The sequence below is a fragment of the Micromonospora profundi genome, from assembly GCF_011927785.1.
In the GTDB taxonomy this organism is placed as follows: domain Bacteria; phylum Actinomycetota; class Actinomycetes; order Mycobacteriales; family Micromonosporaceae; genus Micromonospora; species Micromonospora profundi.
This window is the reverse complement of record NZ_JAATJK010000001.1, coordinates 5,332,268-5,787,476: the sequence shown is the minus strand read 5'-3', so window position 1 is coordinate 5,787,476 and position 455,209 is coordinate 5,332,268. Positions and strand designations below refer to the sequence as shown.

435 protein-coding genes, 5 tRNA genes, 2 pseudogenes and 2 riboswitches (2 of these 444 cut by a window edge) are annotated in these 455,209 nt (G+C 70.7%); of the genes and pseudogenes, 256 read left to right on the top strand and 186 right to left on the bottom strand.

The features are described from left to right. On the bottom strand, window positions 1–172 hold the 5' end (the start) of the coding sequence (locus F4558_RS25780) for a 3-oxoacyl-ACP reductase (RefSeq protein ID WP_167946292.1). The gene continues 1,196 nt to the left of window position 1, outside the view; the window shows 172 of its 1,368 coding nt (coding positions 1–172); it begins with the start codon at window positions 170–172; the stop codon falls past the left edge of the window. Between the two features lie 56 nt (window positions 173–228). Here F4558_RS25780 and F4558_RS25775 point away from each other — a divergent pair, with 56 nt between their 5' ends. The 3 genes from F4558_RS25775 to purB all read left to right on the top strand — a co-directional run bounded on the left by F4558_RS25775 (window position 229) and on the right by purB (window position 4,943). Then, a complete protein-coding gene (locus tag F4558_RS25775) occupies window positions 229–1,521 on the top strand; it encodes an acetyl-CoA C-acetyltransferase (RefSeq protein WP_167946290.1) in 1,293 nt (430 codons plus the stop codon). An 82-nt stretch (window positions 1,522–1,603) separates the two neighbouring features. After that, entirely contained in the window at window positions 1,604–3,391 is a 1,788-nt protein-coding gene (locus F4558_RS25770) for an ABC transporter permease family protein (protein ID WP_167946288.1), read from the top strand. Between the two features lie 127 nt (window positions 3,392–3,518). After that, window positions 3,519–4,943 (top strand): adenylosuccinate lyase, encoded by a 1,425-nt coding sequence (gene purB / locus F4558_RS25765; protein WP_053652348.1) that lies wholly within the window; start codon window positions 3,519–3,521, stop codon window positions 4,941–4,943. A gap of 39 nt (window positions 4,944–4,982) precedes the next feature. Here the strand turns inward: purB and F4558_RS25760 are convergent, their stop codons facing one another. Together F4558_RS25760 and F4558_RS25755 are read right to left on the bottom strand one after the other, a co-directional pair. Then, on the bottom strand, window positions 4,983–5,546 hold the full coding sequence (locus F4558_RS25760; protein ID WP_082377123.1) for a YbjQ family protein: 564 nt from the start codon (window positions 5,544–5,546) through the stop codon (window positions 4,983–4,985). A 24-nt stretch (window positions 5,547–5,570) separates the two neighbouring features. Beyond that, window positions 5,571–6,254, bottom strand: a complete 684-nt coding sequence (locus F4558_RS25755; protein ID WP_053651984.1) for a S1 family peptidase — start codon at window positions 6,252–6,254, stop codon at window positions 5,571–5,573. Window positions 6,255–6,608: 354 nt separating this feature from the next. Between F4558_RS25755 and purS the strand changes: the two genes are divergently transcribed. Genes purS through F4558_RS25735 form a run of 4 tightly spaced genes read left to right on the top strand, consistent with a single transcriptional unit; the run spans window position 6,609 to window position 11,160 of the window. Beyond that, on the top strand, window positions 6,609–6,872 hold the full coding sequence (purS, locus tag F4558_RS25750; RefSeq protein ID WP_053651986.1) for a phosphoribosylformylglycinamidine synthase subunit PurS: 264 nt from the start codon (window positions 6,609–6,611) through the stop codon (window positions 6,870–6,872). Further along, the gene (gene purQ, locus F4558_RS25745; protein WP_053651987.1) at window positions 6,869–7,552 is read left to right on the top strand and encodes a phosphoribosylformylglycinamidine synthase subunit PurQ; all 684 of its coding nucleotides are present in this window, start codon (window positions 6,869–6,871) and stop codon (window positions 7,550–7,552) included. Before purS ends, purQ begins: the two co-directional genes overlap by 4 nt. Before the next feature lie 46 nt (window positions 7,553–7,598). Then, window positions 7,599–10,400: a phosphoribosylformylglycinamidine synthase subunit PurL gene (gene purL, locus F4558_RS25740; RefSeq protein ID WP_167946286.1), complete on the top strand. Its 2,802-nt coding sequence runs from the start codon at window positions 7,599–7,601 to the stop codon at window positions 10,398–10,400. Further along, complete coding sequence (locus F4558_RS25735) at window positions 10,369–11,160, top strand: 2-phosphosulfolactate phosphatase (protein ID WP_370469165.1); 792 nt, start codon at window positions 10,369–10,371, stop codon at window positions 11,158–11,160. The genes purL and F4558_RS25735 overlap by 32 nt, the downstream gene beginning before the upstream one ends. Window positions 11,161–11,406: 246 nt before the next feature. Here F4558_RS25735 and F4558_RS25730 read toward each other — a convergent pair whose 3' ends face one another. Next, on the bottom strand, window positions 11,407–13,509 hold the full coding sequence (locus tag F4558_RS25730; protein ID WP_167946284.1) for a carboxypeptidase regulatory-like domain-containing protein: 2,103 nt from the start codon (window positions 13,507–13,509) through the stop codon (window positions 11,407–11,409). A gap of 190 nt (window positions 13,510–13,699) precedes the next feature. Here F4558_RS25730 and F4558_RS25725 point away from each other — a divergent pair, with 190 nt between their 5' ends. The 5 genes from F4558_RS25725 to amcA all read left to right on the top strand — a co-directional run bounded on the left by F4558_RS25725 (window position 13,700) and on the right by amcA (window position 18,377). Then, complete coding sequence (locus F4558_RS25725; RefSeq protein ID WP_157552173.1) at window positions 13,700–14,023, top strand: sterol carrier family protein; 324 nt, start codon at window positions 13,700–13,702, stop codon at window positions 14,021–14,023. Between the two features lie 168 nt (window positions 14,024–14,191). Further along, window positions 14,192–15,730 carry an amidophosphoribosyltransferase gene (purF, locus tag F4558_RS25720; RefSeq protein WP_053651995.1) on the top strand — a complete coding sequence of 513 codons (1,539 nt, stop codon included), beginning with the start codon at window positions 14,192–14,194 and terminating at the stop codon, window positions 15,728–15,730. Window positions 15,731–15,790: 60 nt separating this feature from the next. Continuing rightward, window positions 15,791–16,942 carry a phosphoribosylformylglycinamidine cyclo-ligase gene (gene purM / locus F4558_RS25715; RefSeq protein WP_053651997.1) on the top strand — a complete coding sequence of 384 codons (1,152 nt, stop codon included), beginning with the start codon at window positions 15,791–15,793 and terminating at the stop codon, window positions 16,940–16,942. 126 nt (window positions 16,943–17,068) lie between these two features. Next, complete coding sequence (amcB, locus tag F4558_RS25710; protein ID WP_304438213.1) at window positions 17,069–18,172, top strand: cyclophane-forming radical SAM peptide maturase AmcB; 1,104 nt, start codon at window positions 17,069–17,071, stop codon at window positions 18,170–18,172. Then, window positions 18,141–18,377, top strand: coding sequence for a multiple cyclophane-containing RiPP AmcA (gene amcA / locus F4558_RS25705; RefSeq protein WP_053652001.1), 237 nt, complete (start codon window positions 18,141–18,143; stop codon window positions 18,375–18,377). Before amcB ends, amcA begins: the two co-directional genes overlap by 32 nt. A 140-nt stretch (window positions 18,378–18,517) precedes the next feature. On the opposite strand, the gene F4558_RS25700 is transcribed toward amcA, so the two are convergent. Together F4558_RS25700 and F4558_RS25695 are read right to left on the bottom strand one after the other, a co-directional pair. Continuing rightward, window positions 18,518–18,733 (bottom strand): DUF3073 domain-containing protein, encoded by a 216-nt coding sequence (locus F4558_RS25700; protein WP_007454329.1) that lies wholly within the window; start codon window positions 18,731–18,733, stop codon window positions 18,518–18,520. A 303-nt stretch (window positions 18,734–19,036) separates the two neighbouring features. Beyond that, entirely contained in the window at window positions 19,037–20,119 is a 1,083-nt protein-coding gene (locus F4558_RS25695; RefSeq protein ID WP_053652005.1) for a Leu/Phe/Val dehydrogenase, read from the bottom strand. Between the two features lie 196 nt (window positions 20,120–20,315). On the opposite strand from F4558_RS25695, the gene F4558_RS25690 reads away from it, so the two are divergent. After that, window positions 20,316–21,155: a DUF8083 family protein gene (locus tag F4558_RS25690; RefSeq protein WP_053652007.1), complete on the top strand. Its 840-nt coding sequence runs from the start codon at window positions 20,316–20,318 to the stop codon at window positions 21,153–21,155. Between the two features lie 250 nt (window positions 21,156–21,405). After that, complete coding sequence (locus F4558_RS25685; RefSeq protein WP_007073996.1) at window positions 21,406–21,615, top strand: BldC family transcriptional regulator; 210 nt, start codon at window positions 21,406–21,408, stop codon at window positions 21,613–21,615. An 86-nt stretch (window positions 21,616–21,701) separates the two neighbouring features. Here the strand turns inward: F4558_RS25685 and F4558_RS25680 are convergent, their stop codons facing one another. Further along, on the bottom strand, window positions 21,702–22,088 hold the full coding sequence (locus F4558_RS25680; protein WP_167946280.1) for a PPOX class F420-dependent oxidoreductase: 387 nt from the start codon (window positions 22,086–22,088) through the stop codon (window positions 21,702–21,704). A 53-nt stretch (window positions 22,089–22,141) separates the two neighbouring features. On the opposite strand from F4558_RS25680, the gene F4558_RS25675 reads away from it, so the two are divergent. Further along, window positions 22,142–22,921: a class I SAM-dependent methyltransferase gene (locus tag F4558_RS25675; RefSeq protein WP_167946278.1), complete on the top strand. Its 780-nt coding sequence runs from the start codon at window positions 22,142–22,144 to the stop codon at window positions 22,919–22,921. A 72-nt stretch (window positions 22,922–22,993) separates the two neighbouring features. On the opposite strand, the gene F4558_RS25670 is transcribed toward F4558_RS25675, so the two are convergent. Further along, complete coding sequence (locus F4558_RS25670; RefSeq protein WP_053652011.1) at window positions 22,994–23,296, bottom strand: hypothetical protein; 303 nt, start codon at window positions 23,294–23,296, stop codon at window positions 22,994–22,996. 177 nt (window positions 23,297–23,473) lie between these two features. Here F4558_RS25670 and F4558_RS25665 point away from each other — a divergent pair, with 177 nt between their 5' ends. Both F4558_RS25665 and F4558_RS25660 read left to right on the top strand, forming a co-directional pair. Then, entirely contained in the window at window positions 23,474–24,331 is an 858-nt protein-coding gene (locus F4558_RS25665; RefSeq protein ID WP_167946276.1) for a 3-hydroxyacyl-CoA dehydrogenase family protein, read from the top strand. Further along, on the top strand, window positions 24,328–25,071 hold the full coding sequence (locus tag F4558_RS25660) for an enoyl-CoA hydratase/isomerase family protein (protein ID WP_167946274.1): 744 nt from the start codon (window positions 24,328–24,330) through the stop codon (window positions 25,069–25,071). The genes F4558_RS25665 and F4558_RS25660 overlap by 4 nt, the downstream gene beginning before the upstream one ends. 205 nt (window positions 25,072–25,276) lie before the next feature. Here F4558_RS25660 and F4558_RS25655 read toward each other — a convergent pair whose 3' ends face one another. Continuing rightward, window positions 25,277–26,623, bottom strand: a complete 1,347-nt coding sequence (locus tag F4558_RS25655) for an ABC transporter substrate-binding protein (RefSeq protein WP_167946272.1) — start codon at window positions 26,621–26,623, stop codon at window positions 25,277–25,279. A gap of 155 nt (window positions 26,624–26,778) precedes the next feature. Here F4558_RS25655 and F4558_RS25650 point away from each other — a divergent pair, with 155 nt between their 5' ends. Further along, window positions 26,779–27,168 carry a hypothetical protein gene (locus tag F4558_RS25650; RefSeq protein ID WP_053652019.1) on the top strand — a complete coding sequence of 130 codons (390 nt, stop codon included), beginning with the start codon at window positions 26,779–26,781 and terminating at the stop codon, window positions 27,166–27,168. A gap of 51 nt (window positions 27,169–27,219) precedes the next feature. On the opposite strand, the gene F4558_RS25645 is transcribed toward F4558_RS25650, so the two are convergent. Further along, complete coding sequence (locus F4558_RS25645; RefSeq protein WP_167946270.1) at window positions 27,220–27,696, bottom strand: hypothetical protein; 477 nt, start codon at window positions 27,694–27,696, stop codon at window positions 27,220–27,222. Window positions 27,697–27,821: 125 nt separating this feature from the next. On the opposite strand from F4558_RS25645, the gene F4558_RS25640 reads away from it, so the two are divergent. Beyond that, entirely contained in the window at window positions 27,822–28,532 is a 711-nt protein-coding gene (locus F4558_RS25640; RefSeq protein ID WP_167946268.1) for a DUF2786 domain-containing protein, read from the top strand. Between the two features lie 64 nt (window positions 28,533–28,596). Here F4558_RS25640 and F4558_RS25635 read toward each other — a convergent pair whose 3' ends face one another. Then, a complete protein-coding gene (locus F4558_RS25635) occupies window positions 28,597–29,124 on the bottom strand; it encodes an SRPBCC family protein (protein ID WP_053652025.1) in 528 nt (175 codons plus the stop codon). Between the two features lie 163 nt (window positions 29,125–29,287). Here F4558_RS25635 and F4558_RS25630 point away from each other — a divergent pair, with 163 nt between their 5' ends. Further along, complete coding sequence (locus F4558_RS25630; RefSeq protein ID WP_167946266.1) at window positions 29,288–30,073, top strand: hypothetical protein; 786 nt, start codon at window positions 29,288–29,290, stop codon at window positions 30,071–30,073. 33 nt (window positions 30,074–30,106) lie between these two features. Here the strand turns inward: F4558_RS25630 and F4558_RS25625 are convergent, their stop codons facing one another. From F4558_RS25625 to F4558_RS25585, 9 genes are all read right to left on the bottom strand, one after another. After that, window positions 30,107–30,538: a hypothetical protein gene (locus F4558_RS25625; RefSeq protein ID WP_157552137.1), complete on the bottom strand. Its 432-nt coding sequence runs from the start codon at window positions 30,536–30,538 to the stop codon at window positions 30,107–30,109. A gap of 120 nt (window positions 30,539–30,658) precedes the next feature. Then, window positions 30,659–30,732, bottom strand: a tRNA-Phe gene (locus tag F4558_RS25620). A gap of 99 nt (window positions 30,733–30,831) precedes the next feature. Next, a tRNA-Asp gene (locus F4558_RS25615) sits at window positions 30,832–30,905 on the bottom strand. Between the two features lie 31 nt (window positions 30,906–30,936). After that, window positions 30,937–31,009, bottom strand: a tRNA-Glu gene (locus F4558_RS25610). A 153-nt stretch (window positions 31,010–31,162) separates the two neighbouring features. Then, a complete protein-coding gene (locus tag F4558_RS25605) occupies window positions 31,163–31,936 on the bottom strand; it encodes a polysaccharide deacetylase family protein (RefSeq protein ID WP_167946264.1) in 774 nt (257 codons plus the stop codon). A gap of 73 nt (window positions 31,937–32,009) precedes the next feature. Further along, complete coding sequence (locus tag F4558_RS25600) at window positions 32,010–32,957, bottom strand: MerR family transcriptional regulator (protein WP_053652033.1); 948 nt, start codon at window positions 32,955–32,957, stop codon at window positions 32,010–32,012. After that, complete coding sequence (idi, locus tag F4558_RS25595; RefSeq protein ID WP_167946262.1) at window positions 32,947–33,567, bottom strand: isopentenyl-diphosphate Delta-isomerase; 621 nt, start codon at window positions 33,565–33,567, stop codon at window positions 32,947–32,949. Before idi ends, F4558_RS25600 begins: the two co-directional genes overlap by 11 nt. Further along, entirely contained in the window at window positions 33,564–35,045 is a 1,482-nt protein-coding gene (crtI, locus tag F4558_RS25590) for a phytoene desaturase family protein (RefSeq protein ID WP_167946260.1), read from the bottom strand. Before crtI ends, idi begins: the two co-directional genes overlap by 4 nt. 25 nt (window positions 35,046–35,070) lie before the next feature. Continuing rightward, window positions 35,071–36,213, bottom strand: a complete 1,143-nt coding sequence (locus tag F4558_RS25585) for a polyprenyl synthetase family protein (protein WP_053652038.1) — start codon at window positions 36,211–36,213, stop codon at window positions 35,071–35,073. Between the two features lie 65 nt (window positions 36,214–36,278). Between F4558_RS25585 and F4558_RS25580 the strand changes: the two genes are divergently transcribed. Beyond that, complete coding sequence (locus F4558_RS25580; RefSeq protein ID WP_167946258.1) at window positions 36,279–37,202, top strand: phytoene/squalene synthase family protein; 924 nt, start codon at window positions 36,279–36,281, stop codon at window positions 37,200–37,202. Between the two features lie 75 nt (window positions 37,203–37,277). Here F4558_RS25580 and F4558_RS25575 read toward each other — a convergent pair whose 3' ends face one another. Then, complete coding sequence (locus F4558_RS25575; RefSeq protein ID WP_167946256.1) at window positions 37,278–38,414, bottom strand: serine hydrolase domain-containing protein; 1,137 nt, start codon at window positions 38,412–38,414, stop codon at window positions 37,278–37,280. Between the two features lie 262 nt (window positions 38,415–38,676). On the opposite strand from F4558_RS25575, the gene F4558_RS25570 reads away from it, so the two are divergent. From F4558_RS25570 to F4558_RS25545, 6 genes are all read left to right on the top strand, one after another. Then, window positions 38,677–39,681: a LacI family DNA-binding transcriptional regulator gene (locus tag F4558_RS25570; protein ID WP_167946254.1), complete on the top strand. Its 1,005-nt coding sequence runs from the start codon at window positions 38,677–38,679 to the stop codon at window positions 39,679–39,681. A gap of 407 nt (window positions 39,682–40,088) precedes the next feature. Next, window positions 40,089–41,468 (top strand): ABC transporter substrate-binding protein, encoded by a 1,380-nt coding sequence (locus F4558_RS25565; RefSeq protein ID WP_053652046.1) that lies wholly within the window; start codon window positions 40,089–40,091, stop codon window positions 41,466–41,468. Between the two features lie 77 nt (window positions 41,469–41,545). After that, the gene (locus F4558_RS25560; RefSeq protein ID WP_167946252.1) at window positions 41,546–42,502 is read left to right on the top strand and encodes a carbohydrate ABC transporter permease; all 957 of its coding nucleotides are present in this window, start codon (window positions 41,546–41,548) and stop codon (window positions 42,500–42,502) included. A 10-nt stretch (window positions 42,503–42,512) separates the two neighbouring features. After that, window positions 42,513–43,400 carry a carbohydrate ABC transporter permease gene (locus F4558_RS25555; RefSeq protein ID WP_053652049.1) on the top strand — a complete coding sequence of 296 codons (888 nt, stop codon included), beginning with the start codon at window positions 42,513–42,515 and terminating at the stop codon, window positions 43,398–43,400. Between the two features lie 97 nt (window positions 43,401–43,497). Beyond that, window positions 43,498–45,165 (top strand): glycoside hydrolase family 13 protein, encoded by a 1,668-nt coding sequence (locus F4558_RS25550; protein WP_167946250.1) that lies wholly within the window; start codon window positions 43,498–43,500, stop codon window positions 45,163–45,165. A gap of 178 nt (window positions 45,166–45,343) precedes the next feature. Beyond that, window positions 45,344–49,045, top strand: coding sequence for a discoidin domain-containing protein (locus F4558_RS25545; protein ID WP_209273399.1), 3,702 nt, complete (start codon window positions 45,344–45,346; stop codon window positions 49,043–49,045). Between the two features lie 84 nt (window positions 49,046–49,129). On the opposite strand, the gene F4558_RS25540 is transcribed toward F4558_RS25545, so the two are convergent. Then, window positions 49,130–49,894: a crotonase/enoyl-CoA hydratase family protein gene (locus tag F4558_RS25540; RefSeq protein WP_167946248.1), complete on the bottom strand. Its 765-nt coding sequence runs from the start codon at window positions 49,892–49,894 to the stop codon at window positions 49,130–49,132. A 198-nt stretch (window positions 49,895–50,092) separates the two neighbouring features. Between F4558_RS25540 and F4558_RS25535 the strand changes: the two genes are divergently transcribed. Continuing rightward, entirely contained in the window at window positions 50,093–50,947 is an 855-nt protein-coding gene (locus F4558_RS25535) for a Rieske (2Fe-2S) protein (protein ID WP_167946246.1), read from the top strand. Between the two features lie 684 nt (window positions 50,948–51,631). Here the strand turns inward: F4558_RS25535 and F4558_RS25530 are convergent. The 12 genes and pseudogenes from F4558_RS25530 to F4558_RS25475 form a co-directional block, all read right to left on the bottom strand. Then, window positions 51,632–52,777: pseudogene (locus F4558_RS25530) on the bottom strand (LysM peptidoglycan-binding domain-containing protein); the annotation flags it as partial. Window positions 52,778–52,792: 15 nt separating this feature from the next. Continuing rightward, the gene (locus F4558_RS25525; protein ID WP_053652056.1) at window positions 52,793–53,236 is read right to left on the bottom strand and encodes a pilus assembly protein TadG-related protein; all 444 of its coding nucleotides are present in this window, start codon (window positions 53,234–53,236) and stop codon (window positions 52,793–52,795) included. Beyond that, complete coding sequence (locus F4558_RS25520; protein ID WP_167946244.1) at window positions 53,233–53,700, bottom strand: TadE/TadG family type IV pilus assembly protein; 468 nt, start codon at window positions 53,698–53,700, stop codon at window positions 53,233–53,235. Before F4558_RS25520 ends, F4558_RS25525 begins: the two co-directional genes overlap by 4 nt. Next, window positions 53,697–54,140: a TadE/TadG family type IV pilus assembly protein gene (locus F4558_RS25515; RefSeq protein WP_167946242.1), complete on the bottom strand. Its 444-nt coding sequence runs from the start codon at window positions 54,138–54,140 to the stop codon at window positions 53,697–53,699. The genes F4558_RS25520 and F4558_RS25515 overlap by 4 nt, the downstream gene beginning before the upstream one ends. Before the next feature lie 5 nt (window positions 54,141–54,145). Then, window positions 54,146–54,349, bottom strand: a complete 204-nt coding sequence (locus F4558_RS25510; protein WP_053652060.1) for a hypothetical protein — start codon at window positions 54,347–54,349, stop codon at window positions 54,146–54,148. Window positions 54,350–54,372: 23 nt separating this feature from the next. Then, a complete protein-coding gene (locus F4558_RS25505) occupies window positions 54,373–55,248 on the bottom strand; it encodes a type II secretion system F family protein (protein ID WP_167946240.1) in 876 nt (291 codons plus the stop codon). A 40-nt stretch (window positions 55,249–55,288) separates the two neighbouring features. Beyond that, entirely contained in the window at window positions 55,289–56,191 is a 903-nt protein-coding gene (locus F4558_RS25500; RefSeq protein ID WP_167946238.1) for a type II secretion system F family protein, read from the bottom strand. A gap of 4 nt (window positions 56,192–56,195) precedes the next feature. After that, window positions 56,196–57,728 (bottom strand): TadA family conjugal transfer-associated ATPase, encoded by a 1,533-nt coding sequence (locus F4558_RS25495; RefSeq protein ID WP_167946236.1) that lies wholly within the window; start codon window positions 57,726–57,728, stop codon window positions 56,196–56,198. Next, window positions 57,718–58,518, bottom strand: a complete 801-nt coding sequence (locus tag F4558_RS25490) for a CpaE/TadZ family protein (protein WP_167946234.1) — start codon at window positions 58,516–58,518, stop codon at window positions 57,718–57,720. Before F4558_RS25490 ends, F4558_RS25495 begins: the two co-directional genes overlap by 11 nt. A gap of 2 nt (window positions 58,519–58,520) precedes the next feature. Next, complete coding sequence (locus F4558_RS25485; protein ID WP_053652069.1) at window positions 58,521–59,177, bottom strand: SAF domain-containing protein; 657 nt, start codon at window positions 59,175–59,177, stop codon at window positions 58,521–58,523. Window positions 59,178–59,202: 25 nt separating this feature from the next. Then, on the bottom strand, window positions 59,203–60,141 hold the full coding sequence (locus F4558_RS25480) for a hypothetical protein (RefSeq protein WP_053652071.1): 939 nt from the start codon (window positions 60,139–60,141) through the stop codon (window positions 59,203–59,205). Then, window positions 60,135–60,701, bottom strand: a complete 567-nt coding sequence (locus tag F4558_RS25475; protein WP_167946232.1) for a hypothetical protein — start codon at window positions 60,699–60,701, stop codon at window positions 60,135–60,137. Before F4558_RS25475 ends, F4558_RS25480 begins: the two co-directional genes overlap by 7 nt. A gap of 595 nt (window positions 60,702–61,296) precedes the next feature. Between F4558_RS25475 and F4558_RS25470 the strand changes: the two genes are divergently transcribed. Continuing rightward, the gene (locus tag F4558_RS25470) at window positions 61,297–62,082 is read left to right on the top strand and encodes a prepilin peptidase (RefSeq protein WP_376767599.1); all 786 of its coding nucleotides are present in this window, start codon (window positions 61,297–61,299) and stop codon (window positions 62,080–62,082) included. Here the strand turns inward: F4558_RS25470 and F4558_RS25465 are convergent. After that, window positions 62,075–62,707: a phosphatase PAP2 family protein gene (locus F4558_RS25465; protein WP_167946228.1), complete on the bottom strand. Its 633-nt coding sequence runs from the start codon at window positions 62,705–62,707 to the stop codon at window positions 62,075–62,077. The two genes, F4558_RS25470 and F4558_RS25465, sit on opposite strands and share 8 nt — an antisense overlap. A gap of 168 nt (window positions 62,708–62,875) precedes the next feature. Here F4558_RS25465 and F4558_RS25460 point away from each other — a divergent pair, with 168 nt between their 5' ends. After that, window positions 62,876–65,275, top strand: a complete 2,400-nt coding sequence (locus tag F4558_RS25460; protein WP_167946226.1) for a glycoside hydrolase family 65 protein — start codon at window positions 62,876–62,878, stop codon at window positions 65,273–65,275. Window positions 65,276–65,293: 18 nt separating this feature from the next. Here F4558_RS25460 and F4558_RS25455 read toward each other — a convergent pair whose 3' ends face one another. Further along, a complete protein-coding gene (locus F4558_RS25455) occupies window positions 65,294–65,758 on the bottom strand; it encodes a DUF8243 domain-containing protein (RefSeq protein ID WP_053652076.1) in 465 nt (154 codons plus the stop codon). Window positions 65,759–65,900: 142 nt separating this feature from the next. On the opposite strand from F4558_RS25455, the gene F4558_RS25450 reads away from it, so the two are divergent. The 3 genes from F4558_RS25450 (at window position 65,901) to F4558_RS25440 (ending at window position 68,844) form a co-directional block, all read left to right on the top strand. Then, the gene (locus F4558_RS25450; RefSeq protein WP_157552139.1) at window positions 65,901–66,698 is read left to right on the top strand and encodes an SAM-dependent methyltransferase; all 798 of its coding nucleotides are present in this window, start codon (window positions 65,901–65,903) and stop codon (window positions 66,696–66,698) included. Between the two features lie 75 nt (window positions 66,699–66,773). Beyond that, window positions 66,774–67,937, top strand: coding sequence for a low temperature requirement protein A (locus F4558_RS25445; RefSeq protein WP_167946224.1), 1,164 nt, complete (start codon window positions 66,774–66,776; stop codon window positions 67,935–67,937). A gap of 10 nt (window positions 67,938–67,947) precedes the next feature. Beyond that, entirely contained in the window at window positions 67,948–68,844 is an 897-nt protein-coding gene (locus F4558_RS25440) for a helix-turn-helix domain-containing GNAT family N-acetyltransferase (RefSeq protein WP_167946222.1), read from the top strand. A 9-nt stretch (window positions 68,845–68,853) separates the two neighbouring features. Here the strand turns inward: F4558_RS25440 and F4558_RS25435 are convergent, their stop codons facing one another. From F4558_RS25435 to F4558_RS25410, 6 genes are all read right to left on the bottom strand, one after another. Then, complete coding sequence (locus F4558_RS25435) at window positions 68,854–70,890, bottom strand: ABC transporter permease (RefSeq protein ID WP_167946220.1); 2,037 nt, start codon at window positions 70,888–70,890, stop codon at window positions 68,854–68,856. After that, complete coding sequence (locus F4558_RS25430) at window positions 70,887–72,323, bottom strand: ABC transporter substrate-binding protein (protein ID WP_231639868.1); 1,437 nt, start codon at window positions 72,321–72,323, stop codon at window positions 70,887–70,889. The genes F4558_RS25435 and F4558_RS25430 overlap by 4 nt, the downstream gene beginning before the upstream one ends. 335 nt (window positions 72,324–72,658) lie before the next feature. Next, a complete protein-coding gene (locus F4558_RS25425; RefSeq protein WP_053652090.1) occupies window positions 72,659–73,429 on the bottom strand; it encodes an IclR family transcriptional regulator in 771 nt (256 codons plus the stop codon). Between the two features lie 185 nt (window positions 73,430–73,614). Continuing rightward, window positions 73,615–74,004, bottom strand: a complete 390-nt coding sequence (locus tag F4558_RS25420; RefSeq protein WP_167946218.1) for a hypothetical protein — start codon at window positions 74,002–74,004, stop codon at window positions 73,615–73,617. Further along, entirely contained in the window at window positions 74,001–74,924 is a 924-nt protein-coding gene (locus F4558_RS25415; protein ID WP_167946216.1) for a class I SAM-dependent methyltransferase, read from the bottom strand. The genes F4558_RS25420 and F4558_RS25415 overlap by 4 nt, the downstream gene beginning before the upstream one ends. After that, a complete protein-coding gene (locus F4558_RS25410) occupies window positions 74,924–75,217 on the bottom strand; it encodes a hypothetical protein (RefSeq protein WP_053652097.1) in 294 nt (97 codons plus the stop codon). The genes F4558_RS25415 and F4558_RS25410 overlap by 1 nt, the downstream gene beginning before the upstream one ends. A gap of 56 nt (window positions 75,218–75,273) precedes the next feature. On the opposite strand from F4558_RS25410, the gene F4558_RS32260 reads away from it, so the two are divergent. Further along, the gene (locus F4558_RS32260) at window positions 75,274–75,918 is read left to right on the top strand and encodes a TetR/AcrR family transcriptional regulator (protein ID WP_231639869.1); all 645 of its coding nucleotides are present in this window, start codon (window positions 75,274–75,276) and stop codon (window positions 75,916–75,918) included. A gap of 450 nt (window positions 75,919–76,368) precedes the next feature. On the opposite strand, the gene F4558_RS25400 is transcribed toward F4558_RS32260, so the two are convergent. Together F4558_RS25400 and F4558_RS25395 are read right to left on the bottom strand one after the other, a co-directional pair. Continuing rightward, window positions 76,369–76,542 carry a hypothetical protein gene (locus F4558_RS25400; protein ID WP_167946214.1) on the bottom strand — a complete coding sequence of 58 codons (174 nt, stop codon included), beginning with the start codon at window positions 76,540–76,542 and terminating at the stop codon, window positions 76,369–76,371. Further along, window positions 76,539–76,757: a flavin reductase gene (locus F4558_RS25395; protein ID WP_167946212.1), complete on the bottom strand. Its 219-nt coding sequence runs from the start codon at window positions 76,755–76,757 to the stop codon at window positions 76,539–76,541. The genes F4558_RS25400 and F4558_RS25395 overlap by 4 nt, the downstream gene beginning before the upstream one ends. Before the next feature lie 483 nt (window positions 76,758–77,240). Here F4558_RS25395 and F4558_RS25390 point away from each other — a divergent pair, with 483 nt between their 5' ends. Further along, the gene (locus tag F4558_RS25390) at window positions 77,241–77,465 is read left to right on the top strand and encodes a winged helix-turn-helix domain-containing protein (protein WP_167946210.1); all 225 of its coding nucleotides are present in this window, start codon (window positions 77,241–77,243) and stop codon (window positions 77,463–77,465) included. Window positions 77,466–77,783: 318 nt separating this feature from the next. On the opposite strand, the gene F4558_RS25385 is transcribed toward F4558_RS25390, so the two are convergent. Then, window positions 77,784–79,322 (bottom strand): ISL3 family transposase, encoded by a 1,539-nt coding sequence (locus F4558_RS25385; protein ID WP_209273396.1) that lies wholly within the window; start codon window positions 79,320–79,322, stop codon window positions 77,784–77,786. 319 nt (window positions 79,323–79,641) lie between these two features. Here F4558_RS25385 and F4558_RS32390 point away from each other — a divergent pair, with 319 nt between their 5' ends. Beyond that, window positions 79,642–80,487, top strand: coding sequence for an HNH endonuclease (locus F4558_RS32390; protein WP_376767574.1), 846 nt, complete (start codon window positions 79,642–79,644; stop codon window positions 80,485–80,487). A 427-nt stretch (window positions 80,488–80,914) separates the two neighbouring features. Here the strand turns inward: F4558_RS32390 and F4558_RS25375 are convergent, their stop codons facing one another. Continuing rightward, window positions 80,915–82,576: an integrase gene (locus F4558_RS25375; protein ID WP_167946208.1), complete on the bottom strand. Its 1,662-nt coding sequence runs from the start codon at window positions 82,574–82,576 to the stop codon at window positions 80,915–80,917. A 763-nt stretch (window positions 82,577–83,339) separates the two neighbouring features. On the opposite strand from F4558_RS25375, the gene F4558_RS25370 reads away from it, so the two are divergent. The 7 genes and pseudogenes from F4558_RS25370 (at window position 83,340) to F4558_RS25345 (ending at window position 88,021) form a co-directional block, all read left to right on the top strand. After that, the gene (locus F4558_RS25370) at window positions 83,340–83,975 is read left to right on the top strand and encodes a hypothetical protein (RefSeq protein WP_167946207.1); all 636 of its coding nucleotides are present in this window, start codon (window positions 83,340–83,342) and stop codon (window positions 83,973–83,975) included. Window positions 83,976–83,994: 19 nt separating this feature from the next. Further along, entirely contained in the window at window positions 83,995–85,083 is a 1,089-nt protein-coding gene (locus tag F4558_RS25365) for an XRE family transcriptional regulator (RefSeq protein WP_167946206.1), read from the top strand. Window positions 85,084–85,199: 116 nt separating this feature from the next. Continuing rightward, the gene (locus tag F4558_RS25360) at window positions 85,200–85,973 is read left to right on the top strand and encodes a restriction endonuclease (protein WP_167946205.1); all 774 of its coding nucleotides are present in this window, start codon (window positions 85,200–85,202) and stop codon (window positions 85,971–85,973) included. A gap of 483 nt (window positions 85,974–86,456) precedes the next feature. Continuing rightward, window positions 86,457–86,579 (top strand): annotated as a pseudogene (locus F4558_RS32450) (replication initiator); the annotation flags it as partial. Next, window positions 86,575–86,730 (top strand): hypothetical protein, encoded by a 156-nt coding sequence (locus tag F4558_RS32445; RefSeq protein ID WP_512699263.1) that lies wholly within the window; start codon window positions 86,575–86,577, stop codon window positions 86,728–86,730. The pseudogene F4558_RS32450 and the gene F4558_RS32445, both read left to right, overlap by 5 nt. Then, window positions 86,727–86,924, top strand: coding sequence for an excisionase family DNA-binding protein (locus tag F4558_RS25350; protein ID WP_107075187.1), 198 nt, complete (start codon window positions 86,727–86,729; stop codon window positions 86,922–86,924). The genes F4558_RS32445 and F4558_RS25350 overlap by 4 nt, the downstream gene beginning before the upstream one ends. Further along, window positions 86,924–88,021, top strand: coding sequence for a tyrosine-type recombinase/integrase (locus F4558_RS25345; RefSeq protein WP_167946204.1), 1,098 nt, complete (start codon window positions 86,924–86,926; stop codon window positions 88,019–88,021). The genes F4558_RS25350 and F4558_RS25345 overlap by 1 nt, the downstream gene beginning before the upstream one ends. 30 nt (window positions 88,022–88,051) lie before the next feature. Here F4558_RS25345 and F4558_RS25340 read toward each other — a convergent pair whose 3' ends face one another. The 3 genes from F4558_RS25340 to F4558_RS25330 all read right to left on the bottom strand — a co-directional run bounded on the left by F4558_RS25340 (window position 88,052) and on the right by F4558_RS25330 (window position 88,797). Then, complete coding sequence (locus F4558_RS25340; RefSeq protein WP_167946203.1) at window positions 88,052–88,309, bottom strand: Txe/YoeB family addiction module toxin; 258 nt, start codon at window positions 88,307–88,309, stop codon at window positions 88,052–88,054. Beyond that, window positions 88,306–88,581, bottom strand: a complete 276-nt coding sequence (locus F4558_RS25335; RefSeq protein ID WP_167946201.1) for a type II toxin-antitoxin system Phd/YefM family antitoxin — start codon at window positions 88,579–88,581, stop codon at window positions 88,306–88,308. The genes F4558_RS25340 and F4558_RS25335 overlap by 4 nt, the downstream gene beginning before the upstream one ends. Before the next feature lie 144 nt (window positions 88,582–88,725). After that, a tRNA-Lys gene (locus F4558_RS25330) sits at window positions 88,726–88,797 on the bottom strand. Window positions 88,798–89,010: 213 nt separating this feature from the next. Between F4558_RS25330 and F4558_RS25325 the strand changes: the two genes are divergently transcribed. Both F4558_RS25325 and F4558_RS25320 read left to right on the top strand, forming a co-directional pair. Next, window positions 89,011–89,313, top strand: coding sequence for a hypothetical protein (locus tag F4558_RS25325; protein ID WP_167946199.1), 303 nt, complete (start codon window positions 89,011–89,013; stop codon window positions 89,311–89,313). Window positions 89,314–89,448: 135 nt separating this feature from the next. Next, window positions 89,449–90,531, top strand: coding sequence for an NAD-dependent epimerase/dehydratase family protein (locus tag F4558_RS25320; RefSeq protein WP_167946197.1), 1,083 nt, complete (start codon window positions 89,449–89,451; stop codon window positions 90,529–90,531). Between the two features lie 129 nt (window positions 90,532–90,660). Here F4558_RS25320 and F4558_RS25315 read toward each other — a convergent pair whose 3' ends face one another. The 3 genes from F4558_RS25315 to F4558_RS25305 all read right to left on the bottom strand — a co-directional run bounded on the left by F4558_RS25315 (window position 90,661) and on the right by F4558_RS25305 (window position 93,869). Beyond that, window positions 90,661–91,845 carry a hypothetical protein gene (locus tag F4558_RS25315; RefSeq protein ID WP_167946195.1) on the bottom strand — a complete coding sequence of 395 codons (1,185 nt, stop codon included), beginning with the start codon at window positions 91,843–91,845 and terminating at the stop codon, window positions 90,661–90,663. A 62-nt stretch (window positions 91,846–91,907) separates the two neighbouring features. Then, on the bottom strand, window positions 91,908–93,098 hold the full coding sequence (locus F4558_RS25310) for a GNAT family N-acetyltransferase (RefSeq protein ID WP_167946193.1): 1,191 nt from the start codon (window positions 93,096–93,098) through the stop codon (window positions 91,908–91,910). Window positions 93,099–93,149: 51 nt separating this feature from the next. Next, complete coding sequence (locus F4558_RS25305; RefSeq protein WP_167946191.1) at window positions 93,150–93,869, bottom strand: PP2C family protein-serine/threonine phosphatase; 720 nt, start codon at window positions 93,867–93,869, stop codon at window positions 93,150–93,152. Window positions 93,870–93,935: 66 nt separating this feature from the next. Here F4558_RS25305 and F4558_RS25300 point away from each other — a divergent pair, with 66 nt between their 5' ends. Then, window positions 93,936–94,988 (top strand): LuxR C-terminal-related transcriptional regulator, encoded by a 1,053-nt coding sequence (locus F4558_RS25300; protein WP_245242330.1) that lies wholly within the window; start codon window positions 93,936–93,938, stop codon window positions 94,986–94,988. Between the two features lie 28 nt (window positions 94,989–95,016). Here F4558_RS25300 and F4558_RS25295 read toward each other — a convergent pair whose 3' ends face one another. The 4 genes from F4558_RS25295 to F4558_RS25280 form a co-directional block, all read right to left on the bottom strand. Then, window positions 95,017–95,388, bottom strand: coding sequence for a hypothetical protein (locus F4558_RS25295; RefSeq protein WP_167946187.1), 372 nt, complete (start codon window positions 95,386–95,388; stop codon window positions 95,017–95,019). Between the two features lie 305 nt (window positions 95,389–95,693). Beyond that, on the bottom strand, window positions 95,694–95,945 hold the full coding sequence (locus F4558_RS25290) for a hypothetical protein (protein ID WP_053652119.1): 252 nt from the start codon (window positions 95,943–95,945) through the stop codon (window positions 95,694–95,696). 81 nt (window positions 95,946–96,026) lie between these two features. Further along, window positions 96,027–96,500, bottom strand: a complete 474-nt coding sequence (mscL, locus tag F4558_RS25285; protein WP_053652121.1) for a large conductance mechanosensitive channel protein MscL — start codon at window positions 96,498–96,500, stop codon at window positions 96,027–96,029. 39 nt (window positions 96,501–96,539) lie between these two features. Then, a complete protein-coding gene (locus F4558_RS25280; RefSeq protein ID WP_167946185.1) occupies window positions 96,540–97,232 on the bottom strand; it encodes a FadR/GntR family transcriptional regulator in 693 nt (230 codons plus the stop codon). Window positions 97,233–97,282: 50 nt separating this feature from the next. Between F4558_RS25280 and F4558_RS25275 the strand changes: the two genes are divergently transcribed. Beyond that, a complete protein-coding gene (locus F4558_RS25275) occupies window positions 97,283–98,557 on the top strand; it encodes an MFS transporter (protein WP_053652125.1) in 1,275 nt (424 codons plus the stop codon). A 13-nt stretch (window positions 98,558–98,570) separates the two neighbouring features. On the opposite strand, the gene F4558_RS25270 is transcribed toward F4558_RS25275, so the two are convergent. Continuing rightward, window positions 98,571–98,927: an STAS domain-containing protein gene (locus tag F4558_RS25270; protein ID WP_053652127.1), complete on the bottom strand. Its 357-nt coding sequence runs from the start codon at window positions 98,925–98,927 to the stop codon at window positions 98,571–98,573. Window positions 98,928–99,093: 166 nt separating this feature from the next. Between F4558_RS25270 and F4558_RS25265 the strand changes: the two genes are divergently transcribed. Genes F4558_RS25265 through F4558_RS25240 form a run of 6 tightly spaced genes read left to right on the top strand, consistent with a single transcriptional unit; the run spans window position 99,094 to window position 104,689 of the window. Further along, a complete protein-coding gene (locus F4558_RS25265) occupies window positions 99,094–99,954 on the top strand; it encodes an STAS domain-containing protein (RefSeq protein WP_167946183.1) in 861 nt (286 codons plus the stop codon). Further along, window positions 99,954–100,364 carry an STAS domain-containing protein gene (locus tag F4558_RS25260; RefSeq protein ID WP_053652131.1) on the top strand — a complete coding sequence of 137 codons (411 nt, stop codon included), beginning with the start codon at window positions 99,954–99,956 and terminating at the stop codon, window positions 100,362–100,364. The genes F4558_RS25265 and F4558_RS25260 overlap by 1 nt, the downstream gene beginning before the upstream one ends. Continuing rightward, a complete protein-coding gene (locus F4558_RS25255) occupies window positions 100,361–100,780 on the top strand; it encodes an anti-sigma regulatory factor (protein WP_053652133.1) in 420 nt (139 codons plus the stop codon). The genes F4558_RS25260 and F4558_RS25255 overlap by 4 nt, the downstream gene beginning before the upstream one ends. After that, a complete protein-coding gene (locus F4558_RS25250; RefSeq protein WP_167947651.1) occupies window positions 100,777–101,790 on the top strand; it encodes a SpoIIE family protein phosphatase in 1,014 nt (337 codons plus the stop codon). The genes F4558_RS25255 and F4558_RS25250 overlap by 4 nt, the downstream gene beginning before the upstream one ends. Next, window positions 101,787–103,148 carry an ATP-binding protein gene (locus F4558_RS25245; RefSeq protein ID WP_167946181.1) on the top strand — a complete coding sequence of 454 codons (1,362 nt, stop codon included), beginning with the start codon at window positions 101,787–101,789 and terminating at the stop codon, window positions 103,146–103,148. The genes F4558_RS25250 and F4558_RS25245 overlap by 4 nt, the downstream gene beginning before the upstream one ends. A 2-nt stretch (window positions 103,149–103,150) precedes the next feature. After that, complete coding sequence (locus F4558_RS25240) at window positions 103,151–104,689, top strand: SpoIIE family protein phosphatase (protein ID WP_167946179.1); 1,539 nt, start codon at window positions 103,151–103,153, stop codon at window positions 104,687–104,689. A gap of 7 nt (window positions 104,690–104,696) precedes the next feature. Here F4558_RS25240 and F4558_RS32015 read toward each other — a convergent pair whose 3' ends face one another. Next, a complete protein-coding gene (locus F4558_RS32015; RefSeq protein WP_167946177.1) occupies window positions 104,697–105,509 on the bottom strand; it encodes a helix-turn-helix domain-containing protein in 813 nt (270 codons plus the stop codon). A gap of 31 nt (window positions 105,510–105,540) precedes the next feature. Here F4558_RS32015 and F4558_RS25230 point away from each other — a divergent pair, with 31 nt between their 5' ends. From F4558_RS25230 to F4558_RS25215, 4 genes are read left to right on the top strand one after another with little or no spacing between them, the layout of a single operon-like run. Then, window positions 105,541–106,116, top strand: a complete 576-nt coding sequence (locus F4558_RS25230; RefSeq protein ID WP_053652142.1) for a TIGR03086 family metal-binding protein — start codon at window positions 105,541–105,543, stop codon at window positions 106,114–106,116. Window positions 106,117–106,174: 58 nt separating this feature from the next. Continuing rightward, window positions 106,175–106,711: a PadR family transcriptional regulator gene (locus F4558_RS25225; protein ID WP_053652145.1), complete on the top strand. Its 537-nt coding sequence runs from the start codon at window positions 106,175–106,177 to the stop codon at window positions 106,709–106,711. Beyond that, window positions 106,708–107,409, top strand: a complete 702-nt coding sequence (locus tag F4558_RS25220) for an ABC transporter ATP-binding protein (RefSeq protein ID WP_053652147.1) — start codon at window positions 106,708–106,710, stop codon at window positions 107,407–107,409. Before F4558_RS25225 ends, F4558_RS25220 begins: the two co-directional genes overlap by 4 nt. After that, complete coding sequence (locus F4558_RS25215) at window positions 107,406–108,929, top strand: FtsX-like permease family protein (RefSeq protein ID WP_167946176.1); 1,524 nt, start codon at window positions 107,406–107,408, stop codon at window positions 108,927–108,929. The genes F4558_RS25220 and F4558_RS25215 overlap by 4 nt, the downstream gene beginning before the upstream one ends. Window positions 108,930–108,936: 7 nt before the next feature. Here the strand turns inward: F4558_RS25215 and F4558_RS25210 are convergent, their stop codons facing one another. Both F4558_RS25210 and F4558_RS25205 read right to left on the bottom strand, forming a co-directional pair. Beyond that, window positions 108,937–109,122 (bottom strand): hypothetical protein, encoded by a 186-nt coding sequence (locus tag F4558_RS25210; RefSeq protein WP_167946174.1) that lies wholly within the window; start codon window positions 109,120–109,122, stop codon window positions 108,937–108,939. Window positions 109,123–109,247: 125 nt separating this feature from the next. Further along, window positions 109,248–111,344, bottom strand: a complete 2,097-nt coding sequence (locus F4558_RS25205) for a S9 family peptidase (RefSeq protein WP_167946172.1) — start codon at window positions 111,342–111,344, stop codon at window positions 109,248–109,250. A 97-nt stretch (window positions 111,345–111,441) separates the two neighbouring features. Between F4558_RS25205 and F4558_RS25200 the strand changes: the two genes are divergently transcribed. Beyond that, entirely contained in the window at window positions 111,442–112,800 is a 1,359-nt protein-coding gene (locus F4558_RS25200; RefSeq protein ID WP_167946170.1) for an FAD-binding oxidoreductase, read from the top strand. Window positions 112,801–112,823: 23 nt separating this feature from the next. On the opposite strand, the gene F4558_RS25195 is transcribed toward F4558_RS25200, so the two are convergent. After that, entirely contained in the window at window positions 112,824–114,881 is a 2,058-nt protein-coding gene (locus F4558_RS25195; protein WP_167946168.1) for a SpoIIE family protein phosphatase, read from the bottom strand. Between the two features lie 250 nt (window positions 114,882–115,131). Between F4558_RS25195 and F4558_RS25190 the strand changes: the two genes are divergently transcribed. Next, entirely contained in the window at window positions 115,132–119,499 is a 4,368-nt protein-coding gene (locus F4558_RS25190; RefSeq protein ID WP_167946167.1) for a HAMP domain-containing protein, read from the top strand. Beyond that, window positions 119,496–120,050 carry a response regulator gene (locus tag F4558_RS25185; protein WP_053652157.1) on the top strand — a complete coding sequence of 185 codons (555 nt, stop codon included), beginning with the start codon at window positions 119,496–119,498 and terminating at the stop codon, window positions 120,048–120,050. The genes F4558_RS25190 and F4558_RS25185 overlap by 4 nt, the downstream gene beginning before the upstream one ends. A gap of 41 nt (window positions 120,051–120,091) precedes the next feature. Here F4558_RS25185 and F4558_RS25180 read toward each other — a convergent pair whose 3' ends face one another. Next, entirely contained in the window at window positions 120,092–120,427 is a 336-nt protein-coding gene (locus tag F4558_RS25180; RefSeq protein ID WP_053652159.1) for an STAS domain-containing protein, read from the bottom strand. 202 nt (window positions 120,428–120,629) lie between these two features. Between F4558_RS25180 and hemL the strand changes: the two genes are divergently transcribed. The 6 genes from hemL to ccsB all read left to right on the top strand — a co-directional run bounded on the left by hemL (window position 120,630) and on the right by ccsB (window position 126,800). Beyond that, complete coding sequence (gene hemL, locus F4558_RS25175; protein ID WP_053652161.1) at window positions 120,630–121,967, top strand: glutamate-1-semialdehyde 2,1-aminomutase; 1,338 nt, start codon at window positions 120,630–120,632, stop codon at window positions 121,965–121,967. A 124-nt stretch (window positions 121,968–122,091) separates the two neighbouring features. After that, entirely contained in the window at window positions 122,092–122,739 is a 648-nt protein-coding gene (locus F4558_RS25170; protein ID WP_053652163.1) for a histidine phosphatase family protein, read from the top strand. After that, window positions 122,739–123,308 carry a TlpA family protein disulfide reductase gene (locus F4558_RS25165; RefSeq protein ID WP_053652165.1) on the top strand — a complete coding sequence of 190 codons (570 nt, stop codon included), beginning with the start codon at window positions 122,739–122,741 and terminating at the stop codon, window positions 123,306–123,308. The genes F4558_RS25170 and F4558_RS25165 overlap by 1 nt, the downstream gene beginning before the upstream one ends. Then, window positions 123,308–124,171 carry a cytochrome c biogenesis CcdA family protein gene (locus F4558_RS25160; RefSeq protein WP_053652167.1) on the top strand — a complete coding sequence of 288 codons (864 nt, stop codon included), beginning with the start codon at window positions 123,308–123,310 and terminating at the stop codon, window positions 124,169–124,171. Before F4558_RS25165 ends, F4558_RS25160 begins: the two co-directional genes overlap by 1 nt. Beyond that, entirely contained in the window at window positions 124,171–125,826 is a 1,656-nt protein-coding gene (resB, locus tag F4558_RS25155) for a cytochrome c biogenesis protein ResB (RefSeq protein ID WP_053652169.1), read from the top strand. The genes F4558_RS25160 and resB overlap by 1 nt, the downstream gene beginning before the upstream one ends. Beyond that, window positions 125,826–126,800, top strand: a complete 975-nt coding sequence (gene ccsB / locus F4558_RS25150) for a c-type cytochrome biogenesis protein CcsB (protein WP_053652171.1) — start codon at window positions 125,826–125,828, stop codon at window positions 126,798–126,800. The genes resB and ccsB overlap by 1 nt, the downstream gene beginning before the upstream one ends. 57 nt (window positions 126,801–126,857) lie before the next feature. Here ccsB and F4558_RS25145 read toward each other — a convergent pair whose 3' ends face one another. Continuing rightward, window positions 126,858–127,997 carry an FUSC family protein gene (locus F4558_RS25145; RefSeq protein WP_053652173.1) on the bottom strand — a complete coding sequence of 380 codons (1,140 nt, stop codon included), beginning with the start codon at window positions 127,995–127,997 and terminating at the stop codon, window positions 126,858–126,860. A gap of 104 nt (window positions 127,998–128,101) precedes the next feature. Further along, window positions 128,102–128,578 (bottom strand): MarR family winged helix-turn-helix transcriptional regulator, encoded by a 477-nt coding sequence (locus tag F4558_RS25140; protein ID WP_053652175.1) that lies wholly within the window; start codon window positions 128,576–128,578, stop codon window positions 128,102–128,104. A gap of 53 nt (window positions 128,579–128,631) precedes the next feature. On the opposite strand from F4558_RS25140, the gene F4558_RS25135 reads away from it, so the two are divergent. The 5 genes from F4558_RS25135 to F4558_RS25115 all read left to right on the top strand — a co-directional run bounded on the left by F4558_RS25135 (window position 128,632) and on the right by F4558_RS25115 (window position 133,292). Next, the gene (locus F4558_RS25135; RefSeq protein WP_231639871.1) at window positions 128,632–129,228 is read left to right on the top strand and encodes a carboxymuconolactone decarboxylase family protein; all 597 of its coding nucleotides are present in this window, start codon (window positions 128,632–128,634) and stop codon (window positions 129,226–129,228) included. A gap of 176 nt (window positions 129,229–129,404) precedes the next feature. Continuing rightward, window positions 129,405–130,865 (top strand): menaquinone biosynthesis decarboxylase, encoded by a 1,461-nt coding sequence (locus F4558_RS25130; RefSeq protein WP_053652179.1) that lies wholly within the window; start codon window positions 129,405–129,407, stop codon window positions 130,863–130,865. Further along, window positions 130,865–131,836 carry a menaquinone biosynthesis prenyltransferase MqnP gene (mqnP, locus tag F4558_RS25125; RefSeq protein ID WP_082377136.1) on the top strand — a complete coding sequence of 324 codons (972 nt, stop codon included), beginning with the start codon at window positions 130,865–130,867 and terminating at the stop codon, window positions 131,834–131,836. The genes F4558_RS25130 and mqnP overlap by 1 nt, the downstream gene beginning before the upstream one ends. Before the next feature lie 104 nt (window positions 131,837–131,940). Further along, window positions 131,941–132,297 carry a GntR family transcriptional regulator gene (locus tag F4558_RS25120; protein WP_053652183.1) on the top strand — a complete coding sequence of 119 codons (357 nt, stop codon included), beginning with the start codon at window positions 131,941–131,943 and terminating at the stop codon, window positions 132,295–132,297. After that, on the top strand, window positions 132,294–133,292 hold the full coding sequence (locus F4558_RS25115; protein ID WP_053652185.1) for a DUF1648 domain-containing protein: 999 nt from the start codon (window positions 132,294–132,296) through the stop codon (window positions 133,290–133,292). The genes F4558_RS25120 and F4558_RS25115 overlap by 4 nt, the downstream gene beginning before the upstream one ends. A 19-nt stretch (window positions 133,293–133,311) precedes the next feature. Here the strand turns inward: F4558_RS25115 and F4558_RS25110 are convergent, their stop codons facing one another. Beyond that, complete coding sequence (locus F4558_RS25110; RefSeq protein ID WP_053652186.1) at window positions 133,312–134,274, bottom strand: terpene synthase family protein; 963 nt, start codon at window positions 134,272–134,274, stop codon at window positions 133,312–133,314. Window positions 134,275–134,431: 157 nt separating this feature from the next. On the opposite strand from F4558_RS25110, the gene F4558_RS25105 reads away from it, so the two are divergent. Beyond that, complete coding sequence (locus F4558_RS25105) at window positions 134,432–135,061, top strand: UbiX family flavin prenyltransferase (RefSeq protein ID WP_053652187.1); 630 nt, start codon at window positions 134,432–134,434, stop codon at window positions 135,059–135,061. A 100-nt stretch (window positions 135,062–135,161) separates the two neighbouring features. Here the strand turns inward: F4558_RS25105 and F4558_RS25100 are convergent, their stop codons facing one another. Beyond that, window positions 135,162–135,428 (bottom strand): BldC family transcriptional regulator, encoded by a 267-nt coding sequence (locus F4558_RS25100; protein ID WP_007454516.1) that lies wholly within the window; start codon window positions 135,426–135,428, stop codon window positions 135,162–135,164. 269 nt (window positions 135,429–135,697) lie between these two features. On the opposite strand from F4558_RS25100, the gene F4558_RS25095 reads away from it, so the two are divergent. From F4558_RS25095 to cds1, 3 genes are read left to right on the top strand one after another with little or no spacing between them, the layout of a single operon-like run. Next, on the top strand, window positions 135,698–136,156 hold the full coding sequence (locus F4558_RS25095) for an Lrp/AsnC family transcriptional regulator (protein ID WP_053652188.1): 459 nt from the start codon (window positions 135,698–135,700) through the stop codon (window positions 136,154–136,156). Between the two features lie 49 nt (window positions 136,157–136,205). Further along, on the top strand, window positions 136,206–137,036 hold the full coding sequence (locus F4558_RS25090) for an SDR family NAD(P)-dependent oxidoreductase (RefSeq protein WP_167946166.1): 831 nt from the start codon (window positions 136,206–136,208) through the stop codon (window positions 137,034–137,036). A 31-nt stretch (window positions 137,037–137,067) separates the two neighbouring features. Then, window positions 137,068–138,159: an L-cysteine desulfhydrase Cds1 gene (cds1, locus tag F4558_RS25085; protein WP_167946165.1), complete on the top strand. Its 1,092-nt coding sequence runs from the start codon at window positions 137,068–137,070 to the stop codon at window positions 138,157–138,159. 10 nt (window positions 138,160–138,169) lie between these two features. On the opposite strand, the gene F4558_RS25080 is transcribed toward cds1, so the two are convergent. From F4558_RS25080 to F4558_RS25065, 4 genes are all read right to left on the bottom strand, one after another. Then, the gene (locus F4558_RS25080) at window positions 138,170–138,799 is read right to left on the bottom strand and encodes a putative glycolipid-binding domain-containing protein (RefSeq protein WP_376767573.1); all 630 of its coding nucleotides are present in this window, start codon (window positions 138,797–138,799) and stop codon (window positions 138,170–138,172) included. A gap of 96 nt (window positions 138,800–138,895) precedes the next feature. Then, window positions 138,896–140,953 carry a DEAD/DEAH box helicase gene (locus tag F4558_RS25075; protein ID WP_209273392.1) on the bottom strand — a complete coding sequence of 686 codons (2,058 nt, stop codon included), beginning with the start codon at window positions 140,951–140,953 and terminating at the stop codon, window positions 138,896–138,898. Window positions 140,954–141,150: 197 nt separating this feature from the next. Continuing rightward, on the bottom strand, window positions 141,151–143,004 hold the full coding sequence (locus F4558_RS32010; RefSeq protein WP_167946163.1) for a hypothetical protein: 1,854 nt from the start codon (window positions 143,002–143,004) through the stop codon (window positions 141,151–141,153). Window positions 143,005–143,118: 114 nt separating this feature from the next. Continuing rightward, window positions 143,119–144,684: a C40 family peptidase gene (locus F4558_RS25065; RefSeq protein ID WP_167946161.1), complete on the bottom strand. Its 1,566-nt coding sequence runs from the start codon at window positions 144,682–144,684 to the stop codon at window positions 143,119–143,121. Between the two features lie 255 nt (window positions 144,685–144,939). On the opposite strand from F4558_RS25065, the gene mqnE reads away from it, so the two are divergent. The 3 genes from mqnE to F4558_RS25050 all read left to right on the top strand — a co-directional run bounded on the left by mqnE (window position 144,940) and on the right by F4558_RS25050 (window position 146,947). Continuing rightward, window positions 144,940–146,109 (top strand): aminofutalosine synthase MqnE, encoded by a 1,170-nt coding sequence (mqnE, locus tag F4558_RS25060; protein WP_053652193.1) that lies wholly within the window; start codon window positions 144,940–144,942, stop codon window positions 146,107–146,109. Between the two features lie 23 nt (window positions 146,110–146,132). Then, window positions 146,133–146,570 carry a hypothetical protein gene (locus tag F4558_RS25055; RefSeq protein ID WP_053652194.1) on the top strand — a complete coding sequence of 146 codons (438 nt, stop codon included), beginning with the start codon at window positions 146,133–146,135 and terminating at the stop codon, window positions 146,568–146,570. Between the two features lie 71 nt (window positions 146,571–146,641). Beyond that, a complete protein-coding gene (locus F4558_RS25050) occupies window positions 146,642–146,947 on the top strand; it encodes a DUF4229 domain-containing protein (protein WP_053652364.1) in 306 nt (101 codons plus the stop codon). A 58-nt stretch (window positions 146,948–147,005) separates the two neighbouring features. Here the strand turns inward: F4558_RS25050 and F4558_RS25045 are convergent, their stop codons facing one another. Then, window positions 147,006–148,343 carry a C39 family peptidase gene (locus F4558_RS25045; protein WP_167946160.1) on the bottom strand — a complete coding sequence of 446 codons (1,338 nt, stop codon included), beginning with the start codon at window positions 148,341–148,343 and terminating at the stop codon, window positions 147,006–147,008. A 211-nt stretch (window positions 148,344–148,554) separates the two neighbouring features. Between F4558_RS25045 and F4558_RS25040 the strand changes: the two genes are divergently transcribed. The 4 genes from F4558_RS25040 (at window position 148,555) to F4558_RS25025 (ending at window position 153,588) form a co-directional block, all read left to right on the top strand. Continuing rightward, on the top strand, window positions 148,555–150,435 hold the full coding sequence (locus tag F4558_RS25040; RefSeq protein WP_167946159.1) for a M14 family metallopeptidase: 1,881 nt from the start codon (window positions 148,555–148,557) through the stop codon (window positions 150,433–150,435). A 100-nt stretch (window positions 150,436–150,535) separates the two neighbouring features. After that, window positions 150,536–150,601: riboswitch (cobalamin riboswitch) on the top strand. Between the two features lie 110 nt (window positions 150,602–150,711). Beyond that, window positions 150,712–151,647 carry an ABC transporter substrate-binding protein gene (locus F4558_RS25035; RefSeq protein ID WP_053652197.1) on the top strand — a complete coding sequence of 312 codons (936 nt, stop codon included), beginning with the start codon at window positions 150,712–150,714 and terminating at the stop codon, window positions 151,645–151,647. A gap of 22 nt (window positions 151,648–151,669) precedes the next feature. Continuing rightward, the gene (locus F4558_RS25030) at window positions 151,670–152,776 is read left to right on the top strand and encodes a FecCD family ABC transporter permease (protein ID WP_053652198.1); all 1,107 of its coding nucleotides are present in this window, start codon (window positions 151,670–151,672) and stop codon (window positions 152,774–152,776) included. Then, complete coding sequence (locus tag F4558_RS25025) at window positions 152,773–153,588, top strand: ABC transporter ATP-binding protein (protein WP_167946158.1); 816 nt, start codon at window positions 152,773–152,775, stop codon at window positions 153,586–153,588. The genes F4558_RS25030 and F4558_RS25025 overlap by 4 nt, the downstream gene beginning before the upstream one ends. A 28-nt stretch (window positions 153,589–153,616) precedes the next feature. Here the strand turns inward: F4558_RS25025 and F4558_RS25020 are convergent, their stop codons facing one another. The 5 genes from F4558_RS25020 to F4558_RS25000 form a co-directional block, all read right to left on the bottom strand. After that, a complete protein-coding gene (locus F4558_RS25020; protein WP_167946157.1) occupies window positions 153,617–154,381 on the bottom strand; it encodes a VOC family protein in 765 nt (254 codons plus the stop codon). A gap of 95 nt (window positions 154,382–154,476) precedes the next feature. Beyond that, a complete protein-coding gene (locus F4558_RS25015; protein ID WP_053652201.1) occupies window positions 154,477–155,214 on the bottom strand; it encodes an ABC transporter permease in 738 nt (245 codons plus the stop codon). Window positions 155,215–155,225: 11 nt separating this feature from the next. Beyond that, window positions 155,226–156,152 (bottom strand): ABC transporter ATP-binding protein, encoded by a 927-nt coding sequence (locus tag F4558_RS25010; protein ID WP_053652202.1) that lies wholly within the window; start codon window positions 156,150–156,152, stop codon window positions 155,226–155,228. Beyond that, window positions 156,149–156,475, bottom strand: a complete 327-nt coding sequence (locus F4558_RS25005) for a transcriptional regulator (RefSeq protein ID WP_053652203.1) — start codon at window positions 156,473–156,475, stop codon at window positions 156,149–156,151. Before F4558_RS25005 ends, F4558_RS25010 begins: the two co-directional genes overlap by 4 nt. After that, entirely contained in the window at window positions 156,472–157,110 is a 639-nt protein-coding gene (locus tag F4558_RS25000; RefSeq protein ID WP_053652204.1) for a hypothetical protein, read from the bottom strand. Before F4558_RS25000 ends, F4558_RS25005 begins: the two co-directional genes overlap by 4 nt. A 170-nt stretch (window positions 157,111–157,280) precedes the next feature. On the opposite strand from F4558_RS25000, the gene F4558_RS24995 reads away from it, so the two are divergent. The 4 genes from F4558_RS24995 to F4558_RS24980 are packed head-to-tail and all read left to right on the top strand — an operon-like array spanning window position 157,281 to window position 159,580. After that, entirely contained in the window at window positions 157,281–157,688 is a 408-nt protein-coding gene (locus F4558_RS24995) for a hypothetical protein (protein WP_245241362.1), read from the top strand. After that, window positions 157,685–158,611, top strand: a complete 927-nt coding sequence (locus F4558_RS24990; RefSeq protein ID WP_167946156.1) for a WXG100 family type VII secretion target — start codon at window positions 157,685–157,687, stop codon at window positions 158,609–158,611. Before F4558_RS24995 ends, F4558_RS24990 begins: the two co-directional genes overlap by 4 nt. Window positions 158,612–158,622: 11 nt before the next feature. After that, complete coding sequence (locus F4558_RS24985) at window positions 158,623–158,970, top strand: YbaB/EbfC family nucleoid-associated protein (RefSeq protein WP_053652206.1); 348 nt, start codon at window positions 158,623–158,625, stop codon at window positions 158,968–158,970. Between the two features lie 4 nt (window positions 158,971–158,974). Further along, window positions 158,975–159,580 carry a hypothetical protein gene (locus F4558_RS24980; RefSeq protein WP_167946155.1) on the top strand — a complete coding sequence of 202 codons (606 nt, stop codon included), beginning with the start codon at window positions 158,975–158,977 and terminating at the stop codon, window positions 159,578–159,580. Here F4558_RS24980 and F4558_RS24975 read toward each other — a convergent pair. Both F4558_RS24975 and F4558_RS24970 read right to left on the bottom strand, forming a co-directional pair. Continuing rightward, window positions 159,567–161,687 (bottom strand): HelD family protein, encoded by a 2,121-nt coding sequence (locus F4558_RS24975; RefSeq protein ID WP_167946154.1) that lies wholly within the window; start codon window positions 161,685–161,687, stop codon window positions 159,567–159,569. The two genes, F4558_RS24980 and F4558_RS24975, sit on opposite strands and share 14 nt — an antisense overlap. 295 nt (window positions 161,688–161,982) lie before the next feature. Beyond that, window positions 161,983–163,251 carry an HNH endonuclease signature motif containing protein gene (locus F4558_RS24970; protein WP_312877395.1) on the bottom strand — a complete coding sequence of 423 codons (1,269 nt, stop codon included), beginning with the start codon at window positions 163,249–163,251 and terminating at the stop codon, window positions 161,983–161,985. Between the two features lie 83 nt (window positions 163,252–163,334). Here F4558_RS24970 and F4558_RS24965 point away from each other — a divergent pair, with 83 nt between their 5' ends. Genes F4558_RS24965 through F4558_RS24955 form a run of 3 tightly spaced genes read left to right on the top strand, consistent with a single transcriptional unit; the run spans window position 163,335 to window position 166,173 of the window. Beyond that, window positions 163,335–163,913: an ArsR/SmtB family transcription factor gene (locus tag F4558_RS24965; protein ID WP_167946153.1), complete on the top strand. Its 579-nt coding sequence runs from the start codon at window positions 163,335–163,337 to the stop codon at window positions 163,911–163,913. Between the two features lie 41 nt (window positions 163,914–163,954). Further along, window positions 163,955–165,370 carry an MFS transporter gene (locus tag F4558_RS24960; protein ID WP_167947643.1) on the top strand — a complete coding sequence of 472 codons (1,416 nt, stop codon included), beginning with the start codon at window positions 163,955–163,957 and terminating at the stop codon, window positions 165,368–165,370. Further along, window positions 165,322–166,173 carry a menaquinone biosynthetic enzyme MqnA/MqnD family protein gene (locus F4558_RS24955; RefSeq protein WP_053652365.1) on the top strand — a complete coding sequence of 284 codons (852 nt, stop codon included), beginning with the start codon at window positions 165,322–165,324 and terminating at the stop codon, window positions 166,171–166,173. Before F4558_RS24960 ends, F4558_RS24955 begins: the two co-directional genes overlap by 49 nt. Window positions 166,174–166,240: 67 nt before the next feature. On the opposite strand, the gene F4558_RS24950 is transcribed toward F4558_RS24955, so the two are convergent. Then, entirely contained in the window at window positions 166,241–167,200 is a 960-nt protein-coding gene (locus tag F4558_RS24950) for a serine hydrolase (RefSeq protein ID WP_167946152.1), read from the bottom strand. Next, window positions 167,200–168,183: a hypothetical protein gene (locus tag F4558_RS24945; protein ID WP_167946150.1), complete on the bottom strand. Its 984-nt coding sequence runs from the start codon at window positions 168,181–168,183 to the stop codon at window positions 167,200–167,202. The genes F4558_RS24950 and F4558_RS24945 overlap by 1 nt, the downstream gene beginning before the upstream one ends. 371 nt (window positions 168,184–168,554) lie before the next feature. On the opposite strand from F4558_RS24945, the gene paaA reads away from it, so the two are divergent. The 27 genes from paaA to F4558_RS24810 all read left to right on the top strand — a co-directional run bounded on the left by paaA (window position 168,555) and on the right by F4558_RS24810 (window position 196,210). Next, window positions 168,555–169,622: a 1,2-phenylacetyl-CoA epoxidase subunit PaaA gene (gene paaA, locus F4558_RS24940; protein WP_053652214.1), complete on the top strand. Its 1,068-nt coding sequence runs from the start codon at window positions 168,555–168,557 to the stop codon at window positions 169,620–169,622. Beyond that, window positions 169,619–169,906 (top strand): 1,2-phenylacetyl-CoA epoxidase subunit PaaB, encoded by a 288-nt coding sequence (gene paaB / locus F4558_RS24935; RefSeq protein WP_053652215.1) that lies wholly within the window; start codon window positions 169,619–169,621, stop codon window positions 169,904–169,906. Before paaA ends, paaB begins: the two co-directional genes overlap by 4 nt. Further along, the gene (gene paaC, locus F4558_RS24930) at window positions 169,903–170,628 is read left to right on the top strand and encodes a 1,2-phenylacetyl-CoA epoxidase subunit PaaC (protein ID WP_053652216.1); all 726 of its coding nucleotides are present in this window, start codon (window positions 169,903–169,905) and stop codon (window positions 170,626–170,628) included. Before paaB ends, paaC begins: the two co-directional genes overlap by 4 nt. 44 nt (window positions 170,629–170,672) lie before the next feature. Beyond that, window positions 170,673–171,152 (top strand): 1,2-phenylacetyl-CoA epoxidase subunit PaaD, encoded by a 480-nt coding sequence (gene paaD, locus F4558_RS24925; RefSeq protein ID WP_167946148.1) that lies wholly within the window; start codon window positions 170,673–170,675, stop codon window positions 171,150–171,152. Then, window positions 171,149–172,258, top strand: coding sequence for a 1,2-phenylacetyl-CoA epoxidase subunit PaaE (gene paaE, locus F4558_RS24920; RefSeq protein ID WP_167946146.1), 1,110 nt, complete (start codon window positions 171,149–171,151; stop codon window positions 172,256–172,258). The genes paaD and paaE overlap by 4 nt, the downstream gene beginning before the upstream one ends. Window positions 172,259–172,289: 31 nt before the next feature. After that, window positions 172,290–172,568 carry a type II toxin-antitoxin system Phd/YefM family antitoxin gene (locus F4558_RS24915; RefSeq protein WP_053652219.1) on the top strand — a complete coding sequence of 93 codons (279 nt, stop codon included), beginning with the start codon at window positions 172,290–172,292 and terminating at the stop codon, window positions 172,566–172,568. Then, window positions 172,565–172,975: a type II toxin-antitoxin system VapC family toxin gene (locus F4558_RS24910; RefSeq protein WP_053652220.1), complete on the top strand. Its 411-nt coding sequence runs from the start codon at window positions 172,565–172,567 to the stop codon at window positions 172,973–172,975. The genes F4558_RS24915 and F4558_RS24910 overlap by 4 nt, the downstream gene beginning before the upstream one ends. 76 nt (window positions 172,976–173,051) lie before the next feature. After that, window positions 173,052–174,242 carry a cyclic dehypoxanthinyl futalosine synthase gene (gene mqnC, locus F4558_RS24905; protein WP_053652221.1) on the top strand — a complete coding sequence of 397 codons (1,191 nt, stop codon included), beginning with the start codon at window positions 173,052–173,054 and terminating at the stop codon, window positions 174,240–174,242. 477 nt (window positions 174,243–174,719) lie between these two features. Further along, window positions 174,720–175,988, top strand: a complete 1,269-nt coding sequence (locus F4558_RS24900) for an LPXTG cell wall anchor domain-containing protein (protein ID WP_053652222.1) — start codon at window positions 174,720–174,722, stop codon at window positions 175,986–175,988. 167 nt (window positions 175,989–176,155) lie between these two features. Next, on the top strand, window positions 176,156–176,866 hold the full coding sequence (locus tag F4558_RS24895) for a demethylmenaquinone methyltransferase (RefSeq protein WP_053652223.1): 711 nt from the start codon (window positions 176,156–176,158) through the stop codon (window positions 176,864–176,866). An 83-nt stretch (window positions 176,867–176,949) separates the two neighbouring features. Continuing rightward, the gene (locus F4558_RS24890; RefSeq protein WP_053652224.1) at window positions 176,950–177,174 is read left to right on the top strand and encodes a hypothetical protein; all 225 of its coding nucleotides are present in this window, start codon (window positions 176,950–176,952) and stop codon (window positions 177,172–177,174) included. Window positions 177,175–177,313: 139 nt separating this feature from the next. Continuing rightward, window positions 177,314–178,591: a geranylgeranyl reductase family protein gene (locus F4558_RS24885; RefSeq protein ID WP_053652366.1), complete on the top strand. Its 1,278-nt coding sequence runs from the start codon at window positions 177,314–177,316 to the stop codon at window positions 178,589–178,591. 187 nt (window positions 178,592–178,778) lie between these two features. Further along, window positions 178,779–179,144, top strand: a complete 366-nt coding sequence (locus tag F4558_RS24880) for an NADH-quinone oxidoreductase subunit A (RefSeq protein WP_053652225.1) — start codon at window positions 178,779–178,781, stop codon at window positions 179,142–179,144. A 14-nt stretch (window positions 179,145–179,158) separates the two neighbouring features. After that, window positions 179,159–179,836 carry a NuoB/complex I 20 kDa subunit family protein gene (locus F4558_RS24875; protein ID WP_053652226.1) on the top strand — a complete coding sequence of 226 codons (678 nt, stop codon included), beginning with the start codon at window positions 179,159–179,161 and terminating at the stop codon, window positions 179,834–179,836. Then, window positions 179,833–180,570 carry an NADH-quinone oxidoreductase subunit C gene (locus F4558_RS24870; RefSeq protein WP_053652227.1) on the top strand — a complete coding sequence of 246 codons (738 nt, stop codon included), beginning with the start codon at window positions 179,833–179,835 and terminating at the stop codon, window positions 180,568–180,570. Before F4558_RS24875 ends, F4558_RS24870 begins: the two co-directional genes overlap by 4 nt. Beyond that, window positions 180,567–181,892, top strand: coding sequence for an NADH-quinone oxidoreductase subunit D (locus tag F4558_RS24865; RefSeq protein ID WP_053652228.1), 1,326 nt, complete (start codon window positions 180,567–180,569; stop codon window positions 181,890–181,892). The genes F4558_RS24870 and F4558_RS24865 overlap by 4 nt, the downstream gene beginning before the upstream one ends. Next, the gene (nuoE, locus tag F4558_RS24860; RefSeq protein ID WP_053652229.1) at window positions 181,889–183,019 is read left to right on the top strand and encodes an NADH-quinone oxidoreductase subunit NuoE; all 1,131 of its coding nucleotides are present in this window, start codon (window positions 181,889–181,891) and stop codon (window positions 183,017–183,019) included. The genes F4558_RS24865 and nuoE overlap by 4 nt, the downstream gene beginning before the upstream one ends. Next, a complete protein-coding gene (gene nuoF / locus F4558_RS24855; RefSeq protein ID WP_053652230.1) occupies window positions 183,016–184,332 on the top strand; it encodes an NADH-quinone oxidoreductase subunit NuoF in 1,317 nt (438 codons plus the stop codon). Before nuoE ends, nuoF begins: the two co-directional genes overlap by 4 nt. Further along, window positions 184,332–186,842: an NADH-quinone oxidoreductase subunit G gene (locus F4558_RS24850; protein ID WP_053652231.1), complete on the top strand. Its 2,511-nt coding sequence runs from the start codon at window positions 184,332–184,334 to the stop codon at window positions 186,840–186,842. Before nuoF ends, F4558_RS24850 begins: the two co-directional genes overlap by 1 nt. Continuing rightward, window positions 186,839–188,191 (top strand): NADH-quinone oxidoreductase subunit NuoH, encoded by a 1,353-nt coding sequence (gene nuoH, locus F4558_RS24845; protein ID WP_053652232.1) that lies wholly within the window; start codon window positions 186,839–186,841, stop codon window positions 188,189–188,191. The genes F4558_RS24850 and nuoH overlap by 4 nt, the downstream gene beginning before the upstream one ends. Window position 188,192: 1 nt before the next feature. Continuing rightward, entirely contained in the window at window positions 188,193–188,834 is a 642-nt protein-coding gene (nuoI, locus tag F4558_RS24840; RefSeq protein WP_053652233.1) for an NADH-quinone oxidoreductase subunit NuoI, read from the top strand. Then, a complete protein-coding gene (locus F4558_RS24835) occupies window positions 188,831–189,601 on the top strand; it encodes an NADH-quinone oxidoreductase subunit J (RefSeq protein WP_053652234.1) in 771 nt (256 codons plus the stop codon). The genes nuoI and F4558_RS24835 overlap by 4 nt, the downstream gene beginning before the upstream one ends. Then, window positions 189,601–189,918 (top strand): NADH-quinone oxidoreductase subunit NuoK, encoded by a 318-nt coding sequence (nuoK, locus tag F4558_RS24830; protein WP_053652235.1) that lies wholly within the window; start codon window positions 189,601–189,603, stop codon window positions 189,916–189,918. The genes F4558_RS24835 and nuoK overlap by 1 nt, the downstream gene beginning before the upstream one ends. A 10-nt stretch (window positions 189,919–189,928) precedes the next feature. Beyond that, window positions 189,929–191,887: an NADH-quinone oxidoreductase subunit L gene (gene nuoL, locus F4558_RS24825; protein WP_053652236.1), complete on the top strand. Its 1,959-nt coding sequence runs from the start codon at window positions 189,929–189,931 to the stop codon at window positions 191,885–191,887. A 64-nt stretch (window positions 191,888–191,951) separates the two neighbouring features. Then, the gene (locus tag F4558_RS24820; protein ID WP_053652237.1) at window positions 191,952–193,484 is read left to right on the top strand and encodes an NADH-quinone oxidoreductase subunit M; all 1,533 of its coding nucleotides are present in this window, start codon (window positions 191,952–191,954) and stop codon (window positions 193,482–193,484) included. Then, window positions 193,481–195,034, top strand: coding sequence for an NADH-quinone oxidoreductase subunit NuoN (gene nuoN, locus F4558_RS24815; protein WP_053652238.1), 1,554 nt, complete (start codon window positions 193,481–193,483; stop codon window positions 195,032–195,034). Before F4558_RS24820 ends, nuoN begins: the two co-directional genes overlap by 4 nt. A gap of 90 nt (window positions 195,035–195,124) precedes the next feature. Continuing rightward, window positions 195,125–196,210 (top strand): polyprenyl synthetase family protein, encoded by a 1,086-nt coding sequence (locus tag F4558_RS24810; protein ID WP_053652239.1) that lies wholly within the window; start codon window positions 195,125–195,127, stop codon window positions 196,208–196,210. 24 nt (window positions 196,211–196,234) lie between these two features. Here F4558_RS24810 and F4558_RS24805 read toward each other — a convergent pair whose 3' ends face one another. After that, window positions 196,235–197,428 carry an MFS transporter gene (locus F4558_RS24805; RefSeq protein ID WP_053652240.1) on the bottom strand — a complete coding sequence of 398 codons (1,194 nt, stop codon included), beginning with the start codon at window positions 197,426–197,428 and terminating at the stop codon, window positions 196,235–196,237. Window positions 197,429–197,581: 153 nt separating this feature from the next. Here F4558_RS24805 and F4558_RS24800 point away from each other — a divergent pair, with 153 nt between their 5' ends. From F4558_RS24800 to F4558_RS24790, 3 genes are all read left to right on the top strand, one after another. After that, window positions 197,582–198,364 carry an IclR family transcriptional regulator gene (locus tag F4558_RS24800; RefSeq protein ID WP_053652367.1) on the top strand — a complete coding sequence of 261 codons (783 nt, stop codon included), beginning with the start codon at window positions 197,582–197,584 and terminating at the stop codon, window positions 198,362–198,364. A 252-nt stretch (window positions 198,365–198,616) separates the two neighbouring features. Further along, window positions 198,617–199,111 carry a sigma-70 family RNA polymerase sigma factor gene (locus tag F4558_RS24795; protein WP_053652241.1) on the top strand — a complete coding sequence of 165 codons (495 nt, stop codon included), beginning with the start codon at window positions 198,617–198,619 and terminating at the stop codon, window positions 199,109–199,111. Further along, window positions 199,108–199,827: an anti-sigma factor family protein gene (locus F4558_RS24790; protein WP_167946144.1), complete on the top strand. Its 720-nt coding sequence runs from the start codon at window positions 199,108–199,110 to the stop codon at window positions 199,825–199,827. The genes F4558_RS24795 and F4558_RS24790 overlap by 4 nt, the downstream gene beginning before the upstream one ends. A 9-nt stretch (window positions 199,828–199,836) precedes the next feature. Here F4558_RS24790 and rarD read toward each other — a convergent pair whose 3' ends face one another. The 4 genes from rarD to eccE all read right to left on the bottom strand — a co-directional run bounded on the left by rarD (window position 199,837) and on the right by eccE (window position 203,870). Continuing rightward, window positions 199,837–200,760 (bottom strand): EamA family transporter RarD, encoded by a 924-nt coding sequence (gene rarD / locus F4558_RS24785; RefSeq protein WP_053652243.1) that lies wholly within the window; start codon window positions 200,758–200,760, stop codon window positions 199,837–199,839. Continuing rightward, window positions 200,757–201,254: a GNAT family N-acetyltransferase gene (locus tag F4558_RS24780; protein WP_167946142.1), complete on the bottom strand. Its 498-nt coding sequence runs from the start codon at window positions 201,252–201,254 to the stop codon at window positions 200,757–200,759. The genes rarD and F4558_RS24780 overlap by 4 nt, the downstream gene beginning before the upstream one ends. A gap of 165 nt (window positions 201,255–201,419) precedes the next feature. Next, on the bottom strand, window positions 201,420–201,806 hold the full coding sequence (locus F4558_RS24775; protein ID WP_053652245.1) for a phage holin family protein: 387 nt from the start codon (window positions 201,804–201,806) through the stop codon (window positions 201,420–201,422). A gap of 63 nt (window positions 201,807–201,869) precedes the next feature. Then, window positions 201,870–203,870 (bottom strand): type VII secretion protein EccE, encoded by a 2,001-nt coding sequence (gene eccE, locus F4558_RS24770; protein ID WP_446685547.1) that lies wholly within the window; start codon window positions 203,868–203,870, stop codon window positions 201,870–201,872. A 203-nt stretch (window positions 203,871–204,073) separates the two neighbouring features. On the opposite strand from eccE, the gene F4558_RS24765 reads away from it, so the two are divergent. After that, window positions 204,074–204,394: a WXG100 family type VII secretion target gene (locus F4558_RS24765; protein ID WP_053652247.1), complete on the top strand. Its 321-nt coding sequence runs from the start codon at window positions 204,074–204,076 to the stop codon at window positions 204,392–204,394. Between the two features lie 21 nt (window positions 204,395–204,415). Further along, window positions 204,416–204,709 (top strand): WXG100 family type VII secretion target, encoded by a 294-nt coding sequence (locus F4558_RS24760; RefSeq protein ID WP_053652248.1) that lies wholly within the window; start codon window positions 204,416–204,418, stop codon window positions 204,707–204,709. 143 nt (window positions 204,710–204,852) lie between these two features. Here F4558_RS24760 and mycP (F4558_RS24755) read toward each other — a convergent pair whose 3' ends face one another. Continuing rightward, window positions 204,853–206,073, bottom strand: a complete 1,221-nt coding sequence (gene mycP / locus F4558_RS24755) for a type VII secretion-associated serine protease mycosin (RefSeq protein ID WP_167946140.1) — start codon at window positions 206,071–206,073, stop codon at window positions 204,853–204,855. Window positions 206,074–206,225: 152 nt separating this feature from the next. Between mycP (F4558_RS24755) and F4558_RS24750 the strand changes: the two genes are divergently transcribed. Then, window positions 206,226–209,681 (top strand): SseB family protein, encoded by a 3,456-nt coding sequence (locus F4558_RS24750; protein WP_312877394.1) that lies wholly within the window; start codon window positions 206,226–206,228, stop codon window positions 209,679–209,681. Next, the gene (locus F4558_RS24745) at window positions 209,678–210,043 is read left to right on the top strand and encodes a UCP033725 family protein (RefSeq protein WP_053652250.1); all 366 of its coding nucleotides are present in this window, start codon (window positions 209,678–209,680) and stop codon (window positions 210,041–210,043) included. The genes F4558_RS24750 and F4558_RS24745 overlap by 4 nt, the downstream gene beginning before the upstream one ends. 29 nt (window positions 210,044–210,072) lie before the next feature. Here F4558_RS24745 and F4558_RS24740 read toward each other — a convergent pair whose 3' ends face one another. From F4558_RS24740 to acs, 5 genes are all read right to left on the bottom strand, one after another. Beyond that, a complete protein-coding gene (locus tag F4558_RS24740; RefSeq protein ID WP_053652251.1) occupies window positions 210,073–211,005 on the bottom strand; it encodes an alpha/beta fold hydrolase in 933 nt (310 codons plus the stop codon). Between the two features lie 85 nt (window positions 211,006–211,090). After that, window positions 211,091–211,567, bottom strand: a complete 477-nt coding sequence (locus tag F4558_RS24735; protein ID WP_167946138.1) for a hypothetical protein — start codon at window positions 211,565–211,567, stop codon at window positions 211,091–211,093. 132 nt (window positions 211,568–211,699) lie between these two features. After that, the gene (locus tag F4558_RS24730; RefSeq protein ID WP_167947637.1) at window positions 211,700–214,108 is read right to left on the bottom strand and encodes an immune inhibitor A domain-containing protein; all 2,409 of its coding nucleotides are present in this window, start codon (window positions 214,106–214,108) and stop codon (window positions 211,700–211,702) included. 335 nt (window positions 214,109–214,443) lie between these two features. Beyond that, window positions 214,444–217,239 carry an immune inhibitor A domain-containing protein gene (locus F4558_RS24725; RefSeq protein WP_167946136.1) on the bottom strand — a complete coding sequence of 932 codons (2,796 nt, stop codon included), beginning with the start codon at window positions 217,237–217,239 and terminating at the stop codon, window positions 214,444–214,446. A gap of 268 nt (window positions 217,240–217,507) precedes the next feature. Beyond that, the gene (acs, locus tag F4558_RS24720) at window positions 217,508–219,472 is read right to left on the bottom strand and encodes an acetate--CoA ligase (RefSeq protein WP_167946134.1); all 1,965 of its coding nucleotides are present in this window, start codon (window positions 219,470–219,472) and stop codon (window positions 217,508–217,510) included. 242 nt (window positions 219,473–219,714) lie between these two features. On the opposite strand from acs, the gene F4558_RS24715 reads away from it, so the two are divergent. Beyond that, window positions 219,715–220,461, top strand: a complete 747-nt coding sequence (locus F4558_RS24715; RefSeq protein WP_053652255.1) for a Fic family protein — start codon at window positions 219,715–219,717, stop codon at window positions 220,459–220,461. A gap of 36 nt (window positions 220,462–220,497) precedes the next feature. Here the strand turns inward: F4558_RS24715 and F4558_RS24710 are convergent, their stop codons facing one another. Together F4558_RS24710 and F4558_RS24705 are read right to left on the bottom strand one after the other, a co-directional pair. Beyond that, on the bottom strand, window positions 220,498–221,301 hold the full coding sequence (locus tag F4558_RS24710; RefSeq protein ID WP_053652256.1) for an HAD family hydrolase: 804 nt from the start codon (window positions 221,299–221,301) through the stop codon (window positions 220,498–220,500). 349 nt (window positions 221,302–221,650) lie between these two features. Continuing rightward, window positions 221,651–222,292: a class I SAM-dependent methyltransferase gene (locus F4558_RS24705; protein ID WP_167946132.1), complete on the bottom strand. Its 642-nt coding sequence runs from the start codon at window positions 222,290–222,292 to the stop codon at window positions 221,651–221,653. A gap of 362 nt (window positions 222,293–222,654) precedes the next feature. Between F4558_RS24705 and ssd the strand changes: the two genes are divergently transcribed. From ssd to F4558_RS31785, 7 genes are all read left to right on the top strand, one after another. Next, window positions 222,655–223,710 (top strand): septum site-determining protein Ssd, encoded by a 1,056-nt coding sequence (gene ssd / locus F4558_RS24700; protein ID WP_312877447.1) that lies wholly within the window; start codon window positions 222,655–222,657, stop codon window positions 223,708–223,710. Next, entirely contained in the window at window positions 223,707–224,918 is a 1,212-nt protein-coding gene (locus F4558_RS24695) for a TadA family conjugal transfer-associated ATPase (RefSeq protein WP_053652279.1), read from the top strand. Before ssd ends, F4558_RS24695 begins: the two co-directional genes overlap by 4 nt. A gap of 209 nt (window positions 224,919–225,127) precedes the next feature. Next, window positions 225,128–226,141 (top strand): hypothetical protein, encoded by a 1,014-nt coding sequence (locus F4558_RS32415; RefSeq protein ID WP_446685551.1) that lies wholly within the window; start codon window positions 225,128–225,130, stop codon window positions 226,139–226,141. After that, window positions 226,141–226,932 (top strand): type II secretion system F family protein, encoded by a 792-nt coding sequence (locus F4558_RS24685; protein WP_245241360.1) that lies wholly within the window; start codon window positions 226,141–226,143, stop codon window positions 226,930–226,932. Before F4558_RS32415 ends, F4558_RS24685 begins: the two co-directional genes overlap by 1 nt. A 22-nt stretch (window positions 226,933–226,954) precedes the next feature. Further along, window positions 226,955–227,122 carry a DUF4244 domain-containing protein gene (locus tag F4558_RS24680; protein ID WP_081883916.1) on the top strand — a complete coding sequence of 56 codons (168 nt, stop codon included), beginning with the start codon at window positions 226,955–226,957 and terminating at the stop codon, window positions 227,120–227,122. 125 nt (window positions 227,123–227,247) lie between these two features. Beyond that, a complete protein-coding gene (locus F4558_RS24675; RefSeq protein WP_053652370.1) occupies window positions 227,248–227,553 on the top strand; it encodes a TadE family type IV pilus minor pilin in 306 nt (101 codons plus the stop codon). A gap of 248 nt (window positions 227,554–227,801) precedes the next feature. Then, window positions 227,802–228,221, top strand: a complete 420-nt coding sequence (locus F4558_RS31785; protein ID WP_167946128.1) for an Rv3654c family TadE-like protein — start codon at window positions 227,802–227,804, stop codon at window positions 228,219–228,221. Between the two features lie 348 nt (window positions 228,222–228,569). Here the strand turns inward: F4558_RS31785 and F4558_RS24665 are convergent, their stop codons facing one another. The 3 genes from F4558_RS24665 to F4558_RS24655 form a co-directional block, all read right to left on the bottom strand. Continuing rightward, window positions 228,570–229,148 carry an LURP-one-related family protein gene (locus F4558_RS24665; RefSeq protein WP_053652283.1) on the bottom strand — a complete coding sequence of 193 codons (579 nt, stop codon included), beginning with the start codon at window positions 229,146–229,148 and terminating at the stop codon, window positions 228,570–228,572. Window positions 229,149–229,460: 312 nt separating this feature from the next. Next, window positions 229,461–229,664 carry a hypothetical protein gene (locus F4558_RS24660; protein WP_053652284.1) on the bottom strand — a complete coding sequence of 68 codons (204 nt, stop codon included), beginning with the start codon at window positions 229,662–229,664 and terminating at the stop codon, window positions 229,461–229,463. 228 nt (window positions 229,665–229,892) lie between these two features. Further along, a complete protein-coding gene (locus F4558_RS24655; protein ID WP_167946126.1) occupies window positions 229,893–232,271 on the bottom strand; it encodes a DNA 3'-5' helicase SftH in 2,379 nt (792 codons plus the stop codon). Between the two features lie 141 nt (window positions 232,272–232,412). Between F4558_RS24655 and F4558_RS24650 the strand changes: the two genes are divergently transcribed. From F4558_RS24650 to topA, 6 genes are all read left to right on the top strand, one after another. Further along, window positions 232,413–232,769 carry an STAS domain-containing protein gene (locus F4558_RS24650; RefSeq protein ID WP_053652285.1) on the top strand — a complete coding sequence of 119 codons (357 nt, stop codon included), beginning with the start codon at window positions 232,413–232,415 and terminating at the stop codon, window positions 232,767–232,769. Further along, window positions 232,766–233,203: an ATP-binding protein gene (locus tag F4558_RS24645; protein ID WP_053652286.1), complete on the top strand. Its 438-nt coding sequence runs from the start codon at window positions 232,766–232,768 to the stop codon at window positions 233,201–233,203. Before F4558_RS24650 ends, F4558_RS24645 begins: the two co-directional genes overlap by 4 nt. 314 nt (window positions 233,204–233,517) lie before the next feature. Beyond that, window positions 233,518–235,878, top strand: a complete 2,361-nt coding sequence (locus tag F4558_RS24640) for a sodium-translocating pyrophosphatase (protein ID WP_053652287.1) — start codon at window positions 233,518–233,520, stop codon at window positions 235,876–235,878. A 116-nt stretch (window positions 235,879–235,994) separates the two neighbouring features. Then, window positions 235,995–236,534, top strand: coding sequence for a hypothetical protein (locus tag F4558_RS24635; protein WP_053652288.1), 540 nt, complete (start codon window positions 235,995–235,997; stop codon window positions 236,532–236,534). Continuing rightward, window positions 236,525–237,322: a hypothetical protein gene (locus tag F4558_RS24630; protein ID WP_167946124.1), complete on the top strand. Its 798-nt coding sequence runs from the start codon at window positions 236,525–236,527 to the stop codon at window positions 237,320–237,322. Before F4558_RS24635 ends, F4558_RS24630 begins: the two co-directional genes overlap by 10 nt. 445 nt (window positions 237,323–237,767) lie before the next feature. Then, entirely contained in the window at window positions 237,768–240,626 is a 2,859-nt protein-coding gene (gene topA / locus F4558_RS24625) for a type I DNA topoisomerase (RefSeq protein ID WP_167946122.1), read from the top strand. 76 nt (window positions 240,627–240,702) lie between these two features. Here topA and F4558_RS24620 read toward each other — a convergent pair whose 3' ends face one another. Further along, the gene (locus F4558_RS24620) at window positions 240,703–242,019 is read right to left on the bottom strand and encodes a D-arabinono-1,4-lactone oxidase (protein ID WP_167946120.1); all 1,317 of its coding nucleotides are present in this window, start codon (window positions 242,017–242,019) and stop codon (window positions 240,703–240,705) included. Between the two features lie 226 nt (window positions 242,020–242,245). On the opposite strand from F4558_RS24620, the gene F4558_RS24615 reads away from it, so the two are divergent. Beyond that, window positions 242,246–242,848, top strand: a complete 603-nt coding sequence (locus tag F4558_RS24615) for a TetR/AcrR family transcriptional regulator (protein ID WP_167947635.1) — start codon at window positions 242,246–242,248, stop codon at window positions 242,846–242,848. Between the two features lie 40 nt (window positions 242,849–242,888). Here F4558_RS24615 and F4558_RS24610 read toward each other — a convergent pair whose 3' ends face one another. Further along, complete coding sequence (locus F4558_RS24610; RefSeq protein ID WP_053658736.1) at window positions 242,889–244,097, bottom strand: amino acid deaminase/aldolase; 1,209 nt, start codon at window positions 244,095–244,097, stop codon at window positions 242,889–242,891. 344 nt (window positions 244,098–244,441) lie between these two features. Between F4558_RS24610 and tmk the strand changes: the two genes are divergently transcribed. The 8 genes from tmk (at window position 244,442) to F4558_RS24570 (ending at window position 251,439) form a co-directional block, all read left to right on the top strand. Continuing rightward, complete coding sequence (gene tmk / locus F4558_RS24605; protein ID WP_053659402.1) at window positions 244,442–246,505, top strand: dTMP kinase; 2,064 nt, start codon at window positions 244,442–244,444, stop codon at window positions 246,503–246,505. Beyond that, window positions 246,505–247,776, top strand: coding sequence for a DNA polymerase III subunit delta' (locus F4558_RS24600; RefSeq protein WP_053658737.1), 1,272 nt, complete (start codon window positions 246,505–246,507; stop codon window positions 247,774–247,776). Before tmk ends, F4558_RS24600 begins: the two co-directional genes overlap by 1 nt. A 143-nt stretch (window positions 247,777–247,919) precedes the next feature. Then, on the top strand, window positions 247,920–248,249 hold the full coding sequence (locus F4558_RS24595) for a YbaB/EbfC family nucleoid-associated protein (protein ID WP_053659404.1): 330 nt from the start codon (window positions 247,920–247,922) through the stop codon (window positions 248,247–248,249). A gap of 1 nt (window position 248,250) precedes the next feature. After that, the gene (locus F4558_RS24590) at window positions 248,251–248,556 is read left to right on the top strand and encodes a hypothetical protein (RefSeq protein ID WP_053658739.1); all 306 of its coding nucleotides are present in this window, start codon (window positions 248,251–248,253) and stop codon (window positions 248,554–248,556) included. After that, window positions 248,556–249,236, top strand: a complete 681-nt coding sequence (locus F4558_RS24585; RefSeq protein WP_053659407.1) for a hypothetical protein — start codon at window positions 248,556–248,558, stop codon at window positions 249,234–249,236. Before F4558_RS24590 ends, F4558_RS24585 begins: the two co-directional genes overlap by 1 nt. Window positions 249,237–249,346: 110 nt before the next feature. Further along, the gene (locus F4558_RS24580) at window positions 249,347–250,207 is read left to right on the top strand and encodes a PSP1 domain-containing protein (protein WP_053658741.1); all 861 of its coding nucleotides are present in this window, start codon (window positions 249,347–249,349) and stop codon (window positions 250,205–250,207) included. A gap of 39 nt (window positions 250,208–250,246) precedes the next feature. Next, entirely contained in the window at window positions 250,247–250,750 is a 504-nt protein-coding gene (locus F4558_RS24575; RefSeq protein ID WP_053658743.1) for an AAA family ATPase, read from the top strand. A 221-nt stretch (window positions 250,751–250,971) separates the two neighbouring features. Further along, a complete protein-coding gene (locus tag F4558_RS24570) occupies window positions 250,972–251,439 on the top strand; it encodes a hypothetical protein (RefSeq protein WP_209273383.1) in 468 nt (155 codons plus the stop codon). A gap of 38 nt (window positions 251,440–251,477) precedes the next feature. Here the strand turns inward: F4558_RS24570 and F4558_RS24565 are convergent, their stop codons facing one another. Next, window positions 251,478–253,238, bottom strand: coding sequence for a metallophosphoesterase family protein (locus tag F4558_RS24565; RefSeq protein ID WP_209274651.1), 1,761 nt, complete (start codon window positions 253,236–253,238; stop codon window positions 251,478–251,480). Between the two features lie 134 nt (window positions 253,239–253,372). Between F4558_RS24565 and F4558_RS24560 the strand changes: the two genes are divergently transcribed. Further along, window positions 253,373–253,446: transfer RNA gene (locus tag F4558_RS24560), tRNA-Thr, on the top strand. 55 nt (window positions 253,447–253,501) lie between these two features. Here F4558_RS24560 and F4558_RS24555 read toward each other — a convergent pair. Both F4558_RS24555 and F4558_RS24550 read right to left on the bottom strand, forming a co-directional pair. Beyond that, window positions 253,502–253,777: a tyrosine-type recombinase/integrase gene (locus tag F4558_RS24555; protein ID WP_082377617.1), complete on the bottom strand. Its 276-nt coding sequence runs from the start codon at window positions 253,775–253,777 to the stop codon at window positions 253,502–253,504. Between the two features lie 133 nt (window positions 253,778–253,910). Continuing rightward, a complete protein-coding gene (locus F4558_RS24550; RefSeq protein WP_167946118.1) occupies window positions 253,911–254,930 on the bottom strand; it encodes an SMP-30/gluconolactonase/LRE family protein in 1,020 nt (339 codons plus the stop codon). Window positions 254,931–255,240: 310 nt separating this feature from the next. Between F4558_RS24550 and F4558_RS24545 the strand changes: the two genes are divergently transcribed. After that, window positions 255,241–255,921 carry a TetR/AcrR family transcriptional regulator gene (locus tag F4558_RS24545; protein ID WP_053658752.1) on the top strand — a complete coding sequence of 227 codons (681 nt, stop codon included), beginning with the start codon at window positions 255,241–255,243 and terminating at the stop codon, window positions 255,919–255,921. A 38-nt stretch (window positions 255,922–255,959) separates the two neighbouring features. Here F4558_RS24545 and F4558_RS24540 read toward each other — a convergent pair whose 3' ends face one another. From F4558_RS24540 to F4558_RS24525, 4 genes are all read right to left on the bottom strand, one after another. Then, window positions 255,960–256,187, bottom strand: a complete 228-nt coding sequence (locus F4558_RS24540; protein WP_157552853.1) for a hypothetical protein — start codon at window positions 256,185–256,187, stop codon at window positions 255,960–255,962. A gap of 322 nt (window positions 256,188–256,509) precedes the next feature. Further along, a complete protein-coding gene (locus F4558_RS24535; RefSeq protein ID WP_053658755.1) occupies window positions 256,510–256,803 on the bottom strand; it encodes a DUF1330 domain-containing protein in 294 nt (97 codons plus the stop codon). Between the two features lie 130 nt (window positions 256,804–256,933). Next, complete coding sequence (locus F4558_RS24530) at window positions 256,934–257,428, bottom strand: GNAT family N-acetyltransferase (RefSeq protein ID WP_053658757.1); 495 nt, start codon at window positions 257,426–257,428, stop codon at window positions 256,934–256,936. Window positions 257,429–257,479: 51 nt separating this feature from the next. Next, a complete protein-coding gene (locus tag F4558_RS24525) occupies window positions 257,480–258,331 on the bottom strand; it encodes a helix-turn-helix transcriptional regulator (protein WP_053658758.1) in 852 nt (283 codons plus the stop codon). Between the two features lie 96 nt (window positions 258,332–258,427). Here F4558_RS24525 and F4558_RS24520 point away from each other — a divergent pair, with 96 nt between their 5' ends. The 9 genes from F4558_RS24520 to F4558_RS24480 all read left to right on the top strand — a co-directional run bounded on the left by F4558_RS24520 (window position 258,428) and on the right by F4558_RS24480 (window position 266,920). After that, a complete protein-coding gene (locus tag F4558_RS24520) occupies window positions 258,428–259,150 on the top strand; it encodes an SDR family oxidoreductase (protein WP_053658760.1) in 723 nt (240 codons plus the stop codon). Window position 259,151: 1 nt separating this feature from the next. Continuing rightward, window positions 259,152–259,583: an Atu4866 domain-containing protein gene (locus tag F4558_RS24515; RefSeq protein WP_053658762.1), complete on the top strand. Its 432-nt coding sequence runs from the start codon at window positions 259,152–259,154 to the stop codon at window positions 259,581–259,583. A gap of 662 nt (window positions 259,584–260,245) precedes the next feature. Further along, window positions 260,246–260,794: a TlpA family protein disulfide reductase gene (locus tag F4558_RS24510; protein WP_082377619.1), complete on the top strand. Its 549-nt coding sequence runs from the start codon at window positions 260,246–260,248 to the stop codon at window positions 260,792–260,794. A gap of 28 nt (window positions 260,795–260,822) precedes the next feature. After that, a complete protein-coding gene (locus tag F4558_RS24505; protein ID WP_053658766.1) occupies window positions 260,823–262,664 on the top strand; it encodes an ABC transporter ATP-binding protein in 1,842 nt (613 codons plus the stop codon). A 3-nt stretch (window positions 262,665–262,667) separates the two neighbouring features. After that, the gene (locus tag F4558_RS24500) at window positions 262,668–263,222 is read left to right on the top strand and encodes a MauE/DoxX family redox-associated membrane protein (protein WP_053658767.1); all 555 of its coding nucleotides are present in this window, start codon (window positions 262,668–262,670) and stop codon (window positions 263,220–263,222) included. Beyond that, the gene (locus tag F4558_RS24495) at window positions 263,222–263,758 is read left to right on the top strand and encodes a S26 family signal peptidase (RefSeq protein WP_053658770.1); all 537 of its coding nucleotides are present in this window, start codon (window positions 263,222–263,224) and stop codon (window positions 263,756–263,758) included. Before F4558_RS24500 ends, F4558_RS24495 begins: the two co-directional genes overlap by 1 nt. Window positions 263,759–263,796: 38 nt before the next feature. Beyond that, the gene (locus tag F4558_RS24490) at window positions 263,797–264,942 is read left to right on the top strand and encodes a HesA/MoeB/ThiF family protein (RefSeq protein ID WP_053658772.1); all 1,146 of its coding nucleotides are present in this window, start codon (window positions 263,797–263,799) and stop codon (window positions 264,940–264,942) included. A 188-nt stretch (window positions 264,943–265,130) separates the two neighbouring features. Then, entirely contained in the window at window positions 265,131–266,378 is a 1,248-nt protein-coding gene (locus F4558_RS24485) for a hypothetical protein (RefSeq protein WP_053658774.1), read from the top strand. Continuing rightward, window positions 266,375–266,920 (top strand): DUF3105 domain-containing protein, encoded by a 546-nt coding sequence (locus tag F4558_RS24480; RefSeq protein ID WP_157552856.1) that lies wholly within the window; start codon window positions 266,375–266,377, stop codon window positions 266,918–266,920. Before F4558_RS24485 ends, F4558_RS24480 begins: the two co-directional genes overlap by 4 nt. A 286-nt stretch (window positions 266,921–267,206) precedes the next feature. On the opposite strand, the gene F4558_RS24475 is transcribed toward F4558_RS24480, so the two are convergent. Then, window positions 267,207–267,869, bottom strand: a complete 663-nt coding sequence (locus F4558_RS24475; RefSeq protein WP_053658778.1) for a class I SAM-dependent DNA methyltransferase — start codon at window positions 267,867–267,869, stop codon at window positions 267,207–267,209. 129 nt (window positions 267,870–267,998) lie between these two features. On the opposite strand from F4558_RS24475, the gene F4558_RS24470 reads away from it, so the two are divergent. Both F4558_RS24470 and F4558_RS24465 read left to right on the top strand, forming a co-directional pair. Further along, the gene (locus F4558_RS24470; protein WP_053658780.1) at window positions 267,999–268,397 is read left to right on the top strand and encodes a VOC family protein; all 399 of its coding nucleotides are present in this window, start codon (window positions 267,999–268,001) and stop codon (window positions 268,395–268,397) included. Window positions 268,398–268,446: 49 nt separating this feature from the next. After that, window positions 268,447–268,989, top strand: a complete 543-nt coding sequence (locus F4558_RS24465) for a DUF4240 domain-containing protein (protein ID WP_231640160.1) — start codon at window positions 268,447–268,449, stop codon at window positions 268,987–268,989. Between the two features lie 73 nt (window positions 268,990–269,062). On the opposite strand, the gene F4558_RS24460 is transcribed toward F4558_RS24465, so the two are convergent. Next, entirely contained in the window at window positions 269,063–269,680 is a 618-nt protein-coding gene (locus F4558_RS24460) for a pyridoxamine 5'-phosphate oxidase family protein (RefSeq protein WP_053658783.1), read from the bottom strand. A 163-nt stretch (window positions 269,681–269,843) separates the two neighbouring features. On the opposite strand from F4558_RS24460, the gene F4558_RS24455 reads away from it, so the two are divergent. Genes F4558_RS24455 through F4558_RS24445 form a run of 3 tightly spaced genes read left to right on the top strand, consistent with a single transcriptional unit; the run spans window position 269,844 to window position 272,007 of the window. After that, entirely contained in the window at window positions 269,844–270,350 is a 507-nt protein-coding gene (locus tag F4558_RS24455) for a DUF2231 domain-containing protein (protein ID WP_053658785.1), read from the top strand. Then, window positions 270,347–270,895: an Hsp20/alpha crystallin family protein gene (locus F4558_RS24450; RefSeq protein WP_053658788.1), complete on the top strand. Its 549-nt coding sequence runs from the start codon at window positions 270,347–270,349 to the stop codon at window positions 270,893–270,895. Before F4558_RS24455 ends, F4558_RS24450 begins: the two co-directional genes overlap by 4 nt. Window positions 270,896–270,903: 8 nt before the next feature. Continuing rightward, window positions 270,904–272,007, top strand: a complete 1,104-nt coding sequence (locus tag F4558_RS24445) for a glycosyltransferase family 9 protein (protein WP_053658790.1) — start codon at window positions 270,904–270,906, stop codon at window positions 272,005–272,007. Here the strand turns inward: F4558_RS24445 and F4558_RS24440 are convergent, their stop codons facing one another. Next, window positions 272,008–272,886 carry a glycosyltransferase family 2 protein gene (locus F4558_RS24440; protein ID WP_053658792.1) on the bottom strand — a complete coding sequence of 293 codons (879 nt, stop codon included), beginning with the start codon at window positions 272,884–272,886 and terminating at the stop codon, window positions 272,008–272,010. Continuing rightward, a complete protein-coding gene (gene rfaE2 / locus F4558_RS24435; RefSeq protein ID WP_245241359.1) occupies window positions 272,883–274,880 on the bottom strand; it encodes a D-glycero-beta-D-manno-heptose 1-phosphate adenylyltransferase in 1,998 nt (665 codons plus the stop codon). Before rfaE2 ends, F4558_RS24440 begins: the two co-directional genes overlap by 4 nt. A gap of 192 nt (window positions 274,881–275,072) precedes the next feature. Between rfaE2 and F4558_RS24430 the strand changes: the two genes are divergently transcribed. Both F4558_RS24430 and F4558_RS24425 read left to right on the top strand, forming a co-directional pair. Then, complete coding sequence (locus F4558_RS24430; RefSeq protein ID WP_053658794.1) at window positions 275,073–275,612, top strand: type 1 glutamine amidotransferase domain-containing protein; 540 nt, start codon at window positions 275,073–275,075, stop codon at window positions 275,610–275,612. A 171-nt stretch (window positions 275,613–275,783) separates the two neighbouring features. Then, window positions 275,784–277,457, top strand: coding sequence for an MDR family MFS transporter (locus tag F4558_RS24425; RefSeq protein ID WP_167946115.1), 1,674 nt, complete (start codon window positions 275,784–275,786; stop codon window positions 277,455–277,457). Window positions 277,458–277,473: 16 nt separating this feature from the next. On the opposite strand, the gene F4558_RS24420 is transcribed toward F4558_RS24425, so the two are convergent. Next, window positions 277,474–277,965: an NUDIX domain-containing protein gene (locus F4558_RS24420; RefSeq protein WP_053658797.1), complete on the bottom strand. Its 492-nt coding sequence runs from the start codon at window positions 277,963–277,965 to the stop codon at window positions 277,474–277,476. A 56-nt stretch (window positions 277,966–278,021) separates the two neighbouring features. Here F4558_RS24420 and F4558_RS24415 point away from each other — a divergent pair, with 56 nt between their 5' ends. Beyond that, a complete protein-coding gene (locus tag F4558_RS24415; protein WP_167946113.1) occupies window positions 278,022–279,671 on the top strand; it encodes a fatty acid--CoA ligase in 1,650 nt (549 codons plus the stop codon). A 189-nt stretch (window positions 279,672–279,860) separates the two neighbouring features. Here the strand turns inward: F4558_RS24415 and F4558_RS24410 are convergent, their stop codons facing one another. From F4558_RS24410 to ku, 6 genes are all read right to left on the bottom strand, one after another. Then, window positions 279,861–280,871, bottom strand: a complete 1,011-nt coding sequence (locus tag F4558_RS24410) for an NADPH:quinone reductase (RefSeq protein ID WP_167946111.1) — start codon at window positions 280,869–280,871, stop codon at window positions 279,861–279,863. Between the two features lie 138 nt (window positions 280,872–281,009). Beyond that, window positions 281,010–281,666, bottom strand: coding sequence for an HAD family hydrolase (locus F4558_RS24405; RefSeq protein ID WP_167946109.1), 657 nt, complete (start codon window positions 281,664–281,666; stop codon window positions 281,010–281,012). Between the two features lie 32 nt (window positions 281,667–281,698). Continuing rightward, a complete protein-coding gene (locus tag F4558_RS24400) occupies window positions 281,699–282,523 on the bottom strand; it encodes an SCO6745 family protein (protein WP_053658804.1) in 825 nt (274 codons plus the stop codon). Between the two features lie 192 nt (window positions 282,524–282,715). After that, window positions 282,716–283,432: an FKBP-type peptidyl-prolyl cis-trans isomerase gene (locus tag F4558_RS24395; RefSeq protein ID WP_167947633.1), complete on the bottom strand. Its 717-nt coding sequence runs from the start codon at window positions 283,430–283,432 to the stop codon at window positions 282,716–282,718. Between the two features lie 100 nt (window positions 283,433–283,532). Then, window positions 283,533–284,171, bottom strand: a complete 639-nt coding sequence (locus tag F4558_RS24390) for a DUF4241 domain-containing protein (RefSeq protein WP_053659409.1) — start codon at window positions 284,169–284,171, stop codon at window positions 283,533–283,535. Between the two features lie 75 nt (window positions 284,172–284,246). Next, entirely contained in the window at window positions 284,247–285,269 is a 1,023-nt protein-coding gene (gene ku, locus F4558_RS24385; RefSeq protein ID WP_053658808.1) for a non-homologous end joining protein Ku, read from the bottom strand. A gap of 85 nt (window positions 285,270–285,354) precedes the next feature. Here ku and ligD (F4558_RS24380) point away from each other — a divergent pair, with 85 nt between their 5' ends. The 4 genes from ligD (F4558_RS24380) to F4558_RS24365 all read left to right on the top strand — a co-directional run bounded on the left by ligD (F4558_RS24380) (window position 285,355) and on the right by F4558_RS24365 (window position 289,153). After that, window positions 285,355–286,296, top strand: a complete 942-nt coding sequence (gene ligD, locus F4558_RS24380) for a non-homologous end-joining DNA ligase (RefSeq protein WP_167946107.1) — start codon at window positions 285,355–285,357, stop codon at window positions 286,294–286,296. Then, window positions 286,286–287,200, top strand: a complete 915-nt coding sequence (gene ligD, locus F4558_RS24375) for a non-homologous end-joining DNA ligase (protein WP_053658812.1) — start codon at window positions 286,286–286,288, stop codon at window positions 287,198–287,200. The genes ligD (F4558_RS24380) and ligD (F4558_RS24375) overlap by 11 nt, the downstream gene beginning before the upstream one ends. Window positions 287,201–287,290: 90 nt before the next feature. Continuing rightward, the gene (locus F4558_RS24370; RefSeq protein WP_167946105.1) at window positions 287,291–288,034 is read left to right on the top strand and encodes a TIGR03089 family protein; all 744 of its coding nucleotides are present in this window, start codon (window positions 287,291–287,293) and stop codon (window positions 288,032–288,034) included. Between the two features lie 156 nt (window positions 288,035–288,190). Then, entirely contained in the window at window positions 288,191–289,153 is a 963-nt protein-coding gene (locus tag F4558_RS24365; RefSeq protein ID WP_167946103.1) for a zinc metalloprotease, read from the top strand. Window positions 289,154–289,532: 379 nt separating this feature from the next. Here the strand turns inward: F4558_RS24365 and F4558_RS24360 are convergent, their stop codons facing one another. Further along, a complete protein-coding gene (locus tag F4558_RS24360) occupies window positions 289,533–289,904 on the bottom strand; it encodes a DUF4267 domain-containing protein (protein WP_167946101.1) in 372 nt (123 codons plus the stop codon). 87 nt (window positions 289,905–289,991) lie between these two features. On the opposite strand from F4558_RS24360, the gene F4558_RS24355 reads away from it, so the two are divergent. Next, entirely contained in the window at window positions 289,992–290,564 is a 573-nt protein-coding gene (locus tag F4558_RS24355) for a TetR/AcrR family transcriptional regulator (RefSeq protein ID WP_167946099.1), read from the top strand. Window positions 290,565–290,607: 43 nt separating this feature from the next. On the opposite strand, the gene F4558_RS24350 is transcribed toward F4558_RS24355, so the two are convergent. After that, on the bottom strand, window positions 290,608–292,287 hold the full coding sequence (locus F4558_RS24350) for a DNA repair helicase XPB (RefSeq protein ID WP_167946097.1): 1,680 nt from the start codon (window positions 292,285–292,287) through the stop codon (window positions 290,608–290,610). Between the two features lie 172 nt (window positions 292,288–292,459). Between F4558_RS24350 and F4558_RS24345 the strand changes: the two genes are divergently transcribed. The 3 genes from F4558_RS24345 (at window position 292,460) to F4558_RS24335 (ending at window position 295,030) form a co-directional block, all read left to right on the top strand. Continuing rightward, window positions 292,460–293,350 (top strand): L,D-transpeptidase family protein, encoded by an 891-nt coding sequence (locus F4558_RS24345; protein WP_167946095.1) that lies wholly within the window; start codon window positions 292,460–292,462, stop codon window positions 293,348–293,350. Between the two features lie 98 nt (window positions 293,351–293,448). Further along, a complete protein-coding gene (locus tag F4558_RS24340; RefSeq protein ID WP_053658822.1) occupies window positions 293,449–293,691 on the top strand; it encodes a hypothetical protein in 243 nt (80 codons plus the stop codon). 490 nt (window positions 293,692–294,181) lie between these two features. After that, on the top strand, window positions 294,182–295,030 hold the full coding sequence (locus F4558_RS24335) for a 1,4-dihydroxy-6-naphtoate synthase (RefSeq protein WP_167946093.1): 849 nt from the start codon (window positions 294,182–294,184) through the stop codon (window positions 295,028–295,030). On the opposite strand, the gene F4558_RS24330 is transcribed toward F4558_RS24335, so the two are convergent. Beyond that, window positions 294,991–295,377: a cold-shock protein gene (locus F4558_RS24330; RefSeq protein WP_053658827.1), complete on the bottom strand. Its 387-nt coding sequence runs from the start codon at window positions 295,375–295,377 to the stop codon at window positions 294,991–294,993. The two genes, F4558_RS24335 and F4558_RS24330, sit on opposite strands and share 40 nt — an antisense overlap. A 27-nt stretch (window positions 295,378–295,404) precedes the next feature. Then, window positions 295,405–296,028 (bottom strand): HAD family hydrolase, encoded by a 624-nt coding sequence (locus F4558_RS24325; protein WP_167946091.1) that lies wholly within the window; start codon window positions 296,026–296,028, stop codon window positions 295,405–295,407. A gap of 84 nt (window positions 296,029–296,112) precedes the next feature. On the opposite strand from F4558_RS24325, the gene F4558_RS24320 reads away from it, so the two are divergent. Together F4558_RS24320 and F4558_RS24315 are read left to right on the top strand one after the other, a co-directional pair. After that, window positions 296,113–298,596, top strand: a complete 2,484-nt coding sequence (locus F4558_RS24320; protein WP_167946090.1) for a helicase-associated domain-containing protein — start codon at window positions 296,113–296,115, stop codon at window positions 298,594–298,596. 477 nt (window positions 298,597–299,073) lie between these two features. Continuing rightward, entirely contained in the window at window positions 299,074–299,943 is an 870-nt protein-coding gene (locus tag F4558_RS24315) for a helix-turn-helix domain-containing protein (RefSeq protein WP_312877393.1), read from the top strand. On the opposite strand, the gene F4558_RS24310 is transcribed toward F4558_RS24315, so the two are convergent. Then, window positions 299,944–300,609 carry a futalosine hydrolase gene (locus F4558_RS24310; RefSeq protein WP_167946089.1) on the bottom strand — a complete coding sequence of 222 codons (666 nt, stop codon included), beginning with the start codon at window positions 300,607–300,609 and terminating at the stop codon, window positions 299,944–299,946. It abuts the gene before it with no gap. Further along, window positions 300,606–302,222 (bottom strand): MFS transporter, encoded by a 1,617-nt coding sequence (locus tag F4558_RS24305; RefSeq protein ID WP_167946088.1) that lies wholly within the window; start codon window positions 302,220–302,222, stop codon window positions 300,606–300,608. The genes F4558_RS24310 and F4558_RS24305 overlap by 4 nt, the downstream gene beginning before the upstream one ends. On the opposite strand from F4558_RS24305, the gene F4558_RS24300 reads away from it, so the two are divergent. Continuing rightward, window positions 302,221–303,150, top strand: coding sequence for a DUF3027 domain-containing protein (locus F4558_RS24300; protein ID WP_376767598.1), 930 nt, complete (start codon window positions 302,221–302,223; stop codon window positions 303,148–303,150). The two genes, F4558_RS24305 and F4558_RS24300, sit on opposite strands and share 2 nt — an antisense overlap. Before the next feature lie 61 nt (window positions 303,151–303,211). Here the strand turns inward: F4558_RS24300 and F4558_RS24295 are convergent, their stop codons facing one another. Continuing rightward, window positions 303,212–303,412 carry a DUF2530 domain-containing protein gene (locus tag F4558_RS24295; RefSeq protein WP_053659415.1) on the bottom strand — a complete coding sequence of 67 codons (201 nt, stop codon included), beginning with the start codon at window positions 303,410–303,412 and terminating at the stop codon, window positions 303,212–303,214. Window positions 303,413–303,546: 134 nt separating this feature from the next. Between F4558_RS24295 and F4558_RS24290 the strand changes: the two genes are divergently transcribed. From F4558_RS24290 to thpR, 5 genes are all read left to right on the top strand, one after another. Further along, complete coding sequence (locus tag F4558_RS24290; protein ID WP_167946086.1) at window positions 303,547–305,025, top strand: NCS2 family permease; 1,479 nt, start codon at window positions 303,547–303,549, stop codon at window positions 305,023–305,025. A 115-nt stretch (window positions 305,026–305,140) separates the two neighbouring features. After that, entirely contained in the window at window positions 305,141–305,590 is a 450-nt protein-coding gene (locus tag F4558_RS24285) for a MarR family winged helix-turn-helix transcriptional regulator (protein ID WP_306272943.1), read from the top strand. 65 nt (window positions 305,591–305,655) lie between these two features. After that, on the top strand, window positions 305,656–306,939 hold the full coding sequence (locus tag F4558_RS24280) for an MFS transporter (RefSeq protein WP_053658838.1): 1,284 nt from the start codon (window positions 305,656–305,658) through the stop codon (window positions 306,937–306,939). A 147-nt stretch (window positions 306,940–307,086) separates the two neighbouring features. Further along, window positions 307,087–307,596, top strand: coding sequence for a hypothetical protein (locus F4558_RS24275; protein ID WP_167946085.1), 510 nt, complete (start codon window positions 307,087–307,089; stop codon window positions 307,594–307,596). Between the two features lie 11 nt (window positions 307,597–307,607). Further along, window positions 307,608–308,180 (top strand): RNA 2',3'-cyclic phosphodiesterase, encoded by a 573-nt coding sequence (thpR, locus tag F4558_RS24270; RefSeq protein ID WP_167946084.1) that lies wholly within the window; start codon window positions 307,608–307,610, stop codon window positions 308,178–308,180. A 124-nt stretch (window positions 308,181–308,304) separates the two neighbouring features. Here the strand turns inward: thpR and sepH are convergent, their stop codons facing one another. The 3 genes from sepH to F4558_RS24255 all read right to left on the bottom strand — a co-directional run bounded on the left by sepH (window position 308,305) and on the right by F4558_RS24255 (window position 312,029). Further along, on the bottom strand, window positions 308,305–309,384 hold the full coding sequence (sepH, locus tag F4558_RS24265) for a septation protein SepH (RefSeq protein ID WP_053658844.1): 1,080 nt from the start codon (window positions 309,382–309,384) through the stop codon (window positions 308,305–308,307). Between the two features lie 185 nt (window positions 309,385–309,569). Continuing rightward, window positions 309,570–310,697, bottom strand: a complete 1,128-nt coding sequence (gene serC, locus F4558_RS24260; RefSeq protein WP_167946083.1) for a phosphoserine transaminase — start codon at window positions 310,695–310,697, stop codon at window positions 309,570–309,572. Between the two features lie 225 nt (window positions 310,698–310,922). Next, complete coding sequence (locus tag F4558_RS24255; RefSeq protein ID WP_030329620.1) at window positions 310,923–312,029, bottom strand: citrate synthase 2; 1,107 nt, start codon at window positions 312,027–312,029, stop codon at window positions 310,923–310,925. Window positions 312,030–312,306: 277 nt separating this feature from the next. On the opposite strand from F4558_RS24255, the gene pdxH reads away from it, so the two are divergent. The 7 genes from pdxH (at window position 312,307) to F4558_RS24220 (ending at window position 318,511) form a co-directional block, all read left to right on the top strand. Beyond that, on the top strand, window positions 312,307–312,966 hold the full coding sequence (pdxH, locus tag F4558_RS24250; protein ID WP_167947629.1) for a pyridoxamine 5'-phosphate oxidase: 660 nt from the start codon (window positions 312,307–312,309) through the stop codon (window positions 312,964–312,966). Next, on the top strand, window positions 312,963–314,261 hold the full coding sequence (locus tag F4558_RS24245) for an MFS transporter (protein WP_167946082.1): 1,299 nt from the start codon (window positions 312,963–312,965) through the stop codon (window positions 314,259–314,261). The genes pdxH and F4558_RS24245 overlap by 4 nt, the downstream gene beginning before the upstream one ends. A gap of 103 nt (window positions 314,262–314,364) precedes the next feature. Further along, entirely contained in the window at window positions 314,365–315,294 is a 930-nt protein-coding gene (locus F4558_RS24240; protein WP_167946081.1) for an aldose 1-epimerase family protein, read from the top strand. A 25-nt stretch (window positions 315,295–315,319) separates the two neighbouring features. Next, window positions 315,320–315,922 carry a nitroreductase family protein gene (locus F4558_RS24235; protein WP_167946080.1) on the top strand — a complete coding sequence of 201 codons (603 nt, stop codon included), beginning with the start codon at window positions 315,320–315,322 and terminating at the stop codon, window positions 315,920–315,922. 187 nt (window positions 315,923–316,109) lie between these two features. Then, a complete protein-coding gene (locus F4558_RS24230) occupies window positions 316,110–316,415 on the top strand; it encodes a type II toxin-antitoxin system VapB family antitoxin (protein ID WP_053658855.1) in 306 nt (101 codons plus the stop codon). Window positions 316,416–316,459: 44 nt separating this feature from the next. Beyond that, window positions 316,460–317,623 (top strand): acyl-CoA dehydrogenase family protein, encoded by a 1,164-nt coding sequence (locus tag F4558_RS24225; RefSeq protein WP_167946079.1) that lies wholly within the window; start codon window positions 316,460–316,462, stop codon window positions 317,621–317,623. Between the two features lie 99 nt (window positions 317,624–317,722). Beyond that, window positions 317,723–318,511, top strand: coding sequence for a DUF4230 domain-containing protein (locus tag F4558_RS24220; protein ID WP_167946078.1), 789 nt, complete (start codon window positions 317,723–317,725; stop codon window positions 318,509–318,511). Window positions 318,512–318,802: 291 nt separating this feature from the next. Here the strand turns inward: F4558_RS24220 and F4558_RS24215 are convergent, their stop codons facing one another. Further along, window positions 318,803–319,012, bottom strand: a complete 210-nt coding sequence (locus F4558_RS24215) for a PspC domain-containing protein (protein WP_053658859.1) — start codon at window positions 319,010–319,012, stop codon at window positions 318,803–318,805. Between the two features lie 481 nt (window positions 319,013–319,493). Here F4558_RS24215 and F4558_RS24210 point away from each other — a divergent pair, with 481 nt between their 5' ends. The 10 genes from F4558_RS24210 (at window position 319,494) to F4558_RS24165 (ending at window position 333,083) form a co-directional block, all read left to right on the top strand. Beyond that, complete coding sequence (locus F4558_RS24210; protein WP_053658861.1) at window positions 319,494–320,864, top strand: L-serine ammonia-lyase; 1,371 nt, start codon at window positions 319,494–319,496, stop codon at window positions 320,862–320,864. A gap of 70 nt (window positions 320,865–320,934) precedes the next feature. Further along, window positions 320,935–321,762, top strand: a complete 828-nt coding sequence (locus F4558_RS24205) for an ABC transporter permease (RefSeq protein ID WP_053658863.1) — start codon at window positions 320,935–320,937, stop codon at window positions 321,760–321,762. Between the two features lies 1 nt (window position 321,763). Beyond that, window positions 321,764–322,507, top strand: coding sequence for an ABC transporter ATP-binding protein (locus F4558_RS24200; protein WP_053658865.1), 744 nt, complete (start codon window positions 321,764–321,766; stop codon window positions 322,505–322,507). Continuing rightward, complete coding sequence (locus tag F4558_RS24195; protein WP_167946077.1) at window positions 322,504–324,564, top strand: DUF5941 domain-containing protein; 2,061 nt, start codon at window positions 322,504–322,506, stop codon at window positions 324,562–324,564. Before F4558_RS24200 ends, F4558_RS24195 begins: the two co-directional genes overlap by 4 nt. Before the next feature lie 15 nt (window positions 324,565–324,579). After that, a complete protein-coding gene (locus F4558_RS24190) occupies window positions 324,580–326,790 on the top strand; it encodes a bifunctional glycosyltransferase/CDP-glycerol:glycerophosphate glycerophosphotransferase (RefSeq protein ID WP_167946076.1) in 2,211 nt (736 codons plus the stop codon). 80 nt (window positions 326,791–326,870) lie between these two features. Then, window positions 326,871–328,223: an ABC transporter ATP-binding protein gene (locus F4558_RS24185; protein WP_053658868.1), complete on the top strand. Its 1,353-nt coding sequence runs from the start codon at window positions 326,871–326,873 to the stop codon at window positions 328,221–328,223. Window positions 328,224–328,316: 93 nt separating this feature from the next. Beyond that, window positions 328,317–329,324, top strand: a complete 1,008-nt coding sequence (locus F4558_RS24180) for a hypothetical protein (protein WP_053658870.1) — start codon at window positions 328,317–328,319, stop codon at window positions 329,322–329,324. Window positions 329,325–329,385: 61 nt separating this feature from the next. After that, window positions 329,386–329,850 (top strand): DUF4442 domain-containing protein, encoded by a 465-nt coding sequence (locus F4558_RS24175; RefSeq protein WP_053658872.1) that lies wholly within the window; start codon window positions 329,386–329,388, stop codon window positions 329,848–329,850. 60 nt (window positions 329,851–329,910) lie between these two features. Next, complete coding sequence (locus F4558_RS24170) at window positions 329,911–330,714, top strand: HAD family hydrolase (RefSeq protein ID WP_053658874.1); 804 nt, start codon at window positions 329,911–329,913, stop codon at window positions 330,712–330,714. Continuing rightward, the gene (locus tag F4558_RS24165) at window positions 330,711–333,083 is read left to right on the top strand and encodes a glycoside hydrolase family 65 protein (RefSeq protein WP_167946075.1); all 2,373 of its coding nucleotides are present in this window, start codon (window positions 330,711–330,713) and stop codon (window positions 333,081–333,083) included. The genes F4558_RS24170 and F4558_RS24165 overlap by 4 nt, the downstream gene beginning before the upstream one ends. Before the next feature lie 45 nt (window positions 333,084–333,128). Here F4558_RS24165 and F4558_RS24160 read toward each other — a convergent pair whose 3' ends face one another. After that, window positions 333,129–333,308: a hypothetical protein gene (locus F4558_RS24160; RefSeq protein WP_167946074.1), complete on the bottom strand. Its 180-nt coding sequence runs from the start codon at window positions 333,306–333,308 to the stop codon at window positions 333,129–333,131. Window positions 333,309–333,479: 171 nt separating this feature from the next. Between F4558_RS24160 and F4558_RS24155 the strand changes: the two genes are divergently transcribed. Continuing rightward, the gene (locus tag F4558_RS24155) at window positions 333,480–334,151 is read left to right on the top strand and encodes a dienelactone hydrolase family protein (protein ID WP_053658880.1); all 672 of its coding nucleotides are present in this window, start codon (window positions 333,480–333,482) and stop codon (window positions 334,149–334,151) included. Window positions 334,152–334,163: 12 nt separating this feature from the next. On the opposite strand, the gene F4558_RS24150 is transcribed toward F4558_RS24155, so the two are convergent. After that, window positions 334,164–335,291: an AI-2E family transporter gene (locus F4558_RS24150; RefSeq protein WP_167946073.1), complete on the bottom strand. Its 1,128-nt coding sequence runs from the start codon at window positions 335,289–335,291 to the stop codon at window positions 334,164–334,166. Between the two features lie 204 nt (window positions 335,292–335,495). Here F4558_RS24150 and F4558_RS24145 point away from each other — a divergent pair, with 204 nt between their 5' ends. Further along, window positions 335,496–335,678 (top strand): antitoxin, encoded by a 183-nt coding sequence (locus tag F4558_RS24145; protein ID WP_053658884.1) that lies wholly within the window; start codon window positions 335,496–335,498, stop codon window positions 335,676–335,678. Window positions 335,679–335,766: 88 nt separating this feature from the next. On the opposite strand, the gene F4558_RS24140 is transcribed toward F4558_RS24145, so the two are convergent. After that, the gene (locus F4558_RS24140; protein ID WP_053658886.1) at window positions 335,767–336,369 is read right to left on the bottom strand and encodes a hemerythrin domain-containing protein; all 603 of its coding nucleotides are present in this window, start codon (window positions 336,367–336,369) and stop codon (window positions 335,767–335,769) included. Between the two features lie 204 nt (window positions 336,370–336,573). On the opposite strand from F4558_RS24140, the gene F4558_RS24135 reads away from it, so the two are divergent. Next, window positions 336,574–337,815, top strand: coding sequence for an FUSC family protein (locus tag F4558_RS24135; protein ID WP_312877392.1), 1,242 nt, complete (start codon window positions 336,574–336,576; stop codon window positions 337,813–337,815). 10 nt (window positions 337,816–337,825) lie between these two features. Here the strand turns inward: F4558_RS24135 and F4558_RS24130 are convergent, their stop codons facing one another. The 8 genes from F4558_RS24130 to eccB all read right to left on the bottom strand — a co-directional run bounded on the left by F4558_RS24130 (window position 337,826) and on the right by eccB (window position 344,292). Then, window positions 337,826–338,473 (bottom strand): C39 family peptidase, encoded by a 648-nt coding sequence (locus tag F4558_RS24130; RefSeq protein WP_167946071.1) that lies wholly within the window; start codon window positions 338,471–338,473, stop codon window positions 337,826–337,828. 226 nt (window positions 338,474–338,699) lie between these two features. Continuing rightward, window positions 338,700–339,107 carry a pyridoxamine 5'-phosphate oxidase family protein gene (locus tag F4558_RS24125; protein ID WP_053658891.1) on the bottom strand — a complete coding sequence of 136 codons (408 nt, stop codon included), beginning with the start codon at window positions 339,105–339,107 and terminating at the stop codon, window positions 338,700–338,702. A 31-nt stretch (window positions 339,108–339,138) separates the two neighbouring features. After that, window positions 339,139–339,480, bottom strand: coding sequence for a YkvA family protein (locus tag F4558_RS24120; RefSeq protein ID WP_053658893.1), 342 nt, complete (start codon window positions 339,478–339,480; stop codon window positions 339,139–339,141). A gap of 60 nt (window positions 339,481–339,540) precedes the next feature. After that, window positions 339,541–340,338 carry a hypothetical protein gene (locus F4558_RS24115; RefSeq protein WP_053659423.1) on the bottom strand — a complete coding sequence of 266 codons (798 nt, stop codon included), beginning with the start codon at window positions 340,336–340,338 and terminating at the stop codon, window positions 339,541–339,543. Window positions 340,339–340,517: 179 nt separating this feature from the next. Then, a complete protein-coding gene (locus tag F4558_RS24110; RefSeq protein WP_053658895.1) occupies window positions 340,518–340,886 on the bottom strand; it encodes a hypothetical protein in 369 nt (122 codons plus the stop codon). A 219-nt stretch (window positions 340,887–341,105) separates the two neighbouring features. Next, entirely contained in the window at window positions 341,106–342,407 is a 1,302-nt protein-coding gene (locus F4558_RS24105) for a WXG100 family type VII secretion target (protein WP_053658897.1), read from the bottom strand. Beyond that, window positions 342,400–342,768 (bottom strand): hypothetical protein, encoded by a 369-nt coding sequence (locus F4558_RS24100; RefSeq protein ID WP_053658899.1) that lies wholly within the window; start codon window positions 342,766–342,768, stop codon window positions 342,400–342,402. The genes F4558_RS24105 and F4558_RS24100 overlap by 8 nt, the downstream gene beginning before the upstream one ends. Before the next feature lie 87 nt (window positions 342,769–342,855). After that, window positions 342,856–344,292, bottom strand: a complete 1,437-nt coding sequence (eccB, locus tag F4558_RS24095) for a type VII secretion protein EccB (RefSeq protein ID WP_053658901.1) — start codon at window positions 344,290–344,292, stop codon at window positions 342,856–342,858. A gap of 160 nt (window positions 344,293–344,452) precedes the next feature. On the opposite strand from eccB, the gene F4558_RS24090 reads away from it, so the two are divergent. Beyond that, window positions 344,453–345,640 (top strand): type VII secretion protein EccE, encoded by a 1,188-nt coding sequence (locus tag F4558_RS24090; RefSeq protein ID WP_167946070.1) that lies wholly within the window; start codon window positions 344,453–344,455, stop codon window positions 345,638–345,640. On the opposite strand, the gene eccD is transcribed toward F4558_RS24090, so the two are convergent. Further along, a complete protein-coding gene (gene eccD / locus F4558_RS24085; RefSeq protein WP_167946069.1) occupies window positions 345,624–347,021 on the bottom strand; it encodes a type VII secretion integral membrane protein EccD in 1,398 nt (465 codons plus the stop codon). The two genes, F4558_RS24090 and eccD, sit on opposite strands and share 17 nt — an antisense overlap. A 165-nt stretch (window positions 347,022–347,186) precedes the next feature. Here eccD and eccCa point away from each other — a divergent pair, with 165 nt between their 5' ends. The 6 genes from eccCa (at window position 347,187) to F4558_RS24055 (ending at window position 355,543) form a co-directional block, all read left to right on the top strand. After that, the gene (eccCa, locus tag F4558_RS24080; RefSeq protein ID WP_167946068.1) at window positions 347,187–351,152 is read left to right on the top strand and encodes a type VII secretion protein EccCa; all 3,966 of its coding nucleotides are present in this window, start codon (window positions 347,187–347,189) and stop codon (window positions 351,150–351,152) included. Window positions 351,153–351,408: 256 nt separating this feature from the next. After that, the gene (locus tag F4558_RS24075; RefSeq protein WP_053658909.1) at window positions 351,409–351,717 is read left to right on the top strand and encodes a WXG100 family type VII secretion target; all 309 of its coding nucleotides are present in this window, start codon (window positions 351,409–351,411) and stop codon (window positions 351,715–351,717) included. Window positions 351,718–351,743: 26 nt separating this feature from the next. Further along, the gene (locus F4558_RS24070; protein WP_053658911.1) at window positions 351,744–352,022 is read left to right on the top strand and encodes a WXG100 family type VII secretion target; all 279 of its coding nucleotides are present in this window, start codon (window positions 351,744–351,746) and stop codon (window positions 352,020–352,022) included. Window positions 352,023–352,105: 83 nt separating this feature from the next. Continuing rightward, window positions 352,106–353,578, top strand: a complete 1,473-nt coding sequence (locus F4558_RS24065; protein ID WP_082377621.1) for a S8 family serine peptidase — start codon at window positions 352,106–352,108, stop codon at window positions 353,576–353,578. A 40-nt stretch (window positions 353,579–353,618) separates the two neighbouring features. Continuing rightward, a complete protein-coding gene (locus F4558_RS24060) occupies window positions 353,619–354,182 on the top strand; it encodes a WXG100 family type VII secretion target (RefSeq protein WP_167946067.1) in 564 nt (187 codons plus the stop codon). 17 nt (window positions 354,183–354,199) lie between these two features. Further along, a complete protein-coding gene (locus F4558_RS24055; protein ID WP_167946066.1) occupies window positions 354,200–355,543 on the top strand; it encodes a WXG100 family type VII secretion target in 1,344 nt (447 codons plus the stop codon). A gap of 119 nt (window positions 355,544–355,662) precedes the next feature. Here F4558_RS24055 and mycP (F4558_RS24050) read toward each other — a convergent pair whose 3' ends face one another. Continuing rightward, a complete protein-coding gene (gene mycP, locus F4558_RS24050; RefSeq protein WP_231640163.1) occupies window positions 355,663–356,823 on the bottom strand; it encodes a type VII secretion-associated serine protease mycosin in 1,161 nt (386 codons plus the stop codon). A 126-nt stretch (window positions 356,824–356,949) separates the two neighbouring features. Next, window positions 356,950–357,291 carry a helix-turn-helix transcriptional regulator gene (locus F4558_RS24045; protein WP_167946065.1) on the bottom strand — a complete coding sequence of 114 codons (342 nt, stop codon included), beginning with the start codon at window positions 357,289–357,291 and terminating at the stop codon, window positions 356,950–356,952. Window positions 357,292–357,494: 203 nt separating this feature from the next. Here F4558_RS24045 and F4558_RS24040 point away from each other — a divergent pair, with 203 nt between their 5' ends. Further along, window positions 357,495–358,223: a carbonic anhydrase gene (locus F4558_RS24040; RefSeq protein WP_167946064.1), complete on the top strand. Its 729-nt coding sequence runs from the start codon at window positions 357,495–357,497 to the stop codon at window positions 358,221–358,223. Between the two features lie 83 nt (window positions 358,224–358,306). On the opposite strand, the gene F4558_RS24035 is transcribed toward F4558_RS24040, so the two are convergent. After that, window positions 358,307–359,326, bottom strand: coding sequence for a coiled-coil domain-containing protein (locus F4558_RS24035; protein WP_053658923.1), 1,020 nt, complete (start codon window positions 359,324–359,326; stop codon window positions 358,307–358,309). 4 nt (window positions 359,327–359,330) lie between these two features. Continuing rightward, window positions 359,331–359,461: riboswitch (cyclic di-AMP (ydaO/yuaA leader) on the bottom strand. Window positions 359,462–359,627: 166 nt separating this feature from the next. Beyond that, window positions 359,628–360,965 carry a YibE/F family protein gene (locus tag F4558_RS24030; RefSeq protein WP_167946063.1) on the bottom strand — a complete coding sequence of 446 codons (1,338 nt, stop codon included), beginning with the start codon at window positions 360,963–360,965 and terminating at the stop codon, window positions 359,628–359,630. Window positions 360,966–361,277: 312 nt separating this feature from the next. Here F4558_RS24030 and F4558_RS24025 point away from each other — a divergent pair, with 312 nt between their 5' ends. Next, entirely contained in the window at window positions 361,278–363,389 is a 2,112-nt protein-coding gene (locus F4558_RS24025) for a heavy metal translocating P-type ATPase (protein WP_167946062.1), read from the top strand. 60 nt (window positions 363,390–363,449) lie between these two features. Here the strand turns inward: F4558_RS24025 and F4558_RS24020 are convergent, their stop codons facing one another. Further along, complete coding sequence (locus F4558_RS24020; RefSeq protein WP_053658928.1) at window positions 363,450–363,746, bottom strand: metal-sensitive transcriptional regulator; 297 nt, start codon at window positions 363,744–363,746, stop codon at window positions 363,450–363,452. Window positions 363,747–363,896: 150 nt separating this feature from the next. On the opposite strand from F4558_RS24020, the gene F4558_RS24015 reads away from it, so the two are divergent. From F4558_RS24015 to F4558_RS24000, 4 genes are all read left to right on the top strand, one after another. After that, the gene (locus F4558_RS24015) at window positions 363,897–364,106 is read left to right on the top strand and encodes a heavy-metal-associated domain-containing protein (protein WP_053658930.1); all 210 of its coding nucleotides are present in this window, start codon (window positions 363,897–363,899) and stop codon (window positions 364,104–364,106) included. A gap of 14 nt (window positions 364,107–364,120) precedes the next feature. After that, window positions 364,121–365,089: a DUF8832 domain-containing protein gene (locus tag F4558_RS24010; RefSeq protein WP_167946061.1), complete on the top strand. Its 969-nt coding sequence runs from the start codon at window positions 364,121–364,123 to the stop codon at window positions 365,087–365,089. A gap of 11 nt (window positions 365,090–365,100) precedes the next feature. Beyond that, on the top strand, window positions 365,101–367,350 hold the full coding sequence (locus tag F4558_RS24005) for a heavy metal translocating P-type ATPase (protein ID WP_167946060.1): 2,250 nt from the start codon (window positions 365,101–365,103) through the stop codon (window positions 367,348–367,350). Window positions 367,351–367,423: 73 nt separating this feature from the next. Further along, a complete protein-coding gene (locus F4558_RS24000; protein ID WP_053659429.1) occupies window positions 367,424–367,597 on the top strand; it encodes a CsbD family protein in 174 nt (57 codons plus the stop codon). Between the two features lie 83 nt (window positions 367,598–367,680). Here the strand turns inward: F4558_RS24000 and F4558_RS23995 are convergent, their stop codons facing one another. Then, a complete protein-coding gene (locus F4558_RS23995) occupies window positions 367,681–368,316 on the bottom strand; it encodes a class I SAM-dependent methyltransferase (RefSeq protein WP_167946059.1) in 636 nt (211 codons plus the stop codon). A gap of 88 nt (window positions 368,317–368,404) precedes the next feature. Here F4558_RS23995 and F4558_RS23990 point away from each other — a divergent pair, with 88 nt between their 5' ends. Continuing rightward, on the top strand, window positions 368,405–368,992 hold the full coding sequence (locus tag F4558_RS23990) for a helix-turn-helix domain-containing protein (RefSeq protein ID WP_053658938.1): 588 nt from the start codon (window positions 368,405–368,407) through the stop codon (window positions 368,990–368,992). On the opposite strand, the gene F4558_RS23985 is transcribed toward F4558_RS23990, so the two are convergent. The 4 genes from F4558_RS23985 to F4558_RS23970 all read right to left on the bottom strand — a co-directional run bounded on the left by F4558_RS23985 (window position 368,989) and on the right by F4558_RS23970 (window position 373,390). Further along, entirely contained in the window at window positions 368,989–369,618 is a 630-nt protein-coding gene (locus F4558_RS23985; RefSeq protein WP_245241358.1) for a dihydrofolate reductase family protein, read from the bottom strand. The two genes, F4558_RS23990 and F4558_RS23985, sit on opposite strands and share 4 nt — an antisense overlap. A gap of 752 nt (window positions 369,619–370,370) precedes the next feature. Then, on the bottom strand, window positions 370,371–371,624 hold the full coding sequence (locus F4558_RS23980) for an RNA polymerase sigma factor (RefSeq protein ID WP_167946055.1): 1,254 nt from the start codon (window positions 371,622–371,624) through the stop codon (window positions 370,371–370,373). Then, window positions 371,621–371,977, bottom strand: a complete 357-nt coding sequence (locus tag F4558_RS23975; protein WP_209274626.1) for a YciI family protein — start codon at window positions 371,975–371,977, stop codon at window positions 371,621–371,623. Before F4558_RS23975 ends, F4558_RS23980 begins: the two co-directional genes overlap by 4 nt. Before the next feature lie 147 nt (window positions 371,978–372,124). Further along, window positions 372,125–373,390: a DUF2786 domain-containing protein gene (locus tag F4558_RS23970; RefSeq protein WP_053658945.1), complete on the bottom strand. Its 1,266-nt coding sequence runs from the start codon at window positions 373,388–373,390 to the stop codon at window positions 372,125–372,127. A 179-nt stretch (window positions 373,391–373,569) separates the two neighbouring features. Here F4558_RS23970 and F4558_RS23965 point away from each other — a divergent pair, with 179 nt between their 5' ends. Together F4558_RS23965 and F4558_RS23960 are read left to right on the top strand one after the other, a co-directional pair. Then, window positions 373,570–374,061, top strand: a complete 492-nt coding sequence (locus F4558_RS23965) for a DUF2243 domain-containing protein (protein WP_312877391.1) — start codon at window positions 373,570–373,572, stop codon at window positions 374,059–374,061. Continuing rightward, entirely contained in the window at window positions 374,058–374,939 is an 882-nt protein-coding gene (locus tag F4558_RS23960; protein ID WP_312877390.1) for a cytochrome c oxidase assembly protein, read from the top strand. The genes F4558_RS23965 and F4558_RS23960 overlap by 4 nt, the downstream gene beginning before the upstream one ends. On the opposite strand, the gene F4558_RS23955 is transcribed toward F4558_RS23960, so the two are convergent. The 9 genes from F4558_RS23955 to F4558_RS23915 form a co-directional block, all read right to left on the bottom strand. Then, complete coding sequence (locus F4558_RS23955) at window positions 374,940–375,215, bottom strand: hypothetical protein (protein ID WP_053658947.1); 276 nt, start codon at window positions 375,213–375,215, stop codon at window positions 374,940–374,942. A 14-nt stretch (window positions 375,216–375,229) separates the two neighbouring features. Then, window positions 375,230–376,309: an IQM protein middle domain-containing protein gene (locus F4558_RS23950; protein WP_446685550.1), complete on the bottom strand. Its 1,080-nt coding sequence runs from the start codon at window positions 376,307–376,309 to the stop codon at window positions 375,230–375,232. Then, window positions 376,293–376,634: a WXG100 family type VII secretion target gene (locus tag F4558_RS23945; RefSeq protein WP_053658951.1), complete on the bottom strand. Its 342-nt coding sequence runs from the start codon at window positions 376,632–376,634 to the stop codon at window positions 376,293–376,295. The genes F4558_RS23950 and F4558_RS23945 overlap by 17 nt, the downstream gene beginning before the upstream one ends. 4 nt (window positions 376,635–376,638) lie before the next feature. After that, window positions 376,639–377,088: a YbaB/EbfC family nucleoid-associated protein gene (locus tag F4558_RS23940; protein ID WP_167946051.1), complete on the bottom strand. Its 450-nt coding sequence runs from the start codon at window positions 377,086–377,088 to the stop codon at window positions 376,639–376,641. Window positions 377,089–377,237: 149 nt separating this feature from the next. Beyond that, window positions 377,238–378,380, bottom strand: a complete 1,143-nt coding sequence (locus F4558_RS23935) for a CaiB/BaiF CoA transferase family protein (RefSeq protein ID WP_167946049.1) — start codon at window positions 378,378–378,380, stop codon at window positions 377,238–377,240. Next, the gene (locus tag F4558_RS23930; RefSeq protein WP_167946047.1) at window positions 378,377–380,533 is read right to left on the bottom strand and encodes a 3-hydroxyacyl-CoA dehydrogenase NAD-binding domain-containing protein; all 2,157 of its coding nucleotides are present in this window, start codon (window positions 380,531–380,533) and stop codon (window positions 378,377–378,379) included. Before F4558_RS23930 ends, F4558_RS23935 begins: the two co-directional genes overlap by 4 nt. 15 nt (window positions 380,534–380,548) lie before the next feature. Then, window positions 380,549–381,763, bottom strand: a complete 1,215-nt coding sequence (locus F4558_RS23925) for an acetyl-CoA C-acetyltransferase (RefSeq protein WP_167946045.1) — start codon at window positions 381,761–381,763, stop codon at window positions 380,549–380,551. Then, window positions 381,753–382,913: an acyl-CoA dehydrogenase family protein gene (locus tag F4558_RS23920; protein ID WP_053658959.1), complete on the bottom strand. Its 1,161-nt coding sequence runs from the start codon at window positions 382,911–382,913 to the stop codon at window positions 381,753–381,755. The genes F4558_RS23925 and F4558_RS23920 overlap by 11 nt, the downstream gene beginning before the upstream one ends. Before the next feature lie 58 nt (window positions 382,914–382,971). Beyond that, the gene (locus F4558_RS23915) at window positions 382,972–383,949 is read right to left on the bottom strand and encodes a helix-turn-helix transcriptional regulator (RefSeq protein WP_053658961.1); all 978 of its coding nucleotides are present in this window, start codon (window positions 383,947–383,949) and stop codon (window positions 382,972–382,974) included. A 100-nt stretch (window positions 383,950–384,049) separates the two neighbouring features. Here F4558_RS23915 and F4558_RS23910 point away from each other — a divergent pair, with 100 nt between their 5' ends. Together F4558_RS23910 and F4558_RS23905 are read left to right on the top strand one after the other, a co-directional pair. After that, on the top strand, window positions 384,050–384,448 hold the full coding sequence (locus F4558_RS23910) for a VOC family protein (protein WP_053658963.1): 399 nt from the start codon (window positions 384,050–384,052) through the stop codon (window positions 384,446–384,448). Between the two features lie 96 nt (window positions 384,449–384,544). Further along, window positions 384,545–385,189, top strand: coding sequence for a TetR/AcrR family transcriptional regulator (locus tag F4558_RS23905; RefSeq protein ID WP_053658965.1), 645 nt, complete (start codon window positions 384,545–384,547; stop codon window positions 385,187–385,189). A gap of 11 nt (window positions 385,190–385,200) precedes the next feature. Here the strand turns inward: F4558_RS23905 and F4558_RS23900 are convergent, their stop codons facing one another. Then, window positions 385,201–386,010, bottom strand: coding sequence for a zf-HC2 domain-containing protein (locus tag F4558_RS23900; protein WP_053659435.1), 810 nt, complete (start codon window positions 386,008–386,010; stop codon window positions 385,201–385,203). A gap of 72 nt (window positions 386,011–386,082) precedes the next feature. On the opposite strand from F4558_RS23900, the gene F4558_RS23895 reads away from it, so the two are divergent. The 7 genes from F4558_RS23895 to F4558_RS23865 all read left to right on the top strand — a co-directional run bounded on the left by F4558_RS23895 (window position 386,083) and on the right by F4558_RS23865 (window position 395,587). Continuing rightward, window positions 386,083–387,123, top strand: a complete 1,041-nt coding sequence (locus tag F4558_RS23895; RefSeq protein WP_167946043.1) for a TRM11 family SAM-dependent methyltransferase — start codon at window positions 386,083–386,085, stop codon at window positions 387,121–387,123. Between the two features lie 331 nt (window positions 387,124–387,454). Beyond that, on the top strand, window positions 387,455–387,544 hold the full coding sequence (kdpF, locus tag F4558_RS23890; RefSeq protein WP_036390805.1) for a K(+)-transporting ATPase subunit F: 90 nt from the start codon (window positions 387,455–387,457) through the stop codon (window positions 387,542–387,544). Further along, a complete protein-coding gene (gene kdpA, locus F4558_RS23885; protein ID WP_167946041.1) occupies window positions 387,544–389,199 on the top strand; it encodes a potassium-transporting ATPase subunit KdpA in 1,656 nt (551 codons plus the stop codon). The genes kdpF and kdpA overlap by 1 nt, the downstream gene beginning before the upstream one ends. Window positions 389,200–389,219: 20 nt before the next feature. Next, window positions 389,220–391,403: a potassium-transporting ATPase subunit KdpB gene (kdpB, locus tag F4558_RS23880; RefSeq protein WP_167946039.1), complete on the top strand. Its 2,184-nt coding sequence runs from the start codon at window positions 389,220–389,222 to the stop codon at window positions 391,401–391,403. Beyond that, complete coding sequence (locus tag F4558_RS23875; RefSeq protein ID WP_167946037.1) at window positions 391,403–392,284, top strand: potassium-transporting ATPase subunit C; 882 nt, start codon at window positions 391,403–391,405, stop codon at window positions 392,282–392,284. Before kdpB ends, F4558_RS23875 begins: the two co-directional genes overlap by 1 nt. A gap of 76 nt (window positions 392,285–392,360) precedes the next feature. Further along, window positions 392,361–394,910, top strand: a complete 2,550-nt coding sequence (locus tag F4558_RS23870; RefSeq protein ID WP_167946035.1) for a sensor histidine kinase — start codon at window positions 392,361–392,363, stop codon at window positions 394,908–394,910. Continuing rightward, window positions 394,907–395,587, top strand: coding sequence for a response regulator (locus tag F4558_RS23865; RefSeq protein ID WP_053658977.1), 681 nt, complete (start codon window positions 394,907–394,909; stop codon window positions 395,585–395,587). Before F4558_RS23870 ends, F4558_RS23865 begins: the two co-directional genes overlap by 4 nt. Here F4558_RS23865 and F4558_RS23860 read toward each other — a convergent pair. Both F4558_RS23860 and F4558_RS23855 read right to left on the bottom strand, forming a co-directional pair. Continuing rightward, entirely contained in the window at window positions 395,550–395,921 is a 372-nt protein-coding gene (locus F4558_RS23860) for an SAV_915 family protein (RefSeq protein WP_167946033.1), read from the bottom strand. The two genes, F4558_RS23865 and F4558_RS23860, sit on opposite strands and share 38 nt — an antisense overlap. 74 nt (window positions 395,922–395,995) lie before the next feature. Beyond that, on the bottom strand, window positions 395,996–396,406 hold the full coding sequence (locus tag F4558_RS23855) for a hypothetical protein (RefSeq protein ID WP_157552874.1): 411 nt from the start codon (window positions 396,404–396,406) through the stop codon (window positions 395,996–395,998). Window positions 396,407–396,648: 242 nt separating this feature from the next. On the opposite strand from F4558_RS23855, the gene F4558_RS23850 reads away from it, so the two are divergent. Then, window positions 396,649–397,404, top strand: a complete 756-nt coding sequence (locus tag F4558_RS23850; protein ID WP_053658984.1) for a dienelactone hydrolase family protein — start codon at window positions 396,649–396,651, stop codon at window positions 397,402–397,404. Between the two features lie 62 nt (window positions 397,405–397,466). Here the strand turns inward: F4558_RS23850 and F4558_RS23845 are convergent, their stop codons facing one another. The 8 genes from F4558_RS23845 to F4558_RS23810 form a co-directional block, all read right to left on the bottom strand. After that, a complete protein-coding gene (locus tag F4558_RS23845; RefSeq protein ID WP_053658986.1) occupies window positions 397,467–397,991 on the bottom strand; it encodes a DUF421 domain-containing protein in 525 nt (174 codons plus the stop codon). A 79-nt stretch (window positions 397,992–398,070) separates the two neighbouring features. Then, the gene (locus tag F4558_RS23840) at window positions 398,071–398,943 is read right to left on the bottom strand and encodes an SMP-30/gluconolactonase/LRE family protein (RefSeq protein WP_167946031.1); all 873 of its coding nucleotides are present in this window, start codon (window positions 398,941–398,943) and stop codon (window positions 398,071–398,073) included. A gap of 48 nt (window positions 398,944–398,991) precedes the next feature. Beyond that, on the bottom strand, window positions 398,992–399,933 hold the full coding sequence (locus F4558_RS23835; protein WP_167946030.1) for a sugar kinase: 942 nt from the start codon (window positions 399,931–399,933) through the stop codon (window positions 398,992–398,994). Continuing rightward, on the bottom strand, window positions 399,930–400,550 hold the full coding sequence (locus F4558_RS23830) for a bifunctional 4-hydroxy-2-oxoglutarate aldolase/2-dehydro-3-deoxy-phosphogluconate aldolase (RefSeq protein WP_167946029.1): 621 nt from the start codon (window positions 400,548–400,550) through the stop codon (window positions 399,930–399,932). The genes F4558_RS23835 and F4558_RS23830 overlap by 4 nt, the downstream gene beginning before the upstream one ends. A gap of 11 nt (window positions 400,551–400,561) precedes the next feature. Then, window positions 400,562–401,401, bottom strand: coding sequence for an aldose epimerase family protein (locus F4558_RS23825; protein ID WP_167946028.1), 840 nt, complete (start codon window positions 401,399–401,401; stop codon window positions 400,562–400,564). After that, complete coding sequence (gene dgoD / locus F4558_RS23820; RefSeq protein ID WP_167946027.1) at window positions 401,395–402,540, bottom strand: galactonate dehydratase; 1,146 nt, start codon at window positions 402,538–402,540, stop codon at window positions 401,395–401,397. Before dgoD ends, F4558_RS23825 begins: the two co-directional genes overlap by 7 nt. Further along, window positions 402,537–403,247, bottom strand: coding sequence for a FadR/GntR family transcriptional regulator (locus tag F4558_RS23815; protein WP_053658995.1), 711 nt, complete (start codon window positions 403,245–403,247; stop codon window positions 402,537–402,539). The genes dgoD and F4558_RS23815 overlap by 4 nt, the downstream gene beginning before the upstream one ends. A gap of 39 nt (window positions 403,248–403,286) precedes the next feature. Then, window positions 403,287–404,033 carry an SDR family NAD(P)-dependent oxidoreductase gene (locus F4558_RS23810; protein WP_167946026.1) on the bottom strand — a complete coding sequence of 249 codons (747 nt, stop codon included), beginning with the start codon at window positions 404,031–404,033 and terminating at the stop codon, window positions 403,287–403,289. Between the two features lie 159 nt (window positions 404,034–404,192). Between F4558_RS23810 and F4558_RS23805 the strand changes: the two genes are divergently transcribed. The 5 genes from F4558_RS23805 to F4558_RS23785 are packed head-to-tail and all read left to right on the top strand — an operon-like array spanning window position 404,193 to window position 411,577. Next, a complete protein-coding gene (locus F4558_RS23805) occupies window positions 404,193–405,488 on the top strand; it encodes an ABC transporter substrate-binding protein (protein WP_167946025.1) in 1,296 nt (431 codons plus the stop codon). A gap of 1 nt (window position 405,489) precedes the next feature. After that, the gene (locus tag F4558_RS23800; protein ID WP_053659001.1) at window positions 405,490–406,407 is read left to right on the top strand and encodes a carbohydrate ABC transporter permease; all 918 of its coding nucleotides are present in this window, start codon (window positions 405,490–405,492) and stop codon (window positions 406,405–406,407) included. Beyond that, window positions 406,407–407,228 carry a carbohydrate ABC transporter permease gene (locus F4558_RS23795; protein WP_053659003.1) on the top strand — a complete coding sequence of 274 codons (822 nt, stop codon included), beginning with the start codon at window positions 406,407–406,409 and terminating at the stop codon, window positions 407,226–407,228. The genes F4558_RS23800 and F4558_RS23795 overlap by 1 nt, the downstream gene beginning before the upstream one ends. Next, window positions 407,225–409,303: an alpha-galactosidase gene (locus F4558_RS23790; RefSeq protein WP_167946024.1), complete on the top strand. Its 2,079-nt coding sequence runs from the start codon at window positions 407,225–407,227 to the stop codon at window positions 409,301–409,303. The genes F4558_RS23795 and F4558_RS23790 overlap by 4 nt, the downstream gene beginning before the upstream one ends. A 45-nt stretch (window positions 409,304–409,348) precedes the next feature. After that, a complete protein-coding gene (locus tag F4558_RS23785; protein ID WP_167946023.1) occupies window positions 409,349–411,577 on the top strand; it encodes a DUF8189 domain-containing protein in 2,229 nt (742 codons plus the stop codon). A 62-nt stretch (window positions 411,578–411,639) separates the two neighbouring features. Here the strand turns inward: F4558_RS23785 and F4558_RS23780 are convergent, their stop codons facing one another. Further along, window positions 411,640–412,119 carry a winged helix-turn-helix transcriptional regulator gene (locus tag F4558_RS23780; protein WP_053659010.1) on the bottom strand — a complete coding sequence of 160 codons (480 nt, stop codon included), beginning with the start codon at window positions 412,117–412,119 and terminating at the stop codon, window positions 411,640–411,642. Between the two features lie 204 nt (window positions 412,120–412,323). Here F4558_RS23780 and F4558_RS23775 point away from each other — a divergent pair, with 204 nt between their 5' ends. From F4558_RS23775 to F4558_RS23750, 6 genes are all read left to right on the top strand, one after another. Next, a complete protein-coding gene (locus F4558_RS23775) occupies window positions 412,324–413,763 on the top strand; it encodes an MFS transporter (protein ID WP_245241357.1) in 1,440 nt (479 codons plus the stop codon). A 460-nt stretch (window positions 413,764–414,223) separates the two neighbouring features. Beyond that, the gene (locus F4558_RS23770; protein ID WP_167946021.1) at window positions 414,224–414,397 is read left to right on the top strand and encodes a hypothetical protein; all 174 of its coding nucleotides are present in this window, start codon (window positions 414,224–414,226) and stop codon (window positions 414,395–414,397) included. Beyond that, window positions 414,394–415,461, top strand: coding sequence for a glycosyltransferase family 4 protein (locus F4558_RS23765; RefSeq protein WP_167946020.1), 1,068 nt, complete (start codon window positions 414,394–414,396; stop codon window positions 415,459–415,461). Before F4558_RS23770 ends, F4558_RS23765 begins: the two co-directional genes overlap by 4 nt. Window positions 415,462–415,580: 119 nt before the next feature. After that, window positions 415,581–416,717: a glycosyltransferase gene (locus F4558_RS23760; RefSeq protein ID WP_167946019.1), complete on the top strand. Its 1,137-nt coding sequence runs from the start codon at window positions 415,581–415,583 to the stop codon at window positions 416,715–416,717. Continuing rightward, the gene (locus F4558_RS23755) at window positions 416,714–417,766 is read left to right on the top strand and encodes a glycosyltransferase (protein WP_167946018.1); all 1,053 of its coding nucleotides are present in this window, start codon (window positions 416,714–416,716) and stop codon (window positions 417,764–417,766) included. Before F4558_RS23760 ends, F4558_RS23755 begins: the two co-directional genes overlap by 4 nt. After that, a complete protein-coding gene (locus F4558_RS23750; RefSeq protein ID WP_167946017.1) occupies window positions 417,763–419,250 on the top strand; it encodes a glycoside hydrolase family 130 protein in 1,488 nt (495 codons plus the stop codon). The genes F4558_RS23755 and F4558_RS23750 overlap by 4 nt, the downstream gene beginning before the upstream one ends. A 40-nt stretch (window positions 419,251–419,290) precedes the next feature. Here the strand turns inward: F4558_RS23750 and F4558_RS23745 are convergent, their stop codons facing one another. Further along, a complete protein-coding gene (locus F4558_RS23745) occupies window positions 419,291–420,094 on the bottom strand; it encodes a SigB/SigF/SigG family RNA polymerase sigma factor (protein ID WP_053659018.1) in 804 nt (267 codons plus the stop codon). A gap of 300 nt (window positions 420,095–420,394) precedes the next feature. Here F4558_RS23745 and F4558_RS23740 point away from each other — a divergent pair, with 300 nt between their 5' ends. Together F4558_RS23740 and F4558_RS23735 are read left to right on the top strand one after the other, a co-directional pair. Further along, the gene (locus F4558_RS23740; RefSeq protein WP_053659020.1) at window positions 420,395–421,609 is read left to right on the top strand and encodes a PP2C family protein-serine/threonine phosphatase; all 1,215 of its coding nucleotides are present in this window, start codon (window positions 420,395–420,397) and stop codon (window positions 421,607–421,609) included. A 69-nt stretch (window positions 421,610–421,678) separates the two neighbouring features. Beyond that, complete coding sequence (locus F4558_RS23735; protein ID WP_167946016.1) at window positions 421,679–422,746, top strand: DUF2855 family protein; 1,068 nt, start codon at window positions 421,679–421,681, stop codon at window positions 422,744–422,746. A gap of 8 nt (window positions 422,747–422,754) precedes the next feature. On the opposite strand, the gene F4558_RS23730 is transcribed toward F4558_RS23735, so the two are convergent. Further along, complete coding sequence (locus tag F4558_RS23730) at window positions 422,755–423,555, bottom strand: SDR family NAD(P)-dependent oxidoreductase (RefSeq protein WP_197281624.1); 801 nt, start codon at window positions 423,553–423,555, stop codon at window positions 422,755–422,757. Between the two features lie 263 nt (window positions 423,556–423,818). Between F4558_RS23730 and F4558_RS23725 the strand changes: the two genes are divergently transcribed. Continuing rightward, on the top strand, window positions 423,819–423,992 hold the full coding sequence (locus tag F4558_RS23725; protein WP_157552877.1) for a hypothetical protein: 174 nt from the start codon (window positions 423,819–423,821) through the stop codon (window positions 423,990–423,992). A gap of 138 nt (window positions 423,993–424,130) precedes the next feature. Next, the gene (locus F4558_RS23720) at window positions 424,131–426,983 is read left to right on the top strand and encodes a hypothetical protein (RefSeq protein ID WP_167946015.1); all 2,853 of its coding nucleotides are present in this window, start codon (window positions 424,131–424,133) and stop codon (window positions 426,981–426,983) included. Window positions 426,984–426,998: 15 nt separating this feature from the next. Here F4558_RS23720 and F4558_RS23715 read toward each other — a convergent pair whose 3' ends face one another. Beyond that, complete coding sequence (locus F4558_RS23715) at window positions 426,999–427,457, bottom strand: ATP-binding protein (RefSeq protein WP_167946014.1); 459 nt, start codon at window positions 427,455–427,457, stop codon at window positions 426,999–427,001. 195 nt (window positions 427,458–427,652) lie between these two features. Between F4558_RS23715 and F4558_RS23710 the strand changes: the two genes are divergently transcribed. Continuing rightward, window positions 427,653–428,018 (top strand): STAS domain-containing protein, encoded by a 366-nt coding sequence (locus F4558_RS23710; protein WP_167946013.1) that lies wholly within the window; start codon window positions 427,653–427,655, stop codon window positions 428,016–428,018. Here the strand turns inward: F4558_RS23710 and F4558_RS23705 are convergent. The 8 genes from F4558_RS23705 to F4558_RS23670 all read right to left on the bottom strand — a co-directional run bounded on the left by F4558_RS23705 (window position 428,015) and on the right by F4558_RS23670 (window position 438,175). Further along, on the bottom strand, window positions 428,015–429,250 hold the full coding sequence (locus tag F4558_RS23705) for a PP2C family protein-serine/threonine phosphatase (RefSeq protein ID WP_209273378.1): 1,236 nt from the start codon (window positions 429,248–429,250) through the stop codon (window positions 428,015–428,017). The genes F4558_RS23710 and F4558_RS23705 overlap by 4 nt on opposite strands. A gap of 235 nt (window positions 429,251–429,485) precedes the next feature. Beyond that, window positions 429,486–430,385: an ROK family protein gene (locus F4558_RS23700; protein WP_053659031.1), complete on the bottom strand. Its 900-nt coding sequence runs from the start codon at window positions 430,383–430,385 to the stop codon at window positions 429,486–429,488. Window positions 430,386–430,483: 98 nt separating this feature from the next. Then, window positions 430,484–431,941, bottom strand: a complete 1,458-nt coding sequence (locus F4558_RS23695) for an argininosuccinate lyase (RefSeq protein ID WP_167946011.1) — start codon at window positions 431,939–431,941, stop codon at window positions 430,484–430,486. A gap of 46 nt (window positions 431,942–431,987) precedes the next feature. Further along, the gene (locus F4558_RS23690) at window positions 431,988–432,863 is read right to left on the bottom strand and encodes a creatininase family protein (RefSeq protein WP_053659035.1); all 876 of its coding nucleotides are present in this window, start codon (window positions 432,861–432,863) and stop codon (window positions 431,988–431,990) included. Further along, window positions 432,851–434,599, bottom strand: a complete 1,749-nt coding sequence (locus F4558_RS23685; protein ID WP_053659037.1) for an ABC transporter permease — start codon at window positions 434,597–434,599, stop codon at window positions 432,851–432,853. Before F4558_RS23685 ends, F4558_RS23690 begins: the two co-directional genes overlap by 13 nt. Then, entirely contained in the window at window positions 434,596–435,669 is a 1,074-nt protein-coding gene (locus tag F4558_RS23680) for an ABC transporter ATP-binding protein (RefSeq protein ID WP_053659039.1), read from the bottom strand. The genes F4558_RS23685 and F4558_RS23680 overlap by 4 nt, the downstream gene beginning before the upstream one ends. 62 nt (window positions 435,670–435,731) lie before the next feature. Then, window positions 435,732–436,790 carry an extracellular solute-binding protein gene (locus F4558_RS23675; RefSeq protein ID WP_053659041.1) on the bottom strand — a complete coding sequence of 353 codons (1,059 nt, stop codon included), beginning with the start codon at window positions 436,788–436,790 and terminating at the stop codon, window positions 435,732–435,734. 236 nt (window positions 436,791–437,026) lie between these two features. Next, window positions 437,027–438,175, bottom strand: a complete 1,149-nt coding sequence (locus F4558_RS23670) for an ROK family transcriptional regulator (RefSeq protein ID WP_053659043.1) — start codon at window positions 438,173–438,175, stop codon at window positions 437,027–437,029. A 521-nt stretch (window positions 438,176–438,696) separates the two neighbouring features. On the opposite strand from F4558_RS23670, the gene F4558_RS23665 reads away from it, so the two are divergent. Then, complete coding sequence (locus F4558_RS23665; protein WP_167946010.1) at window positions 438,697–441,414, top strand: sugar-binding protein; 2,718 nt, start codon at window positions 438,697–438,699, stop codon at window positions 441,412–441,414. A gap of 220 nt (window positions 441,415–441,634) precedes the next feature. Continuing rightward, entirely contained in the window at window positions 441,635–442,255 is a 621-nt protein-coding gene (locus tag F4558_RS23660; protein ID WP_209274612.1) for a pyridoxamine 5'-phosphate oxidase family protein, read from the top strand. A 30-nt stretch (window positions 442,256–442,285) separates the two neighbouring features. On the opposite strand, the gene F4558_RS23655 is transcribed toward F4558_RS23660, so the two are convergent. Next, the gene (locus tag F4558_RS23655; protein WP_167946008.1) at window positions 442,286–443,206 is read right to left on the bottom strand and encodes an AAA family ATPase; all 921 of its coding nucleotides are present in this window, start codon (window positions 443,204–443,206) and stop codon (window positions 442,286–442,288) included. Window positions 443,207–443,520: 314 nt separating this feature from the next. On the opposite strand from F4558_RS23655, the gene F4558_RS23650 reads away from it, so the two are divergent. The 11 genes from F4558_RS23650 to F4558_RS23600 all read left to right on the top strand — a co-directional run bounded on the left by F4558_RS23650 (window position 443,521) and on the right by F4558_RS23600 (window position 452,673). Next, a complete protein-coding gene (locus F4558_RS23650) occupies window positions 443,521–443,934 on the top strand; it encodes a cupin domain-containing protein (protein WP_245241356.1) in 414 nt (137 codons plus the stop codon). Next, window positions 443,927–445,306, top strand: a complete 1,380-nt coding sequence (locus F4558_RS23645; RefSeq protein WP_167946007.1) for a class I tRNA ligase family protein — start codon at window positions 443,927–443,929, stop codon at window positions 445,304–445,306. The genes F4558_RS23650 and F4558_RS23645 overlap by 8 nt, the downstream gene beginning before the upstream one ends. Further along, window positions 445,299–446,348, top strand: coding sequence for an NAD(P)/FAD-dependent oxidoreductase (locus F4558_RS23640; protein ID WP_053659053.1), 1,050 nt, complete (start codon window positions 445,299–445,301; stop codon window positions 446,346–446,348). Before F4558_RS23645 ends, F4558_RS23640 begins: the two co-directional genes overlap by 8 nt. 13 nt (window positions 446,349–446,361) lie before the next feature. Beyond that, entirely contained in the window at window positions 446,362–447,621 is a 1,260-nt protein-coding gene (locus tag F4558_RS23635; RefSeq protein ID WP_053659055.1) for a lysine N(6)-hydroxylase/L-ornithine N(5)-oxygenase family protein, read from the top strand. A 5-nt stretch (window positions 447,622–447,626) separates the two neighbouring features. Continuing rightward, window positions 447,627–448,007 (top strand): avidin-fold protein, encoded by a 381-nt coding sequence (locus tag F4558_RS23630; RefSeq protein WP_209273376.1) that lies wholly within the window; start codon window positions 447,627–447,629, stop codon window positions 448,005–448,007. After that, the gene (locus F4558_RS23625) at window positions 448,000–448,689 is read left to right on the top strand and encodes a LysE family translocator (protein WP_053659057.1); all 690 of its coding nucleotides are present in this window, start codon (window positions 448,000–448,002) and stop codon (window positions 448,687–448,689) included. The genes F4558_RS23630 and F4558_RS23625 overlap by 8 nt, the downstream gene beginning before the upstream one ends. A 112-nt stretch (window positions 448,690–448,801) precedes the next feature. After that, the gene (locus F4558_RS23620) at window positions 448,802–450,469 is read left to right on the top strand and encodes a Ycf46 family AAA ATPase (protein ID WP_245241355.1); all 1,668 of its coding nucleotides are present in this window, start codon (window positions 448,802–448,804) and stop codon (window positions 450,467–450,469) included. 31 nt (window positions 450,470–450,500) lie between these two features. Then, a complete protein-coding gene (locus F4558_RS23615; RefSeq protein WP_053659062.1) occupies window positions 450,501–450,956 on the top strand; it encodes a hypothetical protein in 456 nt (151 codons plus the stop codon). Next, window positions 450,953–451,171, top strand: a complete 219-nt coding sequence (locus tag F4558_RS23610; RefSeq protein WP_053659064.1) for a DUF2997 domain-containing protein — start codon at window positions 450,953–450,955, stop codon at window positions 451,169–451,171. The genes F4558_RS23615 and F4558_RS23610 overlap by 4 nt, the downstream gene beginning before the upstream one ends. Further along, a complete protein-coding gene (locus F4558_RS23605) occupies window positions 451,155–451,994 on the top strand; it encodes a ComEA family DNA-binding protein (RefSeq protein ID WP_167946005.1) in 840 nt (279 codons plus the stop codon). The genes F4558_RS23610 and F4558_RS23605 overlap by 17 nt, the downstream gene beginning before the upstream one ends. A gap of 37 nt (window positions 451,995–452,031) precedes the next feature. Further along, complete coding sequence (locus F4558_RS23600; RefSeq protein WP_312877389.1) at window positions 452,032–452,673, top strand: 4Fe-4S single cluster domain-containing protein; 642 nt, start codon at window positions 452,032–452,034, stop codon at window positions 452,671–452,673. A 135-nt stretch (window positions 452,674–452,808) separates the two neighbouring features. Here the strand turns inward: F4558_RS23600 and F4558_RS23595 are convergent, their stop codons facing one another. The 4 genes from F4558_RS23595 to F4558_RS23580 all read right to left on the bottom strand — a co-directional run. Continuing rightward, entirely contained in the window at window positions 452,809–453,291 is a 483-nt protein-coding gene (locus F4558_RS23595; protein ID WP_167946004.1) for a hypothetical protein, read from the bottom strand. A gap of 64 nt (window positions 453,292–453,355) precedes the next feature. Continuing rightward, entirely contained in the window at window positions 453,356–453,796 is a 441-nt protein-coding gene (locus F4558_RS23590; protein ID WP_053659072.1) for a hypothetical protein, read from the bottom strand. A gap of 114 nt (window positions 453,797–453,910) precedes the next feature. After that, complete coding sequence (locus F4558_RS23585; RefSeq protein ID WP_167946003.1) at window positions 453,911–454,744, bottom strand: hypothetical protein; 834 nt, start codon at window positions 454,742–454,744, stop codon at window positions 453,911–453,913. Between the two features lie 52 nt (window positions 454,745–454,796). Beyond that, window positions 454,797–455,209, bottom strand: the end of a protein-coding gene (locus tag F4558_RS23580; RefSeq protein ID WP_231640171.1) for a family 43 glycosylhydrolase. Its footprint extends 670 nt past the window's final position; 413 of the gene's 1,083 nt are visible here — the last part of the coding sequence; its start codon lies beyond the right edge, outside the window; its stop codon occupies window positions 454,797–454,799.

Below are 455,209 nucleotides of genomic sequence, written 5' to 3'. Positions count from 1 at the left end.
CGATCGGCTCGGCGAGTCGCCCGCCGGTGGCCGCGCCGAGCAGCAACGGCCCGGGCAGCAGCGGATCGCCGGGGTGGTGTCGGCGCAGTCGCGGCGGGTCGGGCAGCCCGAGACGCTTGACCAGCGCGCGGCCGGCGGCTGATTGGACGAAGCTCGCGTACCTGTCGCTCATGGGCGTAGCCTACTGGCGAGTAGGGTTGGCGCAACACATCTTCAAGGAGGCGGATCGTGCAGAGCATCCGACGGGTCGCGGTCATCGGCGGCAACCGCATCCCCTTTGCCCGCTCCAACTCCCGCTATGCGCAGGCGTCGAACGCGGACATGCTCGGCGCGGCGCTGGACGGCCTGATCGCCAGGTACGGGCTGGCCGGACAGCGGGTCGGCGAGGTGGTGGCCGGTGCGGTGCTCAAGCACTCCCGTGACTTCAACCTCACCCGTGAGGTGGTGCTCGGCTCCCGGCTCGACCCGCACACACCGGCGTACGACATCCAGCAGGCGTGCGGCACCGGCCTGGAGGCAGCGATCCTGGTCGCCAACAAGATCGCCCTCGGTCAGATCGACGTCGGCATCGCCGGCGGTGTCGACACCACCTCCGACGCGCCGCTCGCCGTCAACGAGGACATGCGGCGCACCCTGCTCAAACTCAACTCCGCCCGGACCTTGGGCGAGCGGATGAAGATCGCCGCGAAGCTGCGCCCGCTCCAGCCGTTCAAGCCGGAGATCCCCCGCAACGCCGAGCCGCGTACCGGCCTGTCGATGGGGGACCACGCCGCCCAGACCGCCATGCGCTGGCAGATCGACAGGCGATCCCAGGACGAGCTGGCGCTGCGCTCGCACCAGCGGCTGGCCGCCGCGTACGACAAGGGCTTCTTCGACGACCTGATGACGCCGTACCTGGGGCTCACCCGCGACCAGAACCTCCGTCCGGACACGAGCGTGGAGAAGCTCGGCTCGCTCAAGCCGGTCTTCGGCACCCGTGGCCCGGACGCCGAGCACGCCACGATGACCGCCGGCAACTCGTCGCCTCTCACCGACGGCGCGTCCACAGTGCTGCTTGCCAGCGAGGAGTGGGCTGCCGCGCACAACCTGCCGGTGCTGGCCTGGTTCAGCTGGTCGGAGACGGCAGCCGTGGACTTCGTGCACGGCGAAGAAGGGCTCCTGATGGCCCCCACGTACGCGGTGCCCCGCATGCTGGCCCGTGCCGGGCTGACGTTGCAGGACTTCGACTACTACGAGATCCACGAGGCGTTCGCGTCCCAGGTGCTGGCCACCCTCGCCGCCTGGGAGTCGCCGGAGTTCTGCAAGGACCGGCTCGGCCTGGACGCCCCGCTCGGCGCGATCGACAGGGAGAAGCTCAACGTCAACGGCTCGTCGCTGGCCGCCGGGCACCCGTTCGCCGCCACCGGCGGCCGGATCGTCGCGACCCTGGCAAAGCTGCTCGCCGAGAAGGGCAGCGGCCGCGGGTTGATCTCCATCTGCGCGGCCGGCGGTCAGGGCGTGACGGCGATCCTGGAGCGCTGATCGACGCTTCCTAGATCGTGATGCGTGCATGGGAGGGCTAGCCTGACCCCGCCCTTCCCCATGCCCTGAAGGATCAAGCCCGATGTCGACCGCCCCGATGTCCACCTCCGGTCCACAGCCTCGTTTCGCCGTGCCGCCCCCTCGGCCGCCGTCGGGGGGCGTCCGGCTGAGTCGGACGGCCCAGATCGTCACCGGCCTGGCCCTGATCGTGCCGGCCGCCGTCGCCCTGCTGTGGTCGTACGTCATTCCGTCGATCAGCACCATTGTGGATAGTTTCGGGCCAGGAAGACTGGTGCCGAACCGCCGCAGCCGAGCCTCCGATGGCGGCCTGGACAACTACCGAGAGATCGTCGCCTCGGGATTCCTCGGTGACCTGGTCTACGTGCTGCTGCTCGCACTGATACCGGTGCTGCTCGCGCTGATCGTCGCCCCTGCGCTCGCGCTCGCGGCGGAGCGGGCCGGGCGGGTGCCGAGACTTGTCACCCGGGCGCTGCTGGCCGTGCCGCTGGCCGCCTACGCCCCGCTCGCCGTGGGGACGGCGCGGACGATGGAACAGGCCGGCACCGGCCCGGGGAAGACCTCCGCCATCAGTACGGTGGCGCTGCTGCCCGCCGGGCTGGTGATCGCGATCGGTGCCACAGTCTTCCTCGCCGTGTGGTGCCGCCGCCCCCACGGCAGGTCCCTGCCGGCGGCCCTGGCCGCCGGCGGCGTGCTGGCGCTGACCGTCGTCGCGGTGACGATGCAGTCCTGGTCCCTCCAGTGGCCCGTCGTCGCCCAGAGGGGGCAGAACAGAACTCCGTTGCTGGACGTCTACCAGCAGACCTTCGTCCTCGCCCAGACCGGTGTCGGCGCTGCCGGCAGCGCGGTGCTGTTGGTGCTGCTGGGAACGCTCGGCCTCCTCGCCGTCGCCCTGCTCCTGCTGACCCGTACGCGGATCGCCTTCACCGGTTGGCGCGACCGCCCGGCGGAACCGACCCCTGCCGTGCGGAGTCGTGTCGCACTCGGCCTCCTGGTGGTGGGGCTGCTGGCGTTCCTCGGCGTGCTCGCGTACGTGTTGACGCCGTGGCTGCGGCTGCTCACCGCCGACGTGACGGCGCTGCCCCGGGGTGTCACCGCCGGCCAAATTCAGATCAACACCTGGCTGCCACCGCTGATCTCGACGGTGATCGGGGTGGGCCTCGCCGCGCTGGCCGGATTTGCGATCGGTGGCCTGCGCCCGCTGGGCCGGGCCAGCGAGCTTCTCCTGCTGCCCTTCGCACCCTGGCTCTTCGTCGGCGTCGGCCCACTCGCGGGCGCCCATTACCTCCGGGCTCGTGACGCCGAGCAGTTGAACACCTTCGCGGCGCTGATCCCGCCGAGCTGGCTCTCCATCCCCGCGCTCGTGGTGTTCACCCTGTTCTTCCGGGGTCAGCGGGAACGTTGGGAGGGCAGCGGCCGGTTCATCTCGACGATGCTGCTGCCCGCCCTGCCGATGGTGGCCGGGGCCGGGCTGCTGACCTGGTTGGTCGCCGCGCAGGACTGGCTGTGGCCGCGCCTGGTAGTCGCGCAGAACGGGCTGTGGCCGGCACCGAATTTCCTGCTCTACCGGCTTCGGGGGCGGTTCGACGCTGAGGGCACCGCGCAGGGAGATCTGGCTCAGATACTGCCCTTGCCGATGCTGCTGTTCTTCCTGCTCGCCTTCCTGGCGTTGCAGTTGCTCTACCTCGACCGGCTCGTCATCCTGGCGGGCCGACAGGAGGCCAAGCCGCACGCCGGTGCCGGGCCTACCGGTGCCGCGGCTACCGGTGCGATGCCTGCCGGTGTCGCGGCGTCGGCCCTTCCGCAGACCGACCAGAACGACGTCACGGAACGGGACCCGCGGCAGTCCTAGCGCCCGGCCTCCGCTACAGCCCGCCCACGGCCGGGCTGTAGCGGGCAGGGGCCGTCCTCGCCGCCGGGATGCCGCGAAGCCGTGCCCGACCAGGTCGCCCGTCGTGGGGTAGGCGAGAATGAGGTACGTGACGACGATCCCGAACGTGCTCGCCAACCGTTACGCCTCACCCGAGCTTGTCGCCCTCTGGTCGCCGGAGGAGAAGGTCCGGATGGAGCGGCGACTCTGGCTCGCCGTGCTCCGCGCCCAGCGCGACCTGGGCGTGCCGGTGCCCGACGGTGTGGTCGAGGCGTACGAGCGGGTGCTCGACCAGGTCGACCTCGCCTCGATCGCCGAGCGGGAGCGGGTCACGCGGCACGACGTGAAAGCCCGGATCGAGGAGTTCAGCGCGCTCGCCGGGCACGAGCACGTGCACAAGGGCATGACCTCGCGGGATCTCACCGAGAACGTCGAGCAGTTGCAGGTGCGCGCCTCGCTGGAGCTGATCCGGGACCGGGTGGTGGCCACCCTCGCCCGGCTGGCGTGGCTGGCCCACGAGCACTCCGAGCTCGTCATGACCGGCCGTTCGCACAACGTCGCCGCGCAGGCCACCACGCTTGGCAAGCGGTTCGCCTCGGCGGCGGAGGAGCTGCTGATCGCGTACGAGCGGCTGGAGGAGCTGATCGCCCGCTACCCGCTGCGCGGGATCAAGGGGCCGGTCGGCACGGCAGCCGACCAGCTCGACCTCTTCGACGGCGACGCCGACAAGGTCGCCGAGTTGGAGCGGCGGGTCGCCGAGCACCTGGGCTTCTCCCGCGTACTGGACAGCGTCGGGCAGGTCTACCCGCGCTCGCTCGACTTCGACGTGCTTGCCGCGCTGGCGCAGACCGCCGCCGCGCCGTCGTCGCTGGCCACCACGATCCGGCTGATGGTCGGCCAGGAGCTGGTCACCGAGGGCTTCAAGCCGGGCCAGGTCGGCTCCAGCGCGATGCCGCACAAGATGAACACCCGCTCGTCGGAGCGGGTGAACGGCTTCGCGGTGATCATCCGGGGTTACCTGTCGATGGTCGGCGAGCTGGCCGGTGACCAGTGGAACGAGGGGGACGTGTCCTGCTCGGTGGTCCGCCGGGTGGCCCTGCCGGACGCGTTCTTCGCCGCCGACGGGCTGTTCCAGACGTTCCTCACCGTGCTCGACGAGTTCGGCGCATACCCGGCGGTGATCAACCGGGAGTTGGAGCGGTTCCTGCCGTTCCTGGCCACCACGAAGATCCTGGTGGCGGCGGTCCGGCGGGGCGTTGGTCGTGAGGTCGCGCACGAGGTGATCAAGGAGCACGCCGTAGCGGTGGCGCTGGCCATGCGCGAGAAGGGCGCTCCGGAGAACGACCTGTTCGACAGGCTGGCCGCCGACGGTCGCCTCGGCCTGTCCCGCGCCGACATCGACACCCTGGTAGCCGACCGCACGGCCTTCGTGGGTGCCGCCCCCGCCCAGGTGGCAGCACTGACCCGCCGCATCACCAAGGTGGTAGAAACCCACCCGAACGCCGCAACCTATTCCCCGCCGCCGATCCTCTAACCTCCGGCATCACCGCTTCGGGGTGGGCGTGGGTGGGCGTTACTCGCGGGTTGGGGTTTCGGCGGCTGTGCGGAGGTTCGGGGCGCTCGCGGGTTCGGCGATGCCGCCGAGGGACTCCGCGAAGCCCGGGTCGTGCGCGGTGTCCGCGGCGACCGCAGGCTGGTCGGCCGGCATGACCTCGGCCATCGTGGGTACGGCGATCACCGCTGTGCCGTACGCGCAGATCTCCATCCACATCTCGCCGCAGTCCCGGCTGTCGAAGCGCATGCCGATCACCGCGTTCGCGCCGAGCCGCAGGGCTTCCTCGCCGAGACGGGACACCGAGTCGGTACGCCAGCGGGTGAGGTTGTCGGGCGCCATCGGGTCGTACGCGCCACCGCGCAGGTTCTTGACCCCCTCGCGGTACGGGTTGCGCGTCCTGGCCATCGATGACACCACCTCACCGAGGATCTGGCGGATTTCGTAGCCGGGCAGTTGCTCCGTCGTCACGACCAGCACGGTTCCGATGCTGTCAGGAGTGGGGCGACCCGATCGTGTGCATTGTTCACCTGATCGGATGCTGCAAAACGACGCGGCGCGGACGGCCGGCACGCTGCCGACCATCCGCGCCGCGCGGGGCTCTAACCGTCAGACACCGGCCGTCGAGGTGATCCAGGCCCTGTTGTACGCGACACTGCCGTAGTTCTGGATGCTGGAGCCGTCGGCCGTGGAGGCCACTCCGACCTGCTGGCCGTTGTAGAACTGCGGACCGCCCGAGTCTCCCCGCCAGGCGTTCCCGCTGATCCGGCTGCTGCGGATGGCCTGCCCGCCGTACGCGTCGGTGGCGCTGTTGCTGGTGACCCGGACGGTGGCGGTCTTGAGTTGGCTGGACGCGGAGCAGCCGCTGTAGCAGGTCATGCCCCAGCCGTAGATCGAGTTGGTGGAGCCGATCGGCGGGTTGCTGCTGGCGAGGCTCACCGTCGAGGTGCTGACGGTGCTGGAGAGCCGCATGAGGGCCAGGTCGTTGCGGGTGTAGGTGGCGCTGACCGTGCGGGTGACGCCGCCGGAGGCCCGGTAGACGCTGCCGACCCGTACCGACATGGTGCCGCTGATGCAGTGTCGGGCGGTGAGCACCCACTGCGGTGCGATCACGCTGCCGGAGCAGGTGAACGAGCCGTTGCTGAGCACCGCGGCGGCCCAGGGCGCGGACGAGACGGTGTTGCCGCCGATGATGGGCTGAGGGCCGGCCGGGGCGGCGACCGCGCCGGAGGCGCTGCCGAGGGCGCCGGCGAGCGCGACGCCGAGCATGGCGAGCAGGGGACGGATGCGCATCGGGGGACTCCTTGGACGGGGCGGACCCGGGGTCGCCGGGTGCGGGAGGGCGCCGACGGAGGTCCCCGCCGGCGCTGGCATCGAACTACGTCGATGTAGAGTAAGGCGGTCCGGAGTTGTTTTCAAGAATTTGATCGAGATGCGGCAATGTAACGATTCAGCTACCCGCGACGCCGTATATGCCCTGGTGGGAGCGTGTGTCCCGGATCTTGGACAGGTTCGGCCACCAGTTATGTTGATCACTGCCTGAACTGCGCCCGGCCGGTGCGTCCGCGGCGGTATCTGCCAGGTAGGCTGGCTGCGCTCGCCCGTTGTGGGTCGGCACCCAACTGCGTACACAGTCAGGAGTGCCCAGTGCCTCGCGTCGTCGTCGACGTCATGCTCAAGCCCGAGATCCTCGATCCGCAGGGCCAGGCCGTCGCAAACGCGCTGCCCCGGCTCGGCGTCAGCGACGTCGCCTCAGTTCGGATCGGCAGGCGGATCGAGATCGACTTCACCGGTGAACCCGACCTGGACCGGGCCCGGGAGATCGCCGACAAGCTGCTCGCCAACCCGGTCATCGAGGACTTCACCGTCCGCCTGGTCGAGGCCGACGAGACCGCGGACGCCCGCTCGTGACCGCCCGGGTCGGTGTCGTCACCTTCCCCGGCTCACTCGACGACGGGGACGCGGCCCGTGCCGTCCGGATCTCCGGCGCCGAGCCGGTCCGGCTCTGGCACGGTGACCCGAGCCTGCACGGGGTGGACGCCGTAGTGCTCCCCGGCGGCTTCTCCTACGGCGACTACCTGCGCTGCGGCGCCATCGCCCGGTTCGCACCGGTGATGGAGACGATCGTGGACGCCGCCCAGGGTGGCCTGCCGGTGCTCGGCATCTGCAACGGCTTCCAGATCCTCTGCGAGGCGCACCTGCTGCCCGGTGCGCTCACCCGCAACCAACACCTGCACTTCCGTAACCGGGACCAGATCCTGCGCATCGAGTCGGTCGGCACCGCCTGGACCAACGCGTTCCAGCCCGGCCAGGAGGTGCTCATCCCGGTGAAGAACGGCGAGGGCTGCTACGTCGCCGACACCGCGACCCTGGACCAGCTCGAAGCCGAAGGCCGGGTGGTCGCCCGCTACATCGGCGGCAACCCCAACGGCTCGCAGCGTGACATCGCCGCGATCACCAACGCCGCCGGCAACGTGGTCGGCATCATGCCGCACCCCGAGCACGCCGTGGAGGCGCTCACCGGCCCCTCGCTGGACGGCCTCGGCTTCTTCACCTCGGTCCTCAAGCACCTGGTGGGGGCACCGGCGTGAACGCGAGGAGTCGGTCGGGCGGGCACGAGCGCAGCGAGGAGAGGTCATGACCACCCATCCGGACCCGGTACGGGACACTCCGGAGGCGTACTCCGCCCCGGCGCAGCCGGCCGAGCCGAGCCCGGCGGAACCCGCCTACACGGCGACCGCTCCCGCCCCCCAGCCGGCCACGGCCGACTGGACCGACGGCGTGGATACCGTGCAGCGCGCCAACGGCACCTCGGGCGAGCTTCAGCCGTACACCGAGCTGGGGCTCCGCGACGACGAGTACGACCGGATCCGGCAGATCCTCGGGCGTCGGCCCACCCAGTCCGAGCTGGCGATGTACTCGATCATGTGGAGCGAGCACTGCTCCTACAAGTCGAGCAAGGTGCACCTGCGCCAGTTCGGCGAGAAGGCACCGCACAGCGACCGGCTGCTCGCCGGCATCGGTGAGAACGCCGGTGTGGTGCAGATCTCCGCCGACCTGGCCGTGACCTTCAAGGTCGAGTCGCACAACCACCCGAGCTTCGTCGAGCCGTACCAGGGCGCGGCGACGGGTGTCGGCGGCATCGTCCGCGACATCCTCGCCATGGGTGCCCGCCCGGTCGCGGTGATGGACCCGCTGCGCTTCGGTGCGGCGGACCACCCGGACACCGCGCGGGTGCTCACCGGCGTGGTCGCCGGCGTCGGCGGCTACGGCAACTGCCTCGGCCTGCCCAACATCGGTGGCGAGTTGGTCTTCGACCCCTCCTACCAGGGCAACCCGCTGCTCAACGCGCTCTGCCTGGGCGTGCTGCCGGTCAACCGGCTCCAGAACAAGGCTGCCGCCGGCCCCGGCAACGTGGTCGTGCTGATGGGCGCCAAGACCGGCCGGGACGGCATCGGCGGCGTGTCCGTGCTGGCAAGCGCCACCTTCGACGAGGGCAGCGAGGCCCGTCGCCCCGCCGTGCAGGTCGGCGACCCGTTCACCGAGAAGCTGTTGATCGAGGCGTGCCTGGAGCTGTACGACGGCCAGTTGGTCGTTGGCATCCAGGACCTCGGCGGCGCCGGTCTGACCTGTGCGCTCACCGAGACCGCCGCCGCGGCCGGCACCGGCATGCGGGTCTGGCTGGAGCGCGTACCGCTGCGTGAGCCCTCCATGGACCCGCACGAGATCCTCGCCAGCGAGTCCCAGGAGCGGATGCTGCTGGTCGTCGAGCCGGACAAGCTCGACGCGGTGCTCAAGACCTGTGAAAAGTGGGGCGTCCTCGCCACCGCGATCGGCGAGGTCACCGCACCCGAGCCGGACGGCCGCCCCGGCCGACTGCTGATCACGTGGCAGGACCACCTGGTCGTCGACGTACCTCCGGGTTCGCTTGTCGACGACGGCCCGGTGTACGCCCGGCCGATGCGCGAGCCGGCGGACCTGATCCTGCTCCAGGCCGACCGGGCCGAGACGCTGCCCCGACCGGCCGACCCGGAGGCGCTGCGGGAGACCGTGCTGCGCATGATCGCGTCGCCCAACCTGGCCGACAAGACCTGGGTCACCGAGCAGTACGACCGCTACGTGCTGGGCAACACCGTCCTCGCCCAGCCGGAGGACGGCGGCGTGATCCGCATCGACGAGCGGACCGGGCTCGGCGTGGCGCTGTCGGTGGACGGCAACGGCCGGTACGCGCGGCTCGACCCGTACAACGGCACCAAGCTGGCCCTCGCCGAGGCGTACCGGAACGTGGCGGTGACCGGCGCGACGCCGATCGCCGTCACCAACTGCCTCAACTTCGGCTCCCCGGAGGACCCGGGCGTGATGTGGCAGTTCGCCGAGGCCGTTCGCGGCCTGGCGGACGGCTGCCTGGAGCTGGGCATCCCGGTCACAGGCGGCAACGTCAGCTTCTACAACCAGACCGGCGCGGCGCCCATCCACCCGACCCCGGTGGTCGGTGTGCTCGGCGTACTGGACAACGTGGCCGACCGGGTGCCGATGGGCTTCGTCCCGCGCCCCGGTGGCGATCACGACCAGATCTACCTGCTGGGTGAGACAAACGTCGAGCTGTCCGGCTCGGAGTGGGCCTGGGTGACGCACGAGCACCTCGGCGGCATTCCGCCGCAGGTCGATCTCTCCCGGGAGAAGCTGCTTGCCGACCTGCTGGCCGAGGCTGCCCGGGTGGGTCACCTCAGCTCCGCGCACGACCTGTCCGACGGTGGCCTCGCCCAGAGCCTTGTCGAGTCCTGCCTGCGGCGGGGCGTCGGTGCCCGGATCGCGGTGCCGGAGCAGTTCGCCGGCGGCTCGATGCCGTTCGTCTACCTGTTCAGCGAGTCCGCCACGCGGGCCCTGGTGTCGGTGCCGCGCGGCCACGACAAGGCGTTCGCGGCGCTCTGCGCCGAGCGGGGGGTGCCGTTCGAGCTGATCGGCGTCACCGACCCGACCGGCGGTGCGCTTGAGGTGCACGGCCAGTTCCGGATCGGCCTGGACGAGCTGCGCGCCGCGCACACCGAGACGCTGCCGCGCCTGTTCGGCGGTGCCGCCTCCGTCGAGGTGCCCGCGCCGGCCGCCGGCGTGGCGGGCGCTGTCGAGGCGGCGCCCCTGCCGGTGGCCGAGGGCACGACCGTCGCGCCTCTGGACCCGGCGACTGTCGTGTCCGAGCCGATCGCGTCGGCCGGCCCGGTGCCAACGACCGGAGCGGTCGAGCCGGTCGAGGCTGGCGTGTCCGGTCAGTCGGACGAGGCTGGCGTGTCCGGTCGGTCGGGCGAGCCGGGCGCGTCTGGTCAGTCGGGCGACTCGGAGCCGAGCGCGTCGGGCCAGTCGAGCACCACCGGGCCGGCGGAGGCCGCCGGTTCGTCCGAGTCTGACTCCGGTGCCACCGACCCGTCGCCTGACGAGCGCTGAGGCGTTGGCGGCCGCCGTCTACGGCCAGCCCGGATCGGGTGCCCGGTTCGACTGGGGGCTGAGCGGCGCGGCCGAACTCGGTCGGGTCTGCGCCGCCCTGGTGGTGGTGGACGTACTCTCGTTCACCACCGCCGTGGAGGTGGCTGTCGCTCGCGGCATGCGGGTGCATCCGTTCCCCTGGGGCGAGCAGGCCGCCGAGTACGCGATCCGCGTCGGCGCGGTGGCCGCCGTGGGCCGCCGTCGGGTGACTGCCGACAATCCGTGGTCGCTCTCGCCGGCCGCGCTGAGCACCGCACCCGTCGTGCCGGACCTGGTGCTGCCATCACCGAACGGCTCGGCCATCAGCGCCGCCGCCAGCGCCACCGGGCTGCCGGTGGTAGCGGCGTGCCTGCGTAACGCACCCGCCGTCGGGCGTTGGCTGCAGAGCCAGGGGTACGGCACCACGGACGCCCCGATCGGCGTCATCGCCTCGGGGGAGCGGTGGCCAGACGGGTCACTGCGACCGTCGGTGGAGGACCAGCTGGGCGCGGCCAGCGTGCTCGACGCCCTCGCCGGCGTACCGGGTGGCCTCTCCGTGGAGGCGGCCGTGGCGCTCGCCGCGCTGGCCAGCACCCCTGACGTGCCCGCCGCAATACGCGGAAGCGTGTCCGGCCGGGAACTGACCGAGAGCGGCTTCGCCGAAGACGTGGAGATCGCCGTCCAGGTCGACGCGTCGACTGTCGTCCCGGTCCTCCGCCAGGGAGTCTTCTCCGCCGCCTGACCTGGGTCGTCCACCCGTCGACCCCGTGCCCTCGGCCGGTCCGTGCCGGCCGGTACGTGCCTCGGCCGGTCCGTGCCGGACGCTCCATGCCTCGGCCGCCCGTGCCCGAGAGGCGTCGGGCGGGCTGCACCGGTGATCTTGCCCATTTGCGCGCTCATCGAGGGCGTGAGCGGTCGCCGGACACGCGAACGGCCGCCCGAGGTTCCGGACGGCCGTTCGCGTTGTGTCGTATGGCGGTGTGTCGGGTCAGTCGTCCAGCCAGTCGAGGCGACGGCCGCCCCGCTCGGTCGGGGGCGGGCTGTCCGGCCGGGCGCGGCCGCCCTGCTGGTCGTAGCCGGGCTGGTCGTAGCCGGGCTGGTCGTAGCTGCCGCGCTGCTGCGGGGTCTCCTGGCCGTAGCCGCCGGCCTGCTGACCGTAGCCGCCACCCTGCTCGTACCCACCGGCCTGCTGGCCGTAGCCGCCCTGCTCGTAGCCTCGGTCGTCGTAGCTGCCGCGCTGCTGCGGGGTCTCCTGACCGTAGCCGCCCTGGTCGTACCCGCCGGCCTGCTGACCGTAGCCGCCACCCTGCTCGTACCCGCCGGCCTGCTGGCCGTATCCGCCGGTCGGCTCGGTCGACCGCCCACCGCCGTACGGGGCAGCGTCGGCTTGGCCGTAGCCCTGGCTCTGCTCGGGCTGGTAGACGCCTGTGGAGTACGGGTCGGCCGGGGCCGGGTACTGGGTGCTGTCGCCCGTGTACCGGCCGGTCGGCTCGTCGAAGCGCTCGCCACCTGCGGGAGCCGGTGGGTAACCGGCGGAACCGGCCGGGGCGGTGTAGTCGCGGGTGCCGTAGCCACCACCCGAGGCCGGCGCGTTGCCATAGCCGGCACCCGAGGCGGGCGCGTTGCCGTAACCGGCACCCGAGGCCGGGGCATTGCCGTAGCCACTACCTGAGGCGGGCGCATTGCCGTAGCCACCCGGAACCTGTGCGCCGCCGTAGCCTGCGCCGGATCCGGGCGCTGCACCGTAGCCGTCGTCCGCCGCGCCGTAGCCGCCGTCGGGGGTACCCGCCGTGCCGTAACCGCCGCCCGAGGCCGGCGCGTTGCCGTAACCGCCGGCGCCGTACCCCCCGGTCGCGGGCTCGTCGCCGTAGCCGGCGCCGGCCCAACCCTGCTGGCCAGCGGCACCGTACGGCTGCGGAGGCGCGCCGTACGGGTCCGGTGGCACGTCGTCGACGACCGGGCGGTGCATCATCGTCGGCGCCTCGCTCAGCGCAGCCCCGCCGACCATCGTCGGATCGGGCCCGCCAGGCCGGTTGACCACCCGGGTCTGGTCGTCCGCCCCGCGGAAGCCGCCCCGCGCCGCCGGCACCGCGCCAGCCGCGCCGGCTGCCGCCGGCTCGTCATCGTCGTCGCCGCTCTCCTTGCGCTTCATCCAGAGCAGCACGATCGTGCCGACACCGGCAGCAACGAGCAGACCACCGAGCAGAATGATCAGGTACGAGCCGAAGCCACCGCCGTCATCCTCGTTCGCGGCGTTCGCCGGAGCACCGGGGCTGGCTTCAGTGGACGGCTCCTCCTCGGTGCCCTCCTCGGTCGCCTCGTCGGTGGGGGTGGCCTCGACGGTGGGAGACGGGGTGGCGCTCGGTGTCACCTCGACCTTGATCTCCAGGCTGATGCGCTGCCCGGTGATCGACTGTCCTGCGTTCGCGGTGAAGCTCTTGACCGCGTTGATGTTGTTGGACGACGCACCCACGTCGATCCGACCAGGCGCGATCGGCTTGTCGTTGCTGCCGGTGAACCGGAAGTTCCCGCTGCCGTCGGCGATCGTGTCGTAACGGTGGCCGGCGCTGTCCTGGAGGATCACGATCGCGTTCGGCACCGCGTCGCCGTTCGCCTTCACGACGACCTTGCCGGAAACCGACTTCACGGTCTGCGGCTGCTGCTGAGTAGGCGGCGCGGCCTTGCCCCGCACGGTCAGCGCGACGGTGGCGGTGTCCGGGCCGGACTCGGCCTCGACGGCCACGGTGATGGTGGCGTTGGCGTCGCTGGCGTTCTCGTTGGCCGCGATCCTGACCAGCACCGACCTCGGCTGCTTTGCCAGGCCAGGGAAGTTGACGTCGCCGCAGCCGCTGGCGCAGCTGACACCCTGCGGTAGACCGGAGAGGCTGATCCGCGCCCTGTCGTCGTTGTCACCCGGGGTGACTCGCACGGTGATCGTGGCATCGCTGCCGGCGTTTACCGAGACCGAACCCGGGGAAACATCGACATCTGCGGCCATGGCTGGTGTTGCGGGGACGGCGAGCAGAGCGCCGGCAACCAGCGCTACGACCACACCGGCCCGCTGCTTCCAGGCACGTCGGTGTGTTGACACGTCCACCGCCTTCCGGGCTGACTTCCCTTGACCGGCGGGGCGCCGGGCCGGGGATCATCACGGTACGAATACGCCGTCGGCCACTATGCCTTGTCTGAGTGGATCGGCGCGACCCAGGGCCAGCGTCGGGTGCTCCGGCTACGGGTCGTATCGTCCCGTCGTGTCCTCTCCGCACAGTAAATCCGCCGCCATAGCAGCGGCTTTGTCGGCGCTTGACGAGGGGCGTACGCCCGAACGGCCGGTGTTCCGGGAGGCGGTCCGGTCGTTGTTGGCCGTCCTCGCGGAGCGCGCCCCCGGCCGATCGGTGGAGGTGCGGGTTCCACCATACGGTGCGATCCAGTGTGTTCCTGGTCCTCGACACACCAGGGGAAACCCGCCGAACGTGGTCGAGATGTCCCCGCTGACCTGGTTGGAGTTGGCCAGCGGCCGGGTCGGGTGGGACGAGGCGGTCGCCGCCGGTCGTGTGCAGGTGAGCGGGATCCGGGCGGACCTCTCGGCGTATCTGCCCCTCTAGCTGCCTGAATGCCCGGATGAGGGTGACGCTGTGCAGGGAAATCGTGACTATCTGTATAGACACTGATTCGCGTACACTGTCAGGCGACGACAGTGGTCCCGGCCGAGAAGTGTGGATCCGTCCCGTGATCTCCACCAGGCCGATCCAGACCAGCATGAGGGAGCGGTAGTGCCCCGAGGCGACGGCCGGCTGAGCCACGACCTTGATCCCCAACGACCTGGCCCCCAGGATGCCTGTGGCGTCTTCGGTGTCTGGGCCCCGGGCGAAGAGGTCGCCAATCTGACCTACTTCGGCCTCTATGCCCTGCAACACCGCGGCCAGGAGGCTGCGGGCATCGCGGTGAGCGACGGTTCCGGCGTCGTGGTCTACAAGGATCTGGGTCTGGTGGCCCAGGTCTTCGACGAGCCCACCCTCGCCAGCCTGCGCGGCCATTTGGCGATCGGGCACGCCCGATACTCGACGACCGGCGCCTCCAACTGGGAGAACGCCCAGCCGACCATCCGGTCGACCAGTTCCGGCACGACCATCGCGTTGGCGCACAACGGTAACCTGGTCAACACCGCCGAGCTGGAGAAGGAGGTCGCCGAGCGCGGCCTTGTCGCGGACGGTTCGACGAACGACACGTCGCTGGTGACGATGCTGCTGGCCAGCCGCCCGGACCTGTCGGTCGAGGCGGCCGCGATGGAGGTGCTGCCGCAGCTGCGCGGGGCGTTCAGCTTCGTCTTCATGGACGAGTCGACGCTCTACGCGGCCCGCGACGCGCACGGCGTACGTCCGCTGGTTCTCGGTCGGCTGGAGCGCGGCTGGGTGGTCGCCAGCGAGACCGCCGCCCTGGACATCGTCGGCGCCAGCGTGGTGCGCGAGGTCGAGCCCGGCGAGCTGATCGCGATCGACGAGGAGGGGCTGCGCTCCACCCGGTTCGCGTCGCCGGAGCCGAAGGGCTGCCTCTTCGAGTACGTCTACATCGCCCGCCCGGACGCCACGATCGCCGGGCGCAACGTGCACGCGGCGCGGGTGCAGATCGGCCGGCAGTTGGCCAAGGAGCACCCGGTCGAGGCCGACCTGGTGATCCCGGTGCCCGAGTCGGGCACGCCTGCCGCGATCGGGTACGCCGAGGCGTCCGGCATCACCTACGGCGCGGGCCTCATGAAGAACCCGTATGTGGGCCGTACGTTCATCCAGCCGTCGCAGACCCTGCGTCAGCTCGGCATCCGGCTCAAGCTCAACCCGTTGCGGCAGAACGTCCGAGGTAAGCGGCTCGTGGTGGTGGACGACTCGATCGTCCGCGGCAACACGCAGCGCGCCATCGTGCGGATGCTGCGCGAGGCGGGGGCGCTCGAGGTGCACGTCCGGATCTCGTCTCCGCCGGTCAGCTGGCCGTGTTTCTACGGCATCGACTTCGCCACCCGGGCGGAGCTGCTGGCCAACGGGTTGGACAACGACGGCATCCGGCGTTCCATCGGCGCCGACACGCTGGGCTACGTTTCGCTTCCTGGCCTGATCGCCGCGACCGAGCAGCCGAAGACTCGACTGTGTCGGGCATGTTTCGATGGGGAGTACCCGATCGAGCTGCCGGCCGGCAACCTGATCGGCAAGCACGTGCTCGAAGGTGTGGGCCGACGGGTCGCCAACTCCGCGCCGGAGGCACCGCACACCAACGGCTCGTTCGTCGCCACCCCGGGTGGCGTGACCGCAAACCGCCCGTAGCACCAAACCGGCGCGGCCCGGCCACCGCCGGCGCGGCACCGAGAACCAAAGGGGAGAACCGTGACGCACGTGTCCGAGCGCAGCGGCGCAGGAAGCAGCCCGACCGGCGGCGGCGACCGTCAGCCCTGGACGGCTGGCGCTGGCCGTCAAGGTCGGAAGCGTTCAGTCTCGTACGCCGATGCCGGGGTCTCCATCGACGCGGGTGACCGCGCCGTGGAGTTGCTGAAGTCGAAGGTGCGGCAGACCCGCCGCCCCGAGGTGCTGGGCGACCTCGGCGGCTTCGCCGGGCTGTTCCGGCTGGACACGACGAAGTACAAGAACCCGATCCTGGCGTCCTCCACCGACGGTGTGGGCACCAAGCTGGTGATCGCCCAGCAGATGGACATCCACGACACGGTGGGCATCGACCTCGTGGCGATGGTCGTCGACGACCTGGTGGCCTGTGGGGCCGAGCCGCTGTTCCTGCTCGACTACATCGCCACCGGCGAGGTCGTCCCGGACAAGGTGGCCGACATCGGCGCGGGTATCGCCGACGGCTGCCGGTACGCGGGCTGCGCGCTGCTGGGCGGCGAGACCGCCGAGCACCCCGGTGTGCTGCGCCCGGACGAGTACGACATCTCCGCGACCGGTGTGGGCGTGGTGGAGGAGAGCGACATCCTCAGCCCGGACCGGGTCGAGGTGGGCGATGTGGTCATCGCGATGCGCTCCTCCGGCCTGCACTCCAACGGCTACTCCCTGGTCCGGCACGTGCTGCTCGGCGCGGCCCGGATGCGGCTGGACATCGTGATCGACGACTTCGGTCGGCAGCGGACCCTGGGTGAGGAGTTGCTCACCCCGACCAAGATCTACGCGAAGGACTGCCTGAAGCTGATCGCCGAGGCCGAGGTGCGGGTCCTCGCCCACGTCACCGGCGGCGGCATCCCCGGCAACCTGGTCCGGGTGCTGCCGGAGCACGTCGACGCTGTGGTCAACCGGTCCACCTGGAAGCCGCAGCCGGTCTTCGACCTGATCCAGTCGAAGGGGCGGATCGACGACCAGGACATGGAGTCGACCTTCAACATGGGTGTCGGCATGTTCGCGATCGTCTCGGCGGAGGACGCCGACCGGGCGCTCGCCACGCTCACCGGCCGTGGTGTCGAGGCGTGGCAGGCTGGCGAGATCATCGAGGGCACGGGCAACGTGCAGATGGTTGGCCAGCACACCCGCGGTTGATCACGCTCTGGTTATCGTACGGGCACCTGATGGGGGCTTCACCCGAGTGGCCCATGCCGCCTAGCCTGAAGGGCTCAGGCTCGGCGGAGGAGGGCGATGGCTGCTCGGGAACAGGCGTTCAGCGGTATGCGCGGCTTGGCCGTCGTCCCGTCGTACGTCGTGATGCAGCCCACGACCCTCTGCAACCTGGACTGCGCGTACTGCTATCTGCCGTTCCGGGCTGCGGACCAGCGGATGTCGGTGCCGGTGGCCGAGGCGGTGGCGGCGGCGGTCAACCCGTGGGCGACCTCCGGTCGGTTCTCGGTGGTGTGGCACGGCGGTGAGCCGTTGGCTGCGGGTCGGGAGCACCTCGCCGACCTGATGGCGCCGTTCGGTCCCGAGGTCGAGCATCATGTGCAGACGAACGCCACGCTCATCGACGACGAGTGGTGCGACTTCTTCGCCCGGCACGAGATGCGCGTGAGCGTGAGCGTGGACGGGCCCCGGGAGCGCAACGGCGACCGGGTCAACAGGGGTGGGCAGCCGGCGTACGACCGGATCCTGCGGGGTGTGGCGGCGCTGCGTCGGCACGGCCTGCCGTTCTCGGCGCTGGCAGTGGTGTCCCGGCCCGTGCCCGGGCTCGCCGCCGAGTTGTACGACTATTTCCTCGGGTTGGGCTGTGACGTGCTCGGCATCAACATCGAGGAGACCGAGGGCGTCAACACCCGCGACAACAGTCACGACCCGAGGGCGGTCACCGCGTTCTGGGCCGAGTTGGTGTCGGCCTGGCGCCGGGAGCCCCGGATCCACCTGCGGGAGGTCGAGTGGTCGCTGCGGTACACGGCGGCGGTGCTCGATGACGCGGCGGACGCCGTGCTGCCGCGGCGGCTGGATCCGATCCCGACCATCGGGCACGACGGCTCGGTGACGGTGCTCTCGCCGGAGCTGGCGGGCTTCACCGACGCCCGCTACGGCGACTTCAGCAGTGGGAATGTCCTGGCCACACCACTGGCGCAGATCCTCGTCGACGCGGCGTCCACGCCGTGGGTGGGCGAGTTCCTGACCGGGGTGGAGGCGTGCAGGACGGCCTGCCCGTACTTCGGCTTCTGTGGCGGTGGTCATGCGGCCAACCGTTACTTCGAGCTGGGGCGTTTCGACGGTACGGAGACCGAGCACTGCCGCAACAGCAAGATCCGCCTATTGGAGGGAGTGTTGGAGCATGCCCGAGACCACCAGTCACCGGCGGCCTGAGCACGAATCGGATGCCATCCCGGACAGCGTCACCGAGCGGGTGCGGGAGGCCGCCCCCGGGCTTGTCGCTCTGCTCCAGGAGGCGGCGGACGCACGGCGGCTGCGGGCGGAGGTGTCGGGCGGGGACGGCGCCAGCGCGGTCTGCGCCTGGAACCACTTCGAGAACATCCCGACCTTCTACAACTGGAACAACCGCCCGCGCTGAGGTCGACCGCGATCAGGGGCCTGTCGGCCGGTAGGTGTTCTCCGGCTGGGGCAGGCCCCTGATCGTCTGCACCGGTGTCTTCCCGACGGGCACATGCGTGAGCACGCGGGGCTTACCGCGTGCTCAGCTGCGTCGAGAGGTCAGCGGGTCGGACGTACCCAGGGATCCGGGTCGTCGTCAGCATGATTCTCATCATCGTCGTCGACGAACTCTTTAGAGTCGTCGTCGAAGTGGTGCTCAGACTTACCAGCACCCGCCAGTTCGCGCTGCAAGGCGGTGAGGTCGGTGTTCGGGGAGTGGTACTTCAACTCCCGGGCCACCTTTGTCTGCTTGGCCTTAGCACGGCCGCGCCCCATGGCTCGACCCCCTCGCACAGAATGCGGGGCAGCCCGAAGGCGGGCCCCGATGACGTCAGGCATCTCTCGTAGGTCTTACGGTACATGGGGATGCCATCGTTCGGCACCTCGGGTTACCGTCAGCCGGCTCTGCGCGTCGCGTTGATCCGGCCGTCACCCAGTGTACCCGGTAAGGAGCGAAGCGGAGAGCGCCCGTGACACCAGTCAAAGCGTGACAAACCTGACTGGGCTTCAGCGTACCGAGCACTACCGACCTTTGAGGCCCGGAGGCGGATCCCGGTCGATCCGCCTCCGGTGAAACGCTCAGCGCAGGTGGATCGTGCGCAGGCGGCCGACCTCGGCCATCCGCCGCTCGGCCAGCCGGTCCGCCGCGACCGCGGGCGGTACGCCGTCGGCGTCCGCCAGGTGCAGGATCTCCCGGGTGGTGTCGTAGATCCGGGTTGCCCGGAGCTTCGCCCGATCGAAGTTGAAACCGTCGATCTCGTCGGCCACCTGGATCACGCCGCCGGCGTTGACCACGTAGTCAGGGGTGTACAGGATGCCCCGGTCGGCCAGCAGCTTCTCGATGCCCGGGTGGGCGAGCTGGTTGTTCGCCGCCCCCGTCACCACCTTGGCGCGCAGTACCGGCACGGTGTCGTCGTTCAGAGCGCCGCCCAGCGCGCACGGCGCGTACACGTCGATGTCCGCGGCGACGAGCGCGGAGGCGTCGTCCACGAGGGTGATCTGCGGGTGGTTGGTGCGCGCCCAGGCCAGCGCCTTCGGGTTGACGTCGGTGGCGACCACCTCGGCGCCGTCCTCCAGCAGATGCCCGGTCAGGTACCTGCCGACCTTGCCCAGGCCCGCCACGCCGACTCGCCGGCCGCGCAGGCTGGGCGTGCCCCAGACGTGCTCGGCGGCGGCCCGCATGCCCTGGAAGACGCCCCAGGAGGTGAGGATCGAGGAGTCGCCCGCGCCACCGTGCTCGACGCTGCGGCCTGTCACGTACCGGGTCTCCCGGGCGATCACGTCCATGTCCGCCACGTAGGTGCCCACGTCGCACGCGGTGTAGTAGCGGCCGGCGAGCGACTCCACGAAGCGGCCGTACGCGCGCAGCAGCGCCTCGCTCTTGACCTGCTCCGGGTCGCCCCAGATCACCGCCTTGCCACCGCCCAGATCCAGCCCGGCGAGCGCGTTCTTGTACGCCATACCGCGGGACAGGTCGAGCACGTCGGCGAGCGCGTCTTCCTCGCTCGCGTACGGGTAGAAGCGGGTGCCGCCGAGGGCCGGCCCCAATGCGGTGGAGTAGATCCCGATGATCGCCTTCAGGCCGCTCTGCTTGTCCTGGCAGAACACGACCTGTTCGTGTCCGGTCAATCCGGGGTCGTCGGTGCTCGCGAATACGCCCATGGCTGGCTCCTGAGATGGTGTGCGCCCTTGTGGGGTGCGGACCTGGTGGGACCCCCGGCGGGGATGCTGCCGGTGGGTCCGAGCCTAGTATCGGCCGCCGCGCAGGTGCCCGACGCGCCGCTGTCGTCCCACGTTGCGGCGCGCGTGGGTCCGGCCTCTGACCGCGTACGGGTGCGGTTCGTGGGAGGATCGCGCGGTGCCGTCGCTCTTCGCTTCTTACCTGCGCGTGTACGAGCCGCTGACCGCATTCGACCGTGACCGGCAGAGCTACTGGCGTCGCTACGTCTCGGAAGGGCGTGCGGTCGCACCCATGGAGGGGCCCGGCCGGCAACGGACTGCGGTGATCGAAGCGTTGGGCGCGGGCTGGACGCGGCTACCGGACCTGCCCGAGGAGGCGTACGTCCTGGAGACGGACGACGGCCTGCTGGTCTGCCCCTGGAACCTGCGGATCCGTGTCGCTGAGGCGGCGCTCAGCGCCCGGGACGGGGTGCCCTCGGTGCTCGCCGACGCCTTCGTGCCGCCGGTGCTCGCCGGGCAGGCCAGGGCCGTGGTGGACGACTGGCGCAGTGGCGCCCGGGTGTTGGAGCACGGGGTGCCGCGGGTGCACGAGCAGATCGCCACCTGGGGCGTACCGCTGCGGTGGTTCGTGCTCTTCGATCCGGCGGAGCGGGACCTGGTCACCGAGGTGGGCCGGCGTGCGATGCGCTACCGCACCGAGATCTCCAAGGCCCGCCGGCGGTCGTCGCGGGCGCTGTCGGTGTTGCGCAAGTCGGTGGGCGAGGCGCCGATCACCGATGCGGTGGAGGAGGCGGCCCGCTGGCTGGAGGAGTTCCATCCGCGTTCGGTGGTGGAGCTGGACTACGGCGGCCTTGTCGACCTGCTCTCCGACGAGACCCTCACCGCCGACGACTCTCCCGAGTTGGTCGCCAGCGGCCTTGCCGGGCTGTCGCGGGGCGAGGCCGACGAGGCGTCCGCCGCGTACGACAAGCTCGTGGCCCGGTGGCGTGCGGTGCAGCTGCTGGAGCGGTGTAACTAGGGCAAATAGCCCGAGAAGCCCTCTCAAGTTGAGCAGTGCTCGTAGTTGACGCATCACGAACCGTGATCATGAGTCCGAATAAGGTACTTTCTGCCATGTAAAAGTCGTAAAAATCGGGCATGGTTCATCCGTCCGTCTAGGGACCTTCATCCGTTCGGCCCATGTCGGACATCGGGGACTAGCCGGACCATGGGAGACGCGTCGGCCGGCGGGACCCCGGCCGATGTCTATACATGTGGAGGAGTGACCGATGGCATCGCGAACGCACGAACCAGAGCCGCTACTCACACCGGCCGAGGTGGCGTCGATGTTCCGGGTCGACCCGAAGACGGTGACCCGGTGGGCCAAGGCGGGCAAGCTCAGCGCCATCCGCACTCTGGGTGGCCACCGTCGATACCGCGAGTCGGAGGTCAGGGCGCTGCTGCAGGGTCAGATCCCGCAGCAGCGGCAGGGCGACTGAGCAGCATCAGCTTTTCCGGAAAGGGGCGGTGGATCTCGATCCGCCGCCCCTTTCCATGCCCGCTGTCGGTCGTCGACGGCCCGGTGTCAGTGGTGCGCCTCGGCCAGCGTCACGCGGATGCCGACAGTGCCGCCCTCGCCCCGGCGCAGCCGGCTGCCGAGCAGACTCAGCCTGCCGAGCAGCCGATACTTGTGCTTGAGCAGGTCACGGATCCGGCCGATGTCGCCGCCGTCGATCGTCGCGTGCGCGGGCACGTCCGCGCCGTGCGGTCGACCCCGCACGTCACATGGCGCCACTGTCACCTCGCCGTTGCGGCGAATGCGCTTGACCTTGCCCGAGTCGGCCCGGGTCCAGACCGCCAGCGTGTCGCCGTCCCGGACCGCCCAGACCGGCGTCGGCACCGCTCGGCCGTCCTTGCGGAAGGTCGTGAGCAGGATGTATTTCTCGGCCGCCAGCCGGTCCAGCATCGTCACGCCGCAAGGATACGGCGGACACGGCCACTGAGTGGCCAGATAGCGTGAACATTGTGACTGGCGAGCCTCTCATCGGAGACGTGTTCGGCGAGCTGCTGCGGGACGCGCTCGCCGTAGCCACCGGGGTGGGACCCCGGCCGATGGCCGGTGGTCGACTGCCCCGACCGGTCATCGAGATCATCGAGCGGGACGACGGGCTGATCAACGGCGCTCCTGCCGCACACTATTTGGACGGGCCGGCCGACTGGCAGCCCTACGACCACCGGGCCGTGGACCGGGCGCGGGGCGAGACTCTCGACGTCGGCACCGGCGCCGGCCGGATCGCGCTGCTGCTCCAGGAGCGCGGTGTACCGGTGACCGGGCTGGACACTTCGGCGGGCGCGCTGGCGGTGAGTCGACGTCGGGGCGTACGGAGGTTGGTGCACGGCACCGTGGACACTCACGTCGCCGACGGCCAGCGGTACGACACGTTCCTGCTGCTCGGCAACAACCTTGGGCTGTTCGAGGGGCGGCAGCGGGCACCTGGCTTCCTGGCCGCGCTCGCCGCGCTGGCCCGACCCGGGGCGCAGATCATCGCGCACGGCACCAACCCGTACGGCACACGCGATCCGCTGCACACCGGCTACCACGAGCGCAACCGCAGTCGGGGCAGGCTCGGCGGCCAGCTGCGGCTGCGACTCCGCTACCGGGAGCTGGGCACGGATTGGTTCGACTACCTGGTCTGCTCGCCTGACGAGTTCGCCGAACTGGTGCACGGCAGCGCCTGGCGGCTGACCGATGTGGACGACCGCGACGCCCCCTACTACCTGGCCACGCTGCGTCTCGCCGAATGAGCTGAACCTTGTGTGTGTAAGGAAGGGCCCCTTGTTAACGCCAGGCGTTAACAAGGGGCCCTTCCTTACACCTCAAACCTGGACGGTCGGGGGAAGCTGCTCGGGCGGCATGCCACCGTCGCCGTCGACCACCTCGTCGGGGGTGCCGTCCTCGTCGATGTCCACCATGGTGATGTCCACCTTGCCGTCACCGTCGGTGTCGAACTGGAACAGATCGGCCTTGCCGTCGCCGTCGGTGTCGACCACCCACACGTCGGTACGACCGTCGTTGTTGGTGTCAGCGCGCAACAGGTCGACCCGTTCGTCGCCCCGCGTCTCCACGACCTCCGAGTCGGTGCTGCCCGGGTCGGTGACGCTCTCCGGTGCCTGGCTCATGTCGACTGGTCCTTCCCTTGAGTTGACAGGCCGTACGTACCCGATCCCGCGCTCCCCCACGCATGGGCCGGGCCGTCGTGCTGTTTAGGGTCGCACCATGAGCGAGCGGATCCGACGGAGCACCCGGGTCGGCGCGGCGGGGACCCCGCGCGCCACCGGGCCGGACAGGGAGGCGTGATGAACGATCGTTTCGTGGTCGTCGGTGCGGGCACGATGGGGCTCGGCATCGCGTACGTGGCGGCCGGATCCGGGCACGCCGTGGAGTTGGTGGAGGTGGACCCGGAGCGGGGCGCGACCGCGCTGAACCGGCTCGCCGACCTGTGGGAGCGGGCGGTGCAGCGCGGCAAGCTGACCGCCGACGAGGCCGCCGCCAACCGGCAGCGGGTGACGCTGCGCCCGACGCTCGCCGAGGTCGAACCCGCCCCGGCGGTGATCGTAGAGGCCGTACCGGAGCGGCTGGACCTGAAGAGGGCCGTGCTGCGCGCCGCCGCCGCCCTGACCCCGGCCCTGCTGGGCAGCAACACCTCAAGCATCGCCATCGGTGAGCTGGCCGCCGGGCTGGACGCGCCGGAGCGCTTCCTCGGCCTGCACTTCTTCAACCCGGTCTGGGCGATGGCTCTGCTGGAGATCGTGGTCGGCCCGGCCACCGCCGAGGAGACCACCGCCGCGGCCGTCGCGCTCGCCGGCCGGCTGGGCAAGGACCCCGTCGTCGTACGCGACATGCCCGGCTTCGCCACCTCCCGACTCGGGGTCACCCTGGGGCTGGAGGCGATCCGCATGGTCGCCGACGGAGTTGCCAGCCCTGCCGACATCGACAAGGCGATGGTGCTGGGCTACCGGCACCCGATCGGGCCGCTGGAACTCACCGACCTGGTCGGCCTGGACGTGCGGCTGGACATCGCACGGACCCTCCAGGCCGCTTACGGGGACCGCTTCGCGCCACCGCCGCTGCTTGAGGAGATGGTGGCCGCCGGACGGCTGGGCAAGAAGTCGGGGCAGGGCTTCTACACGTGGGACGGCGGTGTGAAGCGGTGAGCGGGCTGCGGATCGAGGAACTACCGGACCGACTCGTGGTCACGCTGGACCGACCGGAGAAACGCAACGCCATCGACGCCGACCTCGTCGCCGAACTGCACGAGGTCTGCGCCGAGTTGGAGGCGCGTCCCCGGCTGCTGTTGCTTACCGGCGGCGCGGAGGGCATCTTCGCCGGCGGCGCCGACATCGGCCAGCTCCGCGAGCGGGGGCGCACCGACGCGCTGGCCGCGATCAACTCGGCGGCCTTCGCCCGGATCAGGGCGCTGCCGATGCCGAGTGTGGCAGCGGTCGACGGGCCGGCGCTGGGCGGCGGCGCGGAGCTGGCGTACGCCTGCGATCTGCGGGTGTGCACGGCGCGGGCGGTCTTCGGCCAGCCTGAGGTGCGGTTGGGCATCCTGGCCGGCGCAGGCGCGACCCACCGGCTGCCGGCGCTGATCGGCGAGGCCCGGGCCAAGGAGTTGCTGTTCACGGGCCGCCGGGTGGACGCCGCCGAGGCGCTGCGGATCGGCCTGGTGAACCGGCTGGTGGACGAGCCCGGTGAGCTGTTGACCGTGGCGCACGGGCTGCTGGACGAGATGGCCCAGGGCTCGCCGCTGGCGTTGCGGCTGACCAAGCTGGCGGTGGACGCGCCGGCCGCCGCGCACCCGCAGCTCGACCTCGTCAGCCAGGCGGTGCTGTTCGAGGACGAGGAGAAGCACCGCCGGATGACCGAGTTCCTGCAACGCCGTCGCGCCCGCTGACGCAGGCAACACGCCCACCGCCCACCGTCTGCCGGCGCGCGGCGCTGCTCGGCCACGATCGACTCGGGTTCCTTGAAGTCGGGGCATCGGACGCGCTCGGATACCGCGATTTGCAGGAAAGCGAGTCGATCACGCGCGGCGCCTCAGACGGAAACGGCCGCACCGGCGGGAAGCCGGTGCGGCCGTCGCGGGCCGCTGTCGATGCTCAGTGCCGGATCTGCACCCCGGAGTCGGCGAGCGCACGGATCACCTGGGCGGACTCGCCGAACCCGATGATCAGTACGGCGTCTGCGCCGAATTCCTTGATCTCCTTCGCGCCGCTCGTGAAGTCCACCGGAGGCGAATCCGGGTCCGGCGGCGGCTCGTAGGTGAGCAGTTTGAGCCGGTCACCGGCGATTCCGGCCTTCTCCAGCTCGCCACGGACGGTGGCCTGAAGGCCCTCGCCGTAGGAGTCCTTGCGAGCCACGATGACGATCTTCTGCGATCCGTCGCGGAGGATGACGTCTGCCAGCGCCCGGCCCTGGAGGCTGTCCGGCGGGGCGGTGCGGAAGTAGAGGCCGTTGTCCTCGACATCGGTCAGGCTGGCGTCGGTGTTGGACGGCGAGAAGAGGATCTTGCCGGCCTTCACCACGTCCGGCAGTACCTCGCGGGAGATGCCCGAGGCGCCGGCGCCGATGATGACGCTCACGCCTTCCGCCGTGTGCCTGGCCACTGTCGCCTTGGCCACCGCCGGGCTGGTGCCGTCGTCGCCGTCCATCCACGTCACCGGCTTGCCCAGCGCACCACCGGCAGCGTTGATCTCCTTGATCGCCAGAGCGGCGCCAGCGGCCATCGGCGGGTACGCCAGCGCCAGGTCACCGGTCTTCGGCAGCAGGCCACCGATGATCAGAGGCTTCTGGTCGTCGGCGGCGCCACCCGGGCGGGCCTTGCGCGCCTTCGGCGGAGCCTTGGTGCTCGCCGCCGACTCGGCGCCCGCACCGACGAACTCGGTCTTACCGTCGTTGATCTGCTGGCCGTCGAACGTCAGCGTGGCGTAGCTCGCGGTGGCCGGCTCGCCCTTGTCGGTGAAGCCCGCACGGGTCAGCGACACACTGCGGTACTCGATGTCCTGCCCGGCGCGGGCCAGCGTCAGGCAACTGGCCGGGTCCTCGCAGCGCTGACCGTTGTTCGTCACGCCGACTATCTGCTTCGCGATGGCCGCCGGGTCGGTGCTCCCGGCGAGCTGGGCGGCGAGCGCCGCGATCACCACAGCGTCGTACGTCTCCGCCGAGTAGAGGAAGTCCGTCAGCGCCGGATTGACGGACCGTAGCCGGCTCTTGAAGTCGTCGGGCAGGGGTGTGAGCGGCGTGGTCCCCTTCATCCCATCGACGAGATCCGCGCGTTCCTTCAACTCCGCTGGGTAGGAGTTGAGCATGTTGCCATCCGTGCCATAGAGGCGCACCTGTTGGGCGCTGCCCTCCTCGGCCTTGTCTTCCCCGCAAGCGCTTGTGGCGAGCAGGAGCGTCGCGCAGGCGGCCAGTGTGGCCACCCGCGAACGGCGTGATACGAGCATGGTCGTCCTTCCTCCGGCGAAGGTCCGCTGCGCACATTAGCGTGCCGGGCCTGGCAGCGGGACCGTGGAGGTGCCGTAATGCGCAGGCCACCCAGGTTGAATACGCAGAGTGACGAACATGCCTGGCCTTGACCTCCGGTCCTACTGTGCGCTGCGTGACCGACCTACCACAGCAGACGTTCGACGACGCGGCCGCCGTGCTCAGCTCGGCACTCTCTGGCGATGGAGACGCGGTGGTGGGGGCATTCGACGCGGTTGTCGACCGTGCCGGCCTGCCCGGCGCGTACGGGGTCGCCTGGTGCCTGGCCGCGACGATGGTCGGTGACGCCCCATCGACCACCGGATGCGCGCTGGACTTCCCCGGAATCGAACAGGCGGCCTACGACGCCCGCTGGGTGGCGCGCTTCGTGAGCGCGTACGCCAACCAGGACGTACCGACCGGGGAGGCACTATTCGGCGCGGCCGCAGCCGATGGGCTGCTCTCCGACTGTCTGCTCACGCTCGCCGGCTCGACCATCGCCACCCTGCGCAGCCGCGCCGGCTGACGCTTCGCGCGGCGCCCGTCGGGACCCGGGCGCCGCGCGCATCCGAACCGCTCAGAACGCGTGGTACGCGACCAGTGGCTCGTACTCGTAGCGGAGGTTTTCGAAGCGGACCCGGAAGTTGACGCCGTCGCGGACGTTCGTCGCCACAGTGATCCAGCCGGAGTTGGCCGGCAGGTAGGTCCAGTAGTTACAGCTCCCCGTCTTGTCGACGAAGATCACGCAGGCGTCCGTGCCGTACGCGCTGGCGTTGCGCACGTTGATGTCGCGGCACCGGCTCGTGGTGCGGTAGGTGCCGGCCTGGCCGCCGTAACCGCCGGTCTGGAAGAACGACCGGACCGCCCCGCCGTAGCAGGTGGCGAGCGTGGCGAAGAGGTTCGGCCCCGAGACCTCCGGACCGGCCGGTTTGACCTGGTTGACCTCGGTGGCCTGGGTGGTGGGAGTGGCCTGGGCGGCCTGGGTGGGTGCGCCGACGGCGAGCAACGCGGCGGCCGTGGCGACGGCGAGCAGGCGAGCAATCGGGGATGACATGCGGGCCTCCGGAAACGATTCACTGACCGTCCGTGGCGGACGGGGAGCCGATCGTGACGATGATACTCATCGATTGATCTGCCTGTGGTCCCTTGCTGTCGGTCGGGTGTGATAGCTCTGGGGGCATGTCCGAGGCCATGCTCAGCAAGGTGCGCAAACTGTTGGCCCAGGCCGAGGACCCGGCCTGCACGCCTGCGGAGTCGGCCGCGTTCACCGCCAAGGCGACCGAGTTGATCGCCCGCTACGGGGTCGACCGGGCGCTGCTCGCCGCCCGCGACCCCACCACCGACCCGGTGGGCGACAGGGTGCTGGACATCGTCGCCCCGTACGCCCGCGACAAGGTCGGCCTCCTCGCCGCCGTCGCCGAACCACTGCGCTGCCGCTGTGTCCGTCGCCCGCGCGGCAACGGGTTCACGCTGCACCTTTTCGGCTTCGCCAGTGACCTGGAGCGGGTCGACCTGCTCTTCACCTCGCTGCTCGTCCAAGCCGCGCACGGGCTGGCGGCCACGCCGGTCCCCGAGGGCGAGCACCTGGCCGCCTTCCGCCGGTCCTGGCTCGCCGGCTTCGCAGAAGTGATCGGGGGTCGACTCTGGGCGGCCGAGAGAGCGGCAGCCAGCGAGCCGGGCAAACCTTCCATGGCGCTGGTGCTCGCCGACCGCTCCGACCGGGTGCAGCGCCGGCTCGCCGAGGAGTACCCGCGACTGCGTACCGCGCCGCCGCGCCGGCTGGCCGGTACCGGCTTCGGCTCCGGGGCGGAAGCCGGGCAACGCGCGAACCTGGGCGGCCGCGACCTCAACACCCGCTCATCCGCCGCTCGACAACTCGGCGGCCATTGACTCCCCTGCGCTGCCAGGGGCGGCGGCCGTTGAACCCGCCGCGCTGCCAGGCGCGGCGGCTGTGTCAGGCGGGGCTGGCGGGGTGGCGGCGGGCCACCGTGGCGAGGTAGCGGGAGAGCAACTCGTGCCAGCCCGCGGTGAGCGCCTTGCGGTATCCCTCGGCAGCCTCGCCGTGCCTGTCGAAGTGCCGGTGCTCCAGCTCGACCCGGGTGCGCTCAGGCCCGTCCGCCAGGAACAGCACCTCGACCTCACTGGCCCGCGCCGGATCCGGCACCGGCACCCGGTCCGGGCCGATCTGCCAGCTGAAGACCAGCCGACGCGGCGGATCCCAGGTGAGCACCCGTCCCCAGTCGGCGCGGAAGCCGTGCGGCCCGATCTCGTACAGCATGCCGCCGGCCTGCGGCTCCATGCCCAGCTCGGCGAGCGCCTCCGGGCCGGACCAGGTGTATTCGGTGACCCACCAGTCGCTCAGCTCGTCGGTGAAGACGGCGAACGCGTGCTCGGGCGGCCCTGGGGCGAGGAGGCTGCACCGCAAGGAGAAACGGTCCATGTCCTGACGGATGCCGGCCGGATCAGTTATCTCCTGTCCCATAGGCCCGGACCATACCGGCTGATGCCCGGGTGTGCAGCTTCGCGCAGTGCCCTGTTCCAGACAGTGCGTTGCCGAACGGTCACTGATGGGATGCCCCGCCGGAAAGCGGGTAACCGCGCCGGACGCCCGGACGACCGGGCGGCGTACGGGGTGGAGCGGGAGTATGAGCGAGAGCGCGCAGCAGCGGAAGCCGGACCGGAACGTCGACGAACCCGACGTCCTGCTCGACATTCCGAAGGTATCGGTCGACACGCTGCGACTGGCAGTCGACGGGTTGGACGCCGACCTCTCGCTGCGGGCCCGGCTGGCCAACCTGCTCCACATCGACGCCGGCGTACGGGTGCACCTGCGCGGCGTCGAGCTTGACGTCGACGGCGTGCAGGCCGAGGCGCAGTTGCGCGTGCGGTTGGAGCAGCTGGTGGCGCTGCTGAGCAAGGCGCTCGACACGATCGACAACAACCCGCAGGTGATCGAAGCCATCGGACGGTCGGCCGTCGTCGCGATCGACGACTTCAGTCGCGGTGCCGAACAAATGACCGTCAGGGTCGCCGAGGGCAGCGCCTCGGCACAGCACTCCGGGGTACGTGACGAACTGCGCCGGCGATCAGCAACGCCCGGAACCATTGCGCGCCCGGCCCGGCCGGGTTCCGATCGGCCCGGTACGCCCGACCAGGGCCGAGCGGAGGCTACCGAGCCAGCGGGATCGCGTCCGGGCGAGCGCCCGCCGACGGGCCGAGGCCCTGCCGACCGGGCGCCCGAGGATCAGGGCAGCAACGGTCAGGGCGGCAACGGTCAAGGTGGCGGGCCGGGCGGGGCTCAGGCCGCCGCTCAGAGCGCTACGCAGTTCGCCGAGCAGGCGGGCGAGACACTGCTGCAGGCCGGGCGCAGCGTGTGGGAGGCGATCCAGGGCGGCCTGGCACAGCATCGTCCGCCGGACCGCCGGGATTAGCGACGAGATCGGCAGCCCAGTGGCGAGCCGCAACTACTGGTGGTCCTGGAAAGGGGAATTCACGTACTCGCCAAACGGCTGGACGGATCCATCCCAACCGTTCCAGCCCTGTTGGGTCATCTGTCCATCACTGTAGGTGTAAGACCAGCGGGAACCGTCTTCGCCCTCGAACTGGACGGTTCCCGAGCGAACGAACGGTGCGATAGCGACGTAGAAGGTAGTAGCGTAATGCGACCACTTGGGGTCGCCGTCGTCGTCGCGGCTGAACTCGATCCAGTCCCCGTCGCGGATGATCGAGGCTCTGGCTGCCTCCGCCATGCCGACAACGGTGTCATTCGGCGGATACAAATCTGGCGTGTACCAACCACCTCGTTCGGCCCAGGCGGCTTTGACAGCGGCGGCCGCAGCGACGTCGTCCGACTCCGGAAGGTGCAGGCGGCCTGAAGGCCACACCAGGTATCCCACGGCAGGCACCCTACAACGGTCGATGTCCACCGTGCCGGCATGCGGGTTCTCGGGGAGCAAAGCAGAGCGCCGACCGCGTTTCCGCTGATCGGCGCTCCTGTAGCCCGGCGAAAGGCTATGTGGCCAGGGGCGGGGTCGAACCGCCGACCTTCCGATTTTCAGTCGGACGCTCGTACCAACTGAGCTACCTGGCCGTGTTGCTCGGCTCATGCTACCCGCCGACCTGACGAATCAGCGGCAGGGTCACACGCTCCGATACGCAGAACGCCGCGCGGGGCGCGGCGTCAGCGCTGCGGTCCTGACGGGACTTGAACCCGCGACCTCCGCCTTGACAGGGCGGCGAGCACTCCAACTGCTCCACAGGACCTAGCTTGTGTTGCTCCGGCTTGCGCCGGTCGTGCCCCCAACGGGATTCGAACCCGTGCTACCGCCTTGAAAGGGCGGCGTCCTGGGCCGCTAGACGATGAGGGCGGCCCCGCCATCATTGCACACTCGCAACTTCAAGCGGACTTGCTCCCATCCGGCCCCGCCGGAGGCTTGGAAAGCATACGTGATGCCTGGTCGGTCGACAAAACCGGTATCGCAGGAGCTTCAGCGAGGCGCATAACCGCAGGTCAGAGCGTCCTAGCGGAGTCGGGCGATGCCGTAGCGGCGCTTCAGGTCGGCGATCAGGTGCGGGCAGGCGGCGAGCGTCGCAGCCCGGTCGCCGCCGCCGTCGTGCAGCAGCACGATGGCTCCGGGGCGGGCGGCGGAGTGGATTCGCTTGGCGATCGTCGTGGCCGTCGGCTTGGCCCAATCCTGCGGGTCGACGGTCCAGTGCAGGGGGCGCATGCCGAGCTGCTTCGCCACCGTCAGCACCTCCGCTGTCCAGCGGCCGCCTGGCTGGCGGTAGAAGGGCACTGGTGCGTTCGGGGCAGCCGCCCGGATGGCTTTGTTGGTACGGGCCAGGTCGGCCCGGATCTCGGCGACCGGACGACGGGCCAGATCGAGGTCGTGCCGCCAACTGTGGTTGCAGAGCTGATGGCCCTCCCGGACGATCCGTCGAATCAGTTCGGGGTGGCGCTGGGCCTCGTGGCCGACGACACAGAAGGTGGCGCTCACCCGGGCAGCCCGTAGTTGGTCGAGCACCTTGGGAGTCCAGGTGGGGTTCGGCCCGTCGTCGAAGGTCAACGCCACCGGCTTCACGCCTGTGGTGCGCCGCAGCCCGGACGGAAGGGTGGACGGCAGCGGTCGCAGCGGCGGCTTGGTACGTGTGGGGCGCGGCGTCGGGGTGGGTGGCGTGGTCGACTCGATCGGCTGTGGCCCGCCGGCGGCGTGAATGCTGCCGCGCGGCTGAGCGCAACCGGACAGGGCCAGCACCACGGCGAGGACGGACGCCAGGGCGGCGCGGGCTTGCATGTGTTCGCTCCCGGGGGTCGGGGCAGGCGGACCACCGACGGTAGTGGAAGCCACCCCGGGCCGACAGGGCCGGTCAGGGCCCCGTCGACTGGTCCAGCGAGTCGCGTACCGCGACGGCGAGGGAGAGCGCCTCGGCCAGGTCGAACGGTCGCACCACCCCGGCGGGCAGTGTGTCGGCCTGCCAGCCCGGGCCGGCCGCGAGGATCAGCAGCGGGCGGCGGGGCGCGGCGAGCAGGGCGACGAGCTGGGCCGGGTCGGCGGTGGCTCGGGTATGCGACCAGAGCACCACGGCGGCCGGGCCGGTTCGCGTGACCGCCTCGACGAGGGCGGCCAGCGGCACCCGCGCACCCAGCATCCGGTAGCTGATCCCGACCTCGGCGAGCGCGGCGGCCAGCGCCTCCAGGGGCAGGCTGTGTTGCTCCTCGTCGGCGCACGACAGCAGGATGCGTGCCGGCCCGGTGGGTGCATAGGCCCGGCTGGTCGCCGCGAACGCCTCCGACACGCAGCGGGAAATCAGATGTTCGACCTCGACCAGGGCACCGGTGGCCGCGTGCCGCTCGCCGACGCCGACGAGTACGGGACGCAGCAGGTTCTCCCAGGTGGCGACGACACCGCTGGCGGCCAGGGTGTGCGCGATCGTCTCGTTGATGGCGGCGGCGTCCAGTCGCATGGCGGCGCGCGCCAGCCCTCGGGCGGCCGGGCCGGCGCGACCCACCGGGATGGATCCGCCGCCGTCCCGGTGGGGCGGGCGGAGCCGACCTCCGTTACGCGCGACGTCGGCGGCCACCTGGTTCGGTGCCTGGCGTGCCCACCGGGCCGCCTCGGCGGGGCTCACGCCTTCGGCGGTGAGCCGTCGCATGATTTCGAGGCGGGCCAGGTCGGCGGGCGTGTACCGGCGGTGGTGGCCCGGGACATGCTCGCTTGGGCCGAGCCCGTAGCGCTGGTGCCAGGTGCGCAGCGTGGTGACTGCCACCCCCAGCCGCCGCGCGACGGCGCCAGCGCTCAGCGCCTCATCGGCCACCCGACCGCTCCGCCGCGTCATCCGCCGACGATCCGGACGGGGTCACGGCCGGGCCGGGTGCGCCCGGCATCTCGCCAGAGGGGCGCAACAGCCGGTTCACCACCCCACCCAGCCACGGTGCGTACGACCGGGGGTCGCGGTCCAGCTCGACTTCGAGGGCTGCGGGGTCGGCCCAGCGCAGCTCGGCCACCTCGTCCGGGTCCGGTTGCAGTGGGGCAGCGGGCAGGAACTCGCCGCGCAGCACATGGTCGTACTCGAATTCGACCCGACCGGTGGCCGGGTCCTCGGCGTAGTAGACGTAGACGCCGACCTCGGTCAGCTCGACAGGGCCGGTGCCCAACTCCTCGCGTAGCCGCCGGTTGGCGGCCTCGGTGAGCGACTCGTCCGGTTGGGGATGGCCGCAGCAGGAGTTGGCCCAGCGCAGCGGGAACCGGGTCTTGACCGCGGCCCGCCGCTGGAGCAGCACCTGGCCGTCCGGGTCGACAAGCAGCACCGAGAAGGCCCTGTGGAGTTGCCCCGGCGGCTGGTGGGCGGCCGCCACCGTGACCGCACCGACGGCCTGCCCCGCGTCGTCGACCAGTTCGACGAGGTGCTCCTCACGGCTGCTCATCGGCTTTCCCCGGTGATCCGACCGGCGGCAAGCTTGCCGGAGATCAGCACCATCGGCACGCCCACCCCCGGTTGGGTGCCGGAGCCGACGAAGACCACGTTCGCCAGGTCGCGGTGCAGGTTCGACGGGCGGAAGGGGCCGGTCTGGAAGAGCGTGTGCGCGGCGGCGAACGGGGTGCCCGCGGCCATTCCCTGCTCCGCCCACTCGGCGGGGGTGATCGCCTGGAGCACCTCGACCCCGTCGCCGAAGCCGACGTAGCCGCGCTCCTCGAGGGTGCCGATCAGTTGGTCGCCGTAGCGCCGGGTCAGGTCGCCACGCCACTCGAACGGCGCCCGGTCAAGGTTGGGCACCGGGGCCAGCACGTAGTAGGTGTGCCGGTCCGGCGGGGCTACCGACGGGTCGGTCCTGCTCGGGTTGGTGACCAGGAGTGACGGGTCGGTCATCAGCTCGCCCCTGCGGATGACCTCATCGAAGGTGCCCTTCCACGCGCGACCGAAGTGGATGTTGTGGTGGGCGATCTTCGCATATCCCTGCCGCGAGCCGACGTGCAGGACGACGCACGACGGCGAGTAGGTGAGGCGCCGCGAGGGGGCGGCGGGGAGCAGGTCCCGGTAGGCGACCGGCAGATCCGGGTTGAGCACCACCACGTCCGCCGGCACCAACTCGCCGTCGGCGGTGAGCACACCGGTGGCCCGGCCGTTCGCGGTCTCCACCCGCGTCACCGTGGTGTCGTACCGGATCTGCACGCCGTGCTTCTCGGCCGCGCCGGCCATCGCCCGGGAGACCGCGTGGATGCCGCCGCGGGGGAAGTAGACACCGGCCACCGAGTCGAGGTACGCGATGACTGCGTAGATGGCCAGCGCGTCGTGCGGGGCGAGGCCGGCGTACATTGCCTGGAAAGAGAAGATCCGCTGAGTACGCGGGTCGCGGAAGAACTGGTTGATCTTCGTTTGGAGGCGGCGGAAGGCACCGCCGGTGAGCAACTTGAGCAGGTTGCCGGTGATCAGGTCGGTGGGGGCGTCCAGGTTGCGCTCGATGAAGTCGGTCCGCTCCAGCCGCCACAACTCCCGCGCGTAGTCGACGAAGCGCAGGTAGCCGTCGGCCTCGCGCGGCCCGCAGACCCGGGAGATCTCGGCCGCCATCCGCGTGGTGTCGGTGAGTACGTCGAGCGTGGAGCCGTCCGGGTAGTACGCCCGGTAGGCCGGGTCGAGCGGGGTCAGGTCGAGCCAGTCGTGCAGCTCCTCGCCGACCGCACCGAGGGCCTCGGCGATCAAGTCGGGCATGGTGAGCACCGTCGGGCCGGTGTCGAAGTCGTAGCCGTCCACCGAGAGCCGGCCGGCCCGCCCGCCAGGCACCGGCTCGCGCTCCAGCACTGTCACCTGTCGGCCGCTGCCGGCCAGGTGCAGCGCGCAGGCCAGGCCGCCCAGCCCGGCGCCGACGACAACCACGCGATCCGTTCGTCCCGTCACCGTGCGCACGTGACCTCCTTGAAAGAGTCGCTCATCAGGCCCGCCGGTCGGTGGCGGCGGTGGCCAACCCGGTAAGCGCCGTCCGCGCCGTCCGGTCCACGGGTGCGGCGTCGAGCGCGGCCAGCGCGTCGCCCACCCGCTCGGCGATCATCCGTTCCACCCGCGCCACCGCGCCGGTGTCGGCTACCAGTTCGGCGAGCTTGTCGACCGGCCCGGTGTCGGCCCGATCCAACGCCCTGCGCTGGGCGGGCGTGGCCAGTTGCCGGGCCAGCATGAGCAGTGTGGTCGGCTTGCCGGTGCGCAGGTCGTCGCCGGCCGGCTTGCCGGTGGTGGCCGGGTCGCCGTAGACACCGAGCAGGTCGTCGCGGAGTTGGAACGCCTCGCCGACGGCAAGGCCGTAGCGGGTGTACGCGGCGACGAGCGGGGCGTCGGTGCTCACCCCGGCCAGGGCGGTGCCGAGGAGCAGCGGCCGCTGCACCGTGTAGCTGGCGGTCTTGTAGCGGGCCACCCGCAGCGCCCGGTCGACAGACCAGTTGGCCGCGTCGTTCTCGCCGAGCACGTCCAGGTACTGCCCGGCGATCGTCTCCACCCGCATCTGGTCGTAGCAGCGGCGGACCTCCAGCAGCCGGGCCGGCGGCACGGCGGTGTGCGCCAGCAGCCGGTCGGCCCAGACCATGCAGAGGTCGCCGATGAGCACAGCGGCAGCCTCGCCGTAGCGGTCCGGATCGCCCCGGTGGCCTGCCGCGACGTGCTGGGCGGCGAGTGCGACGTGCGCGGTGGGCCGGCCGCGCCGGGTGGCGGAGTCGTCCATCACGTCGTCGTGCACCAGCGCGAAGGTGTGCAGCAGTTCGAGGGCGGCCAGCGCGGGCAACACCGGTGGGAGTGATTCGCTGCCACCGGACGCCCCCCGCCAGCCCCAGTACGCGAACGTGGACCGGAGACGTTTCCCGCCGACCAGGACGGCGTCCCGTGCGGCTGCGGCGAATTCGCCAATCGCTGCGTCGATCTGAGCGAGGGATTCCACTTCGGCGGTGAGAAAGGTGGTGAGGGTGTCGTTGACGGCGGTGCTCAGATCGTGGGTGTACGCAGCCAGGACGGCACGGACCGGATCGTCCCTGTCGCCCGGCTCTGTCGGAGCCACGCGGATCGCGTTGCCCGTCGCTGCGTCGTTGGCCATGTGAGCGAGCGTACCCTAGGCTACGAGTTGCGTCGATTGGTGCGTCGATAATTGAGGAGGGTCCGGTGGACACGGATCTCACCGCTGCCTATGACCGATGCCGTGAGCTGCACAGACGCCACGGCCGCACCTACTATCTCGCCACCAGACTGCTTCCCGCCTGGAAACGGCGACACGTGCACGCGCTGTACGGCTTCACCAGGTACGCCGACGAGATCGTCGACCGCACCGAGGACCTTCCGCCGGCCGAGCGGGCCGCCCTGCTCGACGACTGGGCCAGCCAGTTCGTGGCCGGTCTGCACGGCGCGCAGGTCGACGATCCGCTGCTGCCGGCCGTCCTGCACACGATCGCCGTCTTCGATCTCGACCGGGACGACTTCGCGTCGTTTCTGAAGAGCATGGCGATGGACCTGACCGTCACGGCGTACCCGACGTACGACCACCTGCTGGACTACATGGAGGGCTCGGCGGCCGTCATCGGCACCATGATGCTGCCGATCCTGGGCAGCTCCGACCCGACCGCTGCCCGCGAGCCCGCTCGGCAGCTCGGCTTCGCCTTCCAGCTCACCAACTTCATCCGGGACGTCGCCGAGGACCTCGACCGGGGCCGCACCTACCTACCCGACGAGGACCTTGCGAAGTTCGGCGTCACACGCGACGACCTGCTCGAGGCCCGCAACCGAGGGCGCGGCACGCCCCGGACCAGAGAGCTGATCGAGTACGAGGTGACGCGCGCCCAGGCCCACTACGCCGCCGCCGCACCGGGCATCACCATGCTCGCCCCTGCCTCGCAGGCCTGCATGCGCACCGCGTACGCGCTCTACGGCGGCATCCTCGACGAGGTGGCCGCGCAGGACTACGACGTCTTCGCCCGGCGTGCCCTCGTGCCGCAGCGACGGCGGATGGCGGTGGCCGCCCGCGCCCTGCTCACCTCGACCGGCGCCCCCGTCACGATTCCCGGGCCGACGATCCAACCGGCCGCCCGCTGACCGCCGGCTGCACCGAAAGGAAGGGCACCTTGTTAACGCCTGGTGTTGTACAAGGGGCCCTTCCTAACAAGCGGGTCAGAGGCACGAGTGCAGGGCTTCCGCCAACTCGTCGGCACGATCGTGTTCGGCCAGCGTGGCGGTGGCGTACGCGAAGGTGTAGCCCCTGCCCGGGTCGGCCCACGCGCTGCTGCCGCCGATGCCACCCATGCCCCAACTGCCGTCCGGCTCCCACTGCATGCCCAACGTCCACTGCGCGATGCGGTCCAGCACCAGGTCCGGCCCGTCGTACTGGACCTTCGTCGCCTCTGCCACCAGGTCCGGGCTGAACAGGCGTGCGCCGTCCAGGACACCGCCGGCCAGCAGACCGGCGTAGAGCCGGGCCAGGCCGGCGGCGGTGGCGTGCAGGTTGACCGCCGGCACCTCGGCGCCCCGCCAGAGCGGACTGTTCAGCACTGTCAGGTCGAGCCCACCGGCCGGGTTGCCCATGGCGCGGGCGCGCAGCGAGCCCGGCGTACCGAGCGCTCTGGTCGGCCACTGCGGGTCGCCGTAGCGCAGGTCCGCGCAGCGGCGTTGATCCGCCGCGGCCAGCCCGAAGCCCAGGTCGAGCCGCCATGGGCCGGCGATCTCGTCGGCCAGGTAACGCCCCACCGACCGGCCGTCCACGCGGCGGACCAACTCGCCCACCAGGTGCCCGTACGTCCACGCGTGCTCACCTGCCACCGAGCCAGGCGTCCACTCGGGGTCGGCGGCGGCCAGATCGCCGGTGAGCAGCGCCCAGTCGGTGATCGCCGTGGCCGGCCGCGGCACCGGGAAGGCCGGCAGCCCGGCGGTGTGCGACAACACCTGGCGCACGGTCGCAGGGGTACGGAACTCCGGCCAGTACCGCGTCACCGGCGCGTCGAGGTCGATCCGTCCCTGGTCGACGAGCATCAGCAGGCAGAGTGCCGCGACGGGCTTGCCGACCGAGTAGACGTTCACGAGCGTGTCGTGACGCCACGCCGCGCCGTCGGGCCGGTCGGTGGTCCGCGCCCCGACTTCGGGCCCGTCGGTGGTCCGCGCCCCGACTTCGGGCCCGTCGGTGGTCCGGGGCCCACCGACCAGGTCGACCACCGGTTGACCGTCGTACCAGATGGCCAGGCTGGCCCCGGTTTCCCGACCGGAGGTGAGCAGGTCGTGGAAGCAGTCCCGGACCGGGGCGAAGCGCGCGTGCATCAGGCCACCGTAAGTGGAGTTGCCGCTCCGCGTGCCTCTGGCCCACGTTCTGCTCGCACGCGGCTCGGGGTGCTCTGATGAGCGTGATACCTCAGAGTCATATTGATGCCTCTGAGGTATCACGCTCGTAGCAGTGACCGATATCCGGCGCGGAGGCGCGGAGGCGCTGCCTGGTGAAGGCGGCAAGACGCCGCAGCGGAACGGCAAATCACGACGATTCTGCTGTTCATTTCTTTCAGTAATGTGACGTACGATTGCGGCCGTGACCAAGCGGTTGACTGAAGTTGCCAAGAAGGCGGGCGTCAGCGAGGCCACCGTCAGCCGGGTACTCAACGGCCGGGACGGGGTGTCCGAGGCGACCCGCACGGCCGTGCTGACCGCGCTCGACGTGCTGGGCTACGAGCGACCGACCAAACTGCGTGGCGAGCGTGCCCGGCTGGTCGGGCTGGTGCTGCCCGAGTTGCAGAATCCGATCTTCCCGGCGCTCGCCGAGGTGGTCACCGGATCTCTCGCCCAGCGCGGCTACACGCCGGCTCTGTGCGCCCGCACCATCGGCGGTGTGTCCGAGATGGACTACGTGGAGATGCTCCTCGACCACCAGGTCTCCGGCGTGATCTTCGCCGGCGGCTCGTACGCGCTGGCCGACGCCCGCCACGACCACTACCGTCGGCTGACCGATCGGGGCCTTCCGGTGGTGCTCGTCAACGCCGGCGTCGACGAGTTGGGGTTTCCCCGGGTCTCCACCGACGACGCCGTGGCGGTGGAGCAGGCGTACGGGCATCTGCGCTCACTCGGTCACGAGCGGATCGGGATGGTGCTCGGCCCAGAGGGACACGTGCCGTCGCGCCGCAAGCTGGACGCGATGGTCCAGGCCGCCGGTTGGGGTGACGCCGAGCGGGAGTGTGTGGAGCGTTCGAGCTTCTCGATGGAGGGCGCGCGGGTCGCCGCGACCAAACTTGTCGAACGCGGCGTGACAGGCATCATCTGTGCCAGCGACGTGCTGGCTCTGGGCACCATCCGGGCTGCCCGGCGGTTGGGTCGTGCGGTGCCGGCCGACATCTCCGTGGTGGGCTTCGACGACTCGGCTTTCATGACCTGCACCGACCCGCCGTTGACCACCGTGCGGCAGCCCATCGAGACGATGGGTCAGGCCGCTGTGGACCTGCTCGTCACCCAGATCGAGGGCGTCGGCGTCCTGCAGGACGAGTTGCTGTTCGAGCCGGAGCTTGTGGTTCGCGGCTCCACCGCACCCGCCCCGGGCCGCTGACCGCGCCCGCGCCCTGACCGCGCCCTGACCGCGCCCTGACCGCGCCCGCGCGCTGACGCTGCCGGGGCACTGACCCGTACCCATCTGACGACGTTCGGCCGTCGACCGCTCACCAGCGGTCGGCGGCCGTTTTCGTCGTTGCCCGGCCCTCACCGGCAGCAGGCTGAACGCTACCTGGTCAAAGGATGGCAAAAGCTCTCGAGGCCGCCGCAGCTCGTGTCGCCATCCCTATCTGCCACTGCTATGTCGTCTCTTTTCAGTTTGCAGTCCAACTCTTGCTGACATGAGTTCTCATCGCTACAGTGACGTCACTCACACCTGGCACCGGCGCAGCTACGAGGCGTCAGGACTCACCACCGCAGATTCAGCGACGTCATGGAGACACCCGTTCCCGAAGGGATGGACAGATGTCCGTACCGCAATACCGAAGGGCTGCGGCGTTAGCGCTCGTGGCCGGCCTGGGGCTCAGCCTCACGGCGTGCTCCACGAAGAGCGACGACAAGGACACGACCGCTGGCGGCAAGGTCACCATCACTGTCGACTGCCAGCCCGTCGGCGCGCAGAAAGAGCTGTTGAAGAACTGGAACGACGATGTCGCCGAGTTCCAGCGGCAGAACCCGGACATCGTCATCAAGAGCGTGAGCGTCGGCGAGCAGTGCAACAACCCGCCGGACTTCACCGCCCGCCTCGCCGGCGGCACCGTGACGGACGTGTTCTACGGGTACATGACCGATCTCCAGCAGGTGCTGGACTCCGGTCAGGCGATGGACATCTCCGAGTACGCAAACAAGGACACCGTCCCCACCTGGGACAGCATCGACCCGGCACTCAAAGAGGTCTTCAGCGACGGCGGCAAGCTTTACGCCGTCCCGGTGAAGAACTACTCGATGGGCCTTGTCTACAACAAGGCCCTGTTCCAGCAGGCCGGGCTCGACGTCAACAACCCGCCCAAGACGTGGGCAGACGTCCGGGCGGCCGCCAAGAAGATCTCGGCGCTCGGCAACGGCATCGCCGGCTACTCGGAGTACAGCGCGGGAAACACCGGCGGCTGGCACTTCACCTCGCTGCTCTACTCGCAGGGCGGCCGGGTGCTGACCGAGGACGGCAAGAAGGCCGACTTCAACAACGCCATGGGCAAGCAGGTCCTGCAGAACCTCAAGGACATGCGGTACGGCGACAACAGCATGGGCGCCCGCCAGCTCCTGCAGTGGGGCGACCTGCTGACCAACGCCGGTGCGGGCAAGGTCGGCATGTTCATCGGCGCACCGGACGCGACCCAGGCGATCGTCAGCCAGTTCCAGGGCAAATTCCAGGACTGGGCGATGAGCCCGCTGCCCGGCCAGGACGGCCTGGCGAAGGGCACGCTCGGCGGCGGCGAGGGCTACTTCTTCAAGAAGGGCCTCACCCCCGAGCAGGTCAAGGCCGGTCTGAAGTGGATCGCGTACCAGAAGTTGACCCCGGGCAAGGGCCAGTTCGACTACGTACGGGCCAAGCCGCAGAACTACCCGGTGGGCCTGCCGCAGCCGCTGCTCTTCGCCAACGGCAGCGACGCACAGAAGCAGGAACTCGAACTGCGCAAGGCGAACGCGAACGTCGACACCGCGAACTTCGCGATCTTCGAGGCGACCCCGATCCCGATCAAGGGTGAGCCCCGCAACGCGCAGGCGATCTACGCGGTGCTCGACGCTGCGATGTCCGGGGTGCTCACCAACCCGAACTCGAACATCGACGCGCTGCTCAAGACGGCCGAGGACAAGGTCAACCAGCTCCTGTCCGCCCAGAGCTGATCGGTAGGTGTGGGGGCCGTGGAACCCGGCCCCCACACCTCGCGCCGCACCGTCCGCGTCACTGACTTGGAGTTGCCTTGACGATCACCACCGTCCCGGAGACCCCCAGGAAACCGGGCCGCCCGATGTCGCCGTACCCGGTGGGGCCGCAGCGCACCAACCTCGGCCGCAAGGTACGGGACAACCTCACCGGGCACGCGTTCCTGATCGGCGCGGTGCTCTGCTTCGTGGTCTTCTCGTGGTACCCGATGATCCGCGGCATCGTCATGAGCTTCCAGCGGACCCGGCGCGGCGAGACGACCTGGGTGGGCTGGGACAACTACCTGCGCATCGTCGACGACCCCAGCTTCTGGACCGCCTGGAAGAACACCGCCTACTTCACGGTCCTCGCGCTCGTCCTCGGGTACGTGGTGCCGTTCTTCGTGGCGATCCTGCTCAACGAGTTCCGCCACGCCAAGGGATACCTGCGGATCCTGGTCTACCTGCCGGTGATGCTGCCCCCGGCCTCGGCGCTGTTCCTCTTCAAGTTCTACGCGTACGACCCCAGCGAGGCGGGGCTGTTCAACGCGATCCTGAAGGCGCTGCACCTGCCCACGTCGCAGTGGATGCAGTCGCCCGGGATGACGATGCCGGCGATGGTGCTCGCGTCCACCTGGATGAACATGGGCGGCGCGGTGCTGATCTACCTGGCGTCGTTGCAGAACATCCCCGGCGAACTCTACGAGGCGGCCGAGCTGGACGGCGCCGGGATCTGGAAGCGGATCCGCCACGTGACGATCCCGCAGACCCGCCTGATCCTCGCGCTGCTGGCGATGCTCCAGATCGTCGCCACCATGCAGGTGTTCATCGAGCCACTCATCCTCGCCAACGGCGCGGGCGCGGAGGACTCCGCGACCTCGGTGGCGTACCTCATCTATCAGCACGGGTTCTTCCAGAACGACCTCAACGGCGCCGCCGCACTGGGCGTGATCATGCTCGTGGTGCTGGCCGGCTTCTCCGCCGTGTACGTGCGGCTGACCGCGAAACAGGACTAGGACGGCGAGAATGGCGCAGGACTCCGGGACCCGGACCCTCATCTCCCATGCCCAGCTCAGCAGGGGGCGCGGCCGGGTCATCTACTGGGCGCTGCTGGCCGTCGTCGTGGCCGGTTTCACTCTCGTCTTCCTCGGCCCGCTCTACTGGATGGTCACCGGCGCGCTCAAGTCCGGCCAGGAGATCGCACAGACCCCGCCGACGCTGTTCCCGAAGGACCCGCAGCCGCAGAACTACATCGACGCGTGGAACAACCTGGCCCTGGCCAAGCTGCTGTTCAACACGTTCTACTACGCGGCCGGCGCGGTGCTGTTCCAACTCGTCTTCGACAGCGCGGCGGCGTACTCCCTGTCCAAGCTCCGACCGATCTTCGGCAACACGATCCTCGCCCTCATGCTGGCGACGCTGATGATCCCGGCGATGGTGCTCATCGTGCCGCAGTACGTGACAGTGCTCGACCTGCCGATCCTGCACATCAACCTGCTCGACTCGCCGTTCGCGATCTGGCTGCCGATGGTCGCGAACGCGTTCAACATCTTCCTGTTGAAGCGGTTCTTCGACTCGATTCCCGAGGAGTTGATGGCGGCGGCACTCGTGGACGGGGCGACGCCGCTGCGTACGCTCTGGTCGATCATCCTGCCGCTGTCGCGCCCGATCCTCGGCGTCGTCTCGATCTTCGCCGTGACGGCGGTCTGGAAGGACTTCCTCTGGCCGAAGCTGGTCATGCCGTCACCCGAGACCAGGACGGTGAGCGTCGGCATCTACACCTTCGCGGGCGGTACGCCGATGAACGTGGTCATCGCCGCGTCGGTCATCGCCGCGATCCCGACCGTCATCATCTTCCTGGTCTTCCAGCGGAACATCATGTCCGGTCTGACCGCAGGAAGCCTCAAGGGATGACCACCACCGCAACACCGCGGCGAACAACGGTGGTTCGCTCCGAGACAGAGACAGGTCGGCGAGCACGTCGACGCACTGACGCAGAAAGCAGGTGCTCGTGTCCACAGCAGACAAAAGTCCGTGGTGGCGTGGGGCGGTTATCTACCAGGTGTACCCGCGGAGCTTCGCCGACGGCAACGGCGACGGCATCGGCGACGTAGCAGGCATCCGGTCCCGGCTCGACCACCTGTCCGCGCTCGGCGTCGACGCGATCTGGTTCAGCCCCTGGTATCCGTCGCCGATGGCGGACGCCGGCTACGACGTGTCCGACTACCGCGACATCGACCCGGTCTTCGGCACCCTCGCCGAGGTGGAGGCGCTGATCACGGAGGCGCACGAACTCGGCATCCGGACGATCGTCGACGTGGTGCCCAACCACTGCTCCGACGCGCACCCGTGGTTCCAGGCCGCGCTGGCCGGCGGTCCGGGAGCACCCGAGCGGGACCTGTTCTGGTTCCGTCCCGGACGAGGCCCGAACGGCGACCAGCGGCCCACCGACTGGGTCGGCGAGTTCGGCGGCGAGACCTGGACCCGCACCACCAACCCGGACGGCACCCCCGGCGACTGGTACCTGCACCTGTTCGCCCCGCAGCAGCCGGACTTCAACTGGGACCACCCACGGGTACGCGCCGAATTCGAGGACATCCTGCGGTTCTGGTTCGACAGGGGGGTCGACGGCATCCGGATCGACTCGGCCGGGCTGCTGGTCAAGGACGGGACGCTGCCCGAGGTCCGGCCGGACCAGCCGCACCCGTTCCACGACCTCGACGGCGTACACGACATCTACCGGGGCTGGCGGCGGGTCGCCGACTCGTACCCCGGTGACCGGGCGCTGATCGGCGAGGTGTGGCTGCCGGACCGCCAGCGGTTCGCCAACTACCTGCGCCCCGACGAGCTGCACGCGGCGTTCAACTTCGACTTCCTCGGCTGCGCCTGGGACGCCTCGGCGTTGCGCGAGAGCATCGACGGGACGCTGAGCGCGCACGCCCCGGTCGGCGCCCCCGCCACCTGGGTGCTCTCCAACCACGACGTCACCCGGCACGTCACCCGCTACGGCCGGGCGGACACCACGTTCAGCTTCGCCGCCAAGCGTGAGGGGATCCCCACCGACCTGGAGTTGGGCACCCGCCGGGCGCGGGCCGCCGCGCTGCTGTCGCTGTCGCTGCCCGGCGCCGCCTACGTCTACCAGGGCGAGGAGCTGGGACTGTGGGAGGTCGAGGACATCCCGTACGCGCTGCGCCAGGACCCGATGTGGGAACGTTCCGGCCGGGTCGACCCCGGCCGGGACGGCTGCCGGGTGCCGCTGCCGTGGGCCGGTGACGAGCCGCCGTTCGAGTTCAGCCCTGAGGGCGCGGCGGCGCCCTGGCTGCCGCAGCCGGCCGACTGGAAGGACCGGACCGCCCGTGCGCAGACCGGCGACTCAACGTCGATGCTGGAGTTGTACCGGACGGCGATCAGGCTCCGACGCGCCGAACCGGCGCTCGGCGACGGCGGGTTGACCTGGCTGCCCGCCCCGGACGGCGTACTCGCTTTCAGCCGCGGCGACGGCTTCCACTGCCTGGTCAACCTCTCCGACACTGCGGTGCCGCTGCCACCCGACGGGGAGTTGCTGCTGGCCAGCGGCCCACTCGACGACGGGCTGCTGCCGTCCGACACGGCCGTCTGGCTGCGTACCCCCGAATTGGCGGGCAAGCCGCGCGCGGCGGACGGCGCCGACCTGACCTGACCCGACCGGCGGACGTATCGAGAGAGAGGAGAAAACGAGGAACCTGCGACGCCGAACCGACACGGCCCACCCACCATCGCACCGTCTCCACCTGTCGCGGCACGACGGGCGTATCTCCGCACCCGTCACCGGGCAACGCAACGCACCCCACCACCCCCGAAAGAGGTGTAAGCGACCCATGTCCAGAAACGGCACCAGACGAGGCACCCCACCGACCGGCACGACCGGTCCCCGCACCACCCGCACGGCCCGACGACCCGTTCACCGCCGGCTGATCGCCAGCGCGCTCGCCGGGATGCTTCTCGCCGCCGCCCCGGCCCTCACCCCCGTGGCCAGCGCGGCCCCGGCGGTCGCCGCGTCCGCGTCCGCCGCCCGCGCGGCAATGCTCGCCGGGCTCTCCGCCACGATGAGCGCCAGCAGCTACAACCAGAACTACGTGGCGGCCAACGCCAACGACGGCAACGCCGACACCTACTGGGAGAGCGCCAACAACGCGTTCCCACAGTGGATCCAGGCCGACCTGGGCGCCACCGTCAGCGTCGACCGGGTGGTGCTCAAGCTGCCGCCGTCGTCGGCCTGGCAGACCCGTACCCAGACGCTGTCGGTGCTCGGCTCCACGAACGGCTCGACCTTCACCACGCTGAAGGCGTCCGGCAACTACACCTTCGACCCAGGCACCGCCAACACCGCGACCGCCAGCTTCACCGCGGCCAGCACCCGCTACGTGCGGGTCCAGGTCACCGGCAACACCGGCTGGCCCGCCGCCCAGCTCTCCGAGGTCGAGGTGTACGGCGCCGCCAGCAGCCCCGACACCCAGGCGCCAAGCGTCCCCGGCAACCTGGCCTACACCCAGCCCGCCAGCGGCCAGATCCGGCTCACCTGGTCGGCGTCCACCGACAACGTCGGGGTCACCGGTTACGACGTCTACGCGGGCGGCGCGCTGCGCGGCAGCGTCAACGGCTCGACGCTGACCTACACCGACAACCAGCCCGACAGCGCCACCGTCTCGTACTACGTGCGGGCCAGGGACGCGGCCGGCAACCAGTCGGCGAACAGCAACACAGTGACCCGGACGGGCACCGGCAACCCGCCGGTCGGCACCAACCTCGCGGTCGGCAAACCGATCACCGCCTCCGGGTACGTCCACACGTTCGTGGCCACCAACGCCAACGACAACAACACGGCCACCTACTGGGAGGGCAACGGCAACCCGAGCACGATCACCGTGCAACTCGGTGCCAACGCCAGCCTCAGCCAGATCGTGTTGAAGCTCAACCCGGACTCGGCCTGGGGCACGCGTACCCAGAACATCACAGTCCTCGGCCGGGACCAGGGCTCGTCGACGTTCACCACGCTTGTGGGTGCCGCGAACTACACCTTCAACCCCGCCACCGGCAACACTGTCACCATCCCGGTGTCGGGCGCGGCTGCCGACGTACGGCTCTCGATCGCCTCCAACACCGGCGCGCCCGCCGGACAGGTGGCCGAGTTCCAGGTCATCGGCACTCCCGCACCGAACCCGGACCTGACCGTCACCGGCATGTCGTTCAGCCCGTCCGCGCCCGTCGAGACGAGTGCCGTCACCCTGTCGGCCACAGTGCGCAACGCCGGCTCGGCGGCCTCCGGTGCCACAAACGTCAACTTCTACCTCGGTGCGACCCGGGTCGGCACCGCGTCCGTCGGTGGCCTCGCGGCCGGCGCGTCGACCACTGTCAGCGCGAATATCGGGACCCGCGACGCGGGCAGCTACCCGCTCAGCGCGAAGGTCGACGAGAGCAACACCGTCGTCGAGCAGGACGACACCAACAACAGCTACACCAGCCCAAGCCCTCTTGTGGTCAGCCCGGTCGCCAGCTCCGACCTGGTCGCCTCGGCGGTCGCCTGGTCACCGGGCAACCCGGCAGCTGGCAACACCGTCACCTTCTCGGTGTCGGTACGCAACGCCGGCAGCGTGGCGTCCGCCTCCGGGGCGCACGGCATCACGCTCACAGTGCTCAACGAGGCCGGCACCGCCGTGCGTACCCTGACCGGCTCGTACTCCGGAGTGATCAACGCCGGGGCCACCGTCGGCCCGGTCAACCTGGGCACCTGGACGGCCGTGAACGGCAAGTACACGGTCCGGGTGGTGCTCGCCGCCGACGGCAACGAACTGCCCGTCAAGCAGGGCAACAACACAAGTGACCGTCCGTTCTTCGTCGGTCGCGGTGCCAACATGCCGTACGACATGTACGAGGCCGAGGACGGCGTGGTCGGCGGCGGCGCGACGGTCGTCGGCCCGAACCGTACCGTCGGCGATCTGGCCGGTGAGGCGTCCGGCCGGCGCGCGGTGACCCTCAACTCGACAGGCAGCTACGTCGAGTGGACCACCAGGGCCAGCACCAACACCCTCGTCACCAGGTTCTCCATCCCGGACGCGCCGGGCGGCGGCGGGATCAACTCCACGCTCAACGTCTACGTCAACGGCACCTTCCACAAGGCCATCGACCTGACGTCCCGCTACGCCTGGCTCTACGGCAATGAGGCCAGCCCTGGCAACTCGCCGAGCGCGGGCAGCCCGCGGCACATCTACGACGAAGCCAACGTCATGCTCAACTCGACGATCCCGGCCGGCAGCAGGATCCGCCTCCAGAAGGACCCGGCCAACACCACCACGTACGCCATCGATTTCATGAACACCGAGCAGGTGGCACCGATCGCGAACCCGGACCCGGCGCGCTACACCACGCCGACCGGCTTCACCCACCAGGACGTGCAGAACGCCCTGGACCGGGTGCGGATGGACACCACAGGCAACCTGATCGGCGTGTACCTACCGGCCGGCAACTACTCCACCTCGTCGAAGTTCCAGGTGTACGGCAAGGCGGTAAAGGTGACCGGCGCCGGCCCCTGGTACACCCGGTTCAACGCCCCGTCCGGGCAGGACAACACCGACATCGGTTTCCGGGCGGAGAACTCGGCGGCCGGGTCGTCGTTCGCGAACTTCGCCTACTTCGGCAACTACACCTCGCGGATCGACGGCCCCGGCAAGGTCTTCGACTTCGCCAACGTGTCGAACATCGTGATCGACAACATCTGGAACGAGCACATGGTCTGCCTCTACTGGGGCGCCAACACCGACTACATGACGATCAAGAACTCCCGGATCCGGAACATGTTCGCCGACGGCATCAACATGACCAACGGGAGCACCAACAACCTGGTGAGCAACAACGACGCCCGGGCCACCGGCGACGACAGCTTCGCGCTGTTCTCGGCCATCGACGCGGGCGGCGCGGACATGCGGGACAACGTCTACGAGAACCTGACGTCGACGCTGACCTGGCGGGCCGCCGGTGTCGCCGTCTACGGCGGCTACGGCAACACGTTCCGCAACATCTACATCGCGGACACGCTCGTCTACGCCGGCATCACCATCAGCTCACTCGACTTCGGCTACCCCATGAACGGCTTCGGAGCGAGCCCACCCACCCGGTTCGAGAACATCTCGATCGTCCGGGCCGGTGGGCACTTCTGGGGAGGGCAGACCTTCCCGGCGATCTGGGTCTTCTCCGCTTCGAAGGTGTTCCAGGGCATCCGGGTCAGCGACGTGGACATCGTCGACCCGACCTACAGCGGCATCATGTTCCAGACGAACTACGTCGGCGGGCAGCCGCAGAACCCGATCACCGACACGGTCTTCACAAACGTGTCGATCAGCGGGGCGCGCAAGAGCGGTGATGCCTACGACGCGAAGTCCGGCTTCGCCATCTGGGCCAACCCGATGCCGGAGGCAGGGCAGGGTCCGGCCGTCGGGTCGGTCACCTTCAACAACCTGCGGCTGAGCAACAACGCTGTAGACATCCAGAACCCCACCTCGACGTTCACCATCAACCGCAACTGACCCAGCCCGGTCGCCGGGCGGCGGTCGGTTCCCCGGGCGGTGTGGCCACTCGACACACGGGTGACCACACCGCCCGGCTTGGCGTCAGTCCGCCGCGGCGCCGTGCCGGCCGGCGCCGGCGGCGAACCTGGCCGCGCCGGCCGCCGCGTCGGTGGCCAGCGACTCCATCCCGTACGCCAACTCCGTCGCCATGGCCTCCGACTCAGGCCGGCCCGCCCCGGCCAGCACCGCCGCCCGATCATTGCGCAGGCAGGTCTGCGGGTGCCTGGCGATCAGGGCCGCCAGCTCCTCGGCTGCCGCCCGCGCCTGGCCCGGCGGCACCAACCGGTTGACCAACCCCATCGCGAACGCCTCGTCGGCCGGCACCGGACGGCCGGTGAGGATCAGGTCCAGGGCACGGCTCTCCCCGATCAGCCGGGGCAGCCGGACCGTGCCACCGTCGATCAACGGCACTCCCCAACGGCGGCAGAGCACCCCGAGCGTGGCGTCGGACTCGGCGACCCGCAGGTCACACCAGAGCGCCAACTCCAGCCCGCCGGCCACCGCGTACCCGGAGATCGCCGCGATCACCGGCTTGCCCAGCACCATCCGGGTGGGCCCCATCGGACCGTCGCCCTCCGGTTCGACCCGGTTGCCGCTCGGCGTACCGATCGCCTTGAGGTCAGCGCCGGCGCAGAACGTGCCGCCCGCTCCCCAGAGCACGGCGACCGCCGCGTCCGGGTCGGCGTCGAAGGCGCGGAAGGCGTCCGCGAGGGCCCGCGCGGTCGGCCCGTCCACAGCGTTGCGCGCCTCCGGCCGGTCCAGCACCACAGTCGTCACCGGCCCCGAACGCTCCACAAGAACACCCATAAAGCCCAGCATGCCCACCCCACTCAAGGTCCCCACCCCCACCCACGCTGATCGTGCAGTTTCGGTCGCCCAAATGCCCGAGGTGTACGCGATTGCCAGGGCAGCAACTGCAAGATCGGCGAGAAGCTGGGGTGGTGGCGGTGGGGGATTGCCACTGTTGGGCGGTTTGCGACCGCGTTCGCTGGGAAGTCGGTACGGGTGCGAGCACTTCTGACGAAAGTTGAGCAGGCAGCCGGCTTGGACCGGACGGGCGACCGGTTGCAGCGGGTGGTCCTCAGCACGCTGCGTCCGCGGCGGCTGCGGGACCTGCTGCACGGTGTGCCGCTGGGGCATCCACTGCACCCGGCGATGGTGCAGGTGCCGGTAGGTGCGTGGATCAGTTCCGCAGTGCTGGACCTGATGCCGGGCCAGCGCCGGCCGGCCACAGTGCTCGTCGGCCTGGGCACGGTGAGCGCGCTGCCCGCGGCGGTGGCCGGGCTGAACGACTGGGCGGCGCTCTCCCGGGACCAGCGTCGGGTCGGCCTGGTGCACGCCGCCGCGAACACTGTCGGCGTCGGCCTCTACGCCGGCTCACTTGCGGCACGTCTATCCGGCCGTCACGGCGTGGGCAGGGCCCTCGGCTTCCTCGGGCTCTCCGCCGTGAGCCTCGGGGCATACATCGGCGGCCACCTGGCCTACAAGCAGGGCGCCCAGGTCAACCAGAGCATCTCCGAGCTGCACCGGATGAGCGACGGCTGGCACTCGCTGGCCGACATGGCCACGCTGCCGCAGCGCACGCTGATCACCCGCGAGGTGGACGACGACATTTCGGTGATCCTCTATCGCCACGGCGACGAGGTAACAGTGATGCTGGAGCGGTGCCCGCACCAGAGCGGGCCGCTCGGCGAGGGCGAGGTGCAGGAGATCGACGGCCACGCCTGCGTGGTCTGCCCGTGGCACGGCAGCGCGTTCCGGCTCAACGGGGGCGAGGTAGTGCAGGGGCCCTCCGGCAGCGACCAACAGATCCTGCCCACCCGCATCCAGAACGGCGTGCTCCAAACCCGCCTGCCCTGACACCCGCCGGCCCGGCCCTGCTTGGCCCGGCCCTGCCCGGCCTGGCCCTGCCTGGCACTGCCCGGCCTGGCCCTGCCTGGCACTGCCCGGCCTGGCCCTGCCTGGCACTGCCCGATCTGCCTCGCTTGCCCGACGCCGGTGCTTCGCTCCCGGGAGCCGGTGTTGCCGACGACGATGATGACTCTGAGGTATCAAGATGACTCTGAGGTATCACGCTCTCCGGACACCTGCCCCGGGAGCCCTCGGCGCGTGACCCGCACCGTCGCCGAGCTCAATGTTTGGGTCAGCTGCGTCGGTGCCGGCGGGCCGACGGTCCGTTCAGCTGCGCCGGTGGCGGCCGACCGATGGTCCGTCCGGTACGGAGTCCAGGTCATGCCCGCTGGCGAACAGTTGGCCTTCGGCACTGTCGCCTGCCCAAGCGTCGTCGCCAACCCAACTCGGTCCACCGGTGGGCGGCGTGCCGCGGCTGGCAGGTGCCGTGCTGCCAGTAGGTGCGATCCCGCTGCCGCGAGCAACCGCGCTGCCGCCGCGAGCTACCCCGCCGCCATCGGGAGATGCTGCACGGCCCTCGCGAGCTACCCCGCCGCCGTCGCGAGATGCTGCACGGCCGTCGCGGGCTACCCCGCTGTCGCCGCGAGATGCTGCACGGCCGTCGCGAGCTACCGTGCCGCTGCCGATCGCCGCGCGGTTGTAGCGCGTTGCTGGTGTTCTGGTCCGGGGGGTGCGGGAGGACGTGGCCAACCGGGGAGCCGCCCCGGCGGTCGCCGGGCGGCGGCGTAGGCCGAGCACCGCACCGATCTGGGCGCCGACGATGCTCGCGACGGCCAACACGGCGGACACCGCCAGCGGTCGGTTGACCCCGTCGGTGTCACCGGCCCGGGCTGCGCCGACCGTCATCGTGGGTGCCTGGCCCGCCGATTCCGTACCGCTGCGGGGTGTCGTCTCCACCCGCTCCGGTGCGGTCCGCTCCGGTGCCCCCTGCTCCGGTGCCTCCCGCTCCGGTGCCGTCTGCTCCGGGGCGGTTTGCTCGGGCGCCGGTCGCGGTGCCGGCGGCTTGGGTGCGGCAGGCTGGCCGACCAGTTTCCCGGTGGCGTGCCGCCGTGCGCCCTGGTCGGCGGCCTCGCTGGGGAGCCGTAGCAGTTGGCCGGGGCGGATGCGGTCCGGGTCGTCGAGTTTGTTCAGCTTGGCGAGCTGCCGGTAGTCGCCGAACTCGTCCAGGTAACGCTCGGCCACAGTGCCGAGGTAGTCGCCCCTTGCCACGCGGTACATCGGCGTAGCTTCTTCGTCAGCGGGGGAGTCACCGGGGGCGGTGAACCCGGTCCGGGTCAGCGGGACCGCCGTGTCGTGCGTCGCGCTCGGACGGTTCGGCGCGGCGAGGGTGGCGACGGCTGCCGCGTCCGGACTCGCGTACGCCGGGGTGCCGTAGACGGCTGCGGCGCTGGCGGCGGCCGGGCTGGCCACGAGGATCAGCGCGACCGAGCCGACGAGCGCGGCGGCGGCCTTCTGCTGGCGGCTCATCCCGGGCAGCTTCGGCGCAGGCCGGCGCAAGGTCTGCGCGCCCAGCTCGACCAGGACGGAGAAGGTGAACGTGGCCCAGCCGAACCATCCGGCCAGCGCCAACGCCCGCAGGAAGAGCTGACCGTCGTCCCGGCTGGTCAGCGCCGTGCCCACCTCGGCGAAGGTGGGCAGGTGATCAGGCAGGGGGTTGCCGGCGAAGGCGAGCAGCGCGATCGGCGCGCCGACCACCAGGGCGCAGAGCACGACAAGCGCGCCGAAGCCGGTGAGGATACGTCCGGTCCGGCGTACCGCGGACCGATCCGATGCGGACATGGCTGCCTTCCCTTCCTACGGTCCTGCGGTGATGGCCCGCGCGGTGGCCTCGCCGGTGACGGTGACCCGGTCGGCGAAGCCGAACAGCCCGAGCATCGAGCGGCGGTAGGTGATCGTGACGCGTACCTGGACGACGGTCTCCCCGGCGATGCGCGGGAAGCTCACTGTGTGGCCGGTGGTGCCGGCGGCGGAGAGGTAGTTGGCGACCGCGACGCGTGCCTGCGGTTCGTTGATCCGCTTCGGCCCGCCCTCGATCGCGGTCGCCCGGTCGATGGCCTGCCCGCCCGCGCGTGCCGCCTCGGCGGCCAGGTTGTCGGCGCGATGCAGGGTGCGCAGCTGCCCGGCGCCGTCGAAGGAGAGGCCGATGATGGCCAGTACGCCGATCATCGCCACAGCCAGGAAGATGCTCACCCGGCCGTGGTCGTCGGTTAGCGGACGTACACCTGTCGGGGTGCTCATTGCCGGCTCCGGTAGCGGTCCAGGGGTGAGGTGAAGCTCGCCACTACGCGGTTGTCGGTCGGCATGCCGGGCAGCGCGCCGAGCCTCAGGTCCCGGAAGGACACCCGGCAGGCGACCTGGATGGTGACAGTGGCGTCCTGCCCGACGGGGCTGCGGAAGGCGTCGTCGAAGCTCGTGGCCCGGCCCTGCACCGAGCCGGTGAACGTCAGCGTGGGGGTGTTGGTGCAGGCCAGACCACGCCAGTCCAGCTGGTTGCGGGCGGCCTCACGGGCCTGGGCGCGGGCGGTGGAGGCGTCCCGGGAGATCGACGCGGCGCGGGCGGCGTCGTGCGCGGCAGCGTCGATCGCCTCGGCGGCCACCGCGCTGCGCCCGGCCACACCGGCCAGCACCATGAGCGCGATGAACGCGGGCGCGAGCACCGCCACCTCGATGGAGACCGAGCCGCGCTCGGCGGGACGGTTCACGGCTGGGTCACCCGCTCCACCGTTCCGTGGGCGGTCTGCTGCACCGCGAAGTTCACGCCGGGCACCACCGACAGGGACCGGCCGCGCACCGTGCAGGTCACCTCGACCTCGGTGGTCACGCAGCTCGGGGCGTTCTTGTCCCAGCCCACCAGCCAGCCGCCCGAGGCGGTCAGGAACCGGGTGGCGCTTGCCGCCCCGGCGCCGTCGGGCGCCTGGTACAGCCGCTCGGCGTTGACCCCGCTCTGCGCGGCGTTCAACGCCGTGGAGCGGGCCAGGAAGACGGCCGAGACCTGGATCGACGCGAACAGCAGCAGCAGGATAAGCGGCATCACCACTGCCAACTCCACAGGGTTGGCACCCCGCTCCCGGTCGCCGGCCACGAGCCGGCGCCGGGCGGTCGACACCGCCCGGCACCAGCACGGGTACGCGGCTCCGCGCATGTTTGCTACTTCGGGTTCGTGTGGGTCGGAATGTTCGTCATCCAGTCGTTGGCCTTGCTCAGGGCCAGGCCGGTGACGATTGTCGCCACGAAGACCAGACCGAAGATGATCACAGCGGTCGGGACCGGGCTGTCTCCGCGCTCGCCGTCGCGGCGCACCTCGGCGAGGCGCGTCGTCAGCACGACGTGCAGGTAGCTGATGAGGGACATGGCGTACTCCTTCTGGGATCGGGTCAGACTCGGGCGAGGAACGGATAGACGACGAAGCCGAGCAGCACGAAGACGAGCAGTGCGCCCGGGATGTCGAGTCGGCTGGTCACGCCCTCGGCGCGGGCGAGGTTGTCGGTGCGGATCTGGTCGCGCAACGAGTCGGCCCTGCTGCGCAGGGTCTCGTGCACCTGCGCGCCCTCGCTGCCGGAGGACCGCATGATCGCGCCGACGTCCCCCAGCTCCGGGATGCCGATCTTGTCGGCGAGGTCGCGCAGTTCGTCCCAGGGCGCGTGCATCTGCATCTGGGCGATCCGCAGGGACTCCTGGATTCGGTCGAAGACCCAGCCGTCGCAGACCGCGGCGGCCCGCTCCAACGACTGCACAGGACCGTGCGCGGCGGACAGTTGCAACGCCACCAGGTCCAGGTAGGTGCAGACGGCCTGCCGGAACTCGTCCCGGGCGGCGTCCGCCTTGGTCAGCACCGCCCGGTGCGCCAGCAGCCCGGCGACCAGCGCCATGCCGAGGCTGCCGAGCACCGGAATGACAAGGGGAAACGAGATGCCGAGCACGAACAGCGCGACGCCGAGCAGGGTAGGCGTGGCCAGCCCGATCAGCGCGGAGAGCAGCACCGACAGCGCGTACTGCTCGGAGGTCTGACCGATCAGGGCGAGCTGCCGGTGCGGCGGTCGCAGCCAGCGGGCCAGCCCGGTCAACCAGTCCGGTTGCCGGGACGTGGGAGCGGCGACCCGGCCAAGGCTGGGCGGCTGGTGCAACCGGCGCAGCGCCGGCCCGAGCGCCGGGGTCGCCGGCACCAACTCCCGGATCACCAGGAACAGCCCCAACCCGATGGTGGCCCCGCCGCACACAGCGATGGCGAGGTGCCAGTTGAGGACGATCATCGGTGCTCACCTCCGCCGCGCGGGCCCGCGTTGCTCGCGTTCACGCGAGCACCTCCTGCGGGTCCGGAGCCGGCAGGAACCGGGCCGGGCGCTGCGGCTGACTCATCGAACGGACCCAGGCCAGCAGACCGATGAAGGCCGCGCCGAGGGTGGCCATCACCACCTGGCCGGTCGGTGTGCCGTACGGCTTGATGTACTCGGTGTTGACCAGCCCGTACGCCAGGGTCGCCAGGGTCATGCCGGTCAGGAAGCGGACCGCGAACCGGGGCTGGGTGCGCTTGGCTTCGATCTCCCGGCGGGTGGCGACCTCCGCCGCCGCCGCGCCGGCGATAGAGCCGAGCACGTCACCGAGTCGTTCACCCCGATCGCTCAGGTGCAGGATCAACGCCGCCACCACCTGGTCGCAGACCGGGTCGCCGATCTCGTCGGCGAAGGCCAGCAACGCGGTACGCGCCGTCCAGCCGGCCTGCAACCGGGCGGCGAGCAGCCGTACCTCGTCCTCGATGCCCGGTGGCACGCTGCCGATCGTGCCGATGATGGACTGCTGGAGGCCCTGCCCGATGCCGGAAACGTCCTTGAGGCGGCGCGTCCACTCGCCGACCGCCTCGATGCGGGCGATGGCGCGCTGCTCGGCCTTGCCCACCGCGAACAGCCACGGCGTGCCGGGCACCGCCACAGCCACCAGCAGACCCACCACCGGCAGCCCGGTCAACAGGAAGGCGAGCGCGCCGGCCACCACCGCGGCGAGCAGCAGTGCCTGATGGGCGCGTTGCTCGGCGGGGTTGGGGCTGGATCCGCGCCACAGTCGAGCAAGGCCGGGACCCGCGCCCGGACCGGGGCCGGCGGGCCGGCGGGTGCCCACAAGCGCGACCACGGCCAGCAGCAGTCCGGCGACACAGGCGGCCCCGGAGATCACGGCGATCAACTCAAGGCTGTTTCCCATCACGTCACCGCCGGCCCAGTCGGGTCTGTCGGGGGCGACGCCACGCTCCGGTGCCGGCCTCGATCCACCGGGTCAGCAGCCGTGCGTCGTAGCCCACACGCAGCAACTGGTCGCGGACCCGCTCGGGCAGGTGTTGAGGGACCGCACGCCCGTCCGCGCCCGGCCCGAAGACGCTCGTGGTGGTGATACGTCCGGCCTCACCGGCCCCGATCACCTCCTCCACATGGGAGACGAACCGGTGCTTGCGTCCGCCGATCGCTGTCTCGTCCTCGACGGTGACGTAGACGATCAGGTCGAGGGCGTTGCCGGCCATCCGCCGGGCCTGGTCGACTGTCATCTCGCGGCCGTGCGCCAGCGCCAACTCGACGATGCGTTCACCCACCCCGGAGGCCGTACGGGCGTGGATCGTGCACATCGAACCGCGGCTGGTGGTCATCGCCTGGAGCATCGGCACGATCTCCCGGGAGCGCACCTCGCCCACGATGATCCGCAGTACGCCCATCCGCAGCGACAGCGGGATCAGGTCGGCGATCGTCACCTCGCCCGCAGGCCGGCCGTCGAAGCCGCGCTCGCCGTGCCCCTCGCGGGCTTCGAAGCTCATCACCGCCCGGTGCCGCTCCCGGCGGCGTGCCGGCAGCAACTCCCGGCTCTCCTCCAGCAGCACGTACGGCTCGTCGGGCGGGATCTCGTTCATCAACGCCCGGATGATCGTGGTCTTTCCGGCACCGGCCAACCCGGCCACCATGATGTTCAACCCGGCGCGCATCGCCGCACGAAGGAAGTCGCGCAGCAGGGGGTCGATCATTTCGTCCAGGTCGCCCCGGGCGCCGGCCACGTCGTCCAGGCTGACGTCCAGCGTGTTGTGCTTGCGGATCACCGCGTACGGGCGGTGGCTGACCAGGAACACCGCGGCCAGCCGGCTGCCGTCGGGCAGTTGCAGGTCGAGTGTCGGCTTCACTGTGGACAGTGACCGCTCGGTCGCGCCGGCCCGCCGGGCCGCCGCCTGGAGGATCTCCACCAACTCGGCGTCGCTGTCGGCGATCGGCTCGGCCCAGTCCACCCCACCGCCGTGCCTGGTGATGCGCACCTGGTCGCAACCGAGGATGTGCACCTCCTCGATGGTGTCGTCGACAAGCAGGGTCTGTAGCCGGCCCAGCCCGACCAGTTCGGCTGTCACCTGGTCGAGCAGCAGGCGCTCCTCGCCTGCGGCCATCGGCGTACCTGCCCGGCGGACCGCGTCGGCGTACTCGGAGACCACAGCGACGGCCAGTCGCGCCCGCTCGGTGTCCTCCTCGTCGACTGTGAACTCCCGGCCGCGCTGCCACAGGGTGAGGCGTTCGGTCAGTTCGCGGCGAAGCTCCCGCACCACCTGGAAGTCCGTCCGGGGTCGGGGTTGCTCCGGTGGCGGGTTGACGGCGGGGACCGGGGTCGGTAGCGGTGGATGGTGCCGGCCGTTCGGCGTGGGCAGCGGCGGTGCCGTGGACGTCGCACCCGGCGGCTGCTGACGCGGGTCGGCGGAGACCGGCTCAAACCGCATCGGGCACCACCTGCTGCACCGGCCAGGCAAGTCGCGCCCGCCGTCGTTCCAGCAGCGCGCCGACCGGCACCTCCAAGCCGGCGGCCGCGCGCAGCAGCGGCCGTCCGGACCGCACCGTGCCACCAAGGGCCAGCACCTGCGCGGTACGCGGATCGTGCGGCAGTCGGGCGATGACAGGCAGTTTCAACGCGCGGCTGATCTCGGTACGTCCGTGCCCGTCGCCGACCAGCAGCAGCCGTAGCGTGCCCGGCGGCACCCGGTGGTCGGCGAAGTCCCGTTCGAGGGCGGTGGCCACAGCTCGCGTTCCGGACAGGTCCGGCAGGTGGGCCCGGGTCACGAGCAGCACCACAGAGGCGGCCCGCAGCAGTGGCAACGGTGGGCCGGTGACATGCAGGCGACCGCAGTCGACGAGCACGTCGTAGCCGGGGTTGCCGCGGTCCAATGCGGTGAAGTAGTCCGCGAAGCGCTGCCAGAGCGGTGTGACACTGCCGGCCTGGGCCGGGTCGACAAGGCCGGGCAACAGCAGCCGTTCCCGGCGTGGCGCGTCCAGATCGACAAGCTGCGACCAGAACGCCGTCTCCAGGTTGCCGTCCCGCAGCTCCCCGACTGCCAGTTCGCCGATCCCGCGCGGCCCGTCCAACTGGCCACCGAGATATCCGGCGAGGATCGACCCGCCGGCCGGGTCGCATTCGGCCAGGACCAGTCGGCGGTGCCAGGCCAGCGCGCAGGCCAGCGCCGAGGTGGTCACCCCGGGCGAACCCTTCGCGGACACCAGCGCGATGATCGCCATCCTCAGGCCGCCTCGGTAAGCACGACGGCGAGCCGCTCCTGGGCGGCCAGGGCCACCACGGCGGGTACGTCCCGGACGGGGAGCGCCAGGTACAGCACTCTCTCGTTGTCCGTCGGGCTGACCATGTCGATCACGGTGGCCGCGAACCGGGTGCCGGTGGCGGTCGCCCCGGTGGCGTTGTCGTCCGGCGTGCTGACCAGCAGGACCTTGTCGCCGGGGTGCAGTTCACGCGCCGGAACCTGCGCGGGCTTCAGGCCCAGCGCGATCTGCTGCTGACCCGGACCGAGCAGCGGGGCGTCGGTGACCTGCCCGAGGGTGAGCAGGGTGCCGGGGAGCAGGGCCACGGCGGCCCGCTTGCCGACCACCTCGTTCAACCGGGCGGCGGGCACCGGGTCCAGCCCCTGCCCACCGGCGACCTGGACGGTGATCAGGTCGGCGGCGCTGATCTCCCGCCCCACCTCCACCGGCCGTGCCACCGCGAGATAGCTGCCCGTTGCACGGACCGAGGTGACCGCGAACGCGGCGCCCAGCCCACCCAGGGCGATCAGGAGTACGGCCAGGCCGAGCAGCCCGGGGCGAACCCGGCGCTGCCGTACCACCTTCGGCGGGCTGACCGGCGCGTCCACCTGCCCGGCCCCGTTACGCGTCGCCAGACTCACCGGTCATGCTCCGTTCGCTCGCTTCTCACCTGGTCACCACCTGGAGCTCGTTGATCTGGACCGGCACGGTGCCACTGGTCCGGGTCTGGGCGATCTCGCCCTCGACGCCGCCGCCGGTCCACCAGCGCACCGTCCAGAACGTTGTGGCACCCACCCGGTACGTGCCGGCCTTCGGGTAGCCGTTGCGGTAGCCGCAGTCCGGGGAGGGCCGGCCTGCGCGCCTGCCCTTCGCGTCGTACGGGGTGCCGGGGCCGGTGCAGGTGACCTTGTCGCCGTTGCCCATGTCCCAGACGATCCGGTCGACCTTCGCCTCGATGGTGACTGTCAACCCTCTGTCGGACGCGGACGCGCCTAGCGGCCCGAAGTAACTGGCGCTCGGTGTGGCCCACATCCAGACCGGGAGGCCGACGAGGCCCGGGCCGATGTCCTTGCGGGGTGCCACCCGCAGCCGCGCGGGCAGCAGCTTGATCGAGGCGAGTGCCCGCCGGGCCAACTCCTCCGGGTCGGGTGGTGCGCCGAAGCCGGGCGGCGGGGCGCTGCGCAGCACCACGTTCTGGGCACCGAGGTCGCCGCCGTTGCAGGTCTCCACGTACCACTGCTGACCTTCGGGCGCCTCGTTCTGCGGCTGGGCGAGCTTGTAGTAGCAACCGCTGCCGTTGTCGAACCAGCCGAGCGCCTCGTGGTAGCAGGGGATGGTCCGACCCGCCCACTGGCAGACACCACCACCTCCGCCTCCGCCGGAGTCCCCGCCACCGTTGTCTCCGCCGCCACCGGGACCGCCGGGGGTGCCGGGTTCGTCGTCCCAGACGTTGCAGTCGGGCTGGCCGGGTGGGCACTCCACGCCCGGGTCGGCGCGGCGGGCGGCGGCGGCCGGCAGGGTCGCGCCGACCACCAGCAGCAGAGCCATGCCGACGCCGGCGAGCATCCGACCGACCGGGGTGCCCTTTCCTCCCCGGGTCAGCACGGCTGGTCCTGGTGTGCCGCGCCGGAGCTGATCAGCCATCGGCCGTCCGGATAGCGGGTGGCGGTGGCGGTGGCCAGGTGCCTGCCGCCGCCGCTGCCGGGGACCACCCGTCGGTCCTTGGCGTAGACCAGTCGGTAGCCGGTCGCGTCCAGGCAGTCCTGGATCTCCACTGTGGCCGGCTTCGAGTCCAGGCTGACCGAGGTGACGGTCGGGTCGGATTTCAACGTCCCGGTACGCATCGCGCCGTGCTCCTTGGCCTGGAGAATGGACATCTGGACCCGGGTCAGCAGTGGATCGGCGAGAAAGTGGGACAGTTCCGGCGCATGCGGATCGCTGCGTCCACTCGCTGCGCGTGAAGCCGCGAGATAACCGGCATATGCGTCGAGCGCAGCCTTTTCCGCAGCCAGTCGATCGGCGTCCGAATCCGCTTGTCGGTCCATGCCCCGTGGCACCGTCGGCCGTTTGACGGTCTCCCGTTCGCTGCCGCAGGCGGCGACCGGCACCGCTGCGACGGTCACCAGCAGGCAGATTGCCGCTCTTCTGAGCTGCCGTCCGCGCACCGTCGAGCCCTCCTCGTGATCGCCTGGCGGCGAGGGGGTCACCGCCGCAGGGCATACGGAAGCGCGCCCGGATGAGCCCATCCGAAGCCGTTCATTGCGCTTCCACATTCACCGTTACGGATCTTTACAAATGCGATGTCCCGTGTTGTTCGGTCGATGGAGTGAGGCTTGCGTCACACTCAAGGGGCGAGCATAAGCTGACGTCCGCTGATGCAACAGAGGCAATTCAACTGAACACGCTGCGTGATGATGGGTGGTGGTGGCGGGTGTCCGTGCTGCGCTGCGGGCGACGGTCGGCCGGAGGTTGGGCCTCGCTCGGGCCTCGCCGGGTCGGAGTGGGCTGCCGGACGATCTCCGGCGGGCTCGGGAGTGGGACATCGCGTCCTCATCCCGGCATCCCGACGGGGTCGAGGGTCGATTGGCGAGGGGGTCGGTCGGGCTCGGTGGTCGGCGTCGACAGGGTCGGCGGTGCGGCCGTCGGGCCGAAGTTCAAGGTCGCTTTCCGCGCCATCCGCTACACCAGAGCGATCGTTCAGTCACGATACGTGTTCGCCTACGCGGGGGATGTCGACCCGTCGGTGGGACCGACATGGCACTGACCGGCCCTTCGACGGCCGCGCCGGGCCAGCACTGCCAACCCGATCGGAGCCCGGCCGGCCGGCTCTCGGCGGTCCTGGCCGCCCTGTCGGTCAGCCCGCTGCTGCGGTTGGCCGCCCTGCGCTACGCCGTACCGTCGGGCACCGAAAGCCGGACCGGCTGCGACGCCTGCGGCGAACCGATCGGACTGACCCGGCCCTGGCCGGCGCTCGCCCCGGTCGGCCGCTGCGGTCGCTGTCGAGCCCGGGTCGGACCGCCGCCCGGAACGGTCGAGGTGGCCGCGCTCGCCGCAGTGGTGCTGCTGGTGCTCGTCGGACCGGCCGGCGGGGCGCTGCCGGCGCTTGCCTGGTGGCTCGGGTGGACGATTCCGGCGGTGCTCGTCGACCTGGCCGTGCACCGGTTGCCCGACCGGCTCACCCTGCCGGCGGCGGCCGGCACCTGGCTGCTGCTCGGTGCTGCCGCGCTGGCCTACGCCGAACCGGCACCCTGGCTGCGGGCCGTCGCCGCCGGCACGGGGCTGGCGCTGCTCTTTGCCACCAGCACGCTGCTGCTCGGCAGGCGTGGCTTCGGGCTCGGCGACGCCAAGCTGGCGCTCAGTGTGGGCGCGCTGCTGGGCTGGTGCGGTTGGTCTGTAGTGGTGCTCGGGCTGCTGCTGGCCTTCGGGCTGTCCGCCCTGGTCAGTATTGGTCTGTTGGCGGCCAGGCGGGCGCGCTGGTCCACCCACCTGCCGTTCGGCCCGTTCCTGTTGCTCGGCACGGTGGGCGCCCTGCTGCTGGTCACCTGACCACCTCTCGATCACCTGACCGCGGGTTCTGGGCGCGGGCGCGGTCGGCCCTACGGCGTAGCGCCTCGGCGGCCGGGCGGGCCAGCAGCGGGGTCACCACCGTGGCGACCAGGGCGCCGAGCAGGACACCCGCTATCACGTCGTGCGGGTAGTGCACGCCCACGAAGACGCGGGAGAAGGCGGCAAGCGCTGCCAGCGGCAGTGCGAGCAGGCCGAGCCGGCGGGAGAGCAGCAGCGTGGTGACCGCCAGGGCTCCCGCAACTGTGGCGTGGTTGCTGGGAAACGACCAGTCACCAGGTGGCGGACAGGCGCCCGCGATGATCGCCTGTCCGATCGTCCGGCACGGCCGGTCCTCGTCCACCACGGTCTTGAGCCCTTCGCTGCCCGCGTACGCCAGGAGGGTCGGCAGCGGCGCGACAAGGGCGAGTGCCCGGTTGTGCGGGCCGCCGGCCAGGCGGCTCAGCGCGGCCGCCAGCAGCAGCGCGCCGAGCAGCAGGATCACCCCCTCGGTGGCGTGCCCGACGAACCACTGCACCGCCTGCGGGCTGTCGGCGGCGGCGTCGACCACGTCGTGGTACCACTCGACGCTGATCTCCGGAACGTCAATGCTGCCGGTGTCGGCCATGAATCACCTCACCTGATGTTCATACCGCCTTCATGTTGGAGACAACGTAGGAACGCGCCAGCGGGCACCGCAGGGCCGAAGGTCAGGCCAACCCCTCGACTTTCGTCCAGCAACCGCACAGGCGTCTCTGCTTGGCTCGTCAGAAGATGTCGGCACCCAGGAGGCTCCGTGCACACCAGTTCGGCCACCGACCAACCGCCGCCCACCGCTGGGACGGTGGACGACGAAACCTGGCAGATCAGGCGTAGCGGGGCTGATCTGGACCGGCTCGGCGAGACGGAGTCGATCTTCGCGTTGAGCAACGGGTGGGTCGGCTGGCGAGGCGTCCTCGACGAGGGGGCGCCCGGTGAGATGCCGGGCAGCTACGTCAACGGCCTGCACGAGCGGCGCGAACAGACCTACCCCGAGGAGGGGTACGCGTTTCCGCAGGCCAACGACACAGTCATCAGCGCGCCGAACGCCGCGCTCATCCGGCTGTGGGTAGACGACGAGCCGCTGGACATCAGCACCGGAACGCTGCACCGACACGAGCGGGTGCTCGACCTGCGCACGGGTGTGCTGCGCCGGGAGACCGAGTGGACCTCGCCCGCCGGGCGGAGGGTGCTGATCCGCAGCACCCGGCTGGTGTCCCTGCCCCGCCGCCCGGTCGCCGCCGTCCGGTACGAGGTCGAGCCGCTGGACGCCCCCGTCGAGCTGCGGGTCTGCTCGGACCTGCTGGCAAACGAGCGGGTGCCGGAACGCTCGGACGACCCGCGCGCCGCCTCGGTGCCCACCGATCCGCTGACCGCCGAGGCGCATCACGCGAACGGTCTCGACGGGGTGCTTGTACACCGCACCGGGCGCAGTGAGCAGCGCGTCGCCGTGGCGGTCAGCCACCTGCTGGACGCGCCGGACACGGTGACCACCACCTGCGACGACGTCCCCGACCGCGTACGCCTGACAGTGGCCGGCCGGCTGCACCCGGGCGAGCGGCTGCGGCTGACGAAGTTCGCCGCGTACGAGTGCGGGCCTGTCGACGGGCCGCCGGTCGACGAGTTGGCCGACCTGGTCGTCGCCGAGGCGGACGCCGCCCGGGCGGACGGCTTCGACGCCCTGCTCACCGACCAGCGTGCCAGCCTGGACGCCGCCTGGCAGGTCGCCGACGTGCTGCTCGACGGCGACGCGGAACTCCAGCAGGCGATCAGGTTCGCCATGTTCCACCTCATCCAGGCGGGCCGCCCGGACGGCGACCGCACCATCTCGGCCAAGGGCCTGACCGGCAACGGCTACGACGGTCACGTCATGTGGGACACCGAGACGTACGTGCTGCCGGTGCTCACCTACCTGGCGCCGGCGGTGGCCCGCTCGGCGCTGGCCTGGCGGCACAGCCACCTGCCGGAGGCCCGGGAGCGGGCGGCCGAGCTGCGGCTGGCCGGTGCGACGTTCCCGTGGCGGACCATCGGCGGCCGGGAGTGCTCGGGCTACTGGCCGGCCGGTACCGCAGCGCTGCACGTCAACGCGGACATCGCCGACGCGGTGCTGCGCTACGTGGCGGTCACCGACGACCAGCGGTTCCTCGCCGAGGCGGGGCTGGACCTGCTTGTGGAGACGGCCCGGCTCTGGCACGGCTACGGCCACTGGTCGGAGACCGGCGAGTTCCACCTGCACGGGGTGACCGGCCCGGACGAGTATTCCGCGCTCGGCGACGACAACGTCTTCACCAACCTGATGGCGCGGCGCAACCTGCGGGGCGCGGCGGACGCAGCCGAGCGGCACTCCGACGCCGCCGGGCGGCTCGGCGTGGACCCGGCCGAGATCGCCGGCTGGCGGGCCGCCGCCGACGCGCTCTTCATCCCGTACGACAGTGAGGGCGGGGTGCACGAGCAGGCCGCCGGGTTCACCAGGCAGCCGGAGTGGAACTTCGCCGACACCGACGAGGACGACTACCCGCTGCTGCTGCACTTCCCCTACCTGGAGCTGTACCGCAAGCAGGTGGTCAAGCAGGCCGACCTGGTGTTGGCCATGCAGCACTGCCCGGGCGAGTTCACCGCCGAGGAGAAGGCCCGCAACTTCGCCTACTACGAGGCCCGTACGGTCCGCGACTCGTCCCTGTCGGCCGCCCCGCAGGCGGTGCTTGCCGCCGAGGTCGGGCACCTCGACCTGGCGTACGACCTGTTCGCCGAGTCCGTCACGCAGGACCTTGCCGACCTTGGCGACAAGACCGCCGACGGGCTGCACCTGGCCTCGCTGGCCGGGGCGTGGCTGGCGCTGGTGCAGGGCTTCGGCGGGCTGCGCGACGACCGTGGGGTGCTCTCCTTCGACCCCCGGTTGCCCCGGCGGATCGACAGGCTGGCGTTCAGCCTGCGCTGGCGCGGCCACCGGCTAAGTGTCACGTTGACGCCGGCCGAGGCCCGCTACGAGCTGCCCGACGCCGCGCCCGACGCCACCGTCGAGCTGTGGCACCACGGTGAGCACCTGCGTGTCACCGGTGCGGAACCTGTCACCCGGCCGATGCCGCCGGTGCCCGACCCCGGGCCGGAGCCACCCTCCCCGCCGGGTCGACGCCCCGACCGCCGCTCGGCCGCCTGACCGCCCTGCCGCCCGCCCTCAGGCGGGCGGCAGGCCGCCGGCCATCCGCTCGCGGACCGCCTCCAGCGCCTCGAAGGCGTACGCCCAGTTGTGGCACTTGAAGCTGCGCAGACCGTCGATGGCCGTGTGGCAGTCGGAGCAGCGTACGCCGGGGATGGCGGCGGGCACCTCGGTGTTGACGTACTTGTGTTCGCCGAGGATGACGGTGGCGATCATGTTCTTGTCGTGCAGGCCGGAGAGCGCCGACGAGACGATGTCGTACCAGGTGACCCGCCTGCCGCATTTCGGGCAGTCCGGTTCGTCGCCGCTGACCCAGAGCGGTGCGCCGATGCTGCGCGCCGGCATGCCGAGCAGCTTCTCCAGCCGCCGGACGTCCGACTCCGGTGTGGTCCACCGGTGCCGGCCGGGCAACGAGGCGGGCGAGTCGTACACGGCGCGGAACAGGTCGTGGTCGACCCGCACTGTTTCCCGCTGAATGGTCATCGGCGTCCCTCCCCGGTGCGTCGGTGCCCCCAAGGTGGTCGGCGTTGACCAGGGGTGCAGCCGGATCAACGACACGAGGGGTCAGCGGGTCATCGCCTCGGGTGTTAGACATCGAGATCGGACCGCGTCGAAGGGACCCCTCGTGAGCGACCAGCCGGCACCTGACACCACCGACGTCACCGCCCAACCGAACGTCGCCCGGATGTACGACTACTTCCTCGGTGGCAGCCACAACTTCGCCGTCGACCGGGCCGCCGCCCAACGGGTCCTGGAGATCTTTCCGGAGACCGGGGCCGCCGCCCAGACCAACAGGCACTTCCTGCGCCGGGCCGTCCGCTTCGCCGCCGAGCAGGGCGTACGCCAGTTCCTGGACATCGGTGCCGGCCTGCCCACCCAGGGCACCGTGCACGAGGTGGTGCGGGCCGTGGCACCCGACTCCCGGGTGGTGTACGTCGACTACGACGAGGTCGCTGTCGCGTACGCCCGAGAGTTGCTGGTCGACGTGCCCGGCACTGCTGTCGTGCGGGGTGACCTGCGGCGGCCCGAGGACCTGCTCGACCACCCGGCGTTACGCGGCACGCTCGACCTGGACCGCCCGGTGGCCGTACTGCTCCTCGCGGTGCTGCACTTCGTGTCGGATGACGACGACCCGTGGGGTGCCGTCGCCCGGCTGCGGGACGCCACGGTGCCCGGCAGCCACCTGGCGCTGTCGCATCTGACGTTGGACGGCATCCCGCCCGAGTTGGCCGAACGTGGCAAGGCGATATACCGCAACAGCAGTGCCCCGCTGGTGCCCCGCACCCACGCCGAGACGCTGCGTTTCTTCGCCGGGTACGACCTGGTGGAGCCCGGCCTGGTGGAGACCACCCAGTGGCGGCCGGACACCGAACCTGATCTCGTGGACTCGCATGGCTACGCCGGGGTCGGCATCCGCCGCTGACCGTTTCGCCGTCGACGGCGAGCCCCGGGTGGTACGACGGACGCAGGGCGTGCGTGCCACCCGGGAGGAGCGCCGATGGCGAGCAGGCCCGATCGGCTGCTGCGGGGGCGGGACGTGCCGCTCAGCGCGTCCTTCCTGGAACTCTTCTTCGACCTGGCGTTCGTGCTCGCGCTCAGCCAGCTGGCCCAGCATCTGCTGCACGACCTCACGCTGGCCGGCGCGCTGCGCACCGCGCTGCTGCTGACCGGGATCTGGTGGATCTGGGTGACCACCGCCTGGTTCGCCGACTGGTACGACCCGGAGAGCCCGGCGGTGCGGTCGCTTCTGATCGGTGCCACGCTGGGCAGCCTGCTGGCCGGGGTGGCGACTCCGCAGGCGCTGGACGGGCGGGCCGTGCTCTTCGCTGGCGCGTACGTCGCGGTTCACGTCGCCCGGGGCGCGGTCACCACCTTCGCGATGCGCGGCCATCCGTTACAGAGCCGTACCCTGCGGATCTTCTGCTGGTTCAGCGTCTCCGCCGTGCCGTGGTTGGCCGGCGCGTTCCTGCCGGCCTGGCGGGTGCCGCTGTGGGTGTTCGCCCTCGCGCTCGACCTCGTCGGGCCGCGGCTGGGCTGGCCCACTCCTACGCTGGGACGCGCCCGGCAGCGGGAACTACACCTCGCCGGCGAGCACTACGCCGAGCGGTACCAGCAAATCATGATCATCGCGCTCGGTGAACTTGTGCTGGTCGCCGGCCTCACGTACGCCGACACAAGCCTGCACCTCCCGGCGACCGCCGCCTTCCTGTTGGTCTTCGCCACCGCCGTGTTGATCGGTCTGCTCTACGTGACGCCCGCCGGCCTGCGTCTGGGCGCGGCCATCGAGCATGCCGACCCGTCCCGGCTCGGCGTCATCACGGCATACCTGCACCTGGTGATGATCGCCGGGCTGGTGGTCACCGCCGTCGGGGCGGAACTGAGCATCGCTCACCCCACGCAGGCCGGCGACACGACGGCTGTCGTCGTCATCGTGGGCGGTCCGATGCTGTTCCTGGCCGGGCGGATCCTCTTCTCGCTGGCGATCCACCGGCGGCTCTCGTGGTTGCGGGTGGCCGCCCTGTTCGTGCTGGCCAGCGCGTCGGTCGTCCTGCGGCTGCCCCTGGTGGCGGTCAGCGCGACCGCCGTCAGTGTGCTGCTCGTGGTGGTCGTGCTGGACCGCGCCGGCATCACGTCCTACCGCCGCACGCGATCCTCTGACTAAAGTCAGGCTTATGGACTCTGGGCTCATCGCCGCCGTCCGGCGGTTCAACCGGACTGTCACCCAACGGGTCGGTGCCCTCGACGACGAATACATGGCCCAGGGGCGCCCGCTGGGGCAGGCCCGCCTGCTCTGGGAGATCGGCCCCGCCAGCGCCGAGGTCGCGGCACTGCGAGCCCGCCTCGGTCTGGACTCGGGATATCTGAGCCGACTCCTGCGCGCCCTGGAGAACGACGGGCTGATCACCGTGGGGCCGGCCGACCACGCCAGCGGCGACGGCCGGGTACGTACAGCCCAGCTCACCGACGCAGGCCGGGCCGAGTGGAGCCAACTCGACAAGCGGTCCGACGCGCTCGCCGCCTCGATCCTCGAACCCCTCACCGATCACCGCCGCGAACGACTCGTCGCCGCCATGGCCGAGGTCGAACGACTGCTCATCGGCTCGATGGTCGTCATCGAGCCGTGCCCGCCGAGCGATCCACGGGCCAGGGCGTGCCTGCGCGCGTACGCCCGGGACATCGCACGACGTTTCGACGGCGGCTTCGACCCCGCACTCAGCAACCCCGTCCAGGACGAGGCACTCGTCCCACCCGCCGGCGTGCTCCTGCTCGCCACCCTCAACAGCGAGCCCGTCGGCTGCGGTGCCGTCAAACTTCACCGCCACGCACCCGCCGAGATCAAACGCGTCTGGGTGGCCGACACCCTCCGAGGGCTCGGCGTCGGACGGCGGCTGCTGGGCGAGCTGGAACGCTACGCCGCCGAGCATGGAGCAACCGCCGTCCGACTGGACACCAATCGCAACCTCACCGAGGCGATCGCCATGTACCGGGCGACCGGTTACCGGGAGATCGAGGCGTACAACATCGAGCACTACGCACACCACTGGTTCGAAAAGCAGTTGGGACAGTGACAGGCTGGATCAGCCCTTCACCGCGCCCGCGGTGAGCCCTTCGGTCAGGAAGCGCTGCCCGAGGGCGTACATGATCACCACGGGGATGCTGACGAGCAGCGATGCCGCAGCGAGTTGTCCCTGCGGCACGACGTCTCCCGCGATCATCGACTGCATCCCGACGGGGAGCGTCTTGTACTCGTCCTTCGTGATGAACACGAACGCGAAGAGGAACTCGTTCCAGGCGTTGGTCAGCGTGAACAGCGCGACCGCCAGCAGCCCCGGCTTGGCCAGCGGCAGCACCACCCGGCCGAACGCCTGGACGCGGGTGCAGCCGTCGACAAGCGCTGCCTCCTCCAGCTCGATGGGGATCGACGAGAAGTAGCCCACAAGCAGCCAGGTGGCAAACGGCAAGGTGAAGGTCGGGTACGTGACCACAAGCGACCACAACGAGTCGGTGAGCCGCGCGCCGATGAGCATCTGGTACAGCGGGATGAACAGCAGCGCGCCCGGCATCACGTAGGTGAGCAGCACCGTGACGGTGAAGCTCTGCGCGCCTCGGAACCGCAGCCGGGCCAGCGCGTAACCCGCGAGGGCGGCGCAGACAAGTGCCACAACTGTGGACGCAGCGGACACCAGAATGGTGTTGAGATACCAGCGGCCGAACGGCTGGTTGGCGAAGAGCGCTGTGAACTGCTCAAGGGTCCACGGCGTCGGCCACAGGTCGTCTGTGCGCATGACGACCTGGCCCTCGGACTTGAAGGCTGTGACGGCGATCCAGTACAGCGGGCCCAGCACGAAGAGGAGCAACCCGGCCAGCGCGACCCAGGAGCCGACGCCCGACACGGCTGACGACGATCGGCGACCGCCCCGGGAGTTCAGGGCCGAGACCACCCGGCCGACCGCCGCCGCGATCAGCAGGATCACGCCGAGGACCACCGCCGCCTTCCAGAAGATCTGCGGCGACGCCCAGAGCAGCAGACCGGTGACCACAGCGGTGACGACCCACGGCAGCGCCTTGCGCGTCGACCCGGCCCACCGCTGCGCCCGGACCCACTGCCTACCTCGGCGTCGCCGGGGGAGTCGGGCACCCGAGTCCTGGCGTAACAACCGGACCAGGACGAACACCAGCCCGCCGATGATCGGCAGCATGACGAGCGTGACCGCCGCGCCAGCGCCGTACTGGAGTTGCAGGATCGCCTTCGAGTACGCGACGAGCACGTACGGTGCTGTCACGTCGCCCGGACCACCCTGCGTCAGCAGCCAGACGAGGTCGAAGTTGTTGAACGTCCAGATCGACGACAGGGTCACCGTCACCGTGATCACGTGGCGCAGTCCGGGCAGCGTCACGTTCGCGAACCTCTGCCACGACGAGGCGCCGTCGATTGTCGCCGCCTCGTAGAGGTCCGCCGGGATGGCTTTCAACCCCGCGAGGAAACACACGGTGAAGAACGGCACGCCCTTCCAGACGTTCACGAGGATCACCGATGGCATGGCCAGGTTCGGGTCGGACAGCCAGCCCGCCGGCCAACTGTCGACCAGGTGCAGGTCGACGAGCAGCGGCCCGATCCCGGTAGTGGTGAGCAGCGTGTTGACGCTGCCGAAGATCGGGTCGAGCAGCGCACGCCAACTGAACGCCGTGACCACCGTCGGCACCACCCACGGCACCAGCAGCAACCCGGCCAGCACCGCCCGCCCACGGCGTCGGTGGTGCAGCAGCAGGGCCGCGGCCAGACCCAGGACAACCTTGAAAATCTCGGCGTACGCGGTGAAGACGAACGAATTCACCACGCCTGTGTGGAACTGGCCGTCGCCGACCAGGGCGAGGTAGTTGTCCAGGCCGACGAACACGGTGTCCTGTCCGTGCCGTTCCGTGGTGCTGGTGACTATCGACCGGCCGATCGGCACGAGAACGAGACTGCCGACCAGTAGGGCCATGGGCGCCAGGAACAGCGCCGCGAGCCGCCAGTCGCGACCCAGCCGCCGCTGGGTCGCCGTGAGTGAGCCGGGTCCCGGCGGCGGGGAAACCCTCGCCGTCGGGACCCGCGCTGGGCGGACCGTTCTCACTGCGGCAGCCCCTGTTGGTTGAAGATCTGCACCATCTTCGTGTGGGCGGCCTTCACGGCCTGCGCGGGAGCCGTCCCCTGAACGACCTGCTGCATCATGTCGGTGAGGACGTACGCCGCGCCGGCCGCCTGCTGGCCAGCGCTTGCCTTCTGCGGGAAGGACAGGCCGTTCTTCGTGTTCAACGGCAGCTTCAGCTCAGTGATCTTGCGGAGCATGGGGAACGCCGGGTCGCCGCTCGTGAAGAACGGGTCGGCGTCCCAGACCTTCTCCCAGGCGGGCATGACCAGGCCGGGCGCCTCCTTCGCCACCCCGAGCAGCGCGGGCGCGCTGACCAGGTACTGCGCCAGGAGCTTGGCGAGTGCGGGGTTCTTGGCGCCCTTGAAGACGACGAAACCCTGCGACTGGCCGAGCAGCAGAGGGTTGTTGGTCGCCGGGCCGATGCAGTCCGAGAACACGTGCGTGTTCTCGTACACCGGGTTCTTCTTGGTCCTGGAGTCCGCGTAGACGCTGAACTGGTTGCGGGTGTAGCCGAGGATCCCGGCGAGCCAGTTCTCGTTGTTGCTGGTGTCGGTCCAGCTCGCGATCCCCGGCGGCAGCATCGGCTTGTACTTGGGGTTGGTGTAGATGTCGCCCAGGAAGGTCACCGCCTGCACCGTCTCGGGAGAGTCGAACGTGACCTTCCGGCCGTCGTTGGAGGCGATCGACCCGCCGTAGGCGTTGATGAGCGCCTCGATCATGCCGTTGCCGTCACCGGACCGGTTCACCGTCATGCCCCAGCCGAAACGGCGCTTCGCCGGGTCGGAGATCTCCAGGCACAGGTCCCGCAGTTCCTCCCAGCTGTAGATGTCCTTGGGGGTGATGCCCTTGTCCTGCATCCAGTCCTTGCGCAGGAAGGACCCGATCCCGATGAAGTGGTACGGGATCGCGAACCACTTGCCGTCGAAGACGCAGAAGTTCTTGGCCTCGGCGCAGGGCTCGCCGTACTTCGCGGTCAGCGCCTGAACGACGTCAGTCACGTCCTCCAGGTCGCCCAGCGCCTGGAACTGCGCGACGAACCGGGAGTCGGTCATGAACGCCAGGTCACGCGCGACCCCGCCCTTGACCTCGGCGTCGATCTTGGCCACCACGTCACCGGCGTCGGCCTGAACCAGGCTGTTCTCGATCTTCGTGCCGGTGGTGTCGGCGAACTTCTTGATCGAACTGTCGAGGGCTTCGTTCGCCGCCGTCGAGTACAGCTTCTGCGACAGCATCCCCATCGAGGAGCCCTTCATCGCCGCGGCGGCGTCGATGAGCTCCTGTGGAACCTCCGCCTGGACCCTGGTGGGCGATTCGGAGGTGCCCCCACACGCGGCCAGACCGGTCGCGCCGAGCACCCCCACCCCTACTCCCAGAAAGCCGCGCCGGGACCACACCGGGTTGTCCTTCATGGACATTTGCCTCCTTCATCTCCCGGCATCGCTGCACGCCGATGGCGCAGTTGGCGTAGTAGACGAACGTCGCGATGCCCCTGCTTGTCTGTTTCTCTCCGGGCGACCACAGTCGAGTCACCCGCATCGATCAGTGCGTTCGCGTAGACCCATCACGTGCGTGGCGCGGTCGAGCTGAGAAAGCGGTGCTGAGGTGCCAGTTAGGCCGACCATGAGGGCCGCCACCGTTCGAAATTTCGAACTGAGTTCGAGATACCGTATCGGGTGGACGCGACGCTAGAGCAACGGCGCAAGTGATGTCAATGTTTCGATGCGGTTTCCGACGGAAGGCGGCAAACCGTCTATCGGGTCGGGGCCCGGTAGCCCATCCGGGCGGACAGCGCGGCCGCGCCCTCGCGAACCAGTCCCGCCCACTCCACGTGCGCCTGAGGAGTCCAGCGGATGATCGGCGCGGACAGGCTCATCGCGGCGATGGTCGCGCCGGAATGGTCCCGGACCGGCGCGGCGACGCAACGCATGGCGGTATCCGACTCGCCCACGTCGACCGCGACGCTCTCGGCCCGGACACGATCAAGATGCTCGCGGAGCAGGTCCGGATCGGTGATGCTTGCCGGCGTCATGCCGAGCAGGTCGCCCTTCGCCAGTACGGCGTCCAGGCCTGCCTTGTCGAGACCCGACAGCAGGATCTTGCCGACCGCCGTGCAGTGGGCAGGCAACCGCCGACCCACCGCGGACACCATTCGGACGGGGTGCGTGCTGTCGAACTTCACGAGGTAGATGACATCGGAGCCGTCGAGGACTGCCACGTGGACAGCCTCATCGCACGCGGCGGCCACGTCCCGTGCCACGCACTGCGCCTCGCGTACCAGGTCAAGCCGGCCGGAGAACGCCGCGCCGAGCTGGAACAGGGGCATGCCGAGCCGATACTGCACCGGCTGGCCCGGGACGGAGATCAGGTACGAGCGGGCCTCAAGCGTGACGAGCAGTTCGTGGACCGTGGTACGGGGCAGATCGAGTCGCTCCATCACCTGACGGGCCGACAGCTGAGGGTGGTCCAGGAACAGTTCGAGGACGTCGAGTGCGCGGTTGACCGCCGGTACCACACGGGGCATGTCGATAGTCCCTTCGAAGTGCCGGACTCGCGCGGAAGGATCTCCACGCGGACCAGCACCTGAAGAGGATAGCTGCGGCAGCGCGCAGCGCCAGGCTGGCCGGGTGCCTACCTACACGGGTGCGGGCAGCTTGGGCAGTCGCCGGATGCTGACATTCATCAACATGGCCGGACACTGCGGAACGGCTACAGCCGCTCGAAGCTCTCCATGCCGGCGAGTTTCAGTACCTCGGTCCGGGTTGCCGGGCACTCCTGCCGGGTCTGGTCGTCGATCTGGCGACCGGTCGGCACGGGGCCCTGCTTCTCGTACCAGGAGTAGAGGTTCACGGTGAGGTTGGCCATCACGCCCGTCTCGGACCCGATCCCCTTCAGTATCGGCAGTTGGCCGTCGAGGTAGGCACACACCTCCTTCGCCGGCACCGCGGTGCCGGCGGCCGGAGCGGATCCGGCCGCGCTGGGCGCGGTTGCGGTGTCCGGAGCAGCAGTTCCGGAGGTCTCGGGTGCGTCGGCGTCGGTGCACGCCGTCAGGGCGAGCGCAAGGCAGAGGACCGGCGCGAGCATTCGGATCGTTCTCATCGGTGTTCGTCCTGACGTGGTCGTTGGTGGGTAGGGCCTGCTGTGGGTGTGTCGTAAGCGTCGGCGGCGATCGCGGTGACGAGCCAGAGCCCTGCGGGCAGCCGGTAGCCGACGCCAGGTTCACGGAAGCGGTCGAGCAGTCGGATCACCCCCGCCCGGGCCGAGGCTTGCCCGGCCGGGGGAGCTGACCGGTACGCGGCACCGGCCGGACCGATTTCGACAAGCCATTCGGCCACCAGGTCGGCGTCGTCTGGAGCGTCCAGGACGACATCACACGGCGTGATCGTGATGGCGGTGAAGCCGGCACTGTCGAGGACCTGGGCAAGCCGCGTCGGGTCGGCGAAGGAGAAGGGGCCAGGCTCCTCGCCGACCGGCAGCGGCGGCAACGGCCCGAGGTGCGGTGCCGCCCCGAGCAGCGTGGCGGACAGCCACGGGTTGACGCCGCCGTCGCGGAAGACGGTCGCGGCGAGGCGCCCTCCCGGGCGCAGTGATCGCCGGATCGTGGTGCAGCCCGCAACCGGATCCGCCAACAGCATCAGCGTCATTCGCGAGAACGCCGCGTCGAACGGTGCCCCCGGCACGACGTCGAGAGTCTCGATGTCGGCCAGGTGGAACTGGATGCCCGGGTGCCGGTCGGTGGGGAACCGTCGCCGAGCGGCGGTCACCATCGCCTCGGCGATGTCGACGCCGACCGCCGTGCCGGCCTCACCGACCGCCGCGGCGAGTTCGGCTGTGGTGCCGCCGCAGCCGCAGCCCACGTCGAGGACCCGCTCGGCGGGCCGTGCGGCCAGCCGAGCCATGGCCGCCGCGCCCAGCGGTCGACCCACCTGGTCCTGCCGATCGGCCTGTCGGACCCAGCCAGCGGCCGCTGCCGCCCAGAAAGCGGCGTTGCGGGCCCGCAATCCGGCGGTGTCGGCCATCAGAACGGCATCTCGGTGCCGTCGACGCTCATGGATCGGAAGTGAGCCGCCTTCGTCGGGTCGAAGCCGTCCTCCTGCGCCGCCAGGCCCGCAGCCCGGACCAGCCGTTCCGACTGGAACCGACGGAATGCGGCCTCGTCCTGCCAGACGTTGATGATCCGCCAGCCGTCCTCGGTGGGCCCGGCGACATGGGCGACGAGGCCCGGCGGCCGGTCCGGACCGAGGTGTCGTTCCACCTGCCGATATTCCGCCTCGCTGACGCCGGGCATCTCCTGCAACACACCGAACGGCATGGTCGCCGCCTCTCGTTAGAGTGAGTCTCTATCCAATAGAGCACTACACTCGATCGGTGGTTGTCAAGCGAAGTTATGACTCCTCCCGCCGGCAGGAGCAGGCCAGGCAGACCCGGCGAGCAATCCTCGACGCGGCTGGCCGCCTGTTCGTCGACCCCGGCTACGCGGCCACGCCACTGACCGCCGTCGCCGCGGAAGCCGGCGTGGCCGTCCAGACCGTCTACGCGGTTTTCGGCAGCAAGCGGCACCTCCTCTCCCAACTGGTCGACGTCACCCTGGCCGGCGACGACGAACCGGTGGCCCTGCCCGACCGGCCCTTCGTCACCGAGATCCGCGCACTCGCCGACCCCCGCGCCAAGCTCACCCGCTACGCCCGCCATCTGGCCGAAGTCAACGCCCGGCAGGCCCAGGTGATGCTCGCGCTGGCCGGCGCGGCCACGGCCGATCCTGACGCCGCCGAAATCTGGCGCAAGAACATCGACGACCGCCGCCGTGGCATGGGCATGTTCGCCGCCGAACTCGTCGGCACCGGAACTCTCCGCCCCGAACTGGACGTCGAACAGGTGGCCGACATCCTCTGGCTGGCCCAGGACTTCCGCAACTTCGACTGGCTGGTCCGGCAACGCGGCTGGCCGCTGGAGAAGTACCAGCGGTGGTACGTGGACACCGTCAGCGGCGCCATCCTCGCCGGCACCCAATAGCGGAAGCCTCGGCTGATGCCGGGGCTTCGCCGTTTGAACGGGAACCTGACTGCGGCATCGGTCTCGCCGACCGCCGGTGAATCGCCGTTTACGGCGATGCAGTGCGAGCGGCGCTGTCGGCCCTGGGCTGGTCGGCATCATGAACGAGTTCGCCTTCCTCGCCAACACCTGGCGCAACGCCGCCAAGCCGAACCTCTCGATCTCGCCGTGCGGCTGGCCGCGACACCGGGCAGCACGATTCTGCTGTAAGAGCCGTCCTGACAAAGGCAGCGGCCCTACAAAGGGCCGCTGAGCTACAGAGTGGGCCGCCAGGGACTCGAACCCTGAACCTATGGATTGCCGGCGAGTCGGCCTTCTGCGGTGTGGTTCGAGGTCATCCGGGCTGCTGGCGTGCTTCTCGGCCGGGTTCGGCTGGCACGGTTGCTGTACTTCGCTGCTGTACTGCTGGCGTCAAACGAGGCGTTGGATGCGGACCTTCGGGCGCTCGTTTCTCAGGTGACCCTGCTTGTGCTGGCGGACCTGCTCGTCCCAGACCTCCTGGTCGTAGTCCGAGTCCGGCGGGATCCACCGGTGGGAGCCGTCGCTGTAGTGGAACTTCTCGTCACCGGGTCGCAGGATGCTCATCGGGTCCAGCCGAGGAACCGGTGGTGTAGGTGGCCGGCGGGGACGTGGACCAGGTCCTGGGCGGCGTCGACGAGCTGGGCGGCCAGATAGAGGGCCAGCGAAACGGGGGCACGGTCGTACTCGGCTCGCAGCTCGCGCCGCCGGGTCTGACAGGGCCAATCAGCACCGCAGCCGCCGCACGTCCAGGTAGGGGTGATCGGAAGGTGGGTCGTCATCGCGGCGCATCCTGGCTCGGCCAGTGGCCGCGGTTGATCGGGATGGGATGACGGCCTCGGCAGGGTAGGTCGCTTCCGCAGCGGCAGATGCGGCGCCAGTGCTGCCATGACCAGACGGGTCGGTGCCGACGGGCGAGGGTGAGCGCCACCGCCAGGACGTACTCGTTGTAGGAGACGCGCCGCCGGCTGTTGTCCTGCCTCGGGTGGAACCTGGTATCCGACACGGCACCTGCAGTCGGATCAGTTGCATCGTTCGGCCTGGTCATCACGCCTCCCGCCGACGCTTGGGGTCCCGTGGGCACCCGGCCAGCCGTGTCCAGAGACAGGGCACCCACGGCGGGACGACCCGGCCGCCAAGCTGGGTAGCCCTACGAGCAACTTAGGACGCAATGTGCGCAGGGTCAACAGCTACGACACATAGCGTTGTAAGTCGAGCCCGCGATGTGGTCTGCTTGCACCAGCCGCCAAGCTGGGAGCACCACCATGTCTGAAGCTGCGTACCTACAGGTCGCCCGAGATATCCGCGAGCAGGTCGGCTCCGGCCAGTTGAAGCCTGGCGACAAACTGCCCTCGTTCGCCGCCCTCTGCGAGCACTACAAGGTCAGCAACACGGTTATCCGTGCCGCAATGCTGCTGTTGAAGGCCGAAGGGCTGATCGACGGCCGGCAGGGCAAGGGCGTCTACGTCGCTAATCCGCTTCCCCGGTAAGCCTGGTTCGCCCTCCGGCGCGACACCTCGCTTACAAGCTCCGTGCAGCGCGTCCGCGCACGTCCGGGAACGGCGCTCGGAGCCTCGTCCATACCAGCCCTCGTCAGCGTGCCGTTGTCCGACGGTGCTGCTGTCAGCGCTGCTGTCGACAGCAGGTCCAACACATGCCCCAGTTGATCCCAACCGCTCAGGGCGGGACCCGCACGCCTATGTCCGTCGGCCGTGGCGGTGCCCGCTGCGCCTAAGGTCGAGCATGTCGACGCCGCGTGAAAACTGGATCTGGATCTGGCCCACTTTCCGTGATCGGGATTGACCCGGTCAGCTCAGCAGGACTCGCTTGCGGAGCAGGTCGAGGTTCGCGCGGCCATACATCTGTCGCTTGATCATTTTGATTCGGTTGACGTGTCCTTCGACGACGCCGGAGCTGTAGGGAAGGGTCAGGCCGTTGAGGACGGCGTCGTGGTCACGGCGCAGACCAGCGATGAACGAGTGCAGGTCGGGCTGGTCGTCTGCGGTCACTGCGGTGATCCAGGCATTGAGGCGGTGCCCGTGGCGGCCGGTAAGGATCTCCGCGAACGCGTTGACGTGGTCCGCAACAGCGTTCAGGTGCGGGCAGGCAGCACGGATCGTGGCAAGGCCGACTTGGTCGTCGGGGTGCAGTGCGTCGGGGTGGCGCAGCAACCAGGCGGTGATCCGGCGAACTTTCGGCGGCCGGGGTCGGGCTGGTGGTGGCGTGGCGACAGCTCGTAGGGGTTGCAGGTAGGTGCGTAGGGTGGTGGCACTGCCGCGGTAGCCACGGGCGCGGATCTCGGCGAACAGTTCGGTGGCGTTGGTGATGCCATCGTTGAGGCGTTGGTGCAGGTAGTCGAGGTGGTCGTCGAGGATGCTGGGCCGCCCGGCGCGAGGTTTGGCCAGGAGCTCATCGACACTGCCGGCGCGGGCGAAGCGGCGCACGGTGCCGCGGGCGAGGTCGAGTCGCCTGGTGATCTCCCGGATGCTGTGGCCCTCAGCCCAGAGCGCCTGAACCTGCTCATAACGGCGCCGGGTTCGAGGCACCAACAGCCCCTGCTCTGCCCGTTGGGCAGTGGCATCGACGGCAACCTGGATCAGGTCCTCCGTGGCCGTCAGTGCGGGCTGCGGCGGCGCGGTGGTGAGGCAGCCGTGGTGACGGGCGACGGTCTTCTCGACGTGTTCGGCGAGGTTGTGCCACAGATGCCACCGGTCGGCGACCTGGATAGCCTGCGGCGCTCCGGTGCGGGCGCCCTCGGCGTAGGCGCTGGCGCGATCTCGGCAGATAACCTGCACGCTCGGATGCTGCCCCAGCCAGGTGGCGAGGGTTGCCGCTTCCCGATCGGGTAGCAGATCAATCGGCCGGCGGGTGTCGACGTCGACCAGCACCGTCGCGTAGCAGCGGCCTCGGCGCAGGGCGAAGTCATCCACGCCCACCGCGGTGAGCCTCCCGACCGGCGGGTCGGGCAGGGCGCGGACCAGCCTCAGGACACTGCTGCGGCTGGTCACCAGACCGAGGCGGCCGGCCAGCCGGGCACCCGCTCGACCGGCAAGCGCCAGCCCGATCTTCTCCAGCGTCTGACGAAGCAGCGGACTACGCCGCCCATACCTGCAGGTCAACCCGCTGACTTGCTCGGCGGACGTGCGGACCGGGCAGCGCACCGTGTCGCAGAAGAACCGGCGGACCCGCAACCGGATCTCCACCGGCTGGCCAGCCACCGCGGCATCGCTGAGTCGACGTTCGTAGCGGCTGTGAACCCGCCGGGCCCGACGCCCACAACCGGTACACGCCGCACGACCGGCTCGCGCTCGCGCCCATATCCGCAGACCAGCTGACTGCCGATCCACTCGCTCAACCACGACAGGTGCCAGATGAGGCAGGACCGCAACAAGATCAGCCGATCGCACGACGAACCCTACACAGTGGACTCGGCACCCCGAGCCGGGTCAGTCCTGATCACGGAAAGTGGGCCAGATCCAAAATTCGGCCGGCGTTGACAGAGCATCGTCTGATGTGGCATACCGATCGAGTCGAGCCGCTTGCTGCCTCCCCGCCGGTGGGGTGGCCTTGACAGTTCCTGGTCCCAGGCATGCCCGCTCTGCTGGCCCAGCCGTGTCGTACATACCTCGTACGGTCAACGTTGTTCGTGAGATCGCATGGGTTCGCATGCACCGCCGACCGAGGGAGGACGGCTTGAAGCGAGCGAGCGACCGAGGCTACCCATGCCTCGGCTGCGGCACCAACCTCTACCCCACTGGGCTACGAGGTGGCGTGCGCAAGCGCTGCGAGCCATGCACGATCGAGGAACGCCGCAGACAAAAGCGCGAGGCGGCGCGCCGCTGCAGCGCAAAAGCACGTGCGAAGAGACTGCGGGAGCCTCGAGAGCCTGTGCGATGCAAGCACTGTGGGGAGCGGTGCCCTGATGACCGGTTGACGTGCGACCCATGCCGGACCGCACGCAAGAAGCGGAAGGACGCCGAACGGCATATGCGAACCTACCCGGCGATCCAGGCGGCACGACCTCCGGAGAGTCTCAGCTGCGTCGACTGCGGCGCCGAGTGCCGGCGGTCGGGCGTCAAGGGACCGAAGCCGAAGCGGTGCGCCGACTGCCTGATGGTCTGGAAGCGGGAACTGAGGCGACAACAGCCCTGCAACGGCCCAGGCCCGACCCGCATCCGCAATGACTTTCGGCGCGCTCGTGTGTGGGGAGTCGACGCGGAACGCTTCGAGCGGAGCGAGATCTTTGAGCGCGACGGCTGGATCTGCCAGATCTGTTGGGAACCGGTCGACAGGCAGGTCACTTGGCCGCATCCAAAGTCGGCCTCCCTCGACCACATTATCCCGATCTCGAAGGGTGGGCCCCATACGCGAGCCAACGTGCGGCTCGCGGACTTGCGGTGCAACCTAAAGCGAAATAATCGGCTAAGCGACCGCGAACTTGAGCTTCTCGGGCTGACGACTCACGAGATTGGGCGGCTGGATGTCGGGCGGCGGCGAAAGCGACGGTCCTGAACTGCCCGAATGCGCGAAGAACCCGGCGAGCGGCCCCCTCTGGAACTCGAACCTTGAACCCCTCCGGCGTGCTCCTCACCAACTCCAATCGGACGCATCTCCCTGCTGACCTGAGCGGATTCTTCCGCTGTCTTCAGCGGAAGACAGCCCTTGTCGGCGTTAGCTGTGCCCGGCGTGTGTCCAAATGATCTTGCTGTCCCATCATTCGCCATTCACGAGGTCGGCTCTGGCCCGAACGACACCGTAGGAAAGGCGACGGGCACCCCCTTGGTCTGTCGGCGACTCCCGAGCGCCAGGGCTCGCAGAGGCGTTGGGGTCAGGTGCGTCGCCCGACCGGGAGTGCATGTATGATGTAGGCGTAACCAGGGTCCCCGCATACCTCAGCCGGGACTCGGAGCCCCCAGCCTCTGGCAGGGGGCTCCTTGGTTTATGGGGAGGTCCGCGCAGGGCCAAGCCTTGGTCCTAGTAGGTCGACCACCGACAGGCCGGTCTCGCCGTTGACGAGCTGCAGGGCGATCTCAGCGCGAGCCGCGAGAGCGAGCGGCTCGATACCTTCGGTTAACAGCCCATGCGTCAATCGATCAAGGCCAGCACCAAGCAGTGGGGCCGCGATACGCAATGCCGCGTCCATGGCGACGCTCTGCGTTGATCCGCCATGCAAGACGATATTGCGCATTCGGTACAACCTGCGCATGGCAATCGTGAAGGTCTTCGTGGCCTCCGCGAGTGACTTGCGCGGTTCAGCCAAGACGGCTCGCATGCGCTCCATCGCAGCCCTGTCCGAGTCGACGCGTGCTGCCTGCGTCTTCTTCTTGGCGAAGACCAGACTGTGCCCGTCGACGAGAGCGGCTGCCACCACATGGGAACGATCGCGGTTAGTGGTACATGACTTGATCTCCTGCGCGAGCGCGTCGGGTGGAACGGGACGATGGTGGTGAGCTAGAGCAGTCAGTTCGGCTCGTGGCCAAGCGCAGGCAATGATCGCGGCAAGCCGGTCGGCTGCGACCGCCTTGCCGGCCCCCTCCGGCCGGGGATCGTCTGGGTGCGAGAGCAGCGACTCAACTGCCGCCCAGGCACCAGCGACCGCCGGGCCGACAGCACCGCGGTTGATCGGCGCGGCCAGCTCCAGGGCATCATCGATCAAGCTACGGGTACCGTCGACCTGGTAAAGGTGTTCCTCCTTCACTAGGGAAACCAGATCGGCGCCGCGCGCCGGCGAGGCAATTGGGATGGCCGTCGGATGCCCGTCGACCCACATTCGTTCGTGAGGTTTGATGCCGTCCCGGGCGCTGCGCAGGTAGGACGATCTCGCTACAAGTCGATCGAGCAGGAGACGCACCTGGGCGGCGGCACCGTACGGGTCGCGGGCGACGACGTGAAACAGGAAGCCGCCACCGCCCCGGAGTCCCGCAGGTGAGTGGCCGCGGGCAGTCAACCAGGCGCTTACTTCCCTTGCGTCGAGCCAGGCTGATTGTTTCTGCGCGATCGACTGCTCGGGGCTGCTCGCGAAGGCGGCGAGCACAGCAAAGCCTTTCGGCGGTGCTTCATCCAGCGCAACGGCGGCATCGAGGACGCCCGTCGCCGTGGCATCCCTGCGCGACAGGCCTTCCGCCCAGTTGAGCAAGTAGGTCGCGTCGTAGCCCAGGTCAAGTAGGTGGGCTGCGACCATGCGCGCGAGGCGCTCCGGTCGCGGGCGATCGGCCTCTGGCAGCGCAGCAGCGGTTGCCCACCGCCTCATATAGCCTGGGCGCGCGTGATGGATGAGTTCGAGCAGTCGTCGCCGCGCCGGACTAGGGTCCGGTAAGGGCGATTTAAGCAGTGCCGTCACCTCTCGGCGAAGATCCTTGGCGCCAAGCCCAACATCAGGACCAACGATGCGAGACAGCTCGCCCCGTTGCCAGTCGACGGCGGCGGTCGACAGGACATGCTGGCGCTCCCATGCGCCGGCCTCATGGAGTTCCTCGAGAGCGAGCAATGATCCAATGTCCCAGAGGCGACGCGGCCATGGCAGGCCATCGAGGGTGAAGAAGTCCGCCATGCGTGCCAGAACGTGACGGTCGTACGCATCTGGGGGTGTCGTCTGGTTCACGTGGGCACCGTAGTGCACAGATGTACGGAAGGCGTGTATAGTCGACGCAGACATGAAGGGGCATCCGCCGTTCGCGGCCGATGCCCCTGTTTGTTTATGGCACTGGGCGCCTCTCGTGATCCTCTGGCCTGCGCTGGCTGCGCAGATGGTCCAGCTTGTAGTTGCTGGCCCCTGCGAATACGGAAACCTTGGCGAGACCTTCCCGCCGCCAGGAGGACTCTGCCCCACACCTCTGCGCTCGGGGACCGTCGCCGTCATCTTCCTCTGCGGCTTCCTCCACGGCCTCAAGAGCGTCATCCTAGGTCTGGTCCTCCGCCTTCGGCACGAAGACCAGGTCATTCATAATTCAGGACGCGGCACCGTACAGCTCCCCGTCCCAACGGTGACCCGCCGGAAGGGCCCGCTTGGGAAACGTGTTGATCTACACGTCACGTAGTGGCCCCCGACACCCGGGTATCACGTTCCGTAGAAGCTGGGGCGCCGTAATGGCCAGCCTTATCTCCTCCCGACCTCTGCATCAGGCACGGAACGAGCATGCCGTGGGTGCGGCGGGCGCGAGGTCACCTTCCTGAGGCCCGACAGAACCGCCGCATCGGGCAGCTGCCCCGCGACCCGAACACGCTCCACGTTGTCCAGTGCGACGGCAGGCGCAGGCCCGGCCCACCACACACGCTTCTCACTTTCGGACCTCAAATGAGGTATGGTTTCGGGAAGTTGGACCTGGGGGGTCCACAGTCGATGTCACGCAGTATGAGGAGACGAAGTGCAGGCAAGCCAGTTGATGCCGGAGTCGGGGGGCTCCGGGCACGAGTTGGCGGAACTCGGGTTGTCCGAGGACGTAGTGATGGGAGCGGTCACGGCGGGGTACGGCAAGATGTCGGCCTGCAACGACCTTCACCCCGCGAACTTCCCGGGCATCTTGCTGTGGGCAGAAATCGTGCGCCACCTCAGGCAGTACCTCGTACCGCGGGGTTGGAAGGTGGGCCGTTCCCACGGGTACGAGACCGCCTACAACCCGGTCACGGGGGTCGCCCTGGCGGTCGTGTCCGGCAACTCGGACACTGGCAACCCCGACAAGCAGCCCAAGTCTCGCAGGAAGCGCGGCGCTGTGACGCGCCGCCGGGTCACAATCAACGCGAGGCAGATGGCGCTGTTCGAGCTTCCCAAGCAGGAGGTAACGGACGACGAGTGTAAGACCTGGTTCGTCCTGGTCCGGGGGGAGAAGGACGAGGTCCGAGTCGAGGTGTCTCTGCCTCATTCGATGGACGACGCGAATTACGTCGATGGCTTTGCCCGGCGAATCCTGTTGCCGGCGATCGCGGCACCGAACGCGATCACCCCGGTTGAGCCGGACGACGGGCTTGCGGAGGGCACTGACTTCGACGTGACCGAGCGTTAAACATAGAACGAAGGAAAGCATGTTTAGCTCAACACGGCTTACCCTCGCCAGAAACCGGCGAGGACTAACTAAGAAAGAGGTGGCCGAGGCGTGCGGCGTCTCACGTCGCACCGTGAGCGGGTGGGAAAGCGGCGAGTTCTCCCCATCCGAAGGGGCAGCCGAGCAGCTCATACGTCTACTCGACTTTCCAAGGGAGTTCTTCTACGGGAAGGACTTGGAGGAGCTGGCGGCCGAGTCCGCCAGCTTCCGCGCTTTAACCGCTATTAGCGCGAGGCAGGTTCATCGAGTCACTTCGTCAGCAACACTTGCCTGCGAGGTGAGCGACTGGATCAGTCAACGATTCGTAACACCATCGGTCGACATCCCAGATCTTTCGGACCTTCATCCGGAGGATGCTGCTCAAACTCTGCGGGGTCATTGGAACCTGGGTGATCGTCCACTGGGGAACCTGATTCACATTGTCGAAGCACACGGCGCTCGGGTTTTCTCGCTACCTGGAGACGTGGCCGAGGTGGACGCGTTCTCGCTTTGGCGCGACGGCACTCCACATATTTTCCTTAATACCGTAAAGTCTGTGGAGCATGGCCGCTTCGATGTGGCTCATGAGTTGGGGCACCTTGTTCTGCATAAGGGTATCGTGACAGCAAGAGCCAAGGAGTACGAGCAAGAGGCACACGCCTTCGCGTCAGCCTTCCTGATGCCAGCCGCCTCGGTTTATGCGCGCGTCAACGGATTTGTTGATATAAACGCTATCTTGAGACTTAAGACCCACTGGAACGTATCTGCCCTGGCTCTCACTCACCGGCTGCATCGGCTCCAGCTATTGTCCGATTGGTCTTATAGGTCAATCATCGTCGAGTTGACTCGCCTCGGCTACAGAAAGGGCGAGCCGGGCGGTGCGCAGGATCGCGAGTCGTCGAAGCTGCTGGCGAAGGTTTTTGCTTCGCTGCGGGCAAAGGGCATGACGAAGGCGAAGCTTGCTAGTGAATTGAGCCTCCGCGAGCGAGAACTCGACTCATTGATATTTGGCCTCGTTCTTCTTCCAGTTGAGGGAGGGGGCCAAGCAGCCAGCCGGCGTAGCGAGGTCCAACTTCGTGTAGTCGTCTAGAGAAATCGAGCCCAAACCGGCTTGCAGAAGCAACCGACTCCGCCTAGGGAAGAGGATTCCTCTGACCTAGGCCGGACGCTTCCCGGAGGCTACTGACCCGAAGGGTAGGATAGCAGTTGTTTGCTTTGATCGAGGCCGGCGAGCCAGGCACGTGGCAGCAACTAGAAAAGAAGGTGGCGCAAATCCTGCGCGAGTGCAACATGGAGGTGTCGCTGCAAAAAGAGGTTCAAACTGTGCGAGGCACAGTCAACGTTGATGTCTTCGCTTCGGACGCTGCACCAACCCCGCCAGCCACCCTCCTCGTTGAATGTAAGAATTGGCGCCACCGTGTGCCCAAAACGGTAGTACATGCGTTTCGCACAGTCGTAGCTGACTTCGGCGCGAACACCGGAATACTTATATCGTCTGCCGGATTTCAGAGCGGCGCCGTGGATGCCTCCGCGTACAGCAATGTTCGACTTGTCAACTGGCCCGAGTTCCAAGAGCTTTTCGCTGTCCGATGGTTTGACCAGTTCATGCTTCTTCGTCTCCGCGTGGAGGCCGAGCCGCTCATCGAATACACAGAGCCGATCAACTCCCGGATCTTCAAGAAGGCCGAACGGCTTTCCGCTGAGAACAAGGCCAAGTTCCGTGAACTCCGAGAAGCTTACTTCTTCCTCGCTACCTACATTTCCATGTTCGCCTGGGCCGACGTTGCGGGAATTCGCCGCCCGCTGTCCCTTGGGTTACCGATGAGGGATAAGCTCGCAGAGTTTTTAGTGTCGGACCCGGCAAAATTCCCCGACGATATCCTCGACGCCCCGGCATTACGTCCGTTGATGCATGCAATGCTAAGCCACTGCCAAAAGGTGACAGCGCAATTCGATGACGTCTTCGGCGAACGGGCTTGACCACGTGAACCCGTACTCGCGGATGAGGCCGTGGTGGGGATGCGGCGCGCGACCCCCGGGCAGGCCCGTCGCCTGCCGGCAACGCTGGCCCGAGGGGGCGCAGAGGCTCCGGGGTCAAGGGCGGCCCGCAGGGCAGTCGCGCAGCGACGCGAAGCGCCCTTGACCATGGAGGGGCGGCCCCGCACACTCCGCGACGCATCCCCACCACGGCCGGCGGTGACTCGCCCTACGGCGCGGCGGCCGACGGCCGCCGTGCCCCGGCCGGCTGCCGGCCAACCACCACATCGGTCAAAGGACTGTCGTTCTGCGGCGGCCCTTCCGGGCACCCCGCTGTCCGCGCCAGCCGCCGGGCATCCGGCGTGACGGCCGCAGAGCGACAGCGGCAGCGGCCGGCGCGCGCCCAGGCGGCGGCGTGTGCGGCCCGTCAAGGGCCGCCTTGACACCAAACCGAACGCCTACGCTGGGCTGCGTCGCTGGGCGCACATGCTCGGCTTCGGCGGTCACTTCCTCACCAAGGCCCGCCGCTACTCCGTCACCTTCGGCCTGCTCCGGGACATCCGCGCGACCTACCGCCGCCGAGGACGACGGCCCCACCGACACCGTGGCGGTAGGCGTTCTCACCTACGCCGGCTCCGGCTGGCTGACCGACGGAGACGCGCTCCTGGCCAACACCGCCGCCGCCCAACGCCGGCAGGCCAGACGCATCGGCCGGGAAGAACTCGCCCACGAAGCCTGGCTCGTCGGGGCCGCCGCATGACCCACGACCTCCGCCCCCGCTGGTACTCGCCCGCCGAGGTCGCCGTGCTGCTCGGCTTCGGCATCTCCAAGGTCAAGATGAAGATCGCCACCGGCGAGCTGCGCTCCATCAAGGACGGCAAGTACCGCCGCATCCTCCCCGAATGGGTCGACGACTACATCCGCGAACAGGTCGAACGCCAGGAGGCCGCCTGATGCCCGGACGCGCCCGAGCCAACGGCGAAGGCTCCATCTTTCCCTACCGCAACGGCTTCGCCGCGTACGTGTGGGTCGAGAAGCCGGACGGCAAGCGGGGGCGGAAATGGGTCTACGGCAAGACCCGCGAGGAAGTTCACGACAAGTGGATCAAGCTGCACGGCCAGGCCAAGGCCGGCCCGGTGGCGACGCGCTCCCCGACGGTGGGGGAGTACGCCGGCTACTGGCTGCGCGAGATCGTCAAGCCGAACCTCGCCCCCGGCAGCTACGTCACCTACGAGGTCGTGGTCCGGCTCTACCTCGCGCCGGGGCTGGGTCGGAAGCGCCTCGACAAGCTCCGGGTCAGTGACGTGCAGACCTGGATCAATGAGGTGGGGCGGACCTGCCAGTGCTGCGCCCAGGGCAAGGACGAGCGGCGCAAACCCGCCCAGCGTCGCTGCTGTGCCCTTGGCCGCTGCTGCCGGGATCTGCCCTCGCCGACCAGCGTCACGCACCTGCGGACCGTGCTCCGGACGCTGCTGTCCCAGGCGATCACCGAAGGGCTGATCAGCCGCAACGTCGCCTCCCTGGTGAAGCTGCCACCGGTACGGAAGCGCAAGCGGAAGGCGTGGACGAGCGACGAGGCCCGGCGCTTCCTGGAGTCGGCCCGCGCCGACGACGACCCGCTCTACGCCGCGTACGTCCTGGTCCTGGTGCTCGGTCTGCGCAAGGGCGCCACCCTGCCGCTGCCGGACATCTGCACCGTGGCGCTGAACCGTCGCCGTGCCGCGCAGACCGCAGCCCGGGATGCCGCAGGCCCGGCCTGGCAACCGTCCGACCTGATCTTCACCACCCGCTATGGCCGGCCGGTCGAGCCGCGCAACTTCAACCGCTTCTGGGACCGGCGCTGCGACGCGGCAGGAGTCCGGCGGATCACCGTCAGGGACGCCCGGCGGACCTGCGCCTCGCTCCTGGCGGACCTGGACGTGCACCCTCGGGTGGCGATGCAGATCCTCCGGCACGCGCAGTTCGCCATCACCATGGAGATCTACACGGTGGTGTCCTCGGCGGCGACTCTCGACGCGCTCAAGCGACTTGGCCAGACGCTCGACCAATGACCGCCGCGCCGCTGGTTCCGGTCCGGTCCGCTATCGGTCGCCGTAGTGGTACCGGCAGGCGATGATTTCGACGTCGTCCTTGGTGATCCGATACACCAGTCGGTGTTCGCGATCGATTCGGCGGGACCAGAAGCCGGACAGCTCTCCCCGAAGGGGCTCCGGCTTGCCGATGCCCTCGTATCCGTTGCGCATCACGTCCGCGATGAGTTCGTTGATGCGCTTGACGAGCTTCCGATCCGTGTGGCTGAGGTACTGGTTCCACGCCGTCGCGGTGAAGACCAGCCTCACGCGACGTCCCGCACGGTGGCCGGGTCGACCAGATCGCGATCGGCCGCATCGCCCTTCTCCAACTCCGCCATCGACCGGCGCAGCGCGGCGGCGTTGCTCGGGCTACGCAGGAGGTACTCGGTCTCCTTCATCGACTCGTATTCGGCAAGCGGCACGATCACCACGGGCTCGTGGCCGGAGCGGGTCACCACCACTTCCTCCGCGTCGTTGATGACGCTGTCGAGTTCGGCGGCCAGGTTCTGGCGTAGCTGGGTGAAGTTCACGGTCCGCATGACGACCTCCAGGGCAGGTACAGAAAACTGTACCTCGGGTGGGCGCTGTTTGCCTCACTCCTGGCCGATGCTGTACTTCGCTGCTGTACGGGCCGAGATCGCGGTTCGTGCGACCCCACACAGAGTCGCTGACCTGCGAAAGAGTGGGCCGCCAGGGACTCGAACCCTGAACCTATGGATTAAAAGTCCACAGCTCTGCCATTGAGCTAGCGGCCCGCGCGCTCAGGTTACCGGACGGTTCCCGTCGACGGCTCTCGGCTTCCGGTCGGCCGTCGATGCTTGTGGCTCACCAGCACTCACTCGCACCCTGATTGCCACCGGGCCGGCGATGTGGCGGTGTCCGGCGTGGTGGGGCCGGGATGTCGGATGCAGAGTGGATCAAGTAGTTGATCGTGCATGGCGGGGGGCGGCTGGGGAACTGGGACGCGCATGAGGGCGAGCAGCACGCCGGCGGTGGCGGCGTCGGGGGAGGAGATCGGGCCGGACGGCGTACGTCAGCCGGGCGGTGAGGTGCACGCCTGGCTGCCCGGCCAGAACCAGACCGTCTGCGGCCTGGCCCTCAGCCGTACCCGGCTACGTCGCTTTCCGCACGTGCGCTTCGAGTACCTGGGCACGGACGTCCTTACCGAGGCCGACGCGGTGGGCTGGATCTGCCCGCGCTGCCTGGCGGCCACGGCCGGCCGGCGGGGCAAGGAGAAGCACGGCTGGGTCCGGAACTCCCCGCGACCTTGATCGACTCGGCTTCCTGGAAGGCGCGGTATCCGGGCGGCGGGGACGCCCCGGTTTCCAGGAAATCGAGTCGATCAAGGTGGGGCGCGCGCCGGGCGGGGGCGGTTGAGCTGCTGCTGGGCGGGTACGGGGTCGGACATGCGGATCGTGGTGGTGGGGGCCAGTGGCAACGTCGGTACGGCGGTGTTGCGTCGGCTGCGCCGGGAGCGGGGCGTGGAGTTGGTCGGGGTGGCCCGGCGGTTGCCCGGTCCGGACGCCGGTACGCCGTACGACCAGGTGGAGTGGCACTCGTGTGACATCGGCGCGCCGGGTGCGGTGGGGCAGTTGACCGAGGTGTTCGCCGGTGCGGACGCGGTGGTGCACCTGGCCTGGCAGATCCAGCCCAGTCACGACCAGCGGGTGTTGCGCCGGACCAACGTCGACGGCAGTAGGGCGGTTTTCGACGCGCTGGTCCGGGCCGGTGTGCCGGCTCTGGTGTACGCGTCGTCGGTCGGCACCTACGCGCCTGGCCCCAAGGACCACCCGGTCAGCGAGCGCTGGCCGGCGACCGGGGTGCCCGGCTCGTCGTACAGCGAGCACAAGGCGGAGGTCGAGGCGCTGCTGGACGGGATCGAGCGGGAGCAGCCGGCGCTGCGGGTGGTCCGGCTGCGACCGGGTCTGATCTTCCAGAGGGACGCCGGTACGGAAATCACCCGCTACTTCCTCGGCCCGTTCGCGCCGGTACGGCTGTTGCGCTTCGGCCGGATCCCGTTGGTACCTGCCAACCGGCGGCTGCGGATGCAGGCGGTGCATGCCGACGATGTGGCTGATGCGTACGCCAGGGCGGTGCTGGGTGATGCGCGCGGCGCCTTCAATGTCGCCGCGGACCCGGTGCTGACTCCGGAGCTGGTGGCCCGGCATTTCCACGGCTGGACGGTGCCGGTGGCGGCTCCGGTGCTGCGGGCGGCGGCGGCGCTGACGTGGCGGGCGCGGCTGCAACCGGTCGACGCGGGCTGGGTGGAGCTGGGCCTGAACGCGCCGCTGATGTCCAGCGAGCGCGCGGAGACCGAGCTGGGCTGGCAGCCCAAGATCGATGCGCTCACGGCGCTGAAGGAACTGCTCATGGGGATGGCCGGTGGCGACCACACCGGCAGCCCGCCGCTGTCCGGAGCGCACGACCTGCCGGGCCGCCCCGCAGGCCTGCTGCGTGCCCGCACGGCAGGCGAAGGCAACCCCTACTGATCGACCAGCCCGCCGCCGAGGCCAGCCCTGCCGCACGAACAGCTCTGCCGCACGAACAGCCTCACCACGCCCGCCAGCCCGCCGCACGACCAGCATCGCCGCCCGGCGCGCGGCCAGCCTCAGCCACGGTCAGGTGAGCTTCGAACCCGTCACCGTGGGGTTGCGAGCGCCCAGGAAGAAGATGCCCGGATAGCCGCGAGTTTCGAACTTGCCGCTCGGGTTGTGGCGCAGGGTGGAGTTTTCGATCTTCATCGTGCCGGTGCGGTTGTTGCTGACGAAGAAGACCGCGCCGCCACCCTCGTTGGCCTTGTTGTTCTCGATGATCGTGCCGGCGATCCGTACGGTGAACTCGTTGCCGTCGCAGTAGATCGCGCCGCCGCTGCCGCCGCCCGGCGTACCGGACTTGGCCGGGTTGGCGCCGTTGCCGATGGCCTCGTTGCGGCTCAGCACGCTGTTGAGCACCACCCACGACACGCCGATGCTGCTCAGCGCCCCTCCGTTCGAGCAGGAGCCGCCGTTGAAGGTGCTGCCCACCACGTACACCGGTTTGTTGTCGTACTGGCTGAGCACCCGGATGGCAGCGCCGCCCAGGTCGGGGCCGGTACGGTCGCAGCGGTTGTCGACGAAGCGCGAGTTGACGACCTTCAACCGCCCGCCGCGTACGAAGATGGCTCCACCGCCACCGCCCTCAGCCTTGTCGCCTGTGGAGTTGCCGTCGGCGAAGGTCAGGTTCTGCACTGTGAGCTGCGGGTGGTCCTGGTTCTGGCAGTGCGAGGTGGTCCAGCCCTGGGCGCTGTCGCAGGTGTTCATGTAGAGGATGCGCCGCTTCCCCTGGCCGCTGAGCGTGACCCTGCCGCCGCCATCGAGCACGACCTTCGGTCCGTTGGCGTTGCGGACCTTCGCGGTGGCGGCCATCTTGATCGTCACGGGCGCCGGTCCACAGTCGAACGCGATGACGCCGCCGGCCGCGACAGCCTTCACCACCGCCGCGGAGGTGCAGCTCGCCGGGGTGCCGGTGCCGATGGTCCGGGTCGGCTTCGAGGTGTCCACCGCGCGTGCCTCCGCAGGCACGACGGCCTTGCCGTTCGGGTTGCCAGCGGCGAGCGACTTCGCCGCAGGCTTCGGGCTCGCGCTGGCCCCCGGGCCGCCGAGACCGTCACGGCCCGTCGGTGCGACGCCCTGGTCGCCGGTCACCATGCCCTCCGGCATGTCGGACGGCGACGCGGCCGGCGCTGGCGTGTTGGACGCGCAGGCGGGCAGGGTCGCGGCGGCGACACCGAGGACGAGCAGGGCGGCAAGCGACGACAGGCGCACCCAGTGATGCTAGGAGCCGCGACGACGCCGGAGCGAATCCGCCGGGCCGGTTTAACCAACTGCTAAAAGTCGGCGAACAGGTACGGCACCGCGCGGGGGAAGATCCCGCGCAGCTCGGCTGCGGCGTCCACAGGTACGTCGCCGAGCCCGCGCAACGGAAGCTCGGCGGGGTCCAGCACCCCGTACGCCAGGGCGGAGAGCCCGGCGGCGGTGAGCGTTGCCGTAGGCAGCCGGGCGCTGTCGTCGGGCAGGAGCTCCAGCGCGCCGGTCGTACCGTCAAGCAGGTGGCTGCCGGCCAGCCACCGGTCCCCGGTCAGCTCGACCCGGACCCGGCCCGGGCCTGCGGACAGCCCGCTGAGCGCGTCCAGCGACAGCAGCCGGGCCATCGGCGCGGACGAACCCGGCCGGCCCGCCCGCACCTCGACGTGTACGTCCAGGTCGGTGCGCCACAGCTCCGGCAACTCGTCCGGCGGGACCTGGACGGTGACCCGGTCGACCTGGTCGACGTGCCGGGCGAAGAACTGCAACAGCAGCATCCGGGCGAGCGGGTCGGCGACCAGCAGCTCGTTGCCGATGAGCGTGCCGCCGTGGCCGTCGATCCGGTACGTGAGCACGCCGGTGACCTCGCCGTCCACCCGGGCCGTGAGCAGCCAGTGCTCGTCGCGGTCGCGCAGGCCGACGTCCCGATAGTCCGGGAAGATCGAGAAGCCGTGGCGTTCCGCCAGGCAGCGTTCGGTGAACGCGCGCCACGCGGGATAGCCGGCGCGGATCCGCTCCCAACCCACCTCGCCGGGCAGTTCGGCGCGGACCAGCGACCCCAGATCGGCAGGCGTGAACGCGACTGTGCGCGGCTTGGGCAGCCCGATGTAGCCGAACCGGGCATAGAAGCTGGGCCGGAACGGGTAGAGCGCTGTGAGCTGGTGCCCCTCGTCGCGCATCTCGTCGAGGAGTTGGTGCAACAGTCCTCGGACGTGCCCCTGCCGGCGGGCCAGCGGATGGGTGGCCACACCGGCGACGCCGGCCATCGACAGCACCGACCCGCGCAGGTTCTGCCGCATCGGGATGGCTGAGGCGGCAGCCAGCGTCTCGCCGTTCTCCTCGACGGCCAGCGTCGTGTTGCCCTGGTGGTAGGGCAGGTAGTCGCGGAACTCCTCGACCCGGGCGGCACCGAGCGGCGACGACTCGAAGGCGTACGCGGCCAGCGGGAAGCTGGTGGTGAGACGCTCGTCGGCCGTCACCCGTCGGATGGTCATCCGCCCATCCCAACCGGTGCCGGCATCCGCCGCAACCGGATTGCGCCCAGGTCAGCGGGTCGTGACGTCGGAGACCACTACCGTGACGTTGTCCGGGGCGCCGGCGTGGTGGGCGAGCTTCACCAACTGCTCACCGCACTGCTGACGGTCGGTGTACATGCCCAGCGTCGCAGCGATCGCCTCGTCCTCGACGTAGTCGGAGAGCCCGTCGCTGCACAGCAGCAGCCGGTCGCCGGGAACGACTGTGAGCACACCGACCGCCGGTGGGGTGTCGGCACCCTGCACGGCCCGGGTCACCAGGGACCGCTGCGGGTGGTGCCGGGCCTGATCGGGGGAGAGCGTGCCCTGGTCGACAAGTGCCTGCACGAACGTGTCGTCGCGGGTGAGCTGGGTCAGCTCCCCGTCGCGCAGCAGATAGCAGCGGGAGTCACCGACCTGGGCCAGCACGAGCGTCTCGCCGGCCAGCAGTGCCGCCGTGAGCGTGGTGCCCATCCCCTCGCGGGCCGGGTCGACGGTGATGGCGGCGTGGATGCGCTGGTTGGCGGTGCTGACCACGGCACGCAGGGCGTCGGCGGCCCCGTCGGGGTCGGTGGGCGGTGCCAGCTCGTCCAGAATCCGGATCACGATCTCGCTCGCCACCTCACCCGCGGGCAGCCCGCCCATGCCGTCGGCGACGGCGATCAGGCGGTCACCGGCGAGGGCGGAGTCCTCGTTGTTGGTGCGAACCAGACCGATGTCGTTGAGGATGACCGAGCGGAGGATCAGCGTCATGGGGACAAGCTTGCCAAGAACACCCCGCCTTCGTCTCTACGCACTACTGCGTAGGGTGAAGAAATGATGCCGGTGTCCATGGTTGGACGCGCCGGCGAGCTCGCCGAGCTCGACCGGGCATGGTCCGCGGTGGTGTCGCCGCGCCGGCCGGCGCCGAGCGTCGCGGTGCTCACCGGCGCGGCCGGAGTGGGCAAGAGTCTGCTGGTCGCAGCCGCCGTGGACGCCTTCACGCCGCGTCCCGCGCTGATCCTCTCCGGCGCCGCCCGGGTGCACGGCCCCGCGCCGTACGACTGGCTGGCCGCGGTACTCACCGGTCGAGACACCAGCCGGCTCGGCCTACCGCCGGACGCGTTGGCCTGGTTGGCCCAGCAGCCCACAGCGCCCCGCGAGCGGTACGCGCCAGGCACCCTGCTCCGCCTCGCCGTGCGGACCGTCCAGTTGCTCGTCGGCGCCGGTCCGGCCGTACTGGTCGTGGACGATCTGCACGCGCTCGACCCCGCCAGCGTCAACCTGGTCGGTGAGTTGGCCACCGTTGCCAACCTGCCCGCCCTGCTCGTGGTGGCGAGCCGGCCGCCGGCCGACGCGGTGGCACCGGAGCTCACCCGCCGCGCGCTGGCCCGGCTCACAGGCGTCCGGGGCGCCGTCCGTCAGCACCTCGGCCCGCTGCGTCCGGCCGAGGTCGCCGAAATCCTGACCCAGGTGTACGCCGGCAGCCTTCCTTCCGGCCGGTTGGTCGCCTCGGTCTGGCGGTGTACAGGCGGCAACCCGTACGCCTTGACCGAACTGCTGGCCGCGCACGCGGGAGAGGGGCCGGACGCGCTGCTGCGACGGTTGCCCGGCCCGCGCCAGCCGACAGCACCCGTCGGCCGGGTGGCGGAAGCCGACCCGGTCGACGCGCCGCTGGACGTGGAGCTGACCGCCCGGGAGATCGAGGTGCTGGGCTGCCTCGTCGCTGGCATGTCCAACAAGCAGGTCGCGAAGGCGCTCGGCATCTCGGTGCGTACGGTCACCGTGCACGTGTCGAACCTGCTGCGCAAGACGGGCTCGGCGTCGCGTACCGAGGTGGCGCTCTGGGCCGTTCGGCAGCGGCTGTCGGTTGCGGCTCCGGTGGACGGCTGAGCCAGCCGCGGACAGCGCTGGGCTCGGGTTACTCCTCGGGTGGCAGGTCGGCCACGTCGACCGTGAGGCTCACCCGGCCGTCCGCGACGGCGGCGATCCGGTCGGCGGGGACGTACACGGCTCCGATGCCGGCCGACTCCGTGGAGACCTTCAGGTAGCCGGTGTGCAGCAGTCGCGCCGCCAGATCGGCCGGTACGTCCGGCTCCTCCACTGCGGTCGCCTCGATCAGCTCGTCCAGGCTGCTGCCCGGGTCGGCCGTCGGCGACTGCACGGTCACCGCGTTCGGGTCACCCCGCTGGACGAGGTCCACGGTCCCGATCTCGGTGCCGGCGACGTCGATCACCGGCATCCCGGTGGTGATCCGCGAGATGGTCGCCTGCTGCGCGTCCTGCTGGTCCATTTTTCAGCGGTTCCCGGGGTGGCGCGTCGCTAAACGCCGTCGCCGACCCGCTCGACCCGCTGTCAGCCGGGCAGCGACCGCCGACGGGGCGATCGGCCCGGAGAGCGTGATGACTCTGAGGTATCAATATGCCTCAGAGTCATCACCGTCGAAAGCACTACCGCCTCCCGCGTCCGGAGCGGCGGACGCCGACGGGCCGCGATGGGTCGACGGGCCGCGATGGGCCGCCGGGACCGCGATGGGCCGCCGGGACCGCGATGGGACGCCGGGACCGCGATGGGCCGCCGCCCCGCCGCCTCGCCCGCTCAGCTGTTCGGGAGGGTCCAACCGCCGGGTGGACGCGGGGACAGCTCACGCCAGGCGTCCGAGCCGTCGAGCAGCGCCCGGATGGTCTCCTCGGCCTCGTCCGCACTGCCGTACTCGTAGAACCGGGAGATGCCCTCGGCGCCGCCGGCACGTTGCTCGACGTGCCACCGGTCGGCGTCCACCCGCAGGAAGACGTCCCGTCGGGCCAGCCGCCCCCATTTCCCGTTCCACCAGTGCTTTCGCTGCTCCATGGCGGGACTCTATCGAACACACGTACGAGAAAGTGCGGCCCCTGCGGGAATCCCGCAGGGGCCGATGTGCATCCAGCCGGATCAGCGCGGCGCCGGCGGCTCGGTGCGGCGACCCAGCACGTCGTCAAGTGCGCCGCGCTGCTGGCCCGGGGTGGCGTGCCCGGCGGAGACCAGGGCGTCCCGGATCTCGGTGAGCAGCTTGACCTCCTCGCTCGGCGCGGAGGGCGGCGGCTCCTCGCCGCGCTTGCGCCGCTCGGCGAGCTTGTTCATCGGGAACACCACGAGGAAGTAGAGCGCCGCCGCGGTGAGCAGGAAGGTGATCACCGCGTTGACGAAGCTGATCCAGTCGAACTCGACGCCGCGGACCGTCCAGGCCGCGCCCGCGAGGCCGTTGTCCTTACCGGTGATCAACAGCACGATCAGCGCGATAAGCGGCTTGAGGAACGCGTTGGTCAGCGACGTGACCACCGTCGTGAACGCGGCACCGATGACGACACCGACCGCCAGGTCGACGACGTTGCCGCGCATGATGAAGTCTTTGAAGCCCTTGAACATCCGTACTCCTGAGGTGGCCCGGTTTCCGTCGGGGACAACCTATGCCCCCGCCACGGGCTCCAGAAAAGCGCCGGCTTCGATGGCTGCCAACGCCGGGTCGCCGGCCCGGATCGCCTCGACCAGCCGGGTGTGGTCGACGTAGCGCTCAGGGGTGAGCGCGTCACCCATCGCCTGGGCGACGGTGCTGCGCAGGGCGGTGCCGACCGAGGCGTACAGCTCGGCGAGCATGGCGTTGTGCGCGGCGGCGACCACCACCGTGTGCAGGGCTGCGTCGGCCTCGACGAACGCGTCGACGTGGCCGCCGCGCCAGGCCGCCTCACGTTCGGCGAGCGCGCCGTCGAGCGCCGCCAGGTCCTCCGGGGTACGCCTCAGCGCGGCGAGCCGGGCCGCTTCCACCTCGAAGGCGCGCCGTACCTCGACGACCTCGGTCATCCGGTCGTCGCCGAGTCGGCGGGCCACCACCGGCGCCAGTTCGTCGGTGGACACCACGTACGTGCCGGAGCCCTGCCGGCACTCCAGCACGCCCGCGTGCTGAAGCGCGCGGACGGCCTCGCGGACGGTGTTGCGCCCGACACCCAGCGCGGCGACCAACTGTGGCTCGGTGGGGATGCGCCCGCCGACCGGCCACTCGCCGCCCAGGATCCGCGACCTGAGCTGCTCGATGGTCTGACGGACCCGGTGCCCGCGCGGCGGCACCAGCGGCGCTGCGGGGGAATCAACTGAGGGTGGCACTGGTTACATCACCGGTCCCGAATTCATCCCATGATTGTAGGTTAGAGGTCATGACCCCGCCACCTACCGCCGCTCCGGCGGCGCCCGCTCCCGTCGCCCTCCCCAATGCGGGTGACACCCGCGCGGGCCGTCGGGTCCCACCGGCGACCGGAGGCGCGCTCGTACTCGTCGGGATGCTGTTGGTGGCGCTCAACCTGCGCGCCGCCGTCACCAGCCTCGGCGCGCTGCTCGACGAGATCCGCGACGGGCTGGGGCTGTCCGGGGTCACCGCGGGCCTCGTCACCACCCTGCCGACAATCGCCTTCGCCGGCCTCGGCGCGCTCACCCCGTGGCTGGTCCGCAAGGTGGCGCCGGCCCGGGTGCTGGTGGTCGCCATGTTCGCCCTGGCCCTCGGTCAGGTTCTGCGGGTCCTCACCGACTCGACCTGGGTCTTCGTCCTCACCAGCGCACTGGCGCTGGCCGGCATCGCGGTGGCGAACATCCTGCTGCCGATGCTCGTCAAGCAGCACTTCCCGCACCGCACCGGCCTGGTCACCGGGGCGTACACGATGGCTTTGACAGTGGGCACGACGGTGGCCGCGGCGACCGCGGTGCCGATCGCGCACGCCTTCGGGTCGTGGCGGGCCGGTCTGGGCATCTGGGCCGCGCTCGCCGCGCTGGCCGTACTCCCGTGGGTGCCGCTGGCGCTGCGGACCCGGGCGGCCGCGCGGCGGGCGACCCCGACACCGCGCCCCGCCGCGTCGGCCCGGATCAGGCCGGAACGGACCCGGCTGGGCTGGGCGATGGCCATCTACTTCGGGGCGCAGTCACTCAGCGGGTACGCGATCATGGGCTGGCTGGCCCAGCTCTTCCGGGACGCCGGCTACCAGCCGGAATCGGCGGGGCTGCTGCTCGCCGGGGTGACAGCGCTCGGCGTGCCGATCGCGCTGCTCATGCCCACCGTGGCCGGCCGACTGGCCACCCTGCGTCCGCTGGTGCTCGGGCTGACCGCCGCGTCCGCACTGGCCTACCTGGGGTTGGCGATCGCCCCGCACAGCGCCGCGCTGCTCTGGGTGGCTCTGCTGGCGATCGGCCAGGGGGCGTTCCCGATGATCCTGACCGCCATCGGCCTGCGCTCCCGCACCGCCGAGGGGACCGTGGCGCTGTCCGCGTTCGCGCAGAGCACCGGGTACGTGATCGCCGCCCTCGGCCCGCTGATGGTCGGCATCCTCTACGAGGTCACCGGAGGCTGGACGGCGCCGCTCGGGTTCCTGCTGGCCGCGCTCGCGGTGCAGACGACAGCGGGCATGGCGATCGCTCGTCCCCGCTACGTCGAGGACGAGTGATCAGCCGCAGCGGTCAGGAGGAGGCCGGTGTCGGTTCGCCGGCTACTGCCTCGTCCACCGTCGGATACGTGTGCAGCACCTCGACCAGCCCGCTCACCTCGAGGATGCGCAGCACGCCCCGCTGAGGGGCAGCCAGGCGCACCACGCCGCCGGCTTCGTCGCAGCTGTTCTTGGCCCGCACGAAGACCGACAGACCTGTCGAGTCGCAGAACGAGACCTCGGCCAGGTCGAACACCAACCGGCTACGGCCCTTGTCGAGCAGGTCGGTGATCTGGTCCTGCAACTGCGGTGCTGTTGCCATGTCCAGTTCGCCCGCGACCGACACGACGACCACGTCGCCGCGTTGTTCCGTGTGCACCGTCAAGGACATAAGCCAGACCTCCTGTTATCGGGGGAACGGTATCCCACGACGAGTGTCGTACGCAGATCGGGCGGCAAGATCCGGTGGCCGTCGTCATTCCGTTGCTACGGAGCAACTAGCTCTACGGCCCCCGGTGATAGAGTCCGGCCGGTCCAGGTCGAGGGGGGTTTTCGCAATGGCGTTGAACGCCGAGGAAAGTGGTCGACTCGCCGCGCTGCTCGGCGGCCACGCCGAGCGGGTCACGCAGCGATGGACCGAGATCATCGCCGGTTCGCTGCGCGGCCGGCTGAGCCAGGCCGAGCTGCGCCGGCAGGTGCAGGACCTGCACCACGCCATCGTCACCACCGGTGGACAGGGTGCCATCGACCTGTCCGCCGACAGTGCTGCCGAGCTGCGCGCAGCGCTCTCCGAGCTGTCCCGGGGCAGGGCCCGGCAGGGGTTCTCCGCCACCGAGACCGCGATCAGCATCTTCGCGCTCAAGGAGGTGCTGGTCCCCCTCGTCGAGGAGGTCGGCGGCGACGACAAACTGCGCGACTACGTGGCCTTCTCCGGGCTTGTCGACGAGATGGGCCTGTTCACCTTCGAGAGCTTCGTCCGTACCCGGGAGAGCCTGATCGCCGACCAGGCCGAGCAGTTGCTCGAACTCTCCACGCCGGTGGTCAAGCTCTGGGAGGGCGTGGTCGCCGTCCCGCTGGTCGGCACCCTGGACTCCGCCCGGGCCCAGGTGGTGATGGAGCGCCTGCTCCAGACCCTTGTCGACACGGGCTCCCCGTACGCGATCATCGACATCACCGGCGTGCCGGCGGTCGACACCCAGGTCGCCCAGCACATCCTGAAGACAGTGGTGGCCGCCCGGCTGATGGGCGCCGACTGCATCATCTCCGGCATCCGCCCGCAGATCGCGCAGACCATCGTCGCCCTCGGCATCGAGTTCGGCGACATCGCCACCAAGGCGAGCCTCGCCGACGCGCTGCGCCACGTGCTGCGGCTCAACGGGGTGGAAACCGCGCGTCGCCAGTCACGCCGGGACGCCTGATGGAGCGCGTGCCGATCCTCAAGATCGGCGACATCCTGCTCGTCTCCATCCAGCTCGACATGTCCGACCAGACGGCGGTCCAGCTCCAGGAGGATCTTGCCGAGCGGATCGTGGCCACCGGCTGCCACGGCGTCATCATCGACATCACCGCGCTGGACATCGTCGACTCGTTCGTCGGGCGGATGCTCTCCACAATCGCGTCGATCTCCAAGGTGCTCGACGCGGAGACGGTGGTGGTCGGGATGCGTCCGGCCGTCGCCATCACACTGGTCGAGCTGGGACTGTCGCTCAACGGCATCCGTACCGCCCTGAACGTCGAGCGGGGCATGGAGCTGGTCGCGGCGGCTCGCGGCGACGAGTCAGACGACCAGTACGACGACGACGCGGACGCCGAGACGGCCAGGCCATGACCGTTGGCGTCGACGTGGGCCCGCCGCAGGCGCAGTCGATCCGCAGCGACGAGGACGTGGTCCGCGTCCGGCAGCTGGTGCGTGCCGTCGCGGTGGCTGTCAAGCTGTCCCTGGTCGACCAGACCAAGGTGGTCACGGCGGCGAGCGAACTGGCCCGCAACACCCTCGTGTACGGCGGTGGTGGCTCCGTCGAGGTGACCATCGTGGACAACGGCCGACGTAAGGGCGTACGGATCGTCTTCGCCGACTCCGGGCCCGGCATCGCCGACCTCGACCTGGCCCTGACCGACGGCTACACCACCGGCGGCGGCCTCGGCCTCGGACTCAGCGGGTCTCGCCGGCTGGTTGACGATTTCGAGATCGAGACGTCGCAGGAAACCGGCACGCGCATCACGGTCACCAAGTGGTCCCGGTGAACGGGGACCTGATAACTGACAGTGGCCTCTGGTTCCGGGTGGAGGCCAGCAGCACCGCCAGCGCCGTACGGCGCGCCGCCGAACGCCTCGGCGCGCAGCTGGAGATGGCTCCGGCGCGCATCGCCGACCTGGCCATCGTCGCGGCCGAGCTGACCAGCAACCTCGTCAAGCACGCCGACGAGGGCGTCCTGCTGCTCCGGCCCGTCCGCCGCGGCGGAGAGGCCGGCGTGGAGATGGTGGCCATCGACTCCGGCCCCGGCATGGCCGACCTGACCGTCTCGTCCCAGGACGGGCACTCCACCACGGGCACGCTCGGCATCGGCCTCGGCGCCATCGTCCGCCAGGCCAGCTCGTTCGACGGGTACTCGCTCCCGGGGCGGGGCACCGTACTCGCTGTGCAGGTCTGGCCGGCGGCACCTCCCCGACCGTCCTGGGCCGGCGCTCTCACTCGGCCACTGACCGGCGAGACGGTAAGCGGCGACGGGTACGCCGTCCGGGTCGTCGAAGGGCGGCATCAGGTGCTGGTAAGCGATGGCCTCGGGCACGGCCCGCTGGCTGCCGCCGCGACCGAGGCGGCGCTTGCCGCGTTCCGTGACGCGCCGGCCAGCCCACCCGCGGCTGTGGTCAGCCACCTGCACCGGTCCATGTCGTACACCAGGGGTGCCGCCCTGGCGGTGGCGGAGCTGGTGCCCGAGGAGGGCGTGCTGCACTACGCCGGCCTGGGCAACATCGCCGGAATGGTTGTCGAGGGCGGCGGTCAACGTCGTGGGCTGGTATCGCTGCCCGGCATCGCCGGGCACCAACGGCCGACCGTCCGGGGGTACGACTATCCGTTCGGTCCCGGCGCGCTGCTGGTGATGCACAGTGACGGCGTGGTCGACCGCTGGCGGTTGACCGACTACCCGGACATCGCCGGCCATTCCCCGCTCGTGGTGGCGGCGACACTGCTGCGCGACGCGGGCACACGCCGCGACGACGCCTGCGTACTGGCCGCGAGGTCCTGGACATGAGTGGCGAGCCGGGCGCGCTGCCGTTGCTGCAGATGACGCTACGGGTAGAGCATGACATCTTCGTGATCCGTCAGCGGGGTCGCGAGGTGGCCGCCGTGGTGGGCCTGGAACACCAGGACCAGGTCCGCATCGCCACCGCGCTCAGCGAGGTCGCCAGGGACCTGCTGCGAGCCTGCGGTGGCGCGGACGTGTCCTTCCACATCGACGCCGGCCCCGACGGCAGGTTCCACCTGGGTGCCGACCTCGCCCCGGTGACCCCTCTGCCTGGCGGTCGGTACGAGCCGCAGTCCGGCGCGGTGTCCCGCCTGGTCGACAGACTGAGCGCGGCGACCGTCGAAGGCGTTACGGTCGTGAGGATGTCCCGACGAGTCCCGGCCAACGCGCCGACGCCGACTCCGGAGCGCCTCGCCGAGTTCCGTGCCGAGCTCGGTTTGAGCGCTCCGTCCAGCGCGTTGGACGAGTTGACGGTGCAGAACGGGCAGCTGATCGCGGCTCTCGACGAGGTGCGCAGCCAACGCGACGAGTTGGCAGTGCTGAACGAGGAGTTGGCCGAAACCAACCGTGGCGTGCTGGCGCTCTACAACCAGCTCACCGAGGAGTTGGAGGAGACCAACCGGGGTGTCGTCGCCCTATACGCGGAGCTGGACGAGAAGTCGGCCCAGTTGCGCGGGGCGAGCGAGTCCAAGAGCCGGTTCCTGGCGAACGTGAGCCACGAGCTGCGCGCTCCCGTAACCGCGATCATCGGGTTGGGGCGGTTGCTCTCCGACTCCGCCTCCGACCCGCTCACCGCCGAACAGGCACGCCAGGTCGGTCTGATCCGTTCCTCGGCGTCCGACCTGCTCGGCTTGGTGAACGAACTGCTGGATCTGGCAAAGGCGGAGTCCGGCCGGATCCAACCGGACTGGGCGGACGTCGATCTGCGCCCCGTCTTCGGCCAACTGCGCGGTACGCTGCGCGCGCTGGCCACCAGGCCGGAGGTGGAGTTGGTGGTGGAGGAGCCGATCGCGCCGGCCGTCCTGTGTACCGACGAGGTGCTGCTCGGCCAGGTGCTGCGTAACCTGCTGCACAACGGGCTGAAGTTCACCGAGCGCGGCGAGGTGCGGCTGCGCGCCCGGCGCCGTGACGACCGGTGGGTCTTCGAGGTCAGCGACACCGGCCCGGGAATCGCCCCCGAGCTGCACGAGCGGATCTTCGAGGAGTTCTATCAGGTGCCGGGCGCAACCCGGGTCGGTGGCACCGGCCTCGGCCTGCCGTACGCCCGGCGGTTGGTGACCCTGCTCGGGGGGACGCTTGAGCTGAGCAGTGAGCCCGGTCGGGGCAGCACCTTCACGGTTTCCCTCCCCTCCGGCGGAGCGTGACGGTGGAGGGCGGGGCGGCGACCGTCCTGGTGGTCGATGACAGCCGCACCAAGCGGTACCTGCTCGTCAGTTGGCTGACCCGTGCCGGGTTCACGGTGCTGGAAGCGGAGAACGGCGCCGAGGCGCTGGTCCGGGTCGACACGGACCGGATCGACCTCGTGGTGCTCGACGTCCGGCTGCCCGACCTGAGCGGCTACGAGGTGTGCGAGCGGATCAAGGCGTCCCATCCGGCGACGCCGGTGATCCACGTGTCCGCGCACGCGGTGGACGTCGCCGACCGCGCCCAGGGGTTGACCCGAGGCGCGGACGCCTATCTGACCGAGCCGATCGAGCCGGAAGAGCTGATCGCCACAACCCGGGCGGTGCTGCGTTACTACCAGGCCCGACAGCGCGCCGAACTGCTCGCCGAGCGACTGCTCGGGCTCGCCGACACGACTGTGGCAGTACACGCCGCGCCGAATTTCACGCGGTTGCTGGAAGTTGCAGCGGCGGGCGCTGCGGAGATCTTCAAGAGCCCGGCGGCGGTGATCGCAGAGACGTTCGACGGTGACTGCCTCGCCGGGATCTGCGCCGGCCCGGGGGCCGAGGCGACAATCGTGCCGTGGATCGTCGATGACACCGGCGTCCCGACCGGTGCCACGGTCCGCGTGGAGGCTCCGGCGAACTGGGCGCTCATCGAATGGCCGGCCGACGACTCGGTGACTGTCGCCGCCGCGCGGCTGCGGGAGGACCGCGCGCCGCTGTACGTGGTGGTCCCGACCGCCACCCAGACCGCCCGGACGCCGGTGCTCGTGCAGCTCGCCCAGGCGGTGGCGGCGGCGGTGGAGGCTCAACGCTCGTTCGACGAGGAGCACCGCATCGCCGTCACCCTGCAACGCAGCCTTCTTCCGCGCCGGCTGCCCGAGGTGGCAGGGCTGGACCTCGCGGTGCGCTACGAGCCGGCAAGCGCGCAGACCGAGGTGGGTGGCGACTTCTACGAACTGGTGATGCTCGACGGGCATCTCCTGCTGGCGATCGGTGACGTGGCCGGCCACTCGCTGCACGCCGCCACAGTGATGGCCGAGCTGCGGCACGCGGTGCGGGCGTATGCGGTCGAGGGGCACCAGCCCGGCGAGATCCTGCACCGGGTCAACGAGCTCATGCGGACCCTGCTGCCGAACGAGCTGGCCACGCTCTGCGTCCTGCTGCTGCACCCGCCGAGCGGTCGGGTCCGGCTGGCCAGCGCCGGCCATCTGCCGCCGGTGCTCACAATGGACGGCAAGATCGAGTTCGTGCAGCACTCGGCGCCGCTGCTCGGCGTTCGCGCGCCCCGTCCCGCCGACCTGGAGTTCGTGCTGCCCGCCGGTGCCACGCTCGTGTTCTACACCGACGGGTTGATCGAGCGCCGGGACGCCACGATCGACGAGGGGATGGCCGCGCTCGCCGCAGTGGCAGTCACAGTGGACGAGGATCTCAACCGGTTCTGTGACCGGCTGCTGACGCAGTTGGCCCCACCGAAGATCCACGACGACGTGGCCGTTGTCGTGCTGCGCCGCCGCTGAGTCGACGTCAGCGTACCGACCGGGCGTACGCGGCGGGTGACACACCGGCGACGGCGGTGAAGTCGCGCACCAGGTGCGCCTGGTCGCTGTACCCGAGGTCGACGGCCAGATCCGCCCAGTTCAGCGGGCCACCGGCCGCCTGCTCGACTGCCTCCTGAAGCCGGTAGCGGCGGATCACCCACTTGGGGCCGACCCCCACGTACTCGGTGAACAGCCGCTGTAGCCGGCGGACCGGGAGGTCGTGACGTGCGGCGAACTCGTCGACGCGCAGCACGGTGCGGTCCGTCCGGATCGCCTCGGCCAGCGCGATGGCCTCCTCGGCGGCCGGGTCCGGCTCGGGCGCCCAGGCGGTGAGGGCGGCGTCCAGCGCGCGGCGGCGGTCCTCGTCGGTGCCCGCGCAGACGTCGAGGTCGGGCCGTCGCAGCCGGCCGGCGGGCAGCGGCAGACGGCGACCTGTCAACTCGGCGATCGACCGCCGCCAGAACGGGCGGAACCCGCCGGGGCGGAACTGGACGCCGCAGACCCGGCCCGTGCCGGTCAGCGTGATCCGGAACAGGCCCAGGCCGACACCTGCCACCTCCCCAACCTCGGGTACGCGGCCGTCGCCTCCGCTGTCGTCGCGTTGGAACACCACGTTGACCGCCGGGTGTGGCACCACCCGCTGCTCGAACGGTGCGCTCAACGCCCAGTCGATCAACCAGTAGTGCTCGACCCACTGGCGCAGCGGCTCGGCCGGCAGGTGTCGGCGGAAGCGGACCTCGCGCAGCAACCGCGCGGGGTCGAGAATGCCCCGGCTGTCATCGCGCGGTCGCTGTCGCATTTCTTCAAGACCACCTTCATACGCTGGCCCTATGGCCACTCAGACTAGCGATCTGCTGGCGGCTGCCGCGCCGCGAACCGTCGGCGTGGTAGGCGGCATCGCCGACGACCAACTCGACCTGCCCACGCCGTGCCGCGAATACGTGGTCCGCGATCTGTTGAACCACCTGTTCGATGTGGTGGTGAACTTCCAGGAGTTGGCAGCCAAACGGCCGGTCGAGTGGGCCGAGAAGCCCGACCACCTCGGCGACGGCTGGCGGGACCGGTTCGCTGTGGAGGCGGACCGGCTGGTCGCCGCCTGGTCGGATCCGTCCACGTTGGAGGGCGTGTCGCCGGGCATGGGCATGCCACAGGCCGTCGTGGGCGGCATGGCGCTGCTGGACCTCACAGTGCACGGCTGGGACCTCGCTGTGGCGACCGGCCAGCCTTACCAGCCGGCTCCGGAGGCCGTTGCCGCGCTGCACGAGCTGGTCGAGCAGTTGGGGCCGACGGCCCGCAAGATGGGCGTCTTCGCGGACCCGCCACCTACCACCGTCGATGACGTGCCCGATCTGCACCGCCTTCTGGCCCAGACCGGCCGCGCCCCCACCTGGCCCACCTCAACCTGACCCACCCCGCCCCACAGGGGGTGTTGACACGGGTATTCGCTGAGCGAATAGTGGTGGCGTGTCGACGCCACATGTTCTGCTCGGGTTGCTCGCTGGGGGCAGCCGGCACGGCTACGAACTCAAGCGGGCGCACGACGAGCGGCTGCCCCGGGCTCGACCGCTGGCCTTCGGGCAGGTCTACGCGACCCTCGGCCGCCTCGAACGGGACGGCCTCGTGGCCGCCGCCGGCCAGGACCGGGCGTCCGGTCCGGACCGCACGGCGTACGAGCTGACGGGTGACGGGCGGTCCGCTCTGGACGAGTGGCTGTCCGCTGTCGAGACGCCGATGCCGTACGTGGCCAGCACGCTCTTCACCAAGGTCGTGGTGGCGCTGCTTGTCGCCGACATCGACAGGGCCCGGTCGTACCTGGTCGCACAGCGCGCCGCGCACACCGCACGGTTGCGTGAGCTGACCTCGGTCAAGACCGACCCGGCGGCCTCCGTCAGCGATGTGATCGCTGCCGACTTCGCTATCGCACACCTCGATGCGGACCTGCGGTGGTTGCACACCACCCTGGACCGGGTCGCCGACTGGTACCGGGAGGTGCATCCGTGACGCAACTCCAGGCTCGCGGGGTGGTTCGGGCGTACGGCCCGACCCCCGCCCTGCGTGGCGTGACCCTCGACGTGGCCGAGGGCGAGATCGTCGCCGTCACCGGTCCGAGCGGCTGCGGCAAGTCGACGCTGCTGCACTGCCTCGCCGGGATCCTCCGGCCGGACGCAGGCGAGGTCACCTGGCGTGGGCACCGCATCGACACCTGGTCGGAGGCGGCCCGTTCCCGGCTACGGCGCACCGAGTTCGGGGTGCTGTTCCAGTTCGGCCAACTGGTCGCCGAGCTGACCGCAGCGGAGAACGTCGCACTGCCACTGCTCCTCGCCGGCACGGGGCGGCGAGAGGCACGGACGGCGGCGCTCACCTGGTTGGAGCGGTTCGGGGTGGCCGAGCTGGCCGACGTGCGGCCGGGTGAGATGTCCGGCGGTCAGCAGCAGCGTTGCGCCACCGCGCGGGCGCTTGTCACCGAGCCTCGGGTGCTCTTCGCCGACGAGCCGACCGGCGCACTGGACACGCTCACCGGTGAGCAGGTCCTCACCCAACTGGTCCGGCTCGCCCGCGAGCAGCGCACCGCCGTCGTGCTTGTCACCCACGAGCCGCGAATCGCCGCGTACGCCGATCGGGAGATCGTGCTGCGCGACGGCCTGGTGGACCACACCGGCCTGGGGCTCGACCTGCCGGTGGCCGGCGGCCAGCGGTGAAGCTGGCGACGCTGGTCCGGCTGGCGCTTGCGGGCAACCGCACCGACACGGCCCGTGCGGTGCTCACCGCGCTCAGCGCCCTGCTGGCGACCCTGGCCGGGCTGGCGGCGCTCACAGTGCTGGCCATCCAGAAACCCGCAGGCGACGCCTATGTGGAGTCCGAGCAGTACCGCAACGCGTTGCTGCGGGAGCCGGGGCTGCGCGGGGGTACGGCGTTCGCGCTGCTCATGCTCGCCGTTCCGGTGCTGACGCTTGCCGGGCAGTGCGCCCGGCTCGGCGCGCCGGCCCGGGACCGGCGGCTGGCCGCGCTCCGGCTGGCCGGCGCCACCCCCGGTCAGGTGACGCGCCTGGCCGTACTGGAGACCGGCCTGGCGAGCCTGCTCGGCACCCTCGCCGGGTTGGCTGTCTATCTCGGTGGGCGGGAGCTGCTGCACCGGCCGGACGCGCAGGGCCGGTTGGCGCTACCCACCGACGTGCTGCCGTCGGCCGGCGCAATTGCGGCGGTGGTGCTGGGGCTGCCGTTGATCGCGGCCCTGGCCACGGCTCTGATGCTGCGCACTGTCACCACGAGTCCGCTCGGGGTGAGCCGCAGAGCCGCCCGGGAGCGTGGTCCCCGCCTGTGGGCGGGGCCGTTGATCGGGCTGGGGCTGCTCTGCTTCGTCGCGGTGCGTCCGGTGGCCTACCGCTTCAGCGGCAACGCGTCGCTGGTGAACTGGCTGGTGCCGCTGCTGTTCACTGTGGGCGGCCTGGTGGCGATGGTCGGAGTGCTCTCCGGCACCGGCTGGATCTCGTACACCTGCGGGCGTCTGCTGCGACGGCACGCCCGCCGCGCACCGGCATTGCTCGCGGCGGGCAGGCTGATGGCCGACCCGTGGGCGGGCAGTCGTACGTTCGCGGCCCTGCTGGCCGCCGTGATCTTCGGTGCCGGCGCGGCGGCGCTGCGCGCCTACTTCGTCGCCCAGGACTCGCTCGCACGGGAGCAGAACCGGCTCGCCGGCGTGGCCGCCGGCTCCGATCCGTTCTATTTGGCGACAATGGACCTTGTCGACGCCGCGGTAGGGGTGTCCGTGCTGCTCGCTGCCTGCGGGCTGATGGTCGCGCTTGTCGAGGGCATCGTCGCCCGTCGGCGGGCGTACGCCGCGCTTGTCGCCACCGGCGTGCCCCGCGCCACGCTGAGCCGATCCGTGGCCTGGCAGGCGCTCGCGCCAGCGGTGCCGGCGATCCTGCTCGCCCTCACAGTGGGAGCGTCGCTCGGTCGGGGGCTCTTTCCGTCGGTGGGGAACGGAGAGTTGACGAGCGAGGTCTGCGAGGCCACGGCCGCGCTCTGCGCAGACCCGGCCACCCGTGCGCAGTACACCCGGCTCGTGCAGACCGGCAGTGCCGAGCGCGCTGTCGCCGTACCCCTGGAGCATCTGGCCTGGCTCGGTGCCGGCGCGTTGGCGGCGGTGCTGGTGACGGTCGGTGTCGGCCTGCTCTTCCTGCGCATGAGCACCGCTGTGGACGAGCTGCGCACGGCGTGACTTCGTCTCAGGCCCTCAGCAGGCCGGTGGAGAGTGCGACAAGCGAGCCGATGATGGCCGAGCAGCAGCAGACCAGGAGGCCGGCGACCACCGCGAGGATCAGCCACACCCGGCGGTCGCGGGCCACTGCCGCGATGCTCGGCCGGCGGACCTCCTCGGCGGATCCGTCGTCGCCGTCCGTAACCTCGGTCACCCCGAAAGTCTAGGGCGTGTCCCGTGGGTAGGTGTGGCAGGCGTGACCGTGCCCGATCCTGGTTGGCGTGCGCTCCCCGGCCGTCGAGGCGACCACTTCCAGGATCGGGCGCGATCGACGCCCGGTCAGGCGCGACCGATGCGGTCCAGGATCCAGGCGTTGATGAACGCCTCCTCGCGCCAGGAGTCGTAGCGACCACTCGGGCCACCGTGCCCGGCACCCATCTCGGTCTTGAGCAGGTAGTCGCCCGTCGGAGCGACAGCCCGCAGGCGCGCGATCCACTTCGCCGGCTCGGAGTAGAGCACCCGCGTGTCGTTGAGACTGGTCACCGCGAGGATCGCCGGATAGTCCAGCGCGGCCACGTTCTCGTACGGCGTGTAGGACTTCATGTACGCGTACACCTCGGGGTCTTCGAGGGGGTTGCCCCACTCCTCCCACTCGGTGACGGTAAGCGGCAGCGACGGGTCGAGGATCGAGGTGAGCGCGTCCACGAACGGCACCTGCGCGACGATCCCTGTGAACGCGTCCGGGGCGAGGTTGGCGACCGCGCCCATCAGCAGGCCGCCGGCCGAAGCGCCCCGGGCTACCAGCCGGTCGCTTGCCGTCCAGCCGGCCTTGACCAGGTGCCGGGCGCACGCCACGAAGTCGGTGAAGGTGTTCTTCTTGGCCAGCAGCTTGCCCTGGTCGTACCAGCGGCGGCCCAGCTCACCGCCGCCCCGGGTGTGCGCCACAGCGAAGATGACACCCCGGTCCAGCAGGGACAGCCGGGCCACCGAGAACCACGGGTCCATGCTCGCCTCGTACGAGCCGTAGCCGTACAGCTCGCAGGGCGCCGAGCCGTCGCGGGGCGTACCGACCCGGCAGACAAGCGAGATCGGCACCCTCGTGCCGTCGTCGGCGAGCGCCCAGTCGCGGTGCTGCTCGTACTCGGCCGGGTCGAACGGTCGCCCGTCCGGACCGGGCAGCACCGGCTTCTGCTTGCGCAGCACCATCTGCCGGGTCACCAGGTCGTAGTCGTAGACGGAGTCGGGGGTGACAAGCGAGGAGTAGCGCAGGCGGACCTGTCCGGTGCGGTACTCCGGGTTGGAGTCCAGCCCGACGCTGTAGAGCGGCTCGGGAAAGTCGATGTCGTACGCGTCGTCGCTGCCCACCGGCAGCACCCGCAGCCCGGTGAGCCCTTCGGTACGCAGGGACACCACCAGATGGTTGGCGAAGGCGTCCACAGCCTCCAGCCGGGTGCCGGGGGTGTGCTCGATCAGCGGAACCCAGTCGCCCGGCACGTCGGCCGAGGTGAACGCCAGCGCGAAGTCCTCCGCACCGTCGTTGTGCAGGATCAGGAAGCGGTGGCCGTGGTGCTCGACGGCGTACTCCACGCCCTGACGGCGAGGCGCGATCACGGCGGGCGCACCCGTCGGGTTGCCGGCCGGGATCACCAGCACCTCGCTGGTGACCTTGCTGTGGATGTCGATCAGGATGAACTTCTCCGACCGGGTCAGCTCCACGCCCACCCAGAACCGTTCGTCGTCCTCCTGGTGGACCACCACGTCGTCGGAGGACGGGGAGCCGATGGTGTGCCGCCACACCCGGTTGGGCCGCCAGGCGTCGTCCACGGTCACGTAGAACAGCACCGACGCGTCGGCTGACCAGGCCGTGCCGTAGAACGTGTCGGGCACCTCGTCCGGCAGCAGTTCGCCGGTGCTCAGGTCCTTGACCCGCAAGGTGAAGCGCTCGTCGCCGGAGAAGTCGGTGGAGTAGGCGAGCCAGCGACCGTCCGGGCTGACGTCGAACGCGCCGAGCGAGAAGAAGTCGTGCCCCTCGGCAAGCAGGTTGCCGTCGAGCAGCACCTCCTCGCCGTCCAGCGGTGCGCCATCCGCGCTGACCGGCGGCTCGGTCTCGCCGTCACGGACGGCGCGGCGGCACTGCACCCCGTACTGCTGACCCTCGACAGTGCGCGTGTAGTACCAGTGGCCGCCCTTGCGGGTCGGCACGGACAGGTCGGTCTCCCGGGTCCGCTGGCGGGTCTCCTCGAACAGCTCTCCACGGAGGTCGGCCAGGTGCGCGGTGCGCTCCTCGGTGTACGCGTTCTCGGCGGTCAGGTAGGCGATCGTCTCCGGGTCGTCCTTGGCGGCGAGCCAGGCGTACTCGTCGATGACGGTGTCGCCGTGGTGGGTGCGCTCGGTGGGCACCCGCTTTGCCGCGGGCGGGGCAGTCTCGGTGGTCACGGCGGCCACGTTACCGGCCGGCCCGCTCCGCGCGCCGGACCAGCGGCATCCCCGAATGCCGTGACCACTGCGTTCGAACACATGTACGATAGCCGCCATGGCGGCAGCTGCGAGTTCCCTCGGTCGGTCCGGCGCAATCGAGATCACCCGGCGGTTGGCGGCGATCTGCGGCCCACCGTTCTCCCGCCTCGCCGGGCCGGCCGACGAGGTCGCCGGCCGTCCCGCCCGCTGGGTGGCAGTCCCGGGTGGCCCGCACGCCGCGGCCGAGGTGCTGCGGCTGGCCGCCGCGCACGACCTGGCGGTGGTGCCCCGCGGCGCCGGCACGAAGATCGACTGGGGTGCCACGCCCACGCAGGTCGACATCGTCCTCGACACCGGCCGGCTGGCGGGCATCGGTCACGAGCCGGTGGGCGCGCCGGTGGCCGAGGTGGGTGCCGGCACACCGCTGCGGGCGGTCCAGGCCACTCTGGAACGCACCGGGCAGCGGCTCGCCATGGACGCCCCGTCGCCGGGTGCGACACTGGGCGGGGTGCTCGCCGCCGGAGAGGCCGGCCCGCTGCGGCACCGTCATGGCAGCCCCTGCGACCAGCTCCTCGGTGTCCGCTACCTGGGGGCCGACGGTGAGCTGGTCAGCGCCGGTGGCGGCGCCCCCGGGCTCGACCTGGCTCGGCTGCTCTGCGGCTCGCAGGGCGCCCTCGGCGTGCTGGTCTCGGCAAGCCTGCGGGTGCAGCCGGTGCCGGCCAGCCGGCTCTGGGTGTCCCGGCCGGTGTGGACCCCGCTGGAGGTCCACGACCTGGTCCGGATGATCCTCGCCGCCCGACTGGAGCCAGCTGCCATCGAGCTGGACCTACCCGCCGGGGCACCCCGGCCGCGCACCCCGTACCCGCCCGGCCATCCCGCCGCGACCGCCCGGGAGCGTCACCCGTCGATGTCGGGACGGGCCAGCGCCCCATCCCGGGCGGGCAGCCTGGTGGTGCTGCTGGAGGGCGGCCCGGCCGACGTCACCGAACGCGCCGAGCGCCTGGTCGGTCTGCTGCACGGGGAGGCGACGGTCACCCACTCCGCGCCGCCGTGGTGGCGCCGCTACCCGTTCGCCCCCGGCGACACGGCGCTGCGCCTGGAGGTGCCGATCGGCGATCTGCACGCCGCCGTCTACGCGCTGCGCGACGCGGCCGGCTCCCCGGTGCCGGTGCGGGGCTCCGCCGGGCTGGGCGTGGTGCACGCGGCGCTGCCCGGCGCAATGGCACCCGACCGGGTGGCGTCCATCCTGGCCGCCGTCCGTGGGGTGCTGCTGGCGCGGCAGGGCCGCTGCGTCGTCGTCTCCGCCCCCGCCGCGGTCCGACAGGCCGTCGACATGTGGGGTGAGCTGGCCGGGCTGGCCCGGCTGCAGGCGGCCAAGGAGCACCTGGACCCGGAGCACCGCCTCGCCCCGGGCCGCCTCCCCGGCGGCCGGTGACCGGGCGGCGTGGCGCCGGCCGGTCAGATCGTGTCGTTGCGGAGCACCAGGATGGCGATGTCGTCGCGGGGCGGCTCGACCGAGAAGTTGATCGCGGCGGCCCGCAGTCGGGCCGCCACCACGTCGGCGGAATACCCGGCCAGTGGCGCTGCGGCATGGCGCAACCGGTCGGTGCCGAACAGCTCCCTGCCGCGTCGACGCTCGGTGACCCCGTCGGTGTAGAAGATCAGCGAGTCGCCCGGGGCGAGCGTGATCTCCGCCGTCGGGGAGATGATCGTGTCGAGCAGTCCCAGCGCCGTCCCCCCGGTGCCGACGAACTCGGCGCCACCCGCACCGGCCAGCAGCACCGGCCGGTCGTGCCCGGCCAGGTGCAGGGAGACCTCCAGCTGGCCACCGTCACCCATCCCGACCGCTGCGAGGGCAAGCGTGCAGTACCGGCCGCCGCCCCGCTCGACGAGCGTCTCGTTGAGCCGGGCCAGCACCTCCGGCAGCGGCTTGCCATCGCCGACGAGCACACGGATCACGTCCCGGACCAGTCCGGTGACGGCCGCCGCCTGCACCCCCTTGCCCGAGACGTCCCCGATCACCACAAGGGAGCGCCCGTCGGGCAGCGGCACCACGTCGTAGAAGTCGCCGCCCACCTCCGCGTCGTCGCCCGTCGGGACGTACTCGGCGGCGAAGCCGATCCCCTCCACCACAGGCAGCACGGGCGGCAGCAGGGACTGCTGGAGTGTCTGCGCGACCCGTCGCCGCTCGGCGTGAATCCGGGCGTTCTCGATGGCCAGCGCGGCACGCCGGGCCACATCCTCCAGCACTGCCACCTGGTCCGGATCGTGCCGGTGCCGTTGGTGCCGGCCCACCGCCAAGGTGCCGAGCCGCTGACCCCGGGCGATGAGCGGGACGGCGAAACCATCCATCGGCCCGCCGAGCGGGATCTGCGCCGCACTCCGGGACGCCTCACGCAGCCGAGCCTGGATCGAATCCGGGCCGGTCTCCGCCAGCACCTTGTGCAGCTGCGGCAACACCGACTCGTCGGCGTGGCTGGCCGCCGCCAGCCGGAGCCGGCCCCACTCGTCGGTGGTGTGCACCGCGCACCACTGACCGAGCCGGGGCACCACGAGCTGCGGGATCAGCGCCATCGTCAGCTCGACATCCAACGACTGCGCCAGCAGTTCGCTCACCTCGGCCAGGAACGTCAACCACGCCTGCCGGCGGACGTCGGCCCGGCGCAGCCGGTCGTTCTCCAGGTGCAGCGACAGCCGCTCGGCAGTGAGCACCGCCAGCGGCCGGGCGTACGCCGACGGCGCGGCATCCAGCTCAAGCTCCCCGGCGTACGGGCGCTGCACTGTCAGGGGCACCCGGAGCAGTTCGCTGCCGGGGCGGGGCTGCCGGCCGAAACGCGCAAGCAGTTGTGAACCCTGCCCGTCGCCCCGGTCCAGACGGATCGTGCCACCGGCCGCGCCGACCATCTCGGCGAGCCGGCTGAGCAGGCTCGCGGCGAAGTCGGGCAGCGGATCGTCCGCGTACGCGTCGGGGGCGGTCTGCATGAGTTCGCTCATGGCGCTGGCGCTCGGCGCGGCGTTGTCGGCGGCACCGGGCGTCGGCGACGTACCGCCGGAGCCGGCCGGCTGGTCGGCACCGGGCCGGTCCAGCCGGAACCAGACGCCCTTGCCGGTGGGCAGGTACGTGGTGCCCCAGCAGCTGGCGAAATGGTCGACAAGCAGCAGCCCGCGACCTCGCTCGGACACCTCGTTGATCTCGGTCGCGTCGTTGCGGCTGCCGATGGTCAGCTCGTCGTCGCCGGCACCGGGCGCGAAGTCGGAGACTGTCACGGTGAGCCCGATCTCGTCCGCGACGACGTCGATGTCCAGTTCGGTACGGGCGTGTTCGACGGCGTTGGTGGTCAGCTCGGTGGTGAGCAGCAGCGCCTCGTTGGCCAGGTCGTCCAGGTGCGCCTCGGTCAGCACCGAGCGGACGACAGCGCGGGCGGCAGCGGGCGTACGACGGTCAGCGGGCAGGCGGACACGCCGGGCCGCCCCGTTCCGGGCCTCGGGCGTCGCGGGCCCCGCCTCGGCTGACACCCTCGTATCCTCCACCGTCCCCCTGCCGGGTGCCAAGCCGATCAACGATCGAGGGCCGTGGTGGTGGGGAGCGGCACCCCCCTGCGAGGGTCTGGGCGCGACTGTGCCGGTCTGGGTCCCTTGGGCGGGTCGGAGTGCTCACGGAGGCCGATCGGCGGGTCGCGAACCCTGGCACCACGGCGGGCGCAGGCACAATATGGGGTGCCGGCGTGTACCGCAGGGCCGGTGCCCCCGAGTTGAGCGAGGAATGATGACCACGGCGAAGCAGTCGGTGGCGGATCCGTCCGCGCCCGACCACGAGGCGCTCCTCGGTGAGTTGACCGAGGCGCTGCGACGGGTCCGTCGCGGCGACCTGAAGGTCCGGCTTCCCCGCCGCGCCGGCAAGGCCGGTGAGGTGGCGGACGCCTTCAACGAGGTGGTTTCGGTCCAGGAGCAGCAGTACCTGGACCTGCGGCGGATCAGCCGGATCGTCGGTCGGGACGGCCGGCTCACCGAACGGCTCGACGACGAGGGGTTGGACGGCGCCTGGGCGGAGGCGCAACGGGCCGTCAACTCCCTCATCGACGACCTGGGCCGGCCGACGACCGAGATCGCCCGGGTCATCGTGGCGGTAGCGGACGGCGACCTGTCCCAGCACATGGCCCTGGAGATCGACGGCCGGCCGCTGCGCGGTGAGTACCTGCGGATCGGCCGCACCGTGAACACGATGGTCGACCAGCTCTCGTCGTTCTCCAACGAGGTGACCCGGGTTGCCCGGGAGGTGGGCACCGAGGGCAAGCTCGGCGGTCAGGCCGATGTGCGGGGCGTGGCCGGCACCTGGAAGGACCTCACCGACTCGGTGAACACCATGGCGTCGAACCTGACCGGCCAGGTGCGGTCGATCTCGCAGGTGGCGACAGCGGTGGCCAAGGGTGACCTGTCGCAGAAGATCACTGTCAGCGCGCGGGGCGAGGTCGCCGAGCTGGCTGACACGATGAACTACCTCACCGACACTCTGCGGCTCTTCGCCGAGCAGGTGACCCGGGTGGCCCGGGAGGTGGGCACCGAGGGCAAGCTCGGCGGTCAGGCGGACGTGCCGAACGTGGCCGGCACCTGGAAGGACCTCACCGACAGCGTCAACTCGATGGCGTCGAACCTGACGGCCCAGGTGCGCAACATCGCCCAGGTGTCGACGGCGGTGGCGCGGGGCGACCTGTCGCAGAAGATCACCGTGGCGGCGCAGGGCGAGATTCTGGAGCTGAAGGACACCGTCAACACGATGGTGGACCAGTTGTCGTCGTTTGCCGACGAGGTGACGCGGGTCGCCCGCGAGGTGGGCATCGAGGGCAAGTTGGGTGGTCAGGCGCAGGTGCGCGGAGTCTCCGGCACCTGGCGCGACCTCACCGAGAACGTCAACCAGCTGGCCGGCAACCTGACCAGCCAGGTCCGCAACATCTCGCAGGTGTCGACGGCGGTGGCGAAGGGCGACCTCTCGCAGAAGATCACCGTGGACGCGCAGGGCGAGATCCTGGAGCTGAAGAACACAGTCAACACGATGGTGGACCAGCTCTCCTCGTTTGCCGACGAGGTGACCCGGGTGGCCCGCGAGGTGGGCACCGAAGGCAACCTCGGCGGCCAGGCCCAGGTCAAGGGCGTCAGCGGTACGTGGCGGGATCTGACCGACAACGTGAACTCGATGGCGTCGAACCTGACCAGTCAGGTCCGCAACATCGCCTCGGTGACCACCGCGGTGGCGAAGGGTGACCTGTCGCAGAAGATCACTGTGGATGCCCGGGGCGAGATCCTTGAGTTGAAGTCGACTGTCAACACGATGGTGGACCAGCTGTCGTCGTTCGCCGACGAGGTGACGCGGGTCGCGCGTGAGGTGGGCACCGAGGGCAAGTTGGGTGGTCAGGCCCAGGTGCGCGGTGTGGCCGGCACCTGGCGGGACCTGACCGACAACGTGAACTCGATGGCGTCCAACCTGACCGCCCAGGTTCGCAACATCGCGCAGGTGTCGACGGCGGTGGCGAAGGGTGACCTGTCGCAGAAGATCACTGTGGATGCCCGGGGCGAGATCCTTGAGTTGAAGTCGACTGTCAACACGATGGTGGACCAACTGTCGTCGTTCGCCGACGAGGTGACGCGGGTCGCGCGTGAGGTGGGCACCGAGGGCAAACTGGGTGGTCAGGCGCAGGTCAAGGGCGTGTCCGGCACCTGGCGCGACCTCACCGACAACGTGAACTCGATGGCGTCGAACCTGACCAGTCAGGTCCGCAACATCGCCTCGGTGACCACCGCGGTGGCGAAGGGTGACCTGTCGCAGAAGATCACGGTGGACGCGCAGGGCGAGATCCTTGAGCTGAAGTCGACTGTCAACACGATGGTGGACCAACTGTCGTCGTTCGCCGACGAGGTGACCCGGGTTGCCCGCGAGGTCGGCATCGAGGGCAAACTGGGTGGTCAGGCGCAGGTCAAGGGCGTGTCCGGCACCTGGCGCGACCTCACCGAGAACGTCAACCAGCTCGCCTCGACGCTCACCACCCAGTTGCGGGCCATCGCCCAGGTGTCCACGTCGGTGACCCGGGGTGACCTGACCCAGCGGATCGCCGTCAAGGCGCAGGGCGAGGTCGCCGAGCTGAAGGACAACATCAACCAGATGATCGTCACCCTTCGGGAGACGACTAAGAAGAACGCCGAGCAGGGCTGGCTGGACTCCAACCTGGCCCGCATCGGCGGCCTCCTGCAGGGCCAGCGGGACCTGGGCGAGGTCTGCCGCATGATCATGACGGAGGTGACCCCGCTGGTCGACGCCCAGCTCGGCGCCTTCTTCCTGGCCGACGAGACCGACGGCAGCGTGCGACTGCGACTCACCTCGTCCTACGGGTACGTGGCGCGGGGGCACGACGTCACCTTCGGCCCGGGCGAGGGGCTGGTCGGCCAGACCGCGCTGTCCCGCCGCACGATCCGGGTCAGCGCCTCCCCGAACAGCCGGCTCACGCTGCGCTCCGGCCTGGCCGAGACACCACCCTCGGACCTGGTGGTGCTCCCCGTGCTCTTCGAGGGCGAGTTGCTCGGGGTGATCGAGTTCGCCAGCGTGGCGGCATTCTCCGAGCTGCACCTGTCGTTCCTGGAGCGGCTCGTGCTCACCATCGGCATCGCGGTCAACACCATCCAGGCCAACCGGCGTACGGAGGAGCTGCTCGCCCAGTCGCAACGGCTGGCGCACGAGCTCCAGGAGCAGTCCGCGGAGTTGCAGCGCACCAACGCCGAGCTTGAGGAGAAGGCCACACTGCTCTCCGAGCAGAAGGGCAACATCGAGACGAAGAACCGGGAGATCGAGCTGGCCCGCCTCGGCCTGGAGGAGAAGGCGCAGCAGCTCACCCGTGCCTCGGCGTACAAGTCGGAGTTCCTGGCCAACATGAGCCACGAGCTGCGTACGCCGTTGAACTCGCTGCTGCTGCTGGCACGCCTGCTGGCGGAGAACTCGGAGCAGAACCTCAACCCGAAGCAGATCGAGTTCGCCCGTACGATCCACGGATCCGGCTCGGACCTGCTGCGCCTGATCGACGACATCCTCGACCTGTCCAAGATCGAGGCGGGTCGGATGGACGTCGAACCGACCGAGATCCGGTTCGCCGAGATCCGCAGTTACGTCGAGCAGGCGTTCGCGCCGCAGGCGGAGGAGAAGAACCTGGACTTCCAGGTACGCGTCAGCAACGAGCTGCCGCCCGCGCTGGTCACCGACGCGCAGCGGTTGCAGCAGATCCTGCGCAACCTGCTCTCCAATGCCGTGAAGTTCACCGACAACGGCGCGGTGACGCTGCGGATCGCCCCGGCGGCGGAGAACGTGGTCTTCGACGTACCGGCGTTGACGAACGCCCAGCAGGTCATCGCCTTCACCGTGATCGACACCGGGATCGGCATCTCCGACGACAAGCTGTCGATCATCTTCGAGGCGTTCCAGCAGGCGGACGGCACGACCAGCCGCCGCTACGGGGGCACCGGCCTGGGCCTGTCGATCAGCCGCGATCTGGCCCGACTCATCGGCGGCACCATCACCGTGTCGTCGGCGCCCGGTCAGGGTTCGACATTCACCCTGTTCGTACCGCAGGTGTTGGCACCGGACGCGGTGGTCGCGCCGGCACCGCCGTCACCGCAGCGCGCCGGCCTGCCGTCGTCGCTGCTGATGCCGCCTTTGGAGCTGCTGCCGGAGCGGCCGGAGGCACCGGCGACCCGCCAGTTGGACGGCGCCACGGTACTCATCGTGGACGACGACGTGCGAAATGTCTTCGCTCTGACCAGCGCGTTGGAGCTGCACGGCATGACCGTGTTGTACTCGGACAACGGGGCGGACGGCGTCCGCCTGCTGGCCGAGCACCCGGAGGTGGACATCGTGTTGATGGACGCCATGATGCCGGACCAGGACGGATACGAGACGACCCGGCAGATCCGCCGTAACCACCGGTTCGCCGACCTTCCCGTCGTCTTCCTTACCGCGAAGGCGATGCCGGGTGACCGCGAGTCGGCGCTCGCGGCCGGGGGAAGCGACTACATCACCAAGCCGGTCGACCTCGACGATCTGATCGAGTTGATGTCGTCCTGGATCAACGGAAGCCGCAACGAGGAGACGTCGTGACCCAGATGGCCAAGGCGCTGCTCGTGGACGACCGGCGGCAGAATCTGACGGCGCTGGAGGCGATCCTTCAGGGCCTGCCGGTTCAGTCGGTGGCGGTGGAGAGCGGCGAGGCGGCTCTCAAGCAGTTGTTGGTGGACGACTTCGCGGTGATCCTGTTGGACGCGCAGATGCCGGACATGGACGGCTTCGAGACGGCCAGCCACATCAAGCGCCGGGAGCGGACCCGGCACGTACCGATCATCTTCCTCACCGCCGCCGACCGGGACGCCCAGCTGGCCCTGCGCGGTTATCAGGTGGGGGCGGTCGACTACCTGACCAAGCCCTTCGACCCCTGGGTCCTGCGGGCCAAGGTGTCGGTCTTCGTCGAGCTGTGGGTGAAGACTCGGCAGTTGGCCGCACAGTCGGACCTGGTCCGGGAGCGCGACACGCAGTGGCGACGCCTCACCGACGCTGTCGACGAGGCAACGGCCCTGCTCCGCTCCGGTGACCCGGAGAGCCGCGAACGAGCGATGGAGATGCTGGAACAAGCCCGCTGGGGCTCCACCCCGTAGAACCGTCAACCCCACCTTCGGCCCGGTGGCCGGGGGTGGGGTCAGCCGGCGGGTTGGTCGTTGCGGATCATCAGGGCGCTGCGCAGGCCGGTGATGTCCAGGACGCGGATCAGGAAATCGCCCACGTGGGTGAGCATCAGCAGGCTCTGTGCGTGGCTGGCCTTGCGGCTGAGGACGACGAGGGTGCCCAGGCCCTGCGAGTCGCAGAAGGTGACGCCGCCGAGGTCGAGAACGATCCGTGGGGGCGGGTCGGCGAGCACCTCATTGACGACCGTGGAGAGCTGGGCGGCCGTGAGCATGTCGATCTCACCGGCCAGGCGCAGCACTGCTTCGTCGCCCGTCCGGTGTAGCGTGATGGACAGTTCGGCACGATCCACCCGGCCAGCCTAGCGCGATCCGCACGACCCGGCCTGTCGAGAGCCGTGAGCCCGCGCGCCGGCCCCCCACTTCAGCTCCGTTTCGCCCTCTTGGCAGCCCCGCGTCGATGCCGCTGCTGAGCGCCCGGGGCGGGTGAGCCGGGTAACCCCTGCGTGGGGTGGCTGCGGATTGGCAGGTCGGCGCTGACACAATGGCCGCATCGTGACCGACATCGTTTCCGCCGGACCTGGCCGTTACCCGGCCGATGCGCCGGCCTCCGAGGCCCTGTTCCACCGCGCTCGCGCCATCGTGCCGGGCGGGGTGAACTCCCCCGTACGCGCCTTCCAGGCAGTCGGCGGCACCCCGCGCTTCATGGTGCGTGGCGAAGGCCCCTGGCTGTACGACGCCGACGACCGCCGGTACGTCGACCTGGTCTGCTCGTGGGGACCGCTGATCCTCGGCCACGCCCACCCGGAGGTGGTCGGCGCCGTGCAGGCCGCCGCCGCCCGTGGCACCAGCTTCGGCACCCCCACCCCGGGCGAGGTGGAGTTGGCCGCCGAGATCGTCGACCGGACTCCGGTCGAGCAGGTACGCCTTGTCAACTCGGGCACCGAGGCCACCATGTCGGCGATCCGGCTCGCCCGCGGCTTCACCGGACGCTCCAAGATCGTCAAGTTCGCCGGCTGCTACCACGGGCACGTCGACGCCCTGCTCGCCGCCGCCGGATCCGGCGTGGCGACCCTCGGCCTGCCCGACTCGCCAGGTGTCACCGGCGCGGCGGCGAGCGAGACGATCGTTCTTCCGTACAACGACATCCGCGCCGTCGAGGAGGTCTTCGCCGCCGAGGGCCAGCACATCGCCGCGGTGATCACCGAGGCCGCGGCCGGCAACATGGGCGTGGTGGCCCCCCGCGACGGCTTCAACTCCCAGCTGGCGCGGATCGCGCACGCGCACGGCGCCCTGCTCGTCATCGACGAGGTGATGACCGGGTTCCGGGTGTCCCGCGCCGGCTGGCACGGCCTCGACCCCACCGACGCCGACCTGTGGACGTACGGCAAGGTCATGGGTGGTGGCCTGCCCGCCGCGGCGTTCGGCGGGCGGGCGGAGATCATGGCGCGACTGGCCCCGGCCGGCCCGGTCTACCAGGCGGGCACGCTCTCCGGTAACCCGCTGGCCTGCGCCGCCGGCCTGGCCACGCTGCGGCTTGCCGATGACGCGCTCTACCAGCGCCTCGACGACACGGCCGCCGTCGTGGGCAAGCTGGCCTCCGACGCGCTTGCCGCCGCCGGGGTCCCGCACCGCCTGTCGTACGCGGGCAGCATGTTCTCGATCTTCTTCACCGACGCCGACGTCGTCGACTACGACAGCGCACGCACCCAGCAGGTGCCGGCGTTCAAGGCGTTCTTCCACGCGATGCTCGCCGCCGGCGTCTACCTGCCGCCGAGCGCGTTCGAGTCCTGGTTCGTGTCGGCGGCGATCGACGACGCCGCGCTGGAGCACATCGCCAACGCGCTGCCGACGGCGGCGAATGCGGCGGCAGCGGCCGGTCAAGGGGGTTAGCGGTGAGCGCGAGGAGTGAGCCGGTTTTGCGAGCCCCGCAGTCGCGAACGAAGGCGGCTGCGGTGAGCGCGAGGAGTGAGCCGGTGTTGCGAGCCCCGCAGTCGCGAGCAGAGGGGGCACAGCGGTGAGCAAGACGGTGGTCCACGTGCTTCGGCACGGCGAGGTGCACAATCCCGACCAGATCCTCTACGGCCGGCTGCCCGGTTTCCGTCTCTCCGAGCTGGGTGTGCAGATGGCCAAGGCCGCCGCGCAGGGCCTGGCCGACCGGGAGATCGTGCACGTGGTGGCTAGCCCGCTGGAGCGCGCACAGCAGACCGCCGAGCCCATCGCCGCCCAGTTCGGGCTGCCCGTGGGGGTGGACGAGCGCCTGATCGAGAGCGCCAACTGGTTCGAGGGCAAGAAGGTGTCTCCGGGTGACGGGTCGTTCCGTGATCCCCGCAACTGGTGGGTGCTGCGCGATCCGGTGACGCCGTCCTGGGGTGAGGCGTACCGGGTGATCGCCGAGCGGATGTTCGCCGCCGTGCACGCCGCCCGGGTCGCCGCCGAGGGGCGTGAGGCGGTGCTGGTTTCGCATCAGCTCCCGATCTGGACGCTGCGCCGTTACGTCGAGCGCAAGCGGCTCTGGCACGACCCGCGCAAGCGGCAGTGTGGCCTTGCGAGCCTGACCTCGTTCCACTTCGACGGCGCGAAGGTGGTGGGCATCGGCTACAGCGAGCCGGCCGCGCACCTGATCGCTCTCTCCGCGACAGCCCGGACGGCCAAGGGGGCCTGATGAACGCCCGTAGGTGGACCGCCGGTCTGCTCGCCGCCGTTGCGACGGTGGCGCTGGCCGGCTGTACGTCGGCGCAGGGGCGGGAGAAGGCCTGCACGACCACCGCCGAGGGGATCATCGAGTGCGCCGCGGATCAGCGGTCGGCGCCGCCGAAGCTGGCAGGTGAGCTGCTCACCGGCGGCACGTACGACATCAGCGAGGCCCGTGGCCAGGTCGTTGTGGTCAACTTCTGGGGTTCCTGGTGCGCGCCGTGCCGTGCCGAGGCCGACGACCTTGAGGCCGTCTACCAGGCGACAAAGGGCTCCGGGGTGGCGTTCCTCGGGATCAACGTCCAGGACCAGCGGGACAAGGCCAAGGCGTTCGAGGAGGGCCGGGTCACCTATCCGAGCCTGTTCGATCCGGCCAGCCGGCTGGCGCTCGACCTGGACATCCCGCCGAACACCGTCCCGGCGACTGTGGTGCTCGACCGGGAGGGCCGGGTCGCGGTGGTGATCCGGGCCGCAGTCAAGCAGGAGGGTCTGCAACCGATCGTCGAGCGGGTCGCCGGCGAGAAACCGGCGCCGGACTGATGGGCGAGACCTTCCGGGAACTGGCGCTGAGCGGGCCGCTGCTGCTGGCCATCGGCGCGGCGGCGCTGGCCGGTCTGGTCAGCTTCCTGTCGCCGTGCGTGCTTCCGCTGGTTCCCGGCTACCTCTCGTACGTCACCGGCCTGGCCGGCGCCGACCTCGAAGGCAGTGCAAGGAAGGGCACCTTGTTAACGCCTGGGGTAGAGGAAGGGGCCCTTCCTAACGCTTCAGCCGACGGCGACGGTGGTGGAGGTGTCGCCGTACGCGAGCGGACCGCGACGGTCGCCGTCAAGGGCCGGGTGCTCGCCGGGACGTTGCTCTTCATCGCCGGCTTCACTGTGGTCTTCGTCGCCACCGCGATCCTGTTCGCCGGCATCGGCCGGGTCTTCTTCGAGTACGAGCGGCAGCTGGAGATCGTCGTCGGCGCGCTGATCATCGTGCTCGGGTTGGGCTACCTGGGGCTGATCCCCGCTCTGCAACGCGAGTTCCGGATCTCCCGGCTGCCGTCGGCCGGGCTGCTCGGCGCTCCGGTCGTCGGGGCGGTCTTCGCGCTCAGTTGGGTGCCCTGCACCGGCCCGACGCTCGGCGCGGTGATGGGCATGGCTGCCACCAGCGGTCAGAGCGACCGTGCCGTGGTGCTCGCCGTGGCGTACTGCCTCGGGCTGGGGATACCGTTCATCGTCTTCGGGCTGGGCTTCCAGCGCCTGCTCGGGGTCTTCCGCGCCGTCCGGCGTAACAGCCGCTGGGTCACCCGGATCGGCGGCGCCCTGCTCCTGCTGATCGGCCTGGCGCTGGTCACCGGCGGGTGGCAGAACTTCGTGATCTGGCTGCAGACCACCGTCGGGGTGGGCGAGGTGAGCATCTGATGACGGCCGTCGACGACCGGCCGCAGACCGAGGCCCCGGCGCCCCGGCGCCGTCCCAACCGGCTGCTGGCGTTGCTGCGTAACTCGTGGCGGCAACTGACAAGCATGCGTACGGCGCTGATTCTGCTGTTCCTGCTCGCGGTGGCCGCCATCCCCGGCTCGGTGCTGCCGCAGCGTGGGGTCAGCCCGGAGGGGGTCAACCAGTACTTCATCGACCACCCGGAGTGGGCGCCCCGGTTGGACCGGATCGGCGCGTTCGAGGTCTTCGGCTCGGTCTGGTTCTCGGCGATCTACCTGCTGCTGTTCACCTCGCTGATCGGCTGCATCACGCCCCGGCTGCGTGACCACGTCCGGGCGCTGCGGTCCCGGCCCCCGGCGGCGCCCAGGCGGATGGCGCGGCTGCCGCAGCACGCGGTGCTGCCTGCCCCGGCCGGTGGCGCGGCTGCTGTCGCCGAGGTGCTGCGCAAGCGGCGCTGGCGGGTGGAGGTGCGCGGCGACGAGGTGTCCGCCGAAAAGGGCTACCTCAAGGAGACCGGCAACCTGCTGTTCCACACCTCGCTGATCGCGGTGCTGATCGGTGTCGCCCTCGGGTCGTGGTACGGCTGGAGCGGCAACCGGCTGCTGGTGGCCGGCGCGGACAACGCCTTCTGCAACACCCGTCAGCAGTACGCCGAGGCGAACCTCGGCCCGCAGGTGGACAGCGCCGACCTGCCCGGCTTCTGCCTGCGGTTGGACGACTTCCAGGCCCGGTTCCTGCCGTCGGGCCAGCCGGAGTTCTTCAACGCCACTGTGACAGTCGACGGCCCGGACGAGCCGACGCGCCAGGCGGACTTCTCGGTGAACTCGCCGCTGCGGCTGAACGGGGCGAACGTCTACCTGCTCGGCCACGGGTACGCCCCGCTGATCCGCTACACCGACCGGTTCGGCAACAGCCAGACAAGCGACCTTCCGTTCCTCACCACCGGGGACATGGGTCTGACCAGCGAGGGCCTGGCCGCCTTCCCGGACGCGAACGTCGACCCCGGCACCGGGCAGCGCGTACCTGATCAGCAGGTGGCGTTCACAGGCATCTACCTGCCCACGGCCCCGCAGGAGGCGCCGTTCGTCCGCTCGGAGTACCCGACGGAGCGCAACCCGTTGCTGAACCTGGTCGCGTACCGGGGCAACCTCGGTATGGACGCGGGCATCCCCAACTCGGTCTACCAACTCGACCAGCGGCAGGTGAACGCCGGCAAGGTCAAGGAGATCGGTACGAAGGTGCTGCGCAAGGGCGAGACCTGGACGCTCGACGACGGCACGACCGTCGAGTTCCTGGGCACCGAGCGGTACGTCACGCTCTCCGTCCGGTACGACCCCGGTTCGACGATCCTGCTGGTGAGCTGTGGTTTCCTGCTGGTCGGGCTGATGGGCTCGCTGTTCGGGCGGCGTCGCCGGGTGTGGTTCCGGGTGCTGCCGGCCGACCCCGGAGAAGGATCTCCGACGGGCGGTAGTAGCTTGATGGAGGCCGGTGGGTTGCCGCGCACCGACTATCCAGGGTTCGCCGACGAGTTCGCCCAGCTCGTCACCGCTGTGGGCGGAGACGACAAGGCGGCCGGACGGGCAGGCACCGACACTGAATCCAGTGGCCGGGCCGGTGTGCGAGAAGGGACCGAGTGATGTCCGCGCTCTCCGACAATCTGGTGACCTTCGCGATCCTTGTGTACCTGATCGCGATGATCAGCCACGCCGTGGAGTACGCGCTCGGCAACGCGCGTGCCCGGGTGGCCGTACCGGCTGCCGAGCGTGAGCTTGTCGGCGCCGGGGTCGGTGGCACCGGCTCGACGCCGTCGACGCCACCCCCGCCGCCGGCCGTGGTCCACAGCTCGGCGCGGCGTGCCCGGATCGCCGGCCTGATCGCGGTGGCCGCCACCGGGGTCGCCGCCGTGCTGCACCTCGCGGCCCTGGTCACCCGCGGCATCGCCGCTGACCGGATGCCCTGGGGCAACATGTACGAGTTCGTGCTCACCGTGACCTTCATCGGGGTCGTGGCCTGGCTCGGGGTGCTCTGGAAGCTGCCGTCGCTGCGCAAGCTCGGGCTGTTCCTGACCCTGGTGATGGTGCTGCTGGTGGCCACCGCCGAACTGGTGCTGTACGTGCCGATCGTGCCGCTGGTGCCGGCTCTGAACTCGTACTGGTTCGTCATCCACGTGTCGACGATCGTGTTCGCGTCCGGCATCTTCATCTTCGGCGCGGTGCCGGCGGTCGGCTTCCTGATGCGCAACGGGTACGAGCAGGGCAAGCGCAGCTTCCCGTACACCCTGGCCAAGCGGTTGCCCGACGCGGGCAGCCTGGAGCGGCTGACCTTCGTGCTGCACGCGTTCTCCTTCCCGATCTTCACCTTCGCGGTGATCGCGGGCGCGATCTGGGCCGAGGCGGCCTGGGGTCGGCCGTGGGGTTGGGACCCGAAGGAGACCTGGGCGTTCATCTCCTGGGTGGTGTACGCCGGCTACCTGCACGCGCGGGCCACGCCCAGCGTCAAGCGCAACGTGGCCACCTGGCTGGCGGTGCTCGGCGTCCTCACCGTGCTGATGAACCTGTTCGGCGTGAACATCTTCTTCACGGGCCTGCACTCGTACGGCGGTCTGGACTGACCGTCGACGCGGCTGCCGCTTCCGGGCGCTGACGGCAGGGCTGCGGCCGACGCTGCTTCAGTGCTGCTTCCCGGCGGTCGGCAGGTCGAGTGCGCCGTCGATCGCGTTGAGTACGTCCGGCCGGTCCGCGCCTGCGCTGCGCAGCAGGTCGAGGACGATCATGCGGAGCTGACCGATCATCGTGCTGACCGGTAGCGGTTGCTCGTGCCGGAGCAGCGGCGCCACAGTCCGCACGGCGTCGACAGCGATGTCACCTGTCCGGTCGACGTGCTTGTGGGCCGTGTCGCGGTCGCCGGAGACGGCGGCGGCGAACACCTCGGCGGCGCACGTCGTCAGTTCGTGCAGGGCGGCCAGCGCGGCGTCGAGCTGGGCAGGTGTGGCCTGCGGCAGCCGGGTGACCATGATGGTCGTGCGCGCCAGCGTCCGGGTGTTGCGTACGGCGTAGTCGACATGGTCGACGGCGGTCCGCGCCGCGTCGACCCGCGGGCGGCTGTGCCGGTCCCACGGCGCGAGCCGGAGGTTCTCGTCGGCGACCAGCACGGCCTTGCGCAGCGCCTCGGTGCGCGAGTCCAGTTGCCGGGCCTGGTGGTACACGGTCCGGGCGGCCTGCTGGTCGTGCCGCCGCAGCGCCTGGCGGATGCCGTCCAACACCTCGGCCAATTCGCTGAATGCCCGCCGTCCCTCGGTGTGCAGCGGTGCCAGCGGTGAGCGTCCGACGGCGATCTGACTGATCAGCAGTGCGATCGATCCGCCGATCAGCGCGTCGTAGAAGCGGGTGGGTGCCTGGTCCTGGTTGCCCGGGGGCACCACGGCGACCAGGAAGAGCGCGGACATGGTCAATTGGTTGCGGACGACGCCGGCGGCTCCGGCGGCCACGGAGAGACCGGCCGCGACCAGGATGACGACGAAGATGCTTGCGGTGGAGCGGGCTCCGAGCGCCTCGATGGCGACCTCGCCGAGGAGCGCCCCGACGGTGACGCCGATCAGGGTCGCGAGCGCCCGGCGCAGTCGTGTGCCTCGGGCCTGGGCCAGCACGATAAGCGCGGCGGCCGGGGCGTAGAACGGCCCGCTGTAGCCGCCGCCGCTGAGCAGGCGGCTGGCGACGAACCAGGAGAGGGTGGCGGCGAGCGTCACCTGTGCCACAAGCGGCCAGCCGTTCCGCAGGTGAGCCCACGCGCCGCGCAACCAGTTCGCCACCCGGGACAGGTCGTCTCCCCTCGTCGTCGCCGACTGGTCAACGACTCAACTTGGACGCCGGTTAGCGGGGTCGCCAGTCTGCGAGGTGTCGCCTGCGGGCGCGGTCAGCCGCCGAACCAGCCCGGCATGTCGAGGCGGAACCAGTTGGCGGAGGCCACAGTGCTCAGGTCGTCCTCCAGGGCGGCGACCCGGTCCGGGCCGAGGATCGCCGCCCAACGCTCCCGAAGCTGGTCGAAGATCTGCGCCGAGCGGTGCAGCCCGTCGGCGCCGCGTGGTGTCACCCGGACCAGCCGTCGGCGGGCGTCGGCGGGATCGTCGATCCGTTCCAGGTAGCCGGCGGCGACGAGCCTGTCGACAGTCTTGCCGGCGGCCTGTTTCGAGATGCCGAGCCGTTGGCCCAGTTCGGTGGCGGTGGTGCCGTCCATCCCCACGGCCTGGAGTACGAAGCCGTGCAGTGGTCGCAGTTCCGGGTGCCCCTGCCGGGCCAGCTCGGCGTGCAGGTCGTCGATGAGCGTGCGGAAGCCGGCCAGCAGGAGCAGCGGCAACGCGTAGCCGGGCCGCGCGGGTTCAGCGGTTGCCATGTTCGACAACCACATTTACTATTTCGTCAACCACGTTGACTATCCTACGGGACGTGTCCTCGGCGTCCCCACCCACGCCGCGAGAGCAGGTAGCCGTGCCCGTCTTCACCGCACACACCGCCGACACCGCGCCCGCCGCCGCCCGGCGGACCATCGAGGGGGTACGCCGTCGGTTCGGCTGGCTGCCCGCTCCGGTTGCCCTGATGGCCGAGTCTCCCCAGCTGCTCAGCGGTTTCCTCACCGCCAACAAGGGCTTCGAACAGACCGACCTCTCGCCGCTGGAGCGGGAGGTCGTCGTGTTCGCCGTCGCCACCACCAACGAGTGCCACGTCTGCGTCGCCCTGCACACCGGCGCGCTCACCAGCCTCGGCGCGACGGCCGAGATGGTCACCGCGCTGCGCTCCGGGAGCCCGTTGCCCGAGCCGCGGCTGGAGGCGCTGCGCCGGTTCACGCTCGCCGTGCTCGACCACCGGGGAGCGGTGCCCGACGACGAGTTGGAGGACTTCCTGGTCGCCGGCTACCAACCTCGGCACGCGCTGGACGTGGTGCTCGGCGTAGGGACGTACACCATCTCGACATTCGCCAACCGGCTCACCCGCGCACCACTCGACCCGCCGCTGTCTCCCCACGCGTGGACGCCTGCGGCCTGACCCGCCGCCCAGGTCGCTCTTGATCCACTCGACTTCCGTGAAGCCGGCGTATCCCCGGCTGCCGGACACCCCGATTTCACGGAAGTCGAGTGGATCAAGGCTGCGGCCCCGGTCATCGCAGGTGTCACACCACCCGGCTTCGTCGGCGGGGCACCCGGTGCGGGAGACTGGGCGGCATGGCGGCTCGTGGCTTCCCCTACAACGATCTCAAGGACTTCCTCGCGGCGCTGGAGCGCGCTGGGGAACTACGCCGGGTCGACGTCCCTGTCGACCCCACCCTGGAGATCAGCGAGGTGGTCACCCGCACAGTGCGTGCCGGTGGGCCGGCGCTGCTCTTCGAACGTCCGACCCGGGGCGAAATGCCTGTGGCGATCAACCTGTTCGGCACCGAGAAGCGGATGGCCATGGCTCTCGGGGTGGAGAACCTCGACGAGATCGGCCAGCGGATCGGCGAGATGCTCAAGCCGGAGCTGCCGCAGGGCTTCTCGGGCATGATGGGCGGGCTCGGCAAGGTCATGCAGCTCAAGTCGATGCCGCCCAAGAAGGTCAAGACCGCCGCGTGCCAGCAGGTCGTCTACCGCGGCGACGACGTCGACCTCAACCGGCTGCCGGGGTTGCAGGTCTGGCCCGGTGACGGCGGGATCTTTCACAACTTCGGGCTGACCCACACGAAGGACCCGGAGACCGGCAAGCGCAACCTCGGGCTCTACCGGCTCCAGCAGCACTCGCACAACACGATCGGCATGCACTGGCAGATCCACAAGAACTCCACGGCGCACCACGCGGTCGCCGAGCGGCTCGGGCAGCGGCTGCCGGTTGCCATCGCCATCGGCGCCGACCCGGCGGTCGCCTACTCGGCCAGCGCGCCGCTTCCCGCCGAGATCGACGAGTACCTGTTCGCCGGGTACCTGCGGGGCGAGCGCGTCGAGATGGTGGACTGTCTGACCGTGCCGTTGCAGGTGCCGGCGCACGCGCAGATCGTGCTGGAGGGCTACATCGAACCGGGCGAGCGGATGCCGGAGGGGCCGTTCGGCGACCACACCGGCTTCTACACGCCTGTCGAGCCGTTCCCGGTGATGCACATCGAGTGCATGACCATGCAGCGCGACCCGGTCTACCACTCGATCGTCACGTCCCAGCCGCCGCAGGAGGACCACGGCCTCGGCAAGGCCACCGAGCGGATCTTCGCGCCGCTGCTGCGCTTCCTGATCCCGGACATCGTCGACTACGACCTTCCGGCCGCCGGTGTCTTCCACAACTGTGCGATCGTGTCGATCCGCAAGCGCTACCCGAAGCACGCGCAGAAGGTCATGAACGCGATCTGGGGCGCGCACATGATGTCGCTGACCAAGCTGATCGTGATCGTGGACGAGGACTGCGACGTCCACGACTACAACGAGGTGGCGTTCCGCGCCTTCGGCAACGTGGACTACGCCCGCGACCTGCTGCTCACCGAAGGGCCGGTCGACCACCTCGACCACGCTTCGTACCAGCAGTTCTGGGGTGGCAAGGCGGGCGTCGACGCGACCCGCAAGCTCCCCACCGAGGGCTACACCCGGGGCTGGCCGGAGGAGATGACCATGGCTCCCGAGGTGACGGCCCTGGTGGACAAGCGCTGGAAGGAGTACGGGATCTGATGCCCGTCGACGACTCCCGCGATCTTGCACTTTCGGCCCCCGATTCGCCCTCTTCCTCCCCTTCCGCCCCGGCAGAAAGTGCAAGATCGCGGGGGAGGGTGCGGGCGTTCCTGGACCTTGTCGCCATCGAGCACTCCGTTTTCGCGCTGCCGTTCGCCTTCCTGTCGGCGTTGACCGCCATGCAGGTCAACGGCGGGCGGGTGCGCTGGTGGGACCTGCTGCTGATCACCGTGGCCATGGTCGGGGCGCGGACGTTCGCGATGGCCGCCAACCGGATCCTCGACCGGCAGATCGACGCGCGGAACCCGCGTACCGCCGGACGGGAACTGGTCACCGGGGCGGTGAGCGTGCGCACGGCCTGGACCGGCGCGGCCGTCGCGCTTGTCGTCTTCCTCGGTGCCGCCGCGCTGCTCAACCCGCTCTGCCTTGTGCTGGCGCCGCTCGCCGTGGTGCCGCTCGTGGTCTATCCGTACGGCAAGCGGTTCACCAACTGGCCGCACGCCATCCTGGCGATCGCCCAGGCGGTCGGGCCGGTCGGCGCGTGGCTCGCGGTCACCGGCACCCTCGACGGGTCCTGGCCGGCATGGTTGCTCGGTGCGGCGGTCGGGCTGTGGATCGGCGGCTTCGACCTGATCTACGCCTGCCAGGACTCCGAGATCGACAAGGAGATCGGCGTGCACAGCGTGCCTGCCCGCTACGGCAGGCGCTTCGCGCTGCACGCCTCCACAGTGGCGCACGTGGTGACCTTCGGGCTCTTCGTGTGGTTCGGGGCGCTTGTCGGGTTCGGCTGGCTCTGGTGGGTCGGCCTGGCGCTTACCGCCGTGGCGTTCGCCTACCAGCACCTGGTTGTCACCCCGACCGACCTCAGCAAGGTCAATCGGGCGTTCTTCACCGCCAACGGGTTCGTCGGCATCGCGCTGTTCGTGTTCGCCCTGCTCGACCTGGTGATCCGGCTCGGCCTGCGCCCCTGACAGCGGTGACAGCGACAGGCGGCGGCGGTGCTCTCGGCACCGCCGCCGTTCGCGTGCCGCGACCCACATTGTTCTAACAACACTAGAACAAGTATTCTTTGAGCGTGCTCTTCCGCATCGACCCCTCGCTCGACGAGACGCTGTTCGCCCAGCTCGTCACTCAGGTACGCCTCGCCGTGGCCCAGGGCGTGCTCCAGCCCGGCGAACGGCTGCCCGCCGCCCGCGAGCTCGCCGCGTCGCTCGATCTCAACGTGCACACAGTCCTGCGGGCCTACCAACTGCTCCGGGACGACGGGCTGATCGAGCTGCGACGCGGACGCGGGGCCATCGTCACCGCCCGGCCCGCAGCCGACCACGCCAAGCTGCTGGCCGCCATCGACGAGGTCGTACGCGAGGCGCGCGCTCTGCACTTCTCCCCGGAAGCCACAGCCACACTCCTCAAGGAGGCGTTCTCATCATGACCACCGGCACCGAGTCCGCCCGCCCCCTGCACCTGCGGATGCGCCCCGTCGGCCTGGCGGTCACCATCTCCGGGCTCGTGATCCTTGCCGTGGCCGCCGCTGTGGCCCTCTCCTGGCGTGGCGACCTGCCCGACCCGGTGGCGACACACTGGGGAGCCCAGGGCCGGCCCGACGGCTTCATGTCCCTCGGTGCGTTCCTCTGGGCCTGCTCCGGCCTGGGCGCTCTCCTGGTGCTCGGCTTCGGCGCGGTCACCACGCTGTGGGGGCAGTCGGCTGGCAGCCGCCGCATCGGCGCGGCCACCACCATCTGGGTGGCGCTCTTTCTCGCCCTCGTGCAGCTCGGCGCGCTGCACGTCCAGCGCGGGCTGACCGACGCGCGCGGTGCCGGCGAGATCGGTGGTGCGCTCACAGTGGCGATCGTCGGCTCCCTCGTGCCGGCCGTACTCGTCGGCGTGCTCCTGCCCGGTGACCCGCCGCAGCCGGCGGATGCCCCCGTCGCGCCCGAGGCACCCCGCGTCCCCCTGTCGGCGAGCGAGCGGGCGGTCTGGATCGGGCACACCGGCACCGGGCCGGGTATCGCCCTGGGTGCCGTAGCCATCGTCGTCCTGGTCACGCTCGCCGTCGTCAGCGGCGTGTGGGGCCTGCTGATCGTCGCGGCGCTGCTGGTCGGGGTCTTCGTGGCGATGTTCGCCTTCACCGTCCGGGTCGACGAGAGCGGACTGCTGGTCCGGTCGTCGGCAGGCTGGCCGCGTACCCACGTCCCCATCGACGAGGTGCTACGCGCCAGCTCCGTCCAGGTCCACCCGCTGCGCGAGTTCGGCGGCTGGGGCTGGCGGGTGGGCCGCGGCGGCCGGGTCGGCATCGTCCTGCGGACCGGCGAGGGTCTGCTTGTCGAGCGGACCGGCGGGCGCTCGATCGTCGTCACGGTGGCCGACGCCGGCACCGCTGCCGCGCTGCTCAACACCCTCGCCGATCGGCACCGCCAGGCCCTGTGACCCGGCGGCGCATCCCCGGTCAGCTCCGGGACGCCGAGTACCTGTCACTCTCCAGCGACCAGTCGATCGTGCCACGCACCGAGCGGGCGATTCCCTCCACGTGCGCGGCGACAGCCGGGGCCAGCTCGGGGCCGAAGGACGGCATCGTGGCCCGCAGCTCCATGAACCGGCCCATCGCCGTACGCCAGCGGTCCACCACAGCCTCCACGGCCCGCTCGTGCGGCACGTGCTGCTCCCGCGCGATGGCAAGCACCAGGTTGTGCCCGCCCGAGGTGGCCCGGTCCCTCTCCAACGACACCAGGTCGTTGAACCAGGAGAGCAGGTCGTTGCCGGCGGCAGCCAGCTCCCGCAGCGCCGGGTGGTGGTAGACGGCGTCCGGCAGCGCGTGACCGGTCACAAACTCGATCATGGTGTACGACACGTACGCCGCCGAGGTGGCCCGGCGCAGCGCGACGTACTCGGTAATCCCGGGAAGGTGGCCCCGGGTCTTGTTGTCCGCCTCCGTGCGGTTGCCGGCCAGGTGGTCGGCCACGGCGTCGGCGAAACGCTGCTGCCAGGGCTGTGGCATCCGCGCCCTCGGGGCTTGCCACGCGTCCACGAGCATCTGTCGTAGCGGGCCCCGGAACCCGGCCGGGCGGACGTGAGGGCCCTGGCGCAGCACCTCGAGGACCCCGTCCCGCAGTGCCGCGACGTCCGCCCCGCTGGCGCGGTGTGGCCCGTCGCAGGCGTCGTCGAGCAGGAAGAACCAGGTCCACAGCGCGGCGACCGTACGCAGGTCTGCGGCGCTGGCCTCGGGATAGAGCCGGCCGGCATACCAGGCGATGCGGCCGGCGTCCAGCTCACGCAGGGCGACGTCGTCCAGGGGCAGGCCGAAGCGTCGTACCCAGCCGGCCAGCCACACCTGGGTCGCCTGCGCGTGCGGGGAGCACCGTGAGGGAAGGGGGCATTCGGCCCGTAGCGTGCGGGCTGCCGCCGCCGTCATCGGTCGTACCGCCCCTCGGGTCGCTGCACAGCGGTGATCCTCCCCGTCCGAGCATGGCAGAAGTCAGGTGCCGATGATGTCCCCCGTGTGGGCACGGCGGAGGGGCCAGGGCGGGGGTCACGGCGCGGCGCATGCGCGGACCAGGCAGGCTTGGGGCATGCGCGAACCATGGGTGGTCGGTGTGTCCGGAGCCTCCGGAACGCCGTACGCGGCGGCGGTCATCGGCGGGCTCCTGGACGCGGGGGAGTCGGTGGACCTGATCGTGTCCCGGGCGGCGCGACTCACAGTGCTCGACGAGACCGGCCGGCCGTTCCGCGACGCGCACTGGGCCGAAGACCTCGCGGCCTGGCTCGGCCGGGACCTGACCGGCGCGGACGTGCGGCACTGGCCGGCGGGTGACCTGGCGGCCGGGCCGAGCAGCGGCTCCTACCGGGTACGCGGAATGGCAGTGGTGCCGGCCAGCACGGCGGCGTGCGCGGGCATCGCGATCGGGCTCTCCAAGGATCTGTTGCAGCGTGCCGCCGAGGTGAACCTCAAGGAGCGTCGACCTGTGGTGGTGGTGCCCCGGGAGACCCCTGTGACGCGTAGCCACCTGGAACATCTCATCGAACTGCACGACGCCGGTGCCGTGGTGCTGCCGGCGAGCCCAGGTTTCTACGGCGCGGGCGCGGCGGCGAGCGCACAGCAGTTGGTCGACTTCGTGGCCGGCAAGGTGCTGGACGCGCTCGGCGTGCCACACACCCTGTTCCGGCGGTGGTCCGGTCAGCTCGGCGCGAGCCGGAGCTGAGCATTCCGCACAGCCTGCCCGGTCACGCCGGCAGACGGGCCGTCATTGCGGGACGCGGACCGGACTGGCGCCCGGTCCGCGTGACGATGTCCGCACCAGTTCAGTACATGCCCGCGTTGGCCGGACCCGGCCCTGTGGATGCGGCCGGACCCACGTTGCGTGGCTTTCCGACCTCGTCCACCTCGTCAAGCATGCCCTCCCCCTCAAGCAGGGCCCGCACCTCGGATTCCCGAAAACGGCGATGCCCGCCTGGAGTCCGGATGCTTCCTATCCGGCCGGCCGCCGCCCATCGCGTCACAGTCTTCGGGTCCACCCGAAACAGCGCGGCGACCTCACCCGGTGTCAGCAGGCGATCTCCAGTGTCCACAGCCCCCTCCTCGCGTCGACGAAGCCCCTGGCTGAACACACTGCCCCCGGCTGGTGCGAGCCCAGAGCCGTCATGAGGGACGTATGGCAATTACAGCACCAGGGACCTGGCCTGTCCGCCAAACGCGAAAAATGCACTGAGTGGGAAGTTAGTAAATGGTACTGGTGCAACCCCTGCCTTGACAGTCGGTTTGTGAACAGTTACTCACTGTTCTGTCCAACGGGTGCCGGAGGCATCGCGTTACGCCCAACCCGTTAAGGTCACTCTCCGTGGACGCCATCGACCTGAGTCTCGTCGATCTGTTGCGCGGCAACGCCCGCCTCTCGTACGCCGAACTGGCCCGGCAGGTGGGCCTCTCCGCCCCCGCCGTCCACGAGCGTGTCGGCAAGCTGGAGAGCAACGGCGTGATCCGCGGCTACCGCGCCGACGTGGCACCCGAGTCGATCGGGCTGGGCGTCACGGCACTGATCGGCATCGTCGAGGACTCCGGCGCCGACTCCGACGACATGCTGGAATCGCTGCGGGTGCTGCCCGAGATCGAGTCCTGCTACTTCATGGCGGGCGTCGAGTCGTTCCTGCTCAAGGCGCGGGTCGGCACGATCGCCGAGTTGGAGCAGCTGATCGTGCGGCTGAACCGGACCCCCGGGGTCGCCTCCACCCGCACCGCCATCGCCCTGTCGACCAAGTGGGAGAACCGCCCCCAGCCGGTCGGCCAACCGCCCGCCTGACCCGCGTACCCCCTGGTGTCGGGCCGCCGTGCGGCGGTAACGTGCGCCGATGACCTCGCCGGGACCCGGGGTGGCCGTGGTGACAGGGGCCGCCGGCGGCCTGGGCCGCGCCGTCGCCGCCGCGCTGCACGCCGAGGGCTGGCCGGTGCTGCTCACCGACCTCGACCCGGACGCGGCAGCCGCTGCCGCCGCGCCGCTCGGCGGCTGGTCGGCAGCCCTGGACGTCCGCGACGAGGCCGCCTGCGCCGAGATCGCGGCGACCGCCGCGAGCCGGGGCGACCTCGGCCTCTGGGTCAACAACGCGGGCATCCTGGTCACCGGGCACTCCTGGGAGCACGACGGGCCGACCCGCCGCCGCGTGTTCGACGTCAACACCCACGGGGCCATCAACGGGACGCTGGCCGCGCTCGCTGTGATGCGCGGGCAGGGTCACGGCCACGTCCTGAACATCGTCTCGCTGGCCGGGCTCATCGCCGCGCCCGGCGAGACGGTGTACGCCGCCAGCAAGCACGCCCTGCTGGCGTTCAGCCTCGGCACGCTGAGCGACCTGCGGATGGCCGGGTACGGGCGGGTGCACGTCTCCTGCCTCTGCCCGGACGGCATCTGGACGCCGATGCTGCACGACCGGCTGGACGACCCCGGCGCGGCGGCCTCGTTCACCGGGTCGATGCTGACCCCGCAGCGGGTGGCCGCCAGGGCCGCCCGACTGGCACGCCGACCACGCCCGGTCGTCAGCCTGCCCCGCTGGCGCGGCGCCCAGGTCCGGCTTCTGGACACCCTGCCCCGGCTGGCCGTCGGGCTGACCCCCCTCGTCCAGGCCGTCGGCCGGGCCGGACAACGCCGCCAAAGCCGACGAACTGCCCCAACGGACCGGAACTGACCACCGCATGCCTGCTTGCTAGGTTTCCGGCGTGACTCATCTCGACAGGTGCGACGAGGCCAGCCGCAGCTGGGTGACCGAGGCCATCGCCGCCGTCGAGGCGGACGCGAACCGCTCGGCCGACACCCACCTGCTGCCGTTTCCGCTGCCCCGCTCCTGGGGGATCGACCTGTACCTCAAGGACGAGTCGTCACACCCCACCGGCTCGCTCAAGCACCGGCTGGCCCGCTCGCTCTTCCTCTACGGGCTCTGCAACGGCTGGATCGGGCCGCGCACGACGATCATCGAGGCGTCTTCTGGCTCCACGGCGGTCTCCGAGGCGTACTTCGCGCGGATGCTCGGGCTGCCGTTCATCGCCGTGATGCCCGCCTCCACGTCACCGGAGAAGATCGCGCAGATCGAGTTCCAGGGCGGTCGGTGTCACCTGGTGGACGATCCGGCGAGCGTCGTGGTCGAGGCCCGCTGGCTGGCCGAGGACTCCGGCGGTCACTTCATGGACCAGTTCACGTACGCCGAGCGGGCCACCGACTGGCGGGGCAACAACAACATCGCCGAGTCGATCTACGCTCAGTTGGAGCTGGAACGGCACCCCATCCCGGCCTGGGTGGTGGTGGGCGCCGGCACCGGTGGCACCAGCGCGACCGTCGGCCGGTACGCCCGCTACCGCCGGCTGTCCACCAAGCTCTGCGTGGTGGACCCGGAGAACTCCGCCTTCTATCCGGCCTGGCTGGCGGCCGACTGGTCGGTGGAGACCGGCAAAGGTTCCCGCATCGAGGGGATCGGCCGTCCCACAGTAGAGGCGTCCTTCGTACCCGCCGTGGTGGACCGGATGGTCCAAGTGCCGGACGCGGCCTCGCTCGCCGCCATGCGCGCCGGGTCGGCGGTGCTCGGCCGACGGGTCGGCGGCTCCACCGGCACCAACCTGTGGGGCGCCTTCGGTCTGATCGCCGAGATGATCGCCGAGGGCCGGACCGGCTCGGTCGTCACACTGATCTGCGACCCCGGTGACAGGTACGCCGACACGTACTACGCCGACGACTGGTTGGCCGCGCAGGGTCTCGACCTGGCACCGCACGCCGCCACCATCGAGCGGTTCCTGGCAAGCGGCACCTGGGCGCCGTGAACGTGCTCGCCTAGCGCGGGTCGATCCGCTCGGCCAGGCCTGGGTAGCGCACCACGTAGCCGTCGGCGTCCACGTCGATGTCGGCGGTGAACGTGCCGCTGACGAACCGTACGCGGCCCGGCCCGATCCCGGTGTAGATCTGCTCGGCCGGTACCACCTCCAGGCCCGGCAGCAGCACCCAGGCGACGGTGATCCGCCGTGGCATGTCGGCCGGAGTGCCCGCCAGCCCGAGCCGGCGCACCGGCAGCGCGTTGAACAGCGGTGAACCACTCAGGTCCACGTCGATCGCGTCGCCCAGCCGGTCCGGATCGTCGGTGCCCGGCAGGCCGGCCCGGTGGTGCCCGGCCGCGACAAGCGCCGCGTCCAGGTCACCCTGCTCGGCGGTGGTCACCCGCCACCGGCCCGCCGCCCGCTCCAACGTCACCCTGCGCATCCAGCCCGTACCCTCGGCTTCGACCTCGACGCGGGACGCGCTCCAGTCGGCCGCGGTGGCCACCTGGTAGCGGGCCGTGAAGGGCACCGGGTCGACCGCCAGCAACGTGCCCCGGGCCGACAACCCGTTCCTGTCGTCGAGCAGGGCCTGCTCACTGCCGGCGGTGTCCGTTCGGGACCAGAAGATCGACTTCGGCATGGTCGCCATGAGCCGGACGTTACGCGACCGCGCCGCCCTTGGCAGCGCATGCGCGAACGCCGCCGCGGAGCAAGGCTCCGCGGCGGCGTCCGTCAGTTCAAATGATCAGTGAGTACGCGCCGGCGGACGCCCGCCGAAGCCGCGCCGGTCATCCCGCGGCCGGTCGTCACGTGGCCGGTCGTCCCGAGTACGACCCTCGGGGCGGTAACCACCCCGGGTGTCCCGGTCCGCGAAACGCCGCTCGCCGGCCGGCCGGTCACCCCGGTCAGCCTGCGGGCGGTCACCGAAGCGCCGCTCGCCGGTGGGACGGTCGCCGTACTGCCGGTCGCCGTAGCGCCGCTCACCCTGCGGACGGTCACCGTAACCGCGCTCGCCGCTGGGCCGGTCACCGTACTGCCGGTCGCCGGTGGGACGGTCGCTGTAGCGGCGCTCGCCGGTCGGCCGGTCGCCGTACTGCCTGTCACCCTGCGGTCGGTCGCCGAAGCGCCGCTCGCCACCAGGACGGTCGCCCCGGTCACCGAACTGCTGACGATCGCCGAAGCGGCGCTCACCGGTGGGCCGGTCGCCGTAGCCCCGGCTGTCCCGGTCGGCGTAGCCACGCTCGCCCTGCGGGCGGTCGCCGTAGCCACGCTCGCCGGTCGGACGGTTGCCGTACTGCCGGTCGCCGGTCGGGCGGTCGCCGAAGCGCCGCTCACCGGTGGGGCGGTCGCCGTAGCGCCGCTCGCCCTGCGGACGGTCGCCGAAGCGGCGCGAGCCGCCGGAGCGGTCGCCGTAGCCCCGAGGCTCCGCCTCCACCCGGACCGGGACGCCGCTGGGCTCGCGGGCACCGATCAACTCGGCCAGCACCGGGTCGCCGAGCCGGACCCGGGCCTCGGCCGGTTCCACGCCGGCCTTCTCCAACATGGCGAGGGTCGTACGACGCTGCTTGGGAAGCACCAACGTGGCGACCGCGCCCGACTCGCCGGCGCGGGCGGTGCGCCCGGCACGGTGCAGGTAGTCCTTCGGGTCCTTCGGCGGGTCGACGTGCAACACGAGGGTCACCCCGTCGACGTGGATGCCGCGCGCCGCCACGTCCGTGGCGACCAGGACGTTCATCCGACCCTCACGGAACTCGGCGAGGGTCTTCGTCCGCATCCGCTGGGTCTTGCCGCCGTGCAGCCCACCGGCGCGTACGCCGACGGCCGCGAGCTGCTCGACAAGCCGGTCCACACCCAGTTGGGTACGTGCGAAGACCATGGTCCGGCCGTCACGGGCGGCGATCGAGGCGGCCACCGGGAACTTCTCGTGCGGCGGGATCAGCAGCATGTGGTGGTCCATGGTGGACACCGATGCGGTCGACGGCGCGGTGGAGTGGGTCACCGGGTCGTTCATGAACCGCCGGACCAGCGTGTCGACGTCGCCGTCGAGGGTGGCAGAGAAGAGCAGACGCTGACTACCGGCGGGCGTCTTCGCCAGCAGTTCGGTCACCTCGGGCAGGAAGCCCATGTCGGCCATCTGGTCGGCCTCGTCGAGCACCGTGACCTCGACGTCGTCGAGCTGGCAGATGCCCCGCTCGATCAGGTCGCCGAGCCGGCCCGGGGTCGCCACGATGATCTCCACGCCGCGTCGGAGCGCGTCGATCTGGCGGTCGTACGGAACCCCGCCGACGGCGGTCTTGAGGAAGATGCCGACGGCCTTGCCCAGCGGCACCAAGGCGTCGTTGACCTGCATGGCCAGCTCGCGGGTGGGGACCAGGACCAGGGCGCGGGGCCGCAGTGGCCGGGCCCGGTTGCGGTTGGCGAGCCGGGCGATCATCGGCAGGCCGAAGGCGAGCGTCTTGCCCGACCCGGTCTGCCCACGGCCCAGGACGTCCCGGCCTGCGAGCGCGTCCGGAACGGTGGCCCGCTGGATCTCGAACGGGGAGGTGATGCCCTGCCGGGCCAGCGCGCGAACCAACGGCTCGGGCAGGCCGAGGCCGGCGAAGTCGAGCGCCTCGATGATCTCGGGCGACGTGGGCTCGACGGCCGTAGCCTCGCCCGGAGCAGTCTCGGTCGGGTCGATGGAGGTCGCTGCCGGCACGGCCTGAGCCGGGGCGGCGTCGGGGGTTGCCGGGGCGGCGTCGCGCGCCACGGCACTGGGGTCGAAAACGGTCGGAACGTTGCTGGTGTCAGCAGAGGTGGTCAACAAATGCCTTTCGAGCGGGGCGCATCTTCGCGATGGCCTGCCGCGGCTGTGCCGCCGGATCGCCCGCAAGACCGCCCAGGGGCGCGCACCACACGCGCCGGGTCAGTGATCCTGACCAGTGTACGGCCGTTCGCCAGACTCGCCAGCGGGTTGCCCGACCGTAGTGGGCGGACTCACCATCGTCGCTGCTGAACGGCTCAGCCGCTGAGGACGCTGCCGACCAGGCTGTCCATGGCGTCGCCCGCCAGCAGGACGACGAGCACGCTGATCGCCACCAGCAGCCCCAGAGCCGCGATCAGGACGATCACCACGCGCGTGTTGCGGGACGGTTCGGCCGGTGTGTCCGCCCAGCCCTGGGCCAGAATGTGCCCGGTCAGTGAGCCAGAATTCTCCACCGCCGCGTTCGCCGGAAGCGCAATCGTGGCGAAGCCCGGCCCCTCGCCGCCGCCGTAGACGGTGCCCGACAGATCCGAGCGGCCGTCGCGCTTCCCGTGCTGCGCACCGGCCGCCGCCGTACCCCGCGTGGCGCGTTCGCCCGCCGGATAGGTCGAGGAGGTGGCGGCTCGGGACCCGCCGACGCCACCTGGTGCGGGAGCGCTGACTGGTGTGGGGGCGCCAGTGGTCGACGGGGGCCAACTGGGCAGTGCGGGTGCGGGCACCACGGGTGCGGGGGCCTGTGCCTCGGCCCACGAGCCACCCGACGCGGCCTGTGTCGTGCCGCCCGGAGCCGGCGAGGTCGCAGCGTGGGTCGACGGCGCCGAAGCCTGGGTCGACGGAGTCGCAGCGTGGGTCGACGGCACCCCGGGAGAGGTCCACGGCACCCCGCTCGGGGTGCGCTGTGCGGTGTCGGGGGTGCGGTGTGCAGCCACCGGCTGGGCGGTCGCCGGCTGGGCCGTGTCCGGGGTCCGGCGCGCTGGTTGGTTGGCGGACGCCCAGCCGGCCGGCGGTGCGGAGACCGAGGCGGTGGCCCGTGCGCCCGGCGTACCCGTCATCGCCGGAGGTGGCGGAAACGGTGGTGCCGGCCTCGGGCCGGGCGGTGGCGCGGGCACCGGCGGGCCGGGCGGCGGCGCCGGAGGGCCGGGAACAGGCGGCGTCGGTGGGCCTGGAATGGGCGGCAGCGGCGAGGGCGGCGGCACCGGCGGACCCGGCACCGGCGGCGGCACAGGGCCGGGCGCTGGCGGGGTGGGCTCCGGCTTCGGCACCGGCCCGGGCGGGTACGGCCCGGGGCTGGGCGCCGGATCGGGCTCGCCGGGCCCGCTCGGCTCGGGCTCCGCAGGCGTCGGCTCCGGTGCCGACGGCGGAAGAGGCTCCGCGTGCTGCGCCGGCTCGGGGCTCGGACCGGACCGGTACACGGCGGGTGTGCCGGCGTGGGCTTGCGGCGTATCCCTGGTGGCGGACGTGAGGCGACTGCTGTCGGGCACCGTGGCGCTGGCCCGCGCCGAGGAGGCCGAGCCGTCCCGCTGGCCGGGCAGTGGGGTGCTGGCTGGGCTGGCCGAGCCCTTCGCCCGGTAGGTGGTGGCGGTGGCCGGGGCGCTGGCGGGGAGATCACCGGCCGGCGTGGACACGGTCGCGACACTGGCCCGCGCCCGCACCGGGCCGGCAGCCGCCGAACCTGGGCGGGCATCGCCGGCCGCTGGGCGCTCCACGTCCGCTTCGGGTGCGCTGCCGGCCGCGATGGTGCCGGCGGAGACGGCAGCACGGGCCGGGGCGCCGACCTCCGCGCCGGCCCCGGATTCAGCGGCGGCCCCGGATTCAGCTTTGGCGTTGGTGTCGGCTGCCGCCTCGGTGCCAGCTGCCGCCTCGGCTCTGGCGTCGGCGTCGGCGTCGGCGTCGGCGGAGTCTGCCGCGTCGGTAGCGGTCGCGGCACCTGCCGCAGGGCCGTCGGGATCGGAGCTGGCGGCGTCCGAACTGGCGGCGTCAGGGCTGGCGTCAGCGTCCGGGGCACCGTCGACGGCACTAGCGGCTGCCGGGTCGGCGGTGCCTGGCCTCGGCGGGTCGGCCCGATCCAGGACGGGGTCGACAGTCTCCGCCGGATCTCTCTGCTCGGCCATTTCCGCCCTCCGCGCCACGCTCGCACCCGCGCCCGTGACGTCGGACCGGATGTGCCTGGTTGTCACCGTGCCACAGATCGTCCCGAGCGGACAGCCAGAGGCGGCGGTGGCGGGTCAGCCGTCGGTGCTCGGGCTGCCCGTCGGGCTGGTGCTGGTGGACCCGCTCTTGCTGGTCTCGGGCGTGGCGGTCGTCGTTGCGGTGGCCGAGGCGCTGGCCGGTGCCGTGGTCGGCGGCGGAGGCGTCGTCGTCGGCCTGCCGCCCGGGCCGCTCGTCGGGGTCGGCGTGGTGCCGCCCGTCGGCGTCGGCGTCGGGCTGGGCGTGGTCGGCGTCGGCGTCGGCGTGGTCGGTGTCGGAGTCGGCTTCGTCGTCGGCGTCGGCTTGGTGGTGGGGGTCGGCTTCGTGGTGGGCGTCGGCTTCGTCGGCGGAGCTGGCGGCACCGGCGGAACCGGCACTGTCGGTACGGCCGGTGCGGGCACCGCGCCGATCACCCGGGTGGCTGCGTAGAGCCGCGACCAGCGGACTACCGAGATCTTGACCACGTCGCCGGTGGTGGGCGCCTGCACCATCTTGCCGTTGCCGATGTACATGCCGACGTGGTGGATCGTGGTGTAACTGCTGCCTGAGGCGAAGAACAGCAGGTCGCCGGGGAGCAGTGCGCTCTGCGGCACCGTACGGGCCCGGGTGGCCGCGTACTGGTCGCGGGAGACCCGGGGCAGGTCGAAGTAGTCGGCACCCGGCGACCGGTACGCCGCCCACATCAGGCCGGAGCAGTCGAACGAATTCGGACCCTCCTCCGACCACTTGTACGGGTCGCCGAGCTGGGCGAGCGCGTACCGGACGGCGGCCAGCGCCCGCGGGTGCGCGGCCATCCCGTTTGTGCTCTGGCCGGCGACGTAACCCGCTCCGAGCTGCTGCTCGGTGGCTTCCTGCTGGCGTTCGAGCTCGATGAGCTGCGCCGCGTTGTTCTTGCGGAGGGTGACCAGGCTGGCCTCGGCGGTGCGGAGCGCCTTCTCGCCGGTGGTGAACTCCGCCTCGGCGGCCTCGAGCGCGGTCTTGGCGGCGGCGTGCGCCTCGTACGCCTTCTGCTCGCCGGCACGTGCCCGCGTCAGCTCACCGGCCACGCCGGCGGTGGCGCCCTCGACCTTTTCGCCACGGTTGATCCGTTGGAGGCGGCTCAACCCCTGGATGTCGTTGACGAAGTCGCCGGGCGGCAGCGCGGCGGCGGCCTTGACCGCGTCGGAGGCAGCCGAGTCGGCCGCCTGCTGGGCGCGGAGCACGGCGTCCTGCGCGGTCTCCAGCGCCTTGCCGGCGGCTTGGAGCTTGGCCTGCGCGTCGGTGCGTTTCTGCCGGCTCTGTAGTAACCCGTCACCGAGGAGGCCGACCTGACTCTCGGCGGCGGCGATCTGGGCGGCCAGCGGGCCGGCGCCGATGTTGACCACCGGCGGGACGGGGACGCCGGCGCCGGGTGCGCTGTCGGGCAGTCGAAGCTCACCGACCGCCGCGGGTCGGGAGCCGGTGTCCGGCACCGTGGCGGGCACTGCCGGATCGGCGTACGCGGGGGTGGCCAGCACGGCGGCGGCGATCGCGCCGAGCAGGGCGGCCCAGAGCTTCGGCCGCAGCACCGGCGAGATCACCGGGCTCCGTCGTCGCTGCCGTCGCCCGCGCTCGCTGTCGACCATTCCGCTCCCGTCCCGTGCTCGCCTCCGCGCTCGGTTGGGCGCGGCCGCCGGGACGGTACCAGTGTGAGTTCCGCCCCACCCTGTCTTACCGCACCCCGCCAACGTTGTCGATGCGTCGCCGGGTTACGGGAGGCTGAGAGTCTGTTGAGAGGGTCGTCGAGCCGGTTGGGCGGATCGCTGTCGCCGACCGTGCCGCCGCGAGTGCCGGAGCGCCGACGTACGCTCGACCGGGACCGCAGGTGGAAGGGACGTGCCATGGACGCCGGACTCAAGCGCGAGCTCGAAGCGAAGGTGTACGCCGGTGAACGGCTGACCCGGGAGGACGGGGTCGCGCTCTACGAGAGTGACGACCTGACCTGGTTGGGTCGGTTGGCGCACCACAAGCGCACCGAGCTGAACGGTGACCGGGTGATGTTCAACGTCAACCGGCACCTCAACCTGACGAACGTCTGTTCGGCATCCTGTGCGTACTGCTCGTTCCAGCGCAAGCCGGGCGAGAAGGACGCGTACACGATGCGCATCGACGAGGCGGTCCGCAAGGCCAAGGAGATGGAGGGTGAGCAGCTCACCGAGCTGCACATCGTCAACGGCCTGCACCCGACGCTGCCGTGGCGTTACTACCCGAAGGTGCTGCGTGAGCTGAAGGCGGCGCTGCCGAACGTCAAGCTCAAGTGCTTCACCGCGACCGAGGTGCAGTGGTTCGAGAAGATCAGTGGCCTGAGCGCCGACGAGATCCTCGACGAGCTGATGGACGCCGGCCTGGAGTCGCTGACCGGCGGTGGCGCGGAGATCTTCGACTGGGAGGTCCGGCAGCACATCGTCGACCACGCCTGCCACTGGGAGGACTGGTCGCGCATCCACGCGCTGGCGCACAGCAAGGGCATGAAGACCCCGGCGACAATGCTGTACGGCCACATCGAGGAGCCCCGGCACCGCGTCGACCACGTGCTGCGGTTGCGGGAGTTGCAGGACGAGACGGGCGGCTTCGCGGTCTTCATCCCGCTGCGTTACCAGCACGACTTCGTGGACTCGGCGGACGGCAAGATCCGTAACCGGATCCAGGCGCGTACCACGATGGCGTCGCCGGCCGAGTCGCTGAAGACGTTCGCCGTCTCGCGGCTGCTGTTCGACAACGTTCCGCACCTGAAGAACTTCTGGGTGATGCACGGCCTCTCGGTGGCTCAGCTCTCGCTGAACTTCGGCGTGGACGACCTGGACGGCTCGGTGGTCGAATACAAGATCACCCATGACGCCGACTCGTACGGCACCCCGAACACGATGCACCGCGACGACCTGCTGCACCTGATCTGGGACGCCGGTTTCCAGCCGGTCGAGCGGGACACCCGCTACAACGTGGTTCGGGAGTACGACAAGGCGCCGTCGCTGGCCGAGCGCCGCGCCGAGCCGCAGCAGGTCTGGGCCTGAGTCACCACGTACCCTCGCAGTCGATGACCGAGCAGCGTGAGTCCGAGAAGCAGGGCGGGTTTCCCCGTCGGGACGACCAGGGGCGTATCCGTACCCTGGCCGACCTGCTGGGCGTGTGCCTGGCCGGTCTGGTCATCGGCGTGCTGGCGCTCGTGGTGTTCGAGTTGGCGTTCGCCTCGTTCGGTGCCGGTGACTTCGGCAACACAAACGGTTGGCTGGCGGTGATCCTGCCGGCCTGGCTGTTCTGGGACGACTTCCGGGCGTGGGAGTTCGGTGCCGCCCGGGTGGTGGCGGCGCTTGTCGCGGCGGCTGTCGGTGTGGTCTCGGGTCTGCTGATCGCCGGGCTGGGCTCCGGGTTGCCGCCGCTGCTGTCCGGCGCGTTGGCGGCGGCGGCGTTCACCGTTGCGTACGCGGCTGTGTGGTTTACGGGCGTCCGCTGGTTGGCCCGCCGGACCGGCTGACCCCGACCGCCCGCCGGGTGGGTCGATCTTTCCGCCGCACGGCGGGCAAGCAAGGGAACGGAGTGGTGCAGGTGAGCGCGGCGGTCAAGTACACGCTGGGCCGGCTCGGGCTGTTCGTCGCCGTGCTGGCGGGCCTCTGGTTCGTCGACATGGACATCTTCCTGAAGTTGATTCTGGCGCTGGCGTTCTCCGCCGCGCTCTCCTTCTTCCTGCTGCGCGGCTTCCGGGACGAGATGGCCCAGGAGATGGCCGAAGCGGCGGAGCGCCGCCGTACGGAGAAGGAGCGCCTGCGCTCCGCCCTGGCCGGCGACGACCAGCCCTCGACCTCCGACCCCGACGCTGACAGCGATCCCCCCACGGACCGACCCTCGCGTTGATCAAAAGGTCCGCGTCACCAGGGAGGCTCTCCCGTGACGCGGACCTCTTGATCACCCGCTACCAGTTCGTGGAACCGGCGACCCGGGGCCAGGGCTTTGAAACCGGCTTGATCAGGTACGCGATGCCGCCGGAGCCGCCCGAGACGCCGCCTGTGGCGTTGATGCGCTTGGTACGCAGCCAGATCTGCTCGAACTGGGCGCGCTTGTAGACGTTGCGCACCACGTCGTTGCTGGACGAGGCGGGGTCGTTGACGATCACGTCGCCCTCGGCGGTGAAGCCGACCACCACGAACAGGTGCCCTGAGGTGCCGTAGTTCGCCCCGTCCAGTTCACTGGCCAGGAAGGACTGACTGGTCACCACCGGGATGCCGGCGGCGATGAAACGCTCCAGCTCGTCAAGTGAGTGCAGTCTGGTGACCCGACCCTCCAGGCCGGGGAAACTGGCCGCGTACGCGGTGTTGAACGGCCAGTTGCCAGCGCCGTCGTACGCGTAGTCGAAGGTCATCCGCGCGGCGTGGTTGACGGTCGGGTCGGGGTAGGTCGGGTCCACCCAGGAGGTGTCGGCCGCCGACGGCTTACGCCCCCAGTACTCGACGACCATCTCCGTGGAGGTGGGCGAGCACCACGCCTCACCGCCACCGTCGTACTCGGGGTAGTGCCCGCTGTGCACGTTCTGCGAGTAGCGGGGCACCGGCAACTCGACGCCCCAGGCGATGCGCCCGGCGCTCGGCGTGACTGTGAACCGGTCCGGCACTGTGGAACTCATGGCACCGAGCATCCGGACCACCGGCGCGGCGGTCTGCCCGGGCGCCCGGTAGAGGGTCAGCCGTAGTTGGTACGACCGCAGCAGCACACCGGCGTTGGCGTCGTCGATGCTGAACGTGTCGGTCCAGATCGTCGACCACGGGTCGCCCTGCCTGTTGACGCTTGTCCGTTTGATATCGGTGTCTCCGGAGGCCCAGCGACCCAGGACGTACCAGGGGGTCTGGTCGCCTGTGGTGTAGCTGCCCTGCATCTCCACCTGGATCCAGGTGCCGGCGGGGGTCTCGGCGTTCCAGGAGGCGATCAGTTCGGTGGCGTCGAAGCCGATCCGGGTGACCGGCGAGGTCCAGGTGCCGTACTCCCAGGTGCGTGTGGTGCCGGTGTGCGGGTCGGCGTACTCGATGGTGCCGGCCGGTCGGGCCAGGGTGACCCCGGATCGCGCGCCGGGCACGACGCGGGTGCCGGCCTGGCTGCCGCGGTGCCAGTCGGCGGGGCCGGACCAGTCCTGGAAGGTGATCTGCTCGTCGTGGGTGGGGGTAGGCGGTCGCCCCGCTGACGCGGGGGCCATGGTGGCGAGCAGGGTGAGCGCGCTGACGCCGGCGAGGGCGGCCGCGTGCAGGCGGGGTCTGGCCATGGGTGCTCCGCGGTGTCGAGAGGGGCATCGTCGCTGGTCAGTTTCTCGCTTGGCGGGAAGTTTCGCCAGATGTTCGAGCGCAGAAAATCATTGCCACCGCGATGGTCAATCTGGGATGCATAAGGCAACGATGGATATTGATATGACCATGTCGCTGGTGGTGAAGTGTGCATCACCGAGCGGGATGTCCCGCCCTCCGAGGAGGTAGTACATGGCCCTCCGCACGCCCAATCCTCTCCGCCGTGCCCTGGCGTTCGCTGTCGTCGCCGGGCTGGGCATCGTCACAGTGGCCGCCGGACCGGTCGCCGCGAAACCGGCGCCGGATCGCACCGCCGCATCGGCCGCCGCCAGCTACCGGGTGCTGGGGCCCCGAACCCTCGCCGACCGCAACGCGGTGGCCCGCACCGGGGCCGCCATCGACTATTCCGAGCACGGCGTCCTGCACATCTCGGCCACCGCCGCCGAAGCCGCCGCGATCGGCAGGCTCGGATTCCGCCTGGAACCGCTCGCCCCGCCACGGAACGCCGAACGCGGCGCCGGCGAGGTGGGCACGCTCGCCTTCCCGCCCGCCGACTCCAACTACCACGACTACGCCGAGCTGACCGCCGTCGTGAACCAGGTCGTCGCGGACCACCCGTCCATCGCTCGCAAGATCAGCATTGGTACGTCGTACGAGGGCCGCGACCTGATGGCCGTGAAGATCTCCGACAACGTCGGTACCGACGAGAACGAGCCGGAGATCCTGTTCAACTCCCAACAGCACGCCCGCGAGCACCTGACCGTCGAAATGGCGATCTACCTGCTCAACCTCTTCACCGACAGCTACAACAGCGACTCCCGGATCACCAACATCGTCAACTCCCGGGAGATCTGGATCGTGCCGACCGTCAACCCCGACGGCAGCGAGTACGACATCGCCACCGGGTCGTACCGGTCGTGGCGCAAGAACCGGCAGCCCAACAGCGGCTCGTCGAACGTCGGCACCGACCTGAACCGAAACTGGGGCTACAACTGGGGCTGCTGCGGCGGCTCGTCCGGCTCGACCTCGTCGGAGACCTACCGCGGCCCGTCGGCGTTCTCCGCACCGGAGACGCAGGCGCTGCGCAACTTCGTCAACAGTCGAGTGGTCGGCGGAACCCAGCAGATCAAGGCGAACATCGACTTCCACACGTACTCACAGCTGGTGCTCTGGCCCTATGGCTACACCACAGCGAACACGGCGACCGGAATGAGCGCCGACCAGTACAACACCTTCGCCACCCTCGGACAGCAGATGGCGGCCACCAACAACTACACGCCGGAGCAGTCCAGCGACCTCTACATCACCGACGGTGACAGCATCGACTGGATGTGGGCCACCCACAACATCTGGGCGTACACCTTCGAGATGTATCCGGGATCGGCAAGCGGCGGCGGCTTCTACCCGCCCGACGAGGTGATCCCCGCGCAGACCAGCCGCAACCGCGAGGCCGTGCTGCTGCTCAGCGAGTACGCCGACTGCCCGTACCGGGTCATCGGCAAGCAGGCGCAGTACTGCGGCAGCGGTGGTGGTGGCACCACGGTCTGGTCGGACACCTTCGAGACCTCCACCGGCTGGACCACCAACCCGTCCGGCACCGACGCCGCCACCAGCGGGGCGTGGGAGCGGGGCGCCGCCCAGGCGACCAACTCCTCGGGCGCCAAGCAACTCACCCCGTACGCCGGCTCCAACGACCTGGTCACCGGCCGGCTCGCGGGCTCGGCTGCCGGTGACTACGACGTCGACGGCGGAGTGACGAGTGCCCGGTCCCCGGCGGTGACCCTGCCGTCCTCGGGCACGCTTACCCTCTCGCTGGCCTGGTATCTGGCCCACGGCTCGAACTCGTCGTTGGCCGACTACCTGCGGGTGAGCGTGGTGCACAACGGCGGCACCACGGTGCTGCTCACCCAGGCCGGCGCGGCGGCCAACCGCAACGCCAGCTGGGCTGTGGCGAACCTCAACCTCACCCCGTACGCCGGCCAGTCCGTGCGGATCCTCGTCGAGGCCGCGGACGCCTCCGGCGCGAGCCTCGTGGAGGCGGCTGTGGACAACGTCACCATCACCGCCTCCTGATCGGGTGGGGCCCCGTTCCGCCCCTGCGGGGCCCCACCACCCGCTCCGAGCCTCCAGATCCAGCGGTGCGCTACCGTCTAACCGACCACTCCGCAGCGAAGCCGGTGCTCAACCCGGCGCTGTCCCGCAACTGTGATGCCTCACCTGACGGTGAGGACGAGCCAGGTCGCCTGCGGATAGGTCGCGAAACGCGCTCTCGAGGAAGGGCGCCTCGCGGGCGGGCGTACGGAAGCCCTGTCGGCGAAGCACCACACTCCTCGACCGACAGGAGGTTCGATGTCCAGACGTACCCCCCGGCTCCTCGCCGCGACCCTCGCGGTCGCCGCGCTCGCCCTCGGCGCGTGCGCCGAGAAGGCCGACAACCAGCCGGCGGCCGGCGGCAGTTCGGCGAGTGCCAGCTTCCCGGTGACGGTCGGCTCGCTCACCCTCGACAAGCGGCCCGAGAAGATCGTGTCGCTGGCGCCCACCGCCACCGAGATGCTCTTCGCCATCGGCGCCGGCCCACAGGTCACAGCTGTCGACGACCAGTCCACCTACCCGGCCGACGCGCCCAAGAGCGACCTGTCCGGCTTCCAGCCGAACGCCGAGGCGATCGCCAGCAAGAACCCCGACCTGGTGGTGCTCTCCGACGACCGGAACAAGATCGTCGACCAGCTCGGCAAACTGAAGATCCCGGTCTACCTGACCCCGGCGGCGACCACGCTCGACGACACCTACCGGCAGATCACCGACCTGGGCACGCTCACCGGGCACGCCGACCAGGCCACCGATGTCACCACCCGGATGAAGGACGACATCACCAAGCTCACCAAGGACCTGCCGCAGCGCGCCGAGAAGCTCACCTACTTCCACGAGCTGGGCCCGGAGTTGTACAGCGCCACGAGCAAGACCTTCATCGGCTCGATCTACGACCTGGCCGGCCTGACCAACATCGCCGACCCGGCCGACGCGGACGGTAAGAGCGCCGGCTACCCGCAGCTGTCCCAGGAGTTCATCGTCAAGGCCGACCCGGACTTCGTCTTCCTGGCCGACGCCAAGTGCTGCCAGCAGAACGCCGACTCGGTAAAGGCCCGCAGCGGCTGGGCAGGGGTCACGGCAGTGAAGAACAACCAGGTCGTGGCGCTGGACGACGACATCGCCTCCCGCTGGGGCCCGCGGATCGTGGACCTGCTCCGGGTCGTCATCGACGCGGTCGCCAAGGTGCCCGCGTGACCGACGTCCGTCGGTGACCGGAGTGCCCACGGTGTCCACTCCGGCACCAACCACCCGGCGGACCGGGACGCAGCTCGCGTCCCGGCCCGCCGGCCTGCGCAAACGCTGGCTGGTCGCCGGGGTGTTCGCGGTGCTCGTCGCGCTCGTCGCCGGTGTGTCGCTCGGCCCGGTCAGCCTGCCGCCGGGCAGCGTCGCCGCCGAGCTGCTCAACCTGATCCCCGGGGTGCACCTGGAGAGCGGGTTGACCGAGCGGGAGATCGCCATCGTGACCGAGCTGCGGCTGCCCCGGGTCGTGCTGGGTCTGCTCGTCGGTGGCCTGCTCGCCCTCGCGGGCGGCTGCTACCAGGGCGTGTTCCGCAACCCGCTCGCCGACCCGTACCTGCTCGGGGTGGCCGCTGGCGCGGGCCTCGCGGTCACCGCGGTGATCGCCCTCGGTGGTGCCGGCCGGCAGGGCGCGATCTCCGGGCTGCCGCTCACGATCCCGTTGGCGGCGTTCGTCGGGTCGATGCTCGCCGTGACGATGACCTACCTGCTGGGCGCGGCCGGTGGACGGAGCCGGTCCCCGGCGATGCTGATCCTGGCCGGGGTGGCGGTCTCCGCGTTCCTCTCCGCCGGGCAGACGTACCTGCTGCAACGGCACGCCGACAGCATCCAGTCGGTCTACTCCTGGCTGCTCGGCCGGCTGGCCACCGCCGGCTGGCACGACGTGCTGCTGGTGCTGCCGTACGCCGCCCTGACCATCGTGGTCGTGCTGCTGCACCGCCGCGAGCTGGACGTCCTCGCGCTCGGCGACGACGAGGCGCGGAGCCTCGGCCTGCACCCGCAGCGCTCCCGCTACCTGCTGATCGCCGCCGCGTCACTCGGTACCGCCGCGGCGGTCTCCGCGACCGGCCTGATCGGCTTCGTCGGCATCATCGTCCCGCACACCGTTCGGCTGCTCTTCGGATCGAGCTACCGGGTGATCCTGCCGCTGTCGATGCTGTTCGGCGCAGCCTTCCTGGCACTGACCGACGTGGTGGCACGGACCGCCGCCGCCCCGGCCGAGGTGCCCATCGGGGTGGTCACCGCACTGCTCGGCGGTCCGTTCTTCGTCCTCGTGCTGCGCACCGCCCGGCGGGTGCTCACATGAGCCCCGTGCCCGCCCCCCGGGAGGTCGGCGCGGCGGCCGTCGAGGTGCGTGGGCTGCACGTCAGCCTGGACGGCAACCCCATCCTCACCGGCGTCGACCTGACCGTCGCCGCCGGCGAGTGGGTCACCGTGATCGGCCCGAACGGCGCCGGCAAGTCGACTCTGTTGCGCGCCGTCGGCGGCCTGCTGCCCGCGCAGGGCATGATCACCCTGTTCGGTACGCCGAGCGCCGAGCTGCGCCGCAGGGACCGCGCCCGGGTGGTGGCCACCGTGACGCAGTCCCCGGTGGTGCCGCCCGGCATGCCGGTGCTGGACTACGTGCTGCTCGGCCGTACCCCGTACATCTCGCCGCTGGGTCGGGAGTCGGCCGCGGACGTCGAAGCCGCCCACGAGGTGCTGGACCGGCTGGACCTCGCCGGCTTCCACAACCGCGAGCTGGCCACCCTCTCCGGCGGCGAACGGCAGCGGGTCTTTCTCGCGCGGGCGCTCGCCCAGGGCGCGACGCTGCTGCTGCTCGACGAACCGACGAGCGCGCTTGACATCGGCCACCAGCAGGAGGTGCTGGAACTCGTCGACCAGCTCCGCCACGCGCACGGCCTGACAGTGCTGGCCACCATGCACGATCTTTCCCTGGCCGGCGAGTACGCCGACCGGATGGTGATGCTCGCCGACGGTCAGGTGGTGGCGACGGGCACCCCCCGGGAGGTACTCACCGAACATCTCCTCGCCACCCACTACCGGGCCAGCGTCCGCGTCGTCGCCGGCACCCACGGCCCCCTCGTGGTCCCCGTCCGCCCCCGTCCCACCCCCTGACCCTCCCGGGTGTCGAGCGCGGGGCTGGTCAGGGGCCCAGGTCGATCACCGAGAAGAGGGCGCCCTGGGGGTCGCGCAGGGAGGCGAACCGGCCGGTCGGGATGTCGCGCGGCGGGACGAGGATGGTCCCGCCCAGCTCGGCGGCACGGGCAGCTGCCGCGTCCGCGTCGGCCACGGCGAAGTACACGGTCCAGTACGCGGGCAGGTCGGCCGGGAAGTCGTCGGCGAACGGCGGCATCATCCCGGCGACGATCCGCGCGCCGAGCCGCCACCCGGTATACGTCATGCCGCCGATCGGCTGCTCGTCCGGCTGCCAGCCGAACACCAGCTCGTAGAAGACCTTCGCGCCCTCCGGGTCGGGGGTGACCAGTTCGTTCCAGCTCATCGCGCCGGGCACGTTGAACACCTCGGCGCCCGGCATGGCCTGCGGTTGCCAGACGCTGAACGTGGCGCCCGCCGGGTCGGCGAACACCGCCATCCGCCCACGGTCGAAGACCTCGAACGGCGGCACCACGACCTGCCCGCCGGCCCGCTCGACCCGACCGGCGACGAGTTCCGCGTCGTCGGTGGCGAGGTACGTCGACCAGATCGGCACCTGGTCGGGGATCGCGGGTGGTCCCACTCCGGCGACCGGCTGTCCGTCGAGCAGGAAGACCGTGTAGCCGCCAGCCTCGGGTTCCGGTGTCACCCGCCCGGTCCAGCCGAACAGCTCGGGGTAGAACCGCCGCGCGTCGGCCAGGTCCGGGGTGGCCAGGTCGGCCCAGCAGGGCGTACCCGGCGGGACGGTGCTCACGTCAAGACCCCTCTCAGCCGGGGTGACCACGACGGCACCCCTGCCGGAATCCTGGCACCGTCCCGCCGCGGCTCGGGGCGGAAACGGACGAATCGTCAGCTGAACCGGCGACCCTCGTCCCGTCGGTACGCCCAGCCGGCGAGCGCCGCGAGCAGCACCACCCAGACGCCGAGCATGATCAGTGCCAGTGGCTGGACCGTGTAGTCGCCGACGGCCGACCACATCAGCTCGGCCGCACCCCGGGTGGGCAGGAACGGCGCGATCGTCTCGATGAACCCGGGCGCTTCGCCCGGCGCGGACAGCAACCCACCGCCGAACGCCAGCGGCAGGAAGACGACCTGCGCCACCACGATGGCTGCCTTGCTCGGCATCGAGTAGCCGATGGCGAGCCCCATGAGGGTGAACGGCACCGAGATGAGGCCCACTGTGAGGGCGGACAGCAGGAACGCCAGCGGGGTGATCCGGGCGGCGGTAAGGGTCGCGCCGATCACCACGACCGGGATCAGCGACAGGTACGTCAACGCCAGGCCGGCCAGCACCCGACCGGCGAACCGGGGTGCCGACCCGGCCGGCAGGGTCCGGGTGTACGGATTCCACGGCTGGTCGCGGTCCTCGGCGACCCCGACGCCGTACTGGAAGATGTTGGCGCTCATCACCGAGAACGTCACCATCGACGCGGTGGCGAACGTGGCGCCCACCGGATCGTCACCGGCGAACGGCACCACAAAGAAGATCATGGCGGCGGCCGGGAAGAAGGCGCTGCCGAAGACGGCCACCGGAATCCGGATGATCTCCAGAAGCTGGTAGCGGGCGTGGACCAGGGCGAGCTGCACGGTGCGCCTCCTCAAACGGCGGTGGGTCGGCCGCCGGCAGCGACGGCGGAGGTCTGGTTTTCGGCAACGTGCTGGTCGGTGCCGGTGATGGCGAGGAACGCCTCCTCCAGCGAGGTTGGCCGCACCTCAAGGTCGGCGAAGGTGGCCCCGGAGGTGACAAGCGCCCGGACCAACTCGTCGGCGTCGGTGGTGAGCAGGTGCAGCCGGCCGTCGATCCGTTCGGTGCGTACCACACCGGGCAGCCCTGGCAGCGCGTCGGCGACCAGGCTGACCCGGCGTACGCCGACGATGCCGCGTACCGCCTCCACCGTGTCGTCGGCGAGCACCCGGCCCTGCCCGATCACCACCACACGGCGGGCCAGCGCCTCCACCTCCTCCAGGTAGTGGCTGCTCAACAGGACGGTCCCGCCGTCATCGTGGAACGCGCGGATCGCGTCCCAGAGGGTGTGCCGGGCGGACACGTCCAGGCCGGTGGTCGGCTCGTCGAGCAGCACGAGCCGGGGCCGGCCAACGAACGCCAACGCCACAGCCAGCCGACGTCGTTGCCCACCGGAGAGCCCACCGGTCTGCCGCCGGGCGAGGTCGCCCAGGCCGAAGCGGTCGAGGAGTTCACCTCGGGGCACCGGGTCCGGGTAGTGCGCGGAGACGAAGTCGACGACCTCGCCGACGCGCAGCGTGCCCGGCAGGCCGGTCTCCTGCGGGGTGACGCCGATCTGTCGACGGGAGGTCGGGTCGCGGGGGTCGCGGCCGTTCAACTCGACCCGGCCGGAGCTGGGGCGGCGCAGGCCGACAAGCAGGTTCATGAGGGTGCTCTTGCCGGCGCCGTTGGGGCCGAGCAGGCCGACGAGCTCACCGGCTCGGACCTCCAGGTCGACCCGGTCGAGAGCGAGGACGTCGCCGTACCGGCGGCTGGCCTGGTCGGCGCGTGCGAGTGTCATTGCTGCTCCTTCGACGGGGTCGGATCGAGCTGGGTGGGGTCGAGCAGGGTGCGGATGGCCTCCGTGTATTCCTCGAACGCCAGCCGACCGCGTCTGCTGAGCCGGATCAGCGTGGCCGGGGTGCGTCCACGGTGGGTCTTCGTGACTTCCACGTAGCCGGCGTCCTCCAACTTGCGCAGGTGCACGGAGAGGTTGCCGGGCGTCATGGCGAGCAGATCCTGCAGGCGGGGAAAGGCGATCCGGTCGCCGTCGTTGAGCGTGGAGAGGGTGGCGACCACCCGCAGCCGTGCCTGCGCGTGGATGACCGGGTCCAGTTCGGTCACGACCGTTGCCGCTGTCGTCGTCGGGCGACCGCTCCGGCGGCAAGGATTCCGCCTCCGCCGGCCACCGCGATGACCAGCGCGTGCCAGCTGGGCCCGGCGATCGTGCCGACCACGTTGATCACGCTGATCCAGGCGCCCAGCCGGAAGAGGTCGCGGTCCAGCCAGATGGCTCCGCCGGCCATGTGCAGGGCGCCGGTCAGCCCGACAGCGGTCGCCGACCAGAGCAGGCTGGCCTGGTCGGCTGGCAGGTGCTCGGAGATTCGCCCGACCGCCGCGTACACGCTCACCGACCCCAGGGCCCAGGCGCAGCCGTACCAGCGGCCACGCACCGCGGAGTCGCCACTGACCTGCCCGTACGCCCGCGCGCTGGCGACCGCCTGGACCGCTGCGGCAGCCGCGAGCAGGACGAACAGGACGGTCAACGGCAGCCAGTCCGGTAGCCGGACCAGCACCCGACCATCGGGTGCGAAGCGCAGGAAGAACAGCCCGAAGCCGATCAGCCAGGCCACACCCCACGGCCAGTAGACCAGCCGGGCGTCCGGCTCCAGCCGACGTGCGGTGGCCGCCTGCTGGTCACGGATCAGCTGGAGTGCGGCTGCCGCGTCGGAGGGCGGCAGATCATCGTTGGGTTCCACGCAAACTACTTTACGCTGCAAAGTCAAGGCTCGGTGTCCGCAGGTGGTCGCACTGCTGGAGTGCTCGGGCGGCATCCTGTTCCCCTGCCGGGGCACCGACAGCGGCGCGGTGTGCCTATGGTGGGAGGCCGTGGCGACTGATTGGTCGCACAGGACACAGGGGAGGGTCCGTGTCGAGCCCGAGCAATGAGACGGAGGTCGATCCGGAAGCCCTGAAGGCATTCGCGTCGGCTTCCACCGACCGGGCGGCCCGCTTCCGCGAGCTGCACCGCTCGTTCGGTGACGGACACGTGCCACGGCACGCCTTCGGCGTGATGCCGGCGTCGATCAGCCTCTCGGCGACGTACGCCGAGCAGTTCGAGGCGTGCCTGCAGGGGCTGGCCGACGGTGCCGACGTCATGGCGGACATCGCCGAAGGGCTCATCGACTCCGCCGACGCCTACACCGGCTCCGATGTGGCAAACACGGACCTGTTCGTGCCCGGGCGTCCGGCCGCGCCCGACGTCCTGGCGCCCGGGCCCTGGTCGCCGGGCCCCTCCTCGCCCGGCGCTGGCCCGAGTGGGCAGGTGCCGTTGTGAGCACCGAGGCGTTGCAGCGCAACAAGACGTACTTCGAGCAGATCGTCTCCGGCACCCCAGACCCGTTCAAGCCGCTGTCGAACGCGGTGTTGTGGCCCTTCGAGCAGTTGCTCGAACTCGTCGCCGGCGAACCGGACGACCTGATGCGCGCTGCTGAGCGCTGCTTGACCGCCGGTGCTGCGGTCCGCGAGATCGCCGATGAGCAGGTGCAGCAGCGGGCTCGCCTGCGCGGTTCCTGGAAGGGCGACGCCGCCGAGAGTTTCAACGCCTCGATGGAGTCGGTGGAGGAGGCGATCGAGGAACTGGCCCGTGGGCTGGACGGCACCAAGGAGGTGCTCGTCGACGCGGCCAACGCGGCCGTCGACGCGTTCAACCTGCTTGTCGAACTGATCCTCGAATTCCTGCTCTGGTTCCTCACCGAAGTGATCATCGCGGCGGTGGCTGCGGCGCTCAGCGCGGGCATCTCGCTCGCGGCGACGGTCGTCCGGGTGCTCGGCAAGCTCGCCACCACCGTCGGCCGGATGGTCAAGATCGTCGCGCGGTTCGGCGAGATCCTGACGAAACTCGCCGCCAAGATGAAGAACGTCGCCGAGATGCTGATGACGTACCGCGAGACGGTGCTGAAAGTCCGCGAGGCGAAGAAGGCGTACCGGGCGTGGAACAAGTCCGGCTGGACGGCTGAGGCCCGGGCGTTCCAGATCGAGAAATTCAAGACGCTCTTTCCCGGCAAGTTCCTCGTCAACCAGGTGTCCCCTGTGAACATCCCGGGCATCGGTGGTGCCGTGCTGGACACCGGCGTCGGTCTGCATGACATCTCCGACGGCACCAAGGACCGCAACTACCTGGTGGACGGTACGTACAGCGATGATCTAGGCCCGTACGCCAAGGGTGTGCAGAATGTCTTCGACTCAATCCTGACCTGAGAGGGCCCGACATGACCTTTCCCGGTCTGGACCGCATCGAGGCGCTGGCCCGCAACCTGGACGGCTGGCAACGTGAGCTGGCCCGCAAGATGGCCGAGATCGAGCAGAGCAACGCCGAGGGCACGAGCGACTCCGGGCTGGTCCGGGTCACCGCCGCCGCCGACGGCACGATCATGTCGACCGAGATCGACGCGCGGGCCATGCGCCTCGACTCGTACACGCTGGCGGAGGAGTTCACCGCCGCGGCTGCCCGCGCCCAGGAGGCGGCCGCCGCCCGGGTCAGCGAGCTCGTGGGCGAGGTGATCGGCGACGCGCCCGGTGCCAGAAAAGCGGCCGAGGACGACCCGGACCGATACTGAGCCGATGGCCGACACCAGTTACCAGCAACGGCTGACCCAACTCGTCGAGCCGGGCGAGCGGCTGCTCGCCGTCGCGAAGGCGCGCATCGCCCAGGGCGCGCTGCCGCACGACCCGCCGGTCGAGGAGCATCAGGTCAGCTCCAGCGGTGGGGGTGGCGTCTCCGGGGCTCTGCTCAACCTGCTCTCGCCGCTGATCTCCTTCCCAGCGGGGGACCGGCTCGTCGACCGCATCGCCTACGGGATCGCCGGCCGGGGCGCGCCCGGCTCGTCCGCCTCCACGCTGCAACACTCCCGGCGGCCGGTACCCCCGGCGATCACCGTCGAGGCCACCATCCTCGCCGTCACCGACCAGCGGCTGCTCGTGTGCGCGTCCGGGCCGCTGAAGCTCTGGTCGAGCAGCGCTGACGACGAGCGGGCGGTGGCCGAAACCCGGATCGTGTGGTCGACGCCCCGCGCAGCGATTGCCGGCGCGCGCGTCGGTTGGCACCGGCTCAACCCGAAGCGACTCCGGATCGATTTCGCCGACGGCTCGTGGCTGGCCTTCACAGTGCCCATCGCCGAGCCCGGCAAGCCCCTGCGCGAGATAGCCGCAGCCCTCACCACCCGCTGACCCGAGTTGCTTGCCGCGGTGCCGTCCGCAGCGGCTCGGGCAGTGGTTCACTGTGCAGCACCGAGAGCCGGGACACCGCGCGGGTCAGCACCACGTACAGCCGGTGCAGCCCGCGTGGCTCGGCCGCGACGATCGCGGCCGGCTCGACCACCACCACGTGGTCGTACTCCAGGCCCTTGACAAGCGTCGCGGGCACCACAGTGACCCGCTCCGCGGTCGTGACGTCGTCGGCGGTCGCGGTGGCGACGCCGTCGGCGGCAAGCGCCGCCCGTAGCGCGTCGACCGCCTCGTCCGCGGCGATCACCCCGACCGAGCCGTCGTGCGCGAGCGCCGCCCGCACCTCGGTCACCGTCGCGGCGGTCAGATCGGCAACGGTACGCACGTCCAGGCCGCCGTCGCGACGCAGTGACTCGGCCGCCGGTACGTTCACCGCCAGCGCCGGCAGCAGCAGGTTGGCGAACGCCACCACTGCTGCGGGCACCCGGAAACCGACAGTCAACGGGACCACTGCCGCGTCGGGTTTGCCCAGGTGGGCAAGGGACTCCCGCCAATCGGTGGCAGCCCACGGCGCGGTGCCCTGGGCCAGGTCGCCGAGGAGGGTGACCGAGCCGTGCTCGCTGCGCCGGGCGATGGCCCGACACTGCATCGGGGAGAGGTCCTGGGCTTCGTCCACCACGACGTGCCCGAACCCGGAGGCCCGCTCCAGCAACCCCGACGCCTCGTCGATCAGCACGGCGTCCGCGGCGGTCCAGCGGGTCGCCTTCGCGGTACGGGCCGGCTTCACCCAGGTCAGGAGCGCCTGCTCGGCGTCGGTGAGCAGGCCGTCCGCGGCGGCGGCGAGTCGAGCAGGGTCGGAGAGCAGGCTGTGCACCAGCCCTTCCGGGGTGAGCGCCGGCCAGACCGCGTCCAGGAAGTCGACAACCGGTCGGCAGCGGCCCATCCGGCGCAGCCACGCGTCGCTTGGCGACTCGGCCCGCCGCGCCTCGGCCTGCCGTTGCAGCAGACCCACCACCCGCGCCCGGACCCGCTCGCGGCCCGTGCCGTACGGCAGCCCTTCCCGACGGGTCTCCTCGACGATCCGGTGCAGCGGCTCCAGCCCGATCCGCCACCGGAACGAACCGTCCGACACGGTGATCGAGTCGGCAGGCGTGCCGATCTGCGCATGCACCGCGCGGCGCAGCACGTCGGCCATCCGCGCGTCGTGCTTGAGCGCGGCGACCGCGGACGCCTCGACCGCCCGGACCGGCACCCGCGCGATCAACTCCTCGACCGTGGCCTGCTCGACCTCGACCTCGCCGAGCGCCGGCAGCACCGCCGCGATGTACGACAGGAACGCCCGGTTCGGCCCCACGATCAGCACGCCGGCCCGCCGCAACCGCTCCCGGTGCAGATAGAGCAGGTACGCGGCCCGGTGCAGGCCGACCGCCGTCTTCCCGGTGCCGGGAGCGCCCTGCACACAGATCGAGTCGGCCAGATCGGCCCGGACCAGTTCGTCCTGCTCAGGCTGGATGGTGGCGACGATGTCCCGCATCGGCCCGACACGCGGCCGTTCGATCTCGGCGGTGAGGATCCGGCTTGTCGTGCCCAGTTCCTCGCCTCGATCCAGCCGCTCATCCTCGAAGCTGGTGAGCGCCCCGCTGCTGAACCCGAACCGCCGCCGGACCGCCACCCCCTGCGGGTCGCGCGCACTGGCCCTGTAGAACGAGCGGGAAACCGGTGCCCGCCAGTCCAGCACAAGCGGCTCGCCGCCCTCGTCAGTGACGTGCCGCCGCCCGACGTGATACCGCCGACCGCCATGATCGCCGCTGCTGGTGTCTTCGCTGTTCGTGGCTTCGTGGTCCGGGACTTCGGCGAAGTCGAGGCGGCCGAAGAAGAGCGGTGTGGTCGGATCGTCGGCCAGTTCGGCGACCCGGCGTGCCAGCGTACGACCGAGGGTCTCCGCCGCGTAGGCGTCGCCGGCCACCTGGTCACCCGTCGCGAAGAGGGATTCGGCGCGTTCCCGCATCCGTGCGAGTGCCGCCCGGGAGGTGGCCAGGTGTGCGCGCTCGGCGGCCAGGTCCGTGTCGAGGCGGGTGCTTACGTCGGTGTCGAGGTCGGGTGCGGGCATGCTGACGTCCCATCGTTCACATCTGCTGCTCGCTCGCGTGTCCGGGGGCGGATGGCCGGCCGCCCGGCGCGGCGACGTCCGTTCCGGTGCAGCTCACCTCGGCCGTCAAGCGGGCTGCAACCCTACGCTCCCGAGCCGCGCCCTTCCACCGAATTACCGAAGCGACCACCCGGAAGAGTCGGCGTGGCGTGGCGTGGCGTGGCGAGGCGTCGCGTGGCGTCGCGGCGGGACGGGGGAACGCCAGCTGTTGGATCGTCCGCCCAGGTCCGCGCTGTATATCCGGTGCTCTCGGCTCTCAGCAGCGGCGGTGGTAGAGGTTTCGTCGTGGGACGCGGAGCGGATCGAGCCAGCGGGGTGGGAGGAACTCGGGCCTGCCGTCGGGTGCGATGCGGACCGCCCAGTCGCCCTGGTGGAGGAGCCGGTGGTGGTGGCCGCAGAGCAGAACCGCGTTACCCAACGCTGTCGTGCCACCGTCGGCCCAGTGATGGACATGGTGGCCCTCACACCATCGGGACGGCCGGTCGCAGCCGGGAAACGCGCAGCCGCCGTCGCGCAGCACCAGCGCGCGGCGCAGCGGCCCGGTGAACAGGCGGCGCTGACGCCCGACGTCAAGGATCTGACCGTCGCCGCCGAGCACGGCCGGTAGCACTGCGGCGTCGCAGGCGAGTCGACGGATCGCGCCCGGCGTGAGGCGCCCGCCCGTCTCCAGCGTGCCGGCGCGTACGCCGTTTACCAGCGCGTCCAGCGAAACAGTCACCACGAGTTGTGGCCGGTCGCCTCCGTTGTCGGGCAGGCTTCCGGTGCGCAGCGCCAGCCGGCAGATCTCGCCGAGCGCGTCCGCCCGCCGCTCGCCGGGACTGCGGTCATCGTGCGCGCCTGTCGGGCCGCACAGCGGATCGATCGCCTCGCGTAGCAGGCTCGCCGTTTCGGTGTCGAGGCTGCCGCTGAGGCGTACCTGCCCGTCCTGTTGGTCGGAGAGGGTGACGTGCCTGCGGGCCTCGGCCCGTGCGGCGGCCCGGTCGAGGGCCGCCAGCTCAGCCTGGTCGGCCAGGTCGGGCGCGACATGGGCGAGAACGCGCTCCCCGAGACGGCTCAGGGTGGCCGGATCGAACCGGTCGGCCCACGCGATCAGCAGATGGGTGGCCTTGTCGGCGACCTCCGGGGCAGCCTCGACCGGAAGAGCGGCGACGGCCTCTGCCACGACGCGGCCCTGCTCGACACTGATGGCGCCGGCATGCACGGCGTCGCGGACTGCTGTCGGCGCGGCGTCGAGAGTGGCAGCGAGCTGAACGAGCTGGCGGGCGGACCGACCGGAGAGCCGGAGTCGATCCCGCAGCCAGACCGCGGTGGACGTGGCGCCTTCGGTGAGGGCCAGGCCGCGGGCGTCCAGCTCGCGCACCAGACCCAGCTCGACGGCGGCCAGCCGCTGCGACGCCCCGTGCGCCGCGTCGAGCGATGCGAGCAACTCGGCGTCGGAAAGCGCCCACAGGGAGGCCGAGGCGCAGTCGTCGACGGCACCGCTCGCCTGCGACAACGCCTGCAACATGAGGAGACGATAGAACATGCGTACGACAATTCTTGAGGGTGGAGGATGGGCGGGGTGCGGGGGTGATGGCGGGTCGGGTGGCCGGACGGGATCATGGGCACATGACCGAGGCCCGTCCCGAACCGCGTCGAATGATCAGCGACCCGCAGGTGATGCGGGCGCTCGCCCATCCGGCCCGGATCGCGATCATGGAGTATCTGAGCAGCCGTGATGGTGGCGGCACCGCCACCGAGTGCGCGGAGATCGTCGGACTGTCGCCGAGCGCGACCAGCTATCACCTGCGGGCGCTGGCAAAGTTCGGCCTGGTGGAGCAGGCGCCGAGCCGGGGAGATGCGCGCGAGCGGGTCTGGCGCTCGGTGAACGCCAGTGTGATGGTCGATGCGGGCCGCGAGGCCGGGCCCGAGGCGCGGGCTGCGGAGCAGGCGCTTGTGGAGGCGCACGCCGTCCGGGCCATGGAGCGGACCCGGGACTGGTTGCGGCGCGCCGGGGACGAGCCCGCCGAGTGGTACGACGTCGCGCTGTTCAACGACACGCTGCTCCTGATATCGGCGGACGAGTTGGCGGAGTTGAACGAGGCCGTTCTGGCGCTGCTCAGGCCGTACCACCCGCGTCGGCGTGCCGATCCGCCGGAGGGTGCTCGTTCCGTTGCGGTGCAGTACCGGGTGGTGCCGCTGGCCTGAGGGGGTTGTGCGAACCAGTTGTGAAGGATTATTTTCGAAGTATCTCCTTCACAACTGGTGAATCGCGCTGGTCGGACGTCTGGTTGGCTGCCACGGCTCGGGGCGCCACGATCTGCGGCGACTTCCTCGCTGCCACAGCGCTGGCGCTGGCCCTGCAGAATGCCGGCGCCGGTGGGCTCGCCGTCTCGGCGCTGTTGCTCGCAGCCACCCTCCCGCTGGTGGTGCTGGCCCCGCTCGCTGGTCGGCTCGCCGACCGGGTGGACAGCCGTACCCTGCTGGTGACAGTCGGGTTGGCCCAGGCCGCGATCTGCACGATGCTCGCCGTCGCCACCCACCCGGTCCTGGTCATCGGGCTCGTCGCGCTGCTCGCCTGTGGGCTCGCGGTGACGCAGCCCTGCCTGGCGGCGCTGCTCCCGGCCATGGTCCGCCCGAGTGACATGCCCCGGGCGAGCGCCATCACCCAGACAGCCGTGTCCCTCGGCGCGCTCGGCGGTCCGGTGTTGGCCGGGCTGCTGGTGGGGCAGTTCGGCACCCGCGTACCGCTGCTTGTCGACGCCGTGACCTACCTGGCGCTTGTGGTCGCCGGCCTGCTGCTGCGGACCCGGCGCGGTGGTCGGCCGGCCACCGCCACCACGCCCGAGCTGCCAACCGCGCAGGTCCAGGCCGTGCCGCAGCCTGCTAAGAGAGCTACGGGTACGGCCGAGGGATGGCGGTTTCGCCGGGACCCGCTGATGGTCGTCATGGTGGTGTGCATCGCGGTGGTGATCACGGCGATCGGCGGCATCAACGTGATCGAGGTCTTCTTCATCCGGGAGACGCTGAACGGCTCCGCCACCATGTACGGCCTGGTCGGGGCCGCCTGGATGGCCGGCCTGCTGCCCGGCGGCTGGTTCGCGGCCCGACTCGTACGACGGCTCGACGACGACGGCTGGTTGGTACGTGGCGTGCTTGTCACGCTGGCCGGATGCAGCCTCATGGTCCTGCTGGCGTCCACGGTGCCGACGGCGACCCTGCTGGTGCCGCTCTGGCTGGTGGCGGGCGCTGCCAACGGCGCCCAGAACGTGTTCGCCAACCTCCTCACCGCTCGTCGGGCGCCGGAGTCGATGCGCGCCCGCGCGTACGCCAGTTACGGCGCGGCGGTGCAGGGCGGCTCTATGACCGGCTACCTGCTCGGTGGCCTGCTGCTCACTGTCGTTTCGCCCCGGCCGTTGATCGCTGCGGCCGGGGCGGCCGGGCTCCTTGTGGCGTTGGCTTTCGTGCCGATTGTCGCCCGTGCGGTACGCCGTCCGGCGATCGAAGACCGGGAAAGTGAGACCGACCGGTCGTCGCAGTGCGCGGACGATGCGGGGTTGGCCACTCTGGGCCGGCCCGCCGAGCCGGAGGCGGGCGGCGGGGATACGGTCGGGTCATGGCTGAGCGCATCGCACGCCCGCGGGTCGGGCACATCCAGTTCCTGAACTGCCTGCCGATCTACTGGGGTCTGATGCGCTCCGGTGCCCTGCTCGACGTGGACCTGCACAAGGATTCGCCCGACCAGTTGAATGCCGCGCTTGTCGCCGGTGACCTGGACATCGGGCCGATCTCGCTGGTGGAGTACCTGCGGCACGCCGACGAGTTGCTGCTCCTGCCGGACCTGGCCGTGGGCAGTGACGGGCCCGTGCTCTCGGTGAACGTGGTCTCGACCCGACCCCTCGCTGAGCTGGACGGCGCGCGGGTGGCGCTCGGCTCGACCTCGCGGACCGGGGTGATGCTGGCGCAGCTGCTGCTCGCCGAGCGCTACAACGTACGCCCCGACTACTACCGTTGCCCGCCGGACCTCACGCAGATGCTCCTGGAGGCCGACGCCGGCGTGCTGATCGGCGACGTGGCGCTGCGGGCGCTCTACGAGGCGCCGCAGCGGGGCGTCACCGTCACCGACCTCGGGCAGGCGTGGCGGGAGTGGAGCGGGCTGCCGATGGTCTTCGCCGTCTGGGCGGTACGCCGCGACTTCGCCGCCGCGCACCCGGGCATGGTGAAGGAGGTGCACGAGGCGTTCCTGCGGTCGCGTGACCTCTGCCTGGCCGAGTTGGACCAGGTCGCCGAGGCGGCGGCTCGGTGGGAGACGTTCGACGCCGCGACGCTGGCCACGTACTTCCGGACCTTGGACTTCTCGCTCGGTGACCGGCAGGTCGCCGGGCTGCGGGAGTTCGCCAGGCGTGCCGCCGCGATCGGCGAGGTGCCGGCGCTGCCGGTCGACGGCCCCGAGTTCTTCGCCAGCTGAACCGCCCGGCGAAGCGACCCCACAAAGAGACCAAGCCGCCGACCGCGAACGACCCAGCCGTCGGCGGTCAGGTGCCGGGGCTGAGCAGCGCCTCGGTGATCTTCTCGCAGTTCTTCATGCCGTAGTCGTAGCCCATGTCGATCGGGTACTTGACCATCACGCCCATCGTCCAGGTGTCGCCGATGGCCAGGCAGTTGATGTGCATCTGCTGCTCGCGGGTCCTGTCGATCCACCCGTTCTTGATGGCGATCTGCTTCTGCTTGGCGGCCGGGAACGCCTTGCGGATGCCGAAGTCACCGGCGCCGCGGACCAGCTTCATCTCGTTGAGCAGCCACTTGGTCCACTTGGGACCGGCGGCCGTGCCGGTGGCGATGCAGTTGCCCAGCCGGGCGGTGTCGCGGGGGGAAAGCGCCGTACGGCTCCAGCCCTTGTCGGGGGCGACGCTGCTGTCGGTGAGCTTGCACATGGAGATCAGCCGCTTGATCGAGGCGTCCCGGCCGACCGAGTTGTAGAACTGCTCGGCCCTTGTGTTGTCGCTGTCCCGGATGATCCTCGTGGCGTCGTCAAGCTTCGCGTCGCTCGGCGTCTGGCCGGCGTCGGCGGCCCGGCGGAGGTAGTCGGCGACGATCCACGACTTGATCATCGAGGCGGTGGTGCTCGTCTCGTCCATGTTCTTCGAACCGATGATCTTCCCGGTCCGGCGGTCGAGAACGCTCCAGCCGTACCAGCCCGCGATGTCCAGGTCGAGGTCCTTGGCCGCGAACGGCAGCGGTGCCAGCGCCGGACTGGGGCTCGTCGACGGCGCTGCGGGCTGGCGGGCGCTGCGGTCGGTCGCGCCACTTGTGGACCGGCCGCTGCTCGCGTCCGACTCACCCCACTTGGCGGCGGCGGACGACTCGAACGGTGACCCGGGCAGCAGCCGCAGTGACACCAGCACCAGCCCGACAAGGATGACCGCGACGGCGATCAGCCGTAACGGGGAGCTCTCGCCCTCGTCTCGGCGGTCCGCCCGGCGACTCCCGGGCATCAGAGGGCCTCAGCCGGCTGTGGCACCTTCAGCGCGGCGCCCGGCTGCGGGGTGACGAGTTGGGTGGCCACGCTGGCGCAGGCCTGCGCGCCGTAGTCGAGGCTGGACCTGATGGGGTAACGCATCATCACCGCGAGGCTCCACTTGTCGGTGACAGCAAGGCAATTGACGTGCCAGTTGCCGTCGTAGTACAGGCGGGTCCAACCGTTCTTCATGCTGACCGGGCCCTGCGCGGTGATCGACTTCGGCAGGCCGTCGATGATCCCCCAGCGCCCACCGCCCGAATCGGCCTTCTGGTCCTTGTCCGCGGTGGTGCCGCGAACCTTGCTCATCTCGCTGAGCACCCACTCGGTCCACTTCGGGCCGGCGGCCTTACCGCTGGCGATGCAGTCGCCGAGCCGGGCGGCGTCCCGGGGTGACATCCGGGTGAAACTCCACCAGCCCTCGTACTTCGGCACATTGCCCCGCTTGGTGTCGGTCAGCCCGCAGATCTTGATCGCCCGCTGGATGACCGGGCCCGGCTGCCCGTTCGCCGGTGTCTTGTAGGAGCCACCGGCAGCGGCGTAGACCTTGTTGGCAGCCGCGTCGTTGCTGTCCCGGATGGCCAGTACCGACGCCTTCTTGAGAGCTTCGGTCGGCTCCTTGTCCCCGAGTTGCCGCAGGTAGTCCGCGACGATCCACGCCTTGATCATCGACTCGGTGGAGCTGGTCGCTGTCATGTTCGGCGACCCGGAGATCTTGCCCGTTTCCCGCTCCAGCAGAGCCCACGAGAAGAACTCGCCCTTGAAGCTCACCGACACCGGGCCGGCGGCCAGCGTGGGTGGCGGCGGCGGAGTGGGCGAGGGCGCGGCGACGGAGGCGGCGCCACCGCCACCTCCGCTGCTGTCGCCGTTGGAGAGTCGGGCGTACGCGGTGGGGACCAGCAGGACGCCACCGAGAAGGACCGCTACGACGGCGAACACCATGGTCACGCGGGATCGCATGATTTGGGTGAGCTCCAGATGTCAGGGCCGGGGGGCCGGCTTGTTGTCCGGGCGATCGGTGCGTTCGCCGAGGCGCGGGGGACGGTGGCCTCTGTGGAGCCGGCGATTGGTGGCAGCCGATCGGTTGACCGGCAGAAGTCTACGTCCGGACTGACCGAACGGCAGACCTCGACACCTGGTGACACGCCATTTCCGTGGGAAATCAGGCTTATATGCGTCTTGTGTGAGGATTCACGTTTCGGCAGTGACTCAAGTCATAGGCGGCCCGTAGCGATGCGTGGTCAAAAAGTGCCCATCCGTTACGGTAGGTGACTCGGGTTTCCTGTTACACCCCCTAGTGCATCAGGGCGCAAGCTGTAACACTTGTCCTCATGTATGGCAACGACTTCTCCGCACCGGACGACGCACCCGGCGCTGGCCTGCTCGGTGAGGTCGAGGCGGCCGAGGCAGACCTGCGGGCGGCCGCCGCTCGTCAGCGCCGGGGCGGCCCGGCACCGGACGAGGACCTGGCTGCGTACTTCGCCGAGGTCGTCGACGCGGAGCAAAAGATCGAGCCGCGTGACTGGATGCCCGAGGCGTACCGCCGGACGTTGATCCGGCAGATCGCCCAGCATGCCCACTCCGAGATCATCGGCATGCAGCCGGAAGGCAACTGGATCAGCCGGGCGCCGTCGCTCAAGCGCAAGGCGATCCTGCTGGCCAAGGTGCAGGACGAGGCGGGCCACGGGCTCTACCTCTACGCCGCCGCGGAGACCCTCGGCATCACCCGCGACGAGCTTGTGCAACTGCTGCTCGACGGAAGGCAGAAGTACAGCTCGATCTTCAACTACCCCACTCTGACCTGGGCCGACGTGGGCGCGATCGGCTGGCTGGTGGACGGCGCGGCGATCGTCAACCAGGTGCCGCTGTGCCGCTGCTCCTACGGCCCGTACGCGCGAGCGATGATCCGGGTCTGCAAAGAGGAGTCGTTCCACCAGCGCCAGGGCTACGAGATCCTGCACACCCTGGCGCACGGCACCCCCGCGCAGCAGGCGATGGCCCAGGACGCCGTGGACCGCTGGTGGTACCCGTCGCTTGCGATGTTCGGCCCGCCGGACGGCGACTCCACCCACTCCACCCAGTCGATGGCCTGGAAGATCAAGCGCTTCTCGAACGACGACCTGCGGCAGCGCTTCGTCGACATGTGCGTCCAGCAGGCCGAGGTCCTCGGGCTGCGCATCCCCGACGACGACCTGCGCTGGAACGAGCAACGGCAGGCGTACGACTACACCCAGCCGGACTACGACGAGCTGATGCGGGTGATCTCCGGCGACGGGCCGTGCAACCGGGAACGGATGGCGCACCGCCGGGCCGCCCACGCCGACGGCGCATGGGTACGCGAGGCCGCCGCGGCGTACGCCGCCAAGCGGGCGGAGAAGAGGGAGAAGGTAGCCGCGTGAGCACCGAACACTCGCCGCTGTGGGAGGTCTTCGTACGGGCGCGGCGCGGGCTGTCGCACACCCACGTCGGCAGCCTGCACGCCCCCGATGCCGAGCTGGCCCTGCGCAACGCCAGGGACCTCTACACCCGCAGGCAGGAGGGTGTGTCGATCTGGGTGGTGCCGGCGAGCGCGATCACCGCGTCGAGCCCGGACGAGAAGGACGCCTTCTTCGACCCGGCGGCCGACAAGGTCTACCGCCATCCCACGTTCTACGAGGTGCCGGACGGGGTGGCCCACCTGTGAACGGGCCGTTCGACTTCACAGTCGCCCTCGGTGACGACGCGCTGATCGCGGCGCAGCGGCTGGCCGAGTGGACCACCCGTGCGCCGGAGATGGAAGAGGACATCGCGCTTGCGAACATCGCCCTCGACCAGCTCGGCGCGGCCCGCCTGCTGCTGTCGTACGCGGGTGAGCTGGAGGGCGCCGGCCGCGACGAGGACGCGCTTGCGTACCTGCGCGACGACCGCGAGTTCCGCAACGTGCTCCTGGTCGAGCTGCCAAACGGCGACTTCGCGGTGACCATGGCGAAACTTTTCTTCCTGGCGGCGTACCAGGTGCCGCTCTACACGGCGCTCGCCGGATGCGCGGACGAGCGACTGGCCGCTATCGGCGCGAAGGCCCGCAAGGAGTCGGCGTACCACCTGGACCACGGCTCCCTGTGGGTGAAGCGGCTCGGTGACGGCACCGAGGAGTCGCACCGCCGGATGCAGGCGGCCGTCGACCACGTCTGGCCGTACACCCACGAGTTGTTCGTCGCGGACCCGGCGGCACCGGTCGACCCGGCCACGCTGCGGCAGGCGTTCGACGACACCGTCGGCCCGGTGCTGGCCGAGGCGACGCTCAGCCGGCCGGAGGGCGGTTGGGCGCCGGGCGGCGGGCGGGCCGGTGTGCACACCGAGCACCTGTCGTACCTGCTCGCCGAGATGCAGGTGCTGCACCGCGCTCACCCGGGGGCGGCCTGGTGAGCGCGCGGAGCGCGACGCGGCCCAGCCCCGCAGCCGGTGACCGCGTGCCTGTCGATCCGCGTACTGCCGTCGCGGCGGTGGTGGACCCGGAGATCCGGGTCATCACGATCGACGAGCTGGGGATCCTGCGCGCGGTCGAGGAGGACCCCGCCACCGGGCGGGTCACAGTGACCATCACACCGACCTACACCGGCTGCCCGGCCATGGACGTGATCCGGGCCGACATCCGGCGCGCGCTCGCCGCCGCCGGGCACCCGGACGTCGAGGTCCGCACGGTCTACAGCCCGGCCTGGAGCACCGACTGGATCTCCGACGGTGGGCGGGCCAAGCTCGCCGCCGCCGGCATCGCTCCGCCGTCGCCGGTCGCCGCCTCCGGAGTGGTGGCGCTGACCCTGGCGGTCCGCTGCCCGCGCTGCGGGTCGCCGGAGACCGAGCAGGTGAGCCGGTTCGGCTCGACAGCCTGCAAGGCGCTGTGGCGTTGCCGTTCGTGCTCCGAACCCTTCGACCACCTGAAGGCACTGTGACAGTCACCATCACCAGGCCGGTCCGCCGCCGGCCGGTCTTCCACCCGCTGCCGGTCTCCGCAGTCGACAGGCTCACCGACGATTCGGTGGCTGTCACGTTCGCCGTACCCGAGGAGTTGCGCGACACCTTCGCGTTCCGCGCGGGCCAGCACCTCACAGTGCGCCGGGTGACCGACGGCGGCGAGGACGTGCGGCGGTCGTACTCGATCTGCTCCATCCCCGACGACCTGGCCCGGCACGGGCGGCTGCGGATCGGCGTGCGCGAGATCCCCGGCGGCGCGTTCTCGGCGTTCGCGTGCGGCGCGCTGCGCGGCGGCGACACGGTCGAGGTGCTGCCGCCGCTTGGCACGTTCACCACGGCGTTCGCGCCGGACCGGGTGCGGCACTACGGCGCGGTCGTCGCCGGTTCCGGGATCACGCCGGTGCTCGGGCTCGTCGCGACGGCACTGGCCGTCGAGCCGGCCAGCACCTTCACACTGGTGTACGGCAACCGCACGGCGAACACGGTGATGTTCGCCGAGGAGTTGGCCGACCTGAAGGACCGCTACCCCACCCGGCTGCACCTCGTGCACGTGCTGTCCCGCGAGCAGGGCGAGTCGCCGCTGCTCTCCGGGCGGATCGACGCCGACCGGCTGGCCCGTCTGCTGGAGACCATCGTGCCGGGCGAGGTCATCGAGGAGTGGTTCCTCTGCGGCCCGTACGCCATGGTGGTCGACGCCCGGGACGTGCTGACCGGGCGCGGGCTGCCCGAGTCGGCGGTCCGTACCGAGTTGTTTCACGTCGACGCGCCGCCGGAGCCTGTGGTACGCCCCGGCGACCAGCCGGGCGCAGGCGCGGAGGTCACCATCGTGCTGGACGGCCGGTCGTCGAACTTCACGATGGGCCGTGAGGAGCGGGTGCTTGACGCCGCGCTGAAGGTGCGCGGCGAGTTGCCGTACGCCTGCAAGGGTGGTGTCTGCTCGACCTGCAAGGCGAAGGTCGTCGACGGCGCGGTCACGATGGCCCGCAACTATGCCCTGGAGCCCGACGAGTTGGCGGCCGGTTACGTCCTGACCTGCCAGTCCAGCCCGACCACCGACAGGCTCACCGTCGACTACGATGCGTGACGTGTAGGACATCTCGTACTACACTCGTCGCATGGAGCAGGTCGCGGTTCGAGAGCTGAACCAGCACACCAGCCGGGTGCTGGCCCGCGTGCGTGCCGGCGAGACCGTCGAGGTGACGGATCGCGGCGAACCCATTGCCCGGCTGGTACCGATTGTCGCCGGTGGGGCTCTGCTGTCCCGGCTGGTCTCGGAGGGAAGGGCGACGGCGCCGACGGACGGCGGCCCGCTGCCGCTACCTCCTGTGCTCGGTGACCCTGCGATCGACGTGGCCGCCGGGCTCGCCGCCGCGCGTGAGGAAGAGCGCTGGTGATCTACCTCGACTCGGCCGCGATCATCAAGCTACTTCGCCGCGAGCCGGCGACCGAGCAGTTGATCGCTTGGCTGAACGAGCGGTCCGGCATGTCGCTCGTCGCTTCCGCGCTTGTGGAAGTCGAGGTGCCGAGGGCGTTGCGTCGGTCGGCGCCGCTCGCCCTGGCTGGCGTGCCGGGGGCGCTGGCCCGCCTGTATCGCGTGGAGATCGACGCCACCGTCCGTGCTGCCGCCGGGGCGTACGGCGATCCGCTGTTGCGGAGCCTCGATGCCATTCACCTCGCCACAGCGGAGGTCCTCGCCGCGCAGTCCGGGTCGGACTTCGCCGCCTTCGTAACCTACGACCGTCGCCTCCTGGACGCGGCAAAGAGTGTGGGGCTGCCGGTCGCGAGCCCGGGGATGGACTGAGGTCGACTCGAGGGGTTCCCGTCACTGGAGTCGGAGGGGCGTGCCGGCCGCTGAGGGGCCGACGTAGGCTCGGGGTGTGACGGCGAACCGCGAGATCGACGACATCCTGCAACGCGGCGCGGACGGCGGGCGGATCACGCCCGAGGAGGCGCTGCTGCTCTACACCGAGGCGCCCTTTCACGCGTTGGGCGAGGCGGCGGACGCGGTGCGCCGGCGGCGCTACCCGGACAACGTCGTCACCTACCTGATCGATCGCAACATCAACTACACGAACGTCTGCGTGACGGCGTGCAAGTTCTGCGCGTTCTACAGGGCACCCAAGCACTCCGAGGGATGGACCCACCCGACCGAGGAGATCCTGCGTCGCTGCGGCGAGGCGGTCGAGCTGGGCGCCACCCAGGTCATGCTCCAGGGCGGGCACCACCCGGACTACGGCGTCGAGTACTACGAGGAGCTGTTCTCCTCGGTCAAGCAGGCGTACCCCCAGCTCGTCATCCACTCGATCGGCCCGAGCGAGATCCTGCACATGGCCAAGGTGTCCGGCGTGAGCCTGGACGAGGCCATCGCCCGAATCAAGGCCGCCGGTCTGGACTCCATCGCCGGTGCTGGCGCGGAGATGCTGCCCGAGCGCCCGCGTAAGGCCATCGCGCCGCTCAAGGAGTCGGGTGAGCGCTGGCTGGAGGTCATGGAGCTGGCCCACCGGCAGGGCATCGAGTCGACCGCCACCATGATGATGGGCACCGGCGAGACGCACGCCGAGCGGATCGAGCACCTCCGCATGATCCGCGACGTGCAGGACCGCACCCGTGGCTTCCGGTCGTTCATCCCGTGGACGTACCAGCCGGAGAACAACCACCTCAAGGGCCGCACCCAGGCGACCACGCTGGAATACCTGCGCCTGGTCGCGGTGGCCCGGCTCTTCTTCGAGACTGTGCCGCACCTTCAGGCGTCCTGGCTGACCACCGGCAAGGACGTCGGGCAGCTCGCGCTGCACATGGGCGTGGACGACCTCGGCTCGATCATGCTGGAGGAGAACGTCATCTCCTCCGCCGGCGCTCGGCACCGCTCCAACCTGCACGAGCTGATCGGGATGATCCGCTCCGCCGACCGGATTCCGGCCCAGCGGGACACCCTCTACAACCGGCTGGCGGTGCACCACACCCCGGCCGACGACCCGACCGACGAGCGGGTGGTCTCGCACTTCTCGTCGATCGCGCTGCCCGGTGGCGGCGCCGGCCGGTCGCTCCCCCTGGTCGAGGTCAACTGAGGCAGGTCGCAGTCCGACCGTTCGGTTGACCAGGGGATGGTCCCCCCGGCACGGCCGTTCGGTTGATCAGGGGTCGTGCTCCCGCGCCGGTGCCTCGGCGGTACGGGTCGACAGTGCCGTCGCAGCGCCAGGCTGCCCGCTGCGGGGCTGGTGGAGATGATCGTGGGCGGCTACCGTCCCGGCCATACCCGTTCTCACCACCCGCCGCCCAGGCGCGCGGATCGGCGGATTCCGCACGCCGCGCTGGTGGCGGTGGTCGGACGGGTGCCGGACCGGGGTAGTCCTCCATCGACCCATGAGGGTCGTTCATATAACGCACGGCGGTACGGGCGGGATGGGTGACCATTCCGCCCGTACCGTCTGCCCGGTCCGGTAAAGACAGCGGAAATGCGGCTCCCACGCTGGCGCGGGAGATCGACCTTCGATAACGTCCGCTCGTTCCCACAACCATTGCCTTCCCTATCCCCCGGGGGACTGATGACACCGTTCCACCGCTCGACTCTGGCTCGCGCCGGCGTCGTGGCTCTGCTCGCGGCCGGTGGCCTGGCCACCGTCGCCGCCCCGGCGCAGGCCGCCGCCGGAGCCGACCTCGCGCTGCAGCCGTTGAGCTACCAGCTGGCCAAGGGCGTCAAGGAGGCCAAGGCCAAGCCGTTCAAGTTCCAGGTCGACAACACCCGGAGCACTGTCGACGCCAAGGACGTCCGGGTCACCGTGGAGACGAAGGGCCTCAAGAACCGCAAGGTGGGCTACCTCGTCCCGATCGGGTGCGACGTCACCGGCACGAAGTTCACCTGTCTGCTCGGCGATCTGGCCGCCGGCACCACCGAGGACTTCGGTATCCCGCTCTTCTCCACCGGTGGTCGCGGTAACGGCGGCACGCTCGTCGTCACCATCAGCTCCGCCACCACCGACCCCAACCTCGACGACAACACCGTCGAGCACGACATCACCGTCACCGAACCCGGCTACGACCTGACCGCATGGGTGCAGGACGTCTACGCCAACGTGACTGTGGACGGGGACGAGGTCGGCGAGTCCGACCTGCAGGCTGTGAAGCTGGGCGAGACCGCGCCGCTGGACTGGGCGATCTACAACGACGGCAGCCGCAAGGCGACCGGTGTGGCGTACGGGATCACCCTGCCGGCCGGCGTCACCTTCGCCGAGCTTCCGGAGGGCTGCATCGAGCAGCCGCTGGGCGGCTTCGCGAACGCGTACTGCGAGGACACCGGCGTGGTGCTCAAGCCGGGGCAGTTCTACACGGCGGGCGTCCGGGTGAAGGTCGGCTCGGGCGTCACCGAGTCGGTGCTCCGGCCCGGCTTCCTGTGGGCCGCCGGCCTGGACGCGTCCGCGGGTAGCCCCGAGGAGCAGCCGAAGGTGGCCACCGGCGCGCAGCGCAAGGCGTTCACCGAGGTCGACGAGGTGGACAACAGCGCGCAGTTCGACGTCTTCGTCGACCTGACCGTGCAGCCCACCCCGACGCCGACGGCCACGCCCTCGCCGACGGCCACGCCGACCCCGGGTGGCACGACGTCACCGGGTACGACGACGTCTCCCGGCGTGACCACGTCGCCGGGTACCGGTGGTGGCGGTTCCGGTGGCGGCGGTCTCCCGGTGACCGGTGTGCAGGTCGGCCTGATCGGCGGCATCGGCGGCATGATCCTGCTCGTGGGTGGGGCCCTGCTGGTGCTCTCCCGGCGGCGCAAGGTCGTCCTGGTCGCCCCGGGCGACGAGAAGTCGACCGACTGACCGAGGCGTGACGTGAAGGGCGGGGTGGGCGACCACCCCGCCCTTTCGCGTGCCAGGGCGACCGCCGCGCCTGCTCGGCCGCCGCCGGCAGCGCCGATGCTTCCGGCCGATCGGGGGTACGCAGACCCAGCGCTCGTCGGTTGGCGGACGGCTGGCAGAGTGAAGGGGTGAGCCGTACCCCGCAGGGCCAGCGAGCCAGCCTGGACAAGCAGCCGCACGAGGTCGCCGCGATGTTCGACGACGTGGCGGAGCGTTACGACCTGACGAACACCGTGCTCTCCTTCGGCCAGGATCGTTCCTGGCGTCGGTCCACCCGCGCCGCGCTCGGCCTACGGCCCGGCGAGCGGGTGCTGGACGTGGGGGCGGGCACCGGTGTATCGACGCGCGAGCTGGCGCATTCCGGGGCGTACGCGGTCGGGGCGGATCTGTCGCTGGGCATGTTGTACGCGGGCAAGCGGGCGCGACCGGAGGTGCCGCTGCTGGCCGGGGACGCGCTGCGACTGCCGTTCGCCGACGCCAGCTTCGACGCGGTGACCATCTCGTTCGCACTGCGCAACGTCAACGACACCGACGCGGCTCTGCGCGAGCTGGCCCGGGTCACCCGGCCGGGCGGGCGGCTCGTGGTGTGCGAGTTCAGCACACCTGTCAACCCGGCCTTCCGGACGGTCTATCTGTCGTACCTGATGCGGTCGCTGCCGGCGGTTGCCCGTGCGGTGTCGAGCAACCCGGAGGCGTACGTCTACCTGGCCGAGTCGATCCGGGCATGGCCGGACCAGTCCGCGTTGGCCGGACGGATCGGTGCCGCCGGCTGGGGACGGGTGGCGTGGCGCAACCTGACCGGCGGCGTGGTCGCCCTGCACCGGGGGATCCGCGAGTAGGCGGCTCCACGGCCGTACCCGAATGTTGCTTGTCTTTCGCCAATGTCGGATTTTGGCCCAATTTGCCCGGTACGCTTGCCGGCATGACCGGAGCAGACCCGGCGGGCCCGGCGACCGCCACCGACGACGACGCGGCCGAGCTCGTCGCGCAACTGCGCGCATTGGCTGGCGCCGACCCGACGGAGGTGCGGCAGGTCGTCGCCGAGGTGTTGGCCGCGCTGGACCGGGCCGCCGGGGGTGCGTTACGTGAGCATTTGCCGGAAACCATCCGGGTTGACGCGGGCCTGGAAGCGCCCAGTCGGATCTGACACCTGACCACTGTGGACGGTCACCGGCTGTAACACCAGCGACTTAGGTACCCCTGACCCTGCGCAGGTATGACACCGGTCATACACTCGTCTCGTCTGGCTTGTGAAGCATTTCACGAGCGTGCGGGAGGAGGTGCGAATGACCGCGGTGGAACACGACGCCGACGTCATCGTCGTTGGCGCCGGCCCCGGTGGATCGGCGACTGCGTACCACCTGGCCCGGCACGGCGTACGCGTGCTGGTGCTGGAGAAGACCGAGTTCCCTCGGGAGAAGGTCTGCGGCGACGGGCTGACCCCGCGCGCGGTGCGGCAGCTCATCCGGATGGGCGTGGACACCTCGCCCGAGGCCGGCTGGCTGCACAACCGTGGCCTGCGGGTGATCGGCGGCGGCGTCCGCCTGGAGCTGGACTGGCCCGAGCTGGCGAGCTTCCCCAACTACGGTCTGGTGCGCACCCGGCTCGACTTCGACGACCTGCTCGCCCAGCGCGCGGTGGCCGCCGGCGCGAAACTCCGCACCAACGTCAACGTGCTCGGCCCGGTGCTCGACGGCGACGGCCGCGTGACAGGTGTCGAGGCCGAGGTGGGGCCCGGCAAGGAGCCCGCGACCTTCCGCGCCCCGCTGGTCGTCGCCGCCGACGGCGTCTCGGGCCGGTTCCCGCTGGCGCTCGGGCTGGCCAAGCGGGAGGACCGGCCGATCGGCGTGGCCGTCCGCCGCTACTACCGGTCCCCGCTCAAGCACGACGACAACTACCTGGAGTCGTGGCTGGAGCTGCGCAGCAAGGACAGCGGCGACAACCTGCTGCCCGGGTACGGCTGGATCTTCGGCCTCGGCGACGGGCGGGTGAACGTCGGTCTCGGCGTGCTCAACTCGTCGTCCGCGTTCGGCAAGACCAACTACCGTCGGCTGCTCACCGACTGGCTCGCCAACACCCCCGCCGAGTGGGGCATGACCGACGAGGCGAACGCCGACGGTCCCATCCTCGGCGCCGCGCTGCCGATGGGCTTCAACCGGGTGCCGCACTACACCCGGGGCGTGCTGCTGGTCGGTGACTCCGGCGGCATGGTCAACCCGTTCAACGGCGAGGGCATCGCGTACGCCATGGAGTCCGGTGAACTGGCCGCCGAGGCCATGGTGCAGGCGCTCGCCCGACCGGCCGGCCCGGAGCGGGAGCGGGCGCTGATGGCGTACCCGAACGAGCTGAAGGCCCGCCTCGGTGGCTACTACCGGCTGGGCGGCATCTTCGTGAAGCTGATCGGCCGTCCGGAGATCATGCGGATCGCCACCAAACACGGAATGCCGCATCCGACGCTGATGCGATTCGTGCTCAAACTGCTGGCCAACCTGACCGACCCCCGTGGTGGGGACGCGATGGACCGGGTCATCAACGCGATGACGAAGGCGGCTCCAGCCGTGTAAATGAAGCCGATGAACCGCACTTCCCGCCGTCACCGACGTCGGCGGGGGGCGGCTGAAAACCGTGTCGACGCTGGTGACAGTTCCGATTCGGACAGAGATCGACCCCCGCTGGCAGCCACCGGCAGGGATGTGAATAGTGTGAATTTTGTCAAGCACCGAGGGCAGGGAAGGACGAGCAGGAGAAAAGATGTCGCTCTCGCCTTACGCACCGATCATCGGGCTCTTCGCCCTCGCCGCGGCGTTCGCGCTGTTCTCTGTCGGCGCTGCCCGGATAACTGGCCCCCGTCGATACAACAAGGCCAAGCTCGAAGCCTATGAGTGTGGCATCGAGCCCAGTCCGCAGCCGGTTGGCGGCGGGCGTTTCCCGATCAAGTTCTACCTGACGGCGATGCTCTTCATCGTCTTCGACATCGAGATCATCTTCCTCTACCCCTGGGCGGTCTCGTTCGACGCTCTGCCGATCTTCGGCTTCGTGGAGATGGTCCTGTTCATCGTCGCGGTCTTCGTCGCGTACGCCTACGTGTGGCGGCGCGGCGGCCTGGACTGGGACTGAGGAAGGAACGTCAGATGGGCATCGAGGAGAAGCTTCCCGCCGGCGTCCTGCTCACCTCGGTGGAGAAGCTGGTCAACTGGTCCCGGAAGTCGTCCGTGTGGGGCGCCACCTTCGGCCTGGCCTGCTGCGCCATCGAGATGATGGCCGCCGGTGGTCCGCACTACGACATGGGCCGCTGGGGCATGGAGGTCTTCCGGGCCTCGCCCCGGCAGGCCGACCTGATGATCGTGGCCGGCCGGGTGAGCCAGAAGATGGCACCCGTGCTGCGCCAGATCTACGACCAGATGGCCGAGCCCCGCTGGGTGCTCTCGATGGGCGTCTGCGCCAGCAGCGGCGGCATGTTCAACAACTACGCCATCGTGCAGGGCGTCGACCACGTCGTACCGGTCGACATGTACCTGCCCGGCTGCCCGCCCCGGCCCGAGATGCTCATCGACGCGATCCTCAAGCTCCGCGAGAAGATCATGTACGAGCCGCTGGGTGCGAACGGCCGCAAGATGCTTGAGGCCCGCCAGGCGCGCGGTGACGTGCCGGTCGTGCCGTACGGCTCCATGCCGTCCTCGTACCGCAGCGACAAGGCCCGGCGTGCCGAGTGGACCCAGGCCGTCCGCGAGGGCCGCGAGGAGCAACTGCGTATCGAGAACTGGATGAACGCTCAGAACCACCTCCACGCGCACAGGGGCCCGAAGTGACCGCACCTAACGACAGGACCAACGACGGCGGTGTGCCGGTGCCGGTCACCCCGGCCGGCGCCAGCGGCACCGCCCCGGCCGAATACCCGCCGTCCAGCCCGGCCGGCCGCGGGATGTTCGGCAACCAGGGCACCGGCGACGTGTCCGGCTACGGCGGCCTGGTCCGCCAGCGCCAGCCCATCGAGGAGGCCGCCCGACCGTACGGCGGTTACTTCGACGAGGTCCGCGACGCGCTGGAGGAGGCGTACCCGGCCTTCGGAGACGCGATTGAGAAGGTCGTCGTCGACCGGGGCGAGCTGACCCTGCACGTCCGCCCGGAGCGGATCGCCGAGGTCTGCCAGGTGCTGCGGGACGACATGGCGCTGCGCTTCGAGCTGTGTTCCTCGGTGTCCGGTGTGGACTACCTCGGCGCCGACGAGCGCCGGCTGCACGTGGTCTACCTGCTCACCTCGATGACCTACCGGCGTCGGGTCCGGCTGGAGGCCGCGGTCTCCGTCGAGCAGCCGCACCTGCCCAGCGTGACCGCCGTCTACCCGACTGCGGACTGGCAGGAGCGGGAGGCGTACGACATGTTCGGCATCGTCTTCGACGGCCACCCCGCCCTGACCCGGATCCTCATGCCGGACGACTGGGAGGGCCACCCGCAGCGCAAGGACTACCCGCTCGGTGGGGTGCCCGTCGAGTACAAGGGCGCCGAGATCCCGCCGCCGGACCGGAGGAGGTCCTACCAATGACCACGTCGAACTACGCAACCGAGCGCGAGACCACCGAGGGTCGGGTCTTCACCGTCACCGGTGGCGACTGGGACACCGTCGTCTCGGGCACCGACCCGATCAACGACGAGCGGATCGTGGTCAACATGGGTCCGCAGCACCCGTCCACGCACGGGGTGCTGCGCCTGATCCTGGAGCTTGAGGGCGAGACGGTCCGCGAGGCCCGCTCGGTCGTCGGCTACCTGCACACCGGCATCGAGAAGAACCTCGAATACCGCAACTGGGTGCAGGGCTCGACGTTCGTGACCCGGATGGACTATCTCGCCCCGATCTTCAACGAGACGGCGTACGCCCTCGCGGTCGAGAAGCTGCTCGGCATCACCGACGACATCACCGAGCGCGCCACCACCATCCGCGTGCTGATGATGGAGCTCAACCGGATCTCGTCGCACCTGGTCTGGCTGGCCACCACCGGCATGGAGCTGGGCGCGATCTCGATCATGCTCTACGGCTTCCGCGAGCGGGAGTACATCCTGGACATCTTCGAGACCATCACCGGTCTGCGGATGAACCACGCGTACGTCCGGCCGGGCGGTGTGGCGCAGGACGTTCCGGACGAGGCCATCGTCAAGATCCGTGACTTCCTCAAGATGATGCCGAAGAAGCTCAAGGAGTACGAGGACCTGCTGTCCGGCCAGCCGATCTGGCTGGAGCGGACGAAGAACGTCGCGGTCCTCGACGTCACCGGCTGTGTGGCGCTCGGCGTCACCGGGCCGGTGCTGCGCTCCGCCGGGCTCGCCTGGGACCTGCGCAAGACCATGCCGTACTGCGGCTACGAGACCTACGAGTTCGACGTGCCGACCCACACCGACGGTGACGTGTGGGGCCGCTACATTGTCCGGCTCGCCGAGATCCGGGAGTCCATGAAGCTCGTCGAGCAGGCGCTGGACCGGCTGAAGCCGGGTCCGGTAATGGTCGCCGATCGCAAGATCGCGTGGCCGGCCCAGCTCGCCATCGGTGTCGACGGCATGGGTAACTCGCTGGAGCACGTCGCGAAGATCATGGGTCAGTCGATGGAGTCGCTGATCCACCACTTCAAGCTGGTCACCGAGGGCTTCCGGGTCCCGCCCGGCCAGGTGTACGTCGGCATCGAGTCGCCTCGCGGCGAGCTGGGCGTGCACGCGGTCTCCGACGGTGGTACCCGGCCGTACCGGGTGCACTACCGGGAGCCGAGCTTCGTCAACCTTCAGGCCCTGCCGGCGATGGCCGAGGGCGGCCTGATCGCCGACGTGATCGCCGGCGGCGCCTCGCTGGATCCCGTGATGGGTGGTTGTGACCGATGACGACGACGTTCACTGACGAGACCCGGGAGCGGGCGCGCGAGATCATCGCCCGCTACCCGGCGGACCGGTCCCGCTCGGCGCTGCTGCCGCTGCTGCACCTGGTCCAGTCCGAGGAGGGGTACGTCTCGCCGGCTGGTGTCACGTTCTGCGCCGAGGTGCTCGGCCTGAACAAGGCCCAGGTCGGCGCGGTGGCCACCTTCTACACGATGTACAAGCGCAAGCCGACAGGTGACTTCCTGGTCAGCGTCTGCACCAACACCATGTGCAACGTGCTGGGCGGTCAGGAGGTCTACGACACGCTCTCCGAGCACCTGGGCGTCGGGCACGACGAGACGACCGCCGACGGGACGATCACGCTGGAGCACGCCGAGTGCCTGGCGGCCTGCGACTACGGGCCGGTGATGACCGTCAACTACGACTTCTTCGACGGCGTCGACCCGTCCACTGCGGTAGGTGTGGTCGACGAGCTGCGTGCCGGTGGCCGGCCGATGCCGACCCGTGGCGCCCGGCTCTGCACGCTCAAGGAGATGGCGGTGCAGCTCGCCGGTTTCGCCGACGAGCGGGACGGCGCGGTCGCCGACGGCGGGCCGGGCGAGGCCACTCTGCGCGGGCTGCGGCTGGCGCAGGAGCACGGCGTCTCGGTGCCGGGCTTCGACCCGAACACGCCGATCCGCAGCAAGGCCGAGGCGGACAAGGAGGCGGCGAAGGCGAAGGCCGCCGCCGAGGCCGCCAAGCCGGCGACGCCCGTGCAGTCCGGCGACGCGACAGGTAAGGCCGGCACGGGCGAGCGGACTCCCGCCGCCGCGGCGACCGGCAGCACCGCACCGGACGTGAAGGCACCGGACGACAAGTCGCCGCAGGTGCGTGCCGCCGAGACCCGGCAGCCGGACGCGGAGACCGCAGTGCCGGACGCACCCGGCACGAAGGTCCCGGCGGAGACCTCGCCGCCGGGCCCGCGCGACGCGCGGAAGGCGGAGGCCGCCGGTGTGGCGGCCAACGAGCCGGCCGGCGACGGCAAGCCCGCCGGTGACTCCACTGACGCGCAGGAGCGCAACCTCACCGAAGCGTCGGCGAGCGCTGATGGCGCGAACAACGCCGCCGCTACCGAAACGGGGGCACAGAAGTGACCACTCCCCGCCCGGAGACGCTGGCCAAGCTGACGCCGGTGCTGACCAAGCGCTGGCTGTCGCCGGATGCCTGGCGGATCGGCACCTACGAGCAGTTGGACGGCTACGCCGCGCTGCGCAAGGCCCTCAAGGCCCACCCGGACGACCTGATCCAACTGATCAAGGACTCCGGGCTGCGCGGCCGGGGTGGCGCGGGCTTCCCCACCGGTCTGAAGTGGGGCTTCATCCCGCAGGGCGACGGCAAGCCGCACTACCTGGTGGTCAACGCCGACGAGGGCGAGCCGGGGACCTGCAAGGACCTGCCGCTGATGACCCACGACCCGCACGCGCTGGTCGAAGGCGTGATCATCGCGTCGTACGCGATCCGGGCCAGCCGCGCCTACATCTACATCCGGGGCGAGGCGGTGCACGCCGCGCGCCGGCTGCGCAACGCTGTCCAGGAGGCGTACGACAAGGGCTACCTGGGCCGGAACATCCTGCGCAGCGGCTTCGACCTGGAGCTGGTGGTGCACTCCGGCGCCGGGGCGTACATCTGTGGCGAGGAGACGGCGCTGCTGGACTCCCTGGAGGGGTTCCGCGGCCAGCCCCGGCTGCGTCCGCCGTTCCCGGCCACCCACGGCCTGTACGCCAGCCCGACGGTGGTGAACAACGTCGGCACCATCGCCAGCGTGCCGCCGATCGTGCTCGGCGGGGCGGACTGGTGGAAGTCCATGGGCACGGAGAAGTCGTCCGGGCCGATGATCTACTCGCTCTCCGGCCGGATCGTGAACCCCGGCCAGTACGAGTGCTCGATGGGCGTGACGCTGCGCGAGCTGCTGGAGCTTGCCGGCGGGATGCAGCCGGGCCACAACCTGAGGTTCTGGACCCCGGGCGGCTCGTCCACCCCGCTGCTCGCCGCCGAGCACCTGGACGTCCCGCTGGACTTCGAGGGCGTGGCGGCGGCCGGCTCGATCCTCGGCACCACGGCCACGCAGATCTTCTCCGACCAGGACTGCCCGGTCTACGCGACCTACCGGTGGCTGGAGTTCTACCACCACGAGTCGTGCGGGAAGTGCACCCCGTGCCGCGAGGGCAACTACTGGATGGTCCGGGTCTACCGGCGGATCCTCTCCGGTCAGGGCACCCACGAGGACCTGGAAACCCTGCTGGACACCTGCGACAACATCCTGGGCCGTTCGTTCTGCGGCCTCGGTGACGGTGCGACCAGCTCGGTGACCTCGTCGCTGAAGTACTTCAAGCAGGACTACCTCGACTACATCGAGGGACGTACCGCGCCGAAGCTCTCCGACAAGCAGCTGGTTGGAGCTCACTGATGACGGACGTAGCCAAGCAGACCGAGACCGTCACCCTCACCATCGACGGCGTCGAGGTCACCGCCCCCAAGGGGACGCTGCTGATCCGGGTCGCCGAGCAGATGGGCACCGAGATCCCCCGGTTCTGCGACCACCCGCTGCTGGCCCCGGCCGGTGCGTGCCGGCAGTGCCTGGTCGAGGTGGAGGGGCAGCGCAAGCCTGTTGCCTCCTGCACCCAGACCGTCGCCGACGGCATGGTGGTCCGCACCCAGCTCACCTCGCCCGTCGCCAAGAAGGCGCAGGAGGGGGTGATGGAGCTTCTCCTGCTCAATCACCCGCTGGACTGCCCGATGTGCGACAAGGGCGGCGAGTGCCCGCTGCAGAACCAGGCGATGTCCACAGGCCGCACCGACTCGCGCTTCCACGAGCACAAGCGGGAGTACGAGAAGCCGATGGCGATCAGCAGCCAGGTGCTGCTGGACCGCGAGCGTTGCGTGCTGTGCCAGCGCTGCACCCGGTTCTCCGAGGAGATCGCCGGCGACAAGTTCATCGACCTGATGGGCCGGTCGTCCGCCGAGGAGATCAACATCTACCGGGACGACGCGTACGGCGAGGAGGGCGACGCCGGCGACGTGCCGTTCAACTCCTACTTCTCCGGCAACACCGTGCAGATCTGTCCGGTGGGTGCGCTGACCGGCGCCCAGTACCGCTTCCGGGCCCGCCCGTTCGACCTGGTCTCCAGCCCGAGCGTCTGCGAGCACTGCTCGGCCGGCTGCGGGCAGCGCACCGACTGGCGGCGCGGCAAGGTCCTGCGCCGGCTGGCCGGCGACGAGCCGGCGGTCAACGAGGAGTGGAACTGCGACAAGGGTCGGTGGGGCTTCCAGTACACCCGGGCCACCGACCGGCTGACCACCCCGCTGGTGCGCGACGAGCGCACCGGTGAGCTGCGCGAGGCGTCCTGGAGTGAGGCGCTCACCGTGGCCGCCGACGGGCTGCGCGCGGCCCGCGACAGCGGCCAGGGCACGGCGGTGCTCACCGGCGGCCGGCTGACCGTCGAGGACGCGTACGCGTACGCGAAGTTCGCACGGGTCGCGCTGAACACCAACGACATCGACTTCCGGGCACGGCCGGTCTCCCGCGAGGAGGCCGACTTCCTGGCCAGCTCGGTCGCCGGGGTCACCGACGTCACCTACACCGACGTGGAGAACGCGCCGGCTGTGGTGCTCGTCGGCCTGGAGCCGGAGGAGGAGTGCCCGATCCTCTTCCTGCGGCTGCGCAAGGCGTACCTGAAGAAGACCCTGACGGTGTACGCGCTGGCGCCGTTCGCCACCCGCGGCCTGGAGAAGCTCGGTGCCAAGCTGGCCCGGGTGGTGCCGGGCGAGGAGGCGAGCGTTCTCGCCGAGCACGCCACAGTCGCCGAGGCGCTGAGCGCGCCGGGCGCGATCCTTCTCGTCGGCGAGCGGTTGGCGAGTGTGCCGGGTGGGCTCTCCGCCGCGGCGGACGTGGCACGGCGTACCGGCGCGAAGGTGGCCTGGGTGCCGCGGCGCGCAGGTGACCGCGGTGCTGTCGACGCGGGCTGCCTGCCCAACCTGCTCCCCGGTGGCCGGCTGGTCACCGAGCCGGCAGCGCGGGCCGAGCTGGGCGAGGCGTGGGACATCCCGGCCGGGGTGATCCCGAGCCAGGCCGGTCGGGACACCGACGGCATTCTGGCGGCGGCCGCCAACGGTCAGCTCGGCGCGCTTGTGGTCGGCGGGGTCGACCCGGCCGACCTGGCCGACCCGCGGCTGGCCGAGACCGCGCTGGACGCGGTGCCGTTCCTTGTCAGCCTGGAGCTGCGCGGCAGCGCTGTGACCCGGCGGGCGAACGTGGTCCTGCCTGTCGCGCCGGTGGTCGAGAAGTCCGGCAGCTTCCTGGACTGGGAGGGCCGGCTGCGTCCGTTCGATGCGGTGCTGAACACCGCGGCGATGAACGACGGCCGGGTGCTCGACGCGCTCGCCGCTCTGCTGGACGTGCGACTGGGCACGGCCGACGTGCCGAGCGTGCGTCGTGAACTGGGCTCGCTGCCGGCCACGCGTACCCAGCGGCCGACGCCGCCGTCGGTGTCGCCGGGCGCGACGCCGCAGCCGCGCGCCGGGGAGGCCGTGCTGTCCACCTGGCACCAGTTGGTCGACCTCGGCACTCTGACCGAGGGCGACGAGCACCTCGCCGGCACTGCCCGCCCTCCGGTCGTCCGGCTGGGCAAGGGCACCGCCGAGGCCCTCGGTGTCGCCGACGGCGACGCGGTGACTGTCGGCACCGACCGGGGGGCAGTGACCCTGCCGGCGGCTCTCACCGAGATGCCGGACGGCGTCGTCTGGGTGCCGACGAACTCGCCGGGCTCGACAGTGCGTCGCAGCCTCGGGGCGACGTCCGGCGCTGTCGTCCGGATCTCCGTTCCGGCAGCGAGCGCGGCCGTGCCGGCCGGGCGGGTGGCGGCCGACGAGGCCGGTCTCCCGGGTCCGCTCCTCAACAGCGCTGGGGGTAACCAGTGAGCCCGTCATACCTGGCCCAGGATCCGACGCTTGCCGACTTCGGCCGGGATCCGTGGTGGCTGGTACTCATCAAGATCCTCTTCGCGTTCGTCTTCGCCGTGCTGGCCACCCTGCTCGGTGTCTGGTTCGAGCGGCGCGTGGTGGGTTACATGCAGGTGCGGCCCGGCCCCAACCAGGTCGGTCCGTTCGGTCTGCTGCAAACCCTCGCCGACGGCCTGAAGCTGGCGTTCAAGGAAGACATCCTGCCGAAGGCGGCGGACAAGGTCGTCTACTTCTTCGCGCCGGTGATCTCGGTGGTCTGCGCGGTCACCGCGCTGTCGGTGATGCCGTTCGGCCCGATGGTCAGCATCTTCGGGCACCGGACGCCACTACAGGTCACCGACGTGCCGGTGGCCGTCCTGCTGGTGCTGGCCCTGTCGTCGCTCGCGGTGTACGGCATCGTGCTCGGCGGCTGGGCGTCCGGCTCCACGTACCCGCTGCTCGGCGGCCTGCGCTCCGCCGCCCAACTGGTCTCCTACGAGGTCACGCTGGGCCTGAGCGTCGTCGCGGTGTTCATGACGGCGGGCACGATGTCCACAAGCGGCATCGTCGCCGCACAGGGCGACGCCACGCAGCTCAGCTTCGGTGACTTCACGGTCCCGGCCCCCGGCTGGTACGGGCTGCTGCTGCTGCCGAGCTTCGTCATGTTCTTCATCGCCATCGTCGGTGAGACCAACCGGGCGCCGTTCGACCTGCCCGAGGCGGAGTCCGAGCTGGTGGCGGGCTTCCAGACCGAGTACAGCTCGCTGAAGTTCGCGCTGTTCATGCTCAGCGAGTACGTCGCGATGGTGACGATGTCGGCGTTCACAGTGACGCTCTTCCTCGGCGGCTGGCACGCGCCGTGGCCGATCACGATCTGGGAGGGCGCCAACTCCGGTTGGTGGCCGATGCTCTGGTTCTTCGGCAAGGTCGTCGCGCTGGTCTTCGTCTTCGTCTGGCTGCGCGGCACGCTGCCCCGGCTCCGGTACGACCAGTTCATGCGGCTGGGCTGGCGGGTGCTGCTGCCGATCAACCTGGTCTGGATCCTGGTCCTGGCGGGCCTGCGCTCCATCGAGGACTGGGACTCGCAGGGCAAGCTCATCGCGGTCGGCATCCCGGCCGGCATCCTGCTGATCGCCACGCTGTTCTGGCCGAGCCGCAAGCCCAAGCCGACGCAGACGCCGCAGGAACAGGTGGACAGCCGGCCGTACGGGAGCTTCCCGCTGCCACCGATGGATCTACAGGTACCACCGAGCCCGCGTATCACGCGCGTGGTCGCCGAGCGGGAGCCGGCCAACATCGCCGCCGGCTCGGACTCCAGGGAGGTGTGACGTGGGCGCGATCACCGGAACGTTCAAGGGATTCGGGGTCACCTTCTCGCACATGTTCAGGAAGGTCGTCACCACCGACTATCCGTTCAAGCCGCCGGTTTCGGCGCCGCGCTACCACGGGCGGCACATCCTCAACCGGCACCCGGACGGCCTGGAGAAGTGCATCGGCTGTGAGCTGTGCGCCTGGGCCTGCCCGGCGGACGCGATCTACGTCGAGGGTGGCGACAACACCGACGAGCAGCGCTTCTCGCCGGGTGAGCGGTACGCCAGCATCTACCAGATCAACTACGCCCGGTGCATCTTCTGCGGACTGTGCATCGAGGCCTGCCCGACCCGGTCGCTCACGATGAGCAACGAGTACGAGCTGGCCCGGGACAACCGGCAGGATCTGATCTTCACGAAGGAGCAGTTGCTGGCACCGCTGCTCGAGGGCATGGAGCAGCCGCCGCACCCGATGCGGTTGGGCGACAGCGAGAAGGACTACTACGTCGGCGCGCTCGACAACCCGGGCACCTCCGCCGGTGCCGAGACGTCCCCGATGGGCCCTGGCCGCTACAAGGTCGAGGAGCACCCCGGCGTGACGTTCCCGGGTGCCGAGCAGGCCGCCCAGCGTGCGGCGGCCGGCAAGGGAGAGGGAGCATGACCACGTCTACGGTGCTGGCCGCGGCGGGCGGGGTGTCCGGCGGCGAGCAGGTCACCTTCTGGATCCTCGCGCCGCTCGCGCTGATCGGCGCGATCGGGATGGTGGCCGCCCGCAACGCAGTGCACTCGGCGCTGTGGCTGGTGCTCACCATGCTCTGCCTGGGCGTGTTCTACGTGCTCCAGGCCGGGCCGTTCATCGGCATGGTGCAGATCATCGTCTACACCGGCGCGATCATGATGCTGTTCCTGTTCGTGCTCATGCTCGTCGGCCGGGACGCCTCCGACTCGCTCATCGAGACGCTGCGCGGCCAGCGGGTCGCCGCCATCGTGCTGGGTCTGGGCTTCGCCGGCCTCATCGGCAGCGGCGTCTACCACGCGCTGGACGGCACCACAGCTGTCGGCCTGGAGCAGGCCAACGCGGAAGGCAACGTGCAGGGCATCGCCCGGCTGCTCTTCACCAAGTACGTCCTGGCGTTCGAGCTGACCTCGGCGCTGCTGATCACCGCGGCGGTCGGTGCCATGGTGCTCGCGCACATCGAGCGCCGTAAGCAGGACAAGGTCGACCAGCCGTCGACGATGCGGGCGCGCTTCGCGCCGGGCAACTACCCCGGCCCCAAGCCCGGCCCCGGCGTCTTCGCGACGTCCTCCTCGGTGGCCACCCCGGCCCGGCTGCCCGACGGCCGCCTGACCGACCACAGCACCCCGGCGATCCTTCCGCAGCGCGAGCTGACCGCCGAGGAGACCTCGCTGAAGGGGACGGACAAGTAATGGGATCGTTCTTCTCGGTCGAGCCGAACTACTACCTCGTCCTCGCCGCGGTGCTGTTCACCATCGGCGCCGCAGGGGTGCTCGTCCGGCGCAACGCGATCGTGCTGTTCATGTGCGTGGAGCTGATGCTCAACGCGGCCAATCTGACGCTGGTCACCTTCAGCCGGATCAACGGTGACCTCAACGGCCAGATCATGGCGTTCTTCGTGATGGTGGTGGCGGCGGCCGAGGTCGTGGTCGGGCTCGCGATCATCATGTCGATCTTCCGGACTCGACGCTCCGCGAGTGTCGACGACGCCAACCTGCTCAAGTACTAAGGGGCAAGCAGTGGAAGAGAATCTGGCGCACGCCGCAGCGGCGCCGCTCGGCGACGTCGCTTACGCCTCGGCAGGTGGCTTGCTCGGCAGCGTCTGGCTGCTGGTGGCGATCCCGCTGCTCAGCGCCGCCATCCTGCTGCTGCTCGGCCGGCGGGCCGACCGCTGGGGGCACTGGCTGGGCGTCGGCTCCATCGGTGCCGCGTTCGTGCTCGGCCTGGCCTTCTTCTTCCAGCTGCGCGGCTTGGAGAACAAGTCGGTCGAGCTGAGCCTGTGGGACTTCATCGCAGTCGGCAACCTACGTGTCGACTTCGGCCTGCTGTTCGACCCCCTGGCCGCGGTCTTCGTTCTCCTGATCACCGGCGTGGGCTTCCTGATCCACCTGTACGCCGTCGAGTACATGGCGCACGACCCGGGTCGCCGCCTGTTCTTCGCGTACTTCAACCTGTTCGTCGCGGCCATGCTGCTGCTGGTGCTCGGCAACAACTACGTGATGTTGTACTTCGGCTGGGAGGGCGTCGGTCTGGCGTCGTACCTGCTGATCTCCTTCTGGTACGGGCGGCCGAGCGCTGCCACCGCCGGCAAGAAGGCGTTCCTGATGAACCGGGTCGGCGACGCCGGCCTGGCGATCGGCATCTTCATCATGTTCGCCACGCTGGGCACCACCCAGTACGACGAGGTGTTCAACGGGGTCGGCTCACTGACCGCCACCACGGTGCTGGTGCTCGGCCTGCTGCTGCTGCTCGGCGCGGCCGGCAAGTCCGGCCAGTTCCCGCTCCAGGCGTGGCTGCCGGACGCGATGGAGGGCCCGACCCCGGTGTCGGCCCTCATCCACGCCGCCACGATGGTCACCGCTGGCGTCTACCTGATCGCCCGGTCCAACCCGATCTTCTCGGCCAACTCGACGCTCCAGCTCGTGGTGGTAAGCGTCGGCGCGCTCACGCTGCTGATGGGCTGCATCATCGGCGCGGCCAAGGACGACATCAAGCGGGTGCTCGCCTGGTCGACGGTGAGCCAGATCGGCTACATGTTCCTCGGCGTCGGCCTGGGCGGTGGCGCGTACGCGCTTGCCATCGTGCACCTGCTGGCGCACGGCTTCTTCAAGGCCAACATGTTCCTGGGCGCAGGCTCGGTCATGCACGGCATGAAGGACCAGGTGGACATCCGCCGCTTCGGCGGGCTGTCGAAGTACATGAAGGTCACCTGGCTGACGTTCATGATGGGCTGGCTCGCCATCATCGGCATGTTCCCGTTCTCCGGCTTCTTCTCCAAGGAGCCGATCATCGTGGCCGCCTTCGAGCGCAGCGACTGGACGGCGTGGCTGTTCGGTGGTGCCGCGCTGCTCGGCGCCGGGCTCACCGCCTTCTACATGACCCGGCTGTTCGTGCTCACCTTCCACGGTCCGAAGCGGTGGACCGAGGACATCGAGCACCCGCACGAGTCGCCGAAGCTGATGACGATCCCGCTGATCCTGCTGGCGGTCGGCTCGGTCGGCGCGGGCTTCCTGCTCGCCACGTCGGTGCCGGACTGGCTGACCGCGACCGCCGGGCTGGGTGGCGAGCACGGGGAGCACGAGGCTGTCCTCTCGCACGCCGTGATCACCTTCCTGTCACTGCTGATCACAGTGCTCGGCGCCGGGCTGGCCTGGTTCCTGTTCCGGGCCGGTACGGCCACCGAGCCGCAGCCGGCCGGGGTGCTCGTCACCGCCGCCCGGCACAACCTCTACACCGACGCGGTGAACGAGGCGGTCTTCGAGAAGCCGGGCATCTTCCTCACCCGGGCGCTGGTCTTCCTCGACAACCGGGGCATCGACGGGCTGGTCAATGGGCTGGCTGCCGGTGTCGGCGGTGGTTCGGCTCGACTCCGGCGGCTGCAGACCGGTTTCGTCCGCTCGTACGCCACCTCGATCCTGGCCGGTGCGCTGCTGGTGATGGCGGCGTTCCTGGCGGTGCAGGCGGGGTGGTTCGCGTGATCAACCTCTTTCCGGCCGCCCCCGCCGGCGGGCTACGCATCCACGACGGAGGTAAGGCCGCATAATGTCCAACTTCCCGTTCCTCTCGGTGCTCACCGTGGCGCCGCTGGTGGGCGCCCTGGTGGTGGCCTTCCTGCCGCGCCGCCGGCCGGAGCTGGCGAAACAGGTGGCGTTCGCCTGGTCGCTGCTGGTGCTTGTGCTCTCGGTGGTGATGTGGGTCAGCTTCAACGCCGGCGGTGACCGGTTCCAGTTCCGCGAGTCGTACAAGTGGATTCCGAACTGGGGTGTCAGCTTCACCTTCGCCGCGGACGGCATCGCGCTTGTGATGCTGATGCTCATCGCGGTGCTGGTGCCACTGGTGATCCTGGCGTCCTGGCACGACGCGGAGTCCTCGAAGCGGTCCGTGCCTGTCTACTTCGCGCTGCTGCTGATCCTCGAAAGCACGATGATCGGCGTCTTCGCCGCCGCAGACGTCTTCCTGTTCTACGTGTTCTTCGAGGTCATGCTGGTGCCGATGTACTTCCTGATCGGCAGCTACGGCGGCCATCAGCGGCAGTACGCGGCGGTGAAGTTCTTCCTCTACTCGCTCGTCGGCGGTCTGTTCATGCTGGCCGCGGTCATCGGGCTCTGGGTGGTCGGCGGAAAGACCTTCGACTGGCAGGCGCTGTCGCAGGTCGACATCAGCACCGGCACCGAGCGGTGGCTGTTCCTCGGGTTCTTCATCGCGTTCGCCATCAAGGCGCCGTTCTTCCCGTTCCACACCTGGCTGCCGGACGCAGGTGGTGCCGCCCCGGCGGGCGCTGCGGCGCTGCTTGTCGGCGTCCTGGACAAGGTGGGTACGTTCGGCATCCTGCGGTACTGCCTGCCGCTGTTCCCCGAGGCGTCGAAGTGGTTCGCGCCGTGGGCGCTGGCGCTCGGTGTGATCGGCATCGTCTACGCCGCGCTGCTGGCGGTCGGTCAGAACGACCTCAAGCGGCTGGTGTCGTACACCTCGATCGCGCACTTCGGTTTCATCGGGGTGGGCATCTTCGCCTTCACGACCCAGGCCGGCACCGGCGCGGTCCTCTACATGCTCAACCACGGGCTGGCCACCGGCCTGCTGTTCCTGGTGGTGGGCATGTTGATCTCCCGGCGTGGCTCGTCGCTGATCAGCGACTTCGGTGGCGCCGGCAAGCTGGTTCCGGTGCTCGCCGGTGTGCTGTTCTTCGCCGGTCTCGCCTCGCTCGCGCTGCCCGGCACGGCGCCGTTCGTCTCCGAGTTCCTGGTGCTTATCGGCACGTTCACTGTGAACAAGCCGGTGGCGGTCATCGCCACCGTCGGCATCATCCTTGCCGCCGCGTACGTGTTGTGGATGGTCCAGCGCACCACGCAGGGCACGCTCAACCCGGCTCTCACCCAGATCGACGGGATGCGCCGTGACCTCAACCTGCGTGAGAAGGCGGTGGTCGCCCCGCTGATCGCGCTGATCATCGTGCTCGGCTTCTATCCCAAGCCGGTCACCGACGTGATCAACCCCGCCGTCCAGGCGACCATGGACGACATCGGCAGGACAGACCCCGCCCCGTCGGTGGGCACCGTCCAGGAGGCGGCAAAGTGACCGAATTGAAACTGCCGTCGCTCGACTATGCGGCGCTCGCCCCGATTCTGATCATGCTGGGCACCGCGTTGCTCGGTGTGCTGGTCGAGGCGTTCGTGCCCCGGCGTCGGCGGCACATCGTGCAGCTGACCCTGGCGCTGCTGGCCATCCTCGCCGCGCTGACCATGGTGGTGCTCAACGCCGACGACCGGCTCATCACAGCCGGTCAGGCCATCGCTGTGGACGGGCCGACGCTCTTCCTCCAGGGCGCGATCCTGGTGCTCGCCGCGATGGCGTTGCTGCTGATCGGTGACCGTTCGGTGGAGCGGGGCAGCGCCTTCGTGGCGCAGGCCGCGGTGACCGCCGAGTCGGCCGACGACCGGCGGCAGGCCGAGGGTCGCAACGGGCTCACCGAGGTGTACCCGCTCGTCTCGTTCGCGATCGGCGGCATGCTGATCTTCGTGGCGGCGAACGACCTGCTGACCATGTTCATCGCGCTCGAGGTCTTCTCGCTGCCGCTGTACCTGCTCTGCGCGCTGGCCCGTCGCCGGCGTCTGCTGAGCCAGGAGGCGGCGATGAAGTACTTCCTGCTCGGCGCGTACGCCTCGGCGTTCTTCCTGTTCGGCGTGGCGCTGATCTACGGCTTCACCTCCGGCATCCCCGGCCGGGAGGCGGGGGTCGACTTCGCCACCATCAACGCGGCGGTGACCGAGTCGCCGGCCAGCCCGGTCCTGCTCTTCGCCGGTATGGCGCTGCTGTCCATCGGCCTGCTCTTCAAGGCCGCTGCCGCCCCGTTCCACGTGTGGACGCCGGACGTCTACCAGGGCGCTCCGACGCCGGTCACCGGCTTCATGGCGGCCTGTACCAAGGTCGCCGCGTTCGGCGCGCTGCTGCGGGTCTTCCACGTGGCGTTCGCCGGTGCCGGCTGGGACTTCACCCCGGTGCTCGGCGCGGTGGCGGTGCTGACGATGCTCGTCGGCGCGGTGCTCGCGGTCACCCAGACCGACATCAAGCGGCTGCTCGCGTACTCGTCGATCGCCAACGCCGGTTACCTGCTGGTCGGGGTGCTCGCGCCGAGCCGCGACGGGCTCTCCGGCACGATGTTCTACCTTGTGGCGTACGGCTTCTCGGTGCTCGCCGCGTTCGCGGTCGTGACCCTTGTCCGCGACGCCGACGGGGAGGCGACCCACCTGTCCCGCTGGGCCGGGCTGGGACGGCGTTCCCCGTTCTACGCCGGGCTGTTCACGTTCATCCTGCTGGCCTTCGCCGGTATTCCGCTGACCAGCGGCTTCACAAGCAAGTTCGCGGTCTTCGGACCGGCGCTGGACAGCGGTCACGCCTGGCTGGTGATCGCGGGTGTGCTGACAAGCATGGTGTTGGCGTTCCCGTACCTGCGGGTCGTGGTGATGATGTGGCTGTCCGAGCCGGGCGAGTCCACCCCGACGGTCACAGTGCCCGGCGGGCTCACCTCCGCCGCGCTGATGATCGGCGTGCTGGCGACCCTGGCGCTGGGAATCGCCCCGGCGCCGCTGCTGGACCTCGCCAACGGGGCCGCCGAATTCGTTCGCTGAGGTCAACCTCGGTCACCGGGGGCCGACACGCTCATGGCGTGTCGGCCCCCGGTCGTATCCCCGACCCGGAGCAGGTCGAACGCATGTGGCATGGTTGATAGCGTGGTGATTCCGGCTGGCGAGCGTTCAGGTGCCACCGGCTCCGGCGGTCGCCGGGGTCGGGCGAGCACGAGTCAGTTCGGCGCGCTCGGCCTCCATCTCGCCGATTCCCGCGTCGAGGCGTCCGTGCTGGGCCTGCTGGACCAGGTCGAGGTCGAGCTGCGGGCCAGTGTGGCAAGCGCCGACCCGTTCGTGACCGAGGCAGCCCGGCATCTCGTCGAGGCCGGCGGGAAGCGCTTCCGGCCGCTGCTGGTGGCGCTGGGCGCCCAGTTCGGCGATCCCAACGCCCCGCAGGTCGTTCCGGCGGCCGTGGTGATGGAGCTCACCCACCTGGCCACGCTCTACCACGACGACGTGATGGACGAGGCTGCCGTGCGTCGGGGTGCGCCGAGCGCGAACTCCCGCTGGACCAACTCGGTCGCCATCCTGGTCGGTGACTACCTCTTCGCCCGTGCCGCGGACATCGCGGCCGATTTGGGCCCCGAGGCGGTCCGGTTGCAGGCGCGTACGTTCGCCCGCCTGGTGCACGGCCAGATCGCGGAGACCGTGGGCCCGCGTCCCGGTGACGATCCCGTGGCGCACTACCTGAGTGTGATCGCCGAGAAGACCGGCTCCCTGATCGCCACGTCGGCCCGCTTCGGCGGCATGTTCGGTGGCGCCCCCAGCGAGCACGTCGAGGCCCTGGCCGGGTACGGCGAGACGATCGGCGTCGCCTTCCAGCTTTCCGACGACCTGCTGGACATCGCCTCCGAGTCGGTGCAGTCGGGCAAGACGCCCGGCACCGACCTGCGCGAGGGTGTCCCGACGCTGCCGGTGCTCTACGCCTGCGCGGCTGACGACTCCGACGCGTCCTCGGTGCGACTGCGGGAGATCCTGGCGACCGGCCCGCTCGTCGACGACGCGCTGCATGCCGAGGCTCTGGGGCTGCTGCGGGAGAGCCCGGCGCTGAAGCGGGCGCGCGAGACCGTGCGGAGCTACGCCGAGGACGCCCGCGCCCAACTGGCACCGCTTCCCGAGACCCCGTCGCGTCAGGCGCTGGAGTCGCTCTGCGACTACATCGCCGACCGCACCAGCTGACCCGTACGCCGCTGGGCGCCGGCCCTATGCGGGCTGGCCTGGACGGAGCAGCAGGCGGCTGCCTGTGAGCATGAGGGCGGCGGCGAGCAGCATGGACACCGCCGCTGTCGCCCACATCGTCGGGTAGCCGAGGTGCGCGGCCAACGGGCCGAGGGTCAGCGGGCCGAGGCAGCCGCCCGCGTACACCCCGGTCTGGGTGATCGACGTGGCGGCGGCCGGTGCCTGCGGGTGCAGCTGGACCACCGCGAAGTTCATCAGTCCGGGCCAGGCCCACCCCAGGCCGAAGCCGAGCACCACGCCCACGACGAGTGGCACCGTGCCGGCCAGCGCGAGCAGCCCGATCCCGCATGCCCCGACCACGAGCATCCCGGCGATGACCGCGATGTGGCCGCTGGCGCGGCGGTCGGCCAGCCAACCGGCGCCCACGCGGGCCGCCACGCAGACCGCGCTGCCCAGGGTGAGGGTGAGGCCCGCGAGGCCCGGTGAGAGGCCCCGTGCGGCGGAGGAGTCCACCAGGAACGTGCCGAGCCCGTTGGCGGCCGCCGCCGCCAACGTCGCCGCCGCGCCGATCACCACGAGCGCCGCCGTGGCGCCGCTGGCGCGGGCGGCAGAGGCCCGCCGAGCCCGACCCGACACCTGCTGGGGTACGGCGGGCAGCGTCGTCAGGGCCGCGACGGCGGCGACCACGAACGCCCAGCGCCAGCCGGCCGTGAGCGCGATGGTGGGCACCGCCGCACCCGCCAACAGGGTGGAGACCGGAATGGCCGCCTGCTTGACACCGAACGACAACCCCTGCCGGCCCGGTGGCACGTGCTCGGCAAGCGCTGCGTTGCTCGACAGTTGCCCGAGGGCGTTGGCGGCGGCGCTGAGCGCCAGCAGCCCGAGCAGCACCGGGTACGACCTGGCGAGCGCCGCGATGGCAAGCATCGACGCCGCCGCCAGCACGATGCCGCAGCGGGCCACCAGGGCCGGACCGTACCGCTCGACGAGGCGGCCGGAGGGGACCGAGGCCAGCGCGCTGACCCCGAAGTAGACGGCCACCGCAAGGCCAAGGCCGGCCGGGGAGAAGTCGAGGTCCGCGGCCATCTGCACGGCAAGGCCGCCGAGCAGGAAGACGGGCAGTACGCAGGCCACTGTGGTGGCGACGGCACCGGCGCTGGCCCGGATCGGGCGGGTACGGGCGACGTCCGGAGCGGAGCTGAGAGGCGTGTTGGTCATCGTCCGGCTAACCTACGCGAGTCATGTCAGGCGACTCTCGGTGACCGCTGACGCACGAACCGTGGATGGTGATCTGGCATCCTCGACCCGAACAGGCATTTCGCACCAGCTCTGTTTTTCATATGGTGTAAGTCCCCGGCGGCGGAGGTGGTTGTGCGCGACCCCTTGGCAGAACCTTCGGACCTGATCCGCAGTGTGTCGCGCGCACTGCGGGTTCTGGAGTCGGTCGGTCGCGCCCCGAAGGGCCTGACAGTCAAGCAGATCGCCCGACGGTGCGAGCTGACAGTGGCCACGACCTACCACCTGGTCCGCACCCTTGCCTACGAGGGCTACGTGATCCGTCGGGAGGACGGCACGTACATCGTGGGTCTGGAGGTCGCCGACCGGTACCGGGAGCTGGTGACAGCGTTCCGGGGCCCGCCCGCCGTGGGTGAGACGTTGCGGCGGGCAGCAGTGGAAACCGGCTACAGCCACTACCTGGGCCGGTTCGTCGGCGGCCAGGTCGCCCTCACGGCCATGGCCGAGGGCCACCGTTCGCCCTACCTGGAGGACCTGGTCCCCGGGTTCGACGAGGGGGCGCACGCTACAGCGCTCGGCAAGTGCCTGCTCGCCACACTGACCGCCGAGCAGCGGTTCCGCTACCTGCGTGAATACGGCATGCGCCCGTTCACCACCGCCACGCTCACCACCACGGAGACGTTCGAGGCCGACCTGGCAGCCGGTGACCGACGCGGCATGCAGTTGGAGCTGGGGCAGTTCCGTCAGGGGGTGGCCTGCGCGGCGGTGCTCGTCGCGCCGGACAAGGACATGGAACGCCGTGTCGTGCTCGCCTGTGCCCTCCCGGCGAGCGAGATGATGACCTCCGCCCGGGTCGTACGCGCCAAGCTGCTCACTGTGGCCCGCGCCGTGGCCGACAGCATCGCCGCCGACCACTGACCCACCCGACGGCCGAGGGGCCCCCTGCCCGGCTGGCAGAGGGCCCCTTTCGGGCGGTCCAACGCCGGACCGCCGGAGCAACGTCAGCTGCCCACCGGGCTACGCATGAACCGGACATGAACACCTCTACGGCGCGGGCCGTCTGACCTCGGGCTGAACCGATCGGCGTGACGGCACGTATACCCGAGCGGACGCACCGCCGGACCCCGCGCCGGAAGTGAGGAGACCGCCATCAGCGACCACGACGCCCAACTGCTCCGGGCGCTGCACGACGAGCACGCGGAGGCGCTGTACGCGCACGCCCTGCGGCTCGTCAACGGCGACCGACAGCGGGCCGAGGACCTGGTGCAGGAGACGCTGCTGCGGGCCTGGCGGCATCCCGAGTCCCTCGACCCGCGACGCGGCTCCGTACGCGCCTGGCTGTTCACGACCGCCCGCAACCTGGCCATCGACGCCTGGCGGCGACGGTCCACACGGGTCGGTGAGGTGTTCACCGACGAACTGCCCGAGCCGCCGGACGCCGTCGACGAGGCCGAGCGTGCGGTGGAGGCATGGACTGTCGCCGAGGCGTTGAACCGGCTCACCCCGACCCACCGCGAGGTGCTCGTCGAGTGCTTCTATCAGGGGCGGTCGGTGGCCGAGGCGGCGTCCCGGTTGGGGGTGCCACCGGGCACCGTGAAGTCGCGCACCCACTACGCGCTGCGCTCACTACGGTTGGTCCTGGCCGAGATGGGGGTGACGGGATGACACGGTGCGAGTTCGCGCACGACGACGGCGCGTACGTGCTGGGCGCCCTGGCTCCCGCCGAGCGGGCGGCGTACGAGCGGCACCTCGGCGGGTGCGCCTCCTGCCGGGACGCGGTCGCCGAGATCGCCGTGCTGCCCGGGTTGCTCGGGCGGCTCGACCCGGCGGGTCTGGAGCAGTTCCTGCCGCCGCCGGCACCGCCCCGGGTGCCCGCGTTGCTGGAGGAGGCACGGAACCGTCGACGCCGCGAGCGGTCCGCGACGCGCCGCAGGTACGCGCTGACGGCGCTGGCCGCCGCCGCGCTGGCCCTTGTGGTCGGAGTCGGCACGGCAGCCGTGCTGCCCCGCCAGGAGGCTCCGCCCAGCGTCCCCGAAGCGCAGGCCACCCGCCCCGGTCCGCAGGCGTCGATGGTCGCCATGCGGCCGGTGGCGTCGACCGGGCCGGTGCACGCCGAGATCGGGCTCAGCGGCACCAAGTGGGGCACCGTGGTGACAATGCACTGCGGCTACGACGCGCGGACCAGTTACGGCAAGGCGTACCCGTTCCGGTTGGTGGCGCGCGGCCCGAACGGCGCCAGCGAGCAGATCGGCTCGTGGCTCGCCGCCCCGGGCGACGACCTGCGGTTCACAGGCATGACCCGGTTCACCGACGCCGAACTGGTGAGCGTCGAGCTGCAGCGGGCCGACGGGACGCCCCTGCTGACCTACCTGGTCCCCTGAGCAGGCAGGTCAGGCAGCGACGACGGGAACCTCGGCGGCGACACGCGTGCGTGCCCGATTACGGCGGGCGTGCCGGACGGCGTCGGCGGTGAAGACGACGAGGGCGACCCAGACCAGCGCGAACCCGGCGAGGCGGGCCGGTGGCATCGGTTCGTTGAAGATCAGCACGCCGCAGGCGAGCTGGAGGATCGGCGCCAGATACTGGATCATGCCGAGGCCGGTCAACGGCAGCCGGTTGGCGGCGCCCGCGAAGAGCAGCAGCGGGATCGCGGTGGCAGCGCCCGCCAGCACCAGCAGGGCGGTGTGCCCGGCCGAGACGTGGCCGAAGGTCAGCTCGGCGCGCCGGGTCAGCCAGGCCAGGTAGCCCAGCGCGGGCAGCGCCAGCACCGCCGACTCGACGAAGAGCCCCTCGGCGGCGGGCAGCCCGAGCCGCTTCTTGACCAGGCCGTAGCCGGCGAAGCTGAAGGCAAGCGTCAGGGACAGCCAGGGCAGGTGGCCGTAGTCCACTGTGAGCACGGCGACCGCCGACCCACTGATGCCCAACGCCACCCACTGCAGCGGGCGCAGCCGCTCCCGCAGCACAGTGACCCCGAGCAGCACCACCACGAGCGGGTTGATGAAGTAGCCGAGCGCTGTCTCCACCACCCGACCGGAGTTGACCCCGTAGATGTAGGTGCCCCAGTTGACAGCGATCAACGCGGCAGCGGCCACGATCCCGGCCATCGCCCACGGCCGGCGCAGCAGCGCCCGCAGGAAGCCGACGTTGCGCAGCGCGCCCAGCAGCAGAGCCACGAAGACCACCGACCAGACGATCCGGTGGGCGAGGATCTCCATCGGGCCGGCGGGTTGCAGCAGCTTGAGGTAGAGCGGAAAGAAGCCCCACATCAGGTACGCGCCGAAGCCGTAGAGATATCCCAGGCGGAGAGGCGTCACGGCTCCACCGTAAGGGGTGATTCGCTGCTTTGTTCCTTTCCGGTGAGCGGGGTCACGGGTGGCCGCCGGTCGAGGTTCATCCACCGCTCTGGGTTGTCCAGCGGCGTGAAGCCCACCCGCGCGTACACCTGGTGCGCGTCGTTCGTGGCCAGCAGGATCCGGCGTACGCCCAGGTCCGCCAGGTGGTCGCGGACCGCTTCGGCCAGCCAGCCGCCGAGCCCGATACCTCGGGCGGCGCGGTCGACGTACACGTCGCAGAGCCAGGCGAAGGTGGCGCCGTCGGTCACCACCCGGGCCACAGCGACCTGACGGCCGTCCTCGGGCCGGTAGACACCGAACGGCAACGACCCGGCGAACGCCCGCACGACAGTCTCCCGGTCCCGGCCCAGCGCCCAGTACGCGTCGGTGGACAACCAGCGATGGACCAGATCCAGGTCGAGCCGAGCGGGATCGGTGCTGATCAGGTGGCCGTCGCTGCGGGTCGATGAGAACACGTCGGCGACGCTAACCGACCCGGCCGGCCCGCGCGCCGACCAATTCCCGGAGTCTGGTCAGCAAACCGCCCGGCTCCGAGGAGCCGGGCGGCGCAGGTCGGTGATGGTCGGTCGTCGGTCGGTCCGGTCGGTCGTCGGTGAGTCCGGTCGCCGGTTGGTCGTCGGTCAGTCCCGGTCGAGGACGGCGCCGAGGATCCAGGTCACGATGCTCACGAACAGGGCACCGAGCACGGCGGCCGGCCAGAAGCCGTCCACCGAGAACGGCAGCCCGGCCTGGTCGGCGATCCAGCTGGTGAGCAGGAACAGCAGCCCGTTCACCACAAGCGCGATGAGGCCGAGGGTGAGCAGGTAGAAGCCGCAGCCGACGGTCTTGATGATCGGTTGGAGCACCGCGTTGACCACGCCGAAGATCGCCGCCACCAGGAGCAGCGTGGTGACCGTCTCGACAGTGGAACTCGATTCCAGGTCGATGCCCGGGATGAGCAGTGTGGCCAACCAGAAGGCCAGCGCCGTCGTGGCCAGCCGAATCAACAACCCCTTCAGAAAACCCATGGCCGGGATCGTGCCACGGACCAGCCAGCGACGTAACCCGCCGGATGACCATGCGGGGCTGGCTCACCCCCGCGCCGGCCGACCGATCAACTGGGCTTCGATGGGTGTGGGGGAGAGCAGCGCCCAGCGCAGGGCACGGCGGTTCACCACCGCCACCATGTCGTCGCGGATCCGGGTGAGCCAGTCAGCCGAGCCGCCCAGCCCCAACGCCGCGCCGGCAAGCGCGGCCTCCGCCGCGTGCAGCGGTTGCAGCACCGCCAGGTCGACGCGGCTCAGCGCGTCCACATCCGCCGCTGTCAGCTCGTCGCGCACCACGAGGGTGGCCCGCCAGCGAGGGCCCGGCTCGCTCTCGACGGCCACCGGGCCGGCGTCGACAACAAGCAGCAACGGCCGCAGCGCCGTGCCCACCCCGTCGGCGACCGGCCGACCCGGCGCGATCAGCGGGATCGTCCCGCCCGGGGCACCCACCCCCCGGACGAACGGCTCCCAGGCGCGCGGTCGCGCCGTCTGCACCACGACCAGCGCACCCAGAGCCATCGCCCGCAGCGCCACCAGTTGGGCGGCCCGCACCCCACCCACCAACAGCACACGTGTGCTCTCCGGGCGGAACAGCCGCACGGTGACGGCGCCGCCGTGCCGGTTCGTGCCGACCATCATCCCGGCCCCGCCCAGGGTCAGCTCCCAGTCGTCAAGCGCAGGCCCCGGCTGCGCGCCGACGGCGCTCAGCGCCAGCGGCAGCGTGCCGGCCAGCCCGGCCAGGTGCGCGCCGTCGAGCCGCCGCAGCCCACCACCGAGGCCGGTCACCAGGCGCTCCAGCGCCTCGACGGCCACTGTCAGCTCGGCAGGCGATCCGGCCGCGAGGCGTACCGTCAGCTCGGTCGGCACCTCGCCGGTGCCGCCGGCCGGCGGCGGGCCGGCGCACAGTGACACAGTGGTAGCGGTCGCCGGCAATGCGAGGAGCCGGGGCACCAGCGGCCGCGCGGCGGCACCGCCGGCCTCCGGCCACCGGGCCAGCCGGAACGTGGCCTGAACCAGGGTGCCGCACCGCAGCACCGGCCAGGACTCCCGCACCGGGCCGCCGTCCAGGTGCGCCAACTCGCTGAGAACGCGAAGCGCCGCGGGTACGCCGAGCGGCCGGGCGGTCAGCGGCCCGAGTCGACGGACGATCCGGCGCACTGTGCCGGTGAGCACCCGGCGCAGATCCTCCTCCGACCAGCCGTCCACCCGCAGCACCCGGACCGCGAGCACCACCCGCTCCCGCCCGGCGAGCCGACCGTCGGTGAGCTGCCGGTACGACGTGCCGACGGTTCCGCCCGCCGCCGGCACGGGTGCCGGTGTGCCGGAGAGCAGCAGCTGGATCCGCAGTGACGGGACGTCCGGCCCCGGCGTGGGCAGCAGCGCGGCCGGTGCGGGGATCGCCCGGGACGCGTCCCCCAGCAGGTCCCCCGGGTCGCCAAGCTCCAGCAGCACCACCATGCCGCCGGTGTCCTCCAGAATGGCCGCCGGCCCACCAGACAGCTCCGTCGAGCGGATCACCGCACCCGGCGCCACCAGATCGAGCAACTCGGTGGGGCCTGCCTGTCCGGCCAGCGCCCGGCGACGGGTCAGGTGCCCGCAGGCCGTGCCCAGCCACTCGAAGAGCCACCGGCCCCGGACCCGGACCCCGGCGACCGCCACGAGCAGCACCGCCGCCAGCAGCGCCACGACGGTGACCGGCGTTCCCCGACCCAGGGCGGCCACGACGAGTGCGACGGCGACCTGCCCGGTGACCAGCTGGCCGGCGCGCAACCCGCCGTCCGGTCGCCGCCCGATCGAGGCCCAGCGGGCGACCGACGACCGGCGGCGAAGTGCGTCGCGCTCGTCGCCACCGCCGGGCGTGCCCGGGTCGGAGCCGACCGGGACCGCTGGCTGCTGCCCTCCGGTGGTGATCGCCGGCACGGCACCTCCTCGACCAGTGTGGACCGTGTCGAGGCGGCAGGTCCCCGGCCGGCTGAGTGGGCTCGCCGGTCCGCCGCGGGACCGCTCCGGCGGCCCGTCACACGCCGCGACATGGCTGCCGCACATCGTAAGCGACCGATGGCTGTAGTGGTTGTCCACAGGGGAGCGCAGCGGGGTAGCAGAACCGCTACCGTGCCGCTACCGTCAGCCACGAAGTTCATCGCTGACCCGCGTCCACAGTGCTCATCGACCGGGCCACGCGAGCGATGCGCCCCCACGGCGAGCGCGTCGACGGCCAGACACGACCGAGGAGACGAGGTGACGTCCGGGTGTCCCAAACCCAGGCAGAAGCGGCGGTGATGCAGCAGACCGCTGCGAAGTTCGAGCAGGTGGACCAGTCGTTGCAGTCCATGCTTACCGGCCTGCTGGCCGAGCTGGAGGTGTTGCAACAGGCGTGGCGCGGCGCCGGAGGGCGGTCGTTCGAGCAGGTCAAGCGGCAGTGGTCGCAGGACCAGGCGGCGCTGCACCGGGCGCTGCGGGAGACCGCAGGCGCCATCCGCACCGCAGGCCGGCAGTACGACGTCTCGGACGACGAGGCGGCCAGCCGGGTGTCCGGCACCAACCGCGGCGGCATCCAGCTGCCGCTCTGACCCGCTGGAAGGGGAGCTTCGATGGACAACGGTGTGCTGGTCGTCAACTTCGCCGCGCTGCAACAGGCCGGCGCAGACATCCAAAGGGCGCTGAACACGCTCGACTCGCAGCTCGGCCAACTCGAACGCGACGCCGCCCCTCTGGTGGCCGGCTGGGCGGGCGAGGCCCAACAGGCGTACGAGCAGCGCCAGAAGCGGTGGCAGTCCGCCTCGCAGGACCTCCAGGCGATGCTGCGCGCCATCAAGTTGGCGGTGGACGACTCCGCCGCCGACTATCTGGACACCGAGAAGAAGAACACCGGGCTGTTCCAGTGAACCCGGCGGGCCGGGAGCGCTTACCGATTTCGCGTCGGCGCTCCCGGCCGCTTTCTTGATGGGCCGCCCGGTCAGCTGCGGGATGCTGCGAGGGCTGGTCGAACGGCGGCGGTCTGCGCCTGTCCCAGTGCGCGGTGCTGGGGTCAGGCGGGGTCGGCTGGACGCCAGCGTCGTCGTGCTCCTCGGGGCAGCACCAGAGCGAGCAGGACCACGGCGACCACCGCCGTGCCGATCGCCGCGCCGACCGCCATAGCCCGGTCCTGTGCCATGGCACGGCGTTCCTGGCGGGCGAGCAGCACCGGGTCGGCCCGGTCGTCGGCAAGCGCGGCAACCGACCGAGGGGCCATAGCGCCGCCGCCGGTCTCGGTGACCGCCCGGTAGGGGTTCAGCACCCCGGCGCCGTACTCGCCGCCCTGGCCCGCGCCGGGTGCCGGATCGGCAGTCGCAACGATCCGCTGCACCACCTGAGCAGCGGTCAACTCCGGCCGGTACGACCGCAGCAGCGCCGCTGTGGCGGCCACGAACGGCACCGCGTAACTGGTGCCCTCGACGCGCTGGTGGCCCTGACCAGGTGCGGCTACCAGCACGTCGCTACCCGGTGCCACCAGGTCGACGTACGCGCCGACCTGGGAGAACGCCGCCCGTGCGCCGTCCACCCCGATCGCACCGACCCCGAGCACACCGTCGTACGCGGCGGGGAACGGGCGAGGGTTCCCGCTGTCGTGCAGGTTGCCGGCGGCGGCCACGAGCACCACGTCCCGGTCCAGGGCGTACCGCACTGCGGAGCGGACCTGCGGGTCGTCGGCGTACAGCACGACGGAGAGGTTCACCACGTCGGCGTCGTGGTCGACGGCCCAGCGGATCGCGCGGGCGAACTCGTCGGCACTGACCGTACGTCCCGATTCCCGCCCTTGCACCACCTGCTGCTCACTCACCCGTACCGGCAGGATCCGGGCACCCGGGGCGAGGCCGTGGAAGGCGATGCCGGATCGGGGGGTCGCCGCGATGATGCTCGCGACGCCGGTACCGTGGCCGGCACAGTCCCGTCCGCCGTCCCCGCCCGGGTCGAGCAGGTCGGTGCCCGCCCGCACCCGCCCGGCCAGTTGAGGATGCACCCGGTCGACCCCGGAGTCGACGACCGCGACCGTCACACCGGCTCCGGTCGTCAGCGGAGTGAGCCGTGTGGGGTCGTACCGTTGCTGTGGCCAGGGTGTGGCATCCACCGGCCGGACGGGCGCGAGTGGGGTCGCGCAGGCCGGTGCCTCCCGGAGTGCGGCGTGAGCGGCGGCGGGCGGAAGGACCGCGCCGGTCAGCAGGGCTGCCGACAGACCGGCCAGGACCGGGCGCGCAATCGACAGCGACATCGACGGCCTCCGTATCGTGTCGGCTCCGGAACGGGATGTTATCGCCTCACCGACACCCCGGCGGGCCGCCGCCGGCCAGCCATTGTGATCTTGATACCACCTTGTAGGTTGTACGCGATACCTGTGGCCTGTTCTCGGAAGGGGAGGTGGCCGTGACCGAATGGGAGCCGGCCACGGAGGCCGAGGTGGCGATGCGGGAAGCGCTGCGCGCCAATGACCAGGAGCTGTACTTCCGCCTCCTGTCCCGCACCGATCTGTTGTTGCCGGTCTCCGCGCCGACGCCGCCCGGCCAGCCACCCTCCGGCTGGGGCACCTGGACCACCGGCGGCCGGACCCACGTACTGGCCTTCACCTCCTCCGCCGCGCTGCGCGCCTGCCTCGGCGAGCACACCGCCGGCACCCGCCGCGTCCCGTTCGCGGACCTCGCCCTGGCCTGGCCCAACCACGAGTGGTGGCTAGCGGTCAACCCGGGATTGCCCGTCGAGGGCTACCTGCCGGCATGGTTCGTCTCCCAACTCTCGCGTGGCGATGTCCGGCTGCCCGGCCGGGCCATGGGTGCCCGCGCCCGACTGGAACGCGCCGAGACCCTGGCGCGATCCAGAGCCGGCACGACCAGCCGGGAGGCCGCACCCGGCACCGGGCCGGCGGCCACCTCGTCCGGACGGCCTTCGCCGACGACCGCCGTGCCCCCGGTAGGTGGGCCGACGGCGCCGAACCCCACACCTGGCGCGGCCGGGCTGTCGCGAGGGTCCGGTGTGGACGACATGCCCGCTGCCGGCCAGCGGCACCCGACCGGCCCGCCCCGGCCGGCGCGATCCGATGCCGGCGCATCCCGGTACGCGGCGTTGGCTCCCCCTGACCGACCCGCTCCCGTACCGACCGACGCCGCCGGCGCGGGCTGGCCGCCCGCGAGCCGGCCGGCCGCCGACACCGACGACCCGGCTGCGACCAACGGCGCTGCCCCAGACGGTCGCCGCTCCTTCTTCGAACCGACCTCGGGTCGGAGCCGGCCGTCCGGCACCACCCCCGGTGACGTCCGCCCCGGCGACCGCGCGGTGCCGCCATCCCGGTTCGCCCGGGGCAGCCAGCCCTTCCCGCGCCGCCGCCCCGCCGACGACGGCCCCACCCGGGCCTTCCCCATGCCGCCGCCGGCCGCCGCCGGGCCGCCGGCCGCCGACCTGGGCGCACCCAGAGGGGTACGCGCTCCTTCGGCGAACGAGGAGGCCACCCAGCCCCTGCCACCCCGCCGCCCCGATCCGCTGGCTCACGAGCCCACCCGCGCCTTCCGGGTGCCCGATAAGGCCGCCGGTGCACCTGCGCCGAACCCGGCCGGGCGACCCTCGGAGGACGAGACCCAGGCGATCCCGCACGGTCGGCCAATCGACCCGCGCCAGTTCGAGCCCGCGGAGGAGATACCGCCATCGGTGGCGGAGCCGGTCTCCGGGCCGCCCGGTTCGCGGCGGGGCTTCACGCCCATCGTCATCGAGGGCACCATCATCGAGTCCCGCGACCTAACCGACACGGCCGAAGCCGATGCCCGGGTCGAGGCGGCCTCCCGCCCCGGACCGCCCTCCGCCCCACCACCGTTCGACAAGCCCGACGCGCCTGTGTTCGGCGCTGCTGCCCCGGACGCGCCTGCCCCCGATCCGGCTCCGTTCGGGGCGCCTGCTCCCGATCCGGCACCGTTCGGCACGTCCGCTCCCGGCCCGGCACCGTTCGGCACGTCCGCTCCCGATCCGGCACCGTTCGGCACGTCCGCTCCCGGCCCGGCACCGTTCGGGGCGCCCGCTCCCGAGCCGGCGCCGCCGGTCCGACCTGCGTCGTCCGAGCCGAGCCTGTTCGAGCCTGCGGCCGCGCGTCGGATGTCCGCGCCGGCAGACGCCGGCCCGGACGTGGTTGGCGAGCGTCCGGTCGATGCCGCTGCGGGTGGTTGGCGCGCCGACGAGCGTGCCGGTACCTCGGTCGTTGACGAGCGTGCGGGCTTCGGCGCGTCGCCTGTCGACGTGAACGGTGCGGACCGGATCAGTGCGGACTGGATCGGCGCGGACCGGACCGGCGCGGACGAGCGCGCGACGCCTGTGGGCGAGGACGTCGGCGGCCCGCTTCCCCCGATCGCTCCGGACGTCAACGGATCGCCCTCCCCGGCGGCAGCGGGCTTTGGCGAGTCGCCCTCCCCGGCGGCAGCGGGCTTTGGCGAGTCGCCCTCCCCGGCGGCAGCGGGCTTTGGCGAGTCGCCCTCCCCGGCGGCAGCGGGCTTTGGCGAGTCGCCCTCCCCGGCGGCAGCGGGCTTTGGCGAGTCGCCCTCCCCGGCGGCAGCGGGCTTTGGCGAGTCGCCCTCCCCGGCGGCAGCGGGCTTTGGCGAGTCGCCCTCCCCGGCGGCAGCGGGCTTTGGCGAGTCGCCCTCCCCGGCGGCTGCGGGCGTCGATGACTCGTCCTCCCCAGCGGCTGCGGGCGTCGGTGACTCGCCTTCCCCGTTTGCTGCGGAGGCTGGTGGCCCCCCTTCCCCGGTGGGTGCGTCGTCTTACCCGGTTGACAGCGGCGTGGAGACGGCACGCCTCGACGTGGCCACCCCCGAAAGCGGCACGCTTCCGGTCGCGGACGGGCAGCGCCCGCCGGCGGAGACGCCTGCGCCGGTCGAGTTCGAGCCGGCCAACACCGTCGAGGAGGACCTGCTCAGCGCGGCAGGTTCCGGCAGCACTGACACGTTTCTGTCCACCCTGCTGCTGGCCCGAGTGCTGCTGCCGGCCGCACCGGATTCGGCGCGCGGCAGCCGGCCCGGCGACCCGGGTTTCGTCTGGCGCACCGCGCAGCTCGACGGCGAGACGTACGTCGTGGTCTACACCTCGCCGGAGCGCCTCGCCGACCACACCGAGGGCGATGTTGACACGGTCCGGGTGAAGTTCGCCCAGCTGATCCGGCGTTGGCCGGACGAGGACTGGTCGTTCGCCGTCAACCCGGGCACTCCGGTCGGCGCCAAGCTGCCCGGCGAGCAGATCGTCGCGCTGGCCAACTGGGCCGCCGAGGTGGGACTCGGCGACGACCTTGAGGTGGATCCGCAGGAGCCGGCGGCCGTGGAGGAACCCGCTGCCCGCCCTCGGTACGCCCCGGCCGCTGTCGACCCGACCCGTCCGACAGTGATGCAGAAGGCGATCGCGCCGAGCCAGCTCGCGTACTACCTGGAGCGCGGGTACGACAGGGTCTCCGGTTTCGTGCACCGTGCGGGGGAGTTGGCGCACCTGACCACGCCTGCCGAACTGCACGACGCGCTGGGTCTCAGCTACCCGGGATCACCGTTCGTGCGGGACGCCGAGGAGATCTACGTGCTGCGGTGGCCGGCGCACCGGCCCAGCCTCTACCGGATCCCGTACGGCGGGCAGAACGAGGCGGCGATGCGGGCCATGGAGGGCTGGGTCATCGAGCGCCCACCGTTCCGCGGCAACGGTTTCGCCCCCGGCGAGAGCAGCGACGTGGTGGCGGAGTTCAAGGTGGACAGCGTGCGGCTGCCGCACGGCGCGCAGCTCTGGCGGATCGGCGGGGACGGCACCGAGCGGGTGGTCGCGGTCCTCGACACGGACGCCGTGGTGTGGCGACGGGTCGGGGAGGCGTGATGCGGGACGGCTACGTGGCCCGCTGGCGGGGTCGGGAGTACCAGGCCAGCCCGGACGGCGACGACATCCGCCTGTACCAGCCGGAGCCGGCTGAGGGCTTCGAGGAGGTCCGGCCCGGCCGGTACGTGCGGGTGCTGCCGGCGAGCGAGATCGAGGACCTGGCGTACGTGCGGACCACCTGCACGTGGCAGGGGCAGCCGTTCATCGTGCTCGGTGAGCACGACGCGTGGCTTCGTGTGGAGTACACGGGTGGGCGCTGGCCGGTGGCCGAGGCGATGCGGTTGGAGGTCTTCGACTTCGGCGTCTACCAGGGCTGGGCGCCGGCCGCCGAGGTCACCGACCTGCGGGAGCAGCGGGTCTGACGACTCAAGGGAGCAGCGGGTCTGACCGCTCAGGACTTGGCCCACCGCAGGATCTCGCCGAGCACCAGATCCGGGGCCTCCAGGTGCGGAAAGTGGCCCACCTCGTCGAGTAATCGCCACTCGTACTGTGCGACGACGTACCGGCCGGAGCCGAGGGCGGTACGCGGCAGGGCGGCGACGTCGCGCGCGCCGTGCAGTTGCAGGGTCGGGGTGACCAGGGGCTTCTGCATCAGGCGAACGAACCGGTAGCCGTGCAGCCGCAGCGCCGATCGGAACGCCCAGCGGTATCCCTCCATGGCGCAGAAGGCGGCCTGCGGGATGAGCATGGCCTCCCGGCACCGCTCGGCGTACGCCTCGAAGTCCTGGCTGACGGTCCAGCGCGGCCCGCCCCAGCGGCGCAGGATCTCCGCGACGGCCGCCGCGCCGTCGCGGGTCAGCACGTGCTCGTAGCGGGGGATTTGGAACTTGAGCGCGACGGTGGAGGCGGCGAACTGGCCACGCGGGTCGGCGAAGATGGCGGCGCGCAGCCGCAGTGGATGCGGTGCCCCCAACACCACGAGCCGGCGAACGAGGGACGGGTGGAACGAGGCCACCGTCCAGGCGACCATGCCGCCGACGCCACTGCCGACCACCGTCGCGGACCGTTCGCCGAGCGCGCGGATCAGCCCGGCGATGTCGGCGGCGAGCGTGTAGCCGTCGTACCCCCGGGGTGGTTTGTCGCTGGCGCCGTAGCCGCGCAGGTCGACGGCGACCGCCCGGAAGCCGGCGTCGGCGACCGCCGGGAGCATCTGGTGCCAGGCCCACCAGTGCTCGGGGAAGCCGTGCAGGAACAGCACCATCGGCCCGGTGCCGGCCTCGACCACGTGGAAGCGGCTGCCGTTGGCGCCGACGAAGCGGTGCGTCCACGGCCCCTCGGTGAGGACGCAGGATTCGTCGACGGCGTCGCCGCGCTGGTCGGTCATGCGCTCAGCCTAGGTCCCGTGGCACAGGGCACGGTCCGGGCCCGTCCGCGGTGGTCCGCTGCTCGACAGGCGACGGTACGGCCGTTCACTCGGGGATGATGCTTCTGGCCAGTCCCGGGCCGCAGCTGATGCGTGCCCGCGCGGGTCCGATCCGCAGCGTGACGAAGCTCCCGGTCCGTAGTTCGCCGGCGTCCGGGCCGTGCAGGGCGTATTCGGTGCCGTCCTCGCTGACGAGCCGGTAGCAGGGGCCGGTGCCGCCCTGGGTGATGGTGCCGCTGATCAGGTCGGTCTGCCGCAGGTCGCTGGGCGGGCTCGGCTTGGCCACTGGCGGGCGCATCGTCGGCGGCACGGTGGAGGACAGCGGAGGGGCGGTGACGGACGGCGACGGCGGTGCTGGAGGGGCGGTCGCGGACGGGTCGGTCGGGGGCGGCGTCGGTGTGACTGTCGGCGTGAGCGGGGTGGGGCCGCTCTCGGTGGGCGTAGCGGCGTCTCGGGGGCTGGCGCACGCGACCATCGTCAGCAGCGGGAGAAGCAGGACCAGGGCGCGGGGGGTTGTCAGCACGTCTCTTCGACGCAGGTCAGGGCGCTGCGGTTCCGGCGGGAGGCCAGCTCGGGCGGCGTGGGGCCGTCGGTGTCGGAAACGGCAGCGGCGCCCGGGGAGAACCCCGGACGCCGCCGTCGTGCTGCTGCGGAACTAGGAGATACGGATCTTCATCGAAGTGCCGTCCTGCTCCTGAACCTTGATCTTGACACCGGCTGCGGGGAGCTTGACGCCGTGGTTCGGCAGCTCCTCGTAGAAGTACTTCTTGGTGTCGTCGAACAGCGGCTCCGCGTCCTGGCCACGGATGTACTGCGGCTGGCTGTTGAGGCGCAGCGTGAACGAGTCGGCCTTCTTGAGGCTGAACGGCGCGTCGTACATCTGCACACGAGCACGCCAGGGGGCCCCGGTCAGGTTGTAGATCGGGCGCGGGTGCGCGTCGATGTACAGGTTCCGACCCTCACCCGGGTGGGCGACGGTGTTGTTGTCGGGCCAGCGGGTGTTCCAGTACGAGATGAGCAGGCCCTCCTGGTACGCGTAGTGGTCCACCCAGTTCGGGCGGGTGTTCGCGTAGCCGAAGAAGTACGGGCCGGTCTTCAGGTACTTGTCGTACGAGACGTACGACCGGTTGCCAGCGATGTAGTAGTTGTCGAACAGCCGGGTGTAGGTGGCCCCGACCGCCTCCCAACCCTTCAGGTCCCAGCCCGCGTCAGCGGTCTCGGCACCGTCGCTGAACACCGTGGCGCCGTCCGCGGTAACGGTGATCGCGTCACCGAAGAAGCCACCCTCGGCGACACCGCCGTCGGTGACGTAGTGCAGGCGGATCTGAGCCACCTTGCCGGCGAGCGACGTCAGCGGGATGTTGATGTCCGCCCACGCGCCGTTGCTGCTGCCGTCGAGGGCCGGGCGACCCGCGCCGTCCACGCCGATCGGCTCACCGTTGACCGTGCCGTCCAGGTCGACCCAGGTCTGGCCGCCGTCGGTCGACGCCTCGAAGTAGAGGTAGTCGTAGTTCTCCTCGATGGCGTACTTGCCCTTGAGCGACATCGCCGCCGAGGACTTGCCGGTGAGGTCGAACGTCCTCGTCATGGTCTGGTTGAGGTTGTCGTCGTTACCGGAGAAATACTGCTTGGAGCCCTCGAACGGTGCGCCGTAGTTGAACGTGTACTCCCGCTTGGGCAACACCACCACCACGGCCTGCGCCTTGGCGGAGTTGTACTCCTGCGGGCCGAGGTCCAACGTACGCTTCTGCCCCGCCACGACCACCTCGTAGTCGAGCCAGCCGAGCTGGAGCTTGTTCCACGCACCGAGGTCGCCGCCGCGCTCGCCGATGCCGCCGTCGTTCTTGGCGCCGAGTCGGCTCTGGGCCATCAGGGTCCAGTGTTCGTTGCTGTTGTCGGCCGGTCCGTAGTCGTCCGGCAGACCCAGGTCGTGGCCGTACTCGTGGTAGAAGACGCTGCGGCCACCGTTTTCCGGCTGGATCGTGTAGTCGCGGATCCAGACGCCGGTGTTGCCGATCTGGGTGCCACCGATCGGGAAGTTCGGCGGGCCGACCGGCGAGCTGTTGAACGCCGACCAACGGTGGCTCCAGATGGCGTCCTCACCCTGCTGCGGGTCACCGTCGGCCTGGTCGCCGCCGGAGTGGACGATCTGGAAGTGGTCGATGTAGCCGTCCGACTCGTTGAAGTCGCCGTCACCGTCGTAGTCGAACCGGTCCCACTGGTCGTAGGACCGCATCTCCTCGGCGATCTGGGCGTCCGTCCGGCCCTTGGCCTTCTGGTCGGCGACCCACTGGTTGGCGGCGTCGCGGATCAGCGCCCACGTGTTCGAGCAGACGTTGTCGCCGCAGACGGCCGGGTCACCGGTCGGGTCGTTGTCGGCCTTCGGGTCGTCGGAACGACCGTAGCGGGCCTCGTTGTACGGAACCTTGACCCAGTCGGTGACCTGGCCCTCGACCGTGTAGCGGCCGGAGGACTGGGCCTCGTAGTACTGCTTCAGCGACTCGTCGCCGGGGTTGGTGCCGAAGTACAGCTGGCGGAAGTGGTCCGGGCTGTAGTCCGGCTGCCAGACGGTCTTGTTGTCCACGGCCCGGTTGGGCTGCGGGATCTGGTTGTGCAGCGGACCCTCGAAGGTCGCCGGACCGGCGATGTTCGGGTTGAGGTCCTTGTCCGGGTAGGACGGGTGCCGCTGGTTGCCGAACTCGGCCAGGATCACGAAGATCTTGTCGGTCCGTTCGCGCTGGAGCTCGACGTACTGGTCCTCGGTCGCCTGGGCGGTGGCGGACCGGGCGTTGGCGTTGGTGTCCGCCTTGCCGACCTGACCGACCTTGACGACCGTGCTGCCGTTGCGCTGAATCGGCTTGCTGCGCCCGCTCAGTACGTCGCTGAGACCCTGCTGACGCAGCTCACGGCGCTTGGCCTCGAGCTTGTCGGGGAGTTCGTCCTTCAGTGACTGCGGTTCGGCGGCAGCCGGAGCTGCTGCCGGCAGTTTGGGCTGAGGCGCCGCCGAGGCGGACGGGCCGAAAGCCAGGCCTGTCGCCGTCAGTGAGAGCCCGAGCAGACCCACTGCGACTTTGCGCACGTGGTACCTCCGGTGTGAGGGAACCGGCCCAACGGGGGTACGGGCCGGCGATAGATCGATCCCACTAGTGGGACCAATGGTGAACATAGACACTGCTGCGTCGGGTGGGAAGACGAACGCGTCGATTTGTTGCAAGATTTTGTTGAGAACGCTTTTCACCGTCACACCTGCGCGCCTCATCTGGGCGTGGACCAGGCTCGATGTGCCGCGAGCGGCTATAGCGATGCATTTCGATAAGCGTGATCAGTTGTACGACAGTGGGGCCGGCGGCGTTCCCGCCACCGGCCCCACCGATACTGCTTGTCAGTTGCGGGAAACGGTCACCGCCTCGCGGAGGTGACGTGGATCGTGGCGGACGTGTTGTCCCGCGCGGCCTTCTTGATGGTGAGCGAGACGCCGTAGTTCACGCCCTGGTCCCCGGGGTTACCGGTGCCCAGCACGATCGCGCCGCCGCCCAGCGTCACGCCGTAGTACTCCGGCGCCGGGCTGCCGTCCGGGTGGGTGACCCGGGTGGTGTACGGCGCGTTGTCCCGCGACGGCAGCACCACCGAGGCGTCGTTGTCCCGCGCGTACGCGGCCCCGTCGCGCATCTCGATGCCCGGGTACCAGCCCTTGGCGTCGGTGAAGCCCTTGACCGGCGGCAGTGCCTTGAACTTCGTGCAGTACGCGCTGTACGGCTCGTCCGCCGCCTCCAGGCACTCCGTGAAGGGGTACGTCGGCTTCAGCGAGAACGCCGCGTTCGACGACTGCGGACGGCTGGGCAGGTTGTCCGTCACCGACGGGTCCTTCACCGCCGCCTCGCCGGTGCGCCGGTACGGGTCGAAGTGCGAGTCGACGATGAGCAGCCCGCCCTTCGCCCCGTAGCTGGGCAGGGCTGTCATCTGCCCGGTGACGTGGTTGACGTCGCCGAGCGCTGTGTCCCGGTACCAGACCAGCATGCCCGGGGCGTTGTACGAGATCCGGTCGACCTTCCACGCCTCGTGCGAGTAGATCGTGTCGTAGGTGTACTTCAGACCCTCGTCGAAGCCGTCGAAGTTGCGCCACTCGGCCAGGTAGTAGTGCGCGTGCACCTCTGTACCGGTGCTGATCTTCCAGCCCGCGCCAGTGGTGTCGACGAAGGTGCCGCCGGTGGCGGTCCAGCCGTTGTCGCCACCCTCGGCGTCGTCACTCCAGGTGGTGGTGCCGCCGCCGGTGACCGAGAAGTCGTCGACGAACCAGTTGCGCTCCTCGAACGCCTCGTCGGTGGCAAGGCGCAGCCGGACCTGGACCGTCGTGCCGGCGTACGCCGACAGGTCGACGTAGTCGTGCCGCCAACCGTCGGTGCTGCCGGTCAGGCCGTACTTCTTGCCGCCGAAGTCGTTCATCCGGCCGTTCGGGTCGGGGTAGCCGTCGGGCGTGGTGACCACGGCACCGGCCTCGTTGTAGACCTTCTGCTCGGTCCAGGTCGTGCCGCCGTCCGTGGACAGCTCGACGAAGCCGTAGTCCCAGTCCTGTTCGATGATGTAGTTGTTCCACATCCAGAACTTCGCGTCTGCGGCCGCCGGCACGTCGACCGAGCGGCTGAGCTTGACGTCGGCCCAGCTCTGGTCGTTGTTGCTGTGCCACATCTTCGTGCCGCTGTGCGGCGTGGCGAGCGTGGTCACCTTGTCCGGCAGGTCGACCTTGATGCCGTCCTCGGTGCGCACGGGCGTACGTGAGGTCTGCCCGACCTCCACTGTGCGCGGGCGCGAGCCGGGCGTCACGGTCAGCGGATCGGCCCAGCCGAGCACCCACTTGTCCCAGATGCCCATGTGCGTGGGCAGCGCCTGGAAGATCTCGCCTGAGTGCGATCCGGAGGCCATCAGGTCCCAGAAGTCCACGTCGGAGTCGGCGTTGCCGGACGTGTCGTAGAGGTCCGGCAGGCCGAGGTCGTGGCCGAACTCGTGCGCGAAGACGCCGACGCCGGCATCCTCCGGCTGCACGATGTAGTTCGACACCTTCAGGTTGGTGCCCGGGATGCTGTAGCCGCCGGTGACCGTGGAGGAGTGCGCCCACACGGCGTACGTGCCCTCGGTGCCGCCGCCACGGGACTTGCCCTGCCCGGCGTGCACCAGCACGAGGTGGTCGATGACGCCGTCCGGCTCGAAGAGGTTGCCGTCGCCGTCCCGGTCCGCCTGGTCCTCGATGTCGTAGTCGGCCCACGGGAAGCTGGGGTCCTGCGCGGCGAGCGCGTCGATCGCGTCCGTCGCCAGCCGGCCCGCGCCGGCCGGGTTGTCCGGGTGCCCGTTCATCGACTGCTGGCGGCCGGCGACCCAGGTGCCGTTCTCGTCCTGGAAGCAGCGCGACGCCGCGTACCAGCCCTCGGAGTGCGGCACGGTGATCCACGGGCTGGCCTGCCCGTCGACCGTGTACGCGTTCTTTGACATCTCCAGGTACATGTTGTGCATGGTGCGGCCGGAGAGGTCGATGCCCGGCTTGCCGTCCGGGCCCCTCAGGTCCTTGCGGACCCGCTCGGTGATGCCCTTCTTGCTGTACAGCATCTTGTCGTAGTGCGACGGCGAGAAGTCCGGCACCCACATCGAGTTGTTGTCCTCGTGCGGCAGGGTCGCCGGGTTCGCGATGTTGTTGTGCTTCGGGCCGTTCTGGACGGTGCCGGGGACGCAGGTGCGGTCCTCGAACACCGTCTTGGGGACCATCACGCCTGTGAAGTCGTCGTTGGCCTGGTCGTTGAACTCCACGAGCAGCGTCAGCAGCTTCGCCGTCTGCGTGGAGGGTGCCTTCTTGATCTTCCGGGGGTTCTTGCCCGTCTTGATCGACTTGGCTTCGATCTTGGCCAGTTGGCGGGCCGCCACCGGGTTGCCCCGGGCGTGCTTCTGGTCGAACGCGCGCGCGGCGTCGACGCCCGGCGTGTAGACGCCACCCTTGCCCTTGACCTCGCGGCCGTTGGTGTCTGTCTGCACCTCGGGCTCGGCGTAGTTGATGTAGTACTCGTCCGCTCCGATCACCGCCTGCGGGGTGGTGGCCGACGACTGGGCCGCCGCACTGCCGGTCACGGTCAGTGACGTGGCCGCGAGGGCGATGGCGGGTAGCGCGACGAGTAGTCGTCGCCGCGCCCCGGACTGCGGTTTGTGGTTCATGCCGCTCCAATTCTCGGGCATGGGAGAGGGAAGCTGGAGTCGCCGCACATCGATGTGATGAACGTCGAACTGTCCCAACCTGCGTGAACCTAAGGCACAACCGGCCGAAAGGACAGAGGTGGCCCACCGCCTGTGCCCGTTCAGCCGCTCCCGGGTCATCCGACCGACCGATGTGACGCTGGTTGGGCCGTGCGCGCCGTACCCGTAAGAAAATGACGGAGGGTGGCGGTCCGTCCGGACCGCCACCCTCCGAGGTGTACGCCTGCCGTCAGTCCTCGTCGGACTTCGTGCCACTCATCCCCGACGAGATCAGGTCCATCACCGACGAGTCCTGCAACGTCGTCACGTCGCCGAGCGACCGGTTCTCCGCCACATCCCGCAGCAGCCGGCGCATGATCTTGCCGGAGCGGGTCTTCGGCAACTCCGGCACCAGCATGATCTGCCGCGGCTTGGCGATCGGGCCGAGCGTCTTCGACACGTGGTTGCGCAGGTCCGCGATGAGCTGCTCACCGGCCTCGCCGGCGATGTCGGTGCTGCCGCGCGGGATGGCGAACGCGACGATCGCCTGACCGGTCGTCGGGTCGGTGGCACCCACCACCGCAGCCTCGGCCACCGACGGGTGCGACACCAGCGCCGACTCCACCTCCGTTGTGGAGATGTTGTGCCCGGACACCAGCATCACGTCGTCCACACGGCCGAGCAGCCAGATGTGCCCGTCGTCGTCCTTCTTCGCCCCGTCACCGGCGAAGTACATGCCCTCGAACCGCGACCAGTACGTCTCGATGAACCGGTCGTCGTCGCCCCAGATGGTGCGCAGCATCGACGGCCACGGCTCCCGCAGCACCAGGTAGCCGCCACCGCCGTTCGGCACCGACTGGCCCTGGTCGTCCACCACGTCGGCGACGATGCCCGGCAGCGGGGTCATGGCCGAACCCGGCTTGGCCGCCGTCACACCCGGCAGCGGGGAGATCATGATGGAGCCCGTCTCGGTCTGCCACCACGTGTCCACGACGGGCAGCTCACCCCGGCCGACGTGCTGCCTGTACCACATCCACGCCTCGGGGTTGATCGGCTCGCCGACGCTGCCCAGCAGCCGCAACGACGACAGGTCGAAGCCCGCCGGGATGTCCTCGCCCCACTTCATCATGGTGCGGATCAGCGTCGGCGCCGTGTAGAGGATGCTGACCTTGTACCGGTCGACGATCTCCCAGAACCGGCCCTTGTGCGGGGTGTCCGGCGTGCCCTCGTACATCACCTGCGTGACGCCGTTGGAGAGCGGCCCGTACACGATGTAGGAGTGGCCGGTCACCCAGCCGATGTCGGCCGTGCACCAGTAGACGTCCGTCTCCGGCTTCAGGTCGAAGACCGCATGCGCGGTGTACGACGCCTGCGTGAGGTAGCCGCCGGTGGTGTGCAGAATGCCCTTCGGCCGGGCCGTCGTGCCACTGGTGTAGAGGATGAACAGCGGGTGCTCGGCATCGAACGGCTGCGCGGTGTGCTCGGCCGACGCCGTCTCCACCGTCTCGTGCCACCAGCGGTCCTTCGCCGTCCAGGCCACGTCCTCGCCGGTACGCCGGACCACGAGCACGTGCTCCACCGACGGGCAACTCGCCACCGCCTCGTCCACTGTCGGCTTCAACGCCGACGGCTTGCCGCGGCGGTAACCACCATCGGCGGTGATCACCACCTTGGCGCTGGCGTCCTGGATCCGGTTGCTCAATGAGTCGGCGGAGAAACCACCGAAGACCACACTGTGCGCGGCACCGATCCGGGCACACGCCAGCATGGCGACCGCCGCCTCCGGAATCATCGGCAGGTAGATCGCCACCCGGTCACCGGCGGTCACCCCCAGATCGGTGAGCGCGTTCGCCGCCCGGCAGGTCATCTCGTGCAGGTCGGCGTACGTGATCGTCCGGGTGTCGCCTGGCTCACCTTCCCAGTGGATGGCCACCTTGTCGCCCCGGCCCGCCTCCACGTGCCGGTCCAGACAGTTGTACGCCACGTTGAGCTGCCCACCGACGAACCACTTCGCGAACGGCGGATTCGACCAGTCGAGCACCTCGTCCCACTTCTTCGACCAGGCCAGCCGGTCGGCCTGCTTCGCCCAGAAAGCGAGCCGATCGCTCTGCGCCTCGGCGTACGCGTCGACTGTGACGTTGGCGTGCGCGGCGAGTTCGGCCGGCGGGGGGAACTGGCGCGTCTCGTTCAGCAGATTGGCCAATGCCTCGCTCATGCCGTGGCTCCTCATCCTCGGGGTGACCTGGGTCTCGATGGCCAGAAGGGTAGTCGCGCGGTACCTGACCGGCGAGGGCCACCCGCCCCCTCGCGCCGAGCGGCCCGTGCCGCGCGCCCGACGGTGCCTGCGTTGACCATGGACCGCGGGGGCCGCGCCGACCGCGAGGCTGAGCGGTGGTGCGGGTCGCGTTGCGGGCGGGTGCGGCCCGGACGGTCGGTCCGGGTCGCTAGCGTGACGGGGTGACCACCGACCCGCTCGCCCCGCTGCTCGCGCTCGCCGACATCGCCGCCGCCGTCGACAGCGCACGTGAGCGATTCGACAAGGCGCTGGGGCACCGCGCGCTACGCCGTAACGGCGGCCAGGTCGCGGCCGAGGTGAGCCTCCGGTCGGCGGTGGCCAGCGCCGCTCTCGAAGGGGCCGTCCACGAGCGCGAAGAGGTCCGGGCCGGCACAGTCACCGATCCGGTGCTCCAAGGAGCGCTGCGGGTCGCGGGGGCGCTACCCGGCCTGAGCGAGCTCTGGCCGAAGGCGCCCCGGCAGGCTCTCGCGAAGCTGCACGTACTCGCCGCCCGCGACATCGTGCCCGAATCCGAGCTGGGTCGCCCGGTGGCCGATCCGGTGGTCGCCGCCCGACTGGACGGGCTGGCCGGACTGGTCGCCGGAGGCACGAAGGTCTCCCCACTGGTGCTCGCCGCGGTCGTACACGGGGAACTGCTGAACCTGCGCCCGTTCGCCGGGCCGTCGGGCGTGGTGGCGCGGGGCGCGGCCCGGCTGGTGCTGCTCGCCAGCGGCCTGGACCCGCGCGGCCTGCTCGGCGTCGACGTCGGCCACCGCGAGCGCGAACCCGAGTACGTAGGCTCGGCCGGCGCGTTCGCCACCGGCACGCCCGACGGGCTGCGCTCCTGGCTGCGCCACTACATGGCGGCCGTCGAGGTCGGCGCCGACCAGCTCACCGCCATCGGCGACGAGATCCTCGCCGCCGCCTGAGCAGCCCAGCAGGCACGCCGTTCGCTGCCCCGCAGGTCAGGCGTTGGTGGCGGCGCGGGTTCGGCGGTGCCTGCCGTACCAGGCGATGCCGATGGCCACGCCCACGCCGACACCCAGGGCCGCAGCGGCGACCGGCACGGCCGGCCGCTCCCGCAGTCGGCGGCCCAGCGGGATCGGGTGCCGGAACTCCAGCACCGGCCAGGCGTTCTCCGAAGCCAGCTTGCGCAGCTGCCGGTCCGGGTTCACCACGCTCGGGTGACCCACGCACTCCAGCAAGGGCCGATCACTGTACGAGTCGGAGTAGGCGTACGAGTCGGCCAGGTCGTAGCCGCGAGCGGCGGCCAGCTCGCCGACCGCCTCGACCTTGCTCGGCCCGGCCGCGTAGAACTCGACCTCGCCGCTGTACCGACCGTCCTGCACCGTCATCCGGGTGGCGATCACATCGGTCACCCCGAGTAGTGCACCGATCGGCCGGACCATCTCCTCGCCGGAGGCGGACACCAGCACCACATCCCGGCCGGCGGCCTGGTGTTCCTCGATCAGGGCGGCGGCTTCGGCGTACACATAAGGGTTGATCAGCTCGTGGAGTGTCTCCGCGACGATCTGGCGGACCTGTTCCACCTGCCAGCCCTTGCAGAGTGCGGCCAGGTAGTCCCGTGTTCGGGCCATGGTCTGCTCGTCGGTGCCGCCCAGCCGGAACATCAGCTGCGCGTACGCCGACTTGACGACGTCACGCCGAGTGATCAGCCCATCCCGGTAGAACGGACGACCGAACGCGAGAGCGCTCGACTTGGCGATGACGGTCTTGTCCAGATCGAAGAAAGCGGCACTTCGGCCCACGGCGCGAAAGTCTAGCCGGATGGTCTATCGTCGGCGGGTGCCCGGGGTCACGCCACCCCTCGGACCTGCGGGCCGGGACCACCGACTCCACTCGGCGTGATGGCGCTCACACTCCGCAAGGAGATTTTCGCACTGCGTGGAGTCGACACCACTCGACGTGACGGGCCCGCTCAGGCAGACTTGTCCGCACGACGAGCTTTCACATCGTGAAATAGACAGACCCTCGGCGATTGCACCCCCCGTGATCGCCGAGTGGTTCGGCTCGACCCCCCCGGAGCCGAACCTTCGACGGCCCCCGTCTCCCCCCGACGGGGGTCGTCCCTTTTCTGTGGGAGTGCGCCACCGCAGCTCACGGACGGTCAGGCGCGGTCGGCGGTCGCTGTGCCCAGAACAGCGCGTGCCCGCTGGTGCCCTCCGGGACGAAGTCCTCCGAGCTGATCTCCAGCCCCGCTTGCCGCAGCCAGGAGCGGTAGGTGGCCGTGTCGGCTTGGCTCCACCACATGGCGGCCGGCCCGTCGAGCCAGTTGTCGTCGGTACCGGTCCACGCGTTGCTGCCGACGGTGGTGAGCAGCCAGCCGCCTGGCCGGAGCCAGCTGGCGATGTTCGTGATGAGCCGCGGTTGATCGGCCAACGGTAGGTGAATCAGGGCATAGAGGCAGACCACCGCGTCGAACGAGGCCGATGGCAGGTCGACTTGGGTGGCGTCGGCGCGTAGGAAGGTGCCGGTGGGCACGAGGCGCCGTGCCCGTTCGACCTGCACATCGCTGATGTCGATGCCGGTCACGTGGTGCCCGGCGTTGGCGAGGGAGCGGGCGACCGGCACGCCACAGCCGCATCCGAGATCCAGGACCGTGGACGAGGCAGGCAGGCGTCCGTGGAGGTCGTCGAGCCAGGGACCGTACTGGCCGTCAGCGGCGTCGTCCGCCCGGTAGTGGTAGGAGAGCTTGTCGTAGCCGCGTCGGACCAGGTCCCGCCCGTCGTCGCTGTTCATCCTGACGAGACTAGGAGAGCCGGCCCCGCTCGCCGATCCGTTTATTTCGCGGGGGATGCCCCCCATCGAGTACGCGCACGGCGTGGTGGCACCGCGCCTATTTGGCGACGGGGACATGTTTGCCGAGCGATCATGCTGCGTTCTATCCAGGGGCCGTAGCTGCGGCGCAGCCCGTGCGCATAGCAGATCAACCATCCCGGCGGGCGTTGTCCACAGGGCGCTGAGTTGTCCACAGGCGAGGAGGTTGGGGGCTCTACGCGGGGTCGATGGCGAGCAGGGTCGACGGCACAGAGCCCTGACCGCTGGAGGCCGCGATGGCACCCCGTACCTCCGTTCCGCCGATCCGCCGGCTTCCGCTGGTCATCACGGGGGACGACGACCTGCTCGACGACCTGCTCCGGCTCGCCGCCGCCGGTGGGACGGAGGTGGAGCTCGCCGAAGATCCGGCTGCGGCCCGTACCCGCTGGCTACCCGCACCGCTGGTGTTGCTCGGCGCTGACCAGGCGCAGCCGTGCCTGCGAGCACGACTGCCGCAGCGACCCCGCGTGGTGTTGGTGGGTCGGGCCGGCCAACTCGATCCCGGTTGGCAGATCGCCGAGCTGATCGGCGCAGAACACGTCGCCGTCCTGCCGGCCGCCGAGCCGTGGCTGCTGGACCGGTTCGTCGAGCAGGGCCCCGACTGTCCGGAGGGATCCGGCGCCCGGGTTGTCGCGTTGCTCGGCGGGCGGGGTGGTGCCGGCGCGAGCGTCCTCGCTGGTGGGCTCGCCGTGACCGCCGCGCGGGCGCGACTGCGCACGCTGCTTGTCGACGCCGATCCGCTGGGCGGGGGCCTCGATCTCGTGCTCGGCTGGGAACAGTTGGAAGGGCTGCGCTGGCCGTCGCTCACCGGCGCGGACGGGCGGGTGGACGCGCCCGCGCTGGTCCAGGCCCTACCCAGCCGGGGTGACCTGGTGGTGCTCTCCTGGGATCGCGGCGAGATGCTGGCGCTGCCCGCCGCCGCGATGGCGGCGACAGTCGACGCCGCGCAGCGCGGTCGAGATTTCGTCGTGATCGACCTGCCCCGCCAACTGGACGACGCCGCCGTGATCGCACTGCAGGCGGCCGACCACGCGTTCGTCGTCGTACCGGCGGAGCTGCGGGCCACAGCTGCCGCCGCCCGGGTGGTGGCCGCCGCCGCCCCACACTGCGCCGCGCTGTCGGTGGTGGTTCGTGGGCCCGCTCCGGGTCGTCTGCGCGCCACAGAGGTGGCGCGTGCGCTCGGGCTTCCCCTCGCCGGCACGCTGCGCCCCGAGCCCGCGCTCTGCCGTGGCCTGGAACGGGGCGAGGCGCCGGCGGCCGCCGGGAAGGGGCCGCTGGCGGCGCTCTGCCAGCGGATCGTCGCGGACCTTACCGGCGTGCCCGTGCCAGGTGCGGCATGACGGGCCGCGCGGAGGACCACGGCCTCGCCGCACGGGTGCGGCAGCGGATCGCCGCCGGCACCACCCCGGTCACCCCCGCGGCGATCGTTTCCGCGGTACGCGCCGAGCCCGCCGCCGTGGTGCTGGGCGACACCGCAGTGCTACGGATCGCCGACCGGGTACACGACGACCTCGTCGGTGCCGGGCCGCTGGCCCCACTGCTGGCCGACCCGGAGGTCACCGACGTTCTGGTGAACGGCGTGCGCGTCTGGGTCGACAGGGGATCGGGGTTGCACCAGGTCGCGATCCCGATGGGCTCGGTTGAGGACGTCCGCAGGCTTGCGCAGCGGCTGGTCGCCAGCGCCGGGCGGCGACTCGACGACGGCTCCCCGTACGCGGACGCCCGGCTGCCCGACGGCACCCGGTTGCACGCCGTACTGCCGCCGGTGGCCACCGACGGCCCCTACCTGTCCCTGCGGACCTTCCGGCACCGGCCGTTCACCCTGGACGAACTGGTACGCCAGGGGACGGTGCCGCGACCTGTGGCACCACTGCTCGCGGCCGTCGTCGCGGCTCGACTGGCCTACCTGGTCACCGGCGGTACGGGGTCGGGCAAGACGACACTGCTCAACACGCTGCTCGGGTTGGTGCCGGCCACCGAGCGGATCGTCCTGGTGGAGGACGCCGCCGAGCTGCAACCGGGACACCCGCACGTGGTGGGCCTCCAGGCTCGTACGGCAAATGTGGAGGGAACAGGCGTGGTCAACCTCGCCGACCTGGTTCGGCAGGCGCTGCGGATGCGTCCCGACCGGCTGGTGGTCGGGGAGTGCCGGGGCGGCGAGGTGGTCGATCTACTGGCCGCTCTGAACACCGGCCACGACGGCGGTGCCGGGACGCTGCACGCCAACACCCCGTCCGACGTGCCGGCGCGGCTGGAGGCGCTCGGCATGCTGGGTGGCCTGCCGCGCGCCGCGCTGCACGCCCAGGTGGTCGCGGCGCTTCAGGTGCTGTTCCAGGTACGCCGTGGCGACCGGGGACGGGTCCTGGAATCGATCTGCCTGTTACTCCCGGAAGGACCGGAACGGTTGGTGACCGTGGTGCCCGCCTGGGTACGCGGTCGAGGACTGGGCGTGGCCGCCCGTGCGCTCGGCGGCCTGCTGCGGGACCGGGGCGTAGTGGTGCCGCCGATCCTCTGCGAGCCGTGGCCCGGATCGGCGGGGCCGGCATGAGCGGGGCGACGATCGTGGTGGCCTTGCTGCTGTTGGCTGCCGCAGCTCTGGTGGCCTGGCCCGTACAAAGCATCCGCGCACGCCGCCGTCGGATTCTGGCGTCCAGCCGTGCCGTCACCGGTGGCGATCCGGATGACGCCCTGGTGGAGTGGATCAGGAGCCTCGGTCGCGTACTCGATGGGTCCGGGGACGGGTCCGGCGCGACGCTTGTGTCGGCGCATCCGGCCGCCGTCCCGTACCCCCGTGGAGCGCCGGAGCCGAGTCGCGGGCGGGCGGCGGTTGACTGGTCCACTCGGGACCGCGACGACGGCGCGAGCCGGCCGAGGGCGACGGGCGGGCCGGCGGGGCCGACCCGACCGACAGGCCCCGGACGTCCGCCGACGCGACGGGACCCTCGACGTCCGGCGGCCGCACTTCGCCCCGAGGACGAGGCCCTCGACGTTGTACGGCGTGCCGGCCCGGCCGTGGCCGTCCCGACGATCGACGGCGCGGACCTGGACGTGGGCCGGTCCCGCGATAGTTACGACGCTCCGTCGGCCGCCGATGAGCGGCGCCGTGGTCCGGATGTTGCGGATCCGGCGGCGGTCAGGCCCAAGGCTGGGCGCGCGAACCGCCTCGAACGGTCGCCTGCCCGTCTGTTACTGCTGGTTGCCCTGGTGGGTGCTGGTGTGGGTGCCGTGTTCGCCGGACCGGTGGCCGCGGTAGCGGTGGCCAGCTACGGCATGCTGGCCGTACGCGCCCTGCTGCGGCGGCGGGCCAACCGGCGCGCCGAGCAAGTCCGGCGGCGCGGGTTGGACCTGCTCTGCGGTCTGGCGGCAGACCTGCGGGCCGGCCTGCCCGTCCCGCCGGCACTCGCCACCGTCAGCGGGCCTGACACATCCGACCGGCTTCGCCAACTGACCTCGGCCGCGGTGCGGCTAGCTGACCGGACCGGCGCGCCACTGGCGGAACTGGTCGAGCGAATCGAGGCGGATGCTCGGGCGACCGACCGAGGGTTGGCCTCGGCGGCGGCACAGGCGGCGGGCGCCCGCGCCACGGCCCTGCTTCTGGCGGCCCTGCCGGTGGGCGGGATCGGGCTCGGCTACGGCATCGGGGTGGATCCCCTGGCGGTCCTCCTGCACAGCACTGTCGGTGGGGTCTGCGCGGTCCTCGCGGTCGCCCTCCAGGTCATCGGCCTGTTCTGGGCAGAGCGGCTGGGCGCGATGCCAGGGCGGGCCGTCTGATGTCCCGGACGGCTCTCGTGGCCGCCGCTCTGGTGGTGGCGGCGCTGCTCGTCACGCCGTTACGTCTACGCCGTCCCGCCCGCCGAGCCGATCCGCCGACGCCTGCCGAATCCGCCCGGCCAGCCGGTCCCGACGGATCAGCCAGCCCTGGTGGATTAGCCAGCCCTAAGGGATCAGCCGAACCCGCAGGCCGGCGGCGGCCCGACCTGATCCGGATCGCCGCCGTGATGGCCGGGCTCGCCGTGGCCGTGGTCGTCGGTGGCTGGTTCGGGCTGCTCGGCGCTATCCCGACCGCGGTCCTGTCCGACGTGCTGCTGCGACGGATCGAATCTCCGGCGGCACGTACCCGGAGGCTCCGCGAGGCCGCCGATCTGCCCCTTGCCGCCGACCTGTTGGCGGCGGCGATGCGGGCGGGCGCTCCGGTCGACCGCTCAGTGCTCGCCGTGGCCGAGGCGCTGGACAGTCCGCTCGCCGACCGACTGGCCCGGGTCGGCCGCACCCTCCTGCTCGGCGGAGGCCCGGCGGAGGCGTGGTCAGCCCTGGACGGGGTGCCCGGCGCCGAGCGGCTGGCCGCGGCGGCGTTCCGGTCGGCCAACAGCGGCGCCGCCCTGGCCGGCGCGCTGACCCGGCTCGCCGACGACCTACGTGCCGACCGGGCAACCGCCGCCGAGGCGTCCGCCCGCCGAGCGGGCGTGCTCATCGTGCTGCCGCTGGGGCTCTGCTTCCTGCCGGCGTTCATTCTCGCCGGCCTGGTGCCGGTGATCGTCGCCGTCCTCGGCGACGTGCTCTGACCCATCGAGAAGGGAACACACAATGCGTAAGCTCATCGCCCGCCTGCGCGGCGACGCAGGTATGAACACCGCCGAGTACGCCGTCGGCACGCTCGCCGCAGTCGCCTTCGCCGGCATTCTGCTGAAGGTGCTGACCTCCGGCAACGTTCAGTCGGCGCTGACCGCCGTCATCGACCGGGCACTCAAGTGACGGGGCGCCGGCAGGCCGGCCGCGATCGGAGGCCCTGCACCCCGGGGCGGGCGGCTGGCGGGGGGCGACGATTCCACGCTGTCGTACGGGCTGCCGGTGGGGACCGCGGATCCTTCACCGCCGAACTGGCGGCTGGCCTGCCGGCGCTGCTCCTGCTCCTGCTCGCCGGGCTGACGGCCGTCAACGCCGTAAGCACCAAGGCCGGTTGCCTGCACGCCGCTCGGGAGGCGGCCCTGGCCGCCGCCCGAGGTGAGGCTGGCGTTCCCGGAGCGCCGCCGGGCGCGGAGGTGTCCGTGTCGATCGATGAGGGCCGGGCGCAGGCGACGGTCCGGGCACCTGTGCGCGCGCTGGGCGGCCGGCTGCCGCGCATCACAGTGGTCGCCACCGCCGTCGCGGCACTCGAACCCGGAGCCGGAGAGGGGGACCGATGAACCAGACCGCTGGTAGGCGGTCGGACCTTGGGCGATCGGACTTCGGGCGCCTTCTCGGCTGGCTCTCAGTCGGTGGGAGGCCAGCCCGTGCGCACTCGGGCTCTGGGCGCCCCCTCGGTGGGCGGCCGGCCCCTGGTCGGTTGGGCTTTGGGTGCCCTCTCGGTGGGCGGCACTCCCTTGCGTGGCCGGACCCCGGGCGCACTCTCGGTGAGGGCGCGCAGTGGTACGGCCCGGCGTGGCGTACGGCGGTGCGGCAGTGGCCGGTCGGTGGTCGGCCTGGCTCCGAATGGTCTGGCCCCAAATGGTCTGGCCCCGGACGGTCTGGTGGCGAGCGTGGCGGGGCGACAGTCCTGCCGCTGGCAGTGGGGCTGGTATTCGTACTGGTCGGGCTGTTCGGCGCTGCGGTCGCCGGCACCGGAATGGCGGCTCAACGGGCGGCGGTGGCGGCCGACCTCGGCGCGCTCGCCGGAGCCGCCAGGGCGATCGACGGCGACGTGGTGGCCTGTGCGGCAGCCCGGGACATCGCAGGTCGCAACGGTGGTCGCCTGGTCGGTTGTCGCCTTGAGGGGCTGGACGTGCTGGTGACGGTCGAGGTGGTGTTCACGCCGCTTCCCGGCCTGACCCGGGCTGCCGCGTCGACCGCGCGCGCCGGCCCGGTCCGTAGCTGACAGATGCGCGCCAGCCGGCCGGCCAGGATCGGGCGGAGGCCCTGCCCCGGCCGGCGGGCTAGCGGGTGATCGAGCGGCCGTCGAGTGGTTGAGCGATCGACGGGCTTGAGCGGCCGTCGAGTGGTTGAGCGATCGACGGGCTCGAGAGGCCGTCACGTGGTTGACCTGTCGACGGGTAGGGCGTCGTCAAGTGGTGAGCATGCCCAGCAGCGCCACCCGACCAGCGTGTCGACGGGTTGTTGAGAGGCCAACGGATGGGTAGCGGATGGCGGAGGGGTCACCGTCAGCTGAGCGGCCGTCGAGGCAGGTGGAGCGGCCTACGGGGAGGCTGAGCGAAGGCCAGCTAGGTCAGCGGGACTGGAGGGCGTCGAGGGCGACGGCCATCGCGATGACGAGGCGGCGGTCGATCTGCGGGTGCTGCACCTCGACGACGTACTTGTCGCGCAGGCCCCACTTCTTGATCACCGAGAAGACCGGCTGGCCGCCAGCGGTGAAGTCGAAGTGGTACGGCAGCCAGGACAGCGAGTCGACGAACCGGCGCAGCAGGGCCACCGGCATGCTGCGCTCCTGCCCCGTCACCTGCGGCAGGCCAGCCTGCTCGACGTGCCAGGTGGAGCGGAGTAGCGACTGGGCGAAGTCCTTGCGGAACAGGCCGATCGGGTTGCCGGCCGCGTCCGTGACGTCGTACGTGGCGCCGAGGTCGAGGCGCTGGCGGGCCTTGAAGCCCAGCAGGGGCTGCTGCTTGGAGTCATCGGTGTAGATCGTCACCTGCTCCTTGAAGGCGAGCCGCTTCTGCTGCGCGAAGGCCAGCATCTCGCCTTCGGTGCCGTCCGGCTGGACCGCCCGGACCTCGTACTGGTTGACCATCATCCGCAGCCGCTGGCGGATGTGGAACTGATTCAGGGTCTGCAAGTTGTCGAGCTGCATGTGTTCTCCTCAGAGGGGCTGGTGCGCCGGAGTCTCGCACAGGCAGGCAACCGCCACAGGCCCGCGCCCGCCCAGCGCTGCCGCTGGGCACTGCCGCTCGCCCAGTCCGGTCAGGCTGCCTGCCCCGCTTGGCCTTACCGCCCGGCCATGTCCGGTCAGGCTGCCTGCCCGCTTGGCCTCACCGCCCGCCCTCTGCAGCCCCGCCTGCCATGACCCGTCAGGCTGTCTGTCACGTGCGGTCCGACCGCCCCGTTCGGTCGGACCGCCCCGTTCGGTCGGACCGCCCCGTTCGGTCGGACCGTCGCTTGGAGGTCAGCGGCCGTCGACGGTGACGCGCAGCGCCCAGGTGTTGAGCACCTGGTGAATGTTGCGCAGCCGTTCGTTGATCTGCTCCAGTCGTTCCGCCTGGGCCAGGGCGGCCAGCGCGGACCCGAGCGCGATCTGCTGGTCGAGGGTGAGTTGTTCCTGGTCGATGGTGTAGAGCAGGTCGACGGTCTCGGCGATGGTGTCGGCCACAACTCCTCCTCAGGCACGGGGCGACAACGAAATAGACATCGATGGAAGCGCTCCCAAGTTATTGTGCCCAGCGTCCGGTGGGTTCATGCAAGACCGCGGCGCAGACCGGCCCGTTCAGAGCGATGATCGACTCGACATCATTGATGCCGGGGTGTCCACGGCGCCGGGATACCCCGAAGTCAATGAACTCGAGTCGATCATGGCCGGATTGTCCGGCTCCGCAGGCACTCAGGCGGGCAGGTTCGCCAGCACCACGTCGAGCACCCGGATGGCGTCCGGCTTGGAGAGCGGATTGTTGCCGTTGCCGCACTTCGGCGACTGCACACAGGACGGGCATCCGGTCTCGCAGCCGCACTCCGCGATGGCGTCCCGGGTTGCCCGTAGCCACGCCGACGCCGTCCCGTACGCCCGCTCGGCGAAGCCCGCCCCGCCGGGGTGCCCGTCGTAGACGAAGACGGTCGGCGCCTCGGTGTCCGGGTGCAGCGCGGTGGAGAGCCCGCCGATGTCCCACCTGTCGCAGGTGGCCATCAGGGGAAGTAAACCGATCGCGGCGTGTTCGGCGGCGTGCAGCGCACCGGGCACGTCAGGGGTCTGCACTCCGGCTGAGGTCAGCGACTGCGGGGAGAGCGTGAACCAGACCGCCACGGTACGCAGCTCCCGGGTGGGCAGGTCCAGGGGCCGGGTGTCGATCACCTCGCCGGTGGCGATCCTGCGCCGCTGGTAGGACACCACCTGGCTGGTCACGTCCACCTCGCCGAGGAACATCCCGACCGGCCCGGCGTCCACGTAGGAGCGCACGGACACCACTGACAGGTCGGTGACGTCGCGGGCGTGGGTGGACCAGTCCGGTTCCTCGGCGTGCACGAGCGCGCAACCGTCGACCAGGTCGAGATCGTCGACGACGTACGAGATGCCCTGGTGCAGGTAGACGGCGCCGGGGTGGAGCAGGAAGTGTGAGGAGCCGCCGTCGACGGTGCCGAGCAGCCGGCCGGTGGCCGACTCCACCACGCAGACCGGGGTGCCGCCCTGACCGCGCAGGTCCACCTCGGGGCGTTCGCGGTGCCGCCAGTACCAGCCGGTCGGTCGTTGCCGCAGCGCCCCGGCCGCCACCAGCTCGTCGACCGCTTCCTTCGCCCCGTCGCCGAAGAGCGTCAGGTCGGCCGGTGTGAGCGGCGCCTCGACCGCGGCGCAGGCCAACTGCGGGGCCAGCACGTACGGGTTGGCCGGGTCGAGCACCGTTGCCTCCACCGGTGCCCCGAAGATCGCCTCCGGGTGGTGCACGAGGTAGGTGTCCAGCGGGTCGTCCCGGGCCACAAGCACGGCGAGGGCCTCCTGCCCGGAGCGCCCGGCCCGGCCGGCCTGCTGCCACAGGGAGGCCCGGGTGCCCGGGTAACCGCAGATCAGCACGGCGTCCAGGCCGACAAGGTCCACGCCCAGTTCCAGGGCGTTGGTGGAGGCGAGGCCCAGCAGGTCACCGTGCAGCAGCGCCCGCTCCAGCTCGCGTCGTTCCTCGCGCAGGTAGCCGCCCCGGTAGGCGGCCACCCGGTCGCCGAGCCCGGGGACAGCGTCGTCCAACGCCCGTCGCGCGTTCGCCGCCACCACCTCCGCGCCCTTGCGGGACCGGACGAAGGCGAGCGTGCGTACCCCCTCGGCGACCGTGTCGGCGAGCAGGTCCGCGGTCTCGCGCAGCGCCGACCGGCGGACCTGGTGGAGGTCGTCATGGTCGCCCGTCGCCTGCGGGGGCACCGGGGAGGAGGAGCCCGACTCGGGTGGGAGCAACGGCGGTTCCCAGAGGGCGAAGGTCACCCCGCCCCGCGGTGACGCATCCTCGGTGACGGCTGTCACGGGCAGGCCGGTCAGCCGACCGGCGGCTGTCGCCGGGTCGCCGGAGGTCGCCGAGGCGAGGACGAACACAGGGGTCGCCCCGAAGCGCGCACACTGCCGGCGCAACCTGCGCAGTACGTGCGCCACGTGCGAGCCGAACACCCCCCGGTAGGTGTGGCACTCGTCGACCACCACGTACGCCAGGCGGCGCAGGAAGCCGGACCACTGGGCGTGCCCGGGCAGGATGCCGTGGTGCAGCATGTCGGGGTTGGTGAGCACGAAGCGGGAGTGCCTGCGGATCCACTCCCGCTCGGCGCGCGGAGTGTCCCCGTCGTAGCAGGCGGGGCGTACCCCCTCAAGCTCCAACTCGGCGACGGCCCGCAACTGGTCGGCGGCGAGCGCCTTGGTCGGCGCCAGGTAGAGCACTGTGGCCCGGGGGTCGCTGAGCAGTGTGGCAAGCGCCGGGAGCTGGTACGCCAGCGACTTGCCGGACGCGGTGCCGGTGGCGACGACGACGTGCCCACCCTCGTACGCCAGGGTGGCCGCCTCGGCCTGGTGCTGCCACGGCGCGGCCACGCCCCGCCGGGCGAACGCCGCGCGCAGCTCCGTCGGTGCCCACGGCGGCCACGGTGCGGGCACCCCGGCGCGGGCCGGCACCCGCTCGACGTGGGTGACCGGGTCGCCGGCACCCCGGGAGCGCAGCCGGCGCAGGAGGTCGACGGGCGACAGCTTCAGGTCGTCGCGCGGCGACAGGCGCGCGGAGCCGAAGTCGTCGGAAGTCACGTCCTGCACTCTCGCACTGGTGTTCGGAGATGAAAAGTCGAGCCCCGGGGTAAGGGAAAGCCTCCGCCGGTGGCCGCAAGGATGCCCCGGCGGTAGTGGTTAGATGCCCAGGAGAGTTTACGGCTCTGGCGAGGAGGACCGATGGAGCTGTCGTTGGCGACGCGCACCGTGGGCGAGCACACGGTGCTTGAGGTCGGCGGTGAGGTCGACGTCTACACCGCGCCCCGGCTCCGTGAACGGCTCCTCGAACTGATCGACGGCGGCGCCCGGCACGTGGTGGTGGACCTCGGTCGGGTGGACTTCCTCGACTCCACCGGGCTGGGCGTGCTGGTGGGCGCGCACAAGCGGCTGCGTACGGCAGGTGGCTCGTTCGCGCTGGTCTGCGACAAGGAGCCGCTGCTCAAGATCTTCCGGATCACCGCACTGGACCAGGTGTTCCCGCTGCACCCCACTGTCGAGGCGGCGGTCGACGCGGGTCCGACCGGCATCAACGCGTGATGGCGACGGTCCGGCTCTCCTTCTCTCCGGCTCCGGTGCACGTGCGTACCGCCCGACTGGTCGGCGTCGCCGTCGCCCGGCGCGCGGGCGTCCGTGAGGACCTGCTGGACGAGGTGCGCCTGGCCATCGGCGAGGCGTGCACGCGGGCGGTGGCCCTGCACCGGCAGTACGGCCTTGCCGATCCGGTGCTGGTCGAGATGTCCGACGGCGGCACGTACGCGGTGCGTGTCGTGGACCGGGCGCCCATCGAGGCAGGTATCGGGTTGGCGGCGCTTCCGCCGGACGAACTGGCCAACGAGTCGCTCACCGATGAGGCGTTGACCACTGGCGTCGGCTTCGCGCTGCTCGCCGGCTTCGTCGAGGACCTCCAGGTGCGCCCTGTCGACGAGGGCATCGGCACCGAGGTCCGGATGGTGTGGCCGGTCAGCCGCTGACACCTACCGATCAGAAGGCCGCATCCCCTGGTGGGATGCGGCCTTCTGGCATGGAACATGCCCTATATCAGATTTTGTTTCATAACACAGCGACGAAGATCATCGAGACACGGTGGCACCTGCGTGTGACCTCCAACACTGCGGAGGGCTACAGTACCCGGGTTGTCAGCAAGTGACCCGTCCCGCACCCAGCGGTTATGGGTGGTCATCGCTGGTCCGCTGGGGTGGGTTGGCGCGCTTGCAAGTCCGCATTCAGGCGCCGGTCGGTGCGTCTCCACCCACCGGCGCGAGTGTTCGGTAACAGGAGGACACAGATGTCCGAGACCTTGGCCGCCGAGGGCGGCGGGCTTTCCCTTACCGGAAGCAATGTCACATACGTCGTCATCGCCGCGGTCGTTGCGCTGGTAGCGCTCGCCTTTGCCGCCGCCCTGACGAAGGCGGTGCTGGCAGCCGGCAAGGGCACCACCAACATGCAGGAGATCTCGGAGGCGGTCCAGGAGGGCGCCTCGGCCTACCTGCTCCGTCAGTTCCGCACCCTGGCGATCTTCGTCGTCATCGCAGTGGTGCTGCTCTTCCTGCTGCCGGTGCACAACACCGACGGCAGCGAGACGGCCGTGAAGATCGGCCGCTCGCTCTTCTTCGTGGTGGGCGCCCTGTTCAGCGCGTCCATCGGCGGCGCCGGCATGTGGCTGGCCACCCGCGCGAACCTGCGCGTGGCCGCCGCCGCCCGTGAGCGCGAAGGCGGCCGTGAGGCCGCCATGAAGATCGCCTTCCGGACCGGTGGCGTGGTCGGCTTCCTCACCGTCGGCCTGGGCCTCTTCGGTGCCGCGCTCGTCGTCCTGGTCTACCGGGGTGACGCGCCGACCGTGCTGGAGGGCTTCGGCTTCGGCGCCGCGCTGCTCGCGATGTTCATGCGGGTCGGCGGCGGCATCTTCACAAAGGCCGCCGACGTCGGCGCCGACCTCGTCGGCAAGGTCGAGCAGGGCATCCCCGAGGACGACCCCCGCAACGCCGCCACCATCGCCGACAACGTGGGCGACAACGTCGGCGACTGCGCCGGCATGGCCGCCGACCTCTTCGAGTCGTACGCCGTGACGCTCGTCGCCGCGCTGATCCTCGGTCGTGCCGCGTTCGGCGAGGAGGGCCTGGTCTTCCCGCTGATCATCTCCACCATCGGTGTGCTGGTCGCGATCTTCGGGGTCTTCATCACCCGGCTGCGCGCGTCCGACCGCAACGCCCTGACCGCGATCAACCGGGCCTTCTACATCTCCGCAGTGCTCTCCGCAGTGCTTGTGGCGATCGCCGCGTACGCGTACCTGCCGGCGACCTTCGGCGAGTTCAGCAGCGGGCTTACCGACGCGACGGGCAACCCGCGGCTGGTGGCCATCGGCGCGGTGGTGATCGGCATCGTGCTGGCCGGTGCGATCCAGGCGCTGACCGGCTACTTCACCGAGACCAACCGCCGTCCGGTGCAGGACATCGGCAAGAGCTCGCAGACCGGTGCGGCCACCGTCATCCTGGCCGGCATCAGCATCGGCCTGGAGTCGGCGGTCTACTCGGCGCTGCTCATCGGCGCCGGTGTCTTCGGCGCGTTCCTGCTCGGCGGCAGCTCCATCACGCTGTCGCTGTTCGCTGTCGCGCTGGCCGGCACCGGCCTGCTCACCACCGTCGGCGTGATCGTGGCGATGGACACCTTCGGGCCGATCTCCGACAACGCCCAGGGCATCGCCGAGATGTCCGGTGACATCGACGAGCACGGCGCACGGACGCTCACCGAGCTGGACGCGGTCGGCAACACCACCAAGGCGATCACCAAGGGCATCGCGATCGCCACCGCGGTGCTCGCGGCGACCGCGCTGTTCGGCTCGTACACCGACTCGCTGCGCACCGCGTACGCGGACGCCGGCGTTGGCGACGTCGGCGGCGAGATCCTCAACTCGCTGAACGTGGCGAACCCGCGCAACCTGGTCGGCCTGATCATCGGTGCGGCTGTCGTGTTCCTCTTCTCCGGCCTGGCCATCAACGCGGTGTCCCGCTCGGCCGGTGCCGTGGTGATGGAGGTCCGCCGGCAGTTCCGTGAACTGCCCGGCATCATGGACCGCACCCAGCGCCCGGAGTACGGCAAGGTCGTCGACATCTGCACCCGGGACGCGCAGCGCGAGCTGGTGACCCCCGGCCTGCTCGCCATCCTGGCGCCGATCGCTGTCGGTTTCGGTCTCGGGCCCGGCGCGCTCGCCGCGTACCTGGCCGGGGCGATCGGCGCCGGCACCCTGATGGCTGTCTTCCTTGCCAACTCCGGTGGCGCTTGGGACAACGCCAAGAAGCTGGTCGAGGACGGCGCGTACGGCGGCAAGGGCTCCGAGGCGCACGCCGCCACGGTCATCGGTGACACCGTCGGTGACCCGTTCAAGGACACCGCCGGCCCGGCGATCAACCCGCTGATCAAGGTGATGAACCTGGTCTCGCTGCTGATCGCGCCCGCCGTGGTGGCCTGGAGCGTCGGCGACGACCGCAACGTCGGGCTGCGGGTGACCATCGCGCTGGTCGCGACGGCGATCATCGTGGCGTCCGTGGTGTTCAGCAAGCGCAAGGGCATCGCCATGGACGAGTCCGAGGGCGGCGGCAACACCGGTGCGGGCAGCACCGACCACCGGCCGGAGACGGTGAACGCCTGATCGAAACAGCGGTACCCGGTCCCCGGTCGGCGCACCAGCCGACCGGGGACCGCTGCCGTCCGGTCCCATCCAACCGACCGGTGCCACACCTGGCCAAAGGCCGTACGCTGCAACGCATGCGTACGTGCCGGACGTCCACCGTTGGAAAGCTCACGGTGGTCCTGGCCACGCTCGCCATCCTGGCCGGCTGCGGCGGCGGCCCCAGCCCACGGGCGTGGGCGGCTTCGGTCTGCGGCGCGCTCACCCCGTGGCGCTCCGAGATCAGCAAGCTGACGAGCAGCGCCGACCAGCAGATGACCGCGCAGACCACCCCCGCGCAGGCCAAGGAGAACCTGGTGCGGCTCTTCGGCGGCGCGGAGCAGGCAAGCGAGACCGCGCGACGCAAGGTGGAGCAGGCCGGGGTGCCCGAGACGGACAACGGCGAGGCCATCGCCGCCGGGTTCCGCGCTTCCCTGGGCAAGATGCGCGACGCCTACGGTCGCGCACGGGACACCATCGACGGCCTGGGCACCGGCGAGCCCACTGTCTTCTACGGCGGCGTCCGGGCCGCCGTGGAGACGCTCAACAAGGAGTACGACGCCAGCGCGCTGGACACCAGCCAGCTCAACTCCGAGGAGCTGAAACAAGCCTTCGACGAGGTGCCGGAGTGTCGCTGAGCGGGCTCGGTGACACCGGGGCGGCGCAGCCGCCGGTCCCGGCCCTGTTTCCCGCACCCGATCCGCCAGCTTCTGTCCCGGCGGAGTCCAGCGCCGGCGCTGTCGCTGCCGACGCCCTGGCCGGCGCTGCTGGCAGGGGTCGGCGGCGCAGCGGCTCCGTCCGCCCTGGGTCGGCTCACTCCGGCACTCCCGAGGACGAGGACGCCGGGCGGCAACTTGTCTTCTTCGGCGCGGAGGCCGCCGAGCCGACGGTCGCCGATTTGGCCGGGCTGCTCGCCGGGCCGGGCGAAGTCGTCCGGATGGGCGGCACGGCGCGACTCTCGGTGCGGGTGGACGCTGCCTGGCGGGTGCACGTGCTCGTCGCCGAACTGGCACTGCGGGGTCTCGCCGCGAGCTGGGAGCCGACCGAGGACGGCAAACACACGGTCCGTACGTCGTACACCCGGGTGTTGAAGCCGCTCGCGGCCGCCTGGCTGCACGGTGCTGTCAAGCGCCCACCGGCGGTCCTGCACCTCACCGGCCGGCGGTTGCGGCTCTGGGTCGCCGCAGCCGGTACGCCGGAGCCGCCCGGCGGTTTCCTGCTGGGGCTCGGCGAGGGCGACCCGGATTCCTGGGACGCGCTCGGCGCGGCGCTCGCCGCCGCAGGCCTGTCCGCGACGCTGCTCGCCCCCGCCGAAGGCGGCCCGGCCTACCGGATAACCGGCCGGCGCAGGTTGACACGCCTGGCCGAGTTAGTAGGCGACCCCCCAGCCGCAGCACCCCCCAAACTCTGGCCAACCCGCCCGTAGTTTCCCGCCCCGCCCGCCCGCCCCGCCCCGCCCCCGCCCCCGCCCCGGTCGATCATGGAGTTGTGGTGGTGGACGTACTTCTCTTCCGGGGTGAAAACGCCCACCACAAGTCCATGATCGACGAGGCGGGGGCGTGGATTCGCGTCTGTCTGGTGTTGGACAGCGGGGGGTTGGATTTCAGCGGGGGCGGGTTGTTGAGGGCCCGCCATCGTCACAGTGACCCGCTTCGAGCCCTACTCACGGTGTACGGTGGCGCCGTCCGGCAGTGCTGAGCGCGGTGGGGCGGGACTTCACCGCCGCGCCCGAGCGGTTTGCCGCCCGCGAAACCTGAAACGTGGGCGGCGCGTTACGTTGGACATCCGGACCGCCGGTGCCACGGCGGGGTCGAGAACGGTCGCTTCTCGGGCACCGGCAGGCCACGAGCAGGAGTGAGGTCGACAGAGACGTGCCGAGCAAAGCTGGAACCACCCGTCTGGTCATCGTCGAGTCACCGGCGAAGGCCAAGACGATCTCGGGCTACCTCGGCCCGGGGTACGTCGTGGAGGCCAGCTTCGGTCACGTCCGCGACCTGCCGCGCAACGCCGCCGACGTGCCGGCCAAGTACAAGGGTGAGCCGTGGGCCCGCCTCGGGGTGGACGTCGACAACGGCTTCCACGCGCTCTACGTCGTCTCCGCCGACCGCAAGCAGCAGATCAGCAAGCTGATGAAGCTGGCCAAGGAGGTCGACGAGATCTTCCTGGCCACGGATGAGGACCGCGAGGGCGAGGCGATCGCCTGGCACCTCGTCGAGACGCTCAAGCCCAAGGTGCCGGTCAAGCGGATGGTCTTCCACGAGATCACCAAGCCGGCGATCCAGGCGGCGGTGGCCAACCCCCGGGAGATCGACCGCGACCTTGTCGACGCCCAGGAGGCGCGGCGGATCCTCGACCGGCTCTACGGCTACGAGGTCTCCCCGGTGCTGTGGAAGAAGGTCATGCCGAAGCTCTCGGCGGGCCGTGTGCAGTCCGTGGCGACCCGCATCGTGGTCGAGCGGGAGCGGCAGCGGATGGCGTTCCGCACCGCCGAATACTGGGACATCCTGGCCACCCTCGCCGTGGCGAACGCCGGTGAGGGGCCGCGCACCTTCAACGCCACCCTCGTCGCGCTCAACGGTGACCGGATCGCCACGGGTAAGGACTTCGAGCCGACCACCGGCAAGGTTAAGCCCGGCGCCGGCGTTGTGCACCTCGACGAGGGCGGCGCCCGGGGGCTCGCCGCCCGGCTGGAGGGGCGGCCGTTCACTGTCACCCGCGTCGAGGAGAAGCCCTACCGCCGTCGCCCGTACGCGCCGTTCATCACCTCCACGCTTCAGCAGGAGGCGGCCCGCAAGCTGCGACTGTCCTCGCAGCAGACGATGCGCACCGCGCAGCGGCTCTACGAGAACGGCTACATCACCTATATGCGTACCGACTCGGTGAACCTGTCGGAGACCGCCATCTCGGCGGCCCGCCGGCAGATCGTCGAGCTGTACGGCGAGCGCAGCGTGCCGCCGGAGCCGCGCCGATACACCGGCAAGGTGAAGAACGCGCAGGAGGCGCACGAGGCGATCCGCCCGGCGGGGGACAACTTCCGCACCCCGGGCGAGGTGGCCAAGGAGTTGTCCGCCGAGGAGTTCAAGCTCTACGAGCTGATCTGGCGGCGCACCATCGCCTCGCAGATGACCGACGCGGTCGGCTCCAGCGTCTCGGTGCGCATCCGCGCGGTCTCCACCTCCCAGGAAGAGGCGGACTTCGGCGCCACCGGCAAGACCATCACCGATCCGGGCTTCCTGCGCGCGTACGTCGAGTCCTCCGATGACGAGAACGCCGAGGCCGAGGACGCCGAGCGCCGGCTGCCGACCCTGGTCAAGGACCAGCCGCTGACCGCCGACGAGCTTGCGGCGCAGGGTCACCACACCCAGCCGCCGTCGCGCTACACCGAGGCGTCGCTGGTCAAGGCCCTGGAAGAGCTGGGCATCGGCCGCCCGTCCACCTATGCGTCGATCATGCAGACGATCCAGGACCGGGGGTACGTCACCAAGCGCGGCCAGGCGATGATCCCCACCTTCCTGGCGTTCGCCGTGATCGGGCTGATGGAGCGGCACTACCCCCGCCTCATCGACTACGACTTCACGGCCACGATGGAGAACGAGCTGGACGAGATCGCCGGCGGGGATCACGCCGCTGTCGACTTCCTCACCGCGTTCTACTTCGGCAGCTCAAACGGTGCCGGCGACCAGGGCATCGCCCGTTCGGGTGGGCTCAAGAAGCTTGTCACCGAGAACCTCAGCGAGATCGACGCCCGCAGCGTCAACTCCATCCCGCTGTTCACCGACGACGACGGCCGCGAGGTCGTGGTTCGGGTCGGCCGCTATGGGCCGTACCTCCAGCGGGAGCTGCCCGGCGGTGAGCAGCCGACGCCGGCCGCCTCCGGTGACGGCGAGGAGGGCGGGGCCCAGGGCGACCGGGCGCCGATCCCCGAGGGCCTGGCTCCCGACGAGCTGACCCCGGAGAAGGTGCACGAGCTGTTCCTCGGTGGCAGCGGCGAGCGCAAGCTCGGTGACGACCCGGCCACCGGCGAGCCGATCGTGCTCAAGTCCGGCCGCTTCGGCCCGTACGTGTCCAGTGGTGAGCGGAAGTCGTCGCTGCTGCGTTCGCAGACTCCGGACTCGCTCACCCTGGAGCAGGCCCTCAAGCTGCTCAGCTTGCCCCGGCTGGTGGGCGTCGCGCCGGACGGCGTCGAGGTGTTCGCCAACAACGGCCGCTACGGCCCGTACGTGAAGCAGGGCGAGGAGTTCCGGTCGCTGGAGTCCGAGGACCAGATGTTCACGGTCAGCCTGGACGAGGCGCTGGCCCTGCTGGCGGCTCCGAAGGCCCGTGGACGGCGGGCCGCCGCGCCGCCGCTGCGTGAGATGGGCGTCGACCCGCTGACCGAGAAGCCGCTGGTGATCAAGGACGGCCGCTTCGGCCCGTACGTCACCGACGGGGAGTTCAACGCGTCGCTGCGCCGTGGGCAGACCCCGGAGGCGTTGAGCATCGAGGAAGCCTCGGAGATGCTGGCCGAGAAGCGGGCGAAGGGTCCGGCGCCGAAGAAGAAGGCGGCGGCCAAGAAGGCTCCGGCCAAGAAGGCAGTGGCGAAGAAGGCAACGGCCACCAAGAAGACGGCCGCCGCCAGCAAGTCCACAGCTGCTAAGAAGGCCACGACAGCCAAGGCGACCACCACCGCGGCGAAGAAGACCCCGGCCAAAAAGGCCGCCCCGCGCAAGGCCACCACCAGCACCGAGTAGTAGGCCTCGCCTTCCTGGAGATCTTGGAAGGAAAACGCCCCTCCAAGGGCTGCTTCCTTCCAAGATCTCGGGCACCCTAGGCGCCGAGGACGTGGGTCAGGTGGGGGTTTGTGAAGACACGGTCGGGGTCCAGCCGGTCGCGGATCGCCTGGAAGTCGGTGAAGCGGGGGTACGCGGCGGCCAGCGACTCCGCGTCGCGGTAGTGCAGCTTGCCCCAGTGCGGGCGACCGCCCAGCTCGGCGGCCACCTTCTCGAAGGCCCGGAAGTACGGCTCGTACGGTGTGCCGACGTACTGGTGCACGGCGATGTACGCGGAGTCCCTGCCGTACCCGTGCGACAGCCAGATGTCGTCGGCGGCGGTGAACCGCACCTCGACGGGGAAGAGCACCTTGAACGGCAGGCCGTCGATGATGCGCCGGAGCGCGGTCAGCGCTTCGGTGAGCGCCTCGCGGGGCAGGCCGTACTCCATTTCGACGAAGCGGACCCGGCGCGGCGTGCAGAAGACCCGGTCGGAGCGGTCGGTGTAGCGCCGTTCGGTGAGCGCGCGGGCGGAGACGGCGCTGATGCCGGGTGCCAGCGCGGGCACGGCGCGGCCAAGGCGGCAGGCGCCGGCGAAGACGGTGTTTGACAGGAAGTCGTCGTCCAGCCAGCCGCGCCACCGGGGTAGCGGACGGTCGTTGGCGGGTACCCGGTCGTTGGCTTTGACCTGGGCTCGGGTCGTGTAGGGGAACCAGTAGAACTCGACGTGGTCGTGCCTGTCGATGAGTGCCGGCAGTTCGCCGAGCACGTCGGCGAGTTCGGCGGGGCGTTCGTGGGCGTGCAGGACGAAGGCGTCCACGCAGCGCAGCGTCACGTCGACGAGGACGCCGAGCGCGCCGAGGGACACCCGGGCTGCGGCGAAGATGTCGGGGTTCTCGTCTGCGGAGCAGTGCAGCAGTTCGCCGGTGCCGGTGACGAGGGTGAGCGCCTCGACGAACGTGGAGAGGCAGCCGTATGCGGCGCCGGTGCCGTGGGTGCCGGTGGAGATCGCCCCGGCCACCGTCTGCGCGTCGATGTCGCCGAGGTTGGGCATTGCGAGGCGGTGCCGGGCGAGCAACCCGTTGAGCGCTTGCAGAGTCGTTCCCGCCGGTACGGTGACCAGTCGCCGCTCGACGTCGACGCTGACTGTGGTCTCCAACTCGGACAGTTCCATCCGCCGGTCGTCGGCCAGGGCTATGGGTGTGAACGAGTGGCCGCTACCGGCGACGCGGATCCGGCCTCCGGCGGCGGCGGTGGCACGGACGGCTTCGGCGACATCGCTCGGCGAGCCGGGGCGCAGGATCGCGGTGGCGGTGCCACGCTGGTTGCCGGCCCAGTTTGACCAACGGGCGGGAGGCGATGCGGTGCCGGCCATGCAGGCTCCTCAATCATGAATATGAACTGACTTCATATCAGGAACGTTGTACCTGGTAAATACCGCAATTGCGGTCCGCTCGTTGTACCGGTAGTCACGGACTCGTGACATGAAGATATGTTCATCCGTCGAAGGGGGGTGGCGCCGAGTGTCCACACCAGCCGCCACGACCGGGCCGCTGCGCCGCGTACCGGTGCAGGGTCGAAGTGTCGCGCGGGTCCAGCGCATGTTGGATGCCTGCGCCGAACTCGTCGACGAGGTGGGGTACGAGGGACTGACCACTACCCTGCTCGCTGAGCGGGCCGAAGTGGCGATCGGTTCGGTCTACCAGTTCTTTCCGGACAAGCGGGCGATCGTGCAGGCGCTGACCCTGCGCACGATGGAGTCGTACCTTCAGCGGCTCGACGAGCGCTTCGCATCCGACGAGATGACCCACTGGTGGGACGGTGTCGACGCGGGGATCGACGAGTACATCACGATGCACCGCACCGTCCCCGGTTTCCGTACTCTGCACTTCGGCGACGTGGTCGACCTGCACCTGCTCGATGAGCAGCGGGACAACAACGGCGTGATCGCCGACCAGTTGGCCCGGGTGCTCACCGAACGTTTCGGGCTCACCGATGTGCCGAAGCTGCGCTTCGTCCTGGAGATCGCGGTGGAGGCGGCCGACGCGCTGATCAAGCTCGCGTTCCGCCGGAAGTCCGACGGCGACGAGCGGGTGTTGCTCGAGGCGAAGGCGCTGATCCGGGAATATCTGCACCGCCAGGTCGACGGCCCGGACAGCGGCCGTCCCGTCGCCGTTCCGGTCGAGGCGGCCCAGCCAGCCTGAGGCGGCCCGGTCCGCCGTGACCGCGCGCTGCCCTGGCGCGTCACAGGAAGGCATGGCCCTCGCCCCGGTAGGTGGGAACGGTCGCCACGACCGCATCCCCCTCCACCAGGTGCAGTTCGTTCACCCGTTCGCACAGCTCGCCGGCTTTGGCGTGCCGGAACCACACCCGGTCGCCGATGTTCAGGGTGCTCGCCGCCGCACCGGACAGCGGGGTCTGCACCTCGCCGGCGCCCTCGGTCCCGACCAGCTTCAGGCCGGCCGGCAACCACGGCCGGGGGAGCCGGCTGTCGGCGGCCGGTCCGGAGGCGATCCACCCGCCGCCGAGCACTGTCGCCAGCTCGGGCGTCGGGCGGCGGACCACAGCGCAGGCGAAGAACGCCGCCGGGGTGGGGCGCCAGGCACGGTAGGCGTCGAACAGCGTCGGCCCGTACAGGCCCGATCCCGCGGTGACCTCGGTGACCGCGGGATCGGCGCTTGTCGCGGCCACGCTGCCGGTGCCGCCGCCGTTGACGAACTCCAGGTCGGCGTGTTCGCGTACCGCTGCCACCGCCGCGCCCCGGCGGGCCAGCAACTCGCGGTACGACCCGCGCTGGGCCAGCCTGATCGCGCCGGCCAGCAGCGTCTGCCCGGGCGGCGCGTCGCCCAGGCCGGCGATCTGCGCCTCGTACGACATCAGGCCGACCAGCCGGAAGCCGGCCCGACCGGTGACGGTGGCGGCGAGCGCGCCGGCTGCTCGGGCGCTGTGCACCGGTGAGCGGCGTACGCCGACGTGGACCCGACCCCGCAGCGGTCGCCAGGAGGCGTCCAGGTCCAGGCAGAGCCGCAGCTCGGCGCGCTGACCGGGGGCGCGGACGGCGTCGATGAGGTCGAGCTGCCCGGTGCTGTCGATCATGAGGGTGATCGCGGCGGCGAGGGTCGGGTCGGCGGCCAACTCGGCGAGCGACGCCCGGTCCGCGCTCGGGTAGGCGAGCAGCACGTCGTCGCTGACTCCGGCGCGGACCAGCCAGATCGCCTCGGGGAGGGTGAACGCCATCACGCCCCGCCAGCCGGGCCGGGCGAGCGCTCGGCTGATCAACTCCCGGCTGCGGACCGACTTGCTCGCCAGCCGGAGCGGTTTGCCTGCGGCGCGGTCTGTCAACGCGGCCGCGTTCGCGTCGAAGGCGGTGAGATCCACCACTGCGTACGGCGGGTCGAGGTGGTCGGTCGCCCGGTCCAGGCGCTCGCGGAGTTTGTCGCTCTCGATGGCCACGTGTGCACGCTAACTGTCCGGCGGTGAATGCGAAATACCCTCGCGTACGCCTGGGCTGCGGACGGTACCTTCGGCGGCCTAGGCTCAGCGAGCAGGAGAATGTCGCCGGTGGGGCGGCCCCCCACCGGGTCTAGAGTGTTCCACCGGAGGTGCCCAGCGATGGGCCGGCACGTGGAGGTACGGCCATCGAAAGCCAGAACAGCGGCGAGTCGCCCGGCGTGTCGCGCCCGGGTGACCAGTCGGGCAGCGCCGCCAACCAGACCAGTGCTGCCCAGGGAGATCCGTCCGGCTACGCGGCCATCCGCTCCGTACTGCGGATCCAGCCGTTCCGGCGGCTCTGGATCGTGCTCGGCGCCGCGTCCTTCGGTGACTGGCTCGGCCTGCTGGCCACCTCGGTCTTCGCCGCCTCCCAGGTGCAGGGCAGCACCGCGCAGGGCGCGGTGTTCGGTGGCGTGATCGCCATCCGGCTGCTCCCGGCCCTGGTGCTCGGCCCGGTGGCCGGCGTGCTCGCCGACCGGTTCGACCGCCGCTGGACGATGGTCATCTGCGACCTGCTCCGGTTCGTGCTCTTCGCCTCCATCCCGATGGTGGCGCTGGCCGGCGCCAGCGGCGGGATGGTGGTCGCGTGGGCGACAATCGCCACCTTCCTGATCGAGTCGATCACGCTGATCTGGATTCCGGCCAAGGAAGCCGCCGTCCCCAACCTGATCCCGCGCGCCCGGCTGGAAGCGGCCAACCAGCTCACGCTGATCACCACCTACGGCCTCACCCCGGTGCTCGCCGCGCTGGTCAGCGCCGTACTGGACCGCAGCGTCCGGGGCATCACCGGAGGCGAGTTCCCGAACTGGGCCGAACCGGCCCAGTTGGCGCTGTGGTTCAACTCGTTCTCCCGGCTGGCCACCGCCCTTGTCGTCGCGTTCGGCATCAAGGAGATCAGCCAGGGGCAGACCGCCGAGGGCGACCGCCAAGAGCAGAGCATGCTGCGCCAGTTCAAGGAGGGCTGGCAGTTCATCGGCCAGACCCCGCTGGTACGCGGGCTGGTCCTCGGCATCCTCGGCGCTTTCGCCGGCGGCGGCATCGTCATCGGTACGGCGAAGTTCTTCGCCAGTTCGCTGGGTGCCGGCGACGCCGCGTTCTCGCTGCTCTTCGGTGCCATCTTCGTCGGCCTGGCGCTCGGCATCGGCCTCGGCCCGATGATCGTCAAGGACATGTCCCGGCGTCGCTGGTTCGGCATGAGCATCGTGCTGGCCAGCGCCGCCGTGATGACCCTCGCCTTCGCCATCCACCTGTCCATGGCGATCGTCGGCGCGGTGCTGGTCGGCGCCGGCGCGGGCATGGCCTTCCTGGCCGGCACCACCCTGCTCGGCGGCGAGATCAAGGACGAGGTACGCGGCCGGGTCTTCGCCGTGGTGCAGATCGGCACCCGCCTGGTGCTGATCCTGGCCATCGCGCTGAGCAGCCTGCTCGCCGGTGTCGGTGGCTCGCGCAAGCTGGAGATCGCCGACCTGGGCATCTCCATCTCGTCGACCCGCCTGCTGCTGCTGGCCGCCGGCGCCGCCGGCATCTTCGCCGGTATCAGCGCGTTCGGCCAGATGGACGACAAGAAGGGCGTCCCCGTCCTCGCCGACCTGTGGGGCTCGATCCGGGGCCGTCCGCTGATGCCGTCCGAGCCGTTCGTCTCCGCCGGGCTGTTCGTGGTGTTCGAGGGCGGCGAGGGCGCCGGCAAGTCCACCCAGCTCGCCGCGCTCGCCGAGCGGCTGCGCGACCAGGGGCACGACGTCGTTGTCACCCGCGAACCGGGGGCGACCACCGTCGGTAAACGGATCCGGTCGCTGGTGCTCGACACCTCAGGCGACGATGCGCCCTCCCCGCGTGCCGAGGCACTGCTCTACGCCGCCGACCGGGCGCACCATGTGGCCGCTGTGGTCCGGCCCGCACTGGTCCGCGGCGGTGTGGTGATCAGCGACAGGTACGTCGACTCGTCGCTCGCGTACCAGGGCGCCGGACGCACGCTCCCTGTCGACGAGGTCTCCTGGCTCTCCTCCTGGGCCACCGGCGGGCTCAAGCCCGACCTGGTGGTGCTGCTCGACGTCGAGCCGCACACCGGCCTGTCCCGGGTGGTCTCCCGCAGCGGGGACGTCGACCGGCTGGAGGCGGAGTCGATCGCCTTCCACGAGCGTGTCCGTTACGCCTTCCTCGACCTCGCCGCCGCCGACCCGAAGCGCTACCTGGTGCTCGACGCGTCCCGCCCGGCCGATGAGATCACCGGCCTGGTGGTGCGGCGTGTCGAGGAGATGCTCGGCAGGCCTGGCGGCATCGTGCACCCCCGCCCGGCGCAGGGCCCGGACACCTCGGTACAGCCCGAGTTATCCGACGCGGAGCTGGTGACGATGGAGCACAAGACCTGATGCCTGACGTCTTCGCCGACCTTGTCGGTCAGGACGAGGCGGTGGTCGAGCTGCGCCGGGCCGCCGCCGCGGCAGCAGCCGTGCTGCGCGCCGCAGCGGCCGACCGTGCACCCGCGCTGCTCCCCGCCGGCCCCAGCGGCGGCGACGAGCCCGAGGCCGCCGCCGTGCCCGGTGGGCCTGATGTGTCCACCGGGATGACCCACGCGTGGATCTTCACCGGGCCACCCGGCTCGGGCCGCTCGGTCGCCGCGCGTGCCTTCGCCGCCGCTCTGCAGTGCGTGCACGGCACCGGCTGTGGCGAGTGCCCCGGCTGCCACACCACGATGGGCGGCACCCACGCCGACGTCCGGCTTGTGGAGCCGGAAGGGCTCTCCATCGGCGTCAACGACATGCGCGCTCTGGTGCTCCGGGCCGCCAGCACCCCGTCCGGTGGGCGCTGGCAGGTGGTGGTCATCTCCGACGCCGACCGGCTCACCGAGGCCGCCGGCAACGCGCTGCTCAAGGCGATCGAGGAGCCTCCACCGCGTACCGTCTTCCTGCTCTGCGCGCCGTCCACCCACCCGGACGACGTCTCGGTGACCATCCGGTCGCGCTGCCGGGTCGTACCCCTGCGGCAGCCGCCGGCCGCGGCGGTGGCCGAGGTGCTGGTCCGTCGGGACGGCGTGGCGCCCGACGTGGCGCGGTGGGCGGCGGCCGCCGCGCAGGGTCACGTGGGTCGGGCCCGCCGGCTGGCCCGCGATCCGGAGGCCCGCAAGCGACGTGAGGCGGTGCTCGCCGTACCGCGTCGGCTGACCGGTGTCGGCGCGGCGTTCGACGCGGCGTCCGCGCTGATCGAGGCCGCCGAGGCCGAGGCTGAGGCGTCGGTGTCCGAGGCCGACACGACCGAGCGGACCGCGCTTGAGCGGGCGCTCGGCGCGGGCGGCACCGGCCGGGGCGCGGCCGGCGCGATGCGCGGCGCGGCCGGGCAGCTCAAGGAGTTGGAGAAGCGGCAGAAGTCGCGGGCCACCCGGGCCCAGCGCGACGCGCTGGACCGGGCGCTTGTCGACCTGGCGGGCTTCTACCGGGATGCGCTCACCATGGCGCTGCGCGCGCCGGTCGACCCTGTGCACACCGACACCGCCGCGATGGCCGGCGCGGGCGCCCAGAAGTGGGACGCCGAGGGGTCGCTACGCCGGCTGGAGGCCGTGCTCGCCTGCCGGGCGGCCATCGAGGCGAACGTCAAGCCGCGGATCGCGGTCGAGGCGATGATGCTCGCCCTCTGGAAGGGCTGACCCGCAGCAATCGGCCGCGGTCCCGTCCGCCGGACCGTTCATCCACAGGCCATCGACACGTGCGATTGCTGTGCGGTACGGTCCGGTGTGCCGTGGTGACGGTCGCAGCACGCTCAGTGAGGGCCATCCGGGAGGAGTCGCCGATGCCGCGGGGGGAGATCGACGAAGCCTGGATCGAGGAGGCGGTGCGACGCTACCGCCGCATCGAATCGCTCCAGGCCGAGTTCGACCAGGCGGTGTCGACCGTCGAGGTCACCGTGCGTTCGCCGGACGGGCTCGTCGAGGTGGTGGTCACCGCCGGCGGCCGGATCACCGACGTCCGGTTCCTCGGGCCGCTGCACTCCCGCAGTCCACGCGACGTGGCCGGCTCCGTGCAAGCAGCGGTCACCGCGGCAGCCGACGCCGCCGAGTGGGCCCGCGAGAAGCTGCACAACGAGACGTTCGCCGCCTACCGACCACTCGCGGGGGCCTGAGATGGAGGCACTGCGCGCGCTCTCCGCCCGGCTGGACGAGGCGAGCGCCACGCTCACCACCCTGTCGCACCGGGTCACCGCCAGCGACCCGGCCCAGGTCGCGTTCGGTACGGACGCCCCGGGCCGACCAGGCGAAATCGGCCGTGCGCTGCACCGGCAGTGGGTCGCCGCCACCGACGACCGTGCTCGCGAGGCACGGGCCGCGGCGCACCGGCTGGCCTCCGCCGCAGCGGCGATCCGCGAGGCCGCCGACCGTTACAGCGACGTCGACAGGGCCGCCCGACGCCGGATCAGCGGGGAGCGGTGATGGACCCGCTGGACAGGCTCGCCGAACCCGGCCTCGACCTGCTGCGCCGTGTCGACGCGTTGCTCGCCGCAGGCGTTCCCGAGGGGCACCGGGTCTGGCCGCTGCTGCGCCGGATGCAGGTGCTGCCGGGCGACGCCGTCCGGGGCTTCCTCGACCTGCACCCCACGCCGCTCGCCAGCGCCGGGCACGCGGTGCGCAGGCTCGTCCGGGGGTACGACGACGTCAGCGCCACGCTCACCGACCCGGTGCTCTGGGCGGGTCCGGCAGCCACGGCGTACGGGCAGGAACGCGCGGCGCTGCTGCACCACCTCGACGACGGGCCGGAGAGCCTGGTCGGGCGACTGGAATCCACGGCCGGGTACGCGGACGCGCTCGCCGACTGGGTGGAGGGCAGCCGGCTCGCACTGGCCCGCACCCTGGCCGACGTGCTGCGCTCCGCCGAGGCGGTCGCCGTGGTCGCCGCCACCGCCGCTGGCCCACCGCGCCGCATCGAGCCCGTCGGGCCGGGTGTGGCCGACGCGGCCGAGATCGCCGCGCGGGTGCTGGCGGTGCTCTCCGTGGCGTACGACGGTGTCGAGACGTTGCTGCGCCAGTGGGCGCCGAGCCTTGCCGAGTCCACCTGGCGGCCGACGGTGAGCGGCCGGCCCCGCTACGACCAGCCCACAAGGGTCGGCTGGTAACCAGCAACCGCCGTTGCGCACTGGACAAGCGGTCGTCGATGCGAGCGCGGCGTAATCGTTCGGCGACAGCCGGCGCGCGGTAGGGCCATGGTCCGTCGTAGGGTGGAGCAATGGGCATGCTCTGCGCGGTCAGCTTCAACCGGTACGGGCGCCTCTACTACCTCGACCCGGGCGAGCTGCGCCCACAGGTGGGCGACAAGGTGCTGGTGCCCACCGACGACGGGCCCGAGGTGGCCGAGTGCGTCTGGGCCGCCCAGTGGGTGACCGAGGAGACTGACGGCTTCCCCCGACTGGTCGGGCTGGCGGGCGACGACGACCTGAGCCGGGACGAGGCGCTGCGTCGGCGTAAGGCCGAGGCCAAGGTGGCCGCGAAGCGGCTGATCCGGGCACATGGCCTGCCCATGAAGGTGGTGGCCGTCGACCACGTGCTCGCCTCCGCCGACGGCGGTGGTGAGCGCAGCACCGTCTACTTCACCGCCCCGCACCGGGTGGACTTCCGCTCCCTGGTCCGCGACCTGGGCGCCACCCTGCACTGCCGGGTCGAGCTGCGCCAACTCAGCGCCCGGGACTCCGCCCGCGTCCAGGGCGGCATCGGCTCGTGTGGGCGCGATCTGTGCTGCGCCACGTTCCTCAACGACTTCGAGCCGGTGACCATCCGGATGGCAAAGGACCAGGACCTGCCGCTGAACCCGCTGCGCATCTCGGGCGCGTGTGGCCGGCTGATGTGCTGTCTCAAGTACGAGCACCCTTTGTACTCCAGATTTCAGGAGTCCGCCCCGGCGATCGGCGCCCGCGTCACCACCCCGGAAGGGGAGGGCCGCGTGGTCGGCCACAGCGTCCCGAGAGACGCGGTGAACGTTCGCCTGGACGCCGACGGCTCGCGCTCCATGTGCTCCCGCGCGGACGTCTGCGGCTCCCGCCGCGCCTACGAAGGCCGTGACCAGTCAGGTCCTGCGGGCGTAACGAAATGATCGAGCAGCCGTCGCGGTGGCAGCTGTTACCATCCCGCGATGGGCGTGCGAAACTATCTGATTGAAGGAGTTTCCTGCACCGGCAAGACTTCAGTATGCAAAGAATTGCGGCGACGCGGCTATCATGCCATCAACGGTGACCGGGAACTGGCTTATCAAGGCGACCCGGAAACCGGTGAGCCGTTGGATGGTCTCGGGCACGAGAATCACATCTGGCGGGTGTACGACGTGAGAGCCCTGGTCGACAAGCATGACGAGCCGGTGACCTTCTTCTGCGGTGGTTCACGGAACTTCCCGAAGTTCATCGACCTGTTCGACGGCGTCTTCGTCCTCGACGTCGACCTGGACACATTGAATCGGCGGCTTGACGGGCGGCCGGAAGAGGAGTGGGGCGGAAGACCGGCGGAACGCGCACTCATCGTGCGATTGCATCGAACGAAGGAAGACGTGCCGAGGAATGGCGTCGTGCTCGACGCCACCGCACCTCTCGCGAGCGTCGTCGATGAAATCCTTCGTCGAGTAATGCTGGCTCCGAGCAAGTGAGAGCACGCTCTGTACCGGCGCTTCCAGTAGGGCGCCCCGGCAGTGGGCAGCCGGGTCACCACACCCGAGGTGATGGTCATTGCGGCCTGGGAAAGCCGCATCCATGATCGTCATTAGAACTGGCATGCGGATGGAAAACTTTTGGAAAGGCTGCGTCGCCATGCTGTTCGGCAGGGGGCGGCTACGGCAGGTAGCTGCCCAGCCGAGCAGGAGGAAATGCGATGTCGGTCAGTCAGGGTGCGTCCGAAAGGTTATCCGGGAGAAGGTCGCAAACGTTATTGAGGCGGCTCGTGGTGGTCGCCGCTGGTGCACTCAGCCTGCTGGTCGCGCTGATCACGCCTGCGCAGGCCGGCACCAGTTGGGTCAGCCACGACGGCGGGGCCAACGTGAAAGTCGTCTGGACTTTCCATGGTAAGCAGATGGTGTCGCTCACCTTCACCGTGGCCGATACCAAATGCAACGCCGCCTCCGCCTGGGGTGACGTGGGGTTGCGAAAAGTGGAAGGGATTTTCACCTCGTACCACGGCCTGTTGAACGACCTCGGGTGCGGCACGACGAAGACGCGCAGCACCGGTCCCTTCTCGACCGGCTTCGACATCCTGAGCCTGCAGATCTGTGCCGATGGCGACGGGTTGGGTAAGAAGACGCCCTCGGCCTGCGGTTCGTGGCATGACAATCCCTATACGTGACAGGTGATCGATGACCCGGTCACCCTTCACTGGCCACGTCAGTGAAGGGTGACCGGGGGTTCGGCCAGGCGTGGGGTCAGCTGCGTCTTCGGGGTCAGCCAGCTCGCTGTGGGGGACTGGTCGGGGTTGACCTGCCAGTCGCGCGCAACCCGGTCCACACCGATCGGATAGATGGTCAGCGTGCCGTCCGGGTCGATGCGCAACCGGAGAAACGACTTGGAGTCCTCGATGCCCTGCCCGGCGAACAGCTCGTTGACGTTCACCCCGAAAGACCCCGCCACCAGCAGGTACGCCGCCACGAGCTGGCTGGACACCAACCCGATCACCGGGCCGTACAGCACCACCGCCGCAACGGCCGGAAGCGGCCACGGCCAGTCGTAGAACGGCAGCGCCAGCCACGCCCAGGTGCCGGCAGCGGCCAGCGCCACGTGCGCCACGCCGTGGCTGACGCCGAGGATCCAGTGCCGTACGTGTCTCTTGCCGCTCGCGTTGGGCGGCTGGGCGAAAAGGACCGCGGCCGCCACAGTGACCAGCACCATCGCCACCAACGGAACGCTGAACAGGCGCTGCCCGGTGGCGTCGGTCCAGTTGGCGGTCGCGCCGGCCATGGCCAGCATCAGCAACGTGTGCAGGGTGCCGAGCAGTGTGGTGAAGCCCGGGTTGCGCAACGGCAGCCGGGCGAAGATGCCCCAGCCGTAGCGGCGGGAACGGGCCGCGTCCGGATAGCGGGCCGCGAGGTCGTACGGCCGAGCGCGGCTGGCTTTTCGCGCCAACGTGTCGCGCGGCGGCACCTCAAGGCGCTCCGGCAGCTTGTGGGTGGGATACAGGTACGCGCCACCGCCGCCACAGGTGATCAGCTGGCGGTCGGTTCCCGTGTAGCGGGCGTAGTGGTGCAGGTCGCCGGAGAGCAGCAGCCGAACCTTCGCCCCGGTCGGGTCGATGATCGTGCGGATGAAGTAGTCGATGGAGTCGTACGCCGTCGGATGGTCGGCGGCCTTGACCCACGTCGGCGCCGGCGCCGCGATGATGACCTTCGACTCCGGGCCGAGTCGCCGGGCCACCTCGTCGAAGTACGCAAGCTGCGGGTCGTCCAGGTACGAGCCGGACTGGTCGTCAACGCCGAGCAGCCACCAGCCGGCAGGCAACTCCACAGCGAAGTACGACCGCGACTGCCCGGTGCCCCAGCCGCCGAAGTTCCGGTCCCGGGAGCGGACGAACAACCGCAGGAAAGCGGTCAGACCGTCGTACCAGTCGTGGTTGCCGGGCACCGCGAACAGCGTCGGCTGCTCCGGCGGCGCCACCGGCAGCGCGGCCTGGTAGGGGCCTTTGCACCGGTTCTCATACTCGGCGTAGGCAGCCGACGGGTACACCTGGTCGCCGCCCATCACCAGGGTCTGCGCGCGGGGCAACCGGTGCCCGTCCACAGTCAGTTCCGGCTGCGCCAGCAGGTACGCCACCGAGTAGGTGGCGTTGAAGCCGTCGCCCAGGTCAGCCACGTAGTCGAGCCACAGACCGCCGTCCGGACCGGCCTGGCGGAAGACACCGTCGCCGAACGCGTTCTGCAACTCACGCTTGTCCAGGTACGCCCCGAACAGCATCGCCAGCAACGTCCGGATACCCGTGCTGATCAGCAGGAACGGGGCCAGCCACGGCACCGGCTTGCGCGGGGTGAAGCCCAATTCCAGCGGGTCCGTGGAGCGCGGCCGGTGGGTGGCCCGCTCGTCGGCGGGTACGGGATCGGGGCGGGCGTCCGTCGGGTCGGGGGTGCGAGGGGTGTGATCGTCGCTCACCCGCCGCAGCCTAATGCCGCTTCCGGTGATCCGCTGTCCGGTAAACGTCCAGATGGCATTCGTTGTCCGGTTAGTGGCAGTGAGCGGGGCGGGGGTATCCCGTGCGGTCCTCGGCCGGCGGTGCCGTACACTTGCTGATCGTTGCCGCCTTAGCTCAGTCGGCTAGAGCGACGCACTCGTAATGCGTAGGTCGACGGTTCGATTCCGTCAGGCGGCTCGGAAAGAAGAAAGGCCCCGTGACCAGGCGAAACGCCACGGTCACGGGGCCTCTCTCATACCTCCCGGAGATCAGCCGTTCGGGCGCTCCGTTGCAGCATCGCGTTGCAGTAGCGCCGCCAGGCTCCATCCATCAGCGCGGACACCGCCCGGTCGACCGCCTCCCGCTTCACCTTCTGCGCCATATCCACATAGATCTGTGTGGTCGTGATCTGCGTGTGCCCGAGGATCTCCTGCACGATCCGAGTGTCGGTGCCAGAGGCGACCATCATGGTGCCGGCGGTGTGCCGGGCGGCGTGCAGCTTCGCGTCAGCGACCCCCGCTCGCCGCAGCGGCGCCTCCCTCGCCGGCTGGGGCCGACCTGATTACGTGCGAAGTCGCACTGTGCGGCGGCAGCGGTTCCGGCACGTGTTCGGGTGGTTCGGCCGGCTACTGCGACCGAACCGCCCTGGTCATGCTCGGGCGTTACGCTGCCCGGTTGTGCGCCCACCTGGATGTCGTATCGACGGTCGTGGCCGGCCACGTTGACAGCCGCAGTTCGAGCAGGGCGGGATGCGGGTCTTTAGCGGCGAAGGCCGAACTGTTGACGTACAGGCGCGTGCGGCCGTGGCGCGGGTCGCTGAGCGCGACCGACGTCGGGTTCTGCAGGCCGGCACTGGCGTGGGTCAGTAGTGTGGTCACCCGTCCGGTGGGGGCCACCCGGACGACGCGGTCGACCGTGTTGAGCGCGGCGTACACGTTGCCTTCCTCGTCGAAGGCGAAGTCGTCGATGGTCCTCAGGTTGCGGTGAACGATCTTGGGCGTGCCCGGGCGGTCATTCGCAACGGGTACGCGGACCAGAGTGCCCCGCGCGGTGTTCGCCACGTAGACCGCGCTGCCGCGAATCTTGAGGCCGTTGGCGCCGGGCATCGGGGCCCCGGCGTACATCTCGCCCGTGGGCTCGAGCAACGGATGTGTGAGCCACGGCTTGCGGACCTCGCGCTGTCCGGGTTCGACGCGCCACACCGAGCCCTGGATGTCGGCCGCGTAGAGAGTGCCCTTCTTGTCGTACGCGATGCTGTTGGGGAGCGCTGTGGACGGCAGGACCACCGAGCGCACCGGTTTGCCGGTGGAGTGGAAGGCGTTCTCGGGCACCGTCCAGATCGCCGCCTCGGCCGGCTCGTCCCTCTTGACCGCCACGTTGAGGGCGCCGGTCCGGGGATCGCGTGCGATGCCCAGGGCGCGGTCTCCCGGAAGTACGACCGACGTACGCCGACCGTCCGGAGTGATCCTGACGACGGAGTGTGCGAACAGCATTGTCAGATAGATCGTGCCGTCCCTGTCCACCAGGATGTTCTCGGGATTCTCGCCTCGCGCGGCGTCGAACGTGGCGACCACCCGGTGCTTACTGTGTGCGGTTCCCGATGACGCCTGCGCCGCAACGGGAAACGCGCTGACGGTCATCACGGCTATCGAGGCCAACGCCGTTGTCTTCGTCCAATCCATCCTTCGCTCCTTTGTTCTCTGCTGCTTCTTGTCTGTCCGGCAGTCCCTCAGATCAGCGACCGCTAGTCGTCGAAATCCGTGCTGCGGTTGACCGGCTCCCAGGCGGTGGCGCCTCCCATGCCCATGGCGCCGCCGGTCACGATCGCCGTCCTGCCTGAAATCCGTCCCGCTTTCGCGCTCCTCTGCTCCTGGTTGACACAGTTTCGAGGGCTCATCCCGTGGCTGCCGGGATGAGGCGGGCGAACCGGAGGGTCCCCTCATGTTCGAGGCTAGCAAGATGAGGGTTGCCTCGACTTGATAGGTTCGTCACATGGAGGCAGCATCGGCATCACCCGCGAGTCCGACCCGCACGCTCCGGCGCGACGCGCAACGGAACCGCGCAGCGCTGCTCGCGGCGGCTGCGGACGCCTTCGCCAGAGAGGGTCTGGAAGCACCGCTGGAGGGCATCGCGAAGGCGGCCGGACTGGCCATCGGCACCCTGTACCGGCACTTCAACACCCGTCTCGACCTGGTTCAAGCGGCCTTCGAGGAGAAGTTCCGCGCCTGGGCCGCCGCGGCAGAGGAGGCGGTCGCCGCGGACGATCCGTGGGTCGGCTTCGTCCGGTATCTCGAGGCGATGTGCGAACTGCAGGCCGACGACCGCGGCATGAACGACCTGGCCTCGATGCGCCTACCCGTGTCCGGCTACATCGAAGAGCAGCTCATGCGCATTCGTGGCCTCGCCCGACAGGCCATGCAACGTGCGCAGGACCAGGGGATGCTGCGGGCCGACCTGACCCCCGAGGACCTGGCCTTCGTCATCTGGTCACACAGCCGTATCGCCGCCGCCACCCGCGACGTACGACCCGACGCGTGGCGTCGCCACCTCTACCTGATGCTCGACGCCTTCCGCGCCGACCGCGCGCACCCACTGCCCGTGCCGCCACTGACCGAGAGTGAGCTATGGAACGCAATGACCAACCTCGGATCCGGCGCCTCCTGCGCCGAATAGACGCCCTCTCCCGCCGGGCCGTCCGGCCACACCGGGCCTCAGTGTCGGCTGTCGCGGCAGTGCAGCCAACCCGCAATGACCGCAGCGGGCAAGGCGAGGAACATGCCGACCAGATGGGCGACCAATGCCCATGAATCTAAGCTGGCCCCGTCCATCCCCTCGTGGTCGATGAAAAATGCCAGGCCGCCACACGGGATAAACAGCACTCCCATCACGACGGCACCCACCAACAGCAGGGCCATCGAACGACGGATAGCGGCCGTCATCAAAACGACCGTCACCGAGGCCGGCACGCCCAGGAGCGCCGGGCCGTCCACCGGCCCCCGACGAGGAGATCCGCTCTTGTAGCCGAGTAGCTACGCCGTCACCGCAGCCTCTTTGTCCTCCACCGCCAGGGTTCAGGCAAAAGGGCGCCTCGCCCGTTCGTTTGTCCACCACGACAGGGGCATTGCCGACCACCGCCTGATGCCAATCATCAGACGCCTTCTGGAGCTAGTGGTGAACGTCAACCTGTCGCCGACACAGGCCGCCGAGCGGCTGGCGGTCTGCCGGCGGTGGAGTCGAACGCCGAGCCGACTGAGCCTCCGGTCAGTCGATGCCTTCGATGATGCGGAAGTCGCGCTCGACGCCGTCGGATAGGGCGACCAGCGCCTCCTGGTAGGCATCACTCTCGTGTGCCGCGATGGCCTGCTCAAAGCTGTCGAACTCGATCAGGACAGTGCGCTCGGCGATTCCGGCGTCGTGTGCGACGATCCGACCGCCACGGGCGAGGAGCCGCCCGCCCCCGGCTTGGACGGCCGGACCGGCCAGCTTGTTGTAGGCAGCCAGCTTCTCAGGGTCTGAAATGGTGTGGTAGGCACTGACCCAGTAGCCCTTGGCCACGGAACCTCCAGTGTTCGGAAGGGCACATCTGGCGATCTGTCAGGCAGATTCCAGTGAGATCACCTTCTCATCATCTCTGAGTTGCTATGCCATCACGTGCCAGTGCGTGCCGCCGCTGGGCGCGGCAACGCTAAGCGGCGAGGCTCTTGATCATGATGTGCTCCCGACGGATGCCGTCGGGCATGTGGCTGCCGAGTTCACCAGTGTCGTGGAAGCCGTTTCGCTGGTAGAGCGCCCAGGCGTGCTTGTTGTCCTCCACAACGCCCAGCCGTAGCGTCCCTGCGCCGACCTGCCGAGCCCACTGCTCGACCGCCTGTACGAGGTGGTCGCCGACACCTCGGCCACGGCCCGCCGGTGCCACGTACATCGAGATCAGCTCGACGACGCCGTCCTGATCTGTCGGCACTCCGCTGGCCATCCCCACGGGCTGCCCGTCGAGCGTCGCCACCATGTTGTACGAACCGGGGATGCCCAGCCGACCGCGCCAGCGGTCCTCGCGGTCGTTGTCGCCCTGCCAGTCCGCCAGTTGGGAACCGAAGGCGTACGGCGCCTCGGTCAGCGCGACGAGCCGTAGCTCCCGCCAGGTCTTCCAGTCGTCCTCGGTGAGCACAACAGTTTTGATCATTGTGGAAGGCTGCCGCAGGTCCGGGAGACCGGGCAATGCGTTTTCGGCGGTCTAGCGCCGTACCGGTGCTGAGGTGGGAAGCTCGGCGGCCACCGTTCCCAGCAGCGCCAATGCCTGCGCCGAGCGGCTGCCGGCCTCGGCCTGGTAGACGATCAGCTGCTGGCCTGCGGCGCCGTCGACGGTGAGGGAGTCGTAGGTGAGGGTCAACTCGCCGACGTCATGATGGTTGAACACCTTCGCCTCGTGGGTCTTTCCCCGTACGTCGTGACGTGCCCACAGGTGGCGGAACTCCGGACTCTTCAAGGACAGCTCCCCGACGAGGTCGGTGAGTCGGGCGTCGTTCAGCAGGTCGCCGGCGGCGGCGCGCAGAGCGCCGAGGCTGGACTGCGCGACGTGCTCCCAGTGGGGATAGAAGGAACGGGCTGCCGGGCTGAGGAAGACGAACCGGACGAGGTTGGGCTCGTCGTCCTCGAACGCCTTGGCGAACAGCGCACGCCCCAACCCGTTACCTGCCAACATGTCCATTCTGCGGTCGACGATCAGTGCGGGGGTGTGCAGCCAGCCGTCCATCAGGCGCAGCAGGCTCGGCCGGACGGTCTCACGGCGCCTCCTGCGGACGGGACCGCGCCTGGTCCTGGTCAGCAGGTGCAGGTGTGCCGTCTCCTCGGGGTCGAGTCCGAGGGTGCGGGCCAGTGCGTCCAGCACCTGGTCGGACGGGTGCTGTTCCCGCCCCTGCTCCAGACGGGTGTAGTAATCGGTGCTGACCCCGGACAGTTGGGCGACTTCCTCCCGCCGCAGACCCGGCGTCCGGCGTCGGCCCGACGAGACGATTCCGACCTCGTCCGGGTTTGTCATTTCACGCCGGGCGCGCAGGAAGTCGCCGAGTGGATTGGTGCCGTCCATGCGCCAAAGATAGCCACGGACGGCCGGCTGCCAGGACGGTCTGCGGGGGTGTGACGCACCCTGGTTGACGGCCGCCGGAGGCCGGAGGGTGGATTCATGGAGTCCACGAAGAAGGTAGTTCTGGTCACCGGTGCGAGCAGCGGGATCGGCGAGGCTGTCGCGCTGCGTCTGGCCGGCGAGGGGCATGACGTGGTTGCGGGCGCTCGGCGGCGGGAACGGCTCGCCGCGCTCGCCGAACGCCACGACAACATCCGGGTACGGCGGCTCGACGTGACAGATCGCGGCGACGTCGCGGCGTTCGTCGACAGCGCGGTCGCCGAGTTCGGGCGGGTCGACGTGATCGTCAACAACGCAGGGCTGATGCCGTTGTCCCGGCTCGACGCCCTGCTTGTCGACGAGTGGGACCGGATGCTGGATGTCAACGTGCGCGGTCTGCTGCACGGCATCGCCGCCGTCCTGCCGGTCTTCCAGCGGCAGGGCAACGGCCATCTGATCACCGTTGCCTCCGTCGGCGCCCACGAGGTGGTGCCGACTTCCGCGGTGTACTCGGCGACGAAGTTCGCGGCATGGGCGATCACCGAGGGTCTGCGTCTGGAGGCTGACCCGAGCCTGCGGGTCACCACGATCACGCCCGGCGTCGTCGAGTCCGAGTTGGCCGAGACGATCAGCGATCCGGTCGCCCGCGAGGCGATGCGGGAATACCGCAAGAACTCGATCTCCCCGGACGCCATCGCGCGGGCGATCTCGTTCGCAGTCGATCAGCCTGCGGACGTCGACGTCAACGAAATCATCATCCGTCCGACCCGGCAGCGAGGCTGACATGTCCAGCGTTGAGCAGCGCAAGGTGTCCGGGGCGGTTGCCAGCATCGTCGCGACGGCGGCGCTCACCGCCTGCGCGACGGAGACATCGTCCACGCCACAACCCGCGCAGGCAACGGCGCGGCCCTCGACCACCGAAACCATCACCCACGGGTACGTCGGGATGTGGGTGACCGCCGACAACCACATCCGGCAGGAGTTGCTGGCCAACGGCCGCTACGACGAGGCACGTGGCCAGCGGGACAGCGCCTACACCGGCCGGTACGAGGTGACCGGCGACCACATCGACTATTGGGATGACACCGGCTTCACCGCCGACGGCCGCTTCGAAGGCGACGTCCTGCACCACGGCGGCTACGTGTTCTACCGCGAGGGCAGCGCGGCCCATCGGCAAGCCGTTGTCACGCGGGGATCCACCGGGTCTTCCTCCTGAGTCCGGAGCGAGCACCACACCGGCGGCGGCGCCGAGGAGGGTGCCAGTGACCGTGGCGGCGAGATATCCGTCCGGCGCGGACGGTGCGATGCTCAGCCTCGACCCGTACTCCCGGTGGGTGAGCGTGACCGTCAGCCCTTCCCGCTCGGCCCGCCAGCCGTCGCAGAGGTCGCCCGGTACGCGATGGCTGCCCTGCCACCGCACCAGCCCTCCCGCAGCCCCGGCGGTGGCTACGGCGACGAGCGCGGGCGCGGGCGCGCGAGTGAGCTGCCGGTCGGCGGAAGCCTTCTGGCATACGGATGGAAAAACCTTGGCAAGACCGCGCTGCCAGTCTGGGTTGGCAGAAAGCGGCTGCGGTCCCCAATCGGGATCCGTTGCGCCGCTTTCTCACAACAAATCGGGGAGGTGAAACATGATTCGAATGATCGAGAACATCGGATACCGGGCGCTGTCGCGCTTCGTGCCGTCCGCCTCGGCTGCCGCCTGGGACTGCAAGTGTGAGGCCTACTCACGGTGGGCCTTCAGGAACGGCTACTGCGTCTGTTCCGGCGACTGCCGGACCGTCACGTGCGTTAGCGGCCCTAAGTAGCCATCAGGCCGGTGGTGGGCCCCGCGCCCACCACCGGCTTGAGCCCAGTGCTCATCCCCGATCGGAAGCAGTCATGCTGACCTCGTTACTTATCACGGTCTTGATATTGAGTGTTATCTCCCTGTTCAACCTCGTTCTCGGGATGGGCATCATTCGGCGCCTGCGGGAGCACACCGAAATTCTGGCGGGCTCCGGGAGTCAGGAGGGTCTGACGCAGCCGGGACACCGCATCGACGACGTCGCGGTGGCAACCCTCGGCGGCGGGACCTTCGCCCGGGACAGCCTGGCCGGCCCCACGCTTGTGGCGTTCTTCATGCCGGGCTGCGCAGGCTGCAAGATCGCCCTTCCGGAATTCATTCGTGAGGTCGGCCAGGGCCGGTACGCCGGACACCGGGTCATCGGCGTGGTCAACGGCTCCGGCGAGGAGGCGGACGCGTTGCGCGACCAGCTCGCCGCACTCGTGGACACCGTGGTTCCGACGGCCACCCGAGACGTCATCAAGGCGTTCGACAGCTCGGTGTACCCGGCCTTCTACGTGATCGACGAAACCGGGACGATCCGACAGAGCAGTACGAAACTGGCGGAGATCGACCTTCCTGTTCCGGCCGTGGCCGGGAACTGATCTGCGACACGGAAGTCGAGCGACGGTGATGGAAGCGACGTCGGGCAGCTGGATCTCGCCCAACCTGCGGCGCGTCGGCCCGGTCCTGTCCCTGGCGTGGAGGGCCGGGCCCGCGCTCCTCGGTGCACAGTCCGCTACTGCTCTGCTGCAGGCCGTTCTTCCGGTGACGATCGCCTGGCTGACGAAGGCGGTTGTCGACGGCGTGGGAGGTCGGGACGCGGGTCTCGCGGCGGGGGCGACAGCCGGTCTCGTCGCCGCTGGCCTGATGATGGGAGTCGCCTCCCATCTTCAGTCCTTCCTCGACAAGCTGGGCGGCTACCGGTCCAGCCTGTACGCGCAGGACGTTCTCTACCAGGCCGTCAACCGCTTCTCCGGCCTGGCCCGGTTCGAGAGCCCAGAACTCCAGGACCGGCTGCGGTACGCGCAGGCCACGGCCGGCCAGACGGCGAGCAGGGCGGTGTCCGGGATCCTCGCGATCGCCGGCGGTGTCCTGACGACCACCGCGTTGCTCTACTCGGTGGGCGTCATCAGCCCGGTGACGGCGGCGTTCCTGGCCCTGTCGGCAGCGCCGGCCGCGGCTGCGGAATTCATGCTGGCCCGTCGCCGGGCGGCCCTGCTGTGGGACCTGGGTCCGCTGGAGCGGCGGGAGATCTTCTTCGCCGGCCTGATCACGAGTATCGGCGCCGCGAAGGAGGTGCGGCTCTACGGGATCGGTGACTATCTGAAGAGCCGCGTACGTCGCGAGCGTCTACAGATCAACGCGCTCCACGGCACCCAGGACCGCCGGGAGCTGCTGACGCTGACCGGCCTCGGCGTGCTCGGCGCCGTCGGCACCGGCGGGGGGTTCGCGTGGATCGTGATGTCCGCCATCAACGGCACCGCCACCGTCGGTGACGTCGCGTTGTACATCGCGGCGGTGGGCGCGGCCCAGGCCGCCGTCATAGCGCTCTCCGGAAGCCTCGCGCGGACGTACGAGGACCTGCTGACCTTCGAGCACTTCCAGTCGGTCGTCACCGCCGAGCCGGACCTGCCGCACGCGGTGCAGCCTCGTCCGGTCACGACGCTCCGTGAGGGGATCGAGCTGCGGGACGTCTGGTTCCGCTACTCACCGTCTCATCCGTGGATCCTGCGCGGGGTCAACCTGTGGATCCCAGCGGGCGCCTCGGTGGCTCTGGTCGGCAGGAACGGCACTGGAAAGAGCACCCTCGTGAAGCTGCTGTGCCGGTTCTACGACCCGACCCGGGGGCAGATCCTGTGGGACGGGGTCGACCTGCGGGAGCTGGACCTGGCCGCACTGCGCGGCGCGATAAGCGCCGTGTTCCAGGACGCCATGCACTACGACCTCACCGCGCGGGAGAACATCGGCCTCGGCGACATCGACCAGATGGACGACCTGTCCGCCATTCGAGGTGCCGCGCGACTGTCCGGGATGGACGACGCGATCAGCGCCCTTCCCCGCGGCTACGACACGCTGCTGACCCGGCTCTTCAAGAGCGCGGCGGAGGCGGACGACGCCGCCACCGGCGTGATCCTCTCCGGTGGCCAGTGGCAACGGCTGGCGCTGGCCAGGGCTTTCCTGCGCGGACGGCGGCACTTGTTGATCCTCGACGAGCCGAGCACCGGCCTCGACGCGGTCAGCGAGGCGGATATCCAGGAACGCGTACGGGGCGTGTGGCAGGGGGTGGCGACGGTGGTGATTTCGCACCGGCTGTCGACGGCCAAGGCGGCGGATGTCGTCGCCGTACTCGACGAGGGTCAGATTGCCGAGGCCGGCACGCACGCCGACCTGATGGCCCGATCCGGGATCTACGCGGGAATGTTCGAACTCCAGGCCAGGGGTTATCAGGAAACCGATGCGGTGGTGGGCTGAACAATGGGAATCGCTTATCTGGAATTCGGCTGTCGCCTCACCATCGGCCTGGTTTTCCTGATCTCCTCGGCCGGCAAGGTCGGTTCTCCGGCGCGGTTCGCCGACTTCCGGTCTGAGATCGCCGCAATGCGTGTGGTTCCGGCGGGTCTGACCCGAGCCGCAGCAGCGTCGGTGTGCATTGTCGAAATTGCAGTGGTCGGCCTCTTGGTCAGTGGCTTCACCGCCGTTGTCGGGTTCGTCGTCGGGTCGGCTCTGCTCGCGGTGTTCAGCGCGGCGATCCTCCGCACCGTACGGTCCGGGGTCGGTGCCCGTTGCCACTGCTTCGGTTTCCGCTCCGGCCGTCTCGGAATACGGCACCTGTACCGCAACGGCTTCCTGATGGCGGTCTGTGCCGCCGGAGTCCTGGCGGCCACCGCCGGGCCGGATCGGACGCCGGCGTGGGTCGACCTGCTGCCCGTGACGCTGCTGGCGCTTGTGGCTGTGGCACTTCTCGTCTTCATGGACGACCTCGTGGACCTGCGGCGAGTGGACGCGACCCCCGGCCGGGGGCGGTTCTGATGGCAGCGGTAGCGGGGCTGATCAGCGCGCTGGCGCTGCTGGGCGGCGCAGCGGTGTGGGTCGCACGCCGTCAGCTCGTGATGATCACCGTCACTGGCGGCAGCATGCATCCGAGCTTGAACGACGGCGACACGATCCTGGTTCGGAAGATGCCGCTGCGCGCGATCCGCGCGGACATGATCGTCGTCTTCGCGCATCCGAAAAGGCACGAGGAGGCGTCGGCGAACGCAGGCGGTGCTGCCACCGACCTGGCCACGACGTGGCTGATCAAGAGGGTCGTCGCGGTACCCGGCGAGCCGGTCCCACCGGAGTTGGGGTGGAACGACCAGACGGTGCCCGCCGGCTGCCTCGTGGTGTACGGCGACAACCGCCGCTCCAGCCACGACTCGCGCCACTTCGGATACGTACGCCGAGCCGATGTGCGGGGGGTCGCGGTGCAGAAACACCTGCCGGACCGGGGCCGCCGCAGGCTGGTCGAGAACAGCCCGGGAGAAGGCCCGTGGCAGAGGACGTATCGCCACCGTGGGACGGCGTAGTGGCCAGTGAGTCGATTGCAACCCGGGAGGGCCAGCGCATGTTGCCGCAGTTGAAGGGGGTCGTCTGGGAACGCTCCGGAGCAGACGTCCAGATCGTCTACGACTTCCGCGACTCGTTCATCGTCACTGACCACGACGGTAGCGTGGAGGCCCTGCTCGACCTGCTACGGGAAGGCGGGCGTACTCCCGAGACGTTGGCCCGTGCCCTGTCCGACCGCTGCGGGCGCGACGTGCCGGTCGACGACGTGCTCGCGGCGATCGAAACGTTCGACGGCTATGGCCTGCTCGAGAACGGGGCGCGGCTGGGGCGGCTGGGGGACAGCGCCACCGGTCGGTATTACTCGAACCTCGCGTTCTTCGAGTCGTTCGCCACCCTGGCGCGGAGCAGGGAGGACTTCCAGGAGCGGCTGACCCGTTCCCATGTCCTGGTGCTGGGCACGGGCGGCCTCAACTCGAACACCATCCCGCACCTGTGCGGCCTGGGCGTGGGCCGCCTCACCGTGACGGACCGTGACGTCGTCGAGCCGCGCAACTTCGCCCGGCAGTACCTCTACCGGTGGGACGACGTCGGGAAGAGCAAGGTGGAGCGGGCCGCCGCCTGGGTGCGGGCGTTCGATCCCAGCATCGACGTCCGCTCGGTCGAGGCGAGCATCGACGGAGTTGCGGACGTGCTCCGGCTGCTTGACGTGGCAGGCCCGGACGTCGTCCTGTCGGGGGTGGACAGCCCGGACGGGATCGACGACTGGGTGAACACCGCGTGCGTGGTGCGGGGCATACCGTATGTGCGGGCCGGGATCTGGGTCACCCAGGGCATCGTCTGGTCGGTCGACCCCGGTAACAGCGCATGCCGAGCCTGCGCCCGGACGATGGCGAACCAGAGCCGCGACGCGGCCAGCGGTGACGCCGCTGTCGCGTTCACCGCTGCCGACCTGTTCCGCACCAAGCCGCGGAGCAATCGTGGGATCGGCCCGGTGGCCGGGCTGCTCGGTTCGTTGTCCGCGTTCGAGGTGCTCCGTTACCTCACCCGGTTCGAGCCGCCCGCGTACGCCGGCAACCCGCTCGAGATCGACTTCGCCGCCGGTTGTGCGATGCGAACGACTGCCTGGCAGCGCCAGGACGAGTGTGAGTGCGCGAACCCACAAACCAACAGCTCTCCACGCACGGAGGCGATCGTGGGCAGCTGACCGTGTTCGAAGGACCGTGGAGAGGAGGCGAAATGAAGATCGAGATCCGACGGATCGAGAGTGTGCGAGTCACCGTGATTGTTGGCGGCCCCACCGACAGCTGACCGGATCGGCTGTGAACGACAGGACACGGACGGCCTGGGAAGTCTTGCGACCCGGGCCGTCCGCTGCGAGGCGAGGAGTTCGCGATGGACGGATCGCCGGTGTTGGCGGTCGGCGTGCCGGCAGCGGTACGGCTGCTCATGGTCGCGCAGGAGGGCGACGAGTTCACCCTCGGCCGGCACGACCTCGGCGTGTACGTCGCGGTGCCCGAGCCGGGAGCGGTGTTCGTCCGCGCGTTGCAGGCGGGTAGTTCGATCGCGGCGGCCACCGACCGGGCCAGCACGGCGGCCGGAACGGCAGTGGACGGCGCCGACTTCCTCGACGGCCTTGCCGCGGCGGGCCTACTCGACGATGTCCGCGGCGACGGCGCGTCGGAGACGTCCGGATCGACCGGGGCGCCCCGGGGCACGATCCGCTGGATCGAGGGCGTCAGCCCACGGGTGGCCCGGGTGTTCTTCGGCTGGCCGGCCTGGCTGCTGTACGCGGGGGCCGCTGCCGCCTCCGTGGCCATGCTGGCGACCGAGCCGGCGCTGCGGCCCTCCTACGATCACATCTGGTGGCTCACCGACCCCCTGCTGGCGGTGCTCCTCTACGTGCCGATCGGTTTCGCGTTGGCAGCCCTGCACGAGATCTGGCACTGGCTCGCCGGTCGTGCGGTGGGCATACCCGCGGCGTTCCGCGTCAGCCGACGCGGCATCTACCTCGTCTTCGAGACCGACCTCAGCCAGCTCCTCACCATTGGCCGGCGGGCTCGTTACGGCCCCTTCCTGGCGGGCATGGCGTTCGACGTGACGGTGCTCGCGCTCGTGCTGGCGCTGCGGTACGCCCACATCGTCGGCGTGACGACGATGCCCGCCGCACTGGACCGGCTGCTGCGGGTGGTCATCCTCTATCTGATCTTCAGCGTCGTCTGGCAGTGGGCGGGGGTGTTCCTGCGCAGCGACGGGTACGCCGTCCTGGCCAACGCGCTGAAGTGCCACAACCTTTACCGCGCCACGGTGCTGACCACCAAGTGGCGGCTCTGGCGCCTGACCGACGACGAGCGCGTCGAACTGGACGCGATCGGACCGCGCGATCGGGCCGTCGCACGCTGGTTCGGCCTCGTGTACCTGGCCGGAATCGTGGTGATGTGGTGGATGGCCGTGACCTTCGCTGTGCCGTTCGCCATCGCGATGGGCGCCTGGGTGCTGGCGAACCTCAGTGCGTTCTCGCCCGCCTCGGTCGCCTTCTGGGAGTCGTTGGTCGTGCTGATTTACCTGGTCTTCGGCCTGATCGCGCCGGTCGTCATCGCCTTGCGTGAGCGCCGGTTGCGACGGATGGGAGCGCTGCTGTGAGTTTGCACCCGCACCGCTGGTGGTGGCGGACGGCGACGATGTCGGCGATCGGGGCGCTGGTGGCCACCCTGTTCACGGGAGGAACCCTGTTCGGGTCCGGGGCCCGTTCGGAGGCCGACGCGGGCCCACGACCGTGTCCGGCCGGCGAGACCGTACCTGTGCTGGAGAGCCCGCACATATCGCAGGCGGAGGCCGCCTCGGTCCGGTACTCGTCGCAGCCCCCGACCTCCGGCCCGCACTTCCCGTTCAGCCTGGCGCCGGGCGCCTACGACAGGCCCATTCCGGATGGACTGACGTTGCACGCGCTGGAGCAGGGCCAGGTCGCCCTGCTGTACGCGCCGGACACCCCGGTCGAGGTCGTCGCGCAGATGCGGCGGCTCGTCCACGCAAACCCGAGAAGTCTGCTGCTCGCGCCGCATCCGGCCGTCCGGGGCGGCGTGGTGCTGACCGCCTGGGGTTGCCTGCAACGGCAGCCGACGTACGACGCGGCGGCGGCAGCGGACTTCGTCGGCGAGGTCATCCGACGGCGAGAGCCGAGGTAGCGGAGCCGCAGCGGGCCGCCGGGGCGCAGGGCGTGCGGAAGTGCGGGAACCGAGGCGACCTGGTGCGGCACGTCGCCACCCGTAGCGAAAAGTCCTGGCATGCGGGTGGAAGGCAATGGGTCTGTCTCCGGCTGCCCTCCAACGCTGTCGACATGATCGACGAGTGGTGGCGGGCGCAGATCGCCGGGCTCGCGTAGCCCTTCCTCCGGCACCACGGCGGCCAGGGTCGATATGGGCGCACAGCGGGTGCAACCTCCCGGGCTGGCCGCCAGGGACCCCGACGCCCTCAGGGTTGATGCGGCCGCCCGGGTTGGCGGCGCGCGAACACGATGCCACCGAGCCGGCTCTCCGGTGAGACGACTGTCGTCTGCGCCTCGACGGTGAACCCGGCGTCGTGCAGCCAGGCCGCCAATTGGGCTGGCTGGCGGCGGTGGACGTGGATTTTCATGGGATGGCCGCCGTACCCCTGGGTCTTGAGAGTGGTCTCGTCGCCGACATGGAACCCGAGCAGCAGCGGGCCGCCGGGACGCAACACCCTCCGGAACTGCGCGAGGACCGCGCCGATCGTGTCGTCGGGGATGTGGATCAGCGAGTACCACGCCACCAGCCCGGCGATCGAGCCGTCGTCCAGATCGAGGTCGGTCATGGAGCCCACCTCGAACCGGAGACCGGGGTGGTCCCGTCTGGCGACGTCGATCATCCCGGGTGACAGGTCGATGCCGAAGGCGTCCAGGCCGAGGTCGTGCAGATGGGCGGTGATGCGCCCCGGCCCGCAGCCGACATCGGCGACCGGCCCGTCACCGGCGGCCCGGACGAGGTCAGCGAACAGGGCGAAGGCAGCCCGTTCGTAGGGCGCTTCGGCCAGGAGGCCGCGCAGCAGGTCCGCGTAACTGTCGGCGACCGTGTCGTAGGAGGTGCGGGTGTCCGCCAGCCAGCCGTCCTCGCTCATGACGGCCACGCTAGACCGACGACCAGTGGCGCGACGTCGGGTCCGATCCGAGCCCGCGCCGATGAGATCGTGTCTCCGACGACATCCATCCTGGAGAGACCATCCGCCGGACATCCTGGAGCCGATTCCATGACGTACGCCCCCGTGACCGTCAGCCTGCCCGTCGCCGACCGCGCGACCGCACACCGCTTCTACTCCGACGGCCTCGGCCTGGAGGCGGTGGGGGAGTTGGCCGACGACGGCCTTCCGGAGCCGTTGCAGTTCGTGGTCAACGACGGGTTGCGGCTGATGCTCGTCCCGACCGGCGGCTTCGGCTGGGTGATCGGCTCGCACGAGGTCGCCGCGCGGGGCCAGAGTGAGTGCGTGCTCAGCCTCGGCGTCGCGTCTCCCGCTGACGCGGACGCGATCGTCGAGCGGGCCCGCGCCGCCGGCGCCGAGGTGGTCACCGAGCCGGCAGCACAACCCTGGGGGTACGCGGGGGCCTTCGCCGACCCGGACGGTCACCTGTGGATGGTGTCCGCTGAGTAGCCGGCCAGGCCCAGGCAGGACTGTCGGTGGTGCCGGATACGGTCCGGTCGTGACAGTGACCACCGATGCCACAGGCATGTTGCCTACCGCCGCCGACGAGGCCCGACTGTGGGCGCTCATCGAGTCGGCGTGGGCCGGGCTCGACGCGGAGGCGCTGGCGCTGCGCCGAGCCATCGTCGAGCGTGATCCCGACGGGGAGGATGACGTGCGGTTCTACGCGATCGACGACTGGCTGGCCCCGTTCCTCGCCCGCCTCGGCGCCCTCAGCGACGAGTTGTCGGCGCAGGAGTTGACCGACCTCGACCGGGTGGTGGAGCGCAAGCTGCACGACATCGACCGGGAGGACATCCACGAGGTGACCGACGGCTCGGACGACGGCTTCCTCTACTGCCGCGGCTTCATCGTCGCCCTCGGCCGGGCCTACTACGAGGCCGTCCGCGTCAATCCTGCTCTTGCTCTGGAAGACGCCGACTGCGAGAGCATGTGTTATTTCTTCGCCCACCTGCACAACGACCGGTTCGGCGGTTGGCCGCAGACCGGCTCCGGCATCTCCCGGGAGTCATTCGGCAACCCCGCCGGCTGGTCGACCTGACGGCACGACGGCGTTCGGCGGCAATGCGCGGAGGGCTGCCGGGGCAGTGCGGGTGCCACCCCGGGCACCCGCGTCAGGAGTAGATCGTCCTGACGTACTCCGGGCCGTAGTGTCGTTCCAGCTCTTCCAGGCTCTCTGCGGGCGCCTCGACCTCCTTGATGAGGCGCGCACGGGCTGGCAACACGTCGGGCTGCCAGGTCTCCGGCTGCCACAGCGACGACCGCAGGAACGCCTTCGCGCAGTGGTAGAAGATCTGCTCGATCTCCACCACCACGGCGAGCACCGGCCGATGCCCCTTGACCACCATGTCGTCGAACCACGCCGCGTCCCGCACCAGCGTGGCGCGACCGTTGATCCGCAACGTGTCGGTCCGCCCGGGGATCATGAAGAGCAGCCCGACGTGCGGGTTGTCCAGGATGTTGCGGTAGCCGTCCGCGCGCTTGTTGCCCGGCCGCTCGGGCAGCGCGATCGTCACGTCGTCCAACACCAGGGCGAAGCCGGCAGGGTCGCCCTTGGGGGAGACGTCGCAGGTGCCGTCCGCGCCGGCCGTGGCCACCAGGCAGAACGGCGAGGCGGCGAGCCACTGCCGGTCCCGCTCGTGCAACCGGACACGATCCTTGTTGGCGGCCCGCGGGTGCGGCGCTCCGAGCAGTTCGCGTAACTCCTCGTGCGAAGTGATCTCCACCGTCACGTGTTCCTCCCCCAGCCGTTGACAGGGGTGGCGGGGCCACACCCCTCGCCAGCCTAAGGCTTGACCAGCGGGAGGTTTGTCCCCCGTCGCCGGGGGTACGGCCTCATCCGACGCGCCCGCCGCACGTACCGTCCGCAGCACGCCGACCAGTGGAGGCCGGGAGATGGAGAGCCGACTCAAGGTGCTGGGCCACCCGGTCCATCCGATGCTGGTCATGTTCCCGGTCGCGCTGCTTGTCACAGCGGTGCTGTTCGACATCGTCGACACTGTCGGCGGTCCCGACCTGCTCGGCGAGGTCGCGTACTGGAACATCACCGTCGGCCTGATCGGCGGCCTGCTGGCCGCGGCGGCCGGCACGTTCGACCTGCTGGCGATCCCGACCGGCACCCGCGCCAAGCGGGTGGCGTTGCTGCACGCCGGGGCCAACGTCGCGGTGATCCTGCTCTTCGCCGCGATCTGGGTGGTCCGGCTCAACGCCGACTCCCGCGCCGCCGGCGGCGCGTTGCTCGTCGTCGAGGTGGTCGCGGTGGCGATCCTCGGGATCAGCGCCTGGCTCGGCGGTGAGCTGGTCGACCGGCTCGGTGTGGGCGTCGACCGTGACGCGAATCTGGACGCGCCCAGCTCACTGCGGCCTCCCACGGCCGCCCAGCGGATCGGAGAGGCGCGATGAGTGAGCAGCAGCCCGGCGGCTTCAGCAGGGGATGGCGGAGCCGGCAGCAGGGCTGGGACCCGATGGGCGAGTTGCAGTCGTTGCGCTCCGAGTTGAGCCGGCTGGTGGGCGGCCGGGCCGGAGCATCAGACGTCGAGCTGAGCGAGACGTCCGACGGCTGGGAGGTCGTCGTCCGGCTGCCCGGCGTGGCACCCGAGGAGGTGGCCGTCGAGCTCGACGACCGGGAGCTGTGCGTGCGCGCCCGCTCCGAGGCGGAGGTCAACGCCGACCAGGGCATCCCCGGCGGCTTCGAGACCCGCGGGTTCGAGTACCGCGTCGACCTGCCCTCCCGCGTCGACCCCGACGGCATCGACGCGGTGATGGACCACGGGCTGCTGCGGGTCCGCCTGCCCCGGGCGGCACGGGCCACGCCGCGCACCATCACCGTCGGCCGCACCGGACCGCGCTCCACAGTCCAATCCGGGGGTACGCCGATGCCTGCCGATCCCGCAGCGGACCGGGAGCTGCACCACCCGGACACCGTCGGCGAGATCGACCGGCCGTAGCAGCCGGCGTGGTCACCCCGTCCCTGCTCGGCCCGACGGCCGGGCTCGTCCCCGACGTGCGGCGGATCGCGGTGCTGCGGGCCAACGCGCTCGGTGACTTCATCTTCGCCCTTCCAGCGCTTGACGCGCTGCGCGCCGCGTACCCCTCGGCGGAGATCGTGCTGCTCGGAGCGCCGTGGCACGCGAAGCTCTGGCGTGACCGGCCCGGCCCTGTCGACAGGGTGCTTGTGGTGCCGCCCGCGCCCGGCATCCGCTCCCCGGAGCCCGACGAACCAGAGTCGTCGATTGACGACTTCCTGGCGGCGGCGGCCACCGGCTTCGACCTGGCGGTGCAGATCCACGGGGGTGGCGCCAATTCCAACCCCTTGATGAGCCGCCTCGGAGCCCGGGTCACCGTCGGGTTGCGCGCCGAGGACGCCCCGCCGCTGGACCGGTGGATCCGCTACGTCTACTACCAGCACGAGGTGATCCGCTACCTGGAGGTGGTGGCACTGGTCGGTGCCCCCGCCACCACTGTCGTACCGACGCTCGCCGTCACCGACGCCGACCGGGCCGAGGCGGCCCGGGTGCTCGGCCCGGCGGACCGTCCCCGCGTGGCGCTGCACCCGGGCGCCACCGACACCCGCCGCCGCTGGCCGACCGAACGCTTCGCCGAGGTGGCCCGCGAGCTGCACGGCGACGGCTACGAGGTGCTTGTCACAGGTACGCCGTCCGAGCGGGAGGTGGTGGACCGGGTGGTCGCGGCGGCGGGCGTGCCGGTCCGGCCGCAGGTCGGCACGCTCAGCCTCGGTGGGCTGGCCGGCGGGTACGCCGACTGCGCGCTCGTCGTCTCCAACGACACCGGGCCGCTGCACCTGGCCGCCGCCGTGGGCACCCCCACGGTGGGCATCTTCTGGGTCGGCAACCTGATCAACACGGCGAACCCGCTGCGCGGTCGGCACCGGCCGATCTGTTCCTGGATGGTGCACTGCCCGGTCTGCGGCGTCGACTGCACGCCCGGCATCTACCCGCACCGGCCCGGCGACGGCGAGTGCCCGCACCGGGACTCGTTCGTCACCGACGTGCCGGTGGCCGAGGTGCTGGAGGCCGCCCGCGAACTGCTCACGCCGTAGTCAGGCCGGCTGCGGGGCGTCCTCGTCGGCGAGGACGACCTCCCACGCCTCCACGTCCCGCTCGGTGACAGTGGTCGGGGACTCCAGGTGGTACGCGCCGCTCGGCAGGACGCCCGCCCCGCCGTACCGGGCCAGCACCGCGAGCTGGGCCGCCACGTCCTCGCCCTGGTGTTTCTCCTGCACCCGTCGCCAGAAGTCGAACCCACCGGACGCGACGAGCTTCGCCCTGTCGTAGAGGACGCACCCGCCGATCCAGGACACCTTGTACGCCCGCCACGCGCCAGGCGGCAGCGCCAGCTTGGCGGTGATGTGCAGCAGGTTGGCCGCCGAGTGGATACGCGCACGGTCCCACTGGGCGGTGCCCGGCCGGATCCGCTCCGGCGTCGGCGGGCCGGCCCACTCCTCGTAGTGCCCGTGCGCGTCCGGCCGTACGTCGTCGGTGTACGACAGCCCGTGCACCCCGTTGCCGACGAAACCGCAGCCCAACTCCTCGATCGCGGTGACCAACCGGTGCAGCGCCCCCGGTTCCAGCCAGACGTCGTCGTCGAGGCTGAGCACGTACCTGGCAGTCGACGCGGCGAGCAGGTACGCGCGGTGCTCGGCCAACCCGCGCCGGGGCAGGCGGCGGGTCAGCAGCACCGGGTGACCCCCGTGGCGCAGCGCCCGGACCATTGTGGCCGCCGCAGGGTGGGCGTACGCCGGCTCCCCGTCGGACTGGTCGCTGACCACCACCCCGAAGGCGGGCACCCCGTTCTGGGCGGCGAGCCCGGCCAGGGTGACCGCCAGCTCGGCGGGCCGGTTACGTGTCGGGATCAGCACGTCGACAAGCCGGTCGGTGCGGAACGACGCGGCGGTGCCGAGGTCGAGGGGCCGGTTCACGACGGTCGGGTGGTCATGCTGCTGCCCGTCGGCGGCGCGCTCGCCGGTTGCGTCCCGGTGCTCAACGACGTGTCGGGCATGCTGGCCTGGGCGCGGGACACCGCGTCGGGCTCCGGGTCCGTGGCCTGCGACGACAGGTCCTGGCTGTGTGACCGGATCCGCTCGATGATCGCCGACGTGGACCGGTCCGGCACGTACCCAAGGGTCCGCACCTGGCCACCGAGCCGGCGTACCAGTGGCGCCTCCGGCACCAGCTCCGGCGGATAGTCGCCGCCCTTTACGTACACGTCCGGCCGGACGGCCTCGATCAGCGCGGCGGGCGAGTCCTCCTCGAAGATCACCACGTGGTCCACGCAGGACAGCGCGGCGAGCAGTGCCCCTCTGTCCTCGACCGGGTTGACCGGCCGGTCCGGCCCCTTCAGGCGACGGACGCTGCCGTCGGAGTTGACAGCCACGATGAGCAGGTCGCCGAGAGCACGGGCCTGTTCCAGGTAGCGCACGTGCCCCCGGTGCAGCACGTCGAAGCAGCCGTTCGTGAACACCACCGACCGTCCCGCCTCGCGATGCGCGGCCACTATCGCGTCGAGTTCGTCGGTGCCGACGAGCGCCGGATGCCCACCGGTCTCCGGCCGCATGTCGAGGGCGGCGAGCAGGTCGTCGCGCAGGCACACGCAGGTGCCGGTGTCGGACACGGTGATGGTGGCCGCGAGCTGGGCGAGTTGCGCGGCGGTGGGCAGCGGCGCGTCGGCGGCCAGGGCCAGCGTCATCGCCGCCAGGTACGCGTCCCCGGCGCCCACGGCGTGGCTCGCCGGGACCGGGGTGCTGTGGCTGCGCCGCCGCTCGCCGTCGGCGCCGCCGACCACAGCGCCCTCGGTGTCCAGGGTCACCGCGACCACGTCGGCGCCGGTGTGCGCGTGCAACTCGGCCAGGCGCGACTCGGCGAGCACCGCCCGGTCCACGCCCGCCCCGGCCTCGGTGTTCACAGTGACACCGGTGCCGGTGACGCTGAGCCCGTCGCCGGTGAACGCCACCCGGCCCTCGCTCGCTGTGGGTTCGCCCACCGGGCCGGGACGGTCGGCGCTGATCCCCGCCGCTCGGCCGGGGGCATCGGCTCGGACGAAGCCCGGCGCGGTGCCGTCGGTCTGAGCGGCGCTGTCGGTGTGGGTGGCTCCGTCGGTGTGGGCTGTGCTGTCGGTGTGGGTTCCGCCCGGGGCCGCGCCGACGGTCAGTTCGGAGGGACCGTCGGTCGGGTCGCCGTCGGGGTGTTCCAGGTGCAGGTCCGTGCCGCCCGTCGGGCGGGACGCGCCGCCGGCACGGGCCAGCAGCCTCGTCGCCTCCGCGAAGCTGGGAGTGACAACCGTCGGTGCGAGGCCCCGCCAGTCGGCGAGGTCGTGAGCGTCGAGCGCGACAGTGGCGTATCGCTCCCGCTGCGCGACCAGCCACGCGCGGACCGGCGCGGGCAGGGCACCCAGACCGTAGTCGCAGACCACGAGGGTCGGCGCCTCCCCGCCGGCGGCTGCCCGCAGCTCCTCGGTGGCGCAGTCAAGCGCCGTGAGCAGCCGGGACACCCCGTCCGGGTCCAGCGCGTCGTCCGGGTCGCCGGAGTCCTCCCGGAGCAGGATCTGATTACCTGCCAGCATCCGCCGCTTCACGGGTGTGGGGCGGCCGGGCTGGCTTACCGTACGGTCCCAGACGCCGGCGCGGTCCAGACAGTCGTGCAGTTCGTCGCCTGCCACGTCGGCGCCCACGGGGGCCACCAATACCGCCCGTCCGCCGAGGGTGGCGACGTTGACCGCGGTGTTCGCGGCCCCGCCCGCCGCGGAGATCCGCCGTCGCAGGGTGAGGACCGGTGCGGGCGCCTCCCGGCAGAGCCGATCGGAGTCGGCGAACCGCCACTCGTCAAGCATGGCGTCGCCGACGATCAGGACCGGGCGCCCGAGCCAGCTCTCCACGACGGTGGCGAGCCGGCGCTGTTCCGCTGCTGCTCCTGCCATGCCTCCCCGGGTCCCCAACGCCCTCCGGGCCAAACCTGGCCGGTGAGGCGTCCGGCCGCTGGTCAGGGGGCCTTTGTCAATCGGGGGGCCGCGCGCTGCCGCACAGTGCCCTTCCTTACCGGCCGGACCTGTTTCGGGTGTTCGGCGGCGGGAAGGGAATTGAGGTACCCCCCGGAGAGGAGATGTACCGAGATGACAGCGACACTGCAAGGCAAGCGGATCGCGTTCCTGGCCACCGACGGCGTCGAGGAGGTCGAGTACGTTCAGCCGCGCGAGGCCGTCGAGAAGGCCGGCGCGACCGCCGAGCTGGTCTCGCTCAAGCCGGGCTCCATCCAGGCGTTCAACCACCTGGACCAGTCGAAGACGTACGACGTGGACGTCACCGCCGACAAGGCGGACGCCGCCGGGTACGACGCGCTTGTGCTGCCCGGCGGGGTGGCGAACCCGGACTTCCTGCGTACCGACCCGGACGCGGTGCGGTTCGTGAAGGCGTTCTTCGACGCTGGCAAGCCGGTCGGGGTGATCTGCCACGGCCCGTGGACGTTGATCGAGGCGGACGTGCTGCGGGGCCGACGGATCACGTCCTGGCCGAGCCTGCGGACGGACCTGACGAACGCCGGGGCCACCTGGGTCGACGAGGAGTGCGTCACCGACGGCAACCTCACCAGCAGCCGCAACCCCGACGACCTCCCCGCCTTCTGCGAAAAGATCACCCAAACCTTCGCCGCCTGACCGTCCCCCCTCGCCCCCGGCCCCGTCCCACCTTGTCGATCATGAGGTTGGCGGGAGCGATACGCCGATCCGGCCCCGCCAACCTCATGATCAACCCGGGGAGGGCGGGGGTGGGCGGGACGGGGTGGGGGTCGGGACGCATGGTTTCTGTTGGGCGGGAAAGTAGGCGGAATGACCCAAGCCTCCGCCGCCCCGGTGTTGAATCACCGGCAGATCCGGCTGCTCATGCTCGGTCTGATGACCGGCATGCTGCTGGCCGCACTCGACCAGACCATCGTCGGTACGGCCCTGCCGACAATCGTCGGTGAACTGGGTGGGATCAACCACTACTCGTGGGTGGTCACGGCGTACCTGCTCGCCTCGACGGCGTCGACGCCGTTGTACGGCAAGATGGCCGACCTGTACGGCCGCCGGCCGGTGTTCCTGTTCTCGATCGGCACGTTCCTGGTCGGGTCGTTGCTGGCCGGGTTGTCGCAGAACATGACCCAGCTGATCGTCACCCGGGGCATCCAGGGCCTCGGCGCGGGTGGCCTGATGACGTTGGCGTTCACGATCATCTCGGACGTGGTGTCCCCCCGCGATCGTGGCCGCTACCAGGGGTTGTTCGGCGCGGTGTTCGGCATCTCGTCGGTGGCTGGCCCGCTTGTCGGTGGTTACTTCGCGGAGACCGACTGGCGGTGGATCTTCTACATCAACGTGCCGCTGGGGATCCTTGCCATCGTGGTCTGCTACCACGTGATGCGGCTGATCCCGTTCGAGCGGCGTAAGCACGCGATCGACTGGCTGGGCGCGGGTCTGCTTGTCGCCGGGGTGAGCTGTCTGCTGCTGGCGTTGAGCTGGGGCGGCAACGAGTACCCGTGGGGTTCCGGGGTGATCATCGGCCTGCTGGCCGCGGGCGCGGTGCTGGCAGTGCTCTTCGTGCTCCAGGAGGCCCGTGTCGCCGAGCCGATCCTGCCGCTGCGGCTGTTCCGCAGCGCCACGTTCGCGCTCGCCAACTCCGCAGGCTTCGTGCTGGGTCTGGTGATGTTCGGCTCGATCATCTTCATCCCGCTGTACCTGCAGATCGTCAAGGGCGCCTCGCCGACCCGCAGCGGTCTGCTGATGCTGCCGATGATGGCGGGCATCATCGTCACGTCGATCGTCACCGGCCGGGCGATGAGCCGCATCGGGCGGTACAAGTGGTTCCCGGTCGCCGGGGCGGTGACGCTGGTGCTGGGCATGCTGCTGTTCACGAGGCTGCACGTGGACACCTCGCTGTGGGTGGCGTTCGGCTTCATGGTGGTCATCGGCGTCGGCCTGGGTCTGTGCATGCAGTCGCTGGTCCTGGCGGTGCAGAACGCGGTCTCGGTGCGGGACCTGGGCGCCGGTACGTCCTCGGCGACGTTCTTCCGGTCGCTTGGTGGTTCGTTCGGCGTGGCGATCCTCGGCACGCTGCTGTCCTCGCGGCTCAACACGCAGTTGGCCGAACGGCTGCCGGGCGCGATCGCCCAGCTTCCGCCAGATCAGCAGGCGGCGATCGCGGCGAGCGGCGGTACGAACATCTCGATCAACGACCCGGCGACGATCATGGCGTTGCCCGGTGCGGTGCGGGCCGCCATCCAGGAGTCGTTCGTCGACTCGCTGCACCTGGTCTTCCTGACCGCCGGCCTGGTCGCCATCGTGGCGGTGCTGGTCACAGTGGCGATGCCAAACAACACGCTGCGAGGTGCCGGGCCGGAGGGTGCCACCGGTGGTGCCGACCCGATCGGCGGTAAGGCTCCGGCGCCGGGCGGCAAGCCGCTCACCAAGGAGTCGAAGGATGAGGCCGCCGCCGACATGGAGGCCAAGTCCCAGACGATGATCTGACGGACCGCCGGCTCACCTACTTCAGGATGAGCCGGTTGGTCTGATCGAAGACGTCCAGGTCGGCCAGGGTCTCGTTGACCGAGGCGGAGAGCGGTGCCGGGAACCGGTCGCGGGGAAAGAAGCCCGCGTCGGTGGTCTCGTCGGTGGTCCGGGACAGCTGCCCATCCCACTCCTCCACCTTGAACGCGGTGGTGAAGACCTGGTACGTGTGCCCGTACATGTTGGTGCTGGTCCGGTCCGGGCCGGTGTAGAGGGCGAACGCGCAGACCCGCAGCGCCCGCAGCCCGGTCTCCTCGCGGACCTCGCGTACGGCGCAGTCGGCGATCGACTCACCCAGCTCCATGGCGCCGGCGGGCATTGCCCACTGGCCGTTGTCCGAGCGTTGGATCAGCAGGATGCGCCCGGCGTTGTCGTTGACCACGGCCCGGGCGCCGACGAACATCAGCGTCCGGTCACCGGCCAGCGCGCGTAGTTGCCCCACGTACGAATCGGCCCAGGAAATGCTCACCTGCGCCAATTTACGGGGGTTCCCAACGTGTGACCGGCGACACTAACTTGTTACCCATGCGTAGCACGATGATGGACGCCCCTCTGCAGGTCTCCCGGATCCTCGACCACGGCGCCGGGGTGCACGGCACGGCCGAGGTGGTCACCTGGACCGGCGGCGAACCCCGCCGGATGACGTACGCCGAGGTGGGCCGCGCGGCGGCGCGGCTGGCACACGCGCTGCGCGACGAGTGCGGGGTGACAGGCGACGAGCGGGTCGCCACGTTCATGTGGAACAACAACGAGCACCTGGTGGCGTACTTCGCGGTGCCGAGCATGGGTGCGGTGCTGCACACCCTCAACATCCGGCTCTTTCCCGACCAGGTCTCCTACATCGCCAACCACGCGCAGGACCGGGTGGTGCTCGTCGACAGCACGCTCATCCCGCTGCTGGCCCGGGTGATCGGCGAGCTGGCAACAGTGCGGCACGTCGTGGTGGTCGGCGGCGGTGACCCGGCGCCCCTGGTGGCTGCTGCCGGTGACCGGATCACCGTGCACCACTGGGACGCGCTGCTCGCCGACCGTCCCGACACGTTCGACTGGCCCGAGGTGGACGAGCGGGACGCGGCGGCGCTCTGCTACACCTCGGGCACCACCGGACATCCCAAGGGCGTCGCCTACTCGCACCGCTCGATCTACCTGCACTCGTTGCAGGTCTGCATGCCCGAGGGGTTCGGCCTCGGGCCGACCGATCGGGAGCTGGCGATCGTGCCGATGTTCCACGCCATGTCGTGGGGCCTGCCGTACGCGGCGTTCCTGTCCGGCGCGTCGCTGATCATGCCGGACCGATTCCTCCAGGCGGCGCCGATCGCCGAGATGATCGCCGCCGAGCGGCCGACGCTGGCCGGCGCGGTGCCGACCATCTGGACCGACCTGCTCGCATACCTGGACACCCACGACGTGGACACCTCGTCGCTCACCGAGGTGATCGTCGGTGGCTCGGCCTGCCCGCCGGCCCTGATGCACGCGTTCGACGAGCGGCACGGCATCGACGTGATCCACGCCTGGGGGATGACAGAGATGTCCCCGCTGGGTTCGGTCTCCCGCCCACCGGCCGGCGCGAGCGGTGAGCAGGCGTGGCGCTACCGCTACACGCAGGGCCGGGTGCCGGCCGGCGTGCAGGCGCGCATCGTCGGCCCGGCGGGCGAGCCACTGCCCGCCGACGGCACGTCAGTGGGCGAGCTGGAGGTCCGGGGGCCGTGGGTGACCGCACGGTACGTCGGTGACGACGCCCCCGACGAGGAGAAGTTCCGCGACGGCTGGCTGCGTACCGGGGACGTGGGCACGCTGTCCCCGGACGGGTACCTGACGCTCACCGACCGGGCCAAGGACGTGATCAAGTCCGGTGGTGAGTGGATCTCCTCGGTGGAGCTGGAAAATGCGCTGATGGCCCATCCGGCGGTGCTGGAGGCCTGCGTGGTGGGGGTGCCGGACGAGCGGTGGGGCGAGCGTCCGTTGGCCACCGTGGTGGTCCGGGAGGGCGGCACGGCGACCGCCGAGGAACTGCGCGACTTCCTGGCCGCCACAGTTGTCCGCTGGCAGCTGCCCGAGCGGTGGGCGTTCATCGACGCGGTGCCCAAGACCAGCGTCGGGAAGTTCGACAAGAAGGTCGTCCGTTCGCGGTACGCCGGAGGCGAGCTCAGTGTCCGGGAGCTGACAGCCCCGTAACGTTTTAGCGGGCACCGTCGCCTGTTGGGGAAGAGGGAATTCTCCTGATCATTTCCTCCCCAGGGGGCGGCCCCGGCGTTCGCACCGCGCCGGGGCCGCCCTTTCCTTGCGGGTAACCCGCACCGTCATTGTTGCGAAAATTGTTCGGCTCTGTCCTGATGACGGGGAAATCAGCAGCCGAAGACCCGATCAGGCGTCGCTGGTGGTGATCTGGACCTTGCCCACCACCGAGTCCTCTACCGCCTGGTGGGCCGCCGCCGCGTCCGCCAGCGGGTAGGTGTGCAGCGGCAGGCCGGCGTCGGCGCCCACCCGGATGCCACCCTGGTTGGCCGCCGCCGCCACGTCGACCACGCCCTGTGCCTTTGCCGCCTTCGGCTCCGTGTAGACCAGCACGAACTGCCACCTGCTGTTGAGCGCGAACAGTGGACGGACCGGCACCGTCATCTCGGCGCCACCGTCGTCGGCGTACACGCAGACAGCGCCGCCCTGCCGGAGGACCTGCGCGTCCGTCGACGCGTTGCGGGCAGGGGAGACCTCGACGACCGTGTGGACCCCGTCCGGGGCGATCTTGCGGACCTCCTCGACCACGTCCTGCTCCCGGTAATTGATCACCAGGGAGGCGCCGGCTGCCGCAGCGAGCTGCGCCTTCTCCGGGCTGCTCACCGTGGCGATCACAGTGGCGTCAGCCCACCGGGCCAACTGGATCGCCGCGTTGCCGACAGCGCCCGCCCCGCCCTGCACCAGCACTGTGTGGTCGGCCAACGCGCCGGCGCGCAGCGCGTCCGGCATGAGCTCGCCGGCCGTCAGGCAGCGGTGCGCGGTCAGGAACGGGATGCCCAGGCTCGCCCCCAGCTCGAACGAGGCGTCACCCAGCGGCACCGTCTGCCGCACCGGCACCAGCGTGTACTCCGCGGCGGTGCCCCACGGCCGCTGCCAGGCAGCCTCCCAGATCCAGACCCGTTCACCGATCAGCTCGGCGTCGACTCCCGTGCCGACCGCCTCGATCACTCCCGCGCCGTCCTGCCCGGGGATCTGCCACCCCTTCGGCGCGGAGGACCGCCGGGACTTCCAGTCCGTCGGGTTCACCCCGGACACCGCCATCCGGACCAGGACCTCGCCCGCCCCCGGCTCCGGCACCGGGCGGTCGACCAACTCCAGCACCGAAGGGTCGCCGGTGCGCTCGTACACGATGGCCTTCATCCGTCGACTCCTCAGCTGTCCGGCGCGCGGCACCCGTGTCGAGCACCGTCGCCTGCGGTACCCCGCACGGTCCCCGTCATGCCGACCGACACCGGCCCGGAAACCGCACAACCGGGGACAGCCGTGACGGCGCGCAGGTCAACCCTTCAGCCCGCCCACCAGCTCCGGACTCAGCTCACCGATCGAACCCACTGTCACCGCCGCCAACGCCGCCGCATCCGGGTCCAGGGGGTACGAGCCGTGCGGCACCGCCACCACACGCATCCCCGCCGCGGCAGCCGACCGGACCCCGTTCGACGAGTCCTCCACCGCCGCACAGCGGGTCGCGTCGACGCCGAGGCGCCGCGCGACGGTCAGGTACACGTCCGGTGCCGGCTTGCCCCGCTCGGTCTCCTCGGTGGACAGGGTGACGGCGAAAGCGTCGGTCAGACCCGTGGCGTCCAGCGCCGCAGCGATCAGCCGGGTCGGCGACGAGCTGGCCAACCCCAGCGGCCACCGCGCGGCCATCCGGCGCACCACCTCGTCGGCGCCGTCGATGAGGGGTACGTGCTCCCGGTAGCGCCGGGCCATCTCCCGCACCACCTCGTCGGCGACCTGCTCAGCGGTGCGCTGCACGCCCAGCTCGCCACTGAGATAGGCGGCCCACTCGCCGGTGCTCATACCCATCAGCCGACGCTGGGTGTCCGGCTGCCACGTCCCGCCGTGCTCGGCCACGTACGCCCGCCGGACCTCCTCCCACACGGGCTCGGAATCCACGATCACGCCGTCCAGGTCGAAAACCACAGCATCCACCACGGGCCCATCCTGCCCGACCCGGAGGCGTCCGGTCAGGCGGGCAGTGGGGGCAGCCCGATCGGGCTGTCCGGCGGGATCAGCGTGTGACAGGACCGGGCGATCGGTTCCAGCAGCTCACGCAGCCGGTCGGTGCGATCCACGCCGAGGGCCAACCACGGGTGTTCGGCGGCCCGGTCGGTGGCGTCCTCGACGGCCTGGAAGTCGGCCCGACTCTGCTCGGTGGCCGTACCGTCCGGTGCCAACCAGCCGCGCTGTGTCAGCCGCTCGCAGGCGGCGTGCCACTGCTCTTCCGTCCAGCCCCGGCCCAGCAGGTTCACAGGTGACATGCCGACGGCCACCTTCCAGGCCAGCGTCTCCACCGGGTCCAGGCCAGCGGCCACCAGCGCCGCAACGTGCCCGTCGCCCCGCTGCTCGCGCAGCGTCGTCGCGGCCTGCCAGATTCGGGCCAGGGGGTACTCCCCGATCGGCAGCGCCGCATTGGCAGCGCCGAGCACCCGGCCCGCCGTCTGCGCCGCAGTGGCGGCCTCCTCCAGCAGGTCGGCGGTCTCCATGAGGTGCGCCTCGGGCAACTCGTAGGTCAGCTCGGCGAGCGCCTGCACGGCACCTGTCAGCCGGGCCCGCAACGCCTCCGTCGGCGTGGCCAACCGCCACACCGCCGGCAGCGCCCGGCTCACCATCGGCGGCGCGAAGGTGAAGAAGGCGGCAATCACCGGAGCCGCCTCGGTGGCGCCCAGCGGCGCGGAGCGGCCCGCGAAGTAGCCACGCCAGTACCCGCGCAGGCCGACCGCCTCGTACGCGGCACGGGCCCGGGGATGGAAGTAGGTGACAGCGTGCACCGCTTCGAAGTGCGTCCACATCAGCCGGGCGGTCCGCCCAGGCTCAGCCAGCGTCGTCACACCGCACCTCCGCGTCCCCGTCCGGATGCCCACCCCGGGGCGGCGGACCGCCCAGGGGGTGACGCCGAACCTACTGCCGGTGGGTAACCGGCCGGAAGCCCCATGTGAACAACTCCATCGCGCCCGGACGACAACCGGGGCGATCCAGACAGATCACTGGGCGGCGAGCACGTCCACCACGAAGCGCAGCGGGCCGGTCGGACGACCGCCAGCGGCTGCCTCGTCGTTGCCGTACGCCAGCTCGCCCGGGATGTCGAGCTGCACCCGGCTGCCCACGGTCACGCCCACCAGGCCCTGGTCCCAGCCGGGAATGACCTGCCCCACCCCGATGGCGAAGGTGGCCGGCTGGCCCGCGTTCCAGGACGAGTCGAACTCCTTGCCGTCCTTGTAGAACACGCCCACGTAGTTGGTGGTGATGGTCTGGCCCTGCTTGACGGCCGGGCCGGTGCCCTTGATCACCGGGGTGACAGTGAGCTTCTTCAGCTCGCCAGTGCCGGCCTTCACCGTCGGCTTCTTGCTCAGCGCCGGGTCGGCGTTCTCGGGCATCTGCGGAGCCGGGGGCGCGGTGGGGGCGTCCGCAGCCGGGGCGGACGCCGACGGGGTCGCACCGGCCTGGTTGGCGGGCTTGTCGTCGCCCCGGTTCCGGTCGATCCACACGAAACCGCCGATCAGCAGCGCCATCACGGCGACGCCGGCGAGGCCACCCGCCCACGCGTTGCGGCGTCGCTTCGCCTCGGCGGCCTTCTGGGCCGCCAGCTGGGCGGCCAGCCGTCGCCCCGCCTTCGTTGCCGGGCTCTGGCCCTCCGACCGGTTCTGCTGCGTCCGCTCGCTCACGTCGTCGACTCCCTGCTGCGAAGGTGTGGCCGGCACCCGGTGCCGGGGGGAAAGCCGACGCACACGGTACCCGCCCTGCGGCCCGCTGTGCCCGCCCCGGACGTCTCGGATCGCCCACGGAGGCCGTCGCGGGACGTTATTCGGGTACGACCATGAAGTCGGTCACGAACGACGTGACACTCCCGTCGGCCGCGCGCCCGATCCAGGTTCCGTAGCAACCGTCGCCCCAACCCGTGGTGACGGTGACGACGTTCGCGCCGGTGGTCTCGTCCAGCACGGCCGTGATCAGCCCCGGGACCTGCGACTCGGGCGGCTCCGCGGGGATGAAGACCTCCTCGACGCGATCCTCGTCCCAGGCTTCCAGGGCGGCGAGCGCTGTCGGGTCGGCGAGAGTGCCGGCGCCGGCGTCCACCCCGTACCCGAAGTAGTCGTCCGGGCCGAGGGCGGCGACATCCTGGTCGCCCGCGACGGCCGGCTCCCAGCGCACCGTCGGCGCCTCGGAGATCACCAGCTCCAGTGCCGCCACCCGCCGGTCGACCTCGGCGTCCTCCCGCAGCACCGCAGCCACCCAGGCGCGGGCTGGATGACGCCCAGGCGGCACCGTGACAGTGAACGGCTCGGCCTCAGGGCGGACCAGCGGGTCGCACCCGACCACCTGGCCGGTCGGCAGCACGATGTCGCCCACCGGGTGGACCTCGATCAGGTACGCGCCGTGCGCGTCGGTGAAGCGCGCCCCGGGCGTCAACAACCGGTCCAGGTCAGGGGTGTACGGCATGAGGGCTCCTCCGGTTGCCAGCGGCCGGCGGAGCGTACCCGGTCCGGCCGACACCCCTCGTCGCTGCCGTACCGGTCAGGCGGTCTTGCGCGGTGCGGTCTTGCGGGCGGTCGTCTTCTTCGCGGGTTCGGCCTTCTTCGCCGCTGTCTTCTTGGCGGCGGTCTTCTTCGCCGGCTCGGCCTTGGCTGCCGTCTTCTTCTCGGCGGCCTTCTTGGTGGCGGTCTTCTTCGCAGGGGTCTTCTTGGCGGCTGCCTTCTGCGCCGAGCGGGCCGACGAGATGGGCGTCGGCTCGCCGCCACCGCCGCGGGCGGGTTGCTCGCCGCGCGCCGCACGGGCCCTGTCCACCGACGCCTTCAGCGCGGCCATCAGGTCCACCGCCGCGGCCGGGGCCTCCTCGGCCTCCTCCGGCTGGACGACCTCCCGACCCTCCACCTTGGCGTCGATGACCTCCTGCAATGCCGCCCGGTAGTCGTCGGTGAACACGTCCGGCTCGAACTCGCCGGCCATCGAGTCGATGAGCGAACTGGCCATCGCCAACTCCGGCGGGCGGACCTTGAGGTCCTCGTCGAGGAAACCGAAATCCGGGGTACGGATCTCGTCCGGCCAGAGCATCGTGTTGAGCAGCAGCACACCCTCGCGCACCCGCAGCGTTGCGAGCTGCTCCCGCTGGCGCAGCGCCACCTTGACGATCGCCACCCGCTCCGAGTCGATGAGCGCGTCGCGCAGCAGCACGTACGGCTTGGTGGCGGTGCCCTCCGGTTCGAGGAAGTACGCCTTGTTGTAGAGGATCGGGTCGACCTGCTCGGCGGGTACGAACTCCAGCACGTCGATGGCACGTGAGCTGGTCAGGGGCAGCTCGGCGAAGTCCTCGTCGGTGAGGATCACCATCTCGCCGCCGCCGATGTCGTAGCCCTTGGCGATGTCGTCGTAGGTGACCTCCTCGCCGCAGACCGAGCAGGTGCGCTTGTAGCGGATCCGACCGCCGTCCTCGCGGTGGACCTGGTGGAACCGGATGTCCTTCTCCTCGGTCGCGGAGTAGAGCTTCACCCCGATCGAGACGAGCCCGAACGACACGGCTCCCTTCCAGATGGCACGCATCCTGCGCTCCCTTCCCCGGTATCGACCATGCTCGCATCCGAAAGAACCGGACGCGAGGTGTTCGGCCTGGTACTACAGTCGGGTCGTGCCCGGAGCGCCGCTCAAGCCGATGCTCGCGATGACCGGGCCCCTCCCTGCGGGTGACGGCTGGGCCTACGAGTTCAAATGGGACGGCATCAGGGCACTCGCCGACATCTCCGGTCGCGCTCAACATCTGTACGCCCGTACCGGCGTGGAGATCACCGCCGCGTACCCGGAGCTGGCCACCCTGCCCGAGCAGGTCGACGACGTGCTGCTCGACGGCGAGGTGGTGCTGTTGGGCGAGGGCGGGCAGCCGTCGTTCACCGCGTTGGCCGAGCGCATGCACGTCCGGGACCGCAACAAGGCGGCACGGTTGGCGGCGGTCATGCCGGTCACGTACATGATCTTCGACCTGCTGCGGATCAATGGCGACGACCTGACCGGCTGGCCGTACGAGCGCCGCCGGGAGGCCCTGGACGCGCTCGCGCTCGGCGGGGCCCGGTGGGCGGTGCCGCCGGTCTTCTCCGACGGCCCGGCCACCTACGAGGCGGCCGGCGAGCACGGCCTGGAGGGCGTGATGGCCAAGCGGGTCGACGCCGTCTACCGGCCGGGGGTGCGCTCGCCGGACTGGGTGAAGGTCAAGCTGGAGGTGACCGGCGACTTCGTGGTGGGCGGCTGGCGGCCGGGAGCGCGCCGCATCGGCGGGCTGCTGGTCGGCGTACCCGGCCCGGACGGCCGGCTGATCTACCGTGGGCGGGTCGGCGGCGGGATCGGCGCAGCCATGGAACGGCAGCTCCTCGCCGAGCTGGAGCCGTTGCGCTCCGGCGTGTCACCGTTCGCGGCGGGTGTGCCGCGCGAGGATGCCCGGGGTGCCATCTGGGTAGAACCCCGGGTGGTGGTGGAGGTGAAGTACGGCCAGCGCACCCCCGACGGCCGGCTGCGCTTCCCCCGGGTGCTGCGGTTGCGCCCGGACAAGCCGCCGGAGGAGGTCGAGGATGCCGGCTGACCGGCTGAAGGTGGACGTCGAGGGCCGCCCACTGGAGTTGTCCAACCTGGACAAGGTCCTCTATCCGGCGGCAGGCTTCACAAAGGGTGAGGTGATCGACTACTACACCCGGATCTCCCCGGTGCTACTGCCGCACCTGGCCGACCGACCGGTGACCCGGATCAGGTTTCCCAACGGGGTGGACGACAAATCGTTCTTCGAGAAGAACAAGCCGGCAGCCACCCCGGACTGGGTGCGGGTGGAAACCCTGCCAGCGCCCGGCTCGACCAAGGGCCGGGAGACCATCGACTACGTGGTCGCCGACGACCTGCCGACCCTGGTCTGGCTGGCCAACCTGGCCGCGCTGGAGCTGCACACACCGCAGTGGAAGGTCGGCGAACACCCGGACATGATGGTTGTCGACCTGGACCCGGGGCCGCCGGCAGGGCTCGCCGAGTGCTGCCCGGTGGCGGTGCTGATGCGCGACCGGCTCGCCGACGACGGCATCGACTCGTACCCGAAGACATCAGGCAAGAAGGGCATGCAGCTGTGCTGCCCGATCGCCGGCAACCAGTCCGCCGACGACGTCTCCGCCTACGCGCGTCGCATCGCGCAGGAGTTGGAGAAGGAGCACCCGAAGCTCATCGTGTCGAAGATGGCCAGGAACCTGCGCCCCGGCAAGGTCTTCATCGACTGGAGTCAGAACAACGCGGCGAAGACGACAGTCGCGCCGTACTCGCTGCGCGCCCAGCGGGCACCATCGGTGTCGACGCCGCTGACCTGGGACGAGGTCGAGGCCGGCGCCCGCGGCCGGAAGCCGGCCGTCCGCCAGTTCACCTCCGCCGAGGTCCTGGACCGTGTCGAGGAGTACGGCGACCTGCTCGCCCCGCTGCTCGACGGCGGCCCGGAACTGCCCGCGCGCTGACGTTGCCGACAACTACGGCTGTCGGCCGACGACGGTCGGGACCAAAGTCGTTGAGTAGGGTGAATCCGACGTCGTCACCGGGGAGCGGACATGCAGGCAACCGTCACTGTCGACCTACCCGTCGACGTCGAACGTCCCCTGCTCAGCTATCGCGACGAGGCCACCGGTGAACGCGTCGACCTGGCCGCGCACCAGCTCGGTGCCTGGGCGGCGCGCAGCGCGAGCCTCCTGCGGGACGGCTGCGGGCTCGGCCCCGGCAGCCGCGTAGCGGTGCTGCTGCCGCCGCACTGGCGTACCGCCGCGGTGTTGTTGGGGGCGTGGGCCTCGGGCCTGGCGGTGTCGTTCCGGCCGCGCGCCACGGCGGGCCTGCCCGTGCTCGAACCGGGCGGCGACCGGCCGTTCGACGCGGTCTTCGTGACGTCGGAGCGGCAGGACGACTGGCTGGAGGACGTGCCGGACGCCCCACATCGCTACCTCGTCGGCACCGGGCCGGGCCGACTGGCCGACGTCCCGTTGGGCTGGTTGGACTGGTCCGCCGAGGTGCTCCGGCACCCGGACGTCACGCCCGACCACGCCGCCATCCAGCCGTCGGATCCGGCCAGCGCGGACGGGACGACCTACGGGCAGTGGGGTGCGCTCGCCCAGGAGGTCGCGGGGATGCTGGGCCTGCGCGCCGGCGATCGGCTGCTTGTCGACGCCGCCGAGCACGAGCAGCCGCTGAAGTGGTTGCTCGCGCCGCTGTCGGCTGGCGCGTCAGTGGTGATCAGCGCCAACCTCGACCCGGCGCGGCGGGACGCGGTCGTCGCCGCCGAACAGGCGACCCGGGTCCTCTGACCTGCGTCGGTCGGCCCAACAGCGCTCCGCGAAGCGGTTCTGTTACATCGACATCTGCCCTGCTCAAGGGGTCTTTCGTCGATGCCGTAGGCGTGTTCTCATACCCCACGACGACGTCATCGACGCGCACCGCTTCCCGCACTGAAAGGTGCAACGATGCACAGGAGACCAACCTTCCGACTGGCCGTCCTCACCGCCACCGCCGCGACGCTCCTGGCGTCCGGCGGCGCCTCCGGGGCGCTTGCCACTGCCGCCCCCGCAACCGCCTCTCCGGGTGTCGAGGCGTGTGAGTCGGGCGCCGACCGGCACAGCGCGGCCCGGGTCGCCAAGGGCGCCACCGCGCAGGAGCCAGAGCTGTACTCCACGAACGAGGCGAAGGCCTATGGGGTGATCAAGGACGCCCCGCGCCTGGCCAACGGCAGCGTCACAGTGCCGACGGTCTTCCACATGGTGTCGGACCACCCTCTCAGCGCGGCCGAGCGGACCAGGTGGAACACCCTGATCGCCGCGCAGCTGACCGTGCTCAACGACTCGTTCGCGGGCCGTACAGCGGCGAACGCCTCCGACACGCCGTTCCGGTTCTCGCTCGTCGAGACGACGTGGACGGTGAACAGCGCCTGGTACACGGTCGAGCCGGGCAAGAACGAGCGGGACATGAAGAGGGCGCTGCACACCGGCGACTCGGAGACCCTCAACGTGTACGCGGCCAACATCGGCGGCGGGCTCCTCGGCTGGGCGTACTTCCCGAAGGACTACAACAACGGCCGCGCGTACATCGACGGTGTGGTGATGCTCGACGAGTCGATGCCGGGCGGCACCGCCGGCAAGTACGCCCTCGGCGACACGCTGACGCACGAGGTCGGGCACTGGCTGATGCTGGAGCACACCTTCGCCCACGGCTGCTCCGCCGCAGGCGACTTCGTGGCCGACACTCCGCGCGAGGCGGGGCCGCAGTTCGACTGCCCGGTGGGCGCGGACTCCTGCACCGCGCCAGGGCTGGACCCGATCCACAACTTCATGGACTACACGCAGGACTCCTGCATGAACATGTTCACACCCGGCCAGGCCGACCGGATGAGCGACGCCTGGGTGGCGTTCCGGGCCGGCGGCGCCGGATAACCCACCTGAGGTAAGGGCCGGCGGTTCGCTTCGCGGCGACCCGCCGGCCCTGCTGCTTCACCCGTCCGGTTGAGCCCGCTCGTTCCGTCGAGCCTCACGTTCTGCCTGCTCCTACGCTTCGCCGGAGGCATCCGGCACATTTCACCGGCGGAGGGCACATGGCGTCGAGGCGTACACGTCGGACACTGGTGTCGGCAGTCGCCGGTGGACTGTTCGCCCTCGGCGTCGTCGCGCCCGGCCCGGCGGCCGCACCCCTGCCGCGCGCGGCTCGGTTCGGTGAAACCGGGGCATCAACCCGCATCGGATGCCGCGACTTCCAGGAAGCCGAGTCGATCAAGGTGAGGCGGTCAGGACAGAAGCGGCAGGGTGTCGCTGGCGCTCACAGGGCGAACAGGAGGGCGGCGTCGAGGAGGACGACGACGGCGGTGCTGAAGTGGATACCGAAGGCGACGGCCTTCGTTCCGCCGTTCCGCAGCACGATGACGGTGTCGCCCAGCGGGACAAGCGCGACGATCAGCATGAACCACGCGACCGCGTCGGCGGTCGTGAAGGCGATCAAGGCCAGTCCGAGCAGGCCGTAGGTGAGATCGCGTACTCCCTTGACCGTGAGGTAGGCGGGATCTCCCTCCGGTCGGGCCGGGACGCCGTACCCGGCAGCCGACGCGGTGGGCACCAGCAGGAACCGCGCACCGATCCACGCGATGAAGAGGTTGAGCACGACGGCGAGCCCGTAGGCGATGAAGGACAGCATGATCTGCTCCAGTTCCTAGCACTGCTAGATAGGAGAGCGACGCTAGCAGAGCATCGGCAGAATATCTAGCGGTGCTAGGATTGGTGCATGTCGACGCAGGGACGCCGGGAGCGCGAGCGGGCGGAACGGGAACAGGCGATCATCGCCGCAGCACGTGACCTAGCCCTGGCGGAAGGCTGGGACGCGGTGACCACCCGCCGGCTCGCCGCCGAGATCGAGTACAGCCAGCCCGTCCTCTACAGCCACTTCAAGGGCAAGGACGCCATCATGGCGGCCGTCGCCATCGAGGGCTTCGCCGAGCTTGCCAACGCCCTAGCCTCGGCCCGGGCCTCGGCAGTCAGTCCCCGACAGGCGGTCGCCGACGTCGCGGCGGCATACGTCGAGTTCGCCGAGCAGCGTCCCGCGCTCTACGACGCGATGTTCACCCTCGCCGTGGACCTGCCGTTCGCCACCCAGAACGTCCCGACGGACCTGGCCCGAGGCTTCGCAGAACTGGCCGAGACGGTGCGCCCGGTCGCCGGGGACGACGACCTGGAGACGTTCACCGAGACGTTCTGGAGCGGCCTGCACGGGCTGGTCACACTGATGCGCAGCGGCCGGCTCCGCCGCCCCGGCCACGACCGCCGGCTGTCGGTGCTGGTGGACCGCTTCTCCCGGTGAGATCCGGACTAGGAAAACCGAGCCGGTCAAGGCCGCCCGTGGGTCAGTCGAACGACGGCAGGGACGGGCCGAGGACGTCGTCGGCGTCCACGATCGTGTACGCGTACCCCTGCTCGGCCAGGAAGCGCTGCCGGTGTGCCGCGTACTCGGTGTCGATCGTGTCCCGGGAGACCACCGTGTAGAAGTGCGCCTGCCGCCCGTCGGCCTTCGGCCGCAGCACCCGACCCAGCCGCTGCGCCTCCTCCTGCCGCGACCCGAACGTCCCCGACACCTGGATCGCCACCGCCGCCTCGGGCAGGTCGATGGAGAAGTTGCCGACCTTGGAGATCACCAACGTCCGCAGCTCGCCGGACCGGAACGCGTCGAACAACCGCTCGCGCTCCTTGTTCGTGGTCGAGCCCTGGATGATCGGCGCGTCGAGGTATTCGCCGAGCTGGTGCAACTGGTCGATGTACGCGCCGATCACCAGCACCTGATCCTCCGGGTGCCGGTCGACGAGCGCCTTCACCACCGGCAGCTTCGTGCGGGCGGTAGCCGCCATCCGGTACCGCTCCTCGGCCTCCGCCGTCGCGTACGACATCCGCTCCGCGTCGGTGAGGGTCACCCGGACCTCGACACACTCGGCCGGGGCGATCCACCCCTGCGACTCGATGTCCTTCCACGGAGCGTCGTACCGCTTCGGACCGATCAGGCTGAACACGTCGCCCTCCCGGCCGTCCTCGCGTACCAATGTCGCCGTCAGGCCCAGCCGGCGGCGGGCCTGGAGATCCGCGGTGAACCGGAAGATCGGCGCGGGCAGCAGGTGCACCTCGTCGTAGACGACAAGACCCCAGTCGCGGGCACCGAACAGGTCAAGGTGGGTGAACGCGCCACTGCGCCGCGAGGTGAGCACCTGGTACGTCGCGATGGTGACCGGGCGGATCTCCTTACGCTCGCCGGAGTACTCGCCGATCTCCTCCTCGGTGAGCGAGGTGCGGGCGATCAGCTCCCGCTTCCACTGCCGGCCGGCGACGGTGTTGGTGACCAGGATCAGCGTTGTCGCCTTCGCCTCGGCCATCGCCGCCGCCCCGACAAGGGTCTTGCCGGCCCCGCAGGGCAGCACCACCACACCCGACCCGCCGGCCCAGAACGCCTCGACGGCTTCCCGCTGGTACGACCGCAGCGTCCACGGCTTGCGCCCGTCCTTGCCGGCCTCGGCCAGCTCGATCGGGTGCGCCTCGCCGTCGACGTACCCGGCCAGGTCCTCCGCCGGCCAACCCAACTTCAGCAGCGCCTGCTTGAGCCGGCCACGCTCGGACGGGTGCACCTGGATCGTGTCGTCGTCGATCTTGTTCCCAAGCATGCCGGCGAGCTTCTTGCTCTTGGCCACCTCGATCAGCACGAGCCGGTCCAGCGCACGCAGCACCAACCCGTACGCCGGGTCGTTGGCGAGTTGGAGCCGGCCGTACCGGTCCATCGTCTCGGCGACGTCCACCAGGAGCGCGTGCGGCACCGGGTACCGCGAGTATTTGAGCAGCGAGTCCACCACGCCCTCGGCGTCGTGCCCGGCGGCGCGGGCGTTCCAGAGCCCGAGCGGGGTCAGCCGATAGGTGTGCACATGTTCGGGAGAGCGCTCCAGCTCGGCGAACGGCGCGATCGCCATCCGGCAGGCCTGCGCGTCGGGGTGGTCGATCTCCAGCAAAAGGGTCTTGTCCGACTGAACGATCAGTGGTCCACCACTCACGCCAGCGTCCTCTCCTCGATTGGCTGTCGGGTCGCGGCAGTCGCTTACCCGACGCTGGCCGACCATCCAGTGTCGCACGATCCGGGATCAGCAAAGAAAGATGCCGACTGGGCGCAACCGCGACCGTACTGACAAACGTCTAGCAATGGGACGACTGTCCAGGGGAGGTCTCATGAAGCGGTTCCGGATCACTTCCCGGCTGGTCGCCCCGCTGGTGGTCGTGCTGGTCGGCACCGGCGCGTGCACGTTCGATCCGCAGTCCGGCGGGGGTGGCGGCGGGGGAGCCGCCCCGGCAGGTGCGGCGGAACAGGTAACGGGGGCGAGCGGCACGTCCGGGCCGGACCAGCGCGGCCGGCCAACGCCGGCCGCGCCGACGGCGGAGCCGACCAGCAGCGCCACGACGAAACCCAAGCCCAAGCCGACCCGCAGCACGCCCGCCCCGACCACGGCCGCGCCCACTGCCCGAGCCGCCGGCTGCCCGCAGGGCGAGCACCAGCGCGCTGTGGAGACCTACCTCGCCCAGCTGGGCGGGTTCGGGCCGGTGGCCGTGGACGGCCAGCAGTCCGCCGCCGACTGCGCGGCCATCAAGAAGTTCCAGAAGAGGTACGGCATTCGCCCCGTCGAGGGTCGCGCCGGGCCAACCACGTTCGACGTGGCGAAGCGACTCGCCACCACCGATCCGACCCGCTGCAAGGCGGGCGCCGGCACCACGTTCTGCGTGGACCTGACCCGCCAGACAGTGTGGGCCCTGCGCAACGGCAAAGTGATCATGGAACCGACGGTGACGCGGACCGGCATGTCCGGCTACCGCACCCCGTCCGGCACGTACGCCGTCAACTACCGCAACCCCAAGGAGTGGTCCAACCCGTACGAGGTGTGGCTGCCGTACTGGCAGCACTTCACCCAGGGGATGGGCTTCCACGAGACCACCACCTACCTGCACGACAAGTCCATCGGCTCGCACGGCTGCGTCAACCTGCTGCACGCCGACGCCGTCCGGATGTGGGAGTTGGGCAAGGTCGGCACACGCGTCGTTCTGGTCGGCCGTCGGCCCGGCACCTGAGTGACCTGCCCGACTCCGGGTTTTAACCCCTGTCACAGCGGTCCCAGGAGTGACACTCTTGGGAGTTCAGGGGCCGAACCGGGCGGGGAGGGCTGGGCATGACGGTCGACCGTGACGTGATCGCAGAACACGAGCAGGCACCGCCCGACGAGGTGTCCCGAGCGACAGTGGTCGCATACGGCGTCGCCGCGACGCTCCTGCTCGGATGGTTCCTCTTCGGCTGGTTGGTGCTCCAGCAGGGCTTCGTCGACTCGGTCGGGGAGTCCGCAGGCGCCGGCTTCGCGCTGCTGCTGATCGTCTCGGTCATCGGCACCGTACGCCGCAGCCGCAGTCACCGCTGATCCAACAGCGTTCCCCACTCATGGGGCAGTTCCGTCTTGTCCGATGGTCGGGTGGCGGCGCCGCTGTGGAGCTGCCCCACTTATGGGGCGGCTCTGTTTGGTCGGATGGTCGGGTGGCGGCGCCGCTGTGGAGCTGCCCCACTTATGGGGCGGCTCTGTTTGGTCGGATGGTCGGGTGGCGGCGCCGCTGTGGAGCTGCCCCACTTATGGGGCGGCTCTGTTTGGTCCGGCGGTCGTGTGACGGCACCGCTGTAGAGCTGCCCCACTTTTGAGGCAGCCCTGTCTTGCCCGGCGGTCGGGTGGCGGCGCCGCTGCTGCGTGCCCCACGCATGGGGCAGCTCGACAGGGAGCGGCCATACCCCTGCGGGCTGGCGGCGGGCGGGTGGCGCTCGACCGGACTGGCAGGGTGGACGGCGGCGAGCGCGCTGGGCAGGTCACAGGCACGGGACCGCGCTGACCGAGCGCACGAGGGCGGGCTAACGTGAGGGGCGTGGCGCTCTCCCTGGCGATCTCGCCCTGCCCCAACGACACGTTCGTCTTCGACGCCCTGGTGCACGGTCGGGTGCCCGGCGCACCGCCGTTCGAGGTGACGTACGCGGACGTGGACGTCACCAACACGGCAGCCGAGCGGGGCGCATTCGACCTGGTGAAGGTGAGCTTCGCGGCGCTGCCCTGGCTCCTCGACAAGTACCACCTGCTGCCCTGCGGCGGCGCTCTCGGCCGGGGATGTGGGCCCCTGGTGCTCACCCGGGGCGACCGCGCGGGCGGCCCCGACCGCACCGACCTGACCGGTGCCACGGTGGCGGTGCCGGGCGACCGGACCACCGCGTACCTGCTGTTCCGGCTCTGGTCGGCGGGCCGGCCGCCGGCGCGGATCGAGGTGGTTCCGTTCCACGAGATCATGCCTGGCGTCGCGGCTGGCCGGTACGACGCCGGGCTCGTCATCCACGAGGCACGGTTCACCTACCACCGGCACGGCCTGACCGCGCTCGTCGACCTCGGCGAGTGGTGGGAGGCCGACACCGGCCTACCCATCCCCCTCGGCGCGATCCTGGCCCGGCGTGGCGTCGTCGACCCGGAGGCCGCCGCCGGCTGGATCCGCGAGTCGGTCCGGCAGGCCTGGGCGGACCCGACGGCCAGCCGGGAGTACGTGCTTGCGCACGCCCAGGAAATGGAGCCCGACGTGGTGGACCGGCACATCGACCTCTACGTCAACGAGTTCACCGCTGACCTTGGGGAAGCCGGTTTCGCCGCGGTGACGGCACTGCTCGACCGGGCCGCCGACGCCGGGCTCGTGCCTCAGACCTCCAGCTCGCGCGCCACCGCGTGGACCAACTGAGCGATCTTCTGCGCGGCCTTCTTGTCCGGGTACCGACCCCGACGCAGGTCCGGCTGGACCTTCGCCTCCAGCACCTTGATCATGTCTTCGACGAGACCGTGCAGCTCCTCGGCCGGTCGCCGGCGCAGCTCCGCCATCGACGGCGGCGCGTCCAACAGTTTGACGCCCATGGCCTGCGAGCCCCGGCGGCTGTCCACCACGCTGAAGTCGACCCGTTGACCACCCTTGAGGTCGGTGACGCCCGCAGGCAGGGCACCCTTGGGCAGAAACACGTCGCCGCCCTCGTCACTCGTGACGAAGCCGTATCCCTTGGCCGTGTCGTACCACTTCACTCGACCCGTAGGCACCTGTAAACCCCTGCTTCACTTGAGCCGCTACTGCTCCAAGGCTAGCTGGATCATGCCGTCGAGCGCCGCTGGGAATCCGACGAGATCGTCAAGCACCAGCTTCGCCCCGGCCGCGCGCAACTCCTGCGCGGAACACGGGCCCGTCGCTACACCGATCCCGGGCAGCCCGGCGGCTTCCGCAGCCACCATGTCCGCCACATGGTCACCGACGTAGTGGGTCGCGTCGTGCTCCCTCAAAGCGATCGCCTTCTGCTCGGCGAACAGGTCACCGGCCAGCTCGTCGACCTTGAGGCCCAAGTGATCCAGGTGCAGCCGGGCCAGCCGACCCATCTTGGCAGTGACAACCAGCACACGACCGCCCCGTGCGCGGATCGCCTCGACCGCCTCCCGCGCACCGGGCATCGGGACTGTCGGGGTGATCGCGTACGCCGGGTACAGCTCCCGGTACGCCAACACGGCCGACTCGACCTGCTCCGGCGGAAACCAGTACGCGAGCTCGGTACGCAGCGGCGGCCCGAGCCGGGACACGGCCAGATCGGCGTCCACCGGCACGCCCGTCCTGGCGGTCAGCGCCCGGAAGGTCGCGGCGATGCCGGGGCGGGAATCCACCAGGGTCATGTCGAGATCGAATCCGACGGTCGGTGCGGGCATGTCGAGAAACGTACCCGGTGACCCGGGGTCGGCCGGACGTCCGAGGGGCGCGACTGCCCCGTCCCGGGCTAGCGTGGAAAGACGATGACCACCTCACTCGCCGACCACCTGCGGTCACTGCCCGACGAGTCGCTGGCCGCGCTGCTCCAGCTTCGGCCGGACCTCGTCGTGCCCGTGCCGGCCGACATCTCCGCTCTGGCCATCCGCGCCCAGTCCCGGGTCTCGGTGGCACGCGCGCTGGACGGGCTCGACCAGTTCACCATGCAGATCCTCGACGCCGCCCGGCTCACCCGGCACCCGGACGAGGGCACCACGGACACCGACTCCGTGCTCGCCATGGCGACCGCCGGCCCGCACCCACCGGCGCCGACGTCCGTCCGGGCCGCCGTCGACCGGCTACGGGCGCTCTTCCTGCTGTACGGCCCCGAGCACGCCCTGCACGTGGCGGCCGCCGTCGACGAGGTGTCCCCGTACCCCGCTGGGCTCGGCCGACCCGCCGCGGACCTGGACCTGCGCTCGGCCGCGCTCTGCGCGGACCCGGCGAAGCTGCGCCGGACGCTACTCGCCGCGCCCTCGTCGGCCCGGGCGATCCTCGACCGGCTGGCGGCCGGCCCGCCGGTCGGCACCGTGCCACCGGGGGCGTTGCAGGCACCGCCGATCGGCGCGGAGGACCCCGTGCTCGCCGACCCGACAAACGGTGGGGCGCCGACCGGCTCGCCGGTGCGCTGGCTGGTCGACAACCGGCTGCTGGTTTCCACCTCATCCGGTTCGTCGACGGGCGGCGGCACTGTGGAGCTGCCCCGCGAGGTCGGCCTCCTGCTGCGTCGCGACAGTGGCCCACTCGGACCGCTGCACACCAGTGCGCCACCGGTGACTGCCGCGCCGCGCGAGCCGAAGGCGGTCGACTCGGCCGGGGCCGGGCAGACCATGGAGGTCGTCCGGCACACCGAAGGGCTGTTGGAGCAGCTCGCCGCCGAACCCGCGCCGGTGTTGCGCTCGGGCGGTATCGGCGTCCGGGACCTGCGGCGGTTGGCGCGTACCGCAGGGCTGGACGAGGCGACGACCGCGTTGCTGCTGGAGGTGGCGTACGCGGCGGGCCTCGCCGGTGAGCTGGAGCTGTCCGGTACGAGCACCGCCCGGTACGGGGCAGATCAGCAGGTGCTGCCGACCGGCGGGTACGAGGTGTGGCGGGCCGCTTCGCTGGCCCAGCGCTGGGAGCAGCTGGCCCGTGCCTGGCTGACGATGACCCGGCAGGTCGGCCTGGTCGGCCAGCGTGACGATCGGGACCGGCCGATCACCCCGCTCTCCGCCGAGGCTGAACGGGCCAGCGCACCCGCGACCCGGCGGGCGGTCCTCGCCGTGCTCGCCGACCTGGAACCCGCGACCGCACCCACAGCAGAGGAGGTCCAGGCTCTGCTGGACTGGCGGGCGCCACGGCGCAGCCGGGGCCGGGAGGCCGCCCACCGGGAGGTGCTGGCCGAGGCGGCGCAGCTCGGCGTGACCGGCCTGGGAGCGCTCACCTCGTACGGCCGGCTGCTGCTGGGTGAGCTGACGTCGGCCGACGAGCCGGGCGGCGACCCGCTGGGGCTGTACGTGGACGCGGAGAGCGGCGATCCCTCCAGCACCGCCCGGGCGCTCGACGCGCTGCTACCCGCACCGGTCGATCATTTCCTGGTGCAGGCCGACCTGACAGTGGTGGTGCCCGGCCCACCGGAGCCCGAGCTCGCCGCCGAGTTGGAGGCGGCGACCGAGCCCGAGTCGGCCGGCGGGGCAAGCGTGCACCGGGTCACCACGGCGAGCATCCGGCGCGCCCTGGACGCCGGTTACACGGCCGAGGATCTGCACGAGCTGTTCCGGCGTCGGTCGCGTACCCCGGTGCCGCAGGGGCTCAGCTATCTGGTGGACGACGTGGCCCGCAAACATGGCGGGCTGCGGGTCGGGGCGGCCGGGGCGTACCTGCGGAGCGACGACGAGACGCTGCTCACCGAGGTACTGGCCGACCGGCGGTTGGAGCCGTTGACCCTGCGGCGGCTCGCGCCGACGGTACTGATCACCCCGTACCAGGTGGGTCGGCTGCTGGTTGCCTTGCGTGACGCCGGGTACGCCCCGGTGCAGGAGGACGGCACCGGCAGCACCATGCTGTCCCGGCCCCGGATCCGGCGTGCCCCGGCGCGGGTGCCGGTGGGCACCCGGGCGTTCGACCCGCTGGCTGCCCCGAAGCTGCCGATGCCGCGGCTGCTCGGCGTGGTGGAGCACGTCCGGCGGGGCGATGCGGCGGCGCGGGCGGCCCGACGGGCGCCAGCGGTGGTACGCGGTGGTGCGGCGGGGCTCGGCGGTGGTCCCGTGCCGGCGCACACGCACAGCGAGGCCCTCGCGGTGCTCCAGCAGGCGGTACGCGACAAGGCGCTGGTCTGGGTCGGCTACGTGGACGCCCACGGGGCGACAGCCTCGCGGCTGGTCAAGCCGGTGTCGATCGGTGCCGGCTACCTACGTGCCGAGGACGAGCGGACCGAGATGCTGCACACGTTCGCGCTGCACCGGATCACCGCGGCGGTAGTGGCGGACTGATCCGAACAACGGCTCCGCCGCGCGGCCGCCCCTGGTGCCGAACGGCCTCTGCCGGATGCGGCGCGGGTTGCCGCTGTCTAGTGTCGCCGCCGTCTAGCGTTGCCGCTGTCTAGTCGCCAGTCACGATCGAGGCGCCAGCCCGCCGCAGAGGTATGGGTGTGACTGCCGCTCCCTGTAGAGCTGCCCCATAAGTGGGGCACGCTGAGCCGCGCTGACACGGCTGGCTGCGCCGCGATGCCGGGGGTGCCATGCGGCCGGCCGCTTCCACGCCAGGCTCGAGGTAATCCTGGCGGCCCCCGCGATGGTGGTCGTCGAACCGTGGGCTGCCCCGGCAGTCCGTCCGCCTGCCCCACTTATGGGGCAGCTCTACAGGCACTCACCGAGGTATGCACAGCGGCGGCGGCGCTATCCACAGGGTTATCCACAACCCGAAGGGCCGCTGTTGACGGTCGATGCTGAGCGGAAAACCATGGATTGGTGGCTATCGGTGAGGATGCAATCGACGTGGGGGCGACACTGCGGGATCTGCGTCGACGTGTCGATCTGAGCCAGCGGGAGTTGGCTGACCGGTCGGGCGTCCCGAAGAGCACGTTGGCCCGCATCGAGGCGGGGCGGGGCGCGGGGCCGGCGTTTCGGACGGTGGAGCGGCTCGTCCGTGCCGCCGGTGGTGAACTCGCCGTCAGGCTGCCCGGCGATGAGCCCAGGCTCGACGAGCCAGAGGCCGAGGGGCCAGAGACCGAGAGATCTGGTGCCGACGAGCCAGCGGACGAGCTACGGGACGAGGCGGGTCGTCGCTATCCGGCGCACCTTGACGTGCGTCGAGTCTTGACCCTCAAAGACTGGCCAGGTGCCTGGTGGGTGCACTCGTACACGCTGCCGGAGCGGTTGTGGCCGCTGCGTGTCCCGGAGTTGACCTACGACCTGGACCGAGGGCGGCGCGACGAGCGGCGGTGGCGGAATCGGACGCGCGCCCAGGTGCGGTTTCGGCGCGCGACCGAAGGGCTTCCGGTGACGTCCTGGCGCTTTCTTGCCGAGGTGCCCGGAGCCGGGGCGGTCGGTGAGTTGAGAGCCCATGAGCGCAGCGTCGACCTTCTCCTTGGCGAAGACTGGGGCGACAGGCGTGAGCTGGTGCTGGAGGGCGTGGTGGTGGCTCCCGGCCTGCGAACCCTGGGCATCGGGCGTCAGCTGATCGGGCTGCTGGCCAGAGAGATGGCAGTGGCCGGCATCCGGACGACCCACGCGATCGCCGAGGCCGGCGGTGTTGATTTCTTGCTTGCCTGCGGCTTCGAGCTGCAGGCGGGTCGGCCGTCGGCGCTCGCACTCGAAGTTCGTTCCTCTCGGCCGTAGTCAGTGCAGCGCTGCCGCCGCCTCGGTCAACGCGGCGAGGGCCTCGTGTAGGCGCCAGGCGTCGCGGTCACGAGGGCCGACCGGGTTGGAGATCGTGCGCAGCTCGGCGAACGGCAGTCCGGCCTGCGCTGCGGCGACCGCCACGCCGTACCCCTCCATGGCCTCGGCGACTGCGGCCGGATGGCGGCGACGCAGCTCGTCGGTGCTGAGGGCTGTGCCGGTGACAGTGCTGACCGTGAGGATCGGGCCGGCCGTGGCGGCCGGCAGGGCTGCCCGCAGCGCCGCCAGCAACTGCGGGTCGGCCGGCATCACGCTGCCGCCGCCGAGCAGAGCGGGCGGCATGCCCAGCTCGTCGACGGGGATGAAGCCGTCGGGTGATTCGGCACCGAGGTCGGCGGCGATGCTCGCGGTACCGAGCACGGTGTCCCCGACGCCGGCCTGCCCGGCGAAGCCGCCGGCCACGCCGGCGCTGACGACGGCACGGTACGGGTGGCCGGCAGACTCGGCCAGCACCAACAGCCGGGCGGTGGCGGCACCGGCCACGGCCGGCCCCACTCCGACCGGGGCGACGGTCACCGTGGCGTCGACCAGGCCGGCGCGCACCGCGTCGGCCTCGGCGGGCACCGCCGTCACCACCAGCAGCCCGGTCGCGCCAGCGGCGGTCACGACAGCGGGCCGGGGGACTCCCGGCGCGTCTCGTCCTCGGTGCTGCTTCCCGGGCCGCCGACAGCGGAGGAAGGCCGATAGATGTGGTAGCCCGGCGGAGCTAGCCCTGGTTCGTCGTACTGTGGCGAGCTGGCCTGGGCCGGTGCCGGCGAGGTGGGGGCGGCATCCTGCGGTGCCGCGGCGGGCTCGTCGGCCGGCTCGTCGTCGGTGGCCAGTTCGTCGTCACCCAGCGGTCGGCCGGCCAGCTTCTCGGCGCGGAGCCGGGTGGCGACCAGCACCCCTCGGACGGCGGCCAGGATGCCCACGCCGGCCGCGACCGCGATGCCGGTACGACCGTTGAACGGGACCAGCCCGAGCCCTCCACCTGCGACGAAGGCGAGCATCAGCACCGTCTCGGAGTGGGCGAACGAACTGGCCCGCAGTCGTTCCGGGATGCGTTCCTGAATGGAGGCGTCGACGGCGAGTTTGGAAATTCCGCTGACCAGCGCGGTGACCAGGCAGAGTAGCGCCACCATCAGCAGTGAGAACTGGATGACGGCCAGCACGCCCACCCCGGCCACGATGATCATGCTGCTGGACTGGATGGCGGTCGGCCGGTGGATGCGCAGGCGGGTGCCGACGGCCGTGGCCAGGAAAGTGCCCACCGCCAGCGCGGCGCCGACCAGCCCCAGCGCCCACTCCGCCCCCAGATCCCGGCCGAACACCCCGGTGGTCAGGTCGCCCTTCTTGATCGCGAAGGCGAGGAACAGCAGCAGGAAGCCGTACATCGCACGCAGGGTCGCGGCACCGATCAGGCTGGCCATCACCAGCCGGCCGGCTGGACGGCCACGACCCAACGGCCGTTCGCCCCGCCGCCGGCCGAACGCCCGCAGCGGCCGGGGGACCCGCTCCGGTGGCTCCGAATCCGCCTTCGGTGGCAGTCGCAGCGAGATGACCATGCCGACGAGGAAGATCACCGACGCGACACGCAGCGGCCACTGCGGCCCGAACCAGAACGCCGCCAACCCGATCGGCGCCACGAGCGCGCCCGCCACAGTGCCGTAGACGCTGGCCCGCGCGCCCACCTGGGAGAGGCCAAGCCCTTCCGGCAGCAGTCGGGGCACCGCCGCGGATCGGGCCACGCCGTACGCGCGGGACAGTGCGAGCACCCCGAAGGCGGCCGGATAGAGCCCGAAGCCGTGGATGTAGTCGGAGATCAGCCAGGCCAGGAACGCCCGGCCGAGCATCGTGGCGGCCAGCGCGTACCGCCGGCCGTGCCGGAAGTGGTCCAGCAGCGGACCCACCACGGGGGCGAGCATCGCGAACGGAACCATCGTCACCAGCAGGTAGAGCGCGACCTTGCTGCGGGCCTCGCCCAGCGGCACGTTGAAGAAGATCGTCCCGGCCAGGCCGATGGCGATCAAGGTGTCGCCCGCGCAGGAGACGGCGTGCAGGTCGAACAGGCGCACCATGCCGACCTCGCCGCCGGCCCCCCTGGTCCGGGCGCGGCCGGCGTGACGGGTCACCCAGCGTCCGCTGCCCACGGAACCACGCAGGAGCAGGCGGACGGCACGGATGCCGGTGCCGACGGTACGCCCGAGGATGGATCGCCCGGAGCGGTTGTACGGCGGCATGTGCACCATCCTCGCCCATCCGCCCCACCTACGCCGCACCACTGCGGGGAAACGTTCCCTGGGAGTCCCTGTCACCCGTGCGGGGCGCATGGGGAACAATGGTGAAGTGACCAGGCCCGTCTCCACCCGTGCCGCCCGCCTCGACCAGGTCTGTGCCGCCGCCGTCGAGGTGGCCCGCGCCGGCATCACCGAGGTGGACGCCGACGACGTCGGCGATCACCTGCAGGTTGTGGCCGAAGGTGACCGGCTGGTCACCCACTACTTCGACTGTCGTCTCGCGGGTTACCAGGGCTGGCGGTGGGCGGTCACGGTGACCCGAGTGCCGCGCAGCCGGACGGTGACGATCTGCGAGGCGGTGCTGCTGCCCGGCCCGGACGCGCTGCTCGCGCCCGGCTGGCTGCCCTGGCAGGAACGGCTCAAGCCGGGCGACCTCGGCCCCGGTGACCTGCTGCCGACCTCACCGGAAGACGAGCGGCTGGCGCCTGGCTATCTGCTCTCCGACGACCCCGCGGTCGAGGAGACCGCCTGGGAGTTGGGCCTCGGTCGGACGCGGGTGCTCTCCCGGGAAGGCCGCGCCGACGCGGCGCAGCGCTGGTACGACGGCGATCACGGCCCCACGGCTGCCATCTCCACCGCCGCTCCGGCCGCTGCCAGATGCGGCACCTGCGGCTTCTACCTGCCGCTGGCAGGTGCGATGCGCCAGGCGTTCGGCGCGTGCGGCAACTTCTACGCCCCTGACGACGGTCGTGTGGTGAGCGCCGACCACGGTTGCGGCGCCCACTCCGAGACGCTTATCGAGGCCGCCGAGACCGCGGTGGAGGATCTTCCGACGGTGTACGACGACAGCGCGGTGGAGGCCATGTCGGTCAGCCGTGCCCCCGGTTCGGTGGAGTCCAGCGAGCCTGCGGAGCCGTACGGGCATTCCTGAACCTGCGGAGCCGTACGGCATTCCTGACAGTGCGCGGTGGTGGCCGGACGGGCCGCTGACGTCAGCTCGCTCGGCGGCGGCGCCGCTTGGCGTCGTGACGCATCATCGTGGCGAGGCCGGGGAAGCCCCACAGAAATCCGGCGAGGCAGGTCCAGAGCCAGTTCTGGTGGCCGTTCTCGGTCAGCCAGCCTCGGAAGAAGATCAGTAGCACCAGCCCGGCGACCGCCCAGGCGATCAGCCCGGCGACGGCGAACGGCACCATCGGTGGGTCCAGCGGCGCGGGCCGCGGTTGCTGGTCGTTCGGCACGCGGCAAGCGTACGGGATCTACTTCCCCTGCCCGCCAGCGATCTGGGACGATGCCGGCGTCAACCGGAAAGATCACCTGCGAGGACCTGATGGCAGTTCTGCCGCCCGAGAACGGCACACCACCCGCCCCCGCTCATCCACGTAACGGCTTTGACCGCTTTTTTGAGATTTCCGCCCGTGGCTCAACGTTGAGCCGTGAGGTACGTGGTGGCCTGGCGACCTTCTTCACGATGGCGTACATCGTGGTGCTCAACCCCCTGATCCTGGGCGGTGCCGTCGACGGTGACGGAAAGTCCCTCCCGATTCCCGCGCTGGCCGCGGCGACCGCGTTGGTCGCCGGTCTGATGACGATCCTGATGGGGGTGGTCGGCCGGTTCCCGCTGGCGCTCGCCGCCGGCCTGGGTGTCAACGCCTTGGTGGCGTACGAGATCGCGCCGGAGATGACCTGGGCCGACGCCATGGGCCTCGTGGTGATCGAGGGCGTGCTCATCGCGGTGCTGGTGCTGACCGGCCTGCGTACCGCAGTGTTCCGCGCGGTGCCGACGCAGATGAAGACCGCGATCGGAGTCGGTATCGGCCTCTTCCTGACCATCATCGGTCTGGTGGACGCCGGTTTCGTCCGGCGGATCCCGGACGACGCCAACACCACCGTCCCGGTCGGTCTGGGTATCGGCGGCAAGCTGGTGAGCTGGCCGATGCTCGTCTTCGTGGTGGGTCTGCTGATCACCCTGGTCCTCGTGGTGCGGCGGGTGAAGGGCGCGATCCTGATCGGCATCCTGGCGTCCACGGTGCTCGCGGTGATCGTGGAAGCGGTCGGCAACATCGGCCCGTCGTTCGTCAACGGGCAGCCCAACCCGAAGGGCTGGTCGCTGAACGTGCCGGAGTTGCCGAAGACGGTGGTGGACCTGCCGGACCTGTCGCTGCTCGGCAAGTTCAACGTGCTCGACTCGTGGAGTCGGGCCGGCTGGCTGGTCGTGCTGATGTTCGTCTTCACCCTGCTGATCACGGACTTCTTCGACACCATGGGCACGATGGTGGCGGTCGGCCAGGAGGGCGACCTGCTCGACGAGAAGGGCACTCCGCCGAGGGCGAAGGAGATCCTGCTCGTCGACTCGATCGCGGCGGCGGCCGGTGGTGCTGCCAGCACCTCCAGCAACACGTCGTACATCGAGAGTGCCGCAGGTGTCGCGGAGGGTGCCCGGACGGGCGCGGCCAACCTGGTCACCGGCGCCCTGTTCCTGCTGGCGATGTTCCTGGCGCCACTTGTGGTGGTCGTGCCGTTCGAGGCGGCGTCGACGGCCCTGGTGGTGGTCGGTTTCCTCATGATGACGGCGGTGCGGACGATCGACTGGTCCGACTACGAGATCGCCATCCCGGCGTTCCTCACCATCGTGCTGATGCCGTTCACGTACTCGATCTCCAACGGGATCGGTGCTGGTCTGATCACCTTCGTGGTGGTCAAGCTGGCCAAGGGCAAGGCCCGGGAGATCCACCCGTTGCTGTACGGGGTGGCCGCGCTGTTCGTGCTGTACTTCCTGCGTGGGCCGGTCGAGTCCCTGGTGCTCTGACGTCTGCTCCGGGCGGGGAGCGGATCGGACTTCCCGCCCGGAACGGCGCGAATGTTCTCGTGAGGCGAGTCATATTGGATGTCATTAGCCAGGCTTATTAGTTAGGCTAACTACCGTGATGGAGCGGACGGTGACGGCGGAACGCGTGCCACCGGCGCAACTGGCTCCCCAGTTGCGTGATGCGATCACCCGACTCAACCGGCGGGTCCGCCAGGCCCGGCCGGTTGGCGACCTGACGGTCACCCAGCTCTCGGCGCTCACCAGCATCCGGCTGGCGGGCACGATGACGCCGAGGGAGCTGGCCGACGTCGAACGGGTGCAGCCACCGACGATGACCAAGATCGTTGCGAAGTTGGAGGAACGCGGCCTCGTGCGGCGGACCCCCCACCCGACCGACGGCCGGCAGGTCATCCTCGCGGCGACCGAAGGAGGGCAGGCCGTGCTCGACCAGTTCGAGCGGGCCCGCGATGAGTGGCTGGCCCACCGGCTGGCCGCGCTCGACGAGGACCAACGGGAGACCCTGCTCAGGGCCGCCGGGATTCTCCAGCAGCTCGCTCGCGCCTGAGCCCGCGCCACTGGGCCGTGCCGTCACGTGTCGATGACGCGTACGTCCAAGGAGGCGCACCAAGAGTGCAGGCCAAGCTGAGCACGATGTTCCAGTCCCTACAGGTCCGTAACTACCGGCTCTTCGCGTCCGGGCAGCTGATCAAACTGATCGGCGTCTGGATGATGTTCATCGCCCAGGACTGGCTGGTCCTCGAGCTCTCCGACAACTCGGCCACCGCGCTCGGTGTGGTGACCGCCCTTCAGTTCACCCCGGTGCTGCTGCTCACGCTGCTCTCCGGCCGGCTCGCCGACCGGTACGACAAGCGGGTGCTGCTCTTCGTCGCCAACGCCTTCTGGACGGTGCTGGCGCTCGGTATGGCAGTGCTGGTCCTCACCGATCTGGTGCAGCTCTGGCACGTCTTCGCGTTCGCCGCGCTGCTCGGCACCGCCAACGCCGTCGAGACCCCGGTCCGCCAGGCGTTCGTCTCCGAGCTGGTCGGCACGCCGCTGCTGCCCAACGCGCTGTCGCTGAACGCCGCAGTGTTCAACTCCGCCCGGATCGTCGGCCCGGCCGTAGCCGGCCTTGCCATCGCCGCCTTCGACGTGGGCCCGGTGTTCCTCGTCACCGCCCTCAGCTCGATCGCCCCGCTGGTCACCGTGGTCCAGATGCGGACCTCCGAGCTGCACCGCGCCGCCCTGCTGCCGCGCGACGAACGGGACTCCGCCCGGGTGATCGACGGGCTGCGGTACGTGTGGCGCCGGCCGGACCTGCTGCTGCCGATGGCGGTGATGTCGGTGATCGGCATGTCGCTGTTCAACTTCCAGCTCACCCTCGCCGCGCTGGCCAAGACGGTCTTCCACACCGGTGCCGCCTCCTTCGGCCTGTTCAGCACGGCACTGGCCGTCGGGGCGCTCGGTGGTGCTCTCAGCGGCACCGGCCGGCGCAGCCGACCGTCGGTATGGCTGGTGCTCGGCGCCGCTGTCGCCTGCGCGAGCTTCGGCACCCTGGTCGGCTTCGCGGGGGCGTACTGGCTGGTCGTGGCGCTGCTGGTGCCCACCGGCTTCTTCATGGTCTTCTTCGCCCAGGCCGCCAACCAGCGCGTCCAGCTCGGCGTGGACGCCGCCTTCCGGGGACGGGTGATGGCCCTGTGGGTGCTGGTGTTCCTGGGCACCAACCCGGTCGGCGCACCGCTGATCGGCTGGGTCGCCGAGCACTTCGGCGCCGGCGCGAGCATCTGGATGGGCGGGCTGATCTCGCTGGCCACCGCGCTTATCGCGCTGGCCTGGCAGCTGCGCCGCTCCGATGCCCGGCTGCGCTTCCGGGTGCTGCCCATGCCCCGCTTCTACGTCGTCTCCGCCAACAGCTGAGCGCGTCAGGAACGGCCCCTTCCTCTCGCAACCCGCGAGGAGGGGGTCGTTGCCTGTACGGGGCACCGGAGCGGGTCCCGATCGGCGGATTGTGCGGATGCGGCGAAATTGCTGGCGAGGCGGCACGACGGGGCTTAGCGTCGATATGTGGAAGTCGGACGCGCGCTGACGCTTGCCCTGGCGCTCATCGCCATGGCCAGCCTGCCGGCGGCGTTCGCCCTGCTCTTCTGCGCCGACGAAATCCTCGACCGGGTGGTCTGTGGCTGGTCGGAGTGGCGTGAACGCCGTCGGGAACGGCGCACCATCGCCCGTCTCGACCGCGCCGTCGAGGCCGACTCGCTGACCCGCGACATCGACCTCAGTGAGTTCGACAGCGCCGACCGGCGTCCTCTGGAGCAGCTCGCCGCCGACCTGCGCCGCCTCGGTGGCCAGCGGCTCGGCAGCAACGGCCGGTCCATGGTCTGGTACGCGGGGGTGCTCCAGGCGTACGACGACCGGCTCCGTTTGGCCTGCCGCGCCCTCGACATCACCGAACACCTCGCCGAGCTGACAGGCGTCGACCAGGAGATCGAACGTGTACGGGTCGAAGGTGTGCTGCACGCCGCCGGCCTGACCCTCCCGGCGGCCCGCGCCGGGCACCGTCAACGGCACCGCTGAGCGGCTCGTCGTTGCGGCTCTTCGTCGCGGTCTACCCGCCCGTCGAGGCGGTCACCCACCTCGGCACCCGGGTCGCCGGCCTGCGTGTCGGTGCGGCGGCCGCCGCCGACATCCCGATCCGGCTCGCCGACCCGGCCAACCTCCACCTCACAGTTGCCTTTCTCGGCGAGGTCGAGACCGCCCGGCTGGTCGAGGTCTTCAGCGCTCTGGGGCTGGCCGCCGAACGGTTCCGCGACGGTCGGGACGCCCCGCCCCGGTTGCGGCTCGGCGGCGGTGGTCTGTTCGGCGATGGCCGGCGCACAGTGCTCTGGACAGATGTGCGCGGTGACGTCGAGGCGTTGCGGACGCTGGCCGGGCTGACCCGGGACCGGTTGCGGCACGCCGGCCTGCCGTATGACGAGAAGCCCTTCCGGCCGCACCTGACCATCGCCCGGCCCGGTGACCGGATGGCCCCGGCCGACATCGAGGCCGACCGGGTCACCCTTGACGACTACCGAGGGCCGGAATGGCCGGTCAGCGAACTGCTCCTCGTACGCAGCCACCTCGGCCCGCGCTACGAGCGCCTCGCCGCCTGGCCCCTGTGAGTCGAGGCATCATGGGTCGCAGTCGAGTGTGAACCGAGGCGCACGTCGCAGTCGAGCCGGTGGGTGGGGTCGCGCGGCCCCGCGTCGACAGGAGGCGGATATCGTCGCCCGTCGACGCGGAGCGTCAGGAAGACTCGCGCGCGGCCGGACCGCTGCCGAAGAGAACGTCGTCCCAGCTCGGCAGCCGCTTGCGCGGCTTGCCGGCAGCGTCGGTGGACTCGCCACCGGCCGCAGCCGCGGCACCGGTCCGCCGAGGTCGCAGCACCGCCAGCGACGGCACGGCCGGGACCTCCTTTGGCGCATCCGCGTCGTCGTCGAAGGCCGACCCCTGGCCGCCGCCGAGAAGCGCGGCGGCACCGCCGCCGACAGGTCGCTGCCGGGGCGCGTCCGACCCTGCCAGAGCAGCAGGGGTACGCGGTTCCAGCCCACGACCCGACGAGGCGCCGAGCGGACGGTCCAGTGAGGCGAGCAGGGCGTCCCGGCCAGCCCGGATCGGGTCCCGACCCTGGCGGGGGTGCTCGGACGCGGCCGGCAACCCGTGCCCACCACGGCTCGGTTCACCACGCGACGGGCCGGGCAGGGCGTGCCCACCCCGCTCCGGCGCCGGCTCCTGACCGAGGATCGGCGTGGGCCGCTCGGCGCACAGGTACTGCGCCATGTCGTCGTGCGGCGTGACCGCCTGCCGGGTCTTGTCGAGATCCCAGATGGCCTGCGCGGTGGCCTTGCCGGACGGCCAGGTGGCGATGATCCGCCAGGTGCCGTCGTCGCGCCGGTAGGCGTCCCAGGAGATCTTCTCGGTGTCGATGCCGTGCTGGCTCAGCCGGCCGTTCACCACCTCGGCGAGCGGGGTCGGCTTCTCCGCGCCCTTGAGCCTGGTGCGGCGGGCGTGCTGGGCGAGCATCGCCCGCTCCTGGAGCACCGGCCCGGCGTAGCGAAGCACACGGTCCACAGGCACACCGGCGATCCGGGCGACGTCCTCGGCGGACTCACCGGAGCGGATGCGGGCCTGGATGTCCCGAGGAGACAGCGAGGGAACCGGGTCGACGGTCGTCGGCGCCGCCGGAAGGGGCGGTGCGCCGGGCTCGGCGTGCAACGCGCCGGCGATCCGCTCGTCGATCGGCAGGGCTAGCAGCCGCCCGACCTCGTCGGCGAGAACCAGGGCATGGCCGTCCTCGGAGAGGGCGACGAAGCGTACTGGGCGCATTGCGTTGCCTCCGTCCCGCTTCGCTGGCCGCACGCCACGAGTCGGCCACCCAGGCGTCTCTGACCACCGTACGCGCATCTGTCTCGGGGTGGGGGAAGCGACACCCCGCATGTCGCGACTGAGCTGCGGCGATGATCACGGTCGGTGTCGGTCGGGGCTCCGACCAACACCGACCGTGACGATCGTCAGAGGCGCTCGACCACGTAGTCGATGGAGGCGGTGAGCGCCTCGACATCGGACGGCTCGACGGCCGGGAACAGCGCCACCCGCAGCTGGTTGCGGCCGAGCTTGCGGTACGGCTCGGTGTCGACGATGCCATTGGCGCGCAGCGCCTTGGCGATCGCCGTGGCGTCCACACCGTCGGCGAAGTCGATGGTCGCGACCACGTTGGACCGCAGCGCCGGGTCGGTCACGAACGGAGTGGCCACTGTGGACCGCTCCGCCCAGCCGTACACCGTCGCGGCGCTCTCGGCGGTGCGCTTTGCCGCCCAGGCCAGGCCACCCTGCGCGTTCATCCAGTCGGTCTGCTCGGCGGCCAGGAAGATGGTCGCCAGCGCCGGAGTGTTGTACGTCTGCTCCAGCCGCGAGTTGTCGATCGCGGTGGTCAGATCCAGGAAGGCCGGGATGTAGCGGCCGGACGCCTTGATCTCGGCGGCCCGCTCCAGCGCGGCAGGCGACATCAGGGCCAGCCAGAGGCCACCGTCGGAGCCGAAGCACTTCTGCGGCGCGAAGTAGTAGACGTCGGTCTCGCCGACGTTGACCTCCAGGCCACCGGCGCCGGAGGTGGCGTCGACAAGCAGCAGCGAGCCCTCGTCCGCGCCCGCGACCCGACTGATCGGCACGGCCACACCGGTCGAGGTCTCGTTGTGCGGCGTCGCGTAGACGTCCACGCCGGCCTCGGCGACAAGGGTGGGCGCGCTGCCCGCGTCGGCCTTGCGGACGGTCGGCTCGCCCAGGAACGGGGCGTCCTCTACCGACTTCGCGAACTTGGCACCGAACTCGCCGAAGCTGGCGAACTGCGCACGGTCCCGGACGAGGCCGAACGTGGCGACCTCCCAGAACGCGGTGGTGCCGCCGTTGCCGATCACGACCTCGTAGCCCTCGGGCAGCGAGAAGAACTCGGCGATGCCGGAGCGCAGCCGGGCAACCTGGTCGCGGACCGTCTTCTGCCGGTGCGAGGTGCCCAGGAAGCTGGTGGCCACGTCGGCGAGAGCGGACACGGCCGCAGGCCGGACCTTGGACGGGCCGCAGCCGAACCGGCCGTCAGCGGGCTTGATCTCGTCGGGAATCCGGATGATCGAGGCGTCAGCCACGGTATGAAGGTCCTTCCGCAAGGGCTAGGGCGGGCCCGGCGACACTGCCGGCCCCCATCCTCGCACCAGGATCCGGCGGTGAAGGCCAGGCCCTCACCTGCAGGCCTGAGTCCTTCACCACACTCACCCCCGCCGCGACGAAGGAAGGGCCCCTTCTTAACAGCAGGCGTTAGAAAGGGGCCCCTCCTCTACGCCAGGCGTTAAGAAGGGGCCCTTCCTTACACCTCAGACGCCGTGGGGGATGGCGGCCCAGCCTTCGACGTCGGACGGCTTGCGGGTCTCCGGGCCGACGTAGCGGGCGGACGGGCGGACCAGCCGCTGCAGGCGCTTCTGCTCCAGGATGTGCGCGCTCCAGCCGCCCATCCGGGCGCAGGTGAACATCGAGGTGAACATGTGCGCCGGCACCTCGGCGAAGTCCAGCACGACGGCCGACCAGAACTCGACGTTGGTGGCGAGCACCCGGTCCGGGCGACGTGCCTGCAACTCGGCGAGGGCAGCCTTCTCCAGCGCCTCGGCGATCTCGAAGCGCGGCGCGCCCAACTCCTTGGCGGTGCGCCGGAGCACGCGGGCGCGCGGGTCCTCGGCACGGTAGACCCGGTGGCCGAAGCCCATCAGCCGCTCGCCACGGTCGAGGACGCCCTTGACGTACCCCTCGGCGTCGCCGCTGCGCTCAACGGCCTCCAGCATGCTGAGCACCCGGGACGGTGCGCCGCCGTGCAGCGGGCCGGAGAGGGCTCCGATGCCGGAGGAGATGCACGCCGCCGCGTCCGCCCCGGTGGAGGCGACGATGCGGGCGGTGAAGGTGGAGGCGTTCAGGCCGTGCTCGGCGGCCGAGATGAAGTACGCGTCGACGGCCTTGACGTGGCGGGGGTCGGGCTCGCCACGCCAGCGCTTCATGAACCGCTCGACGATTGTCTGCGCCTTGTCGATCTCCTTCTGCGGCACGGCCGGCAGGCCGAGGCCCCGGGCGGACTGCGCGACGAAGGAGAGCGCGGTCACCGAGACCCGGGCGAGATCTTCACGGGCCTGCTCGTCGGAGATGTCGAGCAGTTGGTTGAGCCCCCAGTACGGGGCCAGCATGGCGACCGCCGACTGCACGTCGACCCGGATGTCACCGGAGTGCACCGGCACCGGGAACGGCTCCGCCGGCGGCAGGCCCGGCCCGAACCGGCCGTCGACAAGCAGCGCCCACACGTTGCCGAACGAGACCTGGCCGATCAGATCCTCGATGTCGACCCCGCGATAGCGCAGCGCGCCACCTTCGCGGTCTGGTTCGGCGATCTCGGTCTCGAAGGCTACGACGCCCTCCAGCCCGGGTTTGAAATCGGCCATGTCGCTCTCCTGGATCTGCTCGGTGCGCCCGATCAGCTCATCCGGCCGGTCGGCCGGGCGCCTTAGGCGACCCTCAGGGATGTGTTCGGAACATCTTGCCTGCTGCGTCAGCGGATACGCGACCCACGGCGACTGTGCCGCACGCGACACCCCCGGGCGCGCATATTCCACGCCGCTCGGTGAGACTGGGCGGTGCGGGCTGGTCAGCGCGGGAGTGCGCGACCGGGCCGCCGAGAAGGAGTAGGACGTGACGGGCGACACACCTGGTCCGGCCGCGATGCGTAACGAGTACGCCGCGGAGCTGGGCCTGACCGAGGCCGACCTGGCCGGTGACTGGCACACCCAGTTCGACAGCTGGTTCGCCGACGCGGTTGCCTTCGGGCTACCCGAGCCGAACGCGATGGTGGTGGGCACCGCCGACGCCGCCGGCCGGCCGAGCGGCCGGACCGTGCTGCTGAAGGGGTACGACTCCGACGGCTTCGTCTTCTTCACCAACCACCTGTCCCGCAAGGGAGTCGAGGCGGCTGCCAACCCGTACGCCAGCCTGGTCTTTCCGTGGTTCGCCATGCAGCGGCAGGTGGTCGTGGCGGGCCGGATCGCCCCGGTGGAGGCCCCGGTGACCGAGGCGTACTTCGCCAGCCGGCCGCGCGGCTCCCAGCTGGGCGCCTGGGCCAGCCCGCAGTCGCAGGTGGTGCCGGATCGGGCCGCGCTCGAGGAGCGCTATCGGGAGGTGGCCGAGCGGTTCGCCGACGAGGCCGTCATCCCGCCCCCACCGAACTGGGGTGGCCTGCGGGTCCGGCCCGATTCGGTGGAGTTCTGGCAGGGCCGGGCCGGTCGACTGCACGACAGGTTGCGGTTCCGGCGCACCGACGAGGGGCCACCCGGTGGCGTCCCGAGCGGCGACGGGAGCTGGATCGTCGAGCGGCTGGCACCGTGACGGGCGTGCAGGAGGCCCGGCGGCGGGCAGGACGCCGCTGGGCGATCGACGTACGTCCGCTGCGCGTCCCCGCGTACCGGCGGCTCTGGCTCGGCAACACCGTGGCGATGTTCGGCTTCCAGTTCACTGCCGTCGCCGTGCCTGTGGAGATGTACGCCCTGACGAAGGACTCGTTCTGGGTCGGCCTGCTGGGCGTGGCGGCCTTCGTACCGTTGCTGATCTTCGGGCTCTGGGGCGGCGCCATCGCCGACGCCCGCGACCGCCGGGTGGTGTTGCTCGGCGGGTCGGTGCTGCTCTGGGCGTCCACCCTTGGCCTGCTGGTGCAGGCGCTGCTGAACGTGGGCAGCCCGGTGCTGCTGTTGGCGCTGATGGCGGTGCAGTCGGTGGCGTTCGCGATCAGTTCCCCGGCCCGTAGCGCCATGCTGCCCCGACTGGTGCCGGACAACCTCGTGCCGGCTGCCAGCACCCTGAACTACACGACGTTCACCGCGGCCTCGGTGGCCGGGCCGCTCGCCGCCGGCCTGATCCTCGCGGCCTCCACCGACACCAGGCTCGTCCTGTCGATCGCGTACGGCGTGGACGCGGTGCTGTTCACAGCGATGCTCTGGGCAGCCCTGCGCCTGCCGTCGCTGCCGCCGGAGCCGAGCCCTGACGGTGAGCCCCGCCGTGCCGGCCTGGCAAGCGTTGTCGACGGGTTCCGCTACCTGGCGACCACGCCGGTGCTGCTGCTCTCCTTCGGGGTGGACCTGATCGCGATGATCCTGGCCATGCCCCGGGCGCTGTTCCCGGAGATCGCCCACGAACGCTTCGGAGGTGGTGGAGCGGTCGGCCTGCTCTACGCCGCCATCGCGATCGGCTCGATGATCGGAGGGTTGACCTCCGGTTGGATCGGTCGACTCCGCAGGCAGGGGCTCGGCCTGGTGGTCGCTGTGGTCGCCTGGGGCTTGGCGATCGCAGCCGCCGGGTTGGCCCACCAACTCTGGCTGATGGTGGTGCTGCTCGCCGTCGCCGGTGCCGCCGACCTGGTCAGCGCGGTCCTGCGGCAGTCGATGCTGCTGGTCTACGCGCCGGACCGGATGCGTGGCCGGCTCCAGGGCGTCAACACGGTGGTGGTGGCCGGCGGGCCGCGGCTTGGTGACCTGCGGGCCGGCACCATGGCCGCCGGCTTCGGTGGCGGGGTGGCCTGGGTGGCCGGCGGCCTCGCCTCGGCGGCGCTCGTGGTGGTGCTCGCGGTCGCCTTCCCGGCCCTGGTGCGCTACCGCGCCGCGACGGCGTCGAGCGGCGATCGGGCCTGACGGAGCCGGACAAGGGGCGGCGATCGCGCATGACGGGCGGTGGGCGGCGGCGGCCGTGACCGTGTCGAGCGGCGCGCGGGGGTGACCGGTTAGGGTCGCCGGCATGGACACCCCCGACCAGCGCCCCTTCTCCGGCGCCCAGTGGACCATCGCCGCCGCCGGCCACGAGGCCGTCATCGTCGAGGTGGGCGGCGGCCTGCGGACGTACCGGAAGGACGGCGTCGACCTGCTCGACGGGTACGCGACCGACGAGGTCTGCCCCGGCTGCGCCGGACAGGTGCTGGCGCCCTGGCCGAACCGGATCCGGGACGGCCGCTACCCGTTCGCCGACCGTACGCATCAGCTCGCGCTGACCGAGCCGGAGCGGCACGTGGCCATCCACGGGCTTGTCAACTGGGTGCCGTGGCGGCTGCTGGAGCAGACGGCGGACTCGGTGACGGTCGGCTACGACCTGCCGCCGCAGCCTGGCTACCCGTGGCCGTTGCGGCTGCTCAGCCGCTGGAGCGTCGGCGTGGACGGTCTGCGCGCCGAGCACGAGGTGACGAACGTCGGTGCCGAGGTGGCGCCGTTCGGCTTCTCCGTGCACCCGTACCTGCAACTGCCGGGCGTCGCGGTGGACGACCTGGTCATGCGGCTGCCGACGCGTACCCGGGTGCTTGTGGACGGCCGGCTGCTGCCGGTGGGGGTCACCCCGGTGGCAGGCACCGAGTACGACTGGACCAGCCCGCGCCGGATCGGTGGGGTCGAGTTGGATCTCTGCTTCGGGGAGGTGATCCGGGACGCCGACGGCGGCTCGTCGGTGAGTCTGGCCGCTCCGGACGGCTCGTCAGGGGTGAGTATCTGGGCGGACGCGGAGTTCGGCTGGTGGCAGGTGTTCACTGGTGACGCGCTCACCGGCGAGCGGCACCGGCGCTCGGTGGCGATCGAGCCGATGACCTGCCCGCCGGACGCGTTCCGCTCCGGCAGGGACGTACTCACGCTCAAGCCCGGCACCACCTGGCGGGGCGCCTGGGGCATCCGGCCCGGGGCCTGAGCGGGCGGGAGAAGAGGGCGGGGAGATGGAGTTCGCCGAGGTCGTCCGGCGCCGGAGGATGGTGCGCAACTACGACCCGGACCGCCCGGTCCCGCCCGGCGTGGTGGACCGGCTGCTCGACCACGCGATACGTGCGCCGTCGGCCGGCTTCACCCAGGGCTGGGGTTTCCTGGTGCTGGAGGAGTCGGCCGACCGGGAGCGGTTCTGGGCGGCCGCGACGCCCGGAGGCGGGGGGCGGGAGCGCTGGCTGGCCGGCATGCGCAGGGCACCGCTGATCGTGGTGCCGCACGCCAACGAGTCGGCCTACCTGCGGCGGTACGCGGAGTCGGACAAGGGTTGGACGGATCAGTCCATCGATCGCTGGCCGGTGCCCTACTGGTACGTGGACACCGGCTTCGCCTCGCTGCTGATGTTGCTCACCGCAGTGGACGAGGGGCTGGGGGCTTGTTTCTTCGGGATTCCGCCGCAGCGGTTGGCCGCGTACCGGGAGGCGTTTGGCGTGCCGGCGGAGTTCCGCCCCATCGGCGCGGTCACGATCGGTTATCCCATACCTGACCATCGGTCACCATCGCTGCGCCGAGGACGTCGTGGTGTGGACGACGTGGTGCGACGCGGGCGGTGGAGCTGAGTCATTCCTCCCAGTTGTCCGGCTGAGGAACGGACGACGGGTAGCGAAACTGACATCAGGGAGCAGAACGCTGCGTGCGCTGGGCCGCTAGGCTGGCACGGTCATCGGTGCCGCGCCGCGCGGTGCCCGCCGCGGCCCGGCTCGGCGCCGTCGGTCGGCCCGGCCACGGGGAGGGGAGCGTGCCGTCGTGATCTTCAGAGCGGTCCGGGACGGGCGTCCCTATCCGGAGCACAACCTGACGCTCAAGCAGTGGGCGGAGATTCCGCCCCGCCCGCTGCGCCTGGACCAGTTGATCACCACCAAGCGTGAGCTGGCGCTCGACAAGCTGCTCGCCGAGGATTCCACCTTCTACGGTGACCTCTTTCCGCACGTGGTGCAGTGGAACGGCGGGCTCTATCTGGAGGACGGCCTGCACCGTGCCCTGCGCGCGGCCCTTCAGCAGCGCAACCAGATCCACGCCCGGGTGCTCGTGCTCTCCGGGTCGACCGAGTGACGAGCACTTCTGCCACGCGCTGAGCCTTCGTTAAGGTGGCGTCCATGACCGCTCCACTGGACCTGCTAGATCTGGACCCGTCGCTCAGCGAGGAGGAGCGGCAGATCCGGGACGTCGTCCGCCAACTCGTCGACGACCGGGTCCGCCCGCACGTCGCCGACTGGTACGAGCAGGGTCGCGTGCCGGCCCGGGAGCTGGCCCAGGAATTCGGCAAGCTCGGGCTGCTCGGCATGCACCTGAGCGGGTACGGCTGCGCCGGCGCCTCCGCCGTCGCGTACGGGCTGGCCTGCCAGGAGCTGGAGGCCGCCGACTCCGGCGTCCGCTCGCTCGTCTCGGTGCAGGGCTCGCTTGCCATGTACGCCATCTGGCGCTACGGCAGCGAGGACCAGAAACGGCGTTGGCTCCCCGCGATGGCCACCGGCGAGGTGATCGGCTGCTTCGGCCTCACCGAGCCCGACCACGGCTCCGACCCGGCCTCGATGGCCACGCGCGCACGCCGCGACGGCGACGACTGGGTGCTCAGCGGCGGCAAGATGTGGATCACCAACGCGCCGATCGCCGACGTCGGGGTGATCTGGGCGCGTACCGAGTCCGGTGTGCGTGGCTTCGCCGTACCCATGGATATGCCCGGTGTCACGACCCGGGAGATCCCCCGCAAGATGTCGCTGCGCGCCTCGGTGACCGGCGAGATCTCCCTCGACGACGTCCGCATTCCGGCGGCGGCGCAACTGCCCGAGGCGATCGGTCTGAAGGCCCCGCTGAGCTGCCTCACCGAAGCCCGCTACGGCATCGTCTGGGGCTCGGTCGGCGCCGCCCGCGACTGCCTGGAAACCGCCTTGGCGTACGCCACCACCCGTACCCAGTTCGGCCGCCCGCTCGCCGGGTTCCAGCTCACCCAGGCCAAGCTCGCCGACATGGCCGTCGAACTGGTCAAGAGCCAACTGCTCGCCCTGCACCTCGGCCGGCTCGCCGAGGCCGGTCGGCTGCGCCCCGAGCAGGTGAGCGTGGGCAAGCTGAACAACGTGCGGGAGGCCCTGGCCATCGCCAGGCAGTGCCGCACCATCCTCGGCGCCAACGGCGTCTCCGGCGAATACCCGGTGATGCGGCACGCGAACAACCTGGAGAGCGTGCTGACGTACGAGGGCACCTCGGAGATTCACCAACTGGTCGTCGGGCAGCGGCTCACCGGGCTCTCAGCATTCGCCTGACCTGCCGTTTTGTGCTTTCCGGCCGCTCACCGCGCGGCTGTCGTACGGGGGCCGTACCGTCATTGGCAGACGACGTGTCTGACGAGGACGGTGAGTGTGATGGCTCGCGACGCTGACATCAACGAGCCCACCAGGGAGTTCCCCGGTTACCCGACCGGCGACGATCTCAAGGAGCGCTCGACCGCGGCACCCGAACCGCCCGCGGACACACCCGGTGACACCGGCGGCCCGACGACCGGCGGGGCAGGTGGGGCGGCCCGTGGCCTGCTCCTGCTGCTCGGTGCCGCCGCGCTTGCCGTGGTGGTGCTGCTGGGCGTGCAGGCGACCGGCTTCCTGCCGGATTTCCGCAACCCGTTCGCCAAGGAGCAGACCGACCGCAGCCAGCCGCCGCTGCTGAAGTCGATTCAGGACCTCAGCCGCTACGTTGCCGCCGAGGGCAACTTCCAGGTCGTGGTCGACACCCAGAACGACAGGCGCAACGTTCCCGACTTCCTGCTCAACGAGCGCACCCTGTTCGTCGGGGCCGGCAGCGTGGAGGCGTACGTCGACTTCACCAAGATCGGCGAGGGTGCCATCGTGCAGTCCGCCGACGGTAAGTCCGTCGAGATCAAGCTGCCCGCGCCGCAGCTCGGTGAGACCAATCTCGACCTGGAGAAGAGCTACGTCTTCGCCGAGCAGCGCGGCCTGCTCAACCGGCTCGGCGACCTGGTCGGCAACGATCCCAACCGGCAGCAGCAGGTCTACCAGCTGGCCGAGGAACGGATCACCGCCGCCGCCCGGGACAGCGGGCTCTCCGCCCGTGCGGAGGAGAACACCCGCAAGATGCTGGAGGGGCTGCTGCGCTCCCTCGGCTACCAGCAGGTCACTGTCACCTACACCGCTCCCTGAGCTACCAACACCTCCGTACGCGGAAGCGCCCGCCCCGACCTTCGTCGGAGCGGGCGTTTCGCGTGTCCCTGGCGTCGGTGCACGCGGCAGATCCTGCGGTGCTCACGGAGGAGTCTCATGCCGCCGGTCGCCCCGTCGGCCTGCCGTCGCGCCTGTGCCACCCCCTCCTTGCGCCAAGATCCGCGCAACTTCAGGGATGTTGCTGCCTCAGGTGCCGCCGAGGCAGCAACTTCAGGGTTGTTGCTGCCTCGGCCGGCGGTGGTGCCTTAACGCGGGTTGTTGTGGGGAGGGTCAGCGGCCTGTGGCGGCGAGGTAGCGGTCCTCGTTGGGCATGAGGACCCAGAGGATCAGGTAGACGATCACCTGGGTGCCGGGCAGCAGCAGCGACAACAGGAACAGCAGCCGCACCATGCCGGCGGACATACCGAACCGCTGACCGAGGCCGGCGCAGACACCGGCGAGCATGCGCCCCTGGCGGGGCCGAACCAGTTTGCGACTCATCGTCGTACTCCCACTCTGCGGCAATGCGCCGCGTCTGCAATCCACGGTAGGAAGGGCTGGCCACCCTGCCCTCGGTCTCGAGGAGGATCGGCGACCCGTGGACCCGTAGGTACATACCCGTGCGGACTGCCTCCAACGCCTCCCGCGCCCGCGCGCCCCTCGCCCCTCGCCCCTCGCGGGAGATCAAGCATGATCTTGGACCCGGTGCTCGCGACGGGGCGTCAAGAGGCGTGTTCGGGACGCGCGGTGGCTGCGACGGAGTGGTCGGGCAGCCCCGACTCAGCGCCGGGTCGTCGGGCAGGTCGTGCGGTCGCGTGGTCCGGTGGGCGGTGTGCTGGGCGGGTAGGCTCGCAGGTCGGGCACCCACCACCCCGGGTGGCCGGCGGGCGCCCGACCGGGCGACCACGAGCGGGGCCGCCTGACCGGTGGCCACGACCGGGCCGGATCCCGTACGACGGGACGACGGCGAGGAAGCGCAGCCATGATCAGTGTTTTCGACCTTTTCAGTGTCGGTATCGGGCCGTCGAGCTCGCACACGGTGGGGCCGATGCGGGCCGCCCGTACGTTCGTGTCGGGGCTCAAGGCCGACGGGTTGCTCACCGACACGGCGCGGGTGCAGGCCGAGCTGTTCGGTTCGCTGGGTGCCACCGGGCACGGGCACGGCAGTGGTCAGGCGGTGCTGCTGGGGCTGGCCGGCGAGGCGCCGGAGACGGTCGACACGAATTCTGTCGGCTCCCGGGTCGAGCGGATTCGCGCCGAGCAGCGGATCAGCCTGCTGGACGCGCACGAGGTCGACTTCGACCCGGACCGAGATCTGACGCTGCATCGTCGCCGTTCGTTGCCGTACCACCCGAACGGGATGACGTTCGCGGCGTACGACGGGGCGGGTGTCGAGCTGCGGAGCCGCACCTACTACTCGGTGGGCGGCGGCTTCGTGGTGGACGAGGCGGCGGCCGGCGCGGATCGGATCAAGCCGGACGGCACGCGGGTGCGGTACCCGTTCCTGACCGGGGCGCAGTTGCTGGAGGTCACCACCGCGACGGGCCTGTCGATCAGCGAGGTGATGCTTGCCAACGAGCGTTCCTGGCGCAGCGAGGCGGAGATCCGGGCCGGTCTGCTGGACATCTGGCGGGTGATGCGGGAGTGCGTGCAGCAGGGCTGCGAGCGTGACGGCGTACTCCCTGGGGGGTTGAAGGTCCGGCGGCGCGCGGCGGAGCTGCGGCGCAGCCTGGAGGCGGACACCGGGAGTACCGATCCGCTGCGCGTGATGGACTGGGTGACGCTGTTCGCGCTGGCGGTGAACGAGGAGAACGCGGCCGGCGGTCGGGTGGTCACCGCGCCGACGAACGGCGCGGCGGGGATCATCCCGGCGGTGCTGCACTACTACACGCGGTTCGTGCCGGGTGCCGACGAGGACGGCGTGGTGCGGTTCCTGCTGGCGGCCGGGGCGATCGGCGTGTTGTTCAAGGAGAACGCCTCGATCTCCGGCGCGGAGGTGGGCTGCCAGGGTGAGGTCGGTTCGGCGTGTTCGATGGCCGCCGCCGGGTTGGCCGAGGCGCTCGGCGGCACTCCCGAGCAGGTGGAGAACGCCGCCGAGATCGGGATGGAGCACAACCTCGGGTTGACGTGTGACCCGGTAGGTGGCCTGGTGCAGATCCCCTGCATCGAGCGGAACGCGGTGGCTAGCATCAAGGCGATCACGGCCGCCCGGCTCGCGCTGCGCGGTGACGGGGTGCACGCGGTATCGCTTGACAAGGTCATCAAGACCATGCGGGAGACGGGCGCCGACATGAAGGTCAAGTACAAGGAGACGGCGCGTGGCGGTCTGGCCGTCAACGTGATTGAGTGCTGAGTCGGCCGATTCGGGGCATTCGTTCACCGACTGCTAACCTGTCGTCCGTTTCAGGAGGCGGGAGGCTGCGGTGACCGCTGGCGTCGCGGCGTTGTGGTCGCACCGCAACTCGCTGCGCATCCTGGTCCGGCGTGATCTCGCGGTGAAGTACCAGCAGTCGGTGCTCGGCTACTTCTGGTCGCTTATCGAGCCGCTCGGCATGGGCGCCATCTACTGGTTCGTCTTCGGGGTGCTGTACTCCCGCGATACCGGCCGGCACCTCGGTGAGGCGGCCGGGTCGTACCCGCTGTTCCTGATCACGGGGATCTTCGCCTGGATGTGGACCAGTTCGGCGCTGAGCGAGGCCACGAACGCGCTGACCGGCCAGTCCCGATTGATCACCACGATGAACGTACCCCGGCAGGTCTTCCCGATCGGCCGGGTCACCGGCCGGTTCGCCGAGTACGCGGCGGGCCTGCCGATCCTCGCCGCCATCGCGGTGATCTACACGGTGCACGGTCGGATCCACCCCGGCTGGTCGTTGCTCGCCCTGCCGCTCGCGGTGGTCGTCCAGGCGGCCCTGCTGATCGGGCTGGCCCTGCTGCTGTCGGCGTGGAACGTGCTGATGCGCGACGTGGAACGGCTCATGAGGCTGATCATCCGGGTGCTCTTCTACGCCACGCCGATCATCTACCCGCTCAGCCTGGTCCGGGAGTCCAGCCTGCCCGGCTGGCTGAAGGTGGTGTACGAGCTGAACCCGCTGGTGGGGATCTTCCAGCTGCACCACGCGATCTGGTACCCGGACGAGTTCCCGGACGCCCGCCTGCTCGCCACCACCGTCGTCGGCAGCCTGCTGGTGCTGGCCGCCGGCTGGTGGTCGTTCCGCCGGCTGGAGCCCGCCGTGCTCAAGGAACTCTGAGATGGCGCCGATCATCGAGGCCGATCAGCTGGGCATCCGGTTCGTCCGCAACCGTCGTCGCCAGCTGCGGCTGCGGGAGTTGTTCATCCACCGGGGCGCGCGGGGTGCCCTGCCGGGCCAGTTCTGGCCGCTGCGCGACGTGTCGTTCACCGTCGAGCCGGGCGAGACGGTCGGGGTGATCGGCCGCAACGGCACAGGTAAGAGCACCCTGCTGCGGCTGATCGCCGGGGTGCTCATTCCGGACGAGGGCAGCATCCGGGTGCACGGGGCGGTGGCCCCGCTGCTGGAGCTGTCCGCCGGTTTCTCCAACGACCTGACCGGCAGGGAGAACCTGCACCTGGTCGGTGGACTGCACGGGCTGTCGGCGAGCTACCTGAAGCGGCACTTCGACGAGATCGTCGAGTTCGCCGGTGAGCAGGTGGAACGGGCCATCGACACGTCCGTGCGGCATTACTCGTCGGGGATGAAGGTGCGGCTCGGCTTCGCGATCATCTCGCACCTGCCGCACCCGATCCTGCTGATGGACGAGGTGACCGCGGTTGGCGACGCGGAGTTCCGCAAGAAGTGTTACGCGACGATTGATCGTCTGCTCGGGGAGGGGCGCACCTTGGTGCTGGTGTCACACAACGAAAAGGACCTGACCCGGTTCTGCCGTCGGGGGTTGTTCCTCGACGCGGGCCGGTTGACGCTCGACGGCACCATCGCCGAGGCGCTCGACGCGTACCACGCCGCGGTTCCGCGGTGACGCTCGCGATAGTGCTCGCCGCCGGGACGCCCGCGGCGGGCCTGGCCACCGCGACCGGCGAGCCGCTTGCCGACCGGCTCGCCGCCCAGTTGCGCCGGGCGGGGGCGGACGAGGTGCGCTTCGCGGCAACCCTCGACGACCTGGCCGCGCTTGCCGACGCCGCCACCGGTCCGCTGCTTGTCACAGGCACCGACCTGGTGGCGCACACAGCCGTACTGCGGCATCTGGCCACCAGCCCGGTGGGGCCGACGGTGGCGCTGGTGCTCAGCGATCCGCCGGTGCCGGGACGGACGGCGGTGCGCGAGGAACGCGGGCAGGTCGTCGACGCCGGCGCTGTGGGCGACCTGGACGGCGACGCCACAGGCGTGTTCGGCGGTGCGTTGCGGGTCGGCGTGGACGACCTGCCGAACCTCGCCGCTGCGGCCCGCGCCGCCGCGTCCGGAGTGCTCCCCGTCGCCGCCCCGATCGGCCCGGCCGGTGACGTGTCGCCGCTGCCGGTGGCCGGCGGTGGGGGCTCGGCAGGCTCGGCCCCCGCCGGTGGTCCCGGGTCCGCCGTGGACCGGCTCGTCGCGGGTCTCGCGGCGCTCGGCACCTTGATCTTCGCCCAGCGGGTACGCCTGCTCGTCGCGCACCGGGTCGAGGACGCCGTCGGGCTGGCCGCTGCCGAGGCGGCGGTGACGGCTGTGGACGAGGACCGGGCCGAACTGCGGCTGTCGGTGAAGGAGAAGGACGACTTCTTCTCCACGTACTTCGTCAGCACCTGGTCGCCGTACGTGGTGCGGCTGGCGGCACGGATGCGTCTCACCCCCACCGGGGTGACGGTGATCTCGGTGCTGTTCGCGCTGGCCGCTGCCGTGCTGTTCGGCGTCGGCGGGCGACCCGCGCTTGTGGGCGGCGCCGTGCTGCTCTACCTCGGGTTCGTGCTGGACTGCGTGGACGGTCAGTTGGCCCGTTACACAAGGCATTTCAGCGCCTGGGGCGGTTGGCTGGACACGATGGCCGACCGGGCGAAGGAATACCTCGTCTACGCCGGGCTGGGCTTCGGGGTGAGCCACGCCGGGCTGGGCAACGGCTGGGCGCTGGCGATCGCCGCGATGACGTTGCAGACCGTCCGGCACATGACCGACACCTGGTACGGGGTGCTGCACGACGAGGCGGCACGCCGGCCTCGATCGGCGACTGGTGCCAGCGGCGGGATCGGTGACCGGCTCAACGCGGCGTCGACACGGGTGCAGGCGGACACGGGTTCGCTGTCGTACTGGCTGAAGCGGACCGTCGTGTTCCCGATCGGTGAGCGGTGGGCGCTGATCGCGATCACAGTGGCGCTGTTCAACCCGCTTGTCAGCCTTGTCGCGGTGCTGGTGTGGGGCACGTTGGCGTTCGCGTACACCGGGGCGCTGCGTACGCTGCGGGCCCGCTGGATGCGGGTGCCGGTGCTGGACACGGTCGACGCGACGCTGCACCGCGACGACGGGCCGTTGGCCCGCTGGTTGCCTGCGGTCCGCCCGATGGGTCCGCTCACACTGGCGGTGATCGCCGCGCTCGGCCCTGCGGTGCTGCTTGTCGCGGCGCTGCTGGGCGACTCGCCGGAGGGTCTGCGCTGGACGGTGCCGGTGGCGTTGCTGGTGCTGCTGGCCGGCGGCCTCGGTGCCGGGGCGGCACACAACGGCCCGTTGGACTGGCTGGTGCCGGCGGCGCTGCGGGCCGGCGAGTACCTGTTCGCCATCGCGGTCGGTGTGGTCGGCGACGCGCCCGGGTGGCTGATCTTCGGTTACGTCTTCGTGCTCACCGTGCACCACTACGACCTGACGGCGCGACTGGAGAAGCGGCAGGTGGCGCCGCCTCTGCACGCGGCCACGCTGGGCTGGGAGGGACGTTCGGTGCTGCTGGCCCTCGCCGCGATTGCCGGTATGGTCGGTATGGGCATGGCTACACTCGGTGCGTACCTTCTCGTGGTCTTCGTGGCGAGCGCCGTCCTGGCCTGGTTCGTCCGACCGGCCCGTGACGCGCGGGCGTCGGCCGCATCCCTGGGCGCGGGAGGTGTGACGCCCCGCTGACGGAGGGACGGCCGGATGACCCTGATCAGTTTCGTGGTGCCGGCCTTCCGGGTGCAGGGATATCTGCGCGAATGCCTGGACTCGATCCTCGGGCAACCGGACACCGACATCGAGGTCATCGCCGTCGACGACTGCTCGCCGGACGCCAGCGGCGAGATCATCGACGAGTACGCGGCCCGCGACCCCCGGGTCCGTGCGGTCCGGCTGCCGGAGAACGTCGGCCTCGGTCCGGCCCGCAACATCGGGCTGGACCGGGCCGTCGGCGAGTACGTGTGGTTCATCGACGGTGACGACTGGCTGATGCCCGACTGCCTGCCGGAGGTCGCCGAGCGGCTGCGGACGACAAAACCTGACGTGCTGCTCGTCGACCACGTCCGGGCGTACTGGAACGACACAGTCACCCGCAGTGCGATGGCCGAGGTGTTTCCCGAGTCACCAGGGACGGCCACGTTCCGGCTGCGGGACCGGCCGGAGACGATGCGGCTGCTGCACACCGCCTGGAACCGGCTGGTCCGCAGGCAGTTCCTTGTCGACCTGGGGCTGCGTTTCTCGGACGGCTGGTACGAGGACGTCTCGTTCAGCTATCCGGTGCTGATGGCGGCGCGGCGGATCGGCGTACTCGATCGGGTGTGTGTCAACTACCGGCAGCGCCGTGCCGGCGCGATCACCAAGACCCGGGGTGACAGGCATTTCGAGGTTTTCCCGCAGTGGCATCGGGTCTTCCACCTGATGGACGCCTGGTCGCCGGCTGTGGACGAGCTGCGGCCGGCGGTGTTCGAGCGGATGATCTGGCACTACCTGACGGTGCTCGGCAACGGCCAGCGGATCGCACCGGAGTTGCGGTCGGCCTTCTTCGCGCAGATCACCGAGGACTACGCGCGGTGGCTGCCCGAGGGCGGCTACCCCGTACCGGAGGGGGTGGAGGGGGTCAAGCACCGGCTGGTCGCGGCCGGCCGGTGGCGGACGTTCACGGCGCTGCGGGCTGCCAGCCGAGCCCGTGACACGGCCCGCCGGCAGGTGCGGACCGCCAAGCGGCGGGTCGGGCCGGTGGCCCGTCGCAGTGCCCGGGTGACCCGCGACGGCCTGCTGCGCGAGTACTACCGGGCGGAGCTGCGCCGGCCTGTCGATCCGGCCCTCGCCGTGTACGCCGCCTACTGGTACCGCGGCTACGCCTGCAACCCGGCGGCGATCTACGAGGTCGCCCGCCGGTTGGCCCCCGGCGTGCGTGGGGTGTGGATCGTGCGCCGCGACCGGGTGGACGCCGTGCCAGCAGGGGTGGAGTACGTGGTGGCAGGCACTCCCGCCTACTACCGGGTGCTGGCGCGGGCCCGCTGGCTGATCAACAACGTGAACTTCCCGGACTTCGTCCGCAAGCGGCCGGACCAGGTGCACGTGCAGACCCACCACGGCACCCCGGTCAAGGTGATGGGGTTGGACCAGCAGCGCTATCCCATCGGTGCGGGACGGATGGACTTCGCAGGACTGCTGCGCCGCGTGGACCGCTGGGACTACAGCGTCAGCGCCAACAGCTTCTCCACCCAGATGTGGGACCGGGCGTACCCGGCCACGTACACCACGCTGGAGATGGGCTACCCGCGCAACGACCGGCTGGTCACCGCCGGTCCGGACGAGGTACGGCGGCTGCGGCAGGAGTTCGGCTTCACCCCCGACGAGCAGGTGGTGCTGTACGCCCCGACGCACCGCGAGCACCTGCCCGGCTACCGGCCCCCGTTTCAGCCGGACCGGTTCGTCGAGGCGTTGGGTGACTCGGGCCAACTGCTGATGCGCAGTCACTACTTCCACGATCGGGATCGCCGTCCCGGCCGGCCGGGTAACTGGGAACGGGTACGCGACGTCAGCGGCTACCAGCGGGTGGAGGACCTCTACCTGGTGGCCGACGTGCTGGTCACCGACTATTCCTCGGCGATGTTCGACTACGCGGTGCTGGATCGCCCGATCGTGCTTTACGCGCCGGACTGGGAGTCGTACCGTCTGGCTCGGGGTGTCTACTTCGACGTCACGGCCGAGCCGCCGGGCGCGGTGGCCACCACCTTCACGGATCTGCTCGACCTGTTCCGCACCGGCGCGGTGCGATCGGCCGGGGCGAACAGCGCCCGGGAACGGTTTCGGGACCGTTTCTGCACGTTGGACGACGGCCGGGCGGCGGAGCGGGTGGTGCGTCGGGTGTTCCTGGGCGAGCCCTCGGAGCAGTCGAGCCCGTGCTGACGCCCCACCCGGGCGCCTAGTGTCGTGTAATAGCAACGTCATCGGCCGAACATGAGACGTTTACCCGATGTGCGAGCGCAATGATCCTGGTCACAGTCTTGTGGGGTTCGGCCGACAAGCTGGGGGAGGTGACGGTGAGCACCGTCGCGCTCAAGGATGTGAGCAAGGTCTTCAAGGACGGCACGCTGGCCGTCGACAAAATCAACCTGGATGTGAACGACGGCGAGTTCATGGTGTTGCTGGGCCCGTCCGGCTGCGGCAAGTCCACTGTGCTGCGGATGATCGCCGGTCTGGAGGACCCGACCGAGGGCGCGGTCCTGCTGGACGGCGAGCTGGCGAACGACCTGCCACCGCGAGATCGCAAGATCGCGATGGTCTTCCAGGACTTCGCGCTCTACCCGCACATGACAGTGGGCGACAACATCGCCTTCCCGCTGCGGCTGGCCGGAGTGGAGCCGGAGCCGCGAGGTGAGCGCGTCACCGACGTGGCGAGCGCGCTGGGCATCAACGACGTTCTGGCCCGCAAGCCGGGTCAGCTGTCCGGTGGGCAACGCCAGCGGGTAGCGATGGGCCGGGCAATCGTCCGACGACCGGGCTTGTTCCTGATGGACGAACCGCTGTCCAACCTTGACAGCGGGCTCCGCGCCGAGCTGCGCGCGGAGATCTCGGGCCTGACCCGGGAGCTGGGCGTCACCACCGTCTACGTCACCCACGACCAGGCCGAGGCGCTGACGATGGCCGACCGGGTCGCGATCATGCGCCGCGGGGTGCTCCAGGACGTGGGCACACCCACCCAGGTGTACGGCCGTCCAGCGACGCTCTACGTGGCAGCCTTCCTCGGCAGCCCGCGGATGAACCTGCTTGAGGCGTCGGTCTACGTCCACCTCGACCGGTACGTCACGCTCAACCTCGGTGACCAGGCGCTCTACCTGCCCTGGAACGACATCCGCAGTCGGGCGGTGGCGCACTACCACGGCGAGCGGATCGTGGTCGGGATGCGAGCCGAGGCGCTCACTCCTGTCGCTCCGGACAGCCCCGGTGATGTGCTGCGCGGCCGGATCCGCTACCTGGAGCACCACGGCCACGAGTCGCTGGCGTTCCTCGACATCGGGGCGACCGCGATCATGGTGGACGAGATGGGTGCACCGCTGGACTCGCCGCCGATCGGTCAGCGAGGGCTGCGTCGGTTCGGCGCGGTGATGCAGCGGCTCACCGGCAAGCCGGTGGAGACCGAGGAGCCGCAGGCCAATGGCACCCGCACCAGCGTGCTCCCCGATCCGGGTCGGCACCATCGCCGGCCGGCCGAGTTGGCGGTGCGGCTGGCGCCGTACCCGGCGGTCACCGCCGGGCATCCGCTCGCGGTCTCGGTACGGATGGACGCGCTGCACTTCTTCGACGAGCGGGGCGCGCGGATCGACGTGGGTTGGCGGTAACGCCACGCCGGAGCGGGGTGGCGAGCCGCCCTCCCGGTGGCCTACCGTCTGCCCACCCAGTCCACAGTGAAAGTCACCGAGAGGGGTGCACCCGTGTCGGGTGACCGTCCCAGCCCGCTCGTCATCGAGCGCATCCTGCGTGACCGGCAGGGCATCTGGCAGCAAATCGTGGCCGAGCGTGATCTCAACGCGCTGACCGGGCGGATGCTGGCCAGCTCGGCCATCGCCCTCGCCTGTTACGGGGCGGTGCTCGGTGCCTTCCACAGCCCGCTCATGGCGCTCACCTCCGCGCTGAAGCTGCCACTGCTGTTCCTTGTCACACTTGCCATCTGCCTGCCCACGCTCTACCTGTTCAACCTGGTCTTCGGCGCCCGGTTGTCGGTGCGCCAGTCGTTGGCGCTGGTGATGGTGGCGATCACCGTCACCTCGATGCTCGCTGTGGCGTTCGCGCCGATCAGCCTCTTCTTCCTGATCACCGCTCCGGACTACGGCTTCTTCAAGCTGCTGAACGTCGCCATCCTGACGCTGTCGGCGCTGGTCGGGCTGCGCTTCCTGACCGGTGGGATGCAGGTCCTCAACGACCACGGTCTGCTCGCCCCGGCGGTGGCCGCCGAAACCCCGGCCCAGGTCAGCGCCCCGGCGCCGGCCGCCGTGTCCGCAGGCGCCGTGCCGGCCACCGTGGCCGCCGGTTCGACCTCCTCCGCCGGCGCGGAGCCGGTCGCAGTGCCGGCCGGAGCGGCGGCGGCAGGGGCGGGCGCGAACGGCGGCACGCCCGCCGCGGCACCGATTGTCCAGACCCCGGCGCAGGTCCCCACCCAGGCCCAGTGGGGCGGGCAGCCGGCCCCCGGCGTGCTGCCGCCCGGCTACCCGGCGACGAACCGTCCGTGGGGCACCCCGCCGGTCCGCCGCGGCGAGCCGACCCAGCGGCCGGCAAGCATGACGCTGCTCTACATCTGGATCCTGCTCTTCGGCTTCGTGGGGACCCAGCTGGCCTGGACACTGCGCCCGTTCTTCGGCGACCCGGGTCAGGATTTCGCCTTCTTCCGCAGCATCGACGGCAACTTCTACGCCGAGATCCTGCGGACGATCGCCAACCTGTGACCGGGATGGCAGGTGGAAAGGCCTGGTTGCCGCCTTGGTTACCCACGAGTAACGTCGGCACATGACAATCGACTCCCGCCAGGTGGCGGCCGGAATGCTGGAAGCGGTGCCGTTCGCCCGTACCCTCGGCATCGAATTCGTCGAGGTGGCACCCGAGGCGGACGGCGGGGTGCGGGCGGTCGTGCGGCTGCCCGACACCCCGGCCATCCACAACCACATCGGCGGGCCGCACGCCGGCGCGATGTTCACGCTCGGCGAGACGGCCTCCGGCACGATCGTGCTTGTCGCCTTCGGGCACCTGCTCGACCGCATGGTGCCGCTCGTCGTCCGGGCCGACATCGCCTACCACAAGCGCGCGTACGGGCCCGTCCTAGCCACCGCGCGACTCGGTCGCCCCGCCCAGGAAGTGATCGACGAACTCGAAGCCGGCCAGCGACCCGAGTTCCCGATCGAGGTGCAGATCGGCACCGAGGACGGCAAGCACACATCGACGCTCACCGTGCTCTGGACGCTACGACCGAACTGAGCGGCGGCGCGCGTCACCGAAAAGGGGTTTGCGGGCCGGCGGGGTGGTTAGATTCGTACCGTGCTGGGCCTACCTGCTCATGTGACCGCCTGTCTCTTCGATCTGGACGGTGTGCTGACGCAGACCGCCCGAGTGCACAACGCCGCCTGGACGCAAACGTTCGACGAGTTCCTGCGCCAGCACGCGACGTCCACCGGGACTCCGTTCCAGCCGTTCGATCCCGGACCCGACTACAACAGGTACGTCGACGGCCGACCGCGCGCCGACGGCGTCCGGTCGTTCCTCGCCTCCCGTGGCATCGTGCTCCCCGAGGGCACCCCGGACGACCCACCGGACGCCGACACTGTGAACGGCGTCGGCAACCGCAAGAACGTCCTGCTACTGGAGCACCTGCGCACCGACGGCGTCGAGGTCTACCCGGGCTCGGTGCGCTACCTGGAGGCGGCGGCCGCCGCCGGGCTGCGTCGGGCAGTGGTGACCGCGAGCGCCAACGGGCATGAGGTGGTCGCCGCAGCCGGGGTGGACCGACTGCTGGAAGCGCGGGTCGACGGGATCGTCGCCCGGCAGCAGGGGCTGCGCGGCAAGCCACAGCCGGACACCTTCCTGGCCGGGGCCGCCCTGCTCGGCGTCGACCCCACCCAGGCTGCCGTCTTCGAGGACGCGCTCTCCGGAGTGGCCGCCGGTCGCGCCGGCGGTTTCGGCTTCGTGGTCGGCGTCGACCGGGTCGGTCAGGCTGACGAGTTGCTCGCGCACGGTGCCGACATCGTGGTCAAGGACCTCGCCGACCTGCTCGACGCCGGTGACGCCGACCCGCCGACGCGTACGGTCGACGCGACGACGAGCGACGATCGGGGCACCGCGTGATCCGGGAACGGGCCTATCCCGTCGAGCCCTGGCACATCCGGGAAACCCGCCTGGACATGGACGTGCTGGCCCAGTCGGAGTCGGTCTTCGCGCTGTCCAACGGTCACGTGGGCCTGCGCGGCAACCTCGACGAGGGCGAGCCGCACGGCCTGCCCGGCACCTACCTCAACTCGTTCTTCGAGCTTCGCCCGCTGCCGTACGCGGAGGCAGGCTACGGCTTCCCCGAGTCCGGCCAGACCATCGTCAACGTCACGAACGGCAAGCTGATCCGGCTGCTCGTCGACGACGAACCGCTCGACGTGCGCTACGGCGAGCTGATCTCCCACGAGCGGGTGCTCGACATGCGGGCCGGCACCCTGCACCGCGAGCTGCACTGGCGCTCCCCGGCAGGCCGTGAGGTCAAGGTCCGCAGCACCCGGCTGGTGTCGTTCACCCAACGGTCGGTGGCCGCGATCAACTACGAGGTGGAGGCCGTCGACGGCCCGCTGCGGCTCATCGTGCAGTCCGAGCTGGTGGCAAACGAGTCGCTGCCCGCGCAGAGCAAGGACCCCCGGGTCGCGGCGGTCCTGGAGTCGCCTTTGCAGGCCGAGGAGGAACTGACCACACCCGACGGCGGGCAGCTGATCCACCGCACAAAGGTCTCCGGGTTGCGGGTGGCCGCCGCCATGGAGCACGAGGTGCACGGTCCGGACCGCACCACGATCGAGTCCGAGGGGTACGAGGACTGGGTCCGTACGACCATCGCCTGCGTGCTCAAGCCCGGTGAGAAGCTGCGGATCGTCAAGTACCTGACGTACGGCTGGTCGAGCCGACGCTCCCTGCCGGCGTTGCGTGACCAGGTCGGCGCGGCGCTTGCCGGCGCCCGCCTCGACGGATGGGAGGGGCTGCACCGGGAGCAGCGCAGCTATCTCGACGAGTTCTGGGACGCGGCGGACGTCCTCGTCGAGGGCGACCCGGAGATCCAGCAGGCCGTCCGGTTCGGTCTCTTCCACGTGCTTCAGGCCGGTGCCCGTGCCGAGCAGCGGCCCATCTCGGCCAAGGGGTTGACCGGCCCCGGGTACGACGGGCACGCCTTCTGGGACACCGAGATGTTCGTCCTGCCGGTGCTGACGTACACCCAGCCGAGCGCGGTCCGCAGCGCGTTGCAGTGGCGACACAGCACGCTTGACCAGGCACGCGAGCGGGCCGAGACACTCAACCTCAAGGGCGCCGCGTTCCCGTGGCGAACCATCGAGGGGCCGGAGTCCTCCGGGTACTGGCCGGCCGGCACCGCGGCGTTCCACATCGCCGCCGACATCGCGGACGCGCTGCGCCGGTACGTGCTCGTCACCGGCGACACCCAGCTGGAGCGGGAGATCGGGCTGGAGCTGCTCGTGGAGACCGCCCGGCTGTGGCGCTCGATCGGGCACCACGACCGGCGCGGCCAGTTCCACATCGACGGGGTCACCGGCCCGGACGAGTACACGGCCGTGAAGAACGACAACATCTACACGAACCTGATGGCGCAGCGGAACATGCTCACCGCGGCCGAGTCGGCGATGCGCTACCGCGACGAGGCGTTCCGCCTCGGCGTCACCGACGAGGAGGCGGCGAGCTGGCGGGATGCCGCCGCCGCGATGCACATCCCGTACGACGACGAGCTGGAGGTGCACCAGCAGGTGGAGGGGTTCACCCGCCTCCAGGAGTGGGACTTCGCGCACACGCCTGCGGAGAAGTACCCGTTGCTGCTGCACTATCCGTACTTCGAGCTGTATCGCAAGCAGGTGGTCAAGCAGGCCGACCTGGTCCTGGCGATGCACTGGCGGGGGGACGCGTTCACCCCCGAGGAGAAGCTGCGCAACTTCCTCTACTACGAGCGCCGGACGGTCCGTGACTCGTCGCTGTCGGCGTGCACGCAGGCGGTGCTGGCCGCCGAGGTGGGCTATCCCGAACTGGCGCACATCTACCTGCGCGAAGCCGCGCTGATGGACCTGCACGACCTCAACGAGAACACCCGCGACGGCGTGCACATGGCCTCGCTGGCCGGCGCGTGGCTCGCCCTGATCGGTGGGCTCGGCGGGTTGCGCGACCACGACGGTCAGCTGTCGTTCGCGCCCCGGCTCTCCAGCCGGCTCAGCCGCCTTGAGTTCTCGTTGCAGTGGCGCGGACTGGCGCTGCGCGTGGACGTCCGGCCGCACGAGACGACGTACTCGCTGCGACACGGAGGCCCGGACGACGTGGTGGAGCTGCGCCACCACAACCAGCTGCTGCGGGTCACCTCCGACGAACCGGTGACAGTACCCGTGCCGCAGGCGGAGCCGACGGCTGCGCCGGCGGAGCACCCGCCGGGCCGGTCGCCGCTGCTCCGGCTGCCCGAGCGCGACGAGTGACGGCCGGGACGGGAGTGCTCCCGTCCCGGCCGTTGCACGCGTACGTCAGACGGGTTCTCCGGTCGACGGGCGGCCCAGGGCGTCCCTGGGGGCCATCGCCCGGGGATCGTCGGGCAGGCGGGCCTCGGAGGCCTCGTCCCCGAAGTTCCGGCTCCGCTCGGTGTCCTGTTCGCGCCGGTTCTGTTCGTCCATCTGCTGCTGCCGGGAGGTCTGCTGCTTGGCCATGGCGATCCTCGCGATCCGTCGGGGCGCGGTTGCGCCTGCGCGGTCTGCGGTCACCTCCCGGCTACCCGGCGGCATCTGCGACAAACGCGGCCCAGGCCCGGGCATCCCGGGTGCGTGCGAAGCCCCAGGCGGGGTACGCGCGTGGGACGGGCGAGCGCGCGGAGGTGCGGTATGGACGAGCAGAGCAGCACGGTGACCATTCCGGTAGGGGACGTCCAGCTTCCCGCCGATCTGCTGCTGCCCGCTGATCCGGCCGGCGTGGTGCTGTTCGCGCACGGCAGCGGCAGCTCGCGGCACAGCCCGCGCAACGTGGCGGTGGCCCGGACGCTTAACGGGCGTGGTCTCGCCACTGTGCTCGTGGACCTGCTCACCCCGGCGGAGGAGGAGGTGGACGCGCGTACCGCCGAACCGCGGTTCGACATCGGGTTGTTGGCTGGCAGGCTGGCCGGGATCGTCGACTGGCTGGCGGTCGAGCGTCCCGCCGGGGACGTACCCATCGGTCTCTTCGGGGCCAGCACGGGTGCCGCCGCCGCTCTGGTCGCCGCCGCGTCCCGCGCGGACCGGGTGAGGGCTGTGGTGTCCCGGGGCGGTCGACCCGACCTGGCCGGTGCGGCGCTGGCGCGGGTGCGTACCCCCACGTTGTTGCTTGTCGGCGGCCTGGACGAGGAAGTGATAGTGCTCAACGAGCAGGCGCTCGGCGAGTTGGGTGAGGTCGGCGAGCTGCGGGTGGTCCCGGGCGCTACCCATCTGTTCGAGGAACCCGGCACGCTCGACCAGGTGGCCGACCAGGCAGGTGCCTGGTTCAGCGACCACCTGGTCGGCGAGGCCGTTCGTCGCAGCTGAGGCCGACGGGGGTCAACCCGCCGGAGCGGCCGGAACCGCAAGGGTGGCAGTGGCCCGGTGCCGTTGGACGGTGTCGATGATGCGCCAGAGGACGGCGGTGATCGGGACGCTGACGAAGGCCCCGGCGATACCCGCGATCAGGGTGCCGGCGGTGACGGCCACCAGGATCACCGCCGGGTGCAGTCGGACCTGCCGCTTCATCACCAGCGGTTCGAGCAGGTTGCCCTCGATCTGCTGGACGGCGATCACCGCCGCGAGGGTGAGCAGTGCCGTCGTCGGCCCGTTGGCAGCGAGGGCCACGAGCACCGCCACAGCGCCGGCCACCGTCGCGCCGATGATCGGTACGAAGCCGCCGAGGAAGGTGATGAGCGCCAGTGGCAGCGCCAACGGCACCCGCAGCACCACCAGGGCCAGGCCGATGCCGATCGCGTCGATAGCGGCGATCAGCATGGTGCCCCGGCTGTACGCGCCGAGCGTCTGCCAGCCGCCCCGACCGGCCTCGGCGACCACGGCCCGGTTCGGGCCGGTCATCCGGGACAGCACCCAGTGCCACATCGACCGGCCGTCCTTGAGCAGGAAGAAGAGCAGTACCAGGGCGAGCAGCGCGGAGCCGAACACCTCGGTGGCCGTCCGGGCGCCGGAGACCGGGTCCGGCGAACTGCCGCTGAGCCCCTCCCGGGCCTGGCTGATCAGGCGGTCCAGTTGGGCGTCGGTGACGGGCAGGGTGGACGTGACGAAGTCCCGGCTGCGGTCGACGCCCTGGGTCAACTCCTGGCTGAGCTGGTCGAACTGGCTCGCCGTCAGGTTCCACACGAGCGCGCCGACGCCCACCAGGATGCCGAGCAGCAGCAGGACGGTGAGCAGCGCGGCAAGTGCCGCGGGCACCCGCAGCCGGCGCAGCCGGAGCAGCACCGGGTCGAGCAGGGCGGTGAGGAAGATGGTCGCGGCCAGCGCGATGGCGAGCGGTGCCAACAGCAGGGCGATCCGGCCCAGCAGGTAGAGCCCGGCGACGATGACCACCAGGCAGGCGCTCCACAGCACCGCGGTGCGGACCAGCCACGGCAGCGCCGTCCACGGGTTGCGCGGCTGTACGTCGTGCGTCGTCTCCCCGGAGTCTGCCCCGGGTTCCTCTGCCGCCATGTCGGTCCTCCTCGATGTCCGGGAGGTCGGTACCCGGCCTGACGCGCGCCGACACCCGTACCGCTCCAACGCGAGGTGGGCCGGTGTCGTGGCGGGTGCACACGGGACATCCGTTCCTGGCCGGCGAGTCTGGATCGTCCGAGTTTGGGCAACCCGGCTCAGGGAAGCCATCACTGACGCAGTCGGAAGTGGAGGAGGACCGCGATGAGCGACTTCATGGACAAGGCCAAGGACTTTGCGGACAAGCACGACAAGCAGGTTGACCAGGGGATGGAGAAGGCCGGCGACGCGGCCGATCGGCGCACCGGCGGAAAGTACGACGACCAGATCGACAAGGGCGTGGATCAGGCTCAGGCCCGTACCGGAGAGGGCGACCAGGTCCGCTGACACACCGGGACATCCCGGGTCGCCACCGAAGTGGCGACCCGGGATGTCCCTTGCGGACCGTCACCGTCACCGACCATCCGGCGACGGGTCAGTGCTGCCCTTCGCGTAGCTCGTCCATCGAGGTCGGCCGGCCGCTCAACGCGTCACGCACACGGTCGACCAGGCCGGTGCCGGGGGCGAGCAGCTTGTTCGCCGGAGGGCGGTCCGGTGCGCTCGGGTGCGGCCGGGTCGGCGCGATCTTCTTGATCGCCGTCACCTTGCCGGCCAGCTCGACAAGCTCCTCCCGGGCCGTCGCGGCACGCAGCCGGGGAAAGAGGTCGTTCTCCTCCTCCTGGACGTGGTGCCGGATGGTGCTGGTCAGGTGGGCGAGCAGTTCGTCGAAGCGCGGATCGGACGGGTCGACCGACTCCAGGTCCTTCATGGTCCGTTCGGCGTCGGCGTGCTCGGCGATCTCATGCTCGGCGATCTGGTCGCCGTCGGGCAGCGCCTTACGGGCCGTCGGATAGACGTACGCCTCCTCGGCAATCGCGTGGCGGACGAGTTCGGAGATCACCACGTCGACGAGTTGACGGCGGTACTCGGGGGTGCCCTGCCGCGTCTCCAACTCGACGAAGAGCGCCTCGACCTCATGGTGGTCGGTGACCAGGATGTCGACGACGTCCTGGTCGTCGACGGTCTGCGGATTGCTCATCTCACGTCCCCTTGCCGGTTGCGGATCGGTGGGTGTGTGTGGCCCCTGGTACCCCGCAGCGGTCTGACAAACCCATGGTCGCCGATGGATTGCCGGGACGACGCCCGGGTATCCGCCGCCATGGCCGACGACCGTCCACGACCCGGCCGCGGCCGGTCTCGACTCGAAACGGCTGCCGAGAAGAGCGGCCAGTTTGTCGAAACAGTGCGGCACCGCAGCGGGCAGGCCGGCCGGCTTCGGGCCCGACAGTGGGAGATCACCCTGGTGATCGCCGCCCAGGCAGGGCTGGCCGCGGCGCTCGCCGCCCTGATCGCCAAGCATTTCCTCGGCTCCGGCTCGCACGTCTTCGCCCCCGCCGCGGCCGTCGGTACGATCGCCACCGCCATCGGGCAACGAGCCCGGCGTACCTTCGAACTGCTGGCCGGCGTCGCGTTGGGCCTCATCATCGGCGACACGCTGCGCTTCGTCGTCGGCTCGGGGCCGTGGCAGACCGGCCTGGTCGTCGCCCTCGCCATCGCCACCGCCCTGCTGGTGGCCGGGAAGGGTGGCCCGCTTGTCGGGCAGGCCGGCGGTACCGCCGTGCTGATCACGACGTTGGCCCCGATGGAGAGCGGCCTTGAGGTGCCCCGGATCTTCGACGCGCTTGTCGGTGGCATCGTCGGCCTGGTGGTGGTCGCGTTGCTGCTGCCGGTCAATCCGCTGCGGGTGCTGGACCGGGCGGCGACACCGATCTTCGAGGTCCTCCGCGAGCAGCTCGCCGAACTCGCGCAGGCGGTGCGGGACCGCGACAGCGACCGGACGTTGCGTGTGCTCGACCAGCTCCGTGGCAGCGACGACGACCTGGGCCGACTGCACGACGCGCTGAGCGGGGCCGAGGAGGTGGTGACGATCGCGCCGGCCCGGTGGCACCGCCGCCAGCAGTTTCACAGGTACGCCCTCAGCGCGGGTCACCTCGAACGGTTGCTGCTGGACAGCCGCGCCCTGGCCCGCTGGTCCACGACAGCACTCCAGTACGACGAGCAGATCCCGCCGGAGCTGCCGGACGCGATCGCCCGGCTCGGTGCGGCGGTGGCGCAACTGCGTACGGAGTGCAGGGGCGATGACACCTTCCAGAACACCCGTACGCTTGTCGAGGAGTGCGCGAACCTGGCCGGGCGGGCGGCCGCCTGTGGGGTCAGGTCGTTCGGCGACGCCCTCGTCACCGGCCTGCGCACCGCGGCCAGCGACCTGCTCCGCGCCACCGGCTGCGAACCGGACGACGCCAACAGGATCGTGCGTGAGGCCGCCGGCGCCGGCGAGGCCGCCACGCACCCGCCGACCCGGCGACACCTGTACCGGATCCGGCCGACCCGTGCGTCGCGGACCCGACGGCGGGCCGACCTGGCCACCCGTCGCCGTTACGACGGCAGGGCCGGCCTCCCCGACAGTGGGAGACCGGCCCGGTGAACCGTGCGGATCAGGAGGAGTAGCCGCGCTCCGCGATCCAGTTGGCGACCTTCGGCAGACCCATCCAGTACTCGCCGAGCGCCGGGTTGGCAGGGTCGGCGACCCGGATGGTGTCCCCGCCGTCGCGGTAGCCGACAAGCGTCACGTAGTGGCCGCCCTCGTACGAGTGCGGGTTGCCGCTCATGTCGACGGCCGTGCCCCTGATGTTGGCCACCACCGGCCGTCCGGCGTCGACAGCGGCCCGCACGTCGTGCCGCAACTGATCGACCTGGTCGGGGCGGGCCACCGGGTCACTGATCTCGGTCGTCCGGTACCTGTCGCCGGTGAGCGTGTTCAGCACCCGGGTGATGTCGAGGGCCGACGCGGTGCCCGACTCGGTGGTGCCGAGCAGTTTGGCGACGTCGTCCTGCGGCAGTGCCTTGCCCTGGGCGGAGAGCGCCATCCGGGTCGCGGCCGGCCCGCAGTAGTAGAAGTTCGGCTGCGCCTGGTAGTCGAAACCGAGCACCCGCTCACCGCTGCGGTTCGTCTGGTTCGACGACGTAGGGGCAGCCTGTGCCGGGGCGGAGGCCTGCGCAATGGCAGCCGGGCCGAGGGCACATCCGCCCGCGACCAGCAGGCCGACAACGGACAGACCGCTTTTCTGCATGATCGGGTTCATGGTCGAGTCTCCGTTCGAGGGGTTGGAGCCTCCGACTGGGCGGAGGGCAGCAGCACCGGGAATGGCGCTCGGCTCATCAGGGGGTGACCCGCGGCGGTCTCGGCCGGGGGTCGTACGGGTGTAACGGCCCTGCTCCGGGCGGCATTCCGCTCTGCGGCGGCACCTCTGACCGCGCAAAACGCCCAGGGATCGTGATGTGGCTCGAACGGGCCGATCGGGCGGCGGGTCAGAGGCTCCCGAGCAGCCGGGTCACGGTGATCTCGATGACCACACGTTCGGGATTCGGACGCGGGGTGCGATAACGGTCGGCGTAGCGGCGCTCCGCCTCGGCCACCGCCGACCGATCCGACCGGAGCACCGCCCGGCCCTCGATGGTGAGCCAGCGCCGGCCATCCACGTGGCAGACGGCCACCGGCAGGCCCGCCGGCCCGGCATCGGCCACATGACGTGCCTTGCGGGACGTACCGGAGGTGATCACCCGAGCCAGCCCGGACTCCGGATCGAAGGTGACCCCGACGGGCACCACGTGCGGGGTGCCGTCGGCGCGCAGGGTGGTCAACGTCGCGAGGTGCCGCTCCGCGCAGAAGGCCGCCACCCGGTCGTCGTGCCCGTCCAGCCGGTGATCGCCCGCCACGCCCGTCCCCTGTCCGTCGAACCGACCTCGATCATCGTACGGAGCGTCGGGCGGCCTCCGGAGCCGGCGGCGCGTCGGGCTGCCCGGGCAGCCGGCGACCCTCCGCCCGGCGCTTCTGCACCAGCCGGGTGAGGTAGATCAGCGCGCCGGCCAGGACACCCATGTCGTCCAGATAGATCGGGTCCGGAAGGATGTCGACCGGGAAGATCGCGTAGATGAGCGCCCCGTAGAAGACGACCTTGCCGCTCGCGCCGAGCCCGGTCAGCATCCGGCGGGTACGCACCACCCGCACCGCCAGCAGCACCGCGCCGACAAGTGTGGCGATCGCCAGGATGCCGGCGATCACCACGAGCACCCACGTCTCTCGGGACATGGCGTCACGCTAACCCACCGACGGCGGTCCGGCCCGCTGTCGGACCGCCGTGCCGTGCGGTCAGAACGCGGGGACCGCCGCGCGGCCGCGGGCGACCACCACGTTCTCCCGGGTCGGCTCGGTCAGCGGCCGGCCGACCTCGCTGAGCGGCAGCACCGATGACGACTCCGCCACCCGCCGCCCGGTCGCCTCGAGGGCCTCCGCGCGGAGGCTGCGGGCCGCCGCAACAGCCAGCTCGGCGGCCCGCCAGGCGGCCTGCTCCTGCTCCTGGGCGGCGACGTGCCGGGCCGCCAGGTTGTCGCGGATCGCCCGCTGGAGCACGAGTTCCTGCTCGACCGGGTGCAGCCGGGGGTCCCAGCCATTGCGGTACGCGAACACGTCGCTGAGCTGCTCCACCGACAGCTCCCGCCGCCAGTACGCGTCCAGCGCGGCCCGATGCAGGTAACGCTCGCGGTCGGCGTACTCGGCGGGGGTCTGGGTGGTGTACGGCAGTGGCATCGCGGAGGCCTCGGCGAGCCTGCGGACGCCGGCCTCGGCGGCCTCCAGTTCCTGCCACGCGGCCTCGACCGTCTCCTGCGCGGCCACCCACTCCGCCCGCAGACGCTGGGCGGTGGTGGTGGCGCGCTCGGCGGCCACCGCGACCTCCTGCGCGTAGCGGCTCTGCTCCCGTTCCTCCTGTGCCTCTTCGATCTGACTGGGCATTGCCGCGTCACGGATCCGCGCGGCCAGGTCGAGGCGGAGAAGGCCGGGGCGCAGCAGGAGTACGGCGACAGCGGCCACGACCACCCCGAGCAGGCTCAGCCAGATGACGGCGGCCCGGGGCACGTCGGGCAGGACGGCGGAGAGGACGGTCTGCATGATCAGCACCTCGCGGTCGAACAACGGGTATCGACGGATGGTCCTGACGGCACCGGGCCGGTGATCGAGCGATGTCGACGCGGTCGGCTCCGAGTGGTCGGGAGAAGCTGTTGGCGACCCGATGGGCCGGGACGCGCGTGACCCGGGGGCGGGTCGCGCGGATCGTCAGGCGGGCCGGGTCAGCGGGTGGGCGGGCCGCGCCGGGCGGGTGCGCCCCGGCCGGGCTCGATGGCCGGCGAGTGCTCCAGGCCAGCGGCGACCGGGCCGGTCGCCGTGGTGGTGACGGCTCCATCGGCCGCCTCGGAAGGGTTCGGCGGGCTCGCACTGTCGGCTGTCTGGGCAGCGGACGCGGCCTCGGGCCGGAGGGTGTCCACCCGGCTGCTCACGGCGATCGGCCGTGGCTGCGTCGGGGAGGGAGGCGGTGTCGCGGCGAGGGCGCCGCCGAGGCCGACAGCGAGCACCAGTGCGGTGAACGCCAGCCGGGTCAGCTCCCGCAGTGACCGCAGCACGACCCGCCGGGCTGGGCGGATCTGGTTTGCGGACGACACCCGACCAACCTATCCGCCGACCCGGCGTTGTGCAGCATGTCTGCCGCGCCAGCCGGGGTGACCGCTGCCACTGTGGCCACTGTGGACGGGGCCGACCGGGTGGGCATCCTGCACCGTGCGCGTGACGAACGGCCCGGCCTCAAGTGAGGCCGGGCCGTCAAGGTCCAGTGGTATCCGTCGACGCAGCCCGGCTGCGAGCCGTGCCGCCCCGGGGAACTGTCAGCTTGCGGTGCCGAGTACCGGCGGCGCGGCGTCCCCGCCGTCCTGCCACACCATTTCGTCCTCGGTCAGCCAGGTCAGGCGGTCGTCGGACTCGTCGTCGGTCGGCCGGCCGTTCCCGCCGAGAAGGCCGGGACGGTTGGTGCCCGACCCGCGGCCGGAACCCGCCCGGCCGGTCGCTCCCTGGCCCCCGGCTGCGGCAGCCCGGCCGGTGGCCTCGCCGCGCCGGCCGTCGATGCCGCGCCCGACGCCGCTCGCCGAACGGGTGTCGGCAGCTGCGGCACCACCGGTCGGCCGTGCCGACGGGGTGGGCGTGCTCGTCGAACCCGCAAGCGTGGACGTGCGCAGCACCCCGCCGGCCGGTGTCCCACCCGGTGCCCCGAAGAGCAGGCCCCGGCCGGTCCCGGCGCTGGCCGGTGCCGTGGTCGGCCCGGACATGCTGGCCAGCCCGGCGACGCCGCCGGCGAGCAGTGCCCCGCCGATCAGAGGGTTGGCACTGGCGAGGGAGGTGCCACCCGTGGAGGGGGCCGGACCGGTGACGACGCCGGGCGTGCTGCCGGTGACCGGGCCGCCTTCCTGGCCGGTGACGAACCCGGCGGGGACCGGGGCCGCGGACGTGTGGGTCGGCGTCGTGATCGTCGCGCCGCCGGTGTGCGCGAGGCGGCCGGTGGTGGTCGGGGCGGCGTGGGGCGTGGTGGTGCTCGGCACGCTGCGGGGCGTCGTCGGGTCCTGGTTGACAGTCTTCGGCGTCTCGGCGTCCGGACGCGGCGGGTCGACCACGCGGTCATAGGCGGACAGGTCGTAACCGGCGGCCAACTCGGCCACCACGTTCACCATCCGCTTGTGGGCCTTCTCCTGCTCGGCCTTGTCCTGCTGGTGGCCCATGATGCCGCCGACGACAGCCCCGGGCAGACCGAAGGCGGCGCCCTTGAGCGCACCGGAGATCGCCCGGTCGTTGTCGTCGGTCTCCTCCGGGCTCTCCGCCTGCTTGCGGGCGGTGCGGAGCTGGCCGGCCATCATGGTCAGGCCCTGCTTGACGCCGGTCATGCCCTCGCTGAGCGCGTCGGTGTGGCTGACGACCAAGGTCAGCCGCCGCTGGAACTCGCGGCCTGCCGAACCTGTCCAGCTGTTGCCGAGCTTCTCGATGTCGCCGCTCAGCTCCCGGCTCAGGCCGTCCAGGATGCCCTTCAGCGTGGCCCACTTGGCGGCCAGCTCATCGATCTGCTCGGGCTTGCCGGCCATCACCGCGTCGTACAGCTCCTGGTGGCTTTTGCCCTCATAACGCTGGGTGTATTCAGACACGCCCGTCCCCCTTCGGCTTGAGCGCCCGGTCGACCCCGCTCAGCGCCGAGTCGATGTCGGTGGCGTTTGCCGCGTTGCGCGCCTCGGCGGTGCGGTAGTTGGCGAGAATGGTGCTAGTGGCCTGCTGCGCCGCCAGCACAGCCTGCCGGAGCCGTTCGGCCTGTTCCACATAAGACTCGTGGACCGAGCTGTAGCGGCGGGCGTTCTGGGTGGCGTCGGTGAACAGGCCCAACGCCGGAGGGCTGCACTGCATCTCGGTGTTGAGCTTGCGCAGTACCGTCTCGGCCTGGCTGAGCCGCGCCGCGAGGTTCTTGTGGAAGTCCTCAAGGGACAGCAGGTCAACTTCCGTACGGCCGGTCATGGCTACATCCCCGTCGTTCTGGTTGACAACCGTCAGCGGAACCAGGTTAGTCCACCAGCGCAAGCCGAGGCGACCCGTGGCGCTCGCTCAGCCGTTGGTGCCCGTCGATGGCGTGCCACCTGGCGAGAAATGCGCGAGCGCGTCCTCGCGGTCCAGAGTCGGCCCGGTGGGGATCAGGGACAGCAGGGACCCGGGCACCGCCAGCGGGGTGACCCCCTCGTACCCGAGCGCCCCCAGTGCCTCGGCCGACCCGAGCGGATACCTGACGCCCTGCGGGCTGATCAGGTAGACAGTCGACCCGGCGGCGCCGGACCCGCTTGTGCCGGCGCCGGGAGCGGCCTGGGCCAGCACGCCCTTGCCGCCGGGCAGCAGCACCGACTCGGCAGTGCGGACCGCGTCCCGGTTGCTCTGCCGCACCGGCACCGAGTTCGGCTCGTTGGCGCTCAGCTCGGCAGGCGCCCGGTCGAAGACCTCAAGCGTGGTGGTCGGCGGGCCGCCCGCGGTGCCGGCCCGGTACGTCGCGCAGAGCAGCGTCTGCCCGGCGCGGGCCGGGTACAGGGAGGGAAGCGTCCGCGGCATCCCGTCCGGCTCCAGCCGCTGTTCGGTAAGCAGGCGGCCGGCCTGATCCGGCGTGATGTCGGTGATCTGACCGCCGCCGCTGATCAGCAGCAGCGCCGTGATCTCGCTGATCGAGACGAGCCCTTCGCGGGCCAGGACGTAGTGCTGCCCGGCCGCCTGGAACACCTGGCCGATGGTGGCCGGTCGGCCAGCCACGCTCAGCCCGCTACGGTCACCCAGGCCGGACAGCGACGGCTTGCGCAGCGGTGGCCCAGCCGGCAGGGCGTTGAGCAGTTGCTGCCCGACGGGCAGGGGCGCCGTGCCGCTCATCCGCAGCGCAGCGACCGACTGGTCGCCGCCGAGCACCTCGAGCCGGGCGTTGCCGGTGAGCAGGTGCCGCTGACCGTCCACCGTGACAAGCACGGCGCGGTCACCCAGCGGGGCGCCGCCGGGCAGCGCGCGGTCGATCACGACGCGGGTGGTGGAGCGGCGCGGGTCGACGGGGTCGGGTACGTCGCATACCGACCAGGGCAGGCCGGTCAACGACTTGCGGCCGGGCAGCGCGTCCGGGGCGCCGACGATGCCGACAGTGCGACCGCGCGGACGGTCCCGCAGCGAGGTCTGCGACATCGTCCGTACCTGCGGGTTCGGCTCGTTCAGGATCAGTCGGGCGGAGGTGTAGTTGAGCGTCGGGTGGAGCTTGCCCTCGACGAACACGTACGTCGCGCCGGTCTCCCGTTCGATGACCAGCGTGTTCTCGTCCAGCGGTGCGGTGTTGCCGGTCAACTGGCCGTAGGCGCCCACCCCGCCGAGCACCACGGCCGCGGCGATCGCGCTGCCGAAGACGGCCATGCCGAGTCGTCGCATCGGCAGGTTCGTGGTCTCCGGATCGCCCGACAGGAGAGCGGAGACGATCCGGCGGGTGACGAAGCGGTACGCCTGCACCTGATCGCGGCGGGTCCGCATGACTTACCTCCGGCGGGGTGGATCCGCGACGATCAGGTCAGGGTGCCGTCACGGGCTTCCCTACGATAAGGGGCCGACGGCCGGCCCTCTGGCCCGCCGCCTGGTCGGCGCCGGGCGTTCCCCGGAGCAGAGCCACATCGTGCAGGAGGGACAGTCAGCGATGACGCAGGTTCAGGCGCGACCCGCCCGAGCGGTCACGAGCCCGTCCGACGTCCCGGCGCGGGTGGCCCCGGGCGTCGATCGACCGGGCCGGGGTCGTATCGGCCCGGTGCTTGTCGGCCAGCTCGTCGTGCTGGAGGTGTGTGCGGTCGGCGTCTGGGCCGCGACGGCCGGCCCGAGCTGGCTGCTCGCCGTGGCGGGTACCGTCGCGGTGCTGGTCGTGGCGGTGGTGTTCGCCCGGCGCGGTGGCCGCTGGTGGTTCGAGGACGTGCTGTTGCGCCGCCGGTTGCGGCGTCGCCGCCAACGCGCGGCGGCGGCGGCATTGGCGAGCGCTTCGGTCGCCGACCCCCGGTTGGCCGCGCTCGCACCCGAGTTGAGCGTCATCGAGCTGACCGACCGTGGCACCCGGCTGGGCATCGGGCAGGACGACCAGGGCTGGTTCGCGGCGGTTGCCCTGCAACCAGTCACCGGCGCGACGAGCGGTTCGGTGGACGCGTCCGTCGTGGACCGCGCACTGCGGGTGCTCAGCGACTTCTCGGCACCCGTCTCCCGGGCCCAGGTCGTCGCGCACACACTGGTCTGGTACCCGGCCTCCGGTGCGCCGCCGGCAGCGCACCGGTCCGTCTGGGTGGCGCTGCGGCTCACGATCCGCGACGCCCGGGTCGAGACCGTCAGCCGGGGCGGTGGGCTGCCCGGCGTACACCGGACGTTGGCCGCCGGGATCGGCCGGCTGGGCAAGGCGCTGACCGCCGCCGGGCTGGCCCACCGGCCGCTGGGCCGCGACGAGCTGCGCGCGGCAGTCGTGTCGGCAGCCGGCCTCGACCTGGTTCCGGAGACGCCGGCGGAGACCTGGCAGGGGCTGCGGGGCGGCGGCTGGACGCACCGTTGCCTGACCCTGCGGGGGCGGCCCGACACCCCGCTCGGCCCGCTTGTGGACGCGATCACCGCCACGTCGGCACCGTCGCACACGGTGGCGGCGGTGGTCTCGTCCGACGGTCGCGTGGCGGCGCCGCTGCTGCGGGTCGCGGCGATGGACAACCACGTCGAGGCACTGGTCAAGGTCGTCCGGGACGTGGCACAGCGGGCCGGTCTCCCGGCCCGGCCGATGGACGGGCAGCACGGCCCGGGCATCTACGCCAGCGCGCCGGTCGCGTCGACGCCGGCCGGCAGGGTCAGGGCCGCAGGTTGACGATCCAGCCGTACAGGCCGCAGACCCAGAAGGCGAGCGGAACCAGCGAGATGATCAGCATAATCTCGACGATGTCGAGCAGCCGGCCCCAGACCGGCGAGATGCGCTTGCCTGCGACGGTCAGGCCGTAGATCAGGCTGATCACGGCCGCCAGCAGCAGCCCACCGAGGATGAGGCCCAGCCGGACCAGCAACGAACCCCCGGCGAAGGTGGCCGCCGCCGCCAGGCCCAGCCCGACAGTGCCGGCGAGCAGCACCGGGATGCGCTGCGCCCGGCCCAGGAGCGGACGGGCGCGCAGCAGCGAGAGCAGGGCCAGCACCAGGCAGAGCAGCACCGCCGGCAGCCGGCCGTCCAGTGCCAGCACCAACTGCGCGCCGAGCACCAGCACCGACACCGTCCACAGCAGACCGGTGAGGAACTGGTCGGCCCGGTCGCTGCGTTCGAGCACCTGCCGGCCGTCTACCGACTCGCTGTCGGTCTTCAGGTCCTCCGGACCGGTCGGGATCGACGGCACCGGCAGCCGGGCCAGCCGGTAGGCGATCATCGGCAGCGCCGGCACCGCGCCGAACGCGACGGCCGCCACCACCGCTGCCGCCGCCGCCGCGTCGAGCCCGAAGGCGAGGCAGAGCAGTGCGCCCAGACCGGCGCCCGCGCCCACCCCGATCGCGGCGAAGAAGAGCGGATACCGGTCACCGACGGCCAGCACGGCCACCGCCCCGGCGACCACCACGGCGGTGGCCGCGAGCAGGGCGTGCGGGCTGCCCAGGTCGGTTAGTCGCAGGTCACCGGCGAGCAGCAGCAGACCACCGGTGCCCGCGTACACCAGGCCGACAATGGCCAGGACCGCGCCGGTCCGGCTGTCGCCTGCGGCGCGGGAGAGCACCGCCGCGCCGACAAGCAGCGCCACTGCGACAAGCAGGGCGGCCATCGCGCCGGGCAGGTGCGGCGGGCCGGTGAAGAGGGCGGCCACCGCGCCGGCGCCGAACGCCGCCGCGGCGAACAGCACAGCGAACGACCGGGTCGTGCTGACCTGCCAGGAGCCGGGACGCTGGTTGGTTGCGGTCGCGACCGCATCCACCACGTCGTCGAAGACGATCTCCGGCGCCGCCGCCGACCGGGGATTGAAATACAACACCTCGCCGTCGCGTACGCCCAACTGCGCGGCGGTACGCCCACCGTCCAGTGGTGCGCCGCCCAGCCGGGACAGCGCCCAGCCGCCGTGCCGCACACCCTCGTCGGCCAGGTCCTCCCCGGCGTAGCGCAGCAGCGTGGGAAGCAGGTCGGCCATCGGTACGTCCGACGGCAGAGCCAGGTCCATCCGCGTACGGGGAGCCACGATGGTGATCCGGCTCAGGCCACCGGTCGCCGTCTTCGTCGCCACAGTGGCCTCCTGGGTCGTCCTACGCTCGGCGGGCGGCGGTGCCGCAGTACGGGGTGCACCGCGCCCACGGGAGATTACCTACGATGACGAGCACGTACAGTGCCCACCCGCGGGCTTCGATCCGCGACGGCACGTCATCAGGCCGCTTCTGGGGAGGAGACAGCCGTGAGCACGGTCGTGTTCCGCCGGCTCCCGCGCCAGCCGGGGCCGGCTCTGCCACGCGGCGAGGTGCTGCTGGAGTCGCCGCCCGAGCTGCCCGAGCCGACGCCCCGCGGCATGGGCCAACTGCTGATGATCCTGCCGATGGTCTGCGGGGTCGGCGCGATGGCATTCCTCTACGCCGGCCGGGGTGGCGGCATGATGACGTACGTCGCCGGTGGACTCTTCGGCGTCTCGATGCTCGGCATGGCGATCGGCTCGCTCGCCAATAGCGGCGGCAACGACAAGGCCGAGCTGAACGCCGACCGTCGCGACTACATGCGCTACCTGGCCCAGATGCGCAAGCGCACCCGCAGGGCCGCCGAGCAGCAGCGGGCGGCGATGGCCTGGCGGCACCCGGAGCCGGACGCGCTCTGGTCGATCGCGGCGTCCCGCCGGCTCTGGGAACGGCGGATCACCGAGGACGACTTCGGCGAGACCCGCATCGCGCTCGGCCCGCAGCGGCTGGCCGTCGAGATCGTCCCGCCGGAGACCAAGCCGGTGGAGGACCTGGAACCGATGAGCGCCATCGCGCTGCGCCGGTTCGTGCGGGCGCACTCGACAGTGCCGGAGCTGCCGACAGCGCTCTCCGTACGCGCGTTCAGCCGGGTGGTGCTGCGCGGTGACCGAGAGCCGGTGCTCGACCTGACCCGCGCGGCCCTGGGTCAGCTGGCGACCTTCCACGCCCCCGACGACATGGTGATCGCGGTGGTCGCCGCGCCCGACCGGCAGGCCGCCTGGGAGTGGGTGAAGTGGCTTCCGCACGCCCACCACAGTGGCCGGACGGACGCCGCGGGTGCCAGGCGGCTCGTCTTCGCCAGCCTGGCCGAGGCCGAGGAGTCGCTGAACGGTGAACTGGCCGGGCGTCCCCGCTTCACCGCCGAGGCCAAGCCGCTGACCACCGCGCCGCACCTCGTCGTGGTGATCGACGGCGGCGAGGTCGCGCCGACCTGTCAGCTGGTGGGTCAGGGTCTGCTCGGTGCCACCACCATCGATCTCTCCGGGACGGTGCCGCGCGATGCCGGCCGTTGGCTGCTCTGCCTGGACGCCGGCGACGGCAGCTCACTCGAACTGATCCGGGGCACCTCGTCGACGCAACTCGGCCGACCGGACCGGCTCACCGTCGAGGCCGCCGAAGGGCTGGCCCGGCAGATCGCCCCGTACCGGCTGTCCCAGCAGCAGACCAGCAGCGAGGAGCCGCTGGCACGCAGCATGGAGCTACCGGACCTGCTCGGTGTCGGTGACGCGGCGACCGTCGACGTCCACCAGACCTGGCGACCGCGCGGTCACCGTGACCGGCTGCGCATCCCGCTCGGCGTCGGCCCGGACGGCAACGTCGTGGAGCTGGACTTCAAGGAGTCGGCGCACGAGGGCATGGGCCCGCACGGTCTGGTGATCGGTGCGACCGGCTCCGGCAAGAGCGAACTGCTCCGTACGGTGGTGGCCGCGCTCGCGGTGACCCACTCGTCGGAGGAGCTGAACTTCGTCCTTGTGGACTTCAAGGGCGGTGCGACGTTCGCCTCGCTGGAGGCGCTGCCGCACACAAGCGCTGTCATCACCAACCTGGCCGATGAGCTGCCGCTTGTCGACCGGATGCGCGACGCGCTCGCCGGCGAGATGGTGCGCCGGCAGGAGCTGCTGCGGGCGGCCGGCAACTACGTCTCCCGCTTCGAGTACGAGAAGGCCCGCGCGGCCGGCGAGCCGCTGGCTCCGATGCCCAGCCTGCTGATCATCTGCGACGAGTTCAGCGAGCTGCTGGCCGCCAAGCCCAACTTCATCGACCTGTTCGTGATGATCGGCCGGCTCGGTCGGTCGCTCGGTGTGCACCTGCTGCTGGCCAGCCAGCGCCTCGAAGAGGGCAAGCTGCGCGGCCTTGACACCCACCTGTCGTACCGGATCGGTCTGCGTACTTTCTCGGCGGTGGAGAGCCGGATCGTGCTCGGCGTGCCGGACGCGTACGAGCTGCCGAACGCGCCGGGGCACGGCTACCTGAAGACCGACACCAGCACGATGCTGCGGTTCCGGGCCGCGTACGTCTCCGGCCCGTACCGGGCGCCCGGCCAGCAGGCATCCGCGTCGCAGGCACTGGTGCAGCGCCGGATCGTGCCGTACGGCGTCGACTTCCTGCCGGCGCAGGCCCCCCAGATGCCTGTGGACTCCGCGCCGGAGCCGGAGCAGCCGGCCGACGGTAAGGCCGTCGCGATGCTCGACGTGCTCATCGACCAGCTCAAGGGCCGGGGCCGCCCCGCACATCAGGTGTGGCTGCCGCCGCTGGCGGACCCGCCGGGCCTGGGTGAGCTGCTCGGCCCGCTGGCCGTCGACCCGACGTACGGGTTGTGCACCGCGTCCTGGCCGGGCCGGGGTCGGCTCACGGTGCCGGTCGGCGTGGTGGACCGCCCGTACGAGCAGCGCCGTGACCCGATGATGGTCGAGCTCGCCGGGGCCGGTGGCAACGTGGTCATCGTCGGTCGCTCGCTCAGTGGCAAGAGCACGATGCTGCGGACGTTGCTTGCCTCGTTGGCGCTCACCCACACGCCGCGTGAGGTGCAGTTCTTCTGCCTGGACTTCGGTGGCGGCGCGCTGCGCAGCCTGGAGCGGTTGCCGCACATGGCGGGGGTGGCCGGCCGGCGCGACGTCGAGGCGGTGCGCCGTACGGTGGCCGAGGTGGTCGCGGTGCTGGACGAGCGGGAGATGCGCTTCGCTCAGCACGGTATCGACTCGGTGGCCAGCTATCGCCGCCGCCGGGCGGCGGGTGAGTTCGCCGACGACCCGTTCGGTGACGTGTTCCTGGTGGTGGACGGCTGGAACACCCTGCGCCAGGAGTACGAGGAGCTGGAGCAGACCATCACGACGCTCGCCAACCGTGGCCTCGGCTTCGGCGTGCACGTGGTGCTCACCGCGGCGCGGTGGGCGGAGGTCCGGATCAACATGCGGGACCTGCTCGGCACCAAGCTCGAACTGCGCCTGGGCGACGCCGCCGAATCCGAGATCGACCGACGGTCGGCAATGAACGTGCCGGAGAAGTCACCCGGCCGTGGCCTGACCCGGGACAAGCTGCACTTCCTCACTGCCATTTCGCGGATCGACGGCCGGCGTGACATCGACGACCTGAGCGAGGCGTCGATCGCCCTGGCCGGGCACGTGGCGGCCAACTGGCCGGGTCGTCCGGCGCCGAAGGTGCGGCTGCTGCCGCGTCGGCTCGCCGTTACCGAGCTGGCGCGGATCATCGACCGGTCGGCGCCCGGCCTGCCCATCGGCGTCAACGAGTCGGCGCTCGCCCCTGTGTATCTGGACCTGGCGAACGAGCCGCACCTGACGGTGTTCGGCGACGCCGAGTGTGGCAAGACCAACCTGCTGCGGCTGATCGCCCGTGGCATCACCGAGCGGTACACGCCCGCTCAGGCCCGGTTGGTGATCGCCGACTACCGGCGTGGGCTGCTGGGCGCGGTGGAGGGCGATCACCTGCTTGACTACGCGCCGTCCAATCAGGCGTTCGCGCAGGGGCTCGGCTCGATCCGCAGCGCGCTGTCCAACCGGTTGCCCGGCCCGGACGTGACCACCGCGCAGCTGCGCGACCGCAGCTGGTGGAAGGGCCCGGACCTGTACATCCTTGTCGACGACTACGACCTGGTGGCCTCCGGTGGCAGCAATCCGCTCAGTGCTCTGCAGGAGTTGTTGCCGCAGGCCCGCGACATCGGCCTGCACCTCATCATCACGCGGCGGGTGGGCGGCGTGTCCCGCGCGCTCTACGAGCCCGTGCTGCAACGGTTGCGGGAGCTGGACTCGCCCGGCCTGCTGATGTCCGGCAGTCGGGAGGAGGGCGCGGTCTTCGGCACGCTGCGGCCGAGCCCGCAGCCGCCCGGCCGGGGCACGCTGGTCCGTCGGCGCGACGGCCAACAGCTCATCCAGACCGCTTGGTCCGAGCCGTCGTGACCGGGCTCGCCCGGTTGTGCGGTGATCCGGCATCGCAATTTTGTCGTCCGCGTCAAATACCTGTCCCGTAAAACCGGTAATCACGTCGGCTGATTCGTCACTATTCACCTACGGCGGCCTACCAGGGCTGCGAGGACTGGACGGACTCCGCTACGGTCTCTGTTGGAGTGTCCGTCGGTGGGGTGTTTTGCTGCCTTGCCGCGGGGGAGGGGGCGCGGCAAAGCCGCCGCCACAACATGACGGAAGGGTGTGAAGCATGGCGTTCGAGGTCGAAGCTGCGACTCTGCATACCGCCGCGAGTGACGTGCGGTCTACGCGTAGCGAGGTCGACGGCGAGCTGAAGAAGCTGTGGAACGTAGTCGACGACCTGGCCATGGCGTGGAAGGGTCAGGCGTCCACGGGCTTCCAGTCGCTGATGACGCGTTGGAACGAGGACACCGTCAAGCTGCTGACCGCGATGGATGACATCGCGGACCTGCTCGACAAGTCGGGTACGACGCACCAGGTCAACGACGAAGAGCAGCAGCAGATGCTGGACAAGTTCCACTCTGCTCTCAACCCGTGATCCCGTAGCGAGCAGAGGAGGAAAACATGGCGATCAAAGTTGACTACGCGGTCCTCGAGAGCAGCAACCAGCAGATGCAGGCCATCTCGAAGACCATCGACGAGAAGCTCGACACGCTGCGGTCGATGCTCTCCAAGCTCGAGTGGGACGGCCAGGACCGCGTCGCCTACGAGCAGCACCAGGCGAAGTGGGACCAGGCCGTCCGGGACATCAACCGGGTCCTGAACGAGATCGGTGGTGCCGTCGGCATCGCCCGTGAGAACTACGTCTCCACCGAGATGAGCAACTCGAAGGTGTGGGGCTGAGACAATCGCCGGTGCGGCTCCGGTCCGGTTCGACCGGGCCGGAGCCGCATTGCGTTGGCGTCGGCACAGGTTCTGGGAGAGCGATGCGTACGGGGAATCGTTTCCGATCGGCCCGGCTGGCGGCTGCGGCCGCAGTGGCATTGTGTGCCGCGCTGGTTCCCGCCGTTGTCGCACCGGCACCCGCTCGTGCCGCCGACACGGTCCGGGGCCTGCAGTGGTATCTCGACTCGCTGAAGATTCCCCAGGCGCAGAAACTCACGCAGGGCAAGGGCGTCGTGGTCGCCGTCATCGACGGTGGGGTGGACGCCAGCCATCCAGACCTTCGCGGCCAGGTACTGGCGGGGCACGGTGTCAACGCCGCCGCCGCGCCGGACGGGCGACGTGACGACGACCGGGAAAAGGGGCACGGCACGTCGATGGCCGGCATCATCGCCGGGCGTGGTGGTGACCAGATGCGGCAGTTGGGCATCGCCCCGGCTGCGAAGATCCTGCCGGTCTCGATGGGTGCCCGGTTCAACAGCGACGACGTGACCCGCGCCGTCCGGTGGGCGGCCGACGCAGGTGCCGACGTCATCAACCTCTCCGTGAGCATCGGTGACGGTGCGCCGCCCCCGGATCTGGCCGACGCGATCACCTACGCGTTCAGCAAGGACGCGGTGCTGGTGGCCTCCGCCGGAAACGTGGAGCAGGGTGATCAGCGGGTCACCTCGCCCGCAAACATCCCCGGCGTCATCGCCGTGTCCGGTCTGGACAAGCGGGGCAACTTCTTCGCCGGCTCGGTGCGCGGCCCGGAGACGGTGATCGCGGCACCGATGGAGAGCATCATCGGGCCGGCACCCAAGGCGGTCTCGTCCAACGGCTACACAGTGGGCAGCGGCACCAGTTCGTCAGCCGCCATCATCTCCGGGGTGGTGGCGCTGGTCCGCGCCAAATATCCGCAGCTCGACGCGGCAAACGTCATCAACCGCCTGATCAAGACGGCCCGCGACGCCGGGCCGGCAGGCCGGGACCAGCAGTTCGGCTTCGGCGCGGTCGACCCGGTCGCGGCGCTGACCCGCTCGGTGCCAGAGGTGACGGCCAACCCGCTGCTGGAGGGCGCGACCGAGCCGACCCGGCCCGGTGGCGCCGCCCGGCCCGACGATGACGAGGGTCCGGCTGTCGAGTTCGGGGTGTCGAACAAGGCCGGCGCGATCGTCCAGGTCGTGCTCTGCGTGGCCGTGCCGATTGTCGCGCTGATCGTCCTGCTGGTGGTGCTCAGGCGCCGCAAGCGGCGTACCCCGGCCGTGCCCGGCCCGTCTGCCGGCGCACCCGGGTCGCCGCCGCCCGGCTGGCCTGCGGGCCCGGCCGGCTGGCAGAGCCCACCGGGGCACGTCGCGCCGCCGCAGCCCGTTCCGGGGTACGGTCCGCCGCCGGCCCAACACGGTCATCCGCCGCCGGGCTATCCGCCGCCGGCTGGCCAGCCCGCACCGGGCTATCCACCGGCCGCGCCGCCGCCGGGCGGACCCGGATGGCCGGGCACGGGCCAGGCGCCGCCGCAGTCCGGCCCACAGCAGTAGTGAGCACAGACCACCAGTCAGGGTTTCGGGGAGGGGACCGATGACGGACGACAGGACCAGCCAGCCGGAACGGTTCAAGAACGACGACATGTACATTCCGATTCCGGTCGGCACCACGCCGGTGTCAGGCCTGGCGTTGACCGGCTTCGAGATCGACAACGTCAACCATGCCGCCACGCCGGAGGGTCTCGTCACCGCGCCCGGCGAGGCCGGCGTCAAGACCGAGTGGGACGCGAGCAGCCTCGATTCCGCGATCGACTGGCTGGAAACCCACGCGGCGTACCTGAACAAGCTCACCTACAAGATGGTCGACATCCAGGACCTGATGGGTGGTGCGGCCGCGGGCATGGCGGGTGGGGCCGGCGGCCAGGCGAGCCCGCTCGGTGGGTTCGAATGGGCGGGCCGGTTGGCTGCCAAGCATCAGGGGCTCTACCGGGACACCGAGGCTGGTGTGCAGAGGCTCGCCCAGAATCTCTACGACGCGGCGGAGGCGTTGCGTCAGGTCAAGCAGAACTACGAGACGGCGGAGGAGCAGAACAGGATGTCCGCCCTCGACATGCAGCGGGTCTTCGGTGACGTGGCCGGCCGCGGCGACGGCCGTTAGGACGGGGAGGACGGCAAATGGCTCTGAGCTGGGAAGAGATGTGCCAGAAGGTCGTCATTGACGGCCGGCCTGGTGACGTGGAGAGCGCGGCGCTCGGTTGGGAACAGCTGATCAAGAACCTCAACAACGTCAAGCAGAGCCTTGAAGCCAACATCAAGGACCTGGGCGCGACCTGGAAAGGTCCGGCGTACGAGGAGTTCAAGGGTCACGTCGAGCTGATCGCCAAGGACACGGGTCAGCTCGTGGCGGACACCGAGAAGGGCGGCGGCATCGTCCAGTCGCTCAAGGCCGCCGCCGACAGCCTCAGCGCCGCCCAGCGGGACTTCCCGATCCCGGCGACCTGCGTCAACGACGTCCTGGAGGCGCGCAACGCCAAGCTGACCATCGGGGTCGGTTTCTTCGAGGCCAAGGTCTCGCCGGACTTCCTCGGCTGGCTCGACCCGGTGAGTGCCGTCGCCGACTGGATCAACGACCAGTCCAAGGACGCTGCCGAGGTCTATCAGCGGGTCAGCGGCGAGTACCAGACCATCGCCCCGAACACCCCCGGTAATGCCTTGCCCGGTGACACCGCGGACCCGACCCGTCAGCAACCGAATCTGGGTGGTGGCGGTGGTGGCGGCGGCGGTGTCGGTGGCGTGCCGAACATCGGCGGCGGCGGGCCCGGCGGTGGTCTGGGCGCCAAGCCCTCGATCAGCGGGGCGAGCCTGGTACCGGAGACGGGCAACCTGCCCGTCGGTTCCGGCATCCACCCGGCCTTCTCGGGCGAGCCCGGCACGGGCGGCTACCCAGGTGTCGGTGGTGTCCCCGGCACGGGCGGTCTCGACGAGGAGTACAGCAGCGGCCTCGCGGGTGCCGGCGGCGGCGTGCCCGGTCTCGGCTCTGGCGGTGGTGGCCTCGGTTCCGCAGGCCTCGGCGCCGGCGGTGGCGGTGGCGGCGGCGGTCTGGGCAGCGCCGGGGCAGGCGGCGGCGTGCTCGCCGGAGGTGGCGCGCTCGGCCGAGCGGTCTCCCCGGGCATGGGCCCGATGATGGGCGGCGGCGGTGCGGCGGGCGCCGGTCGCGGCGGAGGCCGGGGCGCGGGCGGCCGGCTCGGCGCGGGCGGCAAGCCGGGCGGCGGGATGATGCCCGGAATGGGCGGCGTCGCCGCTGGTGGCGGCGGTGCCGGTCGGGGCGGTGCCGGTCGCGGCGCGGCGGGTGCCGGTGCGGCCGGTCGGGGCGCGGGTGCCAGAGGTGCCGGCGGGATGGCCGGGATGGGCGGCGGTGCCGGCTACGGCGAGGACGACACCTCACGCAACACGTGGCTGGAGGAGGACGAGGACGTGTGGGGTGCCGACGGCGGGGGAACCTCCGGCATCCTGCGCTGAACGTCTGGACGCGACGGTGCCGATGCGGTTGACCGCATCGGCACCGTTTCCTGTTCGACGCCGGCCAGTGGCCGGCGACACGGTGGTCTACTCGCTCCGGGACAGCTGATGGACGTCGTTCAGCCGGTGACCGGCGTGTCGGGACGTCGGCCGGGGCGCCAGCCGCGTCGGCGGCCCCGCGCCACGATCGGTCGCGCGATAAGCAGCAGCCCGGCGAGCAGACCGCCGACGACGGCGGCCCAGAGCGCGACGGTGCGTTGCCAGCTCAGCGGGTCTGCCGCGTTGTCGGGGGCCGGGAGCGCGTCGGGCGGCGGGTCCGAGCGGGTGCCCAGCAGGCTCGACACCGCCCGGTACGGGTTGACCACGCCGAAGCCGACCTCCGCGTTGTGCCCGTCCGGCGGGTTGTCAGCGGTTCGTTCCAGCCGTTCGGCGACCTGTTCCGGTGTGAGGTCCGGGTGGGCGGATCGGACCAGCGCGGCGACGCCGGAGACGTACGCGGCGGCGAAGCTTGTGCCGCCCGTCGGCTCGGCGCGGTAGCCGGCCCCGCCCGGTGCCGGGCCGACGATGTTCAACCCTGGCGCGGCGACGTCGACGTACGCGCCGCTGACCGAGGTGCCCACGTGGCCGCCCTGCTCGTCCACACCGGCGACAGCGATCACCCCGGGATACGCGGCGGGGTAGGCCGGTTTGTCCTCCTGCTGCTCCTGCCGGTTTCCGGCTGCGGCGACCAGCACGACCCGCTTGGCGAGGGCGCGTTCGACGGCCTTCGCCAGCTCGGGGCGGGGCAGTGTCACCAGGGAGAGGTTGATCACGTCGGCGCCGTTGTCGACAGCCCAGTCGATGGCCGAGGCGATCTGCCCCGGTAGGGCTTCGTCGTTTGTGCCCTTGGCATCCGGCAGGACCCGGATCGGCAGGATGCGGGCCCCCGGGGCGATGCCGCTGAAGGGTGCCCCGGTGCCGTCCCGGCCGGCGATGATGCCGGCCACCATCGTGCCGTGACCGACAAGGTCGCACTGGCCCTGGTTGGCGGGCAGACCGTTGAAGTCGCGCCCCGCGAGGACCTGACCCTTGAGCAGGGGGTGGATGGCGGACACCCCGGAGTCGATCACCGCGACCGTCACTCCGGCGCCCCGGGAGAGGGGCCAGGCCGACGCCGGGTCCAGTCGGCGCAGCCCCCACGGGATCTCCACCAGGCCGTCCTCCCCGGCCGGGCCGCAGGTGGGCGGTGCCGCGACGGCGGGGGAGGCGGGGACCACCAGGGCGGTGCCGAGCAGGGCCACCAGCGTTCCACTGAGGACTGCTCGAACGCCACGGCGTAATCCCGTGGTCGCGCTGGACGGCAGGCTTTGGCGCACCCGCAGAGATTACCGCCGTGCCGCATCGGGCAGCGTCCCGGCGGGGATCGGTCACGGCTGGTGTGCGGCGTCCTCGGTTGGCGCTTCGGCGAAGAGCGCGAGCAGGTCACCGACCTGGCGGTACGCCTCGGCGGGGTGCCGGAACCGGCCGGCCGGGTTGAGGGTGTACTCGTTGCGGCGCCCGACCCGCGTGCGGTGCAGGTAACCGCCCGCCTCTAGGTCGGCGACGATGGCCTGGGCGGCGCGTTCGGTGACGCCGACCTCGGCCGCCACGTCCCGCAGCCGAGCGGTGGGATCGCGGGCGATGGACAGCAGCACATGCCCGTGGTTGGTGAGGAATGTCCAGTTCCGGCCGCTGCCTGTGCTGCCGTCGGCTGTCGCCGTGCTCGCCATCGTGGGACCGCCTCTCCGGTTGCCCGCCCTCGCCTCGCGCCTGTCGCAGGCGGGTCGAGCCGGGCCAACGTATGAAATCTATATCACGCATATCTTGACGCATCTTCTGGTGCGTGTGAACGTGGAGCCCGAGCCAGCGCCCGCCGCCGGGCCGGTCGACGTGCGGGTTGAGCAGGTCAAATGCATGGAGACGAGGTGCGGGGATGAGCCTTTCCGCAATGCCCGGTAGGCAGCCGGGTCCGCAGCGGGCCACCGATCAGGCACCGGCGCTCACCGAGCCGTCACGGGCGTACGCCGAGCTGGCCGACGGTAACCGGCGCTTCGTCAGCGGTGCTCCACGCCACCCCAACCAGGGCGCCGAACACCGGGCCGCTGTGGCCGACGGGCAGCACCCGTTCGCGGTGATCGTCGGCTGTTCCGACTCCCGGCTGGCTGCCGAGATCATCTTCGATCGGGGCCTGGGTGACCTCTTCGTGGTCCGTACGGCCGGGCACATCGTGGGCCCGGAGGTGCTGGGCAGCGTGGAGTACGCGGTGACAGTGCTCGGCACCCCGCTGGTGGTGGTGCTCGGTCACGACTCCTGCGGTGCCGTCCAGGCGGCCCGCGAGGCGGCCACCACCGGCACCGCACCCGTGGGGCACCTGCGCGCGGTGGTCGACGCGGTGCTGCCCAGCCTGCGGCGCGCCACGACCGAGGGTGTGGACGACATCGACGGCATCGTCGACATCCACATCGCGCAGACTGTCGAGACGCTGCTCGGACAGTCGCCGGTACTGGCCGAGGCGGTGGAGCAGGGCCGTTGCGCGGTGGTGGGAATGTCGTACCGCCTGGCCATCGGTGGGGTGCGTCCGGTGACCGCCGTGCCGGTCGGCGCCGCGACCCTCGACGTGCCGAGCGTCCAGGACGGCCCGGCCGCGACCGCCGCCGCCTGACAGGACCCGGACCGCCGACCCGCCACGTGCGACGAGGGCCGCCCCGCGTGCTGCGGGGCGGCCCTCGTCTGCGGTACGTGCCGTCAGAGCAGTGACATGTGGACGTGGTCGGTGTGGTTCGACGGTCCGCTGTACGAGCTCCACCCGGTCGCCGGGAACCAGATCTGCCGGTTCCAGATCACGTAGTAGATGCCGAGTCGGTCGGCGTTGCGGATGAGGAACGCGGCGACGTTGTTGCCGTACTTGCGGGTGTCCTCGTTGTGCCACGGGGAGAAGCCGCTCTTCTGAAGCGACCAGTCGCAGGCGCGGCCCTTCGGGTGCTCCCACGGCCCGCCGGGGCGGTAGCAGCCGACGAACCGGGTGAAGCCGGCCCGCCTGACCTCCTTGTAGGCGTGCAGGGTGCGTGGTGTGACGCAGCCGGAGGTGGTCGGGTCGTCCTCGCTGCACGACTGCGGCTTCCAGTCGCCGTCGGCGGTGCGACCCGGGCCGATCCTCGCGACCGGCGAGGTGGCGTCCACGAGACCGCCTGTGAAGCCCTTGCCGCCGACGAGGGAGAGCGCCTTGTCCGCCTCGCTCTTGCGCTTGGCCATCAGGGCTGTCTGCTTCTGCTGCTCGCGGACCTCCGTGTCGAGGGCCAGCTTGGCCTGCTCGGCGCGGGACTTGACCGCGTTGACCTCGGCGAGCTTCTTCTCGTTGACCATGTTGAGCTCGTCGAGCGCCGCGGCCCGCTTGACGAAGGTGTCGGGGGCGGTGCTGTCCAGCAGCATCGCCATCGCGCCGACGCGGCCGGTGCGGTACGACTGGGCGGCGATCTGCGCGACCTGCGGTTCCAACGCGTCCAGGTCGGCCCTGGCCCGCTCGACCTCGATCGCCAACTCCAGCTGTCGCTTCTTGGATTTGTCCAGCTTGGACTTTGCCGCGGAGTAGTCGCGGTTGGCCTGCTCGATGACGTCGTTGAGCAGCTTCGGCTCGCCGTCCTCCTCGTGCCCGGACGGGGTGGGGGTCGTGGGGGCGGCATGGGCCGGTACGGGCCCGGCGAGCACGGTCAGTGCGGCGATCACGGCCACCACAGGTGTCAACCAGCGGCGTAGGGGTGCCGTCACAATGTTCCCTTCCGTCGACCGCCGACCGGGTTAGCTGACGGGTTCGGGACGGAAGTGGCCCCTACCGCTGGCGCGGATTCACCCCAGGTACCTGGGTCCCCGGCTCGCCGGTTGGCGATTGGGCGGTGGCACCGCAGGCGCCGCTTCGCGCCTTCATCGGTAACCGGCAGCGAGGTTACCCGAGAGTCGGCCGGGTGAGCTACGCCTGGATGCCCACCAAAAGCGTCATATCGCCATGGCGTTGAGTGACCAGTGCTGCTGTCGTCGGGGCGAGGGCCCGATCTGGTCACGCTGAGGAGTGTCACCATGCCGTCTTCGTGCTCCTGTCCGGCTCTGGCCACTGGTCGGTGGCGGTGGATGGGGGTGGGGTGTGCTCGGGGTCGGGCCGGCCCGCGCGTGGACGGCTGAGGGCGGCCAGTACGTCGGCTCGCTCCGGTCGCGGCCGGGGCGCGTCGCCGGTCGGGGTCGACCCGGCGGCGGTCACCAGGGCGGCCAGCCCGGTGGTAAGCGGTACGGCGGCGATCAGGCCGAGCGTGGCGACCGCGCTGCGGACGATCTCCTGCGCCAGGAACTCGCTTGTCAGGATCTGTGTGATGGGTCGTGTGTCGGCGGTGAGCAGGAGCAGCAGCGGCAGCGAGGCGCCCGCGTACGCCAGGACGATGGTGTTGACCGTGGAGGCGATGTGGGCGCGTCCGACCCGCGTGGCCGCCCGGTAGAGCTGCAACCGGCTCAGCCCCGGGTTGGCGTTCGCCAGCTCGGTGACGGTGGCGGCCTGGGTGACAGTCACGTCGTCGAGTACGCCGAGTGAGCCGATGATGATTCCGGCGAGCAGCAGGCCGTGCAGGTCCACGTCGGCCTGGAACATCGACAGTGTGGTGGCGTCCTCGCTGCCGAAGCCGGTCAGGTTGGTGGCGGCCGTGGCGATGGTGGCGAGCACGCCGGTGAGGATCAGGCTCCCCAGGGTGCCGAGGACCGCGACCGAGGTCTGTGCGGTGACCCCGTGGGTCAGATAGAGCACCACGAACATGATGAGCGCGGCGCCGACCACCGCCACCAGCAGCGGTGACCCACCGGCGGCGATGCCCGGCAGCACGAAGGTGAGCAGGATGGCGAAGCTGGCCGCCAGCCCCGCCAGCGCGGCGAGGCCCCGCCACCGGCCGAACGCGACGATCGCGGCGGCGAAGACCACCGCCAGCCACAGCAGCGGCGTTCCCCGCTGGTGCTCGGCGATGTTCCAACTGCTGGCGGCGGGATCGGTCGGGTCGGTCAGCTCGACCATTATGACGTCGTCGCCGACCTCGACCCGGGGTGCGCCCGGCCCGGCGGGAATCGGGGTCTGGACCTGCTGGCCGGCGTTCGGCCCGTCCTCGACGCGGACGTCCACCGTGCCGCAGGGTCCGGCCGACGGGCCGCCCTCGGGTGTCGGCGCCGGCGGGCAGGGTTCGGTAACCACCCGGGTCACGGTGCCGTGGTACCGCGGCACGTCCGCCCCGCCATCGGTCTGCGGCGACCCGTCCCGTGGCCAGAGCACCACCGCCGCGAGGACGGTGGCCACGAAGAGCGGCACCACCGTCGCGACGAGGATCCGTCGCACCCGCGGCGGGGCGGGTGGCGCGGAATGGCTGTGGTCGGAACCCAATGCGAGACTCCCAACGATCCGGTGCGAAGTACGTGTCAGCGGAGCGGTCGGTTCACCGTCGACGGGGGAAACGCCGCGGGAAGCGCGCCGGATCGTCGCCCGGCGATCGTCCGATCACGGACGGTCAACGTCCGGCCCGGTCGACGGGAAGCGACGCCACGACATGGTGGCGTCGCAGCCTGACTGCGTGGCGGCGTATGGAGGCTCATCCTGGGAGATGCTATCCAGCCCGTATCGGGGCGGCAGATCGTGACGGGGTGTCGGATAAGCGAACCGCTCGCGCGGCAGCCCTCGGCCGGGCATGTTTGAGGCATGCCGCCTCTGTCACCGCCCGACCCCGACCGCAAGCGGCACGGCATCCCCGCCGCACACACCGGGCATGACAAGCACGCCGGGCATGACAAGCACGCCGGGCAGAACATGCACGCCGGGCATGACAAGCACGCCGGGCACGATCCGGCGATGTTCCGTCGCCGCTTCTGGGTCTGCCTGGTGCTCACCATCCCGGTGGTGGTGACCAGTCAGCTCGTATCGGATCAGTTGGGTCTGAGCTGGGACTTCCCCGGCCGGTCCTGGCTGGGCCCGGTGCTCGGCTCGGTGGTGTTCTGGTGGGGTGGCTGGCCGTTCCTGGTGGGCGCGGTCCGGGAGGTGCGGGACCGGGCGCCGGGCATGATGCTGCTGATCGCGATGGCGATCACAGTGGCCTACACCGCGTCGCTGGCTACCAGCGTGGGTGCCTTCGACCTGGACTTCTGGTGGGAGTTGGCAGCGCTGGTCACCATCATGCTGCTCGGGCACTGGCAGGAGATGAAGGCCATCGGGCAGGCCCGGGGCGCACTCGCGGCACTGGCCGCGCTGCTGCCGGACGAGGCCGAGCGGGTGGCCACGGACGGGCAGGTCGAGGCGGTGCCGGTGACCGACCTGCGGGTGGACGACGTGGTGCTGGTCCGCCCGGGGGGTCGGGTGCCGGCGGACGGTCGAATCGTCGACGGCAGCGCGGAGCTCGACGAATCGATGATCACCGGCGAGTCGCGGCCGGTCGCGCGGTCGGCGGGCGACCGGGTGGTGGCCGGCACCGTGGCCACCGACTCGGCGATCCGGGTACGCGTCGAGGCGCTCGGCGAGCAGACCGCGCTCGCCGGCATCCAGCGGATGGTCGCGCAGGCGCAGGCCTCCGGTGGCCGCGCGCAACTGCTTGCCGACCGGTTCGCCGCCGCGCTGTTCTACGTGGCCACCGGCACGGCCGTGCTGACAGTGCTGGTCTGGACGGCGCTCGGCCGGCCCGACGAGGCGGTGATCCGCGCGGTCACCGTCCTGGTGATCGCCTGCCCGCACGCGCTCGGGCTGGCCATCCCCCTGGTCGTCGCGCTGTCGACCGCGCTGGCCGCGCGGTCCGGGATCCTCGTCAAGGACCGGTTGGCGTTGGAGCGTATGCGCACGGTGGGCGCGGTGCTCTTCGACAAGACCGGCACCCTGACCCGGGGCGAGCACGTGGTCACCGACGTGGTGGTGGCACCGGGCACCGACCGGGACGAGGTGCTGCGCATCGCGGCGGGCGTCGAGTCCGACAGTGAACATCCGTTGGCCCGCGCGATCGTGTCGGCGGCCGGTCGCGCCGGCCCGGCTCCGGCTGCCGGATTCCGGTCGCTGCCGGGCCGTGGAGTGCAGGCCACCATCGACGGCGCGGAGTACGCGGTGGGCGGGCCGGCGCTGCTGCGGGAACGGGGACTGTCGCTTCCGGCGGACGTGGAGGAGGCGACCGGGCGGTGGTCGACGCGAGGTGCGGCGGTGCTGCATCTGGTACGGCTGCCGGAGACCGTGCTCGGCGCGTTCGCGCTTACCGACGAGGTACGTCCGGAGGCCCGTCGGGCCATCGACGAGCTGCGCGCCGAGGGTGTCCGGACGATCGCCATGATCACTGGTGACGCCCGTCCGGTGGCGGAGGCGGTCGCGGCGGAACTCGGCTTCCGGCCCGGAGTCGACGAGGTTTTCGCCGAGGTGCTGCCTGCGGAGAAGGACAGCCGGGTGGCCGAACTCCAGCGGCGGGGGTTGACAGTGGCGATGGTCGGCGACGGGGTGAACGATGCGCCGGCGTTGGCGCGTGCGGACGTGGGCATCGCCATCGGTGCGGGCACTGACGTCGCGATCGAGTCCGCCGGGGTGGTGCTGGCGTCCTCGGACCCGCGTGGGGTGGGTGCCGTGGTCCGCCTGTCCCGGGCGTCGTACCGGAAGATGCGGCAGAACCTCGCCTGGGCGGCCGGCTACAACGTGGTGGCGTTGCCGCTGGCAGCGGGAGTGCTGGCGGGGGCCGGTGTGGCGTTGAGCCCGGCGGTTGCCGCGCTGCTGATGTCGGCGTCCACCATCGTGGTGGCGCTCAACGCACAGTTGCTGCGCCGGGTCAGGCTCGGGCCGGCAGCGGACTGAGGGCCAGCGGCGGGCTGAGGGCCGGCAGCGGGCTGAGGGCCGGTAGCGGGCTGAGGACCGTCAGCCGCGCTTCATGAGTCGTCCGACCGCCGCCATCATCTCGGTGGCCATCTCGTCGGCCCGGCCCTCGGCGGCACCCTCGTGCATGCAGTGCCGGGCGTGCCCGTCGAGCAGGCCCAACGCCACCTTGTCGAGTGCGGCCTGGATCGCGGAGATCTGCGTGAGCACGTCGATGCAGTACCGGTCCTCGTCGACCATCTTCTCGATGCCCCGGACCTGCCCCTCGACACGGCGGAGCCGGGTGAGCAGCTGGTCCTTGCTGGCGGTGTACCCGCGGATCGGGGTCGGTGTGGTCATGGCGACCAGGATAGCTTACCCCTGGGGGGTATGGTACTGTCGCTCTCGCTGATACCCCCACCGGGTACCGGTACATCACAAACGCACGGGTCCGCCTTCGACTTACCCCCGGGGGGTATATGGTCGGAGGTGACGGAGGGAGTTCGTTCGATGGTCAGCACGACGTACCAGGTGAAGGGCATGACCTGCGGGCACTGCGTCAGCGCGGTCAGCTCCGAGGTGGGTGCCATCGCGGGCGTGCACGACGTCCAGGTCGACCTCGCCAGCGGCCAGGTCACCGTCAGCAGTGAGCAGCCGGTGGCTGTCGAGGACATCCGGGCCGCCGTCGACGAGGCCGGTTACGACCTCGTCGAGGCGTGATCGAAAGGCGTGCGATGAACACGGTCACCAGACTGGGCGGCTTCGCCCTCGGTCTCGCGGCGGTCTTCGGCGCGGCGTACGGGATCGGCCGGGTCGCTGACCCGGCCGCCCCGGTCGCCGAGAGCCGCCACGACGGCGGTGCCGCACACGCCTCGGACCCCACCGAGCAGGGTGGGCACGACGAGGCGGCCGGGCTGCCCGGCGGCCTGCTCGTCTCCGACCGTGGCTACACCCTCGAACCGGTCGCCGCCCCGGCCGGCGAATTCGCCTTCCGGGTCACCGGGCCGGACGGCCAGCCGGTCACCCGGTACGACGTGGCGCACGACAAGCGCATGCACCTGATCGTGGCCCGGCGGGACCTGTCCGGCTTCCGCCACGTCCACCCCGACCTCGCACCGGACGGCACCTGGCGGGTCGACACCCCGCTGGCAGGCCCCGGGCAGTGGCGGGCGTTCGCCGACTTCACCCCGACCGGCGGTGAACCGCTGACCCTCGGAGTGGACGTGACAGTCCCCGGCGCGCTGACCGAGCGCCCCCTGCCCGCCCCGGCCACCAGCACCACCGTCGACGGCTACACGGTCACGCTGGCCGGTGAGCCGCAGCCCGGCCGCACCTCACCACTCACACTCACCGTCAGCCGGGACGGCCAGCCGGTCACCGACCTGGAGCCCTACCTGGGCGCGTACGGGCATCTGGTGGCGCTGCGCCGGGGCGACCTGGCGTACCTGCACGTCCACCCGGAGGGAGCGCCCGGCGACGGGCGGACCCGCCCCGGCCCGGATGTCACATTCCTCGCCGAGGTGCCGTCGGTCGGCAGCTACCGGCTCTACCTGGACTTCCGGCACGGCGGTCGGGTGCACACCGCCGAGTTCACAGTCGTCGCCGGCACCCCGACGGCGGACGCCCCGACGACCGGCGCCGAGCCCACCCCGAGCGGATCCGCGCCGGCCGACCACGGCACCCCCGGTCACGGGCACAACTGACGGGACGGACGATGACCACCACCAGTAGACCGCTGCCCGAGGCGCCGAACCGGATCGAGCTGGCCATCGGCGGGATGACCTGCGCCGCCTGTGCCGCCCGGATCGAGAAGAAGCTGAACCGGATGGACGGGGTCAGCGCCACAGTCAACTACGCCACCGAGAAGGCCACCGTCCGGTACGCCGACGCTGTCACACCTGACGACCTGATCGAGACCGTGCAGAAGACCGGCTACACGGCCGCTGTGCCGTCGCCGCCCGCCGCCACCGAGGAGCCGGTCGACCCGCTGAAGGGGCCGCGTACCCGGCTGTGGGTCTCCGCGGTGCTCACCGTGCCGGTGATCGTGCTGGCAATGGTGCCGCCCTGGCAGTTCGACTACTGGCAGTGGCTGTCGCTGGTTCTGGCCGCCCCGGTGGTGGTGTGGGGTGGGTTGCCGTTCCACCGGGCAGCCTGGACCAACCTGCGGCACGGCGCGGCGACGATGGACACTCTGGTGTCGCTCGGCACCCTTGCCGCGTTCGGCTGGTCGCTGTGGGCGCTCTTCCTCGGCGACGCCGGGATGCCGGGGATGACGCATCCGTTCCGCTTCGACATCACCCGCAGCGACGGCGCCGGCAACATCTACCTGGAGGCGGCCGCAGGGGTGACAGTGTTCATCCTGGCCGGCCGCTACTTCGAGGCACGGTCCAAGCGGACCGCCGGGGCAGCCCTGCGCGCGCTTCTCGAACTCGGCGCCCGGGACGTGGCGGTGCTGCGGGACGGGGTGGAGACCCGGATCCCTGTGGAGCAGCTCGCCGTCGGTGACCGGTTCGTGGTCCGCCCGGGTGAGAAGATCGCCACCGACGGGGTTGTCGACGAGGGCACCTCCGCCGTCGACGCCAGCATGCTCACCGGTGAGTCGGTGCCGGTCGAGGTCGGCCCGGGTGACGGCGTGGTCGGTGCCACGATCAACGCGGGCGGACGCCTTGTCGTCACCGCCATCCGGGTCGGCGGGGACACCCAGCTCGCCCGGATGGCCGACCTGGTCGAGCAGGCGCAGAGCGGCAAGGCGGCCGTGCAGCGGCTCGCCGACCGGATCTCCGGTGTCTTCGTGCCGATCGTCATCACCCTCGCGGTCGGCACGCTCGGCTGGTGGCTCGGCACCGGCGCCGGCCCGACCGCCGCGTTCACCGCAGCCGTCGCCGTGCTGATCATCGCCTGCCCCTGCGCGCTGGGCCTGGCCACCCCGACCGCCCTGCTCGTCGGCACCGGCCGGGGCGCCCAACTCGGCGTGCTGATCAAGGGACCGGAGGTGCTGGAGTCGACCCGCCGGGTCGACACCGTGGTGCTGGACAAGACCGGCACCGTGACGACCGGCCGGATGACGCTCGTGGACGTGGTGCCGGCCAGCGGCGACGACCGCGCCGAGTTGCTCCGGCTCGCCGGGGCGGTGGAGGCCGCCTCGGAGCACCCGATCGCCCGTGCGGTCGCCGCCGGTGCCGCCGAGGCCGGCGTGCTGCCCCCGGTGACCGACTTCGCCAACCTCGAAGGACTTGGCGTCACCGGGACGGTCGACGGTCGGGTCCTGCTTATCGGGCGGCCTCGGCTGCTGCGCGAGCGCGGGCTCGACGTACCGCCGGAGATCGAATGGGCAGTCACCGAGGCGGAGGCCGCCGGTCGTACGGCGATCGTCGCCGGCTGGGACGGGCGGGCCCGGGGCGTGCTCGCGGTCGCCGACATGGTCCGGCCGACCAGCCGGGCGGCCGTGGCCCGGCTGCGTGACCTGGGGCTCACCCCCGTCCTGCTGACCGGGGACAACACCACTGTGGCCCGCGCTGTCGCCGCCGAGGTGGGCATCGACGAGGCGATCGCCGAGGTGCTGCCGGCCGGCAAGGTCGACGTGATCAAGCGGCTCCAGGCCGAGGGGCGCTCGGTGGCGATGGTCGGTGACGGGGTCAACGACGCCCCGGCGCTGGCCCAGGCCGACCTCGGTCTGGCAATGGGCACCGGCACCGACGTGGCGATCGAGGCGTCCGACCTCACACTGGTCCGGGGTGACCTGGACGCGGCGGTGGACGCCATCCGGCTGGCCCGGCGCACGCTCGGCATCATCCGGGGCAACCTGTTCTGGGCGTTCGGCTACAACGTGGCGGCTCTGCCGCTGGCCGCCGCCGGCCTGCTCAACCCGATGATCGCCGGTGCCACGATGGCGCTGTCCTCGGTGTTCGTGGTGGCCAACAGCCTGCGCCTGCGCCGGTTCCGCTCGGCCGCCGGTGATCTGTGACGGCGGTAATGGTTGGACCGGAGATGCCCGGGGTACTTCTGGTGGCGAAGCGACACTCGCAATGGAGGTTGACATGGGTATCGACGACAAGATCAACAACACTAGCGAGAACGCGGCCGGCAAGCTGAAGGAAGGCGCCGGTCGGGCCACCGACAACGAGCGCTTGGAGGCCGAGGGTCGCGCCGACCAGTCCACGGCCAAGCTCAAGCAGGCCGGCGAGAAGATCAAGGACGCTTTCAAGAGCTGACGTACGACGTAACCCGCACGCCGGGCCGGTGATCATTCACCGGCCCGGCGTGCTGTGTGTCCGGCCCTCTCCCGCAGGCGTGCTCACGACCGCCGGGTGGCGCGTACGACGACGTCGTGAAGCGTCTTCTCCTGGCCCCCCGGGCCGGTGACCGTGCGGTGGTGCTCCTCGGCGGTGAGGATCTCCCAGGTGGTGCTGTCCAGGCCGGCGATGATGTCGGCAAGGGTGACCGATGCCTCCGCGGGTGGGTGGTGCCCGTGCCCGGTGGCGCCGGGTGCGTGCAGGTGCCCGACGATCAGGAGGGTGCCGCCGGGCGCCACCCAGGTGGAGATGCGGTCGTAGAAGGCCAACTGCGGCATCGCCGAGTGCGCGTAGTGCGTCGCCACCAGGTCGAAGCGCGCCTCCGGAGCCCACGCCGTCAGGTCCGCCTCCACCCATCGCACCCGCTCGGACACCCCGCTTGCCGTCGCGCGTTCGGCGGCGACGGCGAGGGCAGCCGATGCGATGTCGACGGCGGTGACCTGCCAGCCGTGCGAGGCGAGCCAGATCGCCTCCGTGCCGGTGCCGCACCCGGCGTCCAGTGCCGTGCCCGGCGTCAGCCCGGAGGTCTCCTCGGCCAGGTACGGGTGCGGGTCGCTCGTGCCAACGGCACCGCCATGATGGCCCTCCTGCCAGCGTCGCTCCCAGTAGGCCCTGTCGAAATCGTGCTGCTCGCTCATCTGGCTGCTCCTTCGCGCGTCACAAGCGAACTGTGACCGGAGTCGGAGTGGCCCGCAAAGGTTCTTGCCGAATGGCAAAATCGGCGGCATGGACGAGCATCCGGCCGACACGCTCGACGCGGTCGGTCCGAGACTCAAGCACCTTCGGCTCCGCCGCGACCTCACGCTCACCGACCTCGCCGAGGAGACCGGCATCTCCGCGAGCACGCTCTCCAGGCTCGAAGCCGGCCTACGACGCCCGACGCTCGAACAACTCCTTCCGCTCGCTCGGGTCCACGGCGTGACCCTCGACGAACTCGTCAACGCGCCACCGACCGGCGACCCCCGCATCAACCTGCGGCCCATCGCCAACGGCGACGGATCGACGGTCCTGCCCCTGACCCGCAGGCCCGGCGGCATCCAGGCGTACAAGTTCGTTCTCCCCGCCGGTGCCGACGACCGGGAACCCGACCTGCGCACCCACGAGGGCTACGACTGGGTCTTCGTCCTCAACGGCACGCTGCGCCTGGTGCTCGGCGAACACAACCTCATCCTCAAGCCCGGGGAGGCCGCCGAGTTTGACACCCGTACCCCGCACTGGTTCGGTGCCACAAGCGCCGGTCCCGTGGAGTTCCTCAGCCTGATCGGCAAGCAGGGCGAACGCGCGCACGTCCGCGCCAGACCGAAACCCGGTTAGCGCAGGACCCGGTAGGTCACGTGCGTGACGGTCGGCCCGGCCACCACCGCCATCTGCTCCAGGCGCAGAGAATCGAGACCGTCGAGAAGCTTCTCGCCGCCTCCGAGGATGATCGGCACCAGGTGCAGTTGCAGGGTGTCGATCAGCCCGGCGGCCAGGTACTGCCGTACGGTGCTCGCCCCACCCGCGATCGCCACCCGCCGGTCGCCCGCCGCCTCCCGCGCCTGCCGCAGCGCCGACTCGATTCCGTCGGTGACGAATCGGAACTCCGTGCCGCCGTTCATCACCAGCGGCGTCCGGGGGTGGTGGCTGAGCACGAACACCGGGGTACGGAACGGGGGTTCGTCGCCCCACCAGCCCTGCCACGACTCGTCCCAGTCACCCCCACCGCCGCCGAACATCCGCCGACCCATGATGTACGCGCCGATGTCGCGGGTCATCTCGTCGACGACCTCGGCGTCGATGTTCCGTTCGCCGCCGGTCAGCCCGTGCTGGGCCCGCCAGGTGTCCAGGCCGAAGACCCACTCGTGCAGTTGGAGACCTCCCCGACCCAGCGGGTCCTGCAGACTCTGCTCCGGCCCGGCCACGTACCCGTCGAGCGAGATCGACAGCTGACTGATCACCATGCTCATGTCCTTTCGGTTCGGCCGCTTCTACAACTCCGAACAAGCCCGCAGGTAGGCCTTACCGGCCTTTCTGCATCACTACAATCACCACCGACCCCACATCGCCACCGGCGGCCTACCACCCATCACCAGGTTGATTAACGTCCCTGGACAGCACACCTAGAGCGACGTGTTGGCTTCTGTCGCGTCGGCGGGCGCCCGCATAGCGCCCTGATCGCGTATCCGGGACACGGTCGCCCGCAACCCGCCGCCGTGGATCCGCCTGAGCGCCGATGTCGACTGCTCCTCGCGCCGACCCACCGCAAGTTGGCCGCCCATACCCATGCGGGCCCTGTCGAGCTGCCCACCAATGGGGCGGGAGACCCTCCACCAGAGCAACGCCGCGCCCCCAGATGTTTGCGAGCCCTGTCGAGCTGCCCCACCAATCGGGCGGGCGACTCCCTCCACCGAGCTGCCCCACCAATCGGGCGGGCGACTCCCTCCACCGAGCTGCCCCACCAATCGGGCGGGCGACTCCCTCCACCGAGCTGCCCCACCAATCGGGCGGGCGACTCCCTCCACCGAGCTGCCCCACCAATGGGCCGGCGACTCCCTCCACGGAGCTGCCCCACCAATGGGCCGGGCGGCCTCCTCCACTCCAGCGGCGACATGCCCCAGATTTGGGGCAGCTCGACAGGGCCCTACAACAGGTACCAAGGGGGCGGCCACGGCGGCGTGGCAAGCACGATGGGACGGGCAGCCCCTCGGCGGACTCATCGCGGCGGGGTCATTCTCGCGGCCTTCAACTCCAGATAGCGCTGCTCGGGCAGGCTCGTGGTGCCGCGTGCCGCCGCCAGGTACGCGTCCCGCGCCGCGCCGGGCTCACCGGCCATCTCCAGCAGGTGCCCCCGGACTGCGGCGAGCCGGTGGTGCCCGGCGGTGCGCTCGTCGGCGTCCAACTGCGTGAGCAGGGCGAGCCCGGCCCGTGGTCCGTCGGCCATGGCCACCGCCACCGACTGGTTGAGGGTGACCATCGGGTTCGGCGCGATCCGGGCCAGCAGCCGGTACAACGCGACGATCTGCCGCCAGTCCGTCTCCGCCGCCGTCGGCGCCTCGGCGTGCACGGCCGCGATGGCCGCCTGGAGCTGGTACGGGCCGGGCGGCGACCAGGTCAACGCCTCGGTGATCAGGGTGACCCCCTCCGCGATGGCTGTCGCGTCCCATCGGGTGCGGTCCTGCTCGGCCAGCGGCACCAATTCCCCGTCCGGGCCGAGCCGGGCCGCCCGGTGCGCGTCGGTGAGCAGCATCAACGCCAGCAATCCGGCCACCTCGCCGTCGTCGGGCAGCAACCCGTGCAGGATGCGGGCCAGCCGGATCGCCTCGCCGGTCAGCTCGGCCCGGTGCAGGTCCGGGCCACTGGACGCGGTGTATCCCTCGTTGAAGATCAGATAGAGCACCCGGAGCACAGTGCGCAGCCGCTCGTCCCGCTCACCCGGCGCGGGCATCGTGAACCGGGCACCGGCGGCCTCGATCCGCTGCTTGGCCCGGCGGATCCGCTGGCTCATCGTCGCCTCCGGCACCAGGTGCGCCCGAGCGATCTGGGCCGTACTCAGACCGCCGACAGCCCGGAGGGTGAGCGCCACCTGCGCCGAACCGGCAAGCGCCGGATGGCAGCAGAGGAACAGCAGAGTGAGGGTGTCGTCGGAGTCCGCCACCGCCGGCTCCGAGTCGGCCGCCCGCGCCATTGCGGCGTACGCCGGCTCACGCAGCGCCACCGCCACCTCGCGGGTCCGACGGGCGCTGTCGCTGCGCCACTCGTCGGTGAGCCGGCGGGTGGCGACGGTGAGCAACCACCCGCGGGGGTTGTCCGGTACGCCCTGCTCGGGCCACTGTGTCGCAGCGGCGAGCAGTGCCTCCTGGACCGCGTCCTCGCACCTGTCGAACTGGCCGTGCCGGCGGACCAGCAGGCCGAGGACCTGCGGCGTGAGCGCGCGCAGCAGATCCTCGACCGTCCGGTCCCCGGTCACATCTCCGTCCCGGCCTCGTCCATGATCGGGCGGACCTCCATGACGCCGCCGAAGCGGACGTCCGGCCAGCGGGCGGCGATCTCGGCGGCCCGCTGCGGGCTGTCGCAGTCGACGGTCAGGTAACCGGCGAACTGTTCCTTGCTCTCCATGAACGGCCCGTCGACGATCTCGGGTTTGCCGCCCACGGCCCGGACGGTCAACGTCTGCGACGGGTCGGCCAGCGCCTGGCCGGCGACCCACTCGCCGCTCTCGGCCAGCTCCTTCATGATCTCGTCGACCTCGCCGAACAGGGCGGTGCGGTCCTCCTCGGAAAGCTCCTCGGTGAAGCCGGGCCGGTTCCAGATCAGCAGCATGTACTTCACGGCGATGCTCCTCAAGCCTCGGTCGCGCCCCGGACGGGGTGCGGCTCACCGGAGGGTCGGAGTCGTCGCCCCGTTCCCTACCGCGTACCGAAGAAAATCGCAGAAAATCCCGGCGGTGGCGGTCCCACGCCGGGGCGGTCAGCGCGGATCGGGCCGGCCCGGCACCTGTCGGGGCTTCCTGCCGCCGCCGACATCAAGCGACGCCCGGTCGGCGGCCGAGGTGCCCGACGACCAACCCTCGGCGTCCCGGGCGCTGAGCCGGTGCCTGGTGACGCCCGGGAACAGGGTGTCCAGCCGCTCGCGGACCGCCTCACCCCGCGCGGCGAGCACCGGCAACAGCCGTTCCGCCCCGGCCGTCTGCGCAGCCGCCTGGTCCGCCGCGTCGGTTGCCGCGTCGGTGGCCGCCCGCAGCCGCTCGCCGATCCGCAGCGCGAACGCGTTGAGGAACGACTCGTCCCACACCTTCGTCCGCCGACCCGACCCCGCCCGGCGCTCGGCACGCCCCCGCAGCATCGCACTGGTCGCCTGGACCAGCAGCGAGGTGTAGAGCACCTCCACCGCCAGCAGATCGGCGGGCCAACCCAGCACCGTGGTGAACCCGAGATCGTCGGACCAGACCGCCTCGCACCGGTTCGCCGCGGCGACCTCCTGCACCAGCAGCGCCTTCGCACCCGCGTACGGGGCGTCGGTGCTCAGGCGTACCCCGCCGGGCACGTCGCCGCGATCCGCCCCGGCGGCCAGCAGCGCCTCGTCGATGCTGTGCCGGGCGATCAACTCCTGCGCCTTGCCGGTAAGCGCCTCCGCCTCGGCCGGGAAGGTTGTCGACTCGGCTTTGGCCAGCAGCGCCCGTACCCGGTCGAGCATCGGCGACCCGCTGCGTGCCGTACCCGCAGGTCGGGCCGTCGCGGCACCGGCCGAGCCGGGTGGCGGGCGCAGCACCGCGATCGGCGGCAGGCTCTCCACAAGTGCGAGGGCGTCCACGGCCGTGCGCAGGGCGTCGGCCCGGTCCAGCCCTTCCCGCGCCGACCAGGCGGCCAGCACGCCTCGGTCGTTGTCCGACCGCGCCTCGGCGGCCAGCTCGCGCAACTGCTCGTCCCACCACGCCGGAACCGGTTCGGCCTGGTCGCGCCGCTGCGCGGCCATCGCGTCACGGACCAGCCGGGCGGCACGCGCGTCCAGCCGCCGGCTGGTGATCCGGTCCACGTCGACCGGCTGCCAACCACGCGGCCAGAGTCGCGCCACGCCACGGACCAGGCGACGCAGCAGAGCGGCGTCGACCGCCGTGGTGCCGTCCGTCGCGCCGGTGCCGACCATCAGGTGGTCCAGCTGCCGTTCGGCCAGCCGTACGTCGGTGCCGCGCACCGCCGCGAGCGCGTTGGCGACCAGTTCGTCCGCGTCCGGCACGGGGCACCTCCTTCTCTGGTTCCGCTGCCGACGAGGCGTACGCCCGCCCAGCTCCATGATCATGCCGCGAGCCGTGCCGGTGACACGAAACGGGGGATGTCGCCCGCCGCATCGGCTCCGGTGGGCATGGATCGGCCGGTCCGGGGTATTTCCGCACCGACGTGGATGTGAGGTGTGTCGTGGTCGGTTCCAGCCTGCCGAGGAGGCGCACCGTCGACGTGCCGGACGGTCGTTCCTCCACGCTCGCCGGCGTCCTGATCGGCATTGCGATCATGGCGGCGGTGGACGAGATCGTCTTCCATCAGTTGCTGGGCTGGCACCACTTCTACGACCGGTCCACCCCGTCGATCGCGCTGCTCTCGGACGGGCTGCTGCACGCCGCCGAGCTGATCGCTCTGGTCGGGGGCTTCTTCTGGTTCGCCGACCTGCGCCGACGGCGCGCACTGTCGACCCGGCTGACGTGGGGCGGCTTCCTGCTCGGCGCCGGAGGGTTCCAACTCTTCGACGGGCTGGTCGACCACAAGGTGTTCCGCGTGCACCAGATCCGTTACGGCGTACACCTGCTGCCGTACGACGTGGTGTGGAACGTGGCCGGCGCGGTGCTGCTGCTGGCCGGCGTCGCCGTCGTGTGGTCGGCCCGATCCCGTCGGGCAGGCGACGGCCCCCGGTGACAGTCGTCCCTGCCGGCCCGCAGGGCTGGCCCGCGCCGGGGACGGACGGGCCGGCGATGCTCCCGGTCGTCGCGCACGGCGGACACGGTACGGACGGGCCGGGCTGGCTGCCGCTGCTCCCCGTCGTGCTGCTGGCGGGCGGCTATCTGCTGGCGGCGTTCCGCGACCCGCGCGGGTGGGACCATCGGCGCAGCGCCGCCTGGCTGGTCGGCTGCGCACTGCTGGCCGTCGCCGTCGGGCCGCTGGGCCAACTCCCCGACGACCCGCGCGGGCACATGGCGCAACATCTGCTGCTCGGCATGCTGGCCCCGCTGGGGCTGGTCCTCGGCGCCCCGGTGACGTTGCTGCTGCGGGTCGCACCCCCGTCGGTACGCCGGGCGGTGGGTCGGCTGCTGCGTGCCCGCCCGCTGCACCTGATCGCCCACCCGGTCACCGCCGCGCTGCTCAGCACCGGTGGGCTGGCCCTGGTGCTGCTCACACCGCTGTACGCGGCGGCCGAGCGGCAGCCCACACTGCACCACGCAGTGCACCTGCACTACGTGGCCGCCGGGTACCTGCTCGCCTGGTCGCTGGCCGGGCCGGACCCGGCGCCGCGCCGTCCCGGACTGGCCGTGCGGATCGGCGCGCTGCTCGGCGCGGCGGCCGGCCACTCCGCGCTCGCCAAATATCTCTACGCGAACGCCGGCAGCCTGCCTCCCGGCCTCACCGACCCGGACGTGGAGGCGTTCCGCTCCGCCGCGCAGCTCATGTACTACGGCGGCGACATCGCCGAACTGCTCCTGGCCGTGGCACTCTTCGCCAGCTGGTACAACAGCCCGGCCCGCCGGCGCTCGGCGATCAGGAGGGCCGCGGGCGACCTGGTGTCGCGGCGCTCCTGATCAGCTAGGGGTACGGGCGTTCAGGGCTGTGGAAAGCTGAGCCAGGAAGGCGCGGATGCTCTCCTCGCTGTGGGGCGTCTCGGCCTGGTCGTTGAGGGGGCCCGAGTAGCGCAGCGCCTGGTCCAGCGCGTCAAGCGTCTCGGCCCGGTCACCCGGATAGAGCCCGCCGACCACCCCGTCGGCGACACGGGTCACCACCGAATCGTCGAGCGCCCTGTCGAACTGGATCCCGTAGAGGATCCCGTTGACGTGGCCCTTCCAATTGTCCGTACCCATGAATCTCTGCTCCCCTAGAAGATCCTGCCGCCGTCCCAGCCCAGGATCGGAACACCACCCAGGCCGTTGCGTTTGAACTCGGCGTCGAGATTGGCCATGTGGCTCACGTCGGGCTGGTAATGACCGCTGCGCGCCGTGGCGTACTGGACCATACCGTCCTTCACGACCAGCTCGCCCGCCGCCGCGACCGGCTGCCCGTTGCCGAGCGTCGAGTGGTGGAAGTCGCCAACCTTCTGGTAGTTGGACGCGTACAGGTTGCCGTTGCGGTCCATCACGAAGATGGCCTGACCGTTGCCGCTGAACACCGTCTGGGCGCTCGCCGTGTCGAACGGCTCGCCGCTCTTGGCGCTGCGCAGGACCCCGTTGCTGTCGAAGAAGACCCGGTGATCTTCGAGTTGCTCCGGAGTGAGCCGGCGCACCGCCGTCGGGAAGTGCCCGCCGGGCAGGTGCTCGTTGCGGTACTTGTCGAGCATCGGCTGCGTGTGGTGGTAGCGGGGCGTCGTGTGCGGGCCGGGCACGCGGGGACCCCCAGGGCCCTTACGCCCACCGCCCTTGCGGGTGAACTTGCGCAGCAGTGTCTTCGCCCGCTTCAGCAACTGCGGAATGATCTCCTTGACGACCCGCTCGACGACCTCCTTGATGATCCGCTGGATCGCCATCCGGGCCAGGCCGATCGAGACCGGGATCTGGGCCAGCGAGGCACCGAAGCTGGGGGCTGCCGCCGCGAGCGCGATCGCCACCTGCACGACGAGGATCGTCAGCTGGATGATCACCAGGATCTTCTGCGTCAGGGTGATGATGGCCATCACCAGCAACGCCATGCCGATCAGTTCGGCGGCCTGCGCGCCGTCCTCCATCCGGCGCGGCGCGCCCTCCTCGCCGTACCATGCCTGCTCGAACGCGCGGACGTCCTCCCCGCGGTTGGTCGCGCTGACCTTCGCCGCGCCCGCCTGCGCCTCACCGACAGCCGTACGCAGCTTGCCGGCAAACGCGAACCACATCTGCGACGCCTCGAACAGCAACTCCTCGTCGGCCATCGGCCAGGTGAAACCGACCCAGCCCAGAGCTTCGGCCAGCTCAGGAGGTAGCTGCATACCCACTGGGCAGCTCCATCCTGGTGAAGAGTTCGGAGTTCGCGGTGTCGATCGCCTCGTACGCGTCGGCGGACTGGTCGAGGTTCGCGGAGGTCTCCAACAACTGGTCGCCCATCGACCGGAACACGTCGAGCGCGTGCGTCAGCACCTCGACGTACACGGCACCGAACAGGGAGCCCGCCTCGTCGGCACCCCACGGGCTGCCAGCCCCGTTGACAGTCGACTCCAGACCGCTTACCGCCGCGCCGAGTTGCTGGCCGGTGGCCGCGAGCGAATCCGCCGCGGCACGCAGAGCGTCGAGGTCCACCTCGATCCCGTTGGCCATCGGCTCAGCGCCGATCCATCCGGCGGGTCGCCGCGTCGAGGTCGCCGATCATCCGCTGGAACCCACGGAAGGCGTCCTCGGAGACCCGTCCGAGCTGCTCGGTGAGGGCCGCGCTGTCGACGCCGGCCGCCGCTGTCAGCTCGGCCCGCCGGGCGCGCTCGTCGGCCTGCGCCGCCTGGACCGCCTCCAGGACGTACTCGGCGATAGCGGTGGTGCCGGCGCGGGACAGACTCGGGTCGATCACGAGGCTCTGAAGGCCGCCGTACGCGCCGACCTCCGCCTCGACGAGCCCGCCTCCGCCGACGCCCCGGCCCACCATCTGTTCGTCGGTCGGCACCGTCGTGTCGTCGTCGGCCACCGGTTGGGCCGAGGTGGCGGCACCTGCCTGGCTCAGGAGGCGCATCGCCTCTTCGAGTGACCGGCTCAGGCCAGACGGATCGATCCCACTCGCCATGTCGTCCCCCTACGACTCGCGGTCCTACCTCCGGGGAGCGACAGTACCAACGACCCCGCAACGTTCGCGGCCCCGTGAAATCCCTTGTGGACGCGGTCGCGCGTGCCCGGAGGCCCTGCGCCGCCCGGCTCCCGACGGAGCCGGGCGGATCACCGCCAGTCGGCGAGGATCGCGTCGACCGCCACGGCATCGCGCTCCGGGTCCGGTGCCGGTGCGGGCCGGTCGGTGGGCGTCCGGTCGAAGCGCGGTGCCGGTGCCGGCTGGATCTCACCGCCGACCTCGACGAACGTGCCCCGGGCTGCATTGTGCGGATGCCGGTACGCCTCACCGGGCGCGAGGACCGGAGCGACGCAGGCGTCCAGGTCGGCGAAGACCGCCGTCCACTCGTCCCGGGTCCGCTCGGCGAACCGCTCGGTGAACCGTCGGTGCAACTCGTCCCAGCCGCTCGGGTCGTACTGGGCGGGCAGGTCCGGCTCGTCGGCGAGACCCAGACCCGTCAGCAACACGGCGTAGAAGGCCGGCTCCACGGCGCCCACGGCCATGAAGCCACCGTCGGCGGTGGCGTACGTGTCGTAGAACGGCGCGCCGCCGTCGAAGATGTTGCGGCCACGCGGGGCGGCCCACAGGCCGGAGCCGAGCATCCCGTGCAGGAACGACGTGAGCAGGGCCGACCCGTCGACCATCGCCGCGTCGACGACCTGGCCGACACCGGAGCGTTCCCGTTCCAGCAGCGCGGCAAGCACGCCCACCGCGAGCAGCATGCCGCCCCCGCCGAAGTCACCGAGCAGGTTCATCGGCGCGTGTGGGCGCTCGCCGGCCCGGCCCAGTGGTTCCAACGCCCCGGCCACAGCGATGTAGTCGATGTCGTGCCCGGCCCGGAACGCCAGCGGGCCGTCCTGGCCCCAGCCGGTCATCCGCGCGTACACCAGTCGGGGGTTTCGGGCCTGGCAGGTCTGCGGCCCGAAACCCAGCCGCTCGGCGACGCCCGGGCGGTAGCCCTCGACGAGGACGTCGGCGGCATCCGCCAGGCGCAGCAGGTCCGCCACCCCCGCCGGAGACTTCAGGTCCACTGTGGTGACCCGGCGTCCCCGCTGCAACGGCCCGCCGGTCGGCGCGGCCAGCCGCCCCGCACCCGGTCCACCCGGCCGGTCCACCCGTACGACGTCCGCGCCGAGGTCGGCGAGCATCATGCAACCGAACGGCGCGGGTGCGAGACCCGCCAGCTCGACCACCCGTACCCCGGCCAGCGGTCCGCCGCGCGCCGGCGCTGCGCCGGGGCCCGCGCCCGTCACGCGACGCCAGCCGGTTCGACGGTACGGGCGGCGAGCCGCTCCTCCAGGTCGGCGGGAGGCGTGAAGCGGTCGCCGTAGCGGGAGGCCAGCTCACTGGCACGGGCCGCGAAGCCGGCCGGACCGCCCGCGTACTGCCGGACGTAGCGGATCACCCCTCCCGTCCAGGCCGGGAAGCCGATGCCGAAGATCGAGCCGATGTTGGCGTCGGTCTCGGTACGCAGCACGCCTTCGTCAAGGCAGCGCAGCGCGTCCAGTGCCTCGGCGAAGAGCATCCGCTCCTGAAGGTCGGTGAACGGCACCGCCCGGCCGGCGTCGGTGATCAGGTCGGCGAGCCCTGTCCACAGCCGCCCTCGGGTGCCGTCGTCGTAGGAGTAGAAGCCCCGCCCCGCCGTGCGCCCCGGCCGCTCGTACGCGTCGACAAGCTCGTCGACGAGCCGGTGCGCCGGAAGCGGCAGGAAGTCCCCGCTGGCGGCCTCGAACTGGCGCCGGATCCGCTGGATGAGGGTGAGGCTCACCTCGTCGGCGAGCGCCAGCGGCCCGGTCGGGTAGCCGGCCTGGAGGGCAGCCTGCTCGACAGACGCTGCCGGTACGCCCTCGGCGACCATGCCGACAGCCTCGTCGATGAACCGGCCGATGACCCGGCTGGTGAAGAAACCCCGCCCGTCGTTGACAACGATCGGCGTCTTGCCGATCCGCCGGCCCAGGTCGAACGCCCGCGCCAGCGCGACGTCGCCGGTCTGCTCGCCCACCACGATCTCCAGCAGAGGCATCCGGTCCACGGGGGAGAAGAAGTGCATGCCGATGAAGTCGGCCGGCCGGTCCACGCCGTTTGCCAGCCCGGTGATCGGCAGTGTGGAGGTGTTGGAGGCGAGCAGGGCGCCGGGTGCCAGCACCGGCAGCACCTCGGCGAACACCTTCTGCTTCAGCGCCGGGTCCTCGAAGACCGCCTCGATGACCGCGTCGCAGCCGGCCAGGGCGTCCACCTGGTCGGTGGTGGTGATCCGTTCCAGGACGGTCCGGGCATCGGCCTCCGAGGCGCGGCCCTTGCGGACCTGGCGTGCCAGCAGCCGCTCGGCGTGCTCCCGGGCCCGGTCGGCAGCCTCCGGGGAGACGTCCTTGACCACCACGTCGATGCCGGCGCTGGCACAGGCGTACGCGATTCCGGCGCCCATCATGCCCGCCCCGAGCACCGCCACCCGGCGCACCGGCGGCGCGTCCACCCCGGACGGGCGGGCGGCACCGCCGTTGACGGCCTTCAGGTCGAAGAAGAAGGCCCCGATCATGTTCTTGGCGACCTGCCCGGTGAGCAGGCCGATCAGGTGCCGGGTCTCCACTGTGAACGCGGTCTCCAGGTCGACCTGCGCGCCCTCGACGGCGGTGGCCAGGATCGCCTCCGGCGCGGGCAGCCGGGCACCCTTGAGCTGCTTGCGAAGGGTCGCCGGGAAGGCCGGCAGTTGTGCCGCAAGCGATCGGCTGGCGGGTGTGCCGCCGGGCATCCGGTAGTCCGGGCGGTCCCACGGCTGCGACGGGCGCGGGTTGGCGGCGATCCAGGCGCGGGCACGGTCCAGCATCTCCGCCTCGGTGGCCACGACCTCGTCGACGATCCCGGCGGCCAGGGCGTCGACCGGACGCATCCGGCGGCCGGTGAGCAGCACAGTTGTCAGCGCTCCGGCCAGGCCGAGCATGCGTACCGTCCGGGTGACGCCGCCGGCACCGGGCAGCAGACCCAGTGTCACCTCGGGCAGCCCGAGCCGCGAGCCGGGGGCGTCCAGCGCGATCCGGTGGTGGCAGGCGAGCGCGATCTCCAGGCCGCCGCCGAGCGCCGAGCCGTTGACGGCGGCGACCACCGGCCGGCCCAGCGTCTCCAGCCGGCGCAGGTCCCGTTTGATGGTGCCGAGCAGGTCGGCAAGCCCGGCCGCCTCGGCACGGGTCGCCCGGATCATCTCCGGCAGGTCACCACCGGCGAAGAACGTCGACTTCGCGCTCGTCACTATGACTCCGGCGAGGTCGGGCTCGGCCTCCAGCCGGTCCAGCGCGGCGCTCATCGAGGCGACGTACGCCCGGTTCATTGTGTTCGCGGACTGGTCGGGGTCGTCAAGGGTGAGCGTGACGATGGCGTCGGCACCGCTGTCGTACCGGATGGTGTTTGTCATGTGTGGTCCTCCGGTTCAGCAGCGCTCGATGACGGTGGCGACGCCCATGCCGCCGCCGATGCAGAGGGTCACGACGGCGCGGCGCAGATCGCGGCGTTCCAGCTCGTCCAACGCGGTGCCGAGCAACATCGCTCCGGTCGCGCCGAGCGGATGGCCCAGAGCGATCGCACCACCGTTGACGTTGACGCGGTCCGGGTCCAGGCCCAGGTCACGGACGTACTTGAGGACCACCGCGGCGAAGGCTTCGTTGATCTCGAACAGGTCGATGTCGTCGACTGTCAGGCCGGCGGCGGCGAGCGCCTTGTGGGTGGCCGGGATCGGGCCGGTCAGCATCAGCGTCGGGTCGGCGCCGGTGACCGCCGCGCCGACGATCCGCGCGCGCGGGGTGAGGCCGAGGTCCCGGCCGACGTGCTCCGAGCCGATAAGCACCAGCGCCGCGCCGTCCACGATTCCCGACGAGTTGCCGGCGTGGTGGACGTGCTCGATGGCCTCCAGCCAGTGGAACTTCTGCAACGCGACAGCGTCGAAGCCAGCAGCCTCGCCCATCGTGGCGAAGGACGGCGTGAGCTTGGCCAGCGCCTCCCGGGTGGTGTCCGGCCGTAGGTGCTCGTCCACGCTGAGGATCTCCAGCCCGTTGGCGTCGCGGACCGGCACCACCGAACGGGCGAAGTGCCCACCTGCCCACGCCTTGGCCGCGCGCTCCTGCGAGCGCAGCGCGTAGCCGTCCACGTCGTCGCGGGTGAAGCCCTCCATGGTGGCGATGAGGTCGGCACTCACGCCCTGCGGGACGAACGACGTGGAAAGCGCCGTCTGCGGGTCGGTGGCCCAGGCCGCACCGTCGGAGCCCATCGGCACCCGCGACATCGACTCCACCCCGCCGGCCAGCAACAGGTGCTCCCAGCCGGAACGGATCCGCGCGGCGGCGGAGTTGACCGCCTCCAACCCGGAGGCGCAGAACCGGTTGAGCTGCACCCCGCCCACCTCGTCGGGCAGCCCGGCCAACAGGGCGGCGGCGCGCGCCAGGTCACCGCCCTGCTCGCCGACCGGGGTGACGATGCCGAGCAGCAGGTCCTCCAGCCGCCCGACGTCCAGGCCCGGGTTGCGCTCACGCAGCGCGTCGATCAGGCCGACGACCAGGGAGATCGGCTTGACCCCGTGCAGCGCGCCGGTGTCCCGGCCGCGTCCGCGCGGGGTGCGGACCGCGTCGTAGACGTACGCCTCAGAGGACACGGGCGATCAGCTCCTTCATGATCTCGTTGGTGCCGCCGTAGATCTTCTGGACGCGGGCGTCGGCGTACATCCGGGCGATGGGGTACTCGGTGGTGTAGCCGTAGCCGCCGAAGATCTGCAGGCAGCGGTCCACGACCTCGCACTGACCCTCGGTGAGCCACGACTTCGCCATGGCTGCTGTCGCCACGTCCAGGTCGCCACGGTCGTGCCGGACGATGCAGTCGTCCAGGAAGACCCGGCTGACCCGGGTGCGGGTGGCGCACTCGGCGAGCACCATCCGGGTGTTCTGGTGCCCCATCAGCGGCTTGCCGAAGGCGGTGCGCTCCTTGGCGTACGCGACTGTCAGTTCGACGGCGCGTTCCATGGCGGCGACCGCCCCGACGCCGATGACCAGGCGCTCCTGGGGAAGCTGCTGCATCATCTGGATGAAGCCCAGCCCTTCGGCGCCGCCCAGCAGGTTGGCCGCCGGCACCCGGAAGTCGTCGAAGAACAACTCGGCGGTGTCGTTGCCGTGCAGCCCGACCTTGGACAGCAGCCGGCCCCGGCGGAAGCCCTCCGGGTCGCCCCCGACCTCGCAGACCAGCAGGGAGATGCCGGCGGCCCGCTGCTCGGGGTCGGTCTTGACCGCCATGACGATCAGGTCAGCGAGGCCGCCGTTGGTGATGAACGTCTTCGCGCCGGTGACCAGGTAGTCGTCACCGTCGCGGATCGCCCGGGTGCGCATCGCCTGAAGGTCGGAGCCGCCGTCGGGCTCGGTCATCGCGATGGCGCCGACCAGCTCACCACTGCACAGTCCGGGCAACCAGCGCCGCTTCTGCTCCTCGCTGCCGTACGCCACCAGGTAGCCGGTGACGATGCCACTGTGGACGGCCAGCCCGAGGCTGCTCTCCCCGGTGTACGCCTGCTCGTGCAGCAGCACCGCCTCGTGGGTGAAGCCGCCGCCGCCACCGCCGTACTCCTCGGGGACCGACAGCCCGAGCAACCCCAGCTCACCGGCGCGCCGGTAGTGCTCGCGGTCCGGGTGGCCCTGGGTCAGCAGGCGTTCGGTGTGCGGCAGCACCTCCTTGGTGAAGAAGGTGCGGGCCAGGTCGGCGAGGTCGTCGTGCTCCGGCTGCCGCCAGGGCGATGGGGGACCGTCGAGTGGGGGCATGCGCCCCACCCTCGCGCGCTGTTGGCAACCTGTCAATAAGTGCGGATCACTCGGGCGGTTAGCTGCTGGTCGACTCGCGTCGTGCCGAGGCCGCCAGCCGTTCGGCGAGCGCGAAGACGCGGTCGCGGAGTTCGTCCGGGCGTCCGATGACGAACGGCAGATCGAGCGCGGCGAGCACACCGGGCAACCAGTCGAGACTCTCCGCCCGGATCTCCACGTCCTGCCAGCCTTCGTCCGCGCCCTCTCGCACCTCGGCGACGCTGGCCGGCAGCCGCCTGCGGATCTGCTCGACTGTTCCTTGTATCCGCAGCGACACGGCGTGCTGGTACGGCGCTCGTGCCATCGAGGTGAGAAGGTGCCCGGCCGGATCGTTTCCGGCGGGCGGCTCGAACGAGCCCGGCAGAGGTCTCGCGTCCGCGATGCGGTCGAGTCGAAGGGTGCGCTCCTCGCCGATATCCGGATCGACACCGATGACGTACCACCGGCTCGCATGGTTGACCAGCCCGGACGGATGCAGCACGCGGACGCTGCGCCGGCCGTTGCCCGAGGTGTACTGCAGCGAGATCGGCCGGTGATGACGGACCGCCTCGGCGACGGCGAGTAGTACGTCGGACCGCGGCGCAGGGAGGTCACCGGGCTCGGCGGTGAAGGCGAGGGACTGGAGTGCGGCGTCGAGCCGGTCCGCGGTCCGCGGCGGCAGGACGCGACGGATCTTCGCGGCGGCTGTTTCACCCGCCGTGCCCGTTGCTGTCGCCAACCCGGCACGGCGGCCGGCGATCAGGCCGAGTAGGACGGCAAGGGCTTCGTCGTCGTTGAACATCAGCGGCGGCAGGCGATAGCCGGCGGCGAGCCGATAGCCGCCGTAGCGGCCGCGCACCGACTCCACCGGCAGGTCCAGGTCGACCAGATGACTCACGTAGCGCCGCACCGTGCGCGGTTCGACGCCAAGGCGCTCGGCAAGCTCGGCCATCGTCCGGACGCCGCCGGACTGCAGGAGCTCCAGCAGGGCGAGCACCTGGGCTGTCGGTCGTGCCACGGTCGGAACTTTATCAAGATACTGGACCGAACCTGTCCAGTATCTGTTCTACCGTGATCCCGACCGACCGATACCGAAGGGCACCGAGCAGGGAGAAGACATGGACTTCGTCTCGATCCGCATCATCACCGACGAGATCAACCGCCTGGTCGGCTTCTACGAGAAGATCACCGGCGTGCAGGCGGCCTGGGGCAACGAGGACTTCGCCGAGTTGCGTACCGCCCACGGCACGCTGGCGATCGGCAGCACCCGCACCGTCGGGCTGTTCGCGCCCGGCTCAGCCCGCCCGGCCGAGAACCACAGCGTGATCATCGAGTTTCTCGTGGAGGACGTGGACGCTCTCTACGGGAAACTGAAGGGCGTGGTGGACGAGTTCGTGAACGAGCCGACGACCATGCCCTGGGGTAACCGAGCCCTGCTGTTCCGCGACCCCGACGGCAACCTGGTCAACTTCTTCACCCCGGTGACCCCGGCCGCGATCGAGAGGTTCCGCCGTTGACCCGTCGGCGCGGCATCGAGGCCGGCGGCTCCGAGGAGGGCACGGGGGCCGTCGACGCCGAAGCCGGCGGTGTGAGCTGCCGATAGGGTCGGGCAGATGAGTGTCGAGACGGCTCCGCGCCGCCGCCGTCTGGAGCCGGACGCCCGACGCGGGCAGATCCTGGCCTGCGCGGTCCGGCTGTTCGGCGAGCGCCCGTACGCGGACGTGTCGACCACCGACGTCGCCCGCGAGGCAGGTGTCGCCCGTGGCCTGGTCAACCACTATTTCGGCGCGAAGAAGGACCTCTACCTGGAGGTCGTCCGGGTCATGGTGACCATCCCCGAGGTCGCCGTGGAACGGCTGCCAAAGGGCGACCTGCACACCCGCGTCGACGCCAGCGTCACCTGGTTCCTCGACGTGGTGTCCCGGCACAGCACCTCCTGGCTGGCCGCCGTCACGGCGCGGGGGATGGGCGGCGACGCCGACGTGGAGCGGGTGCTCGCCGAGGCCGAGGAGGTCGCCGCCGACCGGATGCTCGTCGCCGTCGGGCTCGCCGACGAGGCGGAGCACCACGAGGAGCTACGCGGGATGGTCCGGGCGTACTGCGGCCTGGCGATCTCGACCGCCCGGGAGTGGCTCCAGCGCGGCGCGCTGACCCGCCCCCAGGTGCACCTGCTGCTCACCACCACGCTGCTGACAATCGTCGAGCAGGTCATCCCGCAGGTCATCGCCGACGACGGGTCAGCGCGGCCGCACAACTGAGGAGCGCGCGCTCAGGCCGCGCGCCGGCCACCGGTCCGCGCCGCCGGAGCGGCATGGCGGTCGGCGGCCTGTCCGGCGTACGGCTCGGAGCGGACCACCCGCAGCGGCTGGTCCACCTCGTCGGCGCGGAACCGCCAGCGTGACGGTGCCTGTTGCCGCTGCGGCGAGGGCCCACCCGGGCGCAGACCGGGGCGGGACAGCAGCACGGTGATCAGGTAGCCGACCACCAGGAAGCCGTGGCTGACCAGCCGCTCCCCGCCCACCGAGCCGGTGGCCAGGTCGTTCACCGAGAGCAGCAGCAGCGTGCCGACGAACGCGCTGAGCATCGGCAGCAGTCCGGCCGGCGGGCTGCGGCGTACCGCGACGAAGAGGAAGCCGGCACCCACCGCGACGTTCCAGGCGGCCGACTCGTGCCAGAGGTGCTGGCCGGCGGGGTGCAGGTGATCGGCAGCCGCGCCCCGGCCCACCTGGGCCAGGCCGAGCACCAGCTGCACCGCGCCGAGCAGCCCGAGCGCCCCGCGCAGCCCGGCGACCAGCCGGCCGCGTCCGACCGCCAGCCGCCCGCGACCGGCCAGGCGCCGCCACCACTGCCTGCGGGCCGGAGCCTCCGCGGTGGCGGCGGCCAGGATCGCGGCGGTCCGGTCGGGCACGTCGGTGACCAAACGGGTCCGAACCCGACGGGTCACCGCGACCGCCGCCGTGAACCAGGCCCGGCAATCGGCGCACCCGTCGAGGTGCCCCTGCGCCGCCGCCCGTTCGGCGGCGGTCTCCTCCCCGTCCAGCTGCGCGGACAGGACCTCCCGCCACTGCTCACACCCCATGTACCGGTAGTCGCTCCGGCGGCCGCTCCGGTTCCCGGCGACCGTCACCCGTTGTGGAATACTCGCCGGACCATGACGCGCTACGGCCTGCTGATCCTGCCCGCCACCAACCGGGTGTACGCCCGATCCGCCGTCGACCTCACCCGGGCCGAGCTGGAGATCTTCGGACGCTCGGCGCTCGACGGTCGGATCGGTGAGTTGGACACCGAGGTCGTCGGTGGGGCGTCCTACGTCACGTTCACCGGTGACGGGCTGACCGAGCGTGACTTCGCCGTCCTGGGCAATCTCTCCGCCGGGTACGCGCTGTTCGAGATCGTCGGCGACCTGCTGCGCCCGGTCGAGTGGAGCCGGCTGGACCGCTACGACGACGACCTGCTCACCATCCAGAAGTACCCGGGCAAGACCAACGAGCAGTTCACCAAGCTGCTGCTCAACGTCACACTGCTCGCCTCGGACTGGGCCGGCGAGCTGACCAGCCGGCGGTTCCGGGTGCTCGACCCGCTGTGCGGTCGGGGCACCACCCTCAACCAGGCGCTGATGTACGGCTTCGACGCCGCCGGGGTGGAGCGCGACCAGAAGGACGTCGAGGCGTACCGGGCGTTCATCACCACCTGGCTGAAGCAGAAGCGGATCAAGCATCGGGTGCTGGAGTCGGGTCCGGTACGGCGGGAGCGCAAGGTTGTCGGCCGCCGGGTGCGGATCGAGCTGGCACCGACCCGCGAGGAGCACAAGGCCGGTCGTACGCAACTGCTGGACGTGGTCAACGCGGACACCACCAGGTCGGCGGAGTTCTTCCGCCCGGAGACCGTCGACCTGATCGTGGCGGACGCCCCGTACGGCGTGCAGCACGGCAGTCGTACCGCCGATCAGGGGTTGTCGCGTGACCCGCTGGCGCTGCTCGCGGACGCCGCGCCGGTCTGGGCGCGGCTGCTGCGGCCCGGCGGGGCGCTCGGCATCTCCTGGAACACCCACGTGGCCAGCAGGGACGACGCGGCGGCGGCGCTCGCCGACGCCGGCCTGAGCGTTGTCGACGCGGAGCCCTACCACGCGCTGCGGCACCGGGTGGATCAGTCGATCATGCGCGACGTGCTTGTGGCCCGCCGCCCGGCCTGACCGGCCCGCCGCACCCCGCCACCGCCCTCGCCGGGCTGACTGCCCACTCCGCAGCGGCCTTCCGCCCTGTTGCTGCAAGTTCGTCCGGATCCTACCCATTTGGTGGGCCGGTGTGAAAACCACGTCAAGAAACGGTTCGCCGCCGTCATGGTCGCGTCACGACCCCTGCCGACCGGCGCGTAGCGGGGCTTTGATTGCCCCGCGCGACCGGAAGGCGGTCGCGAGGAACCTAGCCGGTCTGAGGAGTCAGCGTGTCTGACGTGGTGTTCGTGGTCCTGACGGTGGCGCTGTTCGCAGCGCTCGCCCTGGTGATCCGGGCGGTGGAGAAGCTGTGAACGCGGTCAACGCCGTCGGCCTGGTGCTCGCGATCGTCCTGGGCGCGTTCCTGGTGTTCGCCCTGTTGTTCCCGGAGCGCTTCTGATGACCATGACAACAGCGGGCGTCATCTTCGTGCTGACGCTGGTGGCGGCCATCGTCGCCGTCTACAAGCCGTTCGGCGACTACATGTTCCGGGCGGTCGCCGGCACCAGACAGTCCCGGGTCGAGCGGGGGATCTACCGACTGGTCGGGGTCAACCCGGCCGCCGAGCAGGCCTGGGGCGTGTACGCCCGCAGCGTGCTGGCGTTCTCCGCCACCTCGATCCTGTTCCTGTACCTCTTCCAGCGGGTGCAGAACCACCTGTGGCTGTCGCTGGGCTTCGACGCGGTGGTGCCGCACGGCGCGTGGAACACCGCCGTGTCGTTCGTGACGAACACCAACTGGCAGTCGTACTCGGGTGAGTCGACGATGGGCCACCTGGTGCAGATGGCCGGCCTGGCGGTGCAGAACTTCGTCTCGGCGGCGGTCGGCATCTCGGTGGCGGTCGCGCTGGTACGCGGGTTCGCCCGCAGCCGCACCGGGCAGCTCGGCAACTTCTGGGTCGACCTGACCCGGATCGTGCTGCGGATCCTGCTGCCGATCGCGGTGCTCGGCGCCATCGCGCTGATGATCGGCGGGGTGGTGCAGAACCTGTCCGGCGGCACCGACGTCACGACGCTCACCGGCGGCTCCCAGACCATCACCGGCGGGCCGGTCGCCAGCCAGGAAGTGATCAAGGAGCTGGGCACCAACGGCGGCGGCTTCTACAACGCCAACAGCGCCCACCCGTTCGAGAACCCCACCTCGTGGACGAACTGGCTCCAGATCTTCCTGATCCTGCTGATCCCGTTCAGCCTGCCCCGGGTGTTCGGCCGGATGGTCGGGCAGAACCGGCAGGGTTACGCGATCGCCGCCGTGATGGGCATCCTCGCGTTCGCAAGCGTCGCCCTCACCAACGTCTTCGAGCTGGCCGGCCACGGCACGGTGCCGCAGGCGGTCGGCGCGGCTCTGGAGGGCAAGGAGGTGCGGTTCGACGTCTCGAACTCGGCGACCTTCGCCGCCGCCACCACGCTCACCTCGACCGGCGCTGTGAACTCGTTCCACGACTCGTTCACCTCGCTCGGCGGCATGATGACGATGGTCAACATGATGCTCGGCGAGGTCGCGCCGGGCGGCACCGGCTCCGGCCTGTACGGCCTGCTCATCCTCGCGGTGATCACGGTCTTCGTGGCCGGCCTGATGGTGGGTCGCACGCCCGAGTACCTGGGCAAGAAGATCGGCTCACGGGAGATCAAGTTCGCCTCGCTGTACTTCCTGATCACGCCGATCCTGGTGCTTGTCGGCACGGCGGCGGCGTTCGCCACAGGCAACAACTCCACAGCGCTCAACGTCGGCCCGCACGGCCTCTCCGAGGTGCTCTACGCGTTCACCTCGGCCAGCAACAACAACGGCTCCGCCTTCGGCGGCATCACGGTCAACACCACCTGGTGGGACACCGCGCTCGGGTTGTGCATGCTGCTGGGCCGCTTCCTGCCGATCATCTTCGTGCTCGCGCTCGCCGGCTCGCTGGCCCGCCAGGCACCCACCCCCGCGTCCGAGGGCACTCTGCCGACCCACCGTCCGCTGTTCGTCGGGATGGTCGTCGGCGTCACAGTCGTCCTCGTCGCGCTGACCTTCCTGCCCGCGCTCGCGCTCGGCCCGCTGGCAGAAGGGCTCTGACCATCATGAGGAACGAGGACATGTCCGTGACATCCGGGCAGCTCGCCACCGCAGCCGACCAGGGCAAGCGGGTCGGCGGAGGCCTGCTCGACCCCCAGCAGCTCATCCGGTCCCTGCCGGACGCCGTACGCAAGCTCAACCCTGCCACCATGTGGCGCAACCCGGTGATGCTGATCGTCGAGGTCGGCGCGGCCTTCACCACGGTCCTGGCGGTGACCGACCCGTCGGTGTTCGCCTGGGCGATCACCGTCTGGCTCTGGCTGACAGTTCTCTTCGCCAACCTGGCCGAGGCCGTCGCCGAAGGGCGGGGCAAGGCACAGGCCGCGACACTGCGGCAGGCCAAGAAGGACACCATCGCCACCCGGCTGGTCGGCTGGAAGCCCGGCGCGCGGGCCAACAGCTACACCGACGAGGCCGTCGCAGCCCCGGAGTTGCGTCAGGGCGACGTCGTACTCGTCGAGGCGGGCGGCATCATCCCCGGCGACGGCGACATCGTGGAGGGCATCGCCAGCGTCGACGAGTCGGCAATCACCGGCGAGTCGGCTCCGGTCATCCGCGAGTCCGGCGGTGACCGCAGCGCTGTCACCGGCGGCACCAGGGTGCTCTCCGACCGGATCATCGTGAAGATCACCCAGAAGCCGGGGGAGAGCTTCATCGACCGGATGATCGCCCTGGTCGAGGGCGCCAACCGGCAGAAGACACCGAACGAGATCGCGCTGAACATCCTGCTCTCCGCGCTCACGATCATCTTCCTGCTGGCAGTTGTCACCCTCCAGCCGCTGGCGATCTTCTCCAAGGCGTACCAGACGGCGGCACCGGACAGCGGGGCGATCACCGACTCCGGCGTCACCGGGATCGTGCTCATCTCGCTGCTTGTCTGCCTCATCCCGACCACCATCGGCGCGCTGCTCTCGGCCATCGGCATCGCCGGCATGGACCGGCTCGTGCAGCGCAACGTCCTGGCCATGAGTGGCCGGGCCGTCGAGGCGGCCGGCGACGTCAACACCCTGCTGCTGGACAAGACCGGCACCATCACGCTCGGCAACCGGCAGGCCGCCGAGTTCGTACCCGTCGAAGGGGTCGCCGTCGAGGCGATGGCCGACGCCGCCCAGCTGTCCAGCCTGGCCGACGAGACCCCCGAGGGGCGCTCGGTGGTAGTGCTGGCGAAGAACGAGTTCGGGCTGCGCGAGCGCGAGGCCGGCGTGATGCCGCACGCCACCTTCGTGCCGTTCACCGCGCAGACCCGGATGAGCGGCGTCGACCTGACCCCGGACGGCAGCGTGGACGGGGGAGCGGTGGGCACTGCCCGCCGGGTCCGCAAGGGCGCCGCCGCCGCCGTGATGAAGTGGGTACGGGAGAACGGCGGCCACCCGACCGAGCAGGTCGGCGAGATCGTGGACGCGATCAGCAGCACCGGCGGCACCCCGCTCGTGGTCGCCGAGCACGTCGACGGTGAGCCCGCCCGCGCGCTGGGCGTCATCCACCTCAAGGACGTCGTGAAGGCCGGCATGCGGGAGCGGTTCGACGAGATGCGCCGCATGGGCATCCGTACCGTGATGATCACTGGCGACAACCCGCGTACCGCGAAGGCCATCGCCGACGAGGCCGGGGTGGACGACTTCCTGGCCGAGGCGACACCGGAGGACAAGCTCGCGCTGATCAAGCGGGAGCAGGAGGGCGGCCGGCTGGTCGCCATGACCGGCGACGGCACCAACGACGCGCCGGCACTCGCCCAGGCCGACGTCGGGGTGGCGATGAACACCGGTACGTCGGCCGCCAAGGAGGCCGGCAACATGGTCGACCTCGACTCCGACCCGACGAAGCTCATCGAGATCGTGGAGATCGGCAAGCAGTTGCTGATCACCCGCGGAGCGCTCACCACGTTCAGCATCTCCAACGACATCGCGAAGTACTTCGCGATCATCCCGGCCATGTTCGCCGGCCTCTACCCGAGCCTGGACGCCCTCAACATCATGCGGCTGGCCAGCCCGGAGTCGGCGATCCTGTCCGCCGTCATCTTCAACGCCCTGGTGATCATCGCGCTGATCCCGCTCGCCCTGCGCGGCGTGCGGTACCGGCCGGCCGCCGCGTCGAAGCTGCTCAGCCGCAACCTGCTGGTGTACGGCCTGGGCGGCATCATCGTGCCGTTCATCGGGATCAAGCTCATCGACCTGCTCATCCAGTTCGTCCCGGGGATTTCGTGATGCGCCTACCCACCTGGATCGCCCAACACCTCGCCGCCCTGCGCGCCGTACTCGTGTTCACTGTGCTGCTCGGGCTGGTCTACCCGCTGGCCCTGGTCGCGGTCGGTCAACTGCCCGGCCTCAACCACAAGGCCGACGGCTCTCTGATCACCTCGGGCGGGACGACGATCGGCAGCTCGCTGATCGGCCAGTCCTTCACCGACGCCGACGGCAACCCCATCGGCCGCTACTTCCAGTCCCGCCCGTCGGCTGCCGGAGACGGCTACGACCCGACCTCCACCGCGGCCAGCAACCTCGGCCCGGAGAGCGTCGTCGACACCCTGGCCACCGACCCGGAGGAGTCCAGCGAAAGCCTGCTCACCCAGGTCTGCGGGCGCAGCAAGTCGGTCGGCGAGCTGAACGGCGTCGACGGCAGCCGCCCCTTCTGCACCGACGACGGGGTCGGCGCGGTGCTCGCGGTCTTCCGCGCCGGCGGCCTGACCGGCCCGGTCACCCGGGTGGTCAGCGTCAACCAGGTCGCCCCGGCCACCCCGTTCGTGTCCTCGTACCAGGGGATGCCTGTGGAGCTGGCCCAGCCCGGCGAGGACTACGTGGCCGCCGGCGGTGTGATCACCCCGATCCGCGGCGACGCCCCCGCCGAGCCGGCAGTTCCCGCCGACGCGGTTACCGCCAGCGGCAGCGGCCTCGACCCCCAGATCAGCCCGGCGTACGCCGAATTGCAGGTCAACCGGGTGGCGCGGGAACGCGGCGCGGACCCCGCGGCCGTCCGCAAGCTCGTGCGGGAGCACACCGGCGGACGCGCGCTCGGCTTCATGGGCGAGCCGGGGGTGAACGTCCTGGAGTTGAACATCGCGCTCGACAAGCAGTACCCCGCACGCTGAATGCGTAAGGAAGGGCCCCTTCTTAACGCCTCGCGTTAAGAAGGGGCCTTTCCTTCTGATCGGAGAGGATGGTTCCGTGCCACGCGGAGAACTGCGCATCTACCTCGGAGCCGCCCCGGGCGTCGGCAAGACGTACGCCATGCTGGAGGAGGCCCAGCGGCGAGCCGCGCGCGGCACCGACGTGGTGATCGGCTTCGTGGAGACCCACGGCCGGCAGCAGACCGCCGCCATGGTCGGCGAATTGGAGCAGGTGCCCCGCCGCACGATGACCTACCGGGGCGCCGAGTTCACCGAGATGGACCTGGACGCGGTGCTGGCCCGCAGGCCGGAGATCGCTGTGGTCGACGAGCTGGCACACACGAACGTGCCCGGCTCGCGGCACGACAAGCGCTGGCAGGACGTCCAGGAACTGCTCGACGCGGGCATCGACGTGCTGTCCACGGTCAACGTGCAGCACCTGGAGTCGGTGAACGACGTCGTCGCGCAGATCACCGGCACCACCCAGCGGGAGACGGTGCCGGACGAGATCGTCCGCGCCGCCGAGCAGGTCGAGCTTGTCGACATGACACCCGAGGCGCTGCGCCGCCGGATGGCGCACGGCAATATCTACCGCCCCGACAAGATCGACGCCGCGCTCGGCAACTACTTCCGGGTCGGCAACCTCACCGCGTTGCGCGAGCTGGCGCTGCTCTGGCTGGCCGACAAGGTCGACGAGCAGCTTGAGGTGTACCGCAGCCAGCAGGGCATCGCCGCGACCTGGGAGGCCCGGGAACGTGTGGTGGTGGCGCTTACCGGCGGCCCGGAGGGCGAGACGCTGATCCGCCGCGCCGCCCGCGTCGCCGCCCGCAGCAAGGGTGCCGACCTGCTCGCCGTGCACGTCGCCCGCAGCGACGGCCTGGCCGGCGCGGACCCGGCCCAACTCGCCCGCCAGCGGGTGCTCGTGGAGAGCCTCGGCGGCACCTACCACCAGGTGCTCGGCACCGACGTGCCGGCCGCGCTGCTGGATTTCGCCCAGGGCGTGAACGCCACCCAACTGGTGCTCGGCGCCAGCCGGCGTGGGCGTCTCGCGCAGATCTTCGCCCGGGGCGTCGGGGTGACAACCACCGCGCTCTCCGGGTCGATCGACGTGCACCTTGTCACCCACAAGCAGGCAGGCAAGGGCCGACGGGCGGCAGCGGTGCCGGCCGCGCTGTCCCGACGCCGGAGGCTGCTCGGCTTCGTCCTGGCCGCGCTGGGCATGCCCCTGCTCACCCTGCTGTTGAGGACGCTGCCCGACCTGACGCTCACCAACGACATCCTGCTGTTCCTCGCCGGAGTCGTCGGGGTCGCACTCGTCGGTGGCGTGTGGCCGGCGCTTGTCGCCGCGCTGGGCGGCTCGTTGCTGCTCAACTGGTTCTTCACACCGCCCTACCGCACGTTGACAATCGCCGAGGCGGACAACCTGCTCGCCCTGGCCGTCTTCGTCGGCGTGGCGTTGGCGGTGAGCTGGGTCGTCGACGTGGCCGCCCGGCGTACCCGCGAGGCCGCCCGCGCCGCCGCCGACGCGCAGACCCTCGCGGCCGTTGCCGGTGGCGTCCTGCGCGGCGAACGCCCGTTGCCCGCCCTGCTGGACCAGCTCCGGGAAACATTCGGGCTGCGCGCGGTGAGCGTGCTGGAGTTGGCCGAGGAGGCCAGTGGCCGTCCCGACCGGTCCCGCGAGGAGCACGCCTGGTGCGTCGTGGCCAGTGTCGGCGAGGAGCCTGCCTGCACGCCCGACGGCGGCGAGACGGCGGTACCCGTCGACGACCGGATCACCGTCGTGCTCAGCGGCCGCCGACTGGAGGCCGCCGACCGGCGGATCGTCGAGGCGTTCGCCGCCCAGGCCGCCGTCGCGCTGCGCCAGGAACGGCTCGCCGAGGAAGCCGCCACCGCCAAGCCCCTCGCCGCGGCAGACCGCATGCGCACCGCGCTGCTCGCCGCGGTCAGCCACGACCTGCGTACGCCGCTGGCGTCGGCGAAGGCAGCCGTCACCAGTCTGCGCAGCCACGACATCGAGTTCGACGAGTCCGACCGAGAGGAGTTGCTGGAGACCGCCGAGGAGTCGCTGGACCGCCTCGCCCGGCTGGTCGCCAACCTCCTGGACATGAGTCGACTCCAGGCCGGCGTCCTCGGCATCACCGCTACCGCGATCGGACTGGAGGACGCCGTACCCCTGGCGTTGGACGAACTTGGCCCGGCGGCCGCGACCGTCGCCACTGACATCCCGGCCGACCTGCCGGCCGCCACCGCCGACCCGGGCCTGCTGGAACGGGTGCTGGTCAACATCGTCGCCAACGCGCTGCGCTACAGCCCACCCGACAAGCCACCCACGATCACCGCGAGCGCGCACGCCGGGCAGGTGGAGCTGCGGGTGATCGACCGGGGGCCGGGCATCCCGGAGGACCAGTGGGAGAACGTCTTCCTGCCGTTCCAACGCCTCGGTGACAGGGACAACCAGACCGGTGTCGGTCTCGGTCTCGCCCTGTCCCGGGGGCTTGTCGAGGCGATGGGTGGCAGCATCATCCCGGAGACCACCCCCGGCGGTGGGCTCACCCTGGTGCTGCGGCTGCCCGCCGCGCAGTCCAGCTCGGAGGGGCCGCAGGAATGACGCGCATCCTTGTCGTCGACGACGAACCGCAGATCCTGCGTGCCCTGCGGATCAACCTGCGTGCCCGCCGGTACGACGTGGACGTCGCCGGCACCGGCGCGGCCGCGTTGAAGGCCGCCGCCACCCACCCGCCGGACCTTGTGGTGCTGGACCTCGGCCTGCCCGACATAGACGGCGTGGAGGTGATCCGTGGCCTACGCGGATGGACGGCTGTGCCGATCATCGTGCTCTCCGGTCGGGCCGGCAGCGAGGACAAGGTGGCGGCGCTCGACGCCGGTGCCGACGACTACGTCACCAAGCCGTTCGGGGTGGAGGAACTGCTGGCCCGCATCCGCGCGGTCACCCGACGGCTGGGTACGTCAAGCGAGGCGGTGCCGGCACTGCGGATCGGCCAGCACACGGTCGACCTGGCCGACCGCAGCGTACGGCGGGACGACGGCACCGAGGTCAAGCTGACACCCACCCAGTGGAGCGTGCTGGAGAAGCTGGTGCGGCACCCCGGCAAGCTTGTCAGCCAGCGGCAGCTCCTGCAGGAGGTGTGGGGGCCGGAGTACCAGAACGAGACCAACTACCTGCGGCAGTACCTGGCCCAGTTGCGGCGCAAGCTGGAGGACGACCCGGCCCGCCCCCGGCATCTCATCACCGAGCCGGGAATGGGCTACCGTTACCGCCCCTGACCTGGGCGCCTGCGGTGGCCGCCAGGGCGGGCACCCGGACCGGCGCGGTCGGTGCCGCCCGGTCGCCGATGCTGTCGGGGAGCGGTGGCGCCACCAGCAGCGGGTCGACCTGGATCCGGTCGATGCCGAGCGGGCGCAGCATGCCCCGCAACGCCGACTCGCAGAGTTCCTCCCACTGCTGGTCCGCACCCATCGCGGCGACGAGCAACTCGACCCGGGTGAAGGCGATCCCCACCCGTTGCCCCTGCGGTGAACGGCCGGTCCGCACCGTCCGTACCTGCCGTCCCGGCAGATTCCGCACCGGAACGGCGTACCTTATCGCTGCCTCGTCCATCGTCGGTTGGTCCTCTCTGTCGATCCCACGGCGGTAAGCGCCCGCCGATCCCCGGCGGGCAATGGTGGGGAGGCTCATGCGGCGGGTGCCGCCCAGGCCCTGGTGTCCTGCGCCGTACGCGGCTCCGCCGGATCGGTCAGGTCGAGCGCGCGGAGGATGTGGTGCGCCACCGTGACCTCCACCCCGGCGCGGCGACGCAGGTCGGCCACGGCGCGGTGCAGCACTGTCATGCTGTCGGCGGAGAGCCGCACCACGGCGTCGACGTCGGCGGCGATCCACCACGCGGCGACGGCGCAGGGCTCGTGCCGCAGGTACTCCACAAGGTGACTGCCGGGCGCGGACGGGCCGAGCCGGACGCTCACCAGCGCCTCGTGCCGGCGATCCGGCTCGCCCGCACCCGTGGAGTGCTCGGCCGGGCCGCTGTCCGGGTCAGTGGCCGGCAACGGGTGCCCCCGTTCCCAGCGCGTCATCCGCCAAGGACTCATGGACCCATCGTCACCACCGGTTGGTGGAGATGGGCCCGCCTATACGCCGTTTCGACGGGTCGTCGCCCGTTCTTGACGCGCTGTTCACGCGCCCGATCGGCTGCGGGAAACTGAGCCGCCTGAAGCCGGGCGGCGGTCAAAGCGGGAGGGACCGGCGCCACTGGCTGGCGGACCGGTGTCGGGCACGCTGACCAGGGGGGTACCGTTTCGGACGGACCAAGATCGGCTTACGAGGAGGCCCGGTGCAGACGACGACGGTGGACATCCCGACAGGCGACGGAGTGGCGGACGCCTCTCTGACCCGGCCGGACGAGGACGGCCCGTTCCCGGCGGTGCTGCTCTACATGGACGCCTTCGGCCCGCGCCCGCGCCTGGTCGAGATGGCGGAACGGATCGCCTCCCGCGGCTACCTGGTGGTGACGCCCAACCTGCTCTACCGGGCTGGCCGGGCACCACTTGTCGACCTGTCCCGCCTCGGCGACGCCGACCAGCGCAGCGCGATCTTCGAGAAGGTCATCCCGCTGATCCGCGCGCTGACCGCCGACGTGATCAGCCGGGACACCGCCGCGTACCTCGACTTCCTGGCCGCCCGCGACGACGTCCGGCCCGGCCCGGTCGCGATCACCGGCTACTGCATGGGCGGCATGAACGCGCTGCGGGCAATCGAGGCGCACCCGGACCGGATCGTCGCGGCGGCGAGTTTCCACGGTGGGCGAATCGTCCTCGACGAGCCGGACAGCCCTCACCTGGGCGTCGGCTCGATTACCGGCGAGGTGTACTTCGGGCACGCGGACAACGACCAGTCGATGACGCCCGAGCAGATCGCCACCCTGGAGAAGGCGCTCGACACCGCAGGTGTGCGCTACCGCTCGGAGCTGTACGAGGGCGCCCACCACGGCTACACCATGTCCGACACCCCGGCCTACAACGAGCAGGCCACCGAACGGCACTGGGCCGCCCTGTTCGACCTGCTGGACCGCAACCTGCCGACAAGCTGAGGCCAGCGGGACGGCTGCGGGCCGGACAACACCGCCACAACTGGTGTACGGCGTGTCCGGCGTCAGCCGAAACCGCCCGCGTTGCGTCCGTTGCGGGGCCGCCCCGGCGTACGGGTGGTGACGCTGAACCGACCGTCGGGCTCCATCCGCACCTCGCGGACGTCCGCCAGGTCGGAGACGCCCTGCTGGCGTAGCAGGGTGTGCAGCTCCTCGTTGGTGATCAGCTCACGGCGCATGTTCTCCCGCATGATCTCCCCGTCGCGGACAAGCACCAGCGAGCTGGGCCGGATCAGCCGCGCGGCGGCCTGCCAGCGGTACGCGACGGCGTTCAACAGGTACGACCAACCGATGATCACCCCGACCAGCAGCAACCCGTCGGTGATCGAGTTGTAGCCGCCGGACATTCCGTTCTGCGCGGCATCGGCGAGCAGCACGATCACCAGCAGGTCGGTGACGCCGGTGGTGCCGCTCTCCCGCTTGAGGATGACCCGCAGGAGCGTGAACAGGGCGAGGTACATGACGCTGCCCCGTACCAGGATCTCCAACACCGGGGTGTCCGGGATGAACACCTTGCCCCAGTCGGCCATCCGACGGGCTACCCGCCGGCCGCCCAGCCATGCCTCCCGGCAGCCTCCTGCTGCTCGGCACCTGCGCGGCGGGGCCGGATCAGCCGGTGGCGGTAGCGGTGGGCAGGCCGGGGACCTCGACGTCGACCGCGAGCAGCGCACCGTCCGTGGCGCCTGGCTCGGTGAGCCCGAGTCGGGCGGTCCCGATGAAGAGCCGGCGCAGGTCGGGGCCGCCCAGGCAGATGCCGGCCGGCTGGCGGGCGGGGAGCTGGATGTGGCGGTCCAGCGTCCCGTCGGGCCGGTAACGGCGTACCGCCGAGCCGCCCCACAGCGCGACCCAGAGGTGGCCCGCCGCGTCGACTGTCATCCCGTCCGGGGAGCCGTCGGAGTCGGCGAGTCGCAGGAACGGTTCCCGCCCGTGCAGGGCACCGGTGGTCCTGTCGACTGTGAACCGGTCGACCTCGCCGCGCGGAGTGTCGGCCAGGTACATGGTGGTGCCGGTGGCATCGAACGCCGGCCCGTTCGGGATGGTCAGCCCGGTCACCGCCGGCACCGGTGCCGCGCCCGGGGCGAGCAGGTAGAGAGTGCCCTGGCCGGGCAGTCCCGCGTACGTCATGCTGCCGGCCCAGAAACGGCCGTGCGGGTCGGCGACCGCGTCGTTCATCCGGGTCGGCTCGGGAGCGTCGGCGACCAGGTCGGCGACCGGTCGGGCGTCGCCGGTGGCGGGCAGCACCGTGACGCCGGTGCCGGCGGCGGCCAGCCAGTCGCCGACACGGCCGGCCAGCGGGGCGACCGCGCCGAGCGGAACGTCAAGGCGGCGCAGCTCCCGCAGCGGGCCGGGGCGGTCTCCGTCGGTCTCCAGCAGTCGACCGGCGAGCAGGTCGACCAGGACCAGCCGGTCGTCGACCCAGCGCAGCCCTTCGCCCAGCTCCAACAGGTCAGGGGCCCAGACGGTCGGTTCGGTCAGCTCCATCGTGCTCCTCCAACGATCTCCGGCGGTCGAGGTCGGCCGCCGCGCCGGTCAGCGGATAGTGCCGCCCGGCCCGTGGTCGAGTAGCGCCAGCTCCGCCCGGTCGGGCAGGCCCTCCCAGTCGCCCCGGGTGGCGACCGCGAACGCGCCGGTGGTGACCGCCCGGTCCAGCCGCGCCGGTACGTCGTCGCCATCCAGCCAGCCGGAGAGTAGCCCGGCCACGAAGGCGTCGCCGGCCCCCACGGTGTCCACCACCGGAACCTGGCGGGCCGGCCGGTGCACGGCGCCGGTGGCGCTGTGGCTGGTGGCCCCGCCAGCGCCGTGCTTCACGACGACCTCGGTCACGCCGGCCGCGTGCAGCGCAGCGATCGGGTCGGCGGCGTCGGTCAGGACAGCCAGCTCGTCGTCGGAGGCGACGACCAGGTCGATCGAGGGCAGCAGCGGTCGCAGCGCGGCGGCCGCCTCGCCGACCGACCAGAGCCGGTTGCGGTGGTTGACGTCCAGACAGACGGTGCTGCCCGCCGCACGCGCGAGCCGCACCGCCGTCACCACCGCGTCGTACGGCTCCGCGCCGAGCGCGCAGGTGATGCCGGTGACGTGCAGCAGCCGGGGCGGTCGGGCCGGCGTGTCGAACGCCGGCGTGACGTCGGCGGGGCGCAGCCGGGACCCGGCGGAGCCGGCGCGGTGATAGGTGACCCGGTTGATGTCGGCGACCCGGGCCTCGAAGAGGATCAGCCCGGTGGGGGCCGTCGGGTCGACACGGGCCCAGGTCAGGTCGACGCCTTCGGCGCGCAGCGTGCGGCGGACCAGTGCACCGGGCTCGTCCGCGCCGGTGACCCCGACCCACGCCGCGTGGTGGCCGAGCCGGGCCAGCCCGATCGCCACTGTCGACTCGGACCCGGCCACGGAGATCCCGGCGGTGCCGCCCAGCCGCAACGGCCCGGTGGTGCGGAAGGCCGCCATCGTCTCGCCGAGGGTGACCAGGTCGGTCACGAGCGGACCGCCGCGACGAAGGTGGCGGCCCGCTCGCGCAGCGCCGCGCGGTCGCCGCCACGGACGGCATCGCCGAGGAGAGGTGAGCCGACCCCGACCGCCACCGCTCCCCGGTCCAGGTAGCGCCGGACGCTGTCCGCGTCCACCCCGCCCACCGGCACGAACGCGGTGTCGGGGAACGGGTCGCGCAGCGCACCCAGGTAGTCGGGACCGCCGAGAGAGGCAGGGAACAGCTTGATCGCCGTGGCCCCGTCGCTTGCGGCCCGTACGACCTCGGTGGGGGTGAGCGCGCCGGCCAGCACGGGCAGGCCGAGTCGGACGCCCTCGGCGACGCTCGGTGCCACCGCCGGGGTGACCAGGAAGCCTGCGCCCGCGTCGGCTGCCGCGCGGGCGTCTTCGACGCTGAGCACGGTGCCCGCGCCCAGCGCGAAGTCGGGTCCGAGCGCGATCCGGGCGCCCCGGATGATGCTGAGGGCGTCCGCGCTGGTCAGGGAGACCTCGATCAGCGCGACGCCGCTGTCGGCCAGGGTGAGCACCGAGGCCAGCGCGGCCGCCGGGTCCGGGCCGCGCACGATTGCCAGCAACCGGTGGGTACGCAGCTCGTCGAGCAGGTTCATCGCGAATGTCCTCAGTGGATGCGGTGGGCGGAAATGGTGAGCCGCCAGGCAACCTCGCCAGCGGGTGGGACGATCGCCGCGTCGTGCGGGCCGGCGTCGGCCAGGTCGAAGGCGGCGCCGAGCATCGGCTCGACCCCGACGCTTCGGTAGGGGGCGACGGCCGGCCAGCCGCCCAGGTTGCGCCAGAGCGCGGTGCTGCGGGGCTGCCCGTCACACTCCAACTCCAGTGTCAGCCGGTCGGGGCTGTCGATCACCTGGACCTTCGGGCAGTCGAGCAGCACCGCCCCGACCGCGGTCCCGTCGTCGGGGCCGAACGTGTCCAGCGGTAGCCCGGCCGGAGCGGGCCACGGACCGGTCAGCCACGGGCTGCCGGTGGGCCAGGTGCCGGGCGGCAGCAGGGCGGCGGCCTCCGGGTGCAACCGGGTGGGGGTGCCGGCGGGCGCGTCGAGGTGGGCGTCGGGGGAGAGGCCGAGCAGGGCGTGCGCGGCCCACACGAAGCGGTATCCCGGGTCGGCGGCCAGCCGGTAGTCGGCCACCACCACGCCGCCGGAGTCGCTGATCCGGCGGGTCAATGTGAACGCCGGCCGCTCGATGACCACGGTGCCAGGGCCAGCGGTTCGCCACGGGCGGGACCACACCTCGCCGTGGTCGGGCTCGCCGCGCACTGTGGGCAGGCACTCCTCCAGCCCTCCGGCGTCGACGAACGGGTCGCCGGGGCGTACCTCATTGCGGCCCGGCTCCGGGCCCCGCCACAGCCACTGCCGGTCGCCGCCGTGCAGGCGGGTCCACCGGCCGCCGTGGGCAGCGTCGTACTCCACGCGCAGCGGGACCCGCGTCGGGCCGGTCACCATTCGGCGAACGATCCGTCGCGGTGCTGCCAGACCGGGTTGCGCCAGGCATGCGGTGTACGCGCGGCCTCGCGGACCGCCGCCTCGTCCACAGTGATGCCCAGGCCGGGCCGGTCGAAGCGGGCGATGTGCCCGTCCACGAACCGGAACGGCTCCCGGTCGACCACGTAGTCCAGAAGCTCCGAACCAACGTTGTAGTGGATGCCGATGCTCTGTTCCTGGATCAGGAAGTTCGGCGTCGCGAAGGCCACCTGGAGGCTCGCCGCCAGCGAGATCGGCCCGAGCGGGCAGTGCGGGGCGAGCAGCGCGCCGTACGTCTCGGCCAGCGCGGCGATCCGGCGGACCTCGGAGATGCCACCGGCGTGCGACAGGTCCGGCTGCACCACGGCGACCCCTGCCTGCAACGGGCTGAGGAATTCGGAGCGGCCGTAGAGGCGTTCGCCGGTGGCCACCGGGATCGGGGTGCCGGCCACGATGTCCCGCAGGTGGTGGGCCTGGTCGGGCAGGACCGGCTCCTCCACGAAGAGTGGGCGCAGCCCGGCCAGTTCGGGCAGGATCCGGCGGACGGCGGCCATCCCGGCTCTGCCGTGGAAGTCCAGGGCGATGTCCCGCTCGGGGCCGAGCACCTCGCGGGCGGCGGCGACCCGACCGACCACCGCGTCCACCTCGGCGGAGGTGGGGATGGGAGAGAGTCGCCCGCAGGCGTTCATCTTGACGCCTGTGAGACCCGCGGCGACCTGCGCGGCGGCGGCGTCGGCCACCTCATCGGGCTCGTCCCCGCCGATCCACGAGTAGATCCGCACCCGGTCGCGCACCGGCCCGCCGAGCAGTGCGTGCACCGGCGCGCCGTACGCCTGCCCGGCGATGTCCCACAGTGCCTGGTCGAGGCCGGCGACCGCGCTTGAGAGGATCGGGCCGCCGCGGTAGAAGCCGCCCTTGGTGAGCACCTGCCAGTGCTGCTCGATCCGCAGTGGATCCTCGCCGATCAGATATTCGGAGAGCACTTCGACGGCGCTGCGCACCACCTCGGCGCGCCCCTCGACTACCGGCTCACCCCACCCCACGAGCCCCTCGTCGGTCTCCACCCGGCAGAACAACCACCGTGGCGCGACCAGGAAGGTCTCGATCCGCTCGATCTTCACTGACTGCCCCTTCGTCCCCGTGCCTTTTCGACGTCGCGGACGGCCTTGTCCAGCAACTCACGCATTGCGGTCTCGGCCGCCGTCTCGTCCCGGGCGCGCAGCGCGTCGACCACGGCGCGGTGACTCGGCACCGGGTCGTCGTGGGCGGCACCGCCGTGTACGAGCCGATCCCGTTCGGCGAGGCCCGTCTCCATCACCACTTCCATGCGTTCCAGCAGCTCGTTGTGGGTGGCGGCGAGCAGCCCGCGGTGGAAGGAGAGGTCGGCGGCGACGGCGGCCGTGGGGTCGCCCTCGGCCTCGGCCATCTCGGCCAGTGCCTGGTCCAGTGCGGCGATGTCGTCGTCGGTGCACCGGCGGGCTGCCAGCCGCGCGGCGGCCGGCTCGATGATGGCGCGGACCTCGTGCAGTTGGTCGAGCAGCGTTTCGTGGGGGCCCTCGGCGAACTGCCAGCGGATCACGTCACCGTCGAGCAGGTTCCAGTCGGCTCGCGGCCGGACGAACGTGCCGCGCTTCTGCCTGGCGTCGACGATGCCCTTGGCCGAGAGGACCTTCAGCGCCTCGCGCAGCGCCGTCAGGCTGACGTCGAACTCCTCCTGAAGGGCGGCGATGTTCAATGTCGACCCGGCGGCGATCTCACCGGTGAGGATGCGGCGGGCGATGGCCTCGACGGTCTGTCCGTGGACGCCGCGGCTTGCATACTGTGCCAATGGTCTTCCGGCCTTTTCGCTGGTGTCGGGTTCGATCTTTCAGGCCGAGGTTTTCACCGCTGTCCAGCCACCGTCCACCACTAGGCTCGCGCCGGTGACGTAGGCGGCATCCGGTGAGGCGAGGAAAGCCACCGTCGCGGCCACCTCCTCGGGTGTGCCGAACCGCTTCGCGACGGTCTCCTCGACGCTGCGCTGACGGTCCTCTTCGGACACGTCCGCCCAGGCGGCGGTGAAGATCGGGCCGGGCAGCACCGTGTTGACCCGGACCCGCGGGCCGTACTCCACGGCGAGCTGGCGGCCGAGCGCGACCAGGCCGCCCTTGGCCGCCGCGTACGCGGGACGGCCGGGCAGCCCGACCAGGGCGTGCACCGACGAGATCAGCACCACCGCTCCGGACCGTTCCCGCAGGTCGTCGAGGCAGGCGCGGACGCCGAGGAAGGAGCCGGTGAGGCTGACGCCGAGCTGGTGGTCCCAGGACTGCCGGCTGGTCTCGTGGGCCGGGGCGACCTGCACCGCGTAGGCCGTGCTGATCAGGATGTCCACCGGACCGAGGCCCGCCCGGACGGCGGCCACGGCGGTCGACCAGTCGGCGTCCACACTGACGTCGCCCATTACGGACAGTGCCCGGTCGCCGCGTGCTGTCAACTCGGCGGCCAGCGGGCCCGGGTCGGTCACGTCGAGCAGCGCGACGGTGGCTCCCTCGGCGGCCAGCCGCCGGGCGATGGCCGTGCCGATCCCGCCCATGGCTCCGGTGACCAGGGCATTCTTCCCTTCGAGGCGGCGCATAGGCTGACCTCCCTGACCGTGGTGTCGGTATCAACTAATCATTAATTACGAAGATATCTTGACAGCCGGCGAGGGCCGATGCAACCTTCTGGTCACACACATTCACATGGCCGACACATGGCGTCGTGACGTTGCGTGTCGTAGAGGAAGGACACCCTCGTGAGCGACTTCGACCCCGGTCGCCGGCGATTCCTTGGCCACCTCGGGCTTGCCGGCCTCGGCGCCCTTGGCGCCGGCTCGTTGCTCAGCGCGTGCGCCAGCTCGGCAAGCGGGCCGACGACGGGCAACGGCTCCGGCGCGGTGACCATCCAGTCGAACCTCTCCTCGCCGCAGGCCAAGGCGGCGATGGAGAAGCTGATCGAGAGCTTCAACGCGCAGGGCAAGGGCACGGCGAGCCTCAACACGGTCGCCTCGGAGACCTTCCGCACCCAGTTGCCGACCTACCTCACCTCCGCCAACCCGCCGGACCTCTACACCTGGTACGCGGGCTCGGTCGCAAACGACTACGCGAGCCGCAACCTGCTGCTGGACGTCTCCGATGTCTGGAAGTCACTTGGCGACTACCCGCAGTCGCTGTGGACGCTCTCCACCGACGGCAGCGGCAAGCAGGTCTTCGTACCGATGAACAACTACTGGTGGGGCTTCTTCTACCGTAAGTCCAACTTCGCCAAGTGGGGCGTGCAGGAGCCGAAGACCTGGACCGACTTCCTGGCCCTGTGCGAGACGCTGAAGAGCAAGGGCGTCCCGCCGATCGGCATCGGCCTCGGCGACACCCCGTGGGTGGCCTCGGCCTGGTTCGACTACCTCAACATCCGGATCAACGGCGCGCCGTTCCACCGCGAGTTGCTCGCCGGCAAGCAGCGCTTCGACGACCCCAGGGTCAAGGCGGTCTTCACCCGCTGGCGGGAGGCCCTGCCCTACTTCGACCCCAAGGGCAAGGCGTACCCGTTCCAGGAGGCGACCACAGCGCTGCTGGCCGGCAAGACCGGCATGTTCCTGATCGGCACGTTCTTCGCCGACGCGGCACCCAAGGACGCCCTCGGCGACCTGGACTTCTTCCGGTTCCCGATCATCGACCCGGCGGTGCCGCTCGCCGAGGAGGCCCCCACTGACGGCTTCTTCGCCAGCGCGAAGACCGCCAACCCGACCGGTACGAAGGCGCTGCTCACCTACCTGTCCTCGGTCGAAGCGCAGGAGGCGTACGTGAAGGCCAGCTCCGGCATCGTGCTGCCGGCCAACCCGAAGGCCAGAGCGTCGGACTCTCCGCTCGTGGTCAAGGGCAAGGCGATGCTCGACGAGGCCAAGGAGCTGACCCAGTTCTTCAACCGCGACTCAAGCGACGCGCTCCAGCCGACCGCGGACACCGCGCTTACCAAGTTCATCGACAAGCCGGACCAGATCGACGCGATCCTGCGGGAGTGGCAGGCCGCCGCCGAGAAGGTCTTCAAGGGCTGACGTGACAGCAACGATCTCCACGACTTCGGTCACCCCCACCCGGCGGCGGCGACGGTCGGCTCGACTGTCGCCGCTGCTGGTGGCGTTCGTCCTGGTGCCGTTCCTGGTCGAGAGCATCTGGGTGTTCTGGCCGGCGCTCCAGGGCTTCTGGTTCTCCCTCACCCGCTGGGACGGCATGTCGCCGCCGGCCTTCGTCGGCGCTGACAACTACGTCGAGCTTGCCGGCGACGCCACCTTCCGGGGTGCGCTCGTCAACACGGTGATCTGGCTGGTGCTCTTCGGCGGCCTCTCCGTGCTGGGCGGCTTCGGCATGGCGCTGGTCCTGCAGAAGGAGCGGCGCGGGGTCGGCTTCTACCGCGCCGCGCTGTTCACCCCTGTGGTCTTCTCGCTTGTGGTGACAGCGCTGGTCTGGCGGGTCTTCTACCAACCCGACGGCATCGCCGACACGCTGTTGCGGGCCGTCGGCCTGGAGCAGCTGATCCGGCCCTGGCTTGCCGACCCGCAGACCGCGTTGTACGCGGTGATCCTGCCCGCGCTGTGGCGGCAGATCGGCTACGTGATGGTGCTGTTCCTGGCCGGGTTGAAGGCCATCGACCCGGCGCTGCACGAGGCGGCCCGGATGGACGGCGCGAACTCCTGGCAGAGGTTGCGGCACGTCACGATTCCCCAGCTCAAAGGGGTAAACGCGGTGGTGCTGTCGGTCATCGTGATCGATTCGCTGCGGTCGTTCGACATCGTCTGGTCGCTGACGAAGGGCGGCCCGTACCACTCGTCGGAGCTGCTCAGCACCTACATGTACTCGACAGCGTTCCAGAGCCTGCGGCTGGGCTACGCCTCCGCGATCGCCGTCGTGATCTTCGTGCTCGCGCTCGCCGTCATCCTCGGCTACCTGGTCCGCGCGTTCCGGGAGGAAGCGTGATGAACAAGCTCCGCACCGGGGCCTTCCACACCGGCATGATCCTGCTCTCCCTGCTGTGGCTGGGCCCGGTGATCTGGGTCGTGGTGATGTCCACCCGATCGTTCGACGACATCGCCGCACACGGCGTGGGCAGCCTGCCCCGGTCGTTCACGCTGGACACCTACCGGCAGGCGTGGACCGACGGTGGCGAGCTGCGGGCGCTGATCAACAGCATGCTTGTCACAGTCCCCTCGGTGCTGTTGAGCCTGGGGCTGGCCGCGATGGCCGCATTCGCGCTTAGTCGCTTCCGGATCCCCGGCCGGCGGACCATCCTGCTGCTGATGCTCGCCGGCAACCTGCTGCCGCCGCAGATCCTGCTCATCCCGGTGGCGAAGTTCAGCGAGTTGACCGGCCTGTACGACACGCTCTGGGCGCTGATCGCCGTGCAGGTCGGCTTCGGGCTGGGCTTCTACACCTTCGTCCTGCACGGCTTCATGCGGGACCTGCCGGGCGAGATTCAGGAGGCGGCGACGATCGACGGCGCGGGCACTGCGCAGATCTTCACCAAGGTGATGCTGCCGCTGACCCGGCCCGCGCTTGCCGCCCTCGGCGCGCTCTCCTTCACCTGGATCTTCAACGACCTGCTCTGGGCGATCACCGTGCTGCGTACCGACGACAACATGCCTGTCACACCGGCGCTGCTCGGCCTCCAGGGGCAGTTCGTCTCGTCCTGGAACGTCATCGCGGCGGGCACTGTCATCGCGGCTGTCCCCACCGTCGCGGTGTTCCTGCGCTTCCAGCGGCACTTCGTCTCCGGTCTGGCGCTCGGAGCGGTCAAGTGAGCGCCCAGCGCTGGACGCTGCGCGGCGCGCACACCGAGTACACGGTGACGGTGCCCGCGCACGGCCGCTGGCTGGAACTTGTCGCGTGGGGGCCGCACGGCGTCTCGGAGGGGCCGTCGCCTGTCGCCTACGACGGCCCGGTTCCGTTCCTCACCGCCGGGGACGCCGCCCCCATCGAGTACGCCACCGACGCCGACCGCCCGTTCACGGGTGCCGATCTGGTGGTGGAAACCCCTTCCGGGCAGCGCCGGGTCGGCTTCGGGCACACCGGGGCACGGGCCGACGCCGACGGGCGGGAGCTGGCTGTCGACTTCGCCGACAGGGTGACCGGGCTGCGGGCCACGGTGCACTACCGGGTGCCTGCCGGCACCGACGTGGTGCAGCGGTGGGTCGAGCTGACAAACGGCGGCGGGTACCCGCTGCGGGTGGTCCGGGCCCTCTCGGGCGGGTTCAATGTGCCGACGCCGCACGGTGCGCTGCTCAGCCACCAGTGGGGGCAGTGGTCGCAGGAGTTCCAGCTCTCCCATGTCGAGCTGGGCCACGGCACGTTCAGCATCGGCAGCTCCCAGGGCGTACCCGGGCATCTGCACGTGCCCTGGCTGGCCGTGCGGGACACCGCAGCCCCGACCGGCGCGGCCTGGGGGATGGCCCTGGCCTGGACCGGCTCGTGGGAGATCAGCGCCGAGCGGGACACCGGCGGCCTGACCCGGGTACGGGCCGGCCGTCAACTTGTCGACGGTCCGCTGGAGCTGGCACCAGGTGAGCGGTTGGGGCTGCCTGTGGTCGCCGGGGCCTACAGCCCGGACGGCCTGGACGGGCTGGCCCGGGTCTGGCACACCCACCAGCGGCTGCTGGCCGCCGACCGGCTCACCCCGCGTCCGGTGCTCTACAACTCCTGGGAGGCCACCTACTTCGCCGTCGAGGCGCAGAGCCAGTTGGCGCTCGCCCGGATCGCCGCCGAGCTGGGCGTGGAGACGTTCGTGGTGGACGACGGCTGGTTCGTCGGCCGCAACGACGACACGGCCGGGCTGGGCGACTGGACGCCGGACCCGGCGAAGTTCCCGGCAGGCTTCGACGCGTTCATCGCCGACGTCCGCGCGCTCGGTCTGAACTTCGGGCTCTGGGTCGAGCCGGAGTGCGTCAACCCGAAGTCCGCGCTCTACGCCGCGCACCCCGACTGGGTCTACTCCGTCGACGGTCGGCCGCTCACCCCGGTCCGCAACCAGTACCTGCTGGACCTGGGCCGGCCGGAGGTCGCCGAGTTCGTGCACTCCACAGTGGACGGCCTGCTGCGCCGCTACGACGTCGACTACCTGAAGTGGGACTTCAACCGCCCGCGTACCGAGCCGGGACGGCCGGGCGGCATCGGCCCCGTCGACCTGGACGGCGCGCACGTCGCCAACCTGCACCGGATCTACGAGCGGCTGCGCCACGCCCACCCCGGCGTGCTCATCGAGGCGTGCGCCGGCGGCGGCGCGCGGACCGACCTGGCGATGGCCGCCCGCGCCGACGTGTTCTGGCCCAGCGACAACACCGGCCCGCTGGACCGGCTGGCCATCCAGTACGGCTTCCTGCACGCCAACGCCCCACACCTGCTCAGCTCCTGGGTCACCGACGCGCCCGGCCTGTTCGACACCCGGCCGCGTTCGTTGGCGTTCCGGTTCGTGCTCGCGATGGCCGGCGTGCTCGGCGTCGGCGCTGACATCCGGGCCTGGACTGCCGCCGAGCGGGCCGAGGCGGCCGGCTGGATCGCCCGCTACAAGGAGATCCGGGACGTCGTCACGCACGGCGAGGTGCACCTGATCGGCGGCCCCGACCAGGCGCGCTGCGCTGTGCAGTACACCGCTGCGGACGAGAGCCGGGTCGTCGTGCTGGCCTGGCACACAGGCCACCTCGACGGCACCGGTCTGCTCCCGTCCCGCCCGGTGCGGCTGCCGCTGCGCGGGCTCGACCCCGTCGCGAGGTATCGGCACGGCGATCGGCGCTACTCCGGCAGTCACCTGGGCGCCGTCGGCCTGCCCGTGCAGTGGAGCCCGACCCACGACGCCGACCTCATCGTGCTGACCCGCGACTGAGGTCGGAGCACCACCACCCCACCCCCGAGGGACAGGAGTACCTCCATGCGCCTGATCCGACCGCTGACCGTCGCTCTGGCCGTGCTCGGCCTGGGCGTCGTCGGCCCGCTGCCGGCCACCGCCGGCCCACCGCCCGCCAGCCCACCGCAGCCCGGCCACGGCCACGCACCCGGCGGGCCGGGTCGACCCGGCCACGCCCCCGCCGCGACCGGCGCCGAAGACCAGGGCGCGCCGACGTTTCACAACAGCGGGCTCGCCCCCACGCCCTACCAGGGCTGGAACACCTACTTCGGCCTCGGTGGCGACCCCACCGAGGCCGAAGTACGGTCGGTCACCGACCACATGGTCAGCAGCGGCCTGCGCGACGCCGGCTACACCTACGTCTGGATCGACGGCAACTGGGCCGCGCCCACCCCTCGTAACGAGGCCGGTCAGCTCGTCGCCGACCCCGCACGCTTCCCGGGTGGGATGGCCGCGCTGGCCGCGTACATCCACAGCAAGGGCATGAAGGCCGGCATCTACACCGACGCCGGCCCGTACCTGCCGGGGCAGTGCGGGCTGGGCAGCAACGGCCACTACGCCGCCGACGTCGCACAGTTCGCCGGCTGGGGCTTCGACGCGCTCAAGGCCGACTGGCTCTGCGGCCGGGCCGCCGGGCTGGACCCGGAGGCCACCTTCCGTGAGCTGGCCGAGGCGGTACGCCAGTCGCCCCGCCCGATGCTGCTCAACATCTGCAACCCGGTCAGCTCCGACTGGGGTGGGGGGCCGTACACCCCGGAGCAGCTCTCCACCTGGAGCTACACGTACGCGCCGACTGTCGCCGACTCGTGGCGGACGTACACCGACGTGGGGCTCACCGACCCGACGCCGCAGTGGGCGTTCCCGTGGGTCCTGCGCAACATGGACGTCAACGCGTACCACCCTGCGGCGACCGGGCCGGGCCACTACAACGACCCGGACTACCTGCTGCCGATGCGTCCGCTGCCCGACGGCGGGTACGAGTTGAGCCTGGAGGAGTCCAAGACCCAGCTCGGCATGTGGGCCATCATGGCCGCGCCGCTGGTGATCGGCTCCGACCCGCGCGGTCTGCCCGACGAGATGATCTCGGCGCTGACCAACCCGGAGATCATCGCGGTGGACCAGGACCCGCTGGTCCGCCAGGGCGTCAAGGTCGTCGACACCGGCACCGACGCGCAGGTCTGGAGCAAGGTGCTGACCGGCTCCGGCAAGCGGGCGGTCGCGTTGCTCAACCGGCACGACTCCGCCCAGCAGATCACTGTGACCTTCGCCGACGTCGCGCTCGACGGCCCGGTCCGGGTTCGTGACCTGTGGGCCCGCGCGGACGTCGACGCCGCGCCGAGCACGGCGGGTGTCCAGCCGTTCACCGGCTCGTACACAGTGGAGGTCCCGGCGCACGGCGTGGCCATGCTGGGTCTGCGCGGCGCCGACCAGGTCGCCGGCGCCAACCTCGGCGGCACGGCGAGCGCCAGCCCGGCGCTGGTCCGGGTGGACGACACGCACGCCACAGCCTTCGTCCGCGACGCGCAGGGCGCGTTGGCTGTCAACACCCGCTCCGGTACGACCTGGGGAACGCACTGGACCTCGCTGGGCGGCCCGGTCGGCGGCCGGATCCTCGGCCAGCCGGCGGCGTACGCCTCGGCGGACGGCCGGATCGACGTCTTCGTGCGGGGCACCGACAACGCGGCCTGGCAGCGCAGCTTTGTCGGCGGGAAGTGGGGACCGTGGCGCAGCCTCGGCGGCTCGCTTACCGACGGACCGACTGTGGCGTGGACCAGCCCGACACAGTGGACGCTTGTCGTCCGTGGCGCCGACGGCAAGCTCTGGTCACGGACCCCGGGCGCCGGTTGGACAGGCGTCGGCGCTCCCGACGACAGGCCGATCTACGGCCGGCCGAGCGCCGTCGTCGACGACGCGGGAGTGCTGCACGTGGCGGTTCGCAGCCGTACCGACGAGGTGTGGTGGCGCAGCCGGACCGGCACCACCTGGTCGGCCTGGACCAACCTGGGCGGCACCACGAGCGGCAGCCCGACACTGCTCGCCACGTCCGGTCGGGTCTACCTGTTCGCGCTGGCCGCCGACAACCGGCTGTGGCAGCGCAACCTGACCGACGGAGGGTGGGGCGGCTGGTTCCGCCGCGGCGAGTTCGCCACCGACGCCTTCCGGGGCGCACCGGGAGCCGCCGCCGGTGCCAACGGCAGCGCCTGGCTCGCCGTACGCGGCGTTGACGACCGGGTGCACCAGATCGTCCTCTGATCCACGAATGGCGGGCCGTCGTCTCACGGCCCGCCATTCAGCATGCTCGGGAGCCCTCGGCGTCAGTCGCGGCGGATCAGGCCCGGCCCGGCGGTGATGTCGATGTCGCCGCTGTCGACGTCGTGACCGGCCGCGCAGCGGAGCACAGCCCGCACGGGCTCGCCACAGTCGTGGTGGAGGGCGATGATCGGAGGGCCTGCGTCGTCGGCGGCCCAGGCGTCGCCCCAGTTGCGCAGCGCGGTGATGACAGGCAGCAGCTCACGCCCCTTGGTGGTGAGCCGGTATTCGTGGCGGGTGCGCTGCCCCGGCTCCCGGTAGGGGATCCGTTCGAGCAGGCCGGCGGCGACCATCTCCTTCAGTCGGGAGGCGATGGCGGGCTCGCCGATCCCGACCCGGCGGACGAAGTCGTCGAAACGGCGCGTACCGAGCAGAGCGTCGCGCATGATCAGAAGCGTCGACCTGCTGCCCACGATGTCCATCGCGCGGGCCACCGAGCAGTTCGTATTCGACCAGGAGTCGCGGTCGTCCCGTAGGTCCTCCATGCGTCCAGCCTACCTGACTTGCATTAGAGCTAGTCAGGTGCTTCACTGGGTCGCTGCTGGCTTCAGCAGACGCAAGTCAGCCGGACGCACACCGTGAGGACGCCAATGGCCACCAACACCGCAGCACCCAGACCGGCTGCCACCGCCCGCTCGTCCCTTCGTGGCTCTCCCGCCGCGACGCTTCTCGCCACGTGCCTGGGCGCGATGATCACGTTCCTCCAGATCACCGCCACCGTGTCCGCCCTGACCACCATCCAGCGCGACCTGCGGGTCGACGCCACCACACTGATCTGGATTCCCAGCGCGTACACACTGGTCGTGGCGAGCGTGGTGCTGTCCGCCGCCACTCTGGGCAACCGGTACGGGCGTCGGCGCATGTTCAGCGCGGGCGTCATCGCCATGATCGTCGGCGGTGCCGTGGTGGTGAGTTCGCCCACAGTGACCTGGGTGATCGTGGGGCAGATGGTCGCGGGTCTCGGTGGTGCCCTGATCCTGCCGAACAGCCTGGCGATCCTGGGCGCCACCTTCACCGACCCGCACCGCCGTACCGAGGTCATCACCGCCTGGTCGGCGGCCTCCGGCATCGGTCTCGCGGTCGGCCCGCTGATCGCCGGGGCGCTGTTGCAGCACCACTCGTGGCACAGCGTCTATCTGTCCACGATCGTGCTGGGCCTGGTCACCCTCGTCGTCGCCGCGATCGGAGTGGCCGAGTCCCAGCCGAGCGCGGGCCGCCTCGACGTACCCGGCCTGCTGCTCGGCACCGTCGCCATCGCCGCCGCCGTCTACGCCATGATCCGGGGCGGCCGGGACGGCTACACGAGTCCGGTGGTGACGTCGGCCTGGGTTGCCTCGGCCGCCGCGCTGATCGCGTTCGTGCTTGTCGAACTGCGCACCGGCGCACCGATGCTCGACGTACGGCTGTTCCGCTCGAAGTCGTTCAGCGCCGTCATGGTCGTCGCCGCGGTGTCGCTGTTCGGCTTCACCGGCGTGGCGATCCTGCTCGTCCTGTTCCAGGAGCGGGCGCAGGCCCTCAGCCCGCTGGACACCGGCTGGCGGATGCTCGTGCTCTTCGGTGTCTACGCGGTCGTGGCCTTCGGCGCGGGGCGGCTGATCCGCCGTACCGGGTTCAAGGCGCCCCTCACCGCCGGCCTCGTCCTCGGGGCACTGGCCAGCTTCGGCCTCGCCACCCAGGGCCCGACCACTCCGTTCGACCAGCGGTGGCCGCTGCTCGCGCTGTTCGGCGCGGCCTGCGCCCTGGTGGTGGCTCCGGCGACCGCGGCGGCACTGGCGAGCGTCGCGCCCGCGCAGGCGGGCATGGCCTCCGGCGCCGTCAACGCCGCCCGCCAGGTCGGCTCGGTGCTCGGCTCGTCCCTGCTCGGCACGCTGCTCACCACAACGATGCTGTCCGACCTGCCCGAGCGGCTCGCCGCCCACCAGGTCGACGCGCCCACCCGGGTCGCTGTGCAGGCAGCCGCGGCCACCGGCGCCACCGACGGCCAGCCACTGCCTGATCCGGTACGGGCGGCGCTCGCCGAGGCCCTGACCTCCGGAGTCCAGGCCGGCTTGTGGATCAACGGCGTCGTCTTCCTCGTCACCGCCGTTCTCGCGCTCACCCTCATCCGCAACCGGCCGCACCAGCACTAACCGCCGATGGTGTCGACGTCCTCGATCGCGTCGGCCGAGCCGGTGCGGGGAGGGGCGGGCCATCGGCGCCACGAAGAGTCGGCGACCTGGTCGATGGGCGTGCGGCGGTGGGCGATTCCAGCGTACGCCTCCGCCAACGGCACCGCTGTGCGAAAGGCTTGCGCCGCACCCTGCCGTCGGTGCCCGTGCAGCCGAACAGGTTGGGGGCGTACGGTGGGCATGTCGCCCGGGGCCACCGGTGGCCGCCGGATGTCGTCGCCACCAGCCCGCCAGGGCGTTACCGACCGGTCAACCCCACCGCTGGACGTGCTGGTCGTCGCCGACCAGGTCTCGCCAGTCGATTTAGCTGATACCGCCCATTCGGGCTTGCGTGATGACCGGACACGGCATCCCACACGCGCTTTCACACCGCCGTCCACGCGCAGAAGAATTCCGGACGGCTCAACCATGGGAGCACCAGATGAGGATCGCCAAGCACAGGATCGTCGACGCACTTCGCGACCGCGGCCAGCAGGCCAGGGCCGACTGGGTCGAGCGCGAGCTGCCCGAGCGGGTGGATCCGGCCAAGCACTCCGGCCTGCTCGCCACCCTGCATCTCGACGCGGCTGACCTCGTCGACGCGCCATCCCCATGAGGGTTGCGCTGCTCGGACCGGTCGCCTGGCGTACGCCCCCGCACCACTACGGCCCCTGGGAGCAGGTGACCGGCCTGCTCGCCGAAGGGCTGGTCGCCCATGGCGTGGACGTGACCCTCTTCGCGACGCTGGACTCGGTCACCTCCGCCCGACTCGACGGTGTGTGTCCCCAGGGGTACGCCGACAACCCGGACATGGACGGCCGGGTGTGGGAGGCGATGCACGTCTCCCACGCGTTCGCCCGCTCGGCGCAGTTCGACCTGGTGCACAGCCACCTCGACTGGCTGCCGCTGGCCTTCGCGGAGCACTGCCGAGCACCACTGCTCACGACAGTGCACGGCTTCTCGGGAGCGGGGATCCTGCCGGCCTACGCCCGAGCCCGATCGTCCTACGTGTCGATCTCCGACGCCGACCGGTCGCCGGAACTCGACTACGTCGCCACGGTGCAGCACGGCGTCGACCTCACCGGTCTGCCGCTCACCCCTGATGCCGGCCCCGGCTTGGTCGTGTTCGGCCGGATCCACCCCGACAAGGGCACCCACACCGCGATTGAGATCGCTCGCCGCGCCGGTCGGCCCCTGACCATCTGCGGCATCGTGCAGGACGAGCGGTACTTCGCCGAGCAGGTGGCCCCGCACATCGACGGCGACCGGGTCGTCTACCTCGGATCGGTCGGTCCCCGACGACGCGCCGAGGTGCTGGGTGCCAGCAGCGCCCTGTTGCATCCGATCGCCTTCGACGAGCCGTTCGGACTGTCCGTGGTGGAGTCGATGGTCTGCGGCACGCCTGTCGTCGCGTACGCGCGAGGGTCCATGCCGGAGGTCGTCGACGAAGGCGTGACGGGATACCTCGTCCACACCGTCGAGCAGGCCGTCGACGCGGTGACCCGGGTCGTCGACCTCGACCGAGCCGCATGCCGGGCGCGGGCTCGACAGCGCTTCAGCGCGGACCGGATGGTCACCGACTACCTCGCCGTCTACGAGCGTGTCGTCCGGGGCGGAACCCCACCCGCCGAGCGACCGGTCGTTCCCGACCAGGCGAACCTGGTCAGATCGCATCCGTAGCTGACCGTCCCCCGAACACGTTCCGCCGGTCACACACGCTGACCGGCGTGCGCCGTCACCGCGTGAGGTGCGTCCCCGTACGTGAGGTGGCCGCCGACAACCCGGAAGGCCAGACGTTCATGCCCAGTTACGGATTCCTCAGCACCCACCCGCCGACCCGGTGTGGACTTGCCACTTTCAACTCGGCCCTCGCCGCCCAGCTCACCGCCGACGGCACGCGCGGTGGCATAGTGCGGGTCACCGACCACGGGGACGACCCGCGGCCCGGCCCCGGCGTGGTGCACACCTGGTCGACGCGGACCCGGGCGGGCTGGCGGGACGCCGCGGCGGCCCTGAACTCCTTCGACGTGGCCATCGTCCAGCACGAGTACGGCATCTATCCCGGCACCGACGGCGAGGACGTGCTGCCGTTGCTGCGCCGGCTCACCGTGCCGAGCATCGTGGTCCTGCACACCGTGCTGCGTAAGCCTTCCGCCCGGCAGAAGTCCCTGCTGGAGCAGATCGTCGCCACCGCCGGTGCGGTCGTCACGATGACCGACACCGCCCGCGACCGCCTGCTCGTCGGCTACGCCGTGGCGGCGAGCAAGGTGACGGTCATCCCGCACGGCGCCGCGGAACTCGCCGGCGTGCCCGTCGAGCGGCGTACCCGACCGCACCTGCTGACCTGGGGGCTGATCGGCCCTGGCAAGGGGATCGAGTGGTCGCTGGGCGCCCTCGCCCGGTTGCAGGACCTGGAACCGACGCCCACTTACACAGTGGCCGGCCGGACCCACCCCAAGGTGATCGAGCACCACGGCGAGACGTACCGGGCGGGCCTGCACCAGCTCGGCGCCCAGCTCGGCGTCGCGCACGCCGTGGACTACCAGGACCTCTACCACGACCAGGAGACCCTCGGCCGCCTGATCCGCTCCGCCGACGTCGTCGTGCTGCCGTACGACTCCCGCGAACAGGTCACCTCCGGCGTGCTCATCGAGGCGGTGGCCGCCGGGGTGCCCGTCGTGGCAACGGCGTTCCCGCACGCTGTCGAGCTGCTCACCGGCGGACCCGGTCTGGTCGTACCCCACCAGAACCCGGCGGCGCTGGCCTTGGCGATCCGACGGGTCCTGACCGAGCCGGGCCTCGCCGCCCGGCTGGCCGGTCGGGTCCGGCCGTTGGCCGCGGATCTACGCTGGCCCGCGGTGGCGGCCCGGTACGGCACCCTCGCCGAGCGACTCACCGAGGTGCGCGCGCCCGCCGTCAGTGTGGTGTCGGCGTGACCGCGACCGCCGGCCGCCCCCGGACAGCGGTCGGCCGGCAGTGGGCGCCGGCGCCCGCGCCGAGCTTCGCGCACCTGGCCCGGCTGAGCGACGACACAGGTCTGTTCGAGCACGCTAGGCACGCCATCGTCCGCCGGGAGCACGGCTACTGCACCGATGACGTGGCCCGTGGCCTGGTCGTCGTCTGCCGCGAGCCGGAGCCGACCGAGGAACTGCTACGGCTCGCGGAGCGCTACCTCGCCTTCCTGACCCATGCGCAGGACGCCCGCGGCGCCTTTCACAACCGACTCGGGTACGACAGGCGTTGGGCCGACGAGCCCGGGCTCGGCGACTGGTGGGGCCGGGCGCTGTGGGGGTTGGGCACGGCCGTTGCCCGCAGTCCGGCCGCCTGGATACGGGAGGAGGCGCTGGTCGCCTTCAGCCGAGGTGCTATCCGCCGTGCCGCGGCCCCGCACGCGATGGCCTTCGCCGGACTCGGCGCGGCCGAGGTGCTGCGTCGACATCCGGGCCACGTCGCCGCCGCCGCGTTGTTGACGGCGGCCGCCACCGCCGTCGGAGCGCCGGATTCCGACTCGCGGTGGCCCTGGCCGCAGCAGCGTTTGACCTACGCCAACGCGGCCCTCGCCGAGGTGGTGATCGTCGCCAGCCAGCTGTGCAACGGTGGCCCGACTCTCGACGAGGGCCTACGGATGCTCACCTGGCTGCGAAGTGTCCAACTCCGCGACGGACGGCTGTCCGTCGTGCCCGCCGCAGGGTGGCAGCGCGGGATCGTACGGCTGCACCACGACCAGCAACCGATCGAGGTCGCGGCCTTCGCCGACGCCTGCGCCACGGCAGCCATGGTCACCGGCGATCCGGTCTGGGACGACGGGGTGCGGCAGGCGATCGCGTGGTTCCTCGGTGACAATGACATCGGCACGCCCATGTGGGATCCGGAAACCGGCGGCGGCTACGACGGACTGACCGCGCACGGACCCAACCTCAACCAGGGCGCCGAGTCGACCCTCGCGCTCATCTCCACCCTGCAGCACGCCCGGCGTTGGTCGTGACCGGGATCCTGGCCGTCCGGCAGGACGTCACCCTCACCTCTGATCCACGCCGGGTCATCGTCAAGCTCTTCGTCCCGGGTGAGGACGCCGCGGTGGTGCGTACCCGCGCGGGCGCTCTCATCGACCGGGTCGCGCACCTCGACGACGAGGAGGTCGACCGGCTGCTGCGGGACACCTTCGACCGCTTCGGTGCCCGCCACCGCGACCTGGCGGGAACGTTCCAGCATCACTACGACCTCGTGCGGCACCGCGCAGCCCGGGCCGAAGACCTCTCTTCCGCCAGCCGGCTCCTCGTCGGCGCCTACTTCAGCCACGAGTACGCGGTCGAGGCCGCAGCCCTGTGCAATCCGTCCATGGTGGCCCACCCCGACCAGACCCAGCTGAGCGTCGGGCAGTTGCGCGTCGCGGTCAGCCTGCGCCAGATCGGGGAGGGCCACCTGTCGTCGATCGGGTTCGCCACCGCCGTGCTCGGGCCTGGGCGCCAGCTCACCGTCACCGAACGGTCCGGCCTTCTGGCGGTCGGACAGCGGACGGGCGTACGGCACCGGCGGGATCTACTGGTGAGCGGCATGGCCGAGGAGGACTGCGACAACGAGGTCACCGCCACGGTGTTGAACGCGTTGCCCGACCGGTACGACGAGGCGACCTTCGAGCGGGTGCTCGGCGGTCTGCCGCCGGATCTGCTCTCCCGCAGCACCGGCTTGAGCACGTTGGAACACCTGCGGCGTACCAACGCGGGCAGCTACGCCACGGCCTTCCCCGCCGAGACGGCTCTGCACGAACGCGTGCTCTGGCCGGCCACCCCGGCGGAGAGCAACGGCATGGAGGACGCTCGGTTCGTCAGGTTCACCGACGAGTCAGGACCGGTGTATCGGGCCACCTACACCGCCTACGACGGCCGGAACGTCGGCACCCGTGCACTGGTCAGCACCGACCTGCGTCGTTTCGAGATGACGCCGATGCGCGGGCCGGGGGCTCGTAACAAGGGGATCGCGCTCTTTCCCCGTACCGTCGGCGGCCGGCACCTGGCTCTCTGCCGCGCCGACGGCGAGACCATCGGTCTGACCGTCCTGGACACCGAGAGCCGCTGGCAACGTCCGATCCCGCTGCACGCTCCGCAGGACAGCTGGGAGTTGATTCAGGTCGGCAACTGCGGGTCTCCCATCGAGACCGAGGCGGGCTGGCTCGTGCTCACCCACGGTGTCGGGCCGATGCGTCGGTACGCGATCGGCGCGCTTCTGCTCGACCTGCACCGACCGGAGCGGGTGGTCGCGCACCTTCCCGGCGTGCTCCTGTCGCCTGAGCGGTCCGACCGGGACGGCTACGTACCGAACGTCGTCTACTCCTGCGGCGGGCTCGTCCATGACCGCGAGCTGTGGCTGCCGTACGGGGCCAGTGACGCCCGGGTCGGCTTCGCGACCGTGCCGGTGACGGCTCTGCTCGCCGCGATGGTGGCCGGGCCCGCCCATGCACGGTCGGAGTGACCGCGGGTCGGCAGGCTGTCGCGCGGTGACGGTGTGGTGATCAGGTGAGGTCGCTGTCGGCGAGTTGGTGGCGCAGCTTGCCCAGCGCCCGGGTGATGAGCCGTGAGACGTGCATCTGGGAAACGCCGATCTGTTCGGCGATCTGGACCTGGGTCAGGTTGCCGTGGAAACGCAGGCTCAGGATCGTGCGTTCACGTTCCGGCAGCGTGGCGAGCGCCGGGCCGAGGGCGACGCGGAGCTCGACCACGTCGAACTCGTGGTCGATCATGCCGAAGGTGTCGCCGAGTTCCATGGTGCCGTCGGCACCGACGGGCGTGGAGAGGGAAGTTGCGTGGTACGCCCGGGCACCCTCCAGCCCTTCCAGAACGGTCTCCTCCGAGACGTCAAGGTACGTCGCGACGTCGGTCACCGTCGGCGAGCGACCGAGGGTGTGCGTGAGAGCGCTGTTCGCGGCGCTGATCGACAGCCGGAGTTCCTGGAGGCGGCGGGGTACCCGCACCGCCCAGGTGCGGTCCCGGAAGTATCGCTTGATCTCGCCGACGATGGTCGGGATGGCGTACCCGCTGAAGTCGACGCCCCGGGTGGGGTCGAACTGGTCGACGGCCTTGATGAGGCCGACCACGGCGGTCTGGTTCAGGTCGTCGTCCGGGGCGCCGCGTCCCGTGTAGCGGCGTGCCAGGTGGCGGGTGAGCGGCAACCACGCCTCGATGGTGCGGTCCCGCAACGCCGGCCGGCGGGGGTCGTCGGCCGGCATCGCGGCCAGCTCGGCGGTCAGCTTGGCCGCCGGGGCGGTGCTCCGCCGGCCGAAACCGGTGCTGGTCCTGGGCTCCAAAGTAGTGACCATGGGCTGGTCCTTCCCGCGTGTGCCCGTCGATCGGGTCGACCGGAGGATCTCCGAACCGGCTTTCGCCGGAGCGCACGTACGGGCGGGGTGCGCTGTCGCAGGGCCAAAACCACGGGCCTCGCCGCCGCGTCATGTCGTTCGGATGATGCCGCGGACACTACCGGAAAGTTTGATTAATTACTAGCCAAAAGGATGATGGTGGGCGTGATGCCGAGCATTTAAATGCCTGTTGAACTCCTCCCACGGTTTGGTACTTCGCCCCCAGGCTTCTACGGTGGTGCAGACACGGGGAGGTGGAGCTTGGTCGACGCTGGTGAAGCCGCGCGCTGGCTCCAGCTCAACGCACCCCGCGGCGGGCCCGACGAGCTGTCTCTGCTCGTCACCCGCGCCGCGCCGGCCATCGGCGCGACCGAGGTCGTGATCTACCTGGCCGACTACACCCAGTCCAGCCTCGTGCCGCTGCTGGGCGCGGGTCTCGTCCGGGACGAGCTGACGATCGAGACGACGCTTGCCGGCCGCGCGTTCACAAGCCTCGACGTGCAGCGTGCCGCCGAGACCCCCGACCGACTCTGGGTGCCCCTGCTGCTCGGCTGCGAGCGGCTGGGGGTGCTGGAGGTCGTGTCGCCGGACGCTGGTGACGCGGCGATGGACGTGCCCGCCTGGGAGTTGGCGGTGAACATCGCCCAGGTCCTCGTGAACCGCCGGCTCTACGGCGATGTCGTCGAGCGGATGCGGCGCCGCCTGCCCATGCAGGTCGCCGCCGAGATCGTGTGGGGGCTGCTGCCGCCGTTGACCTTCGCCACCGACGAGCTGGTGATCACCGCCATCCTCGAACCGTGCTACGACGTCGGCGGGGACATCTTCGACTACGCGCTGAACGGTGACGTGCTCAGCGTCGGCCTCTTCGACACCTGCGGGCACGGCATCAAGGCGAGCACCCTCGCGTCGCTGGTGGTCAGCGCGTACCGCAACGCCCGCCGGTCCGGCCTCGACCTGGCCGACACGGCGACGAGCATCGACCGGTGGGTGCACTCCGAGCACCCCGGCTCCTTCGCTACCGCGCTGCTTGCCGAACTGGACCGCCGCACCGGCCAGCTCAGAATCATCAACGCGGGTCACCCGGGGGCCATGCTGCTGCGCGACGGCAAGGCCATCCGGGAGCTGCCGGGCCCGACCGCCCTGCCGCTCGGCCTGGGGTACCTGTCGGCCGGCGCCCCCCGTGTGCACCAGGAGGAACTGCACCCGGGTGACCGGATCCTCGCCTACACCGACGGCATCACCGACGCGAAGAGCGCCGACGGGGAGCGGTTCGGCCTGGACCGGCTCGTCGATTTCGTCGGCCGCGCCCTCAATGACGGGCTGCCCAGCCCCGAGACGATGCGCCGCCTGGTGCGCGCCGTCCTCGCGTACCAGGACGATCAGCTCGACGACGACGCCACTGCCATGTTCCTGGAGTGGCGGCCACCGCACCTGCCGCTCGCGCACCTCAGCCGCCTCGGCGTGCCACAGGGCTGACCGCGTCGAGTGGGATTTTGCACTCGCAGTGCACTTGTCTCCGCATCGAGGGCTGTCTAGCGTCACAGCATGGCCGACTCGTGGACATTCGCCGTGGCCCGCAACGATCTGGGCCGGACCACCCTCGTCGACAGCGCAGCGCCCACTCCGGCCGACGGCGAAGCGCTGCTGCGCGTCGACCGCGTCGGCCTCACCGCAAACAACGTGACCTACGCGGTGCTCGGCGACGCGATGCGCTACTGGCAGTTCTTTCCGCCCGAGCCCCGCGGGCTCGACGGCCAGTGGGGGTTGCCGCCGCTGTGGGGCTTCGCCGAGGTCGTCGCCTCCACAGTGGAGGGTGTCGAGGTCGGTCAGCGCGTCTACGGCTACCTGCCTCCAGCGGGCCACCTGGTGGTACGCCCCGACCGGGTGAACGCGACCGGTTTCCGCGACGCCAGCGCGCACCGGGCCGAGCTGCCGTCGCCGTACAACTCGTACCGGTCGACCACCGGTGACCCCGCGTACCGGCCAGAGCAGGAAGACCTGCTGATCCTGTTCCGGCCGCTGTTCTTCACCTCGTTCATGCTTGCCGACCAGGTCATCGACAACGATTTCTACGGTGTGCGGTCGCTGGTGCTGTCGTCGGCGTCGAGCAAGACGGCGTACGCCGCAGCCTTCGAACTGCACGGCCGTGGCCCCCGCCTGGTCGGGCTCACCTCGCCCGGCAACCTCGCGTTCACGCGGTCGCTCGGCTGCTACGACGAGGTCATCTCCTACGACGACATCGACACCCTCGACGTCGTCGAGACCGCCTACCTCGACCTGTCCGGTGCGCCGGCGACCCGCGCCGCCCTACGCGGGCACCTCGGCGACCGGCTCGTGCGGGACATCGCTGTCGGACTCACCAACCAGACACCAAACGCCGACGCCGCCGGCGAGGTCTTCTTCGCGCCGGTGCAGATGCGCAAACGCGGCCAGGACTGGGGCCGCGAAGGGCTCGACGAACGGTTCACCGCAGCCTGGCAGCGCTTCGCCCCGATGCTCAGCGGGTGGCTCGACGTGCGGGTCGGCGACGGCCCCGAGGCACTACGGGACGCCTGGCTCGACGTCCTTGCGGGCCGTACGCCGCCACGGACGGGCCACGTCGTCCAGCTCTGAGCCAACCGTCACGGAAGGATCGCGTCGACGTATCCGCCGTCGACCCGGACCGCCGCGCCGGTCGTCGCGGAGGCGAGCGGAGACGCGAGGTAGGTGACCATGTTGGCGATCTCCTCGGGCTCGATGAGTCGCTGAAGCAACGACTGCGGCCGGTGCAGGCGCATGAACTCCCGCTGCGCCTGCTCCCACGGCAGGCTGTCGCCCATGAGGTCGGCGACGAAATCCTCGACACCGCCGGTATGGGTCGGCCCGGCGAGCACCGAGTTGACAGTCACGCCGGTGCCGGCAGCGGCCTTCGCGAACCCGCGCGAGACGCCGAGCAGAGCCGTCTTCGAGACACCGTAGTGGATCATCTCGGCGGGGATGGCGACCGCCGAGTCGCTGGCCACGTACTGCACCCGCCCCCAACCGCGCTCCATCATCCCGGGCAGATAGGCGCGGGTCAGCCGCACACCGGCCAGCACGTTCACCTCGAAGTAGCGACGCCACTCGTCGTCCGGGATCTCCAGGGCCGGGCTGGGGCCGAAGATGCCGAGGCTGTTGACCAGGATGTCGACGCTGGGCAGCAGGTCGAGCGTGCGGGCCGTACCCGCATCGGTCGACACGTCCGCGTCGACCTCCACCACGTCGGCGCCCGGGACCTCGTCGCGCAACGTCGCGGCGGCGCGCTCGACCCCGGCGGCGGTACGGCCGTTGACGGCCACCCGGGCGCCGGCGCGAGCCAGCCCGGCGGTGATGGCGGCGCCGATTCCCTGGGTCGAGCCGGTGACCAGCGCGGTCCTGCCGGAAAGATCGATCTGCACCGTCATCGTCACCCCATGCGCTCGTCTCACCTCGGCCGTCCCCGTTCGGGGGGCCGTTTCGACCGTAGCGGTGCCGCCCGTGCCCGGCAGCCCGAGTCACGCAAACCCCGGCCCCGCCACCTCGCGGTCACCAACATGCCGCCGACCGCTAGGCTGTGAGCGCGGGGCATCGATGGCCCATCGCCGGCCCGGCCCCGCTGCGTCCCCACGGTTCCCCAGTTGCCGATGACTGAGTCGAGCGCTGCCGTGCACATTCCCTGGAGTTCCTCGTGACCGATATGACGTCCGCCCTGAATCCCTTCAGCGTCGAGGGGGAACGGGTCACCGACGACGAGCGCAGTCCGGAAGCGGACATCAGCGCGGATTCGATGACCCGCCTGCGTACCCCGTTCGCCACGGAGACCCCGGACCGCGAGTCGGCCGAGACGCCCGCCCGCAGCTAGCCCACAATCTGGTCACGACGGTTGGGGCTTTCCTCCACGCCGGATCGACGGGACATCCAGTTGTGGCTTCCGTCGATACCATGACCTGGCCGGCATCGCATCGATCGAGGTGCCGTCACGGGGGAGGAACAAGTCCACATGAAACGCATCGGAGCAGCCACGCTGGCGACCGCTGTCGGTGTTGCGGCCGTTGTCCTGGCCACCGGCCAGCCGGCCCTCGCCGCCGACTTCGCCAATCTGCCGCTGTCGAGCTGGGCCTATCTCGATTCGCAGAGCCCGACGTCGAAGTTCGTCAACCCGCAGGTCGCGCCGCCGGTCGGCACGCTTGTCGACGATGCGAACAGGCCGCACACCTACCGCTCCTACTTCACCTACGACCTGACCCAGCTCAAGGGCACTGTCGTGCACAACTCGTACCTCTACACGTACGAGGACGCGGTCACCGACTGCTCCACGGCAGTGACGATCGAGGTGTGGCGGACTGCCCCGGTCAAGGCCGGGACGACCTGGAACAACCCACCGGCGGAGTTGGAAAAGCTGATCTCCGCCGGTCGGGGGCAGGGCTCCTACTACTGCCCCGGCTACCTGGGCTTCGACATGGTCGAGACGCTGAACGCCGCGCTCGGCCGTAACGAAAAGTCGATCACGGTCGAATACCGGATCACGGCCGCCCAGGAGGCCGACCCGCGCGCCGGCCGCACCTTTCAGCTGCCGACGCTGAGCTCCACCTCGAACCACCCGCCGACCGTGTCCGACCCGCACCTCGAATCTCCGAAACGACCGTGCGGCACCTTGACCAAACCGTCACCGGCCGCCGCGACGACGATGTTCAAGGCCACCGCCAACGATCCCGACGAAGGCGACTACGCGACAGTCCTCTACGCGATCTGGCCGGTCGACCAGCCGGACCAGCGCCGTGAGTTCTACAGCTACTACGGCACCGACCTGAGCCAGTACGCCGACGGTCAGTTGCTCGCCTGGCAGGCCCGCGCCAGCGACTACTACGACGCGGGGCCGTGGAGCAAGACCTGCTACGTGATCATGGACAAGGCGCCACCGGCGAACCCGCCGGTGGTCACCTCGAAGCTCTACCCCGAGGGCAACATCCAGGGCGGTGGCGCCGGCGTGACCGGCAGGTTCCGCGTCGCCGCCGGCGATGACCAGGATGTGGTCGCCTTCAGTTGGCGTGACAGCGGTGGCAACTCCGGCAGCGTGAAGGCCCGGCAGCCGGGCCGGACGGCTGTCATCGAATACACCCCGAAGCGTGCGTGGATCGAAACCCTCTACGTCCACTCGGTCGACGCGGCCGGCAACCGAGGGCCGGAGAAGGCGTACCAGTTCTGGGTGGCCGACACCGCGCCGAGCGCGGAGGTCGAAATGGGCGGGGTAGGGCTGCCGAGCACGATCAGCCTGACCGCGCGCAAGCCCGAGACGACAGCCTTCGGCTACCAGGTCAACGGCGGCCCGCAGATCCGGGTGCCGGCCGTCGACGGGAAAGCCACCGACCAGTTCACCTTCACCGAGGTCGGCGAGGTCGCGATCGTCGTCAGCAGCTACGTGAAGAACAAGCTGATCGGGCAGGACACCCTGCGGATCCCGGTCACGGACTCCCCGCAGGTCGAGTCCGCCGAGTTCAACTTCGACAACGAGCCGATCGCTGGCAAGACCGGCTCGTTCACGTTCAAGCCGCGCAACGCCGACGTCGTCGCCTACGAGTACGTCCTGGACAACGAGGCCGCGCAGACCGTTACGGCGGCGGCGGACGACACCGCCGTACTGCCGTGGACGGCGACCGCCGGATGGCACATGCTGATCGTGTGGTCGGTGAAGGCGGACGGCTCGAAGTCGATGGAGGCCTACTACCAGTTCAGCGTCCTCGACCCGGTGCCGAGCGCGTACGCGCCGACGCTGGAATACCTGACCCGGATCGACGGCGTCGGCCTGCCTGTGGAGTTCTACCTGAGCAGCCAACTGCCGAACGTGACAGGCTTCGCCTACCGGTTCGACGGTGGCCCGGAAACCGTCGTGCCCTCCTACGGAGCCAGCGTGTCGATCACGGTCACGCCTGTGCACACCGGTGACAACACGCTGATCGTCGAGGCGTTGCTGGCCGACGGCACCCGGTCGCCCGCGAAGAGCTTCACCTGGCGGCCGTTCGAGGCGCCGGTCATCACGACCGATCCGCCCGGCGGCGGCGCGGCCGCCCAGCCGATGACGCTGACCTTCCGCTCGGTACTGCCCGACACCAGGGAGTTCCGCTACTCGCTGGACTTCGGCGAATACCAGACCATCGCGGCGCGGCCGGACGGCACGGCGACAGTGTCGTTCACACCTCAGTGGGACGGCTGGTTCTCGGCCCGGGTCACCGCGATCGCGCAGGACGGGACGACGTCGCCAGAGCGCGAGATGACCGTCCCTGTCCGCGACACCCGGGTCTCGGTGTGGAGTCAGTACAACGAGTGGTCCCCGCGGGGCGGCATCGGTGTCCCCGGTGACTTCGCGCTCAGCACCGAATGGAAGCCCGAGGTGGTGGAGTACCTCTACCGCCTCAACGACGGCCCGGAACAGGTCACGCCCATCGGGGACAGCTGGAACACGATGGTCCGGGTCGTGCCGGACCGCAACGGACCCAACACGCTCACAGTGCGGGGTCGCACGGCGGACGGTCGGCTCTCGCCGGTCACCGAGTACCTGTTCCAGGTTGGCACCGCGCCGCAGGTCTTCTCCGAGGCGTACCCCCGGGACACCGCTGGCGGCGGTGTCGGCGTCGAGGGTCGCTTCGAGTTCAGCGGCGGCACGGCCGGCATCACGTCATTCGAATACACGATCGGCGGGGTTGCCGGCACTGTGGACGCCGACGCGGAGGGCCGTGCGTCGATCACCTGGACGCCGACCGAGGCGACAGGGCTCCACCTGATCGTCAAGGGCCGCAAGGCCGACGGCACCACCACCGACGAGACCGGGTACTTCATCGTGGTGAAAGCGGACTGATCGGCCCTCGGGTCACTATGTGTCGAGTGGCGCCCCGCAGGGCGATGGCTGCCTGCGGGGCGCCGCCGCGCGTACGCCGCCGAGGTGCTTGGTGATGCGGAGCAGCACGTGACCCGGTGGCCCGACGACGAAGGTGGCCGTGTCGGCGAGGGCGGCGATCAGGGGCAGGCCACGGCCGCCGACGGTGAGCGGGGCGGGAAGCCCGGCGTCGAGTCCGGCGTCGAGCGGGGTGCGGCCCCGGTTGCCGATCTCGATCCGGCAGGCGTCGTCGTCGATCACGATGGTGATGTCGACAGCGCTGTCGACATCGGCGTGCATCACCGCGTTGGCGCAGGCCTCACTGATCAGCACGGCGAGCTGACCGCGGGAGTCCTCGGTGGCGTCGGTGAGGCTCAGCAGGGTGTTGAGCACGTGGCGGGCGCGGGTCACCGAGGCCGGTTGGCGCGGTAGCGACAGCGTCAGGCTCACCCGCATCGCGCAGCTCCTCCCGCCCCCACGTCAACAGCCGACCACTCTGTCATACCCGAGTTGGGCGCTGTGGTCGTGCTCAGCACTACCCGCAGGCGCCGAGGCGAAACGGTTCCCGTGCCAGCTCGACCAGCAGCGTGCAAGGGGTTCGCCGGTCGGCCGAATAGGGTATTCGGGGGCCATCGGCGTGGGGAGGTTGTTGTGGATCTGCTGTTGTCGGCCCGGCCGGGCCGGGGCTGCACGGTGCTGGAAGTGCACGGTGAGCTGGACATGGCGACGTCCTCCCGGCTGCGCGACGGCCTGCAACAGTTGATCGACGCCGGTGATCGTCGGGTGGTGGTGGATCTCGCCGGTGTGGCGTTCATGGACTCCAGTGCCCTCGGCGCGCTGGTGGTGATGTTCAAGGCGCTGCAAGGCGTCGGCGGTCGGTTGTCCCTCGCAGCGCCGCAGCCGGCAGTGCAGGGCGTCCTGATGATCACCTCGATGTACAAGGCCATCGACGTCTACGACAGTGTGCAGGCGGCCGAGGCCAAGGTGGCGCTCACCGACGACTCCACCGGCCGCTAGTTGTCGGGCAGCGCGGTGCTGGCCCGCCCCTGGTCGGCGCCGGCACTGGTACGCCGATCCTCGCCGTGCCCCCCGTGCCAATCGAGGATGAGCAGGGTGGCGTCGTCGGCCAGGGCCGGCCCGCTGACCTCCAGCACGGCGTCGGCCAACGCCCGGACGGCCTCGCGGGGGTGCAGACCGACGATCGACCGCAACATGGCCGGTAGGTCCAGGCTGGCGGCGTTGCGCTCCCGCACGCCATCGGTGACCACCACCAACCGGTCGCCCGGCAGCAGCGTCACCTCGCCCGCGTCGTATTCGGCCGCCGCGAACATGCCGAGAGGGAAGTTGCCCGGCAGCGAAAGCATCTGAGTGGCGCCGTCACGGACCAGCATGGGCGGCACGTGCCCGGCGTTGAGCAGCGCACACTCGCCGGTGCGCAGGTCGAGACGGCCGAGCACAGCGGTGACGAAACCGCCGGGGACCGGGGTGTGCTCGGCGACCGCGGCATTCGCGGCCAGTGCCTGCTCCACCAGGCCGATCGCCTGGCGGCGGGTGTTGCGCAGGCTGCCCACGCCGAGGGTGGCGGTGAGCGCGCTGGTCACCCCGTGGCCCATGGCATCGGTGACGCTGAAGTGCAGAACGTCACGGGCGAGGCTGTAGTCGAAGGTGTCGCCGCCGATGCTCGCCGCGGGTTCGAGCCAGCCGGACAGGGTGAACGCGCTGCCCTCACAGGTGAACGCGGAGGGCAGTAGGCGGCGCTGGATTTCGGCGGACAGGGTGAACGGAGTGGTGCGTTGCCCCCACTCGAACAGATCGGTGTGCCGGCGGTTGGCGATCACCACGAACGCCAACAGGTGCGCCGTGCGGCTTATCTCATCCAGATCCCGTTGAACAGGCTCGGCGGGCAGGAGCATTTCAAGCAGACCGATCGCCTCACCACGGTCGGTCACCGGCGCCAACACCGTCCACCCGTCGGTGTGCTTGACGACCTGCACCGTCTGGGTGCGTAGCGCCTGCTCGGCGGGGCCACCATCGAACGGCAGCACCGTGGCGCTCTCGTTGCCGTCGTGGCGGTCCGCCCCGGTGCCGTCGATCGGCACCTGATCCAACCGGACCAACGCTCGGCCGCTGAGGTCCGCGATCAGGAACGCGACGCTCCGTGCCCCCAGCGCCGCGCCGATTTCCCTGGTGACCGCCTTGACCGCATCGACCGGCGAGGCGTTCTCCGCCGCGTCCAACATGTGGCTCATGACCTGCTCCCCGCTGCCTTCCACGATCCGAGCCTACGAGATCCGGCAGACCTCGCCGAGCACGAGTATCGCGGCCGTAGCAGGGAGGCAGGCCGGGACGCGTACCTGCGGTCGAGGGCGGGTGTCCGGCGACCGGCGGACACCGCCCTCGCCGTCGACCGGGGTTTCGACGCGGTGGGCACCGGCCTCGGGACGGTATCGGTCCGAGCAGACCCGAGGCGACGACCGGCTGGGCTCAGACGGGCGCGGGCAGGGCCGACATGGCCATGACGAGCGACCCGAGCAGCGCTGCGTCCTGCGCGAATGTGGACAGGACGATGTCCGGCCGGTACGGCAACGCGTGGTTGAGCCGTTCGATGAGCATTTCCCGCACGACCTCGTTGCCGGCGACGCTGCCGACAAGCACGATCCGCTGCGGGTCGAGCAGGAGGCAGCAGGTGACGAGTTGGCGGGCCAACTCGTCGACGCGCCGACGCAACTCGTCGCGGGCCTGGCCGGGCTGCGCCGCAGCGGTGCAGAGCGCGGCGGCCTGGCCGGTCATCCCCAGTCGCAGCGCCAGCTCGTCCAACGCGCGGCCGGAGAATGTCGCCTCCAGCATCGGCTCCAGGCCCGCTGGCCAGCTGTGATCCGTCAGGCCGTAGGCGATCTCCCCGGCCGCGCCGTGGTAGCCGGGCATCACCTCGCCGCCGACCGTCACTGCCGCGGCCACCCCGGTGCCGAGCCCGATCACCAGACCGGGATCGACTCCCTGCAACGCCCCGAAGCGCAGTTCCGCGTAGGCGGCGGCGTTGAGGTCGTTCGACACCCGTACGGAGGTCAGCCCGAGGTGGTCGCGGACCGCGTCGGCCAGCCGCAGTTGCTCCCAGCCGGGTACGTTCGGCGCCAGGTCGATGCTGTCGTCGTGGACCACGCCGGGGGAGGCGATGCCGGCCGCAACGAGCGTGCCGCCGGTGCGGTCCGCGAGTTCCCGTGCCCGGTCGAGAGCCCTGGTGAGGGCCTGCTGAGCACCGTGCTCGGCGTGGGTGGGCAGTCGCTCGGAGACGAGCAGTCGACCGTCGGCGTCGCCCACCCCGATAGCCATTTTCGTGCCGCCGAAATCGATGCCGAGCAGCCGCGGGTTCGCCGATTGTTCCATGGTGATGTCAGATCGCCCTTCGGGCCGTCGGTCCACGTCGTGCCGCGAACGCGGCGACACGACATCATCGTTCACGCGGTGCCGTGTCTGTTGCCCCGTCACCGCGCCACCCTCGCCGCGACCGCCTCGGCCAACGCCTCGTCGGCACGGACCAGCCGGTCCCGGAACGCATCCACACGCGCCGCTACCGCCGTCATCATGGTTCGCAGTTGCGCCACCTGCTCGCGTACCGCCGCTTCGCCCGGACCGTCGGCCTGGGCCCGGCGGAGCACGAACTCCGGGTGCACCGCGGCGGCCAGCAGGTCCCGGATCGCGGCCTCGTCGAGCTCGGCGAGGCCGAGGTCGGCGGCGGTCGACCGGACGTCCTGTTCGGTCCAGGTGGCGGGCGGGCCGTTGCGCACCAGCCGACCGAGCAGCGAGTGTGCGCCCCGGAACGGTACGCCGTGGCGGGCCAGCGCGTCCGCCGCGGCGGTCGTGGTGGCGCCCGAGGCGACGATCTCCTCGCCGGCCGGCGGACGCAGCGGGTCCAACTCCGCGATCAGCCCGCCGAGCAGGGAGAAGAACCGGTACGCCCGGTCGTCGCCGTCCCAGAGCCGGGCCTGTACGTCGGTGGTGGCGTTGTTGGAGTCCTCCCACCAGGCGGCGCCCACGTTGTTGAGCACGCTGACGGCGTCCGCGGCGGCGGCGCCGGCCATCGAGACGAGGTGTTCCAGCACGACAGGGTTGCGCTTCTGCGGCATGATGCTGCTGCCCTGGGTGAACTCGCCGGGCGTGACGACCCAGCCCCAGCTCAGCCAGTCCATCAGGGTGCGGGCCAGCCGGGCGCCGGTGGCGAGCGCCTGCGCGTTGAGGGTGGCGACGCGGACGAGGTGGTCGGCGCCGGCCACCGCCTCGTACGAGTTGATGATGAGCCGCTCGAAGCCGAGCAGGTCCGCCAGGCGGCGGGGCGAGATGTCCAGGTCGGTGCCGGCGAAGGCGCAGGAGCCCAGGGGCGAACGGTTCATCTCGTCAAGCAGGTCGGCGTAGGCGAACCCCTCGCCGACAAGCGCTTCGGCGTAGCCGGCGAAGACGTGCCCGATGCTCGTCGGCTGGGCCGGGCGCCTGTGGGTGTAGCCGGTGATGACCACGTCGGCGTGCCGGTCGGCGCGGTCCAGGATGGTCCGGCCGGCGGCCAGCACCGCGTCGAGCACCTGGAGGAGTTGATCGCGCAGCACCATCCGGAAGACACCGGCGTCGAGGTCGTTGCGGCTGCGGGCGAGCTGCACGCTGAGCTGGGACACCTCGACCCCGCAGGCGGCGGCGAGGCGCTTCTCCAGCGTGTAGTAGACGTCCTCGACGCTGCCGTCGTAGTCGAACTCCTCCGGCCGGTCCTCGGTGAGGACGAGCAACCCGCGCAGCATCATCGCGGCCGAGTCAGCGGGGATCAGCCCCTGCTCGGCGAGCATGACGACGTGGGCCTGGCTCGCCTTGACCATCGCGGGATACAGGTGGGCGGCGTGGTGATCGAACACGACGCGGAGGTGGTGCTGCTGATAGATGGTCAGTGCGGGCGTCATCCAGGTCTCCCAATGCGATGCGTTGTCGTACGGGTGGCGGGCTGGGTCATCCGATGGCCTGGTCCGACCGGCCGGTGCCGCCGGACCGGTCGGACCAGGCGGTCTTGTCGGACGAGGCGGGCTGGTCCGCCCCGGGTGGACCGGGTAGCGGCGAGGCCAGCCATGCCTCGATCACCTCACGCAGCCGCGCGCCGGCCAGCTGCCGGATTTCTCGCCCGGCCGACTCGGTGGCCAGCGAGACGTGACCCGACCAGCCCTGCCACGGGTCGGGCCGCGACTCCACGAGCACGTACGGGTAGGGGGTGGTCAGCTTCGGCTTCGGTGGCAGGTCCGGCGCGGCGGCCAGGTGCACCGCCGCCGGGTCGAAGCCGAGCACGGCCGAGCTTTCGTACGCTCCGCCGTGTCCCCGGGACGGCAGAGGGCCGAAGATCTCGGCTGTCTCGTCCGGGCTGACCAGCTGGAACCAGTTGGCGAGCAGCAGGCTCGCCAGGTGCCGTCCGGAGACCCACTCCATTGCGGCACGCACGGTGGAGAGGTTGGCGTCGTGTCCGTTGACCACGAGGAGCCGGGGGAAGCCCGCCTCGACGATGCCGGCGAGCACGTCGCTGAGGTACCCGACGGCGATCTCGGGGCGCAGCGCCACGGTGCCCGGCCAGGGTCGCGTCTGGCCGGGGCAGGCGGCGTACGGTGCGGCGGGAAAGAGCACGGCACGGGCCGAGCCGGTGGCCAGTTCCCCCGCGAACCCCTCGGCGAGGAGCAGGTCGGTGCCGAGCGGCAGGTGCGGGCCGTGCCACTCGACGGCGCCGACCGGCAGCACCGCGAGGTCCGCCGCCTCGACGACCGCGGCGAACGCGTGGCCGGGAACCCGGGTGACCGGGAGCAGCCCGCCCTCGACACGCCAGCGTTCGATCAGTTCGTCCACTGTGCGGCCTTCCTACTCGCGGTACGGCTGCTGTCCAGCCGACCGGAGAACCACATCACCACGAAGATGAGCAGCACCTGGAGCATTCCGTAGGCAGCAGCGGTGCCGAGTTCGAACGAGTACATCCGGTTGTTGATGGCCACCGAGATCGGCACCGTCGACGAGGTGTAGATCAGCACCGAGGCGACGAACTCGCCGACACCGTGCACGAACGCCAGCAGTGCGCCGGCGAGCACGCCGGGGAGCATCAGCCGCACGGTGATTGTGTAGAAGGCCCGCACCCAGGAGGCGCCGAGGTTGCGGGCGGCCTCCTCCAGCGACGGGTCGATGAGCGCCAGCGCCGCCGAGCTGGACCGGAACACGATCGGCAGGAACCGCACGAAGTAGGCGAGCGGCAGGATCCAGAAGGTTCCGACAAGTACCTGCCCGAGGCTGAACGCGTTGCCTGTGCTGAACGCCGAGATCAGGTTGATCGCGACGACAGTTCCGGGCAGCGCCCAGGCGATCATCACGGCCACGTCGAGCAGGCCGCGTCCGACGAACCGCAACCGCCGCACCGCGTACGCGATGAGCACGCCGATCACCACGCAGCCGACCACGGCGAGAAGGCTCATCTGTACCGAGTTGAGGATCGGCCGGAACGCCTTGGGGTCGGTGAAGATCGTGACGAAGTTCTCGAAGGTGTACGTCGTCGGCAGCACCTGCGTGGTCCAGGTGCGGTTCTCGGAGAACGCGACGAGCGCGATCGTGGCGACCGGGGCGAGCAGGATCATCGTGGCCAGCACCGAGGCGAACGGCGCCAACCACCGCCCGATCGGGTTGTTGATCTCGCGCCGGTTCGCGGAGATCCCCTTCGACTGCGACTGGTAGCTGCGCCGGCCCTCGTACCACCGCATCGCCAGCAGGAAGATGATGGAGACGATGCCCAGCACGGAGGCGTACGCCGAGGCCATCGGCAGGTCGCCGTTGGTCCGGTTGATGTAGATCTGCATCGTCATGGTCTGGCTGACGTTGAACAGCAGCGGCGCGGTGTACGACGCCAGTGAGGTCATGAAGACCAGCAGCGACGCCGAGACCAGCGCCGGGGTGAGCATCGGCAGCATGACGGTCAGCCAGACCCGCACCCGGCTGGCGCCGAGGTTGTACGCCGCCTCCTCGACCGATGGGTCCATTCCGGCCAGTGCTGCGGCGGCGGCCAGGTAGAAGAACGGGTACATGGTGAACGTGTGCACCACGAGTACGCCGGCGATCCCGTCGAACGCCAGGACCGGTTGGTCGGTGCCGAAGAGCGCCTGCAACCCGCGCGGCAGGATGCCGATGTTGCTGTAGAGCAGCTGGAACGACACGGCACCGATCAGCGGTGGCAGGGCCGCCGGCACCAGGATGAACGCCTCCATGAGCCGCCGGCCGCGGAAGGTGAACCGCTTGAGCAGGAAGGCCATCGAGACGCCGACGATGCCGCAGAGCAGGACGCTCGCCGCCGAGATGAACAGCGAGGTGAACAGGGACTGCCGGGCCACCCCGGAGGAGGTGAAGAACTGGAGGTAGTTCTTCGTGCCGTCGGCGCTGACGCTCTCGGCGAAGGTGGCGAACATCGGTTGGACGACGTAGCCCCAGAGCACCAGGACGAGGGGGAAGACGAGCAGGTAGGGGAACCACCGTGAGGTGGCGCCACCGGCCAGGCGCTGGCCGAGCCCTGCCAGCCGGCCGGGTGTGGGTTCGGAACGAACGGTCACGGCCGGACCACCCAGAGCCGTTCGGCTACGAGGCGCAGGCCCACGACGTCGTCGAGCTTGATGCCGGTCGGCGGGTCGATCACGGCTGCCATCACGTCGATGCCGTCGACGTCGACGTTGAGGTGGGTGGCCATGCCGGTGAACTCGATGTGGGTGATCCGGCCGCGCAGCGCCGCCTCGTCGTTCGAGCCGGCGAGCGTGATGTGCTCCGGGCGGGCCGACACCAACGCGGTGTCTCCCTCGGTGAGGCCGTGCCCCGAGGCGGCACCGACGTCGAGCGTCGCGCCACCGGGGAGGCGTACCTGCACCTGGGTCTCCGCCGCGCCGACCACAGGCAGGCTCAGGACGTTGCTGCGACCGATGAACCGGGCCACGAACGAGTTCGTGGGCCGGTAGTAGATCTCCTGCGGAGCGCCGACCTGCTGGACCTTCCCGGACTGCATGACGGCGATGCGGTCCGACATCGACATGGCCTCAGCCTGGTCGTGCGTGACGTAGATGCTGGTGAGGCCGCTCTCGCGGTGGATCCGCCGGATCTCGGTGCGCGTCTCCTCGCGGAGCTTCGCGTCGAGATTGGACAGCGGCTCGTCGAGCAGCAGGGTGCGGGGCCGGATGACAAGTGCCCGGGCCAACGCGACGCGCTGCTGCTGGCCGCCGGAGAGCGCGTCGATGCGCCTGTCGCCGTACCCGGTGAGGTGCACCTGGGCGAGTGCCTCGTTGATCCGGCGGGTCCGCTCCTCGCGGGAGACCCGACGGACCTTCAGCCCGTACGCGACGTTCTGCGCCACCGACATGTGGGGAAAGAGCGCGTAGTTCTGGAAAACCATGCCGGTGTCCCGTTTGTTCGGCGACCAACGCGTCACGTCGTCGTCGCCGAAGTGGATGTGCCCGGACGTCGGGAAATAGAACCCCGCCACCATCCTCAGGGTCGTGGTCTTGCCGCATCCGCTCGGTCCGAGGAGGGTGAAGAACTCACCGGCTCCGATGGTGATGGTGACGTTGTCGACCGCCGCTGCGTCGCTCGACTTGTCGAAGCGCTTGCTGACGGCCGCCAGCCGGACATCGATCATGTTTCTGGGTCCTTCCGGGACGGGGCCGGGTCGTGCCGTGGCACGACCCGGCCCCCGTTAACTCAGCCCTTGTCCTTGATCTCCGCGTTCCAGTGGTTGATCCAGGCCGTCTCGTTCTTGCCGATCACGTCCCAGTCGACGTCCATCGGCTTGAGGCCGAGGTTGGACAGCCACTCCGGCTTCTCGGAGATCTCCACCGCGGGGATCTGGAAGTAGTCCTTGGCGAGGGTGGCCCGCAGCGAGTCGTCGAAGAGGAACTCGAGGAACTTCTCGGCACCGGCCTTGTTGCCGCCCTTGACCGCGGCGACACCGTCGACGAGCACCGGGGCGCCCGAGGCCGGCATGACGTAGCCGAACGGCATCTTCTTGTCGGCCTGCAGCAGCACGTCCTGGAGGTTCCAGGCGCTCACCACACCCTGCTCACGCGACATCTTCAGGTACAGGTCGGCGGGGTTGGCGGCGTACTCGACGGTGTTGGCGTCGAGCTTGCGCAGCCAGTCGTAGCCGGGCTGGGGGTTCGAGCCGTCGGGCGAGAGACGCTGGATCATCGAGGAGTAGATCGAGCGCATGGTGCCGGAGGCGGCCACGTCCCGGATGATGATCTTGTCTTTCCACTGGGGGTCGATCAGGTCGTCCCAGTCCTTCGGCGCCTGCTCGGCGGTCAGCGCCTTGTTGTTGTACATGATGACCTCGGGCAGCAGGATCTCGCCGAACCAGCGGCCCTCGGCGTCCTTGTACCGCGCGTCCATCTTCCCGGCGAACGAGGGCTGCCAGGCCTCCAGCAGACCCTCCGTGGCGCCGGTGGCGAGACCCTGCTGGGTGCCGCCCCACCACACCGAGGCCTGCGGGTTCGCCTTCTCGGCGCGAACCCGCTCGAGCACCTCCTGGGCGCCCATGTTGAGCACCTCGACCTTGCCCTTGTACTCGGGGTTCTTCGCGGTGAACTGCTCGACGACGTAGTCGGTGACAGCCTTGTCGCGGGCGCTGTAGATGACGAACTTCTCGGCCGACGCGGCCGGGGACGAGCCGGCGTCGCCGCTGTCGTCACTGCCGCCGCCGCAGGCGGCGGTGGCAGCCAGCATCGCGCCGAGCGCGATTGTCATGACCCAGGGACGTCTCATTGGTACCTCCACTCAAGGGGGATCTACGGGGGATTTCTGATGGAAGCTCGTAAATCGAAATCGCTGTGCCGAAATACGGTGGTTCTCCGCCCGGTCACGTCGATCGACGATCGAGTGGTGCCCGGAGCGGGGTTCGGGGGTCCGCCGGTGCGGGATGTGGGCGTGCCTCGTCCGGTTGTTCTGGTGCGGACGCAGGGAGTGAAGAAGGGGGACGGGGTGTCGGTCGGTGGTGGTGGTCAGGGCAGGGTGGGCAGCGGAACCGCGGCCGACAGCGCGTAGCTGATCGCTCCGTGCAGCACGGCCTGGTCGCCGAGGGTGGCTCGACGTACCTCAGTCGGGGCCGGGGTCTTGGCCGAGAGCAGTCTCTGGAGTTGTTCGAGCGTGGCGTCGTCGAGCTCCGCGGCGGCGCCGCTGAGCAGCACCATCCCCGGGTCGATCACGCAGACGCAGGAGAGGATGAGCCGGGCCCAGGCGTCGAGCACCTCGTCGAGATACTCGCGCGCCGGGCGCGACGTGGCGGCGAGTGCGATCAGCTCCCGCACCGGCGACTCCGGCCGCCGCCCCGGATGCAGGGCGACCACCTGCTCGGCGATGGCGTTCACCGACCACCGGGCCTCGAACTCGCCCACGCCGCTGTAGCTGTGTTTGGGCGCGGAGTCCAGGGGCATGAAGCCCACCTCGCCGGCCGCCCCGCTGGCGCCCCTGCGGACCTTGCCGTCGAGGACGAGACCGGCGCCGATGCCGTCCGCGACGTGCACCAGCAGCAGGTTGGCGACGTCCGCTCCGGCGCCGGCGACACACTCACCGGCGGCCATCAGGTTGACATCGTTGTCGACGACGACGGGCACGCCGAGGCGTTGCTGAACCGACGCGCCGATCGGCCACGCCTCGACGAGCCCTACCGACGGCGCGAGGCGTACCGCGCCGTTTGTCGAGACGCCCGGCACCGCGATGGCGACGCCGCGCAACGACGGCAGGTTGTCGCCGACGAGGTCCAGGACGAACCCGCAGATGGTCTCGACAACGTCGCCACCGAACCGCGCGGTGCGGTGCGCGATGAGCGCGCCCTCGCTGTCGGCGATTTCGCAACTGATCCGGGTCGGCTCCAGCGACACCGCGGCGACGAGCTCGGCACGCGGGTTGAACTCGAGCATTTCGCGAGGACGGCCGGTGGTGGGGGCGCCCGGCCCGCGTTCGATGAGGTAGCCCTCGGCGATGAGCTCTCGCACGAGAACTGTCACGGTGGCCGCCGGAAGACCCGTCATCTCGGCGAGGTCCACCCGGGACAGCAGTCGCGCCTGCCGGGCAGCCAGGATCACCGAGAGACGCTTGATCTCACGGGACCGCTCACGGCTGACCGGGCTGGTCGTTGCTTTGTCGGACACAGTTATTTCCTACTGAGAAAAAACTATGGCGTCAAGTAACGAGATCATCTCGGTACCTGGCGTGGGAAAACAGAGATCCACGGCGGGCCGCGGTCCGGCTGGACGGTCCCGATCGGACGAATGCGGCTCCAGTGCAGAAGTCGCGCCTCCCAAAATCGGGCAAACGGCTCTGATCACCAAAGTGGAGCGACGAGCCAAGCCCGTGAACAGGCACATCGTTTCTTCGGAGAAGGAAGAAAGTCGCTCCGGCCTATTGACTAGCACGTCGCAAGATCCCTAGCGTTACCGCCCGAAGGCCTTCTGGTGAATCCATCCCTACCACTGTGCGAGCCGCTCTGACGTGGCGGTGGTCAGGCACCACACCCCCACTGCCGAGCGACCCTCACGCGTGGAGACCGCCCCGCGGTCTCCAGTGGACAGCTGTTCACTTCCGGGCCCGGCAGGAGCCAACTGCCAAGAGGCTCCTGCCGGGCCCACACCGTCCCCCCGCAGCACTCGCCCCCACACGAAGAGGTATGCCAATGAAATGGCGCACCACGGCGACTATCGCCATGTGCGGTTTGCTGTCGCTAGGCCTGACCAGTCCGGTCCAGGCCGGCCCCAAGGCCTCATCACCCAAGCCCGACGCCAAGGCCGTCAAGCCTGTCGACCTGGACGTCATGTTCATCGGCGCGCACCCCGATGACGAGGCCGGCCAGCTCGGCATGCTGGGATACTGGAACGAGTATCACGGCATGAAGGCCGGCGTCATCACCACCACCCGTGGAGAGGGCGGCGGCAACGCCACCGGCCTCGAAGAGGGCCCCGAACTCGGCATCCTGCGCGAGGCCGAGGAGCGCAAGGCGGTGGCCTACGCCGGCATCGAGCACATCTACAACCTGGACGCGCTCGACTTCTGGTACACGGCCAGTGCCCCGCTGACCGAAGAGGTCTGGGGTCACCAGGAGACGCTCTCCCGGATCGTGCGGGTGCTGCGGACCACCAAGCCCGAGGTCATCCTCACGATGAACCCCTCGGCCACCCAGGGCAACCACGGTAACCACCAGAAGTCGGCCATGCTGGCGGTCGAGGCGTTCTACGCCGCGGCGGACCCGAAGGCCTTCCCGGAGCAGATCAAGAACGAGGGCCTCAAGCCCTGGCGGGTCTCCCGGATCTTCCAGACCGGTGGCAGTGGCACGACCGGCACCAACGGCCCCGCCTGCGAGACCACGTTCACGCCGGCTGAGGCCAGCAACGTCATCTTCGGCACCTGGCAGGGCTACGAGTCGGCACGGCACGACGGCAACCGGTGGAACACGGTCCAGACCTGGGCCCGCCGGGAGTACGTGTCGCAGGGCTGGGGCAACAGCTCCTTCCCGACGACCAACCCGGCAAACATCGGCTGCAACCGGCTGACCCTGATCGACACGCGCACCCCGTACCCGGACCCGAACGTCGGTGCCGGCACCGGTGCGCTTCAGGGCGCCACCCTCCGTGCCCCCGGCGGCCTGCCGCTGGGCACCGAGGTCCACGTGCGTCCGCAGAAGTGGGAGGCCCTCGCCGGCCAGCCCATCAAGGTCGACACGGTGCTCTACTCCGAGAAGGCCATCCCCGGCGCCAAGGTCACTCTTGACGTTCCGGCTGGCTGGACGGTCAGTGGTAACGGCAACGTCGGCACGCTCACCCCGCGCAAGGAGGTCGTGAAGAGCTTCACGGTCACCCCGCCTGCGCAGGTCACTGTGGGCGAGCGGTTCCTGATCAACGCCACGCTGACGAGCAAGAAGGACGGCAGCGGTACCAGCAGCGCCCGCGTGCAGGGAACTGCTCCGGTGCGCGGCACCCTGGAGCCGCTGGAGGAGATCGCCGACTTCCGCGAGTGGTCGGTCCGTAACAAGGTCCAGCAGCTCGACGCGCTCATCGAGTCCCTGCTGAACATCCCCAGCGGTGGCACCCGTGACGTCAAGGTCAACCTGACCAACCACGGCACGCGGGTCGAGTCCGGAACGGTCAAGCTGAACGTCCCGGCCGGCTTCACGGTGGCGCAGCAGCAGCTGGCGTACAGCGGGCTTCAGCCCGGTGCCCGCACCTCGGTGACCTTCACGGTCACCAACTCCGACACGTCGCTGCCGACCGCCAACCGGGCGCCGGACAACGGCGCGTACCGGGTGGGCATCGAGACCAGCTACAACGGTGGCAGCGCCATCGAGCCGGGCGTGTTCAACCTGGTGCCGACCACCACCATCCCGAAGGCGGCCACCGCGCCGGTCGTTGACGGCCACGGCCACGACCACGAGTACACCGGCGAGGTCGTCGACATCTCGACGCGCTGGGAGGGCACCGCCGCTCCGGCGTCGGACATCTCCGGCACCGCCCAGTTCACCCACACCGACGACGCCCTGTACGCCGTCTTCAACATCACCGACGACGTGCTCGGCACCCTCCTGCCGGCGGTGGACTGCAAGCGTCCGCGCCGTAACGACAACATCGAGTTCGGCATCGACCCGCGCGGCAACTCGGCGAACACCTCCACGGTGTTCAACGTGGCGCTCTTCCCGGCCACCAACGACCCGGCCAACGGCAACCCGCCGTGCTTCGCCCGGGAGCGCGACAACCACCAGGGTGGTCCGGAGACCGCGCCGGGTCTTGAGATCGCCTCGGTCGTCACCAGCAACCCGTACACGGGTTACCGGATCGAGGTCAAGATCCCGTTCAGCGTGCTGCCGGACAACATCGACCCGGCCCGCATGGGGATGAACGTCCTGGTCAACGACTCGGACACGCAGGACCTGTCCTCGCAGACCCGGGTCGGCTGGTCGACCTGGAGCGGCGTTCGGGCTGACCCGTGGCGCTGGGGCAACGCGATCCTGCCGGATCTGACGGCCCGGCCGTCGGCGCCCAAGGCTCCGATCATGCCGGACACGGCGGCGCAGAGCGTCAACTCGCCGCAGACCATCCTCCAGTCCTCCTCGGACGGGGTGGCACCGGGTGGTTACGCGGCGCTGCCGGACGGCACCGTGAAGATCAAGAAGGTCACCGCGACCAACTCGAAGGTCTCGGTGGAGCTCAAGGTGAAGAAGTCCGGCACCGCCAGGGTCTTCGTCTGGGACGGCGAGCGGGTCGTGGCGGAGACCACGGCCAGCCTGAGCAAGGACCGCACTCTGGTCCTGCCGCTGAGCGGGGCGCTTCCGGCCGGTTCGTCGCTGCTCGTCTCGTACGAGAGTGGTGACGCCACCGCCGGTCTCGCTCACCAGCTGCGCTGATCGATTCGGTAAACGCGTCGACCTGACGCACTGATGGGCCGGGCCGCGAGGCCCGGCCCATCAGCCGTGTCCATACCAGTCTCGTCGGAACGCTCCTACACTCCAGCCCGAACCACGCTCGGCCTTTCGAGGCTGCCGGGACAGGGAAACCGACGGGAGACCACAAGTGAGCGACGCCGACCTGCCGTTGTCCGCAACGCCCCGAACCGGGTTGCGTCGCATGAAGGAGAAGGGGCGCAGCGATCGGAGCGCCCTCTTCGACGTCCTGCGGGCCAGCTTCGTCTGCCACCTCGGCGTGCTCGTGGACGGCTACCCGATGGTCGTTCCCACCGTCTACGGATTCGACGACAAGCACCTCTACCTGCACGGGTCGGTGGCCAGCCGGAGCCTCACCACCGGCGCGGAGGTCTGTGCCACCGTCACTGTCGTCGACGGCCTGGTCCTGGCACGCTCGGTCTTCGAACACGGGGTCAACTACCGCAGCGCGATGGTCTACGGTCTGCCGCGTTGGGTGACCGACCCCGACGAGAAGCTGCATGGCCTCCGGACGCTCACCGAGCACGTCGCCCCCGGCCAGTGGGACTACGCCCGTCAACCGAACCGGAAGGAACTGGCTGCCACCGCACTGCTGGCGCTTCCGCTCACCGAGGCGTCGGTCAAGACGCGCAGCGGCCCGCCGGACGATGGCGACAGCCCGGACGCGGAACGTGGCAACTGGGCAGGGGAACTGCCGCTGATCGCGCGGTGGCAGCAGCCCTTGGCCGACCCCGCACTGCCGGCGACCGTACCGGTGCCGGCGCACGTGGCCGCCCGCGCCGGTGCGCGGGTAGACGAACCCTGATCGACAACGGCCGCCGTAGCTGGCGGCGTTCTAGCGCAGTTGCCGGGCCAACTCCGTGAGGGAGAGTCGGGGGTCAATGGCCGCGCAGGCGGCCGCCGCCGTCAGCGCCCGGGGAGAGCCCGCGCAGTGGGCGACGATGCTCTCCAATGCCTCCCGCTCGGTGGCGAGCCGCCGCTCACCGAGACGGGAACGGAGCAGGTTCCACGCCTCCGCGGGGCCGAGTTCGTCGACAACGACGGGACGCGCGGCCTCCGCCGCGACCAGGCAGCTCAGGCGATCGCGGCTGGTCACCACGACCATGCAGCCCGCCACACCGGGCAACAGCGGTCGTGCCTGGTCTGCGTCCCGCGCGTCGTCGAGCACGATGAGCATCCGCCGCCCGGCCAGGGCGCTCCGGTACAGCCCGGCCCGTGCGGCCGGATCGCACGGAATGTCGCCGGGTACGTCCAGCGCCTGGATGAGGCTGCCAAGCGCGTCGGACGGGGCCACCACCTGGTCGTCTGGGCGGCTGCCCCGCAGGTCGAGGTAGAGCACGCCGTCGGCGAAACGAGGAGCGACGCGGTGTGCCCAGTGCAGGGCCAACGCTGTCTTGCCGATGCCGCTCGGCCCGGTGAGGACGCAGATCACCACTGCCGACATTCGCCGAGGTCCACCGTCGAGCAGCCCGTCGAGTTGGGCGAGTTGTGCTGATCGGCCGACGAAGTCCGGAGTGCCGAGCGGTAGCTGCATGGGACGTATCCGGGACGTTGGTGAGGGGCGGGCGGGAAGATTGAGCGCGTCGCGCAGCAGACGAACGGTCGCCGGTCGCGGCTGGGTCACCCGCGCCGACTCCAGGTTGCGGATGCTCCGGACGCTCAGTCCGGTTTTCGCGGCCAATTCCTCCTGGGTGAGGTTGGCCCGCTGTCGTGCTGCGATGATTTCATCACTCAGGGTATTGATGAAGCCGATCACAATGCCGCCTCCACTCGTCGGCCCCGTACGTATTTGGCCGAATTGCGCGGGCGATGCGCCGGATTTGACCCGCTGTCTGGGAAGTCAGCAGCGACATTTGCCGGTGATCTGCCGGTGCGATTCCTGTTTGCGTGGTCACTTTAAGTCCACAGTGGCCTTGCCGCCATTGGTGGCGGTGAAAGTGGCCAAAACGCGTGACGCCGTACCGAGCCTGCTATGCGCCGTATGTCAGCACTGGTCGATCACCGCTTGGACATCGGTGGAACTAATTGCGTTGCGTAATACCTCAGTCCAACCGAGCACGGAGGATGGGCATGCGTAGATATGTCAGCGATGCGGCGGAACTTACCGAGGAGTACGGAATCCAGATCGGTCGCTGGAAGCAGTACCGGGACCTCGGGCCGCTGCCGTTCGACGCGATGTGGTGCGTCATCCCGCCCGGTGGCAGCAGCGCCGAGGACGTACACCCGGAGGTCGAGTTCGCGGTCGTGACCCGCGGCACCGCCATCTACGAGGAGGGTGGGGAGAAGGTCGAAGTGCCGACCGGCGGCGTCATCCTGCTCGACCCCGAACAGCGCCACGTCATCCACAACCCGTCCCCGGTACAGCCGCTGACGATCCTGAGCATCTACTGGATGCCCCAGGACGCCGCCGCCGTCGCGGATGCTGCCGATGCGGACGCCGCCGCTGCCACTGACGGTGCGAGTGGTGGTGCGGGTCGTGACTGAGGCCCTCGGGGCGGCCGTACCGGCCGCACCGGGCGCCGTGCTCGTGGTGACCCCACCGCCGACACCGAACGGGCCACTGCACGTCGGCCACCTCTCCGGCCCGTACGTCGCCGGGGACATCGCGGTCCGCGCGCTGCGCGCCGACGGCCGCCGGGTGGTAGCGCAGTCCGGCCTGGACGCCCACCAGAACTACGTGCTGGCGCGGGCCGAGGCGCTCGGGGAGGCCGTGACGGACACCGCCGCCCGCTACCAGGCGTTGATCTGTACGGCCCTGGACGCGGCCCGCATCCGCTACGACATCATGGCCGACCCGCTGGCCGACGAGGGCTACCGCAGTACCGTGGCCGGGCTGCTCACCGAGCTGGTCGAGGCGAAGGCCGTCGAGATCGCCCCGGTGTCGCTGCGCGCCTGCTCCGCCTGCCACCGGGTCCTGCACCACGTACGGGTCACCGGGACCTGCCCGGTCTGCGGAGCTGGGGCCGCCGGTGGCACGTGTGAGGGCTGCGGCGGGTTCTGCACCGCCGAGACCCTGGTCGGGGCGCGATCGACCTGCTGCTCGGCCGCACCCGAGCCGGTCACCCACACGATCCCGGTGCTCCGCCTGGCAGAGCACCGGGAGCGACTTGCCGAGTTCTGGTCCCGCGCGGTGCTGCCGCCCCGGCTGCGCCGGCTCGTCGGGTCGTACCTCGATGGGGCGCTGCCGGATGTGCCGCTCGCCTATCCGACGGACTGGGGCATCGAGTGGGACGACGGTCTGCGGATCGACGTGTGGGCCGAGATGGCCCTGGCCAACCTGGTAATGCCCGCCCGCCACCTGCGTCCCGACGCGGACGCCCTGGCCGGGTACCTCGACGCTTGGCAGGGCATCGACGAGCAGTGGATCTTCCTGGGGGTCGACAACGCGTTCTACTACGCGGTCCTGATCCCGGCCCTGCACCTCGCCGCCGGCCTGCCCGATCGTCCGACCGGTCTGGTGGTCAACGAGTTCTACCGGCTCACCGGCTCGAAGTTCTCCACCAGCCGGCAACACGCCATCTGGGCCGACGAGTTCCTGTCCAGCGAGGACCCGACCGTGGTGCGGGCGTTCGTGAGCTGGGACCGGCCGGACAGCTACGAGTCCGACTTCCGGCCGGAGGCGTACCAGGCATTCAAGACGCGGTACGCGGCGTCCCTTGACGGGAACGCCCCCGCCCTCGACGCGGCGCTTGCGGACATCGAGCTGACGCGGGGCGAGCAGGCGTTGCGCCCGGAACACTTCGACCCCGCCACGGCGGTCCGCGCGGCGCTGACCGCGTACCGCAGCAGCCCGGAACGGGCGGCCCGGCTGTTGGGTCTGATCGGCGGCACCCTCCCGGCGGAGTCCGGTGGCTGAGCCACGGGTACTCGTCGTCGGCGCCGGCCTGGGTGGGGCCCTGCTGGCTCGACGGTTGCAGGACGCCGGCGCCCAGCCGGTGTTGATCGGCGCGGGAATCGACGGGCCGGAGGGCGGGTACGCCGACGCCACGGCGGCGTCCGGCGGCCTGGTGCGGGCGTTCGAGCCCGACCCGGCCGCCCGTTCCCTGGCCACCGCCAGCCTCGCCGAGCTGCTGGCCGACCCGGTGCTTGCCGAGCAGGCAGGCTGGCGGGAGAGCGGCTCGCTCTACCTGCTGGATGCCGGTGACCTCGATCTGGTGGCCGGTGTCGGGGCGCCGGGGATCGAGGTGTTGACAGGTACGCAGGTCGCCCGCCGGTTCGGCTTCGACCGCCTGCCGGAGCGCAGCGCGGCGGTCTGGGAACCGCACGCCGGATACATCGTCCCGGACCGACTGCGCCGGGCGGCCCTCGCCGGGCTGGACCGGACCGAGGCCACGCCTGTGGCACGGCTCGACGACGACACTGTCGAACTGCGGGACGGTCGGCGGCTAACCGGCGACCTCGTGGTCGTCGCCGCCGGCGCGTGGACCCCCGGCCTGCTGCGTTCCGCCGGGCTCACCACCACGCTGCGCACAAAACACATCCAGTACGCCCACTACGCCGTGGCCCGGAACGACCTGCCGTGTTTCGTCGACGAGACCAGTGGTCTCTACGGCCGACCGGCGGGACCGGGACGCCTGCTACTCGGCCTGCCGAGCACGCGCTGGGACGTCGAACCGCCGACCCCCGAGCCGGACGTCGACCTGACCGAACAGGTCCGGGCAACCGCCCTGCTGCGGCTGCCTGGTCTGGACCCGCGGCCGCTGGGCCCACCGGTCAGCGCCGTCGACTGCTACAGCGAGCCCGCCGGTCTGGCGCTGCGAGCCGTCGCCGGAACCGCGCACACCTTCACCTTCACCGGCGGAAGTGGAGGCGCCGCCAAGACCGCGTTGGCCGCCAGCCGCCTCGCCGCCACCGCCCTGCTCACCAACCGTTCCGCCGTCAATGTCCCAACGGGTTAGACAGAGGCAGAAGATGACGCAGACATATCACGCAGTGGGTATCGGTGCCGGGCCAGCCAACCTGAGCCTCGCGGCCATGTACGACGTCCTCGCGCCACACCAGATCGCCCTGTTCGAGGCGCGTGACCAGCCGGGGTGGCACGACGGAATGCTGCACAGCGGCGTACGGATGCAGACCGGCTGGGTCAAGGACCTGGTCTCGCTGTACGACCCGACCCATCCGCTGTCGTTCCTCAACTACCTGGTCACCACGGGCCGGGTCTACGCACTGCTGGGCGCGGGCTTCGACACGATCCCGCGTGTGGAGTACCAGCAGTACCTGGTGTGGGCGGCGAGCCAGTTGCCGAACATCACCTACGGCACCCGGATCGACCACGTCGAGTTCGACGGCGCGTTGGTGAGCCACAGCCGCGGGGAAGCTGTCGCCCGGTCCCAGCACCTGGTGATCGGCACCGGGACGATGCCCTTCGTGCCGGAGTTCCTGGGTGCCCTCGACCCCCGACACGTCTTCGTCGCCGACGAGCTGAACCAGCGCCTCACCACAGTGCCCGACGAACCGGACCTGCCCTGGATCGTGATCGGCAGCGGCCAGACCAGCGCCGAATGTGTCGCGGCGCTGCTCAGCCGTGGGTGCCGCGACATCAAGTGGATCGGCCGCCGGTCGTGGTTCGCGCCGCTGGAGGATTCCCCCTCCGCGAACGACCTGTACCGACCCGCGTACCAGGAAGCGTTCCTCAACCTCTCAAGGGACGTCCGCGAACGCCTCGTCTCCGGTCAGATCCTCACCAGCGACGGCATCTCACCCGGCACGCTGCGCGGCATCTACCAGCACAACTACGAGGAGCGGCTGCGGGCCGGGCGGTTCCCGGTCACGATCATGCCGAGCCGGACCGTGACCGGCGCCCGGCAGCTGGACGGCGAGATCGAGTTGGAATGCCTCACCGCCGGCAGTGGCGAGGAACGGCACCGGGCGGCGAACGTGGTGGTCGCGGCGGGACGGCGGCTCGCGCCGCTGCCCTTCGACCCGGACCTGTCGGCCCTGGTCGACGTCGACGAGCGCGGCGAGCCGATCATCGAGTCGGACTACTCGATCCGGTGGAAGCACGCCGACGACCACAAGATCTTCGTGCTGAACCGGGGCCGATACGTGCAGGGGCTCGTCGACTCCAACCTGAGCATCCTGCCGATCCGCAGCGCGATGATTCTCAACTCGATCGCGGGTCGCGTCGTCTGCCCGTTCCGCGACGACTACCTCAGCACTCAGTGGGCGTGAGCGCGATGACCACATTCGACTACGACGACAAGATCTTCGTCTCCGTTGACCACGGCGATCCCGATGTCGCACCGCTGACCGGGCACTACCACCAGCGCGGCGACCTCGTGTGGGCGGAGATCACCGGCGGTGCCGTACGACGCGGCTCACTGACCGGGACCTGCGACGCCGAGGGCGTGGTGCGGTTCGCGTACATGGAGGTGCTCTCGGACGGCGCCATAGTGGTCGGCGAGTGTGTCTCCCATCCCGAGCGGCTTCCGGACGGACGGATCCGGCTGCGCGAGGAGTGGCGCCGACACGGCCCACGGCCGGACAGCGGCGTGTCCGTCATCGAGGAGGTCGCACCAGCCTTCGCCGCTCAGAGAAAGAACCCGCAGCATGTCTGACATCCAGATCGTCGCCTTCATCGCCGCCAGCCTCCTGATCATCATCGTGCCGGGGGTGGACTTCGCGCTTGTCACCAGGCAGACCGTCCGGTACGGCCGGCGGGCTGGCTTCGTGGTGCTGGGCGGGCTCGTCGTGGCCGCCCTGGTGCACGCCTCGCTCGCCACGGCCGGTCTGTCCGCGTTGCTGCTCTCCTCGCCGGTGCTCTACACGGTGCTGCGCATCGCCGGCGCCCTCTACCTCATCTACCTGGGCGGCACCATCCTCTGGGCCACCCGACCACGGCGGGTGGCCCCGGCCGAGCAGCCGGTCACGGTCGGCGCGGGGTCGGGCGGCAACGGCACGGGTACGACTGCCGTGGAACCCCCCGCGGACGAGGAACCGCACGTGGCGCGGCGGTCGTTCATCATGGGGATCACCAGCCAGCTGCTGAACATCAAGGTGGTCATCTTCTACGTGTCGTTCGTGCCGCAGTTCGTCAAGCCTGGCGACGGTGCGGCGGCCCGGACGGCGGTGCTTGCCGCGACGTTCATCGGCCTCGCGGTGCTCTGGTGGGCCTGCTACATCCTGCTCATCGACCGGCTGCACCCCTGGTTGACCCGCCCGTCAGTGCTCAAGGTGATCGAGCGGCTGACCGGCGTGATCCTGATCGTCCTCGCGATCCGGATCGCCCTCAGCTCCTGAGCAAGGTGTTCGGCGGGCCGACGGGCCGACGGGCGTCGGGTGCCGCGATTTCGTTGATCGAGGCCTCGCGGGCACTGCTAAAGTCGGCCGGCCTGGTGAGGGGGAGTCGGCGATGGCGATGGCGACAACGTTCCGTGAAGCACTCTCGCAGTTGCTCAAGGCGCGCTTTCCCATCCTCTACGTCGAGTCGTACGAGGAGCACCGGGTCATCCAGGAGGTGACGGCGGTGGCCCGCGACGCGGACCTCGTGCGTACCCCCCGGTCGGTGTGGACATGGTCAGCCACGGAAGGGCTGGTACAACCGGACGGCAACCCGCGCAAAGGCACGACGGACCCGGAGGACGCGCTCACCGCGGCGCTTCGGATCGACGAACCCAGCGTGCTCATCTTCAAGGACCTGCACCCGGCGCACGGAGGTGGTGAACGGCCCGGAAGCCCGGGTGTGATCCGGCGTCTGCGGGACGTGGCGGTGGCCTTCAAGTCCGGTCCGGTCGCTCGCGCGTTGGTGCTCGTCTCTCCCGTGCTGCGGATACCCGTCGAGTTGGAGAAGGACATCACCATCGTCGACTTCGCGCTCCCGAGCGACGCGGAGATCCGGTTGGTGCTCGACGGGATGATCGCGGCCAACTGTGCCAGCGGCCGGATACAGATGGGGCTTGACGACATCGGCCGGGAACGGCTCGCGAAGGCGGCCCTTGGCCTCACGCTCCAGGAGGCCGAGAACGCCTTCGCCCGCGCGATGGTCAACGACGGCGTGCTCGACCTCGACGACATCGCGGTGGTGCATGAGGAGAAACGGCAGACGGTACGCAAGTCAGGGCTGCTGGAGTTCGTCGACGTCAACGTCGACCTGGCCGACGTGGGCGGGCTGGAGAATCTGAAGCGGTGGCTCGCCAAGCGGGACAATTCCTGGCTGGCGGAGGCGGCGGAGTACGGGCTTCCCGCGCCCCGGGGTGTGCTGATCACGGGCGTACCCGGCTGCGGGAAGTCGTTGACGGCGAAGGCCGTCGCCGCGACCTGGGGGTTGCCGCTGCTCCGGTTGGACGTCGGCCGGGTCTTCTCGGGGCTCGTCGGGTCGAGCGAGCAGAACCTCCGCAACGCCATCCGGACGGCGGAGGCGACCTCACCGTGCGTCCTCTGGGTCGACGAGATTGAGAAGGGCTTCCCGGCGGGCGGTGCCAGCGGCGGCGACTCGGGCACCTCGTCACGCGTCTTCGGTACGTTCCTCACCTGGCTCCAGGAGAAGACGAAGCCGGTCTTCGTCATCGCGACGGCCAACAACATCGAGAGCCTGCCACCGGAGATGTTGCGCAAGGGACGCTTCGACGAGATCTTCTTCGTTGACCTCCCGACCAGCACCGAGCGCGTTGCCATCTGGTCCGTCCACATCGCGAAGCGCCTGACCCGCCCCGCTGTCGCCGGTGGCCTCACCGTCGACGACCCTCTGCTCAAGGAACTCTCCGTGCTGAGCGAGGGCTATGCGGGCGCGGAGATCGAGCAGGCGGTGATCGCCGGTCTCTTCGACGCTTTCTCGGAGCGACGCCCGTTGCGCAAGGACGACCTCGTGCGCGGTGTGGCGAACATGGTGCCGCTGAGCGTGACCCAGGCGGAGCGGATTGCGGCTATTCGCGCCTGGGCGGAGGTACGCACTGTCGCGGCCACTGCTGCCGAGGACTGGGACCTGCGTGGGCGTGCCGGCACACCCAATCCGCCCACCGTTGCCAACCGACCAGGCGATCCGCCACCTCGTGGCGGCGGTGAAAGATCAGTCGAATTCTGATGCTCCCTTCGCGAACGAGAGGGCTGGTCCCTTGAGCGTCTCACTGCTGCTCGTGCCGCTGGCCGTGGCGACCGTCGCCGCCGTTCGCGGCGCCACCGCCGACCGCGATGAACGTGGCCACATCATCTGCCAGGTGCAGACACGGATGCGGGACGAGGTGTTGCTGACCGCTGCCCTGCGTGAGACCGACGCGGTCGTCACCGTCGACGGCCAGGGGATCGTCGCGGCCTGGGACCGCGTGCAGGCGAACTTCCAGCGCGGAGAGAACGACGTGTGGTCGGCGCACCTGACCGGTGAGGTCGATGAGCAGCGAGCCGTCGACATCATCCGCGCCGTGGACGCCGGATACGGGCGGCAGGTCCAGCGCGCCGTCCTCGACCGGCTCCGGGAGCGAGCTCCGGCCGCCGGACTTCGGCTGGAGTCCGAGACCGTCGCCGACGATGCGAGCGTACGGATGGTCTTCGCGGTCGAGGGGCGGCAGTCATGACGGAGAAGCCGCAGATCGTGTTGACGGTGGCGACCGACGGCATCGTGAGCGCCGAGACCAGAGGTGTGGTGGGTAGCGGCTGTCTCGACTACATCAGCGTGTTGGAAGATCTACTCGACGCGCGCACCGTGGAGAGCGCATACACCGCCGACTACACCAGGACCACCGTGAACGCGCGGAACCTTCAGGAAGATCTCGATGTCGAACGTGCCTAACGGGGCGTGGGCCGCTCCACCGCCTCCCGCGAACCCGGGCGCGAGCCTGTGGTGGCGGATCCTGCACAGCTGGTGGCTGCTGCTTCCCCTGGTCGGTATGGGCTGCCTGGGAGGAGCGGGCTTCCTCTACGTGGGGCTCCGCGCCCGACGTGCGACCTGGTGGATACCGGGCATCGTCTATGCCGCTGCCGGTATCGGCGCGTTCGTGTTCCTGGACGGTTCGGGCAAGCGGACCACCGTGGGCGGCTGGGCAGCCGGCGCACTTCTAGCGATCTGGGTGGCGAGCATCTTTCACGCCTGCCTCATCAACTCGGCCTGGCTGCGGTGGCAGGCAAACCACGTGCCCTGGTACGCGCAACCGACGGCACCGCCGCCCGTCTGGACAGGCGGCCCCTATCCTCCGGCTCCGGCGGGAGCACCGTTCTACCCGCCGACGCCCGCACAGCCCGCGGTGGCGGGCGTCATCCCGACCCCCGACACCTACTACGGCCCAGGTCCCACGGCGGCGACGCAGCAGGCACCAGCGGCGATACCGCAGCCCGCAGGCACTGCGGCAGTGCCCCCGTCGATCGACGTCAACGCCGCGACACCCGCGCAGCTCGCCGCGCTCCCGAACTTCCACCCGGCCCGGGTGCACCAGGTGATGACCGAACGGCAGGCACGCCGGGGCTTCGGCAGCGTGGAGGAGTTCGCCACGGCGGCGAACCTGGCCCCGCACGAGTTCGCCCACGTCAGGCACCTGCTGACCTGCGCACCGCCGCACCCGGGGTCGCCGCCCGCCCAGTCGCCGCCGTTACCCCACGGCCGCGTACTCGATGTCTGATGGCGGTCCCCGCCCGCTTCCCTCCGCATCGGGGCTGGTGTCGGTAGCACGGTTCCTCGCGTCGACACGGGCCGAAGGACCGGGCGAGCGCACGGCGGTCTGGGTGCAGGGCTGCACGATCCGATGCGCCGGCTGCTTCAACCCCCACATGTGGACCTTTCGGGGCGGTGAGGGGCTTGCACCGGACGACCTGGCAGCCCGCATCCTCCACACCGGCACCGACGGGTTGACGCTGCTGGGCGGGGAGCCTTTCGACCAAGCCGCGGCGCTTGCCGAGGTCGCGACCGCTGTACGCCGAGCCGGTCGGTCGGTCATGACCTTCACCGGCTACACCAGCGAGCAGCTGCGGGAGGCCGTCGCCGAGGGCCGTGAGGATGTCGCCGCGTTGCTCGGCGAGACGGATCTGCTCGTCGCCGGCCCGTTCCTGCGGGACCGCATCGACACCGTCCGGCCGTGGGTGGGGTCGGCGAACCAGGAGTTCATCGCGCTGAGCGACCGCTTCCCGCACCTGCTCGACGACGTGCGACGCGAGCACGACCGCATCGAGATCAGCGTCGACGCCTCCGGTCAGATCGCCGTCAACGGGTGGGCGGAGCTGGAACTGCTGGACGAACTGCTGAGCTCCCTGGGCCGCAACCCGCCTGCTCGGCCGCCTCGGGGGGCCAGCCCGACTGCATAGGCGAGGCCGGCCGCCCCGGTCGTTCCGGGACTTCTGCCGCGACCGGCTGGCCGGCGGGCTGTCGACATCGGACGACCCTTCGTCATCGCGGGTCTGACCTGGCCTGTCCCGCGTCGTCGGCACTGCGCGGCCGCGTCAGCGTTGCCGCCACACCTGGAACGTCTGCTGGACTCGCCAGGCTCCGTCGGGCTGTCGTGCCTCGTTGCGCCAGCGGAACTCGTCGGCCTCGATGTCGGAGAAGGTCCAGCGCAGATCGCCACCGTCGAGCACGATCTGGTCGGCGACGCGGGAGGCCAGGAATGTGTGCGTCCGACGTCGGCCCGGCCCCACCCAGGTCGAGCGCCAAATCCCCGCACCGGCTGTGGGATCCGGGAATCGCAGGCTGACGCCGTGCTCGACGCCGGGCAGGATCCACACATCGGTGGTTGCCGACCCGCCTAGCGCGTACCCGAAGTGCCACTCGCCTCGACGGACCGTGGAGGTGCCCTCGGGGTCGTACTCGGTGCAGTCCAACAACCAGGACCCGGCGAACTGCCCGAACAGGCTGAGGTCGACGCCTTCGGCGGGCCCGTCCGCGAGGAAGGCGGCAGCGACGGCGGCGGACGGATCGATCACCATGCCAGAACGATAGTCGCACCGTGAGGTCGGCACGGCGCGCAACAGTCGTTGACGCGGACGATCATCACGACTCACCGTCACGGCGAACGGCAGCCAGCGCACCGGCGATCGCGGTTCCGAATCCGATGGCCATCAGTGGCATTCCCATCCCGAAGGGCAGCTCACCGACCCAGTCGATGCTGGTGCGCTCCGGCAGCGTGCCCAGGCTCACCGCGACCACGGCACCGGCGAGGAACATCCCGGCCACCGTCGCGCCGGCGGCGAACAGGGCGAGTTCCACGGACCGGCCGGCCCAGAGGCTGGCGCAGATGGCGATCACGAGGAACACCACTACCCACCAGGTCCAGCCGCCCTCCTTCTCCAGGTAGCCCCAACCCGAGTACCACCACTGGCGGCGAGGGCTGCCACGGAACCACGGGGTCAGGTAACCGAACAGTGCGGTAGCGGTGCCGATCAGAAGCAACCCATTGGGTTGCGGGCGGTACCAGCGAGGGGTGTCGTCCATGGTCCAGGAAACTAGCAGCCCTGATCATCGGCGCAGGTCGGTGATCGTCGCCCTGCCGGCCCTGCCCGGCGTCCCCTGGGGACGCCGGGCACGTGCGTGTCCGCGAACTGTCGATCAGGCGCGGCGGAGCTGAAGCACCGCCACGCGGGCATCGTGGCCGTCGACATTCATGGGGATGACCTTGCGTTTGCGGAGCTGGATCTGCACCCCGTTGGTGCCCTGGAGCCAGCCGATCTGGTCGATGCCGGTAGCGAAGGCGCGCGTCTCCTTCGCCGGGAAGAGCTTCGGCATCGGGTCGCGGTTGGTGTCACCGGTCCAGATCACCGGGTAGCCACGGGCGTTCCAGCTGGCGATCCGGTCGTGGAGGACGTCGAAGTGGCGGGCCCACCGGTTCCTGCGCCACGCCTCCTCCGGATCGGTCCTGCCGTTGTGGGCGCCGGCGACGAAGTGCGTGTTGAGAAAGGCGAACTGAAGGGCCGCGTCGTCGTGCGCGGCCAGGAGAACCTCGGAGATGACGCGGTTCGGCGAGACATGTGCCTTGCCCTCGTGGACGGGCGTGACGTCGGCGCGGAGCACGTCGTACACCCGGGGCACGGAGATGGGTACGCGGTGCCCGCCGTCGTCCAGGTGCACGTTGCGGTAGCGGGGGCCGAACTGGCCGTTGATCCAGCCCTTCTCCTTCGTGTCGCCGTCTCCCTCACCGATCTCCTGCCAGCCGACCAGGGGAAGGTCCTCGGGGCCGGTCAGGCGCAGAGCGTTCCGGACGGCGGTGATCGCGGCCTTGCGCTGGCCGAGGTTGGTGCGGCCGATGTTGGCGGTGACGACGCCGAGGTCGCGCCAGGCGGTCGCCGCGCCGGCCGGTGCGGCGAAGGTGAAGGCACCGGTGGTGCCGGCGAGGACGACGCCACCGGCGACGCCGAGGGCCTGCCGTCTGCTTATCGGATTCATTCGATCCTCTCTGGGGACTGTCCGTCGGGCGAGTGAGGTGTGGGATCGCTGACTACGAGACGAGGAAGCCGCTGGTGGGGCGGGTCAGCACGCCTGTCATCGGGAACCGGGGGCCGCCGTCCCACCAGTGCCAGACCACCCGGGCGGTGCCGTCGGCGGCGCGGAAGACGTCCATTCCGCCGGGCCCCTGGTGATTGCCGGGCAGGCCCCGGATCGGGTTCAGCCCGGCCGTGCCGGTGAAGCCGAAGAACGGACGGGTGACACCTTCACGGATGGGGGTGCAGCGGGAGCTGGGCAGCGGGGTCGTGCCGCAGTTCGCGATGCCGGTGGAGTATCGGGCGCTGTCCCAGTTGTTGCCCGAGTACATCAGGTACCACCTGCCGTCGGCCTCCTTCCACATCGACGGGTTCTCGACCACGTGGGTGCCGCCGTTGATCTTGGCGGAGTCCCAGGTGATGTCGGCGC

Excerpts from the sequence above, each read along its gene's own strand:
- F4558_RS24955 (WP_053652365.1), top strand. The coding sequence starts at position 165,322 with ATGGCTGAGCGCATCGCACGCCCGCGGGTCGGGCACATCCAGTTCCTG.
- F4558_RS25295 (WP_167946187.1), bottom strand. The coding sequence starts at position 95,388 with ATGGACCAGCAGGACGCGCAGCAGGCGACCATCTCGCGGATCACCACC.
- F4558_RS25200 (WP_167946170.1), top strand. The coding sequence starts at position 111,442 with ATGGCGGCAGCTGCGAGTTCCCTCGGTCGGTCCGGCGCAATCGAGATC.
- F4558_RS25165 (WP_053652165.1), top strand. The coding sequence starts at position 122,739 with ATGAACGCCCGTAGGTGGACCGCCGGTCTGCTCGCCGCCGTTGCGACG.
- F4558_RS25350 (WP_107075187.1), top strand. The coding sequence starts at position 86,727 with ATGACCCACGACCTCCGCCCCCGCTGGTACTCGCCCGCCGAGGTCGCC.
- F4558_RS23590 (WP_053659072.1), bottom strand. The coding sequence starts at position 453,796 with ATGGACGACACCCCTCGCTGGTACCGCCCGCAACCCAATGGGTTGCTT.
- F4558_RS25395 (WP_167946212.1), bottom strand. The coding sequence starts at position 76,757 with ATGACGACCCACCTTCCGATCACCCCTACCTGGACGTGCGGCGGCTGC.
- F4558_RS25525 (WP_053652056.1), bottom strand. The coding sequence starts at position 53,236 with ATGAGCACCCCGACAGGTGTACGTCCGCTAACCGACGACCACGGCCGG.
- F4558_RS24540 (WP_157552853.1), bottom strand. The coding sequence starts at position 256,187 with ATGACGGCCGCTATCCGTCGTTCGATGGCCCTGCTGTTGGTGGGTGCC.
- F4558_RS25345 (WP_167946204.1), top strand. The coding sequence starts at position 86,924 with ATGCCCGGACGCGCCCGAGCCAACGGCGAAGGCTCCATCTTTCCCTAC.
- F4558_RS23940 (WP_167946051.1), bottom strand. The coding sequence starts at position 377,088 with ATGGCGAGTGGGATCGATCCGTCTGGCCTGAGCCGGTCACTCGAAGAG.
- F4558_RS24775 (WP_053652245.1), bottom strand. The coding sequence starts at position 201,806 with ATGGGTTTTCTGAAGGGGTTGTTGATTCGGCTGGCCACGACGGCGCTG.
- F4558_RS24640 (WP_053652287.1), top strand. The coding sequence starts at position 233,518 with ATGTCCGAGACCTTGGCCGCCGAGGGCGGCGGGCTTTCCCTTACCGGA.
- F4558_RS25685 (WP_007073996.1), top strand. The coding sequence starts at position 21,406 with ATGGCATCGCGAACGCACGAACCAGAGCCGCTACTCACACCGGCCGAG.
- F4558_RS23605 (WP_167946005.1), top strand. The coding sequence starts at position 451,155 with ATGTCGAACGTGCCTAACGGGGCGTGGGCCGCTCCACCGCCTCCCGCG.
- F4558_RS23675 (WP_053659041.1), bottom strand. The coding sequence starts at position 436,790 with ATGAGACGTCCCTGGGTCATGACAATCGCGCTCGGCGCGATGCTGGCT.
- F4558_RS24430 (WP_053658794.1), top strand. The coding sequence starts at position 275,073 with ATGACAGCGACACTGCAAGGCAAGCGGATCGCGTTCCTGGCCACCGAC.
- F4558_RS24970 (WP_312877395.1), bottom strand. The coding sequence starts at position 163,251 with ATGTTCTATCGTCTCCTCATGTTGCAGGCGTTGTCGCAGGCGAGCGGT.
- F4558_RS24865 (WP_053652228.1), top strand. The coding sequence starts at position 180,567 with ATGACCACGTCGAACTACGCAACCGAGCGCGAGACCACCGAGGGTCGG.
- F4558_RS24355 (WP_167946099.1), top strand. The coding sequence starts at position 289,992 with ATGTCGACGCAGGGACGCCGGGAGCGCGAGCGGGCGGAACGGGAACAG.
- ccsB (WP_053652171.1), top strand. The coding sequence starts at position 125,826 with ATGTCCGCGCTCTCCGACAATCTGGTGACCTTCGCGATCCTTGTGTAC.
- F4558_RS24115 (WP_053659423.1), bottom strand. The coding sequence starts at position 340,338 with ATGCAGACCGTCCTCTCCGCCGTCCTGCCCGACGTGCCCCGGGCCGCC.
- F4558_RS25110 (WP_053652186.1), bottom strand. The coding sequence starts at position 134,274 with ATGACGGCGGCGGCAGCCCGCACGCTACGGGCCGAATGCCCCCTTCCC.
- F4558_RS25640 (WP_167946268.1), top strand. The coding sequence starts at position 27,822 with ATGTCCGAGGCCATGCTCAGCAAGGTGCGCAAACTGTTGGCCCAGGCC.
- F4558_RS24915 (WP_053652219.1), top strand. The coding sequence starts at position 172,290 with ATGGAGCAGGTCGCGGTTCGAGAGCTGAACCAGCACACCAGCCGGGTG.
- F4558_RS25140 (WP_053652175.1), bottom strand. The coding sequence starts at position 128,578 with ATGGCAACCGCTGAACCCGCGCGGCCCGGCTACGCGTTGCCGCTGCTC.
- F4558_RS23920 (WP_053658959.1), bottom strand. The coding sequence starts at position 382,913 with ATGCCCCCACTCGACGGTCCCCCATCGCCCTGGCGGCAGCCGGAGCAC.
- F4558_RS24945 (WP_167946150.1), bottom strand. The coding sequence starts at position 168,183 with ATGCGATCCCGCGTGACCATGGTGTTCGCCGTCGTAGCGGTCCTTCTC.
- F4558_RS24100 (WP_053658899.1), bottom strand. The coding sequence starts at position 342,768 with ATGACCGGCCGTACGGAAGTTGACCTGCTGTCCCTTGAGGACTTCCAC.
- F4558_RS25010 (WP_053652202.1), bottom strand. The coding sequence starts at position 156,152 with ATGACACTCGCACGCGCCGACCAGGCCAGCCGCCGGTACGGCGACGTC.
- F4558_RS24320 (WP_167946090.1), top strand. The coding sequence starts at position 296,113 with ATGACCACCTCACTCGCCGACCACCTGCGGTCACTGCCCGACGAGTCG.
- F4558_RS24900 (WP_053652222.1), top strand. The coding sequence starts at position 174,720 with ATGACACCGTTCCACCGCTCGACTCTGGCTCGCGCCGGCGTCGTGGCT.
- F4558_RS24010 (WP_167946061.1), top strand. The coding sequence starts at position 364,121 with ATGAACACGGTCACCAGACTGGGCGGCTTCGCCCTCGGTCTCGCGGCG.
- F4558_RS23635 (WP_053659055.1), top strand. The coding sequence starts at position 446,362 with ATGACGCAGACATATCACGCAGTGGGTATCGGTGCCGGGCCAGCCAAC.
- F4558_RS24975 (WP_167946154.1), bottom strand. The coding sequence starts at position 161,687 with ATGCCCGCACCCGACCTCGACACCGACGTAAGCACCCGCCTCGACACG.
- F4558_RS25260 (WP_053652131.1), top strand. The coding sequence starts at position 99,954 with ATGGAGCGCGTGCCGATCCTCAAGATCGGCGACATCCTGCTCGTCTCC.
- F4558_RS24790 (WP_167946144.1), top strand. The coding sequence starts at position 199,108 with ATGACACGGTGCGAGTTCGCGCACGACGACGGCGCGTACGTGCTGGGC.
- F4558_RS24145 (WP_053658884.1), top strand. The coding sequence starts at position 335,496 with ATGAGCGACTTCATGGACAAGGCCAAGGACTTTGCGGACAAGCACGAC.
- F4558_RS24235 (WP_167946080.1), top strand. The coding sequence starts at position 315,320 with ATGGAGTTCGCCGAGGTCGTCCGGCGCCGGAGGATGGTGCGCAACTAC.
- F4558_RS25465 (WP_167946228.1), bottom strand. The coding sequence starts at position 62,707 with ATGGCCGACACCGGCAGCATTGACGTTCCGGAGATCAGCGTCGAGTGG.
- F4558_RS23765 (WP_167946020.1), top strand. The coding sequence starts at position 414,394 with ATGAGGGTTGCGCTGCTCGGACCGGTCGCCTGGCGTACGCCCCCGCAC.
- F4558_RS23860 (WP_167946033.1), bottom strand. The coding sequence starts at position 395,921 with ATGGACGAGGCAGCGATAAGGTACGCCGTTCCGGTGCGGAATCTGCCG.
- F4558_RS24475 (WP_053658778.1), bottom strand. The coding sequence starts at position 267,869 with ATGAGCGAGGACGGCTGGCTGGCGGACACCCGCACCTCCTACGACACG.
- F4558_RS24025 (WP_167946062.1), top strand. The coding sequence starts at position 361,278 with ATGCCGCCTCTGTCACCGCCCGACCCCGACCGCAAGCGGCACGGCATC.
- F4558_RS25115 (WP_053652185.1), top strand. The coding sequence starts at position 132,294 with ATGACCACCGGCACCGAGTCCGCCCGCCCCCTGCACCTGCGGATGCGC.
- sepH (WP_053658844.1), bottom strand. The coding sequence starts at position 309,384 with ATGCGCCCAGTACGCTTCGTCGCCCTCTCCGAGGACGGCCATGCCCTG.
- F4558_RS24185 (WP_053658868.1), top strand. The coding sequence starts at position 326,871 with ATGATCCTGGTCACAGTCTTGTGGGGTTCGGCCGACAAGCTGGGGGAG.
- F4558_RS24090 (WP_167946070.1), top strand. The coding sequence starts at position 344,453 with ATGACGCAGGTTCAGGCGCGACCCGCCCGAGCGGTCACGAGCCCGTCC.
- F4558_RS25320 (WP_167946197.1), top strand. The coding sequence starts at position 89,449 with ATGCGGATCGTGGTGGTGGGGGCCAGTGGCAACGTCGGTACGGCGGTG.
- F4558_RS24140 (WP_053658886.1), bottom strand. The coding sequence starts at position 336,369 with ATGAGCAATCCGCAGACCGTCGACGACCAGGACGTCGTCGACATCCTG.
- F4558_RS23945 (WP_053658951.1), bottom strand. The coding sequence starts at position 376,634 with ATGGCCAACGGGATCGAGGTGGACCTCGACGCTCTGCGTGCCGCGGCG.
- F4558_RS24685 (WP_245241360.1), top strand. The coding sequence starts at position 226,141 with ATGTCCCGGACGGCTCTCGTGGCCGCCGCTCTGGTGGTGGCGGCGCTG.
- F4558_RS24120 (WP_053658893.1), bottom strand. The coding sequence starts at position 339,480 with ATGTCCCGAGAGACGTGGGTGCTCGTGGTGATCGCCGGCATCCTGGCG.
- F4558_RS23620 (WP_245241355.1), top strand. The coding sequence starts at position 448,802 with ATGGCGATGGCGACAACGTTCCGTGAAGCACTCTCGCAGTTGCTCAAG.
- eccB (WP_053658901.1), bottom strand. The coding sequence starts at position 344,292 with ATGCGGACCCGCCGCGATCAGGTGCAGGCGTACCGCTTCGTCACCCGC.
- F4558_RS24000 (WP_053659429.1), top strand. The coding sequence starts at position 367,424 with ATGGGTATCGACGACAAGATCAACAACACTAGCGAGAACGCGGCCGGC.
- F4558_RS25420 (WP_167946218.1), bottom strand. The coding sequence starts at position 74,004 with ATGAGAACGATCCGAATGCTCGCGCCGGTCCTCTGCCTTGCGCTCGCC.
- F4558_RS24015 (WP_053658930.1), top strand. The coding sequence starts at position 363,897 with ATGGTCAGCACGACGTACCAGGTGAAGGGCATGACCTGCGGGCACTGC.
- F4558_RS24220 (WP_167946078.1), top strand. The coding sequence starts at position 317,723 with ATGGCTCGCGACGCTGACATCAACGAGCCCACCAGGGAGTTCCCCGGT.
- F4558_RS24290 (WP_167946086.1), top strand. The coding sequence starts at position 303,547 with ATGGCAGTTCTGCCGCCCGAGAACGGCACACCACCCGCCCCCGCTCAT.
- F4558_RS24070 (WP_053658911.1), top strand. The coding sequence starts at position 351,744 with ATGGCGATCAAAGTTGACTACGCGGTCCTCGAGAGCAGCAACCAGCAG.
- F4558_RS25770 (WP_167946288.1), top strand. The coding sequence starts at position 1,604 with ATGTCGACCGCCCCGATGTCCACCTCCGGTCCACAGCCTCGTTTCGCC.
- F4558_RS24200 (WP_053658865.1), top strand. The coding sequence starts at position 321,764 with ATGGCGCCGATCATCGAGGCCGATCAGCTGGGCATCCGGTTCGTCCGC.
- F4558_RS24890 (WP_053652224.1), top strand. The coding sequence starts at position 176,950 with ATGACCGGAGCAGACCCGGCGGGCCCGGCGACCGCCACCGACGACGAC.
- F4558_RS23825 (WP_167946028.1), bottom strand. The coding sequence starts at position 401,401 with ATGGTGACCGGCCCGACGCGGGTCCCGCTGCGCGTGGAGTACGACGCT.
- F4558_RS25505 (WP_167946240.1), bottom strand. The coding sequence starts at position 55,248 with ATGATCGTCCTCAACTGGCACCTCGCCATCGCTGTGTGCGGCGGGGCC.
- F4558_RS24985 (WP_053652206.1), top strand. The coding sequence starts at position 158,623 with ATGACCTTTCCCGGTCTGGACCGCATCGAGGCGCTGGCCCGCAACCTG.
- F4558_RS23950 (WP_446685550.1), bottom strand. The coding sequence starts at position 376,309 with ATGCAGCTACCTCCTGAGCTGGCCGAAGCTCTGGGCTGGGTCGGTTTC.
- F4558_RS32010 (WP_167946163.1), bottom strand. The coding sequence starts at position 143,004 with ATGGCCGAGCAGAGAGATCCGGCGGAGACTGTCGACCCCGTCCTGGAT.
- nuoK (WP_053652235.1), top strand. The coding sequence starts at position 189,601 with ATGGGATCGTTCTTCTCGGTCGAGCCGAACTACTACCTCGTCCTCGCC.
- F4558_RS24215 (WP_053658859.1), bottom strand. The coding sequence starts at position 319,012 with ATGAGTCGCAAACTGGTTCGGCCCCGCCAGGGGCGCATGCTCGCCGGT.
- F4558_RS25605 (WP_167946264.1), bottom strand. The coding sequence starts at position 31,936 with ATGCAAGCCCGCGCCGCCCTGGCGTCCGTCCTCGCCGTGGTGCTGGCC.
- F4558_RS24965 (WP_167946153.1), top strand. The coding sequence starts at position 163,335 with ATGACCGAGGCCCGTCCCGAACCGCGTCGAATGATCAGCGACCCGCAG.
- F4558_RS23855 (WP_157552874.1), bottom strand. The coding sequence starts at position 396,406 with ATGAGTCCTTGGCGGATGACGCGCTGGGAACGGGGGCACCCGTTGCCG.
- F4558_RS24255 (WP_030329620.1), bottom strand. The coding sequence starts at position 312,029 with ATGGCCGATTTCAAACCCGGGCTGGAGGGCGTCGTAGCCTTCGAGACC.
- F4558_RS24635 (WP_053652288.1), top strand. The coding sequence starts at position 235,995 with ATGCGTACGTGCCGGACGTCCACCGTTGGAAAGCTCACGGTGGTCCTG.
- F4558_RS24550 (WP_167946118.1), bottom strand. The coding sequence starts at position 254,930 with ATGGATTGGACGAAGACAACGGCGTTGGCCTCGATAGCCGTGATGACC.
- F4558_RS23865 (WP_053658977.1), top strand. The coding sequence starts at position 394,907 with ATGACGCGCATCCTTGTCGTCGACGACGAACCGCAGATCCTGCGTGCC.
- F4558_RS24345 (WP_167946095.1), top strand. The coding sequence starts at position 292,460 with ATGAAGCGGTTCCGGATCACTTCCCGGCTGGTCGCCCCGCTGGTGGTC.
- F4558_RS23770 (WP_167946021.1), top strand. The coding sequence starts at position 414,224 with ATGAGGATCGCCAAGCACAGGATCGTCGACGCACTTCGCGACCGCGGC.
- F4558_RS25045 (WP_167946160.1), bottom strand. The coding sequence starts at position 148,343 with ATGGCCAGACCCCGCCTGCACGCGGCCGCCCTCGCCGGCGTCAGCGCG.
- F4558_RS24705 (WP_167946132.1), bottom strand. The coding sequence starts at position 222,292 with ATGAACAGCGACGACGGGCGGGACCTGGTCCGACGCGGCTACGACAAG.
- kdpB (WP_167946039.1), top strand. The coding sequence starts at position 389,220 with ATGTCCGTGACATCCGGGCAGCTCGCCACCGCAGCCGACCAGGGCAAG.
- F4558_RS24875 (WP_053652226.1), top strand. The coding sequence starts at position 179,159 with ATGGGCATCGAGGAGAAGCTTCCCGCCGGCGTCCTGCTCACCTCGGTG.
- F4558_RS24305 (WP_167946088.1), bottom strand. The coding sequence starts at position 302,222 with ATGCCGCCGTACAACCGCTCCGGGCGATCCATCCTCGGGCGTACCGTC.
- F4558_RS24525 (WP_053658758.1), bottom strand. The coding sequence starts at position 258,331 with ATGGACGGCACCAATCCACTCGGCGACTTCCTGCGCGCCCGGCGTGAA.
- F4558_RS25290 (WP_053652119.1), bottom strand. The coding sequence starts at position 95,945 with ATGGAGCAGCGAAAGCACTGGTGGAACGGGAAATGGGGGCGGCTGGCC.
- F4558_RS25665 (WP_167946276.1), top strand. The coding sequence starts at position 23,474 with ATGAACGATCGTTTCGTGGTCGTCGGTGCGGGCACGATGGGGCTCGGC.
- F4558_RS24595 (WP_053659404.1), top strand. The coding sequence starts at position 247,920 with ATGCCGCGGGGGGAGATCGACGAAGCCTGGATCGAGGAGGCGGTGCGA.
- F4558_RS25080 (WP_376767573.1), bottom strand. The coding sequence starts at position 138,799 with ATGGCGACCATGCCGAAGTCGATCTTCTGGTCCCGAACGGACACCGCC.
- ku (WP_053658808.1), bottom strand. The coding sequence starts at position 285,269 with ATGCGTGCCATCTGGAAGGGAGCCGTGTCGTTCGGGCTCGTCTCGATC.
- F4558_RS23595 (WP_167946004.1), bottom strand. The coding sequence starts at position 453,291 with ATGGTGATCGATCCGTCCGCCGCCGTCGCTGCCGCCTTCCTCGCGGAC.
- F4558_RS25445 (WP_167946224.1), top strand. The coding sequence starts at position 66,774 with ATGGCGAGCAGGCCCGATCGGCTGCTGCGGGGGCGGGACGTGCCGCTC.
- F4558_RS23905 (WP_053658965.1), top strand. The coding sequence starts at position 384,545 with ATGAGTGTCGAGACGGCTCCGCGCCGCCGCCGTCTGGAGCCGGACGCC.
- F4558_RS25065 (WP_167946161.1), bottom strand. The coding sequence starts at position 144,684 with ATGGTCGACAGCGAGCGCGGGCGACGGCAGCGACGACGGAGCCCGGTG.
- F4558_RS25635 (WP_053652025.1), bottom strand. The coding sequence starts at position 29,124 with ATGGGACAGGAGATAACTGATCCGGCCGGCATCCGTCAGGACATGGAC.
- F4558_RS23700 (WP_053659031.1), bottom strand. The coding sequence starts at position 430,385 with ATGGAACAATCGGCGAACCCGCGGCTGCTCGGCATCGATTTCGGCGGC.
- F4558_RS24470 (WP_053658780.1), top strand. The coding sequence starts at position 267,999 with ATGACGTACGCCCCCGTGACCGTCAGCCTGCCCGTCGCCGACCGCGCG.
- F4558_RS24615 (WP_167947635.1), top strand. The coding sequence starts at position 242,246 with ATGTTGGATGCCTGCGCCGAACTCGTCGACGAGGTGGGGTACGAGGGA.
- F4558_RS23875 (WP_167946037.1), top strand. The coding sequence starts at position 391,403 with ATGCGCCTACCCACCTGGATCGCCCAACACCTCGCCGCCCTGCGCGCC.
- F4558_RS25585 (WP_053652038.1), bottom strand. The coding sequence starts at position 36,213 with ATGGCCAACGACGCAGCGACGGGCAACGCGATCCGCGTGGCTCCGACA.
- F4558_RS23910 (WP_053658963.1), top strand. The coding sequence starts at position 384,050 with ATGGACTTCGTCTCGATCCGCATCATCACCGACGAGATCAACCGCCTG.
- F4558_RS24155 (WP_053658880.1), top strand. The coding sequence starts at position 333,480 with ATGGACGAGCAGAGCAGCACGGTGACCATTCCGGTAGGGGACGTCCAG.
- F4558_RS24455 (WP_053658785.1), top strand. The coding sequence starts at position 269,844 with ATGGAGAGCCGACTCAAGGTGCTGGGCCACCCGGTCCATCCGATGCTG.
- F4558_RS25565 (WP_053652046.1), top strand. The coding sequence starts at position 40,089 with ATGTCCGTACCGCAATACCGAAGGGCTGCGGCGTTAGCGCTCGTGGCC.
- F4558_RS24365 (WP_167946103.1), top strand. The coding sequence starts at position 288,191 with ATGCACAGGAGACCAACCTTCCGACTGGCCGTCCTCACCGCCACCGCC.
- F4558_RS24760 (WP_053652248.1), top strand. The coding sequence starts at position 204,416 with ATGGACAACGGTGTGCTGGTCGTCAACTTCGCCGCGCTGCAACAGGCC.
- F4558_RS32015 (WP_167946177.1), bottom strand. The coding sequence starts at position 105,509 with ATGCGACAGCGACCGCGCGATGACAGCCGGGGCATTCTCGACCCCGCG.
- F4558_RS25500 (WP_167946238.1), bottom strand. The coding sequence starts at position 56,191 with ATGGGAAACAGCCTTGAGTTGATCGCCGTGATCTCCGGGGCCGCCTGT.
- F4558_RS24600 (WP_053658737.1), top strand. The coding sequence starts at position 246,505 with ATGCCTGACGTCTTCGCCGACCTTGTCGGTCAGGACGAGGCGGTGGTC.
- F4558_RS25090 (WP_167946166.1), top strand. The coding sequence starts at position 136,206 with ATGACCTCGCCGGGACCCGGGGTGGCCGTGGTGACAGGGGCCGCCGGC.
- eccE (WP_446685547.1), bottom strand. The coding sequence starts at position 203,870 with ATGTGCGGCAGCCATGTCGCGGCGTGTGACGGGCCGCCGGAGCGGTCC.
- F4558_RS24360 (WP_167946101.1), bottom strand. The coding sequence starts at position 289,904 with ATGCTGTCCTTCATCGCCTACGGGCTCGCCGTCGTGCTCAACCTCTTC.
- F4558_RS25105 (WP_053652187.1), top strand. The coding sequence starts at position 134,432 with ATGCGCGAACCATGGGTGGTCGGTGTGTCCGGAGCCTCCGGAACGCCG.
- F4558_RS32390 (WP_376767574.1), top strand. The coding sequence starts at position 79,642 with ATGCACCGCCGACCGAGGGAGGACGGCTTGAAGCGAGCGAGCGACCGA.
- idi (WP_167946262.1), bottom strand. The coding sequence starts at position 33,567 with ATGAGCAGCCGTGAGGAGCACCTCGTCGAACTGGTCGACGACGCGGGG.
- F4558_RS24545 (WP_053658752.1), top strand. The coding sequence starts at position 255,241 with ATGGAGGCAGCATCGGCATCACCCGCGAGTCCGACCCGCACGCTCCGG.
- F4558_RS25040 (WP_167946159.1), top strand. The coding sequence starts at position 148,555 with ATGGCCCTCCGCACGCCCAATCCTCTCCGCCGTGCCCTGGCGTTCGCT.
- F4558_RS24225 (WP_167946079.1), top strand. The coding sequence starts at position 316,460 with ATGACCGCTCCACTGGACCTGCTAGATCTGGACCCGTCGCTCAGCGAG.
- F4558_RS23995 (WP_167946059.1), bottom strand. The coding sequence starts at position 368,316 with ATGAGCGAGCAGCACGATTTCGACAGGGCCTACTGGGAGCGACGCTGG.
- F4558_RS23665 (WP_167946010.1), top strand. The coding sequence starts at position 438,697 with ATGAAATGGCGCACCACGGCGACTATCGCCATGTGCGGTTTGCTGTCG.
- F4558_RS23840 (WP_167946031.1), bottom strand. The coding sequence starts at position 398,943 with ATGGAGCTGACCGAACCGACCGTCTGGGCCCCTGACCTGTTGGAGCTG.
- F4558_RS23930 (WP_167946047.1), bottom strand. The coding sequence starts at position 380,533 with ATGACAAACACCATCCGGTACGACAGCGGTGCCGACGCCATCGTCACG.
- F4558_RS25265 (WP_167946183.1), top strand. The coding sequence starts at position 99,094 with ATGGCGTTGAACGCCGAGGAAAGTGGTCGACTCGCCGCGCTGCTCGGC.
- F4558_RS23780 (WP_053659010.1), bottom strand. The coding sequence starts at position 412,119 with ATGGAGGACCTACGGGACGACCGCGACTCCTGGTCGAATACGAACTGC.
- F4558_RS23830 (WP_167946029.1), bottom strand. The coding sequence starts at position 400,550 with ATGAACCTGCTCGACGAGCTGCGTACCCACCGGTTGCTGGCAATCGTG.
- ligD (WP_053658812.1), top strand. The coding sequence starts at position 286,286 with ATGCCGGCTGACCGGCTGAAGGTGGACGTCGAGGGCCGCCCACTGGAG.
- F4558_RS24950 (WP_167946152.1), bottom strand. The coding sequence starts at position 167,200 with ATGCCCGGGAGTCGCCGGGCGGACCGCCGAGACGAGGGCGAGAGCTCC.
- F4558_RS24500 (WP_053658767.1), top strand. The coding sequence starts at position 262,668 with ATGGGAATCGCTTATCTGGAATTCGGCTGTCGCCTCACCATCGGCCTG.
- resB (WP_053652169.1), top strand. The coding sequence starts at position 124,171 with ATGACGGCCGTCGACGACCGGCCGCAGACCGAGGCCCCGGCGCCCCGG.
- F4558_RS25425 (WP_053652090.1), bottom strand. The coding sequence starts at position 73,429 with ATGCCCCGTGTGGTACCGGCGGTCAACCGCGCACTCGACGTCCTCGAA.
- F4558_RS24210 (WP_053658861.1), top strand. The coding sequence starts at position 319,494 with ATGATCAGTGTTTTCGACCTTTTCAGTGTCGGTATCGGGCCGTCGAGC.
- F4558_RS25645 (WP_167946270.1), bottom strand. The coding sequence starts at position 27,696 with ATGTCATCCCCGATTGCTCGCCTGCTCGCCGTCGCCACGGCCGCCGCG.
- F4558_RS25160 (WP_053652167.1), top strand. The coding sequence starts at position 123,308 with ATGGGCGAGACCTTCCGGGAACTGGCGCTGAGCGGGCCGCTGCTGCTG.
- F4558_RS25055 (WP_053652194.1), top strand. The coding sequence starts at position 146,133 with ATGACCGAGCAGCGTGAGTCCGAGAAGCAGGGCGGGTTTCCCCGTCGG.
- F4558_RS23735 (WP_167946016.1), top strand. The coding sequence starts at position 421,679 with ATGGCCGACTCGTGGACATTCGCCGTGGCCCGCAACGATCTGGGCCGG.
- F4558_RS24390 (WP_053659409.1), bottom strand. The coding sequence starts at position 284,171 with ATGCCGTACACCCCTGACCTGGACCGGTTGTTGACGCCCGGGGCGCGC.
- F4558_RS23900 (WP_053659435.1), bottom strand. The coding sequence starts at position 386,010 with ATGGGGTGTGAGCAGTGGCGGGAGGTCCTGTCCGCGCAGCTGGACGGG.
- F4558_RS24515 (WP_053658762.1), top strand. The coding sequence starts at position 259,152 with ATGTCCAGCGTTGAGCAGCGCAAGGTGTCCGGGGCGGTTGCCAGCATC.
- F4558_RS24490 (WP_053658772.1), top strand. The coding sequence starts at position 263,797 with ATGTTGCCGCAGTTGAAGGGGGTCGTCTGGGAACGCTCCGGAGCAGAC.
- F4558_RS23895 (WP_167946043.1), top strand. The coding sequence starts at position 386,083 with ATGACGCGCTACGGCCTGCTGATCCTGCCCGCCACCAACCGGGTGTAC.
- F4558_RS25275 (WP_053652125.1), top strand. The coding sequence starts at position 97,283 with ATGACCCCGCCACCTACCGCCGCTCCGGCGGCGCCCGCTCCCGTCGCC.
- F4558_RS25270 (WP_053652127.1), bottom strand. The coding sequence starts at position 98,927 with ATGTCCTTGACGGTGCACACGGAACAACGCGGCGACGTGGTCGTCGTG.
- F4558_RS25390 (WP_167946210.1), top strand. The coding sequence starts at position 77,241 with ATGTCTGAAGCTGCGTACCTACAGGTCGCCCGAGATATCCGCGAGCAG.
- F4558_RS25130 (WP_053652179.1), top strand. The coding sequence starts at position 129,405 with ATGGCGGCTCGTGGCTTCCCCTACAACGATCTCAAGGACTTCCTCGCG.
- mycP (WP_167946140.1), bottom strand. The coding sequence starts at position 206,073 with ATGTCGCTGTCGATTGCGCGCCCGGTCCTGGCCGGTCTGTCGGCAGCC.
- F4558_RS24740 (WP_053652251.1), bottom strand. The coding sequence starts at position 211,005 with ATGACCGACCAGCGCGGCGACGCCGTCGACGAATCCTGCGTCCTCACC.
- F4558_RS23680 (WP_053659039.1), bottom strand. The coding sequence starts at position 435,669 with ATGATCGATGTCCGGCTGGCGGCCGTCAGCAAGCGCTTCGACAAGTCG.
- F4558_RS24400 (WP_053658804.1), bottom strand. The coding sequence starts at position 282,523 with ATGTGGACGCACTTCGAAGCGGTGCACGCTGTCACCTACTTCCATCCC.
- F4558_RS24495 (WP_053658770.1), top strand. The coding sequence starts at position 263,222 with ATGGCAGCGGTAGCGGGGCTGATCAGCGCGCTGGCGCTGCTGGGCGGC.
- F4558_RS24370 (WP_167946105.1), top strand. The coding sequence starts at position 287,291 with ATGCAGGCAACCGTCACTGTCGACCTACCCGTCGACGTCGAACGTCCC.
- F4558_RS25455 (WP_053652076.1), bottom strand. The coding sequence starts at position 65,758 with ATGACCATTCAGCGGGAAACAGTGCGGGTCGACCACGACCTGTTCCGC.
- F4558_RS24585 (WP_053659407.1), top strand. The coding sequence starts at position 248,556 with ATGGACCCGCTGGACAGGCTCGCCGAACCCGGCCTCGACCTGCTGCGC.
- F4558_RS23975 (WP_209274626.1), bottom strand. The coding sequence starts at position 371,977 with ATGCTGCTGATCTGGAACCGGCCCGGCTTCACCGAGGAGCTTTCCGAG.
- F4558_RS24885 (WP_053652366.1), top strand. The coding sequence starts at position 177,314 with ATGACCGCGGTGGAACACGACGCCGACGTCATCGTCGTTGGCGCCGGC.
- F4558_RS25415 (WP_167946216.1), bottom strand. The coding sequence starts at position 74,924 with ATGGCCGACACCGCCGGATTGCGGGCCCGCAACGCCGCTTTCTGGGCG.
- mqnE (WP_053652193.1), top strand. The coding sequence starts at position 144,940 with ATGGACGCCGGACTCAAGCGCGAGCTCGAAGCGAAGGTGTACGCCGGT.
- F4558_RS23625 (WP_053659057.1), top strand. The coding sequence starts at position 448,000 with ATGTCTGACATCCAGATCGTCGCCTTCATCGCCGCCAGCCTCCTGATC.
- F4558_RS25545 (WP_209273399.1), top strand. The coding sequence starts at position 45,344 with ATGTCCAGAAACGGCACCAGACGAGGCACCCCACCGACCGGCACGACC.
- F4558_RS25490 (WP_167946234.1), bottom strand. The coding sequence starts at position 58,518 with ATGGCGATCATCGCGCTGGTGTCCGCGAAGGGTTCGCCCGGGGTGACC.
- F4558_RS24850 (WP_053652231.1), top strand. The coding sequence starts at position 184,332 with ATGACGGACGTAGCCAAGCAGACCGAGACCGTCACCCTCACCATCGAC.
- F4558_RS24980 (WP_167946155.1), top strand. The coding sequence starts at position 158,975 with ATGGCCGACACCAGTTACCAGCAACGGCTGACCCAACTCGTCGAGCCG.
- F4558_RS25325 (WP_167946199.1), top strand. The coding sequence starts at position 89,011 with ATGAGGGCGAGCAGCACGCCGGCGGTGGCGGCGTCGGGGGAGGAGATC.
- kdpA (WP_167946041.1), top strand. The coding sequence starts at position 387,544 with ATGACCATGACAACAGCGGGCGTCATCTTCGTGCTGACGCTGGTGGCG.
- F4558_RS23785 (WP_167946023.1), top strand. The coding sequence starts at position 409,349 with ATGCGCCTGATCCGACCGCTGACCGTCGCTCTGGCCGTGCTCGGCCTG.
- F4558_RS24505 (WP_053658766.1), top strand. The coding sequence starts at position 260,823 with ATGGAAGCGACGTCGGGCAGCTGGATCTCGCCCAACCTGCGGCGCGTC.
- F4558_RS23630 (WP_209273376.1), top strand. The coding sequence starts at position 447,627 with ATGACCACATTCGACTACGACGACAAGATCTTCGTCTCCGTTGACCAC.
- F4558_RS24835 (WP_053652234.1), top strand. The coding sequence starts at position 188,831 with ATGACCACGTCTACGGTGCTGGCCGCGGCGGGCGGGGTGTCCGGCGGC.
- F4558_RS25670 (WP_053652011.1), bottom strand. The coding sequence starts at position 23,296 with ATGAGCCAGGCACCGGAGAGCGTCACCGACCCGGGCAGCACCGACTCG.
- F4558_RS25510 (WP_053652060.1), bottom strand. The coding sequence starts at position 54,349 with ATGTCCCTCATCAGCTACCTGCACGTCGTGCTGACGACGCGCCTCGCC.
- F4558_RS24060 (WP_167946067.1), top strand. The coding sequence starts at position 353,619 with ATGACGGACGACAGGACCAGCCAGCCGGAACGGTTCAAGAACGACGAC.
- F4558_RS24190 (WP_167946076.1), top strand. The coding sequence starts at position 324,580 with ATGACCCTGATCAGTTTCGTGGTGCCGGCCTTCCGGGTGCAGGGATAT.
- F4558_RS24530 (WP_053658757.1), bottom strand. The coding sequence starts at position 257,428 with ATGATCAAAACTGTTGTGCTCACCGAGGACGACTGGAAGACCTGGCGG.
- F4558_RS24415 (WP_167946113.1), top strand. The coding sequence starts at position 278,022 with ATGCGTAGCACGATGATGGACGCCCCTCTGCAGGTCTCCCGGATCCTC.
- F4558_RS24295 (WP_053659415.1), bottom strand. The coding sequence starts at position 303,412 with ATGGTGCCGTTCGCCGTCGCCGGGCTGATCGCCTGGGCGGTCGCCGGG.
- F4558_RS24810 (WP_053652239.1), top strand. The coding sequence starts at position 195,125 with ATGGTTGATAGCGTGGTGATTCCGGCTGGCGAGCGTTCAGGTGCCACC.
- F4558_RS25300 (WP_245242330.1), top strand. The coding sequence starts at position 93,936 with ATGCCGGTGTCCATGGTTGGACGCGCCGGCGAGCTCGCCGAGCTCGAC.
- F4558_RS24570 (WP_209273383.1), top strand. The coding sequence starts at position 250,972 with ATGTCGGTCAGTCAGGGTGCGTCCGAAAGGTTATCCGGGAGAAGGTCG.
- F4558_RS24410 (WP_167946111.1), bottom strand. The coding sequence starts at position 280,871 with ATGAAGGCCATCGTGTACGAGCGCACCGGCGACCCTTCGGTGCTGGAG.
- F4558_RS25700 (WP_007454329.1), bottom strand. The coding sequence starts at position 18,733 with ATGGGGCGCGGCCGTGCTAAGGCCAAGCAGACAAAGGTGGCCCGGGAG.
- F4558_RS25575 (WP_167946256.1), bottom strand. The coding sequence starts at position 38,414 with ATGCACGCGCGCTTCGCCCCGGTCCGGGACTGCTTCCACGACCTGCTC.
- F4558_RS23845 (WP_053658986.1), bottom strand. The coding sequence starts at position 397,991 with ATGGCCGACTGGGGCAAGGTGTTCATCCCGGACACCCCGGTGTTGGAG.
- F4558_RS23985 (WP_245241358.1), bottom strand. The coding sequence starts at position 369,618 with ATGGTGATCAGTCAGCTGTCGATCTCGCTCGACGGGTACGTGGCCGGG.
- F4558_RS25515 (WP_167946242.1), bottom strand. The coding sequence starts at position 54,140 with ATGCGCGGAGCCGCGTACCCGTGCTGGTGCCGGGCGGTGTCGACCGCC.
- F4558_RS25230 (WP_053652142.1), top strand. The coding sequence starts at position 105,541 with ATGGCCACTCAGACTAGCGATCTGCTGGCGGCTGCCGCGCCGCGAACC.
- F4558_RS23705 (WP_209273378.1), bottom strand. The coding sequence starts at position 429,250 with ATGAGCCACATGTTGGACGCGGCGGAGAACGCCTCGCCGGTCGATGCG.
- F4558_RS24055 (WP_167946066.1), top strand. The coding sequence starts at position 354,200 with ATGGCTCTGAGCTGGGAAGAGATGTGCCAGAAGGTCGTCATTGACGGC.
- F4558_RS24880 (WP_053652225.1), top strand. The coding sequence starts at position 178,779 with ATGTCGCTCTCGCCTTACGCACCGATCATCGGGCTCTTCGCCCTCGCC.
- mscL (WP_053652121.1), bottom strand. The coding sequence starts at position 96,500 with ATGTTCAAGGGCTTCAAAGACTTCATCATGCGCGGCAACGTCGTCGAC.
- amcB (WP_304438213.1), top strand. The coding sequence starts at position 17,069 with ATGCGCGGCTTGGCCGTCGTCCCGTCGTACGTCGTGATGCAGCCCACG.
- purL (WP_167946286.1), top strand. The coding sequence starts at position 7,599 with ATGACCACCCATCCGGACCCGGTACGGGACACTCCGGAGGCGTACTCC.
- rfaE2 (WP_245241359.1), bottom strand. The coding sequence starts at position 274,880 with ATGGCAGGAGCAGCAGCGGAACAGCGCCGGCTCGCCACCGTCGTGGAG.
- F4558_RS25400 (WP_167946214.1), bottom strand. The coding sequence starts at position 76,542 with ATGAGCATCCTGCGACCCGGTGACGAGAAGTTCCACTACAGCGACGGC.
- F4558_RS25440 (WP_167946222.1), top strand. The coding sequence starts at position 67,948 with ATGGACTCTGGGCTCATCGCCGCCGTCCGGCGGTTCAACCGGACTGTC.
- F4558_RS24045 (WP_167946065.1), bottom strand. The coding sequence starts at position 357,291 with ATGGCGAGCACGGCGACAGCCGACGGCAGCACAGGCAGCGGCCGGAAC.
- F4558_RS24575 (WP_053658743.1), top strand. The coding sequence starts at position 250,247 with ATGGGCGTGCGAAACTATCTGATTGAAGGAGTTTCCTGCACCGGCAAG.
- F4558_RS24590 (WP_053658739.1), top strand. The coding sequence starts at position 248,251 with ATGGAGGCACTGCGCGCGCTCTCCGCCCGGCTGGACGAGGCGAGCGCC.
- F4558_RS24425 (WP_167946115.1), top strand. The coding sequence starts at position 275,784 with ATGACCCAAGCCTCCGCCGCCCCGGTGTTGAATCACCGGCAGATCCGG.
- F4558_RS23660 (WP_209274612.1), top strand. The coding sequence starts at position 441,635 with ATGAAGGAGAAGGGGCGCAGCGATCGGAGCGCCCTCTTCGACGTCCTG.
- F4558_RS24340 (WP_053658822.1), top strand. The coding sequence starts at position 293,449 with ATGACGGTCGACCGTGACGTGATCGCAGAACACGAGCAGGCACCGCCC.
- F4558_RS24325 (WP_167946091.1), bottom strand. The coding sequence starts at position 296,028 with ATGCCCGCACCGACCGTCGGATTCGATCTCGACATGACCCTGGTGGAT.
- paaA (WP_053652214.1), top strand. The coding sequence starts at position 168,555 with ATGTATGGCAACGACTTCTCCGCACCGGACGACGCACCCGGCGCTGGC.
- acs (WP_167946134.1), bottom strand. The coding sequence starts at position 219,472 with ATGAGCGAGGCATTGGCCAATCTGCTGAACGAGACGCGCCAGTTCCCC.
- F4558_RS24510 (WP_082377619.1), top strand. The coding sequence starts at position 260,246 with ATGCTGACCTCGTTACTTATCACGGTCTTGATATTGAGTGTTATCTCC.
- F4558_RS25305 (WP_167946191.1), bottom strand. The coding sequence starts at position 93,869 with ATGACGCTGATCCTCCGCTCGGTCATCCTCAACGACATCGGTCTGGTT.
- F4558_RS23795 (WP_053659003.1), top strand. The coding sequence starts at position 406,407 with ATGAACAAGCTCCGCACCGGGGCCTTCCACACCGGCATGATCCTGCTC.
- nuoE (WP_053652229.1), top strand. The coding sequence starts at position 181,889 with ATGACGACGACGTTCACTGACGAGACCCGGGAGCGGGCGCGCGAGATC.
- F4558_RS24130 (WP_167946071.1), bottom strand. The coding sequence starts at position 338,473 with ATGAACCCGATCATGCAGAAAAGCGGTCTGTCCGTTGTCGGCCTGCTG.
- F4558_RS24695 (WP_053652279.1), top strand. The coding sequence starts at position 223,707 with ATGACGGGCCGCGCGGAGGACCACGGCCTCGCCGCACGGGTGCGGCAG.
- F4558_RS25025 (WP_167946158.1), top strand. The coding sequence starts at position 152,773 with ATGAGCCCCGTGCCCGCCCCCCGGGAGGTCGGCGCGGCGGCCGTCGAG.
- F4558_RS24075 (WP_053658909.1), top strand. The coding sequence starts at position 351,409 with ATGGCGTTCGAGGTCGAAGCTGCGACTCTGCATACCGCCGCGAGTGAC.
- F4558_RS24650 (WP_053652285.1), top strand. The coding sequence starts at position 232,413 with ATGGAGCTGTCGTTGGCGACGCGCACCGTGGGCGAGCACACGGTGCTT.
- F4558_RS25540 (WP_167946248.1), bottom strand. The coding sequence starts at position 49,894 with ATGGGTGTTCTTGTGGAGCGTTCGGGGCCGGTGACGACTGTGGTGCTG.
- F4558_RS24725 (WP_167946136.1), bottom strand. The coding sequence starts at position 217,239 with ATGAACCACAAACCGCAGTCCGGGGCGCGGCGACGACTACTCGTCGCG.
- F4558_RS24520 (WP_053658760.1), top strand. The coding sequence starts at position 258,428 with ATGGAGTCCACGAAGAAGGTAGTTCTGGTCACCGGTGCGAGCAGCGGG.
- F4558_RS25365 (WP_167946206.1), top strand. The coding sequence starts at position 83,995 with ATGTTTAGCTCAACACGGCTTACCCTCGCCAGAAACCGGCGAGGACTA.
- F4558_RS25035 (WP_053652197.1), top strand. The coding sequence starts at position 150,712 with ATGTCCAGACGTACCCCCCGGCTCCTCGCCGCGACCCTCGCGGTCGCC.
- F4558_RS24450 (WP_053658788.1), top strand. The coding sequence starts at position 270,347 with ATGAGTGAGCAGCAGCCCGGCGGCTTCAGCAGGGGATGGCGGAGCCGG.
- F4558_RS24040 (WP_167946064.1), top strand. The coding sequence starts at position 357,495 with ATGAGCCTTTCCGCAATGCCCGGTAGGCAGCCGGGTCCGCAGCGGGCC.
- amcA (WP_053652001.1), top strand. The coding sequence starts at position 18,141 with ATGCCCGAGACCACCAGTCACCGGCGGCCTGAGCACGAATCGGATGCC.
- F4558_RS25245 (WP_167946181.1), top strand. The coding sequence starts at position 101,787 with ATGAGTGGCGAGCCGGGCGCGCTGCCGTTGCTGCAGATGACGCTACGG.
- F4558_RS24005 (WP_167946060.1), top strand. The coding sequence starts at position 365,101 with ATGACCACCACCAGTAGACCGCTGCCCGAGGCGCCGAACCGGATCGAG.
- F4558_RS24805 (WP_053652240.1), bottom strand. The coding sequence starts at position 197,428 with ATGACCAACACGCCTCTCAGCTCCGCTCCGGACGTCGCCCGTACCCGC.
- F4558_RS24680 (WP_081883916.1), top strand. The coding sequence starts at position 226,955 with ATGCGTAAGCTCATCGCCCGCCTGCGCGGCGACGCAGGTATGAACACC.
- F4558_RS25190 (WP_167946167.1), top strand. The coding sequence starts at position 115,132 with ATGACCACGGCGAAGCAGTCGGTGGCGGATCCGTCCGCGCCCGACCAC.
- F4558_RS23745 (WP_053659018.1), bottom strand. The coding sequence starts at position 420,094 with ATGGTCACTACTTTGGAGCCCAGGACCAGCACCGGTTTCGGCCGGCGG.
- F4558_RS24580 (WP_053658741.1), top strand. The coding sequence starts at position 249,347 with ATGGGCATGCTCTGCGCGGTCAGCTTCAACCGGTACGGGCGCCTCTAC.
- F4558_RS25255 (WP_053652133.1), top strand. The coding sequence starts at position 100,361 with ATGACCGTTGGCGTCGACGTGGGCCCGCCGCAGGCGCAGTCGATCCGC.
- F4558_RS24300 (WP_376767598.1), top strand. The coding sequence starts at position 302,221 with ATGTGCACCATCCTCGCCCATCCGCCCCACCTACGCCGCACCACTGCG.
- F4558_RS24020 (WP_053658928.1), bottom strand. The coding sequence starts at position 363,746 with ATGACCACACCGACCCCGATCCGCGGGTACACCGCCAGCAAGGACCAG.
- F4558_RS25760 (WP_082377123.1), bottom strand. The coding sequence starts at position 5,546 with ATGGTCGGCAGCGTGCCGGCCGTCCGCGCCGCGTCGTTTTGCAGCATC.
- F4558_RS23715 (WP_167946014.1), bottom strand. The coding sequence starts at position 427,457 with ATGCGGGTGAGCCTGACGCTGTCGCTACCGCGCCAACCGGCCTCGGTG.
- F4558_RS23775 (WP_245241357.1), top strand. The coding sequence starts at position 412,324 with ATGATCACGTTCCTCCAGATCACCGCCACCGTGTCCGCCCTGACCACC.
- F4558_RS23760 (WP_167946019.1), top strand. The coding sequence starts at position 415,581 with ATGCCCAGTTACGGATTCCTCAGCACCCACCCGCCGACCCGGTGTGGA.
- F4558_RS23695 (WP_167946011.1), bottom strand. The coding sequence starts at position 431,941 with ATGACGCCCGCACTGACCATCTATCAGCAGCACCACCTCCGCGTCGTG.
- F4558_RS24160 (WP_167946074.1), bottom strand. The coding sequence starts at position 333,308 with ATGGCCAAGCAGCAGACCTCCCGGCAGCAGCAGATGGACGAACAGAAC.
- F4558_RS23990 (WP_053658938.1), top strand. The coding sequence starts at position 368,405 with ATGGACGAGCATCCGGCCGACACGCTCGACGCGGTCGGTCCGAGACTC.
- F4558_RS25410 (WP_053652097.1), bottom strand. The coding sequence starts at position 75,217 with ATGCCGTTCGGTGTGTTGCAGGAGATGCCCGGCGTCAGCGAGGCGGAA.
- F4558_RS25695 (WP_053652005.1), bottom strand. The coding sequence starts at position 20,119 with ATGGGCGTATTCGCGAGCACCGACGACCCCGGATTGACCGGACACGAA.
- mqnP (WP_082377136.1), top strand. The coding sequence starts at position 130,865 with ATGCCCGTCGACGACTCCCGCGATCTTGCACTTTCGGCCCCCGATTCG.
- F4558_RS23730 (WP_197281624.1), bottom strand. The coding sequence starts at position 423,555 with ATGACGGTGCAGATCGATCTTTCCGGCAGGACCGCGCTGGTCACCGGC.
- F4558_RS25430 (WP_231639868.1), bottom strand. The coding sequence starts at position 72,323 with ATGTCCATGAAGGACAACCCGGTGTGGTCCCGGCGCGGCTTTCTGGGA.
- F4558_RS24485 (WP_053658774.1), top strand. The coding sequence starts at position 265,131 with ATGGACGGATCGCCGGTGTTGGCGGTCGGCGTGCCGGCAGCGGTACGG.
- pdxH (WP_167947629.1), top strand. The coding sequence starts at position 312,307 with ATGCGTAACGAGTACGCCGCGGAGCTGGGCCTGACCGAGGCCGACCTG.
- F4558_RS23585 (WP_167946003.1), bottom strand. The coding sequence starts at position 454,744 with ATGAATCCGATAAGCAGACGGCAGGCCCTCGGCGTCGCCGGTGGCGTC.
- F4558_RS25630 (WP_167946266.1), top strand. The coding sequence starts at position 29,288 with ATGAGCGAGAGCGCGCAGCAGCGGAAGCCGGACCGGAACGTCGACGAA.
- F4558_RS24065 (WP_082377621.1), top strand. The coding sequence starts at position 352,106 with ATGCGTACGGGGAATCGTTTCCGATCGGCCCGGCTGGCGGCTGCGGCC.
- F4558_RS24175 (WP_053658872.1), top strand. The coding sequence starts at position 329,386 with ATGACAATCGACTCCCGCCAGGTGGCGGCCGGAATGCTGGAAGCGGTG.
- F4558_RS24240 (WP_167946081.1), top strand. The coding sequence starts at position 314,365 with ATGGACACCCCCGACCAGCGCCCCTTCTCCGGCGCCCAGTGGACCATC.
- F4558_RS24820 (WP_053652237.1), top strand. The coding sequence starts at position 191,952 with ATGTCCAACTTCCCGTTCCTCTCGGTGCTCACCGTGGCGCCGCTGGTG.
- F4558_RS25335 (WP_167946201.1), bottom strand. The coding sequence starts at position 88,581 with ATGCGGACCGTGAACTTCACCCAGCTACGCCAGAACCTGGCCGCCGAA.
- F4558_RS23650 (WP_245241356.1), top strand. The coding sequence starts at position 443,521 with ATGCGTAGATATGTCAGCGATGCGGCGGAACTTACCGAGGAGTACGGA.
- F4558_RS23720 (WP_167946015.1), top strand. The coding sequence starts at position 424,131 with ATGAAACGCATCGGAGCAGCCACGCTGGCGACCGCTGTCGGTGTTGCG.
- F4558_RS25755 (WP_053651984.1), bottom strand. The coding sequence starts at position 6,254 with ATGCGCATCCGTCCCCTGCTCGCCATGCTCGGCGTCGCGCTCGCCGGC.
- F4558_RS25495 (WP_167946236.1), bottom strand. The coding sequence starts at position 57,728 with ATGCGGTTTGAGCCGGTCTCCGCCGACCCGCGTCAGCAGCCGCCGGGT.
- F4558_RS24665 (WP_053652283.1), bottom strand. The coding sequence starts at position 229,148 with ATGCAGCTCGACAACTTGCAGACCCTGAATCAGTTCCACATCCGCCAG.
- F4558_RS25310 (WP_167946193.1), bottom strand. The coding sequence starts at position 93,098 with ATGACCATCCGACGGGTGACGGCCGACGAGCGTCTCACCACCAGCTTC.
- F4558_RS23955 (WP_053658947.1), bottom strand. The coding sequence starts at position 375,215 with ATGGGTACGGACAATTGGAAGGGCCACGTCAACGGGATCCTCTACGGG.
- F4558_RS24620 (WP_167946120.1), bottom strand. The coding sequence starts at position 242,019 with ATGGCCGGCACCGCATCGCCTCCCGCCCGTTGGTCAAACTGGGCCGGC.
- F4558_RS24150 (WP_167946073.1), bottom strand. The coding sequence starts at position 335,291 with ATGGCGGCAGAGGAACCCGGGGCAGACTCCGGGGAGACGACGCACGAC.
- F4558_RS23610 (WP_053659064.1), top strand. The coding sequence starts at position 450,953 with ATGACGGAGAAGCCGCAGATCGTGTTGACGGTGGCGACCGACGGCATC.
- F4558_RS25555 (WP_053652049.1), top strand. The coding sequence starts at position 42,513 with ATGGCGCAGGACTCCGGGACCCGGACCCTCATCTCCCATGCCCAGCTC.
- F4558_RS23810 (WP_167946026.1), bottom strand. The coding sequence starts at position 404,033 with ATGCGCCGCCTCGAAGGGAAGAATGCCCTGGTCACCGGAGCCATGGGC.
- F4558_RS25655 (WP_167946272.1), bottom strand. The coding sequence starts at position 26,623 with ATGCTCGTATCACGCCGTTCGCGGGTGGCCACACTGGCCGCCTGCGCG.